General features: G+C 38.9%; 414 protein-coding genes, 15 pseudogenes and 2 riboswitches (2 of these 431 only partly in view). Of the genes and pseudogenes, 87 read left to right on the top strand and 342 right to left on the bottom strand.

The features are described from left to right. From C8270_RS08440 to C8270_RS08390, 12 genes are all read right to left on the bottom strand, one after another. On the bottom strand, positions 1-328 hold the 5' portion of the coding sequence (locus C8270_RS08440; RefSeq protein ID WP_106496406.1) for an RNA polymerase sigma factor. The gene continues 164 nt to the left of window position 1, outside the view; only the first 328 of its 492 coding nucleotides appear in the window; the start codon lies at positions 326-328; its stop codon lies beyond the left edge, outside the window. Positions 329-729: 401 nt separating this feature from the next. Beyond that, positions 730-1761: a type II toxin-antitoxin system antitoxin DNA ADP-ribosyl glycohydrolase DarG gene (darG, locus tag C8270_RS08435; protein WP_106496405.1), complete on the bottom strand. Its 1032-nt coding sequence runs from the start codon at positions 1759-1761 to the stop codon at positions 730-732. 16 nt (positions 1762-1777) lie between these two features. Next, complete coding sequence (gene darT, locus C8270_RS08430) at positions 1778-2407, bottom strand: type II toxin-antitoxin system toxin DNA ADP-ribosyl transferase DarT (RefSeq protein WP_106496404.1); 630 nt, start codon at positions 2405-2407, stop codon at positions 1778-1780. A gap of 65 nt (positions 2408-2472) precedes the next feature. Then, entirely contained in the window at positions 2473-3294 is an 822-nt protein-coding gene (locus C8270_RS08425; protein ID WP_106496403.1) for a tyrosine-type recombinase/integrase, read from the bottom strand. Positions 3295-3444: 150 nt separating this feature from the next. Then, positions 3445-4242 (bottom strand): hypothetical protein, encoded by a 798-nt coding sequence (locus C8270_RS08420; RefSeq protein ID WP_106496402.1) that lies wholly within the window; start codon positions 4240-4242, stop codon positions 3445-3447. 547 nt (positions 4243-4789) lie between these two features. Further along, positions 4790-4960, bottom strand: a complete 171-nt coding sequence (locus C8270_RS19905) for a hypothetical protein (RefSeq protein WP_158701664.1) — start codon at positions 4958-4960, stop codon at positions 4790-4792. Between the two features lie 630 nt (positions 4961-5590). Further along, a complete protein-coding gene (locus tag C8270_RS08415) occupies positions 5591-5959 on the bottom strand; it encodes a hypothetical protein (protein WP_106496401.1) in 369 nt (122 codons plus the stop codon). 12 nt (positions 5960-5971) lie between these two features. Then, on the bottom strand, positions 5972-7747 hold the full coding sequence (locus C8270_RS08410) for a dynamin family protein (RefSeq protein ID WP_106496400.1): 1776 nt from the start codon (positions 7745-7747) through the stop codon (positions 5972-5974). Continuing rightward, positions 7744-9663 carry a dynamin family protein gene (locus C8270_RS08405; RefSeq protein ID WP_106496399.1) on the bottom strand — a complete coding sequence of 640 codons (1920 nt, stop codon included), beginning with the start codon at positions 9661-9663 and terminating at the stop codon, positions 7744-7746. Before C8270_RS08405 ends, C8270_RS08410 begins: the two co-directional genes overlap by 4 nt. After that, positions 9660-12605: a TcaA NTF2-like domain-containing protein gene (locus C8270_RS08400; RefSeq protein WP_158701663.1), complete on the bottom strand. Its 2946-nt coding sequence runs from the start codon at positions 12603-12605 to the stop codon at positions 9660-9662. The genes C8270_RS08405 and C8270_RS08400 overlap by 4 nt, the downstream gene beginning before the upstream one ends. Positions 12606-13216: 611 nt before the next feature. Then, the gene (locus tag C8270_RS20455; protein ID WP_267894863.1) at positions 13217-13471 is read right to left on the bottom strand and encodes a flagellin; all 255 of its coding nucleotides are present in this window, start codon (positions 13469-13471) and stop codon (positions 13217-13219) included. Between the two features lie 120 nt (positions 13472-13591). Further along, on the bottom strand, positions 13592-14737 hold the full coding sequence (locus tag C8270_RS08390; protein WP_106496396.1) for a flagellin N-terminal helical domain-containing protein: 1146 nt from the start codon (positions 14735-14737) through the stop codon (positions 13592-13594). 374 nt (positions 14738-15111) lie between these two features. Between C8270_RS08390 and C8270_RS08385 the strand changes: the two are divergent. After that, positions 15112-15420: pseudogene (locus C8270_RS08385) on the top strand (IS110 family transposase); the annotation flags it as partial. 575 nt (positions 15421-15995) lie between these two features. Here C8270_RS08385 and C8270_RS08380 read toward each other — a convergent pair. The 6 genes from C8270_RS08380 to C8270_RS08355 form a co-directional block, all read right to left on the bottom strand. After that, the gene (locus C8270_RS08380; RefSeq protein WP_106496395.1) at positions 15996-18593 is read right to left on the bottom strand and encodes an ATP-grasp fold amidoligase family protein; all 2598 of its coding nucleotides are present in this window, start codon (positions 18591-18593) and stop codon (positions 15996-15998) included. Positions 18594-19272: 679 nt separating this feature from the next. Then, a complete protein-coding gene (locus C8270_RS08375; protein WP_106496394.1) occupies positions 19273-19908 on the bottom strand; it encodes a class I SAM-dependent methyltransferase in 636 nt (211 codons plus the stop codon). A gap of 344 nt (positions 19909-20252) precedes the next feature. Next, a complete protein-coding gene (locus tag C8270_RS08370) occupies positions 20253-21311 on the bottom strand; it encodes a glycosyltransferase (protein WP_106496393.1) in 1059 nt (352 codons plus the stop codon). Positions 21312-21339: 28 nt separating this feature from the next. Continuing rightward, positions 21340-23271: a tetratricopeptide repeat-containing glycosyltransferase family 2 protein gene (locus C8270_RS08365; RefSeq protein ID WP_106496392.1), complete on the bottom strand. Its 1932-nt coding sequence runs from the start codon at positions 23269-23271 to the stop codon at positions 21340-21342. A 98-nt stretch (positions 23272-23369) separates the two neighbouring features. Next, entirely contained in the window at positions 23370-24185 is an 816-nt protein-coding gene (locus tag C8270_RS08360) for a flagellin N-terminal helical domain-containing protein (protein ID WP_106496391.1), read from the bottom strand. A 72-nt stretch (positions 24186-24257) separates the two neighbouring features. Next, positions 24258-24449, bottom strand: coding sequence for a carbon storage regulator (locus C8270_RS08355; RefSeq protein WP_106496390.1), 192 nt, complete (start codon positions 24447-24449; stop codon positions 24258-24260). Positions 24450-24597: 148 nt separating this feature from the next. Here C8270_RS08355 and C8270_RS08350 point away from each other — a divergent pair, with 148 nt between their 5' ends. The 8 genes from C8270_RS08350 (at position 24598) to C8270_RS08315 (ending at position 32887) form a co-directional block, all read left to right on the top strand. Further along, positions 24598-25743 (top strand): SEC-C metal-binding domain-containing protein, encoded by a 1146-nt coding sequence (locus C8270_RS08350; protein WP_158701662.1) that lies wholly within the window; start codon positions 24598-24600, stop codon positions 25741-25743. Between the two features lie 571 nt (positions 25744-26314). Then, positions 26315-26596 carry a hypothetical protein gene (locus C8270_RS08345; RefSeq protein WP_106496388.1) on the top strand — a complete coding sequence of 94 codons (282 nt, stop codon included), beginning with the start codon at positions 26315-26317 and terminating at the stop codon, positions 26594-26596. After that, a complete protein-coding gene (locus tag C8270_RS08340; RefSeq protein ID WP_106496387.1) occupies positions 26584-26841 on the top strand; it encodes a hypothetical protein in 258 nt (85 codons plus the stop codon). Before C8270_RS08345 ends, C8270_RS08340 begins: the two co-directional genes overlap by 13 nt. A gap of 253 nt (positions 26842-27094) precedes the next feature. Then, positions 27095-28429 (top strand): short-chain fatty acid transporter, encoded by a 1335-nt coding sequence (locus tag C8270_RS08335; RefSeq protein WP_106496386.1) that lies wholly within the window; start codon positions 27095-27097, stop codon positions 28427-28429. Between the two features lie 1452 nt (positions 28430-29881). Next, positions 29882-30052, top strand: coding sequence for a hypothetical protein (locus C8270_RS19900; protein WP_158701661.1), 171 nt, complete (start codon positions 29882-29884; stop codon positions 30050-30052). 10 nt (positions 30053-30062) lie between these two features. Continuing rightward, complete coding sequence (locus tag C8270_RS08325; protein WP_106496384.1) at positions 30063-30599, top strand: hypothetical protein; 537 nt, start codon at positions 30063-30065, stop codon at positions 30597-30599. 312 nt (positions 30600-30911) lie between these two features. Further along, complete coding sequence (locus C8270_RS08320; RefSeq protein WP_106496383.1) at positions 30912-31409, top strand: PH domain-containing protein; 498 nt, start codon at positions 30912-30914, stop codon at positions 31407-31409. Further along, positions 31409-32887 carry a PH domain-containing protein gene (locus C8270_RS08315; RefSeq protein ID WP_106496382.1) on the top strand — a complete coding sequence of 493 codons (1479 nt, stop codon included), beginning with the start codon at positions 31409-31411 and terminating at the stop codon, positions 32885-32887. The genes C8270_RS08320 and C8270_RS08315 overlap by 1 nt, the downstream gene beginning before the upstream one ends. 157 nt (positions 32888-33044) lie before the next feature. Here C8270_RS08315 and cax read toward each other — a convergent pair whose 3' ends face one another. Next, on the bottom strand, positions 33045-34103 hold the full coding sequence (cax, locus tag C8270_RS08310; protein ID WP_106496381.1) for a calcium/proton exchanger: 1059 nt from the start codon (positions 34101-34103) through the stop codon (positions 33045-33047). Between the two features lie 229 nt (positions 34104-34332). On the opposite strand from cax, the gene C8270_RS08305 reads away from it, so the two are divergent. Then, positions 34333-34701 (top strand): hypothetical protein, encoded by a 369-nt coding sequence (locus C8270_RS08305; RefSeq protein ID WP_106496380.1) that lies wholly within the window; start codon positions 34333-34335, stop codon positions 34699-34701. 249 nt (positions 34702-34950) lie between these two features. On the opposite strand, the gene C8270_RS08300 is transcribed toward C8270_RS08305, so the two are convergent. The 9 genes from C8270_RS08300 to manA (C8270_RS08260) form a co-directional block, all read right to left on the bottom strand. Further along, a complete protein-coding gene (locus C8270_RS08300) occupies positions 34951-36741 on the bottom strand; it encodes a cation:proton antiporter (RefSeq protein WP_234028522.1) in 1791 nt (596 codons plus the stop codon). A 221-nt stretch (positions 36742-36962) separates the two neighbouring features. Further along, entirely contained in the window at positions 36963-37817 is an 855-nt protein-coding gene (locus C8270_RS08295) for an ROK family protein (RefSeq protein WP_106496379.1), read from the bottom strand. 163 nt (positions 37818-37980) lie between these two features. Further along, positions 37981-39918, bottom strand: a complete 1938-nt coding sequence (locus tag C8270_RS08290) for a BglG family transcription antiterminator (protein ID WP_106496378.1) — start codon at positions 39916-39918, stop codon at positions 37981-37983. Between the two features lie 158 nt (positions 39919-40076). After that, positions 40077-41396 (bottom strand): 6-phospho-beta-glucosidase, encoded by a 1320-nt coding sequence (locus tag C8270_RS08285; RefSeq protein WP_106496377.1) that lies wholly within the window; start codon positions 41394-41396, stop codon positions 40077-40079. A gap of 42 nt (positions 41397-41438) precedes the next feature. Beyond that, the gene (locus C8270_RS08280; RefSeq protein WP_106496376.1) at positions 41439-42827 is read right to left on the bottom strand and encodes a glycoside hydrolase family 1 protein; all 1389 of its coding nucleotides are present in this window, start codon (positions 42825-42827) and stop codon (positions 41439-41441) included. A gap of 37 nt (positions 42828-42864) precedes the next feature. After that, positions 42865-43161, bottom strand: a complete 297-nt coding sequence (locus tag C8270_RS08275) for a PTS lactose/cellobiose transporter subunit IIA (protein WP_199794716.1) — start codon at positions 43159-43161, stop codon at positions 42865-42867. An 89-nt stretch (positions 43162-43250) separates the two neighbouring features. Next, positions 43251-44534, bottom strand: coding sequence for a PTS cellobiose transporter subunit IIC (celB, locus tag C8270_RS08270; RefSeq protein ID WP_106496374.1), 1284 nt, complete (start codon positions 44532-44534; stop codon positions 43251-43253). 21 nt (positions 44535-44555) lie between these two features. Beyond that, complete coding sequence (locus tag C8270_RS08265; RefSeq protein WP_106496373.1) at positions 44556-44864, bottom strand: PTS sugar transporter subunit IIB; 309 nt, start codon at positions 44862-44864, stop codon at positions 44556-44558. A gap of 347 nt (positions 44865-45211) precedes the next feature. Next, on the bottom strand, positions 45212-46168 hold the full coding sequence (gene manA, locus C8270_RS08260; protein WP_106496372.1) for a mannose-6-phosphate isomerase, class I: 957 nt from the start codon (positions 46166-46168) through the stop codon (positions 45212-45214). Positions 46169-46348: 180 nt separating this feature from the next. Here manA (C8270_RS08260) and C8270_RS08255 point away from each other — a divergent pair, with 180 nt between their 5' ends. Continuing rightward, positions 46349-46888 carry a GNAT family N-acetyltransferase gene (locus C8270_RS08255; RefSeq protein WP_106496371.1) on the top strand — a complete coding sequence of 180 codons (540 nt, stop codon included), beginning with the start codon at positions 46349-46351 and terminating at the stop codon, positions 46886-46888. 54 nt (positions 46889-46942) lie between these two features. Here C8270_RS08255 and C8270_RS08250 read toward each other — a convergent pair. From C8270_RS08250 to paaA, 20 genes and pseudogenes are all read right to left on the bottom strand, one after another. Then, positions 46943-47206, bottom strand: a pseudogene (locus C8270_RS08250) (PTS sugar transporter subunit IIA); the annotation flags it as partial. Between the two features lie 127 nt (positions 47207-47333). Then, complete coding sequence (gene dapA, locus C8270_RS08245) at positions 47334-48197, bottom strand: 4-hydroxy-tetrahydrodipicolinate synthase (protein WP_106496369.1); 864 nt, start codon at positions 48195-48197, stop codon at positions 47334-47336. A 115-nt stretch (positions 48198-48312) separates the two neighbouring features. Continuing rightward, a riboswitch (Lysine riboswitch) is annotated at positions 48313-48491 on the bottom strand. A 172-nt stretch (positions 48492-48663) separates the two neighbouring features. Then, entirely contained in the window at positions 48664-49449 is a 786-nt protein-coding gene (locus C8270_RS08240; protein ID WP_442785827.1) for an ABC transporter ATP-binding protein, read from the bottom strand. A gap of 12 nt (positions 49450-49461) precedes the next feature. Then, positions 49462-50448, bottom strand: a complete 987-nt coding sequence (locus C8270_RS08235) for an ABC transporter permease (RefSeq protein WP_106496367.1) — start codon at positions 50446-50448, stop codon at positions 49462-49464. A gap of 120 nt (positions 50449-50568) precedes the next feature. Next, positions 50569-51588 carry an ABC transporter substrate-binding protein gene (locus C8270_RS08230; protein WP_106498488.1) on the bottom strand — a complete coding sequence of 340 codons (1020 nt, stop codon included), beginning with the start codon at positions 51586-51588 and terminating at the stop codon, positions 50569-50571. Positions 51589-51925: 337 nt separating this feature from the next. Beyond that, a complete protein-coding gene (locus C8270_RS08225) occupies positions 51926-52945 on the bottom strand; it encodes an alpha-ketoacid dehydrogenase subunit beta (RefSeq protein ID WP_106496366.1) in 1020 nt (339 codons plus the stop codon). A 36-nt stretch (positions 52946-52981) separates the two neighbouring features. Beyond that, complete coding sequence (pdhA, locus tag C8270_RS08220; RefSeq protein ID WP_106496365.1) at positions 52982-54040, bottom strand: pyruvate dehydrogenase (acetyl-transferring) E1 component subunit alpha; 1059 nt, start codon at positions 54038-54040, stop codon at positions 52982-52984. Positions 54041-54055: 15 nt separating this feature from the next. Then, positions 54056-55198 (bottom strand): Glu/Leu/Phe/Val family dehydrogenase, encoded by a 1143-nt coding sequence (locus tag C8270_RS08215; RefSeq protein ID WP_106496364.1) that lies wholly within the window; start codon positions 55196-55198, stop codon positions 54056-54058. 252 nt (positions 55199-55450) lie between these two features. Beyond that, on the bottom strand, positions 55451-56419 hold the full coding sequence (locus C8270_RS08210) for an NAD(P)H-dependent flavin oxidoreductase (RefSeq protein WP_106496363.1): 969 nt from the start codon (positions 56417-56419) through the stop codon (positions 55451-55453). Positions 56420-56575: 156 nt separating this feature from the next. Continuing rightward, positions 56576-57352 (bottom strand): enoyl-CoA hydratase-related protein, encoded by a 777-nt coding sequence (locus C8270_RS08205; RefSeq protein WP_106496362.1) that lies wholly within the window; start codon positions 57350-57352, stop codon positions 56576-56578. 147 nt (positions 57353-57499) lie between these two features. Further along, positions 57500-58705, bottom strand: coding sequence for an acetyl-CoA C-acyltransferase (locus tag C8270_RS08200; RefSeq protein ID WP_106496361.1), 1206 nt, complete (start codon positions 58703-58705; stop codon positions 57500-57502). Further along, positions 58702-59577 carry a 3-hydroxyacyl-CoA dehydrogenase gene (locus C8270_RS08195; RefSeq protein WP_106496360.1) on the bottom strand — a complete coding sequence of 292 codons (876 nt, stop codon included), beginning with the start codon at positions 59575-59577 and terminating at the stop codon, positions 58702-58704. The genes C8270_RS08200 and C8270_RS08195 overlap by 4 nt, the downstream gene beginning before the upstream one ends. A 324-nt stretch (positions 59578-59901) precedes the next feature. Next, positions 59902-61425, bottom strand: a complete 1524-nt coding sequence (locus C8270_RS08190) for an aldehyde dehydrogenase family protein (protein WP_106496359.1) — start codon at positions 61423-61425, stop codon at positions 59902-59904. Between the two features lie 50 nt (positions 61426-61475). Then, the gene (locus C8270_RS08185; RefSeq protein WP_106496358.1) at positions 61476-62261 is read right to left on the bottom strand and encodes an enoyl-CoA hydratase/isomerase family protein; all 786 of its coding nucleotides are present in this window, start codon (positions 62259-62261) and stop codon (positions 61476-61478) included. Between the two features lie 4 nt (positions 62262-62265). Then, complete coding sequence (locus C8270_RS08180) at positions 62266-63042, bottom strand: enoyl-CoA hydratase/isomerase family protein (RefSeq protein WP_106496357.1); 777 nt, start codon at positions 63040-63042, stop codon at positions 62266-62268. Further along, complete coding sequence (locus C8270_RS08175; protein ID WP_106496356.1) at positions 63035-63340, bottom strand: EthD family reductase; 306 nt, start codon at positions 63338-63340, stop codon at positions 63035-63037. The genes C8270_RS08180 and C8270_RS08175 overlap by 8 nt, the downstream gene beginning before the upstream one ends. 60 nt (positions 63341-63400) lie before the next feature. Beyond that, a complete protein-coding gene (gene paaD, locus C8270_RS08170; protein WP_106496355.1) occupies positions 63401-63904 on the bottom strand; it encodes a 1,2-phenylacetyl-CoA epoxidase subunit PaaD in 504 nt (167 codons plus the stop codon). A 97-nt stretch (positions 63905-64001) separates the two neighbouring features. After that, positions 64002-64820 (bottom strand): 1,2-phenylacetyl-CoA epoxidase subunit PaaC, encoded by an 819-nt coding sequence (gene paaC, locus C8270_RS08165; RefSeq protein ID WP_106496354.1) that lies wholly within the window; start codon positions 64818-64820, stop codon positions 64002-64004. Next, complete coding sequence (gene paaB, locus C8270_RS08160; RefSeq protein WP_106496353.1) at positions 64817-65170, bottom strand: 1,2-phenylacetyl-CoA epoxidase subunit PaaB; 354 nt, start codon at positions 65168-65170, stop codon at positions 64817-64819. The genes paaC and paaB overlap by 4 nt, the downstream gene beginning before the upstream one ends. Positions 65171-65243: 73 nt before the next feature. Next, entirely contained in the window at positions 65244-66233 is a 990-nt protein-coding gene (gene paaA, locus C8270_RS08155) for a 1,2-phenylacetyl-CoA epoxidase subunit PaaA (protein WP_199794660.1), read from the bottom strand. A gap of 625 nt (positions 66234-66858) precedes the next feature. Here paaA and paaX point away from each other — a divergent pair. Further along, positions 66859-67707, top strand: coding sequence for a phenylacetic acid degradation operon negative regulatory protein PaaX (gene paaX / locus C8270_RS08150; protein WP_106496352.1), 849 nt, complete (start codon positions 66859-66861; stop codon positions 67705-67707). A gap of 139 nt (positions 67708-67846) precedes the next feature. Here the strand turns inward: paaX and C8270_RS08145 are convergent, their stop codons facing one another. The 4 genes and pseudogenes from C8270_RS08145 to C8270_RS08130 form a co-directional block, all read right to left on the bottom strand. Beyond that, positions 67847-68374: a gamma carbonic anhydrase family protein gene (locus tag C8270_RS08145; protein ID WP_106496351.1), complete on the bottom strand. Its 528-nt coding sequence runs from the start codon at positions 68372-68374 to the stop codon at positions 67847-67849. A gap of 15 nt (positions 68375-68389) precedes the next feature. Next, positions 68390-68818 carry a PaaI family thioesterase gene (locus C8270_RS08140; RefSeq protein ID WP_106496350.1) on the bottom strand — a complete coding sequence of 143 codons (429 nt, stop codon included), beginning with the start codon at positions 68816-68818 and terminating at the stop codon, positions 68390-68392. Positions 68819-69162: 344 nt separating this feature from the next. Next, positions 69163-69621, bottom strand: a pseudogene (locus C8270_RS20450) (phenylacetate--CoA ligase family protein); the annotation flags it as partial. 1 nt (position 69622) lies between these two features. Continuing rightward, positions 69623-70735: pseudogene (locus C8270_RS08130) on the bottom strand (phenylacetate--CoA ligase family protein); the annotation flags it as partial. A 274-nt stretch (positions 70736-71009) separates the two neighbouring features. Here C8270_RS08130 and C8270_RS08125 point away from each other — a divergent pair. Together C8270_RS08125 and C8270_RS08120 are read left to right on the top strand one after the other, a co-directional pair. After that, positions 71010-71261, top strand: a complete 252-nt coding sequence (locus C8270_RS08125) for a ferredoxin (RefSeq protein ID WP_106496347.1) — start codon at positions 71010-71012, stop codon at positions 71259-71261. Between the two features lie 141 nt (positions 71262-71402). Then, positions 71403-72392 (top strand): NAD(P)/FAD-dependent oxidoreductase, encoded by a 990-nt coding sequence (locus C8270_RS08120; RefSeq protein WP_106496346.1) that lies wholly within the window; start codon positions 71403-71405, stop codon positions 72390-72392. A 160-nt stretch (positions 72393-72552) separates the two neighbouring features. On the opposite strand, the gene C8270_RS08115 is transcribed toward C8270_RS08120, so the two are convergent. The 3 genes from C8270_RS08115 to C8270_RS08105 all read right to left on the bottom strand — a co-directional run bounded on the left by C8270_RS08115 (position 72553) and on the right by C8270_RS08105 (position 75080). Then, positions 72553-73104, bottom strand: coding sequence for a superoxide dismutase family protein (locus tag C8270_RS08115; protein WP_442785794.1), 552 nt, complete (start codon positions 73102-73104; stop codon positions 72553-72555). A 335-nt stretch (positions 73105-73439) separates the two neighbouring features. Continuing rightward, entirely contained in the window at positions 73440-74156 is a 717-nt protein-coding gene (locus tag C8270_RS08110; RefSeq protein WP_106496345.1) for an FAD-dependent oxidoreductase, read from the bottom strand. 162 nt (positions 74157-74318) lie between these two features. Then, entirely contained in the window at positions 74319-75080 is a 762-nt protein-coding gene (locus tag C8270_RS08105) for a transposase (RefSeq protein ID WP_106496344.1), read from the bottom strand. Between the two features lie 150 nt (positions 75081-75230). Between C8270_RS08105 and C8270_RS08100 the strand changes: the two genes are divergently transcribed. Then, entirely contained in the window at positions 75231-75623 is a 393-nt protein-coding gene (locus C8270_RS08100) for a ribonuclease HI family protein (protein ID WP_106496343.1), read from the top strand. 275 nt (positions 75624-75898) lie between these two features. Here C8270_RS08100 and C8270_RS08095 read toward each other — a convergent pair whose 3' ends face one another. The 3 genes from C8270_RS08095 to hutG form a co-directional block, all read right to left on the bottom strand. Further along, a complete protein-coding gene (locus tag C8270_RS08095) occupies positions 75899-77185 on the bottom strand; it encodes a Zn-dependent hydrolase (RefSeq protein ID WP_106496342.1) in 1287 nt (428 codons plus the stop codon). Positions 77186-77330: 145 nt separating this feature from the next. Then, a complete protein-coding gene (hutU, locus tag C8270_RS08090; RefSeq protein ID WP_106496341.1) occupies positions 77331-79001 on the bottom strand; it encodes a urocanate hydratase in 1671 nt (556 codons plus the stop codon). A gap of 24 nt (positions 79002-79025) precedes the next feature. Further along, positions 79026-79991: a formimidoylglutamase gene (gene hutG / locus C8270_RS08085; protein WP_106496340.1), complete on the bottom strand. Its 966-nt coding sequence runs from the start codon at positions 79989-79991 to the stop codon at positions 79026-79028. A 129-nt stretch (positions 79992-80120) separates the two neighbouring features. Between hutG and C8270_RS08080 the strand changes: the two genes are divergently transcribed. Beyond that, positions 80121-81050 (top strand): LysR family transcriptional regulator, encoded by a 930-nt coding sequence (locus tag C8270_RS08080; RefSeq protein ID WP_106496339.1) that lies wholly within the window; start codon positions 80121-80123, stop codon positions 81048-81050. Between the two features lie 99 nt (positions 81051-81149). On the opposite strand, the gene C8270_RS08075 is transcribed toward C8270_RS08080, so the two are convergent. The 3 genes from C8270_RS08075 to C8270_RS08065 all read right to left on the bottom strand — a co-directional run bounded on the left by C8270_RS08075 (position 81150) and on the right by C8270_RS08065 (position 85646). Then, positions 81150-82805 carry a M4 family metallopeptidase gene (locus C8270_RS08075; RefSeq protein ID WP_106496338.1) on the bottom strand — a complete coding sequence of 552 codons (1656 nt, stop codon included), beginning with the start codon at positions 82803-82805 and terminating at the stop codon, positions 81150-81152. A 567-nt stretch (positions 82806-83372) separates the two neighbouring features. Beyond that, positions 83373-84101: a toxin regulator gene (locus C8270_RS08070; RefSeq protein WP_234028519.1), complete on the bottom strand. Its 729-nt coding sequence runs from the start codon at positions 84099-84101 to the stop codon at positions 83373-83375. 591 nt (positions 84102-84692) lie between these two features. Further along, positions 84693-85646 (bottom strand): carbon-nitrogen hydrolase family protein, encoded by a 954-nt coding sequence (locus C8270_RS08065; RefSeq protein WP_442785826.1) that lies wholly within the window; start codon positions 85644-85646, stop codon positions 84693-84695. Positions 85647-85990: 344 nt separating this feature from the next. Here C8270_RS08065 and C8270_RS08060 point away from each other — a divergent pair, with 344 nt between their 5' ends. Both C8270_RS08060 and C8270_RS08055 read left to right on the top strand, forming a co-directional pair. Next, a complete protein-coding gene (locus C8270_RS08060; RefSeq protein WP_106496336.1) occupies positions 85991-87400 on the top strand; it encodes a Na+/H+ antiporter NhaC family protein in 1410 nt (469 codons plus the stop codon). Positions 87401-87420: 20 nt separating this feature from the next. After that, on the top strand, positions 87421-88599 hold the full coding sequence (locus C8270_RS08055) for a saccharopine dehydrogenase family protein (RefSeq protein WP_106496335.1): 1179 nt from the start codon (positions 87421-87423) through the stop codon (positions 88597-88599). Between the two features lie 4 nt (positions 88600-88603). Here C8270_RS08055 and C8270_RS08050 read toward each other — a convergent pair whose 3' ends face one another. Next, complete coding sequence (locus C8270_RS08050; protein WP_106496334.1) at positions 88604-89281, bottom strand: GntR family transcriptional regulator; 678 nt, start codon at positions 89279-89281, stop codon at positions 88604-88606. A gap of 262 nt (positions 89282-89543) precedes the next feature. Between C8270_RS08050 and C8270_RS08045 the strand changes: the two genes are divergently transcribed. Beyond that, positions 89544-90440, top strand: a complete 897-nt coding sequence (locus C8270_RS08045; protein ID WP_106496333.1) for an AEC family transporter — start codon at positions 89544-89546, stop codon at positions 90438-90440. Between the two features lie 101 nt (positions 90441-90541). Here the strand turns inward: C8270_RS08045 and C8270_RS08040 are convergent, their stop codons facing one another. The 18 genes from C8270_RS08040 to C8270_RS07960 all read right to left on the bottom strand — a co-directional run bounded on the left by C8270_RS08040 (position 90542) and on the right by C8270_RS07960 (position 108501). Continuing rightward, complete coding sequence (locus C8270_RS08040) at positions 90542-90940, bottom strand: acyl-CoA thioesterase (RefSeq protein ID WP_106496332.1); 399 nt, start codon at positions 90938-90940, stop codon at positions 90542-90544. 17 nt (positions 90941-90957) lie between these two features. Then, complete coding sequence (locus tag C8270_RS08035) at positions 90958-92130, bottom strand: iron-containing alcohol dehydrogenase (RefSeq protein WP_106496331.1); 1173 nt, start codon at positions 92128-92130, stop codon at positions 90958-90960. Positions 92131-92148: 18 nt separating this feature from the next. Further along, positions 92149-93651, bottom strand: a complete 1503-nt coding sequence (locus tag C8270_RS08030; protein WP_442785793.1) for a sodium:solute symporter family protein — start codon at positions 93649-93651, stop codon at positions 92149-92151. Between the two features lie 104 nt (positions 93652-93755). After that, positions 93756-94253, bottom strand: coding sequence for a hypothetical protein (locus tag C8270_RS08025; RefSeq protein ID WP_106496329.1), 498 nt, complete (start codon positions 94251-94253; stop codon positions 93756-93758). An 11-nt stretch (positions 94254-94264) separates the two neighbouring features. Then, positions 94265-95698: an aldehyde dehydrogenase family protein gene (locus tag C8270_RS08020; RefSeq protein WP_106496328.1), complete on the bottom strand. Its 1434-nt coding sequence runs from the start codon at positions 95696-95698 to the stop codon at positions 94265-94267. A 64-nt stretch (positions 95699-95762) separates the two neighbouring features. After that, positions 95763-96764, bottom strand: a complete 1002-nt coding sequence (locus C8270_RS08015; protein WP_106496327.1) for a LacI family DNA-binding transcriptional regulator — start codon at positions 96762-96764, stop codon at positions 95763-95765. A 243-nt stretch (positions 96765-97007) separates the two neighbouring features. Next, complete coding sequence (locus C8270_RS08010) at positions 97008-97895, bottom strand: fructose bisphosphate aldolase (RefSeq protein ID WP_106496326.1); 888 nt, start codon at positions 97893-97895, stop codon at positions 97008-97010. 710 nt (positions 97896-98605) lie between these two features. Then, positions 98606-98734 carry a hypothetical protein gene (locus C8270_RS20655; RefSeq protein WP_267894835.1) on the bottom strand — a complete coding sequence of 43 codons (129 nt, stop codon included), beginning with the start codon at positions 98732-98734 and terminating at the stop codon, positions 98606-98608. Position 98735: 1 nt separating this feature from the next. After that, positions 98736-99635, bottom strand: a complete 900-nt coding sequence (locus C8270_RS08005) for an ROK family protein (RefSeq protein WP_106496325.1) — start codon at positions 99633-99635, stop codon at positions 98736-98738. Positions 99636-99783: 148 nt separating this feature from the next. Then, positions 99784-100650 (bottom strand): N-acetylneuraminate lyase, encoded by an 867-nt coding sequence (locus tag C8270_RS08000; protein ID WP_106496324.1) that lies wholly within the window; start codon positions 100648-100650, stop codon positions 99784-99786. Between the two features lies 1 nt (position 100651). After that, entirely contained in the window at positions 100652-101356 is a 705-nt protein-coding gene (locus C8270_RS07995) for an N-acetylmannosamine-6-phosphate 2-epimerase (protein WP_106496323.1), read from the bottom strand. Positions 101357-101492: 136 nt separating this feature from the next. Further along, positions 101493-102338, bottom strand: a complete 846-nt coding sequence (locus tag C8270_RS07990; RefSeq protein WP_106496322.1) for a MurR/RpiR family transcriptional regulator — start codon at positions 102336-102338, stop codon at positions 101493-101495. 103 nt (positions 102339-102441) lie between these two features. After that, the gene (locus C8270_RS07985; protein WP_106496321.1) at positions 102442-103722 is read right to left on the bottom strand and encodes a TRAP transporter large permease; all 1281 of its coding nucleotides are present in this window, start codon (positions 103720-103722) and stop codon (positions 102442-102444) included. Beyond that, positions 103723-104190 carry a TRAP transporter small permease gene (locus C8270_RS07980; RefSeq protein ID WP_106496320.1) on the bottom strand — a complete coding sequence of 156 codons (468 nt, stop codon included), beginning with the start codon at positions 104188-104190 and terminating at the stop codon, positions 103723-103725. It lies immediately after the preceding gene. Between the two features lie 18 nt (positions 104191-104208). Next, a complete protein-coding gene (locus C8270_RS07975) occupies positions 104209-105237 on the bottom strand; it encodes a sialic acid TRAP transporter substrate-binding protein SiaP (protein ID WP_106496319.1) in 1029 nt (342 codons plus the stop codon). A gap of 286 nt (positions 105238-105523) precedes the next feature. Beyond that, positions 105524-106450 (bottom strand): LCP family glycopolymer transferase, encoded by a 927-nt coding sequence (locus tag C8270_RS07970; RefSeq protein WP_106496318.1) that lies wholly within the window; start codon positions 106448-106450, stop codon positions 105524-105526. A 356-nt stretch (positions 106451-106806) separates the two neighbouring features. Beyond that, entirely contained in the window at positions 106807-107127 is a 321-nt protein-coding gene (locus tag C8270_RS07965) for a hypothetical protein (RefSeq protein ID WP_106496317.1), read from the bottom strand. A 1077-nt stretch (positions 107128-108204) separates the two neighbouring features. Continuing rightward, positions 108205-108501 (bottom strand): T7SS effector LXG polymorphic toxin, encoded by a 297-nt coding sequence (locus C8270_RS07960; protein ID WP_106496316.1) that lies wholly within the window; start codon positions 108499-108501, stop codon positions 108205-108207. 354 nt (positions 108502-108855) lie between these two features. On the opposite strand from C8270_RS07960, the pseudogene C8270_RS07955 reads away from it, so the two are divergent. Next, positions 108856-109967: pseudogene (locus C8270_RS07955) on the top strand (IS4 family transposase). Between the two features lie 147 nt (positions 109968-110114). Here C8270_RS07955 and C8270_RS07950 read toward each other — a convergent pair. The 11 genes and pseudogenes from C8270_RS07950 to C8270_RS07895 form a co-directional block, all read right to left on the bottom strand. Beyond that, on the bottom strand, positions 110115-110531 hold the full coding sequence (locus C8270_RS07950; RefSeq protein ID WP_234028518.1) for an immunity 22 family protein: 417 nt from the start codon (positions 110529-110531) through the stop codon (positions 110115-110117). A 789-nt stretch (positions 110532-111320) separates the two neighbouring features. Beyond that, the gene (locus C8270_RS07945) at positions 111321-112043 is read right to left on the bottom strand and encodes a PoNe immunity protein domain-containing protein (RefSeq protein WP_158701659.1); all 723 of its coding nucleotides are present in this window, start codon (positions 112041-112043) and stop codon (positions 111321-111323) included. Between the two features lie 13 nt (positions 112044-112056). Next, complete coding sequence (locus C8270_RS07940; protein ID WP_106496314.1) at positions 112057-113412, bottom strand: T7SS effector LXG polymorphic toxin; 1356 nt, start codon at positions 113410-113412, stop codon at positions 112057-112059. 153 nt (positions 113413-113565) lie between these two features. Continuing rightward, entirely contained in the window at positions 113566-114084 is a 519-nt protein-coding gene (locus C8270_RS07935) for a hypothetical protein (RefSeq protein WP_106496313.1), read from the bottom strand. A gap of 17 nt (positions 114085-114101) precedes the next feature. Next, positions 114102-115112: a hypothetical protein gene (locus C8270_RS07930; RefSeq protein ID WP_106496312.1), complete on the bottom strand. Its 1011-nt coding sequence runs from the start codon at positions 115110-115112 to the stop codon at positions 114102-114104. Positions 115113-115160: 48 nt separating this feature from the next. Beyond that, positions 115161-115394: pseudogene (locus C8270_RS20650) on the bottom strand (T7SS effector LXG polymorphic toxin); the annotation flags it as partial. Positions 115395-115399: 5 nt separating this feature from the next. Further along, a pseudogene (locus C8270_RS20830) lies at positions 115400-115755 on the bottom strand (T7SS effector LXG polymorphic toxin). A 66-nt stretch (positions 115756-115821) separates the two neighbouring features. Next, positions 115822-116103, bottom strand: a complete 282-nt coding sequence (locus C8270_RS07910; protein ID WP_106496309.1) for a DUF5344 family protein — start codon at positions 116101-116103, stop codon at positions 115822-115824. 415 nt (positions 116104-116518) lie between these two features. Continuing rightward, complete coding sequence (locus C8270_RS07905; protein ID WP_106496308.1) at positions 116519-116896, bottom strand: hypothetical protein; 378 nt, start codon at positions 116894-116896, stop codon at positions 116519-116521. Then, entirely contained in the window at positions 116874-117299 is a 426-nt protein-coding gene (locus tag C8270_RS07900) for a type II toxin-antitoxin system VapC family toxin (protein ID WP_158701658.1), read from the bottom strand. The genes C8270_RS07905 and C8270_RS07900 overlap by 23 nt, the downstream gene beginning before the upstream one ends. After that, positions 117286-117555: a CopG family transcriptional regulator gene (locus C8270_RS07895; RefSeq protein ID WP_106496306.1), complete on the bottom strand. Its 270-nt coding sequence runs from the start codon at positions 117553-117555 to the stop codon at positions 117286-117288. Before C8270_RS07895 ends, C8270_RS07900 begins: the two co-directional genes overlap by 14 nt. A gap of 431 nt (positions 117556-117986) precedes the next feature. Between C8270_RS07895 and C8270_RS07890 the strand changes: the two genes are divergently transcribed. Next, positions 117987-118883: a nucleoside hydrolase gene (locus C8270_RS07890; RefSeq protein WP_106496305.1), complete on the top strand. Its 897-nt coding sequence runs from the start codon at positions 117987-117989 to the stop codon at positions 118881-118883. 22 nt (positions 118884-118905) lie between these two features. Here the strand turns inward: C8270_RS07890 and C8270_RS20640 are convergent, their stop codons facing one another. Beyond that, entirely contained in the window at positions 118906-119028 is a 123-nt protein-coding gene (locus C8270_RS20640) for a hypothetical protein (RefSeq protein WP_267894834.1), read from the bottom strand. Between the two features lie 53 nt (positions 119029-119081). Between C8270_RS20640 and C8270_RS07885 the strand changes: the two genes are divergently transcribed. Beyond that, on the top strand, positions 119082-119555 hold the full coding sequence (locus C8270_RS07885; RefSeq protein ID WP_106496304.1) for a hypothetical protein: 474 nt from the start codon (positions 119082-119084) through the stop codon (positions 119553-119555). Next, a complete protein-coding gene (locus tag C8270_RS07880) occupies positions 119552-120040 on the top strand; it encodes a hypothetical protein (RefSeq protein WP_106496303.1) in 489 nt (162 codons plus the stop codon). The genes C8270_RS07885 and C8270_RS07880 overlap by 4 nt, the downstream gene beginning before the upstream one ends. Positions 120041-120180: 140 nt before the next feature. On the opposite strand, the gene C8270_RS07875 is transcribed toward C8270_RS07880, so the two are convergent. Then, positions 120181-120396, bottom strand: a complete 216-nt coding sequence (locus tag C8270_RS07875; RefSeq protein WP_106496302.1) for a DUF2922 domain-containing protein — start codon at positions 120394-120396, stop codon at positions 120181-120183. A gap of 35 nt (positions 120397-120431) precedes the next feature. Continuing rightward, positions 120432-120656 carry a DUF1659 domain-containing protein gene (locus tag C8270_RS07870; RefSeq protein WP_106496301.1) on the bottom strand — a complete coding sequence of 75 codons (225 nt, stop codon included), beginning with the start codon at positions 120654-120656 and terminating at the stop codon, positions 120432-120434. 378 nt (positions 120657-121034) lie between these two features. Here C8270_RS07870 and C8270_RS07865 point away from each other — a divergent pair, with 378 nt between their 5' ends. Continuing rightward, positions 121035-122345, top strand: a complete 1311-nt coding sequence (locus tag C8270_RS07865) for a Na+/H+ antiporter NhaC family protein (protein ID WP_106496300.1) — start codon at positions 121035-121037, stop codon at positions 122343-122345. 335 nt (positions 122346-122680) lie between these two features. Here C8270_RS07865 and C8270_RS07860 read toward each other — a convergent pair whose 3' ends face one another. From C8270_RS07860 to C8270_RS07835, 7 genes are all read right to left on the bottom strand, one after another. Further along, positions 122681-123628 (bottom strand): LCP family glycopolymer transferase, encoded by a 948-nt coding sequence (locus C8270_RS07860; RefSeq protein ID WP_106496299.1) that lies wholly within the window; start codon positions 123626-123628, stop codon positions 122681-122683. Between the two features lie 400 nt (positions 123629-124028). Next, complete coding sequence (locus C8270_RS20825) at positions 124029-124175, bottom strand: PBECR4 domain-containing protein (protein ID WP_158701657.1); 147 nt, start codon at positions 124173-124175, stop codon at positions 124029-124031. Between the two features lie 17 nt (positions 124176-124192). Next, entirely contained in the window at positions 124193-125623 is a 1431-nt protein-coding gene (locus C8270_RS07855) for a M81 family metallopeptidase (protein ID WP_158701656.1), read from the bottom strand. Positions 125624-125641: 18 nt separating this feature from the next. Then, positions 125642-126997: an MFS transporter gene (locus C8270_RS07850; protein WP_158701655.1), complete on the bottom strand. Its 1356-nt coding sequence runs from the start codon at positions 126995-126997 to the stop codon at positions 125642-125644. A 91-nt stretch (positions 126998-127088) separates the two neighbouring features. Further along, entirely contained in the window at positions 127089-128057 is a 969-nt protein-coding gene (locus C8270_RS07845; protein ID WP_106496296.1) for an ROK family glucokinase, read from the bottom strand. A 102-nt stretch (positions 128058-128159) separates the two neighbouring features. After that, positions 128160-128894 carry a glucosamine-6-phosphate deaminase gene (locus C8270_RS07840; protein ID WP_106496295.1) on the bottom strand — a complete coding sequence of 245 codons (735 nt, stop codon included), beginning with the start codon at positions 128892-128894 and terminating at the stop codon, positions 128160-128162. A gap of 331 nt (positions 128895-129225) precedes the next feature. Beyond that, complete coding sequence (locus C8270_RS07835; protein WP_106496294.1) at positions 129226-130389, bottom strand: ROK family transcriptional regulator; 1164 nt, start codon at positions 130387-130389, stop codon at positions 129226-129228. A 458-nt stretch (positions 130390-130847) separates the two neighbouring features. Between C8270_RS07835 and C8270_RS07830 the strand changes: the two genes are divergently transcribed. Both C8270_RS07830 and C8270_RS20255 read left to right on the top strand, forming a co-directional pair. Beyond that, positions 130848-131057: a hypothetical protein gene (locus tag C8270_RS07830; protein WP_106496293.1), complete on the top strand. Its 210-nt coding sequence runs from the start codon at positions 130848-130850 to the stop codon at positions 131055-131057. Positions 131058-131146: 89 nt separating this feature from the next. Next, positions 131147-131806, top strand: a complete 660-nt coding sequence (locus tag C8270_RS20255; protein ID WP_199794659.1) for a type II toxin-antitoxin system VapC family toxin — start codon at positions 131147-131149, stop codon at positions 131804-131806. 402 nt (positions 131807-132208) lie between these two features. On the opposite strand, the gene C8270_RS07820 is transcribed toward C8270_RS20255, so the two are convergent. Continuing rightward, positions 132209-133354: a PD-(D/E)XK nuclease family protein gene (locus C8270_RS07820; protein WP_106496292.1), complete on the bottom strand. Its 1146-nt coding sequence runs from the start codon at positions 133352-133354 to the stop codon at positions 132209-132211. 329 nt (positions 133355-133683) lie between these two features. On the opposite strand from C8270_RS07820, the gene C8270_RS07815 reads away from it, so the two are divergent. Together C8270_RS07815 and C8270_RS07810 are read left to right on the top strand one after the other, a co-directional pair. Further along, positions 133684-134352: a helix-turn-helix domain-containing protein gene (locus C8270_RS07815; protein ID WP_158701654.1), complete on the top strand. Its 669-nt coding sequence runs from the start codon at positions 133684-133686 to the stop codon at positions 134350-134352. Between the two features lie 1097 nt (positions 134353-135449). After that, positions 135450-135887, top strand: a complete 438-nt coding sequence (locus tag C8270_RS07810) for a DUF2663 family protein (RefSeq protein ID WP_106496290.1) — start codon at positions 135450-135452, stop codon at positions 135885-135887. 239 nt (positions 135888-136126) lie between these two features. Here C8270_RS07810 and C8270_RS07805 read toward each other — a convergent pair whose 3' ends face one another. From C8270_RS07805 to C8270_RS20440, 3 genes are all read right to left on the bottom strand, one after another. Further along, positions 136127-137095 (bottom strand): DnaD domain-containing protein, encoded by a 969-nt coding sequence (locus C8270_RS07805; RefSeq protein WP_106496289.1) that lies wholly within the window; start codon positions 137093-137095, stop codon positions 136127-136129. 75 nt (positions 137096-137170) lie between these two features. Beyond that, positions 137171-137563, bottom strand: coding sequence for a hypothetical protein (locus C8270_RS07800; RefSeq protein ID WP_234028516.1), 393 nt, complete (start codon positions 137561-137563; stop codon positions 137171-137173). Then, on the bottom strand, positions 137524-137733 hold the full coding sequence (locus C8270_RS20440; protein ID WP_234028515.1) for a hypothetical protein: 210 nt from the start codon (positions 137731-137733) through the stop codon (positions 137524-137526). Before C8270_RS20440 ends, C8270_RS07800 begins: the two co-directional genes overlap by 40 nt. An 805-nt stretch (positions 137734-138538) precedes the next feature. Between C8270_RS20440 and C8270_RS07795 the strand changes: the two genes are divergently transcribed. The 3 genes and pseudogenes from C8270_RS07795 to C8270_RS07785 all read left to right on the top strand — a co-directional run bounded on the left by C8270_RS07795 (position 138539) and on the right by C8270_RS07785 (position 141595). Further along, entirely contained in the window at positions 138539-138829 is a 291-nt protein-coding gene (locus tag C8270_RS07795) for a hypothetical protein (RefSeq protein ID WP_106496288.1), read from the top strand. Between the two features lie 36 nt (positions 138830-138865). Then, positions 138866-140010: pseudogene (locus C8270_RS07790) on the top strand (IS3 family transposase). A 307-nt stretch (positions 140011-140317) separates the two neighbouring features. Beyond that, on the top strand, positions 140318-141595 hold the full coding sequence (locus C8270_RS07785; RefSeq protein WP_106496286.1) for a hypothetical protein: 1278 nt from the start codon (positions 140318-140320) through the stop codon (positions 141593-141595). Positions 141596-141652: 57 nt separating this feature from the next. Here C8270_RS07785 and C8270_RS07780 read toward each other — a convergent pair whose 3' ends face one another. The 9 genes and pseudogenes from C8270_RS07780 to C8270_RS07740 form a co-directional block, all read right to left on the bottom strand. Continuing rightward, positions 141653-142018, bottom strand: coding sequence for a hypothetical protein (locus C8270_RS07780; protein ID WP_234028514.1), 366 nt, complete (start codon positions 142016-142018; stop codon positions 141653-141655). A 166-nt stretch (positions 142019-142184) separates the two neighbouring features. Further along, a pseudogene (locus C8270_RS07775) lies at positions 142185-143723 on the bottom strand (YifB family Mg chelatase-like AAA ATPase). Between the two features lie 342 nt (positions 143724-144065). After that, a complete protein-coding gene (locus C8270_RS07770; protein WP_106496285.1) occupies positions 144066-144317 on the bottom strand; it encodes a hypothetical protein in 252 nt (83 codons plus the stop codon). Positions 144318-144484: 167 nt separating this feature from the next. Next, entirely contained in the window at positions 144485-144862 is a 378-nt protein-coding gene (locus C8270_RS07765; RefSeq protein ID WP_158701653.1) for a DUF3990 domain-containing protein, read from the bottom strand. Between the two features lie 419 nt (positions 144863-145281). Then, positions 145282-146544 (bottom strand): dicarboxylate/amino acid:cation symporter, encoded by a 1263-nt coding sequence (locus C8270_RS07760; RefSeq protein ID WP_106496283.1) that lies wholly within the window; start codon positions 146542-146544, stop codon positions 145282-145284. 322 nt (positions 146545-146866) lie between these two features. Next, positions 146867-147646: a sulfite exporter TauE/SafE family protein gene (locus C8270_RS07755; protein WP_106496282.1), complete on the bottom strand. Its 780-nt coding sequence runs from the start codon at positions 147644-147646 to the stop codon at positions 146867-146869. A 119-nt stretch (positions 147647-147765) separates the two neighbouring features. Next, positions 147766-148146, bottom strand: coding sequence for a RidA family protein (locus tag C8270_RS07750; protein ID WP_106496281.1), 381 nt, complete (start codon positions 148144-148146; stop codon positions 147766-147768). A gap of 1 nt (position 148147) precedes the next feature. Then, positions 148148-148816: a helix-turn-helix transcriptional regulator gene (locus tag C8270_RS07745; protein WP_106496280.1), complete on the bottom strand. Its 669-nt coding sequence runs from the start codon at positions 148814-148816 to the stop codon at positions 148148-148150. A 13-nt stretch (positions 148817-148829) separates the two neighbouring features. Then, a complete protein-coding gene (locus C8270_RS07740) occupies positions 148830-150017 on the bottom strand; it encodes a MalY/PatB family protein (RefSeq protein ID WP_106496279.1) in 1188 nt (395 codons plus the stop codon). A 168-nt stretch (positions 150018-150185) separates the two neighbouring features. Here C8270_RS07740 and C8270_RS07735 point away from each other — a divergent pair, with 168 nt between their 5' ends. Both C8270_RS07735 and C8270_RS07730 read left to right on the top strand, forming a co-directional pair. Continuing rightward, a complete protein-coding gene (locus tag C8270_RS07735) occupies positions 150186-150770 on the top strand; it encodes a cysteine dioxygenase family protein (protein WP_106496278.1) in 585 nt (194 codons plus the stop codon). 112 nt (positions 150771-150882) lie between these two features. Then, positions 150883-151086 (top strand): hypothetical protein, encoded by a 204-nt coding sequence (locus C8270_RS07730; RefSeq protein WP_106496277.1) that lies wholly within the window; start codon positions 150883-150885, stop codon positions 151084-151086. A gap of 331 nt (positions 151087-151417) precedes the next feature. Here C8270_RS07730 and C8270_RS07725 read toward each other — a convergent pair whose 3' ends face one another. The 11 genes from C8270_RS07725 to manA (C8270_RS07675) all read right to left on the bottom strand — a co-directional run bounded on the left by C8270_RS07725 (position 151418) and on the right by manA (C8270_RS07675) (position 164797). Continuing rightward, the gene (locus C8270_RS07725) at positions 151418-153961 is read right to left on the bottom strand and encodes a S8 family peptidase (RefSeq protein ID WP_106496276.1); all 2544 of its coding nucleotides are present in this window, start codon (positions 153959-153961) and stop codon (positions 151418-151420) included. A 7-nt stretch (positions 153962-153968) separates the two neighbouring features. Then, positions 153969-154931 (bottom strand): AAA family ATPase, encoded by a 963-nt coding sequence (locus C8270_RS07720; RefSeq protein WP_106496275.1) that lies wholly within the window; start codon positions 154929-154931, stop codon positions 153969-153971. A gap of 209 nt (positions 154932-155140) precedes the next feature. Continuing rightward, on the bottom strand, positions 155141-155344 hold the full coding sequence (locus C8270_RS07715) for a hypothetical protein (RefSeq protein ID WP_106496274.1): 204 nt from the start codon (positions 155342-155344) through the stop codon (positions 155141-155143). A 94-nt stretch (positions 155345-155438) separates the two neighbouring features. Next, on the bottom strand, positions 155439-156005 hold the full coding sequence (locus C8270_RS07710) for a hypothetical protein (protein ID WP_106496273.1): 567 nt from the start codon (positions 156003-156005) through the stop codon (positions 155439-155441). A 183-nt stretch (positions 156006-156188) separates the two neighbouring features. After that, complete coding sequence (locus C8270_RS19880; RefSeq protein ID WP_158701651.1) at positions 156189-156332, bottom strand: hypothetical protein; 144 nt, start codon at positions 156330-156332, stop codon at positions 156189-156191. 317 nt (positions 156333-156649) lie between these two features. Then, positions 156650-157423: a hypothetical protein gene (locus C8270_RS07705; RefSeq protein WP_106496272.1), complete on the bottom strand. Its 774-nt coding sequence runs from the start codon at positions 157421-157423 to the stop codon at positions 156650-156652. Positions 157424-157652: 229 nt separating this feature from the next. Beyond that, positions 157653-158639 (bottom strand): UDP-glucose 4-epimerase GalE, encoded by a 987-nt coding sequence (gene galE / locus C8270_RS07700; protein ID WP_106496271.1) that lies wholly within the window; start codon positions 158637-158639, stop codon positions 157653-157655. A gap of 109 nt (positions 158640-158748) precedes the next feature. Then, the gene (locus tag C8270_RS07695; RefSeq protein WP_106496270.1) at positions 158749-159696 is read right to left on the bottom strand and encodes an LCP family glycopolymer transferase; all 948 of its coding nucleotides are present in this window, start codon (positions 159694-159696) and stop codon (positions 158749-158751) included. A 132-nt stretch (positions 159697-159828) separates the two neighbouring features. Continuing rightward, positions 159829-162240: a P-loop NTPase fold protein gene (locus C8270_RS07690; protein ID WP_106496269.1), complete on the bottom strand. Its 2412-nt coding sequence runs from the start codon at positions 162238-162240 to the stop codon at positions 159829-159831. 155 nt (positions 162241-162395) lie between these two features. After that, positions 162396-163685: a reverse transcriptase domain-containing protein gene (locus C8270_RS07685; protein WP_106496268.1), complete on the bottom strand. Its 1290-nt coding sequence runs from the start codon at positions 163683-163685 to the stop codon at positions 162396-162398. 425 nt (positions 163686-164110) lie between these two features. After that, on the bottom strand, positions 164111-164797 hold the full coding sequence (manA, locus tag C8270_RS07675) for a mannose-6-phosphate isomerase, class I (protein WP_234028513.1): 687 nt from the start codon (positions 164795-164797) through the stop codon (positions 164111-164113). Between the two features lie 226 nt (positions 164798-165023). Between manA (C8270_RS07675) and C8270_RS07670 the strand changes: the two genes are divergently transcribed. After that, the gene (locus tag C8270_RS07670) at positions 165024-165701 is read left to right on the top strand and encodes a hypothetical protein (protein WP_106496265.1); all 678 of its coding nucleotides are present in this window, start codon (positions 165024-165026) and stop codon (positions 165699-165701) included. A gap of 55 nt (positions 165702-165756) precedes the next feature. On the opposite strand, the gene C8270_RS07665 is transcribed toward C8270_RS07670, so the two are convergent. The 20 genes and pseudogenes from C8270_RS07665 to C8270_RS07575 all read right to left on the bottom strand — a co-directional run bounded on the left by C8270_RS07665 (position 165757) and on the right by C8270_RS07575 (position 187246). Then, positions 165757-166959 (bottom strand): hypothetical protein, encoded by a 1203-nt coding sequence (locus tag C8270_RS07665; RefSeq protein ID WP_106496264.1) that lies wholly within the window; start codon positions 166957-166959, stop codon positions 165757-165759. Further along, a complete protein-coding gene (locus tag C8270_RS07660; protein ID WP_106496263.1) occupies positions 166956-167897 on the bottom strand; it encodes a protein kinase domain-containing protein in 942 nt (313 codons plus the stop codon). Before C8270_RS07660 ends, C8270_RS07665 begins: the two co-directional genes overlap by 4 nt. A 141-nt stretch (positions 167898-168038) precedes the next feature. Beyond that, positions 168039-169403 carry a sugar phosphate nucleotidyltransferase gene (locus tag C8270_RS07655; RefSeq protein ID WP_106496262.1) on the bottom strand — a complete coding sequence of 455 codons (1365 nt, stop codon included), beginning with the start codon at positions 169401-169403 and terminating at the stop codon, positions 168039-168041. Between the two features lie 771 nt (positions 169404-170174). Next, positions 170175-170468, bottom strand: a pseudogene (locus C8270_RS07650) (sugar phosphate nucleotidyltransferase); the annotation flags it as partial. 9 nt (positions 170469-170477) lie between these two features. Beyond that, on the bottom strand, positions 170478-171608 hold the full coding sequence (locus tag C8270_RS07645; RefSeq protein ID WP_106496260.1) for a glycosyltransferase family 4 protein: 1131 nt from the start codon (positions 171606-171608) through the stop codon (positions 170478-170480). Positions 171609-171753: 145 nt separating this feature from the next. Continuing rightward, a complete protein-coding gene (murJ, locus tag C8270_RS07640; protein ID WP_106496259.1) occupies positions 171754-173211 on the bottom strand; it encodes a murein biosynthesis integral membrane protein MurJ in 1458 nt (485 codons plus the stop codon). Next, the gene (locus tag C8270_RS07635; RefSeq protein ID WP_158701650.1) at positions 173204-174358 is read right to left on the bottom strand and encodes a glycosyltransferase family 4 protein; all 1155 of its coding nucleotides are present in this window, start codon (positions 174356-174358) and stop codon (positions 173204-173206) included. The genes murJ (C8270_RS07640) and C8270_RS07635 overlap by 8 nt, the downstream gene beginning before the upstream one ends. Before the next feature lies 1 nt (position 174359). Further along, positions 174360-175541, bottom strand: a complete 1182-nt coding sequence (locus C8270_RS07630; protein ID WP_106496257.1) for a glycosyltransferase — start codon at positions 175539-175541, stop codon at positions 174360-174362. Positions 175542-175544: 3 nt separating this feature from the next. Then, positions 175545-176687, bottom strand: a complete 1143-nt coding sequence (locus tag C8270_RS07625; protein WP_158701649.1) for a glycosyltransferase family 4 protein — start codon at positions 176685-176687, stop codon at positions 175545-175547. Positions 176688-176737: 50 nt separating this feature from the next. Then, positions 176738-177883 carry a glycosyltransferase gene (locus tag C8270_RS07620; RefSeq protein ID WP_158701648.1) on the bottom strand — a complete coding sequence of 382 codons (1146 nt, stop codon included), beginning with the start codon at positions 177881-177883 and terminating at the stop codon, positions 176738-176740. A gap of 14 nt (positions 177884-177897) precedes the next feature. Then, positions 177898-178899 carry an O-antigen ligase family protein gene (locus C8270_RS07615; protein ID WP_158701647.1) on the bottom strand — a complete coding sequence of 334 codons (1002 nt, stop codon included), beginning with the start codon at positions 178897-178899 and terminating at the stop codon, positions 177898-177900. A 600-nt stretch (positions 178900-179499) separates the two neighbouring features. Then, on the bottom strand, positions 179500-179631 hold the full coding sequence (locus tag C8270_RS20635; protein ID WP_267894833.1) for a hypothetical protein: 132 nt from the start codon (positions 179629-179631) through the stop codon (positions 179500-179502). 52 nt (positions 179632-179683) lie between these two features. Then, positions 179684-180319: a sugar transferase gene (locus C8270_RS07610; protein WP_442785825.1), complete on the bottom strand. Its 636-nt coding sequence runs from the start codon at positions 180317-180319 to the stop codon at positions 179684-179686. 94 nt (positions 180320-180413) lie between these two features. Beyond that, a complete protein-coding gene (locus C8270_RS07605) occupies positions 180414-181745 on the bottom strand; it encodes a UDP-glucose dehydrogenase family protein (protein ID WP_106496253.1) in 1332 nt (443 codons plus the stop codon). Between the two features lie 24 nt (positions 181746-181769). Then, a complete protein-coding gene (gene galU / locus C8270_RS07600) occupies positions 181770-182648 on the bottom strand; it encodes a UTP--glucose-1-phosphate uridylyltransferase GalU (protein WP_106496252.1) in 879 nt (292 codons plus the stop codon). 421 nt (positions 182649-183069) lie between these two features. Continuing rightward, entirely contained in the window at positions 183070-183729 is a 660-nt protein-coding gene (locus C8270_RS07595) for a response regulator transcription factor (RefSeq protein WP_106496251.1), read from the bottom strand. Positions 183730-183944: 215 nt separating this feature from the next. Continuing rightward, the gene (locus tag C8270_RS07590; RefSeq protein ID WP_106498480.1) at positions 183945-184712 is read right to left on the bottom strand and encodes a tyrosine-protein phosphatase; all 768 of its coding nucleotides are present in this window, start codon (positions 184710-184712) and stop codon (positions 183945-183947) included. A 139-nt stretch (positions 184713-184851) separates the two neighbouring features. Then, entirely contained in the window at positions 184852-185619 is a 768-nt protein-coding gene (locus C8270_RS07585) for a tyrosine-protein phosphatase (RefSeq protein WP_106496250.1), read from the bottom strand. A gap of 189 nt (positions 185620-185808) precedes the next feature. Next, positions 185809-186507 carry a CpsD/CapB family tyrosine-protein kinase gene (locus C8270_RS07580; RefSeq protein ID WP_106496249.1) on the bottom strand — a complete coding sequence of 233 codons (699 nt, stop codon included), beginning with the start codon at positions 186505-186507 and terminating at the stop codon, positions 185809-185811. Beyond that, positions 186482-187246: a YveK family protein gene (locus C8270_RS07575; protein ID WP_106496248.1), complete on the bottom strand. Its 765-nt coding sequence runs from the start codon at positions 187244-187246 to the stop codon at positions 186482-186484. The genes C8270_RS07580 and C8270_RS07575 overlap by 26 nt, the downstream gene beginning before the upstream one ends. A gap of 498 nt (positions 187247-187744) precedes the next feature. On the opposite strand from C8270_RS07575, the gene C8270_RS07570 reads away from it, so the two are divergent. Further along, entirely contained in the window at positions 187745-188860 is a 1116-nt protein-coding gene (locus C8270_RS07570) for a C40 family peptidase (protein ID WP_106496247.1), read from the top strand. A 616-nt stretch (positions 188861-189476) separates the two neighbouring features. Here C8270_RS07570 and C8270_RS07560 read toward each other — a convergent pair. From C8270_RS07560 to metA, 5 genes are all read right to left on the bottom strand, one after another. After that, positions 189477-190430, bottom strand: a complete 954-nt coding sequence (locus C8270_RS07560; RefSeq protein WP_106496245.1) for an NERD domain-containing protein — start codon at positions 190428-190430, stop codon at positions 189477-189479. A 239-nt stretch (positions 190431-190669) separates the two neighbouring features. Further along, positions 190670-190777 carry a putative holin-like toxin gene (locus C8270_RS20435; protein ID WP_234028512.1) on the bottom strand — a complete coding sequence of 36 codons (108 nt, stop codon included), beginning with the start codon at positions 190775-190777 and terminating at the stop codon, positions 190670-190672. A 389-nt stretch (positions 190778-191166) separates the two neighbouring features. After that, a complete protein-coding gene (locus C8270_RS07555) occupies positions 191167-191487 on the bottom strand; it encodes a nucleotidyltransferase domain-containing protein (RefSeq protein WP_234028511.1) in 321 nt (106 codons plus the stop codon). Continuing rightward, positions 191487-191888: a nucleotidyltransferase substrate binding protein gene (locus C8270_RS07550; protein ID WP_106496244.1), complete on the bottom strand. Its 402-nt coding sequence runs from the start codon at positions 191886-191888 to the stop codon at positions 191487-191489. The genes C8270_RS07555 and C8270_RS07550 overlap by 1 nt, the downstream gene beginning before the upstream one ends. 519 nt (positions 191889-192407) lie before the next feature. Then, positions 192408-193316: a homoserine O-acetyltransferase MetA gene (metA, locus tag C8270_RS07545; RefSeq protein ID WP_106496243.1), complete on the bottom strand. Its 909-nt coding sequence runs from the start codon at positions 193314-193316 to the stop codon at positions 192408-192410. A 317-nt stretch (positions 193317-193633) separates the two neighbouring features. Here metA and C8270_RS07540 point away from each other — a divergent pair, with 317 nt between their 5' ends. Beyond that, positions 193634-194560, top strand: coding sequence for an Rpn family recombination-promoting nuclease/putative transposase (locus C8270_RS07540; RefSeq protein WP_199794657.1), 927 nt, complete (start codon positions 193634-193636; stop codon positions 194558-194560). A gap of 505 nt (positions 194561-195065) precedes the next feature. On the opposite strand, the gene C8270_RS07535 is transcribed toward C8270_RS07540, so the two are convergent. Both C8270_RS07535 and C8270_RS07530 read right to left on the bottom strand, forming a co-directional pair. Next, positions 195066-195758 carry a copper homeostasis protein CutC gene (locus C8270_RS07535; RefSeq protein WP_106496242.1) on the bottom strand — a complete coding sequence of 231 codons (693 nt, stop codon included), beginning with the start codon at positions 195756-195758 and terminating at the stop codon, positions 195066-195068. A gap of 216 nt (positions 195759-195974) precedes the next feature. Next, a pseudogene (locus C8270_RS07530) lies at positions 195975-196164 on the bottom strand (family 1 glycosylhydrolase); the annotation flags it as partial. Positions 196165-196564: 400 nt separating this feature from the next. Here C8270_RS07530 and C8270_RS07525 point away from each other — a divergent pair. The 3 genes and pseudogenes from C8270_RS07525 to C8270_RS20815 all read left to right on the top strand — a co-directional run bounded on the left by C8270_RS07525 (position 196565) and on the right by C8270_RS20815 (position 197810). Continuing rightward, a complete protein-coding gene (locus C8270_RS07525) occupies positions 196565-197341 on the top strand; it encodes a Cof-type HAD-IIB family hydrolase (RefSeq protein ID WP_106496241.1) in 777 nt (258 codons plus the stop codon). A 32-nt stretch (positions 197342-197373) separates the two neighbouring features. After that, entirely contained in the window at positions 197374-197565 is a 192-nt protein-coding gene (locus C8270_RS20820; protein ID WP_442785792.1) for an HAD hydrolase family protein, read from the top strand. Positions 197566-197567: 2 nt separating this feature from the next. Beyond that, a pseudogene (locus tag C8270_RS20815) lies at positions 197568-197810 on the top strand (HAD hydrolase family protein). Between the two features lie 171 nt (positions 197811-197981). Here the strand turns inward: C8270_RS20815 and C8270_RS07515 are convergent. The 18 genes from C8270_RS07515 to C8270_RS07430 all read right to left on the bottom strand — a co-directional run bounded on the left by C8270_RS07515 (position 197982) and on the right by C8270_RS07430 (position 214556). Then, a complete protein-coding gene (locus C8270_RS07515; RefSeq protein ID WP_106496240.1) occupies positions 197982-198479 on the bottom strand; it encodes a hypothetical protein in 498 nt (165 codons plus the stop codon). Positions 198480-198810: 331 nt separating this feature from the next. Continuing rightward, positions 198811-199212 carry a hypothetical protein gene (locus tag C8270_RS07510; RefSeq protein WP_106496239.1) on the bottom strand — a complete coding sequence of 134 codons (402 nt, stop codon included), beginning with the start codon at positions 199210-199212 and terminating at the stop codon, positions 198811-198813. An 81-nt stretch (positions 199213-199293) separates the two neighbouring features. Beyond that, positions 199294-199761, bottom strand: a complete 468-nt coding sequence (locus C8270_RS07505) for a hypothetical protein (RefSeq protein ID WP_106496238.1) — start codon at positions 199759-199761, stop codon at positions 199294-199296. A gap of 112 nt (positions 199762-199873) precedes the next feature. Further along, positions 199874-201061 (bottom strand): LXG domain-containing protein, encoded by a 1188-nt coding sequence (locus C8270_RS07500; protein WP_158701646.1) that lies wholly within the window; start codon positions 201059-201061, stop codon positions 199874-199876. 66 nt (positions 201062-201127) lie between these two features. Next, positions 201128-201409, bottom strand: a complete 282-nt coding sequence (locus C8270_RS07495; protein ID WP_106496236.1) for a YwqI/YxiC family protein — start codon at positions 201407-201409, stop codon at positions 201128-201130. Between the two features lie 20 nt (positions 201410-201429). Next, on the bottom strand, positions 201430-201819 hold the full coding sequence (locus C8270_RS07490; protein ID WP_106496235.1) for a YwqH-like family protein: 390 nt from the start codon (positions 201817-201819) through the stop codon (positions 201430-201432). A gap of 217 nt (positions 201820-202036) precedes the next feature. Next, positions 202037-202429 (bottom strand): hypothetical protein, encoded by a 393-nt coding sequence (locus C8270_RS07485; RefSeq protein WP_106496234.1) that lies wholly within the window; start codon positions 202427-202429, stop codon positions 202037-202039. A gap of 35 nt (positions 202430-202464) precedes the next feature. Continuing rightward, entirely contained in the window at positions 202465-203094 is a 630-nt protein-coding gene (locus C8270_RS07480) for a hypothetical protein (protein WP_158701645.1), read from the bottom strand. A 152-nt stretch (positions 203095-203246) separates the two neighbouring features. Next, positions 203247-204236, bottom strand: a complete 990-nt coding sequence (locus tag C8270_RS07475) for a tagatose 1,6-diphosphate aldolase (RefSeq protein ID WP_106496232.1) — start codon at positions 204234-204236, stop codon at positions 203247-203249. Between the two features lie 4 nt (positions 204237-204240). Further along, entirely contained in the window at positions 204241-205185 is a 945-nt protein-coding gene (gene pfkB, locus C8270_RS07470; RefSeq protein WP_234028510.1) for a 1-phosphofructokinase, read from the bottom strand. Positions 205186-205191: 6 nt separating this feature from the next. Beyond that, positions 205192-206343 (bottom strand): N-acetylglucosamine-6-phosphate deacetylase, encoded by a 1152-nt coding sequence (nagA, locus tag C8270_RS07465; protein ID WP_106496231.1) that lies wholly within the window; start codon positions 206341-206343, stop codon positions 205192-205194. A gap of 27 nt (positions 206344-206370) precedes the next feature. After that, entirely contained in the window at positions 206371-206787 is a 417-nt protein-coding gene (locus C8270_RS07460; protein WP_106496230.1) for a PTS sugar transporter subunit IIA, read from the bottom strand. Positions 206788-206867: 80 nt separating this feature from the next. Continuing rightward, positions 206868-207683, bottom strand: a complete 816-nt coding sequence (locus tag C8270_RS07455; RefSeq protein WP_106496229.1) for a PTS system mannose/fructose/sorbose family transporter subunit IID — start codon at positions 207681-207683, stop codon at positions 206868-206870. Next, positions 207673-208446: a PTS N-acetylgalactosamine transporter subunit IIC gene (agaW, locus tag C8270_RS07450; protein ID WP_106496228.1), complete on the bottom strand. Its 774-nt coding sequence runs from the start codon at positions 208444-208446 to the stop codon at positions 207673-207675. Before agaW ends, C8270_RS07455 begins: the two co-directional genes overlap by 11 nt. 80 nt (positions 208447-208526) lie before the next feature. Beyond that, positions 208527-209009: a PTS N-acetylgalactosamine transporter subunit IIB gene (gene agaV / locus C8270_RS07445; protein ID WP_106496227.1), complete on the bottom strand. Its 483-nt coding sequence runs from the start codon at positions 209007-209009 to the stop codon at positions 208527-208529. Between the two features lie 106 nt (positions 209010-209115). Then, positions 209116-210291, bottom strand: coding sequence for an SIS domain-containing protein (locus C8270_RS07440; RefSeq protein ID WP_106496226.1), 1176 nt, complete (start codon positions 210289-210291; stop codon positions 209116-209118). A gap of 119 nt (positions 210292-210410) precedes the next feature. Further along, complete coding sequence (locus C8270_RS07435) at positions 210411-211127, bottom strand: GntR family transcriptional regulator (protein WP_234028509.1); 717 nt, start codon at positions 211125-211127, stop codon at positions 210411-210413. 414 nt (positions 211128-211541) lie between these two features. Further along, positions 211542-214556 carry a TIM-barrel domain-containing protein gene (locus tag C8270_RS07430; RefSeq protein ID WP_106496225.1) on the bottom strand — a complete coding sequence of 1005 codons (3015 nt, stop codon included), beginning with the start codon at positions 214554-214556 and terminating at the stop codon, positions 211542-211544. 301 nt (positions 214557-214857) lie between these two features. On the opposite strand from C8270_RS07430, the gene C8270_RS07425 reads away from it, so the two are divergent. The 5 genes from C8270_RS07425 (at position 214858) to C8270_RS07405 (ending at position 219828) form a co-directional block, all read left to right on the top strand. Beyond that, on the top strand, positions 214858-215439 hold the full coding sequence (locus tag C8270_RS07425; protein WP_106496224.1) for a DUF6431 domain-containing protein: 582 nt from the start codon (positions 214858-214860) through the stop codon (positions 215437-215439). Positions 215440-215526: 87 nt separating this feature from the next. Then, positions 215527-216798: a DDE-type integrase/transposase/recombinase gene (locus tag C8270_RS07420; RefSeq protein ID WP_106496223.1), complete on the top strand. Its 1272-nt coding sequence runs from the start codon at positions 215527-215529 to the stop codon at positions 216796-216798. After that, positions 216791-217591, top strand: a complete 801-nt coding sequence (locus tag C8270_RS07415) for an ExeA family protein (RefSeq protein ID WP_106496222.1) — start codon at positions 216791-216793, stop codon at positions 217589-217591. Before C8270_RS07420 ends, C8270_RS07415 begins: the two co-directional genes overlap by 8 nt. Beyond that, positions 217591-217854 carry a hypothetical protein gene (locus C8270_RS07410; protein WP_106496221.1) on the top strand — a complete coding sequence of 88 codons (264 nt, stop codon included), beginning with the start codon at positions 217591-217593 and terminating at the stop codon, positions 217852-217854. Before C8270_RS07415 ends, C8270_RS07410 begins: the two co-directional genes overlap by 1 nt. Positions 217855-218472: 618 nt before the next feature. Next, positions 218473-219828 carry an IS1182 family transposase gene (locus C8270_RS07405; protein WP_106496220.1) on the top strand — a complete coding sequence of 452 codons (1356 nt, stop codon included), beginning with the start codon at positions 218473-218475 and terminating at the stop codon, positions 219826-219828. Between the two features lie 83 nt (positions 219829-219911). Here C8270_RS07405 and C8270_RS07400 read toward each other — a convergent pair whose 3' ends face one another. From C8270_RS07400 to C8270_RS07370, 7 genes are all read right to left on the bottom strand, one after another. After that, the gene (locus C8270_RS07400; protein ID WP_106496219.1) at positions 219912-221174 is read right to left on the bottom strand and encodes a Gfo/Idh/MocA family protein; all 1263 of its coding nucleotides are present in this window, start codon (positions 221172-221174) and stop codon (positions 219912-219914) included. Positions 221175-221441: 267 nt separating this feature from the next. Then, positions 221442-222353, bottom strand: coding sequence for an ROK family protein (locus tag C8270_RS07390; RefSeq protein WP_106496218.1), 912 nt, complete (start codon positions 222351-222353; stop codon positions 221442-221444). Between the two features lie 95 nt (positions 222354-222448). Then, complete coding sequence (locus C8270_RS20250; protein WP_199794656.1) at positions 222449-222616, bottom strand: DUF6903 family protein; 168 nt, start codon at positions 222614-222616, stop codon at positions 222449-222451. Next, positions 222606-224777 carry a 1,3-beta-galactosyl-N-acetylhexosamine phosphorylase gene (gene gnpA, locus C8270_RS07385; RefSeq protein WP_106498475.1) on the bottom strand — a complete coding sequence of 724 codons (2172 nt, stop codon included), beginning with the start codon at positions 224775-224777 and terminating at the stop codon, positions 222606-222608. Before gnpA ends, C8270_RS20250 begins: the two co-directional genes overlap by 11 nt. Before the next feature lie 9 nt (positions 224778-224786). Then, the gene (locus tag C8270_RS07380) at positions 224787-225668 is read right to left on the bottom strand and encodes a carbohydrate ABC transporter permease (protein WP_106496217.1); all 882 of its coding nucleotides are present in this window, start codon (positions 225666-225668) and stop codon (positions 224787-224789) included. 20 nt (positions 225669-225688) lie between these two features. Beyond that, positions 225689-226504 carry a carbohydrate ABC transporter permease gene (locus C8270_RS07375; protein WP_442785824.1) on the bottom strand — a complete coding sequence of 272 codons (816 nt, stop codon included), beginning with the start codon at positions 226502-226504 and terminating at the stop codon, positions 225689-225691. A gap of 171 nt (positions 226505-226675) precedes the next feature. Next, positions 226676-228025 (bottom strand): carbohydrate ABC transporter substrate-binding protein, encoded by a 1350-nt coding sequence (locus C8270_RS07370; protein WP_106496215.1) that lies wholly within the window; start codon positions 228023-228025, stop codon positions 226676-226678. A gap of 168 nt (positions 228026-228193) precedes the next feature. Here C8270_RS07370 and C8270_RS07365 point away from each other — a divergent pair, with 168 nt between their 5' ends. After that, positions 228194-229039 (top strand): AraC family transcriptional regulator, encoded by an 846-nt coding sequence (locus C8270_RS07365; RefSeq protein WP_106496214.1) that lies wholly within the window; start codon positions 228194-228196, stop codon positions 229037-229039. A 263-nt stretch (positions 229040-229302) separates the two neighbouring features. On the opposite strand, the gene mmsB is transcribed toward C8270_RS07365, so the two are convergent. The 7 genes from mmsB to araD form a co-directional block, all read right to left on the bottom strand. Continuing rightward, positions 229303-230463, bottom strand: a complete 1161-nt coding sequence (mmsB, locus tag C8270_RS07360; protein WP_106496213.1) for a multiple monosaccharide ABC transporter permease — start codon at positions 230461-230463, stop codon at positions 229303-229305. A 9-nt stretch (positions 230464-230472) separates the two neighbouring features. Continuing rightward, entirely contained in the window at positions 230473-231999 is a 1527-nt protein-coding gene (mmsA, locus tag C8270_RS07355) for a multiple monosaccharide ABC transporter ATP-binding protein (protein ID WP_106496212.1), read from the bottom strand. An 82-nt stretch (positions 232000-232081) separates the two neighbouring features. Next, positions 232082-233161 (bottom strand): multiple monosaccharide ABC transporter substrate-binding protein, encoded by a 1080-nt coding sequence (gene chvE / locus C8270_RS07350; RefSeq protein WP_106496211.1) that lies wholly within the window; start codon positions 233159-233161, stop codon positions 232082-232084. 265 nt (positions 233162-233426) lie between these two features. Then, on the bottom strand, positions 233427-234557 hold the full coding sequence (locus C8270_RS07345) for a GntR family transcriptional regulator (RefSeq protein WP_106496210.1): 1131 nt from the start codon (positions 234555-234557) through the stop codon (positions 233427-233429). A 239-nt stretch (positions 234558-234796) separates the two neighbouring features. Then, positions 234797-236281: an L-arabinose isomerase gene (araA, locus tag C8270_RS07340; protein WP_106496209.1), complete on the bottom strand. Its 1485-nt coding sequence runs from the start codon at positions 236279-236281 to the stop codon at positions 234797-234799. Next, positions 236268-237974 (bottom strand): ribulokinase, encoded by a 1707-nt coding sequence (locus tag C8270_RS07335; protein WP_106496208.1) that lies wholly within the window; start codon positions 237972-237974, stop codon positions 236268-236270. Before C8270_RS07335 ends, araA begins: the two co-directional genes overlap by 14 nt. Before the next feature lie 14 nt (positions 237975-237988). Beyond that, positions 237989-238681 carry an L-ribulose-5-phosphate 4-epimerase gene (gene araD, locus C8270_RS07330; protein ID WP_106496207.1) on the bottom strand — a complete coding sequence of 231 codons (693 nt, stop codon included), beginning with the start codon at positions 238679-238681 and terminating at the stop codon, positions 237989-237991. A 206-nt stretch (positions 238682-238887) separates the two neighbouring features. On the opposite strand from araD, the gene C8270_RS07325 reads away from it, so the two are divergent. Then, complete coding sequence (locus C8270_RS07325; RefSeq protein WP_106496206.1) at positions 238888-239547, top strand: HAD family hydrolase; 660 nt, start codon at positions 238888-238890, stop codon at positions 239545-239547. 325 nt (positions 239548-239872) lie between these two features. On the opposite strand, the gene C8270_RS07320 is transcribed toward C8270_RS07325, so the two are convergent. The 10 genes and pseudogenes from C8270_RS07320 to C8270_RS07275 all read right to left on the bottom strand — a co-directional run bounded on the left by C8270_RS07320 (position 239873) and on the right by C8270_RS07275 (position 251409). Then, positions 239873-240631 (bottom strand): sugar phosphate isomerase/epimerase family protein, encoded by a 759-nt coding sequence (locus tag C8270_RS07320; RefSeq protein WP_106496205.1) that lies wholly within the window; start codon positions 240629-240631, stop codon positions 239873-239875. 83 nt (positions 240632-240714) lie between these two features. Continuing rightward, a complete protein-coding gene (locus tag C8270_RS07315; protein WP_106496204.1) occupies positions 240715-241683 on the bottom strand; it encodes a sugar phosphate isomerase/epimerase family protein in 969 nt (322 codons plus the stop codon). Between the two features lie 124 nt (positions 241684-241807). Beyond that, the gene (locus C8270_RS07310; protein ID WP_106496203.1) at positions 241808-242845 is read right to left on the bottom strand and encodes a Gfo/Idh/MocA family protein; all 1038 of its coding nucleotides are present in this window, start codon (positions 242843-242845) and stop codon (positions 241808-241810) included. Between the two features lie 2 nt (positions 242846-242847). Then, positions 242848-243879, bottom strand: coding sequence for a Gfo/Idh/MocA family protein (locus C8270_RS07305; RefSeq protein ID WP_106496202.1), 1032 nt, complete (start codon positions 243877-243879; stop codon positions 242848-242850). A gap of 13 nt (positions 243880-243892) precedes the next feature. Continuing rightward, positions 243893-244048, bottom strand: a pseudogene (locus tag C8270_RS20430) (ThuA domain-containing protein); the annotation flags it as partial. 57 nt (positions 244049-244105) lie between these two features. After that, complete coding sequence (locus C8270_RS07295) at positions 244106-245122, bottom strand: LacI family DNA-binding transcriptional regulator (protein WP_106496201.1); 1017 nt, start codon at positions 245120-245122, stop codon at positions 244106-244108. Between the two features lie 30 nt (positions 245123-245152). Continuing rightward, on the bottom strand, positions 245153-247504 hold the full coding sequence (locus C8270_RS07290; protein ID WP_106496200.1) for a glycoside hydrolase family 31 protein: 2352 nt from the start codon (positions 247502-247504) through the stop codon (positions 245153-245155). Between the two features lie 27 nt (positions 247505-247531). Then, the gene (locus C8270_RS07285; RefSeq protein ID WP_106496199.1) at positions 247532-248374 is read right to left on the bottom strand and encodes a sugar ABC transporter permease; all 843 of its coding nucleotides are present in this window, start codon (positions 248372-248374) and stop codon (positions 247532-247534) included. 1 nt (position 248375) lies between these two features. Further along, a complete protein-coding gene (locus tag C8270_RS07280; RefSeq protein ID WP_106496198.1) occupies positions 248376-249656 on the bottom strand; it encodes a sugar ABC transporter permease in 1281 nt (426 codons plus the stop codon). Positions 249657-250119: 463 nt separating this feature from the next. Further along, complete coding sequence (locus tag C8270_RS07275; protein ID WP_106496197.1) at positions 250120-251409, bottom strand: sugar ABC transporter substrate-binding protein; 1290 nt, start codon at positions 251407-251409, stop codon at positions 250120-250122. A 239-nt stretch (positions 251410-251648) separates the two neighbouring features. Here C8270_RS07275 and C8270_RS07270 point away from each other — a divergent pair, with 239 nt between their 5' ends. From C8270_RS07270 to C8270_RS07255, 4 genes are all read left to right on the top strand, one after another. After that, complete coding sequence (locus tag C8270_RS07270) at positions 251649-253427, top strand: alpha-glycosidase (protein WP_106496196.1); 1779 nt, start codon at positions 251649-251651, stop codon at positions 253425-253427. Positions 253428-253713: 286 nt separating this feature from the next. Continuing rightward, positions 253714-255075, top strand: a complete 1362-nt coding sequence (locus tag C8270_RS07265; protein WP_199794655.1) for an MATE family efflux transporter — start codon at positions 253714-253716, stop codon at positions 255073-255075. 678 nt (positions 255076-255753) lie between these two features. After that, positions 255754-256269, top strand: a complete 516-nt coding sequence (locus C8270_RS07260; protein ID WP_158701644.1) for a YcxB family protein — start codon at positions 255754-255756, stop codon at positions 256267-256269. Positions 256270-256435: 166 nt separating this feature from the next. Further along, the gene (locus C8270_RS07255) at positions 256436-257221 is read left to right on the top strand and encodes an HAD family hydrolase (protein WP_106496194.1); all 786 of its coding nucleotides are present in this window, start codon (positions 256436-256438) and stop codon (positions 257219-257221) included. Positions 257222-257268: 47 nt separating this feature from the next. Here the strand turns inward: C8270_RS07255 and C8270_RS07250 are convergent, their stop codons facing one another. Further along, complete coding sequence (locus C8270_RS07250) at positions 257269-257487, bottom strand: DUF2922 domain-containing protein (RefSeq protein ID WP_106496193.1); 219 nt, start codon at positions 257485-257487, stop codon at positions 257269-257271. Positions 257488-257625: 138 nt separating this feature from the next. Continuing rightward, the gene (locus tag C8270_RS07245) at positions 257626-257850 is read right to left on the bottom strand and encodes a DUF1659 domain-containing protein (RefSeq protein WP_106496192.1); all 225 of its coding nucleotides are present in this window, start codon (positions 257848-257850) and stop codon (positions 257626-257628) included. A gap of 772 nt (positions 257851-258622) precedes the next feature. Here C8270_RS07245 and C8270_RS07240 point away from each other — a divergent pair. Further along, a complete protein-coding gene (locus tag C8270_RS07240) occupies positions 258623-259690 on the top strand; it encodes an LCP family protein (protein WP_106496191.1) in 1068 nt (355 codons plus the stop codon). Positions 259691-260017: 327 nt separating this feature from the next. On the opposite strand, the gene C8270_RS07235 is transcribed toward C8270_RS07240, so the two are convergent. The 7 genes from C8270_RS07235 to C8270_RS07205 all read right to left on the bottom strand — a co-directional run bounded on the left by C8270_RS07235 (position 260018) and on the right by C8270_RS07205 (position 268364). Next, on the bottom strand, positions 260018-260407 hold the full coding sequence (locus C8270_RS07235) for a hypothetical protein (RefSeq protein WP_106496190.1): 390 nt from the start codon (positions 260405-260407) through the stop codon (positions 260018-260020). Between the two features lie 152 nt (positions 260408-260559). Continuing rightward, a complete protein-coding gene (locus C8270_RS07230; RefSeq protein ID WP_234028633.1) occupies positions 260560-261891 on the bottom strand; it encodes an outer membrane protein assembly factor BamB family protein in 1332 nt (443 codons plus the stop codon). A 132-nt stretch (positions 261892-262023) separates the two neighbouring features. Beyond that, positions 262024-263550 carry a glycosyltransferase gene (locus C8270_RS07225; RefSeq protein ID WP_106496189.1) on the bottom strand — a complete coding sequence of 509 codons (1527 nt, stop codon included), beginning with the start codon at positions 263548-263550 and terminating at the stop codon, positions 262024-262026. Between the two features lie 215 nt (positions 263551-263765). Then, entirely contained in the window at positions 263766-264509 is a 744-nt protein-coding gene (locus C8270_RS07220; protein ID WP_106496188.1) for a WecB/TagA/CpsF family glycosyltransferase, read from the bottom strand. A 37-nt stretch (positions 264510-264546) separates the two neighbouring features. Continuing rightward, positions 264547-265356 (bottom strand): teichoic acids export ABC transporter ATP-binding subunit TagH, encoded by an 810-nt coding sequence (gene tagH / locus C8270_RS07215; protein ID WP_106498472.1) that lies wholly within the window; start codon positions 265354-265356, stop codon positions 264547-264549. Positions 265357-265371: 15 nt separating this feature from the next. Then, positions 265372-266193: an ABC transporter permease gene (locus tag C8270_RS07210; protein WP_106496187.1), complete on the bottom strand. Its 822-nt coding sequence runs from the start codon at positions 266191-266193 to the stop codon at positions 265372-265374. A gap of 83 nt (positions 266194-266276) precedes the next feature. Beyond that, on the bottom strand, positions 266277-268364 hold the full coding sequence (locus C8270_RS07205) for a CDP-glycerol glycerophosphotransferase family protein (RefSeq protein ID WP_106496186.1): 2088 nt from the start codon (positions 268362-268364) through the stop codon (positions 266277-266279). 304 nt (positions 268365-268668) lie between these two features. Here C8270_RS07205 and tagD point away from each other — a divergent pair, with 304 nt between their 5' ends. Together tagD and C8270_RS07195 are read left to right on the top strand one after the other, a co-directional pair. Continuing rightward, the gene (gene tagD, locus C8270_RS07200; protein WP_106496185.1) at positions 268669-269067 is read left to right on the top strand and encodes a glycerol-3-phosphate cytidylyltransferase; all 399 of its coding nucleotides are present in this window, start codon (positions 268669-268671) and stop codon (positions 269065-269067) included. Continuing rightward, on the top strand, positions 269039-270244 hold the full coding sequence (locus tag C8270_RS07195) for a CDP-glycerol glycerophosphotransferase family protein (protein WP_325034735.1): 1206 nt from the start codon (positions 269039-269041) through the stop codon (positions 270242-270244). The genes tagD and C8270_RS07195 overlap by 29 nt, the downstream gene beginning before the upstream one ends. 230 nt (positions 270245-270474) lie before the next feature. Here the strand turns inward: C8270_RS07195 and C8270_RS07190 are convergent, their stop codons facing one another. The 3 genes from C8270_RS07190 to C8270_RS07180 all read right to left on the bottom strand — a co-directional run bounded on the left by C8270_RS07190 (position 270475) and on the right by C8270_RS07180 (position 275329). Then, positions 270475-271551, bottom strand: coding sequence for a glycosyltransferase family 4 protein (locus C8270_RS07190; protein ID WP_106496183.1), 1077 nt, complete (start codon positions 271549-271551; stop codon positions 270475-270477). A 73-nt stretch (positions 271552-271624) separates the two neighbouring features. Continuing rightward, the gene (murJ, locus tag C8270_RS07185; protein WP_106496182.1) at positions 271625-273082 is read right to left on the bottom strand and encodes a murein biosynthesis integral membrane protein MurJ; all 1458 of its coding nucleotides are present in this window, start codon (positions 273080-273082) and stop codon (positions 271625-271627) included. Between the two features lie 15 nt (positions 273083-273097). Beyond that, entirely contained in the window at positions 273098-275329 is a 2232-nt protein-coding gene (locus tag C8270_RS07180) for a polysaccharide pyruvyl transferase family protein (RefSeq protein WP_106496181.1), read from the bottom strand. A gap of 184 nt (positions 275330-275513) precedes the next feature. Here C8270_RS07180 and secA2 point away from each other — a divergent pair, with 184 nt between their 5' ends. Next, the gene (secA2, locus tag C8270_RS07175; protein WP_106496180.1) at positions 275514-277865 is read left to right on the top strand and encodes an accessory Sec system translocase SecA2; all 2352 of its coding nucleotides are present in this window, start codon (positions 275514-275516) and stop codon (positions 277863-277865) included. A gap of 21 nt (positions 277866-277886) precedes the next feature. Continuing rightward, the gene (locus C8270_RS07170) at positions 277887-278765 is read left to right on the top strand and encodes an accessory Sec system S-layer assembly protein (protein WP_106496179.1); all 879 of its coding nucleotides are present in this window, start codon (positions 277887-277889) and stop codon (positions 278763-278765) included. Positions 278766-278913: 148 nt separating this feature from the next. Here the strand turns inward: C8270_RS07170 and C8270_RS07165 are convergent, their stop codons facing one another. Together C8270_RS07165 and C8270_RS07160 are read right to left on the bottom strand one after the other, a co-directional pair. Further along, a complete protein-coding gene (locus C8270_RS07165; RefSeq protein WP_106496178.1) occupies positions 278914-280758 on the bottom strand; it encodes an SH3 domain-containing protein in 1845 nt (614 codons plus the stop codon). A gap of 118 nt (positions 280759-280876) precedes the next feature. Continuing rightward, positions 280877-283024 carry a S8 family serine peptidase gene (locus C8270_RS07160; RefSeq protein ID WP_158701643.1) on the bottom strand — a complete coding sequence of 716 codons (2148 nt, stop codon included), beginning with the start codon at positions 283022-283024 and terminating at the stop codon, positions 280877-280879. A 293-nt stretch (positions 283025-283317) separates the two neighbouring features. Between C8270_RS07160 and C8270_RS07155 the strand changes: the two genes are divergently transcribed. Then, complete coding sequence (locus C8270_RS07155) at positions 283318-283500, top strand: peptidoglycan-binding domain-containing protein (RefSeq protein WP_106496176.1); 183 nt, start codon at positions 283318-283320, stop codon at positions 283498-283500. A 39-nt stretch (positions 283501-283539) separates the two neighbouring features. Here C8270_RS07155 and C8270_RS07150 read toward each other — a convergent pair whose 3' ends face one another. Continuing rightward, positions 283540-284931 carry an S-layer homology domain-containing protein gene (locus C8270_RS07150; RefSeq protein ID WP_106496175.1) on the bottom strand — a complete coding sequence of 464 codons (1392 nt, stop codon included), beginning with the start codon at positions 284929-284931 and terminating at the stop codon, positions 283540-283542. A 221-nt stretch (positions 284932-285152) separates the two neighbouring features. Beyond that, positions 285153-286571 (bottom strand): S-layer homology domain-containing protein, encoded by a 1419-nt coding sequence (locus C8270_RS07145; protein WP_106496174.1) that lies wholly within the window; start codon positions 286569-286571, stop codon positions 285153-285155. Between the two features lie 151 nt (positions 286572-286722). Between C8270_RS07145 and C8270_RS07140 the strand changes: the two genes are divergently transcribed. Next, entirely contained in the window at positions 286723-288450 is a 1728-nt protein-coding gene (locus tag C8270_RS07140; RefSeq protein WP_106496173.1) for a phosphodiester glycosidase family protein, read from the top strand. A 218-nt stretch (positions 288451-288668) separates the two neighbouring features. On the opposite strand, the gene C8270_RS07135 is transcribed toward C8270_RS07140, so the two are convergent. The 9 genes from C8270_RS07135 to C8270_RS07090 all read right to left on the bottom strand — a co-directional run bounded on the left by C8270_RS07135 (position 288669) and on the right by C8270_RS07090 (position 307571). Further along, the gene (locus C8270_RS07135) at positions 288669-291041 is read right to left on the bottom strand and encodes an S-layer homology domain-containing protein (protein WP_106496172.1); all 2373 of its coding nucleotides are present in this window, start codon (positions 291039-291041) and stop codon (positions 288669-288671) included. 674 nt (positions 291042-291715) lie between these two features. Continuing rightward, entirely contained in the window at positions 291716-292564 is an 849-nt protein-coding gene (locus C8270_RS07130) for a polysaccharide deacetylase family protein (protein WP_106496171.1), read from the bottom strand. A 295-nt stretch (positions 292565-292859) separates the two neighbouring features. Then, the gene (locus tag C8270_RS07125) at positions 292860-295040 is read right to left on the bottom strand and encodes a 5'-nucleotidase C-terminal domain-containing protein (protein WP_106496170.1); all 2181 of its coding nucleotides are present in this window, start codon (positions 295038-295040) and stop codon (positions 292860-292862) included. Positions 295041-295160: 120 nt separating this feature from the next. Beyond that, entirely contained in the window at positions 295161-297563 is a 2403-nt protein-coding gene (locus tag C8270_RS07120) for an S-layer homology domain-containing protein (RefSeq protein WP_106496169.1), read from the bottom strand. Between the two features lie 287 nt (positions 297564-297850). Continuing rightward, entirely contained in the window at positions 297851-299782 is a 1932-nt protein-coding gene (locus tag C8270_RS07115) for a M28 family peptidase (RefSeq protein WP_106496168.1), read from the bottom strand. 974 nt (positions 299783-300756) lie between these two features. After that, a complete protein-coding gene (locus C8270_RS07110) occupies positions 300757-302655 on the bottom strand; it encodes an alkaline phosphatase (RefSeq protein ID WP_106496167.1) in 1899 nt (632 codons plus the stop codon). Positions 302656-303047: 392 nt separating this feature from the next. After that, a complete protein-coding gene (locus C8270_RS07105; protein WP_106496166.1) occupies positions 303048-303953 on the bottom strand; it encodes a nucleotidyl transferase AbiEii/AbiGii toxin family protein in 906 nt (301 codons plus the stop codon). A gap of 910 nt (positions 303954-304863) precedes the next feature. Beyond that, positions 304864-306033, bottom strand: coding sequence for a glycoside hydrolase family 3 N-terminal domain-containing protein (locus C8270_RS07095; protein WP_234028507.1), 1170 nt, complete (start codon positions 306031-306033; stop codon positions 304864-304866). A gap of 56 nt (positions 306034-306089) precedes the next feature. After that, a complete protein-coding gene (locus C8270_RS07090; RefSeq protein ID WP_106496163.1) occupies positions 306090-307571 on the bottom strand; it encodes a zinc ribbon domain-containing protein in 1482 nt (493 codons plus the stop codon). A gap of 275 nt (positions 307572-307846) precedes the next feature. Here C8270_RS07090 and C8270_RS07085 point away from each other — a divergent pair, with 275 nt between their 5' ends. Then, positions 307847-308668: a zinc ribbon domain-containing protein gene (locus tag C8270_RS07085; RefSeq protein ID WP_106496162.1), complete on the top strand. Its 822-nt coding sequence runs from the start codon at positions 307847-307849 to the stop codon at positions 308666-308668. Between the two features lie 98 nt (positions 308669-308766). On the opposite strand, the gene C8270_RS19875 is transcribed toward C8270_RS07085, so the two are convergent. The 7 genes from C8270_RS19875 to C8270_RS07055 form a co-directional block, all read right to left on the bottom strand. After that, entirely contained in the window at positions 308767-308928 is a 162-nt protein-coding gene (locus C8270_RS19875; protein ID WP_158701642.1) for a hypothetical protein, read from the bottom strand. Positions 308929-309219: 291 nt separating this feature from the next. Next, positions 309220-309729 (bottom strand): glycosyltransferase, encoded by a 510-nt coding sequence (locus C8270_RS07080; RefSeq protein ID WP_106496161.1) that lies wholly within the window; start codon positions 309727-309729, stop codon positions 309220-309222. Positions 309730-310254: 525 nt separating this feature from the next. After that, positions 310255-310635, bottom strand: a complete 381-nt coding sequence (locus C8270_RS07075; protein ID WP_106496160.1) for a type II toxin-antitoxin system RelE family toxin — start codon at positions 310633-310635, stop codon at positions 310255-310257. Between the two features lies 1 nt (position 310636). After that, the gene (locus tag C8270_RS07070) at positions 310637-311026 is read right to left on the bottom strand and encodes a hypothetical protein (RefSeq protein ID WP_106496159.1); all 390 of its coding nucleotides are present in this window, start codon (positions 311024-311026) and stop codon (positions 310637-310639) included. Positions 311027-311290: 264 nt separating this feature from the next. After that, positions 311291-312343, bottom strand: coding sequence for a DnaD domain-containing protein (locus C8270_RS07065; RefSeq protein ID WP_158701641.1), 1053 nt, complete (start codon positions 312341-312343; stop codon positions 311291-311293). Positions 312344-312548: 205 nt separating this feature from the next. Beyond that, positions 312549-313097, bottom strand: coding sequence for a sigma-70 family RNA polymerase sigma factor (locus tag C8270_RS07060; protein WP_106496157.1), 549 nt, complete (start codon positions 313095-313097; stop codon positions 312549-312551). Between the two features lie 288 nt (positions 313098-313385). Then, entirely contained in the window at positions 313386-313976 is a 591-nt protein-coding gene (locus C8270_RS07055) for a sigma-70 family RNA polymerase sigma factor (protein WP_106496156.1), read from the bottom strand. A gap of 445 nt (positions 313977-314421) precedes the next feature. Next, positions 314422-314506, top strand: a riboswitch (cyclic di-GMP riboswitch). An 82-nt stretch (positions 314507-314588) separates the two neighbouring features. On the opposite strand from C8270_RS07055, the gene C8270_RS07050 reads away from it, so the two are divergent. Then, positions 314589-314783 (top strand): aspartyl-phosphate phosphatase Spo0E family protein, encoded by a 195-nt coding sequence (locus C8270_RS07050; RefSeq protein WP_106496155.1) that lies wholly within the window; start codon positions 314589-314591, stop codon positions 314781-314783. Positions 314784-315024: 241 nt separating this feature from the next. Beyond that, the gene (locus tag C8270_RS07045) at positions 315025-315393 is read left to right on the top strand and encodes a hypothetical protein (RefSeq protein ID WP_106496154.1); all 369 of its coding nucleotides are present in this window, start codon (positions 315025-315027) and stop codon (positions 315391-315393) included. A 185-nt stretch (positions 315394-315578) separates the two neighbouring features. On the opposite strand, the gene C8270_RS07040 is transcribed toward C8270_RS07045, so the two are convergent. The 13 genes from C8270_RS07040 to C8270_RS20630 all read right to left on the bottom strand — a co-directional run bounded on the left by C8270_RS07040 (position 315579) and on the right by C8270_RS20630 (position 325848). Continuing rightward, positions 315579-316454 carry a hypothetical protein gene (locus tag C8270_RS07040; RefSeq protein ID WP_106496153.1) on the bottom strand — a complete coding sequence of 292 codons (876 nt, stop codon included), beginning with the start codon at positions 316452-316454 and terminating at the stop codon, positions 315579-315581. After that, positions 316454-317236 carry an ImmA/IrrE family metallo-endopeptidase gene (locus C8270_RS07035; RefSeq protein ID WP_106496152.1) on the bottom strand — a complete coding sequence of 261 codons (783 nt, stop codon included), beginning with the start codon at positions 317234-317236 and terminating at the stop codon, positions 316454-316456. The genes C8270_RS07040 and C8270_RS07035 overlap by 1 nt, the downstream gene beginning before the upstream one ends. Next, positions 317229-317618, bottom strand: coding sequence for a helix-turn-helix transcriptional regulator (locus C8270_RS07030; protein WP_106496151.1), 390 nt, complete (start codon positions 317616-317618; stop codon positions 317229-317231). The genes C8270_RS07035 and C8270_RS07030 overlap by 8 nt, the downstream gene beginning before the upstream one ends. Positions 317619-317970: 352 nt before the next feature. Beyond that, positions 317971-318450 carry a flagellar basal body rod C-terminal domain-containing protein gene (locus tag C8270_RS07025; RefSeq protein WP_106496150.1) on the bottom strand — a complete coding sequence of 160 codons (480 nt, stop codon included), beginning with the start codon at positions 318448-318450 and terminating at the stop codon, positions 317971-317973. Between the two features lie 266 nt (positions 318451-318716). Continuing rightward, the gene (locus C8270_RS07020; protein ID WP_106496149.1) at positions 318717-319280 is read right to left on the bottom strand and encodes an Rpn family recombination-promoting nuclease/putative transposase; all 564 of its coding nucleotides are present in this window, start codon (positions 319278-319280) and stop codon (positions 318717-318719) included. Between the two features lie 495 nt (positions 319281-319775). Beyond that, a complete protein-coding gene (locus tag C8270_RS07015) occupies positions 319776-320789 on the bottom strand; it encodes a hypothetical protein (RefSeq protein ID WP_106496148.1) in 1014 nt (337 codons plus the stop codon). A 475-nt stretch (positions 320790-321264) separates the two neighbouring features. Further along, entirely contained in the window at positions 321265-321696 is a 432-nt protein-coding gene (locus tag C8270_RS07010) for a hypothetical protein (protein WP_106496147.1), read from the bottom strand. Positions 321697-321862: 166 nt separating this feature from the next. Continuing rightward, complete coding sequence (locus tag C8270_RS07005) at positions 321863-322351, bottom strand: hypothetical protein (protein WP_106496146.1); 489 nt, start codon at positions 322349-322351, stop codon at positions 321863-321865. A 158-nt stretch (positions 322352-322509) separates the two neighbouring features. Beyond that, on the bottom strand, positions 322510-323391 hold the full coding sequence (locus C8270_RS07000) for an ImmA/IrrE family metallo-endopeptidase (RefSeq protein WP_158701639.1): 882 nt from the start codon (positions 323389-323391) through the stop codon (positions 322510-322512). Beyond that, a complete protein-coding gene (locus C8270_RS06995; RefSeq protein WP_106496144.1) occupies positions 323342-323698 on the bottom strand; it encodes a helix-turn-helix domain-containing protein in 357 nt (118 codons plus the stop codon). The genes C8270_RS07000 and C8270_RS06995 overlap by 50 nt, the downstream gene beginning before the upstream one ends. A 367-nt stretch (positions 323699-324065) precedes the next feature. Further along, on the bottom strand, positions 324066-324269 hold the full coding sequence (locus C8270_RS06990) for a hypothetical protein (protein ID WP_106496143.1): 204 nt from the start codon (positions 324267-324269) through the stop codon (positions 324066-324068). Positions 324270-324943: 674 nt separating this feature from the next. Further along, positions 324944-325696: a transposase gene (locus C8270_RS06985; protein ID WP_325034734.1), complete on the bottom strand. Its 753-nt coding sequence runs from the start codon at positions 325694-325696 to the stop codon at positions 324944-324946. A gap of 17 nt (positions 325697-325713) precedes the next feature. Then, positions 325714-325848, bottom strand: coding sequence for a hypothetical protein (locus C8270_RS20630; RefSeq protein WP_267894832.1), 135 nt, complete (start codon positions 325846-325848; stop codon positions 325714-325716). 269 nt (positions 325849-326117) lie between these two features. Here C8270_RS20630 and C8270_RS06980 point away from each other — a divergent pair, with 269 nt between their 5' ends. Beyond that, positions 326118-327119 (top strand): ComEC/Rec2 family competence protein, encoded by a 1002-nt coding sequence (locus tag C8270_RS06980; protein ID WP_199794653.1) that lies wholly within the window; start codon positions 326118-326120, stop codon positions 327117-327119. Between the two features lie 108 nt (positions 327120-327227). On the opposite strand, the gene C8270_RS06975 is transcribed toward C8270_RS06980, so the two are convergent. Beyond that, positions 327228-327821, bottom strand: a complete 594-nt coding sequence (locus C8270_RS06975) for a hypothetical protein (protein ID WP_106496142.1) — start codon at positions 327819-327821, stop codon at positions 327228-327230. 777 nt (positions 327822-328598) lie between these two features. On the opposite strand from C8270_RS06975, the pseudogene C8270_RS06970 reads away from it, so the two are divergent. Continuing rightward, positions 328599-330005 (top strand): annotated as a pseudogene (locus tag C8270_RS06970) (IS4 family transposase). Positions 330006-330950: 945 nt separating this feature from the next. Here the strand turns inward: C8270_RS06970 and C8270_RS06965 are convergent. Continuing rightward, complete coding sequence (locus tag C8270_RS06965) at positions 330951-331238, bottom strand: hypothetical protein (RefSeq protein ID WP_106496141.1); 288 nt, start codon at positions 331236-331238, stop codon at positions 330951-330953. A 192-nt stretch (positions 331239-331430) separates the two neighbouring features. Further along, a complete protein-coding gene (locus C8270_RS06960; protein ID WP_106496140.1) occupies positions 331431-332024 on the bottom strand; it encodes a hypothetical protein in 594 nt (197 codons plus the stop codon). A 691-nt stretch (positions 332025-332715) separates the two neighbouring features. Here C8270_RS06960 and C8270_RS06955 point away from each other — a divergent pair. Continuing rightward, positions 332716-333516, top strand: a complete 801-nt coding sequence (locus tag C8270_RS06955) for a hypothetical protein (protein WP_234028503.1) — start codon at positions 332716-332718, stop codon at positions 333514-333516. 624 nt (positions 333517-334140) lie between these two features. After that, positions 334141-334401, top strand: coding sequence for a DUF1413 domain-containing protein (locus C8270_RS06950; RefSeq protein WP_199794652.1), 261 nt, complete (start codon positions 334141-334143; stop codon positions 334399-334401). 570 nt (positions 334402-334971) lie between these two features. Here the strand turns inward: C8270_RS06950 and C8270_RS19865 are convergent. Together C8270_RS19865 and C8270_RS06945 are read right to left on the bottom strand one after the other, a co-directional pair. Next, a complete protein-coding gene (locus C8270_RS19865; protein WP_158701637.1) occupies positions 334972-335118 on the bottom strand; it encodes a hypothetical protein in 147 nt (48 codons plus the stop codon). 229 nt (positions 335119-335347) lie between these two features. Then, on the bottom strand, positions 335348-339838 hold the full coding sequence (locus C8270_RS06945) for an S-layer homology domain-containing protein (RefSeq protein WP_106496137.1): 4491 nt from the start codon (positions 339836-339838) through the stop codon (positions 335348-335350). A 540-nt stretch (positions 339839-340378) separates the two neighbouring features. Between C8270_RS06945 and C8270_RS06940 the strand changes: the two genes are divergently transcribed. Next, positions 340379-340732, top strand: coding sequence for a hypothetical protein (locus C8270_RS06940; protein WP_106496136.1), 354 nt, complete (start codon positions 340379-340381; stop codon positions 340730-340732). Positions 340733-341029: 297 nt separating this feature from the next. On the opposite strand, the gene C8270_RS19860 is transcribed toward C8270_RS06940, so the two are convergent. From C8270_RS19860 to C8270_RS06905, 8 genes are all read right to left on the bottom strand, one after another. Beyond that, entirely contained in the window at positions 341030-341200 is a 171-nt protein-coding gene (locus tag C8270_RS19860) for a hypothetical protein (RefSeq protein WP_158701636.1), read from the bottom strand. Positions 341201-341971: 771 nt separating this feature from the next. Continuing rightward, a complete protein-coding gene (locus tag C8270_RS20625; protein ID WP_267894831.1) occupies positions 341972-342100 on the bottom strand; it encodes a hypothetical protein in 129 nt (42 codons plus the stop codon). 344 nt (positions 342101-342444) lie between these two features. Then, positions 342445-342585: a hypothetical protein gene (locus C8270_RS20810; protein ID WP_158701635.1), complete on the bottom strand. Its 141-nt coding sequence runs from the start codon at positions 342583-342585 to the stop codon at positions 342445-342447. Positions 342586-342599: 14 nt separating this feature from the next. Further along, on the bottom strand, positions 342600-342902 hold the full coding sequence (locus tag C8270_RS06925) for a transposase (protein WP_106496133.1): 303 nt from the start codon (positions 342900-342902) through the stop codon (positions 342600-342602). Between the two features lie 332 nt (positions 342903-343234). Beyond that, positions 343235-345787, bottom strand: coding sequence for an S-layer homology domain-containing protein (locus tag C8270_RS06920; RefSeq protein WP_106496132.1), 2553 nt, complete (start codon positions 345785-345787; stop codon positions 343235-343237). Positions 345788-346176: 389 nt separating this feature from the next. Then, positions 346177-346896, bottom strand: a complete 720-nt coding sequence (locus C8270_RS06915; RefSeq protein WP_106498470.1) for a WecB/TagA/CpsF family glycosyltransferase — start codon at positions 346894-346896, stop codon at positions 346177-346179. A gap of 5 nt (positions 346897-346901) precedes the next feature. Beyond that, entirely contained in the window at positions 346902-348176 is a 1275-nt protein-coding gene (locus tag C8270_RS06910; RefSeq protein ID WP_106496131.1) for a nucleotide sugar dehydrogenase, read from the bottom strand. Next, positions 348173-349663 (bottom strand): O-antigen ligase family protein, encoded by a 1491-nt coding sequence (locus C8270_RS06905; RefSeq protein ID WP_106496130.1) that lies wholly within the window; start codon positions 349661-349663, stop codon positions 348173-348175. Before C8270_RS06905 ends, C8270_RS06910 begins: the two co-directional genes overlap by 4 nt. A 311-nt stretch (positions 349664-349974) precedes the next feature. On the opposite strand from C8270_RS06905, the gene C8270_RS06900 reads away from it, so the two are divergent. From C8270_RS06900 to C8270_RS06875, 6 genes are all read left to right on the top strand, one after another. Further along, complete coding sequence (locus C8270_RS06900; RefSeq protein ID WP_234028502.1) at positions 349975-350850, top strand: decaprenyl-phosphate phosphoribosyltransferase; 876 nt, start codon at positions 349975-349977, stop codon at positions 350848-350850. Positions 350851-350870: 20 nt separating this feature from the next. After that, on the top strand, positions 350871-352229 hold the full coding sequence (locus C8270_RS06895) for an FAD-binding oxidoreductase (RefSeq protein ID WP_106496128.1): 1359 nt from the start codon (positions 350871-350873) through the stop codon (positions 352227-352229). A gap of 56 nt (positions 352230-352285) precedes the next feature. Further along, complete coding sequence (locus C8270_RS06890; RefSeq protein WP_106496127.1) at positions 352286-353026, top strand: SDR family oxidoreductase; 741 nt, start codon at positions 352286-352288, stop codon at positions 353024-353026. After that, complete coding sequence (locus C8270_RS06885) at positions 353026-353982, top strand: lysylphosphatidylglycerol synthase transmembrane domain-containing protein (RefSeq protein WP_158701634.1); 957 nt, start codon at positions 353026-353028, stop codon at positions 353980-353982. The genes C8270_RS06890 and C8270_RS06885 overlap by 1 nt, the downstream gene beginning before the upstream one ends. Positions 353983-354350: 368 nt before the next feature. Continuing rightward, the gene (locus C8270_RS06880; RefSeq protein WP_106496125.1) at positions 354351-354776 is read left to right on the top strand and encodes a divergent PAP2 family protein; all 426 of its coding nucleotides are present in this window, start codon (positions 354351-354353) and stop codon (positions 354774-354776) included. Position 354777: 1 nt separating this feature from the next. Beyond that, positions 354778-356271 carry an ArnT family glycosyltransferase gene (locus C8270_RS06875; protein ID WP_106496124.1) on the top strand — a complete coding sequence of 498 codons (1494 nt, stop codon included), beginning with the start codon at positions 354778-354780 and terminating at the stop codon, positions 356269-356271. A 59-nt stretch (positions 356272-356330) separates the two neighbouring features. Here C8270_RS06875 and C8270_RS06870 read toward each other — a convergent pair whose 3' ends face one another. The 6 genes from C8270_RS06870 to C8270_RS20745 form a co-directional block, all read right to left on the bottom strand. Next, positions 356331-357380: a glycosyltransferase family 4 protein gene (locus C8270_RS06870; RefSeq protein ID WP_106496123.1), complete on the bottom strand. Its 1050-nt coding sequence runs from the start codon at positions 357378-357380 to the stop codon at positions 356331-356333. A gap of 208 nt (positions 357381-357588) precedes the next feature. After that, entirely contained in the window at positions 357589-358635 is a 1047-nt protein-coding gene (locus C8270_RS06865) for a GNAT family N-acetyltransferase (RefSeq protein WP_106496122.1), read from the bottom strand. Positions 358636-358646: 11 nt separating this feature from the next. After that, positions 358647-359567, bottom strand: a complete 921-nt coding sequence (locus C8270_RS06860) for a PIG-L deacetylase family protein (RefSeq protein ID WP_106496121.1) — start codon at positions 359565-359567, stop codon at positions 358647-358649. Then, a complete protein-coding gene (gene murJ / locus C8270_RS06855) occupies positions 359560-361140 on the bottom strand; it encodes a murein biosynthesis integral membrane protein MurJ (RefSeq protein ID WP_234028501.1) in 1581 nt (526 codons plus the stop codon). The genes C8270_RS06860 and murJ (C8270_RS06855) overlap by 8 nt, the downstream gene beginning before the upstream one ends. A 115-nt stretch (positions 361141-361255) precedes the next feature. After that, complete coding sequence (locus C8270_RS06850) at positions 361256-362884, bottom strand: LTA synthase family protein (protein ID WP_158701633.1); 1629 nt, start codon at positions 362882-362884, stop codon at positions 361256-361258. Positions 362885-363255: 371 nt separating this feature from the next. Then, positions 363256-365118 (bottom strand): S-layer homology domain-containing protein, encoded by a 1863-nt coding sequence (locus tag C8270_RS20745; protein ID WP_106496119.1) that lies wholly within the window; start codon positions 365116-365118, stop codon positions 363256-363258. A gap of 236 nt (positions 365119-365354) precedes the next feature. On the opposite strand from C8270_RS20745, the gene C8270_RS19850 reads away from it, so the two are divergent. The 3 genes from C8270_RS19850 (at position 365355) to C8270_RS06835 (ending at position 367839) form a co-directional block, all read left to right on the top strand. Beyond that, complete coding sequence (locus tag C8270_RS19850) at positions 365355-365522, top strand: hypothetical protein (protein ID WP_158701632.1); 168 nt, start codon at positions 365355-365357, stop codon at positions 365520-365522. 190 nt (positions 365523-365712) lie between these two features. Continuing rightward, entirely contained in the window at positions 365713-367197 is a 1485-nt protein-coding gene (gene zwf / locus C8270_RS06840; protein WP_106496118.1) for a glucose-6-phosphate dehydrogenase, read from the top strand. Between the two features lie 18 nt (positions 367198-367215). After that, positions 367216-367839 (top strand): cyclase family protein, encoded by a 624-nt coding sequence (locus tag C8270_RS06835; protein WP_106496117.1) that lies wholly within the window; start codon positions 367216-367218, stop codon positions 367837-367839. 384 nt (positions 367840-368223) lie between these two features. On the opposite strand, the gene C8270_RS06830 is transcribed toward C8270_RS06835, so the two are convergent. Both C8270_RS06830 and C8270_RS06825 read right to left on the bottom strand, forming a co-directional pair. Then, positions 368224-369681 (bottom strand): APC family permease, encoded by a 1458-nt coding sequence (locus tag C8270_RS06830; protein ID WP_106496116.1) that lies wholly within the window; start codon positions 369679-369681, stop codon positions 368224-368226. Positions 369682-369785: 104 nt separating this feature from the next. Further along, positions 369786-370532: a hypothetical protein gene (locus C8270_RS06825; protein ID WP_106496115.1), complete on the bottom strand. Its 747-nt coding sequence runs from the start codon at positions 370530-370532 to the stop codon at positions 369786-369788. A gap of 369 nt (positions 370533-370901) precedes the next feature. On the opposite strand from C8270_RS06825, the gene sda reads away from it, so the two are divergent. The 4 genes from sda (at position 370902) to C8270_RS19845 (ending at position 373554) form a co-directional block, all read left to right on the top strand. Further along, positions 370902-371078 carry a sporulation histidine kinase inhibitor Sda gene (gene sda / locus C8270_RS06820; RefSeq protein ID WP_106496114.1) on the top strand — a complete coding sequence of 59 codons (177 nt, stop codon included), beginning with the start codon at positions 370902-370904 and terminating at the stop codon, positions 371076-371078. Further along, complete coding sequence (locus C8270_RS06815) at positions 371068-371436, top strand: PilZ domain-containing protein (RefSeq protein ID WP_106496113.1); 369 nt, start codon at positions 371068-371070, stop codon at positions 371434-371436. Before sda ends, C8270_RS06815 begins: the two co-directional genes overlap by 11 nt. Before the next feature lie 147 nt (positions 371437-371583). After that, on the top strand, positions 371584-373284 hold the full coding sequence (locus tag C8270_RS06810) for a sensor domain-containing protein (protein WP_106496112.1): 1701 nt from the start codon (positions 371584-371586) through the stop codon (positions 373282-373284). A gap of 93 nt (positions 373285-373377) precedes the next feature. After that, complete coding sequence (locus C8270_RS19845) at positions 373378-373554, top strand: hypothetical protein (protein ID WP_158701631.1); 177 nt, start codon at positions 373378-373380, stop codon at positions 373552-373554. A 192-nt stretch (positions 373555-373746) separates the two neighbouring features. Here the strand turns inward: C8270_RS19845 and C8270_RS06805 are convergent, their stop codons facing one another. The 3 genes from C8270_RS06805 to C8270_RS06795 all read right to left on the bottom strand — a co-directional run bounded on the left by C8270_RS06805 (position 373747) and on the right by C8270_RS06795 (position 376392). Continuing rightward, positions 373747-374406 (bottom strand): TetR/AcrR family transcriptional regulator, encoded by a 660-nt coding sequence (locus C8270_RS06805; protein WP_234028500.1) that lies wholly within the window; start codon positions 374404-374406, stop codon positions 373747-373749. Between the two features lie 16 nt (positions 374407-374422). Beyond that, on the bottom strand, positions 374423-375439 hold the full coding sequence (locus C8270_RS06800; RefSeq protein ID WP_106496111.1) for an ABC transporter permease: 1017 nt from the start codon (positions 375437-375439) through the stop codon (positions 374423-374425). A gap of 221 nt (positions 375440-375660) precedes the next feature. After that, positions 375661-376392, bottom strand: a complete 732-nt coding sequence (locus C8270_RS06795; protein ID WP_106496110.1) for an ABC transporter ATP-binding protein — start codon at positions 376390-376392, stop codon at positions 375661-375663. Positions 376393-376792: 400 nt separating this feature from the next. Between C8270_RS06795 and C8270_RS06790 the strand changes: the two genes are divergently transcribed. Continuing rightward, positions 376793-377221, top strand: a complete 429-nt coding sequence (locus tag C8270_RS06790) for a DUF2935 domain-containing protein (RefSeq protein ID WP_106496109.1) — start codon at positions 376793-376795, stop codon at positions 377219-377221. 38 nt (positions 377222-377259) lie between these two features. On the opposite strand, the gene C8270_RS06785 is transcribed toward C8270_RS06790, so the two are convergent. From C8270_RS06785 to C8270_RS06765, 5 genes are read right to left on the bottom strand one after another with little or no spacing between them, the layout of a single operon-like run. After that, positions 377260-377646, bottom strand: coding sequence for a hypothetical protein (locus tag C8270_RS06785; protein ID WP_106496108.1), 387 nt, complete (start codon positions 377644-377646; stop codon positions 377260-377262). A gap of 44 nt (positions 377647-377690) precedes the next feature. After that, positions 377691-377996: a PTS sugar transporter subunit IIB gene (locus tag C8270_RS06780; protein WP_106496107.1), complete on the bottom strand. Its 306-nt coding sequence runs from the start codon at positions 377994-377996 to the stop codon at positions 377691-377693. Next, complete coding sequence (locus C8270_RS06775) at positions 377993-378331, bottom strand: PTS lactose/cellobiose transporter subunit IIA (protein ID WP_106496106.1); 339 nt, start codon at positions 378329-378331, stop codon at positions 377993-377995. The genes C8270_RS06780 and C8270_RS06775 overlap by 4 nt, the downstream gene beginning before the upstream one ends. A gap of 6 nt (positions 378332-378337) precedes the next feature. Continuing rightward, the gene (locus C8270_RS06770; protein WP_106496105.1) at positions 378338-379624 is read right to left on the bottom strand and encodes a PTS sugar transporter subunit IIC; all 1287 of its coding nucleotides are present in this window, start codon (positions 379622-379624) and stop codon (positions 378338-378340) included. Position 379625: 1 nt separating this feature from the next. After that, the gene (locus C8270_RS06765; protein WP_106496104.1) at positions 379626-380945 is read right to left on the bottom strand and encodes a 6-phospho-beta-glucosidase; all 1320 of its coding nucleotides are present in this window, start codon (positions 380943-380945) and stop codon (positions 379626-379628) included. 602 nt (positions 380946-381547) lie between these two features. Here C8270_RS06765 and C8270_RS06760 point away from each other — a divergent pair. From C8270_RS06760 to C8270_RS06750, 3 genes are all read left to right on the top strand, one after another. Beyond that, the gene (locus C8270_RS06760; protein ID WP_106496103.1) at positions 381548-382279 is read left to right on the top strand and encodes a GntR family transcriptional regulator; all 732 of its coding nucleotides are present in this window, start codon (positions 381548-381550) and stop codon (positions 382277-382279) included. Beyond that, on the top strand, positions 382279-382977 hold the full coding sequence (gene chbG, locus C8270_RS06755) for a chitin disaccharide deacetylase (protein ID WP_106496102.1): 699 nt from the start codon (positions 382279-382281) through the stop codon (positions 382975-382977). Before C8270_RS06760 ends, chbG begins: the two co-directional genes overlap by 1 nt. Before the next feature lie 385 nt (positions 382978-383362). After that, the gene (locus C8270_RS06750) at positions 383363-384073 is read left to right on the top strand and encodes a threonine/serine exporter family protein (RefSeq protein WP_106498467.1); all 711 of its coding nucleotides are present in this window, start codon (positions 383363-383365) and stop codon (positions 384071-384073) included. Here C8270_RS06750 and C8270_RS19840 read toward each other — a convergent pair. Beyond that, positions 384068-384490 (bottom strand): hypothetical protein, encoded by a 423-nt coding sequence (locus C8270_RS19840; protein ID WP_158701630.1) that lies wholly within the window; start codon positions 384488-384490, stop codon positions 384068-384070. The two genes, C8270_RS06750 and C8270_RS19840, sit on opposite strands and share 6 nt — an antisense overlap. 35 nt (positions 384491-384525) lie before the next feature. Here C8270_RS19840 and C8270_RS06745 point away from each other — a divergent pair, with 35 nt between their 5' ends. Further along, entirely contained in the window at positions 384526-384981 is a 456-nt protein-coding gene (locus tag C8270_RS06745) for a threonine/serine exporter family protein (protein ID WP_106496101.1), read from the top strand. A gap of 73 nt (positions 384982-385054) precedes the next feature. On the opposite strand, the gene C8270_RS06740 is transcribed toward C8270_RS06745, so the two are convergent. The 10 genes from C8270_RS06740 to C8270_RS06700 all read right to left on the bottom strand — a co-directional run bounded on the left by C8270_RS06740 (position 385055) and on the right by C8270_RS06700 (position 394374). Continuing rightward, on the bottom strand, positions 385055-385351 hold the full coding sequence (locus C8270_RS06740; protein ID WP_106496100.1) for a DNA-binding protein: 297 nt from the start codon (positions 385349-385351) through the stop codon (positions 385055-385057). Positions 385352-385550: 199 nt separating this feature from the next. Further along, positions 385551-385724, bottom strand: coding sequence for a hypothetical protein (locus C8270_RS20245; RefSeq protein ID WP_199794651.1), 174 nt, complete (start codon positions 385722-385724; stop codon positions 385551-385553). Positions 385725-385913: 189 nt separating this feature from the next. Continuing rightward, a complete protein-coding gene (locus C8270_RS06735; protein WP_106496099.1) occupies positions 385914-386774 on the bottom strand; it encodes an AraC family transcriptional regulator in 861 nt (286 codons plus the stop codon). A 185-nt stretch (positions 386775-386959) separates the two neighbouring features. Beyond that, entirely contained in the window at positions 386960-387142 is a 183-nt protein-coding gene (locus tag C8270_RS06730) for a hypothetical protein (protein WP_106496098.1), read from the bottom strand. Between the two features lie 167 nt (positions 387143-387309). Beyond that, the gene (locus C8270_RS06725) at positions 387310-388050 is read right to left on the bottom strand and encodes a class I SAM-dependent methyltransferase (RefSeq protein ID WP_106496097.1); all 741 of its coding nucleotides are present in this window, start codon (positions 388048-388050) and stop codon (positions 387310-387312) included. A gap of 296 nt (positions 388051-388346) precedes the next feature. Further along, positions 388347-391415, bottom strand: coding sequence for an efflux RND transporter permease subunit (locus C8270_RS06720; RefSeq protein WP_106496096.1), 3069 nt, complete (start codon positions 391413-391415; stop codon positions 388347-388349). Further along, positions 391412-392266 carry an efflux RND transporter periplasmic adaptor subunit gene (locus C8270_RS06715; RefSeq protein ID WP_106496095.1) on the bottom strand — a complete coding sequence of 285 codons (855 nt, stop codon included), beginning with the start codon at positions 392264-392266 and terminating at the stop codon, positions 391412-391414. The genes C8270_RS06720 and C8270_RS06715 overlap by 4 nt, the downstream gene beginning before the upstream one ends. A gap of 183 nt (positions 392267-392449) precedes the next feature. Beyond that, positions 392450-392776: a hypothetical protein gene (locus C8270_RS06710; RefSeq protein ID WP_106496094.1), complete on the bottom strand. Its 327-nt coding sequence runs from the start codon at positions 392774-392776 to the stop codon at positions 392450-392452. Between the two features lie 76 nt (positions 392777-392852). Beyond that, a complete protein-coding gene (locus tag C8270_RS06705) occupies positions 392853-393665 on the bottom strand; it encodes a hypothetical protein (RefSeq protein WP_158701629.1) in 813 nt (270 codons plus the stop codon). Positions 393666-393897: 232 nt separating this feature from the next. Then, complete coding sequence (locus C8270_RS06700) at positions 393898-394374, bottom strand: competence protein ComK (RefSeq protein WP_106496092.1); 477 nt, start codon at positions 394372-394374, stop codon at positions 393898-393900. 148 nt (positions 394375-394522) lie between these two features. Here C8270_RS06700 and C8270_RS06695 point away from each other — a divergent pair, with 148 nt between their 5' ends. Then, entirely contained in the window at positions 394523-394711 is a 189-nt protein-coding gene (locus C8270_RS06695; RefSeq protein WP_106496091.1) for a YjfB family protein, read from the top strand. Between the two features lie 130 nt (positions 394712-394841). Here C8270_RS06695 and C8270_RS06690 read toward each other — a convergent pair whose 3' ends face one another. The 3 genes from C8270_RS06690 to C8270_RS06680 form a co-directional block, all read right to left on the bottom strand. Beyond that, a complete protein-coding gene (locus tag C8270_RS06690) occupies positions 394842-395240 on the bottom strand; it encodes a hypothetical protein (protein WP_106496090.1) in 399 nt (132 codons plus the stop codon). Positions 395241-395498: 258 nt separating this feature from the next. Next, a complete protein-coding gene (locus tag C8270_RS06685; RefSeq protein ID WP_106496089.1) occupies positions 395499-398681 on the bottom strand; it encodes an efflux RND transporter permease subunit in 3183 nt (1060 codons plus the stop codon). A 210-nt stretch (positions 398682-398891) separates the two neighbouring features. Further along, on the bottom strand, positions 398892-399491 hold the full coding sequence (locus tag C8270_RS06680; protein ID WP_106496088.1) for a hypothetical protein: 600 nt from the start codon (positions 399489-399491) through the stop codon (positions 398892-398894). A 230-nt stretch (positions 399492-399721) separates the two neighbouring features. Between C8270_RS06680 and C8270_RS06675 the strand changes: the two genes are divergently transcribed. Further along, a complete protein-coding gene (locus C8270_RS06675) occupies positions 399722-400609 on the top strand; it encodes a TetR/AcrR family transcriptional regulator (protein ID WP_106496087.1) in 888 nt (295 codons plus the stop codon). Between the two features lie 604 nt (positions 400610-401213). Here C8270_RS06675 and fabZ read toward each other — a convergent pair. After that, complete coding sequence (fabZ, locus tag C8270_RS06670) at positions 401214-401633, bottom strand: 3-hydroxyacyl-ACP dehydratase FabZ (protein ID WP_106496086.1); 420 nt, start codon at positions 401631-401633, stop codon at positions 401214-401216. A 208-nt stretch (positions 401634-401841) separates the two neighbouring features. Here fabZ and C8270_RS06665 point away from each other — a divergent pair, with 208 nt between their 5' ends. Then, on the top strand, positions 401842-401988 hold the full coding sequence (locus C8270_RS06665; RefSeq protein ID WP_106496085.1) for a lmo0937 family membrane protein: 147 nt from the start codon (positions 401842-401844) through the stop codon (positions 401986-401988). Positions 401989-402040: 52 nt separating this feature from the next. On the opposite strand, the gene C8270_RS06660 is transcribed toward C8270_RS06665, so the two are convergent. The 5 genes from C8270_RS06660 to C8270_RS19835 all read right to left on the bottom strand — a co-directional run bounded on the left by C8270_RS06660 (position 402041) and on the right by C8270_RS19835 (position 406356). Continuing rightward, a complete protein-coding gene (locus C8270_RS06660) occupies positions 402041-402622 on the bottom strand; it encodes a DNA-directed RNA polymerase subunit beta (RefSeq protein ID WP_106496084.1) in 582 nt (193 codons plus the stop codon). A 177-nt stretch (positions 402623-402799) separates the two neighbouring features. Next, positions 402800-403630, bottom strand: coding sequence for a flagellar hook-basal body protein (locus tag C8270_RS06655; RefSeq protein WP_106496083.1), 831 nt, complete (start codon positions 403628-403630; stop codon positions 402800-402802). An 11-nt stretch (positions 403631-403641) separates the two neighbouring features. Further along, positions 403642-404445, bottom strand: a complete 804-nt coding sequence (locus C8270_RS06650; RefSeq protein ID WP_106496082.1) for a flagellar hook-basal body protein — start codon at positions 404443-404445, stop codon at positions 403642-403644. A gap of 103 nt (positions 404446-404548) precedes the next feature. Continuing rightward, positions 404549-405550 (bottom strand): rod shape-determining protein, encoded by a 1002-nt coding sequence (locus tag C8270_RS06645; protein ID WP_106496081.1) that lies wholly within the window; start codon positions 405548-405550, stop codon positions 404549-404551. Positions 405551-406182: 632 nt separating this feature from the next. Further along, positions 406183-406356: a hypothetical protein gene (locus C8270_RS19835; RefSeq protein WP_158701628.1), complete on the bottom strand. Its 174-nt coding sequence runs from the start codon at positions 406354-406356 to the stop codon at positions 406183-406185. An 80-nt stretch (positions 406357-406436) separates the two neighbouring features. Between C8270_RS19835 and C8270_RS06640 the strand changes: the two genes are divergently transcribed. Then, complete coding sequence (locus tag C8270_RS06640; RefSeq protein ID WP_234028499.1) at positions 406437-407486, top strand: nuclease-related domain-containing protein; 1050 nt, start codon at positions 406437-406439, stop codon at positions 407484-407486. A 34-nt stretch (positions 407487-407520) separates the two neighbouring features. Here the strand turns inward: C8270_RS06640 and C8270_RS19830 are convergent, their stop codons facing one another. From C8270_RS19830 to C8270_RS06365, 54 genes and pseudogenes are all read right to left on the bottom strand, one after another. Beyond that, positions 407521-407958 carry a hypothetical protein gene (locus C8270_RS19830; RefSeq protein WP_158701627.1) on the bottom strand — a complete coding sequence of 146 codons (438 nt, stop codon included), beginning with the start codon at positions 407956-407958 and terminating at the stop codon, positions 407521-407523. 33 nt (positions 407959-407991) lie between these two features. Next, positions 407992-408675 (bottom strand): hypothetical protein, encoded by a 684-nt coding sequence (locus C8270_RS06635; RefSeq protein WP_106496080.1) that lies wholly within the window; start codon positions 408673-408675, stop codon positions 407992-407994. Between the two features lie 162 nt (positions 408676-408837). Beyond that, positions 408838-409125, bottom strand: coding sequence for a sporulation transcriptional regulator SpoIIID (spoIIID, locus tag C8270_RS06625; RefSeq protein ID WP_106496078.1), 288 nt, complete (start codon positions 409123-409125; stop codon positions 408838-408840). A 609-nt stretch (positions 409126-409734) separates the two neighbouring features. Continuing rightward, the gene (locus C8270_RS19825) at positions 409735-409878 is read right to left on the bottom strand and encodes a hypothetical protein (RefSeq protein ID WP_158701626.1); all 144 of its coding nucleotides are present in this window, start codon (positions 409876-409878) and stop codon (positions 409735-409737) included. A 187-nt stretch (positions 409879-410065) separates the two neighbouring features. Then, positions 410066-411124 (bottom strand): AimR family lysis-lysogeny pheromone receptor, encoded by a 1059-nt coding sequence (locus tag C8270_RS06620; protein WP_106496077.1) that lies wholly within the window; start codon positions 411122-411124, stop codon positions 410066-410068. Between the two features lie 302 nt (positions 411125-411426). Continuing rightward, positions 411427-412455 (bottom strand): M23 family metallopeptidase, encoded by a 1029-nt coding sequence (locus C8270_RS06615; RefSeq protein ID WP_106496076.1) that lies wholly within the window; start codon positions 412453-412455, stop codon positions 411427-411429. A gap of 275 nt (positions 412456-412730) precedes the next feature. Then, on the bottom strand, positions 412731-413903 hold the full coding sequence (gene spoIID, locus C8270_RS06610) for a stage II sporulation protein D (RefSeq protein WP_234028498.1): 1173 nt from the start codon (positions 413901-413903) through the stop codon (positions 412731-412733). Positions 413904-414077: 174 nt separating this feature from the next. Further along, on the bottom strand, positions 414078-414461 hold the full coding sequence (locus C8270_RS19820) for a hypothetical protein (protein WP_158701625.1): 384 nt from the start codon (positions 414459-414461) through the stop codon (positions 414078-414080). A 196-nt stretch (positions 414462-414657) separates the two neighbouring features. Further along, a complete protein-coding gene (locus C8270_RS06605; RefSeq protein WP_106496075.1) occupies positions 414658-415836 on the bottom strand; it encodes an IS256 family transposase in 1179 nt (392 codons plus the stop codon). A 228-nt stretch (positions 415837-416064) separates the two neighbouring features. Continuing rightward, positions 416065-416268, bottom strand: a complete 204-nt coding sequence (locus tag C8270_RS19815; protein ID WP_158701624.1) for a hypothetical protein — start codon at positions 416266-416268, stop codon at positions 416065-416067. 36 nt (positions 416269-416304) lie between these two features. Then, positions 416305-417312, bottom strand: a complete 1008-nt coding sequence (locus C8270_RS06600; protein WP_106496074.1) for an ABC transporter ATP-binding protein — start codon at positions 417310-417312, stop codon at positions 416305-416307. After that, entirely contained in the window at positions 417312-418265 is a 954-nt protein-coding gene (locus C8270_RS06595) for a C40 family peptidase (protein WP_106496073.1), read from the bottom strand. The genes C8270_RS06600 and C8270_RS06595 overlap by 1 nt, the downstream gene beginning before the upstream one ends. Before the next feature lie 93 nt (positions 418266-418358). Further along, the gene (locus tag C8270_RS06590; protein WP_106496072.1) at positions 418359-419279 is read right to left on the bottom strand and encodes a S66 peptidase family protein; all 921 of its coding nucleotides are present in this window, start codon (positions 419277-419279) and stop codon (positions 418359-418361) included. Between the two features lie 727 nt (positions 419280-420006). Further along, positions 420007-421641 carry a peptide ABC transporter substrate-binding protein gene (locus tag C8270_RS06575; RefSeq protein WP_106496069.1) on the bottom strand — a complete coding sequence of 545 codons (1635 nt, stop codon included), beginning with the start codon at positions 421639-421641 and terminating at the stop codon, positions 420007-420009. Between the two features lie 102 nt (positions 421642-421743). Further along, positions 421744-422748, bottom strand: coding sequence for an ABC transporter ATP-binding protein (locus C8270_RS06570; protein ID WP_106496068.1), 1005 nt, complete (start codon positions 422746-422748; stop codon positions 421744-421746). A 9-nt stretch (positions 422749-422757) separates the two neighbouring features. Continuing rightward, positions 422758-423714 (bottom strand): ABC transporter permease, encoded by a 957-nt coding sequence (locus tag C8270_RS06565; protein WP_106496067.1) that lies wholly within the window; start codon positions 423712-423714, stop codon positions 422758-422760. A 1-nt stretch (position 423715) separates the two neighbouring features. Beyond that, positions 423716-424648, bottom strand: a complete 933-nt coding sequence (locus tag C8270_RS06560) for an ABC transporter permease (RefSeq protein ID WP_106496066.1) — start codon at positions 424646-424648, stop codon at positions 423716-423718. Between the two features lie 438 nt (positions 424649-425086). Then, a complete protein-coding gene (locus C8270_RS06555) occupies positions 425087-425707 on the bottom strand; it encodes a hypothetical protein (protein WP_158701623.1) in 621 nt (206 codons plus the stop codon). 62 nt (positions 425708-425769) lie between these two features. Beyond that, the gene (gene murA, locus C8270_RS06550) at positions 425770-427098 is read right to left on the bottom strand and encodes a UDP-N-acetylglucosamine 1-carboxyvinyltransferase (protein ID WP_106496064.1); all 1329 of its coding nucleotides are present in this window, start codon (positions 427096-427098) and stop codon (positions 425770-425772) included. Between the two features lie 33 nt (positions 427099-427131). Continuing rightward, positions 427132-427851 carry a YwmB family TATA-box binding protein gene (locus tag C8270_RS06545; protein WP_106496063.1) on the bottom strand — a complete coding sequence of 240 codons (720 nt, stop codon included), beginning with the start codon at positions 427849-427851 and terminating at the stop codon, positions 427132-427134. A 644-nt stretch (positions 427852-428495) separates the two neighbouring features. Beyond that, a complete protein-coding gene (locus tag C8270_RS06540; RefSeq protein WP_106496062.1) occupies positions 428496-428726 on the bottom strand; it encodes a DUF1146 family protein in 231 nt (76 codons plus the stop codon). Between the two features lie 289 nt (positions 428727-429015). Continuing rightward, complete coding sequence (locus C8270_RS06535) at positions 429016-429411, bottom strand: F0F1 ATP synthase subunit epsilon (RefSeq protein ID WP_158701622.1); 396 nt, start codon at positions 429409-429411, stop codon at positions 429016-429018. A gap of 101 nt (positions 429412-429512) precedes the next feature. After that, positions 429513-430925 (bottom strand): F0F1 ATP synthase subunit beta, encoded by a 1413-nt coding sequence (atpD, locus tag C8270_RS06530; protein ID WP_106496060.1) that lies wholly within the window; start codon positions 430923-430925, stop codon positions 429513-429515. 40 nt (positions 430926-430965) lie between these two features. Then, positions 430966-431826, bottom strand: a complete 861-nt coding sequence (gene atpG / locus C8270_RS06525; RefSeq protein WP_106496059.1) for an ATP synthase F1 subunit gamma — start codon at positions 431824-431826, stop codon at positions 430966-430968. 131 nt (positions 431827-431957) lie between these two features. After that, complete coding sequence (gene atpA, locus C8270_RS06520) at positions 431958-433469, bottom strand: F0F1 ATP synthase subunit alpha (RefSeq protein WP_106496058.1); 1512 nt, start codon at positions 433467-433469, stop codon at positions 431958-431960. An 18-nt stretch (positions 433470-433487) separates the two neighbouring features. Continuing rightward, positions 433488-434033, bottom strand: coding sequence for a F0F1 ATP synthase subunit delta (locus C8270_RS06515; protein WP_106496057.1), 546 nt, complete (start codon positions 434031-434033; stop codon positions 433488-433490). Further along, positions 434030-434557, bottom strand: coding sequence for a F0F1 ATP synthase subunit B (gene atpF, locus C8270_RS06510; protein WP_106496056.1), 528 nt, complete (start codon positions 434555-434557; stop codon positions 434030-434032). The genes C8270_RS06515 and atpF overlap by 4 nt, the downstream gene beginning before the upstream one ends. Before the next feature lie 131 nt (positions 434558-434688). Further along, complete coding sequence (atpE, locus tag C8270_RS06505) at positions 434689-434895, bottom strand: F0F1 ATP synthase subunit C (protein WP_106496055.1); 207 nt, start codon at positions 434893-434895, stop codon at positions 434689-434691. A gap of 103 nt (positions 434896-434998) precedes the next feature. Next, complete coding sequence (atpB, locus tag C8270_RS06500; protein WP_106496054.1) at positions 434999-435721, bottom strand: F0F1 ATP synthase subunit A; 723 nt, start codon at positions 435719-435721, stop codon at positions 434999-435001. 23 nt (positions 435722-435744) lie between these two features. After that, a complete protein-coding gene (locus tag C8270_RS06495) occupies positions 435745-436113 on the bottom strand; it encodes an ATP synthase subunit I (protein WP_106498464.1) in 369 nt (122 codons plus the stop codon). 520 nt (positions 436114-436633) lie between these two features. Beyond that, positions 436634-438826, bottom strand: a complete 2193-nt coding sequence (locus tag C8270_RS06490; RefSeq protein WP_325034731.1) for a S8 family serine peptidase — start codon at positions 438824-438826, stop codon at positions 436634-436636. A 676-nt stretch (positions 438827-439502) separates the two neighbouring features. Further along, positions 439503-440003, bottom strand: a complete 501-nt coding sequence (locus tag C8270_RS20410) for a hypothetical protein (RefSeq protein WP_234028497.1) — start codon at positions 440001-440003, stop codon at positions 439503-439505. Positions 440004-440043: 40 nt separating this feature from the next. Then, entirely contained in the window at positions 440044-441156 is a 1113-nt protein-coding gene (wecB, locus tag C8270_RS06475; protein ID WP_106496051.1) for a non-hydrolyzing UDP-N-acetylglucosamine 2-epimerase, read from the bottom strand. Between the two features lie 54 nt (positions 441157-441210). Beyond that, the gene (gene upp / locus C8270_RS06470; protein ID WP_106496050.1) at positions 441211-441840 is read right to left on the bottom strand and encodes a uracil phosphoribosyltransferase; all 630 of its coding nucleotides are present in this window, start codon (positions 441838-441840) and stop codon (positions 441211-441213) included. 314 nt (positions 441841-442154) lie between these two features. Next, the gene (glyA, locus tag C8270_RS06465) at positions 442155-443408 is read right to left on the bottom strand and encodes a serine hydroxymethyltransferase (protein ID WP_442785791.1); all 1254 of its coding nucleotides are present in this window, start codon (positions 443406-443408) and stop codon (positions 442155-442157) included. 110 nt (positions 443409-443518) lie between these two features. Continuing rightward, positions 443519-444067, bottom strand: coding sequence for a TIGR01440 family protein (locus tag C8270_RS06460; protein ID WP_106496049.1), 549 nt, complete (start codon positions 444065-444067; stop codon positions 443519-443521). A 55-nt stretch (positions 444068-444122) separates the two neighbouring features. Beyond that, entirely contained in the window at positions 444123-444563 is a 441-nt protein-coding gene (rpiB, locus tag C8270_RS06455) for a ribose 5-phosphate isomerase B (protein ID WP_106496048.1), read from the bottom strand. 27 nt (positions 444564-444590) lie between these two features. Beyond that, positions 444591-445883, bottom strand: coding sequence for a methyl-accepting chemotaxis protein (locus C8270_RS06450; RefSeq protein WP_106496047.1), 1293 nt, complete (start codon positions 445881-445883; stop codon positions 444591-444593). A 28-nt stretch (positions 445884-445911) separates the two neighbouring features. Continuing rightward, complete coding sequence (locus tag C8270_RS06445; protein WP_106496046.1) at positions 445912-446517, bottom strand: low molecular weight protein arginine phosphatase; 606 nt, start codon at positions 446515-446517, stop codon at positions 445912-445914. A gap of 250 nt (positions 446518-446767) precedes the next feature. Further along, a complete protein-coding gene (locus C8270_RS06440) occupies positions 446768-447316 on the bottom strand; it encodes a manganese efflux pump MntP (RefSeq protein ID WP_106496045.1) in 549 nt (182 codons plus the stop codon). Between the two features lie 101 nt (positions 447317-447417). Continuing rightward, positions 447418-448440 carry an L-threonylcarbamoyladenylate synthase gene (locus C8270_RS06435; RefSeq protein ID WP_106496044.1) on the bottom strand — a complete coding sequence of 341 codons (1023 nt, stop codon included), beginning with the start codon at positions 448438-448440 and terminating at the stop codon, positions 447418-447420. A 1010-nt stretch (positions 448441-449450) separates the two neighbouring features. Then, complete coding sequence (locus tag C8270_RS06430) at positions 449451-449852, bottom strand: hypothetical protein (RefSeq protein WP_106496043.1); 402 nt, start codon at positions 449850-449852, stop codon at positions 449451-449453. A gap of 66 nt (positions 449853-449918) precedes the next feature. Beyond that, positions 449919-450524 carry a stage II sporulation protein R gene (spoIIR, locus tag C8270_RS06425; RefSeq protein ID WP_106496042.1) on the bottom strand — a complete coding sequence of 202 codons (606 nt, stop codon included), beginning with the start codon at positions 450522-450524 and terminating at the stop codon, positions 449919-449921. 120 nt (positions 450525-450644) lie between these two features. Then, entirely contained in the window at positions 450645-451514 is an 870-nt protein-coding gene (gene prmC / locus C8270_RS06420) for a peptide chain release factor N(5)-glutamine methyltransferase (RefSeq protein ID WP_106496041.1), read from the bottom strand. A 1-nt stretch (position 451515) separates the two neighbouring features. After that, positions 451516-452586, bottom strand: coding sequence for a peptide chain release factor 1 (prfA, locus tag C8270_RS06415; protein WP_106496040.1), 1071 nt, complete (start codon positions 452584-452586; stop codon positions 451516-451518). Between the two features lie 296 nt (positions 452587-452882). Beyond that, entirely contained in the window at positions 452883-453833 is a 951-nt protein-coding gene (locus C8270_RS06410; RefSeq protein WP_106496039.1) for a nuclease-related domain-containing protein, read from the bottom strand. A gap of 258 nt (positions 453834-454091) precedes the next feature. Beyond that, positions 454092-454985, bottom strand: coding sequence for a DUF6612 family protein (locus C8270_RS06405; protein WP_106496038.1), 894 nt, complete (start codon positions 454983-454985; stop codon positions 454092-454094). Positions 454986-455283: 298 nt separating this feature from the next. After that, positions 455284-455676 carry a hypothetical protein gene (locus C8270_RS06400; RefSeq protein ID WP_106496037.1) on the bottom strand — a complete coding sequence of 131 codons (393 nt, stop codon included), beginning with the start codon at positions 455674-455676 and terminating at the stop codon, positions 455284-455286. Between the two features lie 1022 nt (positions 455677-456698). Beyond that, positions 456699-456839: a hypothetical protein gene (locus tag C8270_RS19805; RefSeq protein WP_158701620.1), complete on the bottom strand. Its 141-nt coding sequence runs from the start codon at positions 456837-456839 to the stop codon at positions 456699-456701. 344 nt (positions 456840-457183) lie between these two features. Continuing rightward, on the bottom strand, positions 457184-457846 hold the full coding sequence (locus tag C8270_RS06390) for a DUF443 family protein (RefSeq protein ID WP_106496035.1): 663 nt from the start codon (positions 457844-457846) through the stop codon (positions 457184-457186). A gap of 50 nt (positions 457847-457896) precedes the next feature. Further along, positions 457897-458555 (bottom strand): annotated as a pseudogene (locus tag C8270_RS20405) (DUF443 family protein). Positions 458556-458713: 158 nt separating this feature from the next. Further along, positions 458714-459025, bottom strand: coding sequence for a DUF4176 domain-containing protein (locus C8270_RS06375; protein WP_106496032.1), 312 nt, complete (start codon positions 459023-459025; stop codon positions 458714-458716). 248 nt (positions 459026-459273) lie between these two features. Next, complete coding sequence (locus tag C8270_RS06370; protein ID WP_158701619.1) at positions 459274-459918, bottom strand: DUF443 family protein; 645 nt, start codon at positions 459916-459918, stop codon at positions 459274-459276. A 310-nt stretch (positions 459919-460228) separates the two neighbouring features. Further along, positions 460229-461373 carry the 3' portion of a T7SS effector LXG polymorphic toxin gene (locus C8270_RS06365; protein WP_158701618.1) on the bottom strand. The gene runs 253 nt beyond the window's last position, so 1145 of the gene's 1398 nt are visible here — the last part of the coding sequence; its start codon lies off the right edge, out of view; its stop codon occupies positions 460229-460231.

Below are 461373 nucleotides of genomic sequence, written 5' to 3'. Positions count from 1 at the left end.
CCAACGATCGTTTTAAATCGATGTCTTGATATGTATCATTTTGGCCGGAAAGAAAATATTCTAATGATTCCTCATCGATCAATGACATTTTCTTGTTCTTCCGCAAAAAGTCTAAGGATGAATGAACAATTATTTTATAAAACCAGCTTTTCACGGATTGATCATCCTTCAAAGACTCTCTTTTCAATACCGCCTTTTCAATAGATTCTTGAACAATGTCCAGCGCATCCGCAACATTTTTCACATAACTAAATGCCAACCGATAAAAATTTTCTTGATTCTCTATAATAAACGCTATAACTTTATCATCTGATCTGTTTTTCTTCATGAAGAGAGAGCTCCTTTTAGTTCAATACTACCTCCCAGGTGTCACATCTAATAGACGCATAGCCTAGAAAAAAAGTTGTAAATTACGAGAAAAAAGTTTTGGGACATGGGGACAGGTTTGTTGTCCCAGTCAAAAACCCCGTGATTGAGGGGATTTCAGCTGGGACAGTTAACCTGTCCCCATGTCCCATAGTATTTGCATATTATTATAATTGAAGAAATATATTTTATCGAACACACTGTAATATTTGACTTACGTTTATTGTTAATAATTACAACATATAAGGCAACAACATATCACGCTAATCTCAATATTATTCATATTTCCTACGTTTTTCATTAGAGTAGTAAAAAAAATCAAATCAAAAAATACCCCACTCCAATTAGAGTAGGGCTTAAATTTTATATTAATCCAATAACATTCAAATGCTCCCATGCCTTCCCAATATGCTTCTCTTTAAATATCTTACGCTTCCGCTCATTCCAGTTATGAACTTCCTCTACTATTTTTTGTACATCATCTTGTATTTCTGGTTTATTGTCTGCAACCCAGTGAACCGTTGCAAGCAATTCTAATCCGTACGGTGTCTCAAACCCTTGAATAATATCTCTTACTTTTTCCAGATGTTCAAATGCTTCCCGGTCATCCTTTAAAAATTGCTCAGCATAATCAGTTGCATTACCAATTAAATATATTTCGGCATCTCTGCTTCTGTCACCAAATCCTCGTATAAAATGACCATCTAATCGTTCCAATACGTGATTTAGATTATCAGCATATGGACCAAATTTGCCCTTTTCGAATCTTAGCCTGAGCGGTTCACCAACTATTTGCAGAAAGTATGCTAACTTTTGTACTTCTAATAAAGACAGTTTGTATCCCGGTATAGAGTAATCATTCATAAGCATTAAGAATAACGCTCTGGCTCTTGTAATTTTTGGTCGGTCCGTTCGAATCTTAATTTTGTCAGGTTTTGGGCTTCCTGCTGGTTCATAGAGATGAACATCAACATTTGATAATTGTTCGAAGGCTGTTTCAATTATAGGATATACCTCTGACCATTTTAACCCACCGTTTCCACATCCAAGTGGCGGTATGGCAATTGACTTGATATTTAATTCTTTAATAACCTTTATTAAATCTTCTAGGCCAGATTTAATATCACTCATCTGGGATTTATTTTTCCAATGACGTTTTGTCGGGAAATTAACGACATACTTTGGATTAAACAAGGATTTCGTTTCAACCACATGCATTTTTCCCGGTACAACCTCTTTACGGCGACAGGCCTGTTGATAAACTGAAAACACTTTGGGATATGCCTGTTTGAATTGAAGCGCAATCCCCTTTCCCATTACACCTACGCAGTTTACAGTATTTACTAGTGCTTCCGCTTCATCTTCAAGAAGATTGCCCTGTTTTAAGATAATCATTTTATTCACCTCCATCTTAGTAGTACCAATTTCGAATTGCGACAAACTTATCGTAATCATATTTATGTATTAAATTTTCTACTTGTAACTTTATTGACTCATTTTTAACAGCAAATCCTAATATAAAATCAAATGGAATAAATTTGTGAACTAAAAATTCTGCTTGTCGACGCCTTTTTCTATCTGGGTCATCTTCCCTATCAAACCAATACTTGGATTGCATAACTTCCCAATCAATTTTATCTATATGTTTTAGATCCTTGTAAAAATCAGTAAACCCCATAATAGCATGGCCATCGGTAAATACATACTCTAATCCTGCATAGTGTATAATATCCGTTCTAGAAACTAAATAAATGATATGACCTTGCCCATGTTCATATCCTTCCACTTGCCCTTTACGAATTGCATATAACATTGGAGATTTAGGAGCAAAGTAAAATGGAACGTAATCATGTAAATTGCCGTTGGGCGGAAGTGGCACAGTCTTCATTGTTCTTTTGTTTTGAATACTATTATGTGCAATATTTTCATATTCAACACTTTTTTCCTCTATCGTGTTGTGAGCTAAAAGACCACCATGTTGAAGAATGGATTCAAGATTATTTAAATCAGTAATATGATAAAGCAACTTTTCAACTATCATATATGCACATCCAATTTCTATAATTATATAAAATCTTTATTCTGTTGTCACTGCCGTCATCACCGTCATTCATGCTTATAAAGCATTTCCACAGCATTTTGTTTATCCTCTTGTGTTGGCATGGAGTAACGTGATAACATGCCCAATGATGAATGACCACTTAGCGATTGAATGAGTGTTAAATCCGCTCCACTTCTCTGCAAATCCGTAATAAATGTATGACGGAGCTGATGAACGTGATATCCATATTTATGAACAAGATTTTGTACCGTTCTTACACTGATCCTTTTTCCTCTATTACTCAAGAATATGGCTGGATAATCATCGATTCGTTGATATAAGTATTTATCAATTGCACGCCTTACTTCAGCATTTAAAGGAATAGTTCTTTCTTTATTTCCTTTCCCAACTACTGTTAACTTTCCTTTTCTTTCACTTATTTCAATATCTGAACGATCAATAGAAACTAATTCAGACACTCGAATACCCGTGTTTAATAACACCATAATAATAGCGAAATCCCTTTTATTCCTGCTCCGGTCAATATCACAAATCAAACGATTACGTTCGTTTTTTGATAACGCTTGTGGCGCTTCCTTTTTATAATCTGGTGCTTTTACAACTGATATGTCTTCGATACAGTCCTCTTTACCAACAAACTTACTATACTTCTTTATCGCATTCCAAATTTTATTAATGGTTGAGGCACTTTTTTTCTTTGCTGCTAAATAATCAATATATTGTTGAACATCAGATCGAGAAAAATCTTCTATGTTCGTATCACTACCAGCAAGCCATTTATTAAATTGTTCAAGGCAATGCATGTATGTTTTAATGGTTGTAGCAGATTTACCTTTTAGTCCTTCCTTTTGAAACTGTATAAGCAAATGCAATCTCCCCTAAAATGCCTTTAAATAATTCTACGCAATAATTTCTCTTTATTAGATTCTACTATACTAGCCAAAATCCTGCAAAAAAAAGTTTGGAAATTAAAATAATGGCGTGGAATTATATTTCCACGCCATTATTCTACGCAATTAGGAAAAACTTCTAATGTCTATTATTCTGGATGCATCAATTGATATATTTTCCTTTAAGAAAATCATTATAGTTTTGTAATCCTTATAACCCACATGAAATTTTAATAAACAATCAATTGCACTCAGTAAAAGATGTTGTTTTGTGACCGGGATATGATTGATATCTAGTATTTCCTCCAAAGCCACCTTAAAAGAGATCACAGAGGATTCAGAATTACGGATCCAATCCTTTTCTAATGCATAGCTATCGAGTATATATCTTCCAATATGTGATACAATCTCTGGACACTCTCTTATGTTGCTAACATTGCTATCCGTCTGTGCATCAATCCAAGTTAAAAATCCATTTATACATCTATCCCTATTAAAACGATGTTGCAAATAATCAGTTGAAACAATCTGACCTTCACGTTCAATATAAGGTTCCCCGTTCGCTGTTGTCCCAGTGTCCAAACCATATTCTTTTAATTTTGAACGAAAAGCATTATCTGATGTAAATAAATCTTTTATATTCATTAAACCGTTTGTTAAAAGGCTATTTCTATCATAAATTGAAGCTACGTGTTGGACAGTCAAATAATCAAAATCAATTTTTTCCTCAGCAACATTGAATGAATTTGCTAAGTCGTCAACATCCAATCTATTTTTATATTCAAGAGACCCATACTTATTTATCTCAAATCGATATGTATTATTTAATATAAATTTTCCTACAGTTGATATTTGAACACCCAGAATATCTGCTACTGATTTATATGTTGATTCTAAATTACTACAATCTAACAATTTTTCCATTTAGATTAGTTCTCCCATCTTTTATTTTTCTCTGCATTCAATTTTCATCTAAGAAATATTAGCATACGAGAGAAAAAGTTTACTATTCCTAAATGCAAAAAATATAAGCCAGTCAACAAAACATTAACTGACTTACACTTTCTAATTCAGTGTGATTTCGGGTGGAATCCTCAATCCCACAGAGTCCACTTAAACGCGGATATTCGTATTACGTCTTTCTGATCCACAAAACATTTTATTTAGAAGGTATTCAATCTTAGTACAATCAAATGTGCTATTTTGATTTTTTTACTCGGATTCTGAGCAATGGGGGGACTGACACTAAAATTTCCGAACCAAAAGTTAAGGAAGTAAGTGCATCTTCCTATAAGTGTCACAATCTCTGGGCACTTTTCAAGGGACATGGGACAAGTCCTCGTCCCAGAACCCCGTGTTGTAGGCGATTTCAGCCGGGACAGTTAACCTGTCCCCCATGTCCCCCGCTCCGATTGTACTTTTGTTTTAATTAATTCCCATCAATAAAATGAAATACAAACTACAACTTTTTTTATTCTGGTATATTTATATTTAACATTTTTCCTTCATAACTAAGTATCCCCGAATATTTTCTATTTATTGGTTCCTTTTTACCTCTTCTAACATTAATTCCTTCATTATTTAAACACCTAACAACTTCTGCTTGCTTTTTTTCAAACTCATCTAAGTTTTTATATAACATTTCAACACACCTCATTATTGTTTATAACCATTAGTTCATAACTATCCAAATTATAAATCATTTTTTAAAGACTTTGAAAGTAAAACTGCAAAAGGATTCTTTTCCCATTTTCCTTCTCCTAATCCTCTAATGGATATGGAAAGTGATAAACTACTGCTTATTTAGTCAACGCCTTTAAAAAAAGCAAGTGAAATTTTGAAAGTCGTTAGAGAGAATGGCTGTTGGGAAAATGGTTATCAAGAGATAGAAATGACTTAATCAAAACTATATATCAGAATTAAACCGTGCTGAGGAAGCAATTGAAAAACTAGAAAAACAAATAGAGGAACTAATTGACGATCCACTTAAAACGATTCCGGGCGTCGATACAATTTTAGCTGCAACACTCATTTCCCACGTGGAGGGGATCTGACCTAAAAATCCCCAAAATTCCGAGGAAAGAAGTCCTCCATAAATTCTTGGAAAAAGGTTGGATTAACTCTTTAAATAAGCGGTCATGGTTCGTATACAGATCTTTATTTATTAGAACAATTCAACCAATATATCACATCCCTTTTCTAATAAATAGTAACACTATAATAGCAATCTAGATAAGAGACGACAAGTTAACGCCGCCCCCAGCCCGATGCATCATGGGTTCGATCTATAATACCCCCCACCTTCTTCTTTCGATCGGTTTACATCTGTATTGCCGTCACCATCTCGGTAATACCCGTCAACATGTGTGCCGTCTGAACGGGTATAGTCATCAACGAAATGGGGATTCACAAAATGTTGATTTCCATTATTCAAGTCCAATGGTGGACATTTATAGCTATGTGCATGTTTCAGTGGATCCTGAGAATCAAAAATATCCTGTCCGGTAAATGAATTAATATCCATTCTCGGAACATCTTGATAAGAATCGTGGTAATCATCTTGAAATGTTGTATCTTGTTGAAAATCCGAATCAAACGTATTTCCAACATCTGTTCCATGGTCTGTAAGAAATTCACTCATACTATCCTCTCCCTATACGTTTTGAATTGCTTGTTTTGGCATCACTTTTTGTTGAAACTTTTCCAGCGCTTCTATACGGTGGGTCTGGTCTTGTTCGGATTGTAACTTCTGCTCCACCTTTTGTTTTACAGATGAATGATAATGAGAAACCATGCGTTGGAACTCCTGACTAGAACCATGCTGAATCTTCTCCGTTGTTTCCTCTATATATGCATTCATATGGTGACGGAAATCGGTGAAAATATGGGCCACATGATCGTTTGTGGCCTCTAGTATAGTCGGCTTCACCTTTTGCCATTCCTTTTCTTTTAACTTATTACTAAGCCATGGATGTCCGACAAAGGCTACAATTGGAAATAAGACATTTGCTCCCAAGACAAGAGCTAGTGCGCTTGCTCCCCCTAGCAATGCTCCAGAGGTGAGTGTTGTATTTTTTGTATCAGGAGATTCGATATCGATTACGGACGCAAAGTTCATTTGAGATTTGGTCGTATGTAGTATTGACTCTTGTTGAAATGTTTCGGCTAATCCATCCGAAATTTCCTTTTCCAATTTTTGAAATAAGATAAAGATCGGTTGACTATAGCCATCCACCCATTTCGTAAGTTCATTTTTTATTTTCCGCGACAGATCTCTTTCCACAAATAGTTTAATATTGTCACCCGTATGGTATTCAATTGATTCCATTAATTCCCGCTTCAACCGCTGTTCAAAATGGTCCATTGATTTAAGAATCATAAACTTGATTTCAGCTGTCCGTTCCTCAATATAATCCGCCAGTTGTTCATTCAAGCCTTCCGCACCTTCCATCAAAGCCTGCAATTTCTGCTGTTCTTGCTTGAGTTGGTCAACCGTCTGACTTGTAAATGCCTTTTCCTCATCTATTTCGCGACTAATACCCATTTTTATAAAGTTAAATCGATGCTGATAGCGATTGATTTTTTGTTGTTGCTTCGTGCCGTTTTGAATCAAATTTATAATTGATTCTTTTACTTGAACCATGCCGCACTGTTCATATAATTGTTGATCGTTATTAACGCTACCCTCTAATGCCTCTAGAGCAGATAAAGGAAGGATGTGATGCTCCTTTCGTCCACTTATCTGGGCCAATCTTCTATTTGCAAACTCCAGTACTTCCTCCACATCTTCTTCATCATCTAATTGATCCATGAAATTGGCAATAAATACGATATGCTCTGTTCCGTTACGCATTAGAAAGTCTTCCAAAAACTCAAGTTCGGTCTTTCGGAACGGGGCATTGATATCAATCATGAATAAAATGCCGTCTGCACGTGGAATAAATTGATGTGTAACCGCCACGCGATGAGCATTTAGGTCATTTACTCCAGGTGTGTCAACTAAAACAACACGATGATCCAGCATTGATGAAGGATGTGGAACTTTAATATAGTTTACAGAATTAGGGTCAAAATCAGCCTGAGCTGTGAATTGATCCAGTGATTGACTTGTTAATGGTAGTAACTCCTTTTCACCATTGGATTTAACTACTTCCATTTCGCTAGCTTCTCCCTGATAAAGCACATGGATCGCTGCGGTTGTCGGTGTTACATTCACAGGCAGTAATTCTTCCTCTAAAAGTGCATTTAGAAAGGTCGATTTACCATTCTTGAACTCCCCAACTGTGACCAATGTAAAATAATCTTCCTCAATATCTTGTTTTAGTTCCTTAAGTTTCTCTAGCTGTGGACTTTCTGGAGCCAATCTCTGCCATTGTTCCATTGTTTCTTGAAGTTCCCTGAATAGGGATAGCTTTGTCGTTTCGCTCATACATGCACTTCCTCTTCACTACGGATATTCAATCTTTCTAATAGATGAACACATTCTTGATGAATCTGCTTTAATGCCTGTTCCTGCTGCCTAATAACGGCTAACCTGTTTTCTATCTCCGTTTTTTCTAGTTGGGTATTATGGGTCAACGTGGCAAGCTGTTGTTCCTTTTCACGGATCATTTGCTTCACTGTCTGATGATAATTGGATTCAATTCCTTTAATCACTGCTTTCCATTCTTTTTTCAAAGCATTTACTTTATTTGCATGATTGGCTGACAACTGATTGGATAGCTGACTTCTTAGTTTTCTCCGCTTTTCCTTATCAGAAGTACCAAACCAATTTTTTAAAAAAGAGACAATTCCAGAAGCCACTGTATTAAGCATATAACCTGCAGCAATAGCTGCTTTACCAAATATGCTCGTACTCCTGCTCCAGGCGAAATCCAATTCTTCATAAATATCATCGAAAATATCATAGGCAGGTTGTTCTCCATTATGGAAAGAGACCTGCAATTGCGTGTCTTCTTCGATCGTCATCAATTGGTTAAAATTTGTATCAATCTGCCCCCACTTATGATTGAGCTCCTTACTACCAAGCTGAATAATTTTTTTAGCAAGGTTTTGCATGCGTTCTACTTTTTCTTCATGTAGTTGACGTTCCAAAGGGGCTGTAGCTGCCTCGACATGATTCGTAATAGTTGTCTCATCAAGTGAATCACTACGGTCAAAAGCATGGATGCCAGCTTGTTTTATCTTGGTCAGTTCATCCTTATACCACTGGATAATATCCTTTTCTTTAGACCTGAGCATATTCCTAATTTGCTGAAGTGATTTCTCGCCACTTTTTCTAAAATCCTCTAGCTGGTTTTGTATGTTATTAATTTTCTCCTCCAGTCCATGCCTTTCCATCTCTAACGACCGCTTGACAAGCTTCACATCTTTGTCGAGCGTCTCATTAATCAGACGAATCGTTTGTTGAATCGGACGTTTCATCTTTACCTTGCCACGATCATACATTAGGAATTCGGCTAAAGCATGTTCAAATTCAGGAATCCCTGTCTCTTCTAAAGTAACTGGCTTTCTTACCCGCAATTCCTCTCCATTTAATACCCTTCTAGTTGTCAAACCCTGCTTTGCTGACACTAGAAAAATTCTTGGGTCATCAATGATTCCCTGCAAATTTTCTCTAATATAATCAGTGACTTCCTTTTCATCCTGTTCTGTCCGAAGTGCATCCTTGAAATTCGCGACAAGAAATACTTTTTGAATATCATTTTCAAGCAGCCTATCTTTAAGCATCGTCATCTCTGATTTTGACAACGGCGACTTTGCGGTAAGTAATAAAATAGCCACATCTGAGCGCGGAATAATTTCTGATGCCAGCCTGTCCCGTGTTGCGTTTCCGTCATTCAGTCCAGGTGTATCGATAATCCGAACCCCATCCTTACAAAAATCAATCGGATAACAAATATCCGCATATGCGATGCTTTCAATATACGCAACTGCTTTGTCATATTCCCTTTGTCCTTGGTCATCTCCAGGTAACGGCTCTATAGGGGCAACAATTCTTTGAAATTCCTCTTGACCAATTACCTTTTTCGTTTCGTCCTGGAAATGCAAAATAACTTCTGTTTCTTCCCCGTATGAAATATGATTCAACACCGTTGTCGTCGTTTTCGGTGAGGAAGGGAGTATTTTTTCACCGAGTAACGCATTAATGAACATCGATTTCCCACGCCCAAATTCCCCCACAACTGTAATTTGGAATTGGTTATTTTGTAACTCCTCTCTATATCCCATGATTTTCTCTTTCTTCACTGGGGCATGCATCCCCTCAAAGACGGTGACCAGACGATCTGTTTGCGTTTGGAATTCCTCTAGTGATTTAACATAATGATGTAATGAAAAACTCATTCTACTCCTCCTTCACTCGTTTCAATAGACTCAGACGGAAATTCCTCTTGATTTGTAATTTCCTCCTTTGTTTTATCGAGAATAGCGATACTCCCATTTTCATCAACAGAAAGACGATATTGTAATTGTTTCTCATTAATTTGCGTCATCCCATCCATCGAAAAAATTTCCTCGACAGTCTCTGCATCGACAAGAAAATGTCTAGCATCTTCCTGTCTGATAGAATTAATTAGCAACTGATTGTTTTGTAGCTGATCCCCTTTTCTGGCCAACTTTTCTACGTATTCTTTTGCTTCAGACCACGCTGACCCCATCTGATCATAGTAGTTGATTAAATCGTCTGTGGAACCACTATATACAGCATAGGTCTTTTCTTCATTAAATCGCGCCATGAACCGCTGAACATCTTCTTGTGATACAAGTTCCACCGTCCGCAGTTCCTCTAAAGTCTTTTCCGTGTTGTCTATTTCTATGTCATTGATAGCTAACGATTCTTCCTCCACATGGATGGAATAGGTCTTCTTTTTTTCATAGTTTAGTTGGTCACCTATTTCATTCTCATATGTAAATGTTTCAAACGTTTCTACTTTGACAGTTCCATCTATTATTTCGGACATAGACGTGACATCAATTTCTTGGTTTCTAAAATCATAATATGTCTCTGGTAAATCATCCTCTATATAACTCCTAAGAGAAGTATAGGCCCCGCTCCCCTGTTCTAAATAAGGAGAAACATAACCGAAGTTCTTCTCATTTAAGGCAAGAAAGTAGTTATTCCGGAATTCGTCCAAAAAGGTAGAAACCTCTTCAAACGAAAGATAGACAGGCTCAGGCTCCTCCGATTGCAGCTCCTCTTCCGTATCACCATTCGATTGGGGCTCATCATTCGATTGAGGCTCATCATCTACTTCATCGGTGGGTTCTGGGTCAAATGATTGCTCCTCCACGACATCTGATTTTGTATCTTCTGGATCGGATGAAAATAGCTGTGCCGATACAATCGTTTGCCAAATCAGCACAAAAAATACAGCAACAATGCCTAAAGATAGAATCCGTTTACGATTTCTATTAATCCTGTCAAACACTAGATTTATATTAAAAGGACTTTCTTCACGAAGCTTATACACCAACGAATTAAGTAGCAACTGATCGTTTATTTCCGGGTATCCAAATTCTCCCTCGGTCCATGATGGATGATCTTCAGACGTAATCGTTTGATAAAACAACAGAAAGTCTTGCTTATTTTCATCCGTAAATCGATTATTCCAGCTACTAGAAGCGATTTTATCATACTCCATATAGGCATTTTGATATTCCACTGTGGATACAAGGTCTGGATCATCATGCGAAAATGCTGGTAAAACAATTGAATGAAGCGCATACAAATCTTCCATAAAACGATAAATAGCTTCGACACTATCTTTTGTTAATAGCTTGTAATCAGCTTGATACGCTGCAAGAAAGTCGCTCATTTCCCTTTTTAGTTTGTCATAGGTTTCCAGATAGACAGCCGTTAAACGATCGACATAATCATGAAACCTCTCTTCAAAAGACTGAATCTGAGCGGATAGATTGAACTTTTGTTTTTTAATATTCTCATATTTATTATGTACTTGCATGGCTAACTTTCTATAATGTTCATCCTTTTCCTTAAACTTCTTCAAGCGGCGAATCCCGATAACTTTTCGTTTTGCGACCGTATCCCATTCCTTTTTTAAGGCCTGCCATTCTTCCTTTGCGGTATCTTTCCTAGCATTGTAGCTTTGCACCTTGCTTTCCCAATCTTTAATTTGCTTTATCAGCTTCCCTATCAAATGCTCCATTTCGGGAAAATAAGCTAGATATTCAGGTGATAGCCCAGGGGATAAGGATTGAAACATTCCTAATTCACTTTGTAAATCCTCCAAATTCGTTAAGCTAGTAATTGACCTATCACCAAGCTCTTTCCATCGATAAAGGAACGCTTCCATCTCCTGTATATCTGCATCTATTTTCTGATGACCGGAATAGAAAGCATCCGAATCATGAATACAGAAATCATTGATAAACCTGGAAAAATCATCCGTTACTAACTTTTCCTCGTGTTCTGCCATGTGGAAATGAATGGATTGAAGCAGCTTCATTAGGTGGAAATATTGCTTCTTATATTTGATAGAAGCATCCGCTTTAATTTGTTCCAACAGATTCTCGATAGCTCCCCAATTACTCATTTCCAAATCTTCCTGATTATTGTTCAGTTTTGCTTCCAATGCGTTAGATGCTGTAATACCAATAATTTCATCTTCAAGCACATTTTTCGATCTGGCTTGAACCTGCTGAAAAATTTCCTGAATTGAATCCCGCATCTGTTCTGCTTCCTCATCATCTACCACATCCATCAAACCGTCGACATGGTTGATAATTCCATAAACAGGAATGTGACGCTCTTTTAGTTTCTGAATATATTCACTCTCAACAACCTTCCCCGCACTTTCGAAAAAGAACAACCAAAAAGCTGCATCCACATGATCAAAATAGTTCTCAGAAATGCCATTATGCTCGTTGTTCGCATCAATCCCTGGGGAATCAACCAAATGGACATATTTTAAAAGATCGATTGGCAAACGAATTTCTATCATGTTGATATATGGCTTGAGTGCCGTCCCCCCACCCTCACGATCAGTAGTTAGCGAAGATAGCCACATAATCGACAGTTTACTTGTCCGACCGTCCTTAAAGTGAGCAACCAGCTCTTTTTCTTCCCCATAGGTCAACTTGGTAATAATCGCCGTCTCCGCCCGCATTGAGGAACTTAATAATTCTTCACCAATAAATGTATTTAAGAAAGTAGATTTTCCCGAACTAAAAACCCCAGCAATCAAGAGTTGTATCGGCTCGTCTAACTTATTTATCTGTTCCGTAATGTCTTTATATAAAAACGGATTATAATTTTTAGTTTTCACCCATGTAGCTAGTTTTTCTAATGTATTTCGTATGTTAGCCTTCCAAATGGTAATCCCTCCACCATGACTTTTCTCCTATTTTTATCGGTTATTTTGGTGCGGAAGTTTAGGGGATTGGGAGAAATTGGGTGGGTATTTGGTATTTTGGGAATTGGTTTGTGTTTGCGTGAGCGAGTAGCCGGTAAGTGCTATATACTTTCAAATAGAAAAACGACCACTTTGTTGATGGCCGTTTTTCATTTTGTAACTCTATTTTAATTCACATGGGAAACCATTCTTGTTGTGCTTCCGTTAATATTTGCAGTTTGACCAGATTCATTGACTCTTTGGCCATAGCCTCATCTTGTCGTTGACTTAATACGTTCATCGTATTTCAGGAGGTATAGTATGCCAGAGCTACTCATTTGTTAATCCCTTAAAGTAAGTGCCAGGTACCAACGCAATTCAGAATTGTTTCAGTACTTGGCACTCTCTTCCAAGGGCAAACAAATGAACTCCGGCATGAAAACACCGGGGTGTCAGACCTTATCCTTTAGAAACGTCCCTATTAATAAAAAACTATGAGGCCTTAACAATCAATTCCAGCACAAAGCTTATTTTCAGACCCTCACTTATTTCAAAAACTGTAATAGCGACTGAGGAATTTGATTAGCTTGTGAAAGCATTGCTTGTGATGACTGCAATAACACTTGCTTGTTAGCTAACTTTGTTATTTCTTTAGCCATGTCGAGATCCCTTAATTGTGATTCTGCAGCTGTGAGGTTCATTTTATAATTTGATACATTATTGTTAATATGTTCTAAGGCATTTTGATAAGCGCCAAATCTACTGCGCTCTGATGTTGCTTTTTGAATAGCAGTATCAATTTTTCCAATCGCTTTTTGTGCTTCTTCCCACGGATCTATTTTTATACCGTCTATTCCCAGTGCAGTAGTACTCGCATCTGTTAAACCAATATTAAAAGTTTCGCCTGATTTGGCGCCAATTTATAACTTAATTGTTTTTGTCTCGTCAAATTCATTATCTGAATTACCGATATTACTATGAATATCTGTGACCAGGTCATTTTTTAATTTATCTTTAATTTGATCAGAATTAGAGATGCCAGTTGTATACAATTTTCCACCTGTATAGTTCACTATGTCATCATATGCAGTTTTGTCAGTTTCATCATATGAACCATTCATAGTACTACTAAAACCAAACACGTACGATTGAATATCATCATCATCAAAGCCGTATGATATATTGCTTCCCTCCAAGGCTTCTTTCGCCGTGTTTTCTGTCCCAGTTCCATTTTCATTACCAACGTCAGTAAAAAGCACAAAAACTTTTTTTGAATCTGACCTATAACCTAGTTTTTCCCCAATTTCCCCTGTTGGAGTAGCTTCTTCCATGTATTGATATGGTTTTGTCCCGCTATTTACCAGTGTAGAGCCAAGTCTTTTCATGTTTTGCTTTATTGTCTCGGGATTATCAGATAATGGTTTGTATAAAGGATCTCTAGTAGTTGTAATATTCACAATTCCTACTTGTGCATCCATTGAATTATTATCTAATTCGGTTACAAAATCTGAGATCCCATCCGATACTGCTCCAAGTTGTGTTGAAGAGTTGTTTGCATTTCCCATACTCCCTGAGTAATCTACTAGAAACACAATATCAACTTTTGCCTTTTTTCCAGAAGAAGAACCATTCATTTCCTCAGGTCTCCCCGGAATTAACGGTTTAATCTCATTAAATTCTGTATCGTTGGCGATATCATTAATCCCCTGTTTTATTTGCTCTATTTCCTTTTGAATCGTCTGTTTATCCTCGGTCGTTAACGTGTCGTTTGAAGCCTGTACAGCTAATTCCCTTAACCGTTGTAAGTTAGGGCTGACAATTTCCCCAAGTCCGCCTTCCGCTGTCTGAAGTAATGATATCCCATTCTGAATATTTTGCTCTGCTTGTTCCAGTCCACGAATCTGGGCCCGCATTTTCTCGGATATACTCAGGCCAGCAGCATCATCAGCGGCTTGATTTATTCTTTGACCAGAGGAAAGCTTTTGCATTGAACCTGTGATAGCTTTACTATTTTTTTGCATTTTGTTATATGTATTTAGCGCCGAAATGTTGTGATTGATTCGCATAGTTATACCCCTCGTATACTATATTTAGGCTCTTTCATTTAGCCTATTAATTCCAAAAAACCTGCTTTAAGAAATCAATAACTTGGACGCTCTGAAATATTCCTAGATAATGGTCTTAGGATCATTTGGGACAATTCTTTCACTCCTTGTGGCTTACCACATTATAAAGACTGTTTCCCAGTGTACGTGTCGATCTTCATACACGCAGGCTGTACACCTTGATGTTCGAACCCGGATGGTAGTAGCCCGGGGCGGCTTTCGATGCAAGGATAGTACTCATACACGAGGCTGCTGATCAGCGTCCACACTAGGGATATCTCAGAGCGTCCAAGAAACAAGTTCCAATGATTCTAAATCGAAGGGAGGAATACCCCATGAAATTATTTGTCGGATTAGATGTGAGTTCGTTTGATATCAAGGTTTGTTTTTTAGACGGGGAAGGAGAGAAGCTTAAGTCCTTCACCATCCAGAATGATCTTCCAGGTGCAACACAGCTCAGAGATACCATTCTTAATACAGCCAGAGGCCAGTCAGTTGATGTGCTGCGAATCGGGCTTGAATCCACCAGTGTATACAGCTTTCATCCATCCATGTTTTTACACAACGATGAATTTATGCGAGGCCTGGGGGCGAAAGTATTCGTCATGAATCCCAAGCAGATTGCCAACTTCAAAAAAAAATGGCATAGGTGGGTCTAATCAATGTCTTTCTTTAGTAGGGATCGGCACTTTGGATTCACAATGCTGATTTACATGTTCACCTATGGATTCCATAATCATAGCTTTTAGCTTTAGATGGTTTATCCTAGTAGTTGAGCATTTTCCAGAGTTCACTCTAGGAGCTTGGTTGCTGTTCACCCAATCTTTTCTTTTTTCAAACCACCACGGTTGTTGTTTCCGACTACGTTTTGGGTATGAAAAGCTCTAAGGGGTTTTCAGCAATTCAACCAATTAAAATTATACTCTCTAGTCGTTACCAGCTAGGACGACTGTGCTTGTTACAGCCTAAACAGCAGTTGAAGCATAATCTACGTCACGGATAAGAGATTTCGTAGCAGGCTAGGTTTTCGGATGATTTATTTAAGTAATTAAAAGTATGGTATAAATTAACTAAAATGTATCAAGTGTAGCACACTCATCAGAAATTAACTGTTTTAATAGCTTTAATTGTGTCACTGAATACGACTATCTATTTGACATATCAATTGCAGAAGCATATTCATCATCTTCATCTATTAACGTTAACCCAATAGTTGCAGTCATTCTTTTAAATTAGTCAAATCCAAGAATGAGCCAATCTCTAAATCATAATCATTTGGCTTAAACAAACCTTTACCATTATGGGGATAAAACGTTAGTTCACCAAAGTATATCCTTCCATTTAAATTATATAAATCTACTCTGACAAATGGGAAATCCTGAGATAATATTTTTGCTATTTCAATCATTAATGCGAGATTCTTTGGCTTTTTTAAATTAACTGTAGACATTGAATAGTTATACTCAAACGGCATCTTATTCCAATTAATATCATATATATTTTGTTTATGAACTTGAAAACGGTCTAAGTCTACTTGAATTAGTTTGGGTTCACCATTAAAGCAAAATATTTTGTAGTCTTTTGCTGGAGTTCCATCCTCGTCAACTAAAAATTTCTCACATATAATCCTTGGGTTAATATTTTTGTAAACCCATTCTCTACCTAAATTGTAGTAATTAGTGTTTAACCAATTATTGATTTTTTCAAATTCAGCATTCCAATCTAATAACTCTTTATTATTACAAATTATATTCCACCCACTACCATGTGTTGCTTTTAAAGCAAATTTATTAGGTAGTTTTGCTATATCTATTTCATCCACACTACTGTAAATACCATATACCTCATTTAATATAAAATCTAGACTCTTTTCTTTTAAATACTCTCTTACATCAAATTTGTCTGCACATCTTACCATAAGAGGATCTCTATAATTTAATTTCAACCACTGAATTTTTTCATTAAAAGTTTTTGGATTTTGTAGATCTATTTCTTTACCAAATCGTTGCTTATATTCTTTTTCTACTATTTTTTGATCAATTAAGCTTGGCTTACTAAGAGAGATGGATTCATATTTATCGGAAATTTCATTAAATACATTAGCTAATTTCTTAGTGAGATTACCTCTTTCAAAGTTTTTAATATCTTTATTTAACTTTTCGGCCTTTTTATTTCCATTCTCCCAATCACGATACATTAATAATAAAGCCTTTTCTATTGAGTCTATGTTATTAAAATCAACATTTATACCTGCATCTAATTTATACAATAATTTATCAACTACACTTTCCTCTGGTGATAAAGATAAAATTGGCTTATTTAACCTAAGATATTCAAAAAGCTTACCTGGATACATTGCTTTATTCTTTTCTCCCGGTCCAACAACTAAAAGTAAGGCATCCATCCTTTGAGCTTTTTCTAAACTGTTCTGATGTTCTAAATACCCTCCAAAAAACACTATATCTTTTAAGTTTCGATCATCTATATACTTGTCCCACTCATGTTTATTATCAATCCAACCGAGGTCTAATTTTATTTTTCCTTGATCAATTTGCCCTTTATTAATTAAATTACCAACAGCTTGTATAATAGTCTTAGGAGTTCTAATTGAATAAAACAAACCGTTATGGAATATTGAAAAATAATCATTTCGTTTTTCACTAACATTATTAAGGCTTGAAAAATCTATTTCATCATAGCCATTTGTTATCGTTTCTAGTTTTACATTATCAACACTAAAAATTCTTTTACAATTCATTGTAGATAACGGGTTTACATTTATAACCTTATCCGCAAAATGAACAATTTCATTTTCCAAAAGAAAACTTAATTTATGATAAATATTTTTTTCATCAAATTTTAAATATGGATTGTTCGACCATTCATCCCGAAAATCAGCAACCCAAGGTTTCATAAACTGGCTTTTAAGATAATAACCGACGATATGATCTGAATATGGACCAGATGTAGTATAGACTAAGTCGATTTCATTCATATCCACTAGTTTAGATATATTCGTAATCACTTCATAGGCGAATATAATTTGATTATCCGGAATAAGAGTCAATTTTTGTGTTTTATTTAAATGTGAAACATATTGTTCAATTATTTTATTATTTGATATAATTCCTTGATAAAGTTTAATAATCTTATTCATATAATCATTTGTTATTGTACTAGGAACCTGAGCTCTAATAACACTTATATCACTTGGTAATTCCTTTTCTATAGAATTATCGCTAAACACACTCTGGGAATCTAAAGAATCTACAGTTAGAACAACTGGATCCCAACCAAAGCGACGCAAATATTTCACGAATTTTAGTGTACGCTGCACACCAGATCCTCCTAATGGTGGAAAAATATATGCAACCACTAATACTTTTTTTAAATTTCCATTATCTATTACATGCAAATTATCGTCATTTGCTTTATTATAATCTATACTATTTAATATATTATCTATTTCATCTTGCAAATTAGAATCTCTACTGAATTTTTTAGCAAGTTGGTAGTATTTATATGATTCATCTAATTTATTTTTAAGCTGAAATAGGTAACCTAAATTGTAATAAGTGTCCGCATTATAATTATCTAGCTGAATAGCATCTTTTAAAGCCATTTCAGCCAATCGGTACTTTCCTTCATGTATAAGAGCCATAGATTTAATATGATGCATCTCTATATCATTTTGTATTATTTTTTCATACTCAAATATTAGTTCATTTGCTGCTTTTATATTGCCTTCACCAATTAAATTTAATATTTTATCTTTTATAGTTTTTTTATATTGTTCGAGTTCATCATTGTTATGCATAGTCTATGCCCCCTGCTGTCCAGTAGTTCTTTTTCCCAAATTTAAAATAAATGATAATACTAAGTGTTACTTTATTCTATTTTATCTAAAAGTAGCATGGTCAGGTAACTAATTTAGATGAACCTAAAGAAGGTTTATCAATTGATGCTGAGGGGTTTATAATTGCTATCATAATAGAAACAAACTGTATTAAAGGCACGTAAACAACAGCCAAGCTTACTTATCTTTTTGTGAATGGAAAGGAATAGCTCAGTCCAGCACTATCCTCTTGGTACCTTGACGAAGCTTATGATTTCAAATTAGGTATCAACAAAACAATTAAAAAAGGGTAATTTTCTTTTTATTATATTCACCACAATATCTTTAACTTCTAATTTACAACGAGTCTAAGCAATTACCCAAATATTATTCCGAATCGTTAAAAATCATTTGCTTTAGCTATTTAATGCCTCGATTTAATTTATCAATTACTGCTCCGGTATGGTTTCTTCTAGAAAAAATAAAGATAGCAATTTTCTTATTTAAATTGAAGGTATTCAAACAGTTATTAGGATATGTAATTTTATTTTTTGCTTCATTCATTTTACGATAGTTACACGAAAATAAAAGGAGCTTATCTAGACCAGACCTTCTTATCATAAAATTCTACATAAAAAAATCCAGGGATATCCTATCCATCCTATTTGACTTTTTGAACTATCCAGTTATTTGGACTTACAGCCACTTGTTCATACCAATTAGGAAGTTGTGAAATAAGTTTAGTAGGGCCGGGCCAAGATGGAACATCGTCAAATACAATAAATCCATCTTTAGATACAAAGGGACTCCAAAATTCAAAATCCTTTTTTACAGAATCATAATCATGGGAAGCATCAATAAATAATAAGCCTATTTTTTTGTTTATATTCCAAATCCTAGAGGCCGTTATTGTGTCACTGCGAATCGGCTCTGCAAATGATTCTAATCCATTTTGAATTATATTTCTTTTAAACTCCTCGAACAATTGATCTTTGGAATAGTTTGCTAATAACTTATTATGTTCTGGAGAACCTTCCCATGTATCCACTGCAAATACTTTACCTTCTCCGCGATCTTGGACCGCACTACCCAACCAAATGGTACTTTTACCTTTCCATGATCCTAATTCAACTATATTTCCATTTGGTGCATGATTCCCAACTAATTGATAGAGTGACATTCCCGCACTATCATGTAACCACCCCTGTACATGTGAAACTTTTACTTTTATATCTTCAATTCGGTATTTCAATTCCTCTTCTGGATTTGAAACCATAAAATTCACCTTTTTTTTCATCTATGGATATACCTTTCCCTTAATGGCATGCACAGTCCCTAGTATCTTTACCTCTATAAAAGGATGTTTAATGTCATTCCTTTTGCGGACTCGATCAACGTCGAATAGTTTTCATCTACATCAATTGCCCTCGACGCAATTCATAAGATGATATAACTTTAAATTAAATTTTATAACTAAAAATCCTAATCCTTTTTCTCAATTTCAGGTTTATACCTGATACCAAAACAAAACTTTTTGGTACTTGATTTCAAACTGATTGGCGGGTAAGGTAATAATGGTGCACCTCCTACTTTTTAATTAGATAAGAAAATGTGTGCCCATTTCAACCGAATAGGCCAATTTTATTTTAATAACCCAAAACGTTCTACAGCTGGTAGATACCCCAGCTCAGCTGATAACTGATAATATTCTATAGCTTTGCTAAGACTACCAATCACCTCATAATAAACACCTAAATTATAGGCTGCTAAATAACTACATGTACCCCGAACATATTCAGTAAACTTACCATTTTCCAAAGTTAAACATTTTAAAAAACTCACCTCTATTTCCCCCATTAAAATCCCTGCTTTATCGGGATGCTTTAAGCAATATTCTAAGTAAAACATACCTTTAGCAAAATGAAAATCGGAAAGATAATTAAGTATCTCTTCATTATGGGAAATAATTTCAAACAGTTTCACTTCACCAAATTCCTTGCCACTATAAATAAGCTCTACTACAATTTCAGCATAATATGGAACAGTTCTTTTTGTTATTGCATATGACTTTTCAAGAAACCTAAACGCTTCCTTATATTGTTCACTTATTCTTAATTCCTTGCCCAACTGGAACAGATAGTATGAATCGACAGGGTTTCTCTTTGCTTCCTTTAATAATAAAGGAATATTCCTTTTGCTTTTATTGGTCTCGAAATAGCCATCATGTTTGACATTTAAATTCATGTTAACTTTAATTTTATCACTAACCAATTGCTCATGAATCGCACCAGTGTATCTTATATCTTTCGGAAAAAATCTGGATACATATGCTTTGGAATGATGTTTCTGATTACCTTTCTTAAAATGGCTATCAATCAGAATCCTACCTATTGCATTCTCGGACATAACCTTTTCCAACTCATTTCTTGCCCCATCTACGATAAATTCATCAGCATCCAGAACCAATATATAATCACCTGTGGCGTGCTCAATAGAATAATTACGAGCTAACGCGAAGTCGTCACACCATTGAAAATGGAATACCCTGACTTTCGGGAATCTCTCGACAGTATTTATGGTTTGATCGGTTGATCCAGTATCCACTATCACAATCTCATCCACGATATCTTTCACACTGTCAAGACATCCCCCTATACTTTTTTCTTCGTTTTTTACAATCATGGCTAAAGAAACTTTCAAATGAAGCCCTGCTTTCCATTATCCTTTTTTATTTACTCACACAATTGATTTTTTCCAAATACACGCTATTTGTGAATAACTTATTAGCCTGTTTAATAGTATAACTAAATAAATTGTTATCTTTTGTGTGATCTAAAATATAACGATAAAACCGAAAGTCATGTTTATAAATAAGTGTAGCAAACTTAGCCACTTGTATGGCATCGTCTTTGTTTTTTGTTTCCAAAAGGCTATTTATAACATTGATAAAATCCTGGTTTTCAAATGAATTCCAATCACAATTGTCATATAACTGTAATGCCTCCACTTTTAGCCCATAAAGGTACAATACCCTAGCCACTTTCGCGATAGTCTTTTGATCAACTGTTTCAATATCCTCTAATATGACATTACATAACGGAATATTTTTATAGGATAACAGCGCTTGTAATGAAAATAAGATCAGTTCTTCGTCAAACGTATCAATACTCGTGTATCCATCTACTAAATCAATTAATGCTTTATATTGTTTAAATTGTTCAAACGGTTTTAAAATCACGGCTAAGCTACCCTCTTGATTCAAATGCTCTCGTAACAATAAAAGATCGATAATGTGAATCCAATTTGCTTCCAAAAGATTTTTTAGAATTTGGCCATCCGAAATCTCATCAAGATCTTCAATAGTACCTTCCCCATTTACACATAGGTTCTTTAACAAAGCAACTTGATATAATATTTTATTATCCTCATGATACTCGCTTAACAAACGCAATGCTAATTTTGGATCACCAATGTCAAAACATACTTTTACATAACTTTTTATATTTTGAGAAGCTATTAGCTCATTTGAAAATAAAAAATTTGCTATTTCTTCATCTGAATGAAATTTGTTTAGTATATATATTATCTTTTTGATAATTTCTTCATTATACTTATTGATATTCAACACACTAACATAGTGATAAATAGCTCCGTTATAATCCTCTTGAAGAAGAAAAATTTCACCTAGACGAAGATGAGGTCTTTGATCTTTTAAATCCGGTCTAAAAATTATATGATCGTAATCTTCTTGATGATTTACGATTTCTTGAAATATTTCCTTTGCGTCTTCAAGCTGCCCCCTTTGAAAAAAGACTTCTCCTTTCAAATAGGGGAACTCAGGTGAGTTCGTGTATATATTCGCAGCATCCTCAATCACATTCAAAGCATCATTATATCTTTTTAAGTTTACCAAACAAAGAATAATTTGAATTAACGTAGTAGAAACCCATGCAAGCCGAAAATCACTTTTATTCTTATAAGCTTCCAAGTATGAATCTAAAGCTTTTTCGTATTCTCTAATAGAGCTATACTCATTTCCTAAGTTAAAATAATCGAATGCATTTTTACTACCACTATTCATTTCCATATCAATTAACTCTTTATTTCGATTGTTTTTTTGCTTTTCCGTAACTATATTTTTTAAATATCCTGAATGAAAAATTAACAAACTGGAATTTTTACTTTTTAATGGTTCACCTGTTTTATTTTTAAATTGTTCATGAATCTTTCGATAATATTTGATTTTTCCGTTATTTTTGTAAATCCTATCGTGAAAATTTTGAATTAGGGTTTCTCCAAAATTTCCAGCGAAGTTTAAAATTTTTGCATAGTAAGAGTCATATTGGTTATTGTTTATTTTAATTTCATGAATAAATTGTTTGAAATTCTCCTCATCCACATATTCATCCGCATCTAGCACAAGTATCCATTCACCTGAAGCTTTTGAAGCAGCGTAGTTACGTGCAATTGAAAAATCATCCACCCATTCAAAGTCATAAATTTTTGATGTATATTTAGACACTAATTCTTTAGTATTATCAGTAGATCCCGTATCTACAACAACAACTTCATCTACTAAATGGGTAATGGATGATAAACAGCGTTCAATAACTTTCTTCTCATTTTTTACAATCATACATAATGAAATAAATGGTTTCATTTTGTTAAGCTCTCCTTAAGAAGTAATAAATTCAATAGAAATATCGTGCCATTTTATATGTAGCACGATATTTCCTTCAATTTACTACCATATTAAAATTATCGAAGTAATTGTAACACGCCTTGTGGTTGTTGATTAGCTTGAGCAAGCATTGCTTGGGCTGCTTGTGAAAGAATTGAACTCTTAGTTTGGTTCATCATTTCTTTAGCCATATCAACGTCTCGTATACGTGATTCAGCTGCTGTTAAGTTCTCAGATGAAGTACCCAAATTGTTAATTGTATGATCTAAACGATTTTGTAGAGCACCAAGTTGAGAACGTTGCTTAGAAACAGCTTCGATAGCGGCATCTAAAGATGAAATAGACGAACTTGCCGAGCTATTAGATCCAACTGAAATTGTTGTTCCACTAATACTCAATCCTGCTGTATCCATAGCCGAAATTTGAACATTAATAGTTTGGTCAGCGTTAGCCCCAATTTGTAATGTTCCAGAGAAGCTTCCACCTAATAAATTTTGAGTGTTAAATGCTGTAGTATCAGCAATTCTATCAATTTCAGACATTAACTGATTCAATTCATCTTGAATCGCGTCACGGTCTGCTGTTACATTGGTATCGTTACCACCTTGAACAGCTAGCTCTCTCATACGTTGTAGAATAGAGTGTGTTTCATTTAAAGCACCTTCAGCAGTCTGGATCAAAGAGATACCATCTTGAGCATTTTTAGAAGCCATATCTAAGCCACGAATTTGTCCACGCATTTTTTCAGAGATTGCAAGACCTGCTGCATCATCCCCAGCCTTGTTAATACGTAGGCCTGATGATAATTTCTCCATTGAACTCATTTGTGCATTGTTTGCATTACCCAACTGACGATACGTGTTAAGCGCCGCAATATTGTGATTAATTCTCATAATTAATCTACCTCCATGTTTTTGTTTTTTTTAGCAAGCCACATCCATATGCCTTGCTTTTATATAATATCTCTAGCTAGTAGAGTTATTACCCTTGTACACTTCACCACGCACAATATTAAATGATTGTGGTGCGTTGATTCGTAGTTGCAGATAGTTACTTAAATTTGCATCTGCCTTCACTACTTCAATCTCAATTTCTCTTCCATGCTCATCGGTGATGTATAGCTTTTCACCGGGTTTTCTACCTAACGTTAACGCCATGGCGGATCATCCTCCTTGATGATTCATTATATATATCGGCTGGATTGATTCGTTGTTTAATACTTTTTATAAATTTTTTATCAAAATTTGTTACAATAGCACTACAATTGGTGAAAGGATGAACAAATCCATGTCTTTCTTGGAAAAAGTGGAACCGTATATAGTAAGTGATGATAAATTTTTAAGGTATTTTGCTTTGGATGCGATCGAGACCAGTCATTTTGGGTCAGAGCACACCTTTTTTCTTGCATTAGAGGCGCTGAACAAGCTGCCTGCGAATGCTAGAACGAACCCGATCATACCGCATACGAGGAATTGCCCTGTTACGGAAAGTGTTTTAATAGAGGTAATTAAGCGCATGCGAAAGAGGGATGCGAATTTAGCTTGGTATGGGTCTATTTTGGAAAATTGCCCAACGGAACTTCTTGAAAAATATAAGGATCAACTGGAGGAATTTTTTAATAGCGAGGCACTGCATTATACTATCCGGTTGCTTTCGCTTGATACTGAATCCTTATTTGAAGAGGCTGCGGGAGTGATGCATGCCATCGATGAGGAAGGGTTTAACAGTAATGTTTTCAACTTCGGGAAACGTGTTTTTCGGGAATTGATAAAACGTGGTGAGTACAATGAGGGAAGCTTCTGGGAAATCGAAAATGTGATTAGGAATGAAGCTTTGAATGAGTATGTCTCCATGGATGGGATTTATAATGTTTTTCTTGCAGGTGAACAACATGTAACTTCCCTCATTCCAAGTCTTGCTGGTTTTTTACCAAGGGTGGAAGAAGACATGTTATTGGACGAAGTAACAGCCGCTTTGATCAAAATCGGCACGGAAGATGTGTTGCATGAGGTGGAGAAATATCTTCAACATGAGGATACGGCAATTGCGGCAGCGGAAATCATCGGCGCTATTAAGCACCCGGATGCTGAGCGAATTCTACTGCATCATTTTGATAAAACGACAGATCTGACAACAAAGACACTTATTGCTGAAGCTTTATGCCTGCAGCTATCTGTTGCCTCCATTCCAAAAATCGAAAGCCTGATCGAGGAAGGCTATGATGATACAATGCTTGATCTTGTGGAAGTGTTGTATGCGAATTGTATGATCAATGGTGTCGATCATCCGAAACTTGAAGAGTGGAAGCAGGACCTCCTTGAAACGGATGCTTATTGGGAGAACTATAAGAAGGAAACGATTAAAAAGGAAGCAAAAGAGAAAGGGATCGGACGGAATGATCCTTGTCTTTGTGGGAGTGGTAAGAAATTTAAGAAGTGTTGTGGGGAGTGAGGTTTCGTCTTTCCAACCTTTTTTAGAAAGTGTAGATAGGCTATAACCTTAACCGGACAGAAACGCAGCAAACAAGACATCCATAATAATTTTCATCAAGTCCACTCCCTTACATTTAGTAGTATAATAATCGAAGCGCGGTCGACAAAATCCAACAAACGAACAAAATATGAATTTATCGATAAGAGTGGTCTAATAAGTTGCATTAGAAAAAATTGTTCTCAAATTCCTTTGCTACACTTCCTCAATTTACTCATTATTAATTAACGTATCATAATCAACAATTCTTCATGATTATATGTTATAATAATTAAAAATATAGGAAGAGTTAGAAAAAATGATAATAAAAGTATCCTCTGGAAATAAGGCTAATATATACTTTAAAGAATTAAGAAAAGGTGATATTCGAAAATACGGTTTATAAAAGAAAAATGGGTGGTTTAAATGGGGCGATGTGTTCGCTGGCAGGGAAAATAAACTGTTTGGAATGTTCATTACTGGGAATAATGAAATTTAAGGAATAATTGCAATTCAAAAACATTGGGAAAATCAGCTTATTCATATTGAGCTTATGGAGGCGGCACCTCAAAATAAAAGTTCCAATCCAAATCAAGTATACGCAGGTATAGGCAAAAACCTTTTATGTTTCGCAATTGACGTAAGTTTTCAATGTAATTACGATGGTTATATTGGTTTGTTTGCTAAAAAAAATAAAAATGAGGAATATTACCGTAAACTTTGGGCTATTCAATCAATGTATAGCATACCACCGTATTATTACTTTCCGACAGATAAATCTGCAAAATTAATTAAAAATTATTTGCCAGGAGGTGTTCGCTGGTGTCACGGTTGAAAGAATTTGCTTTTGAATCAACAACAACAGGAATTCGAGCATCTAGGCGGAGTGTAAACTTAATGAACAGCAAAAGGAAATTTATTGATGACATGGATGAAGCTTTTCCAAGTGGTATTTTCACAACTCCTAACGGCAAAGTTCCTAACTTACGATTTCGTGATATGCACGAATGGTGTCAAGAAAATGGCAAAAATCCGGAAACACTGACGAAAGAAGAACTTGAGCAATTTAGAGTTAAATAATGTGGAAATACCGGCTTTATTAACGAAAATGCTCAATAAAGGAAGTAACTACCCAATAAGGTTGTTACTTCTTTTATTGTTTAAATGGGACATGGGGGCGGGTTTCTTGTTCAACGGTGCCATCCCTATGCCGCCGTTGAACAAGCCATCGGGACACCTAACCTGTCCACATGTCTCCCCCCAAGCTGTTTGATACCTTTAAATCATATTTTTAGATTTTACATGCTTTTATAATAATTAGGGAGAAATGTTTATGTTCAAATCATTAACAAACTTTTTTGACCGAATGGTTCAGCGCTTCTTACCGGATGCGTTTCTATTTGCAATCATTTTAACGTTCGTCGTTTTTGTATTGGGGATTACCTTTACGGATAGCTCGGCCGTTCAAATGGTCGAACATTGGGGAACCGGTTTTTGGGATTTATTAGCGTTTGCGATGCAGATGTCACTCATCGTTGTGACTGGTTACATACTTGCAAATACACCATTTGTGAAAAAAATATTATCGAAAATCAGTACATTGGCAAACACTCCAGGACAGGCCATTTTACTTGTCACGTTTGTTGCTGCAATCGCTTGTCTGATCAACTATGGATTTGGACTTGTTGTCGGCGCGCTGCTTGCGGTCCATGTGGTAAAACGCGTGCCAACTGTTGATTACAGGTTGTTGGTGGCCAGTGCATACAGTGGTTTTTTACTGTGGCATGGAGGGTTTTCTGGGTCCATTCCTTTAACCATTGCGACTCCTGGGCATTTTTTAGAAGATACAATGGGGACGATTCCTGTTACAGAAACACTTTTTAGCAGCGCGAATATTTTCATTGTCGTTGTTTTACTGATTACACTTCCATTATTAAACTGGTATTTAATGAAGACAAGGGATCCGCTAGATGGAAATTCGGCCTCTGTCATAGCAGAAACTGCTGAACCTGAGCTTCATGAGGAAGTACAAGCAAAAGCAGACATGACACCGGCTGACAAGTTAGAAAACAGCCGGATCATATCATTAATCATTGGTATATTAGGTCTTGCATTTATTGTTTATCATTTTGTCGAAAACGGATTTGATTTAAATATTAATATCGTTAATTTCATCATGCTTTTCCTTGGTATACTTTTGCACAAAACGCCACGCCGTTATTTAAACGTAGTGAATGGAGCTGTTAAAAATGTTGGTGGCATCATCATTCAATTTCCATTTTATGCTGGGATTATGGGAATGATGGTTGCATCTGGCTTGTCACAGCAAATGTCCATGTGGTTCGTCGATATTTCAACTGAATTTACGCTGCCACTGTTCTCATTTATTAGTGCTGGTATCGTTAACTTCTTTGTACCTTCTGGCGGCGGACAATGGGCAGTTCAAGGTCCAATCATGATCCCGGCAGCATTGGAAATTGGTGCAGACACCGCCAAAACAGCCATGGCCGTAGCATGGGGGGATGCATGGACAAATATGATTCAACCTTTCTGGGCACTCCCACTGTTGGCGATCGCAGGCTTAAAAGTACGAGACATCATGGGATTCTGTGTGATGATTCTGCTATGGAGCTTTATTCCAATCGCTATTGGGCTGTTGTTTTTTTAAATTGTGTGGGACGTGGGGACAGGTTTCTTGTCCCAGGCGCAAACCCTTGTCCCTGTTGGATTAGACAGTGGGACACCTAACCTGTCCCCATGTCCCAGTAATATTGATCCATAATAGTGCGAAAAGACAATAAATTATGGTATACTGTTAGTAATCTTAAGAAATACTACGCATATACATTTAGGGTTGCATGTGTAGAGTATGAAGATATAGAGCCTTTACATAAATTTTATAGGAAAACGAGTTTAAAATTATTCAAAAAAACGATAATGGATATTTAATAAGTTATGTTCGTTTATAATTGGTCAAAAAGTAATTCCCACTTGAATTGACAGGTGGGGATTACTTTTTTTGATAATCAATAATAAATAAACTTTATCAGAACTTGAGCATTAATAGAAATTTGAAACCCCACCCTGATCCAATCCGTACAATAACTGGGACGCGGGGACAGGTTTCTTGTCCCAGGCGCAAACCCTTGTCCCTGTTGGATTAGACAGTGGGACACCTAACCTGTCCCCATGTCCCAGTAATATTGATCCATAATAGTGCGAAAAGACAATAAATTATGGTATACTGTTAGTAATCTTAAGAAATACTACGCATATACATTTAGGGTTGCATGTGTAGAGTATGAAGATATAGAGCCTTTACATAAATTTTATAGGAAAACGAGTTTAAAATTATTCAAAAAAACGATAATGGATATTTAATAAGTTATGTTCGTTTATAATTGGTCAAAAAGTAATTCCCACTTGAATTGACAGGTGGGGATTACTTTTTTTGATAATCAATAATAAATAAACTTTATCAGAACTTGAGCATTAATAGAAATTTGAAACCCCACCCTGATCCAATCCGTACAATAACTGGGACGCGGGGACAGGTTTCTTGTCCCAGGCGCAAACCCTTGTCCCTGTTGGATTAGACAGTGGGACACCTAACCTGTCCCCATGTCCCACTGGGAAGTTTAAGGTTTATTGTGAGTATGAGGTTTTCGTCAAAGATGCAAAAAAATATTCTCTTGTCCCCTTTTCCTCAAGGGAACAAGAGAATATTACATCCCCTGTCCTATTACTTATCTTTTTTTGTCCTTATTTGCCCTCGATAATCTTGGTAAATCTCTATTAGTCCGAGTTTTTCAGCCTTCTCATAAATTTCTTTAGTTCTCTCATATGAGTCATGAAGGGATTGATTTCTTTTTTCTAATAAGCTCATATTAGACTTTAAACTGGGACGTGGGGACAGGTTTCTTGTCCCAGGCACAAACCCTTGCCCCTGTTGGATTAGCCAGTGGGACACCTAACCTGTCCCCATGTCCCACTAATATTGATCTACAATAGTACGAAAAAGCAATAAATTATGGTATACTGTTAGTAATCTTTAGAAATACTACGCATATACATACACTAAAGGGATGTGATGTTTATGTGTAATGAGGAGGATGAGGATATGGCTACAAAAGCATTAGAAACAAATTATACCCTCAACGAATATGAAGCTAAGGAGATACTTATGACTCCAAGAAAGCTTATAAAAGAATCCCACATCTTTAATGACATTAACTTATCACGTGAAGAAAAAATTAAACATGCGGCAAGTATCCTTAAGTCGCGTAGATAAATGCAGATAAATGCAGATAATTAGTTTAAGTTCATTAATACATGCCGATAAAACAGATGGGAGAGAAGTTCAAAAATATCTCTCCTCCTTTGCCTGTAAACAAAATACAGATGTTCAATCTTATTTACATAATAAAGCTGCCAATAGTGAAAAAAGAGGATTCTCACGCACAACTTTAATAATTGATGATGAAAACAACAATGATATAATCGGTTATTTCACATTATTGATAAAGAATTTTGATTTCACCGATGTGTCTGGCACAATCAAAAGTAAATTAACAGGTAACAAAAAGGCTACTTCATTTACAACAATTCTTATAGCGCAATTAGGCAGGGCTGATTCTTATAAAGGTAAAGTAACTGGTGGCCAAATTTTAGAAATTGCTCTAGAGCGTTGTAGTCTAATAAATGAACTTTCAGCCGTTAGGGTTGCATGTGTAGAGTATGAAGATATAGAGCCTTTACATAAATTTTATAGTGAAAACGAGTTTAAAATTATTCAAAAAAACGATAATGGATATTTAATAAGTTATGTTCGTTTATAATTGGTCAAAAAGCAATCCCCACTTGAATTGACAGGTGGGGATTACTTTTTTTTGATAATCAATAATAAATAAACTTTATCAGAACTTGAGCATTAATAGAAATTTGAAACCCCACCCTGATCCAATCCGTACAATAACTGGGACGCGGGGACAGGTTTCTTGTCCCAGGCGCAAACCCTTGCCCCTGTTGAATAAGCCGGTGGGACACCTAACCTGTCCCCATGTCCCCCGGGAACGGGCACATGTCCCGGCCGGGTGGGGAAGAAAAACCCCACGTGCTCTACTAAGTATTTTTAGAAAGGTGAAGTTATTATGTATGAGAATATTAAGGAACCGGATAGGCGGATTGCGAGGGATGCGATTAGTGTTTGGCGGTTGGCTAATTTGCTTGGGCATTTGCTTGTCCTTATTGTTATAGCTGTTTTACTTGTGCTTGATTATAAACTGGATTGGTATAATTGGGTTTCTTATGTTTTATGGATTTGCTTAGGTGTGGACTGGATTTCGGCTATTTGGTCGGTTGGGATCGAGCCAGTTCTTATTCAGAAATATTGGCGCTATGGCATTGATGAGGAGTTTGTCAAATTACGGCATGGCAGGTGGATTGCCCATCATCAGCTTATTCCAATGACAAAGGTGCAATATGTCGGACTGAAGCAAGGACCGCTTTTTCGCAGATTTGACCTGTACACGCTATCCATTGGTACGATGGGCTCGAAACACGATATCCCAGCAATCCCCAAGGAAGAGGCCTTGGCACTGCGAGATGAAATCGCCACTCTTGCTAAAGTGAAGGAAGTGGAAGACTGATGCAGAACGGAAAACGCATGCACCCGATGGCAATGATCGCCGCTTATATCAAAACGGTAAAAGAGGTTTTCTTCCTATTTATTTTACTATTTATCGTGAATATCGCTTCTCACGCCTGGTGGGTGGAACTTGGTCGTGTCCTGTTCATCGCTTATCTCGTTTATCGCTTGTTTGCGGTCGTACTGGAATGGATGCGGACCCGCTATGTACTAAGTGAAGAGGCGGTTGAACTTGATCAGGGGGTTTTCACAAGGAAGCATCGCAGCATCCCATATCAACGTGTGCAAAATGTGCAGTCGAAAACACCTTTTTATTTGCAACCATTTGGATTGACATCACTCACACTGGAAACAGGAGCTGAAGGTGATGAATCCTCCCTCACGTTTGGTGCTTTGAAAGTAGAAGAAGCAAAACGCATTGAGGAAACGTTGAATGCATATCGGAATAGGACAACACATAAGGAAACGGAAGCGGTATCGGAGGAATACGTGGTTGATGAACAAATGGAAGTCGAACAAGATGTACCCATTCATCATAAAAAAACAATCCACTTTACGCCAACGAGGAAGGACATTCTAAAAGCTTCCGTGCTATCGTTTAGCTATGTACTGTTGATCCCGGTGCTATTGTCCATTTTTCAAAACATCGATGAAGTGTATGATGTTTCCACGATGGCGGAAGATGCATATGATTTTCTGGTTCGTTCTTGGTATCTCATTTTAGCGGTTATTGTGGTATTCATCCTGATCGCTGTTTCGTTTGGTTTGATTCGAACCTATTTAAAATACGGAAAATACGAGATTTCCTCTGATGATGAGCGAATTTATATTCGAAGTGGTGTGCTGAATGAACAGTATTTTTCCATTCGTAAACAAAATGTACAAGCCGTTAAAATTGAGCAATCACTATTAAAACGGATGCTAAAGCTGGCTGAAGTGAAGCTAGTTAGTGCGGGCAGCCTGGATTTTGCTGGGGAAGAAATCAACTCCCTGTACCCATTTTTACCGGCAGATCGTGCTTATACGTTAATTGAGGAATTACTGCCAGGGTTCGAAGTAAAAACGGACATGGAACGCTTACCGAGAAGATCACTCGTTGCGCGCTTCATCCGCATTCCATGGATTTGGCTGATCGGGACAGGATTATTAATCTTTTTCAAGCCAGAGTTGTGGTTCTTGTCCTTCGTGTTATTGGCACTAACGGTTTTCTATCGAATCATGGACTATAACGTGACACGATTTTTGACACACGGGAAATTCATCCAGTTCCGGTCGGGTGGTTTTTCCGCTACGACATTCATCACCACACGGAACAAAGTGATCGAATTTGAATTAAAACAATCGCGATTGAAAAAACGATTCGGCCTAGCAACAATTGAAACAACCAACCGCGCCAAACCCGTCCACGTCCAAACACTAGCAGACATCACATCCGACATGGCCCAAGAAGCCTTCGTGTGGTATAGCAGGAGAGAATAGTGGGACGCGGGGACAGGTTTGTTGTCCCAGTCCTGTTTGGCGGAGTGGCGGGGGTTTGGGGCTGGGACGCAGGGACAGGTTTGTTGTCCCAGTCTGATATCCCATAGTAGTGCGGGTTGGAGGCTGGGACAACAAACCTGTCCCCATGTCCCAGCACTCAGACCAAATAAAAGCCGATTCCCATAATGACATAGGCGGCTAATAAGATCAGGCCGTCGAACCAGTTTGAATCTCCATCAATGGAAAGCATGATCATCAACAATACTGCTGTCACCATACTGATTAATTCCGGCCACGTGAAAATTAGCGGCATTGGTGTGATGAAAAATAGAGAAACTAAGACTAGAACTGGCAGCACAAACATCGCTACTTGAAGTGTTGACCCGACGGCAATTTCGACAGCCGTATCCATTTTATCCTTATAAGCCATCATGACTGCCGATGCGTGTTCAGCGGCATTTCCCACGATCGCAACAATGATCACACCGATAAATAATTCCGTCCAACCGAATGTATCTCCAACCACATCGAACGTATCAACTAAATTTTCCGAGACGTAAGCAACCGCAATAGTGGCAATTGCAAGCACGATGATCGCTTTCATTTTGCCCCATTCCGGTTCCTCTTCCTGTTCGGTTTCCGTTGAATTGTCTTCGCTTTGATAAACGCCACGATGAGTCACGAGCTTAAACACTAATGCCGCGATATATAACAAGATTAGAATAATTGAAATCCCGATGCTAAGCGCCATCGTAGCTTGATCATCCATTTTATAAGTGAAAACTTCCGGAATAACAAATGCGACAATGACCGCAAACATCAAAAGGCCTGCATTATGCCGCGCCTCATTAACATCAAAGGATTGACGTTTAAATTTCAAACCGCCAACAAAAAAAGAAAGCCCCGCAACGAGCAATAAATTACCGATTACCGAACCAGTTAACGAAGCCAAAACAATGCTAATCAGGCCAGCTTTCAGCGAAAAAAAGGAAATAATAAGTTCCACTGCATTACCAAACGTCGCATTAAGCAGGCCGCCGATTCTAGGTCCCATCACAATCGCCAAACTCTCCGTCGCCCTGCCAATAAAACTGGCCAAAGCGACAATCGTCAAGCAATAAATGATAAACATGATCACAGCCGACCAATCAAGAAAAGACCCAATAACCGAAATCGGGACACCAATAAACACAAGAACACTAAAAACTTTATTCATCTTACCAAAACCGCCTTTTTATCCCAGTTGCAAATAGTGTACCCGCATTATTTGATTTTTATTTGGGACATGGGGACAGGTTTGTTGTCCCAGCCCGTCTTGGCGGAGTGGCGCGGGTTTGAGGGTGGGACAAAGGACCTGTCCCCATGTCCCGCCTCCCCATGTACTTGTATTCAAACGATTGTAAGTAGATAAAAACAGGTTTAATATAATGTGAGGGGTGAATTTGATGGGAAAACGTAAGAAAAATAAAGCAAAAGGGCCAAGACATAAACGACTTAACCGTAAAGGACGACTTCAGGCCGCCGAACATTGGATTCCGACGTATGTTGGGAAAAACATCGTAAAGGGCTACGCCAAACATTTTGGAGTAGACAAACTATGCGCTGTTGCTGAACTAGAAATGTTAGGATATACATTTAGTGAAAACTATACGCAACAATTAAAAGACGAACAAAATCAGAAGCAACGTGCTGCAGAAAAGCGAAAAGCAGCCAAAGAAATGGAAAACACTTTCTGGGACGATGACAGTGATGAAACATTCGCCTTCATTGCTGGTTACACAGAAGGCGGTGCACCATACGGTATCACATGGTAGGAATGGAAGCAGCAAGAAGATTACCAAGAAGATAGCCAGGAAAATCTGATACCTAGAAGTGAACCAATTGTGATCGATATCGATGATGAGGATTTACCTTTTTGAGGTGGGACGCGGGGACAGGTTTGTTGTCCCAGCCAGATATCCCATAGTGATGCGGGTTTGAGGGTGGGACAAGGGACCTGTCCCCATGTCCCGGGACCCCCCCATGTCCCGGAACCGCATGTCCCCCATCCCTCTTTGTCCCTCCTATTTTGCTAGGATGACGAGTTGGTCTCCTTCGTCTATTTGGAATTTTTCTTTTAGTGTTACGAAGTCGATGGTGTCGTTCTTTTTCTTGATGCAAAGAACCACTCCATCTGTTTGTAGATCTTCTTTTTTTACTGTTTTTTTCGAGTTGATTTCAACGGTTTTAAGTTCATATTCGGTGTTTATTTTTCGATTGAGTTCCTTAAATGTCTCCCCTTTTCCAAAAAGCAGGTTCGCTTTGAGTGAAGGTGGGAGTCCGGTATGATCTAAATATTTTCCCGTACCTGAATCGACGGTCAGCGCAAATGTATGATTGTACCCGAATTCTGGTACGTAAGACTGGCAGATAAGTGCATTGTAGGCAGCATCTCCTGTCATCGCTAGAATGCTATTATACGGGGTTAAGTCAACTTCGAATTCCGCATGTTCTAACAGGATTTCACCTTGATACGTTTCAATTCCAAGTTCTCTCGCCCGAAAAAGTCGTTCGCTCGATGTATCACTAATCAGAACCGGCGTGCCCATTTCTTTCAAATGGTTGGCAAGTGCAATTGCGAAACTGCTTGCTCCAACAAGAAGTATTCCAGGTGGCTCGTCGCTAGCTAGTCCAAGTTTTTTCGCTACCGGACCGATAGTAAATCCATGTGCGCAAACTGTAATGAATACAAGGGCGAATGTCAAAGCCGTTAGTATGGAAGCCTCTGCATATCCATCGTCCATGAGCAGTGAGGTAAAATAACCGGAAACAGTCAAAGCGACAATCCCTCTAGGTGCAATCCAGCTGATCAGGGTTTTTTCCGCTAGGCGCAATTCCGTTCCGATCGTTGAAATCCAGATGGAAAGCGGACGGATGATGAAAAGCATGATCAGAACGAAGAAAATAATCGACCACGTAAATATTTGTGCGAGTGTTTCTCTTGTCAATGAAGCTGCCAACAAAATAAATACCGTTGAAGTCAAAATTACCGAGATATTTTCCACAATGTGTCCAATACTGCCAATCGATGATACATATTTTTTACTGCCCGCCATTGTCAATCCCATAATGGTCACAGCGAGCATCCCCGTTTCATGCATCAAGCTTTCGGCAATCGCAAAACTAAGCAAGACGAACGAAAGCAAAATGGCTGATTTGAGATACTCCGGAAACCAGCCTTTGCTGACAGAAATACTCACAATCATGCCAACAATAAACCCGAGTGCCATTGCTACAAAAGCGCCAAGAAAGAATTGAAATAAATCGATACCGGTTAGGGCATCACTGCTAATAACTTTGAAAATTTCATACGAAAACAAAGCAAGCAATGGACCGATTGGATCGACAATAATTCCTTCCCATTTCAGCACTCCAGCTACTCGTGGATTTAATTTTGCCTGGCGGAGCAGTGGGATGATAACAGTCGGACCTGTCACGACAAACAGTCCACCAATCATAAAAGCAATTTCCAGACTCAAACCTGCAACGTAATGAGCGGCAAGTGACCCACCAACCCATGTAATAAAAACGCCAATTGTTATAATCCGTAATACTGATTTAGAAACGTCCTTGATTTCACGAACGTCAAGACTCGAACTGCCTTCAAACAAAATCACCGCAACAGCAAGCGATATTAGCGGACTATATATATCACCCAAAGCCTGTTCCGGATTAATCAATCCAGCAACCGGACCAATAATAAGCCCAGCAACTGACATAATCACGATCGAAGGCCATTGAATCCTCCAAGCCAACCACTGCGAAAAAATTCCAAGCGCAATGACGACGACAATACTCATTAAAGCCGTATTCATGTTGTTCACCCTCTTTAATGGGTAAGTTTATAGAAAAGTCTCCTGAACGTCAACTGGGACATGGGGACAGGTTTGTTGTCCCGGTCTAGTTTGGCGGAGTGGTGCGGGATTAAGAGCGGGACGTAGGGACAGGTTTCTTGTCCCACTGATTTTTCCCGGAGTGGTGCGGGTTTGAGGGTGGGACAAGGGACCTGTCCCCATGTCCCCCATGTCCCGGCCTTTTAATCGGATGATACGAGCGCCATTGCACCTCTTACTCCTTGTTCATCATGGAGCTTTGGTGCTACGATAAACGTATCCACATTGTCAATTCCAACATAGTCATTTACCAAATCCAGCACTTTTCTCCGAATAAGTGGGTATAATTGTTTTTGCTTCATGACTCCGCCACCCAAAATAATTCGCTCCGGTGACAGGACAAGAACATAATTCATGATTGCTTGTGCCAGATAATAGGCCTCCAGTTCCCATACGTTTCGATCTGCAGCCAATTGTGCACCCTTTTTCCCGTACCGTTGTTCAATCGCAGGGCCTGAGGCAAGTCCTTCCAAGCAATTCCCATGATAAGGGCAGCATCCTGTAAATGGATCATCCTTGTGCTGCTGAATTAGGACATGTCCCATTTCCGGATGACTTTTTCCGACGTACGTTTCCCCGTCTTGAACATATCCCGCACCGATTCCCGTCCCGACGGTGATATACATGCAGTTGTTCACATCTCTTCCAGCTCCATATTTGTACTCAGCAAGTGCCGCTGCATTCACATCGGTATCAATATAAACGGGCACCTTCAAATCCGATTTTAATTTCGTTAGTACATCATACTGTTTCCATTTTGTTTTAGGTGTATTTAAAATCATCCCATATGTAGCACTCTTCTTATCCAAATCAACTGGTCCAAAGCAGCCAATTCCAATTGCTTCTACTTTGTGAGAATGAAAAAATCGCTTAACTTCCTGGAATGTTTCCGCTGGTTCTTCAGTCGGAAAACTTGTTTTTGCAATGATTTCTCCTGACTCTTCCCCAACAGCACAGACAAATTTCGTTCCGCCAGCTTCTATTCCACCTATGAGCATCATGTTTCCTCCTTTTTATCTCCCGCGGGATGAGGTGCGGGACGCGGGGACAGGTTTCTTGTCCCACTGATTTTTCCCGGAGTGTCGCGGGTTTATGGGTGGGACAAGGGACCTGTCCCTACGTCCCACCTCCACACACCTCACCTTCCGCGTTCCATCCACTCTAATCCGTTAAAACGTGGATAAATTCTTCATATGTTTTTGCCTTCACCAAATGTTGTACAATCTCGGGCTGATCAATTATATTCCCAAGCATATCATACATGGACTGCAAATCCTCCATGCTATCTTTTTTGACGCAAAGTAGACAAATAAATTGGACTGGTTTATTACTCCACATGATTGCCTTTTCCAACGTACAAACTGCAAGAAATGTTTGGTTAGATTTTGGCGTAATGGGATGTGGAACAGCAACTAAATTGCCAAAAGATGTTGGAGCAACTTCCTCCCTTTCTTGAACCGCTTCAAGCAACGTGGCATCTACCAAGCCTTTATCCAATAATTCTGTTTGAAAAAATTGTAATACCGCTTCCTTTGAATCAAATTGTCTCCGTAAAAACATCAGCTCTTTTTGAAAATAGCTAGGTGAACCTTGGTGCTGATCGACTACTACTCTTTCAATTTTTTCCAAATCATGTTCACCCAAAATCGCATTCACTTCTACTACAACCGGTATAGAAAGCTCTTGATCAATTGGGATGGAACTGACAATGAAATCTATATCCTGTAATGGGTAGTTTGTGAGCTGATAATATTCAGTAGTTCCTACAACATCAAGACTTTCTCCAAAGTAGTTTTTTAATTTATAGAAGATCAATTGTGCCGTTCCTAAACCAGACGCGCAAACAATCAGGCATCGTTTTGGACCCGAATCCATTTTCCTTCTTTCTATCGCTGCACCGATGTGAAGTGCAAGATACCCTACTTCATTTTCATTTATTTCAATCCCAGTTTCAACCTTGATGGCTATTCCTGCTAAAATCCCTGCCTCAAATGCTAATGGGTAGTTCTTTTTAATATCAGCAAGCATCGGGTTACGTACATTCATGCCATATTTATACCGATTAATCGCAGGTTTTAAATGCAAGCTTAAGCCGATCTTTAATTCTTTATCATCTTTTATTCCCAAGTTTAATTCCGCCTCAATTTTATCAAGCGCCAGGTTCACCAAATGAACAATTTCCTCATCCATTACTTGTTTAACGAGTTTATCCCCCGTATTTGTTTTCGTTAGCAGTTTGGTTCCCAGTAAATGGATGGCAATATAGGCAACTTCAGACTGTGGGAACGCAACATCAAACGTACGCTCTACCTTTTGAACAATTTCTGTTGCAACCAGATACTCCTTTTGTTGTAAAATATCTTTTAAATCAGTGTCATGCAATGTGACATGATAGCCGCTTTTAATACGTTTATAAGCGATAGCTATATGAATAAGCAAGTTATTCATGGCAATATCGGATAAAATAATTTGATGAAGTTGAATTTCCTCCATAATAATATCGGAAATACGAGTTAAATCTTCTGGGGCAAACGATGACAAATGAGAACCAAATACTTGTTGATCCCGTCTGCAACGATGGTCAAATAAATATTCCGCTAAGCAAAAACGTAGCTTCAATTCATTACCAATTGCTTTCAAGCCATAATTCGGCCGGGATTCAAGATGAATACCATATTCGGTAAAAATCGCCTTTACATGCTTTAAATCATTTTGAATGGTTGATTTGCTGACATACAGTTCATCTGCTAAATCATCCAATTTCACATAATCCCCACTTAACAATAGACGTTTAATTAAAAAAGCTGTACGTGCTTCCTGAGATTCGGGAACAAATGAATGATCCGTCATTACGTCCGTTGAGATAGTCTGGAGGTACGCACGAAATAATGTTTCATCCGTTATTACCAATTTATATCCCTTTCCGCGTACCGAATCAATCAAGGCACCATTGTTGGATAGAAATGAATCCAGTTGTTTCACATCCGCCCTTGTTGTCCTGGCTGTGACCTGGTTCAAGTTTGCTAAATATCCTCCTGTTATGGGGGTTTTCGCGGCCATTAATTCTTGTAGAATGATTCGTAATCTGGAGCTTAACATATCGATTTTTCTCCTTATAAACTGCTTTAACTTTATGTCCTTATATTAAAAAAACTGGGATTCACCTCGTCCCATGGTGAAGTTTCCCAAAGAGGTCTATATTTCCTAAAGTGTAAAAAAGTCCTGATCAAAAAATCAGAACTTCCTTCATGATCGTATTATCGCGCATGGGTAAAAAATTGTGGCAAGTAATCCTGGTGTGCTTCTAACATTTCACCCAACAGCTTCTTCGCAATTGTATCAGATGGAACTAAAGGATTAATCGTCATAGCAAGTAACGCTTTATGGTAATCCCCCGTCACCGCAGCTTCAGCACTTACGCGTTCAAATGATTTAATTTGTTGCACAAGCCCTCTGACTGGAACCGGCAAATCACCGACACTAATTGGTTTTGGTCCTTCTTGTGTAATCACACAGCTGATTTCCACTGCCGAATCATTCGGTATACTGGCAATTGCCCCATTGTTTCTCGTATTAACCGGTTGAATATCATGTTTATCATTATAAATGGAATTAATGAGACTGCATGCAGCATCACTGTAATATGCTCCACCTCTCTCTTCCAATTGCGGTGGTTTAATCGCCAGGTTCGGATCGCGATACAATTGAAATAAATCCTTTTCCAATTGTTGCACTACTTGCGCACGCGTCCCTTTTTCTGCATCGTCTTTTTGTTCCTCTTCAAGCATTTTACTTGTTTGATAATAATAACGATGATATGGACATGGCAACACTTCTAATCCCTTGATAAAATCTGGTTCCCAGCCCAAATCAACGATATTCTTCATCGTCATACCAGCACCATTACTAAGCATCTCTAAGACTTTTTTCGTTACAATTTTTCCATCCACATATACTTCCAAGCCATAAACCATATGATTCAAACCAGCAAAATCGATTTGTACCCGACTCGGATCAACATCAAGCATTTCTGCGACACCCATCCGCATCCCGATTGGTACATTACACAAGCCTACCGTTCTCGTAATGTTACTATAGCGCAATACGGCTTCCGTTACCATGCCTGCTGGGTTCGAAAAATTAATCAGCCATGCATCCGGGCAAAGTTGCTCGATATCCTGACAAATATCCAATATAACGGGGATGGTTCGCAGTCCTTTAAACAAACCACCCGGCCCATTTGTTTCCTGTCCAATCACACCATATTTTAATGGTATTGCTTCATCCTTAGCACGCGCAGCTAATTGGCCCACACGAATCTGCGTTGTTACAAAATCTGCACCAGGTAATGCCTCTTTGCGATCCAATGTTAAATGGATATCAATCGGAACACCGGCTTTTTCGACCATCCGTTTCGCCAGCGCACCAATCGTTTCTAATTTTTCCTTTCCTTCTGGGATATCAACAAGCCATAATTCACGAATTGGCAATTCATCATACCGATTAATGAATCCCTCAATCAACTCTGGCGTATAACTTGATCCCCCACCAATCGTTACAATCTTTAAACCTTCCATTTCGCTCACCCCGTAATCATTTGGTACCTTTTTGAACAACCTCTAAAATCCATTATTCGCTGAAACCTTTTTAATCCAATGTGCACTTTTCTTCGGTGTCCGTTCCTTCGTCTCAATATCAACAGAAAAGAAACCATAGCGATTTTTATACGCATTCATCCATGACCAGTTATCCATGAATGACCACAGATGATATCCCTTAGCATTACACCCTTCTTGAATTGCTTGATGCAGCCACTTCAAATGCTCGGCAATGAATTCAATCCGGTAATCATCTTGAATCTCTCCGTCTTCGATAAATCGGCTCTCATCCTGGACACCCATCCCATTTTCAGAAATAAATGATTCAATATTTCCGTAGTTTTCCTTTAAATTAATCATAATGTCATAGATGCCTTTTTCATAAATTTCCCAGCCACGATATTTGTTCATTTTTCGACCAGGCATTTCATAATTATCAAAGAACCAATCAGGCATAAACGGTCCATACGGGTTTGGCAAATGTTCTTTCGCTTTTACCCGGCGTGGTTGATAATAGTTGACCCCAAGTATGTCTGCAGTATTTGCTTTCAACAACTCACGATCCCCTGCTTGGGAAACCGGTAGTTGACCATGTTCTATCAAGATGTCAATCAACTCTTGTGGATACTCGCCAAGTACAGCTGGATCTAAAAAGCTGCGATTGAAAAATAAATCGGCAATCCGTGACGCTCTTAAGTCTGCTGGATTCTGACTACGTGGATAAGATGGAGTCAGATTCAAGATAATCCCAATTTTTCCATCCTTAATCGTATACGTGCGGAATGCTTCTACTGCTTTGGCATGGGCAATCATCGTATGGTAAGCTACTTGTGCTGCTCGACTACCATCCACAACATTTGGATAATGAAAGTCGTATAAATAGCCACCTTCGACAGGTACTATTGGTTCATTAAAAGTAAACCATTTTGCCACGCGATCACCAAATAAGCGGAAACATGCTTTTGCATAGTCAACATAGGCTTCTACCACTTCTCTATTTTCCCAGCCACCTTCATTTTGCAGTTCCAATGGCATATCGAAATGGAACAGGTTCACAAATGGTTCAATATCATTTGCGATTAATTCGTCGATGACATTGTTGTAAAAGGTTACCGCTTCTTGGTTCACTTCTCCCCTGCCACCTGGAATCAGCCTTGACCAAGAAATGGATAGTCGAAATGTATTGTGGCCAATTTCCTTCATCAATTGAATATCTTCTTTGTATTTATGATAGAAATCGGATGTTGTTTCCGGACCGACATTTTCAAAGAAGCGATTTGGTTCTGTTTCGTACCAATGATCCCAAATATTTTTGCCTTTTCCACCTTCATTTGCGGCTCCTTCTATTTGTGTTGCGGATGTTGCACTTCCCCACCAGAAACCATCTGGAAACTTGTAGTTAATCGTCATGAAAGCTCCTCCTTTTTCAATACCAAAATTGTTACGATTATTTATTACGATAAAGTTCCACAATTTCAACAGCCAAATCACGTACTGTCATTGATGTCATCAAATGATCCTGTGAATGAACAAGCAGCACATTGACCGGATTTTCCTCACCATTTGCTTCCCGTTGCAGTAGTTTTGTTTGATAGTCATGTGCCTTGCCCAATTCTGTGCCAGCTTCTTCAATTAGTTGATCCGCTTGGTCAAAATTACCTTCTTTTGCCTCTTGAATTGCTTCCATTGCATTGGATTTACCATTCCCGGCAAATAGGATAATTTGAAAAGCGATTTCCGTCATATTTTCCACGATTTACTCACTCCTGATGTTTTCTAATTTAAGCGGATACAGCTCCGAATCATCGGAACTATATCCACAAGTCTAGGAATCTATTTTTCAGCATTTTTCTCGGATTCGTAATAGTTTTTGTCCAATAATTTCAAGAATGGCCACCAGATCAATATAACGATAACGAGGTTAAATGCTTGTAACACACCGCCCTGCCATGCATTACCCGTTGCCAGGAACCCATTCAAAATTGGTGGCGTTGTCCATGGAACAATAATTCCTGCTGGAGGTGGAACCAGTCCAATCGACATCGCAAAATAGGTGATGATGGTTACGATAACTGGTGCAAGCAACCATGGGATGATTACCAATGGATTCATAATAATCGGTAATCCAAAAATGATCGGTTCGTTTACATTAAAGATACCAGCAGGTCCACCTAATTTACCTAATTCTTTCAATTGTCTGCTTCGACCGATTAAGAAAATCAGAATAACGACGGCTAACGTCATCCCTGATCCACCCATTCCAACAAGGAAAGAATCAACAAATTGCTTGGTAATAATATTTGGCAGTTCCGAACCTGCCTGGAAAGCCTCTAAGTTCTGATCATTTAATGAATACCAAATTGGATCAAATACCGAGTTCACAATAATTTGACCGTGCAGACCAAAGAACCAAAAAATCTGAATCAATAATACGGCTACGATTGTTGCTGGTAATCCACTACCCAATACTGTCAGTGGTTCTTGAATGACGGTATAAATGAAATTTTGTACTGTATCAAATGGTGTGTAACTAAAGATAATCCGAACGATTAAAAATACAGCGAGTGTTAATGTAATTGGAATTAAGGAACTAAATGATTTCGATACTGCCCCCGGAACACCAGCCGGCATTTTAATCGTCCAATCCTTTTGCACAAAGAAACGGTATAGTTCTGCAGAAACGAACGCAGTGAATATCCCCAAGAACATTCCTTCTGCACCTAAGCTTGCTGTTGGAATAACACCAGACACACCTTCAAGTACTTGTGGTGTTAAAATAAGGAATGCTGCTAAGGCAACAACACCACCATAAATAGCCTCGAGCCCATAATGTTCGGTTAATTTATACCCAATACCAACAATAACAAAGATCCCCATAATACTTAATGTCGCTGCCGATGCAGGCCCTAATGCATCCTGATACGTTGCGAATGCCTCTTCCCCGATTAGCTTATCAAGGAAAGGAAAGTTGGCAATAACAACGAAAATAGAACCAAATATAATCAACGGCAAGGCAACCATAAATCCATCCCGAAGTGCCGTTAAATAGCGATTATTGTTTAATTTATCGGCTATTGGCAACAGGATATTTTCTAGGAATTCCATGAACTTATTCATATTTTCTCCCCCTGTTCTTGATTATTCCCCTATTAACTCCAAAGCTTTTTCTAACACGGCTTGTCCATCAATTCTCCCGTATGCAACTGGGTCAATGACATCCAAAGGAATACCCGCTTCATCCGCATTTTTCGACAATTTCTTTTTCATGAACCGCATTTGTGGTCCAATTAAAAGCACATCTGCCTTTTTCATTTCCTTTGCAGCCTTGTCCTGTGCAACTGCCCAAACGGTTACTTCAATCCCCTTCTCTTTCGCAGCCTCCTCCATTTTGGAAACTAACAAACTAGTTGACATTCCTGATGAACATGCTAATAAAATATTTTTCATTTATAATTCCTCCTGAAGTTGAATTGATAATTTTTACTGTACTATTAGTATAATTTAAAAGCGCTTTCATCTACACACATTGTTTTTCCGGATTATAGAGGAAATAGTTAAACGCTTACATTTTAGGGGGGACATGGGGACAGGTTTGTTGTCCCAGTCTAATTTGGCGGAGTGGCGCGGGATAGAGAGTGGGACGAGGGACCTGTCCCCATGTCCCACTGAAGGATGACGGAGTGACGTGGGTTTGAGGGTGGGACGCGGGGACAGGTTCGTTGTCCCACTGAAGGATAGCGGAGTGGTGCGGGATCGAGGACGGGACAAGGAACCTGTCCCCATGTCCCGCTCAATCACGTATGAGAAACAACCATTGTTGCGTGCCCTTGAAGCTCATATTCCTCAATTGTGGAAGGTAAAATAAAATGGTTCCCTTTTTCGATATCAAAGGTTTTTCCGTCAATGGCGATAGTTGCATTTCCATTAATCACACTAACTTGTAAAAAGTCTTGATCCGGCTTTCGAACAGTTTTCCCATTTAACTCCCAGCGATACACACTGAAATACTGTGCTTCCACTAGCTGCTTAATGGTTAAATCAGCAACATGTTCTTCGCGTTGATCAACAGCCACTTGTTGATGTGGTACAGTTGTTACTTCTTTTGCCTGTTCCAAATGCAATTCCCGTTTCTGCCCAGTCGCGCCAACCCGATCATAATCATACACACGATAGGTAATATCGGAACTTTGCTGTGTTTCCAAAATGACAATCCCCTTGCCAATAGCGTGGATCGTACCACTTGGAACATAAATGAAGTCACCAGCCTTTACACTGACATGCTTCAACAGCTTGTCCCATTCGCCGTTATCCATCATCCGTTCTAACTCTTCCTTTGTGTTGGCATGGTGTCCCAACACAATTTCGGCACCAGGTTCGGCGCTGAGCACGTACCAGCATTCCGTTTTTCCATATGGCTGTCCTTCCACTTCTTGAGCAAACGTATCGTCCGGATGTACCTGGACAGATAAATCATCATTTGCATCCAACATTTTTACCAGTAATGGATACGCTTCGTTACGTTCGCCCTCTCTATTAAATAATTCCCCATGTTCTTTCCAAACATCCGCTAGTGTTTTCCCTGCTAAAGGACCATTTGTAATCGTGCTTGGTCCATTCGGATGCGCAGATATAACCCATGCTTCACCCGTTTTCTCATAAGGAATATTGTACCCATATAACGTATGAAGTTTCTGTCCACCCCAAATACGTTCATGAAAAGTTGACTTTAAAAAAATAGGTTCCTGATACATCTCTCTTTCCCTCCAATGAAAATCTTTTTCGATCTGGGACGTGGGGACAGGTTTACTGTCCCAGTCCAATTTGCCGGAGTGGCGTGGGGTTGGAGGTGGGACAAGGGACCTGTCCCCATGTCCCACCTCGCGTCTGATATAATGAAATCATCAAAACCTTAAACAAAGTGAGGCTAATTTATGACGGAGACTGCTTTATATATGTTACACGATTTGAACGACATACCAAACTATCCGCTCCCGAGTGGTTTTCATTTTCGCCTGTATAATCGGGAAAATGATCATGAAACATGGGCAAAAATTGTAACTGCAACGAATGAATTTTCAAGCGAACAGAACGCTTTACAACGCTTCAACCACGAATTCAGCATCCACCCAATTGAAGTAAAAAAGCGGATCATCTTCCTTGAAACAACCGATGGACAAACAATCGGAACAGCGACTGCTTGGTTTGGTGAATGGAATAAAGAAACGATCGGCCGATTACATTGGATTGAAATTATCCCTGGCTTCCAAGGAAAAAAACTCGGTAAACCATTAATATACGAGGCGATGAAACTTCTTTCCCAGTATCATCAAAAAGCTTACCTAAAAACACAAGCATCTAGTCAAGCCGCCATCCACATATACAGTCAATTCGGCTTCAAGCCCGTTTACAACACAAATGAAGAACAGACTACCTGGAATCATATTTTCGAGATATTGAAAAAGAGAGCGTAACTGCTCTCTTTTTCCACATTCCCGACCAAATTTCAGTCCATTACACAGCCAACCTTAATGAATCGTATCCAACAGTTCGTATGCTTCTTCCTTAGTCGTTACGTTCAGCAGCTTTCCCCTGAATGTCTCGACCTTCAATTTGCGGGAAAGCATTTGTAAGATATTCAAATGGGCATCCCCTGCACTCTCTTCTGGTACAGCAATCATGAAGATTAATCGCGCATCCGTACCATCCATGCCTTTCCAATCTACTCCATCACGGTTAATTCCAAATGCAACAGATGGACGTTTTACAGCGGAAGATTTACCATATGGAACCTACTTTTTTTGGGGGACGTGGGGACAGGTTTGTTGTCCCAGCCTGATTTAGCGTAGTGGCGCGGGTTAGAGGGTGGGACAACAAACCTGTCCCCATGTCCCACCTGCCACCATCCTGCGTCCCAATCTATCTCAGAACCGCTTGCAATCTCCTTTTTTCTTCATCTGTTAAAGGCACCATTGGCAACCGAACATTTCCAACGCGAATGCCTTTTTGGTTTAACGCTTCTTTTGTTGGTGATGGGCTTGGTTGCGCAAATAATGCCTTCATCACTGGGAGAAGCGTTCGATGCATCGAAGCCGCCGCTTGTGTATCACCATTGTTAAAATGGCTGATCATTTCCTGCATTTCATTCCCCACGATATGGGCAGCAACAGAGACAACGCCTGCTCCGCCGATGGACATAACTGGTAATGTCAAACTATCATCTCCACTGTACAGTGTAAAATCATCAGGGGTTTGGCTGATCACTTTCGCCATTGCATCCAAATCACCGCTCGCATCCTTTATCGCCACAATGTTTTCAATCTCTGCTAATCGGACAACTGTCTCTACCGCTATTGCAACAACGCTTCGGCCAGGTACATTATATAGCATTACTGGTAGTGACGTGGACGCTGCAATAGCTTTAAAATGTTGAAACAATCCTTCTTGTGATGGTTTGTTGTAATAAGGTGTCACAAGCATTACACCATCGACACCTGCTTGTTCAGCCTTTTTGGTTAAATCAATAGAAGCTTTCGTGCTATTCGATCCGGTCCCAGCGATAACAGGTATTCTACCGTCCACAACCTTAACAACATAGGTGAACAATTCCGCTTTTTCATCGGTTGTTAGTGTAGGACTTTCTCCAGTTGTTCCGGCGATCACTAGTCCATCAGAACCATTTGTAATTAAATGATTCACTAAATTACTTGTAGCGTCAAAATCAATCTCTCCATTTTGATCAAATGGGGTAACCATTGCAGTTAAAACTTTACCAAAATCCATGACGACACACCCTTTACATATTTTTTAGTAAGTAAGGTAGTAAGGGTATCGCAAAGCAAACGCAAAAAAAGCAACAACGAGGGCTTCGCTGTTGCAGTAGAAACGATCGCTTCCTGCGTAAGATAGCCCTTCATATAGTCACCTATATGACAGTCCTGCATTTCTTCAACACAGTCCCAGCTTCAAGAACATGAGATTCTCTCTGCTTCGGCAAATCACCCCTTTCCACAATCGTCATTGGAACCCATTTTCCTCACATTGTGTACTGATGGCCCTTGCGCCTCTATCCTCACTTCAAACATATTGAAACAAGAAATGATTTAATTTAAACTCTAAAATAACACACAAACGTAACGATTACAAGAGGTGTGGAGTGGGACGTGGGGACAGGTTCCGCGTCCCACCCGCTATCACGCATCACTACGGCATTTCAGGCTGGGACAACTAACCTGTCCCCATGTCCCGCTCATCCTAATACGGCGCGGTCGCTTTCGAATTTGGTGCCGCGGATGCGTTGGAATTCTTTTAGTAGGTCTTCGATGGTTAGTTTTTGCTTTTCTTCTCCGTTTACGTCTAGGATAATTTGGCCTTTATCCATCATGATTAATCGGTTGCCTAAATCGAGTGCTTGTTGCATGTTGTGGGTGACCATTAGTGTCGTTAAGTTAAATTTGCTGATGACATCATCGGTAAGTTTGGTGATTAATTCTGCACGTGAAGGGTCCAATGCCGCTGTGTGCTCATCAAGCAGTAAAATATTTGGTTCGGTAAAAGTGGCCATCAATAGTGACAATGCCTGACGTTCCCCACCGGAGAGAAAGCCGACTTTGGCATTTAACCGATCTTCCAAATTCAAATTTAGGGATGCCAATGTCTTCCTAAACATTTCCTTCCGCTTCTTCGTAACACCTGGTTTCAATTTTCTTCTCTTATTACGCGCATATGCCATTGCCAGGTTTTCCTCAATGGTCATGGATGGTGCTGTACCGGCCATTGGATCCTGGAAAACACGACCGATATAGGCAGAACGTTTGTATTCGGGCAAATGAACAACCTGCTTGTCATTGATAATCACATCGCCAACATCCGGGATTAAATTTCCGGAGACAACGTTCATTAGTGTCGACTTACCCGCACCATTACTGCCAATCACAGTAACAAATTCGCCTTCCTTTAGTTCCAAATCTACACCTTGTAATGCTTTCTTTTCATCTGGTGTTCCTTCGTTAAAGGTAATTGAGATATTTTTCATTTCGAGCAAAATTTACACCTCCCTTACTTTTTCCTGGCTAAGGCTGGCGCGCTTTTCCAAACGGCGCTTTTTCTCTTTCCTTGCCTGTAAAACTTTTGGTGTTACCAATGCAGCGATTACGAGCAATGCGGTGATCAATTTCATATCGCCTGTTTCCAAAAATTCAACCCGCAGTGCCATCGCAACGACAATCCGATAAATAATCGCCCCACCAACAACAGCTAATGTGGCTCTAGCAATTGTCTTAGTACCAAATAGTGCTTCTCCAATAATTACGGAAGCCAAACCGATGATGATCATACCGATTCCCATGTTTACATCAGCGAATCCCCCATGTTGCGCAATCAAGCCGCCCGATAACGCGACAAGTCCATTAGAAAAGCCGATCCCAACAATAATTAATGAGTCCGTATTCGCAGACAGGCTTCGGATCATCACCTGATTATCACCTGTAGCCCTTAACGCAAGGCCCACCTCTGTTTTCAAATAGTAATCTGTCAACAGTTTGAAAGCTAATGTTATGACAATCATCACGATGACAATGCTCCATGTCGCTGGAACCCGATCCGCACCGAAGAACGTTAACACACCATTTAATAATTGGTCCAACCCTGTTGCCGCCCAAACCGACTCTAGCTGTGTAAAAATAGTTTTTCCATTTAAAAGGGACAATGTAGGCTGTCCCATGATTCGGAGATTAATAGAATAAAGGGCAATCATCATGAGAATCCCTGATAATAGGGCGTTAATTTTCCCCTTCGTATGTAGCACCCCTGTAACACAGCCTGCTAAAAACCCGGCTAAGGCTGCCAAAAGACTTGCAATAATCGGTGGTACACCATTCATAATCGAGATCGCAGCAACTGCCGCACCTGTTACAAAACTTCCATCAACAGTTAAATCAGGGAAATCCAAGACGCGAAAAGATAAGTAGACTCCTAAAGCCATGAGTGCATAGATTACGCCTAGTTCAATTGCGTTAAATAATGATAAAAGCATGTTTTCCCTCCTTCTCGCAACTTTTAAAACAAAACTTTCAAAAGAAACAAACGGCTGCCTCATAAGGAATTCAGACCTTGATGAAACAGCCTTTATTATTAAAAATCCCTCAATCTCTCACTATTCTTGTTCTACAAATTTTGCCTCGTCCCAGTCACTATTCCATTCAATCCCTTGTTCTTCAGCGGCTTGTTTGTTAATGAATAGTTGAATTTCTGGTGGGTACTCAACCGGAATATCTGCGGTTGTTTTTTCCCCTGTTAAAATTTCCGCAGCCATTTCTCCTGTCCGGTAACCGATTGTATTGTAGTCGATTCCATATGTAGCGAATCCACCTTTTGCTAATGAATCTGGTTCCCCCACAATTAATGGAATATCTTGTTCATTGGTAACACCGACAACGGTTTCCAATGCGGATACAACTGTATTATCCGTCACAATGTAGATGACATCCGCTTCACTGACAATCGTACTTGCTGCTTGCTGAACCTCGGCTGAATTAGCAACCGTCCGCTCAACAAAGCTCAAACTCGTTCCATCTGCAGCTTCTTTAACCGATTCAATTTGCGAAACAGAATTTTGTTCCCCTGCATTATAAATTAAACCGACGGAAGCACCTTCAAAATACTTATCGATAAACTCAACCGTGTTCTTAATCGCGTCTGGATGAAGGTCTGTTACCCCAGTAATATTATCCCCAGGCTGATCCACGGATTCCACCAACCCCGCTTCAACTGGGTCTGTTACAGATGTAAATAAGATAGGAATATCGCTTGTTGCCTGCAAAGCACCAAGTGCACTAGGTGTAGAATTGGCAAAAATCAAATCAACACCATCGGCAACAAATTTATTACTGATTGTACTAACATTATTTTGATCATTTTGCGCACTCTGGAAGTCATATTCTACATCCAATCCTGCATCATCCAGCGCCGTCTTAAAGCCTTCATAAGCTGCATCAAGTGACGGATGCTCCAGAATCTGGGTAGCTCCGATATGATAGGTCTTATCTCCCGTATCTTCTGCATTTTCGTCTGTATCCTCTGTTTGTTCACCATTGTCACTAGAACCCTTAGCATCGGATGATTCATCTGAGCCACAAGCAGTTAGTACAAATATCCCCAGTATTGCAATCATCATAAATAACCATCTTTTCAAAACGTATTCCCCCTCTATTATTTTAAAAGTTTGAAAAATTATAACATAACTTTCCGACTATTTGTACATAAAATGGATTATTAGCCGAATAATTTATATTCTAAATATTTAAGTGGCAATTATGTCCTTATGCGAATACGTGATGAGCCCGCTTGCGATAGCTTTTTGTATACGCGAATCGGGGTATCTGGAATAAAGTTTTTTATCTGGGTGTAGTACAAATGGATTGGTTCAGTATCTTGAGTGGTTTTTCTAGTTGGGATTTAGCTCGGTAGTTCTAGTTGTATTCTAGTAAGTGAAACTAGTGGGATTCTCTTTCTTAAAAATTAACAACCTTCTCAACACTTTTCAAAACACGCTTAGCTGTAGGGAGATAGTGATCTTCCAAGCCAAAAAATGGCACGGGAACATCAAAACCAGTGACCCGTTCGATTGGGGATCGTAAATATAAAAACGCTGTGTCGTTAATTGCTGAAACAATGTCATTGCCGAGCCCACCTGTTGCTTGTGCTTCATGAACAATGACCGCTCTTCCTGTCTTTTGTACGGAATCGGCAATCAAAGCACGATCAAGTGGGTATAATGTCTGCAAATCAATGAGATCACAAGAAATCCCCTTTTGTTCTGCTTGCTCCCTCGCCCGCTCAGCAATCGGAATCATCGAACCCCAAGCAATGATGCTCACATCCATCCCCTCATGCAACCTTCTTCCCTTGCCAATCTCAACTGTATATTTTCCAGTCGGGACTTCCTCACGACCAGCACGGTAATTGCGCATTGGCTCCAGGAACAGCACTGGATCAGGGTCCTCGATCGCGGAAATAAGCAGCCCTTTTGCATGATAAGGGGAAGACGGGCAGACAACTTTTAACCCAGGCATATGGGTAAAAATCGCCTCTGTACTATCCGAATGCACTTCTGGGGCCCGGATTCCTGCGCCATATGGAGCTCGAATCACCATTGGCACCGAAAAACTCCCCATTGTTTTCATGCGCAACCGTGATACATGTGTCATGATCTGATTGTAAGCCGGGTAAATAAAACCCATAAATTGAATCTCCGCAATTGGTTTAAATCCATTTACCGCAAGCCCGACTGATGTTCCAATAATACCTGATTCTGATAGTGGGGTATCGACAACGCGATCTTCACCGAATTGTTCCTGAAGCCCTTCTGTTGCGCGAAACACACCACCATTCTTTCCGACATCTTCCCCTAAAACGATTGTCATCTCATCCATTTCCAACATCGTTTCCATCGCCTCATTAATCGCCTGAATCATTGTCAGCGACTGCGTCTTAACGCGTTGCTCTCTTTTCTGTTTCATTTCCATTGTCATGTTCATCACCCCTCCCTAACGTACATCGATTCTCCGTCATGCATCCTCCTCCAAAAGCGCCAAATAAGATTCTTTTTGCGCAACAAGCTGTTCTGGAAGCTCCGCAAATACGTGGTCAAACAAATCTTCCACTTTTGCTTCCGGGTGATTTTCCATCGCTTCCACTGCCGCATCGACTTCTGCTTTCACAGTAGCTTGCATGTCGGCAATTTTTGCTTCATTCCAGAATTGATTTGTTTTCATGAAACGTTCCAAGCGGGTTAATGGCTCTACAATATCCTCGCCTTTATTAGCTGGACGATATTTATCTGGATCATCTGCTGTCGTATGTGCGCCAGCCCGCCATGTAACAGCTTCAATTAATGTTGGCCCTTCCCCAGCGCGAGCGAAGTCAACAGCATTTTTCATTGCAAAATAAACGCTGAAACAATCATTACCATCCACCCGAACGCTTCTCATGTCATAGGCTATCCCTTTTTGTGCGACTGTTTTTGCGTTCATTTGCTTTTCGGTTGGAACAGAGATCGCATAGCCATTATTTTGGTTAAAAAATACAGTTGGTGTTTGGAACACACTGGCAAAATTAAGGCCTTCATGAAAATCACCCTCTGACGTCGCGCCATCCCCGAAGTAGGCAAGTGCAATCCGATCGGTTCCTTTCCTTTTTTCAGCCCATGATGCACCGACTGCATGCGGAATTTGTGAGGCAATTGGTACTGCGGCAGGGAAAATGTTCTTGCCTTTTGGCGGGATACATCCTTCCATCTGACCATTCCAATAAAGAAACATTCGCGTCATATCAGCACCATACGTCAATGTTGCACCATGATCACGATACGTTGGAAAAATCCAATCCCCATCACCAAGCGCTAAGGCACTGCCAACTTGTGCGGCCTCTTGACCTGCAAATGGTGGATATGTTCCAATTCGTCCTTGACGCTGGAGACGGATCGCTTTTTGATCAAAAGCCTGGATCCGGTACATGTTGTAATACATCGTTTCTACAAGCCGGGAATCGATTTGCGTCTTGTACGTGTCATCAACGAAATTTCCCTGTTCATCCATGATCTGTTTCATTGGATAATTCGTTTCCATCTGCTCCCCTCCCTCTTAATTGCGGATATCCCATTTCGGTTTAATGGAAGCCGTATAAAAACTATTCCGCTTTTCTCGGTTTGCGAGCACATTTTCACAGATGTGGTTGGCAGCTTCCATTGTTGATTGATTTTGCTTTGTTGCTTGCTGGTACACGTTGAGAAGCACATTGTAAATCTCTTTCGTTTTTAGCAGTACTCTCTCTTTATTTGCACCATATAATTCATCGGAAACCTGGATTAGTCCACCAGCATTAATAATATAATCCGGGGCATAAAGGATCCCTTTTTCTGCCAGTTCTACACCATGTTGATTTGTCAGCAATTGGTTGTTTGCTGAGCCTGCGATTGCTTTTACCTTTAATTTTCGAAGTGTGTCATCATTAATAACCCCGCCAAACGCACACGGTACGAAAACATCAACATCCTGCGCGTAAATTTCCTCACTTGGTACGAATTGGGCAGACCCTGTCGTCGTTTTTGCCTTTTCTAAAATTGCAGCAACGTTTTCTTCATCAATATCGGTTACATAAATAGTAGCACCTGCTTGGAGAAGACCTTCTGCAACTTTGAATCCGACTTTTCCAAGCCCTTGGACAGCATAAGTTGCGTTGTTCAGTTCTTCTTTTCCAAACAGCATCTTATTTGTAGCCATGATTCCATACAAAATCCCTTTAGCCGTTGGGATGGAGGAATCACCACCACCGCCAAATGCTTCAGGTATGCCTACAATGTTATTGGTTTCTTTTTTGGCATAGACGAAATCATCCATTGTTGTTCCCATATCTGTTCCTGTGTAGAAACGACCTCCAAGCGAAGCAACAAATTGACCAAAAGCACGGAAAAGCTCTGGTGTTTTGTCTGTATGTGGATCACCAATGATAACCGCTTTCCCACCGCCAAAATCAACATCCGCTGCGGCACATTTGTATGTCATGCCTTTCGCAAGACGCAGCACATCATCAAGTGCTTCATCAAGATTCGCATAAGGCTGCATCCGGCACCCGCCTAGTGCAGGCCCAAGTGTAGTATTATGTATCGCAATAATTGCACGCAACCCACTCGTTGGATCATTGCAAAATACGACCTGCTCATGATCTGCCATCCTATCAAGCAACGCAAAATCATCCGTAATTAACGATTCCTGAACGAACGCCATAAACCATCCTCCTGCAAAACAAAATATGATAAAGCGCTTTCATTTACTAGGTGGGACATGGGGTCAGGTTTCTTGTCCCACGCGCAACCCTATGCCCCTGTTGAGAAAGACACTGGGACAACTAACCTGTCCCCATGTCCCTTGATATTATTATATATAACGTTATTTACACGTTATTATATCACCATGTTATAGTGTAGTCAATATTTTTTGAAAAATTCATCTATTTAGGGTTGTGGCTTTCCTTTCCTTTTATGTGGGATTGGATTGTGTATCTAATAACCCTGTTGTGCGATGCATTTGCTCGTTTGCATCGTAGACCATTCCATCAAGAAGTTCCTTTACACTGATAACATTTGTAATTAATCCGGTTACTTGACCAGCATTTAAAAAGCCGCCTTCCAAATCGCCGCTGAGTGCTCCTTTTCGATGATGGGTTTCTGATGTAAGGGTACGATATTCTTCCAATGTCATCCCGCTTTTCTCAAGATCATGTATTTTTTTAGCATAGGCCGTATTTAAGACACGGCGCATTTGGCCAAGTGAGCGTCCAATAATGGCTGTTTGTGTTCCTTCTGATTCAATTAATTGCTGCTTATAAACATCATGAAAAGGTGACTCTTTCGTTGCAATTAGACGCGTTCCAAGCTGTACACCACTTGCCCCAAGCATGAGTGCTGCCGCAAGACCTTTTCCATCCCCAATCCCTCCAGCAGCAAGGACTGGAATTGTAACATGCTGGGAAACTTGCGGGATCAATGTGAAAGTGGTTAATTCGTAATTTGAATTAATGCCGGCCGCTTCAAATCCTTCTGCGACAACAGCATCAGCACCAGCTTTCTCTGCTTTTTTCGCATGCTTAACCGACGCAACCACTGTCAGTACTTTTATATCATGCTCATGAAAAATAGGTATGTAGGCTGCAGGATTTCCGGCAGACAGCGTTACAACAGGGATCTGATGTTTCAACACCAACTCAACCAATTGATCGATAAAAGGTGTTACGTTAATGGCAATATTAATCGCAAACGGTTGGTTCGTTAACGACTTTGTTTCCAAAATAATCTCTTCCACTTCGTCAGGTGACATCGTGCCGCAACCAATCGTACCAAGTCCACCAACCTCCGAAACAGCAGCCGCTAGCGGAGCATTGCTAATATTCCCCATGCCACCCTGAATAATCGGATATGTAATGTCAAGCAACTTACAAATAGGATTCATGTTATTACCTCCTTTGAATAATGTGGGACATGGGGACAGGTTCCGCGTCCCACTTTGTTATAATCGTCTATCCCGCATGAGATCAAGTCTCACGCCATTTTGTCTGCTGGGACAAGGGACCTGTCCCCATGTCCCGCTCTCATGTTCCGCTTCGGTTTAGTTCCCTGTGAAGCTTGGGGTTCGCTTTTCATGGAATGCTTGTAATGCTTCGAGGCGGTCTTCGGTTGGGATTGTTAATTCATACGCTTTTGCTTCGATTTCTAAGCCTGTTTGAATATCAGTGTTCATCCCTTGTGTTATCGCGTATTTTGCCTGTTTAATTGCGACGGGTCCATTTTTCATAATGTCTGCGGCAAATTGGTTACAGGTTGCTAGTAGTTCTGTTTTTTCCACAACGCGTAAAACCATTCCTAAGTCCAGCGCCTCTTCGGCAGTACATTTTTTAGCCGTAAAAATAAATTCCTTTGCTTTCATTTCACCAATTAATCGTGGTAGGCGCTGGGTTCCGCCTGCACCTGGGATGATTGCCCAGTTTGTTTCGGTGAGGCCCATTTTCACTCCATGGGCTGCAATGGAAAAGTCGCAGGCAAGCATCAGCTCGAATCCTCCTCCAAAAGCATACCCGTTAACCGCAGCAATTGTTGGCTGTGGCAGGGATGCGATCTGATGAAAGACATCCCGAATTGCTTTTACATTTCTACGGACTTCCGTTTCATCCATTGTCTTTCTTTCCTTCAAATCCGCGCCTGCACTAAAGGCTCTATCCCCTGCACCGGTAAAAATAACAACCTTTACATCAGGATCCAGATGAACTTCTTCCGTCACATCCCGAAGCCGACAAAGTGTTTGATAATCAAAGCAATTCAACACCTCCGGCCGGTTAATCGTTACATACGCAATATTGTTTTCCTTCTTTAACAAAACAGTCGACATAACACACACGCTCCTTTTAGAGGTGGGACGTGGGGACAGGTCCCGCGTCCCACTTCATCACATTGTCAGCAGCGCATGAGATCAAGTCTCACGCCATTTTGCCTACCGGGACAAGGGACCTGTCCCCATGTCCCACCCATGCTCCAGCTAGGTTTCGATATTTTCTATAATTGTTGCGATTCCTTGGCCGACTCCGACGCACATTGTGGCCAGGCCGTATTGTTTGTTTTGCTTTTTTAATTCATGGATGAGTGTTGTTAAAATACGCGCCCCGCTTGCGCCTAGGGGATGGCCAAAAGCAATGGCGCCACCATTTACATTGACTTTTGTTGGTTCAAGCTCTAATTGACAGATACATTCGAGGGATTGGGAAGCAAACGCCTCATTCAACTCTACAAGGCCCAAGTCAGCAACATTCAAGTTCGTTCGTCCGAGTGCTTTTCGTGTTGCTTCGATTGGTCCAAGCCCCATGATCCGCGGTTCCACACCAGCCGTAGCACCAACTTTATATTTTACCAATGGCTTAAGATTCAGCTCCGCAGCTTTATCAGCACTCATAACCAACAATGCAGACGCACCATCATTTACACCAGATGCATTTCCGGCCGTGATCGTACCAGCGTCAAAAATCGGCTTCAGATTACCGAGCTTTTCCAATGATGTTTCTGATCGTGGATGTTCATCGGTTGCAACAGTGATTTCATTGCCTTTGCGGTCATGATAAACGACAGGAACGATTTCCTCGGCAAAACGATTCGCTTCCATCGCTTTTTTTGCCTTCATTTGACTTTCATATGCAAAATGATCCTGCGCTTCCCGGGAAATGTTATAGTCGGCTGCAACATTCTCTGCCGTTTGTGGCATCGAATCCGCACCATAAACTTTTTCTAGTTGTGGATTCGTGAACCGCCAGCCTATCGTTGTATCATAAAGCTGACTATTGCCACGCGGAAATGCTTTGTCAGGTTTTGCCATGACCAATGGTGCACGTGTCATGCTTTCTGTCCCACCAGCAATAAAAATATCCCCTTCTCCAACAGCAATTGCCCGTGCCGCATACATCACCGCATCAAGACTAGATCCACAAAGCCGATTAATCGTCGTTCCCCCAACTTGCACAGGTAATCCAGCCAGCAATCCAGACATGCGCGCAACATTGCGGTTATCTTCTCCAGCCTGATTGGCATTGCCAAGAACCACGTCTTCAATCGCTTCAGCTGGAAGGTTCGGATTTCTATCAAGTAGTGCTTTTATAACAATCGCGCCTAGATCATCAGGGCGAATATCCTTTAGTGTTCCTCTATATCTGCCAATCGGCGTACGAACCGCATCAACAATCACGACTTCTTTCATTTTTTTATCAACTCACTCGTATTGGTATAGTCGTAAACTCCTTTGCCCGCTTTTCTACCGAGCCGTCCTGCCTTCACATATTGTTCTAAAAGTGGTGCAGGGCGATATTTTTCTCCAAGTGTTTGATGCAGATAGTTTAAATTGTTTAGTCGTGCATCCAATCCGACTAGATCACAAAGTTCCAACGGGCCCATTGGATAATTCAGCCCTAAACGAATCGCTTTATCAATATCTTCAGCTGTCGCGACACCTTCCTGCAACATATGAAAAGCTTCATTACCAACTAGTGCACTAATCCGACTTGTCACAAATCCTGGAAACTCGTTCACTTCCACGGTCTCCTTGCCCATTTGCTCTGCAACAGTACGAATGACAGCAATCGTTTCATCTGTCGTATCTAACCCTCTGACCATTTCCACAAGGCGCATCCGGTGAACTGGATTGAAAAAATGCATCACCGCAAATTGCTCGGGTCGTTTTGTATAGGATGCCAGTTCAGTTGGGCTGATTGTCGATGTGTTGGACGTGAATATTGCATGGCTTGGAGCGTGTGCCTCGGCTGTTTCCATAATATGTTTCTTTAAAGCTAGTTTCTCCGGTACTGCTTCGATTACGAGATCTGTATGTATTACGGCCGCTTCAAGTGATAGCGTCGTGTTTAAGTTTGCAACTAGACTTTCCTTCTGTTCACTCGTCACCTTCCCACGGTCCATTCCTTTATTTGCTGTCTGTTTAATAGACTCATATGCTTCATGCAACTTGTCTTCCGCTACGTCTACTAATGTCGTAGAAAAGCCGGCTAGAGCAGAAACATAAGCAATCCCGCGCCCCATTATACCAGCACCCACAACAGTAACATTCCGAATCGTCATATCTATCACCCTTTCTATTAAATATGGGACGTGGGGACAGGTTCCGCGTCCCACTTCCTCGATCGGATCAAGTGCCCGTCACGATGGCCTTCGCAACTTTGCTTGAGCTGGGACAAGGATCCTGTCCCCATGTCCCACTTCCTCGATCGGATCAAGTGCCCGTCACGATGGCCTTCGCAACTTTGCTTGAGCTGGGACAAGGATCCTGTCCCCATGTCCCACTTCCTCAATCGGCTCAAGTGCCCGTCACGATTGCTCTCGCGACTTCGCTTAGGCTGGGACAAGGATCCTGTCCCCATGTCCCACTGTCCCCATGTCCCAGTTTTACACGCCGAATGGGTTTAGTGGTTTTGCTCCGTAGTAGGAGAGTACGCTTTTGTCTTCCATGTATAGGTCGAGTGATTCTACTGCTAGTTCTCTTCCGAATCCGGATTCTTTGTAGCCGCCAAATGGGGTTCCTGGGAATGCGGAAAATGGACTATTTACCATGACAATCCCTGCTTGAATTTGATGGGCGACACGGGTTGCTTTTGCCTGGTTTGTTGTCCAGATTGCGGAACCTAATCCATATTTCGTATCATTGGCACGTTTGACGACATCTTTTTCATCGGTAAACTTTTCCACAACGACAACTGGGCCAAAGATTTCCTCTTTAACTGCTTTCATGTCAGGCGTAACGTCCGTAATAACGGTTGGTGCATACCAATGCCCATTTTCAAAGCCTTCTGGTTGCAACACTTTTCCACCTGTAGCAATTGTGGCCCCATCCGCTTTGGCAGATTGGACATATCCATCAATCACTTCCACCTGCTCCTGACTAATGATCGAACCTAAGTGTGTTCCTTTATCAAACGGATCACCAGACTTCAATTTTTGCGTTTTGGCAATAAATTGCTCCATAAACTCGTCATAGATGGATTCATGCACGAACATGCGTGACCGTGCTTCACAGGATTGACCGGTATTAAAATAAATACCAAATAACGAGCCTGCAACAGCAGCATCGATATCTGCATCATCAAAAACGATGTTCGGGGACTTTCCGCCAAGCTCAAGTGTGATTCGCTTCAATGTTTCCGAAGCCTTTCCCATAATATCTTTACCTACTGGTGTGGAGCCGGTAAATGCAACTTTATTGATGTCTTCATGTTTAACGAGATAATCACCAACAACTCGGCCGGATCCTGGGATTGTGTTGACAACCCCCGCTGGTACACCCGCTTCATGGCAGATTTCGTTCAATAAAATTGCTGTAACCGGTGTAAGGCTTGCTGGTTTAACAACAACCGAACAACCAGCAGCAATGGCCGGTGCTATTTTCCATGCTGCCATCATCATCGGATAGTTCCATGGAATAATTTGCGCACACACCCCGACAGGTTCCTTATGTGTATAGTTAAAAAAGCCATATGGCATATTGTTCACGGTTCCACGGTGCCCAACGATTGCACCCGCATAAAATTCAAAATCCTCGATCGCCTGACCAACCTGTGTCTGGGCAGCACCGACCGATTTTCCGCTATTCAGTACTTCCATTTCCACGATTTCCTTAAAACGGTCTCGCATAATTTGAGCAATTTTATTTAGCACCCGGGAACGTTTTCCAACTGGGTATTTACGCCATTTTCCATGGTCAAATGCGTTTCTTGCCGCTTGTACCGCTTTTTCCGCGTCTTCTTCGTTCGCCTTGGCGACACTTGCTAACATTTCCCCTTTTGCTGGGTTAAATGTTTGAAGCGTATCACCCGAACTACTTTCCACACGCTCGCCATTAATAATCATTGCATAATGATCACGCTTCATTTCGCCTACTTCTGTAATTGTTTCCTTATTGATTGTTTGTGTCATAGTTCCGATTCCTCCTCATATTGGTTAATTGATTCTTCCAAAATTTCCACTTAGTTGCCGGTAAAATTGGGACTGCGCTTTTCCTTAAACGCCTGTAATCCCTCTTGATGATCATCGGACATCCCCGCAATACGCTGTGCTTGCGCTTCTTGTTCCAGCGCTTCGTCAAACGGAAGATGCATCCCGTCCATCATGTAACGCTTGATTAAGGAAAAGGCTTTTGTCGGCAGTCCAGCCATGGTCGTTGCAAATGTATGAACTTTTTCTTCCCAATCATCCACATCGATCATTTCTGTAGCCAGCCCAAGTTTTACCGCTTCTTCCCCTGAGATGGGTTTTCCTAATACCGCTATTTCAAGTGCTTTCGCATATCCGATTAAACGGGGCAACACATACATAAACCCAGAATCAGGTAACAGACCAATGTTCATAAACGCACTGACAAACTTGGTCCTCGGCTGAACGAGCCTGAAATCTGCTGCCAACGCTAAACTCATCCCTGCACCTGCAGCCGTACCATTGACCGCTGCCACAATGGGCTTTGGCACATTTTTTATCGCCTTCATCATCGGATGGTAACGTTCCCTTAGAAAAGTAGCATGGTTCGTATGTTCATCAACGCCGCCAAGATCTTCGCCCACACAGAATGCCTTGCCGTTTCCCGTAAAAACAATGCACCTGACGTCATCATCCTTGCTCGCCACTTTCAAAGCCTGGATAATTTCCTTGTTCATTTCAGCTGTAAAGGCATTAAAAGCTGACGGTCGGTTTAACATGATGGTTGCGATACCATCTTCTTGCTGATACATAATGGTTTGAAAATCACGCGCTCCCATTTGCTCACACTCCTTTGAAAGAAGGGGATCGTTTTTCCATAAACGCTTGCATGCCTTCTGTTTGATCTTGTGAGTCAAACGTTAAGTAAAAATTTTTCCGCTCCAGTTTCATCCCGTCAAGCAGCGATAATTCCTCAGCTTTACCCGCTGCTTCCTTAATCAGACGAACGGAAATTGGTGCTTGGTTTGCTAATTGATTCGCCATGTTCATTGTTTCCTCCTCAAGCATTTCCGGTGCGACAACACGATTGATAACACCATGATTCATGGCTTCTTTTGCAGACATGGAGGCTCCAAACCAAATCCATTCCAATGCTTTTCGCTTCCCCATTGCCTTCGTTAAAAGCTGTGTCCCACCAGCACCGGGCATGACACCTAATTTCACTTCAGGAAAACCGAATTGAGCAGTTTCGCCAGCAATAATTAGATCACAGTGAAGTGCTAACTCAAATCCGCCACCCAACGCAAATCCATTCACCGCAGCAATCAGTGGTTTTTTGATTCTAGTCAGCCGATCCCACACCGCGAACGGGTCTAACAACTCCATGGATAATGGCGTATCTTCCAGCATTTCCTCAATATCCGCACCCGCTGCAAATGCCTTGTCATTGCCTTTCACCACAATGACGCGAACGGATTCATCCCGGTCAAAAGCTTCTGTTTCCGCAACAATTTCATCAACCATTTCCCGATTCAATGCGTTGGCAACTTGAGGACGATCAAGCTGAATCACCCCAACACCATTTTCAACAAAAACCTTTATATAGGAACGATTAACCATCGACTTCCTCACCGATCATCAATGTGACAATATCACCAGCGAATTGCATGACATCTTTCCCTGATGCCTTGCCTTCATCTGTTTTCATTGCTTTTTTTAGTGATTCCTGGTCATCGTAAATCATTTCGCAAAGCAAATAATAATCGCTTTTTCCCATTGGTGACCCAACAATTTTTGTAACGTTCATTTCTCTTAATCCTGGGATTTCTTTGGTAATTGGTGTGTGCACATTGTAATAATGTTCATCAAATTTCGCTTGATCCTCCGGTTGTTTATACAAAGCTATTAATTTTGCCATTGTAAAAATTCTCTCCTTCAATTGTAATGAATGCGGTTTCAATTCTGCCTAAAATATCCTTTATGATGTGAGCGTATGCTTCACTACTGGTTTCATCGCCTCAAATGGATTCCTGCATGTCATGCAATATAAAATACTACGGCAAGCAGTTGGGCCAAACACATTTTCCATCGATGTGTAGGCTGAATCACAATACGGGCAATTCACCGTCCATTCTTCCCCAGGTCGATAATTTTCCGGTGGCGGGGCGATGCCGTGTTTTTTCAAATTTTCCTTCCCTGTTTCCGTGATCGCATCTGTTGACCATTGATGCTGAAAAGAAAATGTTACCTCACATTCCGCAACCCACTCCAACGCCTCGACTGCTTTTTTTACATGTTGCTCAATGATATCAAGGGCAGGGCACCCCGCAAACGTTGGCACCATCGTAATCGCAATGTGATTTTGCTTCCGTTCTATTTCATGGATCATCCCAAGATCAAACACGCTAACAGATGGGAGCTCTGGATCATCGACTGTTTTAAGCACAGCAAGAATTTCCTCTTTCCACTGCTTTTCCTGCATGAAATCCCCCCTTATATGAACCCGGTTAAATTTCCTTAGAAAGGCATGATTGCATACTTTCTAACCAGCAAACTACCTTTCTCGATTTCCGATCTCCTTACCAAACGGCTTCCTTATCGCTTTCGTACACCTCGGCAAACGTTTTGATCGCTTGGTCAAGATCTGCCGTATGCTCCTTATTTCTGCCATTCCCCAGTTGTTTGCCGAGGGGCGATTCAGGCACAGATGTAACAATAGTTTCTACTTCCTGTTGCCATTGTTTTTTCAAAAATGCTTCACTTGCAACCAACTCGTGTTTTACCATCGCATCGGCTTTCTCCCCTAGTTCAAGTGCATCCCCAAACTCTTGCCATGCCTCCACAATTCGTGCGTGGATGCGGGATTGAGCATCTTCACCCGATTGTTGCAATTGCTGTATCCATAGTTTCCAATGTGCCAAATGATAAGGCTGTTCCATCAATACTTTTTGCGCGATATTCGCTAGTGGAACATAGGAACTTTGGCTGATTGCTTCCAATTTAGTTTTCTTCAATACTTCATAAAAATAATGACGAACAACGGTCAACGCCCAATCGAAATATGGTTCATCCAGATAGGAGCCATCGCCATTTCGTTTTTCTAAGTAAACTGCATTCCGCCGCTCATTTCCCGTACGTTCATGTGCAAGGACATCTGCTTGCCCTTCCCCTAGTTCCTCTAAAAGATCGTAATACATTGCCGCGTGCCCCATCGTATTTTGCGTAATCGATGAAAAAGCAACATCTTCCTCAATATGTGGTGCCAAACCAAGCCACTCTGACCCTCGAAAGGAAACGATGAAATCATCATCCGCTAATTGATAGATCAGTTCTGTCAATGCTTCCAGATATGCTTTATTTTGCTTTGCTTCTTCAGCTGTCTCGATTCGTTTCGTCATGACTTTTTCACCTCTTTCCAAGACATAATCTCTTTTTCATCCAACATCCCTTGTTCTTTTTCCCGCCATTTTTTCCGTAAATAGCCATATCCTTTTGTCGTCCGATATGTTTTATTATCAAGTCGCTTCGTCCATGTTTCGCGTTCCTCACTTGTCATGGAACGAATTTTATTTCGTGGTACAACCCATACATCAAGCACATCCTCACGACGCATAAAGTTTTCCTGAGCCATCACCATCGCCATCTCGTCATTTGGTGCCAACAAACTGAATTGATGCTGAACGGATGCCTTGGCACTGCGCTTGCTAAACACTTCATATTCTTGATAAAAATTTGCTTCATCCTGCATTGTCATACCTCCCCTTCCAAAATCAATCTATTATGCTATCGGGGTACTGCCCCCGTCATCTACCTGAAAAATGTTACGAACCGACTACTTGTGGCGCTAATGCCTGCCTTACCCAGCGATTTTTCTCATAAGCAATTTCCCGTAACCGCAACCGATCCTTTGACTTTGGACCTTTATTGGCAATGATTTGTTTGAATTCCTTCCAATCTGGTTCTTGGTAAACCCACTTTTCAGCTTCTTTGTCGTAATGAACCGTGTCATCTGGAACGGTCAATCCAAGTGAAAATGCTCGCGGCAAATATTTATCCAAAAATGCCTGGCGCAGTTCTTCATTATTACTTTTACGAATGCGGTATTTAATCATAATATCCTGCTTGGAAGATCCGGTAGTTTCCGCTGTCGACGGCCCGAAAAACATCAACAAGGAAGGCCACCAGCGATTAAGCGATTCCTGCAAAATTTCCCGTTGCTCTTTTGTCCCTTCAGCCAACGCCATAATGATTGACTCCCCATGTTGGGCGTGGAAAACCTCCTCGGCGCAAATCCGCTGAAGCGCCCGTTGGTATGGACCATAAGAAGCATCAAGCATATTCGTTTGGGAAATGATTGCCGCTCCATCGACCATCCAGCCAACCATTCCGGCATCAGCCCATGTTTTTGTTGGCATATGGAAAACGTTATGAAACTTCAAATCTCCATTTAATAGATCTTCCATTAAATTTTCTCTCGTTTTTCCGTATGGCTTCATTAAATCCTCCGCCACACGAAGCAGCAATTGGCCATGCCCCATTTCATCTTGTACTTTCGCCATAATGCCAAGCTTGCGTTTCAATGTTGGCGCTTTTGGAACCCATTCCTTCTCCGGCAACGCCCCCATAATTTCACTAATACCATGCATGGAAATAAGTTTGATTAATGCTTGTCGATAATCATCCGGCATCCAATCATCCGCTTCAATTTTTTCCCCCGCGTTAATGCGTGCCATAAAAGCGTCGTATTTTTCCTGATCCTCTCCAGAATACGTGCTCATCACAGAATCTGTATCGGGAATATAATTATACATTTTGACAACTCCCCATCACGTTTTATTAACGTCATTATATCAAACCGTTATATAATGTTCAAGATGATTTTTCTAATAATTTAAATATTAAGGATGCTCTCGCACATAATTGCTGCTATCTAACCCGCAGCCCGTATACACTACGCTTTCCGGGGGCGGCTGGAGAGCCTCCTCGTGCTAACGCACTGCGGGGTCTCACCGATGCCTTTCCTCCCCCAGGAGTCTACGTGTATACGGTCTGCTTGTGAGGTACTTATCTCCAAATTAATCGCATTGGAATTGACAGAAACCTGAAAAGTCGATACTATTTAAGATGCATATTTGTATTTTCAGTTTATTTTTAATACAAATTTTACTATTACGTTTTTATAACCTAGCCTGTTTTCTTGGAAGATTGTTGTTTTTGACATAGAAGATTACTGCGACACGTTATCTGAGACGATGATTGGTGCTCTTTCACCGCTACGGAAATATACTTCGCTTTCCGGAACGGCGGGAGAATAACTTCTTAATTCAGTTTCAGCGTTCTATCAACTACATGTTTTAAGACAACAACATTCTATGAAGGATTCAAAACAAAAAAGATATCACATCAACAAGAAAATACACTAGAAAGGATAATCAAATGGATAAACAATTTAATACACGTTCCATGATTTTTACTTTGTATGGGGATTACATACGTCATTATGGTAATGCGATTTGGATTGGCAGTTTGATCCGACTGCTCGAGGAATTTGGTCATAATGAACAATCCGTACGCGCTGCCATTTCTCGTATGAACAAACAAGGATGGGTACAATCTGAAAAAGTTGGCAACAAAAGCTATTATTCATTAACAGAAGACGGAAAAGCTCGGATGGAAGAAGCATCAAAAAGAATTTACAAATCGAAATCACCTTCATGGGACGGCAAATGGCGAATGCTTGTCTATACCATCCCTGAGGAAAAGCGCCATTTGCGTGATGAACTGCGTAAAGAGTTAGTCTGGAGCGGATTTGGTCTTCTCTCTAACAGCTGCTGGATTACACCAAACCCGTTGGAAGAACAAATCAATCGCTTGGTAACAAAGTATGAGATCGGGGAGTATGTTTCATTTTTCCGCTCCACATATGAAGGGATGAGCAGCAACGAAGATTTGGTGACGAAGTGTTGGGATATTGATGATGTGAATGAGCGCTACTCCCAATTCATTCAGGAATACAGCCAAAAATATGTGATCGACAAAAACAAAATTGAAAAAGGGGAAATGAGTGAGGGAAGCTGTTTTGTAGAATGTGCATTGTTAGTTCACCAGTTCCGAAAGTTCCTATTCATTGACCCAAATCTACCAGAAGAGCTTTTACCAGCAAAATGGCTCGGGGATTCTGCATCTTCCCTGTTTGCCGACTATTATCAATTGCTGCAGAAGCCCGCGACACGCTTTTTTGAGTCTGTTTTTGAAATGGGAAAAATAAAGAGTGAGAATAAATAAGGGATTTCATTTCGTGAGGGAGTGTGCTCACATCGCTTGCACATCGTACAACCGCACAGGCACCTTCCGTTAGTTCGGATAAACACAGATAGCACGCTAATTTCTAGCGTGCTATCGTCATGTTTCGTGTATTTTTCCATTAGCGAATTTTTTCAAAGATCTCTTTTTGCCGGAATGCCTGGCCTTTATTCGCGTAGGTTGTAATCGTTTCTTCAATCATTTCCATGTCCTTATCTGTCAACGTGCGCACGACTTTACCAGGTGATCCGATGACAAGTGAACGCGGTGGAATTTTTTTGCCCGACGGAATAAGGCTATTGGCACCGATAATCGAGTACTCCCCTATTTCTGCGCCGTCCAAAACGGTTGCCCCCATGCCGACAAGTACCCCCTTTCGCAGCGTACATCCATGGACAATTGCGTTATGGCCGACGGAAACTTCATCTTCCAATGTTAACGGGAACTGTTCGTACAGATGACACATGCTATTTTCCTGGATATTGCAGCGCTCACCAATTCGGATCGGCCCTTCATCACCTCGAAGCACCACATTAAACCAGATGCTGGATTCGGCACCGATCGTCACATCGCCAATCACCCTCGCACCATCCGCAATAAAAACCGTATCATGAATATCCGGTTCATGTTCATTAAAACGATAAATCATCTATAAAGTCCTCCTTTATTGCTCCAAATTTTTAATGAGAATAGAAGATACACATGTTGCTGCTTTTTTGTTATTCTGCGTTAGCTCGGTAACCACATAAGCAAGCGTCTTGCCAAGCCGTTCTACTTTCGCCGTTATGTCCACGTCACCTTCTAAAATGGGCCGATGAAAAGTTGTATCCAAATCAATGGATGCAAACCCGTATTGATCGGTCAATTTAGAGGCAATCGCATAGGCCATCATAATATCCGCCGCAGCAGATGAAAAACCTCCCATCGCCACACCAATCCCATTGATATAGCGATGATCCACATGCCATGTTCCACGGGCAACCCCGTCATACGATTCAAGCACCGTAATTTGCATCGTATCATCACACGGCGGTGGCGCCATTTTTTGATCTGCAACCTTGTGAAAATCACTCATTTTATACTGTGTAGCCATGAATCGATAACTCCTCTGATTTTTTATTTTATTAGGGACGAGTGCCTGCGTTTTTATTTTTATATGCCTGATCTTTCCTGTTCATGCGGTTATGGCACGAGTTGGCGCTCCTGTCGACCGAGTTCCGGTGGCTATGGCACGAGTTGAGCTACCTGTCGACCGAGTTCTGGTGGTTATGGCACGAGTTGTGCGCTTCATCGACTGAGTTCCGGCTGTTATGGCACGAGTTGCGCGCTCCGTCGACTGAGTTTCAGCGGTTATGGCACGAGTTCAGGTGCCATCGCCCGTGCGGTTCTTTTTATCAAATCACCGATGCCGCATCATGTCCTTAGTAACAACGTCTTTTATTTTACGGTTTGTTTTACTCGTTGATCGACAATACGTACTGCTTTTCCCTCTGACCGTGGTATTGATTTTGGCGGAAGTACATCGACATCTACCGTGACGAGACATTCCTGCTTAATTAGTTTCTTCACCCGCTGTTTTATTTCAGCTATTCTCACGTGCTCCATATCTTGCTGGCACTTTACGTAAATATCATCAGCGACTTCCACACATAATTCCACCGCATCCAATTGCCCTTTTTTATGTAAATGCAATTGGTAATGTGGAGTCAGTTCTTTCACTTGGAGTAAAGATCGCTCCATTTCATATGGAAAAACATTAACACCGCGAATGACGAGCATATCGTCAATTCGGCCTTTGACACGTGTCATCCGGGCTGTTGTTCGTCCACAGCTGCACTTTTTCCGTGTGATTGCAGCAATATCTCCTGTGCGATAACGGATGATCGGAAGTGCTTCATTCCACCGCATCCAATTGCCCTTTTTTATGTAAATGCAATTGGTAATGTGGAGTCAGTTCTTTCACTTGGAGTAAAGATCGCTCCATTTCATATGGAAAAACATTAACACCGCGAATGACGAGCATATCGTCAATTCGGCCTTTGACACGTGTCATCCGGGCTGTTGTTCGTCCACAGCTGCACTTTTTCCGTGTGATTGCAGCAATATCTCCTGTGCGATAACGGATGATCGGAAGTGCTTCTTTGGTTAAACTTGTAAATACAAGCTCCCCGTATTGCCCATCTGGCAGCGGTTCGAGTGTATCCGGATCAATTATCTCGACAAAAAACTGGTCCTCTTGAATATGGAGCCCATCCTGTTCCTCGACACATTCAATGGAAACGCCCGGCCCGACAACTTCACTAAGTCCATAAATATCCATCGCTTTGATTCCCATTTTTTCTTCCAATGTTTTTCTCATTTCCTCTGACCATGGTTCCGCACCAAAAATACCGTATTCCAGGCTTGTATTCCTTGGATCAAGCCCTTCATCTTCCATTTTTTCTGCAATATGTAACGCATAAGAAGGAGTGGAGCAGATCACTTTCGGTTTAAGATCCTCAATCAGCAGCATCTGTCGTTTCGTATTACCGCCAGAAACTGGTACAGTCGTAATCCCAAGCTTTTCTCCGCCATGATGAATTCCAAGCCCACCAGTAAACAGGCCATACCCATACGCATTATGCAGCACATCATCACGATGGCCACCTGCAGCCGCAATCGAACGTGCGACAATTTCGGCCCAATTTTCGATGTCAGTCTTTGTATATCCAACAACTGTCGGCTTCCCACTAGTCCCTGAAGAAGCATGCAATCGAACAACATCCTCCATTGGCGTTGCGAATAAACCGAATGGGTAATGATCTCGCAAATCTTTTTTGACGGTAAAAGGCAGCTTTTTAATATCTTCTAACGACTGAATATCCGTTGGTTCTACTCCTAATTCAGAAAACTTTTCCCGATAAAACGCAACATTCGTATACACACGATTCACCGTTTCCTGCAATTTCTCTAACTGAAGCGCTTCCATTTTACTCCTCTCTAATGTTTCCACTTTTTCATTAAAAATCATGTAATCTCCCCTTTGCATTACATTTAATAATAGTAACGTTACAAATTCGTTATCTATAATAATATCGATATGGTTTATTTGTGTCAACACTATTTAGAATCTTTAAATATATTTTATCGCGCGTAAATCAATTTTGGCATGCCTTAGAAGAGGATCCATTTATATTTTTCCTATTCTCCTGTTGACAACATTTTTTAATTTTTGTACTATTTATATAATAAAAATAACAACATCGTTTAAATAACGTCATACAAATATAAAAAGGAGTGATTTGATGGCCATGTATACAATTGTGAACAGAGAGACGTGCATTGCCTGTGGGGCCTGCGGGGCAGCGGCGCCTAATCTGTTTGACTACGATGATGATGAAGGTCTTTCATATTATATCGGTGATGATAATGTCGGCAATAAACCTGTGGATCCAGAATTTGAAGAGGATTTGGAAGATGCCTTTGAAGGATGTCCGACTAATTCCATCAAGATGGCGGAAGAGGCATTTGATGGGGATCCGACGAAATTTGAATAATGCTTTTGGGGGAGCGGTAGAGGTTTAGCTGCGATTTTTGGGAATGCGGCCTTTATCCTCCACTTTATTTATCTTGGGAATGCCGGAGAACGGAACGGATTTTTTCAACCATTATGACAAGATGAAAAGGAGATGATTGGAATGTCAAAAGAAGAATTACGTGATATTACGATAATCGGTGCTGGTCCTGTTGGCCTATTTACTGCGTTTTATGCCGGGATGCGAAATGCGTCTGTTCAGATTATTGACAGCATGCCGGAAGTTGGCGGGCAATTGGCTGCGCTTTATCCAGATAAATACATTTATGATGTGGCAGGTTTTCCAAATATTAAAGCGAAGGACCTTGTGGATCAATTAGATAAGCAGGCAAGGACATTTTCCCCTGCAATCCATCTGAATGAATCTGTTCAAGATGTCATTCAACTAGAGGATGGTACATTTGAATTGGTGACAGCAACCAATACCTATTATTCCAGAAGTATCATTGTTACGGCTGGGGCCGGCGCATTTCAGCCGCGCAAATTGAAGGTGGATCGAGCAGAGGAATATGAAAATGGGAATCTCCATTATTTCGTCAAAGAGTTGGAGAATTTCAGGGATCGCCGGGTATTAATTTGCGGTGGTGGTGATTCAGCAGTTGATTGGTCACTAGCCCTGGAGCCCATCGCTGAGCATGTGACATTGATTCACCGCCGCAATAAATTCCGTGCACATGAACATAGTATTTCTTTACTTGAGAACTCTAGTGTTGATATAAAAACACCATATGAAGCAAGCAAGTTAATTGGCAGTGATGAAACAATTGAACAGGTATTAATCCAGGAAGTAAAAGGGGAGCAGACGCATTTACTTGATGTGGATGACCTCATTGTGAATTACGGATTTGTAACATCACTCGGACCATTAAAAACGTGGGGAATTGAAACATCCAAAAACGCGATTTACGTCAATCAAAAAATGGAGACAAACATCCCAGGCATCTTTGCAGCAGGCGATGTATGTACCTATGACGGCAAACCAAGACTGATCGCCACCGGATTCGGCGAAGCAACCATCGCCGTCAACCACGCCAAAACCCTAATCGACCCAAAAGCCAAACTCCACGTCCACAGCACCCACCTCTTCGCCTAGGTGGTGGGGGACATGGGGACAGGTTTCTTGTCCCAGGCCTTGTGCCAGGCGGGGCGCGGGTTGTGCGATGGGACGCGGGGACAGGTTCCTTGTCCCAGGCAAGATTGGCGTCATGGCGCGTTTGGCGGGTGGGACACCTAACCTGTCCCCATGTCTCAATTTAATACCCCCTAATGACACCGCAGCCTATTCGTTTTCCGGCGTTTCCTGATGGTTGTGATCGGTAATCATCTGGATTTTGATGAACGATTACTGACTTTCCGATCACATCTTTACTTTTGAATCTATCCGTGAAAAAGGACATTCTTGTATACCCATTATTGGAAAACAGAACTGGAAAATCACCCGGATGATGGCCATGTGGCTGATTTTTAGGATTCCAATGACCTCCTGCCTGTTTGAAAGGGTCTGTCTTATCGCCAACTCCACAATCCCCATTTTCATGAATATGAAATCCATGCGGTCCTACGGGTGCTTGATTTCCCACTGCCGGCTTATAATCTGGCAATCCGAATAATTCAACCGATACCTCCGCACCATGCGGGACATCCGTAAATGTAACATAACCTCTTAAATTGGGTGCTAGCTCACTGCCCCTTATTTCCGCATATGCCCGCCCCGCTTCATTCCTTACTGGATAATACATTAAATACGGATAATACATTAAATACGGATAATACATTAAATACGGATAATACATATATGGATACATTGTTATATAACCTCCTGCTATTTCATTCACTCTCAATTTATGCCCAGGACGAATTTTTTGTGCGCCTTAAGAGATTAGAAGACAGGCCGTGACAACTGCAACAGTGGGACATGGGGACAGGTTCCTTGTCCCAGACGAAATTGGCGTAGTGGCAGGCTTGGCGGCTGGGACAGCTAACCTGTCCCCACGTCCCAGCTATTAATCTTTGTAGGACGTTAAATAGTCCAGGCTAGCTTCCTTTCACTATTATATTAAACATACAAAATGCCACAGAGTAAAATTCTGTGGCATTTGTAGCACTTATGTTATTTTTATTTTTTGCAATACACTTCCACTTAATATCCCGAAAATTCCTCTGCCCGAATATTGTCTTCATTGGCTCCAGCTTCTATCAGCATTTTCTGCATTGCTTGAACCATATCAGCAGGACCAGCTAGATAATAGTTTGGTTTACTAATATCGGAAACATGCCTTTTTAACATGTCAGCATCAATGTGGCCAATTTCACCACTCCATTCACCAGAATCCGTTCGTGTCATGACAGGTACAAAATTAAAATTAGGATTTTTTTCAGCTAAGTCCTCCAAATCAGATTGAAATGGTGCATCTTCCGGAGTTTTATTGGAAAAAAGCAATGTCATATCATGTGATGTCTTTTGAAATGTCGCTTCTGCAATCATGCTTCGTATAGGTGTGATACCAATACCACCAATGAGAAAAACTGCAGGTGTTGATTCGGTTTTATGCAGGGTAAAATTACCATGTGGTGCATCAAACTTCACTTCACTGCCCACTGGCAAATCTTTCAGCACCCGTTTATATGCCGAGTCACGCAAACGAGTCGCAGTGACCAATTCATCCTCACTCGGGGCAAATACAAATGAAAAAGCTCTCGTATTTCCTTCTTCATCAGTCTCGCTTGGATCAATTAAGGTAAAATCACCAAACTGCCCCGCTCTAAATTCGAATCCATCTGGTTTTTCCCAGTGAAAAGCCATCGTATCATTCGCAACCATTTCCTTTTTCAGTAACTTAATCGTATATGTCGCCATACCATCCACTCCTTCATCACTAAAATACCCACACTAATTATATACCCCAAAAAACCCACACATAATCACTGGGACATGGGGACAGGTTCCTTGTCCCAGGCGGAATTGGCGTAGTGGCAGGCTTGGCGGCTGGGACAGCTAACCTGTCCCCATGTCCCGCCTCTATTGGATGCGGTGGATGACGCTTTTGGATATGCCTGTTATTCTGGCTAGTTGTCTGATTGTTATGCCTTCTAATCCTCTGAGTTCTGAGATGATTTTATTTCTTTTTTGTTTTTCCATCTGCTGCAGAACGGTATTATTGGGAATCCCTAAGTTTGCTAGATGCCGCTTGACTTCGCTATCTGATCGCTTCACTTTCACATCATTGTCCAGACATTCATCATCATTTGTTGCTAACATGTATTCGGTAAACAATTGGGTGGCTTTATTTCTGTTGGGGGAGATCAATTGGAACACGAAATCAACAGTAACTAAATTAGCGCGGCCGTAATACTCATGTATGCTCGTCCATTCACACGCAAAAGCATTATTTGCTATTCCGGCCTTGACGGGGTTTTGATGGATATATCGCAAAACGGTGAAGAAATAAGCAATCGTGTCCACATTTTCACTTTTGAACCTTTCCTGAAACAAATGCCCAAAGCGTTCATATTTGTTGTTGTACCAATACACATAACTTGCACTGATTCTTTGGATTGTTTTCGAAATCGATTCCTCCGCCTCTTTTATTAACAGATGAATGTGATTATCCATCAAACAGTAAGCAAAGAGTTCAAAGCTATCCTTTCCTTTGAATCTCTTAATTGTTGATAAAAGCCTTAACTTGTCTTCATCATCTTCAAAAATGGTTTGTCTATTAATTCCTCGCAGCATGATGTGATATATACCGTTCGTACTTTTTCTTCTAGGTATTCTTGTCATTTAAAAATCACCTCGGGGATAATTTTGCTTAATAAAAATGCATCAATTTTTGTAAAGCGCGCAATAGGGGCTTTTCCAAATGAAAATGCAGGTTTATCACAAAACTGTTATAATCTACTAAAATCTAGAAAATAAAGGGGAGCTAAACCGTTGATTGAAGTTTATACAGATGGGGCTGCTAGCGGGAACCCCGGAAATAGTGGTGCAGGGATTTATATTAAAGCAAGTGGGAACATATATGAATACAGCTTTCCATTAGGGATCCTATCTAATCATGAAGCTGAATTTGAAGCGGTTTTAAAAGCATTACAGATATGCAAAGAACGCTTTCCGGATGAAATACTCTCCTTTCGATCTGATTCTCGAATAGTTGTGGATGTGGTCGAAAAAGATTTCACAAAGAACCAAACTTTTCTTCCTTACCTTGAGAAAATTCGGACTGAAGCAAGCGCATTTCCGCATTTTTTTATCAAATGGATACCAGAAAAGAAAAATAACCATGCAGATCAATTAGCAAGAAAAGCCATTCATATGCAGCAGTAGGAGATTATATTAGAGGATTTGCAGTTGGCTGTGATTATGCTAAACATAACGATTAACCAAGCAAAAGTCAAAAAGGCAAAATCTTATATATACAGGTGAAAATCAGTTTTTGCCCATAGATTTTCTCATAAAAACACCTAACCCCACATGCACTAGCGTATTCAAAGAAAAAACCCCAACAAAAAATAAATATTACTATTCTGGGTGGGACGTGGGGACAGGTTTCTTGTCCCACCCTCTAACCAACGCCACTACGGCATTTTGGACTGGGACAGTTAACCTGTCCCCATGTCCCACTTTTCTATAAAGGTTTTTAGTGTGTGTACGGTTTGGATGCAGTCGTTCAGGTTGGACCATTCTGCTGGGTTGTGGCTGATGCCTGCTTTGCTTCGGACAAACAGCATGGCAATGGGGAGTTTTTCGCCGATAATCATTGCGTCATGTCCGGCACCGCTTGACAGTTTGTAGGGTCTGATTCCTTTTTCTTGGAAGGAATGCTCTAAAATTTGTTGTATTTCTTCTTTAATAGGAACTGGCTCCACTCGCATTTTCTCCGTGTACTCCACCTCAACGTGATGTTTATCTGCAATTTTTTCACCCAAAGTCAACACACGGTCCACCAATTGATCCCTTGTCACACGATGAATATCGCGAATGTCAACGTAAAACTTAACTTGGCCTGGTATGACATTCACTCCATTCGGTTCGACAAATTGCCTCCCCACCGTCGCAACAGCGGAATCATTTATTTGGCGCGGCAGCTTATTAATCTCAAAAATAAATTCACTTGCAGCAACGAGCGCATCGTGTCGGTCATCCATCGGCGTGTTTCCGGCATGCCCTGCTTCACCTAATATGGTGAACTCTAACCAACACGGGCCTGCAATCCCTGTTACGATTCCACACGGTAAATTTTCTTTTTCCAGTCGTTTTCCTTGCTCAATATGTACCTCAACAAATAGATCAAGTTCATCCATGTTTCGTTTTGCCGCTTGATAACCGTCGACACTAAGATCTACATCCGCCAAAACCTCAGCGAAACGCATGCCATCCTTATCAACGAGTTGTAACTTTTTGTCCATATCACCTTTTCCAATCATTGCCTCACTGCCGTTTAAACCACCATTAAAACGGGCACCTTCTTCATCCGTAAAAATAACCACCTCAAACGGCTTTTCCGGTTGGTGACCAGTTGCATTCCACGCTTCCACAACCTCCAGTGCAGCTAACACACCGAGTACCCCATCAAAATGCCCGCCATTCGGTACACTATCAACATGGGACCCACTCATAATTGCCGGCAGTTTATTGTTTTTGCCTTCCATTCTACCCAAAATATTTCCGGCCCCATCTTCATGGACCTCCAAGCCTGCCTCCCGCATCCAGCCAGACACCTTCTCCCTGGCTTCCTTTTCTTCCCTCGAAAAACCTGGACGATTTGAGCCATTATCCTTCGTCAATCCAATTTGAGCCAACTCGTCCAACCTCGAAGCCAACCGTTTTCCAGAAACGCCATCATAGTCAAAAGCCTCATCATAATCCTTCAACAACTTCTCTCGCAATTAAAATCACCTCTCCGATTTAAAGTGAGACGCGGGTTTGGTGTGGCGCTGGGACGTGGGGACAGGTCTCTTGTCCCACGCGCAAACCCGCGCCACACCGCCAAACCGGACCGGGACAACTAACCTGTCCCCATGTCCCACTGTCTTATTCTCCTTTATTCAACATCGGGATCGTAACCCCTTTCTCCCGCGCTGTTTCCTCAGCAAGTTCATATCCTGCATCGACGTGTCTTGCTACGCCCATACCAGGATCTGTTGTTAACACTCTGTCCAGACGTTCTTCCGCATCTTTTGTGCCATCCGCTACAATTACCATACCAGCATGCAGCGAGTACCCCATGCCAACGCCGCCACCGTGATGGACACTTACCCAACTGGCCCCGCCAACACTATTGATAAGCGCATTTAATATTGGCCAATCGGCAACCGCGTCACTTCCATCTTTCATTCCTTCTGTTTCACGGTTTGGGGATGCAACTGAACCGGAATCAAGATGGTCCCGCCCGATCACAATTGGTGCTTTTAATTCGCCACTCGCAACCATGTCATTGATAATTTTGCCGAACCGCGCACGTTCTCCATAGCCAAGCCAGCAAATTCTGGACGGTAATCCTTGAAAGCTGACTTTCTCCCGTGCCATTCGAATCCATTTGCATAAAGATTCATTGTGGCTGAATTCTTTTAAAATCACTTCATCCGTTTTATAGATATCTTCCGGATCACCAGATAGTGCTACCCAGCGGAATGGCCCCTTGCCCTCGCAAAACTGCGGCCTGATATAAGCCGGTACAAAACCAGGGAAGTCAAACGCATTCTCGACCCCTTCATCTTTTGCAACCTGACGTATGTTGTTCCCGTAATCGAATGTTACGGACGCTTTTTGCTGCATGGTAAGCATTGCCTCAACATGACGGGCAATACTCTGTTTGGAACGTTTCAAATAGTTGTCCGGGTCCTTTTTTCGCAAATCCGCCGCTTCTGAAAGTGACATATTAACTGGCACATACCCATTAAGTGGATCATGTGATGATGTCTGATCCGTTAGCACATCTGGGATAAAGCCTTTTTCTATCATTTTTGGCAGTAATTCAGCTGCGTTTCCTAACAATCCAATGGAACGCGCTTTTCCCTCGTTGCGGGCTTCTTTTGCCAGTTTAATAGCTTCATCCAAACTATCTGTCTGTGTATCTAGATAATTTGTCTCTAAACGGCGGTCAATCCGATGCTGATCGACTTCAATCGCAATGCAAACGCCTTCATTCAACGTGACAGCTAACGGTTGTGCACCACCCATACCACCAAGGCCTGCTGTAACTGTAATCGTTCCTCTTAAACTACCTGCAAAATGCTGTCTTGCACATTCCGCAAACGTTTCATAGGTTCCTTGCAAAATCCCCTGACTCCCGATATAAATCCAGCTGCCCGCGGTCATTTGCCCATACATCATTAAGCCCTTCTGATCTAACTCGTTAAAATGCTCCCAATTTGCCCATGCCGGCACCAAGTTAGAGTTAGCGATCAATACTTTTGGCGCGTCTTTATGGGTACGAAATACAGCAACAGGCTTACCAGATTGAACGAGTAATGTTTCGTTGTTCTCTAACGTCTTCAACTCTCTTACAATTGCCTCATAACATTCCCAATTCCGTGCAGCTTTTCCGATTCCGCCATAAACGACTAGTTCATCAGGATTTTCCGCCACTTCTGCATTCAAGTTGTTATTCAACATTCTTAAAGCCGCTTCTTGAAGCCACCCTTTCGTATGAAGCTCTGTTCCGCGATATTGTGCCACCTTACTATTCGCCTTTGTAACCATCCAACCATCTCCCATTCCTAACTGTTATCGTTGTTCTTTTTCGCTAAAACTTTTCATCGTTTCCGCAACCAAATACGCGGCCAAGCGCACTGTTTTATTATCTTCATCAACTTTTGGGTTTACCTCAGATATATCAAAACTTATGGTGTTTTCCTTTGCGGCAGTGTACGTCAGCAATTTTTTTACTATTTTCGGATCCAAACCAAGTGGTGATGGCGCACTCACGCCTGGTGCTGCTGAGGCCATGATCGAATCCGTACACAATGTCATGATAATGTAATCGTACTTTTCTGCAAATTCATCGATTTTTTCAAACGTGTTTTGGATGTTCATCAGATTCATATTTTCCTCAAGGACGTATTGGCAGTTATACTCTGCCGCTGTTTCGAATAAAGCTGTCGTATTGCCAAACCGCTGAATCCCCAAGCATAAATATCCTGCATTATCATCATTTTGCAAAATTTGTCTAAACATCGTTCCCGAAGAAGGCAATGCATCGCTGCGCAAATCAAAATGTGCATCAATATTTATAATGCCGATTGTCTTGTCATCCCCTGCATATGTCCTTGCCCCAACATAATGCCCGTACAATGTTTCGTGGCCGCCGCCAAGAATGATTGGAATTGTGGAATGAAGTAATAATTTGTGAACGTTCTCCCCTAATTCTGCTTGTGCTTTTTCCAATTGATCGTTTTCACAAATAACGTCGCCATAATCGAAAACTTTTCTATCATGGTTGAGATTGTACGGCAGTTTTGCCAGCTGCTTTCTAATTTCATCAGGGGCAAGGCGGGCTCCAATTCTCCCTTTATTTCGCCTAACCCCTTCATCACTTGCAAATCCTATCATTGCAAAAGCAGGTTCATTTTTTGTTATCGTATCCATAGTTTGGAGTTGAACGATTTGATGGAAGCGTAAATCAGTTGCATCCACGCCATCAATTCTCCCGCTCCAAAGATTTGTGTTCGACAATTTATAGATAGTTACCACCCTTGCTTTTTATTCTGTAATAAAATTCAGAATTTATTTTCTTTGTATAATATTATAATTAGTCTATACTATAAATACAAATACTTATTTGTTATGTTTCAATAGTTTTTGTCTATAGGAGGTCAAATGGTGGATATCAAACATTTACAGTATTTCGTTGCAATCGTGGATCAATCAACATTTACCAAGGCTGCTAATGTGCTTCATATTTCCCAGCCATCATTAAGTGTTGCAATGAAAAGATTAGAAGATAAAGTCGGCTTTCCTTTAATTGATCGAACCTCTCGACATATCCAGATTACCAAGGAAGGAAAAATAATGTATCAGGAAGCAAAAAAGCTGCTGAAGCATTATGAAAATGTATCCGATGAGATGCGTCGATTAAAAGAAGAAGGCCCGCTAGAACTGTCAATCGGACTGATCGAATCATCGATGTTTTTCGTGCCAAAGATCTTATCCGTTTTTAAGCAAGAGTTTACCAAGGTTCGCGTTCGTTTACTGGAAACATTGAGTCTGGACGATGTGGAAAAGGCGTTGAATAATTTCGATATTCACGTAGCCATTACAAATCAATACATTCATAATTCGGATATCGAAACAATACCTATTTATAAGGAAAACTTAGTGGCACTTCTCCCTCCTAATCATTATTTAGAAAATAAAGATTGCCTCCAGTTGACGGATTTTGAAGGGGAAGATTTTATTGTTAGTAAAGAAGGCTTCCAAACAAGAACTGATATTTTAAATGCGTTCAAAAAATCTGGTGTCGATTTAAATATTCAATTTGAGATTGAGCGATTTGAAACATGCTGCAGTTTGGTGGAAAACAATTTAGGAATTACCATTATCCCAGAAAACTATGCCCACTATTCCAAAAAGACCAGCTGCAGCATCAAACGAATTGACGATTCAACCATCTCCAGAACCGTTTACCTAGCACACGACAAAAACCGCTACCTCTCACCACTAGTAATGAGCTTCATAACATCAGTAAAAGAGTGGGACATGGGGACAGGTTTCTTGTCCCAGCCTGATTTGCCGGAGTGGCGCGGGGTGTAGCTTGGGACATAGGGACAGGTTAGTTGTCCCAGCGCAATCCCCCGGTAAACGTGGGTTTAGGGGTGGGACAACTAACCTGTCCCCATGTCCCAGAACCTCTTAGTAAATTCCTACTTGGTCGAATCCGTTGGTGACTGCTGTGAATTCGGGGCTGTTTTCTCCGTAAATGTCAGTTGCTGATTGTTCGATGGCTTTTCGGGCGTCGCTAAAGTCGGAAGTTGGTGTTAAATAAGTAGATATTGCCCGATAGTATATCTGTCCAAGTTTTTGCTTGCCAATTTGCTCGCCAATCAAGTATGCGGCATGGTTGGTAATAGACGAGTTTACATGGACTCCACCATTGTCAACTGATAATGGCATGTTGTAAAATTCATCCATATGTTCCGGGTACCTTCCGTCTCCATATTGAGCTCTTTCGCCAGATACTTCAAATTGATCCGGGTTGCTTAGGCTGCGTAATGCTGTTCTTCCATCTTCTTTTGCAGCTGGCGCCATAATGTCTTCACCCATTTCCCAGTCATCTTCATCGATGAGTGTACCAAATACGTCAGCAAATGATTCGTTTAGTGCACCGGATTGGAAGCGATAGTTTAAATTTGCCGTATGTGTGATAACACCATGCGTCATTTCATGGGCAGCTACATCGAGACCGGCTGATAGCGGTACCATATACTCACCATCACCATCGCCATACGTCATGTATCGACCATTCCAGAATGCGTTGTTATAATCATTGCCATAGTGAACATATGATTTAATAGCCATTCCTTCACCATCAAGCGAGTTACGCCCATGCTCATTAAGGTAATACTCATAGACCTTTTCCGAATTGTAGTGGGCATCTACAGCCGGTCCTTGATATTCATCTTTCCACGAAGCACTTTTGTTTTCAAAAACCTTGCCCGTATTAAAGTCATACGTATAAATGCCTTCTAGATTCTCATGGGATTCATCATATAATTTAAATGTAGTACCTTGTTTAGGCAATTTTTCTTTTGTTGTATTCAAATGTCGTAGTGTGCCAAGTACCCCTTCCCCAACACTTTTATGCGCCTTCGATTTGATCTCATTAGCATGTAATAACGCATTGTATTGATCAATTACTTCCCCTGTATTAGCATCAACGAAAACAAACCAGTTACCGGGTTCGTCTCCTAGGAAGTTAACATTGATTTTATAGGCCAAACTATTTTTTCCCGTAAATGGATATACAACAAGATCTGTAGTAGGTGTGTAGGTTAATTTTTCTGGTGCATTCACTGATGTTTTGGCCGCTTGTAAAGCTTGGTCAGCTGAAACAGAAGCTTTTGTGTCAATAGTAGCCCCTTCCACTTCTTTGTTATGATGTCCGTTTACTGCAACAATCTCGTTATCCTTATTATAATGGACAATAACTTCAGCACCTTCTACGGGTACTCCATTTTTTGTTTGCTTAAGGCGTACGTGCGTCATTCCCAGATCATCTTCCTGGACACTTTTTACATTTAAATTTTTCTTTGGATTCTTAATCCCAATCTTTTCCTCGTTTTTACCCAAATAATTTAGTGCATTGGATGCATTACTAGCAGAATGTTTCTCTGCAAACTTTTCCTTCACAAAAATAGGGACATTCGCTTTTTGGTTCCATTCCTTTTGAGCTTGTACACTACTAGATACACTAGACTCCTGTGGCGCTGCCAAAACATTACTCATAGAGACAGAACTTGCTAATAGAGCAGATGATAGAACGGCAGGAACAATATACTTTTTCTTCAACAAACATACCTCCTAATAGATTAATAACTCTATTATAGAGGCATAGACAAACTATTTCATGATTAATAATAATCATCTTAATATTTAGATAATTAGGACGTATGGTCGGTTCCTGGGACGAGACGGATGGGACATGGGGACAGTTTCCTCCCAAACAAAGGTGCGGAAGACATGGGGTACAGGGCGGGACGCGGGGACAGGTCTCTTGTCCCAGTTAGTTAGTGGCGGAAAACGTAGACAGGTCAATCGTCCTAATATACCAACAGAGTGGGACACCTAACCTGTCCGAGGCCACTGAAAAAGTAATCACTTTAAAAAGTCACATTGAACAAACCACTATATTTAGTGAAGTTGTTAAATGTAAGCATCTATATATTGTGTTTAGTATGCTCTTCATTTTTGTAAACTGGATTTTTCAGTGACCTCAACCTGTCCCCGTGTCCCACATCATAGAATCCCCAACTATAAGTAGGTGGGGATTCGCTTTTCTTTATTTAAAATTGGCGATGACAAGCTCAGGCGGAATAATTGCTTTAACAAGGACGACCCACATCAAACTCTATCCCTTTATTGTTCGATTTTATCAACAACAATTGCCGGGATAGTTATATCTCCACCCAGAGTTGACTCATAAGTAAGTAAACCTGCTGATAATCCCATTATAGTTATCTGATCATCTTCCAATATTCTAGAATCAACAATGCTTGAATCATACTCTACATAGATAATCTTGTCATGGTCATCGTTTACTGCAATTCTTAATTGAACAGTCAAACCATCTCCTTCTATTACCTGCACCACCCTGCCGGAAAATTTAACTTTCTTTCCTTTATAATCATCTGGTGTTCTCGCAAGCTGGTCAAATGTAATACCAGTTTCATAACCTTTCTTTTCCTTTTCTTCTTGCTTTTTTCTTTCCTCTTCCTCTGCAGCTAATCTTGCTTTTTCCTCCTCTTCTGCTTTTTTCTTAGCGGCCGCTTTTTCTTCTTGCTGCTTTTTCTTCTCTTCCGCTATTTTTCTCTCTTGTTCCTTTTTAGACATTTCAAACCAAGGTTCTGCCTCTTCCACCTTTGCTTCTAATTCAGCGATTTGTCCGTTCTTTTTTTCAAGATTGGTTTTTAACTCTTCAATTTTTGCACGCTCTTTTTCTAAATCATTTTCTAAATTAACTACCTGTTTATTTGCTTGTTTTGATTCAGCTATTTTATTACCAACAAATCCAATTACTACTAAAATGACAACTGCAATGGCCACAATAATCGTCCAAAACTTTTTTCCTTTCTTCGCTATCTCCAAAACTATCCCCCCTTGCATAAATTGAGGGACAAAGCGACAGGATCTTTGTCCAAAATAGTGAGCACTGCCAATCACCATTTCCGATATTGTTCATATTTTAGTTTTTCCTCATTCATTACTTCCATTCTTCGTTATGTCTCCAGGAAGATCCTATGTTATGTATTTCATAAAAAGCCACTATAAAAATGATTGTAACAGTACCCTATCCCCGCCTCAAAGTCACAAATGATTTAAACCATCCATACCGCCCCCCAGTTACCTCTTTCTATTTATAATTATTCCTCCTTTCACTTCAAAAGTACTAAATAATTCGTATCAGGAAAAATTTTGCGGGAAAACAGTACGAATTAAGTGTGATCGAACGCATGTTTACAACAAATTTTCCAACCCCGCATTTCATTTGATTAACACTTCCACTTATTGGAGTCCCATACTTCCTAGTAAAACATCACTATTATCAAGACCATCTATCCGATTAAGGTTCATGTTATAAATACAGAAAACAACTCATTCCACTGCCAAATTACAGCACAACAAATAATCCCCGCATCCACAGCCGGGGATTATTTTGCTCCAATTTAAGTTAATTAATCACTTATCACCCTCATTCCAATCCACATTATCTTGCTTTTTTTCATTCACAGACAACTTGAAAATATCCGGCCGCGAATAATGTCCAACTACATCAAAGTCAAATTTACCCTCTGCTATTTTTCCCAAATTAATATCACCATAAATTATCTTTTCCTCACCAAAAACAGGCTCAGCTATATATTCACCTAGAGGATCAACTATACAACTGCCACCCCGTGTTAATTCATTGGGCAATTTTTTAAATTCATCGCGGGAGGCTATTTCTTCTGGGAACATTTCCTTGGTCATGTACTGATTGCACGATAGAACAAAACATCTTCCTTCTGCAGCAATATGCCTCATGGATGCAAACCAAGTATCACGGGCATCTGCTGTTGGGGCAATATAGATTTGAACTCCTTTCGCATACATCGCGGTTCTGGCAAGTGGCATATAATTTTCCCAGCAAATTAGCGAGCCAATTTTTCCGTACGGTGTATCAAAAACAGGCATCGTACTACCGTCACCCTCGCCCCAGATTAATCGTTCCGAACCGGTCGGCTTTAATTTTCTATGCTTTCCTAGTAATTTTCCATCAGGGCCAAAGAATAATGCCGTGCAATAAAGAGTTCCTTGGCCGTCATCATCATCTTTTTCAATGACCCCGATCACAGCATATGCTCCTGCCTTTTTTACAGCCTTACCGATTTGCTCAGTCTCAGGGCCCGGTACTGTGATCGAGTTGTTCCAATAATTGTAAAAATCTCTTCTTCCTTCACTCGTTCTACTCCCAACTACCGCGCCAAACGACATTCCACGTGGGTAGGCCGGTATAAAAGCCTCTGGAAAAACAATGATTTTTGCATTATTTTCCTCAGCTTCTTCTATTAATCTAATTACCTTTTTAACCCCTTTTTCCTTATCCATCACCTCTGAACCAGCCTGGACAACCGCTACTTTAAATTGTTCTATTTTATCCAAATGATCATCCCTTTCTTATGAACTAATGATTCCAAATATCAACTAACAATTTCAACATAACCGTCTGATTGCCTATTTCCATATATTGACGAAAATAGAAAGAAAGATTATGTTTTACACTTTCGCGGAAAACCCTTAAACAATAATCTCTTTTGGTTGGCATTGGCTCAGATCACATCACTATAGGAACGTAGAGAAAGCAATCAATAATGTCAACTAAATCAAAGAACATAATTTTAAATATTGCACATAATCTAATTATAACAAAATTGTTCAACAATTATGAGCAACAATATTGTAAATGAAGACGCTTACTAAAAAAAAGAGGGATAATAATGGATGCGGATTCAACTATAGGCTTTATTTCAATTTTACCACCATTAATTGCAATTGTACTTGCATTTTGGACAAAGGACACAATTTTGTCGTTAGGTATTGCATGTGTCTTCGGTGTATTGATTGCAGGCGATGGATTATTGGGATTCCCAAATTTAATGAAAGAAGCGTTAGGAAACACAAGCTTTTCATGGATTTTCCTTTTGGAATTGTTTATTGGTGTATTAATTGCATTTTTTCAGCGCACAGGTGCTATTCAATCGTTTGCCAATATCATAGAACGGAAAAGGTATTCGCGAAAGAAAATCGGAATGACAACATGGTTTATGGGAATGTTCGTTTTCTTTAGTGACTATTTTAGTCCAGTTTTTGTTGGGTCAACGATGAGAAAAGTTACAGATAGGGTGAAAATTTCACGTGAAAAACTTGCTTATATATGTGATTCTACATCAGCACCTGTAAGTGTCATTGTCCCAATTACTGGATGGGCTGTTTTTATTTCGGGCCTTTTAATCGGAATGGGACCGATTACCAATGAAAAAGAAGCTTTAGCAGTATTCACCCAATCTATACCATTTAATATATATGCGATATTATCTGTTCTATTAGTTGGATTAATAACTTCAGGATTAATTAAAGACTTTGGACCGATGAGAAAAGCAGAACAGAGAGCGCTTCATGAAGGAAAAGTTCTGGGAAATAAATCAAATCCGCTAATATCAAAGGAACTTACAAATATAGAGCCATATTATCAAGATCGGCTACTTAATATAAAATGGAACTTTTTAATGCCAGTGCTTCTAATTATCACGATTGCTGTTGGTACGTATATTGGATTGGGGTCAGCAAAAACGATGGAAGCATTCCTGGCTGCTGCAGTTTTTCTTGGTATAGTGATGCGTATTCAAGGAATTCCAATTAAAGACATTATGGATACTGCTATGAGTGGTATTAAGGGAATCATGCCCGCAGTTATGATTCTAGCATTTGCGTATACCATTAATACATTAAGCGAAAACATGGGAACAGCCAATTATTTAATAAATGCAACTGAGTCGTGGCTGTCGCCTAGTTTGCTCCCAGCAATCACATTTGTGTTAGCAGGAATTGTATCTTTTTCAACAGGATCATCGTGGGGAACATTTGGAATCATGATACCAATAGCTGTTCCCATTGCAATAGGATTTGCTGGTGGTGATGTTAACACGATTGTTTTAGCTACGATAGCAGCTGTTGCTGGAGGTGGAGTTTTTGGGGATCATTGTTCTCCTCTATCAGACACAACAATTCTATCTTCAACTGGAGCAGCCGCTGATCATATAGATCATGTAAAAACTCAGATTCCATATTCTTTAATTGTAGGATCGATAGGAATAATAGTCTATTTGATCATTGGATTTCTAGCATAAAAGTTTAGGAGGCAATTAATATGAATGTTGTTGTGCTTGGCGGATCAGGTTTACAAGGAAGGGCGGCTTTACAAGATTTAAGCCACTCATCGGATGTTACGGGCATCGTTTGTGGTGATGTGAATTTCAATGGTCTGGATTCATTTAGTCACCATTTGAATATGGACAAAATAAATAAAAAAGTTATTGATGCAACAAATATAGAATCCCTAATTGATTTATTTATAGATAATGTAGATGTTGCGATTGACTTGTTGCCAAAGCAATTTAACAATACAGCGGTTCAGGCAGCTATAGAAGCTAATGTTCCTTTAGTCAATTGCTCCTACGCTAATGGTCTCTCGAATGAAGTTTATGAACAAGCTAAAAAAAATGCTGTCACTATTATACCTGAAGCAGGGTTAGACCCTGGTATAGATTTAATATTATGCGGGTATGGTGTTAGCCAATTAGACGAAGTAAATGAACTTTATTCTTACTGTGGTGGTATTCCTGATGCAAATGCAATAGATAATCTATTGAAATATAAAATAAGTTGGAATTTAGACAGCACATTAATGTCGTATAAGCGACCCGCAAAAATGTTGAAAAATGGGAATGTCATTGATATACCCGCCAAAGACCAGCACAGCGAAAAATGGTTAGAAGAAATATCATTCCCGGGTATTGATAATTTAGAATCTACTCCAAATGGAAATGCAATTAAGTTTGCTAAGCTGTTTGGAATTGAAGATAGTGTTAGGAATACGGAAAGAAGAACGATACGATGGGCAGGTCATGCGAACTTTTGGAGGAAAATGGTGGATTTAGGTTTTTTAGAAACAGAACCTGTTCATGACTTACCAGCTAAAATAACACCACATCAGTTTATGGTTGCACATTTAGAACCCCGATTACAATATGGTAAAACTGAAAAAGACTTAGTTCTAATGAAAAATATAATAAGGGGAAAAAAAGACGGCCAAAAAGTAGAGATAACGTATGATATGGTCGCAAGAAGAGACTTAACAACTGGTTTATTCGCAATGAATAGAACAGTAGGATACACGGCTAGCATTGTAGCTCAAATGATTGCAAAAAAAATAATAACAAAGACGGGTGTTTTAAGCCCAACAACGGATATTCCTTTTGAACTATTTATAAAAGAAATAAGTAAGCGAGGTATAAAAATTAACGAAACAAAAAAGTTAATCAAATAGCTCGCTAATCAAATAGCTCGCTAGTATGATGAAATCTTTTCACCCTTGTTTTGTATTCTTCGATTGTACTACTGATATGCTTGTCAAGCAGAGTAATAAAGGCACCTGTGTCTCCTTTTTCAATAACGTTGACCATAAGTTTGTGTTCGTTGGAGCCGCGGGTGTTTTTTTCGTCAATTTTATAAAAATGGTCATATAAAATGAGATAAATATGAGTTTGATTTATCATTTTTACTGCATTCTCTTTTAAAAATCGATTTGTACACCCACCCATTAACGTGATATGAAATTTTGTATTAACATGTATATATTGAACAAGGTCTTTTTTAACAAATGCTTCCGCCTCTTCTTGAATAAGTATATTTAAATTATCAATATCCTCCTGTTTAATTTTTTCCATTATATCCATTGTGGCAAGTAGTTCCAATTGTTTTCGATGTGTAAAAGCATCTGTGATTTCGTCAATAGTAGGATTAATTACCTGTGCACCCCTATTTGGAATAATCGTAATAAACCCTTCCTTTTGCAACTTTGAAAAGGCTTGTCGAATAGGAGTACGACTAACTGACAAAGAATTTGATATATCATTTTCCACTAACTTCTGACCAGGAGCCAGCTTGCGCTCAATAATCCCTGTCTTCAATTTTTGGTATACAAATTGGCTCATTGGTTGTTTTACCATAAAGGTACACCTCGATAATTATGATTTTAATCTGCTATTTTAAGTATAAATTCGCCTTCATTTATATCTATTCATCTGCTATAGAATAAATGAACATTTTTAACGGGACATAGGGACAGGTTTCTTGTCCCACTAGGCTTCCCTCCATCAGAGCAGACTACGCTTTGGTTCTTGCATCCACTAGAGCTGGGACAACAAACCTGTCCCCATGTCCCACCTTATGATAAACTATTCTCTAGTTCTATTAATGGAGTTGTTTTCTATGGGTTTGTTTTTGAGTGTGATTTTGCCGATAATGGCTGTGTTTGCTTCGGGGTTTATCCTGCAGCGTATTCGTGTGCTTGATGTGAAGTCTGTGTCAGCGGTGTCGTTATACATCCTGTCACCTTGTCTTATTTTTGTTACGTTGTTGGATGCCAATTATGATAGTGGTTTTCTTGTTATTCTGATTTATATGTTTGTCCTTTTTTATGCGATGGTAGTTTTAAATAAAATTCTATCAAAGGTTTTTAAATGGGAAACAAACACGGAGAGTGCATCAATTTTAGCAACTGGTTTTATGAATTCTGGAAATTACGGGTTGCCTGTTGTGCTGTTTAGTGTTGGAAATGCTGCCGCGCCATATGCTATTTTTATTATGGTTGTGCAAGCTTTGCAAAATAATTTCTTTGGAATCTATTATGCATCCAGAAGTACGAGTGGAATGCGGCGTGCACTTGAAAATGTAATGAAAATGCCTACTACATATGCGGCAATTTTGGCATTTATCTTTCATTACTATTCTATCGGTGTGCCGGATGCCATCCATTCTACCCTATCCATGGTAGGTGATGCTGCCATACCAGTTATGATGATTATGCTGGGCATGCAGCTCGGATCGATAACAGGGTTGAAGCTCAATTGGCAAGTGGTCACGTCAGCTGTCACCCTAAAAATGATTGTAGCACCACTCATTGCCGCATTATTTGTATGGATGGTCGATATGGATCCCATCATCGCTTCGGTACTCATTATCATTTCGGCGATGCCAACCGCCGCCACAACAACAATGTACGCAATCGAATTCGACACCGAACCAGAACTAGTATCCAGCATTACGTTAATATCAACGTTAACCAGTATTGTAACACTTAGCATACTGTTAAATATTGTAGTGTAAGTGGGACATGGGGACAGGTCCCGCGTCCCACCCTGAAACCCTGTATCCATGCGATTTCCAGCCGGGACAATTAACCTGTCCCCATGTCCCATCATTCTCATTCATTCACCGTCGTAATAATGTCTTTCCAGTTCCGTTCTAATTGATCCTGAAATTGGTTTAGAAGCTTGTTTTTCCAAATTAAAATTCACATAGGTTGTCGTCCCGCTCGCACATAATGTTTCGTCTTGCCAGATCTCTTCATATAATTGTAGACTGGTATTGCCGATCTTTTTCACCCACGTACAAACTTCAGCATTCTTCCCAAAATAAATCTGACTCACATAATCAATATTCATATTGATGATAATCATTTTCCAATTTTCAAAGTCATGATTTGGCGTAAACAACTCAAAAATTTTATTTCTGCCTGCTTCTAACCAAACAGGAACAACCGTATTGTTAATATGGCCAACTCCATCGGTTTCCGAGACACGTGGCTCTATAATCGTTTTATACATTTCACTCTTTCCCGTCGTTAAAAATTCGTTCGTTTTCCTTCATAGGCATTTGTATAAATTTCCTTAACTGCTTCTCTGTCCAACGGTTTCGGACTGCGTTTCAATAATCTAGTTTGTTTTATACCATTTTCCGTCAACCGGTCAATATCCGCAGCGGTAATATTGTATTCACTTATCGTAGTTGGTAGACCAACATCTTTTACTAACTTTTGTAAGCTTTGAACGACATCCAAAGCGATATCTCGTTCATTTTTTCCGTCTGTTGGCAGGTTAAATACGTTCGCAATGTTGGTCATCTTTTTCAAACAGGATGGCCAGATGTAGTCGTACACATATGGCAGCAGCACCGCATTCGATTCACCATGTGGAATTTTAAACAGGCCTCCCAATGGATATGCCAGCCCGTGCACGCCCGCTACACCAGCATTATAGAAACTCATACCCGCTATTAAACTACCTAATGACATTTGCTCTCTTGCTTCCTTATCCTTGCCATTCCATACAGCGGTTCTTATGTGATTGATGATTCGATTCATTGCATCTAGTGCCAGTGTGTCTGTTAATGGAGTTGCATTTATCGATGTATACGCTTCTATCGCGTGTGTCAGCGCATCAGCCCCACTTGCCGCCGTTACTTTTGGTGGTAATGTATAGGTTAAAACAGGATCAACGATAGCATAGTCAGCCAGCAAAAATTCATGGGTAATAACATCTTTAGTATCCTCTAAAGAAAAAACGGCAATATCCGTTATTTCTGCTCCCGTACCAGCTGTTGTTGGGATCAATACTTTTGGCAAGCCTTTATTGGTTAGCTTCTTTTCCCCGCTAAGATTCAGGTAATCCTCGATAGCCCCATCATTTTTAGCGAGTACAGCTGCTGCTTTTGCCAAATCTAGTGCACTTCCTCCACCAACTCCAATTACTAAATCGGCTTGGCTTTTCCGTACTTTCTCCACCACTTTATTTCCCACTTCTAACGGTGGTTCCGGAACGACGTCCGTAACCACTTCCACTTTCTTATTTAAATTTGATAATTGCTCCAACAAAGGATCAATCACACCAAGTTCTTTTAACATTGGATCGGTAACAAGAAAAACCTTTTGAACTTGTAGGTCTGTTAAAATTCCTTCTAAGTTGCTTAATGACCCTTTGCCATGGTAGATGTTTTTTGGTGAAATAAATTGACTCATAGATGACAACTCCCTTTATTAGTTTACTGATAATTTGTCTTCGCTTACATTTACTTCTTTATCTTTATGAGAGGTTAATAACGTATAAAAAACCATTACTAACATACTAGTAAGAACACCAATACCTGCAGCCCCAAACGGATTACTGAAGTCGAATCCAAATGGCAAGTAAACGATCCAATACACGACAGTTCCTGATAATAATGACAAGATTGCTCCTGTTTTCGTCGCACGTTTCCACAATGCCCCGACAACTAAAGGTCCAGCAGTTGCTGAAACAATTCCACCTATTCCAATCCACATAAATACGGATAAATATTTCGGTGGTGACCATGCCATTAATATTGCTGCCAAAATAACAATAAATGTCGAATACCTGCTAATGAGTAGCTCTATTTTTTGTGATTTCTTTTCAGATATAGTTATCTTCGGAACAATCGTTTTTCGATAAATATCATTTGCAAGTACTTGTGTCAGTGAAACAATTAATCCATCAGATGTAGATAAAACTGCCGAAAGTACAGCTACTGCCAAAAATGCTGCGATAAATGGAGGGAATATTTCTTGGAATAACACTGGTATTACCTGATCTGGTTGTATGTTCATGGAGGGATCGATAACAGCTACTCCTAACATTCCGCCCAACCCCATAAGTGGGAGAATAGTAGCAAAAATAGTACAGTACATAATTAATTTTTTCATATCTTTATTTGACTTAACAGCTAAGAATTTGTTTCCTAAGTGCGGCAGAACACCGAATGGTAAGTGAGCAATAAATAACAACCCAACTAACCAAAATGAGCCATAAGTAATATCGCCATGAATAAATAACTGGTCAAAAGCTCCTTCTGGGTTTCTGTCTTTAATTAAGGAAATCATATCGCCAAAACCACCATCTACCCCTACACTAGTTACAAAACATATAACAACAACGATCGCTGTAATAACCATTAAAAATCCTTGGACTGCATCTGTTAAAATGTCTGAGTGGGAACCACCTAAAAATACATAAACCGCTAATACAATACCTGTAATAAACAAGCCAACATTGTAATCCACACCCATCATAGTTTGGAACATAGTCGCAGCTGCTACAAACTGGGATACAACATAAAATATTAACAAGATCGTAATAATAGAAAGTGTAATTCTTAGAAACTCACTATTAAAACGATCACCGATAAAGTCTGGAATAGTTCTCGTTCCAAATTTATCGCCATAAACTTTTATAGTTTTTGCTACAAACAACATCCCAATTACCGTAGCAACAGGGTATAGTAATGGATACCACAAACTTGGTGCTCCAATATCATAAGCTAACCCAGGCATTCCCATAAAGGTTGACCCACTTGAAATACCTGCACTTATAACAAGTGCAATCGTAATTGGCCCATAACTAGATCGCGCTGTTGCAAAATCGTCTGGGTTATTCGTACGTTTCATTCCGATATAACCCATTACTAGCATCATAATGATAAAAAGAGCCATAAAAATCCATGAATAAATCATTACACTATCCAATTCCATCCACCTCCCTTATTTGTCTAATAAACTAGTTTTAAATAACACAATTGCCATACCCACCCATGTTGTGACTAAGACACCAATCATTACAAATAGGAAAGTCAAGTGATCACCCCCTGTTCTTGTACATATTTTTGGATTTCTTTATATTTGTCTAGCAAATCCTCACTCCCACTTGACGGTTCCAATAAAAAATCTTTTTCCACATTTTTGATTCGCTTTTTATAAATGAAATAAGGTACAAACAATGCATACGTATTCAACAAGCTTATTTTAGGATATGACCATACTTTTCTTTTATGGATGTAGTAATTTTCCAAAAATTTATCAGAAACGTTAACCCGTTCTTCTTGCAAATAATTCGTTGGCAAGATTAGCGCATCCTCTTTTTCTTGGAAAGGGACAAATTTATTTACATTTCCTTCAAAAAAGTTCGTTTCTTTTCTTGTTAGATTCGTAATTAAATATTTGTTCTCTGTTTTCATTTTCATAAAGGGAAATGGTTTATATTGTATCTGCCATTGTGTAACTTCGTAAGGGTAAAACAAGGGTTTGGCGTTTTGCGGTGCTCTAATTCCATCCAATGAAAATGTATACATTACTTCACCACCTAAAAGGTATAATTCATGCTAATAAATTTCATATGAACCATTTCCCGCATGGCATACTTGATTCCTTCGTATCCATAACCAGATGATTTTAATCCGCCATATGGCATATGATCAAAACGTAACGTTGGCAAGTCATTAACTAGAACTTGGCCAACTTCTAATTTATGAGCAAAATTAAACGCCTGCGGTAGATCATACGTGAAGACACCTGCATTTAATCCGTACTCGCTATTATTCATTTCTGTCAGTGCTGTTTCTGCACTATCCACTGTATTTATTAATACGACAGGTCCAAACACTTCCTTACAAGCTACTTTTGATCTCGATGATACATTTGCAAGTACGGTTGGTTTCACGCCGTTATCCTCCATCGTTCCACCCGTAATTAACTCTGCTCCTTCATGTATCGCTTCTTCAATCCAACTAAGAATACGCTGCTGTGACTTCTGGTCAATGACCCCGGATATATCTGTCGTATCCTCTCTAGGATCTCCATATTGTAGTGATTCTGTAGCCATTTTAAATGAAGTGATAAATTCTTCTTTCACATCTTTGTGGACATAAATTCTTTGCGTGCTAATACATACTTGCCCATTATATGAAAAAGCACCATTGACTGCTTTTTTAGCGATTTCCTGCACTTTATTATGAACGCTTTCATCAATGTATAGAGCGGAATTACTGCCCAGCTCCAAGGTTACCTTTTTCAAGCCAGCTTGTGACTTAATATGTTCCCCAACTTGCGGGCTCCCAGTAAACGTAATTTTTTGTACGTCAGGATGGTCAATTAGCACTTTACCTAGTCTAGGGCCATCACCAGTAACAACCTGATACGCTCCATCAGGTAAACCCGCCTGCTCAAAAAATTCTGCTAGTTTGATAGCCGATAGCGGAGTTTTTTCAGCTGGTTTCACGATGATTGTATTTCCTACCCCAAGCGCCGGACCCGCTTTATGTACGACCAAATTTAGCGGGAAATTAAAGGGAGTAATTGCACCAACAACACCAATTGGTTGGTAAATTGTATAAGCATCTCTTCCGCCACCATTTGTCGCAGCATCTAATCGAATTGATTCTCCTTCTAATTTTCTTGCTTCAATTGACGCGAATTTCAGTGTTTGAATAGTCCGGTCAACTTCCCCTCTAGCAAACTTGATAGGCTTCCCTGATTCTAATGTAATGGTTTGAGCAAAGTCTTCTCTATTTTCCGCAATAATGCTACTAGCCCTGTCCAAAATATTCGATCGTTCCTCTGAAGTCAGCGCTCTCATTTTATTAAATGCTTGTTTACTTTTCGTTATTGCTTCTTTCATTTGAATATCACTGCAATCAGGGATATCTCTAATTTCCTCTCGAGTATGAGGATCTAATAGTGAATACGTATTCAAACTTGATTCCCTTAACCTTTCTAAATAGTTATTGACATAACACATTATAAAACCTCCTTATTTTTGTATATTTTATGCAAATGTATTCAATTTTAACTTTAGGTTTATTCTACAACTTTTTGGTTGTTATTCTGGAAAATAATTTTGTTTCCAATGTTTTCTGAACAAAGCCTGGATTATTGTTTCCTTCTCCATCAATAAGGTTAACAAGATTTTCAATAGCAATCCTGCCAAGGTTTTTGTTATTGATGATTCCAACGGTACTAAGTTGGAATGAATGATGACGACTTAACTCCACATTGTCAATACCTATAATGCTAATGTCATCAGGAATCCTGTAGCCTTTTTGTTGAAGAAAATCCATAATATAAATTGCAATAGAATCTGTTGCTGCAAAAATAGCAGTCGGACGTTCTTTGCGCGACATAACAGACTCAATTACCTCAAAAATGGATTGCTTGCTCGTATCAGTTATAATAATGTTCCTAGGATCTTCGGCAATACTGTTCGCGATTAAAGATTGTTTGAATCCTTCTAATCGACCACTAAAAGTTGTCATGTTAGTAGGGCCGCCTACCCACACAATTTCGCGATGATTCAAATTAATCAAATGATCCGTAGCTATTCTCCCTGCTTGCACATTATCCATTTCAACAAAATGTCCCGGTTCTTTATGTTTTCGATTAAACATGATAAATGGAATATCAAGGTTCTTAAGTTGGTCATAAATTGGATCATCATACAAAACGGAAGACAAAATTATTCCATCAACCCGATGACTTAAAACATCCTGGTAAACGGACATGTTATCCCCAAGATTTTCAAAATGGACATTTACATTGAATCCACTTTCTTTTGCATAATTAACGATAGAAGTCGTTGTTTCTACAAAGAAAGGATTGTGTAGCGGACCTGATAATAGCGCTATCGATCCTGTCTTTTTATTAACTAATGATTGGGCAATTGAGTTTGGACGATAATTCAATTCCTTCATTGCTGCGAGAACTTTTTCATATGTTTCTTTATTCACTTTATCTGGAGAATTAAGCACTCTAGATACCGTCGTTTGTGATACACCTGCGTAACTTGCTACATCTTTTGATGAAACCATCCCAACCACCTATTTTTTAAATATTTAAACTAAATATAAATGAAAACGTATTCATTGTCAATATATTTTTTAAAAAATAAAATAACTGGGACATGGGGACAGGTCCCGCGTCCCACCCTCTATCCCGCATCACTCCGACAATCTCAGCCGGGACAACAAACCTGTCCCCATGTCCCACCGTGACCGCCCATGTCCCAGCACAAAAAAATCCTGGGGGAATTCCCCAGGATTGGATTGCTAAGCTTATGAAATTGAAGCTTCGTATATAGATTTTACTGCCTTGCCAAGCGCGTTATTGAATTCTTCATCTGTTTGGTTGGCATTTAAATCCTGTGATAGTGCACGGGAGAAGCTGGCAATAAGTCCATTATTTTCCTTCAGCTTTTCATTTGCTTCGTCTACAGCGTAACCACCAGAAAGTGCGACAACACGCACAACGTTTGGATGCTCAATCAATTCTTTGTATGTGTTTGCAACAGTTGGAATGGTAACTTTCAACATCACATGCTCATCGTCACCCAACTTGTTAAGCTGATCAAGAATCTCAGCTTTCAATAGTTCCTCACATTTTTCTTTTTCTTTACTGTTAATGTCTACTTCCGGCTCAATAATTGGAACAAGACCAGCAGCTACAATCTGTTTACCAATTTCGAATTGTTGCGCGACGACAGCCTTGATACCTTCTGGATTTGCTTCCTTGATAACGGAGCGCATTTTTGTTCCAAAGATGTGACGTTCATTCGCTCGTTTCAATGTTTCATCCAAGTCAGTGATCGGCTTCATCATTTGCACGCCATTTGACTCTTCAGCAAGACCCTTGTCCACTTTTAAGAAAGGAACAATGCCTTTTTTTTCAGCTAAATAATCAGCTGTGTACATTCCTTCGATTTCGCGATCCATCGTTTGTTCAAACAAAATGGCACCGATGATATATTCGGAATCAAAAGCAGGTGATGTGATGATTCGAGTCCGCATCTCGTGTACAAGATCAAACATTTCGTCCTTGCCGTTATACGAATCCTCTTCAATACCATACAAGGCTAGTGCTTTTGGAGTACTACCACCACTTTGATCAAGTGCTGCGATAAACCCTTCACCGTTTTTCATTTTTTCAAATTGACTCTGTTGCATAAGTTCCACTCCTTTTATGTGGTAAATTACCTTTTTTCAACTAAGATAATTTATATCATGAATGTAAAGAACCTTCAACTTCATTATACCAATAATAACAGAAACGTAATAGTCATGCGCATTAATTATGGGACATGGGGACAGGTTGAGGCCACTGAAAAAGTGACTATTATATAAGATAGCATTGAACAAAACGCTATATTTAGTGTCGTTATCAAATATAATCATCTATATACCGTGGATAGTATACTTTTCATTTTTGTGAACCGGACTTTTTCAGTGGCCTCGGACAGGTTTCTTGTCCCAGCGCTATTTTAAGACAGAGCTTTAAACTGGGGATGGGACACCGGGACAGGTCGAGGTCACTTAAAAAGCTGCACTGAAAATTCAATACCTTATTAAAAACTAAAAAAACACCCCCAAAATTTGGCATAATAGAATTGCGAAGAGACCATCAACCAAACTGGGGGTATTTTCATGCTTAAAGACAAAATATGCAATGAAGCATCTATTCCATTTTATACAGTAAAATTCCTAAATACTTAAAATACTTCGTGACAAGGTAGAGCTATCAACGAAACACTCGAAAAAAAACAGCTGGACTAGCAGATGATTTGCTAAATATCCGAACAAATTGAACCAGCAACGCACCTTTTTCGGACTGAATAACATGTGGTGCACCTTTTATTTGATCAGGTAGAACAACACTGTCACTTCCGCATCTGCTGCACTTGGTTTAATTTGTCGATTGCTTCCTTCTTTTGCATCAGCAGAATTCCATAAGCACCAAGCATTTTGGAAAAAATTGGTGGGACAAGGAACCTGTCCCCATGTCCCAAATCACTGCTTCGTGAAATAGTGCTTTGCTGCTCCTAATAGGTTTGCATTATTATCATTTAGGGCTAGCTTTAGGTTGAGTTGGTTGCGGTGGTTTGGCATTAGCTTTTCATCGACTGCGGATTGCATAGCATGTAGCAAGAAGTCACCTTGTGCGGTAATTCCACCGCCAATAACAACCAGCTTAGGGTTAAAAATATGTACAATTGATTGAATACCTGTCGCAACATCATCAATCCATTTATTGAAGATCTCCACGCTTAACGCATCACCTTGTTTCACCATCTGAAAAAACACTGGTAACTGGATGGATCTACCAAACTCACTTGCAACAATTTCAGATAATGCCGCACTTGAAGCATAACGCTCGTAACAACCATAATTGCCACAGGTACACAGCTTACCGTCCTTATACAAATTGATATGTCCGAATTCGCCTGCTGAAAAGTTGGCACCGGCATGCAACTGACCATTCATAAATAAAGCACCGCCAATTCCCGTTCCAAATGTCATGCACACAAAATCGTCTACACCAACAGCTGCGCCTTTCCAATGTTCACCGATTGCTGTACAGTTAACATCATTCTCAATCGTTGCAGGTAGCCCCGTATGTTCGGTAACCATTTCCGTGACAGACATCCCTGTATATCCTGGAATTGTCTCGGTAGCATGAACAACAACACCATGCTCACTATCAATTTGTCCCGCCGAACTAATTGCGACACCGAAGACATCCCACTTACGCTTCACTTGATCACAAATACGTAAAACTTTCTTTATCAATTCATTACCGCCAAGATGTGCCTCAGATGGAATACTTTCGCGAAACAATAGATTCTCATGTTCATCAAGCACACCATATTTTATCGCTGTTCCGCCAATATCGATAACGATTAATTCCATTAGCTTTACTCCTTGTTAAGTAGAAAGAGAATAGAAAAGCCCGGCATACACCTCAACCAGTATGAACACGTGCCGGCATTTTCGTATACAAGCTCTATATTGCTTTCCTACAATGCAAAAACGTCCGCATTTTTTATCTCTTTACCACTTACATATATTTTTTAGCAAGTTCCTGAGCACGGGCAACTTTCTCTTCTGGAAGTTGTTTCATAGGCTTGCGACAATAACCAGCATGAACACCCTTATATTTCAGCATTTCTTTGATCGTTTGATAGAGTCCATTATCAAGAATGCCTGCAATCAAATCATTCGTCACTTTTTGAACTTCCAATGCTTCGGCAACATTTCCGTTTTGTGCTAATTCAAAAATATCACGAGCACGCTTCCCATTTACATTAAACGTACTTCCTATCGCACCATCAACATTCAAAACACTTGCAGACAACAGCATTTCATCGAATCCTGAGTAAATTAATTTGTCTGGGAATGCATGGCGCAATCGTTCTAATAGGAAGAAATCCGGTGCCGTAAATTTCACACCAATAATTTTGTCATGTGCTAACAATTCACCAAATTGATCCAAATTCATATTTACCCCAGTTAACGCTGGGATGGAATAAATAATCAAATTATTATCGACACTATTTACAATCGTTTCATAGTAATCCTTAATTTCTTCAAAATCAAATTTGTAATAGAACGGTGTAACAGCAGAGATAGCATCATAGTTTAGCTTTGTAGCAAATTTAGCAAGATCAACCGCTTCATCTATATTCAAAGATCCGACTTGAGCGATTAATTTCACTTGATCGCCGCCTTCGTCTTTTACAATTTCAAAAATACGCTTTTTAGCTTCAGTAGTAAGCATGAAACTTTCTCCCGTACTTCCATTCACATAAAGACCATCGACCTTTGATTCCTCAATATTATGACGAACAATTTCCCGCAAACCTTTTTCATCTATATTTCCGTTTTCATCAAAAGCACACATCAGCGCTGTAAAAATACCCTTCATGTCAAGCATCCTCCCCTATTTGTATGGTTTTGCTGTTTTGTATCGCTTGAGCAAATGTTTCTGTAATATGTTTCGGCCGTGTAATCGCACTTCCCACGACAACTGCGTGTGCCCCCGCTTCAAGTGCCTTGCTCGCCTTTTCTGGTGTATCAAAATTACCTTCTGCAATGACAGGCACATCAACTTTTGTTACAAGTTCCTGTACTAATTCCATCGGCTTGATTTCCTTCGAGTATGGCGTATACCCTGCAAGTGTAGCAGCAACAATGTCTACTCCTGCTTGGGCTGCCTTCATTCCTTCTTCTGCAGTTGAAATATCAGCCATAAAAAGTTGATCTGGATATTTCAATTTAATAGCTTTAAAAAATTGATCGAAACACTTACCATCAGGCCGCTCGCGCTGAGTTGCGTCAAAAGCAATGACATCAACACCTTCACGATAAAGTTCATCTACTTCTTGGATAGTTGGTGTAATAAAAACGCCATTGCCCGGAAAATCTTTTTTAATAATCCCAATGATCGGCAAGTCGACCTCTTGTTTAATGGCACGAATATCTTCTACTGTATTCGCACGTATTCCCGCCGCACCGCCAAGTTTAGCTGCAAGCGCCATCTTGCTCATAATAAATGAACTATAGAGCGGTTCATCTTCCAGTGCTTGACATGAAACAATTAATTGTCCTTTTACCTTATCAAGTATATTCATTTAAATTCCCCTCAGTTGTTGACTAATACCTTCATTCATACATGAAACATAAGCTTTTAATACACAAATCATACCACCATTGAAATTAAACTGTCAATAATATAATAAAAATGATAATTAATTGTCACTACTAACATTAATACAGTTTATTAGCGGCATTTTCGCTAATTTTCATCTTAATTTCTTTTGCCTTTTCTACGTTTTTCATCGTAAGTCCCGTACAAATCAAGTCAATTATATACAACTGCGAAATTTTAGACACTAATGAACCGCTATCTAAGGGGTTTTCCTTAGCTGAGGATAATAATACATGATCCGATAGTCTCGTTAGTGGTGATTTCACATAATTGGTCAATGCAATAACCGCAGCATTACTCGCCTTCGCAATCTCTACGGAATCATAAATATCCTTCGTACTACCCGAGAGACTAACAGCTATAACAACAGTTTCCTTCGTCATGGTCGAAGCGCGCATGACTTGGAAATGTGGATCTGTAATTACTTCGGCGTGTTTCCCGATTCGCATTAAGCGATTATGCATATCGTGACAAGCAATTCCCGATGAGCCAACACCAAAAATAACGACATCATTTGACGAATCAATTATATCCACACACTGTTGCAATGTATCCATCTCAATGATTTCCGATGAGTCATTAATGGCCTGCACAATATTGTTGCGAATCTTTTCAATAAACGTTCCATCATTGTCATGATTAGGATGCATTGTTCGTTCCTGCGCCAAGAGGAATTTAAAATCTTGAAACCCCTTAAATCCAAGCTTACGAAAGAAACGCAATACTGTCGCCTCTGCTACACCGCTCGCTTCAGAAAGTTCAGTTAGTGAATCATATAAAACTTTGTCCATATTCTCATTAATGTAGGTATAGATTTTCTGCTCTGATTTCGTAAAGATTGGCTTATTCTGTTCCATAATCACGGTCGGCTTTTTCTGATTTCCTTGAAAATCTTTATTTGACATACAACCCCGTCCTTTAAAGCAATTTCTAATTAAGTATTTTTAGTATAGCAGGTAAATGAAAAAAGGAGAAAAACCCCGAGCAAGGTATTTTTCCCCTGAAAACTTACGGATTTAATGCATTTGGTAAAAATAACACCAACTGCGGGAACACAGTAATGACTAGCAACGTTATTACTAGCGGAATTAAAAATGGAACAACCCCTCTAGTAATTGTTTTCATCGATATATTTCCGACCTTAGATACGACAAACAAAGCCATTCCCATCGGTGGAGTTAAAATACCAATCATAAGATTTAATATAACTATGATTCCGAAATGAACCGGATCTACTCCAGCACTTACAATAACTGGAACTAGGATAGGTATTAACAGAATCAATAATGCCAATGATTCAATAAACATTCCTAAAAAGATTAATAGTACGTTTATCAGTAGCAATAGTACGATTGGGTTTGATGATACATCTAAGAAGAAGTCAGCAACTTGTATCGGTATTTGTTCAATTGCAATCATTTGGCCAAAAAATTCAACCCCGACAATCATCAACACCGCAATCCCCGTCAACCGCATCGAATCAACAACATTTAAAAAGAACTTTTTCAATGTCAATTCTTTATAAACAAAAAACCCTAAAAACATTGCATATAACGTAGCAATTACAGCAGCTTCGGTTGGTGTAAAATACCCCGAAAAAATACCGCCAATAATAATGACCGGTGTGAGCAATGCCCAAAATGATTTTCTAAAATGGTAAAATCGTTCTTTCATTGTGGCTTTTTTAGCCTTTGGATAGCCACGTTTTTTTGCCCAAAAGTATGCCATAACCATTAAAGAAGCTGTCATAATCAACCCTGGAATGACACCAGCCAAAAATAATGAAGCAATCGACTGATCGGAGACAACCCCATAAATAATCAGTGGAATACTTGGAGGAATGATCGGACCAATAATCGCTGAAGCCGCCGTCAGACCACCTGCGTAATCATCATCATACTTTTCATCACGCATCGATTTTATTTCCAACTGGCCAATACCGCCAGCATCCGCTAACGCTGAACCAGACATCCCGGAAAAAAGAAGGCTTGCCATAACATTTACATGGCCTAGACCGCCAGTAAAATGACCAACAAATGACTTAGCAAAGTTAAAAATACGCTCTGTTATTCCAGATGAATTCATTAAAGATCCAGTTAATATGAAAAACGGAACTGCCAATAGAGAAAATGTATCAATACTGTCAATTAATTTTGCAGCTGAAAAGTATGCCATTTCCCAATCATTAGTGGCAAAATAAACAAGTGCAGCGATGATCAGTGTGAATCCAACCGGCATCCCTAAAAACAACAGTACAAGCCAGCCGATAAGTATTGTAAGTGCACTCATTTATTTCACCTCACTTTTATTCTTGATTTGTTTTACATTCACCTCAACAAGTCGATATAAAATTAGAATAGAAATCAATGGTAAGGCAATGTACATATACATATAAGAAATATTTAAGGAAACAATCTCGACCGGCACTTTACGCAATGCCATTTCATAGCCTAAATATCCCATAATAGAAATCGCAATAAAAATAGCAGCCTGGAATACATAGTAAATCGTACTCCGAATTAACTTCGGAAATTTATTAACAAAATAATCGATCAAAACGTGATTACTTTCTTTAATACCAAATGAAATAGATAAATAGCCAACATAAACGAATATAAATTTAGCCAATGCCTCGGACCATGTTAGTGGCGAGTCCATAATTTGTCTAGAAAAAATCTGCAGGGTCAAGATTATTAACATGATAATAAATAATGACCCTCCAATGATTTCTTCCAGGTTAGCAAAAAATTTTTTCATATAATTCACCTGAGCTTTTTATTTTGCTTCCTGAATTTGTTTCAAATAATCTTCCGCACCATCACCAATTTCCTCTAAATACTTTGGATATGCTTCAGACACAGCTTTTTTAAATTCTTCTAAATCTGGTTCTGTAACAGTTACGCCCTCATCCTCAAATTTAGATACGAGTTCTTCCTCTTGTTTCTTAACCATGTTTGTATGTTCCTCTGCAGCCATTTCAATTCCATCAATTAGAATCTGTTTTAAGTCATCAGGTAACTTTTCTAATGTCTTCGTACTAACAACGTATTCATTATCGTTAACAACGTGGTTCGTTAATGCCAAATAGTCCTGTACTTCATAAAACTTCTGTGCATCAATTGTTGTGAGTGGATTTTCCTCACCATCAACGGCATTTGTTTGTAGTGCAGTGTATACTTCTGTAAATGCCATTGGTGTAGGAGAAGCACCTGTGAATTTCGCATAATCTAGTAATGTATCAGCTTCAGGAACACGTAATTTTAATCCTTCCATATCGTCAAGTGATTTAATAGCACGGTTTGATGTCGTTTGACGTGTACCATTATACGATGAAGCAACAATCTTCCAGTTATGTTCTTCTTCCAATTCACTTAACAAGCCTTTTCCATACTCGGTATTATGAATTGCTGCCTTTAATTGTTCAAAGTCATCTACCACATACGGTAGTCCCAATAATGATGCGCGAGGTACCCAAATACCGAATCGTCCACCCTCAGCTTGCGTCATATCCAATGTACCTTCTTGAAGCTGTTCAAGCATTGCACGATCATCACCAAGCTGTGAATTTGGATAAATCTTAATTGTTAATTGACCATCACTTTCTTCATTTACATAGTCTGCTAGTTTTTCAACGGCTTTGTATTCAACCTGTTGATTCCCAGCCACCAAGCCAAACTTTAACTCATAATCCTTATCACCATTACCCCCATCAGCTGAAGCCTCATCGTCGTCCCCACCTGAGCAACCTGCCAGCCCGACAATTGCCAATAGTAAGATACCTAAATACAGAAAACTCTTCTTCATACCATAATCCCCCTCCAGTAATTAAAATTATAGCGCTTTCATATGTTTAAGTAGAGTTTAGCATCATGGCAACCTATTGTCAATATATTTTTAAAAATGATTTTTTGTTGTCAATACCCATTTCATCCCAGGGGACATGGGGACAGGTTCCTTGTCCCAGCGCCATATTCAGACGGGGCTTTAAGTTTGAGCTGGGACGCGGGGACAGGTCTCTTGTCCCAGAAGATGAAAACTCCTGTTGGCTGACGCAAAAAAAGACCCACGCACCCGCGCAGGCCCTCACCCCCTATATATCCACACCCGCAATCATCCCATGCACTTTCTCAACCTCTTCATTAGGAATCATCAGGTAATACACACCGTCAATTTTGGTTCCGTTCCCTTTCATCATATAACTCGTAACATTTTTTCTTGTATCCTTATATCCACTCATCAAATTTTTCATATCATCAAAATCCAAGTTTGTTGCCATATTGTTTCCAAGAATGTCGATTACACCATTAATCTTACTAACAGATCCAGCGCTTGCACCCTTATCAACAATGCCTTGAATCACTTGGCGTTGACGTTTTGTTCTACCAAAATCACCATTTGGATCCTTCTTACGCATGCGAACGAAGTGCATCGTTTTATCCCCATCCATTTCAACCGGACCCAGGTCAAAATCGTACTTCCCATCATTCCACTCGATTTCATTGTCCACCGTAATCGTTCCAAGCTGGTCAACAAGCTCCTGCAAGCCTTCCATATTCATCCGGACGTAATAATCAAGCGAAATATCCAGGAAATTCTCCACTGTTGCAACAGACATATCAGCGCCGCCAAATGCATAGGCATGATTTATCTTGTCTTCGGATCCTTTACCAATAATAGTTGTTCGAGTATCACGTGGGATACTAACCAACTGCATTTTGTCACTCTCAGGATCTAAAGAAAGCACCATTAACGCATCAGAACGCCCTCTGTCATTTGCGCGCTCATCCACACCCAACAGCAAAATATTTAATGGCTTTGTCGCTTTCACATTCTTCTTCGCTTGTTTATGGTCAATCGATTCCACTGGCTCATGCATTTTTTCGTTGACTGTCTGTTTCGCATTGTTATAAATGGAAAACGCATATATGCCAACACCCATTATCAGCACAACAATAATGGCTAAAGGAATTATTAACCATAATTTTCTGGACTTTTTATGTTTCGTTCTCTTTTCCATAATAGACTCCTCGTATTTATATGGTTTCAAACAAACTCCCACTATATTCCTCTAAAAGATTGTTATTATATTAATTATTCGCTCCAAAAAGCAGGCATTAAATAACCGATAAACTATGATACACCATCAAATCACGGCTGTAAATGCGTTTTGGTCCTTATTCCATTTATCTTCTTTCTTCTTTTTAGAATGTCACACTTCCGACCATCCGGCACAATTGTTACTAGGCTAATTTTACCACATTATAGTAGATAGATAAAAACCGGGACATGGGGACAGGTCCCTTGTCCCACCCGCAATGTCAACGCTCATGCACATTTCAAGCTGGGACACCTAACCTGTCCCCATGTCCCACCCTATCTTCCAATATTCCTTTCCATTTTCATTTTCTCTTTCCTGTACAACCATATTATTCGTCTAGCCCTTACCGCATCATTTCTAGCTACTTTAATATAGACAGGGCTTTTCTGGTATCCAAATTGATAAAAATTCTTCCAATTATATGGGATTTGGTATTTGAAAGGAATTTTATTATTTTTTAACAGCCAATAATATACGTTAGCTTCACTTAATGTTGATTCATCACCACTATAAACGGTTTCATATTTATTATTATCCCGGTCCCTGAACAAAAACATTAATGCTATGGCGGAAGTGATTAATAGTACCTCAAACATAGTAAGTTCCCCTTTTTTGTCAACTGATATATTGATTTGGACATAAACCCGCATAAATAAACTGGTTCATTGTATATCCCACTACTACACTAAAAGAACTTGGTGCAACGCAGTATAGCTGTAGCCTTTCAAAAACACATGCTTAGAAACCAGTATGTCCAGATAATCAAATCACTAAAAATACCAACTGATAACTATCCGGTAGTTTGAAATCCTCTAGCCATGATTAACCATTCCTCACACAACACAAAAAAGCTATCCAATATTTTTGGAAATCAATCAAAGTGGATCAAACGTATTCCCCTAAATTCAATTATAGTTATTATTTTCTCCCACAAAGCCAAATCATCCCCCGCTTCCCTCTGTTTCTCATTACAACTATTCCCATTACCCACTTCATTTTTCAGGCATATCTACTAAAACTATTTCCCGAAACCACAACATTTCCACCATCATTACCACCATCAATTTAGCAGAGATCTTATCTGTATCTAACCGATTGCCAAAAAACCCCTAAATTAAATTAGGGGCAAATCAGTAAATTATGTATAAGTAACTAAAATTCAACGCAGCAAAATCCTCATAATCTGCAACATGCGGGATAGCTTCCCAGCCATAAGCTCAAAGCGATGTTACGTCCAAATCCCTCCATTCTGATCTCATATATATAGATAAACCTATTTACATATATATTCCATATCTTTAGGAAATATTATATATATCCTTTATTTCCCATAACCCGTTCCGCTAGTAATTTCCAACAGCATTAATATCTTTTTTTCATAAAACATTACATAATCCCTACTCACAGAACAGGGATTAGTTACACATCAAACCAAAATGAGGGGAAACTAGTTCACCGAAAAGAAAGCAAATTCCATTAATCCGTAGTTACTTTGTAGTCAGAAACTATACCATCTTCATTTAGGTTTACTATTAACTCTTCATTATCTATCATCCTTGAATCCTAGTTCAGTGTATTCCCTGACTAAATAACAAGCCTCAATATAAATTTAATTATCCTGATAATGTACCATGTGATACGGATAATAGGCTGTATTTTTAAGATTGCTATCGTTAATGTTGATGATCCAGGTCATGCAACTGCTCTATATCATTTTTCGTTTTCTTTTTTCCCTTTTGCACCATGAAGCTAAATTCCTCCATGTCAATTGAAGGTATGGAAACTAGATCAGAAACACTGGCTATAATTGCATTTACCTCGTCAACTAACCCTCCCGTTACCTGTTCTGCTTTATTAAATCCATTTTGAACATCGTAATTTAGAAATTCTTCCCTAACGAATCCATTTTCATTTGACTCATATTGGCTTTTCTCTGGGCTTTTTATTTCTAATAATATAGGGTAAGTCAAATAAACCCCACCTGCAAATACATCGGGGGTTTATTTGACAGGAATTACCCATGGAGAGAATGTAACTAACCGGGCATTCTTCAAATAATTATAGCCTAATTTAACCTTCCAAAAAAACTATCACTCGTAACTGGTAGAAGTAATATAATCAAATTTACTTGAAGAATTTACCTCGTTATCGTACTCAAAATTATACATTAATATAACAGCATTCACTAGCGTTGCATTAATTAAATTTAATAATAAAAAATATTGGCAATGTTCAATTTTTGGCTGTATAGACAACAAAAAATCCTTTATAATGAATAGGTCAGGTGGTTTTCCTGTCCAAATCCAATATAAAGGACCAACAATATGGACAAGAATACACCAAAATCAGCATTTGGTAAATGGATTGCACCTATAAATACTAAAAATCTTTTTAATCAAGTTAAAAACTTAAATCAAGATAGCTATACCAAAAAACTTACGACTGAAGCCTACATTAAACTGATGCTCTATGCACAAGTACATGAAACGGAAGGGCTCCAAGCATTAAGTGACGCTTTATTGGATGCAGACTTTCAGGAAGCTGTTGGTTTTGAATCGATTAGCGCATCACAGCTTTCTCGCAAGAATAAAGAAATTGATCCATCCATACTAGCGACCCTGTTTTCCGATCTTGTGCAGCAGATACGTGGATATCACAATAAGGCCTACAAGAATTTGCCATAATTATCGATTCTAGCACTTTGCCTCTTAACCTAACCAATTATAAGTGGGCAAAGTTCCGTAAAACAAAGGCTGGTGTGAAACTACATTTACGACTCGTTTTCATGGATAAAGATACAGTCTATCCTGAGAAAGCTGAGATCACAGTGGCGAAAGAACATGATCGTAATCAGCTTGAAGTTCTCGTTGATGACAAGGAAGCCATGTACGTCTTTGATCGCGGCTATGTGGATTACGAACGATTTGACAGGATGACAGACGAAGGATACTTCTTTGCATCCAGAATTAAGAAAAATGCCGTCATTCGTGAAGTATGTTCCTTTTCCGTTCCAGCTGAATCATCGGTTCTATCTGACAGAATGGTTTACATAGGATCCACACAAAATCGGTGCGAAAACGTATTTCGTCTTCTTGAAGTGATGGATACGAAGGGAAACATCCTTCGATTAATCACGAATCGATTTGACTTGGAACCACAAGAAATTAGTGATATTTATCGATCACGCTGGGCAATCGAATTATTTTTCAAATGGTTAAAGCAGCACGTGGAAATCAAACATTTTTACGGAATGAGTGAAACAGCGTTACAAAATCAAATCTATATTGCGCTCATCACCTATTGTTTGCATGTGCTCATCCAACTGGAAACGAAAAGCAAAAAATCACTGCTTCGAATTACTCGTTGGTTAAAGGCCGCGTTATGGAAACCAGCTTACATTTGGCTACATCGATTTGAAAATAAGACAGTACCGTAATAAATGATATTGTCGTAGGTTGTATTAATTTGTATTAATTGTATAATTTTACCAGATGGACAGAGCCACCTTTAATTGGACTTTGACTTTTTGGCAAAAATTACAGAAATGATGTTTACAGAACATTCCGACTAGTTTTATGCAACGCTAGTGAACAGCATTATAATACTTATTTAAGTTAACACTCTCGCTTATTTTGGGTAGAATAATTTCATCGTATGAACATCCCTCCAATAGATCAGAAATATTATTACTCTTTTGTACTAATACTGCTTTTTCTATAAAATCTTCATCTGTCTCGTCCATATCAATATTAAAATCTACATAAAATTTTGAAGGGATAGACTCTCCCTCTTCATCGTATTTCAGGTCCACATATTCTTTTAAGTCATATTCCTCCTTAACGTTACCCAACCATATGGAGACTATCCCTTTTTTTCCATTAGCAATACACACTCCTATTCTAATCTTAATTCTTTTGGCAAAGATGAAATGCCATCTTCTAGTCTCTAGCCCAATTATTAAGTCTTCTATTAAATATTTTGTAGTCAGTTGATGTATCAATAATAGCTAGTTGTATTTCGCAATTGAAATTTGGCCCATTTCGCAACTAATTTTGAGCCACTTGAAATTAGAGGAATTCACAAACTTAGATAATATATTTTATTACTGGGCAGGATTGACATGGAACCTCTACGGGCATGATTACTTTGCGAAAGCGTGCGGTGGGAAAGATTTCGCACCCCTAATCAGGGTATCATGCCCGCCTCTCCATATAAATCCAATTAAGTTTTGTGGTAAATAAAATTCACAAACTTATGGTGGCTCAATATTGAGTTGCCATGTGGCTCATTTTTCGATTGCCATATACACCACTAGTAACTCGATATGGCTTTCGTCGATCCAAAACACCAAGCACCGTTATAATTATTAAGACAATTTTACCACCCGCCATACCAGATCGGAATCACTGGCTATAATCGCATTTGGTTCGTAGGGTTGGATGGTTAAATGATGACCTTTTACTTACTCAAAATCAGTATAGTAGTTATCATCCTGGTCCAAAAATTATTTTTAAAACAAGCGTTATCTTTAAAATAACCGCCACTTATTATTGGTTTCACTCTATCTAGTTTCCTCAACGTACGCTAAGAACAAATCCTGTAAATCATCATTAACTGGCTCATTATTATCATTAAGAGTCAGCTTAAATTCAAACACTTCATCCCCTAAAGTCAATCCCTCATCGATTAAACCTAAAATTGAAAGTATTTTAAAATAAATCCACCGTTCCTATCCTTGAATCCTAATTCGCGATATTCTTTGACTAAAATACCAAGCTTCAATACAAATTCAATTATCCTGATAATGTACCATGTCGTACGGATAATAGGTTGTATTTTTAAGATCGTTATCGTTAAGCTTCAATATCTGGGCAATTGCTCCGCTTTCAAAACTCCAATAACCGCTATAAATGTCATGTTTACTATTATGAGAAGCGTACCATCCCATATCATCATGACCCTCATACCAATCTATTTCCAGATATTTTTTTAATGTTGTGCTTTGATAGTTTTTATCGTTGCTCTCAATAATTTGTTTTAAGGTTAAATAGGGTGTTTCATATAACAGATTCCCGGTAATTTGTTGCCAATTTTTTGTTTGCTTCGCTTGGATTAAATAATCATATAGGAAATCCTCTACCTTTTGTATTTCTATCAATTTGACTAGCCTATCAAATTGTTTATCATCTATTTTCAGCATGTTTCCAATGGATAACATCCAAAGCATTTCTACATAACCGCTATCCGAATTCCAAGCTTTTTCCATTATATTGACAACTTCCGGGTAAAATTCTTTTATTTCTTCAAGGGATACTCCTAAAGAATACATTGCTGTTAATTTACTAAACTTTAGTCCATAAATATGATAATTACCTTTTTTCACCCCTTTATCGTTGGGGCCTCTGTTCTTAGTTAACAGCTCCACCATCGATTCAAATTTAGCGATCCTTTCATTTTCTTCTTCTATATAGTCAATATAATACTTTTCGTTTTTCATTTTGTCCCTAACCACCATGAAACCCTCCTTATTTTATTATTCTCCCATTATCATCAACAGTAAATTTTTTTACATTTCCATCAATAGTAGTTCGAATTAAAACCTTCTCAACATTCTTTGCATTCAACATTTCTTCCAAAATAATTTTATCAGCCAAATTCTTTCCTACAGATTTTTCAAGTCTTTTATTACCATCAACCCACTGATCACTCATTTGCTTACCACTTTTCGTTTTTCCTAATCTAGAGCTACCGTATTTCGCTTCTCCAATAACATATTTTGGTGGTGGATTGGAATTTTCATAGACACCGTCAATTCCTTTTATTATTTTATCATCTAAATCAGTAACCCTATCAGTACTAATTCTTGTATAATCTTTACTCTCGAAATAATCATCCATTTTCATTTCACCATAATTGCCTTTTTGCTTAGTAGTATTTAAAATAATCTTTCCATTTTCGACGGACCTTATAATTTCACTTTGTTTTTCATTTAAAGTATTACTCGAAAATATATTCTTTGAGCTTCCCTTTGAACCATCCAATCTCTCAGCCTTCAAAATCAACTGATCCTTCAAAAACTCCCCATCCACTACATTATAAGGAACCTTACCTCCACCAGCCAATTGATACTGTGGTCCATAGGGTAAATACTGCGAAAAATCCATATTTTTCACGGTATTACCGGCCGTTGCTGCTGCTTTTGTAGTTGCCACATCAGTCTTCGTTACCGTTCCTGCACCTTTTGTACCGAACACGGTTGTGACGGCTGTACCCAGTGCATACGTTACCCAATGCGAACGACTTTCAGCATCACCATTGACCATATCACGCTCATATGACTCCCTTATTGCGTTACCAATGTATTGGCCGGTATCGACGGGATGTAACACAATATTTGCCATGGAATCCATGGTTTCAAACGGGTGTATGATGGTGTTTCCGATACCAACCGCTGTATCTTTAACCACATCAGCACCACCAAGCACTGCTCCTTTACCCGTATTGTACACCCCTTTTCCAACCTTTACAGCACCATCTTTTATCTTGGTCCATAAACTGGTTTCTTCTGTTTCCACCGGGACCGGGTACACTTCTTGTAAAATCGAAGGAAGTGAGGGCAGCTGTAGTGCTGTTAATGCATCAAAAGTGGTGATCGAGTAATCGGAAGCAAACGTGCGTGTCATTTCATTTATGTATTGATGGAGCAACTCCAGATCTTCTCCTGCCTTACTTAATGCTTTTGTCTGTTGATGATCCAGGTCATGCAACTGCTCTATATCATTTTTCGTTTTCTTTTTTCCCTTCTGCACCATGGAGCTAAATTCCTCCATGTCAATTGAAGCTATGGAAACAAGATCAGAAACACTTCCATGATTCGTCATATCTATGTCACGCGTTGCTCGCCCAGTAGAATCGTGTATCTAGTTTATGAACTATCTCCTTAAACAATTAAGAACCCTAACAGGCAATCAGCCAATCAAGGTTCTCCGAATGTAAGAAATAAGTCATATCGAATCCGTCTAAATGAATTAAATTTATAACCCATCTGATTCTTTAATTGCTTCCCATTCATTAGTTGAAATATTTTCCATCAAAAACCCACTAAAAATACCCTCCTGAAATAGGATATAATTTGACGTATCGATTCTATAACCAATTAAGTCACTTTTGACATCCTTACTCACTATAGCAATTTTATTATCATTCAATAGTGCTATTTCAAATTCCCTTGAAAAATCTATATGAGGTCTATCGCTTGAAAAATTATTGTCGCTTATGGCGATATTCTCTTCCTTAAAGAAGAAGACAGTATCTTCCCGTTTTCTTGACACTATTTTTTCATCTTGAAGAAGAAAGCTTATATATTCAATTGTATTATCGTCTGGATTTATTGATAAATCTAAAGGCGGTTTTTTACCATTTCCATAAAAAAAGTGGTAGTTTTGACCGTTTCTGCTAATATCCTTTTTAATTTCAAACAATAGTAATCCTTTACCCATTGGTTCAAATGTTCTCTTATACACATCTGAATTTACGACTTTTTTAATTTGCATAATAATAGATTCCTTTCTTAATTTATCATTCTAGCATGATATACAACGCCTGTTTCTGTATTAATTCCAAGTTCCCAGTTACCATAAACCCCAAAATTCCGACCCCGAGGTATTGTTTGTAAATTATTCATTGCACCGTTTAATGATTTATAATAACTTTCTAACATCACTTGACTGCGAACCCCTATACTGTCGCTGTCACTTCCAAATCTAGAAATATATTCACCCATGTGTTTAGTTGCATTAGAATTAGTCCACAGTGTATTACTGCCCGTTTGGGGATTAATGTAGCTAATATTTTCTTTAAGTTCAATTTGAAAAGTAGCAGGAATCTCTGTATTTGGGATGTTTTCTGCTGTTCCATTAACTTTATTCCAAATTTTTGGCTCCCCATTAACTTTTACATTTGAATTATCAGCTCTGCTTTCCTTCCCCTTTGTCCCCGACAATCTCTCAGCCTTCAAAATCAACTGATCCTTCAAAAACTCCCCATCCACTACATTATAAGGAACCTTACCTCCACCAGCCAATTGATACTGCGGTCCATAAGGTAAATACTGCGAAAAATCCATATTTTTCACGGTATTACCGGCCGCTGCTGTAGTTTTTGTTGCTGCTGCTTTTGTAGTTGCCACACCAGTCTTCGTTACCGTTCCTGCACCTTTTGTACCGAACACGGTTGTGACGGCTGTACCCAGTGCATACGTTACCCAATGCGAACGACTTTCAGCATCACCATTGACCATATCACGCTCATAGGACTCCGCTATTGCGCTACCAATGTATTGGCTGGTATTGAAAGGATGTAACACCATATTCGCCATGGAATCCATGGTTTCAAACGGGTGTATAATGGTGTTTCCGATACCAACAGCCGTATCTTTGACAACATCAGCACCACCAAGCACTGCTCCTTTACCCGTATTGTACACCCCTTTTCCAACCTTTACAGCACCATCTTTTATCTTGATCCATAAACTGGTTTCTTCTGTTTCCTCCGGGATCGGGTACACTTCTTGTAAAATCAAAGGAAGCGTGGGCAGCTGTATGGCTGTTAATGCATCAAAAGTGGTGATCTAGTAATCAGAAGCAAACATGCGTGTCATTTCATTTATGTATTGATGGAGCAACTCCAGATCTTCTCCTGCCTTACTTAATGCTTTTGTCTGTTGGTGATCTAGGTCATGCAACTGCTCTATATCATTTTTCGTTTTCTTTTTTCCCTTCTGCACCATGAAGCTAAATTCCTCCATGTCAATTGAAGGTATGGAAACAAGATCAGAAACACTGGCTATAATTGCATTTGCCTCGTCAACTAGCCCTCCCGTACCTGTTCTGCTTTATTGAATCCATTTTGAACATCGTAATCCAGAAATTCTTCCCTAACGAATCCATTTTCATTTGACTCATAGGATCGGACGGCCTGTTGCAGCTTTTCTAATGTTTGCCTGTAATGGGTTAACGACTGGTACAGATAGATTAAAAATGGTCCGTGAATACCTTCATAAAAGGAGCGGATCGATTCACCCGTTTTCCCTTTAAATAACTCTCTAAATCAATTATGCCACGAACGCCTTTTTGCACGTCGGTTACTTTACTCTGAACATGGTTGATTTCTTTAAGTGTTGCATCGATTCCTTCATGCAAAGTAGAGGAATCCAAAGTCTTCATCCCATCCCTCCTCGTATCATATGTTTAGGACCCACTTTTTCCAGTTGAAACTGATTGTTATCTCAGCTATTTCAAATACGTCATATAGTCTGCCAGCAATTGGTCTGTTTCGATGAGTGACTCAACAGATCCTTCAGTTGTGTTAATAAGATGAAGCAACAATAATTTATAGGACTCCATCAAAGATGAATAAGCACGGTTTAATTGATTTAGCTGATCCAAAAGATCGAGTTGATTTTCCCCTGCAATTTTTTCTGGAAAAGCAGATTCAAAGTTTTGTGCCGATCCTTCCAGTACAGAAATAGCTTGCTTGATTGGATGTTGCTCAATTTTTATTTCCGTAGACATGTTATTCGCCTCCTTCTATAAAATTAACTTTTCTTGAAATACCGCTGTTTTTCTCACGTTTTCCCCTTTTTCTATAGGACGTTACGCCGAAAACAACCAATAGCAAACATTTAATTATTTATTTTTACTATCAATAATTCCCAACTTTTTGTCAATGCTACAGAATGCCTAGTTCATCAATGATAGGAACGCAACTATCCTATTCATATAACAAAAAAGCCATTCAACCTTTTCCGGAAAACAAAATAGGCCAAACAGCTTTATACACAGTTCAATTATCATCATTCATTCGTTTTGGATCGCAAACAAAACTAAATTTCTCTAGACTCTACTATTCAAAAAGGGATCATGAACAATCTCCCAGATTCACAACATCTCCACCATCATCAACATACCAGGGCATTGATCCCAGCATCTAATAATAAACCGAATCCACCACCGTTCGTCCAAAAACATATCCTTCTTTTGTTTTCCCTTTAATATCGATCGTTATGTTATAAACAGTACCCGCTTGATTCAGCTGTATTGCCTGGGACAAATCCGCATTTCCTGTAGCCAAAAATGTCTTTGTATTCGATGGATTTTTCGAATCTGTTACATGAAAAGTCACGCGTAACGATTCGTCGATTACTTGTGAAAAATCGATATTCAAATCATAGGTTAGTTGATTGTTTTCCATTTCCTTTTGAGAACGATAGAGTTTTTGCTGCGCCGTTTGAAAATCCGCCCTGAATCTCTCATGACTAAAGTCACGAGTGTTCTCAGCTTTTTCACAAATATGGAACCACTTCAAAATCCATCACGTAAAAATGATGATCAAATCCGAATACCTTGTTAATCTCTTCCTTTTTCATAATTGCCATACTGACTGCATCGACATAAGATAAACGTTGATCTGGAAAATCCCTCAAAAGCTGTTCTGATATTTCTAGTGTGTCTCTTTCACCAACGATAACATCCAACATACCGCTTGCTTTCGATCGATTGATGACATCGAGAAAGGTTCCCGCATATTTGAACCCCTCGTGATATCGCAACCAGGTATAGGTTTCTGCGATGACATAACTGGAAGAAAAACGTTTAACGGATAAATCAAGGCTTTTCAAATAGGTCTGGGCCTTGTTATGAAAATGATCACTCTCTACGGTTAGCGCAATCCACGCCCCAGTATCGATAAATAATTTACTTCTCTTCATGGGTGTCTCCTTTTTCAAATAAATAAATATCCTGATCATGTTCCACGGATCCATTTTTTGCACCATTCTTTACTAATCCAACCAGTTCAAATAACGGATCTTTTTGGTTTGCTCGGTTATTTACCAGATAATTATCAATGGCTTCCCTAATAATTTCTGCTTCCGTCTTGCCATTTAGCGCGGATAATTGTTTTACTCGCTTATTTTGCTCAGGCTCAAGGTAAACTTGTTTTCTAACTTTTCTTTCATAATCCATAGTTAATCACCTCATATACATTATATATAATAATAGTGATGTATACAAGGAACGGCTTAATACAACTAGGGCGGTCAAAAATGGTGATTATTATTTAATAACTCAAATTACTGAATAGTCAGATTAAATTCATATAACTTACTTAATCCGAACCCAGCCTAAGTTTTTATCAATTTTCACTTTTAGTTTATAGTCATTTGAAATGGATAATATAAATGGGATTGAATTTGCACAGCATATCCTGTCATTGTATGATAACATCATGATCTTTTTTGTGACACCAAGCCAAATTCGCTCACACATCTGACTTTCTTACCAAAGCTATTGATTTTTTTCAGTTCAAGAAAACGATGAACATGATGAAATAAAATAGAAACACGACACTAAATACAAAAACACCCAACCATAACAACACGAAAGGAATGAACAACATGCCAAAACCAATCATTATTGATACAGACCCGGGGATTGATGACGTTGTTGCGATAACAGCAGCACTACGCTCGGATGAATTAGACGTGAAACTGATAACGACAGTCGGCGGAAATGTCGGGATAGAGAATACGACCAGAAATGCAGTTGATTTGGTTACTTTTTTAGGAAAAGATACACCGATTGCCAAAGGATTAGGAGAACCACTCGTACTTCCGGCAAAAACAGCATCACAGGTGCACGGAAACAGCGGGATAGGCGATTACCGGTTTGAAGCGGAGGCCAATCCAGATTTACTATCAAATGATAACGCCATCATGGAAATGAAAAATTACATAATGAAGTCAGCGGATCCCGTTACACTTGTGCCAATCGGACCATTGACGAACATTGCGCTTTTGTTGAAAATGTTCCCGGAAACAAAGGAGAATATTGAACAAATCATATTAATGGGCGGAGCTGTAGAAGGTGGAAACGCGACACCTGCAGCAGAATTCAATATCTATGCTGATCCACATGCAGCTAAAATTGTGTTTGATTCTAGCATGAAAATTGTCATGTGCGGCCTGGACGCGACCCGTTTGACAAGCGTTTCCTTTGATGACATCGCAAAATTGCGCGAACAAGGAAATGTTGGTGAAATGATCTATCAGATGCTTGATCACTATAAACAGGCATATTCAGAAAAAGCCATCGTCATTCACGATTTATGCACCATCTTTTATTTAACAAACCCCGAGCTTTTTCAAGTGAAACGGGCGAACATCAATGTAGTGACAGAGGGAGACGAAGCCGGAAATACAATTGCGGATTTTTCGGATGAGGGGAATGTCTTGGTCTGTGTAGATGCGGACGTGGAGGCGTTTCGGCGGAAGTTTGCTGCTTTGTTGGATTAGTAAAGGCGGTATCATTTATTTCTTAGCTAAATGATACCGCCTTCTTGTCAGAAAGTTGATGTGTTTTTGTTTTTAAATACGTGATTACGCGACCTTCTCCTCTCCTTCCTTCTTTCTTCTCATTACCATTACGTATATTTTCCATTAAATTAATAATAATAACAGGATAGCAGAAGCATATGAATGGAGGTTCATCATATGGGATTCGCAGTTTTTTTCTTGGCATCTTGGCTGATTGTTGCCATATTTGTCGTTTTACCGAAAAAACTCTCCATTATCGAAAATACAGTAATCTTCCTTGTCTTATTAATTATAATCATTAATGCATCGTGGATTATTATTGAAGAATTGAAGCTGATCAAAGAAACTCAAGAGGGCATCAAATATGTCGCCTATTTGCTTAATAGAAGTGTCATCATTCCAATGACATTAATTACACAATTAAATATCATACATCAATCCAATACCCCCTTGAAGTTTATCTTAACAATCACTGTTTCATTAGTTTTCTTGCTGGGATTAAGGGCATTGTCTCTCTACTTTGATATTATTAGTTATGTTAAATGGAATTTCGGCTATGATGTCATCTACATTCTTATCCTGCACCTCATCACGTATTATGCCTATCAATTATTTAAAAAATTAGCCCAGAGCGAGGTGGATATTTCATGAATTTATGGGGGCACTTTGATAAAAATGAAATATATATATTAATCGCTCTTGTTGTACTATACGCCATTTTCTTTTTGCTTCCCAAACGATTCTCACGTGATGTGACATTATTGTTTTTAATATGGGGGTTTGCTTGTGCAACACTGTTTGATTTTACCATTGGGGGAGGTTTGATTGATCTTTATAAGACAAATGATCTGAGCAGCTATGAATTATTTGATCTACTGTTGTATTTCATGGTTGCTCCAGTCAGTTATCTTTTTGTTTATTTATATGATGGCTTAAGCATTAACAAAAAAACATTTATATGGTATATCATGGTATGGATGATTGCCGGATTGGGAGCGGAATGGATTTCAACAAAGATGGGGGTAACAACACATCAACATGGCTATCAAATTTCCTATTCTGTTGCTGTGTTTCTCGTCGTTCTAACAACAACAGCGCTGTATTACGAATTGGTGAAACGTAGTAGAAAAAGTTAATCAATCCCGCCCGTGTTCCGCTTTAATCAAGGCTTTTGAAAATTGGACACTCCAGAAAATAATAGTTTCCAAAAGCATCCAAAGTATCACGACAATTTAAACGTCAAAATAGACCCCACCTAAAATGGGGCCCATCAACCTTAACCAAGTTCAATTTCCTCAACATTTCGCTCTACAATTCGAGCACTCTTGATCGAAACGAGATCCCCGCCTGTTGATGTGAACGCATTTTGGGTAATGACTTCATCCATGGCACTTTTGATTGTTGCCGGATCAACAGGTTCAACGGGTTTTTCTAAGGAATACGTAACTGTTTTCCCTTCTTTATTTAAAAATTTTAGTTCAAGCTTTTTCATGGTTTCCCCTCCCTTCCTCCTTATTTACGAGAGGCTTATGCATCTCTGATTTCTGAGCTATCCCTACGTTCAATGTTGTAAAGCGGGCGCTCCTGTAGTGGTGCAATTGCATGTGCAATCGCGTACAACTGATCTGCTGTTGCAGCCGTTTTGACATTGTTGAAGTTTTTTGTTTTATAAAGTGGTTTCCCAGTCAAAACATCCGCACCATCATCTAGCACTAGACGTAGTGTGGAATCATATTTTTCTGCTACTGCCATTTGTCATCCCCCCTTTCACTAATACAATCGAGTGAATGGGGGTGAAAGGTGGCATGGAAGATCCAAAATTCCCTATTAATTGTTTGCTCATGGACTGCTTCCTATGATCATCCTCAGAAACCATAAGCGCTGAATCCAATCAATTACATCCTTTTCCATCAAATAACCCATAATATAGAAGGAAATGGTTAATAGTTGTCTAAAGAACCAAAATAATATAAAGTATGCAGAGGGTAAATACCCCTTGGGAAGGTCACTTTTCCCAACAATGATAAAGAAAAAGCCTACGTATTTTGTAAATATAAGACCTCTTCTTGTTTTTGCATGAAGAGGTTTTTACATTTCGAGTTTATTTCTAAAAGTAATGAGGTGGTCATCATGAACAACGATAATAATGGAAATCCGTGGGCCCTTATACCATTTGTGGTGTTTTTAGTTTTGTTCATTGGCTCTGGGATTGTCTTACAGGATTTTTATGCGTTTCCGGTCATGGCAGCGATTGCGATTGCAGGGGCGGTTGCGCTGGCAATGGGACGCAAGGAATCGCTGCAAGAGAGAGTTGATATCTATTGTAAAAGTGCTGGCGATCCGAACATTATGCTGATGGTCCTTATTTTCCTATTGGCCGGTGCATTTTCCGGGGTGGCAGAAGGGATGGGTGCGGTAAATTCGACAGTGAATCTGGCATTATCAATTGTCCCGCAAAATTTATTAATCGTGGGCATGTTCATCATTGCTTGCTTTATTTCTTTGTCAATGGGGACGAGCATGGGAACGATTGTAGCACTTGCGCCGATCGGGGTTGGGATTAGCGATCAAACCGACATTTCGATGGCACTCTCCATGGCTGCAATTATTGGCGGATCGTTATTCGGCGACAACCTCTCGATCATTTCCGATACGACGATTGCCGCTGTCCGGACACAAGGAACGAAAATGAAGGATAAATTTAAAGTCAATTTCTTAATTGCTTTGCCCGCAGCGATTGTAACCTGTCTCATTCTTGGGGTAATGACAATGGGACAGCACGCGGAAATTAGTCAAAGTTCCTATAACTGGGTCAAGATTATGCCATATCTATGTGTCCTCATTACTGCGCTGATCGGAGTGAATGTGTTCGTCGTTCTCACTGTTGGAATTGTGTTTGCGGGATTAGTCGGACTCATCGATGGAAGCTATTCGATCATCGATTTGGTTCAAACAATTAATGAAGGCATGGCAGGCATGTTTGAAATTGCGTTTCTCGCCATACTAATAGCTGGTATGGTTGGCGTGATTAGACATCAAGGCGGGATTGACTATCTCCTTCATGCTTTGACCCGAAACACGAAATCGAAAAAAGGCGCAGAATTCAGCATTGCCGGAATTGCAGGTGCAACAGATCTTTCAACAGCGAATAACACAATTTCGATTATCGTTTCCGGTCCGCTTGCCAAAAATATCGCCGACAAATTTGGCATTGACCCACGCAGATCGGCAAGTATCCTCGATATTTTTGCCTGCAGCATTCAAGGCCTGCTTCCTTATGGGCTGCATCTTCTTGTCGCAGCAGAGGCCGCAAACATATCACCAGTCAGCATTTTGGCCTATTCGTATTACCCTGTATTAATTGGCTTATGCGGCATTCTAGCTATTCTGTTTCAATTCCCACGGTTGAAACGGGATGGGATGCGGGGTGAGGTCTCATAGCCACCTGGATATGGGAAATGCTCTGGTCTGTGTGAATGCGGATGTGGAGGTATTTCAGCAGAGGTTTGCTGGGTTGTTGGAATAATAAACACGGTATCATTTATCTTCACCTAAATGATACCGTTTCTTCGTTTGAAAGTTATTGTCTTGTGTCATAAATCAATTCCAACATACTGCTAAAAGCATCTAAATCTTATATTCCAGTAGGGTGGTTTTGCCATTTTGCCTTAATGAGATAACGTGAATGCTCATCCAATTGTTTCCCCTAACCCAGAACACAAACAAAGCCCACACATTCCTATTTCATTATGTGCAGGCCTAACAATCTTAAAAGTCTATGACTTAATCTCCGCTATCATCCCATGAACTTTCTCTATCTCTTCATCAGGAACTTGCAAGTAATAAATACCGCCAATTTTCGTGCCATTGCCTTTCATCATATAGCTAACAGCATTATTTCGAACGTCTTTATAATTCAATAACAAGTTTTTCATATCATCAAAATCCAGATTCGTTTCCATATTGTTACCCAATACATCAATCATGTTATCTATTTTCGTGACGGATGCAACACTTGCTCCTTTATCAACAATTGCCTGAATAACCTGGCGCTGGCGTTTCGTCCGGCCAAAGTCACCGTTTGGATCCAAATGACGCATGCGCACATATCCCATTGTCTTCGGTCCATTTAGCGAAATCTCACCTTGGCTATAATGATATCCCTTTTTATAGTAACCTTCATCGTACCAATCCAGTTTGTTATTAACGGTAATACCACCAACAGCATCAACCATTTCCGTTAATCCATCCATGTTCATTTCGACATAGTAATCCAATTCGACATCAAGCAGGTTCTCAACCGTCGCGATGGACATATCAGTACCACCAAACGCATAGGCATGATTAATCTTGTCCACGGTACCTTTGCCAACAATTTCTGTCCGAGTATCCCTAGGTATACTAATTAGCTGCATTTTATTTTGTTTCGGATCCAACGAAAGGACCATTAGTGCATCGGATCGTCCGCTATCTCCAGGACGTTTATCAACACCAAGCAATAAAATGTTCAATGGCTTTTGCTCATTCATTTTCTTCTTTCCAACAACTGGATCAATCGAAGTAACTGTCTTATGCATCTTCTCATTGACCGTTTCTTTAGCATTGTGGTAAATCGAATATGCGTATGTTCCAACACCAAGCACTAGTACGAAAATTACAGCCAGGCTTATTTTCAGCCAAAGACGTCTTGGCTTCTTTTGTTTATTTGATCGCTTTTGTTCCATATTAGCATTCCTTAGTTTTTTAAAATTTCTATGACTATTATACCATTTGTAGGATAGATTAGTAGTTAGAATTATACACCAGCTGCCGCTCATTTATTTGCTGACAAATATGATCACCCAACGCCATTCAATCATTTATCCCATCCAACAATTTACCAATTTCATATACAGTGATTTTGTACTCTTTATAACTTCTTTTAATTTCTGCTTTACTATCTATTTCTTTATGGTGGGGGATCTGACCAGCACAAACCCCTATTTACAAAATAAGGAAGCAAAAACAATAATTTGCTTTTACTTCCTTTCCTAATGATACAAATATTTTTCTAATGCTTCAATATCATCATGATCAGTCAATATGCTTATTGCCCAGTTATATGAAGATTCATGAAAACCCATTTTATCTTTGAATAAAGACTTTTCCACTTCTGATTACAATACTTTCTAATCCCAAAAGATGACAAAAGTTCTCTTCATCAAATCTTAACTCAATTTTTCGATTATTAGTTCCATCTTTAATTTCATACTTAAAAATATATGGACACAAATTAGTCTCGTTAAAGTTTATTCCATATCCATCGGAAAGATAGGCCTAGGAATATTCTCATACTCAATTTTCTCAATCCGCTGATAAGTCGCACCAGGTGTCATTGCAAGAATATCCAATTTGGAAATGGCACTTAACTCATCAAATAGATAGCCTTGTTTGACTACAATCACATCATAATCGTTAACATCGACACCTGCACGGGTGAAATGGTTAATCGTGATAAACGAATCACCACGGTTTGCAATAATCACATCCAAGTTTCCAATAGACAGCGTGCATGTTTCCCCTACTTTATCATTCGTTGCATTCAAGTATCCAAGCAGGTCCCCTTTTGCTTTAAGTGTTCCTTCCAATTCAACAGGCGTACTATATTTGTCAATATTCGTCCCAACTTTGATAGCTACTTGATCTCCCACTTCATGTGAATTCAACTGATGGAAGGCATCCGGATCATAAATAGCAGAAATCAATACTTTCTTATCCTGCAAATCTCTATCTTTCAACGATTCTAATAGCAAGGTACTCATCCCCGGTGCACCGGCAGTTGAGTTATCCCCTGAATCAGAAATGAAGACAGGCTTGGATGGTTCATCAAGCGCCTGTTCGATAGCTTCTTGCGGCTCAAGAACCGTTGCGTTAAATTCGAATTCATGGCGCCTATCGTATACATAGTTCGCCAATTCTTCCGTAACTTCATCAGCAAGCCCTTTATACTCCTCGGATTCGGGGACTACAAAGATGGAGGATCTTGTATTTTCCGTGTCATTCCATGCGTGGCAAATGAAAAAGTTGGCGCTGATAATCCCTTTTCTTTGTTCTAATTCTTTCAACTTATCAAGTATCGAACGTAGAGGTTCACTTGCAGCAACAGCTTTTTCACCAGGAATAATCATTGGTAAGCCCTTAAATGATGGTCTAATCTTGGCATTGTTTTTAATTGCATTTACTAATAGCTGGGCTGAAATACGTTCCACTTCCGGTTGATCCACATGTGGTACTGTACGATACGAATATACAATGTTGACATATTGGTGGAAATCCTCCGCTAGGTTACCATGGATGTCCAGTGTTAACGAAATTGGAATATCATATCCGATACATGCTCTGATTTCTTTCAATAATGCCAATTCCCCAGAACCAATCTCTTCAACAACCATTGAACCATGCAAATGTAACCAAATACCATCGATATCCTTATTTTTTTCAAGAACAGATAAGAATTTATCAGCAAAATATCTGTACGCTTCCTTTTTCACGGTACCTGATGACAATGCGGTTGCGTAGATGCTTGGTACAATTTCCACCCCATTATCTTTAAATACTTCTGTGCTGGCAAGACGTTTTTCCACTTCATTTCCCTCAACCAGAACAAAATCTTCTACAGATGTAGGAAATGAATTAAATGTATTTGTTTCATGATATAAACAACCAGTAATAATTTTCATTGTAAATTCCCCCATGCACTAATAATTTAAATCTTTGACAATATCTGCGTGATGCTTATCCAATTTATAGAAATACAAGATAATTACTTGCAAAACGGTCAACACTATTGGCAAGCTAAGCATCAAGGTGCGGATCATCGTTTTGGCACCTTCTGTAACAGCCGACGGATCATAACCTGCCCAGCTAAGCGCATAGCCGAGTAAACTCGAACCTATCGCAACCCCAAACTTTGTCGAAAAACTATAACTCGATACGAGCAAGCCTTCTGGGCGAGTACCAAACTTCCATTCTTGATAGTCGATTGTATCCCCTAACATAGTCAATGTAGCTGGGTCACCATAACCAATCAATACATTAGCTACAAAGAAAATAATAGAAAACAAGATCATTGATTGTCCTTCAACAAGGAATAGAGAAGCAAGTAAAACAACAGCTATGGTGAACATGAGCATACTTGAATTACGACTACTATATTTACGTAAAATGGATAAAGCAAAAAACCCACCCACTAAATTTGCTATATTCAATAGTGTCAAATAAAACGGTGCCATGCCTGGTTGCTCCAATACGTATTTAACGTAGTAAATGAGCACACCATTCATGATTCCCATCCTGACGAACCAAAGGAATGAATTGGCAGATACGAGAAGCCAGTATTTATTCTTAAACATTTGGGTAAGCGACTTTTTGATTTCAGTATTCTTTTGCTCTTTCGGAGTCACTACCCTTTCATGACAATTCTTAAATGTCAACCAAAAGAAAATGATACCGATTACAGAATAGATTCCCATTACTATTGGAAATCCAAGCTGTTGATTACCCCCTCCTAAATAATTCACAAGCGGTAAAGTAAGGGAGGCCACAATAATCGCACCTACAGATCTTCCAATAGCTCGGTAACTATTCAATTCACCTTTTTCTTTAGAATTCCTTGACATCAGTGGCATAAGCGCACCATATGGAATATTAATCATCGTATAAACAATACCAAGCAGTCCATAGGTGATATAGGCATAAATTACCTTTCCAGTCATAGACAGGTCAGGAGTAATAAAAGTGATGACACTCAATATACCAAATGGAACCGCAATATATAATAAATATGGTCTTGTTTTTCCATGTTTGCTTTTTGTTTTATCAACAATGATCCCCATCAATGGATCATTCACTGCATCAAAAATACGCGTGATCAAAAATAGTGTCCCTGCAGCGGCAGCAGTTATTCCAAAGACATCGGTGTAAAAAAATAGTAAATAACTGTTGACCATTCCCCAAACAAAGTTGGAAGCAACATCCCCATATCCATAGCTTATCTTTTCCTTTAGAGTTAACTTCGGCAATTTTGCATTTTCTTCCCTAACGGCTAGACCCAATTCATTCACTCCCTTAATTTCTGGTACAAAGTTTAAACCGCTTTCATTATCAAAAAATTAATCGCTTTCATTTATGGCAAATTTCATAAATTCAAGCTAGTACTTGATTCAGTCCACTTTTGACCAAATAAGCTGCACCTATCATCCCTGCATCATTTCCCAATTGAGCAAGCTTTATTTCACAGTTCTCACTAATCCTTGGCAAAGCATATTTTCTAAAATAATGAGTTATTTTAGAAAGCAATAGATTTCCAGCCTTTGAAAGCCCGCCACCAACGATAATAGTAGAAGGATTGATGATAGTCGCTGCACTCGCTACCATAAAACCGAGAACATCTGTTGTATGATCAATGATATGTTCACTGGCCTTGTCACCTTCCCTTGCCAATTCAAACACATCCCTAGCATCCAGTGCTCCATGCATTCTATAGTATAAAGCTAATGGGCTATCCGGGTTTTCTGTAATATAATCCATTGCTTGATGAACAATCCCTGTTGCCGAAGCAATTGTATCCAAACAACCTGTCCTTCCGCAATTACATGGATAACCATTAGGGTCGGCAATGATATGGCCGATCTCTGCTGCTGTCCCATTCATTCCACTTAATATTTCACCGTTTGCAATAATTCCGCTGCCAACTCCTGTACCCAGTGTAATTGCTATAAGATCTTTCGCATTGCTACCGCTTCCTTTTTTGTTTTCACCCAATGCAGCCAAATTGGCATCGTTTTCAATAAAGACCGGTAAATTGGACAAATTCTTTAGCCTATTACCCAAATCGAAATTCTTCCAACCTATATTAACAGCCTCGTAGACCATACCTGTTTCTTTATCAACGAAGCCTGGTGCACCCACTCCGATACCTAAAATTTGATTTTCTATCTGTAACTCCTTTAATGCTTCCGTAATAGACTCCCATATATATTCAACGATACGGCTACCATGATCTTTTTTATCTGTTGGGATTTCCCACTTATGAATCACTTCACCACTCACATTTAGCAGCCCTGCTTTCGTCGAGGTCCCACCAATATCCAATCCAATAATCAAATCTTCCACAGAAAAAACTTCCCCTTCCTAGTTAGGAAAAGCCCAAAAAGGAACATCTCTGGCATTCCTTTTTGGGAGTAATCCTATTATCCAAAAAATAAACCCAATCGATTAATATTTTTTATCAAGAAGAGATGCCGCTGCATCGTCAATGATAAAGATTGCATTCGGATGGGTTCTCAAAATAGAAGCCGGGCAATCTTCATTAATTGGACCTTCAATTGTCGCTTTGACAGCTTCTGCTTTTCTTGTTCCTGAAGCTACAAGCAGAATTTTTTTAGCATCCATCATATCTGCCAAACCTAGTGTCAGCATTTGCGTTGGTGCTTCGTCTCGTGTTAGATTTTGGTATCCCATGGTGCTCTGAATGGTTGATTCATCACTATCCGCAAGAAATAGTCGAGATTCAAATGGTGTTCCCGGTTCATTAGCTCCCAGGTGACCATTCACTCCTAACCCCAGAATCTGTAAATCGCGTGGATATTCTTTAAGAACCTTATTATATCGTTCTATTTCCGAATCTAAATCTGCAAGACTACCATCAAGTAATTCTATTACCTTTGGCTGTTTTTTGATTAAATCATATAACTTTTCACGCATATAGGTATGAACAGTGAACTTCTTATCTCTATCGGCTATGTATTCATCCAGATTCATCATGACAGTATTTTCAATAGGTAATTCATCGTTATTGATTGCTTGGACAAGCAAATCAAATAGACCATCATAACTGGCACCCGTAGTAGTATTGACTACAGCGTTTTCATTTTGTTTAATAGTATCAGCAAGAACATCGAATGCTTTTTGAGACAATGCTTGATAATCTTTAGTTTGAATAATTTCCATCATTACCCCACCTTTGTTTTAATATATTTTCATTGACTATAGTTAAACTAAGTTTATTTATTGATAAAAAAACATTGATTAAGACACCACAAAAATACGTGATTATTGTATCCATCCAATTAATTGTTAAACTTAATTTAATAATTGATTAAAGTATAGCACCTACTTAATGAAGACGCAATACATAGCACTAGATTTTTATCATTACAAATAACTTGCATTCTGTTTTTAAAAAGCACGCTTGCAAACAGATTCTTGCCATGAATATTTATTGAATGATGTTTAACAATTAGGTTAAAGTAGGCACTTACCCATATCCTCAACATTTTCATTAAATCTCATCATTGGAAAACCTTAAAAATTCATTAAGTACAAGTGCACTGGCACCAATCACTCCACTGTCTTTACCAATTTCAGGATAAATTAAATGAAAAGAGTCTTTAAAAGGGTTCCAAACGTACTTATCTGATTCTACAGCCACATCTTGAACTAGAGAAGGGAATTCTTGTATCATGGGTCCTGCAAGTAACACTGCCTCAGGATTATAAATACAAATGACGTTTGAAATAGCCAGCCCAAGATAAGTCCGTGCTCGGCTAATTATCCTTATCGCCCAATCCTCCTGCCTTTCAAATGCGGCAAACACCTCTTGTATTGGTTGTTGTACCTGCTTTTCTATTTCCGATGAACAAACAAACGTCTGTAAACATCCAAGCCTTCCACAATCACACATCACTCCTTGAGGATCTAATGTCATATGGCCGATTTCTCCTAGCATATTGCGATGTCCACGTAAAATTTCACCATTCAACATCGCTGCACCGCCAACCCCACTACCAACATAAATACAAACGGAATCATTGAAATCTTTCATACTTCCATATAAATTCTCCGCTAAAAGAACCGTTCTGACATGATTATCCACATATACTACATAATCCAGCTTTCTTTCCAAATAAGCCTTAACATCAATATTATCCCAATGAAATTGCGGAACCCGTAACACTCTTCCCTCCGGCCATGTAATAAGTCCAGGGATACTTACACCAATCGCTATGATTTTTTCCTTGATATCAACCCCCACCTGGTCCAGTAATCTTAAGATTTCCTCTGCAAGTTCACCTAGTATATTGTAGGCAGATTTATCTATATCAAAAGCTAGTTGCCTTTTTTCAATAACTTCCCCTGTTAAAGTAACAACTGCTATTTGAATACCACTCTTATCAAGTTCTACACCAACGATAAACGACCCAGTTGGATTTATTTCCAAGAGTGTCGCGCGTCTTCCCACCTCTCCCTCAGTCTGTCCGACTTCAACAACTAGTTCGTCATTAATAAGCTCCTTGATTATTTTTCCCACACTTGTATTACTCATTTTCGTTAATTGAGCAAGCTGGGATCTAGAGATTTTTTTATGTTTTTGAATGAGGCTTAGCAACATAAAATAATGGTATTTTCGAATACGACCTTGATCATATTTCAAATTCAATGGCATGTGAATATCCCCTTCTTAGTCGATGGCATTAGTTATTAAACTTAGTTTAACATATTTGAAGGGGGTGCGTATAAGTTTGGTGCGGTTAATGAGGTACGCGTTTTCATTCGCCCTTTATACTAGATCTCAAATGCCACGGACGGGACATGGGGACAGGTTAGGTGTCCCAGGCAATTTTGGCTTGATATATGGCTTGGCGCGTGGGACAAGGAACCTGTCCCCATGTCCCACCCATGTCCCACTGAATTACGCGACCACGATCGCTATAGGGACTGACCCCTGCAGTTCATGTATTCACCCAGAGTTTTACTTTTACTTTTCCTGGGAATATTAATAGTAAAGGTTCCTGTATGATGGCGTTTTTATTTACAAACTTACTTGCGAAATTAATATAAGGAGTTCTTTTTTCGTTAACAATCAATATATTTATAAAAATGGAATATTGAGGTGAATTAAAAATGGACAAAGAAATGGATAATAGATATAATAAAAGCAATAAAACCTTTGGAGTGATTGATATGTCAACTATTGAAACGCTCCCCAAGACAGATCAAAAGCGTAAAAGTGATGCAAAGAAACCTCAATCCATTTCAGAACTCAGAAAATCTCTTGCAGTAAAAACCGCACCTGGTCATTCCCTTCTTCAATTATATAGAAGGAGCAAGTAATAATTTTGACTGACGGAATAATTAGATTAGAGGATCTTAATTACGTTTCTTTTGAACAAGCATCCATATACGTTGATGCTTGTTTTTTATTGGCTTTTCTAGACGCAAATGGTGACGAGGATGGGGAATTAGTAGAAAAAGTTTTGTCAAAAATGCAAAATGATAAAGTTGAGAACATGTTAATTAGTAATCATGTTTTCTCAGAAGTAGTACATCACCTCTTTATAGGTAATTTTTACAATGTAATTTACACCGCTTACCGTAAATTTCATTTGAACCAAAAGCTAGACCAACAAGAAGAAGAAATATTAGGTGATTCTAATGTTGCTAGCAAGCTAATAGGATTGGTTGGGAATCGGGAGTTAGAAAAATTACGTCGTTCCGAACAGGTTTTCATCCCAATTAAAGACATTATTAAACAGTATAAAGAGACATATAGAGATCATAGCGGTCTATCCCATTACTATGATTACACACTAAACACTTTTAACAAGATGCTGAATGAATTAAGTGATTTATTCGGTATTGAAACAAGAATCATTACATCTGATGAAGATGCTTATTTCTTCGCACAGGAATTAATGAAGGAACGTAATTTAGAAGTAAACGATGCACTTCATTTAGCGGTAGCTAAAATACATAGCGCTGATTTTTTTGCTACCTTAGATGCTGACTTTATACATAATAATAATAATAACAACGAAGAACAAGATCCATCTATACTTCATGTATCCACAAGATTTATTTGAAGAAATGCTTTCATTTGCATTTAATGACTCATATTTTCTAACGACAAACTAAAAATGACGTGTGAATTTGCATGCATTTTCTGCAGGGTTAAAAGGGCAGGCACATGATATGACCCCCAAAAATTAATTTTTCATGATTTATTGTATAATAAAAGTAAGTAGAAGCATAAACTATAGCCCTTTACCTAAAGCTTAGGATGAGCGTGTGGTGGGGGGGGCTGACCCAGTTAAGAAGTAAAAATAGAAACAATTGTAAGTGCATATAATAATAAAGACCGCCCATGCTGGAACATGGAGCGGTCACAATAGTTCAAACCCCGAAAAGAGGGGAAAAGGTAGCGTGTGAAAATAATCCCTAACGTAATGAGGGTCTGACCCGGGTCTGACCCCTGCAGTTCATGATTAATTTCGGACACTTTCCATCCTCTTTAATCCCTGCGTACCAAAGACTTCATCAACTCGATCACAAAAACGGTTATGGAAAATCTCAAAAAATTGACCGAATCGATGCACTGTGTTTTCTTCCGTAAAATAAAACACACCAACTTCAGACTCATTATTTCCCCTGCGATCAGTCGTTCGTTTACCTGATTCTATGTATCTATCTGGAAAGTCCTTCTCTATTTCCGCTAGAACCTCATCAAAAATCTGTCGCAATTTACATAGACGTTCCAATTTAGCATGCCGCAATTGCTCATTAGTATATGCTGTATCCTTTTGTCTGCCATCTTTTTTTAAATTCCTGTATTGACGAAGCGAAATATAGAATCCGTTTTTCCTTTTATCCATTCGATAAAATAAACGATCTGGAAGGGTTCCGTAACGATTGCCATTTTTAAATGCATAGTGTACCCACGGCTTTCCAGAACTATTTCCCCTATTTACAGGTATATTACCAAAAATAGACTTAATAGCTGTAAACTGTCCTACTTGAGTTTTCAAACTTTCCTCTACGTTCTTGAAATTAGAGCTGTGAATATTTTGTAGTGTCGCTTGTTCGCTATCAAACTTTTCCTTCATGTAACCGTAGTAATTATGAAAGATATCACTATTCGTTAGCTCTACGTGTTGACTCATCCAATTAAGGATTGATTCTTTATCGAGACTTTTCACAGGATAGTGATTATCTCGTAATGCATCTAATTTATCTTCTTCATCAGCAAATATAAAACCGGATTTATAATATATTCCTAATATAATCTTGTCAGGACTTTGTTTTATTCGATCATCAAAATAGCGCTTTATTTGATCGGAGTGCATCATGGTGTTCACCTTATCTTCAATAATAAGTTCAAATTCCTTCTCATCTATCCTAAATTTTACAAGAACATCAATCGAATCAACTTGATTTTTCACATCAACAATTGTTATACGATCAAGATCCTCAACATTCCTACCATGTTTTCCCAGCATCATATTTAATAGGGACAAACCAAATTGCCGCATCTGCCTATCCTCACTTTGCTGTCCCCAGGCCAAACTCCAGCAAATGAAAGCATCCTGTGATAACTCACCCGTCGCAAATTTAAAAATATTAGGCTTACACATAATAATCCCCTTTATGATAGTCGTTTTTTACTATTATAACTTATTTTGATTTAAAACGGGACATAGGGACAGGTTAGGTGTACCAGGTGACTTTGGTTTGGTGTATGGCTTAGCGCGCGGGACATGAAACCTGTCCCCATGTCCCACGCTTTACACTAGAGAAAAATAATAACTAAAATGAAACGTAGTTAATAAATATGTATAAAACCCGAAAAGAGGAATAATAATGATATTAGTTAATATATCCTTGTAGTTATGTTGCAGTTTTGTTTAAAATGCTTGTAGTTAGGTTTTAGTTAATGTAGTATAGGAGGTGGGAGGAGATGTATATGCTAACTGCATATGAATTACATGAGTTTAACAGACAAAAAGATTCTATTGCAGATTCACTTTTAAAGCAAGTCCACGGTAATAGTAATATTCTTCTTTTTAAAGTTTTAGTTAACTATTTAGAGAAAACAAATATAAGTGGTCTAAGGCTAGATAACTTAGATGAAAGTATTTTTAAAGATTCAAAAGAATTAAAGGAACGTTTCGCTCAAATTCTCGAACATATGGCTACAATTGCAGCAGAAGAAACAGAGCATTCGCCTACTTATACTACAGGGCAACTTGCCAAGTTTTTTGGCGTTTCCATTACAACGATAAATAATTGGATTAACAAAGGTCGATTTATCGGGGTTGAAAGAAAAGAACGGAACAAACAGGCTCGAATATCTGCTAACACAAAGTATAAAGCACCTTCTGGGGAAATTATGTTTGTAAAAGATGTAGTTGAAATGTATAACGAGGCAGAAAATGATGGAAATCTAAATAATAGTAATGAGCTAGAATTCTTGGTAACTCAATTGGCGATGTATGAAGGCAAATATGGGGGAGAATATGATAAGACTCTTGGAAATAAACCATTTAGCGGTATGACTCCAGAAGAACAAACGGATGCAGCAGCTTGGAGATATTTCCTGGAACAGGTGGAAAATGTCAACAGGTCTTCCTAATAATGGGACGCGGGGACAGGTTAGGTGTCCCAGGTGATTTTGGCTTGGTGTATGGCTTGGCGCGCGGTCGGGTAGAAAGCAGGTGCGCGCATTCCTAAGAATCACGTTTCCTGTAGCCCCCGTACGATCCCGGACGGTCGGATTTCCCGAGTCCGGTTCTGACCCTGAGTTACTATCGCCACATAAGCCTTCCCTATTTGCCTTAGGATTAAATGATGACACCCATATTCCCCCATAACTAAATAGGTTTACTTATGCGCTAGCCTTGAATCAAGAATTGAGCCAGACTCTGTGTCCCGACTTTATTTCATTCTAGATTACTGGCGCCCCAAGTGCCCAGAGGTCCTTCACCTACTTTGGTGTTACCATTGTAGAAGTTTACTTCCGTATACTTAGAAAGGCATTACCCTTTCCTCCTCGCTACTACGACCTCATGCGTCAATCCTAAATCCTCCATACCACTTTCGGTTGTAACTTATATGGTCGGTCTTTGCTGGTTGTTGTCACCCCAGCTGGAAGTAGGACTTTCCCGTCGTTATCTCTGAAAATCTTTCTCTAGATGCCAAAACCCCTACTCCGGCTGCTTCTATGGTGCACTTGACCGTTTCTTCCCATAGAACATCGGCCTTCCCCACTCGTCCACTAGGTCGGCGCTTCACATTCTCCCTTTATAACAGTATAAAAAAGGGCAGGTATTTCGGAGCTGCAGTATTCGTTAAAGCCTTTTGGCCTCTAGATTTGCTCGCCACTCTAACTGTTCCGATTCTCACCCTCTCTGAGTAGAGTTGAGCCGCAGTGACTTTTACTTCCAAGCAGAACGTGGTTTGTTACCTCCCCACGCATTGGATATACTAGTCATCCGAACCGATCAATTGATGACAGGAGACTTTCACTCCATTAGATTTTCAGCCTTGACGGCTGCTCCGGACGAGGGACCTGTCCCCATGTCCCACTTCACATCCGGGTGGCTCCTTTCCATGAAAACGGATGATAACCTTCGTTCGACATATTTCGGGAAGTGACAGGCACCCTAGAAAAAAGATACAGTACTAAATCTATTAGCAATTTCATATATATAAGCCAGAGGTGAAAAGCTTATGGCTTCATGGAGGGAAAATGTTTCAGACGATACTATGCTCGACAAGCTCCAATTAATAAATAATAATAAAAAATCCTTAACTGATAACCGTAACTTTAACTTAAAAGTAACAATTATTTCCGGTTCCCTGTTAGCTGTTTATGCATTTCTTTTTATCCGAAATCATCCGAATGAAAATATCCTCATTATAACAGTTGATTTTTTCGGTAATGCATACCATCTATTATGGCTTTTAACAACAACAGTCTTTTTCTTTATGCATATTTATTATCAAACCCGTATTGACCAAGAAAAAAACAGTTTAGAAAAGCTCCGTTTAGAAACTATTGATCATCTAAAAAATACTTGGTATATTAATGAGCATTCTCATATTAGAGATCAAATTTCTAGAGATATGGAAAAGCAGGGTATTAATGTTAGGTTTAAAAATGGATAAAAAACTTAATCTGCATTAATGACAGCCATCCTAACAAAATTCGCTTGTTCCGACTTTACGCTAGATTCACTTAATTGACTACCAACACCAACGGAATCCACAACTTTTACATATTCTTTTTCAGATTAAAATTCCGGAATCGGGACACAGGGACAGGTTAGTTGTCCCACAGCGAAACCCACGTATGACGAAGGATACAGAGCGGGACAACTAACCTGTCCCCCATGTCCCACCCCATACTAATCCCTCCTAAACTTCGCGATCACCCGCTCAAACTCCGCCTTCTCTGCCTCCATATCCACCGGCTCAGGTTCACGTTTTTTTAGGTCGTCAACCATTTGCTTCCGTTCCCACTCTTCAAACCAATCCGGTACAACCTCATTACTCGCCCCATGGCCTTGAACTTGAAACTGCTTTTGCCTTTGCTGCATTCTAAATGCTACTTCATCAGCCTCTGCTTCCTCGACAGTCGTGATCCCTTTCTTAGCCCATGCTTGCAAGATCCCCTTGACATAACCCCAATTCGCTTTATTTTTCTCCAACGCCCGTTCCATCGCAGCAATAACCAAGGAATCGCCAACATCGTCTATCCAGTTCAGCATATCGTCGGAAACAAACGAACTTAAGTCACCGAAATTTTCTTGGTAAAATCGGATCGCGTCTGTAATAATTATTTCTTTTTGTTTTGTTTCGTTTTGTTTATGTTTATGTTTAATTAATGGGGCCACAGTGTGGTTCATACTCCGGTCCATACTGTGGTTCAAACTATGGTCCACACTCTCGTCCATACCTCGGTCAGCCTCAAGGGCCATACGCTCATCCTGCATCTTATTGCCGCTCGCGCAATGGTCCGCATTGTTGGTCATGATGCAGTCGTCAGATTGTTCGCAAGCGGATTCAACAAAACCGTGACCATGCTCGTGATTTGGGACTTGCGAGATCATTTCATAAATACCCGCTTGATTTCTTCCCCTTGATTGGAAATTGATAAATCCTTTTTCCTGAAGTTCAGTCCTTGCCCGTTTAAAAGAACTTTCTTTGATACCAGATTTTACTTGAATTATGGAAGCAGCCACGGAAAATTCCTTCTTCCAGCCGCATAAATTGTTGAAATGCATCAACGTATTCCATAGTGCAACTGCTGATCCTGTTACAGGGTTAAATGTGATTTGATGATAAAATGCATTCAATTCTTTTATGTAATTCATACTAACTTCCTCCATTTAATTAAATATGTGATAGATAATGCGTGTCCTTAAACAAAGACACGCATTTTTTGCTGCTTAAACATCCCAGGAGACACGTTTACGAAATTCTGCATTCCTTAATATAGCACGAACCTGCCTCCCCCAACTTTTCACTGCATCAACGGTCGTGTTTTCCTGTATGGCAATATCCTTCACAGCCATATCGTCTATGATGTAAAACCGAACCCACTTCCATTGATTTTCAGTAAGCTCTGATTTCAGGTTCCTCCATAGATATGGGTCGTTTATTGGTAAGTCGGAAAAATTCACTACCGGATAGGTCACTTCCTTGCGACGTAAGTGGTTGCCATTATCTAGTTGGGTCTTTTGCTCGGAGATTGCCTCTTGCGTGTGGTCGTTATCCCTTGTTTGTTTGCGGATTAAGTCAATTAAACGTTTACGAATCGTGAAGTTGAAGTATGTAGCCATTGGGCCTTTATCTGGTTGATGATTTCGCAAGCATTCCACAACGCACAAAGCCCTTCCTGAAAATATTCCCTGTGCGGATCACGAATGTTTAATTTATGAATGTGGTAATGAATCCTCCGCTTGTTCTGTTCAAAAATCTCCTCAAATTCAAAACTCTTTTTCTTATCCATTTGTTCTCTCCTCCCATTCCATTCTCAGCCAAGGAATGAACCCTATTAAATCAAACAATCTAGCAGCCACCCCGCGACTAGCCTTAGCCTATTACAAAAGTAAAAAATGTTCATCCAGGCTAACTTCGCACATTTGACGTGAAATTCAAATTTTCATTATAAAAAGGGTACCCAAAATTCAATTTTCCCCCATTACCCCCCTAGCAAAATTGTATTTTCATAGGAAGATTAAAAGTTAGCTAGTTTTTTAAAAAAAGTGGGATATTAACTTAGTAAAGGGTTGACCCTATCAGTTTGTAGCTATACCTTTTTACCTACCACTGGATGACAAGAAGTGTACCAGTAAATGATAGGCAATTACCACCATATCTTATGGTTGGTTAAAGTTAAAATCCATACGTATTTGCGATCAAGCCATATCGTTGAATAAATTATGTTAAAGTGGAATTAGGAATGTTGTGAATTGGAGATTGAACTATAAATCGGAAATTCAGCTATTTCCTTTATCTTGACTTTTGCACCATTTTATTAAGTTTTGAAAGATAATCAAGTAAGCATTCAACCTGGGAAACCAATATTAAAGACACTGATTTACACAACATATATAAAAAAGAAACCATGTCTACCGTTAAGAACGAAAATAAACAAAATGACTTGCCAAAATTAGGATCTTATCCGTTACTCATAAATTATAATCATGGTAAATACTTTTTAAGATGGACGCGCAACAGCAACTGCAAAAACACTTTTGATACTATCCAAAGTGTTGAAACTGCACAAAAGGACATCGGGGGGGGTTGAGAAATTGAAATTAAAAAAATATATATTATTGTTAATTTTAATTTTTATATTTAGCGGCTGTCATAATAGCAACATACCAGAAGGTTTTTCTAAGGAGTATTATAACGATTTTGTAAAGAGCTATGAATTATATGAAAAAAGGGTAAAAAAATATGACGGTAAATTTGTTGATGATAACGGTGAATTAATTGATTTCGAGGGTGATATATTTAAAGACTCTGATCTATTGGAAGTGGCTTGGGAAGATAGAAAGAGAAAAGAAGACGGTAAAGATATAATGTATCCGTGGGTTTAGACACTAAAAATGAAAAAATAAGATAATACTAGTGCTATGAGTAAAAAACGAAGAAGATATAGTTCAGCGGAAAAAGCAAAGGTTGTTTTAGAAATATTGAGAGAAGAAAGTACTCTTAATGAAATCGCTCAAAAATATGAAGTAAGCCCACAACTTATTAGCAGGTGGAAGACGGAGTTTCTGAATAACATGCCTGCTGTCTTTGACAAAAAATCCACGGAATTAGAAAAACTTAAGCAGGAGCACGAGGCGGAAAAGGAGGAGTTAATTAATCAAATTGGACAGTTGACCGTGGACATGAATTGGCTGAAAAAAAAACAACAACAGGTCTCAGATTGGAGGAGAAAAGAGCACTAATAGACTTTGATAGTAAGGAGTTAACAGTTAAGCACCAGTGTAAACTATTAAACTTGTCTAGGGCAAGTGCTTACTATGAAATCAAGGTGCACCAGCCAAGTCAAGAGGAAATCAACATCAAAAATGCCATTGATCGAATACACCTTAATGAACCTGCATATGGCTGCCGAAGAATCCGAAATGAGTTAAGAAAACTAGGCTTTACCAATATAGGAATCAAGCGGACACGTCGTTATATGCGAGAAATGGGTATAACCGCGTTCTATCCCGGACCGAATCTGAGCAAGCGGGATTTGCAGGCACGAACGTACCCTTACCTGCTTCGGGGTACAAGCATTACCCACCGAAATCAGGTTTGGGGTATTGATATTACGTATTGTGGCACTCCAGCAGGCTTTATGTACCTTGTGATTATTATAGACTGGTATTCAAGATTTATCGTGGGGTGGTCTTTAAGCAACACAATGCAGACCGATTTTATTGTTCGTACAGTAGAGAAGGCTATTCAGGCACATGGAATGCCCGAGATCATCAACAGTGATCAAGGAAGTCAATTCACATCCAAAGATTATATCAATTGCATCAAAAGCTATGAATCCATAAAAATCAGCATGGATGGTAGAGGACGCGCAAAAGACAATGCCAGAACGAAGCGTTATTTCCGAAGTTACAAATGGGAAAGGCTTTACTTACTATACCCGGAGACGGTGTTGGAATTAAAACAAATGACGAAGCTCTACATGCATCATTACAACTGGAGTAGGCCACATCAAGCTTTAGGAGAAAAAACACCGGCCAATATACATTATGGAAGGAGCGATTAACCACAGCGAAGCTGCTTGCCCTTGACCGCCGTGCCACCCCTTAGTGATCGCTGGAAGGGGTCGGGGCCCCGCCAGCGGAACTTAGGAAGTGATTGGCCATGGTACGCTGGCTGTGCGGGTAGGAGCCGTAAAGGCTGAATTTTTCCCATCCGCCACAAGAGAACTACCATGGCATAAACAAGGTCAAGGGTGGTGGGCTTCAGCAAACCTTAAGACTTGGAAAAAAAGTGGCCGTTAAAGCGTCGGGGAGATTAGACTTTTAGGAAGGAGACTTTATCTTAAAAAATCGATTTTTGTGTCTTGACAAGTGGGCACATTACAAGATGCAGTATTAACTGAGAAGGAAAGTCAACTTAAAGACGACATTATGTCTTTATACTTCCTTAAACAAATAGACTTCTTTAATGACGACTTGAAAAAAAAGACGATTGAAAATAATCCAGAATATGCTAATCCCGTTAAGGCATCCATTAATCTAGAAAAAGAGATTATAAAAACTATTGGATTAAAAAAAGAGTCGATCACAGCTAGTTTACAGAAAAAATCTAAACAAAAGGACTCTGACACGACAAAAGATAATCAAAATATTCAACGGGATAGAAAAAAATACGATGATAAACTTAAAGAAGTGGATCATGTTACACAGAAATACGTTGTCAGCCTAATTATTCCTTTAACAGCTATCGAAAAATCTTCCTCTGATATACAATCCACCCTGGCAGGTTCCAGTATTTATTCAAAGGAATCAATTGGAAGGGAATCCGCCATTATTGATGATATTAAAAAGAATGTGAAAATCATATTAAATGCCAGTGATATTATTATGAACCTCAGAGCACCAAAAAACACAGATTATGCTATGAAAGAACAAATGTGGAAAAAATATGCAAAGCGCTATTCGACAATATCCCGCAATATAATAAAGAATTTAGGAAAAAATCAGCATAGAATCAATGAGTTAGAAGAAATTTTACAAGACCTGGATTATGAAGTCTCTCAGGCCGAAATAAAGTTCGGGGAATTAATTGCTGAGAATCATTATTCTGAATACGATTCTTTAATAACCTTGTTGAGCAATGATAACAAAATTACGGGGAGACAAAACAGTATTGGTCAGGCAGTCATTGCAAGTCAAATTCGTGTAGGCATTATACAAGCCGGTAGAAACGTAGAACAGGACGTTAAGAAAATGAATAGAGAAAATAGAGAAGGAGACAAAAGTAAATCTGAAGCCATTGATAAAGGTTCCAAAAAGGATTCTGGTGAAGAATATGAGCCAAAATATATGAGCCCAGACGAGTGGGAAACCTGTATAAATAGTGAAGCTTATACAATAGAAGAATGTATTCGTGCTGATAAATATTACTCGGAAGCTGATCCATATGAATGGGCTCCGGGAGTGAAAGAAAAATTTGAGAACAAAATAGTAGAACTAGGTTATGTGGACTCTAAGGATAATATTAGATATAAGGAATATAAAGTTAATGAAAATAATGAGGGATTGCTAGAGGTTTATAGAGAAAAAGATGGAGCAGAAATATATATTGTTGTCGTTAATGTGAAAACAGGTTGGTTTCATGGCTAATCGTAATGTGGCTATGGAAACTAGCCCCATAGCCACACTTCGTTTTCCGTTACCCTTTTAGCTCTCCTCCACAAATTCCCGATAATTTTTCTTTACCGGCTCCGAAAAATATCCTAGCAGTATTTCAGTGGTTACATGCGAATTCTTTTCTTCCGTTACATACGCCCGATAACTACTCCAGTAATAAGCATTAGGTCTAGCTACCATGTTCGCTTCAACCGGATTCAGGTGAATATAGCGGCTCACATCTAGTTGATGGTCCTTCGTATCAATCAATTCTGCACCGTACCGCCCTTGAAATACATGGCCGACTAGACGGCGACGCTTATTGAAATGTAAAGAATAGCGGGTATTGATCATTTTCATCATATGCTGTGGGTGGTGATTGATGGTTTCCACCTGTAGATGCAGATGGTTCGTCATGAGGCAGTAACTGTGAAGATGGAAGGGATAGTATTTACGGCTTTCTCAAGAATGTCCAGATAGGCTTGATGATCAATCGAATCATAGAAGAGAGAAGTTCGACGATCCCCCCCGATTTGTGATATGATACATCGCCCTGGATACCACACGCGTTGTTTCCTTGCCATTATTTTACCATCCCTTTCTTTGTTTGCGTATCTTGCTTGCGCCGTATTGTCACAGCCTCCCAAATCGCCTCATTGGTAATTTGTTCGTCTCCGCTTAAGTCAGAAATGGTTCTTGCCAAGCGGCGAATCCTCATCTGGGCTCTCGTGCTCCAGTGATATTTGCTTGCCCACCTTTGTACCATTTTTTCTTGTTCTGAAGTCAAAACAGAAAATGCAAGTAATAATTCATTGGAAACAGTGGCATTGCAAACTTCTTTGGCATATCTTTCGTATTGAGTTTTCCTCGCTCTTTCAACTCGCTCTCGAATAGCTTCTGACGTTTCATTTTGTTTTAAAGAAGATTCGTCAAGATGTTCCTTATACAGTTTTAATAAAATATCCATTCGATCCTGAATAGGACCAGACACGCGATTCGTATATGCCTGGACTTTTTTCGGTGTACACGTACAATAAGAATGCCTTGATCCTAAATGACCACACGGACAAGGATTCATCGCACCAATTAGTTGAAAGCGTTGCTGGATAGGTAACTGCCTGAGCCGCTCTGCTGATGGTGGCAGTTCCGGTTTCCAAAGGCTGCCTGAGCATGTCCAGGGTTCGTTTGGGGAATTCAGCCATTTCATCGAGAAAAAGAACCCCGTGGTGGGCTAATGACACTTCCCCAGGCTTTGGATTTGCTCCTCCGCCAATAAGCGAAACTGCTGAAGCAGAATGGTGCGAATCTCGGTATGGCGGAACTTGAAAATCCGTGTTGCTTACCCCTGCTAGCTGATATATGCTCATGACATCAAATTGACTATCTTGAGTTAGGATAGGTAGAATCAATGAAAATGTTTCTGCCAAAAGGCTTTTTCCACAGCCGGGTGGTCCTACCATAAGGACGTGATGCTCGCCCGCAGCCGCTATTTCCAATGCTCGTTTTGCTACTTTGTGACCAATTATATGCTGAAAATCTTTATCGTAGGTTGGAGTTTTTGCTGTTGAAGATTCTAAGGTGGGTTTCATCGGAAGTGAAAATGCAGTTAGCTGACCGGAAAATGATTCAATAACCTCCTGGAGTGTTTCGACAATACGGATTTCCATCCCCTTTATCTGCTGAATTGGAAAGTTGTCCATTCGAGGCAAATAGAGAATACGAACACCTTGCCGTTTTGCTGCAATGATCGCCGGAAGCATCCCATTCACAGCCTTAATCGACCCATCCAGCGATAAAACCCCCAGAAAAGCAGCATGATCAGGAATTGAATCCTTGAATTCCTTCGCCTCTTTCATAATCCCAGTCGCCATCGCCAAATCAAAAATAGGACTGTTTTTCTTCTGTTCAGCTGGAGAAAGATTGATAATTATTTTCTTATTCAGAATCTGACAGTCATTAGTATACAATGCAACCATCACCCTATCCTTTGATTCTCCTTCACAGAAGCATCTGGAAGTCCAACAATGTTCACACCCTCTACACCTGGAAGCAATTGTACCTCCACTTGGACAAGATACCCTTCCATTCCCTTTAACCCAATACTCGTTACAATCGTAGCCATCTTTTTTCCCCTCTTTTCTTAATCGATTATAAATAAGATAGGATAAAAGAAAAAAGAAGTCAAGAGCGTTTGTTCGCAATATTTTTTGCAGAAATTATAATGTAACGAAAGGAAAGATAAAGAAGTTCAATTTCTGCTAACAAAAAAAGCAATTTCCGGTATGAAAAACAATGGTAAAATAAAATTTTGGTAAAAGTAAAATAAATTTCAAATCAAATTCTGCAATAGTACTTGCTTTAGTGCTTTATTGCGGTGGGGGTCTGACTCCAATACCACTATTGTAATTACAGAAAATAAAAGGAAAGGAATTAACAACTATTTTTCTTGTTGTAATTCCTTTCCTTAATGGTAAAAATGTTTTTGCAAAGCTTCAACATCATTTTGATCAGTTAGTATGCTAATTGCCCAATTATATGGAGATTCATGAAATCCTAGTTTATCTTTAACTAAAGATTCTTCTACTTCTGATTCTTTAATTATTTCCATTGCTTCCTCTTTACTTTTTCCAAACTCATTTATTAATTCCTTAGATATATGCTGAACCATTAAGTCAATCTCATTACGAAGCTCGGTTGCTTTGTTTGTATTTAACATTTTATCACCTCCAAAAGTTGTAAATATCGAGCAGCTTCATTTGTTAATACTGCTAGCTGATCTTTATTATTATATGCTTTTATCTCCTCATAATTCACTGATAATAAACCGCCATCAGCGACAGGTCCATAAATCCAATCTTTATGTTGTATAGAACTTTGCTTAGCTTAGCGCATATTCCAAACAAACTGTTTCCAATCAGAACCCTCGTTATCAAATACTTTATAGTTTAATTCTTCCCATTTAGAAGTGTCTTTAATCTTAAACTTTAGAACAACGGGGTTAAAATCCTTTTTCATTCCAAGAAAATCACCAATAGTTATTCCAGATAATTCGAGGATTTGATTATATATTGGTTTGTTCGTTCTACGTTTTGCCCAATCACTGGCTTGTTCGAAATTATTTGTTAAGTAAAATCCAGGTCCGAAATCAACTCCACCTTTTTTCCTTGGAAATATCTTCACCCCATGTTTTACAATATTATCAGAGTACAAATCTATAGTTCCATGATATAAAGGTAGATTAGGGTCATAATTTATATACAACGCATTGACTCCAATCTAATTCTCTATTTACTAAATTATATCATGAAACACTATTTTTTCATATATTTTCTATTGTAGACAAACACCTTTAAATCGCTTTTCTAACGTAGTGGGGGTCTGACCCTAGAATCTCCTGAGAAAATAGTATACCTTAGTACGTCGGATCGATCGTATTCCTTGGCCTTATAATCACAGTAATAAACAGAAATTTATGGAAAAGGAAAAGATTGAATCCCCAAGGGGGACGCACTAATCCCGAGACTTCATTCTTCTTGGGCAATCAAAAATTTTGCGGATAGTAGTTACATAGAATTGAAGAAGGCACGATGAGCAGATTATATCCGCTTATCGTGCCTTCTTTCACGCAAAACTTCCGATTGTCCCCTAAAAGAACCGTCCCCCTTGCCTCCTGCTAATCTTTACATAACTTGGTTATCAACATATTGCTTGTGCTCTACCACCCTTTTCCTTTTCCCTTCTGATTTATCTACAATAGCGGTTCCTGTTAAGTCACCTGTAACATTAACTGCCGTGCATCCCATTCCAATAATTGCATCCACTGAAGCTAACAAGGCAACGGTTTCAATTGGCAAACCAATTTGGGTGAAAACGGTTGCAATAATAACCAGTCCTGCTCCTGGAACCCCAGCAGTACCAATACTTGCCAAGGTTCCTACAACAACAACCTCAACCATTTGGCTTAAGCTTAAAGGATCTCCAATTATATTTGCTGCAAACACAACCGAAACAGCGATACGAATAGCGTTTCCATCCATGTTGATTGTTGCCCCTAAGGGTAAACTAAAGCTGTATAAACCTTTTGATAAGCCCATATTGTTGGCTGCCTTTAATGTAACCGGTAGTGTGCCTGAGCTACTTTGGGTGGTAAAGGCTGTTAACATTGCTTCTCGCGCATGTTTAAAAAAGTTCCTTAGTTCTATTTTAAATACAAACAATAGAACAACATAAATAAGGATCATTGCAATCAAGCCGATATACAAGACACCCACCATATTCCCTAAAGATATAAGTGTATCTACACCTTGTACACCAACAGTCCCAGCAACAATAGCAAAAATACCAATTGGTACATATTGGAGAACCCATTCCATAACTTTAAATGTAATATCATTCAGACCACGAACGGTTTGGTATAAATGTTCTCCTATGGCATGACTTTGTTCGGAATCCCTTAACTTCGCTATCGCAATCCCGAACACCATCGCAGTAAATATAATACCCAAAAGGTTCAACTCACTAAAAGCTGTGACGATGTTTTCCGGAATAATGTTTAAAAATGCGCTTACGAATCCTGAGTTTTCTGGTGGCTCAATTTCCTTGCCACCGCCTAAAGACAATCCTTCACCGCCAGGATCGAGCACATTAGCAACAACGAGACCCACAATTAGTGCTAAGGCAGATGATAGAATGTAATAGACAAAGACTTTTCCACCCATACGACCTAAATTTGTTATTTCAGTTTGATTCATTCCATCGATTAAAGTGAATAATACAAGTGGAACGATCAAAAATCGAAGTAGCCGTAATAAAAGCTCTCCAAGTGGTTCCAAAACCGTCGCTTGCTCCCCTAATAGGAAACCAGCAATGATTCCAAGTATGAGCGCAATTGTAATCTTTAGTATTAATGATGCTTTGATATATCCATTAAACAAACCCTTCATAAATTAATTATCCCCCTCGTTAAAAAATCAATTGACAAATAGTAAAAGCGCTTACAAATCAAAGTGAATACTATAACTTACTAACATACAAAGGTTATCACCTGTATACTATAGTCAAATAATTAACTCGTCAAACTCTTCAGAAAATTATGGTCGTAATTCCTCTGCTTTACCAACATTCACCAAAGCGTCTGTGTTGTATTTTAACGATATGTAGAAGTGTGCTGTTGAATGATGTACCAGACTGTTGTGAAGAACGTCCAACATGCTAGAAGGCACTATCCTTAGTTATGCTGAACGCCCGTAGAACAATAACTAGAAGCTATGTTAAAAAATCATACCAAATTTTTATCGCCGTGACCATAATCAATAACGCCAATATTCCTTGCAATAACTTAATGTTGACCCTTTCGCCGACTTTTGCTCCTATCGGTGAAGCTACAAGGCTAGCCGCAATCATCACAAGTGCAGGAATAAATAGCACTTGATCAGTCGCAATCTTTCCTATTGTCGCCCCAATGGAGGAAATGAAAGTAATTGCCAAAGAGGTGGCTATCGTTACTCTTGTTGGAATTTTCAATACCACCAACATAATCGGGACAAGAAGGAAGGCCCCTCCTGCACCAACAATACCTGCACCAGTTCCAACAATTAATGCTAGGGTTGCAGCTAACCATTTATTATAGTTAAGTTTACCATCATCTGCATTTGCCACACTCTTTTTTGGTAAAAACATAATAACAGCAGCAATGACAGCTAATATACCGTAAATAAAATTGATGCTTTCTTCCGCTAAGAAATGAGATCCATAACCGCCAGCAAAACTACCAATTAAAATACTTACCCCCATTGTTACGACTAGGCTTTTATTTATATATCCACCTTTACGATATACCAAAATCCCTGACAATGTTGCAAAAAAGACCTGTACAGCAACAATACCTGATGTTTCGTAAGCATTAAAACCCGTAAATCCAAGTAGAACGGGAATGTAAAGTAACATGGGATAATTAATAATGGCACCGCCAATACCAAGCATTCCTGAAAAAAATGATCCAATAAAACCAATAAGGAATGTAGTTAAAATAAAAGCCAGATCCATCCTTTTCCCCCTTCCCGTTAAAAGGATATAATGATATCCACATTTATTTACATTTAATTATCACTATAGGGTTCTTCTTTGCCTACTTCATAATTCGTATAACATCTTTCATCCTCCGTTCAACCGGTGTAAACAATCGCTTCGATTTCTACTAGTACATCTTTTGGTAAGCGACTTACTTCTACCGTTGAGCGAGCAGGTTTATGATTATTTAGGTGTTTACTATATTCCTCATTCACAATAGAAAACTGATTCATGTCATTAATAAAAATCATTGTCTTGATAACGTGATTAAAAGTCAAACCTTCACTTTCCAGAATCCCTCTAATATTATTCATTACTTGCTCTGTTTGTTTACCAATTTCTGATTCAACAACTTCATTTGTCTCCGGATTAACAGGAATTTGACCGGATATAAATAGAAAGTCTCCTGCTTTTAATGCTTGTGAATAGGGACCTATTGCCTTAGGTGCCTTTTCTGTAAATAGTGATTTCATCATTTTACTTCATCTTCCTTTCCAATAAATATTCTTTTTGGGTCCTAACTCTTTGTAGATAATTATAAATTGTGAATTTAGAAACACCGAGGACCGAAGCCACATATTCAGCCGCCCCTTTAATTAAGAAAGTGCCTCTATTTTCTAACCTACTGACAAATTCCACTTTTTCCTCTAGGTCCATTGATGACGGGGCCTTTTTAAATTCTTGTAAAACCTGGTCAACTATACCTTGTATAGCATCTTGAACCGACGTAAAGAAACTTTCGGACTTTTCCACGTGATCATCAAATGAAATAAAATCCTGTATTTCACCATTTAGTTGCATGAGCAGGCTTATATCATAATTGATGCACAATGCACCAATTACCTTCCCTTCTAGATCCCAAATATATATTGTCGACGACTTCATGACATTTCCGCTTTTTGTTTGTGTTTTGTAATTTGGAATATCTGAAATCTCAACTGATGGTTTTTTTAGTCCGTTTAAAACTAAATCCGTTACAGGAGATCCAATTTCCCGGCCCGTAACATTACCTGCTATATGAACTAAAGATTTCTCCAAATTACCAAAATCGTGGACTGCCACTTCACATCGTGAGCCAAATGTTGCCACCAGCATATCAGCTGTGCGTTTAGCAAAATCAAACAAAACTTGATTACATCTCTCCATTTATTTCATCACCTTAAGAAATAGTAGTACTTTGCTGATTACAACATTTTTCCAACGCATTTAATGCTGTTTTTAAAGTAGCACGTGGGCAGGCATAATTCATCCGCATGAATCCGGTCCCACCAGTTCCGAAAATTGATCCAGCGTCAAAACCGACATGTGACTCATTAACAATCAATTGATTAAGCTCCTCTTGACTTAGACCAAAATCCCGAAAATCTAGCCATGCAAGATATGTCCCCTCGGGTTGAATTAAATGAACATTTGGCAGGTTTTCTTCTACATTATTCTTTAAGTATTGTAAATTCCCGTACAAATAGTCAATTAACTGATCTAACCACTCATCCCCATATCGATATGCATTCTCCAATGCAACGACGCCAAAATAATTAGGAGCAGCAAGCGAAAAGGCATTAATCACCTCATCAAATTTAGCTCGAATTCCTTCATTTGGAATAATAATGCTAGAGGTTTTTAATCCCACTAAATTAAATGTTTTACTTGGCGCAACGCAGGTGATTGAATGCTGGGCGAATTCTTCAGAAATGGAGGCAAATGGAATGTGAGTTTGATCCTTAAAAACCAAATCACAAAAGACCTCATCAGAAACAATAAGAATATTATGCTTGACACAAATTTCACCTAATCTTATTAGTTCCTCTTTACTCCATACCCTACCGATTGGATTGTGGGGGCTACAAAGAATCATCATTTTGACACTCGAGTCAATTTTTTGTTCTAAATCTTCAAAGTCCATTTGATATCGACCATTTTCCAATTTCAAAGGACTCTCAACAACTCCTCTCCCCTGCGAACGAATGACTCGATAAAAAGCATGATGGACCGGGGATTGAACAAGAATTTTATCGCTTGCTTGTGTAAACTTATTAATAATTAATGATAATGCAGGGATAATTCCCGGACTGTGTGTAATCCATTCCTTCTCAATTGACCAATGGTGTCTTTTCTCAAACCAATTCATAATGGAAGATAGATAGGAATCTGGTCTAATAGTATATCCGAATATCCCCTGATCTGCTCGTTCCTTTAAAGCTTCAACCACTCGTTCCGGAGACTTAAAATCCATATCAGCAACCCACATTGGAATTATGGAATCGCTCCCAAATTTATCAGAAAGTGTATCCCATTTTTTACTAGCCGTACGTTCCCGATCATTAACCTGATCAAAATTATAGTTCATGTGAATTTACCTCCTTATAGAATCAAAAGCTTATTAACAATAATACAATAAAATTTTAATTAGTCAAATATTTTTGTAATAAATAAATATTTGAATTATTGAAAGTTAGTTAAAAGTGTGTTTTATTAGAATTAGAGTAGTTTCTAATTTGAAAAGGGAGGAAAATTTATGGAACTTAACAAAATAAAATATAACCTGTCAGACTTTATTAAAGATTTAACTAATGTGGTAGAAGCAACCAATGATGATAGTGAACGAGTCTCACAAGCTGAGCATCATCTCAGTAAATTATTGTGCACGAAGTCATGGCTGCCCATGGAAAAACTGTCTGCGAGCAACAACAATTATGCTAGGCACTCTCTTTATCGCGATCCCCAAGACCGCTTCGAAGTTCTTGCTCTTATTTGGGAACCAGGACAAAGTACACCATTACACGATCACGACGGAACCTGGGGAGTAGAGGGCGTTGTTTCTGGTCGTATGAAGATCCTCAATTATTTGCAATTAGAATCATATTCCGATCAAACTACTAAACTACATCATGCTGGTACAATGACTATAAACGAGCAAAGCACCGGAGAACTTTTACCACCAGCAGACTGCCACATATTGAAACCCGAGGGGGGTGAAACAGTCATTACTGTTCATGTTTACGGAAAACAACTTAAAAAGTTTCGGATATTTGAACGTACTGATCAAGATAATATCTTCATTGCTCATGAAAAACCTGTTGGATATACAACTGAACCATGACACTTAATCAAGAGTGGAAGCAAGGGGATGTTCTCTGACTTAGGCTATTTCTCGCAGGATAATTTTTCAGCTATTGCCGAAAGAGGCGGTTTCTTTGTTTCTAGAATAAGAAATGATACGAATCTTTATCAAAAAAAACGATGATGGACAATGGGAAAAGATAAATATAACCAAGATCATGGAGCCATTACAACCGGGAGAAGTTACCGAACTGACCCAGGTACGGGTAGGGGCTAAAGCTAAGGAGCCGCTCATTGCACGAATCGTTGTTACAAAGCTGACCGAAGTACAAATAGAAAAGCGGAAGGAGCACTAACGTAGTGGGGGTCTGACCCTAGAATCTCCACGAAGCTCTATCCCTTCAACCACAATTGGCTTTCGGCCCATCATCAAACTGTCTACGCTTAAAGACAGCAGTTACCCACTGTCCTCCAAGACTCGCTACGAGTGAATGGCTAGTCCTTACTGGAATCCCATCTGCTATCGCTATATGTTACGACCTATGCTCGGCCGCACGGTCTGACCCCATAGTCTCTCCAGGTTTCTACTATTGTAGAGGTGGCATTAATTCGTTAACAGGAAGCATTTTGCATAAAAAAAAGACCCACCAAACAGTACTAACTTGTTCGGTGGGTATTATCTTTAATCTATTTTTTATAAGTAACTTCTGTTGATACAGTAGTGCGATTTTCAACACTAATTTTAGATTCAATTTTATTTTTTATGACAGAATATAAATCTACTTCTGTCTCAGGTGCCTCAATACTTACTATTAAAGAATATCTAATCTTTGAATTATATTTTTTTAAGTTCGTTCTCAGTTTCCACCAGCCCGTTATTGGATAAACAGCAATTTGATTGCTTTGACTTAATTCACTTGCTGTTCCTTCCCAAATATCAGAATGAACTGATCCTACGTTTCTATTAGTTGCCCCGATAACCCAACGGCTGCTATCATTTTTTACATCACCTTTATCTTCTTCATCATCTCTCATAGCCTTATTAATTCTCTTCAAGAAATTCTCTTGATCCTCAGTTGAATTATTCACATCAAACTGTAGGCCACAAGAAGGATATCGGTATTTATCTTTCCACCCAACTTCTCCAGGACCTGGTTCAATAAAATAAGACAATGTAACTCGCATCTTTACATTTTTATCTTCCAGACTAAGTAATACATCATCTGGCCAAGGTATATTATGAATATGCATTTCTTTTGAAGTAATACTTCCAGTATCCTTCTTATAAAAAGGTTGGATTTCATCTTCTATAATAAGGTTAACTCTATTAGAAACACTCCAAAGTGCTTTTGAAAGATTTGGCACACCATACCCACAAGTTCTCAATAAGTTTCTATAATCCATTCTTTTTGGGGGATCGTTCTCAAAACAAGCATTTTTCATTGCATCTGTCCATTCAGCTGAATGAATCATCAAAGCCCTTATCGTTTCTGGCCATAGTTCAGGATAATGATGTTGAATATTTGCACCCATCCATGCAGCTTGTGCTGTTGCAGAACTTGTCATACTAACTGTATCGAATGATTTACCCGTCGCAGCATCTTTACCTGTCGTCAAAAGTTGTAGATCTGGTAATTCTGTATAAAAATCAGAACTTTCATCATAAGCTAAATTTCCACCCTCTAAAACTATATCCGGTTTCACCGGCCATTTAATACTCCACGTAAGAGAGCTAGAGGTAAATGGTGAGAAACATCCAGGTTCCACAACTGGCTGATATGTACCACTTAATTCATCAGGTATTTGGTATTTGCCTGTATAAGCACCTACAGTAATAGCATTCCAAGCTTGTGCAGGATCTTCAATTGCATGGTTGATGACAGCAGTTTTTACATCACCTGATTCGCTAATCTCTGTAACAGTTGTATTTCCTGCAGAAATGAACATAAGCTTTCTTTTTATATCCGTTTCCTCTATTTCATTTGCACCTGAAATAATAGAATCAATCGCTCCTGACCATGAGGAAGGTCGTCCATCACCTTTAAGTGTATTGGTGGGAGCCGTAATAGCCATACAAATAGCTCTATTAGTCTCAGGATTTTGTATTTCCGCTAAGCTAATAGCACTTTCGGTAACATAACCATATAATTCTCGTTGATTATCATTACTACGATCAAATAACTTTACAGACTCTAAAAAGTGATTAACTACAACAGGAGTAGTATTTTCAAGTTTATCTTCAAGTGTAAAGTAAGATGCAATTCCGGCCATTCTTGTACCATGATCAGCAATGTCATACACACCTTTTGAAGGATCTATTCCATGCATATTTTCATCAATTAAAAGTGGCGCTAGCAAATCATGACCATTATTAACACCTGTATCAAGTAAACAGACCGAAGTATTGGACTGTTCTGAAACATCTAGTCTTTCTACTAAATCTTTTACAAAGTCTCTTTGATCTAATTCAGAAAGCTCTTCAAAAAAGCTTGTTGGGGTAACCATAATTCTGAATTCTGCAATTCTAGAACTTAACCATTGTAATTCTGATAATTGCTGCTTATTGGCCCTTACTCCCAATACAATTCTCTCTGGAAATACTATTTTTTGATTCTTGTGTTGGATATTCCCTCCATCACAAATTTGAAAAAATTCATCGATAATGGTGTCTACTTCCTCTTTCATATCGAACATTAACCACACTTCACACCATTTTGGAATATCGTTGGGTAATTCACTTTTATCGCTCATCCAGAGAGCATCGACCATTGCAAGATTAATACTTTCTATTGTTCCAATTACTTTTTCTTTATTCTTTGTCACTTTGTATTTATTTAACTTTTTAATAAAAAAATCCCTTTGATTTTCAGGGACAAAAATAGTAGAGCTTACAACATTCTGCTCCTCACCATCATCTTCATTTTTTATATTACAAATTCTAACTTTTTGTGCTATATTCTCTAAGCTTTTAGTAATAAGATCATAACCAGCCTGACCCTTAATTTCCAAATATATTCCATGTCGAGAGGATACCGAAACAGCACCCAATGCTTTCTGCTGTTCTTTAGCTTGTTCCCACGCTCTTTTTAAGTTTTCTTCTATTCGATCTGCATGGCTACGTCTGCTAGTTCTAACAGGATAATTACCCTTTCCACCCATGGAGAGAATTGGTGTGTAATCAACCGCTTGGGATGATTGACTAATATATAAGTTGCTTAAATTTGGGTTCATTTAATGCCTAAGCCTCCTTATATTTATAATGATTTTTCCGATCTTTAATGTAATTCAATAGAATGTTTTTTGTAATCAGCTGATCCTCTAAGATAGAATACTTAACTGCTTCTTCACACGCTTTAACAATATCTGCGTAATTTAACCCTTGAGCCTCTTTGTACACATCGTCTGAAAAAATATCGTTAGATGCTTTGCCATGAAGCTTCATCTTAAATAGCCTTGTGATTTGTTCGATATCAGGATTTTTATATTCCATCACGTCATCAAAACGTCTAAAAAGAGCATTATCTAATATACTTGGATTATTGGTAGCTGCAATGATTATGCTATAGGATTCATCGTCTTCAAGATTCTGTAAAAATGAGTTTAAAATTCTTCTCATCTCACCTACATCATCATCTAAATTTCTATCTGATCCAATAGCATCAAACTCATCAAATAAATATACTCCTCGAATTTCCTTTATCTGATCAAATACTTGTCGAAGTTTTGCACTTGTTTCCCCCATGTATTTCGTTATCAACCGATCAAATTGTATTACATAAAGCGGTAAATATAATTCGTTCGCTATAACCGAAGCAGTCATGGTTTTTCCTGTACCAGGGTCACCTGCAAGTAAAAGTTTTGACCGATTCATAAGTCCATTTTTTCTTAAAAGATCTTTCTTGTGATACTCATTGATTACACGTTTAATTTTCTCTTCTATCTCAACCGAAACAATTAAATCAGATAAATGGACATGAGTCATCTTCTGTTCAAGAATGTCTAATTCCTTATTTAAGGCTACAACCTTATTTTTGTTTAGAAATTTAGAGCTTTGAATAATTTCTTTAATTTCTCGAGCACTTGCTGTATGACCTACTTTTGCTTCGTGAGCCGCAATTTGCAAAACAACAGTTTTAAATTTCTCTTCATTACTATTAAAATGCGCCCTTATTAAAGCTTTAATCTGTTCTATTGTTGCCACGCGGATTCACCTTCTTTCTTTAGAAGTGCTTATGATAAAAATATAAGGCACATAATTCCTTTGTGCCTCAAAAATAGTGGTAAAGTATATTGTATGTTAAAATTTCCATTTTGTTACAGCGCATAGCTTCTCTCTCTTTATTTTATCATTCAATGTCAAGCATCTCAACTACATCACTTGGTCTTTTTAGGTTGAATAATCATTTTCATTTATAAAGATTTCTTCTTTCTTTGGTAATGGAACACTTCCCTAGTTCCACCCTTTTCCGGGGCTTTGAATCTTTCCAGTTTACCTTGCCGCATTAAAATAACTTGGAAAATATGCGAATCAGAAATGACCATCCTCTCATTCATAAAACTTACATTCTCTTTCAGATCCTTTGGGTCCTCGCAAAATACTAGCATCTCTGCCACTTCAGGCCCTTCAAGAAGTTCCTAACGTAGTGGGGGGGGCTGACCCTAGAATCTTCCTGACCCCAATACCTTCCACGTTCTGATCCCATACTATCTAATTTTGCATATGTTGTGTTAAACTGTGGAAGTATCTATTCAAGTAACTCCATTTGGATAATTTTATATAAAGGTACATTTCCTTTGTAATGATACGACTATCATTGCCAATCGTATATGCTGTAACAATTTTTGGAATACATTCTTCGACACAGGTATCATCATAATCCATACTTTTCACTATATGTGCAACACAATAGATATTCCATTTTGGCTTAAGCAATTGTTTCGGTACAACATCTCTTTTTGTTGCATTATTTGCAATGCTTATTTTAATTTGTCCTAACCCAATACTAATATCCTTCTTAATTGCGAGATTAGGTCTAAAAATGGCTACAAACTTTTCTATAATCTTAGTAAAAAAATCTCCCCTATTTATTTGTTCATTTGTTATAAGAAAGAATACTATTTCTGGATCAACCCTTAGTTTGTTTGAGTAATATAAAATATCATTTTTATATCTTAAAAATACTTTATATCCCACAGCCTTATATATTGATAAATATTTACTATAGTAACGATTAGAAGTTAGCATATTTTTGTCAAAATCACTATTTTCCATCATTACTATGTTCCTCTTCATCCTCTAATTCTTTTTCTTTGTCATTTCCCCTTAGTTCATCATCACTCTTATCCTTTTCCAGTTCCTCCGTAATGTTTTCCATTACATTTGATCTAAATCGAATATTTACGGCCAACAATGCAAAAAATAAAGCAGCAACTGTACCAATGGAACCAACCCAAGTAGCTATATTTCATAAGAAAATGCCTCCGGAAAAACAATTAAATCAATTTTTTGATTATCTTTGTCAACAATTTCTATTATTTCATCATAAAGATCCTGATATATAAAATGTTCATCAAAATATGGCTGCACAAGTAATATTCTCATGTCTATCTCTCCTCGTATATTGATAGAAAGAAATTCTTTTAAATTACTAAATTATAAATCATGTATTTCAATAAAAGTTGTGTTCCTTAATCCTAAATAGTATTGATATGTATCTACAGCACGTAATAGCTCTTCATCTCCAACAATCCACCCGAACTGATGAAAACGAGTAACATTCAAGAAACCACCGATTGCATGTTTTGAATGCTCAGTCTCTATTTCAACCCCTAGTAATGGATGGTAAATTTTACGAATCCGTTTCTCTTGTATATAAGCAAGTTCCTCGAAATGAACAACATCTGATTTTAAACGTTCAGCTACAATATGTAAGAAATCAACAAATCCTCCACTAATGTAAAAGCCTGCAGATATATCAATCTTAGGTTTGTAATAATAATGTGTGTCTCTTGTAATTTTTTTCTGTTGAAAAGTATCAGGTGAATAAGTATATTCGTTTGATAATAGGTTTTTTTAGTTGTATTAAATTGAACTTTGAAATAATCTGGTACAACATCAAGATCAACCGTTAAATTTGTGCCTGCCAATATACTAAGTATCTTTCTAGCAATAGGTAGCGACACTGTTTCTCCTCCAGAACCCTTCATGCGTTCAACTGCACTAGGTTCTGTTGTGATCATGGTTTTTGTAAAATTCGGTAATTCATAAAGCATTGAAGAATCAAGAAAAAATAAATGCTGCTTACCGAATAATTCTTGCATTGTACGTACTATCTTCATTCCCCTACGATAGGTATCATTTTCTTTACCTGCCCCTTCATTGTCCACAACCATAAAGTGATAATAGCTTGGGGAAATTAGTGAATTCCCTACATTCCCAATTTGATTTTTCGAGGATGTAGTTGAGCCCTCTATTTCAAAAGTAGAAAATGGCAACCATCTCTGTTGTACTAAATTCAGACCTAATAAATGTTCGATTCCCAATGCTGAAACATCAAGTAACCAGACAACATCGAAACGAGGGGTATAGGGCATTTGATTTTCGAAATTAAACTCTTTTTCTGCCCTAAAACCTAGCTGCTCCCCAATTGAAACGAGAGTATCTTGTATTCGAACTGTTGTTGCTTTACTCATTTTTCAACCTCTTTTACTTCATTTTAATTATTCATTACTTGAATGAATTTCATAATTCCAAGCCCTCGCACAGGAAGGGGTTGAAACGTAGAAAAGGAAGTACCTCCCCAAGTCTTGTATAATGGCAGTTGACGAAACATCCAAAAAGACTCGAGGAATACTCCCTGCCTAATCAGTCTCTTTCAAATTTGATACCACCCTAAGACAGTCCGCTAAAACAACCAAAAACCTACTCACCAAACCCACTCTCATGACCACAATGCCAACCCCAAGCATGACTCACCATCGACTTCAAATCCGGATACACCGGAGACCAATTAAGTTCTTCTTTAGCCTTATCCGACGAAGCAATTAGCACCGCTGGGTCACCTGGACGCCTCGGAGTTAATTCAGCATCAATAGTCCGATTCGTAATTTCTCTACAAGTTCCAATAACCTGCTTCACTGAAAATCCTTCTTCATTGCCAAGATTATATACCGCACTCTTAGAACCATTCCGAAGCTTCTGCACTGCTAAATAATGAGCCTGCGCTAAGTCCATCACATGTATATAATCACGTACACAAGTACCATCATCTGTAGGATAATCATTACCAAATATCTTCAAAGACTCACGCTGCCCTAATGCAACCTGTAGGACGATCGGAATTAGATGTGTCTCAGGATCATGATCTTCCCCTATTCGACCTTCTGGATCAGCACCGGCAGCATTAAAATACCGTAAACATACTGATTTCAACCCGTATGCCTGATCATTCCATTTCAACATCTTTTCAATAGCTAGCTTCGTTTCCCCATATGGATTTGTTGGTATGGTAGGGTCATCCTCTTTTATTGGAATGGATTTCGGCTCACCATACGTAGCCGCTGTTGATGAAAATACGATATGCTTCACGTCATGCTCGACCATCTTTTTCACTAAATGATACGTCCCCATGACATTATTTTCATAATAACTTAATGGATCAGTGACACTTTCCCCAACAAGCGAACTTGCCGCAAAGTGAATGACCGAATCAATCGAATGTTTCCCGAAAACTTCATCTAATAACTCTTCATCATGTAAAGAGCCTTCATAAAAAGCAGCTCCTTGCAATGCATCCTTATGGCCTTTAGACAAATTATCTAAGACAATCACATCTTCCCCATGTTCCCTTAAATAAAGTACTGTATGGCTGCCTATGTATCCTGCACCGCCTGTAACAAGTATTGACACAATTCTCATCCTTCCTTATGAATTCTTAAGCATTTCCCCAAAAACCAAAACACAAACAAAGCCCACACATTCCTATTTCATTATGTGCAGGCCTAACAATCTTAAAAGTCTATGACTTAATATTCGCTATCATCCCATGAACTTTCTCTATCTCCTCATCAGGAACTTGTAAATAATAAATACCGCCAATTTTCGTGCCATTGCCTTTCATCATATAGCTAACCGCATTATTTCGAACACCTTTATAGTTCAATAATAAATTCTTCATATCATCAAAATCCAGATTTGTTTCCATATTGTTACCCAATACATCGATCATGTTATCTATTTTCGTAACGGATGCAACACTTGCTCCTTTATCAACAATTGCCTGAATAACCTGGCGCTGGCGTTTCGTCCGACCAAAGTCACCATTCGGATCCAAATGACGCATGCGCACATATCCCATTGTCTTCGGTCCATTTAATGAAATCTCGCCCTTACCATAATGGTATCCCTTTTTATAGTAACCTTCATCGTACCAATCCAGTTTGTTATTAACGGTAATACCACCAACAGCATCAACCATTTCCGTTAATCCATCCATGTTCATTTCGACATAGTAATCCAATTCGACATCAAGCAGGTTCTCAACCGTCGCGATGGACATATCAGTACCACCAAACGCATAGGCATGATTAATCTTGTCCACGGTACCTTTGCCAACAATTTCTGTTCGGGTATCTCTAGGTATACTAATTAGCTGCATTTTATTTTGCTCCGGATCCAACGAAAGGACCATTAGTGCATCAGATCGTCCGCTATCTCCAGGACGCTTATCAACGCCAAGCAATAAAATGTTCAATGGCTTTTGCTCATTCATTTTCTTCTTTCCAACAACTGGATCAATCGAAGTAACTGTCTTATGCATCTTCTCATTGACCGTTTCTTTAGCATTGTGGTAAATAGAATATGCGTATGTTCCAACACCAAGCACTAGTACGAAAATTACAGCCAAGCTTATTTTCAACCAGAGACGTTTTGGCTTCTTTTGTTTATTTGATCGCTTTTCTTCCATAATAGCATTCCTTTGCTTTAAAATTTCTATGACTATTATACCATTTGTAGGATAGATTAGTAGTTAGAAATATACACCAGCTGCCGCTCATTTATTTGCTTATAAAAAAGTTAAATGGTCACCCAACGCCATTCAATCATTTAACCCATCCAACAATCTATCAATTTCATATACAGTGATTTTGCCTTCTTTAAAACTTCTTTCAATTTCTGTTTTAATATCTATTTCTTTATCATTTGCTATTCCTTTTAATCGATCAAACTCATCTTGATTAATGTACCGACTTGAAATTTCACTTGTTACAAATCCTGATTTCTTTTTTGTGATTTGATCTTCACAGTTTATTATATTAATAAGCTTTTCTATGAATTCAATAATTACACTTAGTTCCTTTTCTACTGCATTCAACTTAATCTTATTACTTAAATCGCATAAATTCCCTATTATCCTTTTAAGACTCAGCAATATTAATTTTTTGCGTTCGTTTGTTATTATGTCATTACTATGATTAAAGAACTCAGTATCTGTATAGCCCAATTTTGATAATGCACCAATATATGTTTTTAAAAATTGTGAAAAACAGTCCTCAGAATTTAAATTACCTTCAATATGTAACTTATTGATCCTGTCTAGAATGCTTATATACTCTTTCCTTGTTTTTAAACCACAATAATTCATTGTTTGCACAAGTTCGACATTAAAGGTTTTTATATTCTCCACGCTAAAATAAATATCCACTAATTCTATTTGCTGCTCATCTGTTGCATCTACAATACGAAATGCTTTAAACAATTCTACAAATCCCGGTGCACCAATTTTGAATATCGTTTGATTATCCAGTTCATAACTATTGTGAAATAATCGATCGCGAAACTGATTATACTTTTTTATTTGGTCAGCCCTGTTTCCCCCTAGGACATCTCTAATGAATATATTTCCCACATATTCATAATCGGTATATTCGGATTTTCCCTGTGCCAATAAGTTCCAAATCAATCTATTTTTCTTTTCATTGCTATCTTTATTTTTTAATTGATGAATAGGCTCTTCTAATATAGCCTGTAGCCTTTCATTACTGTCCTTTGCATCAATTTGCGAATAACCTTTATAATTAAAATCAAACAGCTTCAGCACAAAGTAAAATAATTGATTCTCCTCAACCTCAAATATTTCTTCTACCTCTTTTTTGCTAATCTCCCCCGAGTTATACATTGCTAATAGTTCGTTTATGGTATAAGACTTTGAATCATAATTAAACCTGATTGCATCCAGTAGCCCTTCTTCAATACTTAAGCATTCATATACTGACCAAATAAAATGCTTTACGAAAAAGAAGCTAATTACAACTTCCTTATATTCTTTATACTGTTTTCGCTCTAATACTTTAGATAATTCATTCAGGAAGTTTTTTACTTTTCTTATACTCATATTTTTAAAGGGTACTGTTACATCCTTATTGATTCCAAATGCTTCGTACAGAACATTAAATCTATTCAGTAGGGAATACTCATTCAAAAAGTTAAAATCATTTAATTCTACCAAATTACTATTCCGAAAGTTATTACCCAATTCAAAGTTTAACGTTTCAAAAAAGTTTATCTCTGTCAAATTCATTTTAAATGGTATATATTTTTCGATGTAATCAGCAGTAAAACCTATATCTTTTAAATTATCCTCATGGTATTGATAAATAATCTTTATCCTAGAATTTGATAGTTTTTCGGAAATATCAAAAATCCTTTTGATTACATCCTTATTTGATATCCTGTCTATGTCTTCATAAACGATGATTATTTTTTTATCTAATTTATTCAATTCTTCCTTAAAACCTTTTATCGTTTCCGAATAAGACATATTATTATTTATAAGGAAACTTTGCATGCCCTGCAATTTTGACATAACCGATTTACTTTCCAAGAAACTTTTTAACCTATTAGAATACTTTGATACAATTCTATTTTTATACATTACCTCTTCTAGTTCTTTTATTAGCGTTAATTGAAGCTCGTCAAGATTACAGGCTAATATGTCGATTTCAATAAACTCATATTCAGTCATCATTTCCTCTTTTAACTTGCCAACTACAAAGGATTTCCCTGTTCCCCACCTACCATTTAAGCCAACAATATCAAACATATTCACATAATATTGAAGGAACTCCAGGTCTTTTTTCCGTTTTGTCATTAACTTCGCCTTGTCTCCCGATGTTTCTGCATCGCCACCAGAATAAATAGTATAGCTACGTATGGATATGATCATGAAAAAAACTAGATAGCAGAATAAAAGTACAATACCTAAATATCCTTCTCCAAACCCATTGCTTTGCAGTTCCTTTGTTAATATGAACGATCCAAAATTCCCTATAAATAGTATTATGATGGTATCAAAAATCTCGATATTCTTTGATAGACTACAATTTAAAAAGATCAGGGCCCAAATCGCTGAAATGAAACAAAAATATACAATCACGTTAACTTCAACAGTGAGAAAAAATAGGGAAGATAAAAGTATTGCAATTATTAGTTTGCTCATGAGCTTTTTCATACGCTTATCCTCCGAAACTATTTCAAAAGAAAGTTGGATCCATTGATGTATTTGATGATCTTATCACCTTGTTTCCATTATCATGCAAAAACGTCAAAACTACTTGTATTCCAAAAGGTCCGTGTTTTTTGACAAATGACCACAGGCACCAGGGACTATAGCCGCTTATGTATTCTTCCCCAATGCCGTTTAACCTGCTTACGTATAAGACTTTTCGTTTTTAACTTATCCATTTTTTCGTGGGCCTTATAAGCATAAGTAATAAAGTTGCCACGCCCTTTATAGTTAAAACCTAGATGTGTATATATTTTGTATAATTTCTCTTTTGGACCCTTTCTTTTTGTTGCAAGTGCAACACGACGGCTTGTGTCCGCTTTACGATATGCACGACAATAATATTTAAAAAGGCTTTTTTCACGTATCCGTACAGATTGACCATCTGTTACAAAACCGAGATAATCCAATGTACTGTTTTGTCGGCTTTCGTCTAAAAGAACCCCGTTAGAATAAATACGTATTTCAGTTTTTTCCTCTTGTATCTTTAATCCCTGTTCCTTATAAGCCTGAATTATTTGGAGTACTTCATTTTTTATTGTCTCTACCTTTGATGATGTACTGGTAATTGGTATGATTAAAATTAAATCATCACAGTATCTACGATAAAGAGCCTTATGAGCATCAGCCCAAGCTTTAATCTTTTGATCAAAATGAATTAAATGTACGTTAGATGAAACAGCACTCATCCCTGATCCCTGTGGAATACCGTAGGGCTTTTTATTTTTATAAAGGTGGCCTTCTTTAAAAACACGAAACTCAGCAGGAGTCATAATTTTTGTTAACTTTTGCATTTTCATGAGCTCTTTAAGCTTTTTGACGCCATATTTTTGTTTTAAAAAAATATCAATATCGGATTTATTTACATATGAAAACTGTGTAAGGTTCTTAAATACCTTATACCAATCAGTGGGCAGTTCCTCGACGCCTAATACAGTTTTCATATTTTGTTTAAGTGTTCGATGATCGATATTATTCTTACCATTCTTGTTATTACGATAAGCTAATGCGATATCATCTATTCCATTCCATTCAGCATAACTATTATAAGCATTATTTAATCTATCACCATAGTATTTATAGATAAATCTATCTTTATGAGCAGCATAAAAGATTTGACGTACTTTTTTCTTTTTTCTTTTCCGTTGATTAGTTGAAAGTGTCTTATCGTTTGAAATCGTCACATATTTGTTGAAGTTAATTTTGAAGTGAATAGAAGGCAAAAAAGCATACGAAGAAACCCAATTAGGGTCTTGGATTTTATTTTTTACATGCTCTATACGTACCCGGTCATCAAAGTGTAAATAATATTTAGTTTCATATTTAGACCAGTCAATTTTCGAAGAGCTAGGGAGGCTATGTAATTGTTGTGGCCTATTACTCTGTTTCATAACAGAAAACCTCCTAGCATACGTTTTTGGGATTCAATAAATGAAGAGCCCGTTGACCACTAAATTCGTTAAACAATTCAATTACAATATAAAGGAGAATATTATAACTGTGATAAGTTTAGTAGACATTCCAGATTTGCAAATGATATTTACAGTCATGGAAGTAGTCTGGTTGTTTGTCAAAATTCTTAACAGCCTGAACCTTGACAAGTTTAAACTTATCTCTCTTGCAACCAATTTGCAAGACGCCTTCAGCAATTGCTGAATTAAAATCAATTCTACATCAAAATTCAATTTACTTCAAATAAACACTATCATTCTACAATTCTCTTAATGAAACTGATGAGACCCCCAAAACCCAAACTGACAAGTTCTAAATCCTTTATAATGACAAAAACAGACTTTACTAACAATTTGAAGTCTCCCTACTCCGCATCCCCAGAAAGCATGTATTCATTGATCTCATAAGGCAATACAAAATGATTTCCCTTCTCTATAGCAAAAGACTTCTCACCAACCATAATCCGTGCATTACCTTCAATCACGCTTACCTGCATAAAATCTTTCTCCATTTTCTGTGAAACCATACCATTTAGCTGCCAATGATAAACCGAGAAATATTCATTTTCGACTAGCTTCTTTACTTTCAAATCTCCAACATTCTGCTCAAGTTGATCCAATTGAGCATCTTGGTGTGGAATAGTTGTTACTTGTTTGGCTTGCTCCAAATGCAATTCACGTTTATTGCTAGCAGCGTCCATACGATCATAATCATAAACGCGATACGTAATATCCGAACTTTGCTGTGTCTCCAATATCACAATTCCTTTCCCAATTGCATGAATTGTACCATTAGGAACATAGACAAAATCACCTGTTTTAACCTTAATACGTCTTAATAATGTATCCCATTCTCTATTGTCCATCAGGCGTTCTAACCCATTTTGAGACTTGGCATGATGTCCCAAAACAAGTTCAGCATCTGGTTCTGCATGCAACACATACCAGCACTCTGTTTTCCCATATGGTTCATCTTCCACTTTGCGCGCAAATTGATCATCTGGGTGTACCTGTACTGATAATTCATCATTTGCATCCAGAATCTTAACCAACAACGGATATTAAAAGGGTTTCGCTTCTTTGTACACTTTGGCACATTAATGCAGTGGGGGTCTGACACCAGTATTTTTCCAAATCCTTCTTATTAATCATATCTTTATAGGCTATGGGGCAGACCCCATAGCCACGCTTTACCATGACACCAGCAGTTCCCCTGCATTTACAATAACACTTTTTTCTTTTACTGTTATAGGTTATTATATAAAAGAGGTGTCTAAAATGTTTCCAAATGAATTAAGTCTACAGGAAAAGTTTATAGAAATTAAAAGAGTCGATCTGAAGGAAAATGAAAAAGTTCTTTCTGAATTTAATGCACGGTTTGGAAATGTAGATATAGTTCAAGTAATTATTAATAATTCAAATCTAATGAATCCTGAACAGGCAAACTTACTTTCAAATTATCAATTTGCCAAGGTTTTAGCCTATCTACACAAAAAAGCAGTTCGAACCTTTGATTACCTTAAAGATCGCACGGATTACAATGAAAAAGTGTTATCTAACTTGCTGTCTAAACTAACAAGAGCAAATATAATCAAAGAAATAACTCCAAAAAGATATATAATTTCAAATGAATTTCAATTTCCCATTTTACAGTTTATATCATATGAAGCAAAATTATCAAAATGGAAAAAGGCAGTTCTTCAAGCAACAATAAATAAAAAATTTTCTTCATATTCCTATGTGGTCTTACCGATGGGTCTAGCAAAAAGATTATACGAAGGTAAGATTAATTACTTTCTAAATCAAAATGTGGGATTGATTGGGGTTTCTAAAGATAGGATTGAATATTTCTCCAAACCTAAAAAGGAAACGGTAAAAGTTCAATGTAACCCTTCGTTTATCAGTAGTATTGCTAAATATCAGATTGAAACCTCAACATTTTCCATACAACAATAAAAAGCAAGCTATTGGCATGGTATCTGCTATGCTAATAGCTTGCTCTCTTTATTACTTATACAAAAATAAAATTATCTTCTTGAAATTTATTTAATGCAATTTTATAATTTTTAATATGCTTACCATTAATATTTTGTAATGTCTCCAGTTCATTATATCTTTTAATATTTGTATCTGCCGTATCAAGTAACTGGTTTACTAATTTTACTTTCTCTTCAATCTTGTTTTTTTTCTTTATCTCATCTACAACCTGTTTCATAGCTTCGAAATATTGTTGATACATATCATTAAAATTTATATTTTCAATATTACCTTCATTAACTTTAGAATCTAATTCACAGCCAGTAAGTATTTTTTCGTATAGTTCTTCCTTAAGATTTTTAGGTATACTAAATATTTCATCTTCAATTGCTAATTCGTATAACATACTCATCGATGTATACCGCTTTTTCTGTCTTCCCATACTTTCAACTGGTTCTAAACCCTTTTGTTCTCTATTAAAATTTCTTAAAGAATAAAACCAACCTGTTCCAATAGCATTAGCGCCAACAGCAAAATATAACACACTTTCAATTCCGGAATAACCTATAACAACTTTTAGACCTAAGTTTTTTAAATCATATATAAATTGGAGCATACCATTAAGACGATTAGGATTAAAATCATGCCTATGTTTAACTTTTTCCCTATCAATAGTAATATATATCCCGTCAAACTTTTGCGAAATGTCACTAAAGTCATCAAGAAAATCAGAAATGTAAGACTTATTCTCGAGTGCAGTCTCATTAAAAATTATTGAAACGAATTTATTTTTATCTATTCCATTATCTTGAAGCTGGTCATAAAAAATCTCCCATGTATCAAATAGTTTATCAACTATTCTATCATTAAAACTATATAAATAAAATGACGGTGCCATTACTACGTCAACATCAAATTCTAATTGAAAGTCTATAGACCTACTCACTAAAGTTTCAAGGTTCTCTGTGTTTCGCAAAAAGGCCCTATCAATATTACTCTTCGGAAAATAGTCTAATTCACTCAATCTTTTTACGATAGATGACTCAAATTGTTTATAATATATTTTTAGATCAACTACATTTTGAACTAAGGAATAATTATGATCATTATTTCGGATTTCTTTAATTCTATCTACTTTCTCTTCTCTTGGATCCCAAATCACACCATCAATTAAGTCATTTGAAAATAATCGTTCTAACTTAGGTTTCCACGCTGGACCATGTTGTGCAAAAATCATTGTATATCCTCCCTAGTCAAATTCTCTAACATAGATAATAATTCATCTAAATCTGACCATCTTTTGTGACGTTGTTCTATGGCAAGTCTAGCTATCACTTTACTAAATAAATATATTGACTTTGGACTAGAATCTTTATCTTTCCAAATTTGAAAAATAAAATGTAAATCCCTTTTGTCCTTTTTGTCAAGAATCCGAGACTTTGGTAAAAATATTTCAATTGCAATTAACCCAACTGAAAATAAGTCAGTTCTAAAATCCCATGTATAATCAGAAGTCCTTTTAGCTTGTTCTGGCGCCATATAATATGGTGTACCAATTTCAACCCTAGTAGCAGTAAGTTTTTCTTCATCATTTGATTTTACTAAACCAGCATCGATTATCTTATACTCACCTTGATAGTAGATTATATTTCTTGGTGTCAGATCTCTGTGCACATAACCAGCATCGTGCATTATCCTAATTTGTTTGACCATTTGAAGTAAAAATTCAACAACGGTGTTAATATCTTGCTGGCTTTGGTACAAGTCACTTTTATCTAATGTTTTTCCTTCAAATTTTGTTTCGAAATAGTATATGAAATTATAATTTCCTGTTGTAAAAATTTGGTATCCATCCAATATCTCTAGTTGTGGCAAGATAGGACATTTTTTTGATGCCTCTAACTCCCTAATAATTCTTTTCGATCTCGCCTCAATTTCATATTCCTTTTCATGTTCAAATTCAGTATCTGATAGGTCATTCCACTCCAACCTTTGATAAGTATAATAAGAAGACACATCAACAAACTTAAGCATACTTGATCTTTTTGTATTAAATTCCACTTCAAATACTTGTCTTTGGCCACTCCTAGGTAATTTACCAAAATCTCTAGCTATTAACCCATGTTGATTTAACACTTCGTGAACATCAGAATTAGTTATATAATATTGATCCATGATTTACCCCTTTAAATTAAGTTAATACTATGTCCCTCTTGTGATTTATAAAAATAATAATATACTATAATTATGCTAATTTAAATATAACGTAGTGGGGATCTGTCCTCAAACATCCTAACTAATCCTCCTTAAAAATTTTCATACCCTCACAGTCCTAACAATCTCATCCCACTCCACAGCAATCCGAATAATATCCTCTTCCACCAACTCACTGCCAGTTTGCACTTCAATAATCTCCATATCAGTAGTAGCTCTTAGCGCATGCTTAGCTGCCAACGGAACTTGAATAGTATCCCCTGCTCTTACATGGCTTAAGTGATCATTAAGGACAAATACACCTTCCCCTTTAACAATCGTCCACACTTCACTGCGTTTGTAGTGCATTTGATAGCTAAGGTTTTTGCCTGCGTTAATGCCAATTCGCTTGGTTAATACTTCATTTCCTTCATCATATTTCGTATGTTCTAGGACTCTATACCAGCCCCAGCGGCGTTCTTCATACATAGGACGTCCATCAAACCTACCAACATACCCTTTCACCTTGGGACTAGAATCCTTATTTGTAACAAGTATTCCATCAGGGCTAGCTGCTACAACAGCATTATCGATCCCTAGTAAGGTGATGGGAATATCCAGTTCATTAACAACATGTGAATTCGTGGCTCCTTCACCTATAACACCTTTTCCGATGAAATTAGATGCCATTTCCTCGGTTAGTGTATTCCACGTTCCAAGGTCTTTCCAGTAACCATCGTAAGGTAAAGCAACAATATGTTTTGCCTTCTCTACAACCTCATAGTCAAAACTATTTTTAGTCATTTGATTATATTGGTTTAACAGCTCGTCATATTGAATTGGTAACCCTTTTCCTATTAATAGATCAATAATATAGCCCAATTTAAAGGCAAACACGCCACAATTCCATAATGCATTATTTTTAATCAACTCTTCAGCAGTATTTTCATCTGGCTTTTCCCTAAATGATTTTACCGTTAAATAGCTTCTTTCAGAATTAGCCTCAGGTACAATATAACCATACTTTGCTGACGGGTATGTTGGTGTTACACCCATTAGTGCCAAATCGGCATTTGAATCGATTAGGGTTTCTTCCAAATCTTTTACTCTAGTGAAAAAGCGATCTTCAACATATGGATCCACCGGTAACATCCCTACAACTTCATCAAGGCTACAAGCTTGTATGGAATATAAATAGACTGCCGCTAGTGCAATTGCAGGGAAAGTGTCGCGTCTTTCGGGTTCTGTAACAATTGGTATATTCGACCCCAATTGATTTTTTATCATATCGACTTGGGCAACACTTGTCGCAATGACCGAGTTGTCAGCAAGGTTGTTTTTCTCTAATTGTCCCCATACTCGTTGCACCATAGATTCTTTACTTCCATTTTCGTCACTTAACACTTTTAAAAATTGCTTTGATCTTGCATCGTTTGATAGTGGCCACAGGCGTTTCCCCGAACCACCAGATAGAAGAACTAACTTCACTTTATATAACCTCCACGAATTTGCTTTCCATTTTCTTATATTCTAGAAACAGTAGATTGATCGCATTCTCATATCACCCGGGGGAATGTAATGATGCCTTTCGGTGGATTAATTTTTGAAGGATTTTTCAAATTAATAAATACATGAATGTACTATTTCACTCACTAAGTGGCTTGTCCAATACAGGAATCCTTAGTGAAAATCAATCACATATCTTTATATAGTAAGGAAAATTAACTATTTTAAAAAGATAGTTCACAGTGCCAAAATACCTATTCGCATCACCATTATACACGATTTGTACAGCAATATAAACAGGATATTCATTTTACGAAATTTAACATGTATCAACATGCAACAAATTTCAGGTAAACTTGGTGTTAAAAAAAGTAATTCAGTTTAGACGTAGGTCTTTCCCGTGAAATTTTAAAATCATCACGATACTTTTATCATAACATCACCCCAATTCATTGCAACGTAAGATCAAATAAACCCCACCCGTAATCAGATGGGGTGTATTTGATCTTACGGACCTAATTAACTGTCGAAAAAATTAGGTGTTGACCACACACAATCCTTCGACCCCATACCCATTATTTTCTATACCTTTTATTTTTGGCTAAAAAGAAGAATGTTAGTTTACGCCATATTGGGATCAACCGAGGCTATGGAAGGTTTGGCCCATAGTCATCGATGTCACAAACTAATTCACCATACTTTGTGTACCTTAGCACATTAACGTAGTGGGGGTCTGACACCAATATCATCTCGATAAACCGCTGCAAGTGCTATTACAGGGAAGGTGTCTCTTCTTTCAGGCTCTATTACAATTGGTACGTCATATTTCAATTGATTTTTTATCATATCCGCTTGTGAGTAACTTGTTGCTATAATAGATTTATCATCAAGATTAGTCTTTTTTAACTGTCTCCATACTCTTTGAACCACGGAAACCTTTTTGCCTTCTTCGTCATTTAGTACTTTTAAGAATTGTTTTGATCTAGCATCATTGGATAAAGGCCAAAGACGTTTTCCTGATCCACCTGATAATAAGACTAATCTCATAGTTAACCCTCACTTACTGTTATATTTGTCAAACCTGCTTTCCACGAAGGTTTTTAATTCATTCCTAAACCTCTCTGGTGAAAATCTAATTGCATTTTCCCTGCAATCCATCAAAGATATCATAGATTGGTTTTCTTCAAATTTGTTAACCGCCTTTATAATTGCATCCGATGTTTGTTCATGAAAAAACACTCCTGTAGGTTTATTATTTTCATTTAAACCGCTTACTGTTTCCCTGGAACCACCTTTTCCAAACGCTATAACTGGGGTTCCACAGGCTTGCGCTTCAACAGGAGTAATTCCAAAATCTTCTTCAGCTGCAAAAACAAAGGCCTTGGCACGTTGCATATGATCCTTAAGTACTTTAAAAGACTGATACCCAAGTAATGTTACATTAGAACTCGCCTTACTCATTATTTTTTTGAAATCCGGCCCATCGCCGATCACAACCAATTCTTTATCCGGCATCCTCGAAAATGCATCTACGATAATATCAATTTTTTTATATGGTACCATCCTTGATGCAGTAAAATAAAAATTTTCTTTTTGCTCATGTAAAGAAAAGGCAGATACATCTACTGGAGGATATATCGTTTTCGATTTTCGCCGATACACCTTCCAAACTCTTCTACCTATAAAATCAGAATTAGACAAAAAGTAATCCACTCCATTAGAAGTCCTGTAATCCCAATTTCGGATCTTGTGTAAAATAAGCCTTGTAATCGCACCTTTTAAACCTTTACCCATTTTCGATTCTTTTAAATACTGATGTTGTAAATCCCATGCATATCGAATTGGCGAATGTACATATGATATGTGTAGTTGATCTGGACCTGTGATGATGCCCTTTGCAACCGCGTGTGAACTTGATATAATTACATCATATTTCGATACATCTAACTGTTCAATAGCCAATGGCATGAGTGGTAAATAGTTTCTATATTTCTTCCTAGCAAATGGTAGCTTTTGTATAAAGGATGTATTAACTTTTTTATTCTTTATAAAACCTCTACTCTTGCTATCTATAAAATCAACAAGGCTAAACAAATCCGCGTCAGGATAAATATTTAATATTTCTTCCAGTACTTTTTCTGCTCCTGCGTATGTAACTAACCAATCATGTACAATAGCTACTTTCATTTTAGTCACTCCACACCTAAATTTTATGATTCATTGGTTTACTATAATTTATTTAACACTTCTAATAATCCTTTTATAAAGCAGAAAAATCAACATTTTACGAATATCAAAGGTACCCCTACGATTCGATAAATGGGTTCTATGGCTAATATTTCTTTTTTATTTTAATAAGTAGTTGTCGAAAAACAAATTTGAATTTCACACAAACAATAACGTAGTAAATTAAAAAACCTAAGATGAATATTATCAAATTGTCAAAGGTAATATAGGATAAATATAAAAATATACTACTTACAATTCCGACCACAAAATATTTATACACATTTTTAAAAACACCTAAACCAAAAATCATTAAAAGTAAATAAGTAGCATAAAACAAACTTGTTGAAAAACCTATACCAAACAATCCTAATTTATTAATTAGTAAAACATTGCTAACAATACTTATTACAAAACTTATAAGTAAATATCCAATTAACTTTTTACTATTTAGACTAGCATTATAAATTTTCTGTAAAACTAAAGAACCTGACATTGCCCACAAACCAAGTATATATCCCTTAAAACCAATTTGAGTTAATTCAAGAGAAGTTTGGTCAAACTCTCCCCTTAAATACAGCAATTTCATTAATATCTCAGAAAACGGAAGTAACATTATTCCAATTGGTAATAGAATTAATGCCAAAACCTTACTTAATTGGATGGTTACTTGACCATGTTCATTTAATTTTGAACCGGAAAAATAATTAAGTGCTATGGTTGCAATTGGTACACCAATCATAAAATGTGGAGATTCCACAGCAAATTTGGCATAATCTAAAGCAGCTATAGCACCTTCTCCAATTGCCGAAGCAAAATATCTTTCCAGAACAAATAACCCCTGAAATATTAAAACTACTAAAATTAGATACTTATATTCCTTGAAAAAATTACCTAATAAAATTCTACCTTCATTTATTTTTATAATAGGTTTTAAGGAGTCCCTATACATAATCAATGAAAATATAACGATAATAATATATGCAAACGAAAAGCCCCATCCAATTAAAGAAGGCATAAATAGAAAAGAACTAATGATCATAAACAAAATAAAGGATAAGTTTTGTACTATCGGTCTAGCGGATAGCAAATAAAAGTTATCATCTGCTTGTAATTTCCATATAAACAATATAGATAATGTATAAAATATTGTGCATAACGTCATTGGTATAAAAATTACCTTAGAATACTCTAATACTTCATTGGAAACATCTGAGACAAAAAGTAATATTATATCCTCAGTATATAACAAAGCTATAACTGTGAAAATCAAAGAAAAAAACACAAATATAATAAGAATTAAACTATATAATGATTGGGCCGATTCTTTATCATTTTGTTTCAAATATTTTCTATACTGTGGAATAAATGAACTTGAACTTGCTTCGCTCGAGAGCATACTTAAAGGCACTAGAAATACGTGTTGAGCAATCCTTATGGCATCAGCAACTGAAGATGTTCCAAATAAAAAAGCAATCAATAACTCTCTTACTAGTCCCAAAGCTTTACTAATAAAATTACCTATAAAAAGGATTAGGAAAGAAATCCAATTTTTCTTATTCAACTTTCATTCTCTCCCATGTTTTTAATAACGTTTCTTCATATTGAGCACATACCTTATTCCAATCATATTCTTCAGCAAGTTTTCTTCCATTCTGCCCCATTCTATAGATCCCTTGGGAATCATCGACTACATGAAGTAACTGTTCTGTCAACTCCGAAGCATTACTTGGATCATTCAATAATAATCCTTCTTTCTGATGAGTAATCAATTCAGCTGCTCCGGCTATTTTACTAGTAATTACAGGCGTACCACAAGCTAATGATTCCAAAATAACTAAACCAAAAGCTTCATAATAAGTTGGAAATACAAATAAATCAGCAGCAGAATAATAATAGTCAGTATTATTTCTTTTACCTAAAAACATCACATGATTTTTAAGACCTTTGCTTTCAATAATCGACTTTATACGACTATTGGCATCGCTCCCCACTACTAACAGTTTTATATCATCTCTTTTGATTGTATCTAAAGCCTTTATAATTGTTCCAAACCCTTTTCTTTCTAATTCCCAGCCTATAAACAACAATATTTTATCATTATCATTCAACCCTAATTCACGTATTAATTTATGTCTGTTATAAGTTTTATTTTCCGTTATAAATTGCCTGCAATTAACCCCGTTATAAATGACCTTTATGTTATCAGACTTAATATTATACTTTTTTAAAACTTGATCTTTTACTACATTTGAAATAGCAACTACAAATTTTGCCTTACGATAATTTATATTTTCTACAATTAAATTAATTGAATGCATTGGATTCAAAAACCATAGTTTACTTTTTATGCCTTTTTGATGTTTAATCTTGTAATTTATCCAGCCACTGTGAAAGCTATGCTCTACAAGAATATCATGTACTAAAGTCGTGCCGCAGCCATTTGAGACAATCAAATCAAACTTTGACCTATTCTTAATTAGATATAGCGTTGAATAAATAATAAATAAAAGAAAATCCATTATCAAATTTTTCTTAGGTTTATTTACTTTGTGCATTGTTATTTTCTTTACAATATCTAGTGATTCATCCCAATAGTTTGTTACCACGTGAACATTATGTTTTTTTACCAGAAATTCAGCTAATTCTACAGAATGCTTTGAAATACCACCATTATTATGAAAAGACCTTACTACAATCGCAATATCCATGTTAAATCTCCAATTCTGACACTTTTTCATTAACTATTCTTAACATTTTATTAATTCTTGACTCCCAATCATGCTTTTTAGCCTCTTGAATCCTTTTTTGAATGATCGTTTCATCTTTTTCATTTATAGCTTTTTGAATTGCTTCAGAGAAGGATAAACTATCATGACCAACATAACATAAATCATAATAATCCTTTAATGCATCAAGAGGAGTCATAACCACTGGTTTCCCGGCGGCAAGGTACTCAAAAAATTTCATGGGGAACATATTCTTTGTATACTCATTTAAATTGTTTGGTAACAGACAAACATCAAATTCTTTTAGATATCTCGGTAACATTCTATAGTCTTTTGGACCTAAAAAGAAAACATTTTTGATGTTTGTAAGCTTTTCAATATTAGTACTAGGCTCTCCTTCACCTATTTGACCTATAAAAATGAAATTTAATTCAGGATTCATTTTAGCTACAGACTCTATTAGATCAAAATTGAGTTTATAACTACTGATTGCACCAATGAATCCTACTATAGGACCAGAAATATTCTTAAATTCTTTTGGTCTTTCAAAATTGTCTGTGATGGCTTTATTAAAATGGGCAAAGTCTGCTACATTAGGACTATAATAGGTATGTTTATTAAACCTTCTTTTTAAATTATAAAGATTTAGTGAGGTGGCATATACTAAGTCAACTTTTTCTAGTAGTGTAGATTCTTCACTTTTTAAAGTTTGAATTGGCATACCTGGTTGTTCAGCCAATTCATCAACACAATGGTATACTGACAATTTTTCATTTAATTTTCCAATTAATGATTGTGTTAATGGGTTGTAAACCCATAAAATAATATTGTTGAATTTCAATTTTTTAGAATATCTTTTCAGAAATAGTTCTAATAACTTAAAATTTAATTTTCTTACAAACACGTTTCCATGTAATGGCAAAACTACAGGCGACCAAATCCAAAGATTATTTTGTTTTTTCTTAAATCCTTGCGTGAACTTCTTGAGCTTCGAGAATATTCTTTTTACATCCCTTTTATTAACAGAAGGACGTCTAAGTCCTATTGAATCCACATATAAAACTCTATGACCTCTATCAGCGAGTCTTTTAGCAATATGCTGCTTATTTGTCCAAAATGGATTATTCCAATCCGCTGTTGATATTATTATAAAGTCATATTTCATATTTTATTCACCTTTGTTATGTCGTTTTAAGTTTTTAAACGCTTGTATATACCTTACAGCCCATTTACTTACAGAATATTTATCTATTATCATATTCTTTCCTGATTCAATATCTAGATTTAAATTATCTTTTTTTATATATTTTATAACTTTTTCTGATGAATACATTACATCATTAGGCCTAATTGTTACTAATGGAAAATTCTCATTACTCTTTACAAATTCTGAAACAAAGCAAATTATTGAACTTGACATTGCTTCCAATAAAGTTAGTGTAAGACCAACTTCCTGTCTTAATGTGGAAAATAACATATAGTTTGAACAACTATAATATTTATTTAACTCGTCTCTCTGAATTTCTCCCAAAAACAAAACATTGTCCTGTAATCCTAGTTGAGATACTTGATTTTCGAGGTTGTTTTTCTCGGGACCATCACCAATAACAAGAAAATAGGAATTATTAAAGTTTTTTCTGATTTCATTAAATATATCTATCGATTGCTTTACTCCTTTTTCAGCGTGTAATCTAGATGTCGAAATATACACTTCCGCTTCCAAAGGAATATTTAGGTGATGCCTTACATTCTTATAGCTGTTTTCATCATATCTAAATTTATCTGTATCAATTGCATTGTTAATTAAGATAACCTTATTATTTAGTTTAATAAATGAGTCCAAATAATCTTTATATACTTTCTCACCTACTGTAATAACAAGATCATACTTGGGAATAGATAATAAATCTAAAATATAGCCATACACATTTTTCAAGCTGCTTAATTTCTTTTTCCATCCCAATTGCAGTTTTGTTTTGAATTCTCCTAAAGACGTTCCGTGGGCTTGAAATACGAAAGGGATATTATAGTTGACCTTTTTCTTTACCAAAGAGTTTGCGGCAGCACTCACACTAAAAACTAAATCGAAATTGATGTCACTATTTAACTGTTCAAAATAAGGAATAACCCGATTCCACCACGACCTGGAATATGACATTGGCTTAGTATTAGGTATTGAAAAAATTTCGTACCCGTTTTTTTTAAGATGAATTAAATCTTTTTGACCTTCTGAGAATGACGTTGTTATAAATGCAATATTGTGTCCCATGGCACTTAATTGTTCCGCAAGTTCATTTGCTACATGTTCCATTCCACCATATACCTTGTGGAATATTGTTGATCTGGATACCATGCATATATTCATTTTTCAACAGTCTCCTTATAAATCTGTTCCAACATCTTACTCTGAGTATTTATATTAAAATTTTTTTCCATATTCTCACGCCCATGAGAACCTAATTCTTCTCTTAATTTTTTATTTTCAATTAAGATACCAATTCCTTCAGTAAGTTGTTTTACATCCTTTTCTCTTACCAAATATCCCGTTTGATTATGAATGATACCATCTTTAATTCCACCGCTATCAGATGCTACAACTGGTAATCCCGTTGCAGCCGCCTCTAATTGAACCATTCCTAAACCTTCCTGATCACCATCACCCGCGGTTATGCTTGGAAAGCAAAAAATATCTGCATTTAACATCTCATTGATGACTTCAATATGTTTTAAGGCACCTTTAAATACGATTTTTGATTTTGATTTAAGATCATCAGTAAATTGCATTAATTTTTCTTTTAAGGGTCCATCTCCAACTAATATTAACTTTATATTTTTATGCTTTTGATATAGCTCCTCAAAAGCTTTCAATAAATAAATGGTCCCCTTTTTTTCAGTTAACCTCCCAACAGCTAATATTGTTACCTCCCTATTATTCCTAACTTTCTTATAGGGAATTTTATCAACATCTATACCAATATGATGGAGTACTATTTTTTCTTTTGGAAATCCTGCTTTTTCTAGTTTTTCTTTAATATAATTAGAAACTGCAATAAATACGTCTCCCTCTTTTTTTAATTTCTCAAAATAAATATTATAAATCATCCAGGATAAAGGGAATAACGTGAACTTAGGCAACCTTGTTATGTCGTACCCGTGAAATGTTGTAATTAATGGAACATTATTTTTTTTCGCGAGTTTAAGTGCATAAACCGCATCTACACCAAAATGTGCATGTATTAAATGAATATTGTTACTAACAATACTATCTTCTAGCGCCTTTGACTTTCTAGTAAGAGTAAATAATATTTTTTTAAAACTTTGTGCACATAAAAGCTTTTTACTATCTGTTAAAGATAAAATACTTAAATTATCAAAATTGAAGTATTCTGCATTTGCAATTTCTCTTGTAATGACTTTCACATTAGTATTTGTAAAATGGCTAATTTGATCATATATAAATAATTCCGACGGTGGCAGAAAAGTATTTCTGTATAATCCTATATTCAATTCAATACTCCTAACTATTGAGAAGATGATTTTTGTTTATTTGAAGGCCCTCTGCTACTGAATATCAAACCCACTAATAGAAAATATAATAATGATATTCTTAAGTTATTCAAGAAATAATTATCAAAGGAACCTTGAATTAACACGATAATAGTGCTAGCAAATACTATTATGTTAATATATTGTTTTCTGATTCCACGATAAGATTCTTTTAGAATATAAATGAATAATAATAAAATAGCGAATAGACCTAACAAGCCACTTTGTAACCAAATTATTAGAAAAATATTATGGGCAGGCATGTTATGAAATTGCTCCCACCCACCAAAACCCAAACCTAAAATATAATTATCAACTATTATTGGTATTGAACTCCATAGGCTCATTCTTGGGTCGTTTTCTATTGTATTAACAGAAAGCCTATCCAAGATATTGGAAAAATCACCCAACATTAAAACCCAAATAATCCCTATGACAAAAATTGGTATTCCAAATATAAAACAACTTAAGGTTTTTAAATTTCTCTTTGAGAATATTAAAAACACAATCACTGACGAAAGAACCAAAGATAATATTCCCGCTCTGGAGTTAGTTGTTAGCATTGCACTTAAATGAAGTAAGCTTATAAATAAATAAATTTTGTTTTTATTTGCTAAATATATACTTAATCCAATCCAATAAAGTATATTAAAAAATACTGCTGCAACATTAGTATTTACGAAAACTGTACCAGCCTTTGTAGGATCAAGTATATTATTAGGACTCCCTTCAAACAAGCCGTTTACAGTTCCTGGATGCATTAACCATCCGGCAATTTCACTCTTTAAAAAAATTATCTCTGATTCAGGGTAAAGAAAAAATATTATATTAATTATTGATATCGGAATTGTTATTATTGCTATTCCTTTTAAAATAATATCAATATATTCATACCTTATATTTTTCAAACCAAGTCCCACAATGATAGCTAATAAACCAACAAAAACATAAAATATATAGGTCAAACCGAATTCCATATTAATAGAGTATAAGAGACTCAAACATAAGGTTAAAATGTAAAAAATATATAAGTGTAAGATTTTATTATTGAAAATTGTACTATCCCTATAAATATAATATATTGCAAAAACCAAATACATTAAAACAGCCAATGTTACTGATTCACCAGCAGGATAAATCTGTAGTATTATCATTGATGAAAACATAAAATAAAAAATCTTTTTATTAGAGATACTTATGAAACAAACTAATAATAAAAATAATACTATAAGCAAAGAATGATAAATACTCACACTAACAACAGTAGCTAATGTACAAGCTAGCAATATAGTAGTATATAATTTTTGTTTATTAAATATCAAGCTGAATCTCATCTTTTAGCCTCTTTGTAAAATAATCTAAAAAAGTATCTTTGGAACTAAATAAAATAAAAACTGTTTTAAATATTAATTTGAAATCTTACTCAATTCAATCCTCGAGAACACTCAACCATTGTCTCTCACAATTCGTACATTGATCCACCTCATTAAGTAACAGTGATCTTGATCCAACCAAGCTCGAAACATTAGGTGATTGCGGTAATATTCATCATTAAGTTTTTCGAAAAATTTTATTACCTATGGATCATATTTCATTTTAAAAACTGGTTCAGTAGATTTATTCTGTGCCAACATAGTTGCTTCCAACTTTTCTACAAGGATATCATCGTCCAAAATTAATACATTAAATTCTTTTTTCAGTATCTCCAAATTTGGATTTTTGAATTTATTCCCATGTCAAAAACCGCCATTTTTATGTATCCTAGTAAGCACCTTTTTTTAAAAAAACCACTATCACTGTTATAATTAGGATTTTCATGTCAAGATACAATGATTGATTGTATACATAATATAATTCTAAATCCACTCTCTCCGGATACCCAACATTACTCCGACCACTGACCTGCCAATAACCAGTAACTCCAGGCTTCACCGAAAGAAAATCATCTCTTTTATACTTATACTCCCTTAATTCTTCCTCAACAATCGGTCTTGGCCCGACCAAGCTCATATCACCTTTTAACACATTAATTAGCTGAGGAAGCTCATCCAAACTAGTTTTTCTTAAAAATCTACCTAGCTTCGTTATCCTAGGATCCTCATCTTGCTCAAGCTTATAATTATTTTTAAGATACTTTTGATACAATACTTTGTTACTCTTTAGTTTTTCATCTGCATTAGTAACCATAGACCTAAACTTATAAATACAAAATAGATCTCCGTTTTTTCCATACCTTTGCTGTTTAAAGTATAAAGGGCCTTTAGAATCACCAAATAAATACATAATACTAATAATGGCAAAAATAGGTGAAGTTATGATTATCCCTAAAAAAGCAACAACAATATCCATACAACGCTTTACGATTAAGTACACATTTGAAACATTAACCTTCTTTATTTCCTGTTTAGTTGTCGATAAATAAGCCGAAGTAGAATTCAATTCTGAACCATTTTTACTCACTTAAATACTCACCTACTTTCATAAAATGAATTCAACTATTAAATAGCATATCCTTTTTTATTGAAGGTACAAACGGTCTTCCAACCGAATAATATTCAACACGATAATCTTTCATTGTATCCAAGGCAAAACAATTCCGACCATCAATAACCAATGGATAGTTCATCGTATCAAACAAATTCAAATCGATATTTTTAATTTCATCCCATTCCGTAAGAATCAATGCAGCATCGGCACCCTTGATAGCTTCTTCCACATTTTCTGCATACTGGACTTCAGAATTTAGAATTTGTTTAGCATTATCCATCGCAATTGGATCATAAGCAATCACTTCTGCACCGTGTTTCACTAATTCTTCTGTTATAACAATAGAAGCTGCTTCCCTCATATCATCTGTATCTGGTTTGAAAGCAAGTCCTAAAACAGCAACTTTTTTACTTTTTAATGAATCAAATCTATTGTTCAACTTATCTATTAATAGTCCTTGTTGCTTTTTATTCACATTGACTACACCTTTTAATAATTCAAAGTCATAATCAACATTACCGGCAATTTTAATAAGTGCTTTTGTATCTTTAGGGAAGCAAGACCCACCATAACCAATTCCGGCGTTTAAGAATTTGTTACCGATTCGTTTATCTAAGCCCATACCTTCTGCAACATCTTCCACGTTGGCATCTACTAGCTCACAAATGTTTGAGATTTCGTTAATAAAGCTAATTTTTGTTGCAAGAAATGCATTGGCCGCATATTTAATCATTTCTGCACTTCTAATATCTGTCCGATAGATTGCGACTCCAAAGGCTTTATTAACCTCTTCTAATAGATTTGAAGCTTTTTCACTATCCGAACCGATCACAATGCGGTCGCCATGGAAGGAGTCATGAATAGCGGATCCCTCTTTTAGGAATTCTGGGTTTGATACCATGTCTACTTTGACATCATGAACTAGATTCGTATTAATGATTTGTTTCAGTTTATGATTCGTACCAACAGGGACCGTGCTCTTTGTAACTACAACCGTATCCTGTTTTACATGTTCCGCAATGTTTTTGGCAACTTGTTCGACAAAGTTTAGATTGGCTGAACCATCTTCATTTTCCGGTGTACCGACTGCAATGTAGATGACTTCTGCATGTTCAAATCCTTCACGATGGTTTGTTGTGAAGAATAAACGGTTTTTCCCTATATTCTTGGTCATTAATTCGCTTAAGCCAGGTTCATAGATTGGGGAAATTCCATTCTGCATCTTTTCAACTTTTGCTTCATCAATATCAATGCATGTCACATGATGGCCAATTTCAGACAGGCTAACACCAGTGACTAGGCCTACATAACCAGTACCAACAACAGCGATATTCATTTTCTTACCTCCATATATTAACCCTTATATATACGTTTTTTCAGTCAGAAGTTCTTTAAGCATAGCCTCTACTTCTTGTCCAAACGCTTTATCTTGCAATGCCATCTCAATCGTTGTCCGAATAAACCCTAACTTCTCCCCAACATCATACCGCTTACCCTCAAAGTCATAAGCATACACACTCTGAATACCATTCAACTTCTGAATTGCATCGGTCAATTGAATCTCCCCGCCAGCACCAGTTTCTTGCTTGTCCAGAAAATCGAAAATCTCAGGCGTTAAGATGTAACGACCCATAATTGCTAGATTAGAAGGAGCAGTTCCTTGTTCCGGTTTTTCAACAAAGTTACTTACTTGATAACGTCTGCCTTCAATTGTACTAGGATCAATAATACCATAACGATGTGTTTCTTCATGAGGTACTTTTTGCACACCGATAACGGATGATTGTGTCGCATCAAACTGTTCGATTAATTGTTGTAAACAAGGTTTTTCTGCCTGGACAATGTCATCACCTAATAGTACGGCAAATGGTTCATCCCCAATAAACTTCCGTGCACACCATACAGCATGTCCTAATCCCATTGGTTCTTTTTGTCGTATGTAATGGATTTCCACTTTCGACGACTGTCTAACTTTTTCTAGTAATTCAAACTTGCCTTTCTTTACTAGATTGTCTTCTAATTCGAAGTTAATATCAAAATGATCCTCTATCGCACGCTTCCCTTTACCTGTCACAATAATAATATCTTCTATGCCTGACTCAACGGCTTCTTCGACAATATATTCAATCGTCGGTCGATCAACAATTGGTAACATTTCTTTCGGCATTGCCTTTGTTGCCGGTAAGAATCGTGTACCCAGACCTGCCGCTGGGATGATTGCTTTTTTTACTTTTTGCAAGTAATCCCCTCCCTAAGTTTGATTATTGTATGAATAATATATAAGTATATAGTTCTGAATCCTTAACGTTTACTATAAATAAAATAGCAATGGATGATTACTATAAATTTATGTAATAACCATGCATCACTATTTTATTAACTTAGGTATTCACAAACCAATATATTTCGACAATCATGACGTCTGTATTTCTTTGATTTATCGCAAAATACCATAATTAATTATATACTTGATTACTATCTTTCATCTAGTAAAAGATATTTCATTTCCAGACATAATTTGGCTACACATCCACTTACTTACTAGCAGCTCGAATATAAATGAACAACATTTCAATCATACTAAAGCACTAGTCATTTTTATAGTGACTCAGCTAGGAAAAAGTCATAATTTGTATGTTCCTGAAGGATATAGTCTACGGTTAATTCTTTAGTAGTTCTTTTAAATAACCCCGTGCCTGTTCGCGATTGTGAATATTAATTTTGTTATAGATTTCACTAATATAGTTTTTAATTGTCCCTTCACCAAGGTACAGTTGCTTCGCGATTTGCTTATTGGAATTGTCCTTCATGAATAGATAGGCGATATCCAGTTCTCGATTTGTTAGGTAAATGTTTCGGTTTTCTAGTTTCTTTGCGAGGATTTGCTTTTTACTTAACGTTAATTGCCGGATCCGTTGCGCTAGTATTCTGGCTACGTCTCCCGAGAAAACGACTTGTCCTCGATATGCGTCACGAATCGCCTGATGGAGGTTATCCGCATAGATTTCTTTGACTAAGAACCCGTCCGCTCCTACTGTAATTCCCCGGATAATGAGCTCTTCCTCGGCAGTTGCAGTCAGTAGCACAACTTTCACCATGGGATAGGATTCTTTAATTTTTGCTGTAGTCTTAATGCCATCCAAATCCGGCATATGGATATCCATCAATACAACATCAGGTTGCATATCAGCAGTTTTTTGGAGTGCTTCTTCACCATTCTCCGCGATCCCGATAACATCCATGTCATTTTCTGTGCGAATTAACGCTTGAACGCCTTCTCGGAACAATCGCTGATCATCAACTACCAAAACGTTTATCACTGGTCCTACCCCCATTAAACAAGAGCTGCATCGCATCAACACAGCTAGTAAAAATCCACATAACAATATGAACGTACCATACCCGTTTTACAACGTTTTTAATCCATTAAGGATACAGTATGGTTAAGGTTATAAAGGTGGAAAATGCGATATAACATGCTGAACTTCGGGATCTATGTGCGCGATATAAGCATTTTCCTCCATCATTCTTCAAGTTAAAACAGCCCAAGAAACTTCTTCTTTTTAACCGGTTCAGGTTCATTTTTGATAACATTTTGATTATCTACTAACAGCTGGCAATTTTCCATGAATGTGTAAAACGCCTCGTTTCCGTGCTGATCGCGTAATTCTTGATACGCTTCTTTCATCGTGAAGCCTCTCGTTGTCGTATTGTGCGCGTCAGATGCGATGAAATGAGTTAGATTTGCTTCAACAAGTTGATGGGAGAATTTTTGAATGTTTTTCCCAAACTTTCCGGCTAAACTAGCAGCTGTAACCTGTGTCAGTGCACCTGTCCGCACAAATTCATAGAGTATCGATGGGTGCTCAGATATCGCCCGGTTTCGCTCAGGGTGAACGATTACTGGTGTATACCCAGCTACCTGGATGTCAAACAACATCTGTTTCGCATACCGTGGCACGGAACCAGACGGGAACTCAACAAACAAATATTTCGTGTCCCCATTCAATGGAACGAGTACATCGGTTTTGATTTCCTCAATCATGTCCCCATTTATCCGCGTTTCTTGCCCAGGAAGGATTGTTAACGGAATATCCTCCTCTTGCAACTGCTCATTTAAATCCGCTACATAGGTGATAATATCGGCTTTTCGGTTATTATATTTTCCATTTTGATGGTGCGGCGTTGCAATAATTGTATGGATCCCCTGTTGCACAGCCGCTTGAGCCATTGCCAAGCTTTCTGCCGTTGTTTTTGCGCCATCATCGATTCCGGGTAAAATATGACAATGTATGTCGATCAACATAACCACTTCCTCGTAAACAATCTAGTATAGTGTACCAGTTCAATAGAATAACTGCCAAATAATGGCGCTTGGATAAATAGTCGTATTTCCTGGTTTACCATAGGCGGAATGTCCTATATAAGCATAGAGGCGTCCTTTAACGCGAGAATAAGCCTTTACGTTTCGTCATGCGACTTGGTGCATCTTTAATAATCGGTTTGCCCTGAGTAAGTAATTCACTATTTTCCATGAGCAAATCGGCCGTCTGGGCACCCAATTGTTTTGTCATTACTTTATATGCCTGTTGTAGTTTACTATCCCGTTTTTTCGCATCGTAAGCATTTGACCCGATAAATTGGGCTAAGCTCGCTTCCAGCATGTTTAACGCAAATTTTTCCGTTCGCTTGCCAGCTGAACCAGTTATACTCGCTGCATTCAACTGTGTTAGTGCGCCATTTTTCACCAGATCATACAAGCGATTCGGATTATCTACTAATTCCCGGTTCTCCTCCGGGTGAGCAATAATCGGCTTGTACCCAGCAATTTGCATGTCGAAAACAAGCTGGGAAGCAAATGATGGCACATGGCTGGTCGGCATCTCGAGCAGCACATAACCCGAAGACTCATTGAGTGGCAACAATAACCCACGTTCCAAATCCGCTACGATGTCTGCATACATCATAATCTCCTGGCCAGGCAACACCATCAGATCAATCTCCGCCTCACGTAGTTTTGCATTTACATAGTCTACCGCCCCAATAATCGCATCCTTCTCATTCTGAAACATGCCATTATTGTGATGTGGCGTTGCAATTACCGTATGAATCCCCTGTTTAGCAGCCTTTTTGGCCATCGCAAGTGTCTCCCGTAGTGACTGAGGACCATCATCAAGGCCAGGCAAGATATGACAATTTATATCGATCATGTAACCACCCTCACTTCATCATATTTCGTCTATCTGAGAAGCTTTTCTTGTAGTAGTTAATTCCTAATTACAAGGATAACAAACATAAGCTATTAAAACGATGATTTTCGTGTTGTTGTGGAACTAGTCTTTGCGCTGATCGAATTCGTATAGCAAAACTCCTCACCCAACAAAAGTGAGGAGCATGATTTAATTTGTACCGTAGTAGTAATAATAATTCGCTTCTTTTTTCTCCCGGTCGTTTAATACCGTACCAAGGAATTTAGCTTTTGCGGACTGTAAGACGTCGATTGACTTTTTAGCCGCATCGTATTCTGTTTGGTTACTTCTTACCACCAATAAGGATCCATCACAATAGTTAGCGAGAATTTGCGCATCGGTTACCGCAAGTACTGGAGGTGTGTCGAACAGAATCACATCATATAACCCACGTATCTCCTGGATAAATTGCTCCATCTTTTTGGACCCTAGTAATTCAGATGGATTTGGCGGGATTGGCCCACAAGAGATCACATCCAAATTTTCCACATTCGTATTTGAAACGGCTTCCGCTACCGGTGTCTCCCCAACAAGGATGTTACTCAACCCGGTCAGGTTATCAAGTCGAAATGTGTAGTGGGCAGTGGGTTTCCTTAAATCAGCATCGACAAGCAGCACTCTTTTACCTTGTTGTGCGTAGACAACCGCCAGATTCGATACCGACGATGACTTCCCCTCTGCCGGCCCTGATGACGTAACAAGAATCGTTGCTAATTCTTCATCAACCGAAGCAAACTGCAAATTTGTCCGGACTGTCCGGAACTGCTCAGATATTGGTGACTTCGGATTCAGCTTGGTGATTAAATGTCTGATTTTGCTCGTTCTAGATTGATTTTTTCTGCGTGCCACGGAAATCACCTCGTTTCGCTCGTTTTGCTGCAGGTTGATAACTATCGCCCCGCACATCTTTATCATCGATATGACTGATCACACCTAATACCGGTACATTAAGCTTCTTGTCAATATCATCTTCCGTTTTAATCGTGTTATCCAAGTACTCAAGCAAGAACGCAAGCCCAACACCGACCATTCCGCCAAGCACAATCGCAATCGCAATATTCAACATTGGCTTCGGACTTACCGGTGTTGGATCAGCCTTCACTTCCGCTTCCGATAATATTTTCACGTTATCGACATTCATAATATCAGGAATTTGCTCTTGAAAAATTTCCACCGTTTTGTTCGCCATTTGTGCGGCAAGGTTTGCATCTGGATCTGTCGCTGTCACCGTCACAACCTGCGAATTTTCTGCACTGGCGACTTCAATTTTATCTTGCAACTCTTCAGTAGTAAGCGATAGGTCTAATTCATTAATAACATCTTCCAATATCGCAGGACTTTTAATGATAACATTATACGTATTGATCAATTCGACATTTGTCCGGATATTATTTACATCATATTGTGCAGCAGGATCCTGCTCACTTTGGTTAACAATAAACTGCGTGCTAGACTGATACGTCGGCGTTAAAACAAAATAACTAATAATAGCACTAATCAATGCCGCACCAACGATCAAGGAAACAATCAGCAGCAACCGCTTCTTGATAACCTCAAAAATTTCTTTGAGGGAAATCGTCTCTTCCATTTCTGTACCTCCATATGTTTCGATTCTTGTAGTATCTAGTAAAATAGAACTAGTCATTATTTAGACATCATAAACGAAATTATAACATAAACAGACCCATTTGCAGCGATTTTTTCTGAAATTCACCTGTGGTGGGACGTGGGGACAGGTTTGTTGTCCCAGGACAAAACCCATGTATGGCGCGGGATACAGGGTGGGACACTTAACCTGTCCCCATGTCCCAAGTGGTTATATTACAATATGATTACAAATGTGCTATAAATCTATTAAAAATTTAGACAATCATGGTATAATAATGTCACTTTATAGTGTGTGTTCAAAAAGGAGGATAAAAAGGACCGAGTAGTTCGAGGCGACGTAGCTTTGAGTACCGGAACGTATGCTATTAATACGTGAGGAACGGAAAAGCAAGCCAACGAAGAAATTCGATGTGTCATTTTTACCGGACTTTTTTGAACAACCTTTTATAGGAAATTTATGGGGAGAGGGGATAGTCAAATGGCCAATAAAAAAATTATCATGTCGGTAACTGCTAGTGCAGCAATCGCATCAGCAATCTTCGCGGCTGATGAAGTTGAAGCAGCATCATACAAAGTACAAAGCGGGGACTCGCTATGGGCCATTGCGCAAAAGTTCGACACAAGCGTTTCCCAATTGAAAACGGTTAATAATCTAGCAAACGATATTATTTATCCTAATCAAGTAATCGAAACAGAAGGCGGAAAAACGCAATCTTCAACTAAACCTACTACTACTAAACCATCTACAACAAAATCGAGTACATATACAGTGAAATCTGGTGACACATTGAGCGCCATCGCATTTAAGCATAATGTCTCTATTGCAGATCTGATGAAATGGAACAATCTTGATTCGACATTGATTTACCCTGGGAATGTGTTTGTCGTTACTAAGAACGGATCTAGTTCTGGCGCGAGTGCTGGATCTGGATCTAACGCTGGGGCTGACACAAATACAGGCGGTAATACGAGCTCCAATAGTGGGACAAGCTCTGATGCCCAAGTTGGATCATCCACCGTCTACACCGTGAAATCTGGTGACACATTATCAGCCATCGCCTCACGTAATGGCGTGACCGTTGATAATCTGAAAAAGTGGAACAACTTGAAATCAGATTTAATTTACATCGGACAAAAATTGAATATCGGCTCCAATGCAGGTAATGGAACCGTTGATAAAGATACATCCGAAAATGTCAGCTCAGGCGGATCTTCCTCAGTCGGCGTCGATTACGATGTCTCCAAATTGATCAGCACGGCAAAAAGCATGAACGGCGTAGGATACGCATGGGGCGGCTCATCACCAAGCGGTTTCGACTGCAGCGGCTTCATCTATTACACGTTCAATAAAGCAGGCAAAAGTATCGGCAGATTATCAAGTGAAGGATACTACAACCGCTCATTCTATGTAAACAAGCCAGCAGTTGGCGACCTCGTATTCTTCGAGAACACATATAAGAGCGGAATCTCACATCTAGGAATCTACCTAGGCAGCGGCCAATTCATTCACGCCGGATCAGATGGTGTGCAGATCTCAAGTGTGAGCAATCCATATTGGAAGAAGCACTTTGAAGGATATAAGCGGTTTTATTGATTTAGAGGTACTTTGAAGGATATGGCGGGTTTATTTGGATTAGAGGCACTTCGAAGGTTATGAGCTGGTTTATTTTGGATTAAAGTTAATAAAGTGTTGGTTATGGGAGGACTTCAGCGTGGCTGGAGTCCTTTTTTTATGTGGGTGGGGCGCGCGGCTTTCGGACGCAGTGCGCGGCTTTCGGACGCAGTGCGCGACTTTCGGACAAGCGTGCGCGACTTTCGGCCTGGGATGCGCGACTTTCGGGCGAGGGTGCGCGACTTTCGGACGAGGGTGCGCGACTTTCGGACGAGGGTGCGCGACTTTCGGACAAGCGTGCGCGGCTTTCGGGCGAGGGTGCGCGACTTTTCGGACGGGGTGCGCGACTTTTCGGACGGGGTGCGCGACTTTCGGACGAGGGTGCGCGACTTTCGGGCGAGGGTGCGCGACTTTCGGCCGGGGTGCGCGACTTTCGGACTGGGTGCGCGACTTTCGGACGAGGGTGCGCGACTTTCGGACGAGGGTGCGCGACTTTCGGGCGAGGATGCGCGACTTTCGGACTGGGGTGCGCGACTTTCGGACGGGGGTGCGCGACTTTCGGGCGAGGGTGCGCGACTTCAGGCTAAGAGTGCGCCCCCTACCTTTTAATCCACCTATTATGCTCTTTCTGATATATAAGGTTGCTAGCTTTTAAAATCCTGGTGGCCACGCTTCTGGAATTTAAATTTAGAAAGCGACGGCACTCTTGGTTGGTAATCCATGGTTCTATTAATAATCGATAGTCAGATAGCGCGTTCAAGTTGGCTTTTTTAAACGTTTTTTTACAATAATCGCATTTCCATTTTCCATAGATACGTCTCATCCCCAACTGCCCACAAGACGGACAGCGCACACCTGGCTTAATATCCTGTTTTTTAATCCCGTACTGCGAGAGGATGTCCACGTCAAATTCCTGACATTCTCGCAAAATTCCCTCACCAATTTTACGGCTTGGTAATCTAGCACTATTATTGCGAGCGTATTCAGCATCCATTTCCATCAGCTTCATTGGAACGTGGTCGCCGTGCATCACGACTCTAGCAATATCTTGTTTATCACCGATTACTTTTATAACAGTACTTGGTTCTGCGATTGCAATGAAAAAGTGTATGGGAACGTTAGGCAAGTGATGGTCATGGAGCCAGTTTTCGATTTGAAGGTAGTGATTCTCGGCTTGGGTGATGGGATATCGATAACCTGTTTCTTTATCCCCATCATCGCGGGTAAATTGTTTGAGAATAGTATCAAAGGTAATGGTACCGGTATAATTTTTACTATCAATAAGGAAAATTGCATGTTGCGCTATAACAATAGTATCGATTTGAAAGGTTTTGCCATTCCGTGTCTTTAGGCAAACATCATGCAAAATCGTATATCTATGAGCGAGCTGATCCAGATGATGATCAACTTTCTTTTCACCAATATATCCTTTGAGTCTTCTTGCAACATCTTGTTGTAATTCAGGTAATTGCTTAAAATGGGGCGGTATTCTTGGAATAAGCGCTTCTAGTTTTTCCAGTGGGAGTGGTTTGGGGCGTCGTCTTATAATCATGTTATGCTCCTTTTTTATGAAATTGTAAGTTGAGGAAGATAAGTAGTCATACAATTATTATTCGCAAAGTCCAAATAATTTGACAGTCTAAATAAATAAAATTATAATATACTTATAATGAAGTATCGAGTAGCGTGAACTACCCGATACCGGCAACTACAAACTGCATAAAGAGCAGTTGGCCAACGTGAATATGTTTGTTCTAAAAGAAGTAATGCTAGCCTTGGTGGGGTGAGCGATTACTTCTTTTTTTCCAGGTAGACGACAATAGTTACAATTAATGTAAGTGTAGCAACAAATAATAAACTAAATTGCGCTACTAAGTTTAAGGCTTCATATGTCGTCATCCTACCACCTCCTCCCTTTTACGGATAAAGGAGATGGCCAACCGCTCACTATACCTTGTAGTTGCTGATACCATTTTATCATAAGCGTTGATAGATTGGTAGAAAAATCAGAATATAGGTTCATGATTTAATGATACGATAGCTGTATCACAATGTTAATAAACATCACCTCTATTACCCGTATTTTTTCAAACAGTTTGTCTATCTAAAGTGCATTTTAAAATTAATTTGATAGAATAATAAAGTATCGATTAGTGTGAACTACCCGATACCGATAACTACAAACTGCATAAAGAGCAGTTGGCCAGCTAAAATATGACTGGACAATAGAAGTAATCGCTAGCCTTGGTGGGGTGAGCGATTAATTCTTTTTCAAGTGGCACCAAAAGTTAACGTTTATCTTTTCTAGAATATACTTCAATCCCAACCGTATCAATATGAACTTTTAACTTCTCACTCCCAACAGTTTTATAATCCAAAAGATCGAAAAAATAAGGCAGTGGATAATCCTCGTTTAATAAAATATTTAAATCCGATATGGTTTTTCCTGTAACTTTTTTACCAGTTATAGCCATGTCTACATCCGAGCCTTTTTTATAATTACCGATGGCTCGACTGCCAAAAATAATTGCCTGATCAATTTCTTCAAAATGCTTTAATGCTTTTACAATAAAATCAATATCTCGGTCTAATAATCCAAACATGACCATCACCATTCCTTCAAAAGTTCTTCATACAATACTTGGATGGCTGGCAAATATATTGTCGTAATTTCTTCTACAAATTCTTTTGCTAATGTTTCATCGTACGTATGCGTGGTCAAATTTCGTTTGGATAGGGCTTCCAACCATACATGACCGTCATCAATTAATTCAATTTGAAATGCCTGCTTAATTGCATCTCTTGGACTCTTAATAATATAGCCTTGCGCTTCCAAATAATCCTTTATAACCTTCCAGGATAGTTCAAATGTCATTTCAAAAAATCGGATGATGCCCGCTCGTTCTAATTCGGTTTTTATAGGTTCGGTGGAATACTTCTCCAACAGTTTATAGGACCTTTCAAAGTTTTCAAATCTCTGCTTCCAGCGTACTTCGTCTGACTGTTCCATATTGAGCAAAACACCTCGCTAAATGTTAGTCATATTCTATATATTATAATTAAAACATGCACAAAAACAAAATTCATCTTAGAAACTAGAAAATACTTATAGGAAACAGTTGGCCAACGTAAATATTCTAGACTAACAGAATTATTCGCCAGCCTGGATATGGGGAACGATACTTCTGTTAGCTCAGAATTAATACAATAGTAGTTGCAGCAATAGAAAATCAAATTGTGATCAAACTTAATGCTTCACCAGTCGTCATTCTACCACTTCCCCTTTATATAACATAAAGTACGAAGAAGATGGTAAATCGACAGCTCTTAGTGATCCCATTTTACCTCAGCTTATAATAGATTAGCAGTGAAATGGAGACAAATTAACCTCCATATGATAGATACTGTCATAATTCCTCGCATATACTTCATCTATAGCTTCATCATCAACCATCATCTTTTGACAAAATATTACCCGGGAAATATCTCATAAATTTCCGGCAATTTTAACATTCCATATTGTAGTCACTTACTCCCACACAAAAGGCGTTTGCTGGTACACATAGTAATTTAGCCAATTGGAAAATAACAAATGGGAATGGGATCGCCATGTGTTAAGTGGTTCTTCGTTGGCATTATTATTAGGAAAATAATTTTTCGGCATTTCGGTATCTAGGCCTTTATCAATATCACGCGTATACTCGTCTGCAAGTGTCGTAGCATCATATTCCAAATGGCCAGTGATCATGATATGTTTTGCGTCGTTGGACATGATAATAAACGCCTCGTCATCATATGTAGTAGAAAGCAGTGACAAGCGCGAATCCTGTTCAATCGCTTCCTTGGAAACCTCAGTATATCGCGAATGTGGTGCATGGAACACCTCATCAAATCCCCGCAAAAGTGTCTTGGATCGATCTAAGATGTGATGCTTATAAATGCCAAAGCGCTTTTTCGGCAAGGCATGTTTATCAATTCCGTAATGATAATACAATGCGGCCTGCGCTCCCCAGCAAATATGCAAGCAGGATGTCACATTTTGCTTAGACCAATCCATTATTTCCGTTAGCTCGTTCCAGTAATCGACATCCTCAAAATCCAACTGTTCAATCGGTGCTCCAGTAACAATCATTCCATCAAAACGATTCTGTTTAACATGGTCAAACGTTTTATAAAATGTATCCAAATGGTATTTACTTACATTTTTAGACTGATGCGTTGCCATTCGTAAAAACGTAATATTCACCTGTAATGGTGTATTTCCAAGCAACCGCAAAATCTGTAATTCCGTTTTCTCTTTTTCCGGCATCAAATTTAAAATCAAAATATTAAGCGGACGAATATCCTGCGTAACAGCACGATCCTCATCCATCACAAAAATCTTCTCCCGCTTCAACTCATCCCGAACCGGCAACCTCTTAGGCACATTAATAGGCAAAACAACATCTCTCCCCTAACCAATATTATAAAACCCATTATATAATTGAAAGAAGATTTGAACAAGGGCGGGACATGGGGACAGGTTAGTTGTCCCAGGCGGAAAGGCAGGATATATGTGGATAATCGTGTGGGACACGGGGACAGGTTAGCTATCCCCGTCAGTTTTATGGAACATCTAAAAAGAATGAGTAATGTAAATTTCGTAAAACAGCCAACAAAACACTTGTTCCCTATTTATTTATCTGCTATACTATTAATAGAAAATTCACACCTCGGTTAATCCCACTTCATAACCCTACAAAAGGATGTGCTAATATGTCAGTAGCGACTTTAGTAAAAGAAGAATCCACTGGCTACACCAAGCATGATCAGCTATTCAAACAATTAATCCATACGTTTTTTGAAGAATTTCTAGCGGCATATTTCCCAGAAGTTCACCGCAACATTGATTTTCAGTCCATCAAGCCATTTTCAGAAGAAGTTCATACCGACTTGCTAGAAGGGAGTACAAGAAGATTAGACATCGTCATCGAAACAAAATTAAAGGGCACGGATACGATCATTATCGTTCACGTTGAGCCACAAAGTACAACTCAAACGGATTTTCATGATCGGATGTTTCGCTACTTCAGTCTGTTGTATAATAAATACAGAAAACCAATTATCCCTATTGCCGTATTTAGTTACGATGAAAGTTGGGAAAAGGATGAATATACGATGCGCTTTCCCTTCTTTCACGTTCTCACTTTTAACTACATGACATTGCATTTACAGAAAAAGAACTGGAGAGACTATATTCAATCGGATAACCCTGTAGCAGCCGCCCTGCTTAGTAAAATGGGATTTTCGAATGAAGAACGGATCCAGGTGAAAATTGAATTTTTAAAAATGATGGCCCGAATGGAATTAGATCCAGCAAGGCAACGACTTATCTATGGCGTTTTTGAAACATATTTGAAATTAAACAAAGGTGAGGAGGAAGAGCTAATGAAGGAAATTAAGCAAATGGACGATGCTGAAAAAATTCTGGAATTACCAATTTCGTATGAAGAAAGAGGAATTGAGAAAGGCAAGAAAATTGGCGAACAAATTGGTAAAGAACGTGGTGAACAATCTGGAATTAAGAAGGTTGCGCGAGAAATGCTAAAGAAAGGATTGTCCATTGAATTCATCGCAGAAGTTACCTATTTGGAAAAGAGCGAGATTCAGCGTTTGGCAAAGGAATGTAAAGAAAATTTTTAATCAAAATCATCCCTAACCACAGCACTATGTATTAACAATTTCTTTTTCACTCAAATTAGAATATCCTTTAAAAAAGGTTGGTGAAGGGAATGAGTTTATTAAGTGAGCAATAATATTTCGTTCGAGGACTTCAAAAAGATCCAAAACAAAACAGATAAAGTATTAGAATATATAGACGGACTAGTGTATATGGCACCCTCCCCAAGTATTCAGCATCAGGAAATTTCTTCGTTTCTGGATTGTTAACCCTTTGTTGAACAATATAATGATATATTCCTTAAATGAAAAGGTGAATATCAATTGAATCTAATTTCTTCTGAGGGCACTGCTAAATCAAATGAGTGTAATGGCTTTGAAGTAAAAGTAAAAGACATATTCTAATGACAGGGTCAAAAAGTCTATGAACGATATACCCGATCCATCAAAAATAACGGGGACAATATCTCATCCAAACTCACACCTACAGCGCCGTGTGGGACAAGAAACCTGTCCCCATGTCCCACCTCTAATTTTTTAGTGTGTTGGTTAGGTTTGTGATTTTCTTTTGGTTGAAGGGGTTTGCGAGTGTTTGATCGATTCGAATTGCTTTGCCAAAGTGATATTGGTTTGCGTTTACTGTTTTATGAATGTCTTGGATATTTTCAGGTGTTAGTCCGGATCCAGGCATTATTTTAGGTCCGTCCAGTTTTTTAGCGGTGTGTACGAGTTCTTGGAGTTTGCTTTTACCCGCAACACAGTCACGTTCACCACCTGAGGTTAGTATTCGTTTCACGTTTTGCTTGTATTTGGTGAGCGTTTGGTATGCATCGTGAAGTGAAGTCACTTCGTCAAATGCTCGGTGAAACGTAATATCCAGTTGTGGTGAAATCTCCATTACGTTTTCTAGGACTTTTTCATTTATTGTATTGTCTTTATTCAATGCCCCAAATACAATCCCATTTCCGCCAAGTTCCAATACATTCTTAATATCTTCATAAATGATTTGCAGATCGGCATTTGTATAATAATAATGATAACTGTGCGGTCGAATCATCACCTGAACCGGGATCGACACACTACTAAGGACTTGTTTTATTGTTCCATAGCTTGGTGTTAATCCTCCCTCTTGAATGGCAGATACTAATTCGATCCTATCCGCACCAAGTTCTTCCGCCTGTTTTGCCTCTTGACCATTTTGCGCGATAACTTCTAACTTCATATTACTCAACTTCCTTTTCATTAAAAATTTTCTTTGCCCATATATCTTAAATTGTTTGATTAATTTGTTCTGCTAAATTTTCAATCCTCATGCTTTTTCATCTCTCCTTTTTTCCACTGGGGCTAAAATCAGAAAAAGGCGACTCATGGAGTGTAACAAAGGATACTATAAAAGAGACATTGAAGGCGTATCTATAAGGCTTTCCTTTTTCATAAATTATAATTCTTCCCCATTCGTTGCAATGGCACCAAGCAAAACTTTTCCTTTTGCTGGTTTTAGTGATCCGTTTCCTTCATTATCCCGATCAACATAAATGTAGCCAAACCGTTTTTTTCATTTCACCAGTCTGAACACTAACAATATCAATTTGACCCCAACTTGTATACCCGAAGATATCAATACCATCTCCTTCCTTTTAAATGTTCTCTATGCATATGTATTTTCCAAGGTCTATAAAATTCATATTTCCAACTACTTTGATCACCAGGAAAGCTCAAATAAGATTATGCTGAAGGTTAATGATGATACTATTTGTGTTTTTTCTAATCTGATTTCGATAGTATTCCTTAGTGAGGTCGGCTAAGAAGTTTGTGCACGCATATCGATTAGGGTACAATGAATATGGAAATTAAACCAATACTGTATGGTAGGGGTAATTGAATAGCTCTTCTTTCTTTGCACCTCGCTAAATAGGGAAAGCAGACGATTCATGTTAGCCAAGACTACCATTTTGCGTTGTTGCGTTTGTTGCGTTGTTAATAGATTTTATGACTTTACACAGGTTTACAAAAGAGAGGAGAACTAACATGACACAAAAAATCATTTTCTTTGATATAGACAACACATTGCTGGATTACGAAAAAAAGTTGCCCGAATCTACGAAAAAAGCTGTCCAGCAATTACAAGATGATGGGCATATCGTAGCAATTGCTTCAGGACGCGCGCCATTCGCTTTTAAAAATTTACTAGAAACGTTAAATATATCAACATATGTCAGTCTTAATGGGCAGTACGTCGTGTATAAAAATCAAGCAATCTATGAAAACCAGCTAGATTTTGCAGCGTTAAATCAGTTAAATGAGGCAGCCGCAGAAAGTGAGCATCCAATAGTTTACCTTGACCATGAAGATTGGCGCTCAAGTGTTGAATACCATCCACATGTAGAGGAGGCGGTAAGTTCTTTAAAACTCAATCATCCAGTTACATATGATCCAAACTATTATCGCAATCATGCTATTTATCAGTCCCTATTATTTTGTGATGGAGAAGCTGAGCTGCAGTATAAAGAAAAATTCCCTCAGTTTGAATTTATACGTTGGCACCGTTATTCTGTTGATGTTTTGCCAAATGGTGGTTCAAAAGCAAACGGAATTAAAAATCTGATTCATCATCTTGGCATTGACCTTAACAATACCTATGCTTTCGGTGACGGGCTAAACGATATAGAGATGCTAAAATTCATTCCAAACAGTGTAGCGATGGGGAATGCGGAACTCCCAGTTAAAGAGGTAGCTAAGCATATCACAAAAGACGTTAATCAAAATGGCGTTTTTCATGGTCTGAAGATTGTTGGTCTTTTATAAAAAAGTGATGAAAGCGGCTAAAAAGGAAGATTATGGCGAGAGATTACAAACTGATTGCTATAGATATAGACGGAACTCTGCATAGCCATCATCAAATCACACCTAGAACGAAAGCAGCATTGATGAAAGCACAAGAAACTGGAGCTGTTATTGTTTTGGCTTCGGGGAGGTCTAGGTCCGGTTTTGTTAATCAAATAAGATCTTATCAGCGCCTTTCTATTTAGAAATGACAATGCTTGGAATTAGTAAACGTAGTTCATTGGAAAGAATTTGTAACCATTTAAATATCAGTCAAAGTGAAGTAATTGCCTTTGGTGACGCGGAAAATGACATGGATATGATTTAATTTGCAGGTAAAGGTGTCGCCATGGGGAATGAAATACAGGACCTGAAAAACATAGCGGATGAAGTGACACTTTCAAATGATGAAGATGGAATTGCGTATGTGATTGAAAGGTATCTTGATTAGATTTTACAGGCGGGGTTGAATTTCCCCTCTTCTCGTTCTAGAATACTGCTATTCCATTTTCAGATAACTCTGGCTGCAAATATCTTTTTTATGAAAAAAAGGATGAACATCTGTCCACCCTTAAATCTGAAGAAATTTTATTGAAGTGTTTTTGTGTAGGTAATCTAGTAGTCATTTCATGCCCATTGTTGTCTTAATACGATGGATGTCAACTTTGTTCGCCCAGGTTTCGTCCCGTACCAGTTCTAGTTTTACGGAATGATCATCCAGCGCCTCTTTCAAAAAGCCGAATTCCTTTGCATTTGAAACTTTCATGCCATCGACTTCTGCCTTTAAGTATTCTTGGCCAGTCCGTAAAGCACGCAAAATTTGTCCATGCTCTTTCAACGTTTCGCCTTGCATTTCAAGCTTTTGTTCAAACCCTTCCATTCGCTTATCCACTTCGCCAAAGCGTGTGTCCATGCCATCAAAGCGCTTGTCCACCTCGCCAAAGCGTCCGTCCATGCCATCAAAACGCTTGTCCACCTCGCCAAAGCGTCCGTCCATGCCGTCAAAACGCTTGTCCACTTCGCCAAAGCGTCCGTCCATGCCGTCAAAGCGCTTGTCCATACTATCAAGTCTTTCCGTGATGGCCTCCAGCATACCAATGATTTGATCTTCTTTTTCCAATCTGTTCACCTCCCCTTATTCTTTTGTCTAGTATAGCATATTCCGAACTGCTAAAGTCGATATTTGTAGAATTATTGTCAAATACCTGACCCCATTCAAATCCAAAACCACACCCACAAGAAAAGCTCCTAGCCGTGGGACGCGGGGTCAGGTTAGGTGTCCCAGTCACCCAATCCCGCTAGAATAGGCTTTGCGCGCACTTAATATATGGGACAATTAACCTGTCCCCATGTCCCACTGTGTTCATCCGATATGCTCCATATCTTTCCCCATGTCATCCAGAAAGCGAGAAAAAAGTGGCGAAAAATAACTCTTCCGAAATTGAATATTTTTAGTTTCGTTCCAAGTAGCAAGATTGTCCTTCACGAAGACCCCGTCCCTTTAAAACCAGACCATCCTCATTAATTATTTTTAGTTGATAGTGAAATAAAACCGCTCCCATATCATTAGAACTTTCGTCTGGACCTGAATCACGAAATGTTATTTTCCCTTCTTCATTTTCGCTAAGATAGTACTCAAAATCTCTTCCACGTGTTTCTACATAAACAGTATTCCCGTCCTTAAATTTTATTCCGTCCTGAAAAGGATAACAATTAGGTTCGCCTTTCGCTTCGCCATCCTCATATCCTGCAGTCCCAATCCAGTTTCCTCCAATTAAATCTTGTTCGGTTATTTCTTGTCTACATCCGATAAGAATAAATAAAAGAGGTATTATTAAATAGATCTTTTTCATGGTTAGCAACCTCCAGCTAGGTAATCAAATTAAATAAGCTTTAAACATTCGAACCGTACAAAATCTGTCCAGTTTAACATCCTATTCTCCAAATCTGATATAATCATACACATCATCATCAAACTCTGTATTATGATCAATCCAATATTCACTTATCTTTTGCCAATTTTGAGCCTCAATCAGATCATTTCGATAAGGAATATCTTGATTATCATCATAAACTTGCTTCCACCGGTCAAGAAAATCAAATGTTTTATCTGTTGGATAAAGTTGTACTTGTGGTTCTTCATTTGATCCGGGTAGGGTACGGTTTTGTGAAATGGTAAATTCCATATTTAAAAATCCTGCTGTTTCTTTAGCTTTTTCAATTGTTGTCTCCCCTTCAAGTTTTTCTTCACCTGAACGATACCCAAATACTGATTTAGCAATATTCATTGATTTTCCCGTTACTGCTATAGGGGTACTTACTGATTTTGTCATTTCACTTACAATTTTGTTTAAGGCCTGCTTCGCGATATAGCTAGATGTATAATTTGCTTTTTTCTCCAATAACTTTTCAGTTTCTAAGTGATCTTCAAGATTGGAGGCATCTGCCGTCGTGTAATACGTTACTTCGGATATATTAAAATTTTTTGCTATAGGATTACCCGGGTCAAAAATACTATTTTCGAAATTCCTCTTCTCTTAAGACATTGTTGGAACCAGAATTATACTCAGCTGTTTGTAATGCTGTTTTTAAAAAATGTCCAGAAACGTTATTGGGATCTTTTTCATATTCAAGCATATCGACCCGTGCAACAGTTTCTTTTCCTAGTGCAGAGTAATAATTTTCTAATAGTATTAAATAAGCTTCCAATTTTGCTTTTATGCCACGATCCACATTAAGCTGCTCAGTCCTTTTATCCCCCATGTAAACATAAGCCTGAATCATGGCCATTTCTTCATCCAGTGCATTCTTTGAAATAACTATTTTTTCATTCAATCGTTCCTTTAACTTATCAATACCGTTTTCACTGATAGAATCCGCAATTGATTTAATTTCGTTCCTTTTTTCCGAATCCAGGTACACATTTTGAAAATAATCATAAAGCTTATTTTTTTCAGCAGGGGTTAAACTTCCACCATTACGCAGTTTTTCAAATAGAGGCTTAAACTCTAAACTCTCCATATACCCCTCGCCATAAATACTATCCATAACCGCTTTATACACACCAATCCCTTTCACAGCTTCCATACTAAAATCAGCAACCGATAAATCGCCACCTTTAAACTTAGCCTGGATTTCTGTAATATACTTCTTCATCGTCTGCAAATCTTCTTTCGTTTGTTTTAGCTGGGAAGTTTCATAGTTATCAAGAATCGTAAGCTCCTCTACAACTTTCTCCGCTTTCTTCTTCCCATCCTGAACATTGTCTAGTACTTCTGTATCATCAATGTGTTCAATCGCAACCAAATCACGCACACTATCAATAATGTTATTTGCATCATCTGTTAATGCAATTGTCTTCTTTTTCACCTTATTAAAACCGTCTTCCACGTCTTGTTCTAAAAATTGCTGTTTAACAAAACCATCCTCATTCGACTCAAACGTTTTAACGGAATCCTTCATTTCCGTCAATGTATTTTGGAAATCAACCATGGATTGATACAGGAAAATTAAAAACGGCTGATGAACCTCATTGAAATAGGAGCGAATCGCCTCCCCACCTTTTCCTTTTAACGCTTCTTCCAATCCATAAAAGTCCCGTACTCCCCGCTGCATCCCACTAATTTGATCGTAAAAGGTATCAATATCCTGAACTGCATTATCGATCCCAGCTTCCAAACTGCTAACCTCTAAAACTTTCAATACAAGCACCTCCTAATCAGGATTTTTCTTATGCTCTAATCCGAAATATTTATAAAACACATGAGATTAATCCGTCATTTCGATTGCTTCGGCCACCTCTTTTTCTTTCTCTAGGAAATTTTCAACGGCCTCATTGGCTGCTTGAACATTATTCAAAAATAATGCTTTAAATTGACTTAGCAACTCATCATAATCGCGTTTAATTTCATTGAATGCTGTGACCATATCAAGCTCATTTTCCCCTTCGATTTCTTTGGCAAAAGTAGTCTTGAGTTCCTCCGCGGATGAATGTAAATCGGCAATACCCTTATCAATCTTATCCGGTTGAAACTTAATTTCATTGCTCATGATTAATTTTTCACCTCCAGTTACAATGCTGATAAGGCCGCTAGCTGTGCTTCAAGTGACGAAATAGTGTTTTCCAAGCTTGCTATCTCCTGTTTTACGATGGCAATCCGGGCACTTATTTTCCCCTCTGCAGCACTAATTTGTTCATTGTGGATAGCAACAAAGCTCGCCTGCAAACCATCTTCTCTAAACCCATCCAAATCATCGGCATTTTCGCCGTGAAACGTTTTCGCTGTAATCTCAGGTTTTAGGCACATCCCTTTCGATTCCATAAAATCACTTTTGTTCATTCCCAATTCAGACAAAGCCTTTTTTAAACGCCTTAGTTCTTCCCTCTTTTCATTTAACTGTAAACGATAGGCACTTATCAGACCCTGAATAGCCGCAAGCTGCGCACCCGCTGAGCTCATGCTAACACCCCACTCCACTAATCCATTCTGCTTACCTTTATTTTTAAATTGAGGTATTTTTCTAGTAGGGACGCGGGGACAGGTTAGGTGTCCCAGCTCAGATATCGATGAGGACGGGGCTTAGCAGTGGGACAAGAAACCTGTCCCCATGTCCCAGCACCGGCAGCCCCATGTCCCGGCAGCAAAATAGCAGGACAGGGATTCATCCCTTGTCCTGCTATTTCTTCTTCTTCTGCTTTTTCCATCTTTTCTTCTTTTTAGTTTTTGGTTTTGCAATTTTTAATGTTCTTAGCCTACCTGGCAGTTCCTTGCTTTGTGCTCCCATACACATTCCAGCAAATGGATAGAAGGACTCTTTCTTTTCTGGGAATATTTCCGCTTCAAGTTCCATTATATTTCCTTCAATTTCATCCATTTTACCAGCTGCCTCTAATTCTTTCCCAGTAGGCAAGAATGGAATTTCACCATCTGTATACCGATAAATGTTAAACAGCTCTAATAAACCAATAGCAACCATTTCCCGCAAGTTTTCTGGAGATAATACGTGATAATCACTAGCACCTAATAATAACTGTTTATAGTGATAAGCAGCTTTTTCATACTCTTTCATCTGAAAGAAAAATCCACCGAGTGTAAAATGGGACTCTATTTGACCAGGATCAATGAGTAAGAATATTCGTAAACACACGCCGCCAGCTCTGGGCGATTCCCCTTATCATATAAATTACCAAGCCGGTTCCAAATAAAAGAATTGGCCGGATCTTCTTCCAACTGGTTAAAAAGATGCATTTCACCATCGGAACTAAATAAATGCCAGCTTCCGTCATACAATTGGCTTTCTCCTATTTCAAATCTATCTTTCATTCCCCCGGCAACACTTGCCAGCACTCCTGCCATAGGGGCGATTGAAAATTGTGTTGGCATTTCCCAGTTACCTGCATCATTACAATGTTTGCAGCGAAAATATCCCGTAGTTTGTATCTTACTAGCTGGATCATCAGCATTTTTCTTCTCATCATGATTATAAATCATCAGCCCCACATCATACTTTCCTTTTCGCCCGCAACTGTTACACTTTATCATGAACGAATTTTCTCCAAAATGCTTTTCAATATCCTCTTTTTTTCTATTGACCTGTTTAGCATATCGGCCCGGTAGCCATGATATCGTTGGTGAACTTGGAATATCTGCTGCATCTTTCCCTGTTAGTTGTTGAATCAACAATGGATTAATTTCCGCGCCAGGCACTTGAATCACTCCCTGAATTTTGATCATTTTTCTATTATACTATTAGATGGGGCAGATGGATAGGTTCGTCTTAACTATGAGGGATTTTTGGATCTCCTTTATAATTTCTTACTCTACAAAAAGCCCCGGTATTAACCGAAGCTTTTGTACAATCTAGTTTAATTTGAAATTCATATTTATTATATAACTTCATCCCAAGGTGTCGCCGTTTCTTTGATTGCACCCATCACGTTTTTCAGATTGGCAGATCCTGTTGTTTCAAGCCATTGGTAATAGGCATCCTCGTTTCCTTCCGCGAAAGGCTTCACACCTTCCTTCCAAATAGCTCTTCCACAAAGACTTCCACTGAACCTAGCACCTGCCCTCTTGGCAAAATGCAATGTTTCAATGAATTGCTCGTTTGTCACACCACCACTTAAATAAATAAATGGCAAGCGGCTTTTTTCGGAGCAGGTACGATACAATCCTGCTGCTTCTTCCCGGCTGAAAACGGGATCATAATTTTCGTATTGATCATAGCCTTCAATATGGAAAATAGACACAGGTACTTCAACTTTCAATACATCAATGCTATACATTGCTTTTGAGAACTCTTCCATAAAATATTCCACAATTTCCGGTTTTCTTTTTGCAAATTCAGTCCCTTTCGAATCTAGACCTTCAGCGCTATATGAAACAGGCTCTAAAATGAAAAGAATATCATTTTGCTTACATTCATCACCGACACGTTTGATAAGTGCTTTTTTTATTTTGTTGATTTCCTCTTCTTCCTTATGATCATAATACACTAGCAATTTAACAGCACTTGCCCCAGCCTTTGCTAGATCCTGAACTGCATAATTATCAACTAGATTAGGTAAACGGCCTTTTTCCGTAGCATCATAGCCCGTTTTTTCATATGCCATAATTAAGCCGATTCCCTTTGTTAATTTCCCTGCTGCATCCCAGCCATATTCGGGATCAAGAAGTAATGAAGATGATTGATTGCCAAGCACCTCACTGACACCCACTTTAAATTGGCTTAATCCCTCTTCATAGGAAATCGTGTCATTAAACGATTTGATCATTTTCCCTAACGATCCCCGCTGATCCATTGCGGTCGCTAAAATAACGTTATTTTCATTTGAAATTAATTCTAATCCTCGTTGTTTACCTGGTGATAGTTTCATTGATTTATCCCCCAATTGCTATTTCTTCTACTTGGATATTTTCCATACACCAATCTATTTTTTCTGGATTAATATGACCTGTTTTTTCCTCCATCGCATTTAACACACCCATAGCCAGTCCAAATTTAATCAATTCCTCGTTTATGAACCCGCGTGACAATCCAGCAGCAAAACCGGCTATTACAGAATCACCTGACCCCACTGGATTTACTGCTTCAACTTTTGGTGGCTTTGCACGATACATTACCTCATTATGTTTCACAAGCGCACCTTCTGAACCAAGTGTTACCACTACCCATTCCACATCAGCAAACATAGCAGATTTCATGGCATCGATAATGTCCGCTTCATTGGTCAATTTCCTCTTCAGTAAATCAGCCAATTCCTCCTGATTTGGCTTTATTAAGTATGGCTTACTAATGCCTTTTAATGTGTGTTCTAAGAGTTCCCCTTTGGTATCTAACAAAACAGAGGTATCGTTGTTTCCAGCTGTATCAATTAATTTTTCATAAAAGTCATTCGTTAAGCCTTTTGGTAAGCTTCCTGATATCGTAACCAAATCTACCTTCCGAACATATTCTGTAAATTTTCCAAGAAAGTCATTGGTCTCACTCGCCTTAATAACCGGACCACTTTCCAGGATTTCTGTCTGTCGTCCTTCATGGATCACCGCAATACAGTTCCGTGATTCGCCTTGAATCGGTACAAAAAAGTCGTGAATACCAAGATGGACTAATTGTGATTGGATAAAGTTACCTAAACTGCCACCTAAAAACCCTGTTGCAGCGATATCTTCTCCGAGTAGCTTCAGTACCCGAGACACATTTAGACCCTTACCACCAGCAGTCTTGGAAACATCACGTATCCGATTAACGCTATCAAGCGCGAACTGATCAAGCTTATAGCTCACATCAACTGCGGGGTTCAATGTCACTGTTAAAATCACCATGATCACCTACACTTTCCGATACTTCATCTCACCTGCAACAGCCGTAGCTTGGACAACTAATTCATCATCTAACACAACATAGTCTGCTAGTTTCCCACGAGCTATGCTGCCCATTTCCGTTTCACGCCCTAGACTTTTAGCCGGAGAGAGGGAGGCCCGATGCCAGATTTCATATAATGGCTTATCGCTCCATCTATGCAAGTTAGCCACCCCGTCAATAAGCTTTAACGTGCTTCCAGCTAACGAACCTGCTTCTGTCCGTGCAACTCCATCCTGCTGCATCACAACCGGAAATTCACCAAGATGATAATGTCCGTCTGGCATCAACCCCGCACGCATGCAATCCGTAATCAAAACGAGCTTATCATCCTTCACACGTGATGCTAATACTGCTATATCCGGGTGCACATGATACCCATCACAAATCAACTCAGCAAATGCTCTGGAATTTGTAAGTGCAGCACCCGCTACACCAGGATCACGATGATGTAATCCTGACATGCCATTAAATAAATGCACAAAGTCTCGTGCCCCGACGTCCACGGCAGCACAACAACAATCATAGCTCGCATCCGTATGCGCAAGGCTCACTAACACGTCTTCCTCACTAACCCGACGAATAAACTCCAACGCTCCATCACGTTCAGGTGCCAATGCAATTTTCACAATGGTACCACCCGAAAGTTCTTGCCAATGTTGGAATTCCCTAAGATCAGGATCACAGAAATATTGCGGGTTTTGCGCTCCTTTATGTTTTTCCGTGAAATACGGCCCTTCTAAAAAGATCCCTTCCGACTGTGCACCTGGCAGACCTTCCCTAACAGCTTCTGCTACAGTCGCAATAGCCTTGTCTAAGTCTGCTTTACTTGATGTCAGTGTCGTCGGCAAATATCGTGTCACACCTAATGGAAGAATTGCTTCCGAAATTTTTTTGGCTGCGTCTTTGGTTCCATCCATAATGTCATAACCATTGATTCCGTGAATATGTGTATCAAACAAACCCGGGGCTATTGTATAACCGGTCCAATCCACAACTTCGGCATTAGGTGGAACCGTGTCAGCAAACGAACCAAAACGCCCATCAACAACCTCTATATATTGATTAAATACTTCTTGACTTTCTAGTAAATAACGATCTGCTTTGATGTAAAATGTCATCGTGCATGCTTCCTTTTTTATAATTGTTTAAATTCCATCTGCATCGTCTACTGCCTGCTTTTGCTTGATTCCAAATTGCTTGATATTTTCTTTTCCTTCCATTAAAGCTTTCTCAACAAATTCATCTACACTAAGTTCCCGTTGAAATAGTCCACTTAATAACATAGGTGAATTTGTTCCGCCAATAACACGAACACTTTCCTTCGTTGCCGCCAGTCGTGAACACACATTAAACGGTGTCCCACCTGCTAAATCGGCAAAACAAACGACCCCAGAACCTGTGTTAACTTTATCTATAGCCTTCTCCAGTTCTGTTTGAAGTTTTGCCTGATCTTCTTCAAAGGGAATAACTTCCACTTGCTTTACTTCCCCTGTAATTAACTGCACTGACTGCAGTATCCCATTTGGAAATGATCCATGTCCTGTTAGTACAATTCCAATCATGTTATCTACCCTTTCTCATGATGAATTTTCAAAAGGAAGGGAAGCTCCCCGATTCATCAGAGAGCCCACCCTTAAATCCGTTACAAAATGTTAAAGTAAGAGCCAATCAATCCAACAACTACAGTAAGCCCGATTAACATTAATGGGGAACGGCCTTTTTTTAATAACCAATACATCAATAATGTATAGGCCAGTGGAAGCATTGCTGGCATTATTTGATCTAATACATCTTCCTGTACATTCAATTCTGCTTCGCCAGACTTCCAAACGTAAGTTACGTTAAACGCTACATATGTTGCAATTAATCCTCCAACTACTGTCAAACCAACAATGGAGGCAGCACGAGATACATGCTTTGTCCCTTCTTTCAATTTTGCGATGGCTTTTACACCTGTTTTATAACCATAGCTCATTAATCCAAAACGAGCTCCAAAGTGGATGACGTTAAATGCAATCAAAAACACAAACGGACCAAGGACATTTCCATCTACGGCAAGTGAGGCACCAATCCCGGCCGTAATCGGCAGCAAGGTTAAATAAAACATCGCATCCCCAATACCACCAAGCGGGCCCATTGTAGCTACTTTAATCCCACGAATGGCTTCTCGATCCTCTTTCTTCTGTTCCATTGCGAGAATAACACCCATGATAAACGTAACGAGAAATGGATGCGTATTAAAAAACTCCATATGATCTTTCATCGATTTACTTAAGTCTTTTTTATTTTTATGAATATGCCGTAACCCAGGCAAAATGGAATAAAGCCATCCACAAGCCTGCATCCGCTCATAGTTAAAAGATGCTTGCAACAGTAATGATCGCCACACCAAATGACGTAACTGTTTCGGCTGTAAGTCTTCAGCTGGTGTTTGATCTTCGTATACATTAGATGCCATCAGTTATTTCCTCCTCTCGAGGTGCATTCGCAGGACCTTGCTTATTCTTGTTTTGGTAAAAATCATACAATGCAATCGCTAGACCAATCAGTGCAATTGCTAGGATTGGCATTCCCAGATATGCTGCCAGAACAAAGCCGACAATAAAGAACATCACATATTCGACCTTCATCATAATCTTCAACAACATCGCAAAGCCGATTGCTGGCATGATGCCTCCAGCAATTGAGAGTCCATCAATAATCCACTGTGGTACCGTTTTCACAAATGCTGCTGCTTCTTCTGCACCAAGATAAATCGGTAAAAAGGCAATTAAAGCATTAAAGACAAATAAGATTGTTATCCCCAGATAGTTTATCTTGTCAATCCCCTTATAATTGGCATCCAGTGCAAACGTATCCGCTTTATGCATCACTGGTGCGAAAGCTGTGAAGAATAACGTAATCAAACCTTGTACTGCTACAGCGAATGGTATTGCCACACCAACTGCAACATTCGGATCCTGACCGGCAATAATACCAAAAGCAGTACCAATGACTCCACCAATAACGACATTAGGCGGTTGTGCACCTGCAAGCGGTACCATTCCCATCCAAATTAATTCCAATGTTCCTCCTACAATTAAACCCGTTGTAACGTCGCCCAAAATCAGTCCAACTACAAGCCCTGTAACTACTGGCCGGTGAATATGTGTCAGACCAACATAGAGATCAATCCCAATAATACCAGCCCAGAGAGCAATTAATATAGCCTCAAACAACATAGGTAAACCCTCCCTTGAAGTTTAGTAATCTAGTTTTCAAAAAAATAATGTGTATCGACTCTAGCAAACTTACATACATTTTAGAGCAGATCTAAAATATTTTGTCCCTTTTCATTCGGTACCCTTCGCAAATCAAGTTCCACACCCAGTTCATCTAACCGTTTAAATGCTTCAACATCTTTGTCATCAACAGATACAGTAGATGAAATCTGTTTCTTACCTTCCTCGTAATGCATGTTTCCAATGTTCAAATGATCAATCGGGACTCCCCCCTCTTTTAATTTCAATGCATCATGCACATCTTTCACTACTAAAAATATTTTCTGACGTGGTGATGCTTTATGAATAATATCCACTGTTTTTTGCAATGAAAAATAACGAGCCTGTATCACGTCTGGTAAAACCATATCCATTAAATTTTGCTGTACCTCGTCTTCCGATACTTTGTCATTCGCAACAACAACTAAATTAGCGCCTAAATGATTCACCCATGTAACACCCACTTGACCATGGATCAAACGATTATCAATTCTTGTTAGTAATATATTTGGACCTGTTTCCATATCTACCATTCCTTTGTTTTTAGATTTTCATTTGTAAACGTTAGCAATATACTTTTATTTATAGTCACGCAACACAGCTAGTGCCACGCGACTTCCTTAACAATAATTATTTATCATACCCATAAATCGTTACACCCTGAACAACCCGGTTTACACGCCCATCTGGACTAGGGTTATCCGGTGTAATGCCCAATTGTATTGATTTTTTCAATGCTAATGTTTGAGCAAAAATAATATATAATAATGCGAGATGAAAATCACTAGCGAATAAATCCTGACCATAGTTTACTGGAATCGTCCAATCAGCAAGTTCATCCACCTCTTGATCTTTTTTCTCTGTAAGTGCAATCACCTTCATTTCGGAATCGTCTGCTGCCAATTCTCGTAAAATATCCATGTCATATTTTCTCGTATAGGCATCTTGGGACATGAATAAAACGACTAATGACTTTTCATTCAAAATTGATTTCGGACCATGTCGGAAGCCTAGTGATGATTCATGAATAGATACAACTTTACCTGCTGATAATTCAAGCATTTTCAGTGCAGCTTCGTGGGATAATTGTCCGAGCAACCCTGATCCCAGATAAACAACCCTATTAAAGTCAAATGCCAAAATATCATCGATGCTCTCCGCTATCGATTCGATTAATCGTTCGCCACTCGCAATGATTTGTTTAGTCCTATTACCAGTAAAGGCATTAGACGTAAACAGTGCGTATGCTGCAATGATCATACACGTAAAACTACTTGTCATCGCAAATCCCTGATCATGCGCTTTATCTGGTGTCAAAATCGTGATAGCATTATCATCACTTTTTATGTTTTTCGCAAGCTTGCCGTCCTTATTACATGTAATAACAACCTGATAAAAATGATCAATAACCTGTTCTCCTAGTGAAACAGCCGCCACACTCTCCGGGCTATTCCCTGATCTTGCAAATGACACCATGATCGTTGGAATATCTTTGAGAAGGTATTCATTCGGATTGGAAACAATATCTGTTGTCGGAATCGCTTCAAACTGCACTTTTCCTTTCGTTTGTTTCCGTAATTCCGGAACAAGTATGTCACCAATAAATGCTGAAGTCCCTGCTCCAGTCATAATCACTCTTATGTTTTCATGCTTTTGATAAATCGATTCAATAAATCCTTTTAACGATTCTCTTTGTCGAAAAATCATCGAAACGAGTTCCTGCCACACTTCTGGCTGCTGGTGAATTTCACTTGCGGTATGCACTGCTTTCTTCATTTCTAGCTCTTCAGCTGTTAGATTAAACATTCGTCATCCTCCATCAGGTAATATTTTTATAGTCTATTTATAATAGTGGTTATGTTGTCATTACCAGTTTGCGTTTTAAGTAACTCTATTAAGTAGATAATCGAAACTTAATAGAGTTCTTACGTCAATTCAACCGTATAATCAAATTTATCTCCACGGGCTACACTAATAGTATATTCGATTAATTCATCATTATGATAAGCAAATCGTTTGATTAGCATCGCGGGTTGATCTGTTAGGATACACAATTGTTCTGCTTCCTTCTCACGAGCGCTTGTTGCAGAAAAGCGCTCCACTGCTTTTGTCACACCAACTTGATAATCGTCATAAAAAATATCATACATTGGTCGCTTTCTAAAATCAGCTTCCGTTAAATTCGGGAACGTTTTCTTCGGCAAATAGGATGTTTCATACATCAACGGCTCACCATCTGCAAGACGCAACCGGACAACTTGGAAAACTTCATCCAAAGGGTAAAGACCCATCTTGTTCGCCAATCGCGCATCCACCACAATCTCTTGGAAAGAAAGTACTTGGGTCGTCGGTTCCTTACCCATTTGCTTCATTTCCTCAGTAAAACTATATAGCTTCACCAAATTTTGATTGTACGACTTTGAAGCAACAAATGTACCTTTCCCATGCAGTTTAAAGATGTATCCTTCCCGTTCTAATTCCTGCAATGTCTGTCTCACCGTAATTCGGCTTAAATCATATATTTCGCACAATTCACGCTCAGAAGGTAGTTTTTCATGCTCAGCATAATCCTGAGCTTCGATTTTTTTAATTATCTCTTCCATTAGTTGTAAATATAGTGGTACTTTACTTTTCTTATCCAATTGATGTATTGCCGCCTCCCTAACTGTTCATCATATTGGTTATAACCAGTTAATTTTAGTATAAAACATATTTATAAAAATGTAAAGGCTTTCTGTTTTGAGTCAGGTACCGGGCCTAATAAATAGATGCTTGATTAATGTTAGTCGATTTGTGAATCCATCAAAACAATGTGTTTCACAACAATTCATACCAGATAAAAAGTGCGAGTTCATTAAGATCTGACACTTTTCCTAATATACACCTAAAGATACCTCTGTAGTAATTAAACTTGCCGCAGAGGTATCTAAAACTTATAAACCTAGCTCAACTTACTGCTGTCAAATGTACCTCTAATAAATGGAAAGCATCTTCAGAATGCACTTCATCCTGATAATCTACAAGCATATTCAGCATTAAAGAAATACTTACATCTTTTATTTTGCCGCAAAAACGTTTAATTCTGCAACTGAAGCGAATCCACCAACACCTTCAATTGCTTCTAATTTAATATGTGATGCCTCCATTGGATCAAAGGTAATACTTTTTTCGGCTTTATCGTTCTTCCACTTTCCGTTTGATATCTCCGTGAAATTTTCCCCATCTGTGCTTGCATACAACTTGTAATCCGTAATAATCCCATTTGCACCAGATTGTCTAGGTAAATACGTGACTTCACCAATCTCATGCACGTCTCCCAGGTCTAGTGTAATAGATTGAGGCAAGGTATCATCCCCGGACCAGTCGGTATGCCACATTGTGCTTTCCTTTCCATCAATTGCATGTTCAGCTGGATCAGAACCCGATTGTTCACTCGTCGCTGTTGCTGTCATTTCCGATTGATTTATTTTATAAGGATCCATTACAAAAATATCCGCATACGCATTAACAGAATAATCACTTCCCGTTTGCATAAAAGTTACTTGTGCTGATATGTCGTAATTAGCCTCTTCGATATCCTCAGGAGGTGTGATAGAGAACACGCTGGTTATCTCTTCCCCCTTATCCACCTTATCAAATGTAGCCTCTGTAGCTTCATCGACTTCCCATCCTTCAGGTAGCTTTAGTGAAAGCTCCAAATCTTTCATTTTCTTGGTCGATCCATTTGAAAAGCTAGCTGCCACATTTATGGAATCTCCCGCCTCTGTTTTATCCGGTACATCTAATTGGAATAACGCAGCTGGTTCACCCTCAGCGTCTCCAACACTACTTGATCCATAAACCGTCATGGTGAAGGACTCACTCATTTTCATTGGTTTGGTCTTTACGTGAACAATGCCGCCAAGGTCATCATCGTCATAATACCAACCCTCGCTTGCCTCTGAAAAATCATCTTTTGATTCATATTGCGTTAATTTCCTACCTTTTCCTATCCCAACGTTTGCAGGTTTTTTACCTGTATGGATTGTAAACTCATACGGCCTAATCTCTGGTTTCCCATCATATTCACCATCACTCGAACCAACTGTGATTTCAATATTGCCTTTACCCTTCTTCGGGGCATTAGTTGTGATTTTTTGTTTAGCAAAAGCTCCATCCTGGTACTCCCGAGTGGCACCATCATCCTCATATAACGTGAAACTGTTTTTTCCTTCCGGGTAAATATCAAATATCATTGGATGATCATTTGTTAATTCTTTATGGGAATTATTTTCAGGCCACATTGGAATGATCGCACTAGCTTTCACAAATAGTGGTAGTTTCTCTAATGGTGCATCATAATCGTTTACGATACGTGGCCCATGAAAAACCTCGCCACTCCAATAATCGATCCACTTCCCTTTAGGCAGATAAATGCCATCCCGTTTGTCCGTGTCTTCATATACCGGTGCAACAAGAATAGATTCTCCAAACAGGTATTGATATTGTGTCGTTTTATCCCATGTTACTGGATCATCGGGATATTCCAATACCATTGACCTTGCCAAAGGGACACCACTCTGATGTGCTTCAGCAGCATACGTATAAATATACGGTAAGAGCTGCTGCCTCAGCTTTAAGTACTTTCGGTTTATGGATGTGTATGGTTCACCATAACGCCAAGGCTGTTTATCTGTTTGTGCCCAACCCGACATACTCATTAGTACCGGATTAAAAGCCTTCCATTGCAAATCTCTTACATATGTCTCAGCACTTCCACCAAAGATTCCATCAATGTCACCAGTTGTGTATGCTTGCCCCGACAAGCCCGAACCTGCAATTGTCGGGATGTGAAAGCGAATGTTTTCCCAAGAACCAGTTTGATCACCGGTCCACTGGACAGCATAACGTTGGGCTCCAGACCAGCCTTCTACCATCCAAACAAAGCCGCGCGCATCACTATTCTGCTCAATTCCTTCATATGCTTCCTTAGCAGCATCCAATGCGAACTGATAACCAGATCCAACCCAAGCTACGTCCAGTTTTCGTACACGTACGCCCGCTTTATTCACTTCAAATTCCTGATTCGGCAATCCATCTTCTGTCCATAATCCGAGTTCTAGATTACGATCTCTCAATTCGTTACCTACCTCTTCAAGGTTCTCATAGCCACAACCATACCCATCGTTTACAAGCATCCATCCAGCAGGCATATCATTTTCTTTATAGCCATTAGCAACTTCTAGTGCATCCAAAGTCGTCTGGCCTTCGTCATTGTAACAATCAGCATCACCGGGCTCGAGGCCATATAATGGTGGCATAAGTGGCCGGCCGGTAAGCTCCGTGTATCCATTCAGTATTTCTTTCAACTCAGGACCATAAAAATAAAAGGAATCAAATCTATTTTCTTTATGTGTTGTTACTACTGGGTGTTTAAACGAATAAGACCCGGGGGCAAAGGTATTGCGGAAAACACCGTACCCGTTTGTACTCATGTAAAAAGGAGCAGCATTTGGATGCCCGCCATCATCCCAATTATAGGATGTTGAAATTTCAATTGTTTTATCCCGGTGTGTAAATCGGCCATTTTGCATTCCACCGCCAAAGAATTGCTCTTTTTCACCGCGGCTTAGGGTTTGCTTTGTTTCTTCCTCGTTCCACGATAATCCTTTCGTCTCTTCCCATACCAATGTTTTATTGTCAGACTCATACAGTGCAAATCGAAGTGGTTTCTTATAAATCCGTAATGTTAAATCCTTCGTATCAACTCGGTAATAATCACCTTCATCTTGCCAGTCCGTTGTTATTTCCGGAAAGTCCTTTTTGACAATAATCTCATCCCCAGCAGGGTCCGTGAATTTTCCATCTTGAGCAAGCCAGATCCGAAACATATCGTCCTTATAGAATTTCACACGAACTTTTGCATCACCAGCAGATAATGTATACGTGTTATCATCGTCAGAGAAGTTCGTAAGATTCCCAATTACTGTTTCATCCTTCTTTTCCGCTTTTGCGACGGTACCTGATGTAATAATAGTAAGTGCAAACATAATAACAGCACTGTAGACCAGGACTTTTAAGTTTTTCTTCATATTATTTAACACGTCCCTTGTTTTTTAATTTTCTTTTTCCCTTTTCACCATCCATTTGCATTAGAATAATCAGTATTCATTCACCTTGCGAAGATGCCCCCCTTCTAATAAACAATGTGGTTATAACCAGTTGCACAAAGTATAAGTTATTTACAGAAAATTTAAAAGGGTATTTTTGTAAAGCATCACTTTATTCCCTCCAAAATAGGCCCATTTTATTCAAATTCCTCCAGTGTAATCTCTGTACTCTTCTGAAATAATATGCTAAATTTTTTGCATATTACGAAGGGAGAGTTTTTTTATGCTTTATATTCACGATTTTGAAATTGAGCTTGAGGAGTATGCATTAAAAGGAAAGATGAATGAATTCCCGGTATTTGATTATTGTCCTAGTTGTAACAGTTTCGTTCAGGGGAATCTACATAGAAATGGTTATTACTGGAGGTATGGGATTAATGAAAATGATGAGGCATTTCACATTCCAATTTGTCGATTGAGATGTCTGGCTTGTAAAGCTAATATTTCCATCCTGCCAAGCTTCCTTATACCTTATTTCCAGCATACCTTATATACGATTGTTGATCGGGTACGTCAATTCCTTGAAGGGAAAAAAGTGAGTGGATGTCGCCAGCAATTGGGGCATTACGTTAAACGTTTTTGTGAGAGAATCCACTGGATACATAGTTTTTTTGTGGACTCAGGGCATCAGCTTGGGTTATCTAAAGATATAAAAAAAGAGGCCCAAAAATATATGAAAATGATCCTCGATATTGGCATATCCCCCTTCTTTCGAAGGAGCTGGGGTCACTTATCATCATATTTTATGGGCAAATTAATTCTACCATATTTGAAGCACGAAAAAAATTATAACCGTCCCACATAAATTTTGCCTATGAATCTTTTGACGAAAAAAGTAGAATAAAAACAATGGATAACCGGTTGTCCTTCTATCAAAAGGAGGAAAAATTCAATGAACGAAAAAACACGGGAAGAAATTGCTTTATTTCGCTATGGACTAATTGCCCCACTGTTGAACGGGCAGTTGGAGCCAAAGGAATATTTTCAACAAATGGAGGGGAAAGTTCATTCCGTTCCATACTACGGGGAACGGAAGGTTGCGGCTAAAACGATGCAAGAATGGCTACTTCATTATAAACGGAATGGTTTTGATGCATTAAAGCCAAAGGCTCGCTCTGATAGAGGTAATTCAAGGAGACTATCTCCAGATGATAAGGATCATATTCTGGAAATAAGAAAAGAATCCCTTCACATGCCAGTCAGTGTGTTCTATGAACAGCTTATCCAGCGTGGAGAGATTACAAAAAATCAGGTATCTTATGCCACTATAAATCGTTTATTAGCAAAACATAAACTAGCTGGTCGGAATCATATAAGTTTTCATCCAGAAAAAGAACGGAAGCGCTTTTCTTATGACAAGATCAATGTATTGTGGCAGGCTGATCTGTCACATGGCCCCTATATACCGATTGATGGAAAGATGAAGAAAACATTTCTTATCGCCTATATTGACGATTGTTCAAGGATTGTTCCTTATGCGCAATTCTTCACTTCTGAGAAGTTTGACGGGTTACGAGAAGTGACAAGGGAAGCGTTAATACGACGCGGAAAGCCAACTATTATTTACGCAGATAATGGAAAAATTTATCGGTCAGAAACGCTGCAGTATGCATGTGCTCAATTAGGTATTACGTTAGCCCACACGCAACCGTACGACCCTAAAGCGAAAGGTAAAATTGAAAGGCTGTTTAAAACAATACAAACGCGGTTTTATCCGTTATTAAAATCAAATCCTGTTCACTCTTTAGAGGAATTGAACGAAAGGTTTTGGGAATGGTTGGAGGTGGATTACCACCGTAAAAAGCATGCATCGCTTGATGGCAAAACTCCACACCAACTATTCCAATCCCAATTGGATAATATCACGTTTATAGAGGATTTGTCCATTTTGGACACTATCTTCTTAAAGCGCGCAGTGCGTAAAGTGAAGCTGGATGGAACAATTACGTTAGAAAAAAGGTTATACGAAGTTCCTTCTCAATACATCGGGCAGAAAATTGAGGTTCGAATGGATGAACAGGCTGTATATGTTTTTGAAGATGGCAACAAGATAGCTGAAGCTATCCCAGTTACCATGCATGATAACGCTCATGTCAAACGTGGACAATCACCATTCGCCATTTCTGATACATCCCATCAGGAGGAGGAATTAGATCATGTATAAACCTTTTTATTCATTAGCAAAGGAGCCATTTTCTAAGGATATGCGACCAACAGACGCATTCCTATCAAAAAGTTATCAAGAAGCATTAAACGGCCTTAAATATTTACAGAAATCCAAGGGAATTGGTTTGGTTATTGGTGATCCCGGTGCCGGTAAGACATTTACCTTGCGGTCATTTAAGGATTCCCTTAATCCCGCACTGTATCATGTGGTCTATTTTCCCTTATCCACAGGAGGCGTGATGGATTTTTACCGAGGGTTGGCTTATGGTTTAGGAGAAGAACCAAAGTTTCGCAAGGTAGATTTATTCCGCCAGATTCAACAAGGGATTGAAAGAATGGATCAGGAGCGAAAGGTCACACCGGTTTTTATTTTGGATGAAATGCATATGGCAAAGGATGCCTTTTTACAAGATTTAGCGATTCTATTCAATTTCCATATGGATTCATCGAATCCATTTATCCTTATATTAGCTGGGCTGCCACATTTGAAAACAAGGTTGAATCTTAATCATCATCGACCGTTGACTCAGCGAATCGTCATGCGGTATCAATTACAGCCATTAAGTAAAGATGATGTTCACGCCTATGTAGATCATCATTTAAAACTAGCTGGGGCTAAGATGCCAATATTCACAGCACCCGCCCTTGAAGCCATTGCCTTGCGATCGCAGGGCTGGCCACGTGTTATCAATACATTAACAATAAACTCTCTACTGTATGGAGCGCAGCTAAAGAAAGAGCAAATTGATGAGGAAATCGTCCAATTGGCTGTCGAGGAAAGTGGTTTATAATGCATACGGGGATCATGGCTTTTGATGAAAGTGAACGGGGTTGGAAAATATGGATTGGCAAAGATGCATTCGGAACAGCTACGGGAATGAGCTTCGAAATTTGCATTCAACATCGCTTTTATAAAGCAATTTTCGAAGAAGACTATTATGATTGGTTTGTGACAATTGAAGACGATGTTAATTTCTCACTTCGCTTAGTAGAAATCTACAAGGTGCAAATACTTGAGAAAGAATTGATTCCGATAATCGATCTCCCTTTTTAGGGGGATCTTTTTATAAAGGTTCGTCTGAAATAATTTGCCTAGTTATTTTCAAATCTGAAATAAAGTGAATAAAGTTGCACATTGTACCAGATCTTAGACTGGATTAATTTGATATTTGGTGTCTGGGATAATGTGATGCTTTACAGTATTTTTGTTCAAAATTAGTCACTACTATTTTACTACTAATACCTATATGATTATAAATACTTGACAATTGCTCCATCTATTTGGGCACCTATCAGAACAAATTAGAACAAAATCTCCTTTCCCTACACGTAATACAGTTTTTAGGGGAAAGTGGAACAAGCCTTTCAAATACCAAATAAAAAAAGCGCCGGACCACTCAAGATCTGACACTCTTAAGAAATTGTTACCATAAAGTCACCCTTTTTCTTACTGAAGGTACTACCCAAATGTAAAGTTCTTGTATTTGGGTAGTATTTTATTTCACCATTATTTTGAATACTGATGGATATTTTATTATCTATTATCTGAATGAATTTCATAATTCAAAGCCCTTGCACGGCAAAGGGTTTGAAACGTAAAAAGGAAGTACCTCCCCAAGTCTTGTATAATGGTAGTTGTAAAACATCCAAAAAGACTGGAGGAATACTCCCTATGACCATTATACGACAATATAGCTTATTTAGCATTCAAGAATTATACGACATGGAACCTACCCAAAAATATGAAGCAAATATTTCGGCTATCGATTTGGATACGATTTTTCATAAAATAACCAAGAAATCACGACTTGGTGCACCAGAAGAACTGAATTATGCGGCCATGATTATCTCTTTTTTTGTAAGATATGTTGAACGGATCCCAACAATTAAAGATCTTATTAAACGTCTCAACGACGATATTGCTTTTAAGTTGAACTGCGGGTTTCTAGTTTCAGACAGCATACCTTCAGAAGCTACCTATTCCCGACTTGTAACAAAATTAGAGGCGTATAACATCCTTGAGAAAGAACGAGAAAAGGTTGTCCTTCAAGCTATCATAGAGGGGTTTATCATGGATGATACTGCAGCCACTGATGCAACCCATTTTGAAGCACGTGATCAAGCACCACCAAAAGAAGAAAAGCCAAAATCTGAACCAAAAAAGCAAGGGCGAAAATCCAAAGAAGAGCGTGAACAATGGCTCAAAGAACAAGCTGAAAAGGAAGCCAATTTTCCCCTTTATGAAAGGAAAATTGAAGCTCAGTTGGACGCGTCTTTAGATGAACTGCGTGCTGAAGTTCCTCAAGACCCAAAATGGGGTGTAAAGAAGAACTCAGAAGGAAAAAATGTCTTTTGGTTTGGTTACAAAGGTCATTTGGCCGTTGGTACATCAAGCCAATATATTCTACAAGCTCTTTTTTCGTCAGGCAATCTAAATGACGGAAAGGCAGCAATCCCATTACTTAAGGGAATTGCGGAACGTTTACCCCTTCCATCTTTGCGCTACCAAACTATGGATGCTGGTTATGATTATGACCCAATATACGAACAAGTGCATCGAATGGGACAACAATCCGTGATTGCATACAATAAACGAAATGAAGGGGAGCCAATTGGTTTTGATAAACACTTTGCCCCGACTTGTTTTAGGGAGCATTCCTATCGTTACGATAGTTTTGACGCTAAATACGAAACTTTGAAATACACAAGACCTAAAGAATGTAGTGACTGTCCTTTCGCTAACGAAGATATCTGCCAAAAGGTATATAAAGTAAAAATAACTCAAGACCTCCGGAGATACACAGCGTCGGCTCGTGGGTCTAAGGCTTGGAAAACGATCTTTAAACGCCGAACTGCAGTTGAACGAGTTAATGCATATCTCAAGGAATTCTTTCAGCTTAACAATGTCCGTTATCGTACTGATAAACGCGCTAAAATTCATTTTGACATGGTGACACTTATTTATAATGCTTCAAAACTAGCAGCAGATCGCATTAATGCGCAATTAAACCAGCAACAAGCTGCGTAGGCTATTTTAAAAAAACATGATTTTTTAAATTCTGCAGGTCTTTGTATTTTTAAAAAGATTAATTATGAAATTCATTCAACTAATTACTTTTCTATAAAACTATTATAATAATCATCCAATTCAATTGAACTTCCACTGTTTAACCTAGATTTCTCTGCCGCAAAGGCCATTAAATGGCTTCTTAATGAACCAGCAGCAGAAGAAACACTTTCCGTTTCACCTACTTTATCGATTTCCCGTAAAAAGGTCCGAACAATGCCATTATCACCACCACCATGTCCGCTTACAGGATTATCAAACTTAATGATCGTTTCATGCTTCGTGAGGAAATCGTAAATTGAAATACTGTTTTCTTCCATATTGCCACGTATTTCTCCCTTTGTACCCATTATTTGCACGATACGTGTCTGTTCGCGGGTAAAACCACACATACTAAAGATGGCGGTTGCACCATCTTCAAACTCCATGTTTACAACCTGGTGATCCACCACATTATTGTCCGATTGATAGACACATCTTCCGTATGGGGTTTCATGCAGGGCTTTAATAATCCCCTCGCGAGTAGTGTCCTCAGTAAATTTCCTTGCCCATCCTCTCCCTTCACCAAGGTAATATCTACCTGCATGAAATGGACATTCAAGTTCAGCAGGACATCCATCCAGACAGCGCCCCGGCGCATCTTTTGGAGCATTTTCTTCTTTGAAATGCATTAGCGACCCATACGAACTAATCCGTTCACATTTTTTATCCAAAATATAACTGATAATATCCATATCGTGACAAGATTTCTGTAAGATCATTGGGCTGGACTTTTCTTTATTGTTCCAATTTCCTCGTACAAAACTATGAGACATATGCATAACTTCTACATTTTCATTTAATTGTAAAGATGCCACCTTACCAATTTTCCCATCAGATATTACTTTTTTTATAGTTGACCAAAATTCTGTATAACGTAATACATGGCAAATCGTCAACTGACGGTTGTATTTCTTAGCTACTCGTGCCATCTCAATACATTCTTTAGGATCGGGGGACATAGGCTTTTCTAGTAGTACATGGTAACCTAATTCTAGTGCTTTTATCGTTGGCTGAAAATGAAATCTATCAAGTGTACATATAATTGCGATGTCAGCTATTTTTCCACGATCCATCATATCTTGCCAAGAAGAAAAACAGTTTTTCGCAGGCAAGCCATGTGTATCTTTAAATTTGATTCTTCTCTCCTTATTTGGCTCAGCTACAGCCACAATTTTTAATTCATTCGGATATTCTAAAGCATAAGGAGCGTAGGCTCTTGCCCCACGATCCCCGGCACCAATTACGATGGCTGTCTTTGGTTGCATCATTATCTCTCCTTATTTTTTAATTTACCTTCCTCCAAAATAGACATTCATTTATTTAAATATATGCAGCAGTACTTACCGGACTTAATGGGTTATGAGGAACCATTTGAACACCACGCGCCTCCGCTATTGCTGCTATTTTTTTATCCCTGTAATTCCTCCACACAAGCATACATGGTAGCTTCACAATTTATGTCTTCCCATTCTATACCATACAATCAAGTGGACATACTGGAGACTCAGAAATACTGTCCAATCATTGGCAAATTAGCTAGCGTCAACGTCAAACACTCTCAATCCCGCACCAATAATCCCCTGCTCATTACCTAACTGACTTATTTCCATTCCATCTAAAATATGCCTTTGTTCATCGATTAAGTAACGTTCTAATTTTTCTTTTACTACAGTCAGCAAATAAGGATTATGTGTTGCTACACTCCCTCCAAAAACAATCTTATGCGGATCCAATAAGCTATTGATCATGTACACACCATGCGTAAGCGACGAGGCCATTTCATCAATTAATTGCTTTGCCTTGGAATCTCCACTGTAAAATGCAGAAAAAATTTCCTTTGTTGTCAGGGTACCATCTTCATACATTTCTCTCGCACGTGCCTGTACAGCCGGACCAGAGGCAGTCAATTCAAGCCGCTCCATATGTCTTTCTTTGTTCTGTACATGGACTGGAACCAAACCTATTTCACCAGCAAAACCAGCTCCCCAAATAAATTCTCCTCCTTGAATAATGGAACAGGAAATTCCTGTACTAATGGTTATGTAGACGAATAAATCTGTTGTTTTCAAATTCGCCTCCTTCCACTCTGCAAAGGCTGCCATATAGACATCATTATCAATGACAACTCGGTCAATTTTTAACGCTTCCTGTATTCTTTTAACAAATGGAAAATTACCCCAGGGCAAATTATTTTGAAATACAGCAACGCCATTTTTTTGATCAACTTTGCCTGGAATTCCTGCTCCGATGCCAAAAATTTCATCAGCTGGAATGCTGGAATGGTTCAAAAGCTCTTTCACACATGTTTTGACTCGTGAAAACATGCTCTCTTTGTCAGAAGGATCGCTTTTTACTACTTCCTTTTGAATCAAGTTTCCTTTTTCATTCACGATTCCAGATGCAATTTTCGTTCCACCGATATCGATACCGATTGCGTACCTCATCTAAAATCCCTCACCTTCATTTAATTATCTAATAAAAGCAAGAGCAAGGGCAAAACCGACTATGCGTAAATAGTTTTTGCCCTTACTCCTTTATATCAAATAAACTTCCGATTATAGTTCCAAAGCAAAAACAGCAGTCCGGCAAGGCCAATTAATTGGGTCAGCAATTCCACCTTACCCACTGTCCTTTGTCCATTAACGATCAAAAACATGCAAAAGAGAAAGAAGATGATTTTCAATATACGAATAATATTATCCTTCATCTAAAAATTCCTCCCATACGATTTCACTTGGTTCCAATGTGACAACACGTTTCTTACCAGTACCATCATAGACATTCGTAACTTGTTTTTCTGTTGAATTATTAACGACCGCGTATTTTTTAATTTCAGGGTATGCATGCACCTCGCAATGTACATTGGAAGCATGCCAAATTTTAAATTGGTCTTCCTTATGTGCTGCGTAATACAATGCCCGTATCAGCAACCGTGTATTCATATGACTAAAAGGAAGACCAGCGATATATACGCCGCGGCCTTTCCCAAATGGGGAACTAGAAAGATGGATCCCCCCGTCGGAGTACTCAATAATTTCTGTTTCTTTATTTAATGCATAGATGTTTTTAATGCTTTCGCCAAAATCGTAACCATCGCTATCTTCTGAAATAAAATGTGAATCGACAGCTTCCGCAAAATACTTGTTTGTCGATAAACTGAATCCTAATTCTTTATCAACACCCAATACATTAGCCAATTGAAAATAACGGCCTTCATGATGGCAAGCAGTAGGTTCCCCAATACCAATAAAACCACCGCCATTGTAAATCCACTCTCTTATTTTTGCGGTCAATGCCGCTTCAAGCCATCTTTCTCCTCCAGAAAAGGCAGTTCCTACATCCCCTGTATTAATGATGACATCCACATCTTTAGGAACACCATTTTCGATCACATCATCAAAGCTGATAAAAATTACATCTGCTGCAGAACCGCTAAGTGCCTCCAAAACACCATGATAAGAATACGTTTGTTTGTACCATTTACCATGTGCTACGGTATGTGATTGCCACGTTCTGAGTTTTCCCCATGCATTTAAAATGGCAACTTTTATTCCGGCATATGGTTTCACATTCTTAATTTTGCTATAAATATCACGGAATTCATCCGTGATATGTTCAACATAGCGAACAAAGTCTGGGAATTCATAGGCCAAACTTAAGTATCCACCATAGCCAATCCGATCTAGGGGCTTACGCATTAGTGCTCTTCTAGCAGATAGCCAGTTTTCATTTGCTTCCATAACTGGATTGTTCCCTTCATAAAACGTATCAGGAAAGAAATAAGGTAGGAATCTCCCCTCGGTATACGTCACGTTCGGAATATCCGCAATCATTCGCAAAGTTGTTCCATCACCAACACTTCCAACAACAGCATCGATTCCCGTTACCCCAAAATATTTTCCATAAGGCTCTGTTCCAATCCAGTTATCTCCCAAGAACATCATGGCTTCCTTGCCACCTTCGTGAACCATTTCCACCAAGTCTTTCACTTCCCGGGCAACAAATTGCTGAATGAAGTCTATATAATCCAAATAGGCCTTTGTCGGAACTCGGAATGTTGTATTGTAGTAGCCTTGATCGACTATATCTTCCGGCCTTAAACGGTAACCATTTTCTTTTTCAAATGCTTCCAATGCAGCAACAGAACAACTTGCTCCATACCCAAACCAATCGACAAATTTTTCTTTTCCTAAGTTGTTAAATACCAATGTAAAATGGTAAAAAAAGGTGGTGAATCTAACAACATCAGTGTCCGGATTTTCCTTCAACCACTTTCTCAAATAATCCCTGATAAAGTGATTTGAATGCGGTTGGCGGACATCAAATGGAATCTCATGAGGCTTTTCTCCCCAGTCATTGGTTATATGATTATACATTTGCGTCGGATCCCATTTCATATAGGCTAAGAAAGAAACGGTGTATTCATGCCAAGGCACCGCATTTCCAATCAGTAATCGATTCTCATCTTTCTTGACTTCCCAATTATCCGTATGAACCACTTCTCCAGTTGTCCGGTTGATAACCTCCCACCATACGTTAGGATCATGGATATAATCAGGCTCTATCTGCTCGGAAAAATAACCATTCATAAATGCTACTTCCAGTTCTGTATCTGTCGCTGTATGATACTGTGACATCAAATACAGCTGCTGTACTTCTTCTGGATGCTGTTTCGCAAATTCATTGTGACTGCGCGCTACAAAATATGTTGTATAAATTTTTGCATCCAATTGTTTTATTTCATTATCGAGTTTCGTTCCATCGCTGTCACGAAGCGCATCAGCTCCCCAGCGTTCCATCAGTTCTTTTGTTTCCTTTAAAAAGTTTTGCTGGCTTGGTAGCGTAACTCTCCCTTTTGACTTCTTCATTTTCTGCACCTATCCTTTCACTCCTCCAACAGTCATACCTTGCGTCAACCGTTTTTGCACGATAATATATAAAATTAATGTAGGCAGCATGACGATTACCATCCCCGCATACAATGGTCCGTAGTTTACTGCAGAACGTTCAGCGGCCATCAAGTTTAACAATCCAACCGGCAATGTTTGATTTTCCCCAGGCATCAATGTAAGGGCCAAAATATATTCATTCCAGAATAACAGGAAGTTAAACAGAATAACGATCACAATACTCGGGGTCGCCATGGGAAGCATGACAGTGAACATCGTCCGGTAATATCCTGCACCATCAATACTCGCTGCTTCTTCAAAATCTGATGGCAGAGTCTCGAAATAGCTTGATAAGAGAAAGATCGTAAACGGTAGTGCTGTAGCAGCATAAATAAGGGCAAGCATAAATCGATTGTTTAAAAAGAAGCCATCCCCCAATATACCTTTTATAACCGTATCCCAATCCAATAACATGAGGAAAATTGGTACCGCAATGTAGCTGACATTGATAAACAAACCTGCTTTCACAAAGGAATTAAGAAAAGCACTTCCCTTAAATTTAAATCTGGATAAAACATACGCTGCAGGCAGGGCTACAATCAGCAAAATTAGTAAAGCAAGTGCGGTAACAACTACAGAATTAAGCAAGTATTCCCCCATTTTTGCTTCTTGAAATGCTTCTATGAAATTTTCAAAATGAAAGCCGTTCGGAAATGTCCAGGGACTTTCATAGAATTCAGCGTTTTCCTTGATGGAAGCCATAAATACCCATGCCACAGGTACAATAATCGAAATAGCCAGTGCAATTAAAGCAACGTAAATAAATAATTTAACAAGTGTATCCGTGCTGAGACCTTTTGAATTTTCCATAAAATGGTAAACCCCCCTCCCTAATACTCCAGTACATCACGTTTTGTAATGCGACTAACAATGGCAGCAAGGGCAAATGAGAAAAGAAAGACAACGACACCGATTGCCATGCCATAGCCATATGTTGAATTTCCGTAAGCTTGATCGTACATATAGGACAGGAAGACCTCTGTTGACCCGTCAGGACCTCCGCCTGTCATCGCTTTTACTAGCAAAAAGCTCAAATTAATAGTACTGATAATAAAGAACGTTAATGTGGTCCGGATATTATTCCATATCAAAGGCAATGTAATGCTAGTAAATTGTTTGAATTTACTTGCCCCCTCCAGTGAAGCCGCTTCATAGTAGCTTGCTGGAATACTAGCCATGCTGGACATATACATCACCATGTAATAACCAATTGCCTGCCAGATCAAAGCAGCCCCAACACTATAGATAACGATATCTTGGTTACCTAACCACATCTGCTCCAAACTTTCTAAACTGAACACACCAAGAATACTATTCAACAATCCGCTTGCTGGGTCGTAAATAGCCGAAAATATACCTGCAATTACTACAATTGATAGAATGTTAGGGATATAGAAAACAACCCGAAAAAAGTTTCCTCCACTTACATTCTCTTTTGTTAAAATGGCCGCAAAAAAGAGTGCTAGAACAATAGTCACAAGGGCTACAATTACAATTAGTAAAATGGAATTTTGAAAGGAACGAATAAAGTCCATATCATTCCATAAAATCTTGAAATTATCGAACCCTACAAACTGCTGATTATTTGAAAACCCGCCCCATTGATAGAGCGACATGCGAAAAACCTCAATTGTCGGTAATGCCATGAAGAGTATCAGCAAAATTAATGCAGGAGTAATACATACGCCAATGAATAGATTTCTTGACTTCTTTTTACTCAAAATTTTCACCCCATTTTGACGGAATAAAACGGTGAGGCATGTGCTCACCGCTTTATTATTTAATCTCTATCGCTATTGATAAATACTAGAAGTGGCTTAATTCATAGCTGGTCTTAATTTGTCACTTGCTTTTTCAACGTTTGCTTGCCAATCTTTATAGGAAATATCACCGCTCATCACACTGTCGATAGACCCGTACAATGTATCTCCTATACTGACTCCAGGTACAGGTTTAGTTGAAGCAAACGTACCCATTGCCGGCAGTGCTCCTCCTTCTTCATAGATACTGTAGAGGGTTTGTTTTTGGCCTTCTAACTTTTCTGTCATACCATTGATTGGCTGTACTGCGCCAGCATCCAGGAATGTTGAAGCTGCTTCATCTGAATACATATAGGAAATAAACGCTTTGGCAGCATCTTTATTTTCAGCTGCAGATGGAATCCACATTTGTTCAAAGAAGGTAAATGCATAACGATCTCCACCATCTTCAAAAGCAGGAATTGGCATCATTCCCCATTCAAAGTTATCTGCTCTAGGGGCATCCTTCATTTCATCGACTACCCAATTACCATTTGGCATGAACAGCGCTTTATTGTCTAAAATCAATTGCTGGTTTTTGGTAAAGTCATTTGGATTCGCATTAGAAACCGTATTTTGTTGTGTATAGTCAGCCAACTTTTCGACTGTTTCAAACACCTGTGTTGCTTCTTCAGATTCCCAGACACCATCTTCATAGGTCATTGCTGAATTAAAAAATTCGGGACCACCAGACGCATACAACATAGATCCAATTAATGTATCAAAGTATCCGGTTGTCGGATAAGTAAAGAGTGAAATCCCCTCTTCGGCAACTTTATCGCCCAATTCCCACATCTCATCCCACGTTTCCGGAACTTCCCAACCCTTCTCTTCAAATAATCCAGCATTGTAGAATAACCCAGTTGGACTATAAAACATAGGAGCCAGGTACGTTTCACCATCAGCGTATGGATTGGTAGCAAGTGTATCAGTAAATCCTTCCAGCAATTTGTCACCTACTGTTACGTCTTCACCAGACACATCCATCCCTAAGACATCCGTAATATTTTCCAAACCATCTTCCTTAATTAACGTTTCTGTCAATGCTTCAGGCCTGCCAGTTGCCAGTAAAACAACATCAGGATACTCACCTGCCTGCATATTCGGACGGATTACTTCTTCAAGGTTCTTTTTTAAAGTCAAATCAATTTTGACATTTTCATTAACTGCTTCATAAGATTCAGCGATCTTGTTCCACATATCCGCTCCATATGCAGATTCTAAAGCAGCTACATGTAAGGTTGTTTCTTCCCCTTCTGCTCCTTTAGCCGATTTCTTGGATTCGGATTCACCATCACCCGAACACGCAGCTAAACCAAATGTTAACAAAACGATTGATATAACAAATAAAAGACTCTTAATCTTCATAAATGAGTACCCCCTATTTTTAATTAACTATACTTTAATCGTATAGTTAATGAAGCGCTTACACAATAAATATATTGTTCAGATTTTTAGTAATATTGCTTTTTATGCCATTTTACAATAAAATATTTGATAATAGAAGGTCTCCCTAAAAAAGGATGGAGGGAAAATATGTCTTATGAAGTCTATAAAATGAAGGATTTTTCCACTGAAAAAATGTCTTTGAAACTCTTGTATATCACCCGTTCAGAATATGACAAAGGATGGCATAGCACACAACATACTCATCACTTCACAGAACTTTTCTATATTGTAAAGGGAAAAGGATCTTTCATCTTGCCAAATCATGAAATTCCTGTTAGGGAAAATGACTTAGTAATTATTAATCCGAACGTCGAACATACAGAAAGATCTAATCTAAAGGATTCACTCGAATACATTGCATTAGGAATTGAAGGACTGTCTTTCTCGCTTCCTGAAGAAAAAAGTTCACAAATGGGGTTATATACGTATCAAGGTGATCGTGTGGATATTCTTTTCTACCTTAACAGATTATTAGATGAAGTACAGGATAATAATGAGGATTATGAAGTCGTTTGCCAAAATATAATTGAAATACTTATTGTCAAACTAAGGCGCGGGAAAAAATTCACCATTGAAAAAACCCAATCAAAGAATATCAATAAAGCTAGTGCTTTCATCAAATATTACATCAATCAAAATTATCGTGATACTATTACACTCAATACGTTAGCTAATGTGGGACATATTAATAAATATTACTTAGCACACACATTTAAAAAGGATATCGGGATTTCTCCTATCGAATATTTAAATCAGATCCGAATTAGAGAGGCACAAATTCTCCTGGAAACAACCAATTACAATATTGCAGACATAGCCGAATTCACCGGTTTTTCCTCTCAGTCCTTTTTTGCGCAAGCATTTAAACGAGCAACTAGTCAAACTCCATCAAGATATCGGAAAGAGGCTAGGAAAAAATTAGGTGCTTTATAGTTATTATTTTGAACTGAGAGTGGCTTAGAGGCGAATTATGTAACATACGAGAAAGAAGAACTTCCGTAGATGATTTCCTGATTGATCCAATCACATTAAGGATTCCGCTTATACGCCGGTTTATTCCACTTCAGCAATTCTAAAGCAGTACAGCTTAGTTATTGTAACCTGTTTCGAAAATGAACAAACGTACTACTAAACAGTTCATAAGGAAAGCTAACTTATAAATAAATCAGCTTTCCTTACAATTATAAATACAACTCCTATTTATTCTTATTCAACACATCAAACGCAACAGCGCCTAACAATACAATACCTTTAATAGCCTGTTGCCAATCAATCCCGATACCCATTAGGGACATTCCATTATTTAATATCCCCATAACTAGTGCACCAATTACCGCTCCAAATACTGTTCCCACACCGCCTGTCAATGATGCACCACCAATAACTGCTGCGGCAATAGCATCTAGTTCAAATAGATTACCAGCTTGAGGTGTTGCTGCGTTTAACCGACCGGCAAAAATAAGACCAGCTAATGCTGCCATGATTCCCATATTAACGAAAACCCAGAACTTCATTTTTTTCGTCTTAACACCTGATAACTGAGCTGCATTTTCATTTCCACCGACAGCATATATATGTCGACCTACAACTGTTTTATTCATCAAAAATGTATATCCAATAATTAGGACAAATAATATAATCAATACATATGGTATACCTTCATACAATGCTAGCACATATGTAAATACATTAATAACAACCACTAAAGCAATTAACTTCGCGATGAATAAAGGAAGAGAATTTGTGTTAAAATTGTATTTCATATCTGTTTTTCTTATTTTTAACTCATTAAGTATAAATAGAATTGATAATACGATCCCAACCACTACTGTAAATAATTGAAGTTCTCCTCCACCCCCGAAAATATCTGGTAGGAAGGAAGAGCTTAAACTTCTAAAACCATCTGGAAATGGTGCAAGTGTTTGGCCCTGTAAAACTACTAACGTTAACCCTCTGAATATTAACATTCCAGCTAAGGTCACAATAAATGCAGGAATCTTAACATACGCTATCCAAAATCCTTGCCATGCACCAATAATCGCCCCAAGAATTAAGCTTAACAATAACGCAACAATTACAGGCATATCATGAGTTACGAGCATCACACCTGCAACCGCTCCTACAAACGCCGCAACTGAACCAACTGATAAATCAATCTCACCTGTAATAATGATCAACATCATACCAATTGCCAGTACAATCATATAACTATTTTGCATAACAATATTCGTTACATTTAATGGAGTCAATAAAATTCCATCCGTTAAAATTTGAAATAATATCGATATGCCAACTAATGCAATAACCATTCCGAATCGTCTTAAATTATTGTTTATTAAATTCTTAAATCCATCCATTACTTCTCATTACCTCCCACTTTGCGTCATGTATGTCATCAGAATTTCTTGGTTTGCTTCACTTCCATCAATCTCACCCGTGATTCTTCCTTCGCTTAAAGTATAAATGCGATCACACATACCTATTAATTCAGGTAGTTCAGATGAAATCATAATAATACTCTTTCCCTGCTCAGCAAGTTCATTAATAACTTTATATATTTCAAATTTAGCTCCAACATCTATTCCCCTTGTTGGTTCATCCAGGATTAAAATTTCTGGATCCGTAAATATCCATTTTCCTAACACTACCTTCTGCTGGTTTCCCCCACTAAGGTTTACCACTTTCTGTTGAATACTAGGAGCTTTAATATTAATTTTCGATTTTAGTGTCTCTGCTTCTACAATTTCTTTACTTCCATCAACAACATTGTTTTTTGATAATTTATTTAAGTTTGCTAGTGATAGATTATTTTTAATACTATCAATTAATATGAGTCCATATTCTTTTCGATTTTCAGAAACATACGCCACACCATGCTTAATCGCTTGATCAACATTATTAAACGATAGTTCCCGTCCATCTTTAATGAGCTGTCCTGATATTTTTTTACCATAGGATTTCCCGAAAACACTCATAGCAAGTTCTGTTCTTCCTGCTCCCATTAGCCCAGCAATACCAACAATCTCTCCGCGTTTAACTTTCACATTAACATCATGCAATATTTTTCTTTCTGAATCTTGTGGATGATAAACAGACCAATCTTTAATTTCAAAAACAATTTCATCCTTAATGTTATGTTGCCGTTCCGGAAATAAATTTGTGAGGTCACGACCAACCATGTCTTTTATCACTTTATTTTCGGTAACATCATTAATAGAATATGTCTCAATTGTTTGGCCATCGCGTAAAACCGTTATACTATCAGATACCTTAAAAAGCTCTTTTAATTTATGAGAAATGAGAATGGATGTCATCCCTTGCTTTTTAAATTCTAGTAATAGATTTAAAAGGTTTTCGCTATCCTCTTCATTCAAAGCTGCTGTAGGTTCATCAAGAATTAATAATTTCACCTTCTTAGATAGCGCTTTTGCAATTTCCACTAATTGCTGTTGCCCCACTCCAATATTTTTAATTTGTTCTTCAGGGTCTACATTTAGTCCAACTTTCTTGAGCAATTGTCTTGTTTCGATAATCGTTTCATTCCAGTTAATGACGCCCTTTCTCGCTTGCTCATTTCCTAAAAATATATTTTCTGCAATTGATAGGTCAGGAATTAATGCAAGTTCCTGATGCACAATAACAATTCCAAGCCCTTCACTTTCGTTAATATTTTTAAACTTACATGTGCTGTCTTTAAAAATAATATCCCCAGAATATGTCCCGTATGGATGAACTCCACTTAATACTTTCATTAAAGTAGACTTACCAGCACCGTTCTCACCAATCAGAGCATGTATTTCGCCTTCTTGAACTTTAAGATTTACATTGTCTAAAGCTTTTACACCTGGAAATGTCTTCGTTATTTGTTTCATTTCCAAAATTGTCTCAGCCATTGTGATCACACCTTTAAAATGAAAATAAGTAGGATGATTTAGCAAAATAAATGATGCTAAATCATCCTGAAGCTTTTTAATGTTACTTTAATTGGTCCTCTGTATAATATCCTGACTCTATAAGCAATTCTTCATAATTATCGATATCGACTGAAACAGGTTCTAATAAGTATGAAGGAACAACTTTCGTACCATTATCGTATGTTTCCGTATCATTCACTTCAGGTTCTTCTCCATTTAACACAGAGTCCGCCATATTAACTGCACTTTTAGCTAGCTCTCTTGTATCTTTAAAGATTGTTTGTGTTTGTTCCCCAGCAATAATGGATTTAATTGATGATAATTCCGCATCTTGTCCAGTTACAATTGGCATTGGATTGTCGTCTGTCCCATATCCTACTGCTTTTAGTGAAGAGATTACTCCGCGACTTATACCGTCAAATGGTGAATAAACAACATCTATTTTTTCACTAGAATAATGAGCGCTTAACAAATTATCCATGCGTTCTTGTGCCTTTGCGCCATCCCAACGTAATGTTGCACCTTGATCAAAACTAGTTTGACCGCTTTGAACAACTAATTTCCCTTCATCAATATATGGTTGAAGGACTGACATTGCGCCATCCCAATAGAAATATGCATTGTTATCATCTGGAGATCCAGCAAACAGTTCAATATTAAATGGCCCTTCTCCATCTGCTAGTCCTAACTTTTCTTCAATGTATTCACCTTGTAGCTCTCCAACTTTGAAGTTATCAAAAGTTGCATAATAGCTTACATGGTCACTGTTCATAATCAGACGATCATATGCTATTACAGGAATATCCTGATTCTTTGCTTGTTCTAAAACATCTGTAAGCGCCTCACCATCAATTGAAGCGATTACAAGAATGTCAACACCTTTTGTGATCATGTTTTCAATTTGTGATACTTGATTTTCCACAACGTCCTCTGCATATTGCAAATCAGTCTCATACCCTAAATCCTCAAATTGACTTACCATGTTTTCTCCATCTTTGACCCATCTTTCAGAAGACTTTGTGGGCATGGCAATTCCGACAGTTTTATCGCCATCTCCACCATCACCACTCGCATCATTGCTGCATCCAACCATAGCAATGGCAAGAACCAGAATAGATAAGATCCAACTAAATTTCTTCATTCTTTTACCCCCTGTTTTTGTTAATCTACTATACAGAGTTTATTAGATAGCGCTTTCATTAGGTGCAAAAAATATATGCCCTTTTGAATAACCCTGTATAATAAAGATTAGTGATACAAAAATTGTTCGTACAATACATCGATCATATACGTCCATCTTGTACGTACATTTATTATAAGACAAAGGGGCGTATTATGCAATAAATATTTTGAAAAATTTTTTTATTAGAAAATAAAACCACCTTATAAAATAAGATGGTAGATTGTTAAGATGTCATTTTAGACTTATTTAAATCTTTTGTAGATGTTCTAATTATAATTTCAGGGGGATATACAATTGAATTAGCATTATAAACGTCTTTATTTTTATTATCCTTTTTCAACTTTATAAGATCTATAATCATATTCGCAGCAGCTTCCCCTAACTCACTTTTCGGATGTGCAATAGACGTTAGTTTCACTTCTGATATTTCCGCCAATGGAGAATCATCATAGCCTACGATAGACAAATCGTCTGGTACCTGTATATTCATCGTCCGCAATACATCGAGGAACTTCATTGCAAGTTCATCATTATAGCAAACTAACCCCGTATTACAATTATTCTTTGAAGCTAGAATTTTTTTCAGCTCATCAACAGGTTTCGTATCCTTTTCTTCCGTCGTATACGTGATAATATTACTCGGATTTATTGGTATCTTATTTTGCCTATGAGCTTTTAAAAACCCCTTCATACGCTTGGTTCCTTGGGTATCATCCGTTTTAAAACAACCTATTATATTCTGATGGCCACGTTTTATCAAATGCTCCGTTTGCAAAAAGCCACCCTTTTCGTCATCCATCACAATATTAATTGGTTCTAACTCATCATAATAGGCATTAATCATGATATAGGGTATGGAAAGGCGTTCTAGATTTAAATAATAATTAATGTTAGGATTCGAATACGCACTTTTTGTGGGTTCAACAATGATGCCGTCAAATTTCTGTGTTAGAATCTTTTCTAAAATACGCTGTTCATTCTCTTGGTTATTATTTGTGCTAAAAATGCTTACCTGATATCCTTCATCACTTAACCTTGCTTCAGCACCACGTATAATGGATGGAAATATATAATCGGAAATATAGGTAGTAATGATAGCAATATTCTTTTGGCTACCTTGTTCTTGATTATTGCTCATTGCGCTTCTATCTGCACAAAAGGTTCCTGAGCCCTGTTCCCGATAAAGCCAACCGGTTGTTACCAAATCACCGATTGCTTGTCGCACCGTGTGACGACTGACACTAAATTCCTTCATTAATTCACTTTCTGAACTGATCTTCTGATTAGGTATATAGGTTCCGTTTATGATCTTTGATTTTATTGCCTTTTTGACCATATTATATTTTGTCAAAATAAAAACACATCCCTACTCGTACGTTTAGGCATTTATCTTTAAAATGTGTACAAAAAAGCCAACAAATAGAAAGTCATTATCATTGGTATTATTTGAAAATTATTCAAAACACATTCGTATAAGTTAAGCTTAACATAAATACAATAGTTATATACAGTTTATTTCTACTCGTTTCAAACTGCAAACTATTACAGAGCTATACACAAAACTATAGCTCTGTAATGAAGTAGTTTAAGTATTTATCCCCAAACACCCTCCCCCAACTTCAACTCATTCCGCAATTGCCTAGCCCTCGTACCACGATCAATCACAATACATTCAATACCCGCCATCTCTGCAAAATCATATAATTGATCTGTCGTTATATTAAGTGAAAATACCGTATGATGCGCTCCGCCCGCATATATCCATGATTCCGTTGCTTCGCTTAAAGATGGTTCAGGTTTCCATAAAACTTTTGCCACTGGAAGATTTGGTGTTTCTTCCGTTGGCTGTTCTGCTTGCACTTCATTGACAACAAGTCGATACCTGCCACCTAGTTCAATTAGTGAGGCAACAACTGCTTGACCGCCACGGCCATCAAATACTAAACGGGCAGGGTCGTCTTTATCGCCCATATCAAGTGGATTAACGACAATTCTAGGCTTTGTTGCGGAGACTGTTGTGCAAATTTCCAACATGTGTGATCCTAATATCATTTCATTGCCTGGTTCTAGGTGGTACGTATAATCCTCCATAAAGGATGTTCCCTTGTTTCCAGCGATAACTTTCATCATCCGTAATAAGGCCGCTGTTCTCCAGTCCCCTTCCCCAGCAAATCCAAATCCTTCCGCCATTAAACGCTGAGCTGCTAAGCCTGGCAGTTGCTTCATACCATGCAAATCTTCAAAGTTAGTTGTAAAGGCATTATAATTTCGCGCTGATAAAAATGCTTTCAAACCCAGTTCAATCCGTGCCTGTTCCAATATGGAATCTCGAACAGGCCCCGATTCATTGGCTTCAACCGGCAGTTCGTATAATTCACTGTATTCGTGGTATAAATTTTCCACATCAGCATCAGCGATTTTCTCCATTTCCTCAACTAAATCCCCGATTCCATAGTAATCCACTGTCCAACCAAATTTAATTTGCGCTTCCACCTTGTCTCCATCTGTAACAGCGACATTACGCATATTATCGCCAAAACGAGCAACTCTAATATTCGTTCCTTCTGTTACGGCTACTGCGGTTTGCATCCAATCACCGATTTTTGCTGTTACATCTGGATTTTCCCAATGACCGACAACCACTTTACGCGGGATATTCATACGTGTTCCAATAAAACCAAATTCACGGTCCCCATGTGCGGATTGATTTAGGTTCATAAAGTCCATATCAATATCTTTCCAAGGAATATCACGGTTAAATTGCGTATGTAAATGTAACATTGGTTTCTGCAATGCCTTTAGTCCGGAAATCCACATTTTTGCAGGGGAAAATGTATGCATCCACGTGATTAGTCCTGCGCAATTTTCATCGTTATTTGCCTCAAGCATTAATTTGCGGATATCATTTGCGTTCGTTAATACCTTTTTAAAAATAATATTAAATGGTAGATTACCATTTTCATTGAGTTTTTCTGAAATTTGTTTTGAATGATCTTCCACTTCTTGAAGTGCCTCATCCCCATATAAGTGTTGACTTCCTGTTACGAACCAAAATTCATAAGGTTTAATTGTTAACATGTTCGTTCCTCCTAATTTGGGCATTATTTGTAGTAAGTTTAATTGCTCGCAGCCGCTTCATCACATCATTTTCACCACGGCCAAAGTAATCATGAAGCGTCGAATATTCTTGGTATAGTTCTTCATAAATAGCTACATTTTCAGGTATCGGTTCAATAATTTCATCTTTTATTCGAGCCATTTTTTTAGTTGCATCTAATATTGTGTCATAACCACCGTTAGCTGCACCCGCTGCAACTGCGCCAAACATCGCAGCACCTAGAGCAGGGGTTTGAAATGAATCTGCTATTTTGATAACTCGATTCGTAACATCTGCATATATTTGCATTAACAGCTTGTTTTTATGTGGCAACCCCCCACATGCATATAACTCATTAACCTCAATTCCATTATGATGAAATGCGTCAACAATTTTACGAGTACCAAAAGCAGTTGATTCGAGGAGCGCTCGATAGATTTCCTCTGGTTTTGTCTGTAATGTCATCCCCAATAGCAATCCGCTTAAGTCTGTATCGACAAGCACCGAACGATTTCCATTCCACCAATCAAGTGCCAATAATCCTGTTTCACCTGGCTTGTAGGTTGCTGCGCTTTTTTCCAACCATTGGTGAACCGTAACACCTGCATCATCAGCATCCTTTTTTACATACTCTGGTACTCCTTGATCAACAAACCATGCAAAAATATCTCCCACAGCTGACTGGCCTGCCTCATAACCGTAAAATCCAGGAATAATTCCATCTTCAACGACTCCACACATACCTTCAACCTGCTTCTCTTCATTACCTAGAAGCATATGGCAGATCGAAGTCCCCATTGCCATCACTAACTTTCCTGGTTCACCTACACCCATAGCAGGTACGGCAGCGTGTGCATCCACATTTCCAACGGCAATTGCTGTCCCTACATTTAAACCAGTAATCCTAGCCATTTCTTCCGTTAATTCGCCGGCTTTTGTGCCTAATGGAACAACCTCCCCACGTAGTTTTGTATCTGTTAAATCTTCTAACCGTGGATCGAGTGCTTTAAAAAATTCCTTACTTGGATACCCATCTTGCTTATGCCAAATTGCCTTGTATCCAGCTGTACAACTATTACGAACTAAGTTATTGGTAAGTCTTGCTATAACCCAATCTGTAGCTTCAACAAATCGGTCTGTTTTTTCATAAATATCAGGTGCTGCATTTAAAATTTGCCATATTTTTGCGATCATCCACTCGGAAGATATTTTACCTCCATATCTCGGCAAAAAATCTTCCCCCATTTGTTCAGCTATTTCATTTAATTTGTTTGCTTCATCCTGTGCTGCGTGATGTTTCCACAGCTTGACCCAACTATGTGGATTCTCTTTTAATTCGGGATTAAAACTTAAGGGATCTCCTTTTTCATCGACCGGTAACATTGTACATGCGGTAAAATCAATTCCAAGCCCAATCACATCGTTTGGATGTACGCCTGATTCCTGTAAAATAGCTGGGATAGAGTTTCCTAAAACATCGATATAATCGCGCGGGTTTTGTAATGCCCACTCATAGCCTAATTCAATTCGGGAATCAGGCAATTCTTGATCAATCACACCGTGTCTATACAGCGTTACATGATCAGCAATTTCTTTACCATTTTCTAGTGATACTAAAACAGCTCGACCTGATTCAGTTCCATAATCAACACCAATAGCATACTTTTCTGCCATGTATGATATCCCCCTTATTTCTCTTGTCCGTAATATGCTTTTGCACCATGTTTTCTTAAATAATGTTTATCTAGAAGCGCTTGGTTCATGGGTGAAGCATTTGGATTTAATTGATATGTTTGTAAAGCCATCTTCGCAACTTCCTCCAAAACAACGGCATTATGAACTGCCTCGTTTGGATCTTTTCCCCATGTAAACGGGGCATGACTATGAACAAGCGCTCCAGGTACTTGGTTCGGATCGAGTTCTTGAAAAGTCTCGACAATAACATTTCCAGTTTCATGCTCATAAGCCCCGTTAATTTCTGCTTCCGTCATCGCCCTTGTACACGGAACTGTACCGTAAAAATAATCACCATGTGTTGTTCCTAATGATGGTATACCTCTCCCCGCTTGTGCCCAGCTTGTTGACCATGGTGCATGTGTATGGACAACACCACCGATTTCCGGGAAGTTTTGATATAAAACGAGATGTGTTGGTGTGTCCGATGACGGATTCAAATTCCCTTCAACGATATTCCCATCCAAATCAACTACAACCATATCTGCCTTTTTTAATTCATCATATGGAACCCCACTAGGTTTAATAGCGATAAGCTGGTCTTCTCTGCTGATACCGCTTACATTTCCCCATGTAAAAGTTACTAAGTGATGCTTTGGTAATGCAAGATTGGCCTCTAACACTACTTGCTTTAAATCTTCTAACATGTTATCAACACCTTCCACACAAAATATCATGTACGTATAACATATGGATACTATTCTTATATTAATACAATTTGTACGTACAATCAATAATATTTGCGATAATTATAACTTTTAAAAATATAAATAACATCAATCGACCTTGAGCAAACAAACAATTGTCTTTATAATGGCTGTGTAACAACAGCAAATGGCAGAGGAGTTTATACATGATAAAAGGTATTATTTTTGATTTTGATGGGTTAATTTTTGACACAGAAACATTGCAATACCAAGTTATAAATGAGATTTTCCAGGAGAATGGCAGTGAGCTTCCTCTTTCTAGATGGCAAGAGGAGATCGGTACTCATACTGGGTTTATGCCATTTCAATACTTGGAAAAACAGATTAATAGAAAAGTAAATCAGCAGGAACTGGAGAGAAAATTTAATGATCATTTTCAGGCAAAACTAGCTGTAGAAAAGGCAAGGCCGGGTGTTGAGGACTATTTGAAAGAAGCTGAACAACTTAACTTGAAAATTGGATTAGCTTCAAGCTCTAATTTTAAATGGGTGTCGAATCACTTGAAGCAGCTTAACTTATACGAATATTTTCAGTGCATCAAAACCTCTGATGATGTTGAATTTGTAAAGCCCGATCCAGCATTATATGTAAAAGCTGCACAATGTTTGGGTTTAAAAGCTGAGGAATGTCTCGTTTTCGAGGATTCCGCCAATGGTGCTTTAGCTGCTAAAAAGGCAGGAATGCATTGCGTGGTTGTCCCAAATGATGTGACAAGAGCCATGGATTTTTGTAAGGTGGAACATAAACTAACATCCATGGCAGATGTGAGTTTGAAGGAGTTACTAGGAATTGTTGATATACGATGACAAATATAGTAAAATGCCTGAGTCCTGCTGATTATCGCCTGAGTTGCTCCGGTCATCGCCCGAGTTACACCGGTTATAGCCCGAGTACGGCTCATTTTCGCCCGAGTTGCTTCGATTTCCGCCCGAGTACAGCTGATTATCGCCCGAGTGACGCCCTTCCCCCCGGGCCCGCTGCTCAGCCGGCGGGACATGGGGACAGGTTAGTTGTCCCAGTGCAGATACCAGTAAGGACGGGGCTTCGTAGGTGGGACGCGGGACCTGTCCCCATGTCCCACCTCACCATATCCCGGCAACACCCTGGCTAGAAAACTGCCCAACCCTTTCCCTAGTCTGCAAGCTGTCGTTTCAAATAGTCTATGCTAATTTTCACACTTTCAAATGGGGTTCTGTGGCTTTCATCTTGTTCGATGATCCACCACTTTACATTCGCTTCGTCCCCTTTATCTAGGACTGCATCAATATCAACGCCACCCGTTCCAAGCTCGGCAAAAAATTGTTCCCCGTCTGTTGTCATATCTTTTAAATGTACAAGTGGTGTACGGCCTTGGTAGCGATTGATCCATTCCACTGGATTTTCACCTGATTTCGCAAGCCAGTAAATATCAAATTCAGCTTTGACATTTGCAGAATTTGTATCATCTAAAATAGCCTCCAGAGCCATTCTGCCATCAGCCAAATGTTTCAATTCAAAATCGTGATTGTGGTAACAAAGTGTGATGCCTTCAGACTGACATTTTTCCCCTGCATAATTTAACAAGGAAATGAGATCGTGATAATCTGTTTCCGTTCGAGCATCCGGCGGTAAGTATGGGCAGACGACATAGTGGTTTCCCAATATTTTTTGTTCTTCAATCACTTTGTCTAGATCATTTTTTAAATCGTCTAACGGGACATGACTCGCAGCTACCTGAAGTCCTAAATTGTCCAACAAATTCCTTACTTCTTTTGCAGTCAATCCACCATATCCAGCAAGTTCAACCCCATCAAAGCCAAGATCTGCGACACGTTTCAATGTACCGGGAAAATCGTGCTGACTTTCTTCACGTAATGTAAACATTTGCAATGCTATCGGAATTGGTTTCATTTTGTTATGCCCCTTTTTCAGAAATTATGACTATAGCAATACAAGGCGCTAAATCATCATTAGCGCCTTGTTCTTGAAATGTATTAAGCCCACCACATATCGGCTGGCTTTTCTTGTATATTAACTGCTTTTAAGTTTTTAACAGCCTGGCTAAACCCTTCATCAATTGACATAATTGGATCTTCATGTTCAATGCTGATCACATAATCATAGCCATAAGTTCGCAGTGCACTAACAATGTTGGACCATTCTTGACTGCTGTGGCCATAACCTACCGAACGAAAACTCCAACCACGTGTTTGCACGCTGGAATATGGCTGCATATCCGTCAAACCATACATATTCACATTATCTTGATCGATGTACGTGTCTTTTGCATGAAAATGATGGATTGCATTTGCTTTTCCTAAAATTTTTACCGCAGCTACTGGATCAATTCCTTGCCACCATAGATGACTCGGATCCAGGTTAGCACCGATTGCATCATTTGTTGCTTCTCTTAATTTAAGCATCGTATATGGCGTATGTACCAAAAATCCCGCATGAAGTTCCAAACCGATTTTAACACCATGATCTTTAGCAAATTTTCCTTGCTCTTTCCAATACGGAATAAGTTTTTCTTCCCATTGCCATTTCAAAATATCCGAATACTCCGTTGGCCATGGTGTTACGGGCCAATTTGGATATTTGGCATCCTCATCAGACCCAGGCGTTCCTGAAAATGTATTTACAACTGGCACATTCATTAATTCGGCAAGTTTAACGGTTTTGACAAATGTTTCATGCGCATTGTTTGCTTGTTCCTTGTTTGGCGAAATTGGATTGTCATGGCAGCTGAAAGCACTAATTGTTAACCCACGAGAATGCACCTTTTCCAAGTACGCTTTCCGTTTATCTTCGCTTTCAAGTAATTCATCAAGCGCGCAAAAATCATTACCAGGGTTTCCACCTGTACCAATTTCAACCGCCTGTAATCCAGCATCACACACATAATCAAGCATTTCCTCAAATGTTTTCCCCGCAAACAAAACCGTAAATACACCCAATTTCATCACAATCACTCCTTGTTTATTATGTTCATCTGGGACATGGGGACAGGTCCCTTGTCCCACCTGCTCCCCTGTCACCCACGCTGTTCTCTCGCCGGGACAACTAACCTGTCCCCGCGTCCCGCTCCTATAGTCGTACGCTTCGCCGAATTTCGCTGCTTTGGTAGATGGCTTCGATTAGTTGGCTTACTTTCATGGCTTGTTCTGGTTTTACGAGCAATTCTGCTTGGCCTAGGCAGCTATCGACAAAGTTTTCTGCTTGCAAATGGCCTGCCTCTGTTTCGTTATGTTCTGCTTTTGCTTCGCTAGTTAAAAAGATTCCATGTTGCGGTCGGTAGAGTTCAAATGGATATACATTCATACCGCCATCCGCACCAGATATGCTGAGATGCATTGTATCTTCTTTGATATTTGCCGCCCAAGAACATTCAAGTAATAATGAAGCTCCATTTTCAAACGTAATATATCCCGATACATGATCATCCACATTAAATGTTTCATGATCAAAGGTGCCCCAGTCGTTCATTTGATTAGGGGTTTTGCTCAAACGATTATAAGTTGTTCCCATTACTTCAACAGGATTCGGATCATCGAGAAGCCATAAAGCCATATCTAGCAGGTGGCAGCCATAATCAATTAAACTACCGCCTCCTTGCAATTCCTTATTCGTAAAAACACCCCATCCTGGGACCTTTCGTCTTCTCATCGCGCGAACCCTTGTTACGAGCGGATCACCAACTTCACCATTTATTACAGCGCTTTTGGCAGCCTGAGCCGCTTCGGTATAGCGGTAATGATACCCAATTGATAAAAGTTGTCCTGCCTTTTTTGAGGCGGCAATCATTTCCTGGCATTCCTCTGTCGTCATTGCCATCGGTTTTTCACATAACACATGTACACCCGCTTCCAATGCCGCAACCGCAATTTCGGCGTGAAATTTATTTGGCGTACAAATCGTCACCGCATCGACAGTCTGAAACAATTCGCGATAATCCTCAAACACGTTTGGAATCGCAAATTTTTCAGCTGCTTCCTGCGCATGATCGATATTCAAATCTTGAACGGCGCTAATTTCCACTTTGTCTGTTAATCTTAGGTATGCAGGAATATGCCTACCCTGGGCAATTCCGCCTGCACCAATAATTCCCATTTTCAACTTTGTCATCATTACATCTCCAGACTGCTGACTTTTCTCGTTTGCTCAGAATCCAATGCCGCTAAAATAACGTTAAGCGATTTCATTCCTTCTTTTCCATCGATCAGCGGTTCCTTGTCATTAACAACACAGTCCACAAAATGATCGATCACGTGTGTTGTTGTTTGACCGCCCTCTTCATTCGATTGAATGCCACCCAATTCATATTTCACGACTTCCCCATTTTTATAATTCACGATCAGCGAATAATTTGGGTCGTCTTCCAAACGAAGAATCGCATTTTCCCCATAAATAACCGTCGAATTATCCTCGTTTGCCGTATATGCCCAACTTGCTGCAAGTGTTCCGATAATCCCGCTTTCCGATTTCAAAATACAAACCGCGTTATCATCGACATCGGTGTTTTCTTTTGCATTTGTTCCGACAAATCCAGCAACCTCAACGAATTCTTCTCCTAAAAGATAGCGAAGTAAATCTGCTTTGTGCACGCCAAGGTCACCCATTGCTCCAATGAATGCTTGATCTTTGCGGAAGAACCAACTATCCTTCCCATCCACACTCCAGCCTTCAGGACCGCCATGGCCAAATATTGTACGGAAGCTATAAATTTTACCCACTTCGCCACTCGCAATTAGATCCTTTGCTTTCTGGTGAGAAGAAACAAATCGCTGATTATGGGCAATCATTAATTTTTTATTGTTTTCTTTTGCCGCTTGAATCATGTTTTCCGCTTCTTCTTTTGACGTTGCCATCGGTTTTTCACAAAGTACGTGACAGCCGGCTTGTAAGGCAGCGATGGAAACAGGTGCATGCAGATAGTTCGGCAAACAAACACTAACAGCATCGACCGTAACTTCTGCCAACAATGTTTCATAGTTTGTATACGCCTGAGCTTCGTATTTTTCAGCAAATGTCTTCGCACGTTCCTCGATAATATCGCACACGGCAACGATTTCCGCGTCTGGATTGTTATGATACTCGATTAAGTGTCTATTTTTTGCAATACTTCCACAGCCAATCACTGCGATTCGTAGTTTTGCCATGTTGTCATCTCCTTTAGTTCTTTTGAGAAATTTTCTCTAATGGTTTAGCATTTCCATACGTATGCTTCGGTGTATTCGTATTTTTTGCCCATTTCACGGCATTTTTGATGACCTGTCGAATTTCCTTATTATGGTATGTTGGATATGTCTCATGACCAGGACGGAAGATAAGGAAACTGTCTCCATACCTCCGATAAAGCAAGAGAGAGCCTTCACATTGGCTCCCTCAAATTTTTCTCACTGATTCTCGATAAACGATCCGATGTGGGATAATAATCCGCTTTTCAGGCTCATTCTTATTCATCGTTTTTTCAATTAATGCCCTTGCTGATTGCGCACCAAGCTCATATATCTGAACATCCACGGTTGTCAACGGTGGTCTTGTTATTTCTGACAAATAAACATTGTTAAAACTCACGAGTGAAATATCCCCTGGAACATTATATCCAGAATCCTCTAGCATGCTTAACACGCCAAGACTGATCAAATCATCACTGACAACGATCCCGGTCGGCTGACTTTCTAGTGCAAATAAGCTTTCTACTGCTTCTTGTCCACCAGATTTCAGAAACTCCGTATAAATCTTATAGCCTTCACAATTTTGGATACCTGCATCTATTAAAGCTGATTCGTACCCTGCTTGCCGATCCATTGTGACAAACCGATCACTCGATCCCCCAATAAAGGCAATTTTATGATGCCCTTTTGCAATCAAGTATTCAGTGATTTCCTTTCCAGCACGGAAGTTATCATTGTCAACATGTGTTATTTCGTTCTCATGCTCATGTGGTTTTCCGACTATTACAAATGGAAAGGCTTGCTCATGCAAGAAATTTGTGACACGATCATCGATACTGGAATAGAGTAAAATCACGCCATCAACATAACTGCCATACACCATTCGCTTGACCTCTTCAAAAATTTCATCTTCTGTCTCGCCAGTCGACAGTGACATCGAATATTGCATTTGATGAATCACTGAACCGATTCCACGCAATACTTCAGGAAAAAATGGATTTTGCAATGCTTTATTCGTTGAAGAAGGCATAATGACGCCAATTGCCTTTGTCGATTTGACGACAAGATTCCTTGCAGAGATGTTCGTATGATATCCCAGCTTCTTCATCACTTTACGTACTTTTTTCTTTGTATCCGCACTTATTCTCGGATTGTCGGCAATAACTCTGGAAACCGTAGAGGGTGATACTCCACTCGCCTTCGCTACATCTTTGATTGTCACCATTTTTCATCAACCCTCTACTAAATTAATAAATTATTTTACAGGAACAACACGCTTTTCACCGCTATTTTCTCCGTTAATTATAACATGCTGTCCTTCTTTTAGCCCTACTACATTCACATTTATTTCTTTATAGGCCGGTGATAGATTTCCTTTCTGTTGCAATACATTTATTTCAACAGAATCTTCGTTTGACTTTACTTCGATGTCAAGCTCAACAAATGCATTCTTTTCGTATTCGAATGTTTCCCCGTCATCATCATAGAATGTAAAACGATAGCTTTCATCGTGATCGCTTGCATATACATTCATGGTTATGTTTTTTGACGATTTAACTATATTCGATATCCATTCTGTCTGCATGATTGCCGAACCTTTCTTCACAAATATTGGCATTTCATCCAGTTCAGCATGGATCAAATGAGTTTCTGCTCCTTCATAAACGATACCAGTAGAAAATTCAATCCATTCACCAGCAGGCAAATATACAGCCCGGTCCGTTACAGAAGGTACTAGAATCGGTGCAACGATGACGTTGTCACCAATCATAAACTGATCATTCATATTATATGTTTTTTCATCATCCGGAAACTCCATCAATAATGGACGCATGACAGGAAGACCTGTTTTGCTTGCCTGATAAAACAAGGAATATAGCTGTGGCATCCATTCATAGCGCATCTGAATATACTTTTTCATGATTGTTGCATATTTTTCACCGAATTGCCATGGTTCCTGATTTTTAAATCCAATAGCTGAATGATTACGAAAAAATGGTGTAAATGCTCCAACCTGTGTCCAGCGCGTCAGCAGTTCCGCATTGGTATCATAGGCAAAACCGCCAACATCGGGGCCGGCAAAAGGGGCACCAGACAGTCCAAGATTCATGACCATGGGAAGTGACATTTGTAAATGTTCCCAAAAGCTCCGGTTATCTCCCGTCCAGACAGCTGCATAGCGTTGGACACCTGCATATCCTGCACGAGTCAATAAAAACGGACGTTTACCGTTAAGCTGCTGCCTTAACCCTCCATAGGTTGCCTTCTCCATTAAAAGTCCATAAATATTATGAAGTTCACGATGTGTTGCCGGACGACCCTCATTTCGGTGGATCACTTCCACATCCATTGTTTTTGTTTCATTGAATACGGCAGGTTCATTCATGTCATTCCAAATACCCTCTATACCCAACTTCGTATAAAATTCATGCTTGTCGCCCCACCATTTGTGTACCTTCTCATCAGTGAAATCAGGAAATGCACTTGGGCCAGGCCATACATCACCATGGTAAATGTGGCCCTCAATATACTTACAGAAAAGATCCCCATTAACGCCTTCTTGATATATGTTATATTCTGGATCCTTTTTTACGCCAGGGTCAACAATTGGGACAACACGAATCCCCAGTTCACGCAAGTCCTTTATCAACTTTTCCGGATTTGGAAAACGTTCTTGATCAAACGTGAATACGCGATAACCGTTCATGTAATGAATATCCAAATGAACGGCATCAAGTGGAATATCACGCTCAATAAAGTTCTTCGCAAGCTCCCTTACCTCTGCCTCCGATCTATAGCTATAGCGTGATTGATGATAGCCAAGAGCCCATTTCGGTGGCAATGGCATTTTTCCGGTAAGATGCGTATATTGTTCAAGTACTGATTTTGGTTCCGGACCGGCAAAAACATAATAATCAAGCTGACCACCTTCCGCTTGAAAAGAATAATAGTGTTCCTCCGATTTCATATCAAAAATTGTTCTGAACGTATTATCAAAAAATACACCATGAGCACGTCCATCACGCAATGTCATGAAATATGGGATCGATTCATATAAAGGATCTGTTTCCGGATTATGTGGGGCATAGACATCCGTGTTCCACATTTCATATTTTTCCCCACGCTTATCCAGATGACCTGATTTTTCACCAAAACCGTAAAAATGATCGGCTTCATTCATTACCTTATAAGCAATGACTTCCCCAGTTGACTTGAAACCCATGCCCCTATCCATTTCCGCTATCAATTCACGACCTTGATGATCGTTAACAGTCAAGCGGAATGGGGATTTTTTAATGACAAGCTCCAATTTACTTGTTTTCAAAATAAGAGCTTCCGATGATTGTTGTTCTTTGACAGTAACTGTTTCAGGCAGAGTGATTACAGCCTTGGAACCACTCAATTTGGGTTCATCTACCGGATTCATAACAACCCGTACAATAAAGTCTGTGTAAAATTGAATCACTACCTGTCCATTTTTACATTGAAATAGATATTTATTATCTGTCTTTTTATAATTTAATAGTGTACCAATATCAGAATACGCATCAATACCGGTAACTTGTTCTTTGCCAGGGTGAATGGCAAAGCTAGTGTCCTCAAGCATAAGTGTACCTCCTGACTCCTGTTGTATTTATCCTTTTATACCACCAGCTGTTAAACCAGACACAAAGTATTTCTGTAAGGATAGGAATAAAATCGCTATCGGAATAGCAATTAAAATACTACCTGCAGCGAATAATGTAAATTCACTACCGTACTGGCGTGAAACTAATTCATACAACCCAACTGCAAGCGTGTATTGCTCTGGTTGTCGTAGTAAAACTTTTGCCAAAATAAAATCCGTAAATGGCGTAATGAATGAAAACACAGCAACAACCGCAATCATTGGTTTCGCTAACGGCATAATAATTTGCCAAAAGATCCGGAAATGTCCGGCACCATCCATGCGAGCACTTTCATCCAATTCTTTAGGAATAGAATCCAAATATCCTTTCATCAGCCACGTATTCATTGGGATTGCCCCACCAATATAAATGAGAATCAATCCGAGGTGGGTATTGATCAATCCAGTCACATTTGCCAAGACAAAAATCGCAATTAGCGCCGCAAAGTTTGGAATCATTTGCAAGATCAAAAATGTTACAAGACCATTTTTTCTTCCAACAAAGCGATACCGTGAAAAGGAATAGGCCATCAGACTAACGGTAATCACGGATGCAACCATGGAAATAATGCAGACCTTGAGTGTATTCCAATACCAGGTCAAATAAAGACTATCTTTTCCAGTGAATAGTTCCTTATAATGATCCCACGTCGGGTTTTTCGGGATGATACTAAAACTTGAAACACTCGTACCAGGTGTCAATGATGCACCAAAAACCCATACAAGCGGATAAATAATTACAATCGCCATAAAGGCAATGATTAAATAAGTCGCTGTCAATCGAAATATTCTCGTCTTTTTCATATTCATATCACATCATATCCTCTTCTTGGAATGACTTGGTTCTTCTGAATTGCCAGATAGCAATGACAATAACAACAGCTGACATAATCATTGTAATAGCAGCAGCCATGCCGTATTGTTGAGTGGTCATCGTCAGGTTGTAAATCCATGAAATCAAGATATCTGTACCACCGGCGTTTTGCCCAGGTATTGACGGGCCACCACTATTGAACAAGAATATTACATTAAAGTTGTTAAAATTAAACGTGTACTGCGTGATTAGTATCGGGGCAATGGAAAACATAACGAGTGGCAGCGTGATTTGTTTGAATTTCTGAAACGCACTTGCCCCATCAACTGTTGCTGCTTCATATAACTCACCCGGAATTGCCTGTAATACGCCAGTAACCATGACAAAAATGAATGGAAAGCCAAGCCAGGTTTGAATCATGATCAGAGCTAATCTTGTCCACATCGCATCCGTCATCCAAGGAATCGGGCTAATTCCCAATGCATCTAAAATGGTCGTATTAATCGCACCAAATGATTCATTAAACATCCCTGAAAAAATCAAAATGGTGACAAAAGCAGGTACAGCCCAAGGCAAAATGAGCAATGTTCGTATAATCGCTTTTCCCTTCAAGTCCTTTTGATTCACCAAGATTGCTAGAAATACTCCCAAGGCAATTTGTAGTGTTGTTGCAGCAAATGTCCAAACAATTGTCCAGGCAAAAACACTAAGAAATGTATCGCGCCAAACGTCCATCGTAAATAAATTCTTGAAGTTATCCCAACCAATCCAATCGGTTAATTGTGCTGGCCAATTGTGGTATAAATCGTAATTCGTAAATGCAAGCAAGAAAACAAAAATAATTGGCAGAATCACGACAAATAATAATAAGAAAAATCCAGGACTTAACATTAAATAGGGGAACCCATTGTCAATCAAATTTCGATATTGCCCGCGAATTGTATTAAGCCGTTGTCCCATGTCTCGTCTTTCACCATTTTTATATGCATCACGTAGATTCATGAACATAAAAATGGCAGCAATTGCAAGTAAAAATATGGAAATGATGCCATATACGATAAGAAAAATTGAATTATCTCTTGGCAATTTTTCACCGAGTGTTAAGATCCCCCAAATTCCAATATCAATAAAGTCCCAAAAAGCAATAACAAAAGATATAGCTAAACCTAAAAAGATAAATCCCTTGAGATATTGCCGATTATAAAATTGACCTAACCCTGGAATAATGGAAAGTAGAATTGCAATTTTTCGATGGTTTGATTGATATACATCATCCATTAATGGGTCTCCTCTCTTTTAAAGTGCATGTTCAAAAAGTTGCCAAATTAGAAGCAAGAAGGTCGAGGCGGCGTAGCTTCGAGCCCCGAAGTGTACATAAATAGGTACATGAGGAGCGGACTTGCACAGGACGTGCTGGCTTCTGCGTTGCCCACAGGACGTGGGCGGTTTTAGCAGAAGTTCTTCTACCCCAACGAAGAAATTCGCCGCTTATAATTTGGTAACTTTTGAACAACCTCTTAAAAAAACATTTTTCTTGAATGAACATAACATATACGATCGATAATAAATATTCGTTGTTTTTTCGATAAAGCGAAACTTCATTCAGTGGGAATTTTCAATACACAGTTCCGTGCTAGTACCGACGTTGCTGCAGGACGTAGCGATTTTAGCAGGCCACCCAGTTGATGCGGGATAAAATGAAGGCGGTATCTCGTCTAACAGATACCGCCTATGCTGAATATTAGTTAGCTCCACCATGATTCATTTCAATATTTTGTTTAATCAATTCAACAGCTGTGTCAAGCGCTTCTTTTGGTTCTTCCTTTCCGGTTGCAACCGCTTGAACCGCCGTTGCCATTGGATCCCAAACCTCAGCCATTTCTGGAATAGACGGCATTGCAATGGCATCTTTTGATTGTGCCATAACAGCTGCTGCACCTTCGTTTTCACTAACCCATTGTTCATCATCCAACAGTGATGCTAGTGGTGGAATTTCTCCCGTTAACTCAAATCTCGTTTTAGCATTTTCTTCATTGGATACAAATTCTACAAATTTTTGCGCCCATTCTTGATTCTGACTAAAGTTTGTAACAAACCAGCCTTTTACACCCATAAATGTTCCCACAGGTTCACCGTTTGATAATTTAGGCATTGGCGCAATTCCGATGTTAATTCCTGCATCTTGATAATCCTTAAAAGCCCATGGACCATTTTGAACTGCAAAAGCTTTACCTTCTTTAAATAATCCATTCATTTGGTCATTAGATTTTTCACCAATGATACCGCTTGGGAATAATCCTTCTTCATACCATTTTTGAATATACTCCAATGCTTCCACCGATTGTTCATTGTTTAGTCCAATGTCTGAAACATCATTTCCATCACCAAACACATAACCACCAAATCCACTGAATATGCCATGTGAATGATAGAAATCATCCCAGATTGCTAGAAAACCATAGTTGTCGTCGCCTGTAGCCTCTTTAGATAAGTCATATACCTTGTCCATTGACTCGGGAACTTCTGGTAACAAATCTTTGTTATAAATAAATACCGGCGTTTCTACTGCTTTTGGTAAACCGTACAATTTGCCTTCATAATTCATAGAATCAACCGATGACTTTGTATATTGACTAAGCACATCATCACCTACTTCAAGTGGTGAAAGATAACCTTTTACCACCGCTGAACCAATTCTATCATGTGGCAATGTAACAACGTCTGGTGCATTTTCTGTGTTACCATCCAAAGCCAAGTTTTCTTCTATTTCTGTAATGTTGTATTCCACATACTCAATTTTGATACCATACTCTTCTTCAAACTTAGCTGCAGCATCTTCCAGTGCAGGACCTTTGTCTTGGTCTTCCCACACAATAAGTTTCTCAGGTTTCTCTGTATCTTTTGTTGTATCTTCAGTGGTGTTTGCATCCGAATCTTTGGATCCTTCCTCCGATTCATCATTAGGTCCGCAAGCTGCAAGTACTCCCATTAATAGTGTAAAAGCAAATAAGACTCCTAACCACTTCTTCATCAATTAACCTCCCCAAAGGATATTTTTGTACAGTGCACGCAATTTGTGAAAACGTTTGCGCAATCACTTTAATTTTATTATACACTGTTTTTTTCTAATATCAAGAAGAAATTTATTATTTAGATAACAAAAGCGTTAGCGCTTACAATAAGCAGTGCTTTCTGATATACTTATTTTTGATAAAGGCTTTATTCTGAGCATAATATTATGCAAACGTTTGAACATAAGGAGCGATTCATATGTTAATGGAAGCAATTTACCACCGTCCCAAAGATAATTTTGTTTATGCTTACAATCACGAAACATTACATATCATCTTGCGAACAGGAAAAAGTGATGTCGACTCTGTTGATCTCCTATTCGGCGATCCTTATCATATCGATAATGAACAATGGTTGTACAAAATAGCGGCTATGGAAAAATCGGGATCCACGAAAATGCATGACTATTGGAAAATTGCAGTAAAACCTGAATTCCGGAGAATGCGATATGGATTCCGCTGTTCAAATTCTGATAAAACCGTTTATTATACAGAGCGTGGATTTTCTGAATCTGCATCAACAGATAAAGATTCCTATTTTTGTTTTCCATATTTGCATAAAGGTGATGTATTTTCGGCTCCTGCCTGGGTGAAAGAAACAGTCTGGTATCAAATTTTCCCTGAACGATTTGCAAATGGGAACCTTTCCAATGATCCAGTTGGGACATTACCGTGGGGCGAGACCGATCCAACTCCGTCTAACTTTTTTGGTGGTGACTTTCATGGGGTAATGGAACATCTTGATTATTTGGTTGATTTAGGCATAAACGGGATCTATTTTACCCCAATTTTCAAGGCACATTCGAATCATAAATATGACACCATTGATTACATGGAAATCGACCCGCAATTCGGGGACAAGGATACATTTCGCCGTCTCGTTTCGGAGTGTCACAAACGAGGGATTCGTGTCATGCTAGATGCGGTATTCAATCACAGTGGTTATTACTTTGCCCCGTTTCAAGATGTATTAGAACATCAGGACAAATCCGCTTACCGTGATTGGTTCCATCTTTGGGATTTTCCAGTCGTTACAGAGCCGAAACCAAACTATGACACATTCGCTTTTGGAGCTTCCATGCCAAAATTAAATACCGAGCACCCAGATGTAAAGCAATACTTATTGGATGTTGCCCGCTATTGGATCGAAGAATTTGATATTGACGGCTGGCGCCTGGATGTTGCTAACGAAGTCGATCATGCATTTTGGCGGGAATTTCGAGAAGTCGTTAAATCCGTCAAACCGGATGCATACATTTTAGGTGAAATTTGGCACGACTCGATGCCTTGGCTTTTAGGTGATCAATTTGATGCTGTTATGAACTATCCATTCACAAATGGGACTATTGATTTTTTCGCCAAACAGGAAATGGACGCAAGCACTTTTGCCAATTCGATAACTAAAGTTTTACATATGTACCCTGCTAATGTGAATGAAGTTGCGTTCAACCTGCTTGACAGCCATGACACACCACGGATTTTGACTTTAGCAGGCGGGAATGTAGATCGTGTCAAATTACTCTACCTCTTTCAATTAACATTTATTGGAACACCATGTATCTATTATGGGGATGAGATTGGCATGACAGGTGGACAGGATCCGGGGTGCCGAGCATGTATGATTTGGGATAAAGATAAGCAAAATCGTGATCTCTTTCATTTTGTTAAAGCGTTGATCTCATTACGAAAATCAAATTCCGTTTATGCGAACGGAGCAAATTTTCGTTTTTTACATGTAGATGATGCAAAAAATACGATTGTTTATGAAAAGTACACTGAAGACAACCGTGTTATTTTTGTTGTGAACAATAGTTCCGAACATGTCACAGGATCATTTGGACTGTCAGGTATGTTTGATGAACAAATTTTAACGGAATTTGGATTTCAAAAAAATCTAGTTGACACTGGTAAAATCTCTATTGATCTAGCACCATATGGATTTAGGATTTTTGAACGGGTCGATGTAAAAGTAGATTAGCAGAAACTAGTAGCGTTGAAGAGAAAGGTGTTGTCTATCAAATTTATCCACGAAGTTTTCACGACAGGTATAGGGACGAGATAGGCGACATCAGTGGCATTACCCCTAGATTTATAAACGAAGGATTATGACAGGAAATAGCCTTTATTAGAGCACCGTCTACCCTAAGGCGGTGCTTTTCAAGTAAATAGCAAATAGCGCATGAATGAGCAACTAATTTAAATGGGACGGAACATAGAATGGTTGCAATATTTCATGTGTTACTGTCTGAGGGAGGGTAACCTAAATGATTGGTCAAAACAAGAAAAAACTAACTTTACTTGCACTAACATGGCCGATATTTATTGAAACATTGCTTCACATGCTAATGGGTAATGCAGATACGCTAATGTTGAGTCAGTATTCAGACCATTCTGTCGCAGCAGTAGGTGTAGCAAACCAGACTATTTCAGTTGTTATTGTAATGTTTGGTTTCGTTGCAGCTGGAGCAGCCATTCTTGTGGCACAAAATCTAGGAGCTAAACAAGAAAAAACTGCCGGAGCGATAGCAGTTACCTCGATTAGCCTAAATTTATGGTTCTCACTATTATTAAGCTTGGGGCTACTTTTCTTTAGCAAATCGATTTTAAATCTTATGAATCTCCCTAATGAATTAATGGGAGAAGCAACAATCTATATGAATATAGTTGGCGGATTCATTTTTGTTCAAGCTTTAATTATGACAGTAGCAGCAATTTTGCGGAGTTATGGTTTTACCAAAGACACCATGTATGTGACCATTGGCATGAATATACTTAACGTTATCGGAAACTATTTTGTTATTTTTGGTCCGTTTGGCTTTCCAATTCTAGGTGTGGAAGGGGTAGCTTTAGCCACAACATTTAGCCGTTTTTTAGGATTCTTGACATTACTTGTTCTTTTAATAAAAAGAAGTAAAGGTGAATTACCAATCCTTTCGTTTATCAAATACCAAAAAGATCACGTAAAAAGTTTACTGGCCATTGGTATTCCTTCAGCCGGAGAACAACTTTCCTACAATGTTAGTCAGATGGCTATTACGTATTTTGTTGCTCAAATGGGTACAACTGCTATCACTACAAAAGTTTATACCCAAAATACAATCATGTTTATTTTTCTATTCTCAATAGCTATTAGTCAAGGAACCCAAATACTAATCGGCCATATGGTAGGGGATAATCAACTAAACAAGGCCTACAAACGTTGCCTAAACAGCTTAAAATTAGCAATTATCATCTCTGTTTCTGCTGCAATTGTCGTGTGTTTTTCAAGTGATTTGCTTCTTGGCATTTTTACAGATAATCGCTCTATCATTGAAAAAGGCGCCATCCTTTTATTACTTACCATTATTTTGGAGCCCGGACGTGCATCTAATCTTGTGGTCATCAACTCCCTTCGTGCATCTGGAGATGTAAAATTTCCTGTTTTCATTGGGATTATCTCTATGTGGGGGATTAGTGTAACGTTTGCGTGGTATTTCGGATTGTATCTAGGTCTTGGTCTTGTCGGAATTTGGATTGCCTTTATCGCAGACGAATGGTTAAGAGGATTTCTTATGCTTAAAAGATGGAAATCTAAAAAATGGACAAAAAAGGCATTTGTTAAAAATAATGAATCGGCGATATCCTGATGCTTTATTTTTTGCGGGACGTGGGGATAGGTTAGTTGTCCCAGCACAGTTGTCGATGAGGACGGGGATGAGCGGTGGGACGCGAAACCTGTCCGAGGCCACTGAAAAAGTGACCATTACAATAGATGTCATTGAACAAACCACTATATTTAGCGTCGTTATCAAATACAATCATATATATATTGCGGATAGTATACTCTTCATTTTTGTGAACCGGACTTTTTCAGTGTTCTCGACCTGTCCCCATGTCCCACCAAAACCAAAAATAGCGCCTTTCTTCCTAACAGAGAACGAGCGCTATTTTTTTATTTTTCTTATTATCCAGGTTCAGAAATTCACTATCATTGGCAAACTCAACATCCCGGTCGGTATATTTTATCACATTTCATTGTTTGTTCTTGTCCTTATTGCGATTTTTGTTCTCCTCTGACATGGAATTAATCTCCTCCTCTTAAAAAATTTATTCGTTTTTTATTGCTCCTTACCGGGAGTTTTTATTTGTTAAGCATTATCACATTTTTAGATGAACCCGGACGCTAAGCTTAATCCCTCAACATATGGTAATCTAGCTACGCGAGAACGCCCTTTATAAATGAAGTTTTTTGCCTGGATCTGCTATAATGGAACAGATATATTCAAACAGACACCTTTATGTTTGGTGAAAGGAAGTTTAGGAAAATGACCATTCGTTTTCAACTCAATTTTGATGATTTAACTGCATTCCAGCAGGACGTCATTAAGCATTCTTATACACATCATATTAAAGAAAGATATTTTAAGTGGATCAGTACAATCGTGCTTTTCCTCGTTGCGTTGTTTCTCATGGATACGTCATTCGCGGCCGTTGTTGCCAGTTTGGTGATAGCGATTATTTATTTTATGATTTTTCCGATGCTGTATTCGAACATCGCATTTTTCAAGCTAAAAGCACAAATGCAGAAAAATGATTATTCCCATGTACTAGGTGCGTGTGAAATGACCTTTTCAGACAATGGCATTGATCGAGCAATGAATGATGAAACAACGCATTTTAATTGGGATGGCTTTGTGAAATTGACGGAAGACCCGCACCACTTTTTCCTGTACGTATCCGATTTGCAAGGTTTAATTATCCCTAAAGAACCGGATGGGATGGATAAAGAACAGACAGCCGCCTATCATAAACAGCTTAGAAGCTACGCAGCGTTCTCTTAAGCAGTGCTTACGTGGGGTGCGCGGGACATGGGGATGGGGGATGGTTCCTTGTCCCACTGCAGCTTCCCTTCTAAACCCGGATAGATGCTTGTCCAACATGCGATTCGCTACTGGGGACAAGAAACCTGTCCCTACGTCCCACTACCAAAATCAAAAGGAGACTACTATGACATATAACATACTTTTCCTGGATATAGATGGAACAATTTTGAAACCGGATCATACTTATTCTGCATCAACGAAGGAGGCAATTTCACAGGCCAAGGCGAAGGGTATAGAGGTTTTCCTGGCAACAGGGCGCCCTTTACACGAAATTGCGGATCTTGCGATGGAACTTGGAGTGGATTCATTTATTGGATACAACGGGGCATATGCCGTTTATCAAAACGAAACCATCCTCGATGAGCCGATAAACACCAATACGGTTGAGCAATTTCTTGAGATCGCGGAGAATAATGGACAGGAAATCGTGCTTTATACGAACGAAAAGAACTATTTTACTGCACTGGATTCACCAGCAACGAGCAATTTTATCGAGACATTTCAGATGGTGAAAAATGAACGTTTTACGAAAGCTGTAATGGATCGTGTTTTAGGTGCCACCATAATGAAACTGGATCCTTCACAAGCATCCCTTTATGAAATCGAAGCTGATATCCGCCTTTCACAAGTGAACATTGAAGGCGTTCAGCATTGCTATGACATCATTCGCAAATCGGTCAACAAAGGGGAAGCAATCAAAAACGTGCTGAAACGTTTGGATATCCCTAAAGAAAAGGCTATTGCGTTTGGTGACGGAATGAATGATAAAGAAATGCTTCAAACAGTTGGAGAAAGCTTTGCAATGGCAAATGCACACCCTGATCTATTTGATTTTGCAAAACACCGCACAACATCAGTAGAAGAATCGGGGATTTTTAATGGATTGAAAAAGCTTGGGATAGTGGGATAAAAACTGGGGGCTGACTCCTCAAATGATGTCAGCCCTGTTGCCTATCCCTATTCTGCTAATTCAATATCTGTCACAATCCGATCCACGACTCGTGCACTCTTGATTGAAACAAGGTCACCGCCTGTGGATGTGAAAGCATTTTGTGAAATGATTTCCTCCATGGCACTCTTTACTGCCGCTGGATCAACTGGTTCAACCGGCTTCTCTAATGAATACGTAACAGTTTTACCTTCTTTATTTGCAAATTTCAACTCAAGCTTTTTCATCATCTTTCCTCCTTCCATTTAATGGTGGGACGCGCGGACAGGTCACTTGTCCCATTCAAAGCTTCGGGATAAAAGGCTCTATGCCGCCACTTCCGCCCTATCTAGATGCTGGGACAACAAACCTGTCCCCATGTCCCGCTATGCTTGTCTGATTTCGGAGTTGTCTTTTCGTTCGATGTTGTAGAGTGGTCGTTCTTGTAGTCCTGCTACAGCTTGTGCGATTGTGTATAACTGATCGGCTATTGCGGCTGTTTTGACGTTGTTGAAGCTTTTTGTTTTATAGATTGGTTTCCCTGTCAAAACGTCCGCACCGTCATCAAGCACAAGCGATAGCGTCGATTTATACACTTCTGATTCTGCCATGTTTCATCCCCTCCTTTCACCATTACAATCGTTCGTAAGGGGTGGAAGGTAGCATGGAATATATTTTTTTAAAATCATTAAAGTGCACCTTCTTGTCAACAGATGATAAGCAAGTGATGACTTTGTTGAAAATCCATACAAAAGGCCTACACTTTTCCCCAAACTACCTGTAAAATGGGACTAAGTGTTTTTTTCAGAGAAATAAGTCCTAAGATCAACCAAAAAAGGTGCCAACTGCAAAAAGCCCGAAAATAAAGTGGATCTGGTGATTTAGTCACTTTCATACTGCTTGATTGGGTGCACAATGCATTTGAGCAATGAAACAAAGGAAATGGCTGCAGGGTTCCCACCATGCTGTTGGGCGTGAGAACAAGCCACTGAATCTCAGCGTGGGAAAAGTGTGGATAATATTTCTGCTTGTTAGAGTAGACGACACGATCCATGCTTCTATATAAACATGACCTCTAAAATTCGACATTTTCCCCAACTGTGCCAAAAAAACACCATATAAAAGTAAATCTTTTTTAAGCTGCAGAACGTTGTCTGGTAAAGGCTTACACACTACGTTAAACGTTTCTAACACGATTGTAATCAAATTTTAATTTACGAATAGGCTATTTCATAGTAAAATTAATGTTGATTTTCCGTATAAAATGTAACTTTTTAGAATAAGATCGTTTTGCTTATGAATATAAATTTTTTGCTATATAGATAATCACACTAGCATAATACTAGAACTAAAGGTATTTTGCTTAAAAAGGGGAATTTTTCTATGCCAGACAATTCACGTCGTGTCAAGAGAAAGAAGCGTAGGCTCAAGAAACGCGTTGTTTTCATATTAGTGCCCATTCTTATTGTGTTTTTCGGGCTTGTAAGCTATGCCACGTATTTATATGTAAAAGCAGATTCCGTTTTTTCTGATTCCTATAAAGATGACGGACGGGAAAAATCAGAGTTACGTGATACAACAGTTGATCCTGATGTCGATAATGTTTCAGTCTTAATCATGGGTGTGGATGCCAGTGATATCCGAAAAAATAATAAAAACGGAAATTCGCGTACAGATACCCTAATACTCGCAACACTGAATAAAGACGATAAGAGTGTAAAGCTACTTAGCATACCACGTGATTCTTATGTTTATGTCGAAGATGCCGGCAAAAAAACGAAGATCACAGAAGCACACGCATACGGTGGACCCAAATCAACCATTGAAACAGTGGAAAATTTATTGGATATTCCAGTCGATTATTATGCAAAAGTTAACTTCGAAGCATTTATCGACGTTGTCAATGCCGTTGATGGCGTAACCATTGATGTTCCTTATGAAATGAATGAACTTAATTCCAAAGACCAAGCCGGTGCCATTCACTTGTTACCTGGCGAGCAGAAATTAAATGGCGAGGAAGCACTAGCCTTTGCTCGTACCCGGAAACAGGATAATGATATCGAACGCGGGAAACGACAGCAGGAAGTAATCAAGGCTGTGATGAAAAAAGCAGTATCGATGAATTCCATTTTAAAAATTGACAACATTATTGAAGCAGTAGGAAAAAACATGACCACGAATATGACATTCGATGAAATGAAAAGCTTTATTTCTTATGGAACAAGCGGAAAAAGTTTGGATATCGATTCACTTACGTTGGAAGGGCAAGATTATCAACCGGGTCGTAAGTATTTTTACAAATTGGATGAACTAGCTCTTGAAGATACAAAACAGATTCTAAAAAGCCAATTAGATTTGACAGATAACACAAGCGCAACAGCCAGTGAAACTGATCAAACAGATGAAGATACGAGTATAGAAGCAAGTGATAATTCAACAAATTCATATTAGAGTGAGAAGCTGTCGGCTGAATTTTGCTGGCAGCTTTTTTTGTGATTAGTAAAAAGTTCACAGCGCACCACCAGACAGACATAAGCGAATTTTCGATTGTGAATCTATATGAAGGGGTTTCTGATTGTATACAGTACCACAATGAATCACGTAACCCCTCAATTCCATCTTCCCTAAATGCGTTAACTTTTGCATCAATTCAATGTAAATCCCCTTCTTTAACACCTAAAGCAACTTTCTTGATTGGCGTTTATTCATCAAGTTCTGTGAAAAAGCCCCATCAATACAAAAGAAAAAAACACTGAAATTTGCTCCAGTGCTTTTGCATTATTTTAAACCTGTTCTTCTTTGGATTTGTGCGATATCTTTTTCTGTATTCCAAACACGTTTTGCAAGCGCCTCTATGTTGTCCAATGGTTGACTGACTTTCTCGCTAACCGAAACAAGTAAATCAAACATTCTTTCTTGTCTTTCTTCCACTGTTGTAAGCCTTTCATCCATTGTTGTAAATCTTCCATCCATCGTTGAAATTCTTTCGTCCAATGATGTAAGTCTTCCATCTATTGATGAAATTCTTCCGTCCATTGATGTAAGCTCCTTATCAACTGTTGTAAACCTATCTTCCAGTGATGTTAGCTTTTGTCTTACTTCTTCTTGAAATCCCTCTTGTTGCTCAAGTTTTTGCAAAATCTTGTTTAAGACTTCCTGATTCTCCATGATATCAGCGCCTCCTATTTTTATTATAAGACATTATGGGCTTTCTGACTACGCTTATTGACTTTCTTTAATTCAACTTAAAAAAACTCGGTATTCGCCTCGTATTTGGCGAACGCCGAGTTCCTCTCTTAGAAGCTTTCCTTATCGATTTCCTATTCCTTGCTTCTACGCCTAACCACAAACAAAATTAACCCAATCACAATAACAACCAGTGCACCACCAATCACATACTGTAAAACATGGCTATCTTCCTCTGCCGCAGTCTTCCGCTCGTCAATTTTCTGCTGACTAACGATATCTGTCAGTGGAACAGCGTAGACATTCGTATCCTGGCTGCCTACGAACAATGTGTCATTTATGATAATTGGGCCGGATGGTGCTAATTTGCCACCCAGTTCCTTTTTTCCGAGAACGTCGCCTGATTCCGCATCTAATGCATAAATGAACCCTTTTGTGTTGGAAAAATAGACGATCCCATCTTGTGCAACAGGTGGAGCTTTCATGACCTCGTTTTCATATTTCCACAGTTGATCACCCGTTTTTAAATCATAGGCGTAAAATGTTTTGGTAATCGGGCTACCAACATATATAGCCCCTTCATAAATAATCGGCGCACCAGACTTGTTGTTTTTGACAAATTCGCCTGTGCCAAGACTTTCCCGCCAAAGGATTTCGCCTGTTGCAATATCCATCGCATACAGAAAATGTTCCGGGTTGTCGCTATCCCCTTCCAGTGCCGTTGTAACAACAATATCGCCTGATACGGCAGGAGGCACATCATCTAACCCGGCAAAAACTGCTGGAAATTCCGTTTGCCATTTAAATTCATCTGCCTGCAAATCGTACGCTGAAAATGTGTATGGAAGTGGGCCGCTACCACCTACATATAATGTGTCATCCGTTATGTTTGGTGCCGACATACTCACAGTCGATCCAATGTCCGCCTTATGTAACAGCTCTCCGTTTGCGGGATCCAATTTATACAGATGCTTGTCACCAGTTGCAACATATAGCACACCATCATAATATGCGGGCGTTGGCATCACTTCGCCTTCCGTATTAAACTTCCACTCGATGTCACCGGTTTCCGCATCAAGCGCTAACACACCACTTTCTTCTGTTCCACGAATCCCGTTTTCCTGAAAAAATCGATTGCCAAAGCCAACGTAAACAAGCCCATCATGGTAGATCATTTCCGAATGAACCCAGTTTGGTGCTTTACTTTGCCATAGTTTTTCACCAGTAGTTACATCAAAAGCAAACAGATCACCCGAATTGTGATTTCCAATAAATAATGTATTACCAGCGATAACCGGAGTCGCCCTTACCTGATCAGCCGTTGTAAATTCTTGGTAATCCAAAGCATCTGAACCATTATCAAATACCGCATTTTTATCACTGTTCAAGCGATACTGATTCCACTCATCCGGCCCAAAGCTCGCCGCAACCGCACTAGACGGCAAAGCACCGAAAACCACAACCACAAACAAAAATAATATACCCTTTTTGATAATTAGCCTCCTCTCTGGGACATGGGGACAGGTTAGTTGTCCCACCTCGAAATCTTGTCCTACCGCTATTAAAGGCCGGGACAAGAAACCTGTCCCCACGTCCCCCTATTCAATAAGTTCCTGTATATATTTCTCCCATTTGTCGATGTATACTGTTTTATTATAGTGGTTGTCGATGTGTTGTTTGGCGTCTTCCCCCATTTTGATAGCTTCTTTGGGGTGGGTAAACATGTCAATCATTTTCTCGGCTAGTGCGTCGATGTTTGCCTTTTCGACAATAAATCCGTTTTGGCCATTTTCAATTAGGTCGTTTGGCCCGTACTTGATGTCATAGCTAATAACAGGGGTCCCATTCGTCATTGATTCAAGGATGGATAACGAGAATCCCTCACTTTTTGATGCTAAAACAGAAAATAACGCATTGGCATAAACAGTGTCTGGTTCATTGGTATACCCTTGCATTGAAACATTTTCTCCAAGCCCTAAATCCTGAATCAGTACCTTTAATTTATCTGTTTCTGTTCCCTTCCCATAAATAACAAGTCGCGCATCTGGAACTTTATCCACCACTTTTTTAAACGCCTTAATAATATGATCAACACGTTTTAACGTTGACAGTCGACTAATAACAACAGCAAGCTTTTCATCCTTACCAATCTGCTGCTCCAGCACAGGTTCATGGTAATGTGGCACGACATACATTTTTTCGCCATAGCCATATTTCTCACTAATATCCCGCTTCTGTTGTTCGGTTAATAAAAAGATGCCATCAAATTTATCCAAATTTGCGATGCCATGCTTCACTTTCCCAGCAATCGGCGAATCATCTTCATATGGATGTGCTACATGATGACTATGAAGACGCCAGATTTTCACAGCTCGCTCTTCTTTTAAGCCAGTTATTACAGCATCTGTACTTCTCGTATCAGACACAATCACAGGGTTTTCATCATGTTTAATAACCTCAGCAAGCCAGTCTATTTTTAATTTCAGTATATCACCCGTATACTCCTTGACTATCTCACCATTTTTGGAAAAACAATAGACGCGATCATATTTGTCCTTTTCCTGATTGTACCATGCGGCAAGATAAGCTCGCCCTTTTTTGTCAAAGTAAATGGATTGACGTGGTTTATTTGTCAAAAAGTCCATGTACGTCAGTTGTTTCGGCTTTCCCCAAGGATCAAATTGTTCCCTTCTAATCCGGTACCGATTTTCGTTAAAGTAATCAATAAATTTCAATGCGTCTCCGCTTGCAAGGCTAATATATTTTGTATAACAGCCATTCTCAAAAACTCGGTATGCATTGTGCCCTTTGCGTTTGCTTAACGCACTATTACCGGCCAATTTTTCCAGATTGGCTGGTTTCAGCTTTCCGTTAAAATACAATGGCTCCGATTGACCTTCCAATTCCTCATACATATTACGAATGACCACATTTTCATGTACCTTACCAAGCTCTACTAATTGCTGTCTAATATAAGGGTAGAAAGCATTAAAATTAAAGGAAAGCATTTGTACCTCATACCCTAATTCAGCAAACATAGAAGCCTGTTTTAAAGAGGCCTTTGTTAAACCGCCCCGCTCAATCTCCAGTGAATTCATTAAAAAGTAAATCGTGGGTTTATCCATGCTTGAATCTCCTTTTCTACCTGCAAATGTACTAAAATTGTTCGAAAAGTCTTCTAATTTTCTGTCGGCCTTTCAAAGGGACATAGGGACAGGTTAGTTGTCCCGCCTCGAAACCCTGTCCTACCGCTGTCTAAGACCGGGACAACTAACCTGTCCCCCCGTCCCACTAACAAAAAACCCATCTCATTAAGCCAGCTACTTAAGGAGATAGGTTGTTATCGTTTGCCCAGCATAATCAATACCATGAATTTCAGGGATTTTAAAATTCTTTTCCAGCGAAATGGCTGTTTTAGCAGCCGGTATAACCATTCCAAATTGAGCCTGATCCAGGAATCAGGTGCGCGCTTCACTTCGCCTGCCAACACGTCAAAACTTCCGCCAACCCCCATGAATAGCCCTTTTTCGAATTGAGTAAAATGTGCGGTAATCCATTGTTCCTGTCTAGGGGAACCAAGTGCCGCGAAGACAAGATCGGGCTCCGATGCCTTAACCTGCTCAACAACTGCAGGATCATCAATCGAAAAATAGCCATGATGATTCCCAGCAATACGTAGATGAGGATATCTTTTCTCGATCTCATCAATCATTTTCTCATTCACCTGCTCTTGAGCGCCAAGGAAAAAACACGATAACCCTTTATCATTAGCAAATTCTAGTAAATCTACCATTAATTCGAAACCAGGAATCCGCTCCTGAATTGGTTGTTTCATAAATTTGGAGGCAATCACAATACCCGCTCCATCAGGTACGATAAAATCGGCAGCGTTCACCTGCTTTTTATAAGAGGCATCCTCCGTTGTGCGCATAACCATTTCAGGATTAGCAGTAACAATATAGCACTTTTCCTTCTCGATTAAACGAGGAAATAGATGATTCTGCAATAATTTTTCTTTGGTAATATTAACAAACGGAATACCCATAATGGAAACGAAATTGTTCACCTTTGCTTCATTTGACATCTCGTACAACCTTTCAGCAACATGACATACGCTTAGTTCAAGTCCTCGCCAACGAGTCTTTGTCATATCGTTGTTTTAATGCTTCAGCTTTATATGTCGCTCGCTCTTTCTTCGTCATTTTTTTATACGATTTAATAAATGACTCATACTTTGGCAAAACTTCTTCAGTCGGCCCATATTCCTTTATTTGACCATATTCAAGCCACAAAATTTTATTCGTAAAGTTTTTCATTTGTCCAATCGAATGACTAACAAACACGATCGTCTTGCCTTGATCTTTGAATTCGTTCATTTTTTTAAAACTTTTCTCAGCAAACGCCTTATCACCGACTGATAAAGCTTCATCAATAATAATAATGTCTGGATTAATGGAAACAGAAATAGCAAAGCCTAACCGCGATTTCATTCCACTTGAATAGGACTTTACCGGCTGATCGATAAATTTGTCAATTTCCGCAAACTCGATGATTTCTGGTTCGAGTGCTTTAATTTCTTCTTTGGTAAATCCGAGCATTAAACATTTTAATTCAATATTATCGCGGCCCGTTAGGTCACCTTTTAATCCGGACGATACGGCAATTAAGGATACTTGTCCATTCGTTTCCACTTCACCTGACGTTTCCGGGACAATTCCTGCGACAATATTCGACAAGGTTGATTTTCCTGACCCATTGATGCCAATAAAGCCAACGACATCGCCTTTTTCCGCAACAAAATCTACACCTGTTAGCGCATAAAATTCTTCCCCGTAACTTTTCGGCGTAATCAAATCCAAAATACGCTCTTTTGTACCATTATATAATTTGTATTTTTTTGTAACGTTTTTAACGGTAATTGCTTTTTCCATCATCACCACAAGCCTTTATAAGTAATCAATAAAGTGTCGTCTGAACTTAACATGCAGCATCGAACCGAATAAGAACAGCACGATAACCAATCCCCAGAAATAAAGGGTGTATTCCCAATGCGCAACAAAGTACCATTCCGTCCCGAATAAGGCCGATCGATACCCTTCAATTAAATAGTACAGCGGGTTTAGCTTCATGATCATTGGCAACGGATCCTCCAATGCTGTTGACACCTGCCACAAAATTGGCGACAAATACAACACCATTCGCAACGTAGCATTTAAAAACATGTGTACATCCCGTACGATCGTTGATAATGTTGACATGATCAATGAAATCGCAAATAGGAGGCAAAAGGTTGCCACAATAAAATAGATGAATTGCACATAATAAATCGTCACAAAATAGCCTGTCAGTTGAAAAATGATAATCGTAATCGCTAACATAAACAAATGAATGTAAAAGTGCGAAAAAATCACAAAGTTAGGGATAACACTCATGGGAAAATTCATTTTTGATAACATGCGCAACCTACTATAAATCGATTTCGACCCTTCAATGGTTGCTTTGTAAAAGAAAATCCACAAGATAAATCCGCCAAGCAACCAGTGGATAAATGGCACGTCCACACCGGGCGCAATTTCGACATCACTGCGCTGTCTAATACTGCCGAACACAAACCAATATATTAAGATCTGGATTAACGGGTTGATCACTTCCCATGCCATCCCTAAATAATTATTCCGGTTTTTACTCTTTAATTCATATATGGACAATCTTTTTATTAAATAAAAGTGTTTTGCTTGCTCTTTTAAAACAGTCCAGCCAGCTTTCATAAACATGTTCCTCACAAATCTAAATAGTTGTTTCTAGCTACTAAATTATACAAGCCCCAAATTGAAAAAACAATCCTTCCCTATTATTTGAATACGTGATCAACCACACGTTTACTCGCATTGCCATCCTCTAAATAGCAAAATCGCTCATAAAATTTGTCATAGTTAGCAGATGGTTGAAAGCCATTTTCCTCAAGTTTGGCAATTTCCGCGATGATTTCCTCCGTTGTTTTTACCAATGGACCAGGTGCTTTTTGTTCAAAATCAAAATAAAAACCACGCAAATTGTCCCGATAGTCGTCAATATCATACACAAAGAACATCATCGGCCGTCTTAAGTTAGCATAATCAAAGAACACGGACGAGTAATCAGTGATGAGCAAATCCGAAATTAAATAAAGATCCCGAATATCATCATATTTGGAAAAATCATACACGAACCCTTTATATGCACTTATATCTAAGTTTTCCGCAACTAAATAATGCTTACGTAAAACAATGACGTGTGTATCGCCAAATTGTTCCTGCAATGCTGCTAGATCTAATTCCAGATCAAACTTATATCTTCCCTTGCCATAAAAATTGTTGTCCCGCCATGTCGGCGCATATAAAATCACTTTCTTATCATCCGGTATTCCCATCGTCTGCTTCAGCTGATGAATCATTTGCGGGTTATTTCCATTGTATAAATAGTCATTTCTCGGATAACCTGATTCAACCATTGTCTGAGAAAATTGAAAGGCCCGTTTAAAAATTTTCGACGAGTAAGCATTTGGTGAAACAAGGTAATCCCATTTACTCGATTCCTTGGCAAAATTTTGTTTATATTTCTCTGTATTTGTACCTGGCATATGCACCTCTTCCATATCCACTGCCAAACGCTTCAAAGGCGTTCCATGCCATGTTTGTAAATAAGTCGTATGTCCTGGTTTTGGGATCCATAATGGCAACCTCGCATTTGTTACCCAATATTTCGCCCGAGTCATTAAAAGCAACCAACGAACCGAAAAACGTCGCACATAGACCACATCTTTATCATTAAAATTGTTTAGATGCCTGCGATCTGCACTCCAAATTAATTGATAATCAGGCTTGGCTTCTTTCATGTATTCAAATATTGCTCTAGGGTTGTCGCTATATTGCTTGCCATGAAAGCTTTCAAACATGACGAGTTTCTTATCAACGGGCATGAACGTTCCTAATATATAAAACGCCATTTTGTACAGTTTAAGTAACTTCTTACTACGTCTTAACGAAATCCATTTCTCCCGCGCTGTTCGAAACATTTCAACAGGTAGTTTATATTCTTTTACGCGTAATGAAAAATACTTGGATTTCTTCGTTGGAAAACACATGAGCTGGATTTTCGCATTACCAAATTTCAGCTTACGATTGATCGTATATTTTTCGCTTCGATCCCCTACTTTTATCCGTGTACTTTCAATCCGTTCCACTCGCCCATCTTTTTCCACATCCATGATCAAATGGAACTTAAAATATTGGGCCCTCCCAAGTGATACATATGGCGTCATATCAATTTCCGCCTGAAAACCGCTTTGCGCATAGGTTTGATAAGCAGCTGGAGCTTGCTGAGGACTGACAGGAATTTGAATAACATCATCATTTAAATTCGTTGTTAGCTGTAACGCCATATGCTTAATCGCCGAAGGATCCAAGCCTGGAAAATGATAAATGCCATTCAAATGCAATATCGCACCTTTTGTTAGGTCAGCACTGGCAAATTTAGCAAGCAAAAAGTTCTCTTTACGATAAAAACTAACATTCCCCTCCTTTGTTGTTGCCGGGTAAAAAATAGTCGATTCATTGACTGGGATTTGTAAAAAATCCATCGGCGCAAAATTACTTTTAATCCGCGAACGTTTTTCTTCATCTTCTCGCCTTCGTACGATCGATAAATCAAAACTGTCCCCCGCAGTAAAAAAGGCGTCATACGCGCCGAATGAGATTTTTATTCGAAAGATATAAAATTCGCTTGTTTCTTCTACCATACGATGGACAAGTGTTTTTACATTACTGGTGTCACGCTGAAAGATGGCAAAAAAATAGTTATCCCATCCTTCAATAAAAACTTTTTTCATCGAAACTTTAATGGAATATGTATCGTCTTTAAGCTTAATCTCCTGAATTTCTTTGTTTGTAAGTTGTTCCATGTTGTTTTTCCTCCTACAAATCCATTGCGTAATCAGTCGTACAACATTTTTATCTTCTACTGTTACTTTCTACTGTTACTATTTACTGTTAAATAATAAAAATTACCAATTATAGTATTTACGTATTAGTATACAATTTTTTAAGTGGTAAAGGGAAATTTTTTATAAAGTGGAGAACTAATTCTTGTTTGAAAAAATAATGTAAATGTAAATTTCATGTTAACCGCACGTAAAAATGTGTTATTATAATAGTAGTGAAATCCGCATTTCGACATGCACATTTCATTTATTTGGAGGAGAACACATGACTACAGTAATCACATATGGAACATTTGACTTACTTCACTATGGCCATATCAATATCTTGCGTCGTGCCAAAGCAATGGGCGACTACTTGATCGTAGCAATCTCAACTGATGAATTCAATAAAATTAAAAACAAAGAAGCTTACCATAGTTACGAAAATCGAAAAATGATACTCGAAGCAATCCGTTATGTGGATGAAGTTATTCCTGAAAAAACATGGGGTCAAAAAATTGACGATGTTAAAAAGCATGATGTTGACATTTTTGTGATGGGTGATGATTGGCAAGGTAAGTTTGACTTCTTAAAGGACTATTGTGAAGTTGTCTATTTACCAAGAACAATCGGTATTTCGACATCTAAAATTAAAGATGATTTATTCAAGGTGCAAAATGGTTAGGGAACTTGCCATTTCCATCTATCTTTGGTTTTTTAAAATTGTATTTAACATGTTCAAGCTATGTCCCCAAAAGAAGAAAACGGTTTGTGTAGCTTCCTTTGGGGATAATATTTTTTATGTGACACGGTCTTTGAGAAGTGAATCCGATGAGGACATTATTATTTTAAAGGATAAAAGTTGTCATTACCCATTCGATACATCCACCAGTAAAGAGCTGAATTTCGAAATAACACATCCTTTTTCTTTCTTACAATCCATATATCACCTCGCAACCGCGACTACAATTTTAGTCGATAATTATTTTGGCTTTTTAGCGGTAACAAACTTTAAAAAAGGCACAACTTGTATCCAGCTTTGGCATGCAGCAGGTGCGATTAAGTTATTTGGGCTAATGGACCCATCGAGTAAAACAAGGAGCAAACGTGCGATTGATCGTTTTCGGCGTGTCTATCGTAATTTTCATTATACAGCGGTTGGATCAGAAAGAATGGCGGCGATTTTCCAAGACAGTTTTGACTTGTCAAATGATGCCATCATTCGTACAGGAATACCACGGACTGATTTTTTCTACCATAGCATGGAAAAGCAACAAATTGGTCAAAAGTTAAGAAAGAGTTATCCGATCATTAATAAGAAAAAAGTCATCTTGTACGCGCCAACATTTCGCGATGATGAACTATCCAATTTTCAACTGCAGCTGGATATTAAAAAGCTGTACGAAGCACTTTCAGGCGAATACGTACTGTTCATCAAACACCATCCTGCAGTCACCTATAAATTAAAAAAGGAATACAATGATTTTGTATACGATGTCTCCGATTATCATGAAATCAACCATTTATTGTTAATTGCTGATATTTTAATCAGTGACTATTCATCCATTCCATTTGAATACAGCTTACTGAACAAACCGATGATATTTTTTGCTTATGATCTGGAGGATTATCAGCGGACAAGAGGCCTTTTAAAAAATTACCAATCGGAAATGCCTGGACCGATCACATTTACTACAGAAGAAATTGTTCAGTCAATTAAACGAAATGCCTTTGATAAGGCTAAAATAAAAGCATTTGCCTCACAATGGAATGAATATTCTAAAGGTCGATCAAGCAGGAACATCGTAAATATCATCGTCAGTACTGAAGGTGCTCCAAAAAAGAAAGAAGCACTATTTTAAAAAAACCTCATTTTGTGAGGTTTTTTCTTTTTTCTGCTCTTGGGGTAATGTTTCCGCATTGGAGCCGATGTTTTTGCTCATGGGGACGATGTTCACAGTCTGGGGATGATATTTTCATTCTCGAGCCGATGTTCTCTCTCTGGTGACGATGTTTCCTTTCTCGAGCCGATGTTCTCCCCCTTGGGATGATGTTCTTACTATGTTTACGCTCCCGACCCACCTCAATTCCATCATTGCGATCGCTTCATGCCGAACACTTTCCTGATACCATCAAGGAATGGTTGCTGTCCATTCATAACGATTCCTGCCAGTTCCGAAATAATTTGTACACCAATCAAGAATATAGCGATGATGAACAAGGAAATCTGTAATGTTGCGCTATTAAAAACAATTGCCATTAAACCAAAGAATGCGCTGAATCCATATAAAATTAACACGGACGCCCTATGACTGTAACCCATTTTTAATAATCGATAATGAATATGCTCTTTGTCGGCTGTCCCAATGCTCTGCCTCCTGATAATCCTCCTAATAATGGCAAGAATGGTGTCAAAGATGGGGATCGTTATAACAATAATCGGAATGATAAAGCTGAACAAGGCAATATTTTTGAATAATCCTAGTATGGAGACGACTGCAATGGCATAACCAAGGAACAGTGCCCCTGTATCACCCATGAAAATTTTTGCCGGATAAAAGTTATGAAATAAAAATCCGACCGTACTGCCAATTAATATTAGTGTCAAATAAACAACAACAAGACGATAATCCATGACCGCCATAATAAATATACTTGTAAGTGCTATTGCCGAAACTCCAGCAGCCAAACCATCTAATCCATCAATTAGGTTAATGGCATTTGATGCAGCTACAATCCAAAGTATTGTGATTACATAGCTTATATTGTCAAAATAGATAATCCCCAAAAAAGGGAGCGTAATCTTATCAATAATAACCCCTGAGAGTACAACGGAAAGTCCTGCACCAATTTGTCCGGTTAATTTCATAAGAGGCTTTAACTGATAAATATCATCTAGCATCCCGGTCACTAAAATAATGATTGCACCAATAATTATGCCAAGCAAGTGCTCATGTTGTGGTTGAATATACAAAAGCCCGGCAATACAGCCAATAAAAATAGCTAACCCACCCATACTAGCTCTAACGCCTTTATGCATTTTCCGATTGTTATCTGGTTTATCAACTGCATTCAATTTTATTGCTAATCGTTTGACTACTGGCGTAATTAGTAAAGCTGCCACCAATGAAATGAGAAAAGCGATAATTAATTCAGGTATGTTATACATTTTTGTACACCTCTATCTGGGGAAAGTCCACATAGGGTGGGATAGGACTATTCCCGTAGTTTGTAGACTCTTCCTACCTCACTACTTTCAATCCACCTAAAACCATTAATAATGTTACAATACCACCAATACATAAAGAAATTATTATATAAGAGACAGCAATAATCGAACTTAGCCAAATGAAACCGGTTGTGATTAACAAGAATAACAGTAGCTTAATAATATATCCCCAATTACTCACAATTAGCTTGAGTTTTGTCGTTGCCACGATAATCAACAGAATCATATTCACAAACGTACCAATTACAGTTCCAAGCGCAATTGCTGATGCTCCCAATTTTTCGATCAGTACCGAAATCACAAAAATATTTACACCAAAAACAGAAATAACATTTAAGATAATAGGTAAGTATGCATTCTCCATTGCATAGAAAAACCGGGTAATATACGTGTTTACTGCAAGCCCTAAAATGGACAAAGAAAATAATTGCAGCAATGGATACGTTCGATTGGTTGAGCTCACATCAAAGTCTCCATACTCGAAAATAAATGTAATAATTTCTTTTGCATAGATAAAGATAAAGATTGTCGCTGGCAACAAAATCAGTGTCAGCATCCGAAATCCTTTTTTATAAGCATTCTTTACTTTAGCAAAATCCTTCTCACCAACAGCTTTTGCTAAGAGCGGATATATAATCGTGGTAACACTTGTCATCAGCACGGCTTGCGGAAATTGCGTCATTTTCGATGCATAGTTTAATGATGAAATAACTCCTTCATTAAGGTTTGCTGCATAAATTCGTTGAATAATAAAGTAAAATTGAACGGTTGCCCCACCAAAGACAATGGGCAGTGCCAGTTTCAGAAAACGTTTCGTCTCTGGAAGTTTGACAAACTTAAAACGTAATGGCGCAATACGTTGCTTCCAAATATAGTATATAAGAATGGCAAACATTAAGAATGCTCCAAGAGAGGCCCCCAATCCATACGAGTATTCCATCATATATGGTGTCAGCCCGACTCCAACAACAAGAAAAACAGCATTAAATATAAACGTTGAAAAACTAGTCAAACGAAAATTATCATGCACGTTGTGTAGACCGCTTAACCCCATCGACAGCGCTAGAAATAGTGTAGCTGGAGCCATCCAAACAAATAGTTCACTTGTTAAACTTAATGCCTCCTCCGTCATACCGGAGAAGAAAAGTTGAATCCAGAATTCGGGGAATATCATAAACAGAATCGTCAATATTCCCACGATTACACTCAAACCTGTAAAAATCGTTTGAACAAATTCATCCTTAATTGCCTTACTAAGCTTACTATAAACGGATATGAATGCAGTTGTAATTGCTCCACCTATCACAATGTAGATAAAATTCGGGATCGTAAATGCGGTTATGATACTGTCCGCATGATAGGTTGTCCCGTATTGATAGCCAATAATGACCTCTCTAGCAAATCCTAATAGCCGTGCGACAATATTGATTACCGTTACAGCACCTAGGATTTTCAAAAAACGCCCCTGCATTATCTCTCCTACTTTCTATGACTCATACAAATCGATAACAGACGAAATTAGTCTATCCTGATCGTATAGATCCGCTTTCTCCAGACCCTTTTCAATAATACTCTTTTGCAAATCCTCATCTCGTAATAATTCCAGTGACTTCATTGCTAAATCATCCGGATCGTGGGCATTCACTTTAACACCAGCGCCATTTGCTAACAAATAATGCAGTCCTCCAACATCTGAACCAACCACAGGTAGTCTACATGCCATTGCCTCCAGTGCCACTAGTCCAAATCCTTCAATATGTGATGGTAAAACAAAAAGGTCTGCAACTGCCATCCATTCAGCGACCTTTTTTTGAGACATTGCATCGTGAACAATAATCGCTGCGTTATCTTTTATCTTTTCTTCTAGTTCATTAAAATATGCTTGATCTTTTGGTTCACCGATAAGATGTAATGATAAATTAGGTTCCTGTTTCTGCATAAACTCAAAAGCATCGACCAGATCATCCAAACCCTTGGCACGGATTAAATTTCCAACGAATAACAAGACACGTTCATCCGTTGCTAGTTCCTGCCTTTCCCGTAAAGAGGTTTTATCCTGCTGCCTAAAAACATGCCGATTAACCCCCATATTAATGACGGAAATTTTCTCGTTCGTGATGTCAAAATTACGATGAATTTCTTCCTTTAATCGCTCACCGACAGCAATCACATGATCTGAGTTCTCTAATACTTTTTTCGTCATTTTTTGCACAAACGGGCTTTTTTTACTCATCTGATCAATATCGCCCCCATGTGAGGTAACAACCAATGTTTTCCCTAACAATTTTTTATAAAGCATCCCAACAACACCTGTTGGAAAGATATAGTGCGCATGTACTGCTTTATATTTTCTGCCTCGAATAATCATATTCCAAAGACTCTTGATAAAAAACATCGCGTATTTTTTCAGTAAATAGATTTTCCCTTTTCTCGGGTCATCGATCGCAATAACATCAACATGTAATCCATTATCTTGCAAAAGTTCTACTTGATTTTTAACAAAAATGCCAAATGTTTTGGAATGCTTCGATGGATACATATTGCTTAATACGAGAATTTTATCAGCCGGCCTAGTTTGAAACGTTTGCTTAACTAGATCCATCCCCTTGTCAGACATTCGCTTCATCATTGTAGATATCGTTTCGAATCGTTCTTCGGTTTCACGCCAATTAGCCGCCATTTTCTGATACGAATGATGGAAAAAATCATGATCCTCATTTAGCTTATCAATCGGGATCGTGTAATCACCACACGCAATCATATCCATAAAGTCTTTTACTTTATGATGATAAGAAACAGCAATAATTGGGGTATTTGTTACGAGTGCCAAAATCAAAGAATGCAGCCTCGTTCCGATTACAACATCTTGTTCACTGGCGAACTGGACAATTTCTTGATGATTTAAGCTATCTTCGCAAATATGGCAACGATCACCCAAATCCATTAATTCTTTGATTTCCTTAGTGACCATCATATCTTGCGGATGCTTTGTAGCAAAAAAGTTAACCGAAGCATCCGGGTATTCGGTTAAAAGTTTGTCAAGGTTATAGGCCATGCCTTCAATATAGTCCCGGTACATTTGCTTGTCTTCATTTGGCCAATAGCTGCTATGGTGAAATGGGACCGCAGTTACCCCAATCTGGATACCATTAGTCGTCCGTTCGATTTTTTTCGGTTTTTTCACTTGAAATGCGGGATCGCCAATTACGTGAATTGGTGACTTTACACCAATTGACTGCAGCAATTCTTTTGACCTTGGATCGCGAACAGTAACTAATTTTGATAAATGGGCCAGCGACCTGAGGAGGACTTTACCGACACGGGTTATAATTGGTCCTGCTCCGACGCCATATAAAATCACAGGGGTTTTAGATAGCTTCCCAAGCCAACCATACATGCCAAACAAAAAGGCTTCTGTGCCATAGAGATCCATAAAGATGCCCCCACCACCAACAAGCAACATGTCCAACTTTTTAATAATTGGCTTATTTTTGACCATTGTCGTAATTAGTGTCATGGGAGCTGTTTTCCTTTTATAATAGAGCTTCGCTGATTGTACGCCATATTTCTTTCGCGTTTGCTCTGGTTGATTGGAAAATACAATAATTTCTTCTCGTTCTATGTTATGTACTTCTTTTAATTGGATTAGAATACCTTCAAGGATTGCTTCATCGCCTTGATTATTATTCCCATAGTTTCCCACAATGCCGATTGCCATTTATTTTTCAATCCTTCCGGGGGTTTATCCCCCATCTATCATTTTACCATTTTAACATGAATACAGGCGGATAAGAAATAACAATGTGTTTAAATATGTTTTTCCACAGATTACAAATGCTTATCAAGTATATCCATGTTATAATATACAATAGCTTAAACAACATCTAAGGAGTTTAATCGAAATGAACGTGATCAAAAATAGATCCAAGAATACTCGGGAACTAAAGACGTATTTAAAAACACTCGAAAAAATTAATAATATAGAACAACACATTGAAAAACTTACAGATGAACAATTAAAAGGAAAAACAATTGAATTTAAAGAACTACTAAATAACGGAAAGACAATCCACGATATCACGGTTGAAGCATTCGCTACCGTAAGAGAAGCATCAAAGCGTGTATTAGGATTACGGCATTTCGATGTGCAATTACTCGGCGGGCTTGTACTTTTAGATGGAAACGTCGCTGAGATGGCTACAGGTGAAGGGAAAACCTTAGTTGCGTCATTAAGCAGTTATCTAAAAGCACTCGAAGGTAATGGTGTGCATATTATTACGGTAAATGATTACCTAGCACGACGTGATAAAGAGTTAATCGGTCAAATCCATGAATTCCTTGGACTATCTGTCGGCTTGAATATACCAGGAATGAGCAATTCTGAAAAACAACAAGCGTACAATTGCGATATTACGTATGGCGTTGGTACGGAATTTGGCTTTGATTACTTAAGAGATAACATGGTTAATGCAAAAGAACAAAAGGTACAACGGCCATACCATTATGCAATCGTCGATGAAATCGATAGTGTTCTAATTGATGAGGCCAGAACGCCATTAATTATCGCAGGCAAAGATAAACCAAGCGAAAATTTATATGGTGTTTGTGCGACTGTTATCAAAGGGCTAAAAGCGGAAGAAGACTTCACGTTTGATCGCGAATTAAAAGTCGTCAACTTTACCGACAAAGGGTTAAACAAATGTGAAAAAGTATTTGGCGTTGAAAATCTATTTGATTTGGAGCATAGTACCTTATTTCATTCTTTACTTCAGGCATTACGTGCGCGTGTATTGTTTGAACGAGATGTCGACTATATCGTAAAAAAAGGCGAGGTCCAACTCGTTGATATGAACACAGGTAGAGTCATGGAAGGTCGTAGTCTCAGTGATGGTTTGCACCAGGCAATTGAAGCCAAAGAAGGGTTAGCAAATACGGAAGAAAACAAAACCCAAGCATCAATCACGATTCAAAACTACTACCGGATGTACCCAACGCTGGCGGGAATGACCGGGACGGCCAAAACAGAGGAAGCAGAATTTAGAAAAGTTTACGGAATGGATGTTATTTCCATCCCAACAAATAAACCAAACCTTAGACAAGACCTGCCTGACATGGCCTTTTTAACACAAGATCAAAAATATAAACAACTGGTAGAAGAAGTTGGTATAAGATATAAGAAAGGGCAGCCAGTCCTTATAGGTACAGCATCGATTTTACAATCTGAGACAGTTGCGGAAGCTCTAGACGAGAAAAAAATACCATACCAATTACTAAACGCAAAAAGTGTGGAACATGAGGCAAATCTAATTGCCCTAGCTGGACAGAAAAAGCAAGTAACCATCGCGACAAATATGGCTGGGCGAGGAACAGACATCATGCTTGGTGAAGATGTTGCTGAATTAGGTGGATTGCACGTAATTGGAACTGAACGAAATGAAAGTAGGCGGATTGATGACCAGCTAAAAGGACGCTCCGCACGACAAGGAGATCCTGGTTCGACCCAGTTCATTATCTCACTTGAAGATAATTTAATCACCCGTTATGTCAGTGATGAATTGGAACGCTTAACACCAAAACTAAAAACCGAGAGTACGGGTCTTATTAAATCACCAAACGCCTATAAATTAATTGATACTGCTCAGAAAATCAGTGAAGGTGTCTATTTCCAATTCCGTGAAAGCAACTTAAAACTTGAAGGTACCATTAATGATCAACGTGGTGTAGTCTATAAATTAAGAGATAATATACTCGAGTCCGATGATGTAATTGACTTTTTCATGAAGCAACTGGAACATATACCAAATGAATACATTGCAGCTTATTGCAACTCAGATTTATTACCAGAAGAATGGGATATTTCAGGTTTGCAAACAGCATTAAACGATGTATTATTGCCTGTTATCTCGTTTGAGGGAAAAGAATTCGAATCAATCGAGGAACTACAGCAGTTTGTTAAGCCGTACATGGAAGAACATTACAATATACTGAAGAAGCTCCAGGAACAAAATGATATCGAAGAAGCAGCACGAAATGTTGGATTATTTGTTGTTGATTCATTATGGAAAAAACAACTGGAAGCAATGAATCAATTGAAACAAGGTATTGGTATCAGACAGTACCAACAAGAAGATCCTGTAACACTATTTCAAAAAGATGGATACAGCATGTTCGAATCCATGTATCAGGAAATAGAATATCAGCTAAGTGTACGATTAAAGAAACTTTACGAAAAGATTTTACAGAAAGACAGTTAGCTTTTCAGGAAGGAAGATACAATGTTTGGCAAAAAGAAGAAACAAGCAGATAACGAAGAAGAAAGTATCGTTGTTGATCAAGACTTTTTAGACAATGAGGAAGCCGACACAGATACAGTTGAAACAGAGCTATCGATACCAGAATCGTGGAGTGTAAAAAACGAAGAACGCTATGTGTATGCATTCCACAACAACCAGAGCCCAAAATTAAAAAGAAATCAAGTCTCCATCTACGGGATTGAACTAAACAAGCTTAAAAATAATGGTTATGTGGCAACAGCACTTATTAAAAATACAGTACAAAAGGAAATCCAATTTAACGAAACAACCATTTTATTATTAGGTCCGGACAATGAAGTTGTGGCCAGAAAAGAATTTGATTTAAGCAGGGTTGGGAAGATACCAGCAAACGGTGCCCGCCCTTGGAAATTCAATTTCACTCCACAGGACATCGTAACAAAAACCGATTTACCAAAAAGTGAATGGAAACTGGCATTTGAATTAAAGAAAAAGCATCAATTAGACTTGGACGAGTCATGGGAAAAGTCAATTGCTGAAGAAACAAAAGCAAACTTAGAAAAAATCGTTGCTAATGCTGCTCCGTTGAAGCCTGGTGAGGTGAATTTTATGGGGATTAGCGCAAAATACAATGATAATAATGATTTAGCAGTAACCATTTTAATCCGAAATGGTTCACGTAAGAATATGACATTAGAACAAATCCCATTGGCATTTAAAGATGCTAGTGAGGAAATTGTTGCCAAAGGTGCATTTAAATTAGAAGACTTTGTCATCAAGGCAAACACGAGCAAACCATGGACATTTATATTTCCAGCTTCCCTTATCAAAAAAGAAGATATAGACCTTTCTAAATGGCAGGTTTATCCAATACAGAACTAAATTTTAGCGACGGCTACCTTACATGAATGGGGTAGCCTTTTTATATGAAAAACTCTAAGATGAGATTTACTCTAGTCAGTATCTAGCTATTCGAAGTACACAAAAAGATGCAGTCCTTATAAAAGGATCTGCATCTCCATTCTATTTTTTATTTTTCTTTTAGATAGTCACCATGTATCCATGCCTCTTTATCACGGAACAGAACTTTATAGTAACCATCTTTTATGATAAAATTACCATTTTCATCAACGACTCCAGTAACTTCATCATTGTTGTGAACAGACCCAACTGGATCGCTCTCATTTGTTGGTTTGCTCCTTATATACAAGCTGGATGAAACATTAATAACTTTCAACAAAAATGGAGGTTTAATATAATCACCTGAAACCCATCCTGTTTTTCCATCCGCTTTGACCTTGTACCATCCGCCGTTTTCACCCAATATCTCTACCATGGTGCCTTTTGATAAAAGTTTAATCGACGTATATGCTGTAGATGGTGCAATTCTCAAGTTTAAATTATCTGTTGTTTGGCCTTTTGTTCCTTTGCTTGATGTATCGATTGCATATTTTGCTTCACCAGTTGGCTTTGACGAGGCGCCTGGCTGATTTTTATATTTTGGAATCTCAAATGTTAATCCAGGTGTATCAAGTAAATTGTATATCTCGTACATATCATGAATCTTTCGTGCTTGTATTGCTGCCCATTCTACATGTGTTGCATATTGTGGAAAGCCTGGACTATCTGGGTTCCATCTCATTTTATAGAGCGTATCTTGTCCTCTACCAATATAATCATTGGTTATATATTTCGCTCCGCCTGTAATAGCCGCATCTACTGTAAACCATTTTTGCTTATAGGCGTGTTCTGAGCCACATTGCAATGGACAAGAATCATAAGCCTTTATTCCATACATGTTATACGTCTTTTTTTCTGTTACCTTTTTTCCATCTACTTTAGAAACGGAATAACCAGTGGACAGTTTCGATGTACCATTTCCAGTTTCGTGTAGGGCATGCGCCATTAGGTATAGTGGATTTACATTAAACTTCTTTCCCGCTTCTATAAATGTTTTTGCTTTACCTTCTAAACTACCTTTTCCGTTAAGAACCTTTTTGTTTATTTCATCGGCATTAAGTCCTGGAGTATATGATAATAATAGAAATTGAAAAAACTCAGGAGAGCCTTTTGAAAAATTATTTGGATTTGCATAGTATTTAATCAATTCTCTACTTGCCGTAAAATTTCCCGTCCCATCAACTTTTTGGTTCTTTTGTTGATCAATTGCCTTTTGAAAATCAATATTATAAGACGTTGTTCTATATTCAGTTTCTGGCTTTTCAGATTGTTCCGGTTCCTCAGGTTCTAATTCATCCTTATGTAAAGCATTATAAAGGAATGTCGCAAATTGTCCCCTTGTCACTATTTCACTTGGTCTGAAATCATCATATTGATTCGTAATATAATATTGCGCTAGAATTTTCACATTATTCTTGTGAGACGCTGAGACATTTGATAGATTAATACCAGGGTTTGTTCCCTTGTCTTGTAAACCAAAAGCTTTAACAATCGTTGTTGCCATTTGTTCCCGGGTCAAATCAGCTGTTGGATTAAATGAACTATTATTTCCCTTAAAAATGTTCGGTGTAACTGCCGCAATTTGACCAGCATATTCATTGTCCATATTTACATCATCATAATATTTATCCAGGATATCTTCCACATTATTTGGAGTAGTTAAACCAAGTGCGTTGTATAATAACACTGCCCCATGACGGCGTTGTAAATCGTCATTAATGCCAAATGTACCATTATTATACCCATTAATAATTCCTGCCTCAGTCAATTCCATAATTGTTTTATAATGGGATTTCTCCTTTTTCACATCTGAAAATTGATGACTGTATGCTGAAGCAAAAGTTGGAATGACTAAAACGGATGCCGAAACAACCATACCAACTGCTATAGCCTTGTTGCAAAACCTCTTGAGCATAATGCAGCTTTCCCCCTTATTAATCTATTAATCATCTTTTATATTATACTAGCTAGACAATAAAATAAAGGGGAAATGCTACTATTATTGGAAAATAAGGTCAAAAGATGTTCACCCATTACTGTGTTAAATAATTATATAGAAATACAGAGAAATGCTCCCGACTTACTTTGTTCATTGGTTTAAACGTATTATCTGGATATCCTTTTGTAATATTATTTGCCGCAAGTGTATTAATCACATCATGTGCAAAGTGGTCTTTTGGGATATCGGTGAACTCGTCAGTGTACGTACCTTGTAAATGATAAGCTGATACAAGAATCGCCGCCATTTGCCAACGAGTCAGTGAACCATTAGGATTGAATGATCCATCTGTCTTTCCTTTTATAAACCCAAGTTCAACCGCTTTAGCAATAGCTTTATATCCGTATGTGTCTGGTGTAATATCTGTAAATCTAGGGTTTGATGCATTTGTCTTTTCTACCTGAATTCCCATCTCATTTAAGATCATTTGAACCGCTTGAAGTCTTGTTACATATTCTCCTGGTTTAAATGTTCCGTCTGGAAATCCCCTAATAATCCCCTTGTCGGTCAAATAATTAATTTCTTGTTTATAACGGCTAACATCACGGTAATTTACTCCATTATTCGGTTCCTGCTTTTCCGTTTCCACTTTGATCGTAAAAGGCTGTCTTGACCAATGGTTGTAATAATCATATATATTTAATAGATATTCGCCTTTCTTCGCTTGGAACGTGTATTCCTCGTTCTCTCCTACTCCATTCTTATCTATAATTTTCGCTTCTCCATTAGGATCAAATAAAACACCTGTTAAATCTAACGTGTCTGTTGAATTCGAGATCGTTATTGTAACACTCGTATTTCCTTCCACATCAATTTTAAACCAATCTGTATCCATAGGAAAATCTACTTTTTCTTGTTGGGGCTGGTTAATCGTTAGTTTTTCAGCTAGATTTTGTTCATTAGGAGCGTCCTCTTGCCATGATGGTAATGTTAATGAAAGCGAGTTGTATGCATTTACTCTCCCATATCCATCGAATTGATTCCATTCCACTTTCCCATGTGGTTGCGCACCTGATTCAATTGCCCACTCTATTTGATCATTTGACCAATTCGGATGAGCAGCCTTTAATAGACTTGCTATCCCACTTACAATTGGTGCGGAAAAAGAGGTACCATCCCCACTTACATATCCATCAATATATGTACTATAGATCTTTTTACCTGGGGCAGCTAAGTCAATGAATCTCCCATAATTTGAAAAGTCGGTTATAATGTCATCTTTTCCTGTGGCCGAAACACTTATCACCGGTGGATAGGAAGCTGGATAAGAATCCTCATATGAACTATCATTTCCAGCTGCTGCAACTAAAACAATCCCTGCATCATAAGCAGCCCAAATAGCTTCCTCTTCCACTTGACTTCGTTGATATGATCCAAAGCTCATATTGATGACATCCACTCCATTGTCTATAGCGTAATAAATTCCCTCCACTATATTTGATGTAGATAACTCTCCAAGATAATTAGAAACCTTCACAGGAAGAATTTGTGCTTGTAAATCAATGCCAACAACACCGGTTTCATTTGCATTTGCCGCAATCACACCCGATACAAATGTGCCGTGTCCATTATCGTCTATGGGATCATTATCGTCATTTACAAAATCATATCCTCTTAATACCCGACCTTTAAGATCCGGGTGGTTTTTACTTATACCACTATCCAAAACCGCAATCGTAATGTCTGCTGAACCTTTTTCAACATCCCAAGCCTGCTGCAATTGCATTTTGTTCAGATACCATTGACTCTGAAATAAAGGATCCGCTGGGGAATAAGTGGTATCACGTGTGTAATCAGGCTCGGCAAGCACCACACTTGAATCTTCCCTTAGTTCTGTAAGCTTTTTATTAAAATCCATTTCTTCCGGAACCTGGACAACCATGTAATTATGCCCTTCCATTATTGTGCTCACCGGTATCTCTTGAATGTCATAATCATCAGCGGAAAAATGCCCACCTTCTGCAATTTTTACTAGTATTCTTCGTTCATTAATTTGACTAGTAGATACTCTTTTATTCTGTTTAACCGATCTTTTCTCTTTTTTATAATCCTTTCTTAGATCTGTTGTACTTTTCTCGATTTCCACCTGGTCTTTAGATTCGGCAAAAGTGCTGTTTGGCAGAACCAGCAATGTAAGAAGTGTAAAAATAATTCCACTTGCAATTAACCTTTTAAAGGACATTCGTCTCATCTCCTATTCTTATAAGCTAGTTTCCGCCTGAGCAGAAAGAGAATTCTTTATATTATAGAGTATGCTTATTTTACTATTATTATACTAGTATATGAAACCGTGTTAAATAGCGGAACCTATTAAAAATTGTGTAAGTATATGGTAACCATAAACTCGGTTTCATCAGCAACAACTAGTTATAAAAACATCATATATAAGAAAACTACTGCTGTTATTGTTATGATATCGGAGGTTTTTGCAAGCTATCGATTAGAGGAAACAAATCGGGGGTATATTGTTTATGAATCAATGCCACGGGGACTTTTGATAACAAAACAGATACAGCAGTACGCCTATTTCAAGAGCAACATGGTTTGACTGTGGATGGGAATGTCGGACCAAAGACTAGTAATAAACTGTTAGAGGGATTCATCCGTAATGCAGCGGCTGCTAGGATAAGAAAATCGGCCATGCTGAAGCTTGATTGAACCTACCCGGATATACAGCAATGTAAAAAACACCTGGAATTACTCCAGGTGCATTGATTTATATAGAAAACTTGCAAGATGAAGGCGTCTTGTTGGATCATGCGGTGAAAAATATCCATTTGGAAGAACCGTGATACATTTTTGGGCAAGAATCTTGATGTTCACTTGATGGGACTCACTTGCCTTACCTAAATCTTTGACAACGGCATCATCCACTGCTTCCCACTTAAACGTATTTACAAGAACAGTAGCCATTTGTTCACGTGTTAAAACGGAAGCTGGTCTAAATTTACCATCATCGCCATTAAAAATCCCAGCCGCTTTTAATGCTGTCACAGCTTTCACCAAATAGGGATCACCATAGTTCACTGGTATATCTGAAAAAGGTGCGGCCTCAACATGATCCGGAACCTGTAGTCCTAGTGCCTGTACAAGCATTTTGGCTGCTTGAGCACGGTTGATGTTTTCCCTTGGACCAAAATGACCATCTGGGTATCCCTTTACAATATGATGGCTGTATAACCAAAAAGTTTGATCGAAATTCGGATGATTTAGCGGTATGTCCTTAAATATCGGTGATACCGTTTTTGATACAAGTGCTTTAAATTCTTGAAGGCTTGTCTTAGGTGTAATTCCATTACGATTAAGTTGATAAGGATCATCCCATGACTTGATATATCCTTTTTTAATTGTATAGGCCATCGAAAATCCAGCCTTTTTTACAAGCTCCTTACGATCAGCATTGTATTGACCAAACGGATATGCAAATATCAACACATCTCCATACTTCGCCAACTTGTCTCTGGATGTACGAAGATCTTGAAACGCATTCTCAGGTGATTTCAACATAAACCCAGACGTCCCATTGCTAAGAAAATGCATTTGGTTTGTATGGCTTTGCATGTCAAAAACTGGGGATATCGTATCCAACATTTCTTGATTCATATATTGGTTTCTGTCTGGGTCCCAATCGACTCCATAATCCTTATCTGTTCGACCTGTGATAATATTGGCGATACCATGAAGACCATGTTCTTTCATAATCGGATATGCGTATCGATAAACACTACGTAGCCCATCATCAAATTGAATCATGACACTTTTTCGTGGTAGTTGTATTTCCCCCGCCAAGAAATCATTCATTTCAGCAGCAGTCACAGTATGGTAACCATTATCAGCCAAATACTGCATTTGTTCTTTGAAATTTTCCACTGAGATAATGCTAGAGTTATTGAGATACATCTTATTTTCTGCCTTCTTCAAAAGGCCATGGTACATCAAAACAGGGATTTGTGTCGCAGGATCAGAAACATCTCCTTCTGTTATAGCAGAATCCAGATTAATAGATTCTTGAGCAGCATATGTTGTTTGTGCCCCCATTATAAAAAAAGCTATTATAGCTATTCCTAGTAAAAATTTATTATGACGCATGTTCACTTTTCCTCTCTATCCTATTTACCCATACTATTTTACCATAGTTTAATTAATAGTTGGCTAATAATTAGTGGTTTATCTTTTCTTCTTAGAGGGCTTTTTCACATTGTTTGTTTCTTTCTGCCCAGCAGCCCGTATACTTCGCTTTCCGGGGCGGCTGGAGAACCCCTACGAAACTTAAAAAGCTTACCACCACTAATGGGTGATAAGCTTCTAAATTAATAATCTACCATCGTCCGGTAAATAAAGATAGCAAACTGTGACCGTGTAATTGGATCGTTCGGGTTGAAAGGATCTGCTACAGTTACATCATTCGAATAGATTGTATTCACAGCATCCGGATTCCAGATGTTTTCCTGATCCTTAAATGTGTGTATGTCTTCCGGCTGTTTGTAATGTGTATCAAATGCTTCTGTCATCACTTGTGCCATTTGGGAGCGGGTGAAGTACTCTTTAGGTCGTAATTTCCCACCACCGCCAAGGTATTTGTTAAATTCCGCTTCAGCAAGTTGCTCATAATACGGATTGTCTTTTTCAACATCATCTGCGACCATTTGGTAATTTCCTGGTGCAGAAAGTGATAGTATGTTATCCAATATAACAGCAACGTGCTCCCGTTTTAATGAATCACCTGAGCCAAAATCACCATTAGGGTACCCTTGAACATATCCATTCATTGCTGCGAAGGCGAGCGCTGCAGCACGCTTGTCATCCATAGGGTCGTTAAACAGTATCTCCTTGCTTCCTTCGTTTAAATACGCTGATGCCATATAACCTTCTGCTGTAACGCCTTTCACCTTATAGTAGGCAAAGTCATTTCCTGTACTTGATGATTCAACGGGCTCACTTGCTATCGTTAATGGGGTAAATGGCCAAAGTTTACTATTTACCGGGCCATCAATGGAGCCTTCGTGCAAGCTAACCGAACCATCTCGCTTGTCAACATAGACAATATCACCTTTGTCATACATTTGCTGAGAAGGTGTAATTGTTTTTGTCTGATAGTTCTTCCCATCTGGAAATTTCATCGCATTGTTTCCATCGTATCGGATATCAAAAGTTGGAAAAATAAAATGCGCCTTGTCCCAATAGATTAGTGAAGATCCTTCCATGCGGTCATAAACTTTTTCTTGATATGGCCTTTCTTCCCCATGATCCGGTTGGATATTTGGATCATTCGTCTTTGACAGGCCATTATATGCCATGATGGCAAAATACCAATCTTCTAAATTTGTCTTGTCATGATTATTCAGTTTAGGCAAATAGTCAAGATTCCATTTGTTTTCCAATACTTGTGCACCGATCTCAATATTGTATTCCATATCTGTTTTTAATCGATCCGTATCTACTGGAATATCAATTTTTTCCGGTGTCACTTGTAGAATACCAATCCCGCAATCATCTGATATATATGGTGTTCCATCTGAATTGTATTGTTGGTATCCAGTTTCCACATATGCGATTGCTTTTAGAATTTCTGGTGGAATCCCTCTTTCTCGTGCCTCATCGGAAATCAACTGCTTTATTTCGTCCGTAGATGGATTACTAGACTCTGTTTGAGCGTCTGCCAACACACTTTGTGCCGTAATTCCAATGAAACCTAGTATTAAAACTTGCATCACTATTAACTTTCTCATATTAGCCCTCCTTTGATCCTAGTATACTAATTCATGAAATGTTATGTAAGGGGGCAATTTCCCAATCTCCTGTATGCTAGATTTTAGCAAGTATGGAAGTTATAATAGATTTTGTGAACTTATACTAATTTGATTGGGGAGATATTAACTTGTGAGACAGAATAGTAAAAAGATAGTTTTTCGTTTTTTGGCATTTCTATTAGTGACCTTGACAATCTTTACTAGTCTTCCAATAAACACGGAGGCAGCGGTAAAAGATAGCTTTAAGATTTCAGATGGAGCTTCTTATAAGGATATTCGTTCATCAGGAAATGCCGTACGGGTTATGGAGATAAACATTAATGATCCATTCACAGATGTGGAGATCGGTTATCCATCTGTTTTAAATAAACTCCAGCGAACAACTACACAGGCGTTGCAACATCATCAAGATGGACACAAAGTTATCGGAGCGATAAATGGATCGTTTTTCCAATTTAGGAAACCAATGCATCTAGTTTCTGAAAGCGGCCGCTTGGTTCATGCCGGGGAAGTTTCTAATGGAAATGCAAGCTATGTGAATGAGCCAATTGCATTTGGAGTTAATGAAAATGGCAAAGGGATAATTGATCATTATCAATTAGGATTACAATATACACATAATGGTAAGGGCTATTCCATAACAAGCACGAACAAACAGCGTACACCTGATAGCGTTATGTTATATACTTCCGATTTCCCTAGTGACTATACGGATACAAATGAGTACGGAAAAGAAGTTATTGTTTCCCTATCTTCTCACCCTACTCTTAAATTTGGCTCTACATATAAAGGAAAGATAGTAGGAATCCGTGATTATGGAAATACGGAAAAAACAAAAATCCCAAAGAATGGATTTGTCTTATCCGCACATGGCAATGGCTTGGAAAAACTAGCTGACATGGAAGAAGGTGACTCCCTTTCCCTTTCCGTAGATATTGATGACAAATGGGAGGATTCATCATTCATGCTGGCAAGCGGTCCGATGCTTGTCGAGAATGGAAAAGTCTCACTCTCAATGGACCCTAATAGTTTTAGAGCCCGTCAAGTAGCACCAAGGACAGCAGTCGCAGTTGATAAATCAGGTGGCAAAGTATTCTTTGTAACAGTTGATGGACGACAAAAAGGCTACAGTGTTGGAATGAACATGACTGATTTTGCCAAGTATTTGGTCAGCCTTGGTGCTGATCGTGCCTTAAATCTTGATGGAGGAGGCTCCACAACAATGGCTGTCCGCTATCCGGGTAAAGATAAAGTTTCCTTAGCTAATTCTCCATCAGACGGAAGTGAACGAGCTGTCTCGACGATGTTGATGGCTGTATCCACTGCACCCGAACCAATCTACACAGATGTCCGGTCAGGGGACTCCCATTTTGATGGTATTCAATGGCTTACAGAAAAAGGTATTAAAGGATATGAAGATGGATCGTTTGGCGTTGATAAAGAACTAACTCGACCCCATACAGCCATTATGTTTACAAGAGCATTAGATTTACGTATTCCAAATCCTGATAAAGCTGAAAACTATTTTAACGATGTAAAAGCAAATGATCAGTATGCTTCATTTATCGCAGCAGTCGGAGAAGCTGGTGTATTTAAAGGAAGCGGTGGTAAATTTATGCCAAATAAAACACTAACCCGTGAACAAATGGCATCAACGCTCGTCAATGCACTGGATCTTAAAAGTGATGGGAAAAACGTTGACGTGAATCTTGATAATGTTAGCAATACTCACAAAGTAAGTGTTCAAATTCTAGCAGATTTGGGGATTACAAATCAATTGGATAATTTCCGTCCAAAGGAACCTGTAACGCGTGGGCAGTTTGCGACGTTTTTGTATTTGGGGACGGATTTACGGTAATAGATGAATAGCGGGACTATATGAAAGCTAACGATGGTGGGAGACAAAAAATCTACCATTGTTAGCCTTTTGATTTACTCTAAATTATTATTCATTAAATACCTCTATCAATTCATTAAAATCAAAAAAGCCCTGCAGAGATCTCTCCCTACAGGACTTCTTTTTCTTGCCATTTGCCACCCGACTCTATATATCCAAGCTACCAGGGGCTAATTTAATTATTTTTCATCTGTGTTGCTGCTGTCAAGAACTTCCCATGCTTCTACAATAGTAGCAAAGTCATTATTAGTTTTATTTTCATCGGCACGTTTGCTAACTAACGCTTCATAAATTTCAGTTGCCGCTGAAACAGTAACATCACCATTAGCGTAAACTGAAGAATCATTTAGCATATCTACCTTCGAAGTTAACTCCTCACCATACGCAGCTTCTAAATCATCAACAAATAGATTCAATGCTGTCCGCATTTGAGTAGTGCTTGTAACATTATTAATTGATTCCAAATATCCATTATATTCTTCAACTGCTTCAGTTAATGCTGATGAAACCTCTTGTGCTGTTGTAAAAGTATTACGTTCAGAACCATTATTTACCCAGAAAGTTTCAACAACTTCACTACGATTTGTAGTAGGAGTATTAACATATGCATCGTTACCATACTCATTAACAAATGCGGTTACTGCATCGTTAATATTTTCTTTCTTAGCATCATTTAGTTTAGATACTAAGTAACTTTCAGTGAAGTCAGCTTTAATATCTTTCACATTTTTATATGTTTTTTCACCATTAACTTCTAAGAAAAGTTTTTGAGCACTTTCTTGGTCGAATCCTTCTGGAGATTCAAGGTTAGATAATGCTATTTTTAAAGCCTCAGGTGTTTCTGCGTCATTTACAGCATCAATTAAAGATTGAGCTTCTTCAGCATTCACATCATCAATGAATGCTTGTAATTGAGAAACTGAAGTGAATTCAAAATCTTTATTTTGTTTAATTAATTCATCAATTTCATTAATATATGCAGTTTTATTATCATCATCAATGTTTTCTACCTCAAGGATTTCAGCTTTTACTGAATTAAGTAGATTAGTTTCATTCTCTGCATCGTTTACATCAACTAGTGCAGATACTACATCTAGTCTTGTTTGGAAGTCTTTTTCAACTGTATCCTTATCATTACCGCTATCATATTTAGAAAGTAAACCTGATGCATTTTCAACTGCATCATCAGTTAGATCAGCTTCAGCCTTTTCTACAAGATCAGTAACTTTGGCCGAGTTTACCGCATCCACTACTTCTTGGATTTGCGTTTTTGTTTCTGTAGTTTGATTAGAGATTGCATCATAATAATCTAGACCTAGACTTACAGATTCGACACCATCTTCGGCATCATTTAATCCAATAACACGATCAATTCCTAGGTCATTTAAGGCTTTAAATAACTCCAACTCACCTTTTGCATCGTTTACTGCCGCAACTTGTTCAGCTTGTGCCTTTGCAACTTCTTCATTAACTCTGTCTACAGCTGCTTGAATTTGAACTCTTGTAGTTGTGAAGCTAGAGCCAATTTCTTCAACATACTTTACTGCAGAATCTTCATCAATGTCTGTTAAGTTTAATATTGGAGCTTCTAATTTTTCAATAACGTTATTTTCTTCGGCATTGTTCACATCAGAAATAGCGGATGTTAAAGCACTCTCACTGTAATCAACTTCAAATTCTTTTCCATTGATTGAAATTGTACCTTTTTTACCATCTAGGTCAGCAACTTCAACATTGTAAGTACCGTTTTCGTTATCTGTTACGGAAACAACTTCCCAAGCTTCGCCATCTAATGTAACGTCCACAGATGAATTACTAGCTTTTTTAGCTTCTTCAGCATTTTCAGCTGTAACTACAAATGTAGAAGTGTTAATTGCACTTACGCTTTCAACCTCTATATCAGCATCTACTTCATGGTTTTTCACATATTCCTGTGACAAATGTAGCATAGTAGAAAAAGCACCACGTGTAATTCCTTCTTCTGGACGGAAATCTTCTACTTGGTTAGTAATTTCTAGGTTAGCTAACACTTGTACTCTATCAGCATGTGAATCACCAACGCCGTCTAAGTTAACGTCTACGTCAGAAACATCGTATTGATCTAATCCGAATGCAAGAACAAGTACAGTAGCCATTTGTTCACGAGTGATATCTTCATCAGGATTGAATTCACCGTTGCTTCCTTTAAATACGTTTGCTTCTGTTACAGCGGCGATTTCTTCTGCGTATAGGCTGTTTTCATCAACATCGCTATATACATTTAATGCACCAGCAACGTCACTTGGTGTATCAAGGTTCATCGCTTTAGAAAGCATAACTGCTACTTGTTGACGTGTTACGTTATCATATACGCCAAAAGAACCGTCTTCATAACCTTTGATTACACCTTGTTCTGTTAAAGCTTTGATTCCATCATAATGGGAATCTCCTGGGTTAACATCAGTGTAACCGTTAAATTCTGCTGCTGATACAGCAGGTACAACTGCTACAGCGGCTGCTGTTGCTGCCAATGAAGTTGTTGCGAACTTACGATAAGTATTTTTGTTAGACATAAAATTAGTCCTCCTAGTTATATTAACTTGATGTGTGTCTGGATGCTGAGGGCTATCCAATTACCTTACCAAGACTATAATTTTTACTAAATTCATCAAGCGGGAATCCCCCTCGACAACTCAATTATATAGGCAATCTATTGCTATTATCAACCGGAATTTAATAGAATTATAACTAGTTATTGGAAGTGTATCTGGAATTTATCCATAGTCTGTAAAATTAGTAGATATTCTAGTCGAATATGTGGAGTGTTTTATTTGGAAAAACCTGTGGAAAACCTTAGATTATTGGATAATCCCTCTAATCATTTAGTCTATCTATAAGTACATAGGTGGTGCAAATTATTTGTTTCGTATAAAAATTCAAGTTGATTTATGGCCCTAGATCCGCTATTAGTTGGGGGTTACTATACATTTTTGAAATTGGGTTTAACATGTTTCCAATTATTTGAATCATATATTTCATGTCAGTTTTTGGAGAAAGTTTACGTTTCCCCTTTTGAATTCCATCTTTCCCTTAATTTACATATCTATATATTTTATCGACCAAAATAAGAATTACTTTAATGCGAATATAAAGGTAAAAAATGGGTATGAGCATAATGTGCCCTTACCCAGTTAAATATAGCAGAGAAATTTTTTTAAGTTCTTTTTGCCCGATAGTACAAATAGGCTTATTCGGATACCGATGGATTGGCTCCTTCTCCCTTCACAATTTCCTCAAATTTCTCAAGGCTCATATCCGGGGTTATTCCAATCCGATTAAGTTGGTATGGATCATCATTTGGCTTCACATAGCCTTTTTCAGTTGTAAAGGCCATCGTGAAACCCGCTTCCTTCACAAGCTTTACTATATTAGAACTAAATTGACCAAACGGGTATGCCAAAAGTGTTACATCACCGTACTTTGACAATTTTTCCTGTGATGCTTGGAGATCTGCAATCGCATCCTCCTGTGATACGAGTATTAATCTTGACTTCTCGCCTGGATCAAGGAAATGCAATTCATTCGTATGACTCTGTAATTCAAAAACAGAGGAAACCTCATCTAACATCTCCTGATCCATATATTGGTTTCTATCTGGATCCCATTCAGCACCATAATCCATCTCTGTCCTGCTAGTAATAATATTTGCGATACCGCGCAGCTCATATTTCTGCATAATTGGCAGGGCATAACGGTACACGCTACGAAGGCCATCATCAAACTGAATCATGACGCTTTTGGGAGGCAAATTTATTTCCCCCTTCAAAAAGTCATCCATTTCCTTGGCAGTGACCATATGATAATCATGTTCCGCTAAATAGTGCATTTGTTCTTCAAAATTCTCAACCGGAATGATACTTGAGTTGCTTTCGATCGTTTTATTTTCAGCCTCGGTTAGAAGCCCATGATACATTAATACTGGGATCTTTGTCGCTGATTTCGTGACTTCCCCCGATGCAACACAGCCTAACAAAGGCCAGAATATTATACATATAAAGGCAATTACAGCCAATCGTCCTGCAAACCTATTGTTCATGTCAAACCTCTCACTCTATAATTTCCATAAAGATGGGCCACACTTAACCGTAATGATAAAGTGTAGCCCGTCCATTTATGTTATTTTATTTTAACATGAATTGCCCGTTATGTTGAGTATGTTTGACAAAAAGCTTTAAGCAAGACAATAAAACTATACCTCTGTTCAAAAAATGGTGGGCAAGTGGGACGACAATCCTGTCCCCACGTCCCACTAGCAAAGTGCCGCGTGGTGTGGCTTTTCACCTGGGACAACTAACCTGTCCCCATGTCCCGGACGGCAAACCATGTCCCACTTATTTGTTTTGGTCGACAATTCTTCCTTCAATTTCAGTTTCTACTGTGCCTAGATCAACTACGTGTTCTTTTAGGTTTTCCCAGTCGGATAATCCGAGGTCCTGTACGCGTCCGTCTTTGTAAATTTCTTCAAAAACTTCGTATCCATCGCCACCCATTGCTGTAAATGCATTTGTTGCTGCTACATATGTTTGATCAGGATCAATTGGTGTTCCATCTGCAAGTTCCATGCTTACAACGCGTTCACCTGTATCTTTTGAGCTATCATAGGTTAACTTCATGCCGGAGATGTGTAAGAAACCACCAAATTCACTTGGCACATTAGCTACACTATGTTCAAATGCCTGCTGTAATTCTGCTCCCGTTATTTCCATGGTTGCTAGTGTGTTACCGAATGGAAGTACTTCCATGATTTCTCCGTAAGTGATTGGTCCTTCATCAATATTTGTGCGGATACCTCCACCATTTTGTAGAGCGATAATTGTATCACTATTAATTGTTTTTGCCTTTTTCAGCATACCGTCTGTGATCAAGTTACCAAGAGCTGTTTCACTGTTACGCACACTTACATCACCACGTGGATTATCGAAAGGGTGGGCTGCAGTTGCACCAGTTTCCTTTTCCATTGTTTCATCTATTTCATCTTTGTATGGTGCCAATACCTTTTCAGCTTCAGCATCTGGCTCTTGATCATCAATGGATACTAATTCTGCTGCATGGCCAATAATTTTTCCATGGTCATCAAATTTCACATTTAGTGTACCAAGGAAATTGCTATATTGGAATGTATGATCAATTATAGTCGGAGCTTTCTTTTGTCCTGCCGCATCAACTATTACAACTGCCGGTTCATCTAGTTCCGTATGGCTGTGTCCACCAAGAATAACGTCAATGCCATCAACAGCTTTAGCTAAATTGATGTCATTACTGTCAGGATTATCGTTATAGCCGATGTGTGTCACGGCAACAATTTTATCGACACCTTTAGCTTCAAATTCTGTTACCATTTTTTGTGCTGTGGCAACGTAATCATCAAACGTTACATTTAATGGGCTTGAGATATTTTCTGTTTCCTCTGTTGTTAGGCCAAAGATTCCAACCTTTTCTCCATCAACATTTTTGATGATCCCATCGTATATATTACTTTCCTCCGGTTGAGAAGTAACTCCACCTTCATAAAGTGGGCTTAAATTCTCGTCATTGGTAACATTAACGTTTGAGCTAACAATTGGGAAATTAGCTGCATCAATGAATTCAGCTAGCTTTTCGTGATTTCCTTCTTTTTGTCCAAGGTCAAATTCATGGTTTCCGAACGTCATCGCGTCATAGCCCATCAGGTTCATGATAGCCATGTCGGCTTGTCCATAAAATTTGTTGAAGTATAACGTACCTGAGAATACATCGCCAGAATCAAGTAAGAGCGCATTTGGATATGCACTGCGGAAGTTTTTAGCAGCAGTAACACGCTTCGGACCATTGTCCACATGTGCATGTGTATCACTTGTATGCATCAAGTCAAGCTGATCCTTGTCATTCAACTCATCCGCTTTGTTCATTAGCTTATAGAATAATGTGGAAAATGCACCTCTCGTAATGTCTTCATGCGGGCGAAAATCATCCGTTTGATTCGTAATTGCCAAATCTGCTAGAATCTGTACCCGCTCTTTATGGGACTCACCCACATTCTCCAAGTTAATATCTTTTCCATCAATAGCATGGTAGTCTGCTAGATTCTCCGCAAGCAAAATAACAGAGGCAACTTGTTCACGCGTAATCTTTTCATCAGGTGCAAACGATCCATCGCTACCTTTAAAAATTCCCGTCTCTGTAACAGCAGCGATTTGTTTTGCATACAAATGATCGCTGTCCACATCATCATATGATTCCAGAATACTATCCATATCCTCTGGTGGTGTAAGATTAAAAGCTTCATATAATATAACTGCAACTTGTTGACGGTTAATATTCTGCCATTGACCAAATGATCCATCTTCAAAACCTTTTACAATACCATCCTTTGTAAGTGCCATAATTGCATCATAGTGGCTATCACCTTTTGCTACATCTGTATAACCATCTGGCGTTTCAGCCGAAGCAACCGGCACAAATGCCATACTAGCAGCAGCCGCCGCTGTAAGTGTACTCCCAGTAAATTTACCAATGTTCTTCTTACTCTTCATTTTTATTTTCCTCCCTTTTTAGGTGGGACATGGGGACAGGTTAGGTGTCCCACACCAAAAGCCTTGCCTGGCGCTGGTCTGCGGGTGGGACAAGGGACCTGTCCCCATGTCCCATTCTTCTTATAAATCGATTTGTACTAAAACTGGTTCGTGGTCGCTTGCTCTTCCGCTCATTTCTGTGAAGTCGGCGTTTACATGGATAATGTCAATTGCTGTGTTTTCTGCTAGGTGATTGCTTACTAGAATATGGTCAAGTACTTGGGAATTTCCTTGATAAACATAGGAATATCTTTGCTCAAGTGGTACTTCATTGATCATATTTGTTAGTTCATCACCAGTTAATATTTCTAGTGGCTTGGAGAATTGGAAATCATTCATATCACCAAGTACGACGACATTCGCATCGGCATTATCTTTTTGAATATCTTCTACAAAACGATTGACTACTTTTGCAAGCTCAACGCGTTCTGCTTCACTTCCCAATACAGGTGGCTGTGTGGAACCAAACGCGCCTGTATCCCCACTTTTAGAGTTCAAATGGTTCGCAATGACAACAACATCTTCTCCTTGGAATGTGAACTGTGCAGCAAGTGATTTACGTGTATCTTCAAATACAGGGTTGTTTGGTTGGATACGGCCAGGATTTAACGTTAATTCACCGTCCTGGTAAGCTACCGCATCATTTGCATCGCCCTGCGCTTTATCACCCGTTAGACTAACACGTTCCGGATTATACAAGAATCCTACACGAATATTCGCATCTGGCTTGCCACCATCAGCATTATATTCTGGGTTAATGTTGACATATTCGTACGCAGGCCCTCCAACAGCTTCTATTTCTGAAATTAATCGTTCAAAACTTTTAGAGGCATCTGCATCATTTGGGCCTTCCTCTCCCCCGTTATTATCCTGTACTTCCGTAATACCAATGATATCAGGGTTGTTCATATCACTTACAAAAGCCTCGGCAATACGCTGTGCTTTTTCATCAGGAGTCTCATAGTCATCCGCATTTGCAGAAAAGTTTTCTACATTGTAAGAAGCAACTGTTAATTTCCCTTCTTCTTGTGTAATCGTCGTTTTCTCCTGTGTAGTTCCACCATCTTGATAGATCGCTTTCATTTTATCTAAATCTGCATAAACCTTATAGTTGGAAAAACCATAATTCACTACTCCCGTAACTTCACCGTTAAATAGGTCACCTGTTTTTACATCAAAATCACGTGCATCTCCATTTGGATATAACTTGAACGGTATGGCTTGAGCATTTTGTCCAGTCGGTTTTAATAAAACACCATCATTCATCGTATCTGTTTCGAATTCTTGGGTAACAGTAAAAATATCACCGTGTTCTTGCGGTGCTACAGCTTTTGTTGGATCCACTGTAACGCGCATTCCTTCTAAACTCTCCCAATAATCCAATGCGTAACTGGAAGGGTCGAATACTTCAAATGTTGTCTCATCAGCGATTTTTTCAGGAATACCGCTTGACGTAACCTTCACTGAACCAGGTAAGGCAACATCACTTTCTTCTACCGTTACACTGCCACCTTGGTCATCCCTTGCATTAATTTCTGTAATCGGAAGGTCTGTTTCTTGACGATCACCATACCCGTCAATAGCATATTCATCGACCTCCCCAGAAACGGTGACACGATCCCCAACCTCAACAAGATCATTTTTACCAAGATATACAACAAGTGCCTCTGAAGTAGCCGGATTGTTATCATATTCATCTTCCGGTTGTTGCAAATGGAAATAATGTGATCCATTCATTTCGTATTTGTAGGTAACAATGCCATCTATATTATCGACGCCTTTCCCGTTAAAAGGAGAGTAATGTGTTGCTCCCTGAATATGATGAATTTCAGGTGAGTCTACTGCTTTTAGGGATAAATAAAGCATCGTGGAAAAAGCACCACGCGAGATGGATGCTGCTGGTGCAAAATCTTCCAACTGATTTGTGATCCCTAAATTAGCCAATGTCTGGACACGATCCTTATGAGAAGCGTCTACATTGCCTAAATCAACCGCAACATCGTTCGTATTCGTATAATAATCATTTAAATCCAAGGACATATATAATACGGTTGCCATTTGTTCTCTAGTTATCGGTTCATCCGGTTGAAAACTGCCATTTTCCCCTTTAAAAACTTCAGCCTCTGTCACTGCTGCGATTTCATTAGCATATAAATCATCGGCATCCACATCATCATATGCCTTTAGTACTTCCTCAACATTTTCCGGTGTTTCTAACTCCATCGCACTTGCCAAAATAACCGCAACATGCTGGCGACTGATGTCATTCCATTGTTTGAAAGTGTCATCCGGAAAACCATGCACATATCCTTTCTCTGTCAGACTCTTGATCGCATCATAATGAGAATCATCGGCATCCACGTCTGTATAGTTCCCTACGTCCGCAGCCGCTACCGCCATAGGTGCAAGTGCCACCCCAGCCACAGCAGCCGTCACAATCGTCGCCCCAGACCATGCACGTAACTGCTTCTTGTCATCTTTCATGTAATAAAGCCCCCTTAAGTTATCACAAATAAATCTAACAATCTCAAAAATGCAAACCCTTACAAAATTAGATCGCAATACGATTATAATGGAATTCTATTAAAAAAACTACCAAAATACGAAATATTCCGTTTTGGATGGGGCGGGACATGGGGACAGGTTAGGTGTCCCGGCCCGAAAGCCATATTTGGTGGGGATCGTGGGTGGGACAAGAAACCTGTCCCCACGTCCCACCACAAATAGCCCTGCGAGGATTGTTCCTCCACAGGGCTTTCGTTTCGTTATTATTAATCTACTGGGCGGTCCTCAAATTGGTAGTCTACAAATCCTTCTGCAACTTGATCGTTTGCTAATGCTGGTGTTTCTGGGCGAACGATTTGGTAAGCAGATGAACCAACAATCTCAGCAACTTGTTGTAGCTTTTCCTTGCTAATTTTATCTATTGTATCTGTTGGCTGATGGTACCAAGGCTCAACAGGCGAATGGATAAACAATGCTGATGGAATACCTACATCATGGAATGGCTGATGATCACTGCGTCCTAATTGTCCGTATGGAATCATTTCTGTTAATGTTCTCGAAACTGATGCGGCTCCTAAATCCGTGACAAGGTTTTTCTCACCGTCAATTGTATACATGATTAAACCACCAGCAGGGTTATCATCTCCGGCATCACGACCTCCAATCATATCCATTTGGAAGTGTGCGACCATGCGATCAATTTCACTTTGCGGAAGTGAATCTACATAATAAGAAGATCCAACAAGTCCTCTTTCTTCTGAACCAAACGTCATAAAACGAACCTCTGTATCAATCGGAGAGTCTGCATAAATTCTTGCTAACTCAAGTACAGCCGATACCCCAGAAGCGTCATCATTTGCACCAGGACCCCCGGGAACAGAATCGTGATGACCGCCAATTGTTACAAGTTGACCAGTATCTTGCTCTGGATCTGGTTTCATGGAAGCGATTACGTTATAGGAAGTCTTCTCGATTTTTTCAGTGTTAACATCTAACGTAGCCGAAACTTCTGATGAATCCAATTGCTCAACCAATTTTTGTCCAGCTTCCTTTGTAATAGCGGCTGCAGGGATATTTTGACCATTACGTACTTCGCCAAAATAGTTTCCATTATCGTTATTGTTGAACATGATTACACCTACAGCACCTTTGTCTAGAACGTTCTGGACCTTTTCAACAAAGGTCAAATCCCCACGTTTTATTAAAGCAATTTTCCCTTCTACGTCCGCCACTTCCTTAGGTGATGCTTTTCCAACATACTTAAGCGGCGCTGTTACCTTACCACTTTCACTTCCGTTAAATGCATGTGGTGATTCAATCTCCGTATCGCCAATTTGAACTTTAGCTTCTGATTTATAATCATAGATAGGAAATGGCTGAATTTCCGTTTCATATCCCAGTTTCTTAAACTCGCTTTCGATGTATTCTACAGCTCTAACCTCGCCATCCGTTCCAGCTTCCCTTGGGACTTCAGATAAATAGGCAATGTTGTCGTACATACTATCAACATTGATATCCTTAATAATTTTGTTATCGTAAAGCTGATACTTATTTCCTAGTTCATCAACTTTTTGTTCCAACTTATAAAGCATTGTTGAAAAGGCACCACGGCTAATAGGTTGTTGTGCCCGATAATTTTCATACTGATTCGTAATGCCAAGGTTAGCCAAAATTTGAACGCGTTCTTTATGTGATGCATCAACATTATCTAGTTCAATCGCCTTTTCCTCAGCTGAATTGTATTCTTCTAGGTCTTTTGCAAGTAAAATAACCGATGCTACCTGTTCACGGGTAATCATCTTACCGGGGTGGAAAGAACCGCTACTCCCTTTGAAAATACCTGCCTCGGTTACCCCAGCGATTTGCTTCGCATAGATATGCTTGCTGTCAATGTCATCGTAAACACTCAACACATCGTCAAGATCTTTTGGCGCCTCCAAGTCAAATGCTTCATACAAGATAACAGCTACTTGTTGCCGCGTAATATCGTCCCATTGACCAAACTTGCCATTTTCATACCCTTTGACAACGCCTTCTTTTGATAGAGCCATGATACCCTCATAATGGCTGTCACCTATTTTTACATCCGGGTATGAATCGGGTGCTGCTGAAGCAACCGGTACAAAAGTTAAACTTGCTGCAGCCGCAACAGAGGCTATTGTACCGGTAAACCTCCTAAAAAACTTCTTATCTACCATTAATACTTCCCCTCCTAAGGTTTTTTATATCAGGAGTATTGAAAACTCCATTGATAGTAGAATTATAGAAAATAGCGGTAAGAATAAAAATACCTTGACGAATACAGACATTAATTTATGCCGCTCCCAAGGTGTCTTTCTTATCGATATTCAAATTTTAATAACATATGACTTAAACATACTTCCAAAGGATAAAAATGTCAATGAATTTATTGAATTTTGAGACTAAACTACCAATTTAAATAATGGGACATGGGGACAGGTTCCTTGTCCCACCATGCCACTTCTTTTTTGACAAAAGTGACAGGCACCCTATAACAAACCCTAAGAATAGGACAATCATCCCATATCATAGGTTGTTTTAAGAAAGGACTGACAGCGTATGAGTAACTTCAAAAGATTACGTCCCAGTGATTTGTTATATATAAACTTAAGTGCAATGGAACGTCAAATATTAAAGGCGATACTCTAAGCCAGAAAAAGGAAAGTATTATAAACAAAATTTTTCTGGAGTCTTTTAAAAATGATCACAATAAGGAATATCTCTATATTCTCATCCTATACTTAGGATTTAATATTACACAGGAACAGCTAAAATACATCGGATGGATAAGAGGAAATGGTATAAAATTCGAGGAATGTCAGTTAACCCTCGAGCAGGAGCATCAATTAATTGATAAGTCGTTAAATCTTAAAGAGGATTATTTAAGTCAAATACGATTGATGATAAACGAAATGCGAATTAGCAATGGCGATAAAATGATTTTTTAAATTCCACTGGGACACGGGGACAGGTCCCTTGTCCCAGCAAAATCCAACTGAAGGATATATTTAAGCATTGAAAAACCCCCATTAGTCTACTAAAACCAAATCCTGGGGGTTTTCTCATCTATACATTCTTATTGCTACTGCGGGACCGTTTCCAACCTTACACTTTCGACAAAATTCGGGAAGTGACAGGCACTACTACCACCCTACCGAGAAAGATACAAGAAAGTCGCAAATTCTCCGCGGGTAACTGCATCATTTGGGCGGAAATCTTCTAGTTGATTGGTAATTCCAAGGTCTGCTAAAATTTGGACGCTAGCTTTGTGCGAATCACTAACATTCTCCAAATTAATATTAACATTATTTTCATTGCTTTCAAGGTCAAATGCATTTACTAGCGTTGTTGCCATTTGTTCCCGTGTTAAATCTTTTTTAGGCAAAAAGCTTCCATCGCTGCCGTTAAACAAACCAGCTTCTCCAACAGCTGCTATGAACTTGGCATATTGATCATTTGCATCGATGTCATCGAAATAGTTTTCTACTTCTTCAGCATTTGGAACGTCTAACCCTAACGCTTTCGTAAACATAATTGCGGTATGTGGACGAGTAAGATCGTTGCTAACACCAAATGAACCATCTTGATATCCTTTTATTCCCTTTTCCGTTAGCCATTGGATACCTTCGTAATGAGAATCCCCTGGCTTAACATCGGTGTAATCTACTTCAGTCTCTTCTTCTTCATTTAAAATTTTAAAAATGTTTTTGGCTTGATCCGTATTATCAATTTTACCAGCAAACATTTCTTCACCTGGGCCATATGCATAAACTGGAACATCGACTCCTGTATGCCCACTAGTCGTCCAACCCGTTGCACTGCGCACGTCTATAATTTTCTTTATCGCAGAGGAAATACTATCCTGGACTTCTTCTGGGTTTGCATTTTCCTTGGCATCGATAATAGATTGAATTTCTTCCTTTGTTAAATCAAGGTCGATATTTTCCGTCAATGCCGTTTCTACATCTGCACCTTCAACAATTTGTTCTGAAATATAGTCTGGTGAATGTTTGACAGATTTAATAACCTCTGGATGCCAAACGTAATCATGCTCGCGTCCAACCGTAAGCCCACCTGTAGCATGGTCGGCAGTCGCAACAACTAATGTATGACCATCTTTCTCAGCGAATTCAATCGCTGTCTTAAACGCTTCAGCGAAATCCTTCATTTCACTCATTGCGCCGACAATATCGTTATCGTGTTCAGCCCAATCAATTTGGGACCCTTCAACCATTAAGAAAAATCCGTCCTCATCTCTATTTAATCGCTCAATTGCAGTGTTTGTCGTTTCAGCTAAAGACGGGATATCTTCTGTACGATCGATCATCATTGGTAACGCAACAGGCGCAAACAGACCTAGGATTTGCTCATTATTATCGTTAAGCAGTTCTTCACGATTCGTTACGTAACTATAGCCATCTTTTTTAAATTCCTTAACCAGGTTGCGGTCCTCGCGAATAAAATAATCCGTTCCACCCCCAAGTAAAACATCGATTTTATGCTTACCATTAATTAGTTCATCATAGTATTCATCCGCAATTTCATTATAATTATGCCGTTCGACCGCATGAGCACCATATGATGCAGGTGTAGCATGGTTTAATTGAACGGTAGCAACCATTCCAGTCGCTTTCCCTACCTCCTTTGCTCGTTCTAGAACTGTTTTTACGTCATTTTTATCATTGTCTACAGAAACTGCACCATTATATGATTTTATCCCTGTAGCCATTGCTGTCGCCCCCGCAGCAGAATCTGTAACATTTTCATCATCATCTTCTGGAAAAGTAGATTGCATACCTACTAAATATGGATCGAAAGCCATGTCGTCCATTAAAGAAGTTGACGTGTCATCATCTTCCATATAACGATGAGCTGTGATAGCAGCTGGTCCCATGCCATCCCCAATCATGAAGATGATATTTTCGATTTCACCCTTCGTTTTTTCCGCTGCACTAGCTTTAGTTGTCCCAATTCCAACAAAACTAGATAGCACCAAGACAGATGACAGCGCAACCGGTGCTATTTTCCTACTGATTTTCCCCTTAAACACTGAAAAACCTCCTTTATTTGATAATGATCGAAATATTTCAACAGTGATTCTATAAAACTATCACTCTAATGTCAACGCTTTCACCATGGATTTCATAAAAATAGATTGATAGTCCTGGGTAGTTCGGTCGGTACTTATCACAAACATTGGCGATAGTGGCATACAACTTGGTGGGTATCTTATCCGGAATACGTATATACCATAACAACAAAACATATATAAAAAGTTACGGAAATGAATTCAAAGGTACATTAAAACATCCATTCACAAGGAGAAATTTCAGTGGCCATAGCTGAGGTTGCAATGCTAAGTAGTGACAAGTGAAAACACTATAAAAAAACATAAAAATAGTATGAGGTCAGCCCCCATACTATTTTTATGTACCTAAATGGTTATTCCCACTCCTGCAATTGACAATTCCACACGTTAAAGAATTCATTCTCATTAATAATAGCTTGATAAATAGGATATAGAAAATTGCTTATTGCCTTCATTACCATGTGGGATTCCAAGTCATCATCCATAGAACCCATTTGACCTACAAAGTCGTTCCATTGTTTAACCCGTGCATCATCCTCGACAAATGATTGGGAAAATACAGCCTGTTCTCTTTCTAAATGAGTACCTCTTTTTTGAAATGTTTCAAAGACAGCCTCTAACAAAACACGTCCATCGAAATTTTTAGCAGTTAATAATGTGTAAACATCGTACAAATTGGCCATCTTGTCATCAGCTGACAGTGATAAAATCGAATCAAATTTTTCAGCTATGACCGATTCTGTTGAATATCCTAGAATTTGCAGTGGATTCACACTGATCAATGTCGGATAGAGCATATCTTGTGGTTTCGGCACAATAATATCACCAAAACCAATATCCAGTTGTAATTCCTTTTTCACGTTTCCAAATGACGCTGGAATTTTCACATGGACACCTTCATAATCTACTGCGATCCGCTCTACAGTAATATTATCCTTACCATACATCACGCCATCTTCCCCATTGGAAATAGCACAAATTGATTCAAACGCCGCTTTGATGTATGGAATATCATTAGGAACTTGTTCAGCCAAGAAGCTCATCTCTTTTACCGGCCTTGCCTTAAACTGTGTGATAGAAAATAAAAAGAGATCCCCTTTAAGCAAAAACTTATTTCGATATTCAGACACGGACAAGCGTTGCAAAAGACGCTCTTGCAAATACAACATTACGATGGAATCAAATGCCTCTCCATTCTGTTCCGCAACATTTCTTAATTGTTCTTCTTTTGAAGATTGTATATTTATAATTTCTTCCATTATGTAACACCCCTACAATTTTAATAGATTTACTGTCCAAGGTTGCAAAGAAAAAATACATAGCCACTATTTGAGTAGAGAAGCGAACATGATAATCCCCCATGGCAGAGCGAGATCCCCTAGGCATTTGGTTCCTTGACTCATGCTTGTGGAGGTTCACTGAAATAATTATGTAATTTTCGTTTCAAAACTATGTACTAGACCATTGCAGTTTTGTGTTAAGCGCAAAACACATATTCAATACTATTACAACTAACAATATTATATCCTAAATATAAGATATAGGATATAGACTGAAGCTATTTAGGGGCTTCCAAATTTTAACCAAATTAATAGTTATTGTATATTAAAAGCAAACCTACTAGCTGATACACAAAAAACCATACTTTGAAAATTTTTCAATCTTAAACTTTAATTGAGCTCAAATTGAATTTATACTTTGATGTTATTTATCAAGTGCTCTAATTCTTCCCACTCCTTTGCTGAATTCCTAAGACTTTCCTAATTAGACAGAAAGACTCCCCATTAGGTATCCAGGTTTTTAATCTGTCTATCTAATAGGGAGCTCATATTCCCTCCACAGGACTTTCCTTGAATTCTATCACTTTAACACTTTAATGCAGCGAATGTCTAACCCCTTACACAAATTAAAAAGCCTTGCTAAACCCAATACATTAAAATGGATGTTCTTCTAGTTGATCAAACGTAAAAGCTATATCTCGAATAAATATATTTTCTAGCATTTCTGGCGCACAACGAAAAATAAAACTTACTGTATCCGTGTTAAATTCCAAAATCAGCAGTCCATCGTAATAATTGGGACATGGGGACAGGATCCTTGTCCCAGCCCAAAAACCATGTATGACGCGGGTTACAGGGTGGGACACCTAACCTGTCCCCATGTCCCTGCCTACCCCAACTTAAACTCCAAAACTCTCCTCACCGAATCGTCAATTTCCGCTTCTGATAGCTTTCCATTTTTAACAGCATCCAAAATCCCGTTATATACCTGTTCTTGGCTTTCAAGGGTATGACAGACAAGTAAGAGATCGGCACCAGCTTTTACAGCGCGGTATCCTAATTCTTCATACGCATATAAATTACTCACTGCTCCCATTTCCAAATCATCGGTAACGACAATCCCTTCATATCCCAACTTCTCCCGCAGCAATTGTTTAACAATAACAGGGGAAATACTCGCCGGAAGTTTTTTGTCATAAGCTGGATAAATGAAATGGGTTACCATCACAAAATACTTGTTTTGGTCAACCTCTTCTATCATTCTTTTAAAAGGATAAATATCGCTGCCTTCCAAAACATTTTTCCCTGCATCCACAGAAGATGATTCTACATGGGGATCGATGTTGCTTCGACCATTCCCAGGAAAATGCTTCAACGTTCCTACAACAGACGATTCGGCAAAACCGGTTATCACTTGTTTTCCAAACTGGTAAGCTTTTTCCGGGTCCTCTCCAAATGAACGGGTATCTGTCGCTGATAAATCTAGGACTGGTGCATAGTTAACATTAAATCCCATGTCAGCTAATTCTTCTCCAGATCGCTTGGCAATTGAAAAAGCTTTCTCTTTATCGCCTTCTTTGCCAATTTCCTGTTGTGCTGGTATAGGTGATACATGATCGCGCATTCGGACAATATCTCCACCCTCTTGATCGACGCTTATAATCAGAGGAATACCATGCATGGAATCCTTCGCTAAGGTTTGCAGATCTGCATTTAAAGCCGTGACTTGCTCAGGTGTTTCCATGTTGCGCTCATAGAGAATAACACCGCCAACATGATAGTCTTCAATCATTGTTTTAATCGATTCATCGACTTCTGTACTTTGAAAACCAACGACCATTAGTTGACCAATCTTTTCTTTCAACGTCATCGATTCCAAAAGCGATGTAATTTTTTCATCGACATCGGGTTCTACCGATTCATGATCCTTTGGTTGAATTGAAATTTCTTTCGTTGCTGCTAAATGGTTTTCTTTCCCATGATTCTCCGACGTATTTTCCATGGAATCTACCTCAGCTACTTCCTCTGAATGAAAACTTTGATAGATTCTAATTCCCAATACAACACCCCCTATCAAAAGAAGGGCCAAACCTATAAACATAACTGACTTTTTCATCATTCCGTCCAAGAATCCACCTTTTCTAATTCCGTTTCATCTAATCTCCACTTTCCGCTTTCCTTTACAAGTGTCCAGTATCCTTCCCATTCCGAAACAAGCGTTGAATCATCCTCCTGATTATCATAGGACGTCATTTCCAAATATGCTTTTGCCGAATCACCGTCAATACTTTCGACCTCCACGAATGTCACATCATCACTGATATTTGCTTTCAAGCCTTTTGCCCAGCCGTCTACACCAAATTTATCTTTCATGTTAGAAGAAAACAAGTTGTATGCAGACTTAAAATCATCATTAGAAATTCGTTTGTAATGGTCATAAATTGTTTCTATTACCTCATCCGATTGTTCTTCTAGTTTTACTTGTTTTTCCATTTCTGCTTGCGTCAATTCATATTCTTCATCATAATCATCGTAACCAAGATTCAAATCTAGATCATAGGTGTCTTCGGTAATCTTCACCTTATCACTTTTTTTAACACCTGTTGCGAATTTCTTTTGTGCAAAAACTTCCACGGAGCCATTCATTGGGATAGGGCCTAATTTTCCGATGTTATTAATCGTTTTTTTCGTGCTTTTTTCATTTACATATAGGACCGCATCACCATTATCCGAATACAGTTCCACATAATTATCCGAGAAGTCAAAGGAAGAAGCAGCCTCTAGTTCTTCTAAATTTGAAAAATCTACTTCTTGCGTGTTTTCTACTTTTCCATAATTTCCTTCTACAACAGCTTTTACGTTATAGATTCCAGGCAAAAAGGGTCCAAGTTTCTTTTCATTTTCACTATTTACCGTTCCAACCTCTTTATCACCAATAAGAATAGTCGTTTTGTCTTCTGTTGACGAAACCTCCAGGTAAACTGGTAGAACTTGAACAACATAATGATCAAACAAGAGCCACTTTTTCCCATCCTTTTTCAAATTTGCTAGAGTATGGTCATTTGAATCAGAGGCAGCTAGCGTGTCATTTGAACTCGTATCCAGCTTTTGAACATCCTTTTTCAATTGATCGGAAATTGCCGTAATCATTTGTGGACGATCCTCTAAAAATGCTAGAAAAGTTTTCACATCCGCCTTTGTTGCGTCCATTTCCAATTGCCCTTCATTGATAAAGTTTCTAAGTTGAGTCACATCTTTTTCTTTCACGGCTTGAATAAATCGGTCTGACACAGCCTCAGGACTCATCATTATTTTATTAATTGTATAATAGCTTCCAAACAAAGCGATCACAAGAATAACCGCGATAATCGTAATTACTTTTGATTTTTTACTTTTGAAAAAAGGTTTCTTTGTCCTGTTTTGCCGAGTATCTTGCGTTTTTTGCGTATTTGCTGTATGTACAGATTGATTTTCCACTGGCTTATTTTGCTTCGATATTTGGTCGGTCTCTACCGCTTTTTGTACGGTTGTCCCACATTCTGGACAGAACTGAGCCTCTTCCTTCAGTGAATGCCCACAGTTCTTGCAATACTTCATCTCTTTCCCTCCGGATTATGTTATAGTCGGAAAAACTTACTCTCTATTATTATTCGTCTATCTTTTTCATAATATGAAGTCAAAACCAGGAATTTATCCCCGCTTTCATTTAGAATTTAGACTGCTAGCAATCATTATGTAATTCGTTCTTACCATGTCTATACTAAAATTATACTTGTACATTCCAGATGTTTGCAATTCTCTAGTGACAAAAGACTATTGCTCTTGTAATATTAGATTGTCCTAAACAAAATACATATAAGGGAGGATAAGAAATGCTAACATGCTCCAATTGTAATCACGAACAGGAAAGTGGCAAATTCTGTGAAGCATGCGGTCAGCCAATGTATGTGGATGTGGATCAGGCCGAGTCCCAGCAAACAGTTGCCGCGTCAACGGAAACCAGACCAAACCAACCAAATCCTGCGACAGAACAGACACTGCAGCCGAATCAAAATGTGGAAACAGCAAAAAAAGCGCTCAAGCAGTACTGGGGATATTTTCTTGACTTGTTAAAAAATCCATCAACTGCATTTACAGTAAATGAAAGTTATTTACTTAATGGAGTCATTACAATCGCTCTTTATATGGTGCTATTTTCATTAGGTGTGTATTTTTATGCGAATTCTATTTTTAAGTCATTTGGATCATTTTTTATGTCGGATTCATCCTTACCATTTACGATTGTTTTGCAATTAATTATTTTCATTCTCATCATACTTGCTGTAGCCTTTTTCAGCGCATTTGCCATGATTAAGATTGGAAATCATCAAGATTCTATCAAATTACTACTTGCACAATTCGGTAGTTTACTTGTCCCATTTACGTTATTAAATGCAATAGCCTTTTTAGGTGGGATTATCGGTTCTGGTCAATTAATAATGATACCGATCTCAATCTCGCTGCTTTTTTCCATCGTATTCGTGCCAGTATTGTTCGTTTATGAAAAAGTAGCTACCATTAACCAACACGGGCAAAAAGTCTACCTCAGCCTAGCGACAGTTATAATTATGTCCATTATATTTTATATATTAGGAGACGCATTATTATCAAGCCTGCTAGAAGATTTGGATAGAGTCTTAGGGTATATTTTTTAGTGGGACATGGGGACAGGTTTCTTGTCCCAGGGGGAAAACCACGTATGGCGCGGGATGTAGAGTGGGACACCTAACCTGTCCCCATGTCCCTATTAACGTTAAGCTCTATTATCCTCAGGAAGTGACAAGCACCCAGCTAATAAACCCATCGATTGTAAAATATCATCAATATTTTCATCTTTATGATAACCTAAAGCAATCATCCCTTGATCCACGCTGATATAGCCTTTATTCACATACTCTTCTATTTTTATAAACAATCCAATCTAAAACAGAAGATCTGGTAGTATATATCAGAATCACGTGTTCATAGAAGTATTCCCTAATAACCGTTTCATTTGAATCCACACTCGTTAATACAACTAATTTTCCATTCGCCCGTAAAACAGGAACAGCTTTAATTGTTTGCAGCAGCTCTTTATCATAATGGTTAATATATTGATTAGCATAATGAATATGTGAAAAGTCTACATATGTTTGCTGCGTAATGTCACATACTGCTTTCGTAATATCCTTTTCAGATACAAGCCCTAGCTTCCGTAGTGTTGTACCTAAAATTCATATGGATGAACTAAATCCTCCGAGTCATGAATCACTACAGCACTAAACTTCAAATGATATTTCTGTTCAAAATCATATATATTTTTTATGACATTATTTAAATTATCTGCCTTAGAGCTCGGCCCTTCCAATATATGAATAATTTTGTGTACATGATCAAATTCTTCTTCAAGCTCTTTTGCAACTTTTAATGTAACAGGATCATTAGGGTAAACTCCTAAAAATATATGATACATAGATTTTGGATATTGATTCGATCGAATTAAGTTGGTAATCACAGACTTCAATACATTCTCTTCATTATATGCTGCTACAATAATAGCTAGCATTTTTGGCGGTGTTGCCTCAATACTCCCCACATCAATACTTGAAACTTTAATTTCCCCAAGTAATTTATTGAATCCATAATAAATATCCCATATTACATCATCAATACTTATCAAAATAATAGCTAGAACAAAAACCAGTCCAATAATATAAACAATTTCATTCATGCTCATTCTCTCCTAATCACAAGCAATCTATATTCATAGCAGACTGTAGAACACTTTTGAAATCTTACCCTGTTATTTTCTTTCACTAGATTTAATTTTTGAAAGCAACAATTCTCATTAATTAAATCATGTGCAGTATTTTCTGCCAGCTTCAATAGCTTCCATTAGGTTTTTGTTAACTAACTGATTCAGTTACCTTCTCTCCACTAAACTAACCTAGATATTATATCACCCATCTTAGTAACGAAATATACGTAACTTTTACCAAAATAAAAGGGGCAATTATCAGCTGGCTAATCAGCCCTTTCGTCCCTTGTCATTGGCTACGGTGTTATCCATCAAACACAGTGTTGTTTTTCATGAGTTGTAGATAAACGGTGGGAATAGAAAATGATGATTCGTGGAATTTTTTAAAATGAGAGAATAAGAAAAGCCCTGCGAAGATTTCTCCCCCACAGGACCTTCCATTCATTCAACACATTCGTCCCGCATCATTAAAAAAAGCCTAACATACTCAGTTAGGCTCAACTATTATTTAATATTATCCATTTGGTAAAAGAACTTTTGTAAACGTTCTGTTGCGATTCGGTATGCTTTTTCTTTGTTTCTCGGGCCAATTGCAATTACTTCCATTCTTATAGGTCTCTCGTCAATCGGGCGATACACTATTCTAACATTGAGTGTTTTAGATTTTATTTTAGCAAAACCATGTAAGTCTCCGTGTAAAGATTCTGCTACTCCATCTGGTTTAAATAAAGGTCCTTGTTTTGCCCTTCTTACTATTTCTAATAATACTGTTTGTCTATGTCCTTTATTAATCGCTTTAATATCTTTCTTAACATCCTCGGCAAATTTTAATTCTACATTATACTTCTCTAATATTAGTGCCTGTAATTCCTCAAAGTTTTTCAAATCATTCTTCCTCTAATAATTCCATTAGCTCATTCATGTTGATATCCTCCTTATCAAAGGTATCCGATAAAGAGTTATTTGCCGGTTTGTTTGCTCGAGTATTAGCTTCTTCTATAGCGACTTTATCAAGCGATTCTTCTAATATTTCTTTAAAATGTAGCAATTGCTCAAAATATTCAAAGTCAACCATAACTGCCTGGGCATCCTTCTTTTTCCCATTTTGAATAACAAATACCTCATCCGACATTCCGTTCGAGAAACTATCAAGTATTTCTGACAATTTATTGCTTCTTGTTAAGTCCGTAACATTTAAAACATTTTTTCTTAAGAAATCTAAAGTATTAGAATTTGCAATAGGATGGTATTCCTTTGTCATTACAAAAGCACCCACTTTCATCATTCCTCAACCATTAGTATATGCATTAACGATCTTTTTATACTTATATTATACACATCATTATACACATAAAACAACACATAACATCTAGTGTCCTAAATATTTCCGACGACTAATGTATTGGCAGTTGATTTTTGGGTCATTTCTGTACCAAGAAGTCCTGGAGAGGAGTTTCCACAAAATTTTTCAAGACGGCATTGGGCTCCCAAACATTTTTAATTTTATTTCGTAATTGCCTTTAACAATTTCATCTCATTTTCACAATTGCGCCGACACCTGACACCCAATATTACGATGCTTCTCAAGCAAGGCCATTATTTCCGCCTCCGTTTCTGGGTCATCTTCAAGCAGCTGCTGTTCCTTTTTCTCCGCCTTCAATGCATCCTCCTGTTGACGCTTCCAGAACCAATCCGGTACCACTTCCACATTCTGCTGTAGCCCATTCCTACGGCTCTGCTGCTTCCGTTCATTCTGAAAAGCTACCTCCTCTGCCTTCGCATCTTCTACACTCGATATCCCTTTTCGATCCCATGCTTGCAAAATACTTTTCACATATCGCCAGCTCAATTTATTACGCTCTACCGCACGTTTCATCGCTTCCATTACCAATGGCTCGCCGCTGTCATTTACCCAATTCAACAACGAATCCGATACAAACGGACTGATCACGCCAAAGTTTTCTTGGTAAAAAACAAATGCATCTTCAGCAGCAGTTGTTTCGTCTTGTTTTGTTTTATTTATGTTTTGTTTATGTTTAATTAATGTGCTCGCAGTTCGGTTCGCTTGGTGGTCCGCGAGGTGGTCCGCGAGGTGGTCCGCGTTCTGGTTCATATCACGGTTCACGTTCTGGTTCGTAAAATGGTCCGTGATCCGGTCCATCTCCCGGTCCACGTTCTGGTTCGCTTCTACATCCACACCCCGGTCCAGTCCAACATCCATAGTCTGGTCCGTCTTCCCGACCGTAACTTGGTCTGTCCCGCCATCCGTAATTTGGTCCGCACGCATGTCCACCTGCTCGGCCTTCAAGCAGCTCCCATCCCTTCCATCAGCGGTCATCGTCCCTGCACCACAACCAGCCCCAGCCAAATCCAGTCGAATCATCCGATAAGCCGGTGCTTGATTCCGGCCACGTGACGTATAAGTGATATAGCCTTTCTCCTTCAACTCAGCTCTAGCCCGCTTGAATGAACTCTCCGTTAACCCCGATTTAAAACGCAAAACAGGTCCAGCCGCCGTAAACTCCTCGATCCACATCGCCTTATTATTCATATGCATTAAGGTATACCACAAAACAATTGCCGACGCAGACAACGGAGTACGCTCCACCCGATCATAAAACGCATTAATCTCTTTAATATAATTCATCCTTATCCATCCCTTCAAAAATAATGGAACATGGGCGCTGTTGTCCCGTTCGTGGGACATGGGGACAGGTTTCTTGTCCCACCCGCCAAGCCATGCCCCGCGCCAAAATCGCCTGGGACACCTAACCTGTCCCCACGTCCCACCCCCATGCTCACATCAGTGCTTCTTTTACTCCTGCGTTCCTTAGTTTTTTTCTGGCTTCTCGACTCCAGCTCTTGACCGCGTCTACTATGACACCTTCTTGTTCCGCAATTTCCTTTAGTGGCATGTCGTCAATGACATAGCATTTCACCCATTTCCACTGATTTTCCGTAAGCATTGCTTTTATCTCATCCCACAGTGCATCATCTGTCACAGTTATACCGGAAGTATCCACAATGGGAATAAGATCCTTGCGCGAACGGTTACCATTACCCGCTTTTCGCTCTTCTTCTTGGGTGAAATATTTATTGTGGTCCTGTTCTCTCGTTTTCTTGCGGAGCATATCAATTAAACGGTTCCGAATCGTGTAGTTGAAGTAGGTCGACATCAAACCCTGATCAGGCCTGTATTTCTTGTAAGCCAACCACATGGCATATAGCCCCTCTACATAAAATTCCCGATGTGGATCCTGAATACGTAGCTTGTGAATCTGGTAATGAATCCGTCGCTCATTCTGCTTGAAAATTTCTTCAAATGATACCTTGTTATCCTTATTCAATTTTCTCCTCTTTTCTCAAAAGCCCGCTTTCAAATGATACTAGAATATTTTCTACATAAGGGAAGGAACATTAATAACTAAATCGCTTACAAAAAATATTTCCATATCCGAAAATGACTTTTGAACTATTTTTAGTATCCCCTCTACTCCTATAATCGAACGAAGTACCTAGTTAAGTGTCATCTTTTGTTATAAAAGTGACAATTTTCTGTGACAACTTTGTGAACAATAAAAAAAGAAGATCACCCGCCCCAGTGGTAACAGACCCACAAGGACGGACACCCTCTATCAAACTGCGATTATACGATCCATATCATCGCAATGGAGACAATGCAACAGCAGCTTTCTAATCCGATTGTTTTTCAATTTACGCCTGGTTTGCCGCGCCCAGCCTTTAACAGCATCAACGGTGACACCTTCCTGTTCCGCAATTTCCTTGATCGACAAATCCCGCAATATATAAAAATCAATCCACTTCCATTGATTTTCCGTTAGCTGTGCCTTTACTTGCGCCCACAATTCCAAGTTTTCATTAGGTATCGGCGGGTCCTTATCAACAGGCAGATTCATCTGATTACAGCGATTACCACTTTCCATCATTTTCGTTTCTTCTTGGTAAACAAATTTATCGTGTTTCTGCTCTCGTTGCTTTTTCCGTAGCAAATCGACTAAACGATTGCGGATAGTGTAGTTGAGGTATGTATCAAGCAGACATTTTTCCGGCAGATACGTCTCACAGGCGCTCCACAATGCACAAAGGCCTTCTTGATAAAATTCTTGGTGAGGATCGTTGATGTTTAGTTTGTGGATATAGTAGTAAATTCTCCCCTCATGTTGGTTAACAATTTCTTCAAAAGTTAGTTTGATCGCTGGATTCATCAGCAGCCTCTTTCTAAAAAGCCGGCTTTTTGCAAAAGTAATAGCTATTCTACTTCTATTATCGCAAACGCTGTCAAGGCGACAGGATTTTAGAAAGGGGTGTTTTATTTGTCGAAACCCCACGAAGTCTATAACGAACAGACTCACATTTAAATGAATAATGGCAGTTATTGTCGAAACATACAGGTTAATGTCACTAAAACCAATGAAAGTCACAAAACAGCCAATTTTCGACATTTTAGTGACATATTTGCAGCGGGACATGGGCAGTGGGACATGGGGACAGGTTTCTTGTCCCAGGGGAAAATCCACGTATGACGCGGGATACAGCCCGGGACACCTAACCTGTCCCCATGTCCCTTGAAAAACCCCTTTATAAAGTTGTTATTTCCGCCGATAGATAATATAGGTAAAACATAGTTCAATTGGACTATCTATATAGTTTATCCGATAATGGCAAACTTATTGAAAGATAAGGGCGCAAAGCCAAGGACCTAAAGCTTTTTAGTTATGGTAGCCTAGTTACCGAAGTAATCTATTCTTAATAGGTGAGCCTATTTTCTACGGTTCGCCTTTTTAAGTGTCACATCAGAGATTGAAGGAGATTGCGTGATGATTACTATAAATAGAAAAGAAACAACAGGGTACCTACTGAAGTTAATTAATCGTAAAAGAAAAATGATGGTAAAAGCAGCCAAAAAGTTCGGTATTGACAGTAAAAAAACTTTAAAGTGCAGCCAAGAATTAGATGAATTAATTATAAAATACCAGCGAATGGTGAAATCAGAGGGACAAGGAACATCTTGAGTAGTATCATTCAAGATTTATGACACTGATTTTCAAGGTGTTATAGAAGTAGCTGATGGCCAAGAAGCTATTATAGTATATAAGCAAAAACAACCGAATATAGCTTTTCTCAACATTACCATGCCGAATCATAGTCGCGTTAAAGGAAATTATGATTTTGACCCCTTGGCAAAAGTAGTTATGTATTCTGCTAAGGGGTACGAAATCACCAAAAACAGATAGAAAGATGTGATAAAAAACGATGCAACTACACGAAGTTATCAATAAAGTAAATACTTGCACGGAAGAATTTGAGTTCTCCTCTGCTAGAAAATATATTGAAAGCAATTTAAGTGAATTAGAAGAACATAAGCATAAGCTAAATAAAAATGCTAGAGAGATATTTAATTTTATCTCAGATATGTTACAGGCTGGATATCAACCACTAACCAGACAAGAAATCGCCAAAGTTAAAACGATTAATACCTATGCCAGTACGTTTAATATTAAAGGCCTTAAAATGGCGACAAACGATTCTCCTAAACTGTTTATTCGAAATGATATTGGTAATTATTTAAATAAGGATGCTAAAGTCATTTTGGACGGATGGGGAGTTTTGAATAAGGATTAAATCTCCAATTTTCCTTTTGGTTTTACTTAAGGGGTTATTTTACTGAAAACACAGCAGCATCCGTGTCAATAGCTTGGTTTAATGTTACTTATTAATGTTAATCGCACATGCTGAATTAGTGCCAATCCGGAAACCCCTATAGAAAACAAAAAAAGAGAATTCCCTCTTCGTGTATTCCCTAATTTCTAATATATAATTTCAATTTCATCATTTGCAACCAGTTGCTCGAATTCTTTGTTACCGATTTTCTCTTTTTGTTGGTTCAGGTTCAATACCTTATTCACCTTTCTGAAATAACACGTTTTCCTATCCGGACTTCTGTAGATAGGAATTAACTTTGCTAGGGCCTCTTGATTAGGGTTGTTTCTGTAACAACTCTGGAGGAGAGTATCATTGCTTAGGAATGTAATAACGTTTGAAAAGGGGCTAGTCTTTCTTGTGGTAAAATAGCTCCTATCTACAAAGTCGTATAAACCGTGATCCATTCCAACAAATGTTACAGTTGTCTTTCCCGGTAATTGTTCAATGATGGTGGAAACCCAAAGTAAAGATAGTTCCCCTCTATTCGTATTTCCATTCTCTAAGAAAAAGGAATCAAATGCTGAAAATATCATCTGCTCCGATTTCGAAAAGTGCTGTTTTGCAACCTTAACTTGCTCTTTTAGCAGCTGAATGCTCGTAAAGGCCCGATCACTAGCAATTAAAAATTTACTTCTGGTTGCACCTAATTCATAGTCTAATTTAAGTAAGTCAATTAAGTTTTCTTCTTTTACATAAAGAACTTTATCAAAATTAGATAGGTAATCTAGATATCGGTAATCTTGATCTTCAACAATTCTCATTTCTTTTGCAACGGTGTCTGTCAACAGTATGGGAAAGCCTTGAGTGTATTTGTGAAATGTAAGATCATTATGGTGATGAAACGTAAGTTCATGTGAATATATGGCAGAAGTATCATATAAAAACACTTGCCCCATATCATACAGAATATCTACTATTTCTTCTACGTCCGTAATAAAGGACGTTTCTGTTTGTATAAATTGATCGAGGCTTTCGTACATTATAGGCGTTTCTCCTTTCCAATGTCAGAAAAGAAGCGCTGTATTTCCTCCAGAATCCCTTTATTAGATATTTGAGCTACTTCTGGAAGAGAATTATGATCCATTAAACTTTCTAACCCCTTAAAATTAATTACATGACTTGACTCAAGTATATAGGTGTCCTTCCCAAGTTTACGAAACTCCTCTACAAAATTTATCTTTTTATCAAAAAGATCCCTTAAATCCTCTATTGTAATCAAGGAAAGCTCATATAGCCGAATTACGATCGCCTTATAAGGTGCTTTGAAGGTATTCATACTAAGTAGGATTTTTGTAAAAAGAGTCTCTTGCCTATTTTCAGGTCCAGAAAAGAAAGAATACAATTTATATTCATCAAGTAATATCAGTGAGGCAAAATAGTCTGCTTTTCTTTCCTCGCTTCGGTTGTCAATCTCGACTTCAACAAGATGTAAATTTTCTATTTTCCTAAGGCTATTAACTAGATGATATAACTCATGAAACACAACAAAATTTTGATACATTCTTGGCTGAGCTGAGTTAATATAACAAATCATTTTATCCGTATTCGTCGTCCTTATAAACCCCCCGAAAGTCAAATCATGAATGGGTGCTTCAATTAAATAATGATTTTGTTCAATAAATTTTTTTGCACCATCAATACGATTCCAACCTTTAGGATGATAATTTTGTAGATAATGATTTACTGCCATATTAATTTCTGAACGGATGTCCCTGTTTTCTCCCAAAACCTTTGACAGATCATCAAATGTAAGTTCAGGCATTTGATTGTTCCTCCATATTATAGGTTTCAATCAATTCGCAAATCCTCAACAGTTGATGTAACCCTTCTTCGCCTTCCTTAGACAAAGTACCCGCTGAAAAAGCAGTTGTTCTCATATCCGCAAATTCCTTTGGTTGATAATCAAATTCAGGATTCATAAAATAAGTTTCCTCAAGACCTAACACTTCTGCTAATCGAACCGCAAAGTCAAGGATATTCGATCGTTTCCTATTCAAATAATCAGAGAAGTTTGACTCGGACATTCCTAGCTTTCTTGCAAGTCTCTTCCTTTTTAAACCCTCGCCATCAATAAAGGTATTAATATTATTTAATGTTTGTTCCACATGGCGATCTAATGATGATTGTTCATGAAAACCCGTCATTTACATCATCTCCTTACCCTTATTATAACACTCACAACATTTAAAATCCATGAATACCGAATAATTGTTTCTCATCTTTTAATTATATAGTAAGGATAGTTAATTTCACCGCAATTAATTCGTTATAACTGTATATAACATTTTAAAATTCCATCATTGGAGGAGTGACAGGCACCCCGGAAATTAAGAAAAAAAAGCCCTGCAAAGATTTTGAACTGCCCCCTGTCTACTTAACAGGGGACAGTTCATTTCTCTCCACATGACATTCCTATTATCAACATTCTTATTCAACAGAATCTAACAAGCGACAGACAACCCAAATAAGTAAAGCGTCAACAATTCCCAGCAATATTTACATCTTGTTAATTACTCGATCAAGAAGTTCATCGATTGCCGTCATTCGCCTTGCAGCGGCGTCAAAAGCATACTGAAATTGAATCAAATTGGCCATCTCTTCATCTAATGAAACCGCACTTACAGATAAACGATTTTCATTCACAGTTTGTCGTAATATTTCAGTATTTTGTTCCATCCTTTGGGACTCCCGGGATATTGTACCAAGTTCACCTATCACATTCTGAAAATAGCTTCCAAAATTCGCTAACTCACCTTCCGCACTATAAGACAATTCCTCATTGAAAACACCCGCCAAATCTAACGCATTGTCTTCATCCCCTTCTACGTTACCATTTGCGGCTGCGATTTTATCAATATTTTCGATGATTTCAGCGGAAACTTTTATCCGACCAGCATAGCCCTCCTTGGAAAAATCACCTGTTCCAGCGGATTCGATGTGTTCCCTAATAGAAGTTCCCATAATTGTTGCGACCAATCAGACTCCACCAGTACCGTTGGTGATATTTTTTAAATTGAGAGGTGAACGAAAATTCTAGTCATAAAAAAGAAAAGCAATCCTTTGCGAGTTGCTACTTCCTGTCAAATTAATATTAATCCTTCAGCCGCTACAATACTTTATTCATTTTACCCTTTTAAGCATATACCCCTCACTTGATACCTTATCTAAATACCATTTCCTTCCTTGTTGGTATTTCGCTCTGGCTTTTTTCATCTTGACTAACTCTGTTTTCTCCAGCCATATTAATTTCTCTTTTCTCGTTTAATACTTTCAACTTCTTCTTTAGGTAACTTTGTAACTTCCTGAATAAAATCACTATCCATACCTTTTCGTATTAATTCCTGTGCCATTTCAATTTTTTCAGCTTTTCTCCCTTTTTCCTCACCTTCATGTAAAAGATATTTCTCACTCGAAACCTTATCTAAATACCATTTCCTTCGCTGTTGGTATATCGCTCTGGCTTCTTCATCTTGACTAACTCTGTTTAAGATTTCCCCAGCCATATTAATCACCTCATTTCGTTTTTTTATATGATCAATTAATTCTTGTTTCTTGTCATCCGAAGTGTCTCGAATAAATAATAGCCATTGATCCAATGTGCTAAGTTGATCATAATCATTAACTTCTACAAATTTCTTTAGTTCCAAATAGTGAATTTCTAAATCATCGACTAACTCGAACTCTTGATTAGCCTCTTTGAGTTTAAAAACGCTATGGTACTGATCAGTTTCGTGTAGTAAATTAAAATTTAGAATGTTAATCACAATGCACTTTTTCAATTCAAAGTAAGCTTCACCTTCAACAATCTGCTCACCTTATAACGTTGACCAGTAGTAGAGTGAACGTTTACGGTAATTATCGGAATTACGTAATTTCCTCTTTCAGGGAGTGGCAGGTACCGAACTCACACCCCAATATTGAAAAGTTAAATAGAGATATTTGAATATATTAAGTAAATAATAGGAGGTTTTGGAATGAGTGATTATGTTATTCAAATGCTGCAGCTATAGTCTCAATTTCACTAGCTATACTTGGACTAGTTTTTAATATGATCCCAATAATTGGGTGGTTTTCACTACCAGTTTGGGTTTTAGCAATTGTAGTAGGAATCTTAGGCTTATTTAAACAATACCATAGGGGGCAAGCAATAATTCAGGATCCTTATAGCTAATCAGATAGCTAGCCATGACACTTCACCTTCTTTTAAGTTTGTTATAAAAGCAGCTACCGTTCTATCAATTAAAAATATGATGAAAACTAGCATAAAGGCCAATTGGTCTAACCCAAGCATTGATTTCAAATTAGTCCGTTTTTCTATAACTGGCCATTGTCCAAATATAAGGTTCCTTAGTCAGCCTCTTTTGTAGCTTTGTCATAGATCTATCAATATCACCGCCAGCCTTACTAATCATATTTGAACGAAACTCAAAATTTCGTCTTTTATATGAAAGCTCTTCATCATCCATCAATTCAGCTGATTCATACCGAGCATCGGTTACTTCAAAATATTCATTAAAAACATAATGGTTATTGGAAATAGCTTTCTCTATAACGGACTCCAATTGTTCAGAAGCTTGATCATAAAGATCTGGACTATATTTCTTTTCAACATAATGCATCGCTTCTTTTTTTAGAAAATTGAATAGTTCAGGATAATCCGTTATTGATTCATCATCAATAACTTCATGATACTCCATTCCTTCCCTTTCCACATTATATTCATTATCCCTCTTAGTTTTATCATCGGCCGTTTCATCATGGCTTTGACGTATTAATCCCAAATATGTACCAAGTAAACCTATCGATATGACTTTAACAATGTCATCGTAGTTGTATAGGATATCATCTATCTCTTTAATTTCTGTCCTGTAAAGATAGTCTCGATTATTTAATGCTTCCCTGAGTGTTGGGATAATTTCACCTAGCCGCCGGAAAACAGCATTTGCTCGTCCATCTCCTAACGTATAATCTGACTCATACCTAGAATTAACTTTCATTATTGAACTTTGATGAATTTCATACCCGGCTACGCATCTAAAATATTCTCTTAATTCACGTTGCCGTTTAGTATTGAAACGATAGTTATTATATAGTTCCGTCATTATCGCAATTAAAAGTGAAGCCGTTATACCAGTCAAGATTGATAATGAGACATCATACGCTTTTAAGTTTTCATCCATATAAATAATAATAACAGATAATACAATGCACGCTAAAACCAAAAACACAAAACTGAATGCCACAGTTGTTATTGGTCGGAATAAAAAAAGAATGCTATAAATTAAATTTTTAAGTTTGCTTGTTACCTTTACCATACTTTAGCAACCTTTCATATTCTTAACCTTGGTGTGTCCCTATCTCTTTTAGTCTAATCATCTGCCAGCAGTTTTTTCTTCAAATCCCCAATGGCCAATATATTTCTCCAAGGATGGTTGGCCGACTTCTCGAACAAAAAGTAATGTCCGAATTGTGCGGAGGTCTGACTCCAATACCTTCTAATTTCATTGTTTGTTTATATTATAACAAAGGTTTCCAGCATATCTGCAATTAAAAATCGCACGGGATATATTTTCAAAAAGTACGAGAAAAATTGCTAATAAATAGGAAGCGGGAGGAAATGTTGATTAAGGTTCAAATTATTTCATTCAGGACCACTTTTGTTGGGCTCTTCCTTAAATTTATAAAAATAAAAGAAAAAGAAGAGCCCTGCAGAGATTTTTCCACAGGACTTCACTTTTTACTAGCGCTTTAAAGTGGTGGGCTGACCCCGGTACTCCCTTAAAACAACACTTATTTATTGTATAGCGGCTCGAATAATGAAATAGCAATTTGCTCCAGCATTTTAATTTGCGATTCTTCATAATCATCTTCCACGACAATGAACTGTACATACGCATTTTGTTTGATAAATTCTATTGATTTATTTATATCACCATCAAATTTTATAATGGCTAAGTTATCTCTGAAAGTACCGCCTGTATCAAGAGCTGTAAGATTTTGTTTTACTCTTTTTTTTAAACCATGAGTAGCTGTATGAGATTGTCCTATATACAGAGTAACATTTTCCTCATTCTGATACATAAAAAAGCGGTATACGCCCTTTTTTTCAATGTATGTTTTTAATAAACTATAGTCATTATTACCGCTTGTTTTAAAAAATTTTAGACACTGTATTGGAAAACTAAATTCTTTATCAAAAACTGCTTTTAATTTATTTATCATCTATAAGCCCTCCTAAAGTTATTCCACAAAGATTTTTACATTTACTTCTTTAATATTCATCAAAATTATGCGATGACAAATACAGCATAAAGTTTACTATAAAAAAATAAGTGTATAAACCACTAGATTTATACACGCCCATTAGCTTAAATTTGTATTAATATCATCATTCTAGAAGTTTATTTAATCTTTTCTTCAATACAGATACCTTGTTTTTTAACTTTTGCACAAAATCACCACTGTGACATATTTTAAAAAACTTTACAACTGAACTTGGCTTTGCTACCTCGGCCTGTACAGAATAGACACAAAAATCTTCAATTGTATCTTGCTCTATAAGGACGCCTTCTTCCAATTCATCCGAATACACCCTCATATCTTGGTCCTTGATAACTTCTCGAATTTCAAAGTCATTACTGCTGATAATGTTACCTGATATTAATTGAGCTAGGGCAATACAATGGATTTCGCCTATATTATTAGATGTTTTCGGGGTTCTTCCTAGTGCTTCTTTTTTAGCTTTTAAGCTTTCAAATCCTTCTCCAACTCCATCCACATAACCCCAATATATTGCTCTATGCTTCTCTGGCAATGAGTTCTCATCGTTTTGGTCAAACAATGTCCATCCTCTGTCCTCAATGACTTTTAGAATCATATTTCTTTCAGCTTCTACCTTAAACTCATTGACTACTTCGATGTGAATATAAATATTTTCATATACATGGTCTATCCAGTCAAAAATATCATGTTTTTTGAAACCCTAGGCTTGCATAAGCAAATTTGTATCGACGATAACCTTCCCCCTGCGCACCGTCATTTTTTAGTTCTCCTTGTTTCAAATAGTGCATCGAGGAAATCATCATCCTCATCATTTTCAATTTCATCCATGACCTTTTCAACCTCTGCCGCTCGCAGTTGGGCATATTCTGCGGACTTTTCCGGCGATACGGTTGCTAATCTCTTTGAGGCTTCTATAAAGTTTAAATTATCGTCCTGAACTTCTTGAGCAATTCGTTCCTCATAGTCAGTAAAACGATTAATACGTTGTGGTTGATCCAACGGACTTTCTACAATATTTAACTCTCGCCGTATTTCAGTCCAATCTTTATCTGAAAGTTCTGCTAGTCCTTTATTATCTGTTAGTTTTAACTCTACTAATCTTTTGACTACCGCCACATATGGAGCTGAAGATATGTCTGATATACGAATGACTATTTTTTTCTCTTCCTGCTCCTTTTTATCATCTTCTTGTAAAGAACGGATTAAGGAACGGACAAGAGACTCTGGTAGCATTAGTGCTGCTGCAAATCTGTCAGCCGCTCTTTCAGGATCGATATCATCCTTTATCATTGAGTTTATATTTAGCACATGCCAGAACTCATGTGCAGCAGTAAAATATCTATGTCTCAGAGTTTGAGATGTGTTTAGCAATACGTATTTTCTGTTGTCACGTTTTAGTGTGATAGTTGCACCAAAAAAGTCAGGATCCCTTATTTCTTTGTATACGATGGAGGCCAGTTCTTCCACTTTTAACTCTATACTTGAACCAATAAAGGTTTCGGTTCCAAAATGTTCACTTAATACCTGTAGAGCAAAAGCTTCTCCAATACGATCAGCGTGATTTACCTTTTGACTACTCATAACGTCAACCTTTGATTCCTTTGTTGAAGATTTCATTTGCGTAATAAATTTCATCATCTTTAAAACATGAGAAGATAACATTTTGCAATGCGCTTTCTCCTTCTCTGGTAGTAATCTTTCCTCTCAATTGGACTGTATACTCCTTTGATGGACTTTTCTTGTCTATTAATTCATCTACAGAAACATCAAGCACTTCCGATACTTGGAAAATACGTTCGGAAGTAAATGTTCTATCCCCATTAATCATGTGCTGAACTAAAGACTTGCTTACTCCTAACTCATCCGCTAACCATTGATATGATTTTTTATGTTGTTTTAACCAGTTACTGACATAAACTGCAACTACTGAACTAACGCTCATGTTCTTCACCTCTTATAATGTATTTTATTCACGTTATCGTTTTATTTTCTCTCCACTAACAGTATACAACATCTTCGTCTTTTTGTGTATACGTATACCTAATATGCCTCATTATTTCGTTGCATACATATTGTTAAGCGTAACTTCCTGTAAATAAATTGCAATGCATTCCTATCACATCCAATCGGTTTCATTCCTGAGTCTGTAGCAATCCGCCCAATGGTATATAACTATTTTATGTATTCATTCCAATACGCTTATCGAATTTCTTAATCCTTTTAATAAGTGTTATTACAGTTTTATCGTCTAACCAGATGTGCATTCCTTTTCAAATTATAACCATCAAACACTTAAATATGCAGGCCTGTTAGGTGTTTGATTTCATCCGTCTATCATTTATACCTTCATAAATTTTTTTCACTTCTTCCTTGCTAAAATTGCACCTTTTAATAATACGTTCAATAAATCGTGCAGGAACTCCATCTTGTAAAGCAAATTCTATTAGTTCTTTCATTTCCTCTTTCATACGCTCGACATGCCATCGCTCAAACCCTTCCTTAACTTTATCCATCTATCCAACACCCCCTATATTTTTCTTGAGTGTATCATTTCGCTTATTATAAATGGATTATCCCGCCAACCTCCCAATGATACATAATGGAACTGAGTATCCTCTCATGCTTACGATCGCTACAGTCCCAACAGTAGGACTTTCTATTTGTTGGATTAATCTTTCTCCCGCCTCTCGTTGGAAAGTTTGTTACATATTTATATTCACTTCATATTTTTAATTGCTTGAAAATTCCACGTAAATCACCGATGCCAACACCCGCTATTATCACCTCTAAAATCATACATTGTAGCAATTGGTTCTTCTCCCGATGTTTATGAAAGCAGTGGGGGTCAGACCCGGTCAGACCCCAAGCACTCCAGAAAAAACTCTCGACAAATGACAATGCGCAGGCACCTAACAAAACTAGCGGCAAAAATACATCAACGTAAAACTAAGACAAGTTGTATAGATATAAAAAACATAATTTTTAATTTCTACAAACTTTTTATTTGAAAAGAGCTATTATGATATTGATTCAAATGATAGAATTATAGATATAATAATTTCATTTAAACTTGGGAGGTTACTTAGTTTGAAAGAACGTAAAAATTGGAGTTTAAGAAAAGAGTGCATAGAAAAGCAGACCCTTCCATAGGATCGAAAAAATAAATTTTTAGTGTTAGATATTGCTTCTAAATCTTAACGTGCTTATCGGGGATTTGATAACCAAGCGTTTCTAGATAACGAATTGCCATGTCTTCTGTAATTTGCGGTGCATAAGTGTTTTTGGGTTTTGGATTAGAATCTATATTGTATAGTTCGGCATCAAACGGCTCATTTTTATCAAGCATATGGTAAATACAAATGAGTAGTTTATGGGCAATGGCAATAATCGCTTTTTTATGGCCACGGCTTTTTTTGATCTGGTGATACCGGAAATAAAGACAATCTTTACTTCTGATTACCGCATTAGCACATTGAACCAATAAAAGTTTGATATAGACGCCTGCTCGTGATACTCGAACCGATTTTTTCTTACCGGCACTCTCGTTGTTTTGTGGTGTAAGTCCAGCCCAAGAACAAATATGTTTCTGGAAAAGAAATGCAGACATATCAACGCCAATTTCGCCAATAATAGCGATGGCTGTAAAAATATCCTTTATGCCTGGCAAAGATAATATTAATTCAACCTGTGGTAAGTAGGGTTGAGCTAAATTTAAAACAACCGATTCAATATCGGCAATGTGTTTTTCAATACTATCTACATGGTCAAGGCATACACGCATTTTATTAGCTTTCTTATCTGTTTTCTTCCCACGAATACCTTTTACGTATTTTGGGTTAGCAATAATGACATCACAATCATGTTCTAGAACATTAAACACAAGATGCCAGTACTTGCCTGTAGATTCCATACAGACATGGATGCAAGATTGGAATATCAACCAATCCCGAAGATTGATTAGATCTTCTGTAAAAGTCGAGAATTGCTTGGTTTGGTACTCTGTAACCCCCGATTGGTTGTACCAACTGTTGCCACAACAAACTTTTTGTGGACATTAATTCCACAGCAAATAGGATGAACAATCTTAAGCATAAACACATCCCTCCAAAGTTTATAGTGGATAAAGCAGGCATTGACTGTTTGCCACATAATAAACAGGAATTGTTTACGCAAGGATTAGTTTTCGTGCTCATTGGCACACTTATTTGTACTTGAAAATAGCAAACGGCACATCTTAAAATGCGGGCAGTGCAAATCATACTGCACCACTCCCCTCCCCGTGCTCTGTAGTGTGCCTGCTCATCCAAGTTAATTATACCACTTTAGGTGGGAGAGGGAGTTCTTTCATTAAATTTTGTGCCTTGAGAACAGCGAAAGGAATGATACTTAAAATGGGAATAATTCATTTTTTAAATGTTAATAATGGAGATTGTTCTATAATTGAACACAATACAGGCCGTATATCGCTTATAGATGTTTGTAACGCTAGAAAAGAAGAGAAAATCATAGAACGAATGGAAAGTGTCGCCGGCTCAGGGAATTTAAATCAAAAGGCTCACCCTGTAAATCCTATACAATATTTAAGAAACCATAATATTAATTCCATTTTTCGATTTGTACTAACACACCCTGATATGGATCATATGGATGGAATAAAGGATTTAGTTGAAGAGTTTAAACCTGCAAATTTTTATGACACTGATAATAAAGCTGAAAAGGATTTTTCAAGATCTACAATATACCGTGAGGATGATTGGAAGTTTTACAAAAATCTTAGAGACTCTAACCCTCAAACAGATCCGAAACGATTAACATTATTCTCAGGAGATGACAATATTTATAGAACCAAAAATGAGGATGATACAAGACCAGGTGATGCTTTTTATATACTTTCACCAACTAAAGATTTAGTAGAAGAAGCCAATAGATGTGATGATTATAATGATTGTTCATATGTTATCTTATATGAAGGAAAAGGGGGAAAAGTGTTATTTAGTGGAGATGCCCATAATAAAACATGGGAACATATTTTAGAAAATCATGAAAGTAAAGTATCTGAAATCGACCTACTAATAGCCCCGCACCATGGCAGAAAATCAAGTAGAGATTATTCCTTTCTTGATACTTTAAAGCCTAAGCTCAGTTTTTTTGGAAATGCCGAATCAAAAAACTTGGCTTATGATGCTTGGAATTATCGTGGTTTGCCATATATCACTAATAACCAAGCAGGTTGTATGGTAGTAGATGCTAATAAGCCAAATATGCCAGTATATGTAACAAATCAAAAGTTTGCGAACCAACGAACAACATATACATGGTATTCTGATATTTATAAAGGTTGGTATTTACAGGACATAAAATAATTTTAAAAAGGTACCTATCAGCTAGTATAGAAGGTACCTTTATCATTGACTTTTTACATCAACAGCACCCTGCTTATTTAAAATACCTTTTTAATAATAAATAATATTTTAAATAGACTCTGCTACAACAGTACAAACAAAACGTTTCCCATAATTGGCAGCAACTTCTCTTATAACTAAAAGTTCAATAAAAATGACAACCATATGTAACCAAGTACCAGAAAATAAAGTATATACTATTGAAAACATAAAAATCATAAAACAAATAGCAGTCATATCTCTTGTCATCAAAAATTTTTTATGAATATCATAAACTTTCTCTGAGTCTTGATTTGGTTTGTAGATTTTTTGATACCAATATATGTTTTGTTGTTTTGGATCTTTTGGAATTGGTCCATATTTTTCTGATATTTGATCGATTGTCACTCTGTAATCATTATTTAGTGTTTCGTATAATCGAGATGCAGGGAGGGGATTTTTAACTTTTAAAAAAACTAGTTTATATTTTAAGTTGCTTGACAAAGCCCCATTTAAAATAATCGTAGATAATATAACGATTGAAGACAAAGGTAGCAATTTTATAAATGTTTTTTGATTTAATTTATCCATACTTAAGGCTAAATAATTATCCAAACCTACTAGCAATAAATTCACTATCACAAAAGATAATAACGTTAAATTATAATTCTTTAAATTCCTCATTACATTCCTCCTTTATTTTGTGATTGTTACGGCCACTGAAATGTACCAGTAATGACATAACTTTTTACCACCAGCGGCGCTTTAATCATCTCTGTATGTAGCAACTTAAATTCAAGCCACTGTTATTATGTGAATTTTAATCTTACACAAAACTTTACTGGCTTTATATGGAGAGGGGGGCATGATACCCTAATAGGGGTGCGAAATCCTTACTTACCGCACGCTTTCGCAAAGAAGTCATGCCCATAGAAGCTCCATGTCAAGCCAACACTAGACTAAAATGTTTAACCCAAGTTTGTGAAATCTGCTAATTTCAGGTGGCTCAAATTGGATTGCGAAATTCAATCTCTAAACTGTTTTGACTTTCCATCTACATTTTCCTGACTACTAATAGATGTTGTCACACAACAAAATATCGCCTGATGAGTAAACACTTTATAATGCCCATTGGTGTGCTTTCAAGTAAAAATTTATTCATAAAGGCTTTATTTAACTGTTCTGGTATTTAATTATTCTTCCCTTATCTAAAAGCATGAAAAAAAATTGCAATAGGAGCGGGGAGAAGTATTGAATGAGGTAACGGATTAATACATAGAAGGTATCTCCATTTGCTGCCCGATTTTTCATTATATAACTCAACTTTCGCAGCTAAAAACCATTTATAATCTCTTGATATAACTGGGATCTCCCCAGAAATAATATTAAAAAACACACAAAAATACATCCCAATTTGGTAAAATATAGTCACCACAACCATAACCAGAAAGGGATGTATTTATGGCTACTATTTTACCAAACTCTGAACCAAAAAACGAGGCTAATTCTTATATTTCACGATTTTTCAAGGAAAACAAACTAGGGACATTGCTTAATTAGGCGAATATACGAAAAGAAGATGGATTTTCTCCAATGTTTCTTCTCCAGTTTATTTTTTCGCTTGTCTTGCATGGCAAGAACCTCTATCGCATCCTCGATTCCGACCGCATACAGGGTGCCCCTAAAAAAGATACAGTCCACCGTTTCCTCAACAACCCAAAGTATAACTGGCGAAAATTCCTTGTGTTGTTGAGTAAAAATGTAATTGTGTCTAAACTGTTGTCTTTGGTATCAAGTGATCGTGAACGTGTCCTGATATTTGATGATTCCTTGTATAGTCGAGCCCGTAGTAAATCCGTCGAACTGCTTGCACGCGTGCATGATCATACGACAGGCCAGTTTGTTAAAGGTTTCCGAATGCTTACACTTGGGTGGTCAGATGGGAATACGTTCATTCCATTAGCTTTCTCATTGCTAAGCTCTAAAAAGAGTCAGAATCGCTTACAGGGAATCAATTCGGAAATTGACAAGCGTACTGTTGGTTACAAACGTCGTCAGGAAGCTCTGCAAAAATCGACTGAAGCGATGTTTGACCTTTTAGACGAAATCAACCCGATACAGCTTTGTGCCAGAACCCTGTTGTTTGACAGCTGGTTTGGCTTTCCTAAAGTGATCAAGCGTGTTGTTTCGGATTATCCGCTACATGTCATTTGTATGCTCAAAAGTATGCACCGGGTTTATTACACCCATGAAGGCGAGAAATATACCTTAAACCAACTCTATAAAAAAGTTCGGAAAAAACGCGGTCGTGCTAAGATTCTTGCGTCTATCGTTGTCAGCTTGGGTCTGGACGATAATGGCAATGAAATACAAGCCCGAATTGTTTTTGTACGGGATCGAAATCGGTCCAAAAAGTGGCTGGCTCTTCTTTCAACAAACCTTGACTTGCCGGAAGAAGAAGTTATTCGTCTTTATGGGAAACGCTGGGATATCGAGTGTTTTTTCAAGGTCGCCAAATCCCATCTTCGGTTGGCTAAAGAATGCCAGTCACGTCATTACGATGCACTCGTTTCCCATACTACGATTGTCTTCACACGCTATATCATGCTTGCGCTAAGTTCCCGAGAAGAGAAAGATCCAAAAACGATTGGACAGCTCTTTTATTTGTGCTGCGATGAAATGGAAGATATTCGGTTTGCTCAGGCACTCATGATGGTCATAGACGTCTTAAAATCAACGCTTTCAAAGGAACCGGTGCTTTCAGAAGAAAAAGTCCAATGCATAATCGATGAGCTATTTGATAGTCTTCCTCAATTTTTAAAGAAGACATTTCTTGATGATGACGAATTTAAGGCAAAAGCAGCATAATTAGTTTGGTTTGAATCAAAGTATAGCAAGGGTTAAAGGCTAATTTTCGGGTGCGAAAGTTGAGTTATATAATTAAAAGAAAAAAGTCATGCAAAGATTTACTCATTACAGAATTTCCCTGTCATACCAGCACTTTATCACTTTAATGCAATGGAAGTCTCCCAATACTCCCCAAATTAATATGCGTCCTTTAATAATTCCTTCCAAATTTTATTACCAGTTTCAATATATGAAATAATTCTTTGTGAATCTAACTTTAAAACATTGCAATATGCACATATCATACCTTGATGAACTATTTTATCTTCTTTTTTTCATTTGATAATACCAATATTTCGTATTGTTCCATAATATTATTTAATTTTAGAATTATTTGCTCCCTATTTAACATCTGATATCACCTCATCGCTTACGGCATCATCTAACAGTAGCGTTCTTATTGCAGTGCCATCTTGAGTATAGACTTGTCCATCAAGGACGCGCTCTTCTTCCTTTATTTTCGTTGTTAGTTCTTTGTTTTACCTTCCTTCTGAGTATCTTCTTGGTCCGTTATACCTTGCTCATAATCTTCATTTCCCTGTTCAGCAGCCTGTTCTATTTTATTTGTCGAATCATTGGCTGAGATTTTTTTTCATTATTTTCCGAACATCCGACAATGAATAAGGGCAATATGGTAATGCAAATTAAAAACTTAAACTTCATTTTCTTCCTTTTATCATACTTGTTTATTATATCAACATATATTATCGTAATCAAAGTTGTTATTAGATCACTTATAGACGTTCATTAAGATTATTACGAACACTGAAAACGAGATTTTCTGCCCTTTCATTTAGGAATTATTGGGAAAGAAAAAAGAAAACCCTGCTGAAATTTATCTCCACAGGACTTTTCTTTCAATCTATCAATTTAACGCTTTAAAGCAGTGGGAGGCTGACCCAACATTTATAACCTTGATATTTTTAAAACAGTTTCTTGGCTGAACAAATATTCAAATTTTTGATTGACGACAAAATCCTGTGTTTTAGTCCCATATGATAATGTCTGTAAAAATGGAGAAATCATATCATTATCTACTAAAACTTGTAATGCATCTTTTACAACAAACCCATCGTAACCATATACAGATGCTTCTGTAATAATTTGGCTAACTGATGCAACTCGTTCTTTGCAAGCTTTTTTATGTAACAAGGCGAGTAAGTCTTTATCAATCTCGTTTATTGATCTATTCATTTAATTTCACTCCTCTCTACTACTAGTATATGAGTTATCATCATTTAATATACAGTCAGAAGGAATATCTTGTGGAATATTAGAAAAAATACAGGAAATATTTTTATCAATTTATTTGAAATACGTTTCTAAACATCCCTTTATTTACGAATAAAAAAGAGAATATGTATAGCTTCCAAGAAAAACATTAACTCAAACAAAATTAAGCTTCCAAGGCAGTGGGGGTCTGACCCTAATACTCCCCGAGCCAAAATCAGCAACGGAAATCTGGGAACTGATCGCATCGATACCATAAAAGGCATCCCCAACATCAAACGCACTAGCAGTTGTCTCTCCAAATTCTGTTGTCGCAAACGAATTAAAATCAAGTTGAGTCCCGCCATCAAAGCTTGTCGATGTTGAAAGCAATGTCTCTCCAGTAGGTGCTGTAAACTGATAGCCATCACCTAACAAATCTGGGCTTAATGTCCCCACATATTCACCGCCCTGGGTATAGCTCTCCCCACCAAAAATTGTTGGTCTTCCAACGATATCATTTTCCACACCAGTCATGTCTACTGTTGTGCCACCATAAATATTATCTTTAATCGTCGCCGTTTCTCCATTTGCAAACATGGCGTTCATCCCACCAGTTACATCTGGCATACCCTCCATAACTGTCGTACCATTTCCTGTTGTAAGTGAAATCCCCCCCAGAACATTCTCTTTTACCTGTAATGTTTCAGGTAACGGAGAAAACAAATTGTCATTTGCAAACATATTGTTGTAAAAGTCTGAGTTATACATAAAAATCGCCCCAATACAATTAAATATAATTGGGTCTATTATACTATATCAGGGTAATGTCGGGAAGGGGACCATGGGACAGATAGACTGGTCCACCCATAAAGTCAGACTAATAAACCTAGTAATATATTCAATAGTTTCATAATGCCCTACGGGATTTTCCTCCATAGGACTTCATTCTTAAAAAGATTAAAGGGGGAACTGGACATATCCGGTTCCCTCTGGGTGTAGTCTGATGCATTAGTCGACAAGTAACAGGCACGGAGAATGAAATTACTAAATCTGTGTTTATATTTACTTGGATGTACACAATATTCTCCTCAAGAATATTATGCAGTTATTCATCCAAACTGTACATTTTTAAACAATCATTTTTGTACATTCTTAGATTAGCATTTATAGACCTTACTGAGGTCTCTCTGTATCAGTTCTCATGTCAAACTCTCATTCGACATAACAATGATCTTCATTCCAAGAAAACATATTATCCAAAATCCATGAGTTAATCGGATTTTGGTGTTAATATAAAGTTACATAAAAAGTTCAGAAAAAATACCTTGGGTGGGCTTTCAATTTTTATATAAATTATGCTGAAAATTAGCCTCTCGTTATATCAATAGAATGGAGGAGATTAAAAATTAATATCTTTCAATATCAAGCCCAAGAGGAAGATCATTACACTAACATTCTCATGAGTATTTTATCGTTACATGACTATGATTTAACAGAAGAATTTTTAGAGACCCTAATACCTAAAGAAGCATGCAAATTTAAATTTAAGAATTTACACATAAGTACGAGGAAAAAATACTGTCCACAAGAACATAAAAGGTACGAATATATTATTGGAATTGCTCCATTTCAACATGCATTAGACGAGCGAAACAAATACGAAGATAATTCCGGATCGATTCCTGATGCATGGATTTGTGGAGAAAACTTTAACATTTTATTTGAATTTAAAATTAGAGGGGTACTAGATGAATCACAATTAGCAGCTCATCAAACACTTTTGGGGGAGGGCCACAAGGTTTTACGATTGAAGTGGTCTGATGTTATAAATGCGTTAAAGGAGACAAATAAGAATGGCGATAATATTCAAAGCTATTTAATCAATCAGTTTCTAATGGTCACTAGAAACTTTAAATCTAAACGAAGATCTTCCGGAATGCCTAAACAAATCATTAGCCATGTAAATAAGGTAGATGAATTATATTTTATTATTACGGGTAGCAGGAATATTAAACCTTACGTGGTCGAATACGTACATAATGGCAAAAAGGAACCGCTAAATAACAATTTGGGTGGGATACAAGAAGCGAGAAGATGGATTGCAAACTATGTAATCAATAATAAGAAAAGCTTGCCCATCACGTTTGATGGAATGAACACTGTAATCACCGATTATTGTGTTGTACCCGGGAGAATTAAAAGGAAGAATCAATGGAATCAATGGAGATTGGGCGCCTTCATTGGCAATTCAGAAAATTGATCATCAATTTGTGTGGCATTTTTAGGTAGAGAAAATGCCATAATCAGTAAAAGGATAAGGGAACAGGGAGCAAATGACTTTGTGACACACTCTTCTGTAGTATATACGTGAATAGCAAATACAATACAGATAGCAAGTGTAATTCCCCATATAAACAAAATGATGGGGCTTCACTTCCCTTTATAAAAATGAAAGAAAAAGAAAAGACCTGCAGAGAATATTATCTCCACTGGACTTTCTATCTAGCAGCACTTTAGCGCTTTATAGCAGTGAGGGAATGACCCCAATACTCCCATGGGGTCTGACCCCAAGTACCCTGAATAAGTAATCCCTTTACCACTAACCGATTTAACATATGGATTACGTGATAATATCTTAATTTCTTTTTCTGTAAATAATTTGTTACTCACTGTAGCTTCCCCATTCTAAGTTGTGTATTTTACTATTATACATAAAAGTACCCTGTAAAGTAGTTTTTTTAAAGTGTCTACTCTATAGGGTACTTTTAATTTGTGTTTGTGTTTTCTTATTTAGTATGGTAGTATTCTTTTAATGGCTGTTAGCTAATAGCCATTAGGTATTAGCTAACAGCCATTAACAAATCTTCATGAAAGGATGAGTGAAGTGACAATTGATTCGAACACATCTTTAAATGAACTACTAAATCATGCCGTTGGAGCACTAAAGGAGCTTAATAATGATGATGGAGAATTCGTGTTGAAAGATCTTTTTAGGGGGTTTGAATGGAACCGGATTACAAAAGGCGATCGTACAAAGCTTGGCAGTATGTTTTTATCCTATTCAAGAAATGAAAATACGGCCATTATAGAGCCCACAGAAAAAACGCCCCAAAACCAACAAAAATATAAAACAAGGGGAAAATGAGAGATGGATATGAAAGAAGGTAAACAAATTGCCAAAGATGTTAAAGAAGGTTTGTTACAGATGTAATAAAACAAAGAAGTTAGATCAGTTTTATCATAATTCAACTAAGCCAGATTTCCATAATGGAATTTGTAAAGATTGCCAACGAGAAGTTAATCAGAATAACCAATAACCAAAACCAACTAGGAATTACACCAATTTAATTTAATCACTAAAATCACCCTATCTATTAGACATAGGTAGGGTAATTTCCATCCAAAATAAGAGAAATTATCTAATGCTCCAGCAAGCATTACAGCTACTTGTTGACGTGTTACATTATCATACGTGCCAAAAGAACCGTCTTTAAAGCAGTGGGGGTCTGACCCCGATATTCGAGTGTAACTGGACTTATATGCATACTTGAGTTCGTCAACCATAGATTTTGGTTAAGAGCCGGAAAAAAAGACCTGCAGAGATTTTACTCTTCCTTCATATCAAGAACAAACGTTCAACAAAATTTTGAAGATTTCTCTCCACAGGACCTCCTTAGTGAAACGATAAAACCATCCCCGTGTTTCACTTTAGCATTTATTGAGCTATATCTTCATCAGTTGCCCGCAGCCATTCTAACTTTTCATACTTTTCCTCATACCAAGCAAAGAGTCCTCTCCCCATAAAGCTTTTCTTTTCACCTTCTAAAACTAAATTGTCTGAAGTTGTGTCGGTACCTGGCACCTAATATTAAGTCATACACTTTATATATAATGCCCATTGGTGTGCTTTCAAGTAGAAATTTATCCATCGGGAGGAAGTGTTGATTAAGGTATCAGATAGTAAATAAGGGGTACCACGCTTGTGGCCTTTTATATGATAGAAAAAAAAGACCTGCAGAGATTTATTTCTCTCCACAGGGCTTCTTTATAAAGAATTTTCGTTCGACATATTTCGGGAAGTGATAGGCACTTTATATAATTTCTACGACGCCATTTTGAAGATTAAAAGTATCTCCTATTGTTAACGTTGATGCCACAGTCTCTTCTGAAGTCTCCGAAATAATAATTTCATAAACTTGCTCATCTGCTTCTTCTGAAGTTACAAGGATTCGATGATTCCCTTCTGCAGGTGTCGCTTCTGTTTCAACTAATTCAGCTTCTGATGATGGATCTAAGTCTTGCCAGGCAGATCCATCAAATTCTTGAATGATTATGCTAGAGGTTTCTGCTCCAGTTAATCCTTCTAGCACTTCATTTACCTTGATTCCATCTGCAGCAGTTACTTGATAATCGTCTGAATCAACCTCTAAAACTTCATCACCAGTACCAAATTTTATAATTTCGGTAGGTTCAATGATATAAACGGGACCGTGTTCTTCTAGATCACCATTGTCAGATTCAAACGTGACCTCATACGTACCAGAAACTAGATCATTCGTATTTAGTTGAACCTGTTCTCCCGCAGTTGCTTCAACCTTTGTTCCGGTAGTGTAATCCTCCCCTTTTGGAGCAAGATAAATCGAACCATCCATTAGGCTTGTTGCAAGTAAATCCTCCCCAACAACTACATAACCCTTTTCAATATTATCCAGAGTCAAGACTGATACATCATCCTGCTCTTCTTGCACAGCTTCAAGCGTCACCGTATAATCTTTCGAGAATACCAATGTATCCGATGAAAGCCCATATGGAAAACCAGGTACTAAATATTCATCACCTTTTACTTCATACAATGCCGTGTTACCGTCAATAGACTTATATTCTGCCTCTATGACTACTGAAGAATCTAATGAAGCATCAAACGTGATCTCAGATCCTAGTAAATCCTCTTCTGATAGATTAGCACCTTCAGGGAAGGTAACGTTAACTAAAGATATATCATTATTTTCTGCTGAGACACTTTCGGCAAAGATCCCCTCTACGACAGCAAGTTTTTTCTCAGCTTTCAACTCATCAGATGTTGCCACAACAGTTACTTCAGTTCCAGGTTCTACTTCTCCATCGACTGTTATATCTCCAGTTTCAGCGTTAATGCTAATTCCTTCAACATCTTCTGCAAGACTCCATTCAATTGCTATGTTATTTGTAGTCAATACCGAACCATATTGATCCTTAAATTCAGCATTTAAGAAGTTCGTATTGCTCCCAAAATACAACTTATCGTCACCAGTTACTTCTAACGATTCAAATGTAGAGTCATTAAATTGAATGTTATCTAATAAAACAGCTGTATCATAAATGCTATCGCCTTCATCCCAAGTATGGAATTTCAAGGTTACTGTTTCCCCTTGGTATGCTTCAACATCATACGTTACTTTTTTCCAATCGGTAGCAAATGCTGTTTTGTCTCCACCCGGAAGGTCTACATTCACTTGTTGAACCCAATCACTTTCATTAACAGATTCGTTTGCAAGCGTAAATTCTCCTTCTTTTGTTTCTATTGTTGCCTTAAATTGATCATTAAACTGTGAACCGATAAACTCCATTGGTTCTTCAGATACGACGTTATAATCAAATTGAAGTGCATTTGCATCTTCTGGTATCTCAAATGTACGTTCAATCCAACTATCTGAATCATTATCAAGCGAACCTAAGCCAGTACTAACTATAGCCATGTAATCTCCATTAGTTGGTTTTAATTCAACTCCATCTTCATTTTCTTCCCCTAACTTCGATATCACTCGTACATCGCCATTTCCATACCAACCAGCTGTTGTACCAGTTTCAAAGGAACCATTATCCAAGCCACTTAAATTGATTGATAAATTTTCACTACCTGATAACGTTACATCTTCATTTTCAATTTGACTAAATGCCTGTCCAGTCGTACTACCTGCTAATAATTCCGTAATGAAGTCACTTACTAACCCCGTATTTACTTTACTCCCATTAAATCCTAGATACGTTTTTACACCATTCTTCTCCAAAACCTTTGATAGCGAATCATTTGCTGAACTATAAGCACTTGCATTAATAAAGGCTGTATTTGCCATGTCTCTCCAGTATTTCTTAGCAAACGCAGGTGTAATGGCATAATAACCATTCACTGTCACGATCTTGCCTTGTTTTAAATCTTTTTGATATTCTTCATTTTTTTCGTCACTTACTTCCTGTGAAGTTAATAATACAGCTTTCTCCGCATTTTCAAGAAAAATATCGTCTAAGTTATTGAATGATTCCCCTTTTAATTCCTTACCAAATAATGTTGTTCCATGCGTATTCCACACTACCACTCCATACTCTGGTATTTCTTTCAATTCATCAATTGTTCCTGGTACATTTTTTACTGTGAACCCATTATCAGTAAGGTTTGATTCGATACTATTTATATCTGCATTCGGCAGATTCATATCTCCTTCAACATCTGCAAATGGGGAAATCATTAACACCTTATTATTCCCAATGTATTCCTGTTCAGATGCAGAAGCGAGATGACTTGATTGATCCGTAGAAAAGGATGACAATGAAGCTGTTGTAGATTCAGAATCCGAACTATTGTTCTCCGCATCATCGATAACTGCATAACCACCCAAAGTTCCGTTAGTTGATGCATACCAAACACCATTCGATTCTGATGAATCTGCTTCTGCTACACTTTCGTTTTCTGAATAAGCCTTAACGATATCCTCTTTTGCCGAATCCACGCTCTCAGCATTAGCAACTATATCATTACCAACATCCGACATCTCACTAGAAAGTGTTGTAATTTCTTTTACCTGTTCAGCAGTTAGTGGCTCAACAATGTAAATGATAAATTCTTCACTTTCAGACTTAACTTGCCCATTACTTTTGGAAACAATTTTAAAGTTATATTTACCTGTATCATAGTCACTTAGATCCAAAGAAGCACTATACGTACCATCATTACTAATATCGTCCCCATTATCAACATTTCCATCGTCTAACAATGTTTCTTGTTTTTCACCATCATTCCAGAGTTCAATGGAGTAATTGCCATTGTTATCTTCAGCATCTGCTTGAATTCGTATTACTAATTGCTCATCGCTTCCTTGAAGGAACACATCGTCTGATAAAGACAATTGATTTAACGTTATTTCTCCGCTATTATTGCTCGGCGGTGTAATTGGCGCAGGTGGCACACTAGTACCGCCTCCAGTATTTGAATCACCTTGGTTATCCTTACCATTTATTGTCCCGATATTATTTTTTACGTTGTTGAAGTTTGTAATAACTTCACTGATATCAGAGCCTTCTGGTATAAATACCTCTTTTAATTTTACGTTAAGCCCTAGCGTAACAGTTGAATCACTATGGATATTCATTTCATTTACGTTAGTGGTCCCTGTGAACTGTATGTTGCTGTTTTTAAGGCCAATGTCTACCTTATTTAATTCTGCATCTTTAAACTCCAGTTCATTTTTCGATAGATTAGCTGCAATGGAACGTGAACTAAGGATAGTTGTTTTTTGTTCATCACTACTGATAATCGTATGACCATTGACAGTTATATGATTGGCAAAGAAACTACTATCTTCGGCATCTCCTAATACTAGGTCTTCCTGTATAGTTATATTTTCTAGAGATATGTAATCACCAGATACAATTACATGCCCATTAATGGTTGCGTCCTGACCGTCAATCATTAGTGAATCAGATGCTGTTCCATTATTTCGAATGTCTAAGTATGTAATTTCAGTTAACTTATCTCCTGATACTTCAAATTGGATATATGAATCAATTAGCGCTTCATTCGTTAAAATACTCGTTAACTGTTCAGAAACCTCATATTTTTGGCCGTCAATGGTAATTGTATTATCTGATACATCAGTAATTACACCTAAAGTCTTATCTTGTTCCATCATCTTATCTAGGAAAATAGCAAATTGGACACGTTTTAAATTATCGGTACCATCGTAGTAACGAGATCCATCCTCATTTTGTTTCCCCATTGTAATATTATGTTGTGCTAAAATTTTAACGTTCTCGCGATGAGAATTATCAATTTTGTTTAAATCCGTAAAATCCACATCCGTATGAGTAGCTGGCAATCCATATGCTTGGACTAAAACAGTAGCCATTTGGTCTCGTTTTATTGGTTCATCTGGCAAGAAACTACCATTATTCCCCTTAAAAATATTTGCCTCTGTTACAGCAGCTATCTGTCCAGCATACATGTGATTTTCATCCACATCATCATAGATAGATAGAATTTCAGAAATATTATTCGGAATAGGTAAATCTAATGCCTCCGTTAACATTACCGCAACATGCTGACGGGATATGTCTGCATATGGAACAAAGTTACCATCTTCATACCCATGAATAATTCCTTGTTCGACTAACGACTTTACTTCATTAAAGCCTTGATCTCCTGATTTTAAATCAGAATACCCACTCGATGTCTCAGCACTAACTGAACCAATTGCCGGAGTACCTACAGCAACAGCAACAGACACTGTCGATGCTAATAACTTTTTGTATTTTATTTTATTTTTTGACAAAATTCTTCCTCCTATTATTTTAGTATTTTTAATCCCCTAAATTATACCCTAAATTTGTAAAATATGTAATACTTTTTGACTATATTCCAAAAAATAAAATAGGTATTTTAGCACATTATCGCTTTTTTACTTTGAGGACAGGCCATTTATGACAACTAGATCAAATTATCCTGCATCATTTAATCCAAAAGCAACATCAAATATTTAGTAAAAACAATCGAGCAAAAAGGGGCCTTGGTCCTTTTCTTTTTCTCAAAGTTAGAGGATATCCGATATATCCTGGTACCTTACCTTATTGGGCAGCCATGTCATAGCCACTAGCATTTAAGCCGACATTGAACCAGACTGCGGACCGTATAGGTGAAAAGTCTTGTTAGATTTAAAAAACTAACTTTATCGAATGTGAAAATAAGAAGGAGCTATATTATTTTTTGGTTCATTATGCCTAAGGGATAACTAATTTTATTTTTTATAGTATAATTATACTAAACAGAGAGGAATAACCTCAATAAGTTTACTGTTTCAAAGGAGGTTTAATTAATGTCTAGTCTTGATATGAAAGGATCTTATGTATACTCTCTAGAGAGCATAAGTTCTGTTATAACAAAGAAATCACCTGGTAATTATGTTTTAGGCTACAAAAACGAAGATAACGAATTCATTGTAAGGTATGTTGGACGTGCAGATAGTGACTTGAATGACAGAATAAAAGATCATTTATCAAAGAACAAATACAGGCATTTTAAATATAGTTATGCTTCTTCAGCTAAAGCTGCATTTGAAAAGGAATGCAGAAATTATCATGATTTTGGTGAAAAAGAGAAACTAGATAATAAAATTCATCCAGATTCACCCGATGGAACAAATAGAAAATGCCCGAGTTGTGGTAAATAGATAAATGAGTGTTAAAACCTACGTTGTCTGTAATACAAAAATATATTTGTAAAGACAATGAAAATAACAAAAATGTAATTGGCTTTAACCCTACATTTAGGGCTAGAATTTATTCTCCTTTTTCATTTGTTACGCCTCCAATATCTTACTAATTATAGTAATTTACCATACTTCTTCTTCAGCATTGGACAATTGTGTATGCAGTCTTTCGGCTGCCTCTTTAACCATCTTCTAATCATCAGATCCCAGTGGGCAGGATGAGCTTTTTCTGCGTCGGTGCCTGGCACCAAGTATTTATTAATGTCTCTTACCGTCCTTGTAGCCTTTATCATAACTTGCTCCGTGACCATTAGGAAAGTCTTTAGGAGGAGCTGACACAGAATGTTTTCTCTTATCTTCTGCCATTGCATCAGCGTAACCGCGGCGATAGCTTCTTTCATGCCCATTAGGAATATTGTCTTTTGTCATAAAAATACACTCCTCTCTTTTTTATATTTGCCTTTTTGGGGAATAACAGCCAACCATCTTGAAAGGAAGTTGGCTGTTATTCCTATTTATTTCTCCGACAAATTGTCAGAATTATACCTGTACCCGGCACCAAATGTTATATCCTTTTTGATTTTTCTTCGCCATCTTTGGTGTATACTCCATGATACTTAATTGATAAAACACATGACTTTTTGCATAGAAACCGCTCCAATTGTATTTCGCAATTGAAAATTGAGCCATATCGCAATTTATTTTGAGCCACCTAAGATTAGAGAAATTCACAAACTCGGAGAATACATTTCAGTACTGCGTAGGATTGACATGGAGCCTTTGCTTGCATGACTTCTTTGCAAAAGCGTGTGAGAGCAGAAAATTTCGCACCCTCATCAGGGTATCATGACCGCATCTCCATATAAACCCGATTTAGTTTTGTGGAAAATAAAATTTACAAACTTTTAGTGGCTCAGTTTTTAATTGTCATGTGGCTCAATTTCCAACTACCATATACATCCAATTTTTATTTAAATATAGAAACTGAATTGCATCGGTACATGGCATCTTATATTAATATGTTACGACCTAAGCTCGGCCACACGGCCTGACCCCAGCAGTTCAGCAGTTCAGGGGAAGCCGCTTTTGTTAGTATAAAAAATGAATGAAAAAGAAAAGTCCTGCGGAGATTTTACACCTCAGGACTTCCTAATGTTTCATAACGGTTTGTGGGGCTACTACCTCAGTATTTTCATAAAATTAATTTGTATTAGATTCGATGTTACTGGTATGAAGCTCAATCCAAGAAGTATTCGATTGGACATCGGTTAACTTATTATCAATTGATTCAAGAAGTTCAATTATCCTATCTGCCTGTTCTTCACTCATAATGTTCACCTCCTTTCTTAACAATATTCAACAAAAATTGTGTTAATCCCTTCATAAATTAGGAAGAAAGTCCTTTTAAGTCGAATAGATTTATGAAAAAAAGGTTAAATTGTGGATATTAATATTAGGACATTGGGATCAAATTTCTACTTTTTCTAACTGGCTAGAGAAACGAAATGAGCGGAAATGAAAGGGAAGCGGAAAAAGTGATGATTAAGATTTCGGATTGGCATATAGATGGCGACCAATTTTGTTGACTCTTTCCTTCATTATAAATATGAAAGAAAAAGAAAAGCCCTGCAGAGATTTTACTCTCCTCAGGATTTTGCTTATAAATTACCACTTTACGCTTTAAAGCAGTGGGGGTCTGACCCCAGCAGTTTCTTGTTTGGACGCTTTTTAAAGTCATAATACCTACTCCTGGACACCCCCAAGGCCTCACATAACGTTTTAATTGGATACTGATCCTTTAGGAAATCAATCACTTGATACTTCTCTTTTACCCCCCTTGGCGCAATATTTCTAAGTACTTTTTTAAAGCATCAACCTCTATTCTTAGTTGATCCACTTTTTCATCAGTGGATTGAGAAACATCTTCTTTTTTAGGACGTCCAACAGAACGCCCAAAGGCTGCTTCCCCATGCTTTCTGTATTTTTTAATCCATTCATATATATTATCTCTATGACGGATACCTAAACTATCACAAACTACTTGAACCGGTTCATCCTCTTCAAGAACACGTCGAATTGCTTCTAATTTTATTTTCTTACTATACCGCTTATGTTTATTAGATGATGCCATTTCCGATTCCTCCCCATACCACAATTTTAACTTTCTTGTGTCTAGTATAAGGGGTACGGTTCACAGGCACCCAAAAATTATCATCCGAACCGGTCAATTGATGACAGGAGACTTTCACTCCATTAGTTTCTCAGTCTTGTCGGCTGCTCCGTGACAGGCACTCAACCCATTTATACTATTTTCTTCTATTTAATAACTTAGATAAAAAAAGCCCTGCGGAGATTTCTCTCTACAGGACTTCCTATCAATCTAACACTTTTACACTCTAAAGCACTGGGGGTCTGACCCTTAATTACTTGCCCCCAATACTTATAGTGATTATGAAATCATTACTATTTTACATTAACATTCAATGTAGTAGAACTTAAAACATCTCCACTATCATCATCTGATATTGTAAAGATTAAAGAACCTTCATCACCTACATCAGTTGTTAAAATGCTATCTAAGTTACTAGCAGTAAAGTTTGAATTTGGATCTTCAGTTACTTCTACTGTACCTACTACAACATCATCATTATTATTTGATCCATCATCATCAAAGTCTACATAGAATGTAGCTTCATTTGTACTAATATCTTCAACTCTAACTTTTGCAGTTGTATCAACATTCAACGACAGACTTCTTACAATACTATCAACATTGTTTCCACTATCATCAGTAACATCTTCAATTTCAAGGGCATCGTATAAATCAATATCTACATCTTGGTTTGTGATAGTATCTCCATCTACTAACCAATCAACGGAAGTGATTTGGATAGTGTCATTTGTTACATTAACAACATATTTTGCAACTTGGTTGTCATTTTCATCTTTTAATACAAATTCAGTTGAACCTTCAGTTACACCAGTAACAGTTAGAGCTGATGAACCCAATGAAGTAGCAACAGTAGCAACATTTTTATCTACAGATTCCACTGTATAAGTATTACCCTTATTGTCTTTAAGAGCACCACTAGCATTTGTAGCTTCTAGTGACTCAACAAATCCACCTGATTTAGTATATAGATTTGCAGTTAAATCAATATTTTCACCAACTGCAACTGTATCTGCACCTTCAATTTTTGGTGTGTTAGCAACATTATCCTCAGTTACTACTACATCATATTGTCCAAGTACGATACCATTAGCTTTTAAATATACAGGATAAGTCCCTGGGTCTACTGCGTTTGTTCCTGTAAGATCAATAGTAAGTGAAGCCTCACCATTTTTATCTGTATTAAGTTCTGGAACAGTTAAATCTGATGCTTCTTCTACCTCGTTATCGTTAGTTTGAATTGGATCGCCATATTGATCATAAGCTGTTACATCGACAGTCGCGTTAACTCCTGGAGCAACTTTTACCTCTGATTTTGATGGAACAATATTAGATACTACACGTTCTTCATTAGTTACAGTTACATCGATTTCGTATGTCTGAAGACCAGCTGTGACTGTAACAGTAGCGGTTCCAGGTGCAACAGCCTTAATTTCATCAGTAGCATTGTCCACAGTAACAACTCTGTTATCTGATGAAGAATATGATCTAGAACCAGTAATATCAATTACATCACCACTACTTGAGTTAATACCAGTAACTTTGGCTGTCTCACCAGTTACTAAAGTAGTGCTGTTCATATCAAATGCATTGTCTCCCGCAGCATTATTATCATTTTCAAGTGCAACAGAACCAATTGCTGGGGTTTCATTGTCATTAACAACTTTTACTTCTACATAGTCAGATTCAACTGTTGTACCGTCTTTAGTTAAAACAACTTTAGCGTTAAAAGTATCATTAATTTCTACATCTTCATCGCTGATTTCACCAGATTCAGAAGTGGATACTGGAGTGGTTGCACCGTTTTCAAACACATCTTTATCAGCTTGGAATTCAACTGACCAACCTAATACGTTAGTAAGGTAATCTAGATCAACACCTTCTCCGTTAACAGAGAATCCTAAACGTTGGCCATCTTTATCATCATCAATAACAGTTGTAGTAACTTCTACATTCTTAACATCTAAAGGTGTGAACTCAACAGTAAACTCTTCAGTTTCACCGTCTACAGTAACACTTACAGTATATTCTTTATATGGAGCTAATTTATCATCTAAAGTTACAGTAGCAGATTGACCATCATTTGATGGGTTTAGGCTTACTACTTCATTACCTTCCACAGTGATTTGATCTGCGTCAAGATTTAGTAGACCAATACCACTTAATGACAATGTTGTAGGGTTAATCGCACTTACACTCTCAACATTAGCAGGAGCTACAATTTTTTGTGCTTCATGCAACATAGTCGAGAAAGAACCACGAGTAATTCCTTCTTCTGAACGATAATCTTCTAATTGGTTAGTGATATCAAGATTAGCCAATGCTTGAACTCTATCAGCATGTGAGTCACCAACACCGTCTAAGTTAACGTCAACATCAGGAACATCATACTTATCTAACCCGTATGCAAGAACAAGCACTGAAGCCATTTGTTCACGAGTGATATCTCCATCTGGATTGAATTGTCCGTTGTCTCCACTAAATACGTCTGCAGCAGTTACAGCAGCAATTTGCTCTGCATATAGGCTGTCTTCATCAACATCATCATATGCTGACAATACACCAGCAACATCAGTTGGTGTATCAAGATCTAATGCGCCAGCAAGCATTACGGCTACTTGTTGACGTGTTACATTATCCCAAACGCCAAAAGATCCATCTTCGTAACCTTTGATAACACCTTGTTCTGTTAGTGATTTAATCCCTTCGTAGTGGGAATTACTTGAATCCACATCTGAATATCCGTCAAACTCTGCAGCAGATACAGCAGGCGCGATTCCTGCGACAGCAGCAGCTGTTGCCATGGATGAAACAGCAATCTTACGGTAAGCTTTGTTGTTAGACATAAAACTTTATCCTCCTCTAAATTAAATACTATAAGTTATCTAATTTTCCCGGTATTATCTTAGTCTATTTTACTAATATGTAAGTCCCAGAAAATTAGCTGAAACCCTAGTAATCTATTGGTTCTTTTTCAGTATAGATACTACTATTTTTTTTGTCAACTAGATAATGGTGAAATAGATAATAATTTCATGTGTTGCAAGATATTTCTTATATTATTACAGAAAAAGAACCAGTTTTTCAACTAGTTATCTATTAGTTTACACCATATTGCCATTATATTGCAACTTTATTTCGTTATTATCTAAAATTAACAAAAAAATAATCACATCATAAAAGATGCGACTATTTAACGTATTACGGATATTCATTTTTTATTCCAACTATCTTCCTATTTCTTTTCCTTGATTACCTTCATTAAAAACTTTGGCAATGCTAGCTGCCGTTTCCAGCGCCATGGTTCTGCTAATAATCGATATAGCCATTCCAATCCTGTTTTTCGGAATAAAGCGGGAGCTCGTTTGATATTGCCTGCCAATACATCAAAGGAACCGCCGACACCTTGGAAAATCGATACATTTAATTTTGTCCGATTTTCTCTGATCCACTCTTCTTGTCTTGGGCTGCCCATTGCAACAAATAGGATATCCGCATTTGACTGATTAATCGCATCGATAATTTCAGCATTATCTTTTACATAGCCATTCATTACGCCAGCTAATTTTAAATTCGGATATTCCCTCATTAATTCTTTACTTGCTGTTTCCGCAACTCCTGGTTTAGCACCATAAAGGAAAATGGATTTTTCTTGCACAACAGCTTCCTGTACCAATTCCATCATTAAATCTATTCCAGTAATTCGATTCGAGATGGACCCACCTTGGAGTTTGGATGCAATTAAAACTCCTACTCCATCTGGAATTTGATAATCGGCAGTGTTTATCAATTCCCTTAGAGCAGGATCACGATAAGCCTTCATGATTTTTTCCGGATTTACTGCTACAATGAAAGATTGCCTTTTTTCATTTATATTTGTAAAAAGTTGTTGTTTAAGACTGTCGTATGTTTCTCTAGAGACATTTACCCCAAGTATAGTTTCTTTATTTGGCATTGAGATCACCTGTTCTTTGCATCTCCTAAGCGAATAAAGTCAAATCCTGCTTCACGCCAGGAGGATTCATCTAGACAATTTTTGGTGTCGAATACAATTCTTGTTTTCATGGCTTGCCCGATTACTTCTGGTTGATATTCTTGGAAACGTTTATGATCGGTTAGGATAACAACTACATCTGCATCAGCAATCGCTTCGTCTAAATCCGTCACTTGATGAGGAACACGGATATCCTTTATGTGTGGATCATATACGTTATAATCAATGTTCGTTTTATTTAGATGCTCCATTATTTTAAGAGATGGACTTTCCCGCATATCATCAACATTTCCTTTAAATGATAACCCGAGAAGTGCCACTTTAGGTTTCGTAATAGTATGCTGCTCGATTATTTGTTGGATACGTTCCACTGTATATGCTGGCATATTATCATTTGTATTCCGGGCTAGTGTTATCATATCCGCTATTTCAGGCTGCAATTCGGAAAGGAACCATGGATCTACTGCGATACAATGACCTCCAACACCTGGGCCTGGCTGGTGAATGTTTACCCGCGGATGGAAATTAGCCAGTTTAATAGCTTCCCAAGCATTTACTCCGATTTGATCGCTGATTTTTGCCAGTTCATTAGCAAAAGCAATGTTCACATCACGATAGGTGTTTTCAATTACTTTTACCATCTCTGCTGTAGTAGCATCTGTTAAATGAATATTCCCTTTTACAAATGACTTATACAACTTTTCGGTGAGTTCGGCTGATTGCTTATTGATCCCACCAACGATTCGGTCATTTCCTTCTAATTCTTGGAATATTTTACCTGGAATTACTCGCTCAGGTGAGTGGGAAACATATAGCTCTTCACCAATTTTTAATTCCGTCTTTTCTAGAACTGGTATCATGACGTCCTCAACAGTTCTAGGTGGTACAGTCGATTCCAGAATGACCAAATTGCCTTCTTTTACATATGGAACAATACTCATCGTAGCTTTTCGAACATAATCCAAGTTCGCTGTCTTTTCTTCAGTAATCGGTGTTGGTACAGAAATAATAAAGACATCGGCCTCCTGTGGTTCTGTTGCCACTGTGAGATGACCAGCCTCTGTTACTTCATTTAAAGCCTCTTGCAGGCCAGGTTCTTCAATATGCAGTTCTTTATGTGAAAGCTTGTTAATAACATCTTCGTTCACGTCAACGCCATGTACTTGAAAGCCGTGCTTAGCAAACATAATTGCTGTTGGTAATCCAATATATCCTAATCCGACAACATTAATCTTCGTCATTTTACTTCTTCCTTCCCTTCATAAGTGGCAGATAACGGTTCACTTTTTCCACTTTTCACCGTTTCCAACCAAGCGATTAACGCTAAGAAAATAATTGGGAATACCTGATTCTCCCAAACGTTGTAGACGACCCCTACAATACAAATAAATAACCAAAACATTATTGCTACATTTGCAAGATTGGGATATGTCTTTCTTGTCGTCCAAATTCGATAAACCATATTTAATAAGAAAACAGCAAATAATAACGTCCCAACAATTCCCGTTTGGACAATAATTTGTATATATTGGTTATCCGAATAAAAGTCCTTACCCATATAGTAATAAATATCTTCCAATCCATAATCATCATATATTGGAGAGGAATAGACAAGGGCTGCTGAATCACCAAAGGTACCGAAACCAGTCCCTATTACCGGATGATCCATTAGTATTCCAAAACCTTTTTTGATAAAGAAAATACGCCCTGTGTTTAAGCTTCGATCTAGCTGTTCCTCATCAAAGGAAGAACTAAAGCGATCACCAAGTGAATTTCCTCCGCCTTCTTCCATGTATTTTTTTTGCGTGTCATCATCTAATGCATTAAAAATTAGTTGATCCGCATAATTAATTGGTAGAAAGACTAGTACATATCCAGCTAAACACGCAATTACTACTTGTTTAACTAATTCTTTATTTCTTGCAATTAACAAGATGGCGATGGTGGAAACGACTAATCCAATCCAGCTTCCCCTGGAATATGTCAGTAAAAAGGTACCAAAGGAAAGAACTAGCGGGATATACCAACGCTTTTCTTTGGTCATACGTAATAAGACAACACTGGCTACCATGGAAACAAACATAAATAGTCCCATCGAATTCGGATTGCCTAGCAGACCATAAATCCGTTCAAAATTGGTTGGCGATATAAATTGCTCCATCCATGCTTTTGGAAGTAACCATTGCCGCTGTGATAACTTCTCCACAAAGCCGTGTAAACTTAGAATTGCCGCAACACCTGTAATCAGCTTTAACAACCGCATAATTTCATATTTCTCCCAACTCAAACGTTTCACACCGTAGAATAGGAGATAAAGCATAAGGAATTTACGCAACTGAAAGATGATTGCTATAAGTGTAACTCCTGTTGATAATGCGGATATCGCTCCGACAACACAAAACAAAAGGTATGCCCATTCATACCATTGCAATGTAAAAATTGATTTATAATCTTTTTGCTTAACTGCCTCATATAACACTCTAACAAAAAGGACAATAATCCCAATATCTCCAGCTAATTTAAGCCCATCATTAATTTCGGTTAAAAAAGGTCGAAATGGAAAATAAATAAGTAATAATGGAATCAGCCATTTTGGTTTTAGCCATGTTACGGCCGCAAAGTATACGGCAGAAATTACCATAGCGAATTTTGTCGGTAAAAAAAGTCCGATAACAAGAATCGCAATAGTTATCCCTATAAAATAAAGAAAGTTCTTCCGATTATCCATTCATGTTCAACTCCAAAGATAGTAAACTGATTTTAATGTGCATATGCTACTAGAATATACATTTTTCTTGCTTTCTTGCAAGAGGAAATTTATACAATACGACATATTTCCCAATAATTCATGTGCAACGGTTCATTCTGATATATTATCACAATTTGCTCCTCATGTGGTAGTGATGGAAGAACGAGAACTTCATCAAGGTCTGAATCCATCGATTTAAAAACAACAAATCTTAATGTAAAAGGTGTCGGTTATTCGTTGTTCTATGCTATAATAAATGAGGAAATTTTGTTGTATGTGAGGAGATTATTTTGGGAAGTAATTCGATTGTTTTATTACTGTGGAAGCAGTTGCGACCAAGGCAATGGGTAAAGAATTTCCTTGTGTTTGCTGCTTTATTATTTTCTTTTCAGTTGTCGAATTTTGACGCTGTGTTACTTTCATTTTTTGGATTCATCACTTTCAGTTTCACAGCAAGCAGTATATATATCTTAAATGATTACAAAGATCGGGAAGCTGACCGCAACCACCCTGTAAAGAAAAATAGACCAATGGCTTCGGGATTATTAAACCCTTCCTTAGCAATTGGCTTAGGTGTGATTTTATTAGGTCTATCGCTCATTTCTTCTTTTTTGATAAATAAGCAATTTTGTCTCATATTATTGGTTTATTTTATCACAAATGTGTTATACAGCCTATATCTTAAACATGTTGTCATTATTGATATCATGATTATTGCTTTCGGGTTTGTTTTAAGGGCGATTGGTGGGGCCATTATCATTAATGTACCATTCACTCCATGGTTCCTTTTATGTGCTATGTTGTTATCCTTGTTCCTTGCTATTGGTAAACGTCGCCATGAGTTGACACTATCATTGGAAAATAAGAGCTCCCATCGAAAAGTATTAGATCACTATTCGTTGCCGTTTCTTGATCAATTAACAAGCATTGTTTCATCGGCTACAATTGTCAGTTATGCAGTTTTTACTTTTACGGCAGGTGACAGCATTCATTTAATGTGGACGATTCCATTTGTAATCTACGGTATTTTTCGCTACTTGTACTTGATTCATATTAAGAAACAGGGCGGGGCTCCTGAGAAGGTTTTATTTGAAGACCGACATATTTTAGTTACCGTTATTTTATATGCGGTTAGTGTTGTCGTGATTCTTACACTTTTTGAATAGACAGATTGGACGTGGTGAATATGGTTAAACCAGTAAAAAAGGTTATTTCGGGTTGGGGAAACTACCCAAAGGAATCTTGTTACGTATATCGGCCGGAAACAATGCACGACCTGGAAACAATCGTCCAAAATAGGGATACTACTTCTCAAATTGTTTATGGACTTGGGCGAAGCTATGGCGATACAGCATTAAACAAGGATGAAGGAGTTATCCGATTTGACCAGTTAAATCACATGCTGGGGTTTGACGAAGAGAAACAACTTTTGACGTGTGAGGCTGGTGTATCATTGGCGGAGATAATTGATGTGTTTCTCCCCCGGGGCTACTATCTACCAGTAACACCAGGGACAAAATATGTGACAATTGGCGGAGCTATCGCTAATGATGTTCATGGAAAAAACCATCATGTAGATGGGTGTTTCTCTGAATTTGTTGTTTCATTTGAATTATTAACTGCTGCAGGTGTTGTAATGACATGCAGTCGGAATGAAAATGCTGACGCGTTTTGGGCGACAATTGGCGGGATTGGACTGACAGGAATCATTCTACGCGCCACGATTCAATTAATTCCTGTTGAAAGTTCGTATATCAATGTTACATATGAAAAGGCAAAAAATCTTGACGAAGCCTTCGAGAAATTCATCGAGAATGATAAGAACTATAAGTATTCCGTAGCTTGGATTGATTGTCTTAGCTCTGGTGATGCTTTAGGACGATCGGTTTTAATGCGCGGCGAACATGCTAAACAGAGCGAACTGCCGTTAAAAATGACGAAAGCCTATTCAACTGGAAAGAAATTTCCGTTAAAGATGCCGATTAATGCACCATCATTCGCTTTAAATTATTCGAGTATCTCTGCATTCAACAAGCTCTATTACGCTTCTTTTTCGGATGGTAAAAAACTTGTAGATCAAGCTTCTTTCTTCCACCCACTAGATGCGATTGGGGATTGGAATAAGTTATATGGCAAAAATGGGTTTGTCCAGTATCAGGCAGTTTTTCCGAAAGCGAATCATCCTAAAGAGGGATTACGTAAATTGTTGGAACGCTTAAGTGAGGAAAAACAGTCTTCATTCTTAGCTGTGTTAAAGAGTTCGGGACCGGCAAACAATGGATTATTATCATTTCCTATGGAAGGTTATACACTGGCATTAGATATCCCAATTAAAACTAATCGGTTGTTTCCCTTTTTAAGAGAATTGGATGAAATTGTTTTATCTCATGGTGGGCGTGTGTATTTAGCAAAGGACTCAACCATTGGACCCGATACATTCAAACAAATGTATCCAAATTGGGAGCAGTTCTTGCACATGAAGCAACAGTTGGACCCGGAAGGACGCTTTTCCTCGTCTATGTCTCGGCGATTAGGTTTAACTTAATGGAGATCTTTTTTAATGGGGCACAGGTCCATAAATGAAGGAGGTTGTCATATAACATGACTACAGTTTTAATTTTAGGTGCGAGTTCAACAATTGCACAGGAAACTGTTCGTAAATTGGCTGCTCGAAATATGAACTTAATTTTAACTGGAAGAAGGATGGATGAGCTAGAGGTATTAAAGAGTGATTTGCAAATTCGTCATGGTGTTGAGATTACACTTAAACAGTTCGATGCATTGGATTTTGATCATCATGAGGTATTCTTTTCTCAAGTTATCGAAGAAACAGGAGGCATTGATGGGGTGATCCTCATGTATGGAGCAATGGGAGACCAAAAAGAAGCAGAGCAATCGTTTACCATCTCCCGTAATATGATTGATGTCAATTATACATCAGCTGTATCGATATTAAACATAGCTGCAAATTATTTTGAGCAGAAACGGCAAGGCTTTATCTGTGCTGTTTCATCAGTTGCGGGAGACCGTGGGCGTAAAAGCAATTACATCTATGGATCAACAAAGGCTGGATTAAGTGTTTACATGCAAGGGTTGCGCAACCGACTTCATGCGTCAGGGGTAAACGTACTGACGATTAAGCCTGGCATGGTCGACACAAAGATGACATATGGAGTTGTTGAAGATTCTAAATTGCTTGCCGATCCAAAGAAAGTAGCAGGTGACATCACAAAGGGGTTAGTTAAACGTCGTGATGTTGTATATACGCCATGGTTTTGGTTTGTGATTCTGCTTGTGATCAAAATAATCCCAGAAAAGCTATTTAAACGGACCGATATATGATGAATAATCCCAGCAAAAAGGAGCCAAACAGGATCATTCCAAAATTAATAATTGGAGTGATCCTCGGCATTATTGTAATAGCCGGATTCTTGCTAATTGCTGATCTCAAAAAAGTAACGTTAACGATTAGAGAAATGCCCGTACATTACCTTATACTGGCGTTTCTTCTAACGTTAGGGAGCTATTCCCTAAGACTTTATAAGTGGCATGCATTTTCAAAATGGTCAAATTTTAAAATTGGCTTGAAGGACAATGTTGTAATTTTCCTAATTGGATTGATGATGTCGATTACTCCTGGAAAAGCTGGAGAATTGATCAAATCCTATTTATTGCAAAGGAAAGGTAACGTTCCCTATTCGGAATCTATCCCTGTGATTATTTATGATCGCCTTACTGATTTATTGGCTATGATGGCACTTGTAGGTGTTGGCTTCCTGGTATATCCATTTGGTCTAACACCATTGTTGATTTTAACCATTTTGATCGTGCTTTTTTTCATTCTGGTGCAAAAGCGTTCCCTTTGTACCAAACTAATAAATTGGCTAACCAGACCGAAGAGACTACAGCGTTTCCGTAATTCCTTACACCACTTTTATAAGCAAACACTTTTTTTAATGCGATTAAACATTCTCAGTTTCTCCTTTATTATTAGTGTTGCCGCTTGGTTATTAGAATGTATTAGTCTTTACGTAATCATCACAGCCTTTTCAGTTGATGTTTCCTTTATCGCTAGCATCTTTACCTTTAGTCTCGGTACATTAGCTGGCGCCCTATCCATGATTCCCGGTGGACTAGGTGCAGCAGAAGGCAGTATTACGGGGCTACTGATATATTTTGGCGTTGCCGGAAGTTTAGCTGTCACGATATCCCTAATCATACGATTTGTCACACTTTGGTTTGGCGTCTTTCTCGGCATTATCGTATTTCTTGTTAAAAGAAAATCGTTTTTGAATTAGGCTGTTTCTAAAATATTGTTGTTTTTAAAGAAATATCTAAGCATATATTTCCTCACAAGCAGCCCGTATACATGCCCCTTCATAGGGGTATGCCGACGCCCGAGCGCAAGCCCGCTTTTAGTCGGCCTTCCTTCTAACGGGGGAAGAGAGGCATCGGTGAGACCCCGCAGAGCGACAAGCAAAAGTCCCACCGAGTAAGCTTCGAGTTGCGAGGAGCGCTACTTCATCGAATTTCCTACAACGCGACGAGCACCCCAGCACGAGGAGGCTCTCCAGCCGCCCCCAGAAAGCGGAGTGTATACGGGCTGTGGGGTATAGGGGGCAGCAATTGATGAGAAAAAACTTGTAAACAGGAGAGTGTATTTGCCTTGCCATATTTTTTAGCACCGTTTGCAGGCTGGTTTATATCGGGCTGTTTGAAATATCTTATTCACCTAATTAAATACGGAAAAGAAGCACACCTTCACATGGGAAACGGCGGCTTTCCTAGTACACATACGTCTACTGTATCAGCAACAGCCTTTTTAATCGCACTTGGTGAAGGTTGGCTATCGCCTGCTTTCGGTTTAGCAATAACCTTTCTTTTTATCGTGGTAATTGATGCGACTGGTTTGCGAATTGCAGTTGGTAAACAAGCTGGTGTACTTAATACGTTAATTCAACATGATAAGGACCATGAACAATTGCGGGAGCGGATGGGACATACCCTCTTAGAAATTATTGGCGGAGTGGCCGTTGGTTTTCTAACGGCTTTGGCACTGTATTATTCATTTAGTTGGTTGGGGTTGATGTAGCATGGCTGATTATCCGATTAAACGTATCTTAAAATCTACTAATTTATGGTTACTCCTTATATTTATTGTATATAGCATTTTTATTATTATCCAATCCAAACTGCAACCTGATGGCTTTCTTACATCAGATTCAACACACTATTTACAGATGGCTGAAAACCTTCTAAATGGAAACGGCATGACAACCATCAATTTAGTTCCTGAAATAAGTACATATTTCGCAACTTGGCCGATTGGTTACCCTGCGTTAATTGCAATCGCCTCCTTTGTAACTGGTGTGGGCGTGTTTTGGGCGGCAAAACTTGTTAATATTTTACTTCTAGGTCTCTGTTTCGTCTTGATCAAATGTTTGTTTAAACAACGGGCTCCTATTGTTGGCATGATATTCTTTATTAGCACCTTTACAACCGTTTTTGTTTATACATGGTCTGAAGTACCATTTATATTTGGAATGATTTGGCTTGTGTATGGGATTGTAAACTATGTCGAAGCAAATAAAATTCGGTATGCCTTTCATATGATGTTCGCTGCATTGTTTCTCTTTTTTATGCGATACATTGGCCTAATTGGTGCTGGCATCGTTGGATTAATTGGATTCTATTATCTATTTTCTAAACAATGGAGACACATGCTTACATGCTGGATTGCTGGAAGTATACCGATGCTAATTGCGGGAATCTATTTGTTTTATAATTATCTGCAAACGGGGCTCTTAACCGGAATGGAGCGTATCCCTCGTGCAGAAACGGCATCTGAATTTATGATCATGCTGTGGCAAGGTTTAGTTGCTGAATTTAACACGTTAGCTACTAGCAGTCATGTATATGTTGCAGAAAGTATAATCATCTTGCTAGTTGGGCTGCTGCTTTTTGTACGACCAAGGCATATACGTGCATTATTTAGCCTAAACAGAAGGCAATTCCTTCTGCCAGGAATGTTTTTATTTGTTGGTCTTGTTTATTTTATAGCAATTGTTTACATGCGATGGAATGCCCATTTTGATCCATTTAATTTTCGATTGCTCGGTCCGGCAACACTGATGTTATGGCTGTTTTTTATTAGTTGGGTCACTCAATTAAAGCAACGGGATTGGGCACGTTGGCGTGGATTTTTACTTCTCGTGCTTGGGATAGCCTTCGTAATGAATGTTGGCTATAACACCTATACATCATTACTGAGCCCTTCCCCTGATTACGCAGACACGGTAAATAAAGTGCAAGAAACGTACGAGGAAATTCCAGCCGGAAGTATTATCGCTTTTGAAAACATTCATGCTCGTTATTTACGACCAGATTTACAATATATTAAAGTTCACTTTCAACCCTATTTCGCTGAAAAGGAATCCGTTAAAGCGTTAAGGGAGCGAATTAGCCCTAATCATGCAGCAGGTGTATATTTACAAACTGGTCCAATTCGAGAAGACCGGTACCATGACAGTTTTATTAAGTTGATAAAAAGTGCTAGGGATAGCGAGGACTTTGTAAAACTTGAATAGATACACCTATAAAAAGGATCGACACCCATTAAGTAATGTGTCGATCCTTTTTTATACATTTATTTTTTAACTTTATTACCTTGTACTAACTTCAATATCGGTCGGTAATTTTCACTGATTAAACCGGTAACTTCCACAATTAATTCGATAACGATTAGTAATCCAAATAGAAGTAACGTCGATCCCCACATAGTTGCCCGAGTGAAGATGATTGCTGCTAGACTGAACAATCCACTCATAGTATAAATCATGACTACTGTTTGCCGGTGTGTGAATCCTAATCGTAGTAAACAATGATGCAGGTGCAATTTATCCGGTGCAGTTAATGGCTTTCGTTGGACAGCACGACGAATAATCGCAAATGTTGTATCAAGTATCGGTACTCCAAGGATAATAATTGGTACGATCAAAGAAAATATCGCCACATTTTTAAATAGACCCATTACTGATAGCACACTGATCATATAGCCTAAAAACAGAGAGCCTGTATCACCCATAAAAATCTTGGCAGGGTGAAAATTGTACAGGAGAAAACCCAATGTACTACCAAAGACGATGAGTCCAATGAGGGCGACTGCCATACTTCCCATGGAAATGGCCATTCCAGAGATCGTTAATAGCACAATCGATGATACTCCTGCAGCTAGACCATCCAATCCATCAATTAGATTAATAGCATTTGTAATTGCTACAATCCATAGAATCGTAAGTGGAATAGCAAAATATCCAAATTCTATTTTATCTCCAAATGGTAGTGTAATAAATTCAATTTGTACACCACCAAGAACCGTAACAAGCGCTGCCACCAGCTGTCCGGAAAATTTTACTTTTGCCGATAATCCATATATATCATCTAATACACCGATTAACGTTACTAAAGTAGCCCCCGTTATAATTGGCCATGCTGCAATAGTGTCTGGCAAAAATAGTAAAACTCCAATTATAAAACTGATAAAAATAGCTAAGCCACCTAGTCGAGGCATAATCTTTTTATGAACTTTTCTATTATTTGGTTGGTCAACGGCACCAATCTTAATTGCTAGTTTTTTTACAACAGGTGTTAGTAAAATAGATGCTACAAAGCAAATGACTAAAGCGATATATCCCATTTGAATCCTCCTATGAATCTTAAGCGTACATATACGTTGGTGCTATCTAAAGAGGATGTTCAAAAAGTAACCAAACGATAAGCTGCAACTTTTGAACACGCACTTATAGGTAGTTTTTTAAGTTTCATATTTTTACTCAATTATAGTATTCCAACTCATTATATAGAATTACAATAGGAAATTCAATCCTTAACAAGTAACAATTCCGTTAAAAAGAATCGACGTCACCTTGAGTTAACCACCAGTCATGGTTATTTTTATAACGGTTTCTATTATTCTCTAATTCATGGACAATAAGCGGCATTGGCTTATCTTTCTCTTTAAAGCCAAAATGCAACAGGGATTCCGTTCCAATATTACCTGGAAATCCCCATGCCTGTATCATGTCGACATCTTGTAATTCGGTTAATGCACTGTAAAGTAGGATTTCCCAAACTGCTTTATCTTCAACTGCTAGATAATCAATAATAAAGCCAATCATCGCTTGTCCATTTTTAAAATCCCTTTTTCTCTTATTGACAGTTACATAACCTTGTAATTCGTCATTATTTGTCAAGGCAAGGATCGTATAATTATTTTCAGGATGATTTAAATATCTCCAGTTAAGATAGTCGGCATCTCGTTTTAACATAATTGGTTTAATCGTCTTCACCTTTTCAGCTAGCTGATCAAACCGCTGATCACAATGCTCGACAGCTTCTACCTTCCATCCTACGGGTAGAGAAGTTTTTTTCAGCTTTCTCTGTTTGAGGCGCTTAAATACCCTGCCCACTGATTTGATTGGAGATAAAAATGAATACATATTTGCAGCTATTGCACCTGGATCTAGGATCAGCATATACCGTGAAATGTCTTCAACATAGTTTGCATTTGTCGTATTCAATAAAAGCTCTTTTGCTTTTGGTGCCGGGAATCCGTATAGCAAGCTTATGCCTGATTCCTTAGCTTCAGCCAGCATTGCTTCGTTCAGCTTCCGATAGATACCTTTCCCACGTGCTTCTGGATCAACCATTGTATCCACGCGGAGTGCTACCTTTGTAGCCTTTCCTTCCATATATGCGTTTGCTACCCATAACGCAATATGACCAATTATTTTCTGATCTTCCTCGTATACAAGAATAAATGGATTTAACGATTGCGGGTTTTTTATATATTTCCATTCCCAGTGTTCAAGTGTCCGTTCTTTGTTAAAAACCTTTTTAAAAAGCTCTTGAATTTGCCCTTCATCACCAGTTTTATAATATCGGATTGCCATTCTCTATCACCTCAGGATGACTTTCGCAATTTAAGATATTCATAATCTTTAAGACTATCTTCATAAAACATTTGCTTTCTTTTGAAGTTTTTATAGATAGCCCACAATAACGTATCCGTTCGATTAGCCTGCTTAAATATTTCCGGGAATGGCTGTTTGTCTTCTCTAAGCCGATCACAATGATGTATAAACATTGAAATAGAAGGTTCAAAAAACGCTTCAACAGCCGAAACCTCATCCTGAACAAGATTGGATTTCAGTCTATTTAGTTCTAAAAATCCATCAAACGCAATGGTCTGTGAAGCAAAAATATCTACCGCTTTGTCCTTTTCTATCACTGTATCTGAAATATCTACTACACAATTAATATACTTTGGTGGGATAGGACAATTAATCTCATATAAGCGAATAGCGAAATTATGATTGTCTGTTTGCTTCAAAACATCTGATAAAATGGTTGCCGTAGCAGTATGATCAGGATGTGCATCCACAAATGAAGTACAGTAAATTAAATCTGGGTTGATAGACTTAATAACCTCAGCTAACTTTTTTTGTGTATCTTTATTGCTTTCTACATGACCATCTGGCAAACCTAAGTAATGGATGTCAGTGATCCCTAGTATATTTTTAACTTTCTCCATTTCATCCATACGTGCATTGGTTAGTTCCTCTTTGCTTAAATCACTCACACTATTTGATCCATCGGTGATAAAAACACAATGAACTTCCGCGCCTTCATTGGCATGTTTCCGAATAACTCCTCCAGGCCCAATCGTTTCATCATCCATATGAGGTGCTAAAACTAGTATACGTTTGGCACCTTTGGTTGAAGATAACTCCTTTGATGCTTGGTAATGGCGTTTTAGTATGAATTTAGTTACCGGAAGATTTATAGGTTTTAAGATTTTCATAATCAGCTGTTTTTTATTCATCCAAAGTAGACTCCTTTGTTACCGATTTTTTCTTCAGGAATTTATCTACCATAAATAGTAAAGCCTCAGATTTTAGTAAATAAGCACTTGCAATGTACACAATTGCACCTGCTAAGGCTACCACTACAATTTGAATAATATTATACCACCCATTGATCAATAATAAAATTGGGTATATTGCACCACTCATAATGGCAGTAGCAACAATTATTTTTATAAATTCAACTGCTAAAGCCTTTAATTTCAATCCACCGATTAATTTATAAAATACAACAAATTGTGCCCCTACATAGCACATTGCCATTACAGACGCTGCCAATGGAATCCCTCTATAGCCAATCCAGGCTGTAAAAATAAAGCTTAAAACAATATTTAATAGAATAGATAATCCACTAATTACCAGAATTAAGTGACCTTTCTTTAACGAATAAAATCCTTTATTGATAATATTATTTAGACTAAAAAATAATACCGAACCAAAATACAGATAGGCAACTTGTGTCGTGGCTTGTACTGCATCAGCGGTAAATGCCCCGCGTTGGTATAACAATTCAATAATGTTAGGCATTAACAATAACATTCCTATAATAGAGGGAAGCAGAATAAGAAACATCAATGTTAGTCCTTTTTCAATTCCACGTTTAAACAATTTATGGTTGTCTGTTGCAATTGCTTTTGAAAGCAATGGAAATACAATCGTTCCAATCGTTACCCCGAAGATTCCCTGTGGCATATGGACAAGATTTTTGGCGTAATTAATATACGTTACAGCACCTTCTTCAAAATAACTAGCAAAGATACTTCCAACCATTAAGTTAATTTGTCCAACAGCAACGGTTAATCCAACAGGTATAAAGACCCAATAAAATTGCTTTATTTCCAACCAGTCAAACTTCCTCTTTAACTTGAGCTTTTTACGTGGCATCACTAAAATGAGTTTGAACAGTAAGGAAATAATTGTCCCAGCTAAATAACCAATGGCTAGTGAATATGCGCCTATTTGATTAGCAAATAGAATAGCAGCCACTATGGAAGATAAAATAACCAGAATTTGTGAAACCATCGATAACGAAAATTTGTTTTCTGCATCAAATAGAGCTTCTAAAACAGCATTCATTCCGACAAATACGATAGTGGCAAAGAAGATGATCGTAACCCAAACAGCAATTTGAGTAGCATCAACGTTAAATTCTGGATACAATAATGGAATATATAATGGTGCCAGTGCCATTCCAATTATCGAGACTATGAAACTTATTACAATCGTACCTTTAAAAACTTGGGCTAAATGATAATTTCCTCGTTGTTTTTCTAATGATTCAATATAACTGGGTACAAATGCATTCTTCATACCCGTTGTCATGAACAATATAAACATATTCGGAATGATAAACGCCGCTAAATAGGCATCTGCTACATAGCTGTCTCCAAAATAGTAGGCGATTACCATATCACGAATAAGACCAGATATTTTTAACAGCAATGACGCCCCAATAAAAAGGACGCTTGCCAATCCTAATTTAGATTTCAAGCGTAATACCTCTTTCACATTTACTAACAAGAATATTGTCATCGCAAACACTCTTATTGTCTCACAACTAGTATTTTATCATATTTCATACCATTACTGAACGTATCATTTTTATAGAACCGTTAATTTTCGCTTGAATACCTTTACGTCTTGCGCGCTATTTTTTCTTTAAACTTTCAAAATAAGCATCCGACCATTCATAAAGCTTTAACATTTTTTCATAGTCTTCATCGAAGTAATTTACCGGATTTGTTATGGTATCAAATCGATTCTTACCCTTTAAATCGTACATACGGATATCATGCCTACTCGTCTCCGGTATATATAATAGGTCATCATTGAAAAATGCCCCCGTTGGCAAATAGTATCGCATCCCTAATAAATTATGTTGGTACTGAAATAGATCCTGTCCAAAATATAATCCCTGTGGAGTGATCCCCATCAAGTTAAGAATGGTCGGCATCATATCCAGCTGTCCACCGATCGAATCGATTTCCTTACCAGTATCTTCCGTCTCTCCCGGTATATCTATTACAAATGGAATGTTGAACCGATTAAGCAATGAATATGGATTACCAAGAAGTTCATGTAATAGCGTTACATCCTTATCTTGGAGCAACTTACCATGTACACCGGAATGATCACCATATAACGCAATTATCGAATCCTCCCATAGTCCTTCCTGTTTTAAGCCCTCAAAAAACTGCCCTAGTGCATAGTCAGCATAATGGACGGATTGCAGGTAATTGCCAATAAATGTCCCTTTATATTTCTTAGGGAGTTTTAACATACGTTTATCCGCTGGCATTTCAAATGGTGTATGACTTGTTAAAGATATAACATGCGCATAAAAAGGTTTGTTTTCATTATTAAATTCGACCAGTTTGTCCATTGTTTTATCATAAAAATATCCGTCGGAAGAGCCATGTCCAACAACATCGTTTTCACCATAGTATTCGGTATCGTAATATTGATCAAATCCTAATGCCGGATACAAAATATTACGATCCCAATATTTTACTGTATCCGCATGAAATGTTGCGGTATAGTATCCTTGGTCTTTCAACACATTGGGCAAACTCGTTAGCTTTTTGTCCGCAACGTATTTGGATGTAGGTGTTTCACCTTTTGGGTAAATCGATGTGTTCATAATAAACTCAGCATCTGACGTATTCCCTGACCCTATTTGTTGGAATACATTGGTAAAGTAATAGCTATCTTCCACCCACTTATTTAAGTTCGGAGAGATCTCTTGGCCATTAAGTTTTAAACCAATCACAAAATCCTGCAGTGATTCAATCTGGAGAATAATTAAATTTTTACCCTCTGCCACACCATAGTTGTCATGCTGTGCAAAAGGTACAGGATCATTTCCCTTTAGTTTAATTATCTCATCCACACTATTGGCAATTTGGGTGTGTGATGACGCAACACTATCCCTATATCCTTTGATAAATTGCGAGTTGAGAAGGCCGTTATTTTCCGAAAATAATGCCTGATCTAGTATTCTCTCATCGCGATGTACCATAAAATTACTAATCGAAATAAGAAGACAGATGAACAATACGACAGAGACAAACCATTTGGAAAGATTTATATTAACCGGGAAGCGCAAAAATCTTCTCATGCTGAACAGAATCCCAATGATGACAAAATCTAAGAAGAAGAGGAAGTCCATCGGGGAAATGAGCATCAATGTGCTTTCTCCTACTGAACCTACCTGATTCAATTGTCCTAAATCATAGTAGGTTGGAATTGTACCAAAATACTTTTCATAAACAACCATACCGAAAAAGAGACAGGATAAAATAAAATCCAGGATGATATAAGTTATGATTTTACTCTTTTTCAAAAATAATTCAATGATAGTAAAAAGAATGATAACAATACTTAACTCATACCAAAATGTATTAATAATAGAATAGTCCCTAAATAGTAGGTATCGTAAAAATAAAAACTTTACTGCGATTATTATTATAAAAAATAAGAAGTAACTTTTAGAAAGGGATCGTAAAAAGTTCATTGCTTATATCACCTCTAGGAAATAGTAACCCTTTGTAAAATCTTTGTAAAGGTGAAGTATAAATAACCCATACAAAGAAAACCGGAAATGAATTATTCATCTCCGGTTTTCTTTGATGGGCATTATCCCAAGTTCTATTTATTCTGTTGTTGAATAGCTAAATGCAGGAATGTAGCAAATTGTCCACGTGTAACTGTCTCTTTTGGACGAAAGTCAGCTAGTTGGTTCGTTATTCCGCTTTGTGCAAGCAACGAAACGCTCTCCCTGTGAGAAGGTGAAACATTATCAAGTTTAATTCCAGTATTCGTTCCAGTATCGCGTAGATCATAAGCCTTAGCTATGACAGTGGCCATTTGTTCACGTGTAAGTGGTCCATCCATGAATTTGCCATTACTTCCTTTAAAAATACCTGCTTGATAAGTTGCAGCTATTGCGTCTGCATAATAGTGTGAACCATCAACATCACTATAATGATTAAGGACCTCATCTACATTATTTGGAATTGGTAAATCAAGTGCTTTGGTAAACATTACAGCCGCTTGAGAACGGGTAATCTTAACTGATGGTCGATACTCTTTTGTACCATTTTCAAGTGTATACCCTCTAATCGCACCCATATCGACTAAAGCATATATTCCATTGTAGTGTGACGATCCTTCCTTCACATCTGTAAAGCCCATTATATAACTTGAATGGATCCATACTTCTTTACCACCAAGAATTCCTCTATACCAAATATTATTTCCTACTTTTTCAGTAAGATTAATTTTAAATGTTGAGCCAGCATAAGAAGATAAATTATTATAAACTAGATTCTTGTTACCTCCCCACGCTTTGTTATACGCCTTTCCAGATCCGATTATTGTGTAATTTTTCTTCTTCTTGTCCACGCCAGTATGTTCGTGGACATTCATATCGTCAGCCTCAACCCACCCTGCTGTTCCGGTTTTACTGCTTGGCTCTCTACTGATCAAATAATAAACCTTACCGTTAAAATCAGCTTGCTTCTTAATATAAAAGACTTCATTTGTGTACTCAGAACCCGCAGTACTATATTGGTCTAAATCAGATAAATCATTGTATATACGAACACTGTCTGATTCGATGTGTCCTAGCTTACTTGTCGAATGGGTATCAGGAGTTGTAACGTAATCATTGTATTTTAACTTCACCAGTTGAACGAAATCATCCCAGTTATAACCCCATCGCGCAAAATATCCATGTGGGTCTACATGTGTTGTACCACCTAAGTGGATACTTACCGCTTTATGGGACCATAAAGTGCCCAGTCCCGTTCTTTCAGCATCTATAACACCCAAATTATATTTGTATAATAATGAAGCAATGTACGAAGCGTAATTGTTTATCGAGCTAGCAAACTCTTCAAAACTATGAACCCTTACTAACTCAACATGAACAAAACGCTCATTCGCAAATCGTCCTGCTCCCCATGCAGCATAATTAGTCGGATGAATTTCAATAATACGAGAATCATCAACAAATGCATGGACGAATGCATTATTGTAATTATTTGTCATATGATTGATCTCACCTGTAAGTGTTGAAGAATTATTTGCAGTTTCGTGGGCTACTACTCCCTCAACTCTTCCATATCCAAATCGATAAGAAAATTTTGGAAACTCACTTTTGTGATCTAACTCTACTCTAGCCACTGATAGATTCTTAGATTGAATGTAGTCATTTACATCAGGATAGGCAAGCTTTAATGTGGCTTTCGGTTGTGTTTCACGTTTGTGCTCACTTTCAAAATTCCCGTCCCGCCAGTTTTTGGGTATGTATTGAAGTTCTTCGTCTGTAAGTTCACTAATATCCTCGCCATATATTTCAATTCCATTGTCTGTATTTTCAGCGTCTGTTTCCGGCAGTTCTTCCGGTGTCTCACTATTTTTATCCGCATTTTCCTCAGCTAACAAAGGAAACGGGGATGACAACGTATAAAGTAGAACCATGGCAATCATGATGACTAATTTTTTCATATTATTCTTCCTCCGTAGATTTTACTAACTTAGTAGATTTATACTATTCTTTACTAATTATCGGACATTTCCGGATAAATTTGAAGAGGAAAATAGAATTAAATTAGACAACTTATGACAAAATGTTAATTAAAGTGACATTCTATATGTAAACATTCACCTCCCTTGCCCCTCCAATCCCATTGTGATAATTTTAAATGAGGGATAAAAAGTGTGCTATCTTAGGGGAGGTTGCCATGGATACATCCAAAAAAATAATTGTAGGTATCGCTATTTTCGTCTACACGCTAGCCATTATTGGTCTCACAACCTTTATTGTTCATCCAAATCCGAATGAGCAAGATGTTGCGCCAACACAGCAGGATTGTGATTGTGCTGATGACAGCGGTTCTGCGAGTGAATAAGTACAGGCCTTTGTCTACAACTGGGACAAGGGCTTTTTTAAGTTTTGTGACGGGGGTCATCATTTGCCTAGAAAACATCATCAGATCCGTCTTGAATAATTGATTTACAGGTCCAATATCAGTAATATAAAGGAAAGAAAGGAAAACTACCATTTGCAGAATAATTTTTTATAAAGTGAGGCATCAGTCAGTGGTTACACAACAAAAGCCAAAAGCAGTTATCGTAATTTTTGGGGCAACAGGCGATTTAGCAAAGCGCAAATTGTTTCCGTCGATCTATCGTCTTTTTCAAAATGGGAAAATTGGTGATGATTTCGCCGTTGTTGGTACAGCGCGGAGACCATGGACGAACGATGTTTTTCGTAACAATGTGGAAAAATCGATTGAAAGTGATACCACGACGAAAGAGGAGCTTGATGCGTTTACATCTCATTTTTATTATCATCCGTTTGATGTGACGGAACCTTCCTCTTATCAGGAATTAGACGCTTTATTAGAGAAGCTTGAAGGCAACTATCAAACAGATGGCAACAGGATTTTTTACTTAGCTATGGCACCAGAGTTTTTCGGGGTTATTGCCGATAATTTAAAGGAACATGGATTAAAGAATAGCACTGGATGGACACGTTTGGTTATCGAAAAGCCATTCGGCCATGATTTGTCATCTGCCAAAGAATTAAACAACGAAATTCGTGCGGCATTTGATGAGGAACAAATTTACCGGATTGACCATTATTTAGGAAAAGAAATGGTCCAAAATATTGAGGTAATCCGTTTCGCCAATGGGATTTTTGAACACCTGTGGAATAATCGATTTATTTCCAACGTGCAAATCACCTCAAGTGAATCACTCGGTTTAGAGGATCGATCCCGCTATTATGACCATTCAGGTGCGATTCGAGACATGGTGCAAAACCACATGTTGCAAATGGTGGCATTACTTGCGATGGAACCGCCAATCAAGCTGACAACAGAAGAAGTTCGCTCAGAAAAAATTAAAGTTCTTCGTGCATTAAGGAAAATGGCGACGGATGAAGTCGATACCTATTTTGTCCGCGGTCAGTATGGAAGCGGCCATATGAAAGGGAATGATGTTAGTAGTTATCGGGATGAAGCACCAGAACTAGCCAAGTCGAACACCGAAACATTTGTGGCCGGTAAAATCATGATTGATAATTACCGCTGGGCCGGGGTGCCATTTTATATTCGCACAGGTAAACGGATGACCGAAAAATCGACAAAAATTGTTGTTGAATTCAACGATATTCCAATGAATTTATACTATGAAAATAAGCAAGAAAAGCATCCTAATTTGCTTGTTATCAACATTCAGCCGGATGAAGGAATTACCCTTTATCTCAATGCGAAGAAATCAGGAATTGGAACCCATGCGCAACCAATCAAACTCGCTTATAACAATAATGGTGTGAACGCAATTAATACACCGGAAGCATATGAAAAACTGCTTTTCGATTGCATGGTTGGGGATACAACGAATTTTACCCATTGGAATGAAGTCGAACAGTCATGGGCATTTGTAGACCCAATTTTAAATGCATGGGATAAGAAAATGCCCGATTTCCCAAATTACCCAGCAGGTTCAATGGGCCCAAAAGAAGCAGACAAGCTGCTTGAAAAGGACGGTTTTCTTTGGTGGCCTATAACCGACAATTAATGGAAGGAGCAAACGGTTATGAAATTATATGATGTAACAGCACCCATTTTTGAGGGAATGCCTGTCTATAAAAACAAGGAAGAGAAACAGCCGAAAATTAGTACGGAAACGAATGGACATGTAACAGAGTCTCGCATTGCGATGGATCTTCATACCGGAACACATGTCGACTCCCCACTACACATGTTGACTGATGGCGATACGATGGAAACAATCAATATTGACGATTTGGTTGGCAATGTGAAGCTATTTGATTTAACTCATGTCGAGGATCGAATCACTAAAAAGGATATTGCATCATTTCAGATTGAGAAAGATGATTTTGTTCTATTTAAAACAAAAAACTCGCTGCAAGATTCGTTCGATTTTAACTTCATTTTTGTTGCCGAAGACGCTGCTACATATCTAGCAGAAATCGGCATAAAAGGTGTTGGGGTTGACGGCCTTGGCATTGAACGAAGCCAAAGTGAACACCCAACCCACCGTACGCTTTTTAGCCATAATGTCATTATTATAGAAGGTCTCCGATTAAAAGAAGTGCCTACAGGAGAATACTTCATGGTCGCAGCACCAATCCGAGTCCAAGGAACCGACGCAGCACCAGCACGTATTTTGTTGTTTGATGGAATAGTTGCGGAATAAGTTTTGGATTTATACGGGATCGCGCCTAGGTGGTGCGGTCCTTTATTTGTAGTAGGTAACCGGTCCTCAGCGGCCATGCGGAAGACTGATTATACAGCTGAAAAGCCTTTGTCCGCTTGCGTGAGGACGAAGGCTTTTTGGGATGGTGTTGTTCTTCATAGCACCTGGGTTTGTTTTTAACGGGACTCTTTTCCTTATTAAACTTGTTATTACCGAGGCTTTCTTCCTTATTACCTAGGCTCTCCTCCTATTACCGGAGCTCTCTTCATTATTACCTAAGCTCCACTCGCTATTACCAGAGCTCTCTTCATTAAAAGAAGGGCCTATCCCTCGCCATCATTTCACCGTAGTAGTGCGACAAGAGACAGACCCCTCATTTAATAATTACTTATTCTCCACTTCAATCTTCTTATTCCCCAAGATCAAGTAGTTCAATTCTTCTTTCGGTATTTTGTTAAATTCCGTCCGTTTGGCTAGGTAAAATACAAATCCAAGTGCAACCCAGGCGATTAGCGCGATTCTTGATTCGATGCCAAGAAATGCTGGTGAGCCTGGAATAAGCAAGAGTCCGATAAACGTTATACTTGCCAGCATGCCGATACAGGAGATGAATTTTTTGCCTGGTGCAATGACATGTTTTGCAGGATCAAACCCGCTGTTCATCGACCATTTAAAAATGCTGAATGCTGTATAGCACGTGTAAAAGTATGCGATCGATACCCCAATCGATGACATGTCCACGACCCATAACAATGCTTGACGACCAAACCATGGCGCAAACATAGCCACGATTACGGTGAAAATAATACCAACATACGGCGTTTTATATTTTGGATGAACTTTTGAAAATACTTCCGGTAAAATTTTCGCACGTGACATGGCAAAAAGCAAACGACTCGATGAAATGATAAACCCATTTAGTCCGGTAAAAATTCCCATGCTGAGTGCTACGACTAAGATGACTAAACCAAGCGTTCCCATTACATCTGTGACTGCCACCGCTGTTCCCCAGAGATTATTTTCAGCAACGAGTGCTTCCCATGGGCGAGCCATTGCAGTTGCGATGATCATAAAGCTGTACAATACCGCGGCAAATAGAATTGCCAGGATAATCAAGGTGAATGCTTTTTTAGATGAAAACTTGAATTCTTCCGCTGCCTGTGGGACATTATCAAAGCCAACATATGCCCATGGCGCGATTGCAACAATTGAAATAATCGCGGCAAATGTGGATGTATTCGATGGGAAATATGGCTTGATATCAGCTAGTGATGTCCCAGCGCTGCCACCGATTGAAAATGTGATCGCGAGTACCCCGACAAGCATGATTAAGCAAAAGATAAATTGCATGCGGCCGGTTAATCCGGTGCCACGAACATTGAGATAGCCGAAAATAACAAGTGCCAGCGATGCAATAATAATTTCCATGCCATAGACATCCCAGCCGGCAATTTGATAGAGGTGGAGATTTTCAATAAGTTTTGGGAAAACAAATTTGAACATTAATGCAAATGCAGATGCATTGAGAGCAACAATACATATGTAGCCGAGGGTCAAAAACCACCCACAGATAAATGCGTGTGTGCGGCCTAAACTAACGAAGGAATATGCAAACTCACCGCCTGAAACGGGAAAGCTTTTAATTAAAAATCCATAACTAACAGCGATTAACATCATTAACGCTGCACCGATTAAAAATCCGATAATAACACCAATTGGTCCACCATCTGCCATCCAGACGGTCGGTTGTACAAATGCACCCCAGCCAATTGAAGATCCTAAGGCAATCGCCCAGACCCAGTGAGGTTTTAATGACTTCTTAAGTTTCTGTCGTTCTTCCATGATAATGATTGAACTCCTTTAATGTATCATAAATTTTTTCTACTACTCATTTATACCAAAGTATGAATTTTATCGCAATTCATGAAGCAGCACGATATATGCGGTTATAATGGAAAAATTGGCGAATTTGGCTGTTGAATCGAGTGGAGCGCATTATTTTGTGCGGATTTGGTAATGTAGGATGGTATACAGGTGTTGCACGGGGTTCGGGTTTGGGAGGTTGCTGAGTTTTCGGGGCGATGGTTTGGTGGGTCCGGGCGATGTTCTCGTTTTCCCGCCGATGTTTCCGCATTTCCGGTCGATGTTTCTCCTCTCGCGCCGATGCTTCCGCTCTCGCGCCGATGTTTCTGTTCTCGTGCCGATGTTTCCGCTCTCGGGACGATGTTCTCGCTCTCGCGCCGATGTTTCTGTTCTCGGGCCGATGTTTTCGCTCTCGGGTCGATGTTCCGCGATTCCCGCCGATGTTTCTCCTCTCGCGCCGATGTTTCCGCTCTCGCGCCGATGTTCCCGCGTTTCCGGTCGATGTTCCGCGATTCCGGCCGATGTTTCCGCTCTCGGGCCGATGTTCCGCGATTCCCGCCGATGTTTCTCCTCTCGCGCCGATGTTCCGCGATTCCCGCCGATGTTTCTCCCTCTCGCGCCGATGTTCCGCGATTCCCGCCGATGTTTCTCCTCTCGGGTCGATGTTTTCGTTCTCGGGTTGATGTTTCTCCTCTCGGGCCGATGTTCCGCGATTCCCGCCGATGTTTCTCCTCTCGCGCCGATGTTTCTGCTCTCGCGCCGATGTTCCCGCTCTCGCGCCGATGTTCCCGCTCTCGGGCCGATGTTCCGCGATTCCCGCCATGTTCCAATTAATGCGCCCTTTCCTGTATTTTCAGCCAGCACGCTCCTCATGCCAATCTCCTGCACAATTTCAATTCCAACGCCAGCATGGACAGGTTTATTTTTTACAAAACCGGGTAAATAATACTATGAAGCTACGGTTTCCTATGGCATTTCACTCTATAGCGAAAGGTTTTTCACCATTCAATAGGTCTTACTCCTTGTTGAAGCAGAATAATTTTCACCAAATATAGGTAAAATGACTCATGCGGTGTTAAAGTTGTTTTGTTATTGTAAAGTAGTTTTCGATGACTTTTGAACTGGGCTTAGTAAGGAGCATCGAAACTTTTTTATGTCTACGGGAACTGAAAAATATGAAAAATGGGAGAAATATGGACATGCAGTGTTTAAGTGATAATGCGTTATTAGATGCCTATTTCAAAGCGTTGGAATTAAAATTGGACAGTGATTTTTTAAACTTGTTAACAGATGAATTAAATAGAAGAGGAATTGCCTTTGATAAACTTCAAAGTGGGGAGCATACAGGTCAGGTGAGCATTCACGATGAGATATAAGAGAGAAGAGCCTTTTCGCTACACATTTGATGAGCCAATTTCAGCACTTTTCCAAATTAAAGAAATTGATGGTCATTCGGTCGAAACTTCTGAAGGGGAAGCGAAAATAATTGATATCAGTCCAGAGGGTGTAAAGCTGAATTCGGAGTTAAATCTACCTGATACAATCGATAAATCTATCCATTTGTCTATCTCATTTGCATTAAATGGGAACCCGTTCGACTTCATTGGTATTATTGTTTGGAAGAAAAAGGTAGGCACCGCAACTAATTATGGCATTGACTTTCTTACCGATGACTCTGCCAAACAAGCGCTAGTTGAGCAGATAAAACTTTATGCAAAAAACCAGGCGAAATAATTGATTAATGAAGTTATCCCGTTATACTAAAATTTGCAGCATATTTTTTACACTTAATTAAGGAATGTGAAAGATAACCATTCACCCTTAATACGAGACGAATGCCGAATTTTTCACGACATGAAGGAAGGGAAAAGGTACAATTGAATGGAGTTTACATTTGATAGAATATTGATGGATGGAATAAGTGATATGGTATTTGTTGTTCGCGTTGAACGAGATCCTGTTTTTATTTATGACTTTTTGAATCGGGCTGCAATGGATGGAACCGGGCTGAATCGGGATGCTGTGGGCAAATCCATTCGCGAGGTGTATAAAGAGGAAACGGGAACCTTTTTATTTGAGCAATACAATAAGGTAGTAACCAGTGGTGAAGCCGTGATCTACGAGGATTCCTATGTGTCTCCCAATGGTGAAAGGAACTATTCAAAAACGAAATTAACGCCCCTATTTGATGAGCAAAACCAATGCAAGCAAATTGTGGCAGTTGTTAAGGATATTTCCAAGGAAAAAAATGCGAGATTGGAAACGGAAAAAACGTGGGGCAAGCTCCAGGAAAGTAATAAACGTTACCAGTCATTGTTTCATCATAATTCGGACGCCATCATTTTATTTGATTTAAATGGTCAAATTGAGGATGGAAATATCGCTTGTGAAAGTGTCACTGGCTACACGCCCCAAGAACTTGTTGGGACCACTTTAAACTCTTTAGTCGTTAAAGAAGATGCCAACCTGTTAAAAAGATTATTTAAACAAGCAATTTCTGGCACTACTAAAAATTCGCGGCTGGAGATTCATAATAAATCAGGGCAGCGGATCGAGCTTTCCTTAAAAGTGACGCCATTAATCATAGATGAACAAGTTACCGGAATATATGGTATTTTGCGAGATATTACAGATGTTGGTAGATTAATAAAGAAATTAGAAGAAAGCGAAGAGCGTTTTCGCATCATTGCAGAGCATGCGCAGGATTTGATCACACTGCTTGATGATAAGGGAAAGATTATATATGTTTCCCCTTCTTATAAAAATATACTAGGATTTAACCATCACGAATATATCGGTAAATTTTTCCTCCATAACGTGTACCCTGACGATCGTATGAACATGGATCAAGTAGTCATACAATCGATTAAAAAAGGAGAATCGTTTACCGTACAGTTTAAACAATATAATCATAAAGAAGAACCTATTTGGTGTGAAGCGCATGGTACACCGATTTTTGATAATCAAGGTAAGTTTAAACATATGGTGGTGCTGACGAGGAATATTAGTTTACAAAAGGAATATGAACGACAACTGAAACATTTTGCTCTACATGATTCCCTGACTGGCTTACCGAACCGCCGTTTATTCAAAGATCGTTTAGCCAATGCATTGAAGGAATTCATGGAAAAACAGAATGGATTAGCCGTAATCATGATGGATGTTGACCATTTCAAAAACATAAATGACGAAATGGGCCATGATATTGGTGATGAAGTTATTGAGGAATTTGGAAAACGGGTACAGGAAACGATCCGTGATTGTGATATCGTTGCCAGACTTGGCGGTGATGAATTTGTTATCCTTTTACCAGGAGTTGGCTCCAGTCAGAATGCCACAATGATTGCAGAACATATTCAACAAGCGATGCAGCAGCCGTGGAATTTAAATGGTAATTCTTTAAAAGTTACAACGAGCATGGGAATAGCCATGGCCCCAGCACAAGGTGCGACTCCATTTTCGATGTTAAAAAATGCTGATATAGCACTCTATGAAGCCAAAAACGCGGGGAGAAATTCTTATCAATTACGAGAAACTATAGAGGAAACCATTCTTCTATCAATAAACCGCATCGAAAAATAGACTGACCTTTATATATATTTTTTTATACGCAGGGCATGTGCTCCTGCTTTTTTGTTTGGTTTATCATGAAAGGCGCGCGAAGTTGGCTTCTGTATGATTTTATTACTGGACAGGGGTGCGAGATTCGCGGAAACATCAGTGCGTGAGCAGATTCTTCGGCACAGGATTGAGAACATCGACCGGAGAGTGGAAACATCGACCGGAAATGCGAGAACATCAACCCGTGAGCAAGATCATCAACCCGTGAGTAAAATCATCGACCCAAAATAGAAAATCATCAACCCGTGAGCGGAAACATCGGCGGAAGAACGCGAACATCGACCGGAAATGCGAGAACATCAACCCGTGAGCGAAATCATCGACCCGAAAACGAGAACATCGACCCGTGAGCAGGATCATTATCCAGAAAACTACCAATCCTCACGCCTAACGATTCTCCTCTATCAAAAATGCCTCGCTACTCTACTTTCCCACACCATTCAACATATACGTAATCGTTCGCTTGATCTCCGCTTCATCGTCCCATTCTCGATCCGGCTGTACCAAAAATCGGGTGATCATAAATCCAAGGATGGTTGGCACGATCATCCGGATAATCGTGTCGTTTGGCAGGCTTTGCAGTTGCCCTTCCGCTTTATAAAAATCAAGGGTTTTATTCATAGCCGGATACACTTTTTCGATAAATGTGTTTTGATAGGCCTTCTTAATCTCTGGGTGAAAGGCCAACTCCTGGATGACTATTTTTAAAAGTGGAAGATTGGCCTGAGCAAATGCAAAGCGGTTTTTCATAAACAAATATAAAAAGTCTTCAAAGCTTGCATGTGATTTCCGAAACACGTCATCGACAAACTTTTCCGCAAACAATGGTGCTAAAAACTGTGATATGACTGGTTTCACGATGGAAATGAGCAAATCCTTTTTTGTTCGATAGTGGCGAAAAATCGTTCCCTCTGCTACACCAGCGCGTTTGGCGATCTCACTTGTTGACGTAGCAGCGTACCCTTTTTCCGCAATAAGTTCAATAGCCGCTTCCAGAATCTTGATCTGCTTTGGTGTCATTTGTTCTGATTCACGGAGTGCTTCAATCATGGACTCGCGTGTTGATTCATCCTTATCTGCCATTCATGTTCCTCCTAATCTATAATTTCCGATGCCGTTTCAATGCTACGATGTTAAGCAGGATAAATACCAACGAAAAGCCGATTAATACACTAATATCGAGCATAACCGTTGTGAGCCCCTGACCGCGGATCATGATTTCCTTCAATGCATCGCCGCCATATGTTAGTGGCATAATTTTACCGATTGCATTAATCCAGCCAACCTGTTCGGTATGAAAAATCCCAGAGAAAAAAACTTGCGGCACAACGATGATCGGGATGAACTGGATCATTTGGAATTCATTTTTAGCATATGCCGACATTAGCGTTCCCAAACTTTGAGCCGCGATTGCCAATAAAAAAGCAATTACCAATACCGCAAAAATCGAACCTGCCATGTACATGTCTAATACGTAAATAGAATAGACAGCGATAATAATTGATTGTAAAATAATAAAAATACCAAAACCGCCCATATAGCCAGCAACAATTTCCCAACGCTTTAATGGAGTTGCTAGCAGTCGCTCCAGGGTCCCCTGCGTACGCTCACGCAAAAACGATACCCCACTTAATAGAAAAACGAAGAAGAATACGAACAAGCCAATTAACACTGGGCCAATGTTATCGAACAACTGTAAATCAGATGATCCATGCAAGAAATGTACATCTAGATCAATTGCGTTGGGATTCATTTGTTTTGATGCTTGATTTAATAGCTGTTGGACAGCCTTTGTCGCCGCGGGATCACTTCCCTCCATTGTTATTTCGGGCTGCTTTCCTTCCCAAGTTAAGTGTGCATCAATCGTATTGTCCTCCAGTGCCTTCGCTGCTTTTTCTCCGTCCATTTGCTCGACGGACGCATCCTCGTCTTCCAAAATGGTCTGTAATTTGTCTGGCACACTAGTAACCGCAATCGTTGGTTCGTATTGGTCCATGTCCAACACAACCCACAGCAATGTCAGGACAAAAAGTGGTGCAATAAACAACAATGCCAGGCTACGTTTATCCTGAATGAATTGTTGAAAAATCCGTTTAATAATCGCACGTATTCGCACGCTTACACCTCCAATTTAATTAACAGTTTTCTTGCAAAGGATCGGGTGCTATTTCATGCAACGTGCACCCTTTCATGCTGGGAGACTCACCTTTTTATGTAAAGTGCATCCTTCATACTTGAGTGCCCGCATTTTTTCATAGACTCTCCTGCATGAGAACGCACCTTCTCATGTGAATTGAACTGCCGGGAGCGTGAACCTTTCCAAGAAAGTGCTCTCCTTCAAACTTGTGTGCTCACATCTTTTCCAAAATGCAAAAAGGCTTCTTCTAATGTTTCTGAGCCGCTTTCCGCTTTTAATTCATCCGGAGTCCCATGCGCAATTAAATAGCCATCCCTTAATAATGCCAGGCGATCGCATTTTTCCGCCTCATCCATCACATGTGTGGTCACAATAATCGTTGCGCCCTCATCCTGCAGCTTTTTTAAATCTTGCCAAATCGATTCGCGAAGCACCGGATCAATCCCCACAGTCGGCTCGTCAAGGATCAATAATTTCGGCTTGTGCAGCAGTGCGATAGCTAGTGACATGCGGCGTTTCATCCCGCCTGAATAAAGTTCCAAGGGCTTATCAAGTTCACCCGTTAAATCAACTATTTCCGCAACTTCCTGGATGCGCTGCTTTTGCTGTTTCTTTGGAATGCGATAAATACTAGCAAAAAAGCTAAGATTTTGTTTGGCCGTCAGTTCACTGTACAACGCATCGGACTGGGCCATGTAGCCAACATTTTCCATGGCCTCTAAGGACGGCATCTGTTGACCATCGATTGTAACCGTCCCATTACTAGATTCAAGCAAGCCGATGATAATTTTCACGAGCGTCGTTTTCCCTGAACCAGAAGGACCAAGCAGCCCGAAAATCTGTCCACTCGGAATAGACAAATCAACATTTTTTATTACCGCTTCCTGTCCGTAGCTGTGCTGAATGTTTTTTAATGTTACAAATGATGACATGGATTGAACCTCCTTATATTTTATATGCCATATAGTGCGCGAACCATTTTTTAAGCTAGATCGCCGGACGGACGGATGCCTGAATTTTCGTGATAAGTAGCTGGGGCGTTGTGGGTCCGCGCAGACTATCATGAAAAACTGCCACGCCAAATAATGAAAAATGGCATACCAGGGGGCAACCAACGAATGCAATATTTCCGGTTGTATTCATTTTTTATTTTTTAAAATGAGTGATTACTCACTATAATAGTGTACGTTATTCTTATTGTAAAATGATAAGTTAAATGAAAAATTGGGTAAAAGCGGCTATCAGCTTACTCCTTTCTTAACATGATCACCCCGTTACAAGCATACATATTATTGGACATCTTTTAATTTACACATCTAGGGGGTTGGTCGGATGCAATATTATTATGGAGGTCAGATGCCACTAAGGGTTTTGGATGAAACGGAATTTTGGAAGCAGCAAGAAGCTGAGCATACGGTGGTTATGCGGGAGCTCGTACAAAATTTGGAAAAGGAATTTGTTGATGCATTGAAGCGATGGGAAGATGTATTGAATACGACCCATCAACATGTTAAACGCTTTGTTGAGTCAGTCATTAGAAGCAATAATCAACTTCCGCCAAATTTGTATCAACAAGTGCTTGAACTCGTATCATTTTGCTTACAGGAAAGTGTAGCCTTTATTCAATTTTGCCGACAAGTCAAAACAGAAAGTAAAGCTGTTTCAGGCAATCAAACGGCAAAAGTTGTTATTGACCACATTGTCGATGAATCGGAGTATTTTATTGGCATAGCGCAAACGATTTTATATGAGCAACATTAAAGGGGAATTAGAACTTTTGCCATAGCGTGCTGCTACAATCAGTTAGGAGCACGTTTTACTATTTTCAGGTTGCGCGTCTTGGGTTGATGTTCTCGCATTCCGGCCGATGTTTCCGCTCTCGGGTTGATGTTTTTCCGCTCGGGTTGATGTTCTCGCGCTCCGGTTGATGTTTCCGCGATTCCGGTCGATGTTCTCGCGTTCGGGTTGATGTTTCCCCGCTCGGGTTGATGTTCTCGCGCTCCGGTTGATGTTTCCGCGATTCCGGTCGATGTTCTCGCGTTCGGGTTGATGTTTCCCCGCTCGGGTTGATGTTCTCGCGCTCCGGTTGATGTTTCCGCGATTCCGGTCGATGTTCTCGCGTTCGGGTTGATGTTCTCGCGCTCCGGTTGATGTTTCCTCCCTCGCGTCAACACTCTCCTTTCCAATACATCCCACCAAAAATGGCTCGCAACCTATGCGAGCCATTCATCTACTCTTTAATTAAATTTAATGCTTGATCTAATACTTTATCACCCTGGATCATTCCGTATGCCATTTGATCAATGATATCTGCTTTAATGCCTTGTGGTTCTACTTGTGCTTTTATTTTTTTCTCAAGGTAGCGAACTTGTGGGCCGATTAACACAACATCCAGTCCATCGACGTTATTTTTCAATTCAGATTCCGCTACGGCATTAATTTCTGCTTCCAAGCCCCTTTCTTCAGCTGATTTGCGCATTTTATTCACTAACATAGATGTTGACATTCCTGCTGAACATACTAAGATAATTTTCATTTTTGGTTATCCTCCAATCGCTGCATGCGTTCGTACATATCAATCATTTCAATTGCCAGATCCTTCACCGTCATAGCGGTCATCAGATGATCCTGTGCATGTACCAGTATAACGGATACATCATTTTTCTCGCCACTTGCTTCATCCTGTAGCAGCTTTGTTTGTTCGTGATGCGCCTCGGCAAATTCCTTGTCTGCTTCTTCTATTTTACTTCGTGCTTCTATAAAGTTATATGCTTTTGCTAATGATATCGCTTCCATTGCATTTGAACGGGCATTGCCAGCATGAAGAATGATGGTAAAAGCTAACATTTGCATTTCTTCTGTTGTTTCCATTGTTGGTTATCCCTCCATCCGTTGCTTTAGTGCTCTTACTCCCGCCATAACAAACGGTATATAAAGCAGTACAGCAACTGTTAGATTTACGACTTGCAAAGCGATTCCGCGCCAGCTCCCACCTGTCACAAGATATCCACTTAGGATCGGTGGTGTTGTCCATGGCAGGATTGCAACGGTTCTTGGCACGATTCCTGTTGCAAGTGCGACGTACGATATGACGGTTAAGGTTACCGGTACTAAAATAAATGGTATTAACATAATTGGATTTAACACAATTGGCAAACCGAAGATGACTGGTTCATTAATGTTAAAAAGTCCTGCTGGTGCAGATAGTTTGGCCACTTCACGATATGGATGTTTTCGTTCATTTCGGACGACAATAAAAATGGCAATTAGTAATGCAATCGTTGTACCGGAGCCACCCATAAATACAAATGAATCTAAAAATGGTTTGGTGACAACGTTCGGTACGTCAAACGCTGACATTCCGTTTTGAAACAGTTCTAAGTTATTTTCAATTAATGGCAAATAGATGGGCTCAATAACCGAACCGATAATATTTGTACCATGCAGACCAAAGAACCATAGAATATGATTTAAAAAGGCAACGACCATTGCTGCTGGTAGTGTGTTACCTAGTCCTTGTAGTGGTTTTTGGATCACGTTAAAGATAAATTCAAATATACTAATATCAGCAAAAACACTCATCAACGCTTGGAATAGTCCAACTAAAATCAGGATAAATGTTGCTGGGATAAGTGCGGTAAATGATCGTGCTACACCATCTGGTACACCTTCTGGCATTTTAATCGTCATTTTTGAATTGACCAAAATTCGGAACAGCTCCGTTAAGACTAATGCAATGACGATAGCAACAAATAATCCTTGTGTTCCTAACCAGGCCATGCTTAAACCGCCATCCCCGGTGATAGGAACAAGCATAATGTATGCTGCACCAGAAATCAAACCAGCTGATAGTCCGTCAACATTATAGGATTTTGCTAGATTATATGCAATGGAGAACGCAATTAATAGCCCAAGTACGGCAAATGTCCCATTCCATATACTTCCACCAACCTGTTGCCAATTTCCATCGCCAAATAACCCATTCATCCATTCTACAAAATTGAACTTGCCAAATGGCGGGAAGCTATTTACAAGAGTAGCTAGTGACCCAACGATTACAAGTGGCATAATCGCAACAAATCCATCACGTATTGCCACAAGGTGACGTTGGGAACCGATGTGCCCAGCAATTTCAATAAATTTTTGCATAAACTTATTATTCATTCTAATTCCCCCTTGAATTAAATTGTGGTAAATAAGCTTTATGTGCTTCAAGCAACTCGTCAAGTAATACTTTACTTCGCTTCTCATCCGCGATTAGTGGGTTCATGACAAAAGCTGTATATGCATCGTTGTAATCACCGGAAATGCTTGCACGAACGACTAGTTCCTCAAACGCTTTCATTTGATAAATAATTCCTTTTACTGAAGATGGTAATGGTCCAGCCGCTAATGGTTTAGGCCCATGCTTCGTAATGATACAATTCACTTCAATGACGGCATCATCAGGTAAATCCGGTATTGCGCCATTATTTTGTGTGTTAACCGTTTGAACATCTTCTTTATTATTATAAATGGAATCCATCAGACTGCACGCCACATCACTATAAAATGCACCTCCCCGTTCCTCCAGTTCTTTTGGCTTATCACGCAGTTGCGGGTCTTTATAGAGTTCAAATAGGGACGTTTCTAATTGCTGGACAATCTCTGCCCGTGTACCATGTTGTTCGTATGCTTGCAGATCTTGTTCCAATACATCCCTCGTCTGAAAATAATATTGATGGTACGGATTCGGTAAAAGTTTAAACGTCTCCATAAACGCTTTTGACCAACCAAGACTGACGATATTTGCCGGTGAATAATCAAGCCCATCACCCGTTAACTTTGCCAACACTTCATCTGTACGATCTACACCTTTTACATACACTTTTTTACCAAAAACAAAATGATTCATCCCAACAAATTCAATCTTCACGTCTCCAGGTGACACACCTAAAATTTCGGCTGTTGAATGACGCATATTATATGGAATGTTGCAAACGCCAATGATTTTTTGATGGACCGAATGTTTCAATAGTGCCTCCGTAACAATTCCAGCTGGATTCGTAAAATTAATGATCCATGCATTCGGGCAAATGGTATGCACATCCTCCGCAAGCTCTAATAAAACTGGAATCGTCCGAAATGCTTTAAAAATACCACCTGCACCATTTGTCTCCTGGCCGATAAATCCATGACTTAGTGGAATGCGTTCATCTTTTTCCCGTGCATCCAACCCACCAACACGTATTTGCGTAGTAATAAAATCTGCTTGTTCAAGTGCTTTTTTCCGATCAAGTGTCCATGTGAGATTAATAGACTTATTGGACTTCTCGATCATGCGTAATGCTAGATTGCCAATGATTTCAAGTTTCTTCCTCCCTGCTTCAATATCGACGAGGACAATATCTGTTACAGGAAATTGATCATGACGACGAATAATTCCTTCAATAATCTCTGGTGTATAGCTGGATCCCCCACCAACAACAACTAATTTTAATGTCATATGTGTAAACTCCTTATCCTGTTGATTTTTTGAAACCGCTTTAAAAATTAACACGAATGAAAACTGGTGATCACCCAATCTTACTAAATCATGTATATGCATCATGTTATCAATAAATGTATCATACAATTAATTATATGTACATACATTTGTTACAAATTGTAGTAACATTTATTATATATTGTCATTATATGTATTATCTTGTACACTTTATTTATAATTGTATTAAAGTGCGTGTTCAAAAGGAGGATAAAAAGGGCCGCTAACAATGTGTCATTTTTACCAGACATTTTGAACATCCTTTTAAAGAGGTTGTTCAAAATGTCACCAAATAATAAGCGGCGAATCTCTTCGTTGGGGTAGAAGAACTTCTGCTAAAACCGCCCACGTCCTGTGGGCAACGCAGAAGCCAGCACGTCCTGTGCAAGTCCGCTCCTCATGTACCTATTTATTTATGTACACTCCGGGGCTCAAAGCTACACCGCCTCGACCTTCGACGCACAGGACGTGCTAGTGTCGACGTTGTCACAGGACGTGACGAACTTAGTCGACCTTGCTTCTAATTTGGCAACTTTTTGAACACGCACTTAAAGGAGTCTACCATGGAAAAAAATAAATCCCTACATGCCTTTATTAAAGATGAGATCCTTACACGAATTAAATCCAATCACTATAAAAAGGGAGAACAAATCCCGACAGAACTTGATTTATGCAAAGATTTTAATGTCAGCAGAACGACTGTTAGAACAGCATTAAATCAACTTACATTAGAAGGATACCTTGTCCGTATACAAGGAAGAGGAACATATGTCGCTGAACAGAAAGTGAATCAGTCGCTTTCCCAAACGGTAAAAAGATATAGTGATCAAATCGAAGTCCAAGGAAAAAAAGCCGAAATAACATTAATCAGTATTACCGTTGTACCGGCATCCGAACTGATCCAGCAATCATTAGATGTCTCACTTAACGACCCAATTCAACGTATTGAAAGAGTTCGAAAAGCAAATGATGAACCGACGCAATACGAAATTGCCTATATCCCATGGAATGTCGCACCAGGAATAACGCAAACACATGCGGAAACATCGTTATATGCAGCCCTGAAGAAGGAATTTAACGTTCACATTGCCAAAACAACGGAACATGTAGAAATTACCCTTGCCGATGAGCGATCCTGTTACCATCTAGATTGTGAACTAGGATTGCCATGCTTTTACATTGAAACAATTGCGGAAGATGAAAAGGGCCAAAAAATAGAATACTCACGCTCGTATTTCCGCGGAGATAAAACAAATTTTGTAATTGAACGGGATTATCCAATGGAGGGAAAATGATGAAGGTTTTATTTAACGCTGATGACTTCGGTTTAACCAAAGGCGTAACAGATGGAATTATCAAAGCACATATCAATGGCGTTGTTGGAGCTACGACAATCATGATGAATGGGTATGCAGTAGATTATGCTGTCACACAAGCCAAGCAGCACCCGTCATTAAAGGTCGGTGTCCATCTTGTATTAACGTGGGGAAAACCGCTTCGTAACGACGTGCCAAATCTAGTAACCAGCGATGGCACATTTATATATAAAAATACATTTCGTGACATGCCATATCCTAATGTGGATCAGGTGGAACAAGAATGGCGCACACAAATTAATGCATTTTTAAAAACAGGATTGCCGCTTCATCATCTTGACAGCCATCATCATGTACATGGATGGGAACCACTGAAAAAAGTCATCATTAAACTGGCAGCAGAATACGATGTGCCTGTCCGGTATGTCGAGTCACTCGCAGACCATCACGACATTCTTTTAACCGACACACTCTGGGTCGATTTTTATGGTGACGGTGTTAATGAAAATGTATTTGAAGAATTGCGTACGTTAAATGTGAACACTGTAGAAGTGATGACCCACCCAGCATATATCGATGATGAATTGCTTCAAGTTAGCTCTTATTTGGATAAACGAAAAGAAGAGCTCGGGCTATTGTGCAAGTTGGCCACACCAAGTTGGGTTGATTTATTATAGATGTTTGTTTCTCGGGCGCGGGTTGATGTTCTCGCGATTCGGGTTGATGTTTCTCCTCTCGAGTTGATGTTTCCGCGCTCGGGTCGATGTTTTCTCCCTGGCGCCGATGTTTCTTCTCTCGGGTCGACGTTTTCTCCCTGGCGCCGATGTTTCTTCTCTCGGGACGATGTTTTCTCCCTGGCGCCGATACTCCCTCGTTTCCTAATTCTCTACAGCCAGCCCCCGGCAGATATTCGCAAAAGGGAAGGGAATCGGCAACTTTCCAGCCTGTCGTCCTTCCATTCTAGCTCATTACACATTATAATATTGGCATGGATTAGCGCGAGATTTTAGTTTGCGAGGTGTTGTTAACGTGAATGATCCTGGTTTGATAACAAAGGTTTGCATGCTGGCGGGGAAAATTATGCTGGAGAGTGGTGCGGAAACCTATCGCGTGGAAGATACCATGAATCGGATTGCCTCGGCGTTTGGACTGGAAAATGCGCAGAGTTATGCAACACCGACCGGAATCAATTTTGCTATCGACTTTGCTGAGTCAACCAATTTTATTCGGATTTCCAATCGTTCGACCGATTTACACAAAATTGCAGAAGTGAATAATTTATCCAGGAAAATCACTGCGGGTGAAGTGAAACTTTCCAGTGCGCCAGCCTTGCTTGATAGAATTGATAAAGCTAAGCTAACATTCCCTGGCTGGATACAGATTATAGCTGCCGCCCTTGTCAGTGGCAGTTTTACGATCATGTTTGGCGGGGTTTGGCCTGATTATTTCCCCTCGGTCGTTGTTGGCGGGGTTGGATTTGCTGCGATGTTGGGAATTGACCGGTTAGTTGAAATTCGTTTTATTGCTGAATTTTTTGCCTCGTTACTGATCGGAGCGATGGCAGTTGGATTTGTTTATAGTGGCTTAGGCGTGGGGTTAGATAAAATTATCATTGGTGCTGTGATGCCACTTGTGCCGGGGTTGCACATTACCAATGCAGTGCGCGATTTAATGGCCGGACACCTAGTCGCTGGCGTATCGAAAGGCGTTGAAGCTGTATTGACTGCCTTTGCAATTGGCGCAGGGGTAGCGGTCGTGTTTGGATTTTTATAAATGGAGTGGATCGCGATGATGTTTCTGGCTTCGGCGCCGATAATTCTGCTCTCGGGTCGATGTTCTCGCTTTCGGGTTGATGTTGCTGCTCTCAGGTCGATGTTCTCGCTTTCGGGTCGATGTTTTCTCCTTGGGGTTGATGTTTCTGCATTCAGGTCGATGTTCTGGCTCTCGGGTCGATGTTCCCGCCCTCGGGTCGATGTTTCTGCTCTCGGGTTGATGTTCTCGCTCTCGGGTTGATGTTCCCGCCCTCGGGTTGATGTTCTCGCTCTCGGGTTGATGTTCTCGCTCTCGGTTTGATGTTCTCGCCCTCGGGCCGATGTTCTCGCTTTCGGGTTGATGTTTTCTCCTTGGGGTCGATGTTGCCGCGCTCAAGTCGATACCCTTCTCGCGCCAATACTCCCACTCCCAAAGCAATCTGCACCACACTTTTCAAAAAAGGAGTACTTAGAATGACAATCATTGCACATTTGTTAACTAGTTTTATAGCCGCTGCTGGTTTTGGGATCCTCTTTAATGCACCAAGGAAGTCGTTGATTCAATGTGGCTTGGTTGGCATGTTAGGCTGGATTCTTTATTTTATCCTAGTGCAGCAGGGGTTGGATGTTGTTCCTGCGACCGTTTTTGCGGCTATGTTGGTTGGGGCGTTGAGCCAAATTTGTGCCAAGTTGTACAAAACGCCGATTATTATTTTTATTGTATCTGGGATTATCCCGCTTGTTCCGGGTGGTAGTGCCTATGATGCCATGCGCAATTTTGTGGAAAATGATTATTTTACAGCGGTTCAACTTTCAGCAAAAGTAATGCTGCTGTCTGGGGGCATTGCGATTGGATTAATGTTTTCGGAGGTTGTGAATCAGACGGTCCGGAAGCTCATGTGGAAAAAGCGAAGTGATGCATTTAAATGAGATGATTTCAGGCGTGGTCACTGCGCCAACGCCCTTGCTCTCTCTTATCTTTTTGAATGAATATCACCTCGATTCACTCCCCTAAATTTAACATCCATTTGCGCAATTTTTCCTTTGGGTAATAAACTTTATCATTTATTACAATATGCGGTATATCTGGATGATCTTGAATTAATGTTTTTGCGTCTTCCTTCGATATCCCCATAAAAAGATGTACATCATTTTCTTTGATTAATTCGTGTTCATCATCTTCGTCTAATGAATCAATAAGGCTTTTAGCAGTAGGGTTCTTAAAATTTTTCAGCCCCTCTCCAATAAAATATCCTGCCGCAGCAATTCCTAAAGCTAACCAAATTAAATCAAATTCCAAAACGTTCCCCTCCTAAGTATATTAAATCCTTAACATTGTGATCTGGATCCTTCCAATTCTATTTTTTAAATAACTTAATCAATAAAAAAACCCCACCAGCAAGTAGAGCCAGTATAATTATTGGAATTAACATATTTAGTATCATAACATCCTCCAAATACTTCCGATGTAGTCACTCAACTAGGTTATTTAAACTGCTTTAACCCCGACCCGTTTTACTAAATTGGGCATTAATACCCAGAGCCATAATAAATAATATTGTATGAAAGGCCAAAATAATCCCGTTCCACCCTCCATCAAATACTGTAACATTTACAAGTGTTGAAAATTGCATTAACACAATAATCACGATCAAAAATGTTCTTATCTTCAAAATGACTAGCCTCCCTTCACAAGCACTCTAGCACTATTTAAAGCTCCATTAGACGTTAGTTATGCGCTTCGTTTACTGAATAACAACTTTTTAACTTCTTATTTTGCGCTGTATAAAATTTCATCAGCAGCTAAATAAAACCAGCAAGGACAAGAACAAAGATTGTCCCCGTCCCCGCACTTTCTCTCACTATTTTTTCAACGGTATCCATATCTCACTATAATAATCTTCTGAAGACGGGTCAGCATCACTAGGGTATATCTCCATCTCTGGTCCATCGGCATGCTCGTAGCCAGTTGCTGGAAACCATTCAGCGAATATTCTCTCCCACACCCTTGGCATTGCATCTGGCATTGCTCCGTGAACAGGAAAAACGGCCCAGGTTGCTGACGAAATATGTCTCTGCTCCCAATCAAATGGGATTTGTTCGCCATTTTTTTCCGCACCAATTAGGTAGGTTATATTTTCTTGTTGTTTGTCAAAATCCATGCAAATTCCGATTAATCCAAGCGAGCCACAATTTTTTGCAAGCTCCCCTACGAATCCATTTTGATTTGATTCATCCCAGAAAGCAGCTATCTTTCGGTTGTTCTCGCCTCCAACAGTAGTTGTGCGAATACTTTTTCCTACGACAATAAAAGCTTCCTTTTCCACAATCTTGTAATCCATTTCAACATCACCCTTTAACTGAATTTGAAAAGAGAGTTTTGGATAGGCCTTCAATGATTGACTATTTTTCTTAGCGGTCGATGGGCTGATCCCATGAATTTTCCGGAATGCCTTTGCAAAAGATTCCGGACTCTCATATCCATACTTCATTGCAACATCAATCACCTTGGAATTTGAATGAACCAGTTCCTGTGCAGCTACCGTAATGCGGCGATTTCGGATATATTCGCTCACGGTGTAGCCTGTTAGCATGTTGAACATCCGTTGAAAGTGAAATTTAGACATACAAGCGATTGCAGCAATATCATCGATAAAAAGATCGTTGTCTAAATTACTTTCCATGTATTTGATAGCTTCCTGCATTCTTTGAAGTCCCTCCATATGAAACCCTCCCTTTTCAACACTCAGTCTACCAACATCGGTTTGGTCATTCCTGTTAACCCGTGCTCTTTGATGACAGTTTTATTAAATGAAAGCCCCTGGTAGCCAGAATACACACGTACAAAAGTGGCACCCTTCATGTAGGGAGTGGCAAAAATTAGATTATCTCCCAAGTTAAATTCGTGCTAGTCACTTTCATCCTGCCTTTCCTCAGTTACACCACATTCGATTTTTTTCATTTCTAAATCTAACCTTTTTTGTTCCAACTCTATTTCTGCTATTTTAAATTCATAGCTTTTCTTCTTGTCATACCCATAATATATAAGTGAAAAGCCTACAATAATCGTAACATAAAACCAAAGACTCAAACCTTCCACCTCCGTTTTTGCAATACTTCTTACTAAACTTATTCAAGTTTCCTGCTGATGTTGAGGGTTTTCTCGACTAATATGTAGAACATATAATTCTCGGTTAAGCTTCTTACAATGAAGTTCTCAACTTTCGTAGCATTAAATTACTATAATCGATTACAAAATTAACTCCCTTTTCTCGACTTAATAACGATGAAAGATGGTCGCCGCTCTTCATTTATTAATTTAGGCATTTGTCTCAATCCAACAGGAACAGATTGTGGTTCCATAATCTGTTCCAATACAAGTCCTTTATCTATAAGTGTATTGATTAACGTTGAAATCGTTCTATGGTATTTAATCACACCGTCAATATACCAATGTTGCTCCCTTTTTCCTTCTTCCTGATAATTATCGAATGCCCAATGTAATTTATTCCCCTCATTATCCTTGACCCAATTATTCATTTCTTTTCGTGCTGTTACAATTGGGTGTTCGGTTGAAAAGATAAACTCCCCGTTACTTTTTAATAATCCACTAATTTTTTCAATTAAGTTTGAGTAATTTTCTATGTAATGTACAGCCAAGGAGCTTATAATTATATCGAATTTCTGATTTGGTAATTCCAGGTCTTCCATTGGCAAACAAATATAATCTATTCTCTGATGGTTGTTTTCCTTTTTAGCCAGCTCAATCATATTCCTTGAGATATCTACACCTAAGACTTTCAATGCACCGTGATCGATACAATACCTTGCAAATTGACCTGTTCCACAACCTAAATCTAATATTGACTTCCCTTTGAGAGTTGTTATTACTGATTTTATTGTTGGTTGCTCAACAAAGTCATTATAAGTTACTCCGCTATCACGTAAAGAAGCATATTCTTTAAAGAAAATCTGATTATCATAAATGTTTTGCTTCAATCATTTACCTCCTCCTTGATTTAAACATTAAACGTGAACACAAGAAATAAAATGCTTTACACTCCTTCAACAGTCGCGCCATTTTATCAAATAAGAAGTATATAAAAACCAACATTGAAATCGCAATAGCAAATCTCCAAACAATCTATATTCAGTTTATCATAAACACCACGAATAGTTTGAATATTTTTCAATTCAAGACCCCAGCAAATAGATAACACTTTATAAAAAAAGGGTACCAATCATAAAATGATTAGCACCCTTAATTCGTGTATTTTTGTTGTCCCAAAAAGCACTTATGCCTTCTTCTTCTTATTCCTTCTCGTTATCTTCGCAGTCAAATCATCGAACAATGTATAAACAACTGGTATCAATAACAGTGTAAAGATACTGGAGACGCCAAGTCCGAATATGATCGTGATTGCTAATGGCTGCTGTGTTTCTGCACCTTCACCTAACGCTAGTGCTAGTGGCACCATGCCTAGGATGGTTGTTAAAGTTGTCATCAGGATTGGGCGCAGCCTGCTTGGTCCTGCTTGCAAAATTGCTTCATAACGATCAATGCCTTTGCGCCGTAATATATTGATATAATCAACTAAAACAATCGAGTTATTGACGACGATACCCGCGAGCATGATGACCCCGATAAATGCCGGGATACTTAATGGTAATCCGGTTACGAATAGTCCGAGCATAACGCCGATAACAGTTGCTGGCATGGAGAACATGATGATTAATGGGAATAGGAAGTTCTCAAATTGCACTGCCATGACTGCATATACCAAGAATATAGAGAATACTAGTGCTACTGCCAAATCGGAAAATGATTTGGCCATGTCCTCTGCTTGGCCGCCGATATTATAGCTGTATCCTTCTGGAAAATTCATGTCATCTAGCGTTGCTTCAATATCTGTTGTAATACTCGCCAAATCACGGTCGACGATTTCACTTGTTACATTCATCTGTGGTTGCTGATTTTCCCGTGTTAATGTTACGGGTCCTTGGATTTCCTTGAATTCCGCTACATCTTCAAGCGGGATTGTCGTACCATCTGGTGATTGGATGTTCATGTTTTGCAAGTCGCTGATTTTACTCCGCTCATCTTCTGGATACAACAGCGTAACATCTATTTCGTGTCCTTCTTCGCGATATTTCGTTGCCACTTGGCCGGTAAATTGCAACTGAATTTGGCCGGTGATTTGTTGTTGTGTCAATCCATACATCGCCGCTTTTTCATCGTTTATCGTAATCGTCTGTTGTGGGACCCCCGCTGTTGCGGACGATTCTGGGTTATAGACACCATCAACTTGGGAAATTTGGGCAACAACCTGATCGCCAAGCTCTCGTAATACTTCGTGCTCTGGTCCGCTTAATTGAATGGAGACAGGGTCGCCCATGCTCATTCCACTATCCATCGCGCTAACGGCAATTTCTGCTCCAGAGATATTTTGCACATCATCATTGATTTCTTGGACGATTTCCTTTGTTGATTTTTCCCTGTCTGATGACGGAATCAATTGCATGGTATAAGAAGCACTATTTCCGCCTCCACCTGTCGCACCAAAGCCACCGCCACCAACACTGACATAATTCGTTTCGATTACATCCTCATAGTTGGATAACTTCTCATTGACTTGCTCCACAATATCATTTGTATGGTCAAGGGAGCTTCCTGCTGGTGCTTCCACCTCAATTCCAACTTGCCCTTGATCTGAAGATGGAATAAATTCTGCCCCGATAAATGGAATCAAGGCAAGGCTGGCAACGATCGCAACAATGGTTCCGAAAACCGTTGTCTTGCGGTGTTTCAGTACCCATTTCAGTACGTTGCGGTAGCCATTATTGACTCGATCCATAAAGCGGTCGAACCAATACCTGCGTCCATGGTTTTCCATTGCTTTCGATAGTAATTTTGATGACAGCATCGGCACTAATGTTACAGCCACAACAAGTGATGCGATTAGGGAGAAAGATACCGCTAATGCTAATGGTGTAAACAAGTCAGAAGCGATTCCTTCAACAAACACAATTGGTAAAAATACCACCAATGTTGTTGTGGTTGATGCGATAACGGCTGGTGCAAGTTCGGATGCCCCTTTTGTCGCTGACTCGAATAAGCTATATCCGCGCTGCCTGTAGGAATATATATTTTCTAAAATAACGATCGAACTGTCGACCATCATCCCGATTCCGAGCGCTAATCCACCGAGTGTCAAGACATTCAACGTTTCTCCGGTAAAATACATGAGTGTAAATGTCGAGATAATCGCAATTGGGATCGATAGTCCAATAACGAGTGTCGCCCGAACACTTTTTAAAAATAACAGTAAAACAAAGATGGAAATTATCCCGCCAATGATAATATTCTTTACTACGGAATTGATTGATAGCGTGATAAATTCCGATGTATCGATAATGACGTCCAAATTCACGTCATCAGGCAATTCACCTTTTATTTCATCCATGCCTGCCTTGACGTTATCAGACACTTCGACCGTGTTGCCGTCAGTCTTTTTCATAACTGACAGGACGATGGATGGTTCGCCATTAACGAGTGTTGTCGACGATGATTCCTTATAAGTATCCTTGACCTCGGCAACATCTTCTACATGAATGGTCGCCCCTGACTCGGTTTGAACAATCGTTTGTTTAATAGCGTCAATGGAGTCAAATTCCCCGGTTACACGGATTTGTAGGTCTTTGTCTCCTTTTTCAACGGAACCAGCTGATGCCGATTGGTTCGAACTGTTGAGCGCTTGGGTAAGTGTTTGCGCTGTAACGCCGTATTGCTGTAGTTTTGCTTGGTCTAAAATAAGTTGGATTTCGCGTTCTTTCCCGCCTTCAACGGTTACAGATGCTACCCCACCTTGTCGTTCAAAAAACGGTACAAGTTGATCATCGGCGACTTTCGTTAAGGTTGCTGGATCTTCTCCTGTCAGCCCTACCCACATAACCGGTAATTGATCCGGGCTGAAGCGGAGCACACTTGGATCACCTGCGCTTTCTGGTAAAAATCCTTTTGTTTGATCGATTTTTTCCCTTACATCAAGCAATGCCTGGTCAAGATCCGTACCATTTTTAAACATCATCATGACCAGCGATGATCCAGATTGTGACTGGGTCTGCACAGTCTCAATTCCTTCGACTGAGCTGACAGATGATTCAATCGGACGGCTGATTAAATTTTCGACTTCCTGTGGTGCGGCATCTTCATACGTTGTAGCAACAACCGCAATAGGCAAATCAATCTTTGGAAACAGATCGATTACAAGGCTGCGCATCGATACGAGACCTAGCGCAAGAATCGCTAACACGATCATGATGACGCCAACAGGACGTTTGACAGAGGTATTTACTAACTTCACGATGCATTCCCCTCTTTCACAACGTTTACCTTACTGCCATCTTGTAATGTCAGCTGTCCACTAGTAATAACGTTTTCTCCTTTTTTCACTTCCCCTTTTATAGCGGACCGGTCGGATTGAGTTTCAGTTACGGTGACATCTTTTTTTACAGCTTTATCGTCCTCCACAACGTAAATAAACGACTCACCGCCTTCTTCTATAATCGCTTCTGTTGGTACGATTATCGCATCTTTCACTTTTTTCTCCGGAATTTGCAGTTCAGCGACAACACCTGGTAAAAAGGCATCATCATCGTTGTCAATTGTCGCTTCTACAGGGTATAATCCCGTATCATTTGGTAGTTTCGCAATCGACGTAATTTCCGCTTCTATTTTTTCACCATCGATAATGGCGTTATAAGTTGCTTCTTTTTTAAACAACTTCAATTCATCTGCTGTAACAGTGAATTGAAGTTTTAATGAATCCAGGTCAATAATCACTGCGAGTGGGTCGGAATTAGACACAATGGAGTCTTCCTCTGCGGTTAAATTAGCGATTTCCCCAGACGTAGGTGCGTAAATATTGCGTCCGCCAACGGTTGCAATTAGATCATCTTCATCAACGGTATCCCCATTTTCCACTTTAAGTGTCGTTAATTCAGCTGGATTTGCTACCATAACTGGGGTTGATGATTCTGGTGCGGTACGGCCATAGAAGGATTTGTCGATCACCAGATTTCCTTGTTCGACTTTTGCTGTCTCCACAGCTGTAACTTTATCTTTCTTATCCTCCTTTGTTTCATCTTCTTGATTACATGCTGCGAGCAGTCCAATACAGACAAATGATAATACGATTAAAAATGTCTTTTTCATATATGTATCTCCTCTTGTTTATTTTTTTCTCTATTTGATTTGACAGGCAAGTGAAGCCCATCAAATTATAATTTCACACTTTATGTACTTCCCTTGTAGCATTACTCTCAGGTTCTCATTGCAAGGTATTTTTATTCATTTTAGCATATGTCCCTATAGTACGGATAACTAGATGGGTTCGTTTCAAAAAAGTTCATTATTTTTTAAAAGATTCTCCCTTCGTAATGTTCGTTGCTTTTTAAATTTCGTAGTTGATAAAAAATGCGACGTAACTAGTAAATTGCTCTCCCGGTCGAGTTCTTGCATTCGGCTCGATGTTCGCGCATTCGGGCTGATGTTTCCGCGTTTCCGGCCGATGTTCTCGCGCTCGGGCTGATGTTTCCACGATTCTGGCCGATGTTCCCGCATTCGGGCCGATGTTTCAGCGGTTCCGGGCGATGTTCCCGCATTCGGGCTGATGTTCCCGCGGTTCCGGCCGATGTTCCCGCATTCGGGCTGATGTTTCCTCATTCGGGCTGATGTTCCTCATTCGGGTTGATATTTCCACGTTTCCGGCCGATGTTCTCGCGCTCGGGCTGATGTTTCCTCATTCGGGCTGATGTTCCTCATTCGGGTTGATATTTCCACGTTTCCGGCCGATGTCCTCGCGCTCGGGTTGATGTTCGCGCATTCGGGTCGATGTTCCCGCGTTTCCGGCCGATGTTCTCGCGTTCGGGCTGATGTTCCCGCATTCGGGCCGATGTTCCCGCGGTTCCGGGCGATGTTCTCGCGCTCGGGCTGATGTTTCCACGATTCTGGCCGATGTTCCCGCATTCGGGCTGATGTTCTGCATTCGGGTCGATGTTCCCGCGTTTCCGGGCGATGTTCCCACGATTCTGGCCGATGTTCCCGCATTCGGGCCGATGTTCTCGCATTCGGGCTGATGTTTCCACGATTCCGGGCGATGTTTCCGCATTCGGGTTGATGTTTCCTCATTCGGGCTGATGTTTCCGCGGTTCCGGGCGATGTTTCCGCATTCGGGCCGATGTTTCAGCGGTTCCGGCCGATGTTCCCGCATTCGGGCCGATGTTTCTCCGATTCCGGTCGATGTTCTCGCGTTCGGGCTGATGTTTCCACGTTTCCGGTCGATGTTCCCGCATTCGGGCTGATGTTTCGCGATTCCGGTCGATGTTTCCGCATTCGGGCTGATGTTCCCACGCTCCGGCTGATGTTTCCGCGGTTCCGGCCGATGTTCCCGCACTCGGGCTGATGTTCCCGCGTTTCCGGCCGATGTTCCCGCGTTCGGGCTGATGTTTCCGCGTTTCCGGGCGATGTTCCCGCATTCGGGCTGATGTTCTCGCATTCGGGTCGATGTTCCCGCGATTCGGGCTGATGTTTCTAAGGACCACTCAACCCACATTAGAATAAGAGAATGCGTCTCAAAAAAATTATCACTACATTGCATTTATTTGTATTGTGTCAATCCTAAAAAAAGATCATTTTTAACGAATCAGCCATTCATAAAAGATAACATAGAAATAAGGAAATCAATCAACATGATCAACTTCCTTATTTCCCACGCTTATAACAATATGTGCTTACCGTTCTGATTAGAAGTATATGTTAGGTCTTTTCAGCTACATCTCCCTTTCTTAGCCAAAAGTGGATGGACGGTTCATTTTCGTTATCACTTGGCTGGCCTTTTTAATTTGCATATCGATCGTATTTTCGGATGAGTTGACATAAATACCTGAGCCATCGTAAAAAGATACATACGTCCGGTTATCGCGTTGTTCGTAATATTCGATGTGATAAAAGGAGAGCCATACACAATCTTTGCTTTTGGTTGAGGCTGTTGGCAGCATAAACACATCTTTCTCAGGAATTACCGGGATTGGTAATTTGCTGCGGGTCTTAAGAATTTGTTTGACAGCAGTCCTTCTGCCTAACAATGACGAACCATTTATTAAGCAGCTGTTTTGAAGTATTTTCTCCGGTTTATGTATGCAAAGCTTGTCCTTGGTCTGGCCAGCCTCCAGAATACGTGCTCGATAATAAGCAGAGTCTTTTCTCATGATCGCTTTTGTTTGTTGTGTTATTTCATATATTAGTGAATCGGCAACCCCCATTACAAATATCCTCCTGTTTATTATGAGACTATTGTACTATGCCTTGAAGTAATTATCTAATTAATACTCCATTATTTGAAAATATTTCATAAATTAGCAGGGATTGTCGAATTATGGTACACTTTTTTTTAGAAGGAGTGATGATTACATGGATGTAGCAGCAATGTCAGTCGTTATGGCAAACAGTCAACTGCGTTCAGATGCTAGCTTAGCGATTATGGACAAATCAATGGGAGTAATGGAGCAAAAAGGGCAACAAATGACAGAAATGTTGCAGCAATCAGCAGTACCAGTAGCCCACCCAACACTAGGAAACGCGATTGATATAAAGGCATAGGATCGATATTGAAGGAAGCATACTAGCTGGCGTTGGCGCTAAGCTGAACGCTTTTTCAGAAGAAGGATTCATCAGCTACAAAAATTTTATATTTAATAAAAAAACCCTCACTCATTGAGGGTTTTTGTTCTTATTTATTCTTATTATCATCTACCTCATCATTGTCATCGGTAATGCCATCGTTATCTTTGTCATTATTATCGCTACCATTACCAATATCGGCATCATCATTGTTGTTTAAATCACCGTTCTGATCCATGTCATTGTCATTGCCATTGTTATCTAAGTCGCCATTATCATCCGTCGGGTTGTCGTTATCGTTCATATCCCCGTTATCATTATCATTGAGATCCCCGTTATCATCCAAGTCATTCTGGTCATTATCGTCGTTCAAATCACCATTATCATCCTCTTGATTTAGTGGAGCCTCGTCATCAACGGGATCATCATTATCATCATTGCCACAAGCGGCGACAAGTGATAATGCTAAAATTGGTGCACCGAACTTTATTAACAATTTTCTTTTCATTCCTATTCCTCCTTTAGATATTTACTTTCGCCATTAGGTTAACCATCTTTTTTCATGTAATACACGATAATATGGACCTTTTTAAGCAAAAGCTGTATTCGTCATATCTGCCCCGTAGCCCGTATCTTCGCTTTTCAGGCGCGGCTAGACCCAGAAAATATATGCTTAGATATTTCTTCAACAATTTTTTGGAAAAAATGCCTAAACAAAAAGCTAGTATCTTCAGCTCAATTTAAGCCAAAGATACTAGCATGTTACTTATTCATTCGTCTTTTTTTTGCGAAACTTTGCGAGTGCTTCATAAACAATTGGTACAATCACGAGCGTCAATATCGTTGAACTTGTGAGACCGCCAATTACCGTCACACCAAGTCCTTTCGAGATAAGTCCGCCACCTTCCATACCAATTGCCAGTGGTATGAGGGCACCGATTGTTGCGAGTGCAGTCATCAAGATTGGTCTTAACCTTGTTGAACCTGCCTCAAGAAGCGCTTCTCTTGTTGAAAGTCCTTCTTTTTCTTTATGAATAACACGATCGATCAGCACAATTGCGTTCGTTACCACAATTCCAATTAACATCAACGCACCGATCATTGCTGATACACTTAATGGTTCGTTGGCAATCCAAAGTGCAACCAGTCCGCCAATGATCGTAAATGGTAAGGAGAACAGGATCGCAAATGGTGCTAATGCCCCGCCAAACGTGACGACAAGGACAAAGTAGACAATTGCTACTGCAGCTAACATAGCAAGTCCTAATTGTGTAAATGATTCGTTGATTTGCTCAGTTACCCCGCCAAAATCAACACTCACCCCATCAGGCAAGTCCAAATCACTAATTTTGTCTTCTAATTCTTTTGAAACAGCTGCTGCATCATCTGTTTTGATGTCTGCAGAAAGTGATGCATACATTTTTCCTTCTCGACGTTCAATTGTATCTGGTGATTTTCCTTCTTCAACATCCATCACATCTTTTACTTTCACTGTTGTTCCTAATGGTGTTTGAATTTCGGAGTCCTTCAAATCATCAATACTGTCATACTGTTTCTCATCCACTTCGATATATACATTCACATCTTCGCCATCATGTTTTACCGTTGTAAGGATTGGAGCTTCACCTGAATCACTTAAATTCATACCAATTTGTGCTGCTGTCAATCCAGATTGACTTAATTTTTCCTGATTTGCGACTAGTGTATATTGATCATAGGCTTCCGATAGGCTTGATTCGGCTTTTTCCAAATCATCATTTTCTTTCATGACAGGGAGAATTTGATCAACGGCACCTTGGATATCTTCTGTGTTATCGCCGTAAACATACATTTCCAATCCTGAACCCATACTAGCAAAATCAATACTACCCCATTCGCCTTTGTCCGTATTTTTATTGAGGGTATCAATCACTTTTGTTGTTTCATCGTTAAAGTTTTCAAAATCAGAATCATACTCAATGAAGAATAGTGCGGAATTATCTCCACCCATTCCCATCATTCCACCCATTGGGCTACCGCCACCTAATGAAAATTGATAGGTTGTAACACCGTCATGGTTGCTAATGTATTCTTCCGCATCATATGCTACTTCTTCCGCTTCCTCCCTAGTTTCTCCTGGTTCAGGGCTGTACGTAGCCATGATCATTTTTTGTTCTTCATCTGGTAAAAAGCTAACACCGATGACTGGTACTAGTAAGAAGCTGAGTACTAATACAATGACAGATCCGCCAAAGGTTATCAATTTGTGATTTAATGCCCAATCGAGAATGCGTTTGTATCCTCTTGTTAATTTATTCGGCTTTTTCTCGTGTTGAACAGTTTCGTTTGTTGCCATTTTGTTTAAATCTTTTTTAAACAGTGAATGTGCAAGCATTGGAACTATTGTCACTGCGACAATCAAGGAAGATGCGAGTGCAAAGACAACTGCCAAAGCAAATGGCATGAACATCTCGCCAACTTGTCCACTTACTAAACCTAACGGCAAGAATACGGCAATGGTCACGATTGTAGAGGAACAAATCGGAATAAACATCTCACGTGTTGCTTCCCGAATTAAATCGCGTCCTCGTAATTTTTCACCCGATAAGGCCATTCGTCGATAAATATTTTCAATAACAACTATCGAGTCATCAATTACCCGACCAATCGCCACTGTCAATGCACCTAATGTCATAATGTTTAAGGTGATGTCCATTTGATCCAGCAGGAACACTGCCATTAATAAGGATAATGGGATCGAAACAATGGAAATTAAGGTCGTTTTGATACTTCTTAAGAAAAGTAAAATAATCACGATCGCAAATAGGGCACCAAATAATGCCTTGCTTAACATCGTATTAACCGATTCTTCAATTGGTTCGCCTTGGTCAAACGTAGTCGTTACAGTAAGACCGTAATCATCTTCAAAGTCACCAATAGCGTCTTTCACATTATTAACAACTTCAACCGTATTCGCATCTGGCGCCTTTACAATTTGAATCCCAACAGAATCTTCGCCATTTGTTCGGGAAATGGATTCTGCTTCTCCAACCACTTCTATATCCGCTAGTTCACCTAGTTGAACAGTCGGTATTTCTGCAGGGGCCTGTGTTTGTTGATTGGCTCCATTTGATTGGGCCGCTTTGTTTTGTTGTTCTGTCCCTTGGGCCGCTCCGCCTTGTTGCGCTGCTCCTTGCTGAGACATGTCGCCTTGAGATGCTGACTGTGGTACAGCTGGAATTTTGATTGCTCGTAAGTCATCAACCGTTGCAACATTTCCATCAATGACCAGATTTTTCACTTCGCCATCAAAATTGGTTAGACCCAATGGAAATGAAACATCTGAACCTTGAATGAGTTGTTTGATTTTGTCTTCTGTTAAGCCATATTTGTTAAGTTTGGCATCATCAAAATCAATCGTTACTTTTTGTACTTGCTGCCCCGTAATTTGGACATCAGAAACGCCATCCAATCCCTCTAAAGTAGGTTGCACATCATTTTCAACCCGCTTTGTCAATTGTTCGAGGGAATGATCCTTATCACTAACACTTAATGCCATAACCGGAAAAGCATTTATACTTAACCGAGAAACTTTCGGCTCCTCCGCTCCATCTGGTAAGGAAATATTAGAGATGGCCTCCTCTACCTCTGTCGCTGCCTCGTCCATATCTGTATCAAAGTCGTACTGAATTTGAACAGACGATGCGTTTGCTAATGATGTTGAGTTAACAAGCTCAACACCATTTAAATTTTCCACCCGCTGTTCAATTGGTACTGTAACTTTGTCCGTAACCTCATCAGGTGCTGCACCTGGATAGGTTGTAACGACGGAAACGTTTGGCATCGTAATATTCGGCATCGTTTCCTGTTTCATATTAAGTCCTGAATATAAACCCGCAACAACAACCATAATGGTTAAAATCCATATGGCAAATTTGTTGTTAAGCGAGAAATTGATGATTTTCTTCAAAAAGCACACTCCGTTCGTTATTATTTTATGACTGACTGGTCATAATACACAATATCTAATATAACCGATTTACGACTGACAAGCAACTAATAATTTCCGCTCAGCCACATTCTTTTGATTAAAAAAGTTGTGTTTTACGTAATACTTTTGATACGATAAACGAAAGTCAAAAATAAAATGACTAACTGGTCATAAATAACTATAGGTGATTTAGATTAAGGCTTCTTTCGTAATATTTGTTGTTTTTAGTTTCGTAGCTGATAGGAAATGCGAGTAACTAGGAAATCGCTCCCCGATCGGGTTGATGTTCCCGCGATTCGGGTTGATGTTTCGCGATTCGGGTCGATGTTCTCGCGCTCGGGTTGATGTTCTTCGCGATTCGGGTTGATGTTCTCGCGATTCGGTTCGATGTTCTCGCGCTCGGGTTGATGTTTTCGTTCTCGGGTTGATGTTCTCGCGATTCGGGTCGATGTTTTCGTTCTCGGGTTGATGTTTTCGCGCTCGGGTTGATGTTCTCGCGATTCGGGTCGATGTTTTCGTTCTCGGGTTGATGTTCTCGCGATTCGGGTCGATGTTCCCGTTCCTGGGTCGATCTTCTCGCGCTCGGGTTGATGTTCTCGCGATTCGGGTTGATGTTCTCGTTCCTGGGTTGATGTTCTCGCGATTCGGGTCGATGTTTTCTCGTTTCGGGTTGATGTTTTCTCGTTTCGGGTTGATGTTTTCGTTCTCGGGTCGATGTTCTCGTGCTCGGGTTGATGTTCTCGCGATTCGGGTCGATGTTCCCGCGCTCGGGTTGATGTTCTCGCGCATGTGTATTTCCTCCACTGTTTTATCATTTCGACTACCATCTGAAGTGGTCAGAAAAAGGAAATCACGTTGCTGTTATGTCGCAGTTTATTGATATTATGTAAAATACAACAAATGGCTTCGGTGGGGCGAGTAATCGCAGTCCCACTCTTTTAGAAAACAGCCTGAATTTATTTCACCATTTTGATGTGAAATTTTGTTAAGCAGGATGAATAGGTAAAGGGCGTGGGTTTATGAATGAAAAGAAAAAGAAAATAATCGTTACTTCCATTGATCTTTTTGCTGATAAGGGGTTTTACTCAACATCGATTCAAGAAATCACCGATAAAAGCAATGTTTCCAAGGGTGCCTTCTATTTACACTTCCAATCGAAGGATGAACTATTAGTTGAAATATTTAGGTACTATTATGAATTAATGAACGAACGGATTAATAATGTAATTGATGAACAGCTCGATCCAAAAGAAAATTTTATCAACCAAGTGGAAGTACAGTTTTATGAAGTATTAAACCATAAAAACTTTATTTTTACCCAATTGAAAGAACAAGCCATTACTTTTAACAAACAATTGTATGAATTTATCCGGTTTATGCAATTGGAAATACACAAATGGTACGAAAAAAATCTTACCGCCATCTATGGGGATGAAGTAAAACCCTATGTAATTGATATTGAAACGATGTTTGAGGGGATTAGAAACAGTTATTTACAGGTGTTAATCCAGGATACGGTTTCGATCAAAGTTCCAAAATTAGCATTGTTTATTGTAGAGCGCTTGGATGATATCGTCCTTTCATTAATCTCGAACAAAGAAGAGCCGCTGCTTACCGAGGAAAAGGTCATGCCGCTTTTTTCCGACATAAAGGCGCCAGAAGAATTGGCAAAAAAAGAGGTTATGAACTACCTGCTGGAGATGCAAAAGATTCTGAATGAAATAGATTTAAAAAAGGAAACCGTGAATGAATTGCAAGGTGTCATTGACTTCCTAATTTCCGAAGTTAAGAAAGCAGACTCCAAAAAAATTGTCATGCAAGGAATGCTGGCAAATTTTAAAGGTATCCATCAGTTCGATAAATATCGGAAATTAATATCAGAAAAACTTGATATTCGGCTATTGTAATGGAAGGCTGTTTTCGTAGAGTTTGCTGTTTTTTAATTTCGTAGTTGATATAAAATGGGGAAGTAACTTTAGTGTGACTTCCTCCCATCCTTTACAAGACGAGTGCTAAACCGGCGCTGCGGAAAAATACTCGCTTTCCATGGGGAACGCTTCAGCCTCCTCACTCGCAAAGGACGCTCGTTGCGGGGTCTTCAGACTGTTCCTTTTCCCATTGGACTTTGGAAAAACATCCTTGAATCTTCACCGCACGAAGAAAATGTGTACTTCATTTTCGAGGAGTCTCGCATTTTTCCGCAGCTTAGAATAGCTTTCTGTTCAAGGGAGTAAAAAAATCGTGTAATGCAAATTCCATGGCTTTCCTCTTTTGATAATTAAAACACTACTACCAGCGAAGGCAGAATACGTAGACTCCTTGAAAATACAGATCAATTTTCTACGTGCGATGTATCGCTGCCGAAGCATTCCTTGTCCTGTGGGAACAAATGTTTTCGGTGGGGCGAGTAATCGCAGTCCCAATCTTTTAGAAAACAAATGGGACCCACCACAATCGATGATGCGGGTCCCTCTTTCATATGCAGGTGAATTCCCCCTATTAAAAAATGTACTATTTAATCGCAAAAGTTATTTCTGCTTCACAGGCGATTTCCCCGTCAACTGTAGCAATCCCTTTTCCTTTGCCAATTGGCCCTTTTAGGCGAGTAATTTCCACTTCCAAATTTAGCTGATCGCCAGGCTTAACTTGACGTTTAAATCGGCATTTATCAACACCTGCCAAGAAACCAATTTTACCTTTGTTTTCTTCCTTATTTAACATCGTAATGGCCCCAACTTGAGCCAATGCTTCAATGATTAAAACACCTGGCATCACTGGGTAATCGGGAAAATGTCCTTGAAAAAACGGCTCATTAATTGTTACATTTTTTATCCCGACAACGCGCTTTCCTTCTTCCATTTCCGTTACCTTGTCCACCAACAAAAATGGATAGCGATGTGGGATGATCTCTTTTATTTGTTGAATATCCATGAGAATCACTCCTAATATGTATGCTTTTTCCTATTATACCAGAGAAATGGGATATAGATGAAATAGTTGAAGGGGTATCAGCTTGCTCAGGTGAAATCAACAAGTTGTATCAGCAATCAAGGTAAGGACTTGTAATTAGCAAAGCACCTCAGTCATGCATATAGAAAAAAGAAACAGGACAAGTTAACGTAGGAAGGAGGGCATTGCGGTGCTTTGGACTATTATTGTCATTTTACTTATTTTATGGGCACTTGGATTATTGTTCAAAATTGCCGGTGGACTCGTGCATATTCTGCTCGTCGTCGCCTTGATTGTGTTCATTTATCGACTCGTTAAAGGGAAGCATCATTCTTAGTGCTCTCATCAAAAAAGCATGGTTACGCGCTTGTACCCATGCTTTGTGATCATCACTTTTCTTTTAGAACAATATCAATAATATGCTGCCATGTTTCCTTTTCCAGTGCATCTGATGGTTTGCCATCGCCGATAACCCCAAAACCAACCATTGCCCCGATTATTAACGCCCCCGCAAGAAAAAGCAGTACAACAATGATCCGTAGCCAAATTGGAAAGATACGTCGTCTTGGCTTCTTGTTTTTCTTCTTTTCTGCTTTTTGCTGTTGCTTTTGTTGTTTACGGGTTTTCTTATCCGACGTTTCTTCCTTTGTCGGTTCAGGTTTTCTTTTCTCGACTGTTTCCTCTTTTACTGGTTCGAGTGCATTTTTTTCTGATGCCTCTTTTTCTTTCTTTTCCCGTTTTGCTTGTTTCTTCTCATGACGTTTCTTAAGCTTCTCTTTTATTTTTTCCTGAAGCTTTTTCCACAACTCCTGCAGTTTGTCCAGCAGTTGTTTCAATTTCTTTCTTAATTTTTTTAACAAAGCAGTCAGCCGCCAGCGTACACGTTTCCCTTTTTTACGCAATTCGTTCAGAAACCGGTTTTTGGGCTGTTCTTCATTAACAGTCTTTTTCTTCGATTGGTTAGTGGACATGGCACGGTTCTCCTTATTTCCTTGCAGGGTTCATGATGTAACCATTCATAAAATCTCTACAATTCTTGGATAGCCTTTTCAATGACGCTAGCAAATTCTGAAAAAGTGAACTTCCGATCATAGGATAGCTTTTCTATAAAACTACTATAGTGATTTTTTCGTGATTCGTCAATGTTACTACCTAAGCTGATTAACAAGACCCATCATTTGATCGCTCATCGAAATGGTCCGTCCATTGAATTGGTAGGATCGTTGTGCAGTAATCATATCAGTCATTTGTTTAGAAATATCAACATTCGATTGCTCCAATGTCCCACTTTTCAAAATATCGGCAGCTGGATCTGTGGCTTGAATGACTTCAGCAAAATCAAATCCAAGTGCATTAAGATCTGGTAAGCGAAACTCATTTTGACCGGTAGCTTCTAAAAGTCTTGGACGATTAGCCTCAACTACCGAAAGTTTTCCAACCGTTTCTGTTTGATCGCCACGTCTAACATAGATTTGTCCATTTGACCGAATGTCGATGTCATCAAATCCATCAGCAAAAGTTATCGGACCATTTTCACCGATAACAGGATGGCCGTCTTTTGTTGTCAACATAACCGCTTGATTATTATTTATCGGGCTTAAATAGAAAGACCCATCCCGGGTATAGCGTGTTTCTGTGACCCCATTATCGGTAACTTGAATTTGAAATAATTGGTTTTCATTCACCAATGCCGTATCCAATGAGCGACCTGTTTCTTTTAAAGAGCCAAGTGATAAGTCAATGTTCGTATGGCCTAACTTCGCCCCCGAACCGACTCGCACGCCATCAGGGGTTAAGCGCCCCTCAACGTTAGCAGGGTCTGTCATATTGTCCATTTGCTGGAACAACAGCGAAGAAAAGTCTGCCTGACGATTTTTATATCCGGTTGTTTGGCTATTCGCTAAATTATGGCCAATTAAATCAAGCTTATTCTGCAATTGATTCATTGTTACTGCTGCTTGGATCATCGTTCTTGACATAAAATACCCTCCTAACTTAACCGCGCAATTTCACTGACAGCTTTTCCCATACTTTCATCGTATGCCTTTAAGACACGCTGGTTTGTTTCAAAAGTACGGTACGATTCCATCATTTCCGTCATTGACTGCAATGCATCAACATTGGAACGTTCTAAAAATCCTTGCTTCACAGTGAATGTTTCTCCAGCTGGTACTGCATCAGCTTCGCCGGCGAACAATCCATTACCTACCTTTTCTAAGGCATTGGCATCAGCTGTATAAGCAATGCCTAATGGGATCGTTTGCCCACCAACTTGAATGTCTCCATTTTCTGTAACCGTAAATTCCATTCCACCCGTTTGAATTGGGTTTCCAGCCTGATCTAAAACATAATATCCTTGATTCGTTGTGAGAAAACCTTGTCCATCTACAGTAAAATTACCATTTCGTGTATATTGCTGTTCGCCTGCTTCATTTTGTACCGTAAAGAAAAGCGACCCCGTTTCATCAGGCAATTCCCCATTAATGAGTGCCATATCAGTAGAAATACCTGTTTCTCTTACATCACCTTGGGCATAATTCGGGACATTTTCCTGAACATATACCCCCGTGTTCAAAGAGCCAATGTCCTGCTGCACTGGCAAATTCAAGCCTTTCTTTGTCGGAATTTGACGCGATCCCATTTGCTGCATCAGTAGCTCGGGAAATGCACGCAATGTTGGCTGATCTGCTTTATAACCAGGTGTATTTGCATTTGCAATATTATTCGACAATGCTTCCTGACGCCGCTGTTGGGCAATCATTCCACTCGCTGCTGTATAAAATCCTCTAAGCAATGTGCTCAAGGCCCCCTTTTAATTTTGGTTTAAAACATTAAAATAATGGGTAAGTAGATAGACAGATTAGGTTTTTCGTCTGAGAAAATTCCTTTATCATGGATCAAACAATTTTTTTGCGTTCAATTTTATCAATGTTTTCTAACATGATGCCTGTCCCTTTGGCAACACAATTCATCGGCTCTTCTGACATAAAAACAGGAACTTTTAATTCTTCTGCTAACAACTGATCGATACCGTGAATCATTGCTCCCCCACCTGTCAAAATAACACCGCGATCAATAATATCTGCGGATAATTCCGGTGGTGTGTGTTCTAAAACTGATTTGGCCGCCTGGGTAATCAATGCTGCTGATTCCCTTAGGGCACCCTCAATTTCATCTGAATAAACGGTAATCGTCCGTGGTAATCCAGAAACCATATCACGGCCGCGAATATCCATTTCTTCTTTTCGAGAATTTTCAAAAACAGTCGCGACATTAATCTTAATATCTTCCGCAGTACGTTCCCCAATTAACAATTTATACTTTTTCTTTATGTATTGAAGAATTTCTCCGTCAAATTTGTCGCCAGCCATCTTGATCGATTGTGCTGTAACAATATCACCCATTGAAAGGACAGCCACATCCGTTGTGCCGCCACCAATATCAACGACCATATTTCCACTCGGTTGGAAAATTTCCATCCCAGCTCCAATCGCCGCTACTTTTGGCTCTTCTTCCAAATAAACTTTCTTACCACCTGATTTTTCAGCCGCTTCCTTAATTGCTTTCTGCTCCACCTTCGTAATGTTCGTTGGGCAGCAAATCAGCATTCTCGGTTTCGACAAAAATCCTTTTACATTAATTTTATTTATAAAATGTTTTAACATTGCTTCTGTTACATCAAAGTCCGCAATTACTCCATCCTTTAATGGACGAATGGCTTCAATATTTCCTGGTGTACGACCAACCATTCGACGCGCTGCCTCGCCAACCTCAAGCACCCTGCCTGTGGTGCGATCCATCGCAACGACTGATGGCTCATCCAAAACTATCCCTTTTCCTTTTAAGTGAATCAAAACATTGGCAGTTCCAAGGTCAATTCCAATATCCCTAGAAAACATGAATCTAGATCCTCCCTGCTACATATACTCATCTCGCACCTGTCAGAGGACATAATGCTACTAATATTATATTTTACCACAAAATTCAACAATTAACTGCATATAATGGAAAAAAGTTCGGTGAATTTTGTAGGGGAAATAGGTATTGCGAACTAGGCGTGGTTGATGGGTTTCGGGTTGATGTTTCGCGATTCGGGTTGATGTTTCGTGATTCGGGCCGATGTTTTGCGATTCGGGTTGATGTTCTCGCGCTCGGGTTGATGTTTCTCTTCTCGCGCCGATGTTTCTGCGCTCGGGTCGATATTTTCGCGTTCGGGTTGATGTTTTGCGATTCGGGTTGATGTTTCGCGATTCGGGTTGATGTTCTCGTGCTCGGGTTGATGTTCTCGTTCTCGCGCCGATGTTCTGCCGCTCGCGCTGATGTTCCCGTGCTCGCGCCGATGTTTTCGCGATTCGGGTCGATGTTTCCGCTCTCGGGACGATGTTCTTGCGCTCGCGCCGATGTTTCCGCGCTCGGGTTGATGTTTTGCGATTCGGGTCGATGTTTCTGCTCTCGGGTTGATGTTCTCGCTCTCGGGACGATGTTCTTGCGCTCGCGCCGATGTTTCCGCGCTCGGGTTGATGTTTTGCGATTAGGGTCGATGTTTCGCGACTCGGGTTGATGTTCTCGCTCTCGGGACGATGTTCTTGCGCTCGCGCCGATGTTTCCGCGCTCGGGTTGATGTTTTGCGATTCGGGTCGATGTTTCTGCTCTCGGGTTGATGTTTTCGGTTATGGATAGTTATTCTGGCCTCGTTTTCTGGCAAATAATTAACTTGTTATATAAATGTTCACAAAAATTTTATATTTAATTAAAGGACTTTTTCATTTTTTGTCGAATTACTATATGTACTATAGAAAGAAAGGGGAAATTTTTTTGGTCATTATGCTGCTAAGAAAAAAGCCATCTGTTATTTTATGTTACGAGGCATTATTTCGAAATTTGAAAGAGAGATACAGAACAAATCGAAAACTCATAGAAGATTATAATCGGTTTAATGCTGGATATTACGGTGAGAAAGAGGTTGATTATAACTTATCAATCTATCCACATAAAGACTTCTTCATTTTTCACAACATCCGCTTAAAAAATCACAACAATTCCTTTCAAATTGACACGCTAATCCTTTCCAAGAATTTCATATGCATACTGGAAATTAAAAATCTTGCTGGCGAACTGGAATATGACGCAGAGTTAAATCAATTAATTCAGAAAAACGGTGATAAAATAACTGCAATCAAGGATCCAGTATTACAAGCCGAGACACAAAAAATGCATTTAAAAGCTTGGCTACAGAGGCTTGGTATAACAATCCCGATCGAAACTTTAGTAGTGATTAGTAATCCATCCACTATTTTTAGAATTAAACAAAATGATCCAGGCATTTATAAGAAGATAATTCGAACGGAAAGTTTACATTTGCATTTGGACGAGATTAATAAGAAGTACACAAAAAATATATTGAACAAAAGCCAAATAAAAATGATAAGTGATTCGATAATAACTAATAACAATCCACATCATCCTGACTTAATCAGAAGATACAATATCCAGGATCATCACCTTATTAAGGGTGTGTCATGTCCTTCATGTGCATACTACCCCATGATTCGTCTTTACAAAAAATGGTCTTGCCCAAAATGTTCAACTACTGAACACTCCGCACACGAACGTATTATATTAGATTATTTCCTACTTTATAACAACACAATCACAAATAAACAATGCCGAGATTTACTGCAAATAGAATCACCTAAAAGCATCTATGTAATTCTTAAATCCATGAATTTAAAATACACCGGGAAAAACAGCGCAAGAAAATACCTCGCACCATACGTTAATGACTTCCCGCAAAACTCCGATTTTCCAGGTAAATTCAAATCTATTTTCGATTAAGCTAAAAAGTCATTTTAAAACTGGTTCAGCATACTCAATGATCCTCTGGTTTGGGGATGATACTCCTTCTCGGGTCGATGTTCTCGCGCTCGGGACGATGTTTCACGTTTCGCGCCGATGTTTCCGCGCTAGGGACGATGTTTTCGCATTTCGGGCCGATGTTCCCGCATTCGGGTTGATGTTCTCGTTCTCGCGCCGATGTTCTGCCACTCGCGCTGATGTTCCCGTGCTCCCGCCGATGTTTTTGCGATTCGCGCCGATGTCCTCGCGCTCGGGACGATGTTCTCGTTCTCGAGCCGATGCTCTGCCGCTCGCGCTGATGTTCCCATGCTCCCGCCGATGTTTCACGTTTCGCGCCGATGTTTTTGCGATTCGGGTCGATGTTTCCGCTCTCGGGACGATGTTTCGCGTTTCGCGCCGATGTTCTCGCGCTCGGGACGATGTTCTCGTTCTCGAGCCGATGTTCTGCCACTCGCGCTGATGTTCCTGTGCTCCCGCCGATGTTTCACGTTTCGCGCCGTTGTTTTTGCGCTCGGGACGATGTTCTCGTTCTCGAGCCGATGTTCTGCCGCTCGCGCTGATGTTCCTGTGCTCCCGCCGATGTTTTTGCGATTCGCGCCGATGTTCTCGCGCTCGGGTTGATGTTCCCGCATTCGGGTTGATGTTCTCGTTCTCGCGCCGATGTTCTGCCGCTCGCGCTGATGTTCCCGTGCTCGGGACGATGTTTCACGTTTCGCGCCGATGTTTCCGCGCTAGGGACGATGTTTTCGCATTTCGGGCCGATGTCCTCGCGCTCGGGACGATGTTCTCGTTCTCGCGCCGATGTTCTGCCGCTCGCGCTGATGTTCCCGTGCTCGGGACGATGTTTCACGTTTCGCGCCGATGTTTCTGCGCTCGGGACGATGTTTCGCGTTTCGCGCCGATGTTCTGCCACTCGCGCTGATGTTCCTGTGCTCCCGCCGATGTTTTTGCGTTTCGCGCCGATGTCCTCGCGCTCGGGACGATGTTTCGCGTTTCGCGCCGATGTCCTCGCGCTCGGGACGATGTTTCGCGTTTCGCGCCGATGTTCCCGTGCTCCCGCCGATGTTTCTGCGCTCGGGTCGATGTTCTCGTTCTCGCGCCGATGTTCTGCCGCTCGCGCTGATGTTCCCGTGCTCCCGCCGATGCTATGATCGGATGATGTTCTCACTCCCTGGAAGATCCTGCGTCTGCTATCCGAGAGGCATCTAATAAACGACTAAAAACCCAACCATATTGGGCTGGGTTTTTAGTTGAAGCTAGTAAATAAGTACCTTTACTCATTCTAATTAAACTCCCATCCATCACCTCCCTAATGAACATCCCTTCTGTTTCATCCAACTGGCTCAATAGTCGATTCTTTTCCTGGTTCTAGTTCAACACTATACTTTTTTCGGGTTGCTTCTCCTCCGCGGAGATGACGGATTGATTTGTGGTATTCGAGAATATTTTTTACCTCGTTTGCAAGTTCTGGATTTATTTCTGGTAATCGTTCGGTTAAATCTTTGTGGACAGTGCTTTTTGAAACACCAAATTCTTTTGCTATCATACGGACAGTTTTCCTCGTCTCCACGATAGCTTTCCCTATCCTGATAGTCCTTTCCTTGATGTAATCGTGCACACCGTTCGCCTCCCTATGTTGTCTGTTTCCGAGGTGTGGACCTGAGACAAGGTGGTCAAGATGTTTGCGACTTTATAACTAGAACGATCATTGTGCAGCTATGCCTTGTATAATTTTTAATTTTCAAAAATAGAGGAACGCATTGTCCCTCAAACGGTCTATTAAAATTAATGATTTATATGTGCAATATGCTTGGTGATAAAAATTGTATGTATTGGGGGGAGTCAAATGGCTTGACATGCTACACAAGCTCTCACCTCAGACACTAATTGATTGCTTGGTTTGTAACATTTTATTACCAATTTTAGTGGAATATGATTAAATTCACACGATTCAGTGAAAGGACAAGAAGTATTTTTATAAACAAGGGGTAAATACGATCTGTAGGACAGAAAACTGGTCGCAGTCAACTCAAATGGGTAGAACCTCATAGATATGAAATTGTGGTGAATTACAGCGTAGAAAATAATGCACAATTATTACCTTATCTAATGTGAAATGGCTCTATCCTCAAAAAATAACCGAATTAGAAAGCAAGGACCATCACTTCCACACACGCAAACAATATAACTGTAATCCACCACACCTTGGGAAACTTAACGGAGTCAATTAGTCAATATCGCCATATCCCGGGTCTTGGGCAAGAACTTGACTGGTTGGCGTTATAGCACCAAAGCCAATTGTAATTCCCAGCGCCAAAATCATGGTTAGCGTCATGAGACGTACTTTTTTCATTTCTATTCCTCCCTTCATTGTTTTATCCCGCCTTTTCAGACAGTTTTTCAAAAAATAAGAGAAAGATAGGTTCGATTCGTTCCCATCAGTGGTTAGAGAACCCTCAATTACATGGATCTCTACTTTCCGGAAAAAATACCCTTTCGTGATGATGTGAATTTTCATGTAAGGTAAGGGCTGTCTGATTAGAACAACCCTAATTAATTTATCTGAATTTCATGGGTGTGTTATCCATTTTCACTATTTGATTTAATGGCAGCTTGCTGAAGAAATAATCACTTCGTTTTCCAATGAAGTAATTATATGATTGTAGAAGTATGTCTTTATCCTGTTTTGCAACACCTAGGTAATAAAGTTTAAAGGGACTATCCATTGGGATTTGATTTAAAATGGTTATGGCTTTCGTATAATTTCCCTTTGCAATTTCTAGATGAGCTTGTTCACTTTTAATGTCTGTTTTTATGCCTTCAAATTTGTTAAAATGTGCTGACAGAAACGGAATATTCTGCTGCTCAACCACATGTATGCTGTCGTTAAAGTGATACTTTTTTGCAAGCTTTAACGCCTCGGAAAAATGATACATGCCTTGGAAATACGTATCAAATGTGTATGTTAAGCCAAGATTGATGTGCATGTTTACCTTTGTTTTATTATTTGTTGTTTTGTTTAGAACACGAAATGCATACTTCCTTGCCATAATCAATTCGTTTCTTGTCCAATAATAAATGAACAAATTTTGATAAAGTCTTAAATGGAAGTAGGATAATAACAGCGAATCCTCAACAGCATCAAATAATGAGCTTAGTTTATCAAGGGAATTCCCGATTTTGCCAAATTCTTTTAAATCAAAATGAATCGCTATTTTGAGAAATTCGGTTACACAACTTAGCTCTGGATCTCCTGTTTTATAAAAACTTAACTGCCTGAGTAATTCACGTGAAGTCTGGATACGTTGCCTTCGCCGATTAACGACAAGCTGATAAACTTCTGCCCATTCCCGATTGGATTTGTATTCGGATTCCCTATTCTTATCAATTAGTTGCTGTAAGTCTTCGAAGTATCCATTAATATACAGAAATTCCATACCCTTTTTACTTATTTCATCTGAGGTAGTTTGCAGGCAAAATTTACGCGTTAACTGTAACACGGTTTCATCATCGTGCTCTTGTTGTAGCATTAGAATGACCTGTTCCAGTGATAATTTGCCATCATAAGAAACCGAAATCAAGGAATTAGCTGCAAGATCAGCCTTGGGAAATTCCATTGTGGACTCTCCTTTCTGAATATCATAATACTCAAGCTAGTGTACATGGCCAATCCCACGAAAAATGCTAACTTTGCCATATATTCTAGTTCATATCAATAATATGACAAAACAAAACATTAAAAACGATTTAACTTTATGATAACATAGATTTTGCGGATAAAAAACAAAATCGTTCGACAATTTTTTCAATTTATTTAAAGTATTTTTAGATTATTTGTCACTTAAAGCTTCCTTTAAAACAAAAAAATAACCCTAGCATAAATACTAGGGTAATCAAAGCAATCTAGCTGCCTATACCATTAGGCATTTTCTGAAGCATTGGATGAGCCAGGGTTTAATCCGGTAGAATTTTCATCCATTGCATCTGTTTCGGAGTCTTGATTATCGGTTTCGTCCTCATTGTTTGTTGACTTTTCTTTATCCGAATCTGTCGCATCGCTATCTTCTGTTGCATCAGGTTTGTCCGCTGAATCGGCATCATCCGTTTTGTCAGCATCGCCTGCTGCATCGGACTCCTCTGTTGCCTCAGATTCATCGTCGGTAGATTCATCCTCCGTACTAGATTCTTCTGTAGCTTCAGATTCATCATTTGCATCAGATCCTTCGTCAGCTTGCGATTCCTCTGTGCCTGTTGCTTCATCTAATTTGCTGACAGGCTGGTTAAAATAAGCTTCCGGATCGACTGCTTTTCCATCTTTCCGTAGTTCAAAGTGGACATGTACGCCTTTGTCTTTTCCGAATAAGTTTTTACCGCTTGTACCGATAACATCGCCTTGCTTTACTTCATCACCGGCTTTGACATCGACTTTTCCAAGACTAGCATAGTACGTCGTTACCTCGTTCTTATGCGAGATTTCAACAAGATTACCTAATAGCGGATCCTCTTTTACTTCGGTTACGGACCCACTTAGTGCAGCTGTAACATTAAATTTCTCGACATCTTCTGAAGGTGCAATATCGATACCTGTGCTTTGATAGTATCGGTTGTTGTATAGGACTAGTGCGCTTTCCTGGTCCTCCTGGTCTGCGTTGTAATCAAAAAATTTAGTTACGATTTCTGCTAGATTTTCTTTCTCGACAGGCATCTTAACGACTTCTTGCTGCTCGACAACTGTTTCCGCTTCCTGATCATATGGACTGTCGGCATAATCTTCTGTTATCCCTTGCTCATCTTCCGCCTCTTGAACTTGGTTATCCAGGTTTTGATACCACAAAACTACTGTCAAGAGAACTGCAGCAATTGTCAAGTATACTGCCGGAAAAAACCACTTCTTACGAAAAATGCGGCTCCACTTATTTTTTGAAGCTCCATTGTTTTCTTCTTTCATTGATCATCACCTCAACAACCATTCTGATCAGAAAAAAGAAAAACTATACATTTTATCAAAAAAATTTCTTGACTTTATGCATTTTTTTAGTGAGATGGGGGAAAGTAAAGGTTTTTGAATGGTTTGGAGCGGGATAAAAGATTGTAATTTACGAGAATCGTTGGTGTTGATTGAATTCTATCATGGGTTTGCTCCTTCTCATAGGGGTTAATCCGGAAAATAACCAATTGAAGCACAACAGATTCGAGTGTATGCGATCCGTTGTGCTTCACGATTTATTTAGCCACAAGTGTCGGGGCGGTTTCAGTTACCTCGCTAATCTTAACCCCTTGATAATAGTGTGTTACGATATCCTTATATGTTTTCCCATTCTTGGCCATGCCATTTGCCCCGTACTGACTCAAACCTATTCCATGACCGAAACCTTTTGTCTTAAAAATTAAATGATCACTTTTCTGTTCGATGGTAAAATCAGTTGAGCGTAATTGCAATTTTTCACGAATATCTCTGCCAGTAAACTCCTTGCCCCCGATTGTTAATTTATCAACACGATTGCTATCCGTTCTGGTTATTTTCGCTGCTATATCGTTCCCTAAGTCAACACCAAGTAATTTCTCAACTTCCGAAATAGCGATTACTTTTTGATCAAGGAATTTTGGAGATTTTTTATCCCAAGGACTCTTCACACTGCGCAAATATGGTAACTCATTTTCCCAATAATCTTCTGAGTTCTCTGTGTACCCATTACTTGTGGAAAAAAATGCTGGGAAGATTGGTGCGTTTTCATACGTCAAAATTTCTCCTTTTGTTGCCGCAACTGCTTCTTTTACCTTGCTCATATTTTGATTAAATTCATTTCCCCACTGTTTTCGAAGTTCCGCTTCATTACTATATACTTGATTGGCGGTTGTGTCTGTCACATCCGGTTTATCTGTCTGATCTTTATGGAGCAATAAATCAACAATATAGGTTCTTGCCGCTAACGCCTGTGCCTTCAAAGCTTCTAGTTCAAACTCATCGACTGGCATTTCCGAGGCCACTACCCTGGTTACATACGTTTCTAATGGGACATCTTCCACCTTATCGGAACTCGCTCGCATAACTTCCACCGAAAACGGAGAATCCCCTGCACTTAGTTCAACTGTATTATCTGGATCTGGTTCATTATCTGTCTGTATCGTCATTTGCTGATCATCATGACTGCTGTCTGGTAAAACGATTAGGGTAGGAATGACTAAAATAATAACCATTAAACTCGCAATAATTAGCGCACTCGGTAATTTCCAGGTCGCCGATTTTCCTGTTGAAAGTTTCATCATTCGCTCTTTTCGCTTTGACGACATGTCTCCTTTTAACATCGGTAATAATGAAGTCTTGTTTCGTTTCAAGGTGGACTTCTTCTTTTTCCATGCTTTAGGGGGTTTATAGTTGTATTTGTGATTTTTCATCCGCCGCCTCCTTGTAATAAATTGTGTACTACTGCAACAATGCTGATGTTTATCTGACGTCAATAGCAGGAAATTCTTCTAGCATCCCTACTATTAAACGTATACAAAATCAGAAAACAATAGAACTAGAAAATGTGAGAATGTCATTCCTGGCCTGTGCGGAATGGTCTTGGACTAGTTGTGGTAGATTCCGTTTTCGGGTCGATGTTTCGTGATTCGGGTCGATGTTTTCGTGCTCGGGTTGATATTTCGCGTTTCGGGTTGATGTTCTCGTGCTCGGGCTGATGTTCTCGCGATTCGGGTCGATGTTCTCGCGTTCGGGTTGATGTTTCGCGTTTCGGGTCGATGTTCTCGCGTTCGGGTTGATGTTTCGCGTTTCGGGTTGATGTTTCGCGTTCGGGTTGATGTTTCGCGTTTCGGGTTGATGTTTCGTGATTCGGGTTGATGTTTTCGTGCTCGGGTTGATGTTCTCGCGTTTCGGGTCGATGTTTTCTCGCTCGGGTTGATGTTTTCCCGCTCGGGTCGATGTTTCGCGATTCGGGTTGATGTTCTAGTCAAGTCCTAAATATTGTGTAAATCCCTTGATACAATATTTCAACTATTTATGGTTTATAGTTTAATTTTATTTGGTTGGGAAGGGGTACCCCTTCCCAACCAAATAAAATTTTCGCGCCAAAATCCCCCACTTTTTCATCTGCCAACCTTACGAATTTTTCCCGATTTACACTTCTTATCGTTTTGCCACACAGCAGCCTTAATCTTCATCACGATAAAAGAATCTTTTTTCACCGGGATCCATTGCTTCATCGCAATCCATGAGTACTGCACCAATTAAACGGAATGCAGAGTCTATATTAGGGAATATTCGGATGACACTTTCTCTTCTTCTCACTTCAGAATTTAGTCTTTCCAGAACATTTGTAGTTCGTATATGGACGTGGGTGTCTTTATCTTCTGTATAAAATTGAGCGGCATCTTCATAGCCCTCATCTAACGTTTTAGTGGCCTTTTCATACTTGTTATCGTCTTCGTATTTCTCGATGAATTCATTTTTTAACATTCTTGAGATTTTAGCTGTAGGTGCTTTGAAAATTTCCTTTAGATGATCACGTGCCTCTTTTGATCCTTTCTTAGGCATTTCTTTAATGATGTTCCGTAAAAAGTGTACTGTGCAACGTTGCCAGCTTGTATTTAGGAAACTTTCCGTAATTGCTGCCTTTAAGCCTTCGTGAGCATCAGATATAACTAATTTTGGTGCTTGGAGTCCTCGTGATTTCAAATATTTAAAAAACACACTCCAGGTTTCTTTAGATTCAGTGTTAGCTACCTTAAATCCTAAAATTTCTCTTTTGTCCTGGCTATTAACTCCTAAAGCAATATAAACGGCCTTGGAAACCACCCTGTGATATTCACGAACTTTAATGCACATCGCGTCGACATAAATATAGTTATAATATTGTTGATTTAGAGGTCTTTGAGCCCATTCCTTAACAATAGGATCCAGCTTCTTGGTTAGCCCGGATACCATCGATTTAGATACCTTTTCTCCGCAAAGCTGCTCGACGACTTTCGTAACTTTACGGGTAGAGACACCGTTGATTACCATTTCCAACATGGAAAGCAAAAAGGCTTTATCACAACGCTTATATTTTTCAAATAGCTCCGTTGAAAATTCCCCGCTGCGAGTACGTGGAACTTTTAATTTTACCTTTCCAATATTAAGAACCAAATCCCTTTCATAGTAACCGTTTCTGTAATCCTTTCGATCCTCCTCCCGTTTATATGGGGCGCTCTTCATATATTGGTTTCTTTCCATCTCCATGTACTCATTAAATAATAGAACAATAGATGATTTTACAACATCATTTAAATCAGATTGAAAGACTTCCTGTTTTATTTTTTCAAAGTCTAGGTTAAACTGTAACTGGGTCATTATTAATTCCTCCTACCTTGTTTATCGTGGTTGAAAACATTGTATCATAAGGAATTAATATGACCTTTTTTGTTTATCCTTTTTACACAATTATATAGACTTAATCGANAAGTCTAGGTTAAACTGTAACTGGGTCATTATTAATTCCTCCTACCTTGTTTATCGTGGTTGAAAACATTGTATCATAAGGAATTAATATGACCTTTTTTGTTTATCCTTTTTACACAATTATATAGACTTAATCGATGTTCTCGTGCTCGGGTCGATGTTTCGCGTTTCGGGTCGATGTTTCTGCGCTCGGGCCGATGTTTTCGCGTTTCGGGTTGATGTTTCGCGTTTCGAGACGATATTCCCGCGCTCGCGCCGATAATTCTGCGCTCGGGTTGATGTTCCCCGCTCCTGGGCCCCGACACCCCTCCACGCTCCAAACACAAAACTCCTCCGCAATCACGCGAAAGAGTTTATCCGCTAAACAGTATGTGCTTTTTTAACCGGTGTTTTATCTCCAATTGTCTTATCATACAGGTGACAAGCTACATAATGGCTTTGCTCGACTTCTTGCCATACGGGTTTTTTTGTCGAGCAGATTTCCATTGCCATTGGGCAGCGTGTGCGGAAGACGCAGCCGCTTGGTGGGTTGATTGGACTTGGCAATTCACCTTCCAGGATGATGCGCTCGCGATTTTCCTCGATATCTGGGTCTGGAATGGGAATCGCCGATAACAATGCCTGTGTATATGGGTGCAGTGGGTTCTCATACAGTGCTTCGCTTTCCGTTAATTCAACCAGATTCCCTAAATACATAACACCAATTCGATCAGATATTTGTTTAACCATGGATAAATCATGGGCGATGAATAAAAATGTGAGACCCTTATTGGTTTGTAGTTTTTTTAATAAATTAACAACTTGTGCTTGGACTGATACATCAAGTGCTGAAATCGGCTCATCGGCAATGATAAAATCCGGATCTAACGCCAGAGCACGTGCAATCCCAATTCGCTGCCGCTGTCCCCCGCTGAATTCGTGTGGGTAGCGATTGGCATGATCACGATTTAGTCCGACCTCTTCCAACAGCTCATAGACACGATCAAGCTGTTTTTTCTTAGAGGAAAATAATCCATGGACTTCCATTGGTTCGGCGATCACTTCACGTACGGTTGAGCGCGGATTTAACGATGCATATGGGTCTTGAAAAATCATTTGCATGCTGCGATAGAATTCAAACCTTTTCTGTCCATCAAGTTCATGCACGTTTTGTCCTCCAAACACGACATCCCCATCTGTTTTGTCATAAAGCCCCATTATTGTGCGTCCAATGGTAGACTTTCCACAGCCTGACTCCCCAACAAGGCCGAACGTTTCCCCCTTATTAACGTAAAAACTAACGCCATCAACTGCTTGTAACATCTGTCCTTTTCCGACCTGAAAGTATTTCTTTAACCCACTGACTTGTAATAGTTTATTATCATGCATCACGTTTCCTCCGCCCCTTGCCAATATCTTCTCCCCAAACACCGCTCTTTTTCATAAACAGTTCCTTCAAGGTCAATGATCTCGATTTGTTTTCCCGTTTTAGGTGAGTGGAGCATTTTACCATTTCCATAGTAGATGCCGACATGATGAAGAGCGCCTTTTCCTTCTTGGTATGCGAAGAAAATTAAGTCGCCTGGCAGTAGTTGATCATCCTGAATTTCCTTACCATTCATGGCCTGATCCCCGGCATCACGCGGTATTTGGTAGCCATTCGCCTTATGCATAGCATAGCTGAATCCAGAACAATCGTATCCAAATGCGCTCATGCCACCCCAGAAATAATCAAGACCGAGGAATTGCTCACCTGATTGAATGATTGCACTCCCGTCCTGCTTATTGAGTCCAGCTGTTGTTGGGAATAGTGTAACTGCATTCTTTTTTAAAAATAATTGGCCGTGTGGTGTGATCACTTCCACTCGATCGGCGTGTTCTTTCTTTACTGGCAAGTGTGTCTGGTAACTTGTTTTTAAGAAACGTTCCCCATCGTCTGTTTCAAGCCAGGCAAACTTATCCGTTACAACAGCTGCCTTCGAACGCTTCCACTCTGATTTCGCTACTTTTTTCAATTGCTTGATTGGGACCCAACCAGGATAACCGCGTTCATCCTTATGCGATGGCTGTGTCGGGATGATCACGTGTGCCCAGCCGTCTGCTACTTCTGTTACGATGACCGGTTCACCATATAACAATTGTGATTGCACACGGTTCTCATCACATAAAGCCGAGAGTGATGTTACATGTTGCCGTCCAATCCATTCATCGATATTGGTGGGATTGCCTATTCCTGGTAAATCAATTTCCCTCGTAGATTGTGGATTTGTCCAGACGGTTGCAACTTGAACTGCGGTAATCCACAGTTCATCTGAAAATTGTTCAAACGTTTGATCAATCATTTTACGGTGCTCCTTTCTGATATCGAATTCTATGTTGTAAAAATTTATAATCATGCCGCAGCCTGGTTAAATTTATCAACTATTCACCGACATTTATCTAACCCCCACATCCACCATCAGTGTCTTGTTTGAAGTTGATAACGTTGCACACACACCCAATGGAATGGAAAAGTGTGGCATACAGTGGCCAATTTTAAATCCTGACATCACTGGGCACGACAAATCAGCAACATAATCTTGAAATACTTGCCCTAAGCTTAAGGATGGCTTACCTTTTCTCGGATTAGCCCAGGAAAAATCTCCAATAATAATCCCAGCTGCATCACTCAGTTTGCCAGCAAGTTTTAATTGATTAAGCATACCGTCAACCCGATATGGCTCTTCACCAATGTCCTCGATGAACAACAATTTCCCTTTTGTATCGATTTCATATCCAGTTCCCATCATACTTACTAATAATGATAAATTTCCCCCAACAAGCTCTCCCGTTGCCTCACCCGGAACAAGCGTGTGTAGTGGCGATATTTCTTCTGTGTAGCACATTTTTATCGGGCAAAATAACTGTTCAAATAGACGTGCAGACAACGCATCAAAATTATCCTTTGCGATATCCGAAGCAACCATTGGGCCGTGGAAAGTGACAAGCCCAGTTTTTTGCCGAATCGCAGTATGTAAATATGTAATATCACTATAGCCCCAAAAAATTTTCGGATTTTGCCTGATCAGATCATAATCGATAGCTGCAGCAATTCTTCCAGTCCCATAACCACCACGAGCACAAATAATTGCCTTCACATGCGGATCAGCAAACATGTCGTGAAGATCCGTGAGACGTTCCCGATCTGTCCCAGCTAAATAACCATGCACCCGATCGATATGCTCGCCAAGCTTGACATGAAGACCCAGACCCTCAAAAAATGAAATACCCTTCTTTAGCTCAGCAAATTTTACTGGGCTTGCCGGTGCAATAATGCCAATGGTATCACCTTTATGTAAATGCTCCGGAAGTATCATGTGAACCCCTCTTTCTTTATCAATCTATGTATAGGAAAAGGGTGGCCCATATAAAAATGAAATGAGCCCTCCCTTACTATGTTCGGTGCGCGACTTCTTGGCCGGGGTGCGCGACTTTCGGCCTTGGGTGCGCGACTTTCTCGACGAGGTGCGCGACTTCCCACCGATGATGCGCGACTTTCGGCCGAGGTGCGCGACTTTCGGCCTTGGGTGCGCGACTTTTCGGCCGGAGGTGCGCGACTTTCCACCGATGATGCGCGACTTCTTGGCCGAGGTGCGCGACTTCCCACCGGTGGGTGATGCGCGACTTCTGCCCGGTGGTGCGCGACTTTCGGCCGGAGGTGCGCGACTTCACGCCGGTGATGCGCGACTTTCTCGCCGAGGTGCGCGACTTCTCGGCCGGGGTGCGCGACTTCTCGCCGAGCGTGCGCGACTTTCGGCCGGGGTGCGCGACTTTCGGCCGGGGGTGCGCGACTTCCACCAGTGATGCGCGACTTCTCGGCCGAGGTGCGCGACTTCTCGCCGAGCATGCGCGACTTCTCGCTGAAGATGCGCGACTTTCTCGCCGAGGTGCGCGACTTCTCGCCGAGCATGCGCGACTTCACGGCCGAGGTGCGCGACTTCACGGCCGAGGTGCGCGACTTCACGCCGAGCATGCGCGACTTCTCGCTGAAGATGCGCGACTTCTCGCTGAAGATGCGCGCCACCCATGCACTCACACCGGTTTCTACTCTTTATCCGCCCACTTCAATTCCAAATACCCAACTGGGTGGCGGACAACACCGGAAATGTTATCCTTGTAAATATAAACTTGGTTATAATAATGAATTGGGAAAATCGGCATTTCTTCAGCTAGCAGCTCCTCAGCCTCATACATATATTCCCAGCGCTTTGCTTCGTCTGTTTCTGTTTTAGCCTTTTCGATTAATTTATCATATTCTTCATTTGACCAGCCTGTGCGGTTCATCGTTGAGCCGGTGATAAAGCTTTCCAGGAAGTTAACTGGATCACCATAATCAAATAAGAATGAACTACGTGACAATTGATGTTTTAAACCCTTTTGATCCTCTAAAAATACGTTCCATTCCGTGTTTTCCAATGTGACATCGATGCCAAGGTTCTCACTAAACATATTTTGCATTGTTTCGGCGATTGCCTTGTGCGATTCATCTGTATTGTACGATAATGTCACTGGTGGTAATTCATCATATCCTTCTTCCTTCATCCCTTCTTCTAGCAGCGTTTTTGCCGCTTCTGGGTTGAATTCCACTTGTGCACCATTTGCTTCGCGAAAATCTGTACCTGATGGATCGGTAAATCCTGGCGATACAAAGCCTGTTGCTGCTTCTTCTTTATTTTTTGTTACAAAATCAACAATGTCTTGCTGGTTAATCGCCATTGCGAATGCTTTTCTGATTTTCTTATTTTGAAATGGCTCTTCATTGACATTGAATCGGTAAAAATATAGCCCCGCTTGGTCCTCAATTACCACGTCATCACCATCAATTAACTGTTCAGCCATATCAGATGGGATTTCCGTCATATCCAGTTCATCACTTTGAAACATTTGATATTCTGTGTTTGTTTCCGGGACCATTGCCCAATCTACTTTATCTAGCTTCACCGTATCTTTATCCCAATATTGATCGTTTTTCACCATAACAATTTTGCTGTCATGCTCCCATGTTTCCATTTTAAATGGCCCATTGGAGACAAAAGAATCAGCATCAGCAAACCATTCCGGATTGTCCGTTGCCACTTGTTCATTGACCGGGAAAAAGGCTGGATTGGAAATAACATGTAAGAAAAATCCTGTTGGTGCTGTCAACGTCACTTCTAATGTTTTCTCATCTTTTGCCGTCACCATGATATCGTCCGCGGAACCTTCCCCATTGTTAAACGCCTCGCCACCTTCAATAAAATAACCTAAAAATGCTGCTGGAGAACCTGTTTCCGGGTCAAGCAATTGCTTCCAGGCATATTCAAAATCACTTGCTGTTACCGGATCCCCATTTGACCAATTGGCGTTTTCCCGAAGATGAAAGGTATATGTCTTGCCATCATCAGAAACATCCCAATCCTCGGCAATTGCCGCTTCTGGTGTATCGTCTTGCCCCAATCGTGTTAGCCCTTCCATTAAGTTGTTCAACACATTCCATGAAACAGAATCGAAGCCTATTGGTGGATTTAATGATGTTGGCTCCTCTCCATTATTCATGAGCAAGACTTTTTCTTCACTTGCCGCATCCGCATCTGATCCACTGTCATCATCCTGTTTCTCACCAGCACTGTCATTTGCTGTACATGCCGCCAAAACACCGACCGTTACAACTGCAATGAACAGTAAAAGCCATTTCTTCATGAATTTCCCCCTCCTAAACCTATTTGATGAAGTCGCTTTTCCGAACATAATGGATCAGAAAAACGAGGACCTACGCCATTAAAATTTGGCAATAAGTCACGTTTACCTAACGGCTGAAGCAGCCAAAAGCTGTTTAGCCCTCTCATCCTGCAGCCAACATTCCACATGATGTGTATTAGAAAGATCCGAATGAAAAGGATAAACTTTATCACACACCTCCATGGCAAATGGACATCGCGCTGTAAACGGACATCCCTTTGGAGGTGAGAATAAATCAGGTGGTGTGCCGTCGATTGGGATTAACTTTTCCCCTTGCAAATCAAGCCTAGGAACAGATTTCAGCAAGCCTTGTGTATATGGATGTTCTGCATGATAAAATATTTCCCGTTTTGTGCCAACTTCAATGATTTTACCTGCATACATAACAGCAATTCGATCGGCAATTTTCGCAACTACACCTAAATCATGGGTAATCAAAATAATCGATACACCCGTTTTAGCTTGGATTTTTTCAAATAACTCCAGGATTTGCGCTTGGATCGTTACGTCAAGTGCTGTGGTTGGCTCATCAGCGATTAATAATTCTGGCTCACAGATTAATGCCATCGCAATCACGATCCGCTGCCGCATTCCGCCACTAAACTGGTGTGGGTACTGTTTCATTCGTTCGTCAGGATTAGGAATACCGACCAGGTCCATCATTTCCCTTGCCTTTCGTTTCGCCTGATCATTGGATATTTTGTCGTGTTGACGGAGTCCTTCCATTAGTTGGGAGCCGATCGTTAGCGTTGGATTTAATGCTGTCATCGGATCCTGAAAAATCATTGAAATATCAACACCACGGATGTGACGCATCTTCTTCTCAGAGAGCTTTGTCAGATCTTTTCCGTGAAATGTAATCGTTCCCCGACTAATTTTTCCAGGCGGATCGGGAATAAGCCGCATAATTGCATTCGATGTCACACTTTTCCCGCATCCTGACTCGCCAACGATTGCCAGCGTTTCCCCCTTATTTAAATGAAAATTAACACCACGAACCGCTTTAACTGTCCCGCCATATGTTGAAAAGGTCACATGAAGATCACGTACATCGAGAATTTTTTCCAATTGTGTCACCTACTTTCTCAGTTTCGGATCAAGTGCATCTTGAAGCCCGTCACCTAAAACATTAAAGGCAAACATTGTGAACGAAATGAAAAATGCCGGGAAAAACAATGTCCACCAGTTCCCAGATAAAATCGCGCCTAATGCGTCATTGGCCATCATTCCCCAGCTGGCATACGGCGACTGGATCCCTAATCCTAAAAAGCTCAAAAACGCTTCGGCAAAAATCGCGTTTGGAACGGTTAAGGTCATCTGAACAATGATCGGCCCCATTGTATTTGGCAGTAAATTTTTACGAATAATCCGCTTTGTCTTGGTCCCAAACGATTTTGAAGCAAGCACAAATTCATAGTTTTTGATTTGCAACACTTGCCCCCTGACAATTCGCGCCATACCAACCCAACCAGTCACTGTTAACGCAACGATAATCGTCGTCAAGCTCGGACCCATCACGACTAGCAATAAAATGACAACGAGTAAATAAGGCAGACCATATAAGATCTCAATAATCCGCATCATGATATTATCTGTACGCTCGCCCTTGTAGCCGGAAATCCCGCCATAAACAACCCCAACGAAAAAATCAATCAGTGCTGCCATTAGTCCAACAAATAGTGAGATTCTTGCGCCATACCATGTGCGGGTGAAGACATCGCGACCTAATGAATCTGTACCAAACCAATGTGTACTGGATGGTCCCTGGAATTGATTGGGCAAATTCACATCCTTAACTGAGTATGGTGTAAGTGTCGGGCCGATTATTGCCATGATCGTTAATAGAATAAGAAAAACGAGTCCTGACATTGCCAGTTTATTTTTCACAAGCCGTTTCCATGCATCTTGCCAATAAGATAAAGATGGCCTGGCTACTGATTCAGCCGCTTGCAAATCTTTTTCCTTCCACGTAAACCAATCGTCCGGGACATTAGCAGGAGAATTTTCAGCTGTGTATTCATTTTCTAGCCTCATTTTATTCTCCTCCCTTTTTATGCAGCTTGATTCGTGGATCTAGTAAACCGTAAGCAATATCTACTAAAAACAACATAAAAATAAGAAAGGCACTATAGAAAACCGTTGTCCCCATAATAACTGGATAATCCCGTTGGTTAATGCTTTCAACAAAATATTTCCCCATCCCAGGTATTGCGAATATCTTTTCAATTACAAATGTACCGGTCAAAATACCTGCAAGCAGTGTCCCAAGTATTGTCACAACTGGCATCAGAGCATTTTTTAAAGCATGCTTCACAACAATTTTCCACGGTGTGAGCCCCTTTGCCCGTGCCATTTTAATATAATCCTGCGTTAATACCTCAAGCATTGTCGATCTTGTCAGCCGAGCGATAATCGCCATTGGCCCTGTCGCCAGCGCAATGACCGGAAGAACCATATGAGCCGGACTGGACCATGTCGCGGGTGGGAACAGCTGCCAATCCACCGCTAGCTTTTGAATGAGCAATGTTGCCAAGACAAAGTTGGGGATCGATATTCCTAACACAGCAAAGCTCATGGCTGCATAATCAATCAATTTGTTATGCCGGAGTGCTGCCATAATTCCGAGAATAATGCCTGATATGACCGCAACAATGATTGTAACGATCCCAAGTTCAAAGGAAATCGGGAAGCCCCGACCAAGTAAATCGTTTACTGTTTCTGTTGGTTGTTTAATCGATGGACCGAAATCAAGCGTTACGATCGACTTTAAATAAAGCAAATATTGTATGTAATAAGGTTCATCAAGGTTATAATGTGCCTCTAAGTTGGCTTGAACTGTTTCATTCGTCCCCCGCTCTTCATTGAACGGTGATCCTGGAATCGTTACCATTAAAACAAATGTCAATGTCACAATGATCCAAATGGTGATGACCATCATAAGAAATCGTTTTAAAATGTACCGTAACATGTCGCCCCACTCCTATAAAAAGGTTGTACGCATTTCAGCATTGCTTGATAACCTTTGGCAGCTCCACTTTGTTGACTATTAATAATTTTCATACTATTTTATCATATTGTTTTGGAATTGAAAAGATTAATTTAGGATGGGGTGCGGAGTGGGATGTTTAGCTGTGGGGTTGATGTTTCTGCTCTCGGGCTGATGTTTTCGTTCTCGGGTTGATGTTTCTCCGCTCGGGCTGATGTTTCTCGCGCTCGGGACGATGTTCTCGCGCTCGGGTTGATGTTTCCGTTCTCGGGCTGATGTTCTCGCGCTCGGGTTGATGTTTCTCCGCTCGCGCCGATGTTTCTCGCGCTCGGGCCGATGTTTCTGCTCTCGGGTTGATGTTTCTCCGCTCGGGTTGATGTTTATGCTCTCGGGTTGATGTTTCTCCGCTCGGGTTGATGTTTATGCTCTCGGGTTGATGTTTCTCCGCTCGCGCCGATGTTTCTCGCTCTCGCGCCGATGTTTCCCCGCTCGCGCCGATGTTTCTCGCTCTCGCGCCGATGTTTCCCCGCTCGCGCCGATGTTTCTCGCTCTCGGGCCGATGTTTCCCCGCTCGCGCCGATGTTTCCGCGCTCGGGCTGATGTTCTTGCGCTCGGGTTGATGTTTCCTCCCTCGGGTCGATGTTTCCATTCTCGGGTTGATGTTCTTGCGCTCGGGTTGATGTTTCTCCGCTCGCGCCGATGTTTCTCGCGCTCGGGTTGATGTTCTTGCGCTCGGGTTGATGTTCTCGTTCTCGGGTTGATGTTTCGCGATTCGGGACGATGTTCTCGTTCTCGGGTTGATGTTCTCGTTCTGGGGTTGATGTTTCTCGCTCTCGGGCCGATATTTCCCCGCTCGCGCCGATGTTCTCGTTCTCGCGCCGATGTTTCCCCGCTCGCGCCGATGTTTCTCGCGCTCGGGCCGATATTTCCCCGCTCGCGCCGATGTTTTCCCGCTCGCGCCGATGTTTTCCCGCTCGTGCCGATGTTTCTCGCTCTCGCGCCGATGTTACCGCACTCGACCGAGCCGCTGCTCCGCTCCACACACACTAAAAAAGCAGGTAACACCGCAATCGGTATTACCTGCTTAAAAAATACGTATAAACTTAAGATAACTTGGCTACAATATTATTATTCTGATAATCTACTTTTGCATCTGGTGTTACGTTGTTTTCATCATCAGTGACACGTTCGATATCTGCACCTAAAGAGGCTAATTTTCCGGCAAGGTCAACATATCCGCGATCCAAATGTTTCAATTCGGTCACGCGTGTAAAGCCGTCTGCTCGTAACCCAGCTAAAATTAATGCTGCTGCAGCGCGCAAATCAGTTGCTGCCACTTCTGCGCCTTGTAAGTCAGAATCGCCTTCAACAATTACACTGCGACCTTCGATTCTCATTTTGGCGTTCATCCGTCTGAATTCTTCAACATGCATAAATCGGTTTTCAAATACTGTCTCCGTAATAACACTAGTTCCGTGTGCATAGAGCATTAGTGCCATCATTTGTGATTGCATATCGGTTGGGAATCCTGGGTGTGGCAATGTCTTGATATCTGTCGCCTTTAAATTTTCCGGTCCGATCACACGTAGTCCGCCATTTTCTTCTTTAATCGTGACATTCATTTCTTCAAGTTTGGAAATAACGGAACGAAGGTGTTCACTCACAGCATTTTCAATTAAAATATTTCCTCCTGTAATTGCAGCTGCCACCATAAACGTTCCTGCTTCAACACGATCAGGGATAATCGCATGTTCTGTCCCGTGTAAACTTTCTACACCTTCAATGCGGATTGTTTCTGTACCTGCACCAACGACGCGACCACCCATTTTATTTAAGAAATTGGCTAAATCAACAATTTCCGGTTCTTTTGCACAATTTTCAATAATTGTTTTCCCTTCAGCCAGTGCAGCTGCCATCATAATATTTTCGGTAGCACCAACACTTGGTACGTCTAAATAAATTTTAGCACCTTGCAACCGGCCATCAACTTTAGCTTCCACGAAACCATTGCCAACGTGTACATCTGCACCCATTGCTTCGAATCCCTTTAAATGTAAATCGATTGGTCTAGAGCCAATTGCACATCCACCGGGCATCGCAACCTTAGCGTGACCATAACGCGCCAAAAGAGGCCCCAATACTAAGACGGACGCACGCATTTTACGAACGTACTCGAAAGGAGCTTCTGTTTTTAATTCCTTTGACGCATCAACGGTAATTGTATTATTTTCAAAGTCAACATCCGCATTCATATTACGAATAACTTGATTAATTGTATATACATCAGCTAGTACTGGAACATCATGTAAAACACTTTTTCCTTCACTTGCGATAATACTTGCAGCGATAACAGGCAGCACTGCATTCTTAGCACCTTCCACTTTGACGGCGCCATTAAGTTGTCTCCCGCCGCGAACAATGATCTTTTCCATGTTTCAATCTCCTTCAGTTGCAATTTCACTATATTAATATTCAGTTATCAAGATAGGTGTTCCTATCGTGAATTTCGTTCCTTCATCTTTGCTTTTATTAATCGCTATTTGTACATTCATCGATTTGTCCATTATCGTGATTTTTTGATCCCATAATGGTGTATACCCATACAAAATTTCCGCAACCGAAGTATTTTTTAATTTGTCGGTTTGTGTTAATTTTTGTTGGACATTCAATTTTTCACTAAATTCATTTAAAAAATAATCACTTTTAATTGTACCACTACTATCAGTCGTCAGACAAGCAAATCTTTCTGCATCTTTCGAGAATAAATAATCAGGCAATGCACTTTTTGTCGAAATATATGCTTGTTCCACTGACTCGTTCCAGAAGTCCCCACGAATTACTGCAATCACTTCTGCTTGATAGTTGGTATTTTTAGGAATAACCACTTTAAAAGATTCGTCAAGATCATCTGATTTATGAACGTCACTAAATGAATATTTTATAATGTTCTCATCTTCTGCGGTAGAGACTAAATAACCATTTTTCAACTTATTAGTTACATCATATGCTTTTTCATGACTGATTTGTTCCTTAATGGTGACCTGCCAGTTATCAATTGCTAATTCACTTTCTGTTACTGCTGAAGCTAAATCTATCATCTCATCCGTTACGGAGGCAGAATAACCTACCACACTTTTGGTAAAAAGAATAAGTAATAATACGACTATAAGAACTATTTTCTTCATAAAAACATCCCCCTTGTTCAATCTATATAACCAGTATGAACAAGAGGGAACTAAAACATACCGTATAAATACAACTGATAGTAGTGTTATAGATTACTAGTTTGTGTTCAACTCATTGCGGAATAAGAAATAAGAGGATTGAGAAGCATAGTCTAGGGACTGGGGAACAGGCGATGCATCTACATAAAATAGGCAAGCTTCTGAATGAGATGCTTCTCATATAGGAGCTTGCCGTACTTTCCTTTTAAAAAAGCTCTTTTCGTATACATTTATTGCTTTTATAATTCGCAATTGATAAAAACTGCGATGTTATCTGAGACGATGATTGGTGTTCTTCCACCGCTACGGAAATACACTTCGCTGGGTATAGTGCATTGCAATTATTCCAATATCTATTGCGAGATTAAATAACAAAAATTATTATCCATTTTTAATATAGCTAATTTTTGGTTCGGGCAGTCGACTCCTCGAAAAAGTGGTTTCCTTTTTCCGATGAGGCTGAAGCCGTATCCGCGGAAAGCGACTGCCCGGAACGGAAATCAACAGAGCACTTACCTCGCATTCAATTTCCGAAGTGGTAGGTAAAGCGCCAATCAATAAATCATTACGTCAGTGTAAAACCATACTCTACTAGAAAACAACCCTTAAAAAAGAAGCCGGAGATCTTGTGACCATTGAAGAAATTCAAGGAAAAATCTGCTGACACCGGAGCCAATTACAATCGTGATAAAGAGCAGCAAAATGCGTGCCTCTGTGACCTTGCCTTTTCGAATTAATGGGTCGAAATTAATGCATTGGACTAATTTCCATGTAATAAAAATAAAAATCAAATGCGATATCATACTTGTTATTGCGAGTTGACTAATTGAAAACATAAATTCACACCTTGTTTGATAAAAATGAGTTTTTCTATTGATAACTTTGCCATGTTAATAGGTGAATGTCAACGAATTGATTAACACCATACATATCGTAAAAACTCGATTCTTGTTAGATTGGTTCACCAATTAGGAAATTCCCATCTCATTTCCCGGGAAATATCGAGTTTATTTTTTGAATAGGATGACTTTTGTTGATGATGGTTGGATTTTGTCATCATTCATCATTCTTCTTTACCCAACAAAAAAGTCTCACACAACAATATGTCATGAGAGACTCTTTTATCTATCGAGCAATATCCAAGCGGTTTATTGCTCGTTTGAGTGCTAATTCTGCCCTTTGGAAGTCGATATCGTCTTGCTTGGACTGGAGGCGTTGTTCTGCGCGTGTTTTTGCTTCCTGTGCGCGGTCAACACTGATGTCTGAAGGTTTCTCCGCGGATTGGGCAAGGATTGTTACCTTTTCCGGTCGTACCTCCAGAAATCCGCCACTAACAGCTAATCGTTCCATTTCATCACCACGTTTTAATCGCACGGCACTTATTGTCAATGGAGCGACCAATGGAATGTGTCCTGGTAAAATACCAAGTTCCCCATTTTCTGCTTTACAGCTAACCATTTCAAAACTATCTTCCAAAATTGGACCATCAGGAGTAACAACACTCACAGTTAGTGTTTTCAATGTAACCCCTCCTCGGACTGGTAATAAGCAGGACGGGAAATGGTTACATGTCATTTCCCAGTTATTCCTTTAACAATTACTGCTTATCCAAGCCTTCGTTATTATTCCATTTCTTTTGCTTTTTCGACTACTTCTTCAATACGTCCTACCAAGCGGAATGCATCCTCTGGTAGATCGTCATACTTACCATCCAAAATTTCTCTGAAACCTTTTACAGCTTCACTAACTGGAACATAAGAACCTTTTTGACCAGTGAACTGTTCAGCAACGTGGAAGTTTTGTGATAAGAAGAATTGAATCCGGCGTGCGCGTGCTACCGTTAATTTATCTTCCTCGGAAAGCTCATCCATACCTAGGATTGCGATAATATCTTGTAATTCTTTATAATGCTGAATAGTACTTTGAACTTCACGTGCAACTTCATAATGCTCCTGTCCAACAATCTCTGGGTCTAACGCGCGAGATGTGGATGCTAGTGGATCCACCGCAGGATAGATACCTTGCTCAGATAGTTTACGATCAAGGTTAGTTGTCGCATCTAGGTGAGCAAATGTTGTAGCAGGTGCTGGGTCTGTATAGTCATCGGCAGGTACATATACAGCCTGAATCGATGTTACAGATCCTTTATTTGTTGATGTAATACGCTCTTGTAATTGTCCCATTTCAGTTGAAAGTGTTGGTTGGTAACCAACAGCAGATGGCATCCGACCAAGAAGTGCAGAAACCTCTGAACCTGCTTGAGTAAAACGGAAAATATTATCGATGAATAACAACACATCTTGTCCTTGTTCATCACGGAAATATTCAGCCATTGTCAAGCCAGTTAACGCTACACGCATCCGCGCACCTGGTGGCTCGTTCATTTGACCAAATACCATGGCTGTTTTCGCGATAACACCGGAGTCTTTCATTTCGTAGTAAAGGTCGTTACCTTCACGTGTACGCTCACCAACACCGGCGAATACAGAAATACCACCATGTTCTTGAGCGATGTTGTTGATCAATTCTTGGATAAGAACTGTTTTCCCTACACCGGCACCACCAAACAAACCGATTTTACCACCTTTAATGTAAGGTGCTAGTAAGTCAACAACTTTAATACCTGTTTCTAGAATCTGTGTTTCTGTTGCAAGGTTTTCAAATTTAGGTGCTTCACGGTGAATTGGATCGCGACGTACGCCCTTATCCAATGGTTCATCAAGGTCAATCTTTTCCCCAAGTACGTTAAATACACGTCCTAATGTATCTTCACCGACTGGGACGGAGATTGCTCTGCCTAAATCTTCTACTTCCATGCCGCGCATAACACCATCTGTTGATGACATTGCGATTGTACGAACAGTGTTGTCACCAAGATGAAGTGCGACTTCTAATGTAAGGTCAATGCTTACATGTGTCTCTTCTTTTGCATCATACTGAATAACTAATGCATTATAAATGTCAGGGAGCTGTCCTTCGTCAAATTTCACATCGACAACAGGGCCCATGACTTGTGTAATATAACCTTTCGACATCGATTTCCCTCCTAACTAACTTCTATACTAGGTCAAGGAGCTATTCCAGTGCAGCTACCCCACTAATTATTTCTGTGATTTCTTGTGTGATAGCAGCTTGGCGTGCACGGTTATATGATAATGATAGATCATCAATTATATCATTAGCATTATCTGATGCACTGCGCATTGCAGTCATCCGTGCTGCATGTTCACTCGCTTTTCCGTCAAGCAATGCTCCATAAATCAAGCTCTCAGCATATTGTGGCAATAACACTTCTAGAATGTCTTCCTGATTTGGTTCATATTCGTACTGACTTGTTGAAGTAGAACCAGTTTCCAAATCTGTCAGTGGCAATAGTTTTTTTGATGTTACCTGTTGAGAAATAGCACTTACGTAATGGTTGTAATACATATTTAACTCATCAACTTCTTCATCTAAATACAATTGCACTGTTTCAGAAGCCAGTTCCTTAATATCTGCAAAATCCGGTTGATCCGCAAGTCCAAGAATACTTTTCGCGATTGGTACATTTCGGTGTTGGAAAAATTCATACCCTACACGTCCAATTACAATTACCGCGTATTCATCCTCTGAACTGTGCCTGTCCATAATTGTTTGATACACATTACGCAACACACTACTGTTATAAGCTCCAGCCAGACCACGATCCGAAGTGATGACTAGATATCCGGTCTTTTTCACTTCACGTTGTTCAAGCATTGGATGTTCAGCGTCTGTATTGTTACGTGCGATACTTCCGACAACTTCTTGCATCTTCTCACTATATGGAACAAATGATTTCGCATTTTCTTCTGCACGATTCAACTTGGAAGCAGAAACCATCTCCATCGCTTTGGTAATCTGTTTCATCTTCTTTGTTGAATCGATCCTACCTTTAATCTCTTTTAGTGATGCCAAGCGTTTCACCACCCTTCCTTACAGAGGTCAGCGATTAGAATTAGAGTTCAGATCAATGAACAGTGATGTCAAATTTCAAAACCCCAATTCTAAACACTCTTGCTATTCATAACGAAACGAAAGTCGTCTATTTATTGTTCTGTTGGCAAAAACGTCTTTTTAAATGACGCTACTGCATCATTCATATCATCTGCTTCTGGAAGCTTACCAGTTTCACGGATAGATGTAATTAATTCTTTGCGATTTTCATCCAGCCACATGTTGAACTCTTCTTCAAAACGTGTAACATCCACAACCGGAATATCATCCAAGAATCCTTTTGTTAATGCATAGATGATCATAACTTGTTTTTCAACAGCTAATGGTTTATGCAATCCTTGTTTTAGAACTTCAACTGTCCGTTCACCACGATCCAATTTCGCTTTTGTCGCTTTATCTAGATCGGAACCAAACTGTGCGAACGCTTCTAGTTCACGGAAGGAAGCAAGGTCAAGACGCAAGGTACCGGCAACTTTTTTCATTGCTTTAATTTGCGCTGAACCACCAACACGTGATACAGAAAGACCTGGGTTAATCGCTGGACGTACACCAGAGAAGAATAAGTCAGACTGTAGGAAAATCTGTCCATCCGTAATTGAAATAACGTTCGTTGGGATATATGCACCAATGTCACCTGCTTGTGTTTCAACAAATGGCAATGCTGTTAGCGACCCGCCGCCTAATGCATCACTTAGTTTTGCTGCACGTTCCAACAAGCGTGAATGCAAGTAGAATACATCCCCAGGGAATGCTTCACGGCCTGGTGGACGACGTAATAGTAAAGACAGTTCACGGTAAGCAGCAGCTTGTTTTGATAAATCATCATAAACAACCAATACATGCTTTCCGTTGTACATGAATTCTTCACCCATTGATACACCAGCATATGGAGCTAGGTATAATAATGGTGCAGGATCTGATGCCCCAGCAGATACAACGATTGTATTATCAAGCGCACCGTAACGACGGAAAGTTTCAACCGTTCCTCTTACAGTAGATTCTTTTTGTCCAATCGCTACATAGATACAGATCATGTCTTGATCTTTTTGATTTAAAATCGTATCGACTGCGACAGTTGTTTTACCAGTTTGGCGGTCTCCGATAATTAATTCACGTTGTCCGCGGCCAATTGGTACAAGTGCATCGATTGCTTTAATACCAGTTTGTAATGGCTCATCAACTGATTTACGATCCATAACACCAGGTGCTGCGGATTCGATTGGGCGTGTTTTTGTTGTTTCCATTGGGCCTTTACCATCAATTGGCTGGCCAAGTGGATTCACAACACGTCCAAGTAATTCCTCTCCAACTGGTACTTGCATAATTCTGCCTGTACGACGAACTTCATCGCCTTCTTTAATTTCTGTATATGGTCCAAGGATAACGATACCGACATTGGATTCTTCCAAGTTCTGCGCCATACCCATTACACCATTTGAAAATTCAATAAGCTCACCAGCCATGACATTATCAAGGCCGTGTGCACGTGCGATACCGTCACCGACTTCGATAACCGTTCCGACATCACTTACTTCAATTTCCGAGTCAAAATTCTCGATTTGCTGTTTAATCAGCGTACTGATTTCTTCAGCTTTGATGCTCATACCATTTCACCCCTATCATCATTTGTTTGCAGTTACAATATCTCGTTCGATGCGTTTCAACTTCCCGCTTAGTGAACCATCATAAATTGTATTCCCCATACGGAGTTTCACACCACCAACAATCGAAGGATCAACTTTGTTTTCCAATTTAATTGCCTGTTTATTAAAACGTTTGGCAAATTTTGCTGCAAGCTCTTCTATTTCAGCGTCAGATAATTCCCGAACAGAATATACTGTTGCCTCTGCAATCCCTTTAGCATCATTAGCCAATTGACTTAAATGATCAATAACGGATGGAATGATTTCAATACGATGACGTTCTACAAGTAATTTTAATGTATTAACTACATCGTCTGACATACCTTGAAACGCTTCTTGCAAGAATTGTTTCTTTTTCTCATTATTAACACGAGGATGCTTTAAGAAAGTAAAAAGTTGCTTGTTAGCTTGAAAAACTTCCTTGACGATACGAAATTCGTCAACTAATTGATCTTGTATCTGCTTTTCATTTCCGAGCTGAAAAAGAGCATCTGCATAACGTTTTGCAACTACTGCTTCACTCATCGCTCTTCTCCTACCTCTTTAATATAGTCATTAATCAGTTTTTCTTGATCTGTTTCACTAATTTCTTTTTCAATTACCTTGCTTGCAATAAGAACAGATAATGAAGCCACTTTATCTTGAAGTGCTTGTAATGCTTGTTCTTTTTCATTTTGAATTTCTTCTTGTGCAGCAAGTTTAATACGCTCCGCTTCTTTTCGTGCGGAATCGACAATTTCTTGTTCTTGTCTTGTCCCAACATTTTTTGCATCTTCAATAATTTTTTGCGCTTCTTGCTTTGTTTGTTTTAATTGTTCTGCCGCTTCTTTTGACGCACGTTCAGCATCAGCTCGGCTTTTTTCTGCTGCTTCAATTTCCGATGCAACATATTCTTCACGTTTTTGCATCATGCCCATTAATGGTCCCCATGCAAATTTACGTAATAATACAAGTAAAACGATGAAGAAGAATAGTTGGGCTAACATATCCCCGACTTGGAGACTACCAACTGATGCATAGATAGTAGAAAATCCAGTGAATGCTTGCACAGAATTCACTCCTTTCCCCTTTAATTAGGTAGGAATTTCATTGATTGACAATTTCTTTTGTTCTAGTATAAACAACGGCGAAGATTCTATTGGAAGACATACTTCGCCATTTTTTGTGATTTTTATTGTAACTACATTACCATAAGTGCGATAACTACCGCGATGATCGGCATTGCCTCAACAAGACCAATACCAATGTACATAGTTGTTTGTAGTTGACCTTTTAATTCTGGTTGACGAGCAATCCCCTCAACTGTACGACTTACGATTAAACCGTTACCTAAACCAGCACCTAATGCTGCCAAACCTACTGCAATTGCAGCTGCTAAAGCTCCCATAATATAAATCCTCCTCAAAATAGTTGTTATAAGTTTTTTTTAATAATTTCCCGCTTCAACAGGTAAACTGTCAAAACTGGTTAATTAACAATTTGGATGAAACTTAGTGATCACTGCTTACTTTATGCGACATGTAAACCATCGCTAATGTTGTGAAAATAAATGCTTGGATTCCGCCAATGAAAATACTGAATCCTTGCCATGCTAGCATCGGAATTGCTCCGCCTAAGAATCCCAAGAAACCGGATGATGTTAAGCCTGCTAGTAGTCCTAGAAGTACCTCACCTGCGAAAATGTTACCGAACAGACGAAGACCTAGCGTCATCGTGTTGGCAAATTCTTCAACGATCTTAATCGGTAAAAACATTGGGAATGGTTTTAAGAACTCTTTCCCATATTCCTTTGCACCGCGAAGTTTGATTCCATAGTAGTGTGTCAGTACGATAACCATTGTGGATAACGTTAATGTGATACCAGGGTCAGAAGTTGGTGACTTCCACCATAAATCATGACCGAATGTTGCCATCGTCATAACGCCTAATAGGTTACTGACAAAAATATAGGTGATTAGTGTCAGTGCTAACGGTAGAAAGATTTTCCCCGTTTTCCAATCCATTGCCCCGTTTACGATACCCTTCACGAAGTCAAGAGCCCATTCCATAAAGTTCTGTGCTCCAGTTGGTTTCATTTGCAGCTTTCTTGAACAGGCAACACAAATGATAAACACAATTAATGAGGCAATAGCAATCATTACAACGTTTGATAAATTAAAATCAAGCCAAGGTATACCAAAGACATCTTCTACTATTGGTGCTCCATGATCCATCTTATTCACCCCTCTTCCAAACACTAATCCTTAGATTTGAAGATAGCAAAATCTATCATAATGACGAGATAGGATGTCATTATTCCAATTAAAACTGCTATGATGTGAAAATGCGCTTCAAAGCGAAGAGCAATAATCACCGCGAATGCTACAGCAGCAAAGCGCGAAATTGTGCCAAGCCCTTTTGTGGAATGATTCTTTGCTACAGACTCAGCAAAATCATTAATTTTTCTCTGTAAAAGCCATAAATTATAAAAGCTGACAATGCTTCCCAAAAGAAGCCCAAGAAAAATACGCGGATATGGTGTAAAACCAGCTCCAAGCACAAAAATTGCGAGAAGGTAGAACATCCACTTGCGTTCTCGTGCTATCATACTCTGATAATGCGACATGATTTGTTCTTCTCCCATAAAGTTTCGTACCTCCGATACATGTGCTGTCATCTACATAGTAGAATCCAGCCAAAATGCGCATATACTTTTTTAGCAAACATTCACATATCGAATTGTGCTTTCTTTTTAGATCATTGACACAATAGTGAGAAAAATCACTGATTTTGTAGAAATGTTTCCATATACTTATGTATTGGAAACATCTATGAAAACATAATTATCTCAGTATATTGTAAACCCTACCATTCCACACTTAGCAAGTGTACAATAGCCATACTTGGTTGTCAATTAGTTTGTGAGAGAAAATACAAATTGGTAATTAATCCCCTAATCAAGTAAAATATTTGTCGAATTCCTCAGGTTAGAGGGGACTAAAAGATAATCGCATTTAATCTCCCTTCTATTATAAAGGATATTACCTGCCTATTTAATGACATTTTTGTGAACGAAAAAATGCAGGTAATTTTAGGAGGGCGGAACCAGTCGCAATTGCAACTGGTAACCGCCCTCCTGAAGCCAATCATGGATTAATTTGAATTTCGGTTTCATAGCTTTCATACGCGCCATTTTCTAATTGTACCGTGATTAATGCTTTATATGTTCCCGGTTCACCAAGCTCGCTTTTCGCTATTTTACCTTCATTCATACCTACTTGTGGATCATCAATGGTAAGTAACTGTCGTTCATATAGCAAAGTTGCCGAATTATACAAGTTAACCTCTACCTTTTGTGTTGAATCAGTCAAATATAACTGATAGACGTAACGATCATCGGAAAAAGGTTCTAATCCAAAATCAAATCCCATCGCTTTTGGATAATCAGCGGTTTCATTCACAAATAAATATGGCAATTGATATACTTCGCTTTCCTGATTTAGCGTTAACCTGCCCTGATAAATCCCTTCATCTAATTGCGGTGTTACAACACTTAATTCAACTGGTACTGTCTTTTCGCTGTTCGCCTCAACCGTAAAAGTTTGCGGCAAATGCCAGGTTATTCCTTTCGTTACTTTCGGGATATCAAAGGAATAGCGTTGTTCCTGATCGGTTGTATTCTCGATCGATACTTGGATTGTTTTTCGTTCTTTATAATCGTTTATCTTCCCAAATGATAATAAAGGATCGTGAATAATTGTATTTGTTTTAATTGCCTGCCCTGGCTGAATTTGGCCCATCCCTTGAACGATTGGTTCCTGATTTTTAAGGGGGAGAGCGGTCGTCTTTAAAGCATCTTTTAGTTGTTCAACTGTCCAATCAGGATGCGCCTCTTTTAATAAAGCCAACGCACCCGCAACATGTGGCGCGGCCATACTTGTTCCCTGTAATTCACGATAGCCTCCCGGAACCGTACTCAAAATATTCGCCCCAGGTGCAATGACATCTGGTTTGATATCCCAATTTACTGTTACCGGACCACGGGAACTGAAGTCGGCAATGCCTTTCGTTGTCTGTTTGTACGTTGTTTCAAGGTATACCGAATTCTGTTTCAGACGCTGTTTGAGCCATTCCCCTTCCTTTTTCGTAATAGCTGCGACTGGTATCTGCAATGCATCTTTCTCGTTTTCAACCGATCCCTGAAAAATACCTTGTTCGTTATTGTAGATGAGAACAGCAACGGCACCAGCTTCCTCCGCCTTTTTTGCCTTTTCATAGAAAGGAATTTTCCCACGTTCGAGAAGTACAATTTTCCCACGGGCATCGTTAAGATCCGTTGTCTTGTTTATTACTTTAAAATCACGTTCAAGATTCCATGTTGCGGATCCGACCATTGGTACTACAGCAATCTGTTTATCTTTGATTGGATCGTATAGAAATGGTATACGTTGCGACATGGCAAGCGCACCGACTGATAATGCCTTTGACGCTGTTGCAGGTGAGCCAACCGTCCAATTATCCGGACCGCTATTTCCATTCGCAATTACCACAGCAACACCAAGTTCCACCGCACGATTCACTGCAATGCTCGTCGGATAGTCTGGGCCGTTTACTGCGTTACCCAAGGACAGATTAATGATATCCACACCATCCTCCACCGCTTGTTCCAACGCCGCAATGACTTGTACAGAACTTCCTTGCCCACCAGGACCTAATGCACGATACGCATAAATGTCAGCATCTGGTGCAACCCCTCGAAGTCCTCCATTAGCCGCAATGATGCCAGCAACATGTGTACCATGAAGGGTTGGCATTCCCTCTGAAGCAACTGTTTCCATCGGGTCATCATCAAGGTCGACAAGGTCATAACCCGCTTGATAATTTTTTACCAAATCCGGGTGATCGTAATCAATACCAGTATCAATAACCCCCACCTTAACACCTTCTCCCGTATAGGGCGTATTGTTGATCGCAGCAGGAATGACAGCATTCGATTCCTCACTGTCTACAGGCAGCGTTCGAGAAATGGCCTGATAGGTTTTCACCGGATGGACCGCTTTAACAAAATCGAGTGACTCCATTTTAGAAAGATTTTTTGTATCCCCTTGTAATGCTAACCCCTTGAATAGCTTGTCATATGTAGCAACCACATCCACATACGGATAATAGACCTCGATGTACTTTTTATGCTTAACCGGATCCCCTTCCACCTCAATAATGACAGATATTGTATCATCTTTATTTTCCGTCTCAGCTGAAGTGGTCGGTACATGATTTACCGCTAAAATAAAAGCCGCCGCCATTATAGTGATTAAAGTGAATCGTCGCATGAATCGCATGAGAAGTCCCCTTTTTACACTTAGCTTTTGGAAAAAGTTGATAAACATGCATGGAATTGCAGGAAAAATTGTGGAGGGTGTATACGCTGGGGATCATTCGCGGGGCAAGATGTGTGCACGGGGTTGCGGTTCTGGTTGATGTATCTCGTGCCTGGGACGATGTTTCCGTGCTCGGGCTGATGTTTCGCGATTCGGGTTGATGTTCCGCGATTCGGGTTGATGTTTTCGCGCTCGGGTTGATGTTCCTGCTCTCGCGACGATGTTCCTGCTCTCGCGCCGATGTTTCTGCTCTCGCGCCGATGTTTCTGCTCTCGCGCCGATGTTCCCGCGCTCGCGCCGATGTTCCCGCTCTCGCGCCGATGTTCCTGTTCTCGCGCCGATGTTCCTGCTCTCGCGCCGATGTTCCTGCTCTCGCGCCGATGTTCCTGCTCTCGCGCCGATGTTCCTGCTCTCGCGCCGATGTTCCTGCTCTCGCGCCGATGTTCCTGCTCTCGCGCCGATGTTCCCCCGCTCGCGCCGATGTTCCTGCTCTCGCGCCGATGTTCCTGCTCTCGCGCCGATGTTCCTGCTCTCGCGCCGATGTTCCTGTTCTCGCGCCGATGTTNCTCTTTCTTTTTCTTCTGCTCCCTCACCCTCCCCCACCCCCTCTTACTCCTTCGTCGGCAGCGTCCGTTGTCTATAGGAGCCGTTCCTGCTCTCGCGCCGATGTTCCTGCTCTCGCGCCGATGTTTTCGCTCTCGCGCCGATATTTTCGTTCTCGCGCCGATGTTCCTGCTCTCGCGCCGATGTTCCTGTTCTCGCGCCGATGTTTCTGCTCTCGCGCCGATGTTTTCGTTCTCGCGCCGATGTTTTCGTTCTCGCGCCGATGTTCCCCCGCTCGCGCCGATGTTTCTCGCGCTCGCGCCGATGTTTCTGCTCTCGCGCCGATGTTCCTGCTCTCGCGCCAATGTTCCTGCTCTCGCGCCGATGTTCCTGCTCTCGCGCCGATGTTCCTGCTCTCGCGCCGATGTTCCCCCGCTCGCGCCGATGTTTTCGTTCTCGCGCCGATGTTCCCCCGCTCGCGCCGATGTTTCTCGCGCTCCCGCCGATGTTCCCCCGCTCGCGCCGATATCACCGCGATTCGCGCCGATACCACCTCCCCGGCATCTCCGGTCAACGCTCTCCCACCGCACCTCATACAAAAAAAGATCCGATGCGCCTGCACCAGATCCTTTTTTCTATTTAAAATAATTCACAATTGCATCGGCTATTCGACTTGATGCATGTCCATCTCCATATGGGTTAGAGGCTTTAGCCATGCGGTCGTGTGCATCGTTATCCACTAGTAACTCGTTGGCTAGCCCAAAAATGTTTTCCTCATCCGTCCCGGCAAGCTTCAATGTGCCTGCCTCGATGCCTTCAGGTCGCTCTGTCGTATTACGCAGCACTAATACCGGAACGCCGAGTGATGGCGCTTCTTCCTGAACACCGCCCGAATCGGTCAAAATTAAATGTGAGCGGGCGGCAAAGTTATGGAAATCAATTACACTTAATGGTTCAATCAGTTTAATCCGGTCGTCATCTCCCAAGATCTCATTAGCTGTTTGTTGAACAACTGGATTTAAATGGACTGGGTAAATGACTTGTACATCATCATGAGCTTCTACCAACCGTTTGATCGCTCGAAACATTTGCTGCATATTGTTACCGAGGTTCTCACGGCGATGTGCGGTCATCAAGACAAGTCGCTTATCGCCAAGCTCATCAAGAATTGGGCTGGTATATGTCTCATCCACTGTTGTATTTAAAGCGTCAATTGCCGTATTACCGGTTACAAAAATCCGTTCAGCTGGTTTGTTTTCGTTCAATAGGTTTTGCTTCGACTTCTCTGTTGGGGCAAAATGCAAGTCTGCCATTACCCCTGTAAGTTGGCGGTTCATTTCTTCTGGATATGGGGAGTATTTATCCCAAGTCCGAAGTCCAGCTTCCACATGTCCAACTGCAATTTGATTATAGTAAGCGGCTAGTGAAGCGGCAAAAGTTGTGCTTGTATCACCATGCACCAACACAATGTCTGGCTTTGTTTCTTTCATTACTTCATCTAAACCTTCCAAGGCCCGAGTAGTAATTTGTGCTAGTGTTTGCTTTTGCTTCATGATATTTAAATCATAATCAGGTGTAATTCCGAAAATCTCCAGCACTTGATCAAGCATTTCTCGATGTTGTGCTGTGACGGTCACAATTGATTCAAATTGGTCATTACGTTTCTGTAATTCCAAAACGAGTGGTGCCATTTTGATTGCTTCCGGTCTTGTTCCAAAAATTGTCATTACCTTGATCGGTTTACTCATCTCTCGTCACTCCACATAAATTTTCCATCTTAACCGTGTCGAAGAATCACTTGTTTATTTTGTACCGTAAAGACGGTCACCGGCATCACCTAGTCCTGGAACAATGTAACCATGGTCATCTAGTTTTTCATCCAAAGCAGCTAGGTAAATATCGACATCTGGGTGTTCTTCCTGGATTTTTTTAACGCCTTCAGGTGCACCAACCAAACACATCAAGCGGATTTGCTTAGCTCCACGCTTTTTCAATGAATGGATTGCATCATTTGCTGATCCACCGGTTGCAAGCATTGGATCAATTACAATTAGCTCACGTTCCGAAATATCAGAAGGCAATTTTATATAATATTCTACTGGTTGTAGTGTTTCAGGGTCACGATATAGTCCGACATGACCAACACGAGCAGCTGGGATCAGTTTTAACATACCATCAACCATTCCCAAGCCCGCGCGAAGAATTGGGATTAGGCCAATTTTCTTTCCTGCCAACACCTTCGTTTTAGCTGTCATAACTGGTGTATCTGTATCAATTTCTTGCAATGGAAGGTCACGGGTGATTTCAAATGCCATCAACATGGCCACTTCATCAACAAGTTCGCGAAATTCCTTTGTTCCTGTCTCTTTATCTCTTATGTACGTTAATTTATGTTGAATTAACGGATGATCTAGTACGTGTACATTTCCCATTTTGCTGATCACTCCTTTTAATAAGTTGCATCCTACAAATTGTACTGAAAAAAGTCGAACGTTTCAAGCATTGTTACGTTGACTTCCATTTATGTTGAAAGGTCTATTCCTGCTTCATCCGGTTCGTAGGTGTCGTTCCTTCGTTCGCAAATGCACCCCGATAACTTTTGAGATGGCTTTTATTGTCAGCTCGATCGGTTTATATTCTTCTCACAGAATACCTGCGGGCAATTTTCGCATCTTTTTACAACACAATTCTCACCCTTTTCACATGCTAAAAAGGACGTCCCCCTAAAGGAACATCCTTCTATAATTTACGCATAAAGTGGAAATTTATCTGTTAATGTTTTTACTCGATCTGCTGCCTCTTTTAATTTTGCTTCGTCCTCATGGTTTTTTAATGTAAGGGAAATAATCGAAGCAATTTCTTTCATTTCTGCTTCTGCAAAACCACGTGTAGTAACCGCTGCAGTTCCAATTCGCACCCCACTTGTAACAAATGGACTTTCCGTATCAAATGGAATGGTATTTTTGTTAGCTGTAATCCCAATATCATCCAAAACTTTTTCCGCTACTTTTCCGGTCAGGTTAAGTGGTGTTACATCTAAAAGTAATAAATGATTGTCCGTGCCACCAGAAACGATGCGAATTCCTTCTTCAGTCAACGCTTCACCTAGAACTTTCGCATTTTCAATAATTTGTTTGGCATATGCTTTAAAATCATCAGATAATGCTTCTTTAAATGATGTTGCTTTGGCAGCAATAATATGCATTAATGGACCACCTTGCATGCCAGGGAAAACAGACTTATCAATTTTTTTCGCGTATTCTTCTTTACATAAAATCATACCGCCACGTGGTCCACGCAATGTTTTATGTGTTGTTGTTGTCACAAAATCAGCATATGGCACTGGGCTTGGATGTAAACCTGCTGCGACTAGGCCTGCAATATGCGCCATGTCAACCAATAAATAAGCACCGACAGCATCAGCGATTTCCCGGAATTTAGCAAAATCAAGTGTACGAGAGTATGCACTCGCTCCAGCGACAATTAGCTTTGGCTTCACTTCTTTGGCCTTTTCCAAAACAGCATCATAATCAAGTTGTTCTGTTTCTTTGTCAACGCCATAATCTACAAAATTGTAAAGTTTTCCACTAAAATTCACTGGGCTACCATGTGTTAAGTGGCCGCCATGATTTAAATTCATCCCTAAAACAGTGTCACCTATTTCTAAAGCAGTAAAATAAACGGCCATGTTTGCTTGAGCCCCTGAATGTGGTTGTACATTGACGTGATCAGCACCAAACAATTCTTTCGCACGATTACGGGCTAGATTTTCTGCTACATCAACAAATTCGCAGCCACCATAATAACGTTTACCTGGATAGCCTTCTGCATATTTATTTGTTAATACGGAGCCCATCGCTTCCATAACCGCTTCTGATACAAAATTTTCAGACGCAATAAGTTCAATTTTTTGCTGCTGTCGTTTTTTCTCATTCTGCATTGCCTCGTATAGTTCCTGATCTGCTTGCTGTAAACTTTTATCCATTGTTGCTGTTTTCATATGTAGAACCCTCCAATGTATTTTAGTTGGATTAGACACTCGAAAAACTCACCTGGAAAATAAGAGCATTATCCATCAGTGCCTGAACCCTTCGTTACAACTGTCATTCGCTACTTATAAATTGCCCGCTCCCCGCCGATCAGCTTTGGCCTTGTACGTGCTGCGGTTAGACGGGCATTGCCAATCTGTCGCTGAGCAAAGCGCAACGGTACAGCTACCCGTTTCAGATGCATGCCAATCATTGTTTCACCGATGTCTATGCCCGCAGTTGCCTGGATCTTTTCCACTACAACGGGGGCTTTCATCTGCTTATAGGCATAGGAAGCCATTGACCCGCCAGCTGTTGGTGCTGGAATTACGGCTACTTCTTCAAGCTGGTGTTTGTTCATCGTCTCTCTTTCCACGACAAGTGCCCGGTTGAGATGTTCACAGCATTGAAATGCAAGCCTAATGTTTGTTTGGCTTTTTAGCATAGCCAGTTTTTCATAAATAATCGCTGCTACTTCTTCACTACCAGCGGTGCCAATGTGCTCACCGATCACTTCACTTGTCGAGCAACCGACGACAAATAAATCTCCTTCATTTAAAAACCCGCTGCTCATCCACTCATGAGTAATAGCCTTGATATCGCTTTCTACTTTTTGATGCAACTTTTCCATCAGCATTCACCTGCCTATATGGGATACTTTGGTAAAGCAAGCATAAGTTTTATTCCTATTTTTCTTCGTACGTACTAATTTTGCCAATTCGATTTGCATGGCGCCCACCATCAAATTCAGTTTCTAGCCATGCTTTAGCAATGTCGCGTGCTAGTCCTGGCCCAATTACACGCTCGCCCATTGCTAACACATTGGAGTCATTATGCTGCCTTGTTAATTTAGCACTATAAACATCATGCACCAATGCACAGCGGATTCCCTTTACCTTATTTGCCGAAATGGACATACCAATGCCAGTTCCGCAAATGAAAATTCCACGGTCAAACTCTCCCTTGGCAATACGTTCTGCAGCTGGAAGGGCATAATCTGGGTAGTCAACCGAACCTTGGCAATCACAGCCGGTATCTTCGTATTCAATTCCCATTTCAGCTAATAAATCTTTTATTTCATTACGGATGGTCATTCCTGCGTGATCAGCAGTTAAGATAACTTTCATCAGTATCGCTCCCTCTCATGGTTGTTGTTAGGAAACATTAAACCGCTTTATTTGCTGATTTAATGTTTGGGATTGGTCTTCTAAGTCATATGCCATATCGTCCACTTTCTCGATGATACTTGCCTGTTCTTGAATGGAGGCACTAACCTCTTCTGCTCCCGCTGATGTTTCTTGTGCAATCGCCGCTACTTCTTGAGACTGTTCACTTGTTCTTTTGATTGATTCTAATTGTTGATTAACAAGTGTTGAAATCGATTCAATCTCCGTGGCCACTTCATTAATCGAGCTAGCCATTTGTTCGATAGTAAGGTTGGTTTGTTCCCCTTTTTCCGACTCTTCTTTCGCATACATTACATTATTATTTATTTTATCGACAACTTGATTCACATCACTTTGGATTGCCGTTATTAGGTCAGAAATACGTTTGACCGCGTCAGCACTCTGATCAGCCAATTTGCGTATCTCTTCGGCAACCACTGCAAACCCTCGGCCATGTTCACCAGCACGGGCCGCTTCAATTGAGGCATTTAATGCAAGCAGGTTCGTCTGTTCGGCAATATCTCCGACCATCGTAATAATTGATTCCACGTGCAACGCATTTTGCCGTAAATTTTCAACATCTTGTAAAGAATACTCTTGTTCATTGGCGATATTTCGAATGCCTGCCACTAATTGGTTTACCACTTTTTTACTATTGTTTAATGTATCAAGCATAACAGCGGATTTTTCTCGTGATTTATCCGCATTATTCTGAACTTCCTCAGCAAGGTTCGTAGCCACTTCAATCGACTGTACGGTTTGCTGAATAGCCTCTGAAGAATTTTCTGCACCTTGTGAAATGTCATCAATTGATGCGCCAATCAGCTTTGAATGCTGTGCAGCTTCATTTGATGCATTTTTCATCTGGACCACAGATTGATTGGTACTTTCAAAATGCTTATCTATATTATGCACCATATGGGTCAAATTTTTAAGCATTGTGTTAAACGCAATCGAAAGTGCACGGATTTCATCATCCGATTTAGGAATTTCAATCGACTGGTTTAAATCGCCATTAGCCGCATCCGATGCCATTCGCTCCAATTTCACAAGTGGTTTTGTCACAAATTGAGCAGCAAAATAGGCCAACACACCCGACCAAAAAATCCCCATTATTAATGTCAGGATCATAAATGTTTGCGTCGATATGTCCCAGAATGATCGAACATAATCAGAAATAAAATAAATAAATATTGCTGTAAACGAATACGTGATAATTGCTAAAATCGTGGTTAATAGTACAAATTTTAACCGTAAGCTAAATCGATACTTCTTCTCCATCCTTCTTTCTCCCCCGCAAGTTGTTCTACTAATCTTCTATTTTTTTGATTAACAATTCGACCTGTTTGTCCAACTCTCTTAAAGTCTTTTGATATACTTCTAAATCCCCGCCAAACGGATCGGAAATGTCATAATTGATTAAACTTGCTTCCATTTTTTGTATTGCGTCTAAATCGTTACGTAGAAATTCATTCAGTTCCCATTCCAGCTTCTGATTGTCGAGTTTATGCTGGTTTTCTTGTATGTAAACGGAGCGCTTCTCCTCATAATCTGCATAAGCCTGTTTGAGTTCTTGCCACACTTTTTTATCGGCTTCCGAAACATATTCCTTAAAAGTGAAATATTTGTCTTGGAATTTGGGATATTGTAAGATCAATGACTGTTTGTGCTTTGTAGTCATTGTCAACACAAGATCTGACCAGTTAAGTAGTTTGTCTGTAACTGGTTGTGAACGGTGGTCGATCGGGATTCCTTCCAGTTGAAGAGCTTCAATTGCCGTATGATTTGCCCGTTGATTTTCCCCAGCAAAAATTCCTGCAGACTGTACCTCCACCTGTGGATATTTGTGCTTGATCAACGCCTCAGCCATCGGACTTCGACACGTATTACCTGTACAAATAAATAAGATTCTCATGACAAGAAACCCCCGTTTTTAAATCTTCTACCCAAACTATACCATAGAAGGGCAGTGAATGTCAGAAAAAATATAAAACATTTTACGTGGAAACATGGCTTTTTTTGTGGCTGTTTTCATATTATTGTTGCTACCTTACCGAAACATCCCCTGATTAGATTACACGCTTGACTTTTGCCATCTTATCCACAACTTCAGCGCACACAAAAAGCGGCTACCATTCTATGAACAGCACCCGCTTCCTATTTTCTTAACCGAACAGCATATTTAACCCAAATCCACACAATATACTGCCACCTAAAATTTCACTGTAGGCTCCCAATAGACCATGTACCTTTTTGCCTAACAGCATGCCAAACCAAGTTAATATCATACTCACTGCACCGAACAATAATAGAGCAACGGCTGTTTTGACCCCCGACATACCTAGGCTTAACCCAACCGAAAAACTATCCATGCTGACACTAATTGCAAAAAGCAACAACCCAATCCCAGCTGGTTTCACAATTTTTTTCACCTCATGATTAAACGCGGAAAAAATCATCTGTGCACCAATCGCAATCAACAGCATTCCAGCAATCAGTGTTGTTAGTTGACCGATTTGGCCGGATATCACTTTTCCCAAAATAATTCCAATGAAAGGCATTATGATATGAAATAGTCCAATGACAAACCCAATAAATGCAATCCGTTTAAGCCTTAACAACTGCATTCCCATGCCTAGACTTACGGAAAATGCATCCATCCCAAGGGCAAAAGCCATGAATACTAACGAAACAATCGCGCCTAACTCCGACATCCACCAACCTCCTTGGACATGCTGGTAAATTATATGCATGTCCGAGATTGATTATGAACAAAAAACAAAAGCGGAGGCGTCCTTAGAAGTTAGAAAACTTCTTACTCTGCCACATACTCACTCGCCGCTTTTCGCAAGCGATTCATGATTGCCTCGCCAATTCCTGTTTCGGGAAATACTTCACATAAAATTAAATCAATATCCCCTTCTTTAAACGTCCGCAATGCATCATACAAATGTGCAGCAATTTCAGATTGCTTGGATCCTAGCGAGATTACTTGGTCAGCTTCTACATGTGCTGCTGTTTCATTACTCGCCATCACACCAATGCGATGATAATTATCCCTTTCCTTAGCCAAAACTTCTTTTAACTTTTCAGCAGAACCTTCAACCAACCACAGCGGAACCTCTGGAGCATAATGTTTGTACTTCATTCCCGGAGCTTTCGGACGCCCCTCAGCCCCTACTAGTGCAGGGTCGACCATTACCTCGCCAATGACTTCCTCCAATTGCTCCCTGGAAACCCCGCCTGGTCGTAATACAATCGGAATTTCTCCAGTACAGTCAATTACGGTTGACTCCACACCTACACCAGTCGGACCGCCATCAAGCAAGCCGGCAATTTTCCCGTGCAAATCCTGCCACACATGATCCGCGGTCGTTGGGCTAGGCTTGCCAGAAGTATTTGCGCTTGGTGCGGCAATTGGAATATCACACTGTTTCAATAATGATTGTGCAACAGGATGAACCGGCATCCTTACACCAATTGTGGATAACCCTGCCGTAACATTGGTTGCACACAGGTCGTTTGTTGGTAAAACATATGTCAACGGACCAGGTGAAAAAGCATCTATCAACTTATCCACAAACGGCGGGATGTTGGTAACTAATTTCGCCAATTGTTCCTTTGTTGCAACGTGGGCAATAAGCGGGTTATCCGCAGGTCGTCCTTTTGCCTGGAAAATCTTCGCCACCGCTTCCTCACTTGTTGCATCTGCACCTAATCCATAAACGGTTTCTGTTGGAAAAGCAACCGCTGAGCCACTTTTCAAAAGTGCTGCAGCTTCATCTATCGCTTGTTGATAATTCGTTTCTGTTATACTCCATCGTTTTGTTTGAACCATTGTTGTACCCCTTTTCTCTCCCTCTATTTTAGTTGATAGATCTTTTTTACGCAAAAGACCCATTTCGTAATAGAAATCGTCCTTCCACCGTTCCGGTAATTAGTGCGCATTTTATGGATTTTGTATAAGGCTGTTTTCGTAAACTTAGTTGCTTTTAACTTCGTATATGAAGGATTATGTGCAATAACTAGAAATCAAGTACGGAGCTTTGACAACCGCTACGGGAAAAACACTACGCTTTCCGCGGGCACGGCTTCAGCCTCCGAAGCGGAAAACCGCCGCTTCGAAGTCTTCAGACACGTGCTGGGGCTGCGCTAACTCGCCCCACCGAAAACCATTGTTCCCGCAGGAGTCTCCGTGTTTTCCCTTCGCTAGTAGGTGCTATTACTTGATACACATGCTATATCTACACAAAAATCAGGGAACTACTACTAGCGGAGTATTCTGCCTCCGCTGGTAGTAGTGTTTTAATTATCAAAAGAGGAAAGCCATGGAATTTGCATTACACGATTTTTTACTCCCTTGAACAGAAAGCTATTCTAAGCTGCGGAAAAATGCGAGACTCCAATGGGAAAAGGAACAGTCTGAAGACCCCGCAACGAGTGTTCTTTGCGAGTGAGGAGGCTGAAGCGTTCCCCATGGAAAGCGAGTATTTTTCCGCAGCGCCGGTTTAGCACTCGTCTTATAAAGAATGGAAGAAAGTCACATAAAAGTTATTGCGCATTATATAGCTTATGTGTCATAAACAACAAATGTTTTCGGTGGGACGAGTAATCGCAGTCCCAATCCTTTAGAAAACAGGATCACCAGAAGAACAGTCTAGATATTGTTACAGTATAAAAATGTGGTATTTTTCACACAAAATTAAGCCTGCGGAAATTATCCACAGGCTTTAGGGGGTTAAGTCAAATTTATCCACGTTATCCACAAGCCCCAAAATAAACTATCTTTTTATACACATTATCAACAGAATTACTACCATCTATCCACACGTTTTTGTGGATATTGGGTTAAGACACGTTATATGTCCACCAATTGCCTTTTTCAACTGGGTGATTATCCACAAATCGATTTTCTTCTTGTGGATGAAACTGTAATGCCTCTAATAATACATCTACCATTGGTTGATGGCTGTGGACATATATGCTTCTCGCATTTCTCTCCTTCGCCAATGCTAATACAGACTCTAATAGAATCGGCAGTGATGGTGCTGCTTGTTTGGTGACATGAAGCTGTTTTAACCAATAAACACCATTATCCACCTGTTCTAAAATAAAACACCCTTCAATTTGTTGTTCCATTTCCACTACATAACCGTCTTGAAAAAGTGCATCTTGTTTCACATCTTGATTCTTTTGCAAAAATTGTTCGACCTTTTCTGTAGCTGCATGCTTTGTGGCGATTAAATTCATAGTTATTCACCTCTACTTAATAGATTCTTTTCCTATTTCTACGATTTTATGCGGTGATAGCTTTATCTATGACCAACCAAGCCACTCAAACAGAAAAAACTTTACTTCCACTTCTTCTTCCTCTTCCTCGATCTCCGCTTCTTCATCAGCACTAGCGGCCTCGGCGACTGTTGTTCCATTAGCAAAATCTAGGAAGCATAGCGGCGGGAACAGTACACACCACCAATTCGCGCCTTCACCTTCACCAAGTGTGATTAGTACTGCTTCATACTCCCCTGCCGGATACAAATAATCACCGTACAATTTAGTTGGAAATGTTACATTTTCTCCGTACTCAACTTTAAACGCTTGTGAACCCTTTTCTTCTTCCAACACACCTGCAACGATTTTTTCAATCTCTGGTATCTTTCCTTTAAGTACTCTGCGTGCTTCATTAATATCTGCAATATCTTCCACCCATTTCGCGATTGATTGATTCACTTCATCACGAACTAAGTGTTTTATACGCTGATCTTCATCACCGTCACTATTAGCTAAAATGCGTAATCGAATCGCGTCGTCTGGAATAACTTGGTATCCTTGCTCTGAACTTGCTTGCTGAAACATGCCTTTATTTGGTGCTACGATAAAAATAATAATAAGAATGAAAACAAAAAATACTAGTTTCTTCATCGTCACAACCCTCTCTTCTTTAATTTACAAACAGTATGGGCTGGTTACGATTTTTTTAAACTAGTATTCTAGTATTTTTTTGAAATATATTTCATTTACTGTTAAGACTAGGCAGCAGTGCTAGCTATTTATGCTAATCTCTGCTGCAACTATGCGGTCTTTTCCATTGATATCCTGAATAACGTTTACAGTGCTTTCCGGGAATTGATTTTCTAAAAACGCTGTCACTGATGCGCCTTGTTGGTATCCTATTTCAAATGCTGCATATGCATGATCGGTGATAGTGTGAGGAAGTTTGGTAATAATCTCCCTGTACGCGGCTAAACCATTTTCTTCAGCAAAAAGGGCCAGCTCCGGATCATATAATTTCACCGTATCAGACAATGTGCTTTCCTCCGAACGGGGAATATATGGTGGATTAGAAATGACAATGTCTGCCTTTATTTGCTTATCGATAAGCGGCTGTAGAAAATCCCCTTGTAAAAACGTCACATTCGCACCAAGCTGATTCGCATTGTTTTTCGCAACTGTTAGAGCCTTTTCTGAGATATCGGTTGCATATACAGTACAATTTTTTAGTTCAAGTGCGAGTGTGCAAGCAATGATCCCGCTGCCGGTTCCAATATCCACAATCGTTAATGGCTGATTATCATGCTTGACCTGTTTGATAACATGATGGACAAGCTCCTCTGTCTCCGGTCTGGGAATTAAAACATGCTCATTTACATGGAATGTACGACCGTAAAAAATTTCATGTCCTATGATGTGTTGTATCGGCACACCTGTTTCTGCATGAGCTTTGACAGCGTCTTGGAATTGCTGTACGACCGCATCAGGAACGGGGTCACGCATTTTCATGAAAAACTCCGACCTTGATACATGTAAATAATGCTGTAAAAGTAATGCCGCTACATTCGTTTCCCGATTATGCTGTTCTAAAAAAAGAGAAGCCCGTTGGAGGACTTCATATTGTTTCATTGGCTCTTTCATGTTACTCACCAATCTGTTCCAATTTTTCTGTTTGTTCTTCGATAAGCAATGCATCAATAAATTCATCCAATTTACCCGTTAGGATTTGATCAAGCTTCTGAATCGTTAAGTTAATCCGATGGTCTGTCACCCGATTTTGCGGGAAATTATACGTACGGATCCGCTCTGATCGGTCACCAGTACCAACCGCTGATTTTCTTGACTCATCATATTCAGCTTGTGCCTCTTGTTGGAACTTATCATAAATCCGGGCACGCAAAACTTTCATCGCTTTTTCCTTGTTTTTGATTTGCGACTTTTCATCCTGGATCGAAACAACAATTCCCGTTGGTTCGTGTGTTAACCGAACAGCAGACATTGTTGTATTAACACTTTGCCCCCCTGGACCACTCGACGCAAATGTATCAACACGAATATCTTTTTCATGAATATCAACTTCAACATCTTCTGTCTCCGGTAAAACGGCTACAGTTGCTGTTGACGTATGGATTCTTCCACCTGATTCAGTTTCTGGTACGCGCTGAACCCGGTGTGCACCATTTTCATATTTTAGCTTGGAATATGCCCCAGTCCCATTAATCATAAAAATGATTTCCTTGTAGCCACCAACACCAGTTGTGTGGGTTTCCATCACGTCAATTTTCCATCCCTGCGCCTCGGCATAGCGAGAATACATTCGGTACAAATCACCCGCAAACAATGCAGCCTCATCTCCACCAGCAGCACCGCGAATTTCCATAATAACGTTCTTATCATCATTCGGGTCTTTAGGCAGGAGTAGGATTTTCATACGTTCTTCAAGCTCTTCCTTGGACTCTGTAAGCTCCGTAATTTCTGCCTTAGCCATTTCCGCCATTTCATCATCCAAGTCATCTTCCAGCATTGCCTTTGCATCTTTTAATTGAGTTGTTACATCGGTATATTCACGGTATGCTTGAACAACATCTTCCAAGTCCGATTGTTCCTTCGAATATTCACGTAATTTCTTCGTATCACTAATAACCTCAGGGTCGCTAAGTAATTCATTCAATTTGTTATAACGGTCTTCCAATGATTGTAAACGATCTAACATCACGGCCACCTCTTTCTGATTAACAGTCTAATTATAGTATACTCGCTGGAGGAGGTCAAAATTCTTTTTGATGCGGGTTGGGCGGGGTGTGCGTGGTGTGCGGGTGGGCGGGGCTACGTATTGGAATGTGCCACCGTCTGGTTTACCGTACGGGCATGGTTTGTCCCGGTTGTCCGGCGACTTCCCCGCTTTGTCCGGCGACTTTCCCGCTTCGTTCGGCGACTTTCCCGCTTTGTCCGGCGACTTCTTGCGTGCGTCCGGCGACTTCCTTGCTTTGTTCGGCGACTTTCTCCTTTTCATCTCAATTTGTAACGTCGGTAACCGGTTTTTCCAATTGGTGGATAGCTGCCTGAGAGTAATCTCTTGGTGACATCCGGTGAATCAATACGTAAAAAGGCTCTGGCTTCACGATTTGTAATTTCATTATTAATGATAAGACTATATTCATCAAGTGCTTGCATGTGTGCGTTTTTTGATACATGATCACAGACCGGACAATGCCACGTGCCATATTTCCAGTTCATTGGGTTTGCATAACACTTTTGGCAAAACACCCCGTTGATAAGTTCATTTTCAGAAACATGAAATTTATCCAGAACATGAACCTTTTTCACCTTATGCGCGTTGCAAATCTGTGCTGCAATCGTTTTGAGCATATTCCCGGACAGGATGTTTTTACTGTATTGTTGATTTAATTTTTCTATTTTTAATGGTAGTAAATTACTGTGGAATACTTCTTCTGGAACGGATTGATCGGTATGCATAGACTTGATAATTGTACTGGGGAAGCTGATAACAGCAAAGTAGAGAAATGGAATTTGCGGGAGGTCAAATTGGCGCAACCATTTTTGTAGCCGGTGTTGTTGTAGTTTTACTTGTGGAATCGGATTTGGGAGTCCTTCCTCTATGCCATCATCGCCTTTGCGGACGACTTGCTTTTCACCGTCAAAATATAACGTGCCATACCAATTTTTCACTTCCACTAAGAGGATGTAGTTACGTTTTAAGATAAGGTTGTCTATCTCAAAACATTCATTTTCATCATCAATCCGGGGATTGCGTAAAATATAATCTTCATCATGTAAGAACCTTAATGGAAAAGTTAATGCGGATTGGCCTCTAGCACCAGCCAGTTCTTTTATTAACTGGGTTTGTATTAATTGTTTTTCAGGATGGTGTGTCGCAGTCCGTTGATCCAAGGCTTTTAGTTGGGGAATGTAGTCAGATTTATCGAGAGGGATAATCACTTAGCCACGTCCTTTCTCAAATTATACCTCCTATCATACTATAAAACGTTGTCATTGGGGTACTTTTGAATTAAAAAGCCCGGTAAAATGACACATCTAATTTCTGCGTGGGCTTGCTTTTTCATTCTCTCGGGCTATTAACATAGCTAGCGCAGTCATTTTATCCCTTTTCATGCCGCTAAAATACTTTTACCAACAGTCATATTTGCCAATAAAAAAATGCGCCTATCAAACGGCGCATTTTTCAAGAATTAATCTTTATTGTAGTTGACCCTCTAAATCTGCTGCATCGATTGCGTTTTCTTTCACATCGGCAGGCACTTCAATTGCATCGACTTTATTGATGTTGGAATACTCGGACTCGACATTTTGAACAATATTTAATTCAGATCCATCTTGCTTCATTGTAATGTCCATATCCATAGTAAGAGCCTTCATTTCATATGATTCTTTATCAATTGTAAGTTCATATGCCAAGCTATTAATCTGTGTATTTTCTAGAGCTTGCTGACCCTCTTCACCCATTTGCTGCATCAATTCTGGTGGCATGGAGTCCTTCATCATTTTTTGCATCAAATCATTGAATTTCTCTCCATCCGCAGATAATTTTAAAATAAACTCATTATCTGTTTGTTCAAAAGAAAGCTCATCCGCATAATCCTGTAGCATTTTTAATTGCTCGGATGGATCTGGCTGCTGACCTGCCATTTCCTGCAAAGCGTCCATTGATGTCCCTTCCATTTTTAGCCATTCGCCATTAAATTGATCACTGGTCATATACATTCCGTCGTCAACCATATATATTTCCATACCCATTTCTGGAATTTGATCTTCTGAACCAGCCATTGTCATTTTGGTAGTCCCATTAAGATACATTGCCATTGGGTCCATCGTCATTTTGGTATCAAAGTTACTTTCGTTATTCATTGAAATCGAATCTGCCTCAGACTTAATCTGCTGGTTCATATTCATGGAAACTTCCGCACTTTCCATTTCCTCCGATGATTCCAATGCCTTCGTATATACTTCCTTCGCTGTCAGTTCACTTTCATTTTCCTCACTTGTGCCTTCCGCTGGTTCAGCAGTCTCATTACATGCAGCAAGAACAAGCGCCATCAACCCAGCCACGATTAGCAACATCCACTTTTTCAAGTTATATCCACCTTCCTTAAATTTGTTTTACATATATGTATACGGATAACGCAAGAAAGAGGTTCCCTTTCTTTTTATAATCGAATAGGTACCCTTGTTGCATCATCCTACATTAATGTATCACTTACTTTTTTCATAGTTTTCACGCAATCTTCCCAAGTACTTATATTAACATAAAGGGATGAAATGTATCTCATAAATATTGGAAATGAGACCTTATGACTAAATATACGAATAATTCTGTATTACACGAGAAACCCTGAGTATTTGCGAAGTGGAAACACAAAAATAATAACCATCAAACTGTCAATTCCTGCACCTTCTTCGCCAAAAAGGTTTGCACCCCAGCAATAATAAAAAGGATCCCCGCGCCAGCCAGTACTATCGTTGGAAACCCGATAATAATAAAAATAAATCCTTGCGCTATGGTTGCTTTTGTCTGCACCTTTTTACTAATCATCAGACCGATCATTCCCAATACGAAGAGTCCAACAAGCAAGCCCAACCATAATGTTAATGGACCAGGATGAGAGGCAAGTTCCCATAATGTACCGCTTGTATAAGAATCATTAATGGTAATTTCCACTGGGGTAAACATGTTTAATACCAAAAAGAATCCAGACGCACCCATACAAATAAATCCACCAATTTTGGCCAAGAGTTGTGCCGTCCACGCATTTTTATTATCCATGATTTTCTCACTCCCTCGCCCATACTAAATACCCGAACCTAAAGTCACACGTGTCCTGCTACCTATTACATAGATTCACAGTTTCATAAGTTCTCTTCAAAACTTCTTTAACAAACATCGTAATTCAACCCAACAAGAAAAGCTGTCTGCCAAAATCTGTATGGTAGATATTTATTGTGTAAACACTAAAATCATTTGCCGCACCAATTTTAGGGTCCTCCTGAATCATACTGTTTATTTCAATATAGTGCGTGTTCAAAAAGGAGGATGAAAAGGACCGAGAAGTTCGAGGCGGCGTAGTTTCGAGTAGCGGAATGTATGCATTTAGATACATGAGCACAAGGGACACCCCCTGAAACTACATCGCACGAAGGAAAAGCGATTTTCTTTTCCAAGGAGCGGAGAAACAAGCCAACGAAGAAATTCGATGTGTCATTTTTACCGGACTTTTTGAACAACCTCTTATACGTTTCATTTTCCAACGTTACACCAGCTTTCTCATCCACCTTTGTTAATTGTAAAGTCTAATCACCTTTCTCATCGCTTTTCTTTTCGAATCATCGCCAAAACTTACTGAAAAACTGCATCCAATTAGAATAAATGCCATCAATATTAATGCAGTACTATATTTTTTCATTCCTTCACCTCATCAATTTTAAAATAAACCCCGAATGAATGATCCCTTCGATGTTGAATTTTTTATAGTTTATTAGATTATCAAAAACAAGTGGTTGAGTCTCCATTAAGCATCATTTAATTTTCATAAAACTATCATAAGCCTCAGTCACACACCGAAATATAGAACCACTATAATCATCGCTCCATACACCAGAAACGACACCACATTTGACCATTTTGTATCTGTAATCCTAAAATGGACAAAGATAAGAACCCCAAATAAACAGGCCATTAATAAGGTACAAAGCCAAGACTGGATTAATAATTGTACAATGACAACTACAGCTCCGGATCCCAAAACACCAAGCCATACAGGGTATAATTTTTTTCTAAAAAACTAGTAATCATACCAAGAATAGTACAGCAAACCCTAAAACAATGTATAGAAACATTTTTATTCCTGCACCGATGATAAACATGGTTAGCACAAAGACAATTAGCCCCCCGACTGTGAGGTAAAAGATTAATGGAGTAAGTTTATTCACCTGTTCACCACCTTTTTTACTCATCTAATCACCGAAGAAACCTTTCCTCACTCCGACATTATGCATCACGCGTTGAGAAATTTATGTATTCTTTATCTACCATAGGGAAACAAATAGCATTGCATAAAATATTACAACCATTGGCGTTAACATAGCGAAATCCACTTCTGATAATTTTTATTACACATAGCCACACTTTAGTTCAAAGTTAAGATCAAATACCATTTTTATATATTTGAAATCATGCTTTTGAAAAAAAGACAAAGGAAAGCAGCAACCGAATTATCAGATTATATCCTGCTTTATAAGCGGGATTGGAGCTGCCTCCATATTTTCCATCAATGTTAGATCGCTATATCGTTATCCCTCTTAAACTCCACTGTAGTTCTGTCTCCTTTTATCGCTACAACAATAGTAAGCAATAAGATAAAAAAACAAGACGCTGCCACGAGCAATCCAATTACATTAGGAAACCCATAAAAACCCACAAAAAACAACAGAGTTAATGAGAGAAAGAAAAGGTAGAAAAATAAAACCCGAAAAAAATGTTTGGAGGATCTTGGCCTGATCCATATTCGTTCTAATGTCAATTGTTCCAGGTTAATTATTCTGTATAATCCCTTTTTACACCTTTGAGTAATATAAAAAAACAATGAAAACACAATAATAATCGCAATCGCTATAAGCATGAGCCTAACTAACTTTGTGCCTTGGAAGTTAAAGTTATCCATATAGGGTGTTAAAAGATTTCCCCCAAGGACAGAAATACCTCCGACAAACAATGCAACGCCCATCCCTATGTTTGATTGCTTCACCTCTGATTTCGTTAATTTTTCAGCGATATCCGGATTATCAATTTTAAAAACGGAATTCGGCAGCATCCAGAAGAAAAAAGGAAATACGATCTTCCAAAAGGATCCCCATATATCTAGGATAAATTGTTCTTCATCAATGATCAGGATTCTGTATCTTGGGTTTTTTACGACACGTTGGATGTCACATTTCATTGGTTAACTCCCCTCTCCCATTGCAGTGCAACTTTTTATCGTATTCGATGTTAGACAGCTTCTTTTTTATCATCTTTGAATTTCACTGTAGTACTTCCTACCGCTACCGTTATATTGCTGGAAAACAATACAAAGAGCAATAATACCATCGTAAAGAATAATATCATCACATTCGGGAACTTAATAAATGCACCAAAACCTAACACAGCAAGTGCCAGGAAAAATAAGTACATACCTGTGACTAGGAAAAAATGTTTGATTGGCTTTGGCTTGAACCATAATCGCTCTGTTGATAGTTTTTTAAGATTAACAACTTGATAGAGATTTCTTTTATTTATATGTCTAATATATAAACGCAGGATAATAGGAGTATGACTGTGATCATAACAATAACCGAATTAACGGATGGGGAACTTTGGATATCAAAATAATCCATCAATGGCCTTAAAAGGTTTGCTATCAATACGGCAATACCACCACCAATCCACCCATGTCCTCCTGTATTTACTTGTTTCACACTCGGTGCCTTTAACTTTTCCACAACTTCGGTACTTTCCACCTTAAGAACAGTGTTAGGAGATATCCAAAACAAAAATGGAAAGAGAACTTTCCAAATGGATTTCCCTAAGTCCAAGATATAGGTTTGACCTTCAATAACCAGGATTCGATACCTAAGATTTTTATATACGCCATGCACCTTGCAGTTCATAGAATCTTCACCTCCTTCTCTTGTTCCAATACTGCACTCCCATTATTAGTAATAGAGTAAAAATAGATATTGTTCTATTCTAGTTCATTTGTTTGTTCTGAGACGTTATTTGATTGCGCACAAAAAGAAGCATATATTACATATGCTTCAATCCAATTTTATTCTAACGGTCCGGTTACAGTTCCTTTTTTAACATTTTCTTTATTTTCTTCCTTCCAGTCATAGTAAATCTTCTGAAAACGTTCTTCCTCGGAATCTTTAAATCCTTCAAATACCACTTCATCTATATTTTTTTCATTAAAATAGAAAACATTATTGGGATCTAGTCCCTGTGGATAAAAACACCCGGAATAATCATACATTACTCTTTCGCCTTCATTTTCACCTGCCTGAAGAAGTGGTCCTCTGTTCAAGATCATTAGTTTACTCGTCCCCTCTTTCAGATATACAATCGATCCAATTGGTAACATGTAAATTCTCCTCTCTCGGTTTATTGATGCTTTTTCAGTTTATTGTATTCAGTGAAAACCGCCGTTTTTTCTTCACCTAAAATTTAAAAATGTGGCCTACTATTACCACTAAGTAGACAATGGTAAACAAATACAAAAATTATAGGCTTTTAAAAACATCGCTATGAAGCCCTCAATACCCGTACCTACCGTGTCGCAATTCCTTGTTTTTATGTTTCACTTCGATGGACATCTAAGCTGCCGTATCTTTATTCCCTAAATTTCACTGTTGTGCTTTCTCCCATTACAGTCATAGCGTTGACAATCAATAAAAGAAATGAGAAGGCCGCCGCAACAAGTAATGCTATTACATTTGGCATATTAAAAAATGCCGCAAATGCGAATAAGGCGAATAAGAGAAAAATGAGATAACTAAATAAAACTTGAAAAAAATGCTTGAAGGACATTGGCCTAATCCATAATCGGTCCGTTGGCAGCCGTTCAAGATTAGCCATACTATATAGGCGTATTTTACATCTCTTAGCCATATAAAAAAATAGTGTCAAGACAACAATGATAGTAATTGTTATAATCATTAGTCTGACCAATTTCGTACTTTGAAAATTAAAGTAATCCATTAAAGGTGTTAAAAGGTTCCCCAAAAAAACAGAAACACCTCCAGCTAACACCGCGAGCGCCATCCTTATCTTATTCTGTTTTACTTCCAAGGTGGTTAATTTTTCAACAAGATCTGGATCATCAACTTTATAAACGGAATTTGGCAGCATCCAGAAGAAAAAAGGAAATACAATTTTCCAAAAGGATCCCCAAATATCAAGTATAAATTTTTCTCCGTTGATGGTCAGAATTCTATATCTTGAATTTTTTACCACACGTTGTATATCACAATTCATTAGATTTATCCCTCTCCCCATTCCTAAAACGTTCCTTTTCCTTAAAACAACTTCGAACATGTAAATACGATGGTTTTTTATACGGATTATCAGTGCATAAGAAAGAACAGCATATAACATAACAAAGACAGATCCCATAATTGGTAGAATTTGAATCTAAAAAAATCTATTAATCTTATCAGATGAATGGCAGGAATGGCATGCATATCCGGTATAGCCTCCCCTTATTAAGAGCAAAATTCAATATTAGATTCGTGAGTACAAGTTATACGCCCAGTCATCCCTTACAAATTCAATTTGTTTTGTGGCGTCAGGAAAATGGATTGATGGCATCAAGACCACTACTTAAAGCTTCACCAACATTATCTAATTGATCGCCTACCCAATTTGCCGCATTATCTATTTGTTCACCCGCCCAGTCCAGACCATCCTGAAGGTGAAGGATATTACTATTATACGCCCAATTGAAAAACGCTGTTGCGCCAATACCTATAGCAGTACCTGCAGCCGCAACGCCTACAGCGGCCCACCCAACTGGATTGGATGCTGCTGCAGCTATGGCTATTGTCGCTACAGTACTTGTTCCAAAGCCCACTCCTGTAGATACCACATTATGTGTAAATGCTTCACCCGGTGTCTTTCCTTTATTTCTATCATCAACGTATCCAAGATAACCCCCCGCTATGGCAAATGCAGGACCTAGGTACTTCCCTGCTACTTGAATACCCTTTCCAGCCTTAAAAAAAGGCTTAGCCGCCTTTGCTGATTTTGGATCAACAATTACATAGTAACCTGAGCCAGCTGGACCACGGATTCCATTAAAGGTATTTACTAAACCACCAAGTCTCATTGCTCCCAAACCTGTCTGCTCCATGACTGAAGCAAAAATTGGAATACCTAAATCCGCGCCAATCTTAACGCTATTGTCGTGCAAATACTTATCTACAATTGGTGGCAATTCTTCATTCAATTCATCTTCACTTAATTTATCGTTGTTTATCCTCTTGAATGTCGACAAGATTACATGGAATTCCTCACTGGTAATTTTACCGTCTTCTAAATCTTCAAGGGCATTATTTACCACTGTTTGCGAAGGTTCATTAAGATCCTTTATCGCATCATTCTTAGCTTTCCGGGCTTTTTGGATTTCCTCTTCCCGCTTACCTTCATTATAATCCTTTAACGCACCTAACCCGACTTCAGTAGATTTACTTTTATAATCAGCAAACCGAGCCTCACCTATGCTCCTGCCTGCTCGATTCATCGCAACCTCAATATGATGCAACAATTCCTTTATCTCAGAATCATGCTCTTTCCCTTCACTAGTAAACGAAGTAAACTTATCTTCTAAATCTGTTATCTCTTCAATCACTTCATTTTCATCGTTCGTTACTGGGGAGAAATTGGGTGTAGTCGCACTAGTAATATCTGCTACACTACTAATTGTTCTGTTTA

The sequence above is a fragment of the Lentibacillus sp. Marseille-P4043 genome, from assembly GCF_900258515.1.
Classification (GTDB): Bacteria; Bacillota; Bacilli; order Bacillales; family Amphibacillaceae; genus Lentibacillus_C.
This window is presented reverse-complemented; position numbering and strand designations above follow the sequence as displayed.

Coding starts and splice junctions, on each gene's coding strand:
- darG (WP_106496405.1), bottom strand. CDS start 1,761: ATGATTATCTTAAAACAGGGCAATCTTCTTGAAGATGAAGCGGAAGCA.
- darT (WP_106496404.1), bottom strand. CDS start 2,407: ATGATAGTTGAAAAGTTGCTTTATCATATTACTGATTTAAATAATCTT.
- C8270_RS08420 (WP_106496402.1), bottom strand. CDS start 4,242: ATGGAAAAATTGTTAGATTGTAGTAATTTAGAATCAACATATAAATCA.
- C8270_RS19905 (WP_158701664.1), bottom strand. CDS start 4,960: ATGTTATATAAAAACTTAGATGAGTTTGAAAAAAAGCAAGCAGAAGTT.
- C8270_RS08415 (WP_106496401.1), bottom strand. CDS start 5,959: ATGAGTGAATTTCTTACAGACCATGGAACAGATGTTGGAAATACGTTT.
- C8270_RS08410 (WP_106496400.1), bottom strand. CDS start 7,747: ATGAGCGAAACGACAAAGCTATCCCTATTCAGGGAACTTCAAGAAACA.
- C8270_RS08405 (WP_106496399.1), bottom strand. CDS start 9,663: ATGAGTTTTTCATTACATCATTATGTTAAATCACTAGAGGAATTCCAA.
- C8270_RS08390 (WP_106496396.1), bottom strand. CDS start 14,737: ATGCGAATCAATCACAACATTTCGGCGCTAAATACATATAACAAAATG.
- C8270_RS08380 (WP_106496395.1), bottom strand. CDS start 18,593: ATGCATAACAATGATGAACTCGAACAATATAAAAAAACTATAAAAGAT.
- C8270_RS08375 (WP_106496394.1), bottom strand. CDS start 19,908: ATGAAAAAAAAGGTGAATTTTATGGTTTCAAATCCAGAAGAGGAATTG.
- C8270_RS08365 (WP_106496392.1), bottom strand. CDS start 23,271: ATGAAACCATTTATTTCATTATGTATGATTGTAAAAAATGAGAAGAAA.
- C8270_RS08360 (WP_106496391.1), bottom strand. CDS start 24,185: ATGAGAATTAATCACAATATTGCGGCGCTTAACACGTATCGTCAGTTG.
- C8270_RS08355 (WP_106496390.1), bottom strand. CDS start 24,449: ATGGCGTTAACGTTAGGTAGAAAACCCGGTGAAAAGCTATACATCACC.
- C8270_RS08345 (WP_106496388.1), top strand. CDS start 26,315: ATGGAGGCGGCACCTCAAAATAAAAGTTCCAATCCAAATCAAGTATAC.
- C8270_RS08335 (WP_106496386.1), top strand. CDS start 27,095: ATGTTCAAATCATTAACAAACTTTTTTGACCGAATGGTTCAGCGCTTC.
- C8270_RS19900 (WP_158701661.1), top strand. CDS start 29,882: ATGGCTACAAAAGCATTAGAAACAAATTATACCCTCAACGAATATGAA.
- C8270_RS08325 (WP_106496384.1), top strand. CDS start 30,063: ATGCAGATAATTAGTTTAAGTTCATTAATACATGCCGATAAAACAGAT.
- C8270_RS08320 (WP_106496383.1), top strand. CDS start 30,912: ATGTATGAGAATATTAAGGAACCGGATAGGCGGATTGCGAGGGATGCG.
- C8270_RS08315 (WP_106496382.1), top strand. CDS start 31,409: ATGCAGAACGGAAAACGCATGCACCCGATGGCAATGATCGCCGCTTAT.
- cax (WP_106496381.1), bottom strand. CDS start 34,103: ATGAATAAAGTTTTTAGTGTTCTTGTGTTTATTGGTGTCCCGATTTCG.
- C8270_RS08305 (WP_106496380.1), top strand. CDS start 34,333: ATGGGAAAACGTAAGAAAAATAAAGCAAAAGGGCCAAGACATAAACGA.
- C8270_RS08300 (WP_234028522.1), bottom strand. CDS start 36,741: ATGAATACGGCTTTAATGAGTATTGTCGTCGTCATTGCGCTTGGAATT.
- C8270_RS08295 (WP_106496379.1), bottom strand. CDS start 37,817: ATGCTCATAGGTGGAATAGAAGCTGGCGGAACGAAATTTGTCTGTGCT.
- C8270_RS08290 (WP_106496378.1), bottom strand. CDS start 39,918: ATGTTAAGCTCCAGATTACGAATCATTCTACAAGAATTAATGGCCGCG.
- C8270_RS08285 (WP_106496377.1), bottom strand. CDS start 41,396: ATGGAAGGTTTAAAGATTGTAACGATTGGTGGGGGATCAAGTTATACG.
- C8270_RS08280 (WP_106496376.1), bottom strand. CDS start 42,827: ATGACGATTAACTACAAGTTTCCAGATGGTTTCTGGTGGGGAAGTGCA.
- C8270_RS08275 (WP_199794716.1), bottom strand. CDS start 43,161: ATGACGGAAATCGCTTTTCAAATTATCCTATTTGCCGGGAATGGTAAA.
- celB (WP_106496374.1), bottom strand. CDS start 44,534: ATGAATAAGTTCATGGAATTCCTAGAAAATATCCTGTTGCCAATAGCC.
- C8270_RS08265 (WP_106496373.1), bottom strand. CDS start 44,864: ATGAAAAATATTTTATTAGCATGTTCATCAGGAATGTCAACTAGTTTG.
- manA (WP_106496372.1), bottom strand. CDS start 46,168: ATGTATCAGGAACCTATTTTTTTAAAGTCAACTTTTCATGAACGTATT.
- C8270_RS08255 (WP_106496371.1), top strand. CDS start 46,349: ATGACGGAGACTGCTTTATATATGTTACACGATTTGAACGACATACCA.
- dapA (WP_106496369.1), bottom strand. CDS start 48,197: ATGGATTTTGGTAAAGTTTTAACTGCAATGGTTACCCCATTTGATCAA.
- C8270_RS08240 (WP_442785827.1), bottom strand. CDS start 49,449: ATGAAAAATATCTCAATTACCTTTAACGAAGGAACACCAGATGAAAAG.
- C8270_RS08235 (WP_106496367.1), bottom strand. CDS start 50,448: ATGCTTTTATCATTATTTAACGCAATTGAACTAGGCGTAATCTATGCA.
- C8270_RS08230 (WP_106498488.1), bottom strand. CDS start 51,588: ATGATGATTGCAATACTGGGGATATTTGTACTAACTGCTTGTGGCTCA.
- C8270_RS08225 (WP_106496366.1), bottom strand. CDS start 52,945: ATGACAATGGAAATGAAACAGAAAAGAGAGCAACGCGTTAAGACGCAG.
- pdhA (WP_106496365.1), bottom strand. CDS start 54,040: ATGGAAACGAATTATCCAATGAAACAGATCATGGATGAACAGGGAAAT.
- C8270_RS08215 (WP_106496364.1), bottom strand. CDS start 55,198: ATGGCGTTCGTTCAGGAATCGTTAATTACGGATGATTTTGCGTTGCTT.
- C8270_RS08210 (WP_106496363.1), bottom strand. CDS start 56,419: ATGAATCCTATTTGTAAGTTGCTTGACATTACATATCCGATTATTCAG.
- C8270_RS08205 (WP_106496362.1), bottom strand. CDS start 57,352: ATGTCGACTGTTTTGTTAAAGAAGGAAAACAATATTGCGTATGTAACG.
- C8270_RS08200 (WP_106496361.1), bottom strand. CDS start 58,705: ATGAAAGAAGTCGTGATTGTTGATGCGGTTCGTACGCCGATTGGCAGA.
- C8270_RS08195 (WP_106496360.1), bottom strand. CDS start 59,577: ATGACGATTCGGAATGTTACTGTTGTGGGTGCTGGTATAATGGGGCGC.
- C8270_RS08190 (WP_106496359.1), bottom strand. CDS start 61,425: ATGACACAAACAATCAATAAGGAAACAATTACAGAAGTAGGCGAAATG.
- C8270_RS08185 (WP_106496358.1), bottom strand. CDS start 62,261: ATGGGAGCGCGTGATTTTCAAACCATTATGTATCAGCAAGAAGATGGT.
- C8270_RS08180 (WP_106496357.1), bottom strand. CDS start 63,042: ATGGTTAATCGTTCCTATATAAAGGTTTTTGTTGAAAATGGTGTTGGG.
- C8270_RS08175 (WP_106496356.1), bottom strand. CDS start 63,340: ATGGCAAAATTAATAGCTTTGTATAAACAACCGGAGGATCAAGCGAAA.
- paaD (WP_106496355.1), bottom strand. CDS start 63,904: ATGCAGGAAAAGCAGTGGAAAGAGGAAATTCTTGCTGTGCTTAAAACA.
- paaC (WP_106496354.1), bottom strand. CDS start 64,820: ATGACGAAACGAATCGAGACAGCTGAAGAAGCAAAGCAAAATAAAGCA.
- paaB (WP_106496353.1), bottom strand. CDS start 65,170: ATGCAGGATGAAGCAAATTTTTATCAAGAATATGAAGTGTTTAGCAAG.
- paaA (WP_199794660.1), bottom strand. CDS start 66,233: ATGTATAATTATATTCCCGATACAGATTCTGTGATGAGCACGTATTCT.
- paaX (WP_106496352.1), top strand. CDS start 66,859: ATGGATAAACAATTTAATACACGTTCCATGATTTTTACTTTGTATGGG.
- C8270_RS08145 (WP_106496351.1), bottom strand. CDS start 68,374: ATGATTTATCGTTTTAATGAACATGAACCGGATATTCATGATACGGTT.
- C8270_RS08140 (WP_106496350.1), bottom strand. CDS start 68,818: ATGGCTACACAGTATAAAATGAGTGATTTTCACAAGGTTGCAGATCAA.
- C8270_RS08125 (WP_106496347.1), top strand. CDS start 71,010: ATGGCCATGTATACAATTGTGAACAGAGAGACGTGCATTGCCTGTGGG.
- C8270_RS08120 (WP_106496346.1), top strand. CDS start 71,403: ATGTCAAAAGAAGAATTACGTGATATTACGATAATCGGTGCTGGTCCT.
- C8270_RS08115 (WP_442785794.1), bottom strand. CDS start 73,104: ATGTATCCATATATGTATTATCCGTATTTAATGTATTATCCGTATTTA.
- C8270_RS08110 (WP_106496345.1), bottom strand. CDS start 74,156: ATGGCGACATATACGATTAAGTTACTGAAAAAGGAAATGGTTGCGAAT.
- C8270_RS08105 (WP_106496344.1), bottom strand. CDS start 75,080: ATGACAAGAATACCTAGAAGAAAAAGTACGAACGGTATATATCACATC.
- hutU (WP_106496341.1), bottom strand. CDS start 79,001: ATGGTTACAAAGGCGAATAGTAAGGTGGCACAATATCGCGGAACAGAG.
- C8270_RS08060 (WP_106496336.1), top strand. CDS start 85,991: ATGGATGCGGATTCAACTATAGGCTTTATTTCAATTTTACCACCATTA.
- C8270_RS08055 (WP_106496335.1), top strand. CDS start 87,421: ATGAATGTTGTTGTGCTTGGCGGATCAGGTTTACAAGGAAGGGCGGCT.
- C8270_RS08050 (WP_106496334.1), bottom strand. CDS start 89,281: ATGGTAAAACAACCAATGAGCCAATTTGTATACCAAAAATTGAAGACA.
- C8270_RS08045 (WP_106496333.1), top strand. CDS start 89,544: ATGGGTTTGTTTTTGAGTGTGATTTTGCCGATAATGGCTGTGTTTGCT.
- C8270_RS08040 (WP_106496332.1), bottom strand. CDS start 90,940: ATGTATAAAACGATTATAGAGCCACGTGTCTCGGAAACCGATGGAGTT.
- C8270_RS08035 (WP_106496331.1), bottom strand. CDS start 92,130: ATGAGTCAATTTATTTCACCAAAAAACATCTACCATGGCAAAGGGTCA.
- C8270_RS08025 (WP_106496329.1), bottom strand. CDS start 94,253: ATGTATACATTTTCATTGGATGGAATTAGAGCACCGCAAAACGCCAAA.
- C8270_RS08020 (WP_106496328.1), bottom strand. CDS start 95,698: ATGTGTTATGTCAATAACTATTTAGAAAGGTTAAGGGAATCAAGTTTG.
- C8270_RS08015 (WP_106496327.1), bottom strand. CDS start 96,764: ATGGTTTCATCAAAAGATGTAGCAAGTTACGCAGGTGTATCACAAACG.
- C8270_RS08010 (WP_106496326.1), bottom strand. CDS start 97,895: ATGCAACAGAGTCAATTTGAAAAAATGAAAAACGGTGAAGGGTTTATC.
- C8270_RS08005 (WP_106496325.1), bottom strand. CDS start 99,635: ATGGAATTAATCGTTATCGATATTGGCGGAACAGCGATAAAATATGGT.
- C8270_RS08000 (WP_106496324.1), bottom strand. CDS start 100,650: ATGAAGGGTATTTTTACAGCGCTGATGTGTGCTTTTGATGAAAACGGA.
- C8270_RS07995 (WP_106496323.1), bottom strand. CDS start 101,356: ATGAATATACTTGATAAGGTAAAAGGACAATTAATTGTTTCATGTCAA.
- C8270_RS07990 (WP_106496322.1), bottom strand. CDS start 102,338: ATGTCAAATAAAGATTTTCAAGGAAATCAGAAAAAGCCGACCGTGATT.
- C8270_RS07985 (WP_106496321.1), bottom strand. CDS start 103,722: ATGAGTGCACTTACAATACTTATCGGCTGGCTTGTACTGTTGTTTTTA.
- C8270_RS07980 (WP_106496320.1), bottom strand. CDS start 104,190: ATGAAAAAATTTTTTGCTAACCTGGAAGAAATCATTGGAGGGTCATTA.
- C8270_RS07975 (WP_106496319.1), bottom strand. CDS start 105,237: ATGAAGAAGAGTTTTCTGTATTTAGGTATCTTACTATTGGCAATTGTC.
- C8270_RS07970 (WP_106496318.1), bottom strand. CDS start 106,450: ATGGAAAAGAGAACGAAACATAAAAAGTCCAGAAAATTATGGTTAATA.
- C8270_RS07965 (WP_106496317.1), bottom strand. CDS start 107,127: ATGTTTGAGGTACTATTAATCACTTCCGCCATAGCATTAATGTTTTTG.
- C8270_RS07940 (WP_106496314.1), bottom strand. CDS start 113,412: ATGACGAATCATGGAAGTGTTTCTGATCTTGTTTCCATAGCTTCAATT.
- C8270_RS07935 (WP_106496313.1), bottom strand. CDS start 114,084: ATGCAAATTAAAAAAGTCGTAAATTCAGATGTGTATAAGAGAACATTT.
- C8270_RS07910 (WP_106496309.1), bottom strand. CDS start 116,103: ATGTCTACGGAAATAAAAATTGAGCAACATCCAATCAAGCAAGCTATT.
- C8270_RS07900 (WP_158701658.1), bottom strand. CDS start 117,299: ATGAAGAGAAGTAAATTATTTATCGATACTGGGGCGTGGATTGCGCTA.
- C8270_RS07895 (WP_106496306.1), bottom strand. CDS start 117,555: ATGGATTATGAAAGAAAAGTTAGAAAACAAGTTTACCTTGAGCCTGAG.
- C8270_RS07890 (WP_106496305.1), top strand. CDS start 117,987: ATGCCAAAACCAATCATTATTGATACAGACCCGGGGATTGATGACGTT.
- C8270_RS20640 (WP_267894834.1), bottom strand. CDS start 119,028: ATGGAAAATATACGTAATGGTAATGAGAAGAAAGAAGGAAGGAGAGGA.
- C8270_RS07885 (WP_106496304.1), top strand. CDS start 119,082: ATGGGATTCGCAGTTTTTTTCTTGGCATCTTGGCTGATTGTTGCCATA.
- C8270_RS07880 (WP_106496303.1), top strand. CDS start 119,552: ATGAATTTATGGGGGCACTTTGATAAAAATGAAATATATATATTAATC.
- C8270_RS07875 (WP_106496302.1), bottom strand. CDS start 120,396: ATGAAAAAGCTTGAACTAAAATTTTTAAATAAAGAAGGGAAAACAGTT.
- C8270_RS07870 (WP_106496301.1), bottom strand. CDS start 120,656: ATGGCAGTAGCAGAAAAATATGATTCCACACTACGTCTAGTGCTAGAT.
- C8270_RS07865 (WP_106496300.1), top strand. CDS start 121,035: ATGAACAACGATAATAATGGAAATCCGTGGGCCCTTATACCATTTGTG.
- C8270_RS07860 (WP_106496299.1), bottom strand. CDS start 123,628: ATGGAACAAAAGCGATCAAATAAACAAAAGAAGCCAAGACGTCTTTGG.
- C8270_RS07855 (WP_158701656.1), bottom strand. CDS start 125,623: ATGAAAATTATTACTGGTTGTTTATATCATGAAACAAATACATTTAAT.
- C8270_RS07840 (WP_106496295.1), bottom strand. CDS start 128,894: ATGGAAATTATTCAAACTAAAGATTATCAAGCATTGTCTCAAAAAGCA.
- C8270_RS07835 (WP_106496294.1), bottom strand. CDS start 130,389: ATGCCATTGAATTTGAAATATGATCAAGGTCGTATTCGAAAATACCAT.
- C8270_RS07830 (WP_106496293.1), top strand. CDS start 130,848: ATGGACAAAGAAATGGATAATAGATATAATAAAAGCAATAAAACCTTT.
- C8270_RS07820 (WP_106496292.1), bottom strand. CDS start 133,354: ATGTGTAAGCCTAATATTTTTAAATTTGCGACGGGTGAGTTATCACAG.
- C8270_RS07815 (WP_158701654.1), top strand. CDS start 133,684: ATGCTAACTGCATATGAATTACATGAGTTTAACAGACAAAAAGATTCT.
- C8270_RS07810 (WP_106496290.1), top strand. CDS start 135,450: ATGGCTTCATGGAGGGAAAATGTTTCAGACGATACTATGCTCGACAAG.
- C8270_RS07805 (WP_106496289.1), bottom strand. CDS start 137,095: ATGAATTACATAAAAGAATTGAATGCATTTTATCATCAAATCACATTT.
- C8270_RS07800 (WP_234028516.1), bottom strand. CDS start 137,563: ATGGCTACATACTTCAACTTCACGATTCGTAAACGTTTAATTGACTTA.
- C8270_RS20440 (WP_234028515.1), bottom strand. CDS start 137,733: ATGGATAAGAAAAAGAGTTTTGAATTTGAGGAGATTTTTGAACAGAAC.
- C8270_RS07780 (WP_234028514.1), bottom strand. CDS start 142,018: ATGACGAACCATCTGCATCTACAGGTGGAAACCATCAATCACCACCCA.
- C8270_RS07770 (WP_106496285.1), bottom strand. CDS start 144,317: ATGTTAAATACAAACAAAGCAACCGAGCTTCGTAATGAGATTGACTTA.
- C8270_RS07760 (WP_106496283.1), bottom strand. CDS start 146,544: ATGAAGGGTTTGTTTAATGGATATATCAAAGCATCATTAATACTAAAG.
- C8270_RS07755 (WP_106496282.1), bottom strand. CDS start 147,646: ATGGATCTGGCTTTTATTTTAACTACATTCCTTATTGGTTTTATTGGA.
- C8270_RS07750 (WP_106496281.1), bottom strand. CDS start 148,146: ATGATGAAATCACTATTTACAGAAAAGGCACCTAAGGCAATAGGTCCC.
- C8270_RS07745 (WP_106496280.1), bottom strand. CDS start 148,816: ATGGAGAGATGTAATCAAGTTTTGTTTGATTTTGCTAAACGCACAGCT.
- C8270_RS07740 (WP_106496279.1), bottom strand. CDS start 150,017: ATGAACTATAATTTTGATCAGGTTAATGATCGGGAACGTACGGCTAGT.
- C8270_RS07735 (WP_106496278.1), top strand. CDS start 150,186: ATGGAACTTAACAAAATAAAATATAACCTGTCAGACTTTATTAAAGAT.
- C8270_RS07730 (WP_106496277.1), top strand. CDS start 150,883: ATGATACGAATCTTTATCAAAAAAAACGATGATGGACAATGGGAAAAG.
- C8270_RS07725 (WP_106496276.1), bottom strand. CDS start 153,961: ATGAACCCAAATTTAAGCAACTTATATATTAGTCAATCATCCCAAGCG.
- C8270_RS07710 (WP_106496273.1), bottom strand. CDS start 156,005: ATGATGGAAAATAGTGATTTTGACAAAAATATGCTAACTTCTAATCGT.
- C8270_RS19880 (WP_158701651.1), bottom strand. CDS start 156,332: ATGAGAATATTACTTGTGCAGCCATATTTTGATGAACATTTTATATAT.
- C8270_RS07705 (WP_106496272.1), bottom strand. CDS start 157,423: ATGAGTAAAGCAACAACAGTTCGAATACAAGATACTCTCGTTTCAATT.
- C8270_RS07695 (WP_106496270.1), bottom strand. CDS start 159,696: ATGGAAGAAAAGCGATCAAATAAACAAAAGAAGCCAAAACGTCTCTGG.
- C8270_RS07690 (WP_106496269.1), bottom strand. CDS start 162,240: ATGAAAAAGCTCATGAGCAAACTAATAATTGCAATACTTTTATCTTCC.
- C8270_RS07685 (WP_106496268.1), bottom strand. CDS start 163,685: ATGAAACAGAGTAATAGGCCACAACAATTACATAGCCTCCCTAGCTCT.
- C8270_RS07670 (WP_106496265.1), top strand. CDS start 165,024: ATGTTTCCAAATGAATTAAGTCTACAGGAAAAGTTTATAGAAATTAAA.
- C8270_RS07665 (WP_106496264.1), bottom strand. CDS start 166,959: ATGATTTTTGCACAACATGGTCCAGCGTGGAAACCTAAGTTAGAACGA.
- C8270_RS07660 (WP_106496263.1), bottom strand. CDS start 167,897: ATGGATCAATATTATATAACTAATTCTGATGTTCACGAAGTGTTAAAT.
- C8270_RS07645 (WP_106496260.1), bottom strand. CDS start 171,608: ATGAAAGTAGCTATTGTACATGATTGGTTAGTTACATACGCAGGAGCA.
- C8270_RS07635 (WP_158701650.1), bottom strand. CDS start 174,358: ATGGATATTGCGATTGTAGTAAGGTCTTTTCATAATAATGGTGGTATT.
- C8270_RS07630 (WP_106496257.1), bottom strand. CDS start 175,541: ATGAAATATGACTTTATAATAATATCAACAGCGGATTGGAATAATCCA.
- C8270_RS07625 (WP_158701649.1), bottom strand. CDS start 176,687: ATGGAACATGTAGCAAATGAACTTGCGGAACAATTAAGTGCCATGGGA.
- C8270_RS07615 (WP_158701647.1), bottom strand. CDS start 178,899: ATGGAATTCGGTTTGACCTATATATTTTATGTTTTTGTTGGTTTATTA.
- C8270_RS07605 (WP_106496253.1), bottom strand. CDS start 181,745: ATGAATATCGCTGTTGTTGGTACTGGTTATGTAGGCCTAGTCACTGGT.
- C8270_RS07585 (WP_106496250.1), bottom strand. CDS start 185,619: ATGATCGATATAAATTGTCATATCTTGCCTGGCCTTGATGATGGTCCT.
- C8270_RS07575 (WP_106496248.1), bottom strand. CDS start 187,246: ATGGAAGAGACGATTTCCCTCAAAGAAATTTTTGAGGTTATCAAGAAG.
- C8270_RS07570 (WP_106496247.1), top strand. CDS start 187,745: ATGGCCAATAAAAAAATTATCATGTCGGTAACTGCTAGTGCAGCAATC.
- C8270_RS07560 (WP_106496245.1), bottom strand. CDS start 190,430: ATGATTATAAGACGACGCCCCAAACCACTCCCACTGGAAAAACTAGAA.
- C8270_RS20435 (WP_234028512.1), bottom strand. CDS start 190,777: ATGACGACATATGAAGCCTTAAACTTAGTAGCGCAATTTAGTTTATTA.
- C8270_RS07555 (WP_234028511.1), bottom strand. CDS start 191,487: ATGGTCATGTTTGGATTATTAGACCGAGATATTGATTTTATTGTAAAA.
- C8270_RS07550 (WP_106496244.1), bottom strand. CDS start 191,888: ATGGAACAGTCAGACGAAGTACGCTGGAAGCAGAGATTTGAAAACTTT.
- C8270_RS07540 (WP_199794657.1), top strand. CDS start 193,634: ATGTCAGTAGCGACTTTAGTAAAAGAAGAATCCACTGGCTACACCAAG.
- C8270_RS07535 (WP_106496242.1), bottom strand. CDS start 195,758: ATGAAGTTAGAAGTTATCGCGCAAAATGGTCAAGAGGCAAAACAGGCG.
- C8270_RS07525 (WP_106496241.1), top strand. CDS start 196,565: ATGACACAAAAAATCATTTTCTTTGATATAGACAACACATTGCTGGAT.
- C8270_RS20820 (WP_442785792.1), top strand. CDS start 197,374: ATGGCGAGAGATTACAAACTGATTGCTATAGATATAGACGGAACTCTG.
- C8270_RS07510 (WP_106496239.1), bottom strand. CDS start 199,212: ATGAAAAAGATCTATTTAATAATACCTCTTTTATTTATTCTTATCGGA.
- C8270_RS07495 (WP_106496236.1), bottom strand. CDS start 201,409: ATGAGCAATGAAATTAAGTTTCAACCGGATAAGATTGATAAGGGTATT.
- C8270_RS07490 (WP_106496235.1), bottom strand. CDS start 201,819: ATGAGCTCAGCGGGTGCGCAGCTTGCGGCTATTCAGGGTCTGATAAGT.
- C8270_RS07485 (WP_106496234.1), bottom strand. CDS start 202,429: ATGAAAGAGTATGAAAAAGCTGCTTATCACTATAAACAGTTATTATTA.
- C8270_RS07480 (WP_158701645.1), bottom strand. CDS start 203,094: ATGATCAAAATTCAGGGAGTGATTCAAGTGCCTGGCGCGGAAATTAAT.
- C8270_RS07475 (WP_106496232.1), bottom strand. CDS start 204,236: ATGAAACTATCACCAGGTAAACAACGAGGATTAGAATTAATTTCAAAT.
- pfkB (WP_234028510.1), bottom strand. CDS start 205,185: ATGGTGATTTTAACAGTGACATTGAACCCCGCAGTTGATGTGAGCTAT.
- nagA (WP_106496231.1), bottom strand. CDS start 206,343: ATGACATTTTACATCAAAGCAGATCGTTATTTACTAGAAAGTCAAGAA.
- C8270_RS07460 (WP_106496230.1), bottom strand. CDS start 206,787: ATGATTGGAATTGTACTAACAGGACATGGATCATTTCCAAATGGGATA.
- C8270_RS07455 (WP_106496229.1), bottom strand. CDS start 207,683: ATGGCATCTAATGTATACGAAGATCAAACACCAGCTGAAGACTTACAG.
- agaW (WP_106496228.1), bottom strand. CDS start 208,446: ATGTTGTTTGAGGCTATATTAATTGCTCTCTGGGCTGGTATTATTGGG.
- agaV (WP_106496227.1), bottom strand. CDS start 209,009: ATGGAAACAGGTCCAAATATATTACTAACAAGAATTGATAATCGTTTG.
- C8270_RS07440 (WP_106496226.1), bottom strand. CDS start 210,291: ATGTTTAATCTAACAGCTGAAGAGCTAGAAATGAAGAAAGCAGTGCAT.
- C8270_RS07430 (WP_106496225.1), bottom strand. CDS start 214,556: ATGAAGAAAAACTTAAAAGTCCTGGTCTACAGTGCTGTTATTATGTTT.
- C8270_RS07425 (WP_106496224.1), top strand. CDS start 214,858: ATGCTTTATATTCACGATTTTGAAATTGAGCTTGAGGAGTATGCATTA.
- C8270_RS07420 (WP_106496223.1), top strand. CDS start 215,527: ATGAACGAAAAAACACGGGAAGAAATTGCTTTATTTCGCTATGGACTA.
- C8270_RS07415 (WP_106496222.1), top strand. CDS start 216,791: ATGTATAAACCTTTTTATTCATTAGCAAAGGAGCCATTTTCTAAGGAT.
- C8270_RS07410 (WP_106496221.1), top strand. CDS start 217,591: ATGCATACGGGGATCATGGCTTTTGATGAAAGTGAACGGGGTTGGAAA.
- C8270_RS07405 (WP_106496220.1), top strand. CDS start 218,473: ATGACCATTATACGACAATATAGCTTATTTAGCATTCAAGAATTATAC.
- C8270_RS07400 (WP_106496219.1), bottom strand. CDS start 221,174: ATGCAACCAAAGACAGCCATCGTAATTGGTGCCGGGGATCGTGGGGCA.
- C8270_RS07390 (WP_106496218.1), bottom strand. CDS start 222,353: ATGAGGTACGCAATCGGTATCGATATCGGTGGAACGAAAATTGCATCT.
- C8270_RS20250 (WP_199794656.1), bottom strand. CDS start 222,616: ATGAAGGATAATATTATTCGTATATTGAAAATCATCTTCTTTCTCTTT.
- gnpA (WP_106498475.1), bottom strand. CDS start 224,777: ATGAAGAAGTCAAAAGGGAGAGTTACGCTACCAAGCCAGCAAAACTTT.
- C8270_RS07380 (WP_106496217.1), bottom strand. CDS start 225,668: ATGGAAAATTCAAAAGGTCTCAGCACGGATACACTTGTTAAATTATTT.
- C8270_RS07375 (WP_442785824.1), bottom strand. CDS start 226,504: ATGGCATTACCGACAATTGAGGTTTTTCGCATGTCGCTCTATCAATGG.
- C8270_RS07370 (WP_106496215.1), bottom strand. CDS start 228,025: ATGAAGATTAAGAGTCTTTTATTTGTTATATCAATCGTTTTGTTAACA.
- C8270_RS07365 (WP_106496214.1), top strand. CDS start 228,194: ATGTCTTATGAAGTCTATAAAATGAAGGATTTTTCCACTGAAAAAATG.
- mmsB (WP_106496213.1), bottom strand. CDS start 230,463: ATGGATGGATTTAAGAATTTAATAAACAATAATTTAAGACGATTCGGA.
- mmsA (WP_106496212.1), bottom strand. CDS start 231,999: ATGGCTGAGACAATTTTGGAAATGAAACAAATAACGAAGACATTTCCA.
- chvE (WP_106496211.1), bottom strand. CDS start 233,161: ATGAAGAAATTTAGTTGGATCTTATCTATTCTGGTTCTTGCCATTGCT.
- araA (WP_106496209.1), bottom strand. CDS start 236,281: ATGTTAACAATTAAACCTTATGAATTTTGGTTCGTAACAGGAAGTCAA.
- C8270_RS07335 (WP_106496208.1), bottom strand. CDS start 237,974: ATGGCAGAAAAGTATGCTATTGGTGTTGATTATGGAACTGAATCAGGT.
- araD (WP_106496207.1), bottom strand. CDS start 238,681: ATGTTAGAAGATTTAAAGCAAGTAGTGTTAGAGGCCAATCTTGCATTA.
- C8270_RS07325 (WP_106496206.1), top strand. CDS start 238,888: ATGATAAAAGGTATTATTTTTGATTTTGATGGGTTAATTTTTGACACA.
- C8270_RS07320 (WP_106496205.1), bottom strand. CDS start 240,631: ATGAAACCAATTCCGATAGCATTGCAAATGTTTACATTACGTGAAGAA.
- C8270_RS07315 (WP_106496204.1), bottom strand. CDS start 241,683: ATGAAATTGGGTGTATTTACGGTTTTGTTTGCGGGGAAAACATTTGAG.
- C8270_RS07310 (WP_106496203.1), bottom strand. CDS start 242,845: ATGACAAAGTTGAAAATGGGAATTATTGGTGCAGGCGGAATTGCCCAG.
- C8270_RS07305 (WP_106496202.1), bottom strand. CDS start 243,879: ATGGCAAAACTACGAATCGCAGTGATTGGCTGTGGAAGTATTGCAAAA.
- C8270_RS07295 (WP_106496201.1), bottom strand. CDS start 245,122: ATGGTGACAATCAAAGATGTAGCGAAGGCGAGTGGAGTATCACCCTCT.
- C8270_RS07290 (WP_106496200.1), bottom strand. CDS start 247,504: ATGCTTGAGGACACTAGCTTTGCCATTCACCCTGGCAAAGAACAAGTT.
- C8270_RS07285 (WP_106496199.1), bottom strand. CDS start 248,374: ATGAATATGAAAAAGACGAGAATATTTCGATTGACAGCGACTTATTTA.
- C8270_RS07280 (WP_106496198.1), bottom strand. CDS start 249,656: ATGGATGATGTATATCAATCAAACCATCGAAAAATTGCAATTCTACTT.
- C8270_RS07275 (WP_106496197.1), bottom strand. CDS start 251,409: ATGAAGAAGTGGTTAGGAGTCTTATTTGCTTTTACACTATTAATGGGA.
- C8270_RS07270 (WP_106496196.1), top strand. CDS start 251,649: ATGTTAATGGAAGCAATTTACCACCGTCCCAAAGATAATTTTGTTTAT.
- C8270_RS07265 (WP_199794655.1), top strand. CDS start 253,714: ATGATTGGTCAAAACAAGAAAAAACTAACTTTACTTGCACTAACATGG.
- C8270_RS07260 (WP_158701644.1), top strand. CDS start 255,754: ATGACCATTCGTTTTCAACTCAATTTTGATGATTTAACTGCATTCCAG.
- C8270_RS07255 (WP_106496194.1), top strand. CDS start 256,436: ATGACATATAACATACTTTTCCTGGATATAGATGGAACAATTTTGAAA.
- C8270_RS07250 (WP_106496193.1), bottom strand. CDS start 257,487: ATGAAAAAGCTTGAGTTGAAATTTGCAAATAAAGAAGGTAAAACTGTT.
- C8270_RS07245 (WP_106496192.1), bottom strand. CDS start 257,850: ATGGCAGAATCAGAAGTGTATAAATCGACGCTATCGCTTGTGCTTGAT.
- C8270_RS07240 (WP_106496191.1), top strand. CDS start 258,623: ATGCCAGACAATTCACGTCGTGTCAAGAGAAAGAAGCGTAGGCTCAAG.
- C8270_RS07235 (WP_106496190.1), bottom strand. CDS start 260,407: ATGGAGAATCAGGAAGTCTTAAACAAGATTTTGCAAAAACTTGAGCAA.
- C8270_RS07225 (WP_106496189.1), bottom strand. CDS start 263,550: ATGGATAAACCCACGATTTACTTTTTAATGAATTCACTGGAGATTGAG.
- C8270_RS07220 (WP_106496188.1), bottom strand. CDS start 264,509: ATGTCAAATGAAGCAAAGGTGAACAATTTCGTTTCCATTATGGGTATT.
- tagH (WP_106498472.1), bottom strand. CDS start 265,356: ATGGAAAAAGCAATTACCGTTAAAAACGTTACAAAAAAATACAAATTA.
- C8270_RS07210 (WP_106496187.1), bottom strand. CDS start 266,193: ATGAAAGCTGGCTGGACTGTTTTAAAAGAGCAAGCAAAACACTTTTAT.
- C8270_RS07205 (WP_106496186.1), bottom strand. CDS start 268,364: ATGGAACAACTTACAAACAAAGAAATTCAGGAGATTAAGCTTAAAGAC.
- tagD (WP_106496185.1), top strand. CDS start 268,669: ATGACTACAGTAATCACATATGGAACATTTGACTTACTTCACTATGGC.
- C8270_RS07195 (WP_325034735.1), top strand. CDS start 269,039: ATGATTTATTCAAGGTGCAAAATGGTTAGGGAACTTGCCATTTCCATC.
- C8270_RS07190 (WP_106496183.1), bottom strand. CDS start 271,551: ATGTATAACATACCTGAATTAATTATCGCTTTTCTCATTTCATTGGTG.
- murJ (WP_106496182.1), bottom strand. CDS start 273,082: ATGCAGGGGCGTTTTTTGAAAATCCTAGGTGCTGTAACGGTAATCAAT.
- C8270_RS07180 (WP_106496181.1), bottom strand. CDS start 275,329: ATGGCAATCGGCATTGTGGGAAACTATGGGAATAATAATCAAGGCGAT.
- secA2 (WP_106496180.1), top strand. CDS start 275,514: ATGAACGTGATCAAAAATAGATCCAAGAATACTCGGGAACTAAAGACG.
- C8270_RS07170 (WP_106496179.1), top strand. CDS start 277,887: ATGTTTGGCAAAAAGAAGAAACAAGCAGATAACGAAGAAGAAAGTATC.
- C8270_RS07165 (WP_106496178.1), bottom strand. CDS start 280,758: ATGCTCAAGAGGTTTTGCAACAAGGCTATAGCAGTTGGTATGGTTGTT.
- C8270_RS07160 (WP_158701643.1), bottom strand. CDS start 283,024: ATGTCCTTTAAAAGGTTAATTGCAAGTGGAATTATTTTTACACTTCTT.
- C8270_RS07150 (WP_106496175.1), bottom strand. CDS start 284,931: ATGCGTCATAATAAATTTTTACTAGGAATAGCTATAATAGCTTTTTTT.
- C8270_RS07145 (WP_106496174.1), bottom strand. CDS start 286,571: ATGAGAAAGTTAATAGTGATGCAAGTTTTAATACTAGGTTTCATTGGA.
- C8270_RS07135 (WP_106496172.1), bottom strand. CDS start 291,041: ATGTCTAACAAAAATACTTATCGTAAGTTCGCAACAACTTCATTGGCA.
- C8270_RS07130 (WP_106496171.1), bottom strand. CDS start 292,564: ATGAACAATAGGTTTGCAGGACGATTGGCTGTAATTGCCTTTATATGT.
- C8270_RS07125 (WP_106496170.1), bottom strand. CDS start 295,040: ATGAAGAGTAAGAAGAACATTGGTAAATTTACTGGGAGTACACTTACA.
- C8270_RS07120 (WP_106496169.1), bottom strand. CDS start 297,563: ATGAAAGATGACAAGAAGCAGTTACGTGCATGGTCTGGGGCGACGATT.
- C8270_RS07115 (WP_106496168.1), bottom strand. CDS start 299,782: ATGGTAGATAAGAAGTTTTTTAGGAGGTTTACCGGTACAATAGCCTCT.
- C8270_RS07105 (WP_106496166.1), bottom strand. CDS start 303,953: ATGGAAGAAATTATAAATATACAATCTTCAAAAGAAGAACAATTAAGA.
- C8270_RS07090 (WP_106496163.1), bottom strand. CDS start 307,571: ATGAAGTATTGCAAGAACTGTGGGCATTCACTGAAGGAAGAGGCTCAG.
- C8270_RS07085 (WP_106496162.1), top strand. CDS start 307,847: ATGCTAACATGCTCCAATTGTAATCACGAACAGGAAAGTGGCAAATTC.
- C8270_RS07080 (WP_106496161.1), bottom strand. CDS start 309,729: ATGAGCATGAATGAAATTGTTTATATTATTGGACTGGTTTTTGTTCTA.
- C8270_RS07055 (WP_106496156.1), bottom strand. CDS start 313,976: ATGAATCCAGCGATCAAACTAACTTTTGAAGAAATTGTTAACCAACAT.
- C8270_RS07050 (WP_106496155.1), top strand. CDS start 314,589: ATGATTACTATAAATAGAAAAGAAACAACAGGGTACCTACTGAAGTTA.
- C8270_RS07045 (WP_106496154.1), top strand. CDS start 315,025: ATGCAACTACACGAAGTTATCAATAAAGTAAATACTTGCACGGAAGAA.
- C8270_RS07040 (WP_106496153.1), bottom strand. CDS start 316,454: ATGTACGAAAGCCTCGATCAATTTATACAAACAGAAACGTCCTTTATT.
- C8270_RS07035 (WP_106496152.1), bottom strand. CDS start 317,236: ATGCCTGAACTTACATTTGATGATCTGTCAAAGGTTTTGGGAGAAAAC.
- C8270_RS07030 (WP_106496151.1), bottom strand. CDS start 317,618: ATGACGGGTTTTCATGAACAATCATCATTAGATCGCCATGTGGAACAA.
- C8270_RS07015 (WP_106496148.1), bottom strand. CDS start 320,789: ATGGTAAAGGTAACAAGCAAACTTAAAAATTTAATTTATAGCATTCTT.
- C8270_RS07010 (WP_106496147.1), bottom strand. CDS start 321,696: ATGATAAATAAATTAAAAGCAGTTTTTGATAAAGAATTTAGTTTTCCA.
- C8270_RS07005 (WP_106496146.1), bottom strand. CDS start 322,351: ATGATTCTAAAAGTCATTGAGGACAGAGGATGGACATTGTTTGACCAA.
- C8270_RS07000 (WP_158701639.1), bottom strand. CDS start 323,391: ATGAAATTTATTACGCAAATGAAATCTTCAACAAAGGAATCAAAGGTT.
- C8270_RS06995 (WP_106496144.1), bottom strand. CDS start 323,698: ATGAGCGTTAGTTCAGTAGTTGCAGTTTATGTCAGTAACTGGTTAAAA.
- C8270_RS06990 (WP_106496143.1), bottom strand. CDS start 324,269: ATGGATAAAGTTAAGGAAGGGTTTGAGCGATGGCATGTCGAGCGTATG.
- C8270_RS20630 (WP_267894832.1), bottom strand. CDS start 325,848: ATGCTTAAGATTGTTCATCCTATTTGCTGTGGAATTAATGTCCACAAA.
- C8270_RS06975 (WP_106496142.1), bottom strand. CDS start 327,821: ATGAGGAATTTAAAGAATTATAATTTAACGTTATTATCTTTTGTGATA.
- C8270_RS06965 (WP_106496141.1), bottom strand. CDS start 331,238: ATGAATAGATCAATAAACGAGATTGATAAAGACTTACTCGCCTTGTTA.
- C8270_RS06960 (WP_106496140.1), bottom strand. CDS start 332,024: ATGTATAACTCAGACTTTTACAACAATATGTTTGCAAATGACAATTTG.
- C8270_RS06955 (WP_234028503.1), top strand. CDS start 332,716: ATGAGTATTTTATCGTTACATGACTATGATTTAACAGAAGAATTTTTA.
- C8270_RS06940 (WP_106496136.1), top strand. CDS start 340,379: ATGTCTAGTCTTGATATGAAAGGATCTTATGTATACTCTCTAGAGAGC.
- C8270_RS19860 (WP_158701636.1), bottom strand. CDS start 341,200: ATGACAAAAGACAATATTCCTAATGGGCATGAAAGAAGCTATCGCCGC.
- C8270_RS20625 (WP_267894831.1), bottom strand. CDS start 342,100: ATGAGTGAAGAACAGGCAGATAGGATAATTGAACTTCTTGAATCAATT.
- C8270_RS06925 (WP_106496133.1), bottom strand. CDS start 342,902: ATGGCATCATCTAATAAACATAAGCGGTATAGTAAGAAAATAAAATTA.
- C8270_RS06920 (WP_106496132.1), bottom strand. CDS start 345,787: ATGTCTAACAACAAAGCTTACCGTAAGATTGCTGTTTCATCCATGGCA.
- C8270_RS06915 (WP_106498470.1), bottom strand. CDS start 346,896: ATGCCAAATAAAGAAACTATACTTGGGGTAAATGTCTCTAGAGAAACA.
- C8270_RS06910 (WP_106496131.1), bottom strand. CDS start 348,176: ATGACGAAGATTAATGTTGTCGGATTAGGATATATTGGATTACCAACA.
- C8270_RS06905 (WP_106496130.1), bottom strand. CDS start 349,663: ATGGATAATCGGAAGAACTTTCTTTATTTTATAGGGATAACTATTGCG.
- C8270_RS06895 (WP_106496128.1), top strand. CDS start 350,871: ATGGTTAAACCAGTAAAAAAGGTTATTTCGGGTTGGGGAAACTACCCA.
- C8270_RS06890 (WP_106496127.1), top strand. CDS start 352,286: ATGACTACAGTTTTAATTTTAGGTGCGAGTTCAACAATTGCACAGGAA.
- C8270_RS06885 (WP_158701634.1), top strand. CDS start 353,026: ATGAATAATCCCAGCAAAAAGGAGCCAAACAGGATCATTCCAAAATTA.
- C8270_RS06875 (WP_106496124.1), top strand. CDS start 354,778: ATGGCTGATTATCCGATTAAACGTATCTTAAAATCTACTAATTTATGG.
- C8270_RS06870 (WP_106496123.1), bottom strand. CDS start 357,380: ATGGGATATATCGCTTTAGTCATTTGCTTTGTAGCATCTATTTTACTA.
- C8270_RS06865 (WP_106496122.1), bottom strand. CDS start 358,635: ATGGCAATCCGATATTATAAAACTGGTGATGAAGGGCAAATTCAAGAG.
- C8270_RS06860 (WP_106496121.1), bottom strand. CDS start 359,567: ATGAATAAAAAACAGCTGATTATGAAAATCTTAAAACCTATAAATCTT.
- murJ (WP_234028501.1), bottom strand. CDS start 361,140: ATGACAATATTCTTGTTAGTAAATGTGAAAGAGGTATTACGCTTGAAA.
- C8270_RS06850 (WP_158701633.1), bottom strand. CDS start 362,884: ATGGTTGTTTATGAAAAGTATTTTGGTACAATTCCAACCTACTATGAT.
- C8270_RS20745 (WP_106496119.1), bottom strand. CDS start 365,118: ATGAAAAAATTAGTCATCATGATTGCCATGGTTCTACTTTATACGTTG.
- C8270_RS19850 (WP_158701632.1), top strand. CDS start 365,355: ATGGATACATCCAAAAAAATAATTGTAGGTATCGCTATTTTCGTCTAC.
- C8270_RS06835 (WP_106496117.1), top strand. CDS start 367,216: ATGAAATTATATGATGTAACAGCACCCATTTTTGAGGGAATGCCTGTC.
- C8270_RS06830 (WP_106496116.1), bottom strand. CDS start 369,681: ATGGAAGAACGACAGAAACTTAAGAAGTCATTAAAACCTCACTGGGTC.
- sda (WP_106496114.1), top strand. CDS start 370,902: ATGCAGTGTTTAAGTGATAATGCGTTATTAGATGCCTATTTCAAAGCG.
- C8270_RS06815 (WP_106496113.1), top strand. CDS start 371,068: ATGAGATATAAGAGAGAAGAGCCTTTTCGCTACACATTTGATGAGCCA.
- C8270_RS06810 (WP_106496112.1), top strand. CDS start 371,584: ATGGAGTTTACATTTGATAGAATATTGATGGATGGAATAAGTGATATG.
- C8270_RS19845 (WP_158701631.1), top strand. CDS start 373,378: ATGATTTTATTACTGGACAGGGGTGCGAGATTCGCGGAAACATCAGTG.
- C8270_RS06805 (WP_234028500.1), bottom strand. CDS start 374,406: ATGGCAGATAAGGATGAATCAACACGCGAGTCCATGATTGAAGCACTC.
- C8270_RS06795 (WP_106496110.1), bottom strand. CDS start 376,392: ATGTCATCATTTGTAACATTAAAAAACATTCAGCACAGCTACGGACAG.
- C8270_RS06790 (WP_106496109.1), top strand. CDS start 376,793: ATGCAATATTATTATGGAGGTCAGATGCCACTAAGGGTTTTGGATGAA.
- C8270_RS06780 (WP_106496107.1), bottom strand. CDS start 377,996: ATGAAAATTATCTTAGTATGTTCAGCAGGAATGTCAACATCTATGTTA.
- C8270_RS06775 (WP_106496106.1), bottom strand. CDS start 378,331: ATGGAAACAACAGAAGAAATGCAAATGTTAGCTTTTACCATCATTCTT.
- C8270_RS06770 (WP_106496105.1), bottom strand. CDS start 379,624: ATGAATAATAAGTTTATGCAAAAATTTATTGAAATTGCTGGGCACATC.
- C8270_RS06765 (WP_106496104.1), bottom strand. CDS start 380,945: ATGACATTAAAATTAGTTGTTGTTGGTGGGGGATCCAGCTATACACCA.
- C8270_RS06760 (WP_106496103.1), top strand. CDS start 381,548: ATGGAAAAAAATAAATCCCTACATGCCTTTATTAAAGATGAGATCCTT.
- chbG (WP_106496102.1), top strand. CDS start 382,279: ATGAAGGTTTTATTTAACGCTGATGACTTCGGTTTAACCAAAGGCGTA.
- C8270_RS06750 (WP_106498467.1), top strand. CDS start 383,363: ATGCTGGCGGGGAAAATTATGCTGGAGAGTGGTGCGGAAACCTATCGC.
- C8270_RS06745 (WP_106496101.1), top strand. CDS start 384,526: ATGACAATCATTGCACATTTGTTAACTAGTTTTATAGCCGCTGCTGGT.
- C8270_RS06735 (WP_106496099.1), bottom strand. CDS start 386,774: ATGGAGGGACTTCAAAGAATGCAGGAAGCTATCAAATACATGGAAAGT.
- C8270_RS06715 (WP_106496095.1), bottom strand. CDS start 392,266: ATGAAAAAGACATTTTTAATCGTATTATCATTTGTCTGTATTGGACTG.
- C8270_RS06710 (WP_106496094.1), bottom strand. CDS start 392,776: ATGAGGAAACATCAGCCCGAATGCGGGAACATCGGCCGGAACCGCGGG.
- C8270_RS06705 (WP_158701629.1), bottom strand. CDS start 393,665: ATGTGGGTTGAGTGGTCCTTAGAAACATCAGCCCGAATCGCGGGAACA.
- C8270_RS06700 (WP_106496092.1), bottom strand. CDS start 394,374: ATGGGGGTTGCCGATTCACTAATATATGAAATAACACAACAAACAAAA.
- C8270_RS06695 (WP_106496091.1), top strand. CDS start 394,523: ATGGATGTAGCAGCAATGTCAGTCGTTATGGCAAACAGTCAACTGCGT.
- C8270_RS06690 (WP_106496090.1), bottom strand. CDS start 395,240: ATGAAAAGAAAATTGTTAATAAAGTTCGGTGCACCAATTTTAGCATTA.
- C8270_RS06680 (WP_106496088.1), bottom strand. CDS start 399,491: ATGCGCGAGAACATCAACCCGAGCGCGGGAACATCGACCCGAATCGCG.
- C8270_RS06675 (WP_106496087.1), top strand. CDS start 399,722: ATGAATGAAAAGAAAAAGAAAATAATCGTTACTTCCATTGATCTTTTT.
- fabZ (WP_106496086.1), bottom strand. CDS start 401,633: ATGGATATTCAACAAATAAAAGAGATCATCCCACATCGCTATCCATTT.
- C8270_RS06660 (WP_106496084.1), bottom strand. CDS start 402,622: ATGTCCACTAACCAATCGAAGAAAAAGACTGTTAATGAAGAACAGCCC.
- C8270_RS06655 (WP_106496083.1), bottom strand. CDS start 403,630: ATGTCAAGAACGATGATCCAAGCAGCAGTAACAATGAATCAATTGCAG.
- C8270_RS06645 (WP_106496081.1), bottom strand. CDS start 405,550: ATGTTTTCTAGGGATATTGGAATTGACCTTGGAACTGCCAATGTTTTG.
- C8270_RS06640 (WP_234028499.1), top strand. CDS start 406,437: ATGTACTATAGAAAGAAAGGGGAAATTTTTTTGGTCATTATGCTGCTA.
- C8270_RS19825 (WP_158701626.1), bottom strand. CDS start 409,878: ATGAAGGGAGGAATAGAAATGAAAAAAGTACGTCTCATGACGCTAACC.
- C8270_RS06620 (WP_106496077.1), bottom strand. CDS start 411,124: ATGGAATTTCCCAAGGCTGATCTTGCAGCTAATTCCTTGATTTCGGTT.
- C8270_RS06615 (WP_106496076.1), bottom strand. CDS start 412,455: ATGAAAGAAGAAAACAATGGAGCTTCAAAAAATAAGTGGAGCCGCATT.
- spoIID (WP_234028498.1), bottom strand. CDS start 413,903: ATGAAAAATCACAAATACAACTATAAACCCCCTAAAGCATGGAAAAAG.
- C8270_RS06605 (WP_106496075.1), bottom strand. CDS start 415,836: ATGACCCAGTTACAGTTTAACCTAGACTTTGAAAAAATAAAACAGGAA.
- C8270_RS06600 (WP_106496074.1), bottom strand. CDS start 417,312: ATGCATGATAATAAACTATTACAAGTCAGTGGGTTAAAGAAATACTTT.
- C8270_RS06595 (WP_106496073.1), bottom strand. CDS start 418,265: ATGATTGATCAAACGTTTGAACAATTTTCAGATGAACTGTGGATTACC.
- C8270_RS06590 (WP_106496072.1), bottom strand. CDS start 419,279: ATGATACTTCCGGAGCATTTACATAAAGGTGATACCATTGGCATTATT.
- C8270_RS06575 (WP_106496069.1), bottom strand. CDS start 421,641: ATGAAGAAATGGCTTTTACTGTTCATTGCAGTTGTAACGGTCGGTGTT.
- C8270_RS06565 (WP_106496067.1), bottom strand. CDS start 423,714: ATGAGGCTAGAAAATGAATACACAGCTGAAAATTCTCCTGCTAATGTC.
- C8270_RS06560 (WP_106496066.1), bottom strand. CDS start 424,648: ATGTTACGGTACATTTTAAAACGATTTCTTATGATGGTCATCACCATT.
- murA (WP_106496064.1), bottom strand. CDS start 427,098: ATGGAAAAGATCATTGTTCGCGGCGGGAGACAACTTAATGGCGCCGTC.
- C8270_RS06545 (WP_106496063.1), bottom strand. CDS start 427,851: ATGAAGAAAATAGTTCTTATAGTCGTATTATTACTTATTCTTTTTACC.
- C8270_RS06540 (WP_106496062.1), bottom strand. CDS start 428,726: ATGTTTTCAATTAGTCAACTCGCAATAACAAGTATGATATCGCATTTG.
- atpD (WP_106496060.1), bottom strand. CDS start 430,925: ATGTCGAAAGGTTATATTACACAAGTCATGGGCCCTGTTGTCGATGTG.
- atpA (WP_106496058.1), bottom strand. CDS start 433,469: ATGAGCATCAAAGCTGAAGAAATCAGTACGCTGATTAAACAGCAAATC.
- C8270_RS06515 (WP_106496057.1), bottom strand. CDS start 434,033: ATGAGTGAAGCAGTAGTTGCAAAACGTTATGCAGATGCTCTTTTTCAG.
- atpE (WP_106496055.1), bottom strand. CDS start 434,895: ATGGGAGCTTTAGCAGCTGCAATTGCAGTAGGTTTGGCAGCATTAGGT.
- atpB (WP_106496054.1), bottom strand. CDS start 435,721: ATGGATCATGGAGCACCAATAGTAGAAGATGTCTTTGGTATACCTTGG.
- C8270_RS06495 (WP_106498464.1), bottom strand. CDS start 436,113: ATGTCGCATTATCAGAGTATGATAGCACGAGAACGCAAGTGGATGTTC.
- C8270_RS06490 (WP_325034731.1), bottom strand. CDS start 438,826: ATGCGATTCATGCGACGATTCACTTTAATCACTATAATGGCGGCGGCT.
- C8270_RS20410 (WP_234028497.1), bottom strand. CDS start 440,003: ATGAGGTGCGGTGGGAGAGCGTTGACCGGAGATGCCGGGGAGGTGGTA.
- wecB (WP_106496051.1), bottom strand. CDS start 441,156: ATGAGTAAACCGATCAAGGTAATGACAATTTTTGGAACAAGACCGGAA.
- upp (WP_106496050.1), bottom strand. CDS start 441,840: ATGGGAAATGTACACGTACTAGATCATCCGTTAATTCAACATAAATTA.
- glyA (WP_442785791.1), bottom strand. CDS start 443,408: ATGAAAACAGCAACAATGGATAAAAGTTTACAGCAAGCAGATCAGGAA.
- C8270_RS06460 (WP_106496049.1), bottom strand. CDS start 444,067: ATGGAAAAGTTGCATCAAAAAGTAGAAAGCGATATCAAGGCTATTACT.
- rpiB (WP_106496048.1), bottom strand. CDS start 444,563: ATGAAAGTTATCTTAACTGCTGATCACGCAGGAATGACCATCCGTAAT.
- C8270_RS06450 (WP_106496047.1), bottom strand. CDS start 445,883: ATGGAGAAGAAGTATCGATTTAGCTTACGGTTAAAATTTGTACTATTA.
- C8270_RS06445 (WP_106496046.1), bottom strand. CDS start 446,517: ATGAGAATCTTATTTATTTGTACAGGTAATACGTGTCGAAGTCCGATG.
- C8270_RS06440 (WP_106496045.1), bottom strand. CDS start 447,316: ATGTCGGAGTTAGGCGCGATTGTTTCGTTAGTATTCATGGCTTTTGCC.
- C8270_RS06435 (WP_106496044.1), bottom strand. CDS start 448,440: ATGGTTCAAACAAAACGATGGAGTATAACAGAAACGAATTATCAACAA.
- C8270_RS06430 (WP_106496043.1), bottom strand. CDS start 449,852: ATGAATTTAATCGCCACAAAGCATGCAGCTACAGAAAAGGTCGAACAA.
- spoIIR (WP_106496042.1), bottom strand. CDS start 450,524: ATGAAGAAACTAGTATTTTTTGTTTTCATTCTTATTATTATTTTTATC.
- prmC (WP_106496041.1), bottom strand. CDS start 451,514: ATGAAAGAGCCAATGAAACAATATGAAGTCCTCCAACGGGCTTCTCTT.
- prfA (WP_106496040.1), bottom strand. CDS start 452,586: ATGTTAGATCGTTTACAATCATTGGAAGACCGTTATAACAAATTGAAT.
- C8270_RS06400 (WP_106496037.1), bottom strand. CDS start 455,676: ATGGATAATAAAAATGCGTGGACGGCACAACTCTTGGCCAAAATTGGT.
- C8270_RS06390 (WP_106496035.1), bottom strand. CDS start 457,846: ATGAAATGTGACATCCAACGTGTCGTAAAAAACCCAAGATACAGAATC.
- C8270_RS06375 (WP_106496032.1), bottom strand. CDS start 459,025: ATGTTACCAATTGGATCGATTGTATATCTGAAAGAGGGGACGAGTAAA.
- C8270_RS06370 (WP_158701619.1), bottom strand. CDS start 459,918: ATGAATTGTGATATACAACGTGTGGTAAAAAATTCAAGATATAGAATT.